Origin of the sequence: Christiangramia gaetbulicola (assembly GCF_003054225.1) — a bacterium.
GTDB lineage: Bacteria > Bacteroidota > Bacteroidia > Flavobacteriales > Flavobacteriaceae > Christiangramia > Christiangramia gaetbulicola.
On the sequence record NZ_QBKQ01000002.1, the window covers coordinates 1 to 461,373 of the forward strand.

Sequence of the window (461,373 nt, forward strand, 5' to 3'; positions counted from 1 at the left end):
CATCCCGAACAGAGTAGTTAAGCCCGTTAGCGCAGATGGTACTGCTTTTTTGTGGGAGAGTATGTCGCCGCCTTCTTCTTGAAAACCCCTTCAGTTCGCTGAAGGGGTTTTTTTATGCGCATAAGTGAACGGAAAATAGGAGTCCTTTCTCAATAAAATGAAATTTTATTCAGGTAAATGCCAATTGGGATTATCAATTTTCGCAAAAATATCTACACTGATATATTTCCCATCCTTAACCTCACAGTCAACCATTCTTCCTTCTAGTTCAAAACATAGCTTTTTCAAAAGCCTGGCAGAATTATGATTTCCAGCTTCAACATAAGCCTCTATTCGATGAAGCCCTTTATGATCGAAAAGAAAAGGTATAATGGTATTGGCAGCTTCCGCAATAATGCCCTTGCCCCAATATTCCGGTAATAACCAGAAACCTATTTCAGCCTTATGGTATTCGGGATGATAATCATTGATCCCAATTGCACCACAAAATTCATTTGACTCTTTCAACCTGATAGCCCACCAAAGACCTGAATTTGAATTTTTAAGATTAGTGTACCAGTCCATTTGTTCCTGAGTTTCTTCAAAACTGGAATATTGTACACCGTAGTATCTAATTACTTCTGGATGGGATAGACCTCTGAAAATATTTTCCTGGTCGCCGGTTTGGATCTCATTTAGAATTAAGCGATCTGTTTCAAAGTGGGGGAATTTTCTTTCTTTCAAATTTCAACCGATAATTTAAAGCTGTTACGAGCTATATGTAAATGGGTATAAATTTAAGTTATTGCTCTAAAGATTACCAATCTGCATAAAAAAAAGCTGCCCAGATTCCTGAACAGCTTTTCCAACCTAACCTAAAATCCATCAGTCAATGAATTCTTCACCATGTTTTATGGGCTGCAGATCTTCTAACTCTTCTGGTTTGAACATTCTTGATTTGATCACGAATCTTAACCCGAGTGGTATTTCCAGTGAGAAACTGGAGCCACGACCTTTGGTAATATCTACCATAAGGTGTGTATGCTTCCAGTATTCAAACTGATCCTTACTCATAAAGAATTCACAACCGTGAACTGTTCCAAGCCAGACATCATTTTCATTGAGCAATAGATCACCTTTTTCAAGACACATAGGGGATGAGCCATCACAGCAACCGCCGCTTTGATGAAACATCAGTTCCCCATGACGCTCTCTAAGCTGATCTATTATTTCTGCAGCTTCTTTTGTTATTTCTACTCTTTTAGTCATAGATCTATTAAAAGAATCCCATTGGTTTCTTATCATAAGAAACCAGCATGTTTTTAGTTTGACGGTAATGACTCAACATCATTTTGTGGTTTTCGCGACCAATACCAGATTTTTTATATCCACCAAATGGCGCATGTGCAGGATAATTATGGTAATTATTTACCCAAACTCTACCTGCTTTAATCGCCCTGGCGATCTGGTATGCCTGGTGCGTGTCTCGGGTCCATACTCCGGCGCCAAGACCATATAAGGTATCGTTTGCGATTTCTATTGCTTCAGCTTCATCCTTAAAGGTGGTTACACAAACTACCGGTCCAAAGATCTCTTCCTGGAATACCCTCATTTTATTGTTTCCTTTCAGGATCGTTGGCTTGATATAATATCCACCTTCCAGTCCTTCATTGTAGGCCTTTTCGCCACCGGTAAGTACTTCACAACCTTCTTCTTTACCAATATTTATGTAATTAAGGATCTTTTCATATTGATCATTAGAAGCCTGTGCACCCATCATCGTATCTGGATCTAAAGGGTGTCCCAGTTTAATTGCTTCGGTTCTTTTAATAACGCGTTCAATGAACTTGTCATAAATGCTTTCCTGGATCAATAATCGGGAAGGGCAGGTACAAACTTCACCCTGATTCAGCGCGAACATCACCGCTCCTTCAATACACTTATCGAAGTATTCATCATCTGCCTCCATAATGCTTTCGAAAAATACGTTCGGTGATTTTCCACCTAGTTCCAGGGTTACCGGAGTGATATTCTTGGATGCATATTGCATGATCAACTGGCCGGTAGTGGTTTCTCCCGTAAAAGCTATCTTGTTGATACGCGGGCTGGAAGCTAAAGGTTTACCTGCTTCAGCACCAAAACCATTCACAATGTTCAGTACTCCTGCGGGAAGAATATCTTCTATCATCTCCATAAGTATCATAATTCCAACTGGAGTCTGTTCTGCAGGTTTGAGAACAACACAATTACCAGCTGCAAGAGCGGGTGCTAATTTCCAGGTAGCCATCAGGATCGGGAAATTCCAAGGTATGATTTGTCCTACCACACCAAGCGGTTCGGTGACATTGATGCAAACCGTATTAGAGTCAAGCTCGGCAACAGAACCTTCTTCGGCCCTTATTACCCCGGCGAAATATCTAAAATGATCTACCGCTAATGGAAGGTCTGCAGCAAGTGTTTCTCTAACCGCTTTACCGTTATCCCAGGTTTCAGCTCTTGCCAGTTCCTCGAGATTCTTCTCCATAACATCTGCGATCTTTAGCAGAAGATTACTTCTATATGCTGCAGAAGAGTTATTCCATTCTGGAGCCGCTTTCCATGCGGCATCGATCGCCTTATTTATATCATCTTCAGTAGACCGGGCAACTTTAGTAAAGGAGTTTCCGTCTACAGGGGAAATATTATCGAAATATTCACCCTTAACGGGAGCGGTCCATTTTCCACCGATAAAGTTGTCATACTTGTCCTTAAATTTAGGTTTTTCGATTTTCTGTTTTTCTGTTGTTTGAACGTTGCTCATAATAATTTAAATTTTAATTCATTTAATAAGTGAAGTCATCCGGTGGTTAATCCGGAAGTCCCTTAAAGTTAATAGTTAATCTTCAGAAACATCTGACGTATTCTCTCAATACCATGAACAAATCATTTATTTATTGATATATCGTTAAAAAATAGGCTCTTAAATTGTATATTTATGAATATCCTTCCCGTTATAATTTTATATAGAAAATGATAAAAGATATGGATCTGTCAAGCGATTTCTATGAGAACCGGAAACTCGAGAACCTGGTGGAAAACCAGACCTCTTATACTCTCAATAACGCCGCCTTGCATATATTTGAAACACATGAGCAGGCCGAGAGAGTTTTACTTCAGTTCGATAAACCAGTTCTCGCTAGTATGATAAGAGGGAAAAAGATCATGCATTTACGCGATCTGCAATCTTTTAATTTTCTTCCCGGTGAATCCCTGATCCTTCCTTCAAATGAAATGATGTGTATAGATTTTCCCGAAGCACATATGAATAATCCAACCCGCTGTCTCGCCATGGCAATTTCTGAAGATAAAATTTCCAAGGTTCTGGAGCATATGAACGAATATATGCCTAAGGCAGATGAAGCAGAATGGAGCTTAATGGATTATAATTTTCATTTTACAAATGATATCGGGATCTATCAGATCTTACAGCGTTTAATTTTTTTGTTTACCGAAGATCATCCTTCCAAAGACCTGTTTGTAGATAATATGCTGGAGGAACTCATCATAAGAATACTACAAACCAATTCACGAAAAATATATACTAATGAAAGTTTTAAATTGAGTTCGAATAATCGCCTGGCCTTTATCGTGGAATATATAAGGAGTAACCTGCAAAATCCTTTATCTGTAAAAAGCCTGAGCAAGAAAGCCTGTATGAGCGAGTCTAACTTTTACCGCGTCTTTAAAAATGAACTTGGTATTTCCCCGACCGACTTTATTAACAATGAGCGTATAAAACTTGCGGTTAGCTTGTTACAGAATCCAGATAAAAGCATAAAGGAGATCTACCAGGAATGTGGATTTGAAAGCCGATCATATTTTAATCGGGTATTCAAAAGGCGAAAAAAGATCGCTCCGGGTGATTACCAATCCAGACTTAACGTTAGGGTATAAAAAAAGCATATTCATTTGAATATGCTTTCCAGAAAGTTATTCTAATCTACCTGGTTAAGACGTATTTACCATCCATACTAATCGTGAATTCCATCCCATTCTGGTTTGTTGTGCTTTCCTGATCGATAATCAGAACCATCCGGTTTTCAGAAACCTCGCTAATTTTCATACGACCTTCCTGTGGTCCCTGTACGCCTTCTCCCTGAACCTGGCCTATGGTTTCCGAAGTAATGATATAATCACCTTCTATTTTCCAAGTTCCTGAACTGGAAGCATTGGAGACAGGCACCATTTCTGTAAAACCTTCAGCAGTAAACCTTACATCATAACTTCCGCTAAAATTGAAAGTGTTATCAGCGTTAAATCTAAGCACAGCCTCAATGTTTTCTCCAACACCTTCATAAGAAGTGTTTAGTTCCATACCTTCAAAATTACCTGAGGTCTGGCCGGAGTAATCAAAAGATTCTATGTTCCATTCCCCGGTTACCATGGCGGTATTTATCTCTGGAGAATCATCTGATGAACATGCGGTAAAAAGAATTAGAAAAAATCCAAGAATAGAAAATCTGATCGTTTTCATTTTTTAAAGTTTAGGTTGATTAATAATTAAAAATGAAAAGATGTGGTAGGGAAAGGCGGAAGCCGCTATCTTTCAGGTTATCAAAATAGTAAAAAATATAAAAACCGAAATCAATTCTTGATAAAATCGCTGAAATCCATAAAAAACTCCTCCAAAAGTAACATTTTGGTAGAGAGAAATTTTTTTACTTCTGGCCAGTCTTTTTTGTTATGGATGCTCACATTTTCTATCTGTACATACACTCTCGAGATCAACTTGCCTTCAGGTAATTCATAATTTTCTTCCAGAACAGCTTCAGGCAGGTAATCTGTTTTTAGCACTTTCTGGAGAGACTGAATTTTTTCAAAATAATAGGCTCGTATCATTTCGTCTTCATCTGCAATGTCTAAAGAGACTTGCGCAACTTTTCTGTGGAAGGTGAACTTCAGCTGGATCTCCTTCATTTTGGTATTATACAATAACCATTTATGAGGAAACTCCTTTCCGAAGCTCGTCCAGAATTCCTGCCTTATTTTCTTTGATTCCTCCCTGCTGAACATTTAGATAAAATATGCTAGTAAAATTCCTAAAATGATAACCCCCAATTTAGAGGCATTAAAAGAGTGATTTTTGGAAGATTCAAATAATATGGTAGTGGAAACATGTAGAAAAATTCCAATTACAACGGCGTTTATATAATCTGAATATTGCGAAATCGCGGGAACACTATTTTTAAGCCAGCTTCCTAACGGAGTCATGAGTGCAAAAAAAGCAAGGAAAAGAAATACCTTGGTCTTGCTGAGTTTACTTTGAACGAGGAACACTGAAAGTATCGCTGCCACCGGTATTTTATGCACTACCACACCATGTAAGAGATGATTATCATTATCTAAAGGAAATCCTTCAAGCAATGAATGTAGACTTAAACTTATAAGCAGGAGGATAGGGAATGCGGCAGAATTTCCATGAAAATGAAGGTGGCCGTGTTCAACTCCTTTTGAAAGGAATTCCAGGACTATTTGTAACAATAATCCCAGCATAATAAATACGCCGATACCCGAATCTGGTTCACGGTAGACATCTGGTAATAATTCCAGCACCGTAACCGCCAGGAGGTAAGCGCCACTAAAGGCTAATAAAAGTTTAAAGCCCGAGGAACTGCCCGGTTTCAGAAAGATGGAGATCACATAACCTATGATAACGGCAAGTACAGGTAGAAAATAAATATATAGATCTGTTAGCAAATCAATTAGGGTTGGTTGTTGCCGGAAGGTGCAGAACTATATCCTGAACAATCCTGTAATAATTATACTTTCGGACAAAATTAACTTATTTTTGTCGTTCTATAAAGAAGGAATATGGCTAATAACTTTAGAATGATCGCAAAGACCTTATATGGCTTTGAATCGATCCTCGCAAAAGAATTACTGGACTTAGGTGCAATGGAGATCAAGGAGGGGAACCGCATGGTGAGCTTCGTTGGTGATAAAGGCTTTATGTATAAAGCGAACCTTTGTTTGAGAACAGCCATCAAGATCCTGAAGCCTTATGAAAGTTTCAAGGCAAATTCTGAACAGGAATTATACGATAATATCAAAAGGTTACCCTGGGAGAAATTCCTGGATGTTAAAGGCAGCCTGGCGATCGATTCTGCGGTTCATTCAGATATATTTACCCATTCTCAATACGTTGCCCTAAAGACCAAGGATGCCATTGTAGACAGGTTCAGGGAGAAGTTTGGAGAAAGACCAGATGTGGATCTTGATTTTCCAGATCTGCGCATCAATATTCATATTGAGAATAATTTCTGTAATGTTTCTATCGATAGCTCGGGAGATTCACTGCATAAAAGAGGTTATCGTACTGCAACCAATATCGCACCAATAAATGAAGTCCTGGCAGCAGGAATGTTAATTATGTCTGGATGGGATGGTCAGTGTGATTTTCTGGACCCGATGTGTGGTAGTGGAACTATCCCGATCGAAGCTGCGATGATCGCCTGTAATATTCCGCCTAACCTAAATAGAAAGGAGTTCGCTTTTGAAAAATGGAGTGATTGGGATGAAGATCTTTATGAGAAGATCGAAGAATCTGCCCTGAAGAAAGTAAGGGATTTTCACTTTAAGATCAAAGGTTATGATAAGGCTCCTTCAGCAGTTATGAAAGCCAAGGATAATGTGAAAAATGCCAACCTTTCAGACTTTATAGAAATTCAGCAGAAAAGTTTCTTCGAAAGTGAAAAGGAAAATGAAGGCTATTTACATATGCTTTTCAATCCACCTTACGGGGAACGCCTTGAAATAGATATTGAAGAATTCTACGGAAAGATAGGGGATACGCTTAAGCAGAATTATCCCGGTACTCATGCCTGGTTCATCGCTACCAATTTTGACGCTATAAAAAGTGTTGGTCTTAGAGCATCGCGTAAGATCAAGTTATATAACGGGCCGCTGGAAGGAAGACTGCTTAAATATGTACTTTACGAAGGTTCTAAAAAGAAGAGCAAGCAGGAAAATAACTAGTTCCTTGCTTTTTTGTAGAAAGGGATAAGGTAGGAAATGGAATATCCAAATCCTGCTCCAAACTCGCTACTATCGTAGGTTCTTCCAAATCCCGGAATGGTAAGGTTATCGAAATTCGCCGGAGTTTTTTGACCGATCCTTCTTTTTAGCTGAACATTCGCTGAAAGAAAAAGGTTATTCAGTACTTCTACTTTAACTCCTACCATGACTTCAGCCCAACTGGCAGTGAGACCAGTGTTTTCCACATTGTCTTCACGAAAATCTGGTCCAAAATAATCTGAAGAAGTATAGATCCTGTAATTCTCAAGAGTTTGAGAAAAGGTCGCGAAGCCGTAACGAAGTCCTACGAAGATCGCGTTCTGCATATCCAGCCAGTTCTCGTAGGCATTATAATCACCACCCACTTTTATATAGCTTCCGGTTGAAAAAGTCTCAATATTGTCTCCTTCGAAAGTTCTTTCTTCAGTTCCCAGTTCTGCGGCGATATAGTAATTTTTATAGACCCGGTAATCTCCAACTATTTCTAGACCACTGTAAGTGTCATCCAACACAGATCGCAATGGCTTGCTAAGATCTATCCCGGCCCTGATCCCATATTTCTCTCTATACTGCACAGTATCCTTAGCTTTTGCAGATTGCTGCGCAGAAGCTGAAATTCCGATGAAAAGGATTATTATCAGGCTAGAAAAATATCGATACATGGGCTTGATTTTCGTCTTCAATATCTGTTTGCTCTATTTCTATTTCCTGGATCCACCCGCTTTCTTCTCCAGAGTTACGCAGAGAGGTTTTAAGACCTACATAATTTACTTTATAGGCGCAGGCACGGTTGATATATTCTTCACTACGGGCATAGGTAAAACTTAAAGTGTCCCTAATTCCGCTATTGCTGGCGGTGGTATCATTTGCAGCGGTATTCAGGGTGAATACATAACTGGTTTGATCTGCATTGGTTTTAAGAGGTATCGCGATACTATCACCACTAAATCTGAAATAACGAACTGGCGAATTGCCTCCGGTATTAATTACAAAATTTGTACTATCGCTATCTATAGCTCTTATGCTCAGGTTTTGAGGGGACTGAAGATCATTAGGTTCTTCATTTTCGTAAAACCGAATAATGAGAAGGGGAGTGGTATCTGTGGTCGCTGGGCAAATATCATCTCTCTGGCAGGCAATTCCTGAAAATAACAATGCTATAAAAAGAAGCTTATAAAAGTTGTTTTTCATCAATTTTAACTAGCGTTTTTCAAGACATACCACGTTTTCCACGTGATGGGTTTGTGGGAACATATCTACTGCTCTTACTTTAGTTACTTTATAATGTTCGTCCAGTAAAGCCAGGTCCCTAGCCTGGGTGGCAGAATTACAGCTTACGTAAACGATTCGTTGCGGCAATATACCAATTATTTGTGCGACCACATCTTTGTGCATTCCATCCCTTGGTGGATCGGTTATGATAACATCTGGATGGCCGTGCTCATCTATAAAACTTTGGGTAAAGACCTTGCGCATATCTCCAACATAGAACTCCACATTGTCGATATTATTTCTTTCAGCGTTCTCTTTAGCATCTTTAATAGCTTCCGGGACAGCTTCAACTCCAACTACCTTTTTAGCATTCTTAGCCACAAATTGGGCAATGGTACCGGTTCCTGTATAAAGATCATAAACCAGTTCATCTCCTTTAAGATCTGCATATTCCCTGGCGATCTTATAAAGATTATAGGCCTGGTCTGAATTTGTTTGATAGAAAGATTTGGCGTTGATCTTGAATTTAAGACCTTCCATTTCTTCAAAAATATGATCACGTCCTTTAAAACAGATCACTTCCTGATCGTAAATGGTATCGTTTGCTTTATTATTTACTACATATTGTAGCGAGGTGATCTCTGGGAATTTCTCGTCTATGGCGTTTAGAAGCAATTCTCTTTGCTCTTTATTGTCTTCATAGAACTGTACCAGGATCATGATCTCGCCGGTAGACGTAGTTCTTATCATCAAGGTTCGCAATAAACCTTCCTGTTTCCTGGTGTTGAAAAAGGTCAGATCATTCTGGGTAGCAAATTCCTTTACAAAATTCCTGATGGCATTACTAGGATCTGCCTGAAGATGACATTTTTTAATATCAAGGATCTTATCCCACATCCCTGGGATGTGAAAACCTAGTGCATTTCTCTCTTCGATATCTTCACCGCTCTGGATCTCTTCCTGGGTTAACCAGCGACTATCGCTAAAAGAAAATTCCATCTTATTTCTGTAAAAATAAATCTCTTCGCTTCCTAAAATAGGAGTGATCTTGGGTAGTTCGATTTTCCCTAATCTGCGCAGGTTATTTTCAACTTCGTTCTGCTTATGCTCCAGCTGAAATTTATAATCCATATTCTGCCATTTGCAACCACCACAGGTTCCAAAATGCTGGCAAACAGGTTCAGTCCTTTTTTCGGATAATTTATGGAATTCAACCGCGGTTCCCTGGTAAAAGGATTTTTTCTTCCTTGTGGTCTGTACATCAACGATATCACCGGGAACGGCGTTATCTATAAAGATGACCCTGCCGTCTGGGGATTTGGCAATCGCCTTACCTTTGGCACCGGCATCTATAACTTCAATTTCTGTAAAAAGCTTGTTTTTATTTCTTCTCGCCATAGCGCAAAAATAGGATAATTAACAAGATTTAAAGAGAGCCCGCTTGAAATTTTCAGCAAACATTTAGTAATTTGCAGGAATTCAAATTTCAGGGGTGATTTCTCTCCCATTTCGTTACTTTTCAACCGAAGAAAGAAGGAATTGTAAAACAATAATTCTAAAACGAAAACTAACATGCCATTACCTAAAATCAACTCTTCAGAAGAAGCGATTAAACTTGAAGACCAACATGGAGCACATAATTACCATCCACTTCCTGCCGTATTAAGCAGAGGTGAAGGTGTTCACGTATGGGATGTAGAGGGTAATAAATATTACGATTTTCTTTCTGCATATTCCGCGGTTAATCAAGGGCATTGTCATCCAAAAATCGTTGGAGCTATGCATGAGCAAGCTTCAAAATTAGCACTTACCTCAAGAGCATTCCATAATGATATACTTGGAGCTTATGAAAAATATGCCACCGAGTATTTTGGTTTCGATAAACTCTTACCAATGAACACGGGTGCTGAAGCTGTAGAAACAGCTATAAAAATCGCTCGTAAATGGGCTTATGAAAGAAAAGGAGTTAAAGAAACAGAAGCAGAGATCGTAGTATGTGCGAATAACTTCCACGGAAGAACAACTACCGTAATCTCTTTTTCTAATGATGAGAATGCCAGAAGGAACTTTGGTCCTTACACGCCAGGATTTACCAAGATACCTTACAATGATATAGATGCTCTGGAAGCAACTCTTGAAAAGAATCCAAATATAGCTGGATTCTTAGTGGAACCTATACAGGGAGAAGCAGGTGTTTTCACGCCATCAGATGACTATATGATGAGAGCAAAAGAAGTGTGTAGTAAGCATAACGTTCTTTTCATGGCAGACGAGATCCAAACAGGTATCGCCAGAACCGGTGGTTTACTTGCTGTTTGTGGACATTGTACTTGTGAAGGTCATTGTGAAAGACAGGAAACCTATACTAAACCAGATATTCTAATTCTTGGAAAAGCACTTTCAGGAGGTAACTATCCTGTATCTGCTGTATTGGCAGATAATGAGGTTATGGATGTGATCCAGCCAGGGCAGCATGGTTCTACCTTTGGAGGTAATCCTGTGGCGGCGGCAGTTGCTGTTGCAGCTTTGGATGTGGTAAAAGATGAAAACCTTATTCAGAATGCCCGTAAACTAGGTAAACTATTCAGAAGATTGATGGATGATTATATCAAGGAATCCAATATCGTAAACCTGGTTAGAGGTCGCGGACTATTGAATGCGATCGTGATCAATGATTCTGAAGACAGTTCTACTGCCTGGGATATTTGTATGGCTCTTAAAGAAAACGGACTTCTTGCCAAGCCAACCCACGGTAATATCATTCGTTTTGCTCCACCTCTTGTAATGAATGAAGAGCAATTGAGAGATTGTGTAGATATTATTATCAAGACGCTTAAGCAATTCGAAAAATAGGATCGATATAGTTCTAAAATAAAAAATCCCGCTAGTTGCGGGATTTTTTATTTTATAGAGATCTTAAAAATTATCCTCCATATTCTCTAAGGATCTCTTCTTGCATTTGCTGTATTCCGTCAAGGCCACCAAGAGTGAAAATTGCGACGATCGTGCTAATTAGGCTAAGCGCACTTAATACCAATCCTATTATTGCCAGGATGCGACCAGTTTTTACATTTTGATATCCTGTATATAGTTCTGGGTCGGCATTATAAATTTCTATGGCTCGGTTAGACATCACCAGGGCGATGATCCCGAAGATTACACCGGCAAAACCATAGCAGCAGCAGCCAATTATTGACAATATTCCAAAAACTAAGATGAGGGTTGAATTAGGTAATTCTCTTTTTTCCATAAATTTTGAGGTTGGTTAGTTGAAAATATGAATCATTTTAAAAATGTACGCACCGCCAATAATAACTGCATTAAACATGATGAGTCCGATCTTGATATTGTAATCGAATTTAAATTTAATAAACAGATTAAATAGAAGGAATAGGAGTAGAATAGCGAGGCTATATATAGCAGGATACATATGAAAGGCCTGGAGGAATTCTCCTCTAAAAAGTAATACGGCAGCCCTTTGAGCTCCACAGCCGGTGCAATCTATCCCGAAAAGGGATTTATTGAGGCAGGGTAACATGTATTCTTCAATACTACTCAATTTCTAATGCTTATTTTTTTGGTCAATTCTCTATTATCGGTGGTTTTTACCTTCACAATATATACAGCATTGCTCAAATTTCCCGTGGGAAAATCAAATTCTTTTTCTTTCGTTTTAAAATCTTCAAAAAAATATAATTTTCCATTCAGGTCATGCAGGCTCAAATTTTTAATACCTGCATCATATAGCAGCTTCACTTCAAGTTGTTGCTGTGGGTTATTTTGAAAGATCTCGATAGAATTCAACAGGATATTTTCAGGCTTCTTTTCTGGACTGATCGTTTCTTTTTCAGCATTAGAATCGTCGGGAAGCTTTTCAATAAAACTTAGAAAAAAACGATCATTATATTCTCCCTGACCCAGGTCGATCTTTAGATAACCGGTCTTTATGCTAAAGAACAGATCATCTTTTGCATCATAAAGAAAGACACGGTCTGGATTGAAATTGGTTAATTCGCTAATGGAAAATTTCAATGTTGAATCCTTATCAAGCACAATTTTTAGTGGAATCAATTCCTGGTCTACTCTCGGTCTTACGTTGATCACAAAAGCCATATTGGAAATAGACCAGCTGATATCTTTAGGATCTTCATTCATTTTACGCGCATCCAAAGCATGATTTTCTTCGGTACTTGATTCGTCTTTAAAAACCAGTACTAGATCCTGTATGTAAGTTGAATCTATTTCAACCTCGAGTTTTAAAGAACTGTTTTCTGTCTCTGGAGATTTGAAAACAGAGTAATCAGGATGTTCTTTTTGAAATATTCGGTAAGAATTTCTGAAACTCAGCATTCCGTCCATTTTACCTCTAATCATAAAACCCTGGCCAATAGGACTGATCTTTCTTTCATAATATTTTCCTGACTCACCGGTTTCCGTATCATTTGAGTATTTCTTGAACATTGGTGGAACATAAACCCCGACACCCGGTGAGTAGGTGCCATAACCTCCCTCATAATCTGCCAGGATGTGAGAATTGCCATTTTCTTTAGAGTCCCAGAAATAGGCGATACCTGTGGTCGAGGTATTTTCAATCAGGAATTTATTCAGGTCAAGAGCTGAAGGGTATGGATTACCAATAAGCAGTAACTGATCTTTTTTTACAGGTAACTCTATAAGTCCGTCATTTGCTGTGCCTCTAAAATCATAAGTTTGGGCGTTTCCCTTATTGATCGGTTCGCCTTCGATCTCATTTAAATTGATTCCTGTAACGCCTTTCATGGTAAAACCCTCACCTGGCAGGAGATCAAAATGATCTCCGATAAATGCCCAGTTTGAATAATTGATACCCGAAAAAGTGTATATCCACCGGTTGGAGATACTTAGGGGATTACTTTGCCCATCAAGAGCAGAGATCAATTTGGCATTTTTACTGTTGGTGGAACTAATAGGTTCAAATAAATAATCATTTAGCTTACTACCGTTTTGGTCTACTAAAACGGGTAAAGACCAATAATTATAATCATAGGCATTGGAAGTTCCTTCCTGAAAAACAGAGATTTTCCCTTTACCTTTGTTTTTATTGCTGCTTTTTTCTCCCTGAACTAATTGTGAACCTTTACGCAGGTAAATACTGGCGCTAGTTTCCGGTTTTTTATTTTCAGATAGATCGATCTCATTTTGCACAAAGACCAGCCGGTCTTTAGCATAGATATAGCTATCAGATTTTTCTGAAGGAGCAACGTATAATTGAGCATTTATACCAGATGCGGTAAAAATCATCAAAAAAAGGAGTGGAAGCTTCATTAAAGCCATAAATTTGCATAAATGTAATCAATAAATCATTCAGAATCACCATTTCGAATTATTTAACCTACTGAAAATGAACAACTCACAAGTAATAAACACAACTCTTATTGTCCTTGGGGGCGCATTGCTGTTATATAGTATTTCTGTAGAAGATGTAAGTCCTTATTTTAAAATCATTGGCCTGATTATTATCATGTTAGGCCTGTATCGCGCCACCAATTACTGGGTAGCCACGAAAGATGATCACAAGGATGAAAATGAAAACGATAAGCAATAATGGATTTTAAACCGGGCGACAGGGTAGAGCTTCTGGATGATGATCTAAGTGGGATCGTGCAGAAGGTCTATAGAGATGAGATCGAGATAAAGACCGAAGACGGTTTTATAATGAACTTTCCGGCAGATCATTTGGTGAAGATCAAAGACGATATTAATGATATCGATGTTGAGGAATTCGATTTTGAAGAAGTTTTAAAGCAGAAGACCCCGCCGAAGAAAAAGCAATCTTCCAGGAGTAAACCAAAGGATAAAGGCGCTCCACCAATGGAAGTAGACCTTCATATTAACCAGCTGGTGAAATCTTCGCGGGGAATGGCCAATCATGAAATGCTAAACCTGCAACTGGATACCGCGAGACATAAACTGGAATTTGCGATGCAAAAGCGAATCCAGAAAGTGGTTTTTATTCACGGAGTAGGGGAAGGCGTATTAAAAATGGAGCTGGAATATTTATTAGGACGTTATTCCAACATTAAATTCTATGATGCCGATTACCAGAAATATGGTTTAGGCGCAACCGAAGTCTATATTTTACAGAATCCCTAGTTAGTTCCCTCACCTGGTTCATCAGGTCCATCTGGAGTATTATCACCGCAATCGGTATTCTGGGATGGGCAAAGAGGAAATGAAACCCTTGCTTGGGCGTAAGTTCCAAGATCGTAATTCTGGAATCTTATAGTTTCCCCATTGTCTGGATTACCCATGCTTAGATCATCTATTCTAAGAACATACCGGTAATTCCTGAAAATATCATGGGAGATGTATTCATCATGAATAAATTCAGCGGTTTGCTCATTATTCAGGTAGTTAGGAGTGCCATCTCCAATACTGGAAAAAGCTCTTGGATCGTCGGGATTATCCTGGGAAACCTCAAACCTGGTTAGAACTCCATCATTATCATCATCGTTATCCAGATAGTTTGGGATCCCATCACCATCTGTGTCTTTTTCTCCGTCGTCATTTACTGCATCTCCAACATTTACTATTTTTTCATCTGCTGTGCGAACATTGTCACCATCATCGTCTATATCCAGGTAATCTGGAATTCCGTCATTATCGGTGTCCTGCTCTTCAATAAAGTTCTCCTCCAGATTAGTAAAGCCATCACCATCTATATCGCTATCACCGGCCAGATCATTAAATTCCGGATAAAGAACAACCTTTCCGCCAGTGCTTACCCATTCTTCAATAACCGTTGGAGAGCTTGGTGGGACTACGCTGCAAAAGTAAGCATCGTTTCCAGAAGGTAGATCGGCATCATAGATCCTGTAAACCGCACGATTGCTATTATTCAGATCGAAGCTTATAGTGTCACCTATTCCCGGCTCTCTGATAGATCCGTTATCATTTAAGGAAAAACCTCCATTAGAAAATTCTACGGAAAAACTTTCAAAAACGTCTGTATCATTTACGGCGTAAAATACGTTCTTACTGGTACCGTCACAGAATTGCAGGTTGCTGTTCTCGAAATCGAAAGTGGTAACAATAATATCACCGTCATCGCAAGCGCTGAGCAGACCTAAAAGAAATATCCCGGATAATAAACGTCTCATGAAGATGCTTTTTGAACAAAAATAATGGAATCAAACTTATATAGAAGAGAAGTAGGAAATTATTTTATTTCCGTTAATTTTGCGCCCTATGGAAAATGTGTATTTTGATTCAGCAGCTACTACCCAATTAAGGGAGGAAGTGGTCGAAAAAATGACCAGCGTTTTAAAAGAAAATTACGGTAACCCGTCTTCTACCCATAGTTATGGGAGATCTTCGAAATCTCTGATAGAACGGGCCAGGAAAACCGTCGCGGGCATATTGAATGTCAAGGCGTCTGAGATCGTGTTCACTTCTGGTGGTACCGAGGCAGATAATCTGGCGCTAAATTCAGCCGTTCGTGATCTTGGAGTTAAGAGGATCATTACTTCTAAAATTGAACATCACGCCGTACTTTATACGGTAAATCAGCTTCAGGAATGTTTTGATGTTGAAGTGGAATATGTGAATATAAAAAGTAATGGAGATGTAGATCTGGATGATCTTGAAAACCGACTGAAAAGTTCAGATAAAAAGACCCTGGTGAGCCTGATGCATGTGAATAATGAAATAGGTAATATGCTGGATCTTAAAAAGACGGCTGAACTTATTAAATCATACAACGCGCTTTTCCATTCAGATACCGTACAGTCCATAGGTCATTTTAATTTAGATCTTAATGAGATCCCAGTGGATTTCACCGCGGTTAGTGCGCACAAGTTTCATGGGCCTAAGGGAGTTGGATTCGCTTTTGTACGCCGTAATTCCGGGCTTAAGCCACTTATTTTTGGTGGAGAGCAGGAGAGAGGTCATCGTGCAGGAACCGAAGGGGTTCATAACATCGTAGGTTTGGAGGAATCTCTGAAACTTGCTTATGAGAACCTTGAGGAGGAGAAAGAATATGTTAGCTCGCTTAAAAAGCATTTTATAGATAATCTTAAAAAGGAGATCCCGGGAGTTAAATTTAACGGGGCCTGTGAAGATTTCGAAAATAGCACCTATACTTTGATCAACGTATGTTTACCGGTAAGCCAGGAAAAAGCATTAATGTTGTTATTCCAGTTGGATCTTAAAGGAATTGCCTGTTCTAAAGGTAGTGCCTGCCAGAGTGGAAGCGAACAGGGTTCTCATGTGCTTAATGCGTTCCTTTCTGAAGAAGATCGCAAGAAGCCATCGCTTAGATTTTCATTCTCGCGATTTAATACTAAAGAAGAGATCGATTACGTGGTTAAAACTTTGAAAGAGTTTATCGAAGACTAATTCTGAAGATATATTAAAAGAAAAAAGCTGAACCGGATAGTTCAGCTTTTTTTATTCTTTTAAGTGTCACCCTGAACTTGTTTCAGGGTCTCAATGCGATTTTTTTAGATTCTGAAATAGATTCAGAATGACGTTGGACCTAAAGGGATTACATGTTACTTCCTAAAGAACTTCGCTGTATAGGTTGTTTTATTCCCAACATTATCTGTAACGATCACTTTCAGGTCGTTCTCAGTTTCGGTAAGCACATTATCTGAAAAATAATGCGTGAGCGTATTGTTCTTATACTCGTATTCCATTAAAATGAACTTGCCGTTGACGGTCGCCCTGTAAGCATTAATGCCTGATAGATCATCAGAGATCTTAATCTTTAAGGTCTCATTATTGGAAACCCATTGCCCATCGTAAAAATTTACCGCACTCACTTTAGGTGCGATCGTGTCTTTAGATAAAAAGTATTTTCCAAAAGTCCTGGTGCCGGTGGTTAGCCTGTTTCCTTTTTTGTAGGTAGTTGAATAAATTGGCTTTCCGTAATCTGATAATCTCGCAATAAATAGTTGCTCCCTGTCTTCAGCCGGATATTCGCTTACATCGAAACCTACGGTGAAATTCTTATGCAGAGGGATTTCATCACGATGTACCTCTACCATATTTTCAGAAAAATTAATATCTAAATAAGCGTCTTCATAAAGACTGCCTTCAGGAATATAAACATCCATGGTATGTCCTTTCGCCGAAAGCCCATTGGAAGCACTGGCCAGGTAATCGGTCTCCTGTACCTCTCTTTTTTTGATCTGGTCGCTAATCTGTCCTTTGATAGGTATTCTTACTACTTTTTCGTTTCCTTTAAAATCGGTCACTCTTATGGTGTATTGGTAGTCCAGGCTGTCTTTGATATTCAGTTTACCTTCTTCTACTAGTTCTCCATAAATGCTAAGCGGATTTCCCTGGTTTTTGAAAAGCTTTTGTACCCTGCTTTTGTTGTTGGCGTAATACTCATAATCTATTAACTGATTCAAATGCCTGGTTTCGGCAAATGAGAACTTATCGAAATTTATTTCGAATACCTTGTCGCCATTTAAATTGGCTTCGATCTTAAAAACTCCGTTATGATTGTAAGCCATATCTTGCTGATCTACAGTGGATATACCAAAGCCTATTTCACCACAAGCTTCAACTTCGCTGGTGGTGTAAGTTCCGTCATTTTGAGGGATCAATCTCAATTTCTGCCGTGCCTGGGAATTGTTCACATGAGCATCGTCACCCAATGGATAAGCGAATAAACCCTGTATAAGTGGCTCCCTGGAATCGGCAACATCAAGGCCGAACATCTGCGCGTTCATTGGGCGCTGGCTTCCGTCGCGGATCTCAAAATGAAGATGGGGTCCGCCGCTGCCTCCGGTATTTCCGCTATAGGCGATGAGTTCACCTTTTTCAACCTTAAGTTCTCCCGGTTCCGGAAATAACTCGATCTCGTAAGATTCTTTCTGATATTGATGTTTTCTAAGGTATTCTTTGAATTTCGGTGCTAACTTCTGTAAATGGCCATAAACAGTAGTGTATCCGTTAGGATGCTGAACGTATAAAGCTTTTCCGTAGCCATAATGCTGAATATTGATCCTGCTGATATAACCTTCAGCCGCTGCTTTTACTTCCAGCCCTTCTCTTTGCTGGGTTTTGATATCTAAACCACTATGGAAATGATTGGACCTTAGTTCACCAAAAGTTCCGGCAAGGACGATGGGAACATCAAGAGGATTCTGAAAATAATCTTGCGGAAGGCCGTTCTGTGCTTGTAATGTAGAAAATAATACTAAAAATAGCAGGCTTGTTGCTCTCTTCATAAATCTGGGGGTAAATTCAATTAAAACCTGGGGTAAAGTTAATCAAAGTTATGTCAAAATTAAACAGCTTGATTACAGAGAATTATCGGTATTGTTAATTATTATTTTAAAACAGCTGAAAAAGTATTGGGATATTTCAAACCGTATGTTAACTTTGTAGGGGTTCACATCGGTTTTAGCGCTTATGAGTGAAATTACAGAAATAGTTGATAACCTTGAGAATAGAATCAGCAAGCTCCTTCATAAATATGATGTTATGAAGCAGGCGAATGAATCTCTTCAGCAGGAATTGGCCTCTGTAAAAGCTGAATATGGAAAACTGGAAGGAGATTTAGAAACTTCCAAAGAACAGATTCAGTCCTTAAAAGCTGCGAACGCGATGCTTGGCAGTACCGACCATAAAAGAGAAACAAAGCTCAAAATAAACAGTCTGATCAGAGAGATCGATCAGTGCATAGTTCAGTTGTCAGAATAATGGAAAATGATGGAAGATAAACTGAAGATCAAAATATCGATTGCAGACCGCGTATATCCGCTAACTATTCAGCCTAGCCAGGAAGAAGGTTTAAGGAAAGCGGCAAAAAAGATCGAGGCGATGATCAAACAATTTGAGCAAAGCTATGCTGTGAGGGATAAGCAGGATGTTCTGGCAATGTGTGCATTGCAGTTCGCCGCCCAGACCGAACAGAAAAATATTGATAATTCGAGCGAAATGATTGAAGCAGAAGAGAAGTTAAGGTCACTTAACGAATTGCTGCAGCAGCATTTAACCTCTTAAGTTCTTTAAATAAAATAAGGTTACTGCCTGTATTAGTGCTTTTTTGATAAACTCAACACGATTCTTTTAAAAAGGGTGAGTCTAGGTTGTAAAAGCGTGCCGTGTCCCTTATGGGAGAGCGGATTCTTGATCAACTTGTTAACCCTAAACTTGATTTAAAGGAGTTTAAACAAAACCCATCTAATACAGGCTTTTTTTATATATATCTAAATAGAAGCGAATGGACATACTAATTATAATCATTGCCGCAGTCGTAGGTCTGGCACTGGGCTTTGCGATTGCAAAAACTCTTGAAAAGAAGCAGGCCTCCAATACCATCGCCAGCGCGAAAAAGGAAGCTGCAAGCATTTTAAAAGAGGCTAAGGCGGAAGGTGAAAGTATTAAAAAGGATAAGATCCTTCAGGCAAAGGAAAAGTTCATTGAACTTAAGTCTGAACATGAGAAAGTAATTCTTTCAAGAGACAAAAAGATCAGTGATGCCGAAAAGAGAATAAAAGACAAAGAGTCTCATGTTTCTAATGAACTGGGAAAGAACAAGAAACTGAATAAGGATCTTGAGGAAAAGGTAGCAGATTATAATCACAGAATTGAATACCTTGAAAAGAAACAGGAAGAAATAGACAAGCTTCATAACAGTAAAGTACAGCAACTGGAGGTGATCTCTGGTCTTTCTGCTGAAGATGCAAAAGCTCAGCTTGTAGAATCTTTAAAAGATACGGCGAAGGCAGATGCCATGTCCATTATTCAGGATACGGTAGAAGAGGCTAAACTTACAGCACAACAGGAAGCGAGAAAGATCATCATCAATACCATTCAGAGAATTGGGACAGAAGAGGCAATTGAGAATTGCGTTTCGGTATTCAACCTGGAAAGTGATGATGTAAAAGGTAGAATTATTGGTCGTGAAGGTAGAAACATTCGTGCGCTGGAAGCAGCAACCGGTGTAGAGATCATTGTAGATGATACTCCAGAAGCAATCATTCTTAGCTGTTTTGACTCGGTAAGAAGAGAGGTGGCGAGATTATCTCTGCATAAACTAGTTACTGACGGTCGTATTCACCCTGCCCGTATCGAGGAAGTGGTGAAAAAGACCAGGAAACAGATCGAAGAAGAAATTATCGATATAGGTAAGAGAACGGTGATAGATCTTGGGATCCATGGTTTACAGCCAGAATTGATCAAGATGGTAGGTAGAATGAAGTATCGTTCTTCTTACGGGCAGAACCTTCTGCAACACTCGAGAGAGGTTGCTAAACTTTGTGGGGTGATGGCTGCAGAACTAGGTTTAAACCCTAAACTTGCCAAACGTGCCGGATTACTGCATGATATTGGTAAAGTTCCGGAAACCGAAACAGAAGTGCCTCACGCGATCCTTGGGATGCAATGGGCTGAGAAGCATGGTGAAAAACCAGAGGTTTGTAATGCCATTGGAGCTCACCACGATGAGATCGAAATGAATTCTTTATTGTCTCCTATCGTTCAGGTTTGTGATGCCATTAGTGGAGCAAGACCAGGAGCAAGAAGACAGGTACTTGATTCTTATATCCAGAGATTGAAAGATCTTGAAGATATCGCTTTTGGATTTGGCGGGGTTAAGAAAGCTTACGCAATCCAGGCAGGTAGAGAATTGAGAGTGATCGTTGAAAGCGAAAAGGTTTCAGATGAAAAAGCAGCAAACCTGTCATTTGAGATCTCTCAGAAGATACAAACAGATATGACCTATCCAGGTCAGGTTAAGATCACGGTAATACGTGAGACCAGAGCGGTGAATGTCGCTAAATAGAAATTGTTAGAATTAATGAAAAAGGCCGTTCAATTTTGAACGGCCTTTTTTTGTTTTAAAGATCAACCTTCTTTAGGTATTTCATTCCGATTAAAATCGATATTCAGAGATTTCTCCCTATGGTCGAAATGACAAGCGAATTAGATGATCAATTAATCATTGTAAATGTTCTCATAAGAATTTCCTTCCATCTCGAAGAATTTCCCGTTCACATACCTGAAATGATAATCCAGATCTGCGATCTCTTTCATATCATCTTCGTCCAGCTGGTAACCGGCACTCATGATATTTTCCTTGATACGTTTCTCGTTAGTTGATTTAGGAATAACCGCCGTTCCCCTTTGCTCACTCCATTTAATAAGAATCTGGCCTGGAGAAGCTCCGTGCTTTTTCGCGATCTTGTTAATAACCGGATTTTCCAGTAATGAAGGTTCATCTGCCGCTTTCATAGCTTCCGGACGGTCTCCACTTCCTAATGGCGAGTACGCGGTCACATTAATACCATGCTTGCTGCAAAATTCCAACAGTTTGTTCTGTTGTAAATAGGGGTGAAGCTCTACCTGGTTCATTTCTGGAGTATGGTCTGTATCTGCCATAAGTTCCTCCAGCTTTTCAATACTGAAATTAGAAACTCCAATATGTTTAACCAGTCCCTGTTCCTTGGCTTTCACCATTTCATTCCAGGTTTCGATCAATGGAACTTCTTCCAGGGATAAGAAATCCTCTGCCTTTTCTGGAAATCCTACATCTGGTTTAAAAGCCACCGGCCAGTGAATAAGGTAAAGATCAAGATAATCTAACTGCAGATCTTTAAGAGTTTGTTTCAGAGCCGGGATCACATCTTCTTTCTTGTGGGCGTTGTTCCATAGTTTTGAGGTTACCCAAACGTCTTCTCTTTTTATTTCTCCTTTCCCAAATACCTCTTTAAATGCTTCACCAACCTCTGCTTCATTGCCATAGGTGGCCGCGCAATCTATATGTTTATACCCATTGTTAAGGGCTATTTTTACTGCTTTAGTGACTTCTCCTTTTTCAGATTTCCAGGTACCGAGACCAATAGCATCCATCTCGTCACCATTCTTGAATTTTAGTTTCTTCATAATTTGATTTTTTATGAAGTTAATAAGATTGCCCTTCTACAGAAAAAAATCAGAATGGTTTAGCAGAACTTTAATATCTACTTCCTTGGGTGAAAGGTTTCCATAACATCTCTTAGATGCGATCTGTCTACATGTACATAGACTTCGGTAGTAGTAATGCTCTCGTGCCCTAACATCTGCTGAATCGCTCTTAGATCGGCTCCATTCTCCAATAGGTGGGTAGCGAATGAGTGCCGAAAAGTATGCGGGCTCACTTTCCTTTTGATCCCGGCAGCTTCCGTTAATCTTCTTACAATAGTGAAGATCATGGCTCTGGTGAGCCTGTTTCCTCTTCGGTTTAAAAATAAGGTGTCGGTTGCTTCAGGTTTTATGTCCTGGTGCACTCTTACTTCGTCCTTATAGATATTAATGAATTTTATGGTGTATTCTGATATAGGTACGAAACGCTGTTTATCGCCTTTTCCGGTCACCTTAATAAAACCTTCTTCAAAGAAAAGATCAGATAGTTTAAGATCGAGGAGTTCTGAAACTCGCAATCCGCAGCCATATAAAGTTTCAATGATCGCCCGGTTTCTTTCTCCTTCGTTCTTGCTAAGATCTACCGCGGCAATGATTCGGTCTACTTCGTCTATAGAAATAGTGTCGGGCAGTTTTCTACCTATTTTAGGAGATTCCATCAGGTCTAACGGATTATCCTTTCGGTAATCCTCAAAAACCAGGTAGCTAAAGAAACTCCGTAAGCCCGAAATTAGTCTTGATTGTGATCTCGCGTTGAGATCTTTCGAAGCGCTATAAATGAATTCCTGGATGGTTTTATCGGATATTTTGAGCGGACTTATCTGGATCTCGTTAACATCAAGATAAGTGATAAGTTTTAGCAGGTCCAGGCTGTAATTTTCAATGGAATTTGCTGAAAGTCCGCGTTCAAGCTTCAAATAGTGCCGGTAATCCTGTAACGCATTCTGCCATTTCATGTGTTAAAGATAAAATTTTCTGACTTTCAGTCTTAATAATACTTTAGCCTAGGCTAACATTTTGTTAACAGGATGAAACCTACTTTTGATCCCAGAATTTAAAAATAAAGAAAATGAAAAAGACGTTTTTATTAGTAGTAATGGCGATCGTTGGAGTAAGCACTTCTTCAAGCGCACAGGAGTATTGGAATTTTGGAGTTAAAGGTGGAGTGAACTTCACTAATATGACTTCAGACGGGTTCGAGGATAATAATAGTAGAACAGGATTTCATTTGGGAGTACTGGCAGAGATCCCGGTAAGTGACCGTTTTTCTGTTCAGCCAGAGGTATTGTATTCTACCCAGGGAACTGAAGCGACAAGAAGATATTTAGGAGAAAATCTAAAAGGAGAGTACCAATTGGATTATATACAGGTGCCACTTGTTGCAAAATTTTACCTGATCGATGGATTGGCTCTTGAAGCGGGACCTTCTTTTAACTTTTTGGTAGATGAAGAATATAGCTATGAAAGTGATGCACTTGATCTTGAAGCAGATTCTGAATTAGCCAGTACTTTCGAATTTGGAGGAGCTTTTGGTGCTTCTTATAAATTCAACAATGGTTTCTTTGTGAATGGAAGATATGTGCAGGGTTTTACCGATGCATTCGATAGCGATAGTTTCGATGATGATGCTATCAAAAATAACGGATTTCAGTTAGGAGTTGGTTTCCAGTTCTAGAGATCCTAAATACCTATGAAGATGAAAAAGCGAAGACCAGGTCTTCGCTTTTTTTATTTTTAAGCGTTAGTAATAATATTCCTCCAATCTTACCGTTCTTACTTGCCAATACCCATATTAACCTATAATTAAAAATTAAACATGTTTAAAAAAATCAGTTTAATTGCAGTCTTTGCAATGCTATCATTTTGTGCCCAGGCCCAGGAAGAATCAAAGGAGAGTAAACCTTCAAAATTTGGATTTACTGCCGGAGTAATTGAATCCAATTTCAAATTGAAAGATCCTATATTATTAAATGAAGATTATAATGTTGGAAAATATGAGGGTGGAGGTTTGTTTTTAGGTTTAACATTTGACACCGAGATCAACGAAAACTTTGGTTTTAATTCAGAATTGTTAGTCGCCAAACTTGATAACTCTCATAGATATTTACTATCCTCATCACTTAAGTATCGCTTATTTAACTCTAATTTTCACGCTTTGGGTGGTTTGGAATTAAATTATTTAAGTAGTGCACCAGATATTTCCAATGGTAATAAGGGAAACCGTGCTGGACTCAATGCTATTTTTGGACTAGAGTATGAAATAAATGACAGGTTATCTATTTATAGTAGTTATTCTTTAGAAACTACGAACAGGTTTAAACACGATAATGGGAATTCGTATAAAGGAGGATATAATAATGTTAGATTAGGGATTAAGTTTAAATTCTAGATAAAAAAAAGCGGGTGAGTTCCCGCTTTTTTCATTCAACTCCTCTACATTTCTTAACCCTAACCGTTAATTAAATTTAAAATAACAGGCTGAAAAACAGATTGTTTTATACCTTAATTGAAAATCGGGTATATGAGATTTAAGCTCACTCTTTTTCTTTTTATTTCTGCAGTTGCAATTGGATATTCCCAGCAAACAGAATTTAATAATAGCATACTCTATTCTCCGAATAATTTTTTAAAATACGATAGCTCTTCTCTTAAGTTCACCAGGGGAATGCTACAGGAAGGTGGTTTATTGATAGACGGTGAATATGATCTGGCAAATTTGCTCCCGGGATTATTTCTGCGACCGGAACACATAATTTTTGATTCGCCATTCTTACAGGCATATGGTTCTGGTTATACCTTAAAATATTATATCGGGGAATCTGATGTTTATATTACTGGTGGATTGCAGTCTACCATGTATATGGAATACAGCGGAGAAAGATCATATTATTTTGGATTCAATGTTGGAGTGGGATATAATCTATCCAAAAATACCCAGATCGAGGGAAGGACATTCCAAAGCTTTAAAAGCTATTCTACTGGAGAGGCTTTTCAACCGGTTCAATTAACACCCATGCAACCAATAAGCTTAGGTATCAAAACCAAATTTTAGATCATTCATTTCGGTATAATATCTTCTGAATATTTTCATTTTGCTACTTTTACAATATGAAGCTACTTATACTAAATGGGCCAAACCTTAATCTTTTAGGTACCCGGGAACCGGAGAAGTACGGTAACCGAAGTTTTGAAGATCACTTTGCCGACCTGCAATTCAAGTTCAGGAATGTAGAATTGTCTTATGATCAAACCAATATCGAAGGTGAATTGATCGATAAGATCCAGAATGCCCGGAAGGATTTTGATGGTATCATTTTAAATGCAGCGGCCTATACCCATACTTCGGTTGGAATAGGAGACGCAGTAGCTGCAATAGATATCCCGGTGGTAGAGGTTCATATTTCCAATACTTTTTCCAGGGAAGATTTCAGGCATAAGTCTTTTATCTCACCTAATGCTAAAGGGATCATTGTTGGTTTTGGGTTGCAAAGCTATGATCTGGCCATACAGAGTTTTTTAAGGGACGAAGATGAATAGGGCATATCTCAACTGGAGCAGTGGTAAAGACTCTGCTATGTCGCTTTATTATGCGCAAAATCAGGAAGATTATAAAGTAGAAAAGTTACTTACCACCATAAATAAGGACGTAGACAGGGTGACTATGCATGGGGTTCGCAATGAACTTCTTTTGAAGCAGACTGAGTCTTTAGGTCTGCCTCTGCAGATCTCTGAATTGAGCGCGGAAACCAGTATGGAGGACTATAACCAGAAAATGAAGGAAGCAACAGATAACCTTATTTCTGAAGGTTTCACGCATAGCATTTTTGGCGATATTTTCCTGGAAGACCTTAAAAAATACAGGGAAGACCAATTGAAATCGGTCGGTATTAAAGCCATATTTCCATTATGGAAAAAGGATACCAGAGAATTGATTAAAGAATTCATAGATCTTGGCTTTAAGGCGATCGTGGTCTGTACGAATTCGAAATACCTGGATGATTCTTTCTGCGGAAGAGTCCTAGATCATCAATTCGTTAATGACCTGCCAGAAAATGTTGATCCCTGTGGTGAAAATGGGGAGTTTCACACCTTTGTTTTCGACGGACCAATATTTAATACCCAGGTTGCTTTTGAAGTAGGAGAGAAGATCAACAGGTCCTATAAACCGGCAAAAGATAAAGAGGATAATTGTTTCCAGGATGACGAGGATGCCTGGGATACTGAATTCTGCTTCTGTGACCTTATTCCTGTATAAAATTCTGTTTTTCAGATAAATACACTTTAAATTTTTCAGTTTTATTGAATCTATCTTGCTGATAATTAATATTTTAGATGACTTAATCATCTAAATATTAATCGATATGAAAAAGATTCTATTACTAGCTTTAGTGCTGCTTTTCAGTTTAAACGGATTCGCTCAGCTTTCGGCCGATGAAGTGGAATATATTCAATCCATTTTCGGAATGGAGAAAAGAGCCGCCATTGAAGAGATGCTTGATCCAGATGAAAATGCAGATTCGTTCTGGAAACTTTATGACCAGTACGAGCTTGAAAGAAAAGATCTTGGTAAAAACAGGATAGACCTGCTGGAGAAGTATGCCGAGAATTATGAAAGTATGAGCAATGAGGACGTAGATAATCTTATTAAGGAGTCTATGGACCTTTCTATGAAAACAGATAAGCTCATCAATAAATATTACAAAAAGATAAAAAATGAGGTTGGCTCGGTGCCTGCAGCGCAATTTTACCAGATAGAGCATTATCTGCTCAGTGAAATAAGAGCAGCGATCCTTGGAGAAATGGATCTTATCGAGGCGGTAAAGCAATGATGTTAGGACAAAAAAAAATCCTGAAGTGATTAACTTCAGGATTTTTAATTTTATCTAAGGCCTGTTCTTATAAGTGAATTACTTCATCATAAGCGTCGGCTACAGCTTCCATTACAGCCTCACTCATAGTTGGGTGAGGGTGAACCGCTTTTAATACTTCGTGACCGGTAGTTTCGAGTTTTCTACCTAACACAGCCTCAGCGATCATATCGGTTACTCCGGCACCAATCATATGGCAACCTAACCACTCTCCGTATTTAGCATCGAAGATCACTTTTACGAAGCCATCCTTCTTTCCAGAAGCACTGGCTTTTCCAGAAGCTGAGAATGGGAATTTCCCGATCTTCAGTTCGTAACCAGCTTCTTTAGCTTGTTTCTCGGTCATTCCAACCGATGCGATCTCTGGAGTAGCATAGGTACATCCAGGAATATTACCATAATCTAATGGCTGCACATCCATTCCCTTGATCTTTTCAACACAAAGTATACCTTCAGCTGAAGCAACGTGAGCCAGGGCAGGACCTTGAACCACATCACCAATCGCATAAATTCCAGATACATTGGTTTGATAGAAATCGTTAACCAGGATCTTATCTTTTTCGGTCTTGATCCCAAGATCTTCCAGACCAATATTTTCAATATTTGTTTTGATACCTACTGCAGAAAGTACTACATCTGCTTCAAGTTTTTCTTCGCCTTTCTTGGTCTTAACCGTAGCGATCACTTTTCCATTTTTCTTCTCTACGCTTTCTACAGAAGAATTGGTCATTACCTTAATACCGGCTTTCTTGATGCTTCTTTCAAATTGTTTTGAAACCTCTTCATCCTCTAACGGCACTACATTCGGAAGAAATTCTACTACAGTCACCTCTGTTCCCATAGCGTTGTAGAAATGAGCGAACTCAACTCCTATAGCTCCTGAACCAACCACGATCATAGATTTTGGCTGCTTCTCAAGAGTCATAGCTTCACGGTAACCAATCACGGTCTTACCATCCTGTTTAAGATTTGGCAATTCTCTAGATCTTGCACCGGTAGCAATAATGATATTATCTGCCTGGTATTCTGTTTTCTTGTCTTTTGAATCTGTAACTTCTACTTTCTTTCCAGATTTCAATTTTCCGAAGCCTTCCAGAACATCGATCTTGTTCTTTTTCATAAGGAACTGAACACCTTTGCTCATTCCATTGGCAACATCACGGCTTCTTTTGACTACAGCTCCGAAATCCTTATCAGCTTTTTCAAGCTTTAAACCATAATCTTCAGCATGTTTCAGGTAATCAAAAACCTCGGCACTCTTTAAAAGCGCTTTAGTTGGGATACATCCCCAGTTAAGGCAAACACCTCCAAGGCTTTCTTTTTCTACAATAGCGGTCTTAAAACCTAATTGAGAAGCGCGGATCGCAGTTACATAACCTCCCGGGCCACTACCTAAAACTATAATATCATATTTACTCATATTCGGAATATTTTGAATCTGTTATAGAGTTTGCGAATTTAAGGAATTAAACCCTAAACTGAAAGTGCGAAGAATGGGATATGGGCAATAAAAAAGTCCGCCATGAAAATGACGGACTTTTTGATATATTTTATTGAAATCTCTTTATTCAGGATCTTATTCTACAGATAAATTGAACCTGTCTTTCACCTGCTCGAAATTAGAGAAATCTACATCGGCATTCGCCTGAAAAGTAGCAGAAGGCAATACAACGATCCTGAAGGTCTGGTCATCTGTAAACTGACTGCTAAGACCACTAAGATCGAAGTTACCGTCGATGATTATTTCAACATCGGCTACGGTATGATTGTATACATACTGGATAGTACCTTGCTCTAAAAAGAAATTCTGCGGGATAAGACTCCATGAATCTATGGTTCCTCCACCTTCAGCATCCAGCAGTTCCAAGCGGTAAACTAGTACAGCGTCAGACTCCGGTTCAAAGGTATCTACCGCAGCAGGAATATCTATAAGCTGCGAATAATAGTTTACATCAGATAAATACTCAAGATCTACGGTACGTTCAAAAGTGTATCCTAATCCATCCAGGCCATCTTCACCAGGAGGTCCCTGTGGTCCCGGAGGTCCTGGATCTCCATCTGAACATGCAACAAAGAACAGACTGGTTAATACTATAAGTGATAATAGTTTTTTCATGATTTATCGGTTTTAGTTATTTATTAAATTCTATACTGGCCGAGTTTACGCAGTAACGCTGGCCAGTCTCTGTAGGACCATCATCAAAAACGTGGCCAAGATGGCTTCCGCAACTGGCACAAAGGATCTCGGTACGTATCATCCCAAATGTGCGGTCCTGTATATATTCAACCTTTCCCTCGATGGCATCATCAAAACTTGGCCATCCGCAACCGCTTTCAAATTTAGCGTCACTTTCAAAAAGCTTTTCACCGCAAGCGGCGCATTTATATTCTCCCTTATCAAAATGAAGATTGTACTTTCCCGTATGCGGAGCCTCGGTACCTTTTTGCCTAAGTACCCTGTATTGCTCTGGAGAAAGTTCTTTTTTCCATTCTTCTTCGGTCTTTTCTATTTTATATTTTTTCATCTTATTCTGAATCTGGTTTAAAATCCATGGCAACACCGTTGATACAATGGCGCTTTCCGGTAGTTTCTCTAGGACCATCATTGAATACGTGGCCTAAGTGACCTCCACATCTTGCGCAATGTACTTCATCTCTTTGGTAACCCAGTTTTGAATCACTTCCGTAAGCTACACCGCCATCAATGGCTCTGTCGAAACTTGGCCAGCCGGTACCGCTTTCAAATTTATGTTTGGTTTTATAGAGTTCATTTCCGCAGGCAGCACAAACAAAAGTTCCGGGTTTCTTGATATCCAGTAGATCACTGGTAAAGGGTGTTTCGGTAGCTGCTTTTCTAAGAACAGCGAATTCCTGACTGGTTAACTCCTGCTTCCATTGCTCTTCAGATTTTGTGACCTCATATTTTTTTGAAGAATTTTCATCTGAGTCCTTTTGGGCATTTCCGTTGCAACTTATAAGGAAAGTGGCAAGTAGGCTAAAAATTAGAATCTTTTTCATGGTAATCTTTTTCATAAAAATACAAAGATTGTGCCGCGATAAAAGTTGTGATTTTGTTAATTACTTTTTGATTCCCTAAAATACGGCGGTGTCCCAGGTCTGAGGTTATCATTAATTCACTGTTTTCCAGTTCTTCATGGATCTCGTAAGCGGAATTCACGGGAACATCAACATCCTTCTCATCATGTATCACCAGTGTGGGAACTTTTACATATTTAGCAGATTCACCGCCAGATAATACATCCATATCTTCATTGAACCTCTCATCGAGATAGGCCTTCATTTTTCTGGCCACCTTATCATTCATCTTCATGGTCTGGGCGAAATGCCTGGTGATCTCTGAAACTTTGTTTGCGGTACCTATGATGACCAGTTTATCGGTTTGTAAACCCTGTCTTATTGCCCGTAGGGAAGACATGCCACCCAGGGAGTGACCTATTACAGCATCAAAAGGGCCATAATGTTCATCCATGTAATGAATTGCCTTGATAAAGAATGGCATCATACTCATTTTGCCATCCAACTTTCCATGAGCGGGGGCATCGAAGCTAACACACATGTATCCCTGTTCTAACAGGGCTTCAGCGATCTTGGCTAACTGTGTCCCACGACCGCTCCATCCATGTGCGAGTAATACTTTTTTGTCGCTTTTTCCATATTCATAGGTCCTTATTTCTCTGTTCATAGAGGGAACCATCACTGTTTTTTGAACCGAGTTCCTGTCCATTTCTTTTTCCCTTTCCGGTAATTTATATTTAAACGGACTCAGGAATAATTTCGCAGCGAACCTGCTGGCCAGGAATGGAGAAATAATAGTTAGTATCCTGGTAATTACTAATATGTATGATGGTATCAGAAGCCTCTGAACCGGGGTATTGTCCTTCTTTTTTTTAGTCATATTTAAGAATCCTTCAATTTATTATAAAAACAATAACATACTTTATTATTCCCTTCTAAAGCCTTGTTATTACTGCAAATATCAACATTGGTATTGTTTTTGGAAGTCTAATTAGTGTTAAATCATACTTAAACCATCATAAGCCATATTGCGGCTTTTGTACTTTTAAGCACCTAAAAACCAAAAATCATGAAATTTAAAAATACCTTCTTAGGGTTAATGGCGCTGCTGTTGGTAGTGTCTTGTAAAACCAATCCTTTTACAGGAGAAAGTAATCTTAACTTTGTTTCTAATGACCAGTTGTTTCCAGCGTCATTTGAACAGTATAACCAGTTTTTAAATGAGGCTGAAGTAGTTAGAGGCACAGAGGAAGCGAGAATGGTTCAAAATTTAGGGCAGGATATTGTAAATGCTGCCGAAAGATTTCTTAATGCTAACGGTTACCAGGGATTTATGAATGATTTCCGTTGGGAATTTAACCTGGTAAAAGATGAGCAGGCAAACGCCTTCGCTATGCCTGGAGGTAAGGTAGTGATCTACACAGGAATTATAGATGTGGCACAAACCAAAACCGGTTTAGCCACAGTTATGGCTCACGAGATCGCGCATGCTCTTGCAGATCACGGTGCACAAAGAATGAGTGCTGCCCAATTACAGCAACTTGGAGCAGTGGCTGGATCTGTAGCAGTTAGTGGAGAAAGTAGAAGTACACAACAGATCTTTGCACAGGCTTATGGTCTTGGTACTACGGTAGGAGTGATGCTTCCGTTTAGTAGAAGTCATGAGGCTGAAGCAGATAGAATAGGTTTAACCCTTATGGCTATTGCGGGTTATGATCCAAGAGAAGCGCCAGAACTTTGGAAAAGAATGCAGGAGAATAGCAATGGACAGGCTCCGCCAGAATTCCTAAGTACTCACCCTTCTACTCAAAGCCGAATTAATAATCTAACCCAGTGGGCTCCTGAGGCGATTGAAGAAGCTCGTAAATACGGAGTGACTAATTTTAAATAAGATAAACTAAAAATAAAAATGAAAAGCCACCATATTCGGTGGCTTTTTCTATTTTTAGAGCATGAAGCAATTACCAAAAGGAAGTAAAAAGCTTATTCATGCCTGGGCTTTTTATGATTGGGCCAACTCTGTTTATAGTCTGGTCATTTCTTCGGCCATTTTTCCAATTTTTTATGGAGCCCTTACCATTGTAAAGGACAGTGATGGAAATAAGTTAAGTGATACGGTACGATTTCTCGGCTTCGATTTTAATAATGATTCACTTATAAGTTACGTTACCGCTGCTGCTTTTCTGGTTGTTAGTTTCCTTAGCCCTTTTCTATCTGGAATTGCCGATTATATAGGAAATAAGAAGAACTTCTTAAAGTTCTTTTGTTACCTGGGTGCTGTTTCCTGTATTGGTCTATTCTGGTTCGATTTGGAATATTTATGGTTTGGATTATTATGCTACTTCCTTGCACTAATCGGCTTCTGGTCCAGCCTTGTATTTTATAATTCATATTTGCCAGATATAGCTTTCCCGGAACAACAGGATAAGGCAAGTGCAAAGGGATTTTCTCTAGGGTATATCGGTAGCGTTATTCTTTTGATTCTATGCCTGCTAATGATCCTTAAATATGACTGGTTCGGTTTTGAAGATGAAGGCCTGCCAACGCGCCTATCTTTCGTTTTAACCGGGATCTGGTGGATCGGCTTTAGCCAGTATACGTATTACTACCTGCCTAAAGGAAATAAAAAAGCCAGGTTTACCAGGCATGTTCTATTGAACGGTTTCCGAGAGTTGAATGGGATATGGAGATCTATTAAACGTAATAAATCCCTGAAACGTTATTTATTGGCGTTTTTCGTCTACAGCATGGCGGTGCAAACCATTATGCTTATCGCTACTTACTTTGGAATCGAAGAACTGGAATGGGGAGACCAGGATCCTACAACCGGCCTTATCGTGAGTATATTATTGATACAATTGGTGGCTGTAGCCGGAGCTACTTTAACTTCCAGGCTGGCAATCAAATTTGGAGATGTCAAGATTCTCATTTTTATCAATCTTATCTGGATCTCCATTTGTGGATATGCTTATTTTATTACCACTCCGGTGCAGTTTTATGTAGCGGCGGCATCGGTAGGATTAGTAATGGGAGGGATACAGTCTCTTTCCAGATCTACATATTCCAAGATGTTACCAGAAAATGCCCTTGATACTGCCAGTTATTTCAGTTTTTATGATGTATCTGAAAAAATTGGAATCGTTATAGGAATGTCATTATATGGTTTCGTGGCTCAGCATACAGGAAGCGTGAGAAATGCGATACTGTTCCTCGTGGTTTTCTTTATCGCCGGGGTGATCCTTTTGATGCGGGTTCCAAAACTTAGGGTAGAGGCATAAAAAAAACCTGCCGTTGGGCAGGTTTGAATATTTTCATTCGGAGTATTAATGGGAAGAAATGCTTCCTGATCCATTGGTGTTGAAATCCTGTCTTTCCGGGTTCCCCTTGTAAACAATATCTCCAGATCCTGAAACAGATGCTTTCAGAGAATTTGAGGCGTATACCATAATATCTCCCGAACCTGAAACACTGGCTGTTACAATATCTGCTTTTAGTTCGTAAGCATCGAAATCGCCACTTCCGGTTACGTTACATTCAAAATTCCTGCTATTACCTCTAAGTTGAATATCACCAGATCCGGTAATTTTTCCTTCAATAGTTTCAGCAGAAAGATCCAGTTTTATGTCTCCAGATCCGGTTACCTGCACTTCCATTTTCTTGGCGTTGATCTTATCCTGCGTCCAGATGTCTCCTGAACCGGTTACAGAAATATGGTTTAGGCTTTCAAAAGGAACAGTGACCAAAATTTCTTTTTTAGGAGCCAGGTTAAAGCCGTCTTCAGTAGATATTTTAAGAGTACCGTTATTTACCTCGGTAATAATATATTCCTGCAGGTTGCTTTCAGCTGCTACCTGAATACTGCCTTCAGAACCGCTTACCAGCTTTACATTCATCGAGCCTACCAGTTTAATTTCGTCATAAGAATCTGTAGACCTGGTCTTAGTTACCATTTCTCCGTTTCCTTTAACTTTTTTACCGTTCCATTGCGCGTTGACGCAGGAGAATGATAAGAAACATATACCTATTAATAAAAGTGCTTTTTTCATGATTTTGGTTGTTTAATACGTTTTTTGATGATTAATTTTTATTGAATTTTACGCTACCGTAACTGGTTCTAACATTTATTTGTGATCCGCCTCCAGATCCATAGGAGCCTGATGCATAGTTGCTGGTGGTCTTATTTTCTTTCTTTTTTACATCAAGGGATTCCAATCCATTAATGGAGCCATAAGAAGTCTTTACATCAAAATTAAAACTCATTTCGTTGTCGTAACCTATTTTCACTCCGGCATAATCGGTGTCTATATTGATGCTTTTCGCACCTTTGATCACTTTCTCCACAGACAGGGAACCGTAATCCAGGTTAATGTCTGCAGATGTAAAGATCCTGTTGATCCTGGTGGTAAGATAATCGCCGTTACCTATAAGCACTTTTACCTTATCGATATCTACATTCCCATAATCGCAATTGAATTCTAATTTAGATACTTTTCCAATTTTGGATTGAGAATAATCTGCAGTTATCACAAGGTTTTCTGCCTCCATGATCTCGTAATCTGAATAATCTGCATTTATAGTCGCATTGGTCACGTAGTCTATCTTACTGTTACGGGTATAGTCAAATGTAAGGGCATTGGAGTTTCCTCGTAATTCGCCAAGATCCAGTTTTCCGTAATCGCAATTGATGCTGGTATTTCCTGTGGTCTTATCTATATAGATCCCTCCATAATCATTGCTGATGCCCAGGTTGTTACCTTCCGGAGCTCTAACTATATAGTTCACCTCCATATTCACATTGTCTGAACCATCAAAAATCTGTTTCCACCATGATTTTTCATTTTTAGAAAAATGTGTTTTAGCAGAAACTCCTGAAGAACTCTGGTTAAACTCAACATTGATTTCTTCAAGTTTCTTCATGACCACTTCTTCGTCGTTTCCGTTGGTTTTTATGATCACTTCAATAACAACGCGGTTCTGGTCCCAGGTAGTGATATCAACATTTCCGTAACTGTTGTCGATGTTCAGGTTGGAACTGGCACTTACCTTGAATTCCTCTTTGATCTTTTTTTCTTTGGTGTGCTTTCCCGTAAGTTCAGAGACCTCGGTGTAATTCTTTCCTTCAAAAGATTCGAAATGAGGGAGGCCAGGGGCCAGCACCATTAAAAATAAGATACTAGATAATATTGTCTTCATGATTTTGGTTCTTTAGTGTTTTAATGTTTTCGATCTGGGTCAAAACGTTGTTTAAAAGGTCTATTCTTTGCTGGAAATTCTGGATCATCGCATAGATAACCCTGTTATCTTTTCCACTTGTTACGAGGTCTTCTTTAAGGCTCTCGTAATTTTTCTCCAGTTTTTCCATTTGTATAAGAGCATCATTAATAATGGCTTCTGTTTCCGGGGACTTTTCAGCATTCAGGGCATTTAATTCCTTCCTTATAACACTGGTATAGAACTCCTGAGTTTGTTTCATTTCAGGGGAAATACTGGCCAGGTCTGAACCTTTTGCTGAACTGTTAGGTATAACGAATTCACCCAAAAGGAAGAATGCTAGTAAAAAACTGGCGGCTATACCAAGGATAGGACCCCATAAGCTGCGTACTTTACCTTTCTGCGTTGGAGCCTCGAATTTATCATCCAGCTTTTTGAAAAAGCGCTCTTTATGGCCCGTATGTGGCTCTTCGATATCGAAGTTCAGGTCCTCAAAAAGGCTATCAAAGTCATTATTTTTCATGATCCTCTAATTTTTTTCTTAAGCTTTCTTTTGCCCTGGAGATCATCGTTCGGCAATTGGCGTAAGAAATATTCATTATTTCACAGATTTCTTCATAGTCGTATCCTTCAATAAGATGCAAGGTTAAACCAAGCCTGTAATTCTCTTTAAGAGACTTGATCTTATTAAGGATCATACGAACTTTCTTGTTGTTTTTATCATCTTCATCCAAAGCGATACCACCACTATCTGCTTCATTTTTTAACTCGTCATTGTAGCTTACTTCCCCTAGTTTTGCGATCTTGTTATAAGCTGTGATACTTTCGTTCACTACAATTCGCTTTAGCCAGGCCCCGAAGGTGGAAGTTTCCTTAAAACTGTCGATCTTAGTGAAGGCGCTTAAAAAAGCTTCCTGCATGATATCTTCAGCTTCAGCCGAATGACCCGTTATACGATAAGCAGTGTTATACATCGCTTTGTAATAACGATCATAAATTTCCATTTGAGCGCGCTGGTCGCCTTGACGACAACGCTCTACCAGGTCTTTAATATGTGTGATGGTTGGTGTCAATTAAAACTTGGTTTCTGTAATAAAGATGGAGGTATTCTTGAATTGTTACACTTTTGAAATAAAAATTTTCAATAAAGCGTGGCATAGGAATTGAATAATTGAATTAGAAAATCTAAAATAATTCTGAAAGCCTTATTTATCAGGGCTTTTAAATAACTTCTCAAAATTAGTGAAAATTGATTTTGGTGACAGTTTGACTTAAATATAATTATGGCGAAAACAAAGTTTGGTAATATTGACAGTTTGTCACTGCAGGGTATTGATGAAGATGCAGAATTAATCCCTTTAATGACACCTGAAGATGAAGAGGAAATAAATAAAGAGAATCTGCCCGAAACACTACCAATACTTCCACTAAGGAATACCGTATTGTTTCCCGGAGTGGTTATACCTATTACCGCTGGTCGCGATGCTTCTATCAAGCTGATTAATGAAGCGAATAACGGTAGTAAGATCATTGGTGTGGTCTCTCAAAAAGATGAAGAAGTAGAAAATCCTACTTCCAAGGATATTAATAAGGTTGGTGTAGTAGCTAGAATCCTTAGGGTATTAAAAATGCCTGATGGAAATACTACCGTGATCATTCAGGGGAAAAAGCGTTTCCAGATCACCGAAGTGGTTACAGAGCAACCTTACATGAACGCAACGATCACCGAAGTTCCAGATAACAGACCGGAAAAAGGCAATGCCGAGTTTTCTGCAATTATCGATTCTATTAAGGATCTTGCCTTGCAGATCATCAAGGGTAGCCCGAATATTCCTTCTGAAGCTTCTTTTGCGATCAAAAACATTGAAAGTGATTCTTTCCTGATCAATTTTGTTTCTTCTAACATGAACCTAACGGTGGAAGAAAAGCAGAATTTGCTGGAAATGAATGATCTTAAAGAACGTGCGCTGGCAACTCTGAAACATATGAATACAGAGAATCAGAAACTGGAGCTCAAGAATGATATTCAGAGCAAGGTACAGAGTGACATGAGCCAGCAGCAGCGTGAATACTTCCTTCATCAGCAAATGAAAACCATCCAGGAAGAACTTGGAGGTGTTTCTCATGAAGGCGAGATCGTAGAGATGCGTGAGCGTGCAAGAGATAAGAAGTGGGGTGAGGCTGTACAGGAACATTTTGAGAAAGAGCTTGCCAAGATGCAGCGAATGAATCCCCAGGTGGCGGAATATTCGATTCAAAGAAATTACCTTGACCTGTTCCTTGATCTTCCATGGAACGAGTTCAGTAAAGATAAATTCGATCTAAAAAGAGCTAAGCGAATTCTGGACAGGGATCATTACGGCCTGGACGATGTTAAGAAAAGGATCATTGAATATCTGGCTGTACTAAAGCTTAGAAATGATATGAAATCTCCGATTCTTTGCTTATATGGGCCTCCCGGAGTTGGTAAGACTTCCCTGGGTAGATCTGTAGCCGAAGCTTTAGGTAGAGAATATGTAAGGATCTCCCTTGGTGGTCTTCGTGACGAAGCAGAGATTAGAGGACATAGAAAGACCTATATTGGTGCGATGCCGGGTAGGATCATCCAGAGTTTGAAAAAAGCCGGAACCAGTAACCCTGTTTTCGTATTGGATGAGATCGATAAATTAAGCATGGGTAATGCCGGAGATCCATCTTCAGCTTTACTGGAGGTGCTGGATCCTGAGCAAAATTCAGAATTTCACGATAACTTCCTGGAAATGGGGTTTGACCTTTCCAAGGTGATGTTCATCGCTACCTGTAACTCTTTAAGTACAATTCAGCCTGCATTGAGAGATCGTATGGAGATCATTAATGTTACAGGGTATACCATCGAGGAGAAAGTACAGATCGCGAAAAGACACCTATTACCTAAACAGCTTAAAGAGCACGGCTTAAATACCGAACATTTAAAGATAGGTAAAAAACAACTTGAAAAGATCGTTGAGGGCTATACCCGTGAATCTGGTGTGAGAGCATTGGAGAAACAGATCGCGAAAGTTGTAAGATATGCGGCCAAGAATATCGCGATGGAGGAGGAGTACAATGTGAAGATCACAGATGAAGATATTATCGAGATCCTGGGTAGCCCTAGAATGGAAAGAGATAAGTATGAGAATAATGATGTTGCCGGTGTAGTTACAGGATTGGCCTGGACCAGTGTTGGTGGTGATATTCTCTTTATAGAATCTATTCTTTCTAAGGGTAAGGGTAACTTGAATATTACCGGGAACCTTGGTAAAGTGATGAAAGAATCGGCTACGATCGCGATGGAATATATTAAATCCAATGCGACCGAGCTTGGTTTAGATCCTTCGATCTTTGAAAAATATAATGTGCATATCCACGTGCCTGAAGGAGCTACTCCAAAAGATGGTCCTAGTGCAGGTATCACGATGCTAACCTCTTTAGTATCTCTTTTCACGCAGAAAAAGGTTAAGAAAAGCATCGCCATGACCGGTGAGATAACTTTAAGAGGAAAAGTATTGCCTGTTGGAGGAATCAAGGAAAAGATACTTGCCGCTAAAAGAGCAAGGATCAAAGAGATCATTCTTTGCGAGGACAACAAAAGGGATATCGAGGAGATCAAAGAAGAGTATATCAAAGGTCTAACCTTTCATTATGTGAAAGATATGAGTGAGGTGATAGATATCGCCATTACCGATGAGAAGGTTAAGAACCCTAAAGAGTTATAAAAAGAAAGCCCCGAATCAGGGGCTTTTTTATGAATTTACTTTATAACTTTTATAAAAATTTACCTTTGCAGAAGAAATAGAAATAAATGGAAAAAAAGATTACGATTGCGATAGATGGTTTTTCTTCAACGGGAAAGAGTACCGTGGCTAAAAGACTGGCCAAAGAGTTAGGCTACGTTTATGTAGATACCGGCGCAATGTACAGGGCGGTAACTCTTTATATGATGAGAAAGATTTTTGTGTCTGAAGATAATATCGATGAGGAAGCGATCATAAGACATTTACCTTTCATCAATTTACATTTCGAATTCAATGAAGACCTCGGGTACGGAGAAATGTATTTGAATAATGAAAATGTAGAAAAAGAAATAAGATACCTGGAAGTTTCGCAACAGGTAAGCAAAGTTTCAGCGATACCACAGGTTAGAAAGAAGCTTGTTGAACAGCAGCAGGAAATGGGTGAAAATAAAGGAGTGGTGATGGATGGCCGTGATATTGGGACGGTAGTATTTCCAGATGCCGAACTTAAAATATTTATGACGGCGTCTACAGAAACAAGAGCGCAGAGAAGATATGATGAGCTTAAGGATAGAGGTGACGATATAAATTTCGAGGATGTACTTAAGAATGTGAAAGATCGGGATTATATGGATTCCACCCGGGAGGATTCTCCGCTTATTAAGGCAGATGATGCCATAGAATTTGACAATTCCAACCTGGGTCTGGAAGAGCAATTTGAGAAGATCTTGAAGATCGCCAAAGACAAAATAGCTGAGGTCAATTCCTAAGCTAAAATTATTATTCTAAAACATCCGCAATTAATTTCAATATTAGTTGCGGATTTTTGTTTAGTTACGTATTTTTGCACTCCTTTTTGGCAGAATACCGGAAATCCAAAAAGGGTTGAAAATCAAAACTATAAACAACTTCTGTAGTTTCTGTTTTGCTGAAAGATTTCCGAAGAAACTCAGAATACAAATTAAAAGTCAGTAATGGCTGAAGAAAACAAAAACAAAGAAACCCAGGATCTTGAGGTACAGGAAGTAGCAGGAATCGCTAACGATTCTCAACCTGAAGCTGAAGTTCAGCACACAAATCCTGAAAAATTCCTAGAAGAATTCAACTGGCACAATTACGAAGAAGGAATCGATCCTATCGACGATGAGAAGCTAGAAGAATTTGAAAAGCTGGTTGAAGAAAATTTCGTTGACACTTTAGATGATGAAGTTGTAACAGGAAAAGTAATTAATATTACAGATCGTGATGCAATTATCGATATAAACGCGAAGAGTGAAGGGGTTATTTCTCTTAACGAATTCCGTTACAATCCAGATCTTAAAGAAGGAGATGATGTTGAGGTATTAATCGATGTTCGTGAAGACGCAACTGGACAGCTTATTCTTTCTCACCGTAAGGCGAGAGTGATCAAAGCTTGGGAGCGTGTGAACAAAGCTCACGATGAGAGCCTAGTAGTAAACGGGTTTATCAAATGCCGTACTAAAGGTGGTATGATCGTAGACGTATTTGGTATCGAAGCTTTCTTACCAGGTTCACAGATCGATGTGAAGCCAATTAGAGATTACGATGCTTACGTAGGTAAGAACATGGAATTCAAAGTGGTTAAGATCAACCATGAATTCAAGAACGTTGTAGTTTCTCACAAAGCGCTTATCGAAGCAGATATCGAAGAGCAGAAGAAAGAAATTATCGGTCAGCTTGAAAAAGGTCAGGTACTTGAAGGTACTGTTAAGAACATTACTTCTTACGGTGTATTCGTTGATCTTGGAGGTGTTGACGGACTTGTACACATTACAGATCTTAGCTGGTCTAGAATCAACCATCCAAATGAGATCGTTGAACTTGATCAAAAACTTAACGTAGTAATCCTTGACTTTGATGAGTCTAAGTCTAGAATTCAGTTAGGTCTTAAGCAACTTAGTCAGCACCCATGGGATGCACTAAGCGAAGATCTTAAAGTAGGTGACAAAGTAAAAGGTAAAGTAGTTGTGATCGCAGATTACGGTGCATTTATCGAAGTTGCTGAAGGTGTTGAAGGTCTTATCCACGTTTCTGAAATGTCTTGGAGCACGCACTTGCGTTCAGCTCAGGATTTCGTAAATGTTGGTGATGAGGTAGAAGCACAGATCCTTACTTTAGACAGAGATGATAGAAAAATGTCTCTTGGTATCAAGCAATTGACTCAAGACCCATGGACAGATATCACTTCTAAGTACCCTGTAGGTTCTAGACATAAAGGTATCGTTCGTAACTTCACTAACTTCGGAGTATTCGTAGAGTTAGAAGAAGGAATCGATGGTCTTATCTATATCTCAGATCTTTCCTGGACTAAGAAGATCAAGCACCCATCAGAATTTACTAACGTAGGTGATGAGCTTGAAGTTGTAGTTCTTGAACTAGATGTTGAAGGTAGAAAACTTTCTCTTGGACATAAGCAGATCGAGGATAACCCTTGGGATAAATATGAAAAAGACTTTGGAGTTGGAACCAAGCACACTGCAGAGATCACTGAGATCGTAGACAAAGGTGCTACTATCGACTTTAACGAGGATATCACTGCATTTGTACCGCAAAGACATCTTGAAAAAGAAGACGGAAGCAAATTGAAGAAAGGTGAAGAAGCAGAATTCCAGATCATTGAATTCAACAAAGAATTCAAGAGAGTGGTAGCTTCTCACATGGTAATTCACAAAGAAGAAGAGCAAAAGATTGTTAAGCAAGCTGCTAAGAAATCGGCTGCGCAAAACAAAGACAACACCACTACAATTGGTGATGTTAATGCTGATCTTCAAGCGTTGAAAGACAAAATGGAAGGTAAAGGTTAATCTTTCCTGATATTTATAAAGTAAAAACCTCCTTAGGCAACTAAGGAGGTTTTTTATTTATTAATTTGAGAAATGAACTTAACTTTCGAAGCGATATTTAATTTTAAACGTTTTAATTGCCTTCTTTAAATCATTGGTATTTTCAAGAAATGGCACATGGCCAACTTCACTTTCCCATAAAAGCATATTTGTAAACTTTACGTTTTTATAATGTTCCGGGCCTACCATCCAATCGGATGAACCATAAAAGAATAATACGGGTATATCTATCTTAACTGTATTATCTAAAAAGTTTTGCCAGTAAGCTTCATAAGATAGAGCGGCATTTCCAAAATCATAATTCCAGTTTTCAACTTGACCCCAGGTGGAATTCATAATTTCTTCGTTTTCTTTTTTTGAATACGCCATTTTCCAGAAAATATCTTTTTCTCTCAATTTAGAACCCAGTTTATTCATTCTTTCCATCATTGGAAGGCTGTCATTAGCGCATCCAATATAATTTTCACCTAAGAATTCAGAGGCTTTTGGAGCCCAGCTTTCGCAAAAGCTTTCATTTAAATATAGAGTGCAGTTAATCATCATCATTCCTTTCTGCGCTTCAGGAAATTTTTCGGCATAACCCATTTGTAAGATTCCACCAAAAGAATGGCCAATAGTAAGCCAGTCTTCAAATCCAAGAGATTTCCTGACCTCTTCAAAATCGAGGCTCATTCTTTCTATACTGTAATCTTTGTTTTCGGGACTCCCAGATCTTCCAACACCTCGTTGATCCAGATAGATCATGGTAAAGTGCTCTTCCATAAAATCTCCAAAGAATTTTTCGAACCAGTAACTTCCCGAACCCGGGCCGCCATGGATATATAAGCAGGGAGTACCTTTACCTTCAATTTTCACAAAAAGTTCAACCCCATCTGTGGTAATGACCTTTTTCTCTTCAGCTATTGCTGAATAGCTTATAACGATAAGCATTGTTACAAGAATTAATTTTTTCATTGGTTCAAAATGATTAGTGATTCTTGCAAAGACGCTATACCGTATATTTTGTTACACCTGGTAGAAAAGCTATTATTTCTGAATTTAGTTCTGTTGTTCTATTTTCAAGTTTGAAGAACCAGTTATTATTCGAATTTTCCCTTTATCTACCTCTTTTTTACCTCCTGAAATTCTATAATCCTGTTCAGGCAAAATCACTTCAATTTCCCATCCTTCTTTTTCCTGTTCAATTTCTAAATTCAACTTCCCGTTTACTTTTTTATAATGTATCGAGATGCTATTAGGGCCAACGCTTACATTTTCTAAGGAGGCATAATTCCACTCTGATGGAAACTGGGGTATAATGGTGATCTTTTTCTTAGAAGCCATGGGTTGAATCCCAAAAAACTGCTGAATGATAGGGATCGCATAACTGTAAATATTCCAGGCCTGTGTGATCATCCCATAATCTGGGGAAACTTCATACATACTTCCCGGCAGGGCATAGCTGAAGGTCTTGCTCATTCTTTTTAAATAATCCAGCGCCTTATCGGGATTGCCATAATTATTTTCAGCAATAGCCAAAACCCCAGTGGGAAGAGTCATCACTGCTCCTGTATACGAAAAAACTTCGCTGCCTTTAAAAGAGGTTTCTTCTGTTCCGGCAGTTTCATCCCGATCTATTCCGGTTACAAATACACCAAAGGGATTGGTATATTTTTCAGCAGTTTTTAAAGCTACTTTGGCCTTATCTGGATCTGCAATGTTCATTTCCATTGGAGTGTTCACCACCCAATTATGATGAAGCACAAAAGGACGGGATTTCTCAGAAGGGTTTTTAATAATATGTTCTTTTAGTTGCTGCAGTTCTTTTACAGACCAGGGTTTATCTAAAGTGTCGGCGCGAACTATTGCATCCTCAACCAGCCTTAATGCCTGATCATCGGTTCCAATAAAATCGGCATAAGAACCAAATTCTTCAGACCAGAATTCTGTATTGATCTTTTCTTTTAGCTCTGCAGCAAGTTTAGAATACTCTATACTTAATTGATCCTGTCCCAATTCCGAAGCTATTTTTGAGGCATCGTCAAAAGCTTTTTGAGTATAAACAGCAACATCTATCATTTCGCTATCCAGGCCGTGTATCTCCATCATTCCGAAGCCGTCAGGAAATAAATTAGCATTCGCATCTTTTTCGGTCATAAGCCAATTCAGGCCTTTCTCGATGGTGGGGAAATATTTTCTCAAAAATTCTTTATCCCCGTTCCATTTATAAACTTCCCAGATCAGAGAAGCGTATTGAGGAGTTTCATTGATGTTTCCTTTATTGAATACCACACCATTGGTGGACATTTCGTGAATGATCCTGCCATTGCCATTCACGGCATTAGAAACGCTATCTATCAAGCTGATAGTATTATATACAGGTTCAGTTTGGCCTATAGCCATATATCCCTGCAGCGCATATTCACTATCCACGCCAAACCACCATGGATAATCTGGTATTCCTGCTGTTATACCAGTGCCAATTTCAGGAACCTCCTGTACCAGCCAGGCCGAATTATATTTAAGCCATTCAAAGGTTTGCTCCAATCGTTTATCTGGAATAGATAATTTAGACTTGGCCGCTAATTTGGCATAATGATCTCTTTTCTCAATGATCTCTTTTTCCAGGTCCTTCTCCAAATGGCGAAAATTCTTTAAGCTTTCTGAAACCGAATTATAAGATCCGGCAATAAAAAAAGTAATGGTTTCAGAAAAATTGGCTGGGATAGTTAAATTATAAGTAAGAGAGGTTCCTTTTCCCAGTCCCTGATATTTTGAAGAAAAGCTATCGTAGGCATTAGCTTCTTTGTCTGCCCGGTATACCAGGCTCCATGGGTTAACACTATCCTTGTACACCCAGTACGCTTCATTAGTATTGAATAAAGCTTTATCTACAGCATCTTTCATTCCCGTTCTTTCTCCAAGCCAGGTAGGCCTGAGATCTGAAAAAGCTTTAAATACAAATTGTAGCTCCTTTAGTTCCTTTGCATTATTCTGAATTTTATACTGAACTACGGCTCCCTGAATGTCATCAGGTATAAATTGCCAACGCTCGATTTCTATTCCCAGGCCTTTTAGTTCGAAATCCTGTTTTCCAGCTACCGGATAGTTGGTAAAAGAGATTGCCTTATCCAGAGTTATGGTGTCACTATCAGAAATAATTTCAGCTTCGAAACCATCCAGAAGTTTTATAGGGTGATTCCAGAGTCCGCCCATTTCACCTTTTATATGCCAGCCAATTTCAGGAAAACTGCCATCCTGATGTCCCACCAGGTATGACCTGTTTCCGGCGGTGACGAAAGGGGAGTCAAGGTATTCTGTCTTTCCTTTTATAGCCGGGCTTTCTTTTAGAATTTCAAATATTACCGGGGTGTTCTGGGAATAACCGGTAAAGAAACCTAGAAAAATTATAAGTAGTATGGTTCTTTTCATAATTCAACTCTTGGAGTTATTAGTAAATCTACAGAAATTATCTGGTCGTCCTTAACTATCTCTAAATCTGCTACAATCAGAATAGAATTAGAAAATAAGGATTTCTTTTACGGAATGGGCTTTTAAAGGTTTTCACAATAGTTTGGCTTTTACTGCCTGAAATAATTCTTATCATTGAGCATGAAAAAAAGATACTGGGTTCTTCTATTCTTTATAGTGGTTTTGATAATCACCTACTTCTCAGGTCCTGTTCCCTCAAAACCGGATTATTCGAATACTTTCAAGGAACTGCCTTCAGATCTTCGGGAACTTGAGGAATATGTCATCAAGGCTGAAGATTCCCTGCCTGTTCGTGAGGATAATCAGGCCAGGATCGTCTGGCAAAACGGCCCTGAAAAAACAGAATACAGCATTGTTTATCTGCATGGATTTGCCGGCAGTTACCGGGATGGTTACCCGGTAAATAAAAATATTGCCGACTCCCTGAATGCCAATCTTTACATGGCCAGATGGGCCGGCCATGGATTAATACCCCCTGCTTCGCTTAATAATTTTAATGGGGAGAATGCCTGGGAATCTGCGAAGGAAGCTTTAGCAATTGGTAATAAGATAGGGGAAAAGGTCATTATCATGAGTACTTCTACCGGAGGGACGCTGGCATTAAAATTAGCGGCTACGTATCCAGATAAGATCTTTGCCCTAGTGAACTTATCGCCTAATATGGAAGATGATCAGCCGGGTACTTTTGTATTGAACACTAACTGGGGTTACGAAATTGCCGATCTAATTTCTTTTGGAAAAAATAAAAAGATCGAGCACGAACAGGAGATCGCAAAGCAATACTGGGATACGATTTATCCTTCCAGGGCTCTGGTAGACCTTCAGGTTCTGGTTGAAACAACCATGCTTCTTGAAACCTTTAAAAATATCGAAGTGCCGGTGCTAACGCTTTATTATCATAAGAACTTTATTGAAGAAGATCAGCATGTGGAAGTAAGTGTCTATGAAGATGCTCATAAGTTATTCTCAACCCCAGATTCACTTAAATCATTGATCCCTTTAAAAACTCCGGGAACGCACTTTATTGGTAGCGATATAAAAAGCAAGGATACCCAGATCGTGGAAAAAGAGATCCTTGACTTTTTAAAAAGAATAGGAGCTAAGAGATAGAGTTGAAATTTAAAACTTATTGAGAAATTCAGCATACCCCATTGAGTCTGATGCTTCGAGTTTATGCTCTCCAATTATTTCATCAAGGATTGAAAGATCGAATTCCAGTTCCTGGTCCCCAAACCATTCCAATGCAAAGCTATACCAGATCTCATCTTTTACCTTTACCCTGGTATATTCTAACTGGCAGCCATAAGGCGGAAATTCTTCCAGAGCTACTCGAACAATTTTATCGTGATCATCCTTTTTTAGTTTGAACCCGATGCGTTCCTTTTTTACGGGTAGCCAGCTGAATTTTTCTTTTTCTGTAATTTCATGGAAAAGCGAATCGTCCTCGGCAGAGGAGAAGCTCCATTTGGTATAATCTTCGAAATAACCCTGTATACTATCCGTTAGATCTGCATTTTCAGACCGACCGGTGCGTTGTTTTACTTCAATATTATTTTCTCTAAGCTTGATGCTGAGATCATTTTTGTCTTTCAGAGGGAGGTAATAATCGGTTCGAGCCTCGGTATTTTCGAAAATATATCCATTTTCTTCGAACCAGTTTCGAATGCTTTCAGGTTCTGTTTTGTAAAACCATCTTATTTCTTTGCTATTGTACATGATCCTGGAGTTTAGTATTAATTAATCGCAGATCTGGATAGCTTGAGGTCTCTTAATACACTAGAATTTACGAAAATCCTCCTTAATCCAGGCAGGATTATAAATTTATAAGATACCCCACAGTATATTATTCAATCCAAAAAAAACATTACTTTTGTTGCAATCTACAAATAGTCTTATGAGCCGTAAAGTACTACTAGACTCTAACCAACTCAATATCATTCTACATCGTTTGGCCTGTCAGTTAGTAGAAAAACATACAGACTTCAAGGAAACCGTTCTAGTAGGAATCCAGCCAAGGGGTATATATGTAGCCAACAGAATCGAAAAAATACTGAAAGAAGAATACGGGCTTGATTCAATAAAAATGGGTCAGCTGGATATTACTTTTTACAGGGATGATTTTAGAAGAGGAGAGAAACCACTCGAAGCCAATAAGACCAAAATAGATTTTATAGTTGAAGATAAACGCGTGGTCTTTATAGACGATGTGTTATATACCGGGCGCAGTATACGCGCGGCTTTAACAGCAATTCAGTCTTTTGGAAGACCTAAGGAGATCGAGCTTTTAAGTTTGATCGACAGGAGGTTTAGCAGACATCTGCCTATTCAGCCAGATTATAATGGCCGGCAGGTAGACGCCATAAATGAAGAAAAAGTCAAGGTAAGCTGGGTAGAGAATGATGGAGAAGACGCCGTTTATCTAATATCAAAATAGCTAAGAAATGAGCAGCGAATTAAGTGTAGATCACTTACTGGGTATTAAATATCTTAAACCTGAAGATATAGAGCTTATCTTCAAAACAGCCGATCATTTTAAAGAAGTAATTAACCGCCCCATTAAGAAAGTACCTTCTTTAAGAGATATTACCATTGCTAATCTTTTCTTTGAAAACAGCACCAGGACCAGATTATCTTTTGAACTTGCCGAAAAGCGCCTTAGCGCCGATGTCATAAATTTCTCTGCGGCCTCATCTTCAGTTAAAAAAGGAGAAACCCTCATAGATACTGTAAACAACATCCTGTCCATGAAAGTGGATATGGTGGTTATGCGTCACCCAAATCCAGGAGCGGGTATCTTCCTTTCTAAACATGTAAATGCAAGTATCATTAATGCAGGTGACGGCGCACACGAGCATCCTACGCAGGCATTACTGGATTCGTATTCTATAAGAGAGAGACTGGGAGAAGTTAAGGGAAAGAAAGTTGTCATCGTGGGTGATATTCTGCATAGCCGGGTGGCTTTGTCTAATATCTTCGCGTTGAAGTTACAGGGAGCACAGGTTAAAGTTTGTGGGCCAAAAACGCTATTGCCTAAACATATTGAATCTTTAGGAGTAGAAGTGGAGACCAACCTGAAAGCTGCTTTAGAATGGTGTGATGTCGCCAATATGCTTAGGGTACAGAATGAACGTATGGATATTAGTTATTTCCCGAGCACGCGCGAGTATGTAAAACAGTTTGGACTTAATAAGAAATTACTGGAAAGCCTTAACAAGGAAATCGTGATCATGCACCCCGGACCAATTAACAGGGGAGTGGAGATCACCAGCGATATTGCAGACTCTGAACATGCGATCATCCTTGACCAGGTTCAAAATGGAGTGGCCATCAGGATGGCGGTCATCTATCTTTTAGCGTCAAAGATCAAACAATAGAAAAGGCAAATATGTAAATGTCCTTTTTTAAGTCGGAATGAAATTAGAATTTGATTATGAAAACTACCAAAAAAGAGAACTTTTTACTGATAGAGAACGAAGGCGGTGATCTAACCAATTTTGCTTCAGAACTTACCAAACATCATTCAGATTTTAAAGATGAGAATGTCGTGGTAGACCTGGATAAGGCCAAAAATCTTGATTCTAAAGAATTGCTGGCATTTCTGGAGCTTTCTAATGTGCACAGGAATGACAATAAAAGCTTTGTCCTGGTGACAGATGCTGTTGGCATCGATGATCTGCCTGAGGAGCTGGTAGTAGTGCCTACGCTTCAGGAAGCTGAAGACATGATACAGATGGACGAGATCCAGAGAGATCTTGGATTTTGATCCAGGCGCTGCATAAATTGAAAAATCAGATCGAATGAAGATCAATATTCTTGGCTGTTATGCAGCTACCCCACGAAGTTTTACCAATCCCACCTCACAGGTTCTAGAAATACTAAACAATCATTTTCTTATAGATTGTGGTGAGGGTACCCAGGTACAGTTGCGTAGAAATAAGATCAAATTTTCGAAAATAAAGCACATTTTTATTTCTCACCTTCATGGCGATCATTTTTATGGCCTGGTAGGACTTGTAAGTACCTTCAGGTTATTGAACCGGGAAACTGAACTTCATATTTACGGACCTAAAGGAATCAAGGAAATCATTACCCTGCAATTAAAGCTGGCCAATTCCTGGACAAATTTCCCGCTTATCTTTCATGAGCTTACTTCTAAAGAACCCGAATTGATCTTAGAGAATTCAACCGTAACTGTAACTACAATTCCACTCAAGCATAGGGTTTATACGAATGGTTTTTTATTTAAAGAGAAAGAAGGCGACAGGAAGTTGCTTATCGATAAGGCGGAAACCTATAATATTGATTTCAGTCTTTTTAAAAGCCTTAAAAAAGGAAAGGACGTAATGTCTGAAGACGGTAAGCTTATTCCCAATCATTTAGTGACGGCAGATCCACCGCCGCCAAAATCATATGCCTATTGCAGTGATACCGTGTTCGACCCGGAAATTGTTCCTTTGATAAAAAAGGCCACAGTTCTTTATCATGAATCTACTTTCCTTGAGGATAAAGCCGATCTGGCTCAACCAACCAAACATTCAACAGCCAAACAGGCAGCTACGATCGCCAAATTAGCGGAGGTTGAGAAATTGATCCTGGGACATTATTCAACCAGATATGCAGATATCGAGTTATTCAGGATCGAGGCATCTACTATTTTTCCGGACATCATTTTAGCCGATGACGGAAAGGAAATTATCGTTGAATAACACATCTCCTCTTAACGTTTTACAGGCACTTAATCGATTGACATTCAGTATTTCGACTGTAAATTCCTACAAAATATGTTAAAATTCACTCAAATTTAGTATTATTTTAAGCTTGAAGTGTATTTAGTCGATTAAAAATGTACATTTATCTTCCCTGATTCTAATACATGAACCTATGAAGAAAATTACATTTACAGGATTGACTTTAATTTTTTGTACTCTGTTTCTTACATCATGTTCAAAAGATAGTCTGCAAGATGATGTTACTGCTTATGATCAGGTTGTAACTGAGAAGGTAGAATATCAATACAATACTATAGAAGTTGAAATTCTGGATGAATTGAATTTATACAGAAAGGCTCTGGGATTAAATCAGCTTAGACCGTTAGCAGAACTTTCTATAGAGTCTGAAGATCATAACATGTACATGATCGAAGAAGGAGTGGTAAGCCACGATAATTTTTCTTTGAGAGCTTCAGAGCTAATGAATAAAGTAGGAGCGAAGGCAGTGGCAGAGAATGTAGGTTTTGGTTACAAAACATCTGGTGCGGTTGTAAATGCCTGGTTGAAGAGTAAAGGTCACAGGGAGAATGTTGAAGGAGGATATACTCACTTCGGTATCTCGGTTAGACAAGATGAAAATGGTAAAAATTATTTCACGAATATCTTTATAAAGAAATAGAAAAGTAAAGTTTGTTTTCCCCCCAAATCGAAAAAGGGTTCAGGCTAGAGGCTGACCCTTTTTTTTATGCTTAATAATTAAATTCTGAAAATTGCTTTACAGATTCTCCTTTTGAAAATTTTAATAGGATTTAAATCTTTTTAAGACTTCTTCATACATTAAAAAAAGCTCAGGATTTTTCCTGAGCTTTTTTCTTATGATGATTGGAGTAAACTAGTTTTTGATAAGTGGTATTCTATCTATATACATTTTTCTATAACCTGGTTCATTCATGCCGCTTTCACCCAGCACCTGGAAATCTAATCTTTCTACCTGAGCTTTGGAAACCTGAGACCTTCCCAGAATCGCGTTAAGAGCTTTGTTCAAAAGTGGTTCATCTTCATTTCCAAGTACGCCATAATCGTTAAGGTTTTCCACGTATTCGATATCTGGCGCGAGGCCATTTATATAATCTGTTTTTCCCACTGAATTCAGGGATTTGAATACCAGGGGCTGCAGGGCATAATTGTGATTTTCGTTCAGGTTATCTTTAGAAAAGTCCTCACTATCATAAAGCGTCACCGATGCCTGAAATTTACCAACCGTCTTATCACCTACCTGCACCACATTAATGTAAGGATCCAGTCCGTTGATGATTAACTCACTGGCAGAGGCACTGGAACTGGAGGTTAAAACATATACTTCAGATAAATTAAGGCTATTTATCTGCTCTCCGGTTCTTAGCCTGTCGTCAAACCTGTTTATGAGCGCTTCCGGATTTTGCCTTTCATAGAAGTTCTGGTATTTTTCGTTCCATTGTTCTTTAATGAACACTTCGTCTTTGAACTGCCCGGTGATCATACTGGAAAGATCCTTGGCAGATTCAACAGAACCTCCACCGTTATATCGAAGGTCCAGGATAAGATCTGTAACGCCAGCAGCTTTAAAATCGGCAAAAGCATTATTCAGTTCATCATCAAAATCTGCGATAAAACTGTTATACATTAAGTAGGCTACTTTTCGTCCTCCGGTCTCTATAACCTTTGATATATAAACAGGATTCTCAGTGTAATTATCGTCTGTTAATTCAACTTCTTCATCTGTTAGAATGATCTGTCCGTTTTCAACGGTTCCTACATTGATAGTATAACTGGATTGTTCTATCAGATTTGAAAAATTGGCAGAAGTTAATTTTTCTCCGTTGATCTCAGTAAAGACATTTCCACGTTTCAGACCAGCTTTTTCAGCAGAAGTACCCGGAAGTACATAGCGAATTATTCCGAAGATATTATTTGTGCCCGATATCCGGCCGATTCCAAATTTGATCCCGGTAGCACCGCTAACCCCATCGAACCTGTCTTCCAGGTCATTGTAATCATCTGAGATAAAGCTGAACCGATCTATAGTCGCGGTGAGATCATCAAAAAGACTTTCAGGTGAAGAGGCGCTAGCCAGGAACTCCGTTTTTGCGTTAGAGGACTGGAAATAATTATCTGCCAGTTCGGGGACTCTCGATTTATAGAGATAAAATTCATTAAGACCCCTGTAGACAAAACTTTCTACTTCTATTTCCGAATTTTCGGAAGAAGTTTCAGTTCCTGAATTTTCATTTTCTATGATATCTTCATCTTTGGTGCAGGAGATAAAGGTAAGTGTGGCCAGACACAGGCTGGCTAGTAATCTCAACTTCATATTTTTCTTTTAGTAACAGCTATAAACTGTAGGTTCAGCAATTTTTTCATTTATAGCTCAGGAACTGTGCCATAAATTGTTAAAATGCTGACGATTATGAATAAGAATACTGAAGCTTGAGTGAATTGTATAAAAGCGAAAAAGGTTCAGGCTAGAGGCTGAACCTTTTTCTATTCAATCGATCTGTTGGGGTCGATCAAAATTGATCTGTTTTACTTTTCGACTTGTTTTATTTTACCCCAAAATTCGATCAGGTTATAATTTTACCTTTTAATATAGAAAGAGGCCGTCTGAGAGTTTACTGTTTATATCCCGATAATCCGAAATATATTAGGGGGAACAGTTATATACCTCAGAAAGCCCCTTTCCTTCAGGTTAGTTAGCACTTTATTCCATTTTTACAACACTGAACATGGATCTTCTGTTCAATTGGTGATCTTCCTCTGAACAACGCTCGCAGTCTATAGCAGGTTTTGTTTCTCCAAAGCTCTTATATTCTACGATCCTTTCAGGAGCAATCCCGTTGGCCACAAGATAATCGTAAGTAGCTTTAGCCCTTCTTTCGGCTAATTTCTCATTATAAGCATTGCTTCCTCTACGATCTGTATGCGAACCTATTTCGATAACAAGCTCAGGATATTCCTCTTTCATAAGGGTGATAAGTTTATCAAGTTCCTGCGCCGCATCTGGCCTGATGTTGGATTTGTCAAAATCAAAATAGATATTATCTATCTCTGCCAGGTACTCCACATCTTTAACCGGTTCTAAATTTATATCATATACGATCTCATCCTTCTCGTCTGAATCCATAGTGCTCAGTTCTCCGGTAAAGGTTTCATATTCTATTTCCTTAGCTTCCACCGGGAAAACCATATCTCTATTGATCTCGGTTTCGTAATAACCATCGGCATCTGTTTCCAGGAAGGCGATCTGGTTATCATCCTTGTCCAGTAATCTAACCGTGGCCTGAGGAATCGGATTTCCATTTACGGCATCGGTTACCTGACCCTTCAGGATTAGCGGATTTAATTTATTGAATATATAAATATCATCACTCCCGCCATCACGATTGGTAGAAATAAAACCTTCTTTAGAATCGGCAACCTGGAAATAAGCAAAATCATCCATGCTGCTGTTTACAGGTTCACCTAAATTATCAACTTCTCCATTTTCAAATTTGAAAATATCGAAAAGGCCTAATCCCGCGTGCCCGTTTGACGAGAAGTATAAAACTCCGTCTGTATCCATAAATGGAAAGGTTTCATCGAACTCGGTATTTACCGGTTCTCCTAAATTTTCAGGTGTTCCGAAATTTCCGTTTTCGTCTACCGACACTTTGTAAAGATCTGTACCTCCAAAACCATTCGGCATGTCTGAGGTGAAATATAATGTCTTTCCGTCAGGGGATAGGGATGGATGTCCTACAGAGTATTCATTATTGTTAAAGCTTAGTTCTTTTACTTCAGCCCATCCGTTCTCAGAATTAGTAGCTGAATATAATTTAAGGTGATTGGTCTTTTCCTTATCGCGCTTACCTTCTTTATTGTTCAGGTAATTATTTCTTGTAAAATAGATGGTATTTCCATCAGGGCTTATAGCCACAGGTCCATCATGTAATTTAGTGTTGATCTCACCTTCTATAGGAGTAACAGTTCCCGATGTTTTATCCAGTACATAAATATCCAGAAAAGGTTCCCCATTCCAGCTGTATGTCTTGTCCTTTACATCTGTATCCTGAGCCCTTGCAGAAACGAAGTAAACCTGGTCATCCTTTACAAAAACTCCAAAGTCACTTACTTCAGAATTAAAATCAGATGATTTTAATTTATAAGTTGCCTTGCTTTTATAATCGTTTTTGTTCAGCATAGCCTGGATCTCTTCAGATTCCCTGCCGCTTTCAAGATACTTTCTTAACCATTGTCTCGATTCATCATATCTTTTGACTCCGCGCAGCGCCTGGGCATACTTGTAAAAATATTCCGGGGAAACTGAGGTGTCTTCAATAATGTCGCCATAATAATGCACAGCATTCTCCGGGCTTCTAAGCATCATATAGGTATCTCCTAATTTCCTGGAATTGTAAGAAACCTTATAATCCCTTTCAATTAGTTCTTTATAGACCTCGGTAGCCTCCAGATAAGCGAAATCATTATAGAGTCTATCGGCCTTTTTTTGTTTACCACTTTGGGCCTGTACGCTAAAGGTACAGGAAAGTGCTATCAGCAATAAAAAGTATATATTTTTCATATCAACAGGACTTTAGGTTAAAAGAATCGGGGGGATTTATATCTGGTATTTTTAAATCTGAATTCATATATAAGCAGCACTTCATGTGTACCGGAAGTATACGGGCTTATATTCGAAATTGGATATTCATAAGCATAACCTGCTCTGAACCCATCAAATAACTGGATGTCTAAAAATCCACCTATCGCATCATCTATCCTGTAGTTCGCACCCAGGTAGAATTTTTCATTAAAGATCGTGGTAGCAGAAATATCTACAGATAACGGCACACCCTGAGTTGCTTTGAATAGGGTAGAAGGTCTCAATTTGATCATATCGGTTAGATCAAATACATATCCACCGGTTAGGTAGTAATGCACCTGTTCCAGGGCCATATATTCATTAGACTCGTTGTTGTCATTATTAATGATCTTAGGAACCGAACCACCTATATACCAGTTCTGGGCAGAAAGATAGAATCCCACTCCAAAATTTGGCGTCCAGCGATTAAAGCTATCCTGGAAGAATGGATCGTTAGCCACCCCCGGATCATTAAGTAGTTCCTCATCGAGGTTGTAATAACTCATCCCGGCTTTAAGTCCCAGACGTAAGGTTACATCTGCACTAAGGTCCAGGCGGTAAGAGAAATCTCCGTATGCGTAGGTATAATTTTCATACCCGGCATTATCGTTAATTACTGAAAGTCCTAAACCTACCTTATCATTTCTCAATGGTGAGTGTAGTGAAAGGGTCTGGGTGGTTGGTGCACCTTCGAGATCTGCCCACTGGCTTCGGTGAAGTCCTATGGTTGAAAATCCGTCTCTACTTCCTGCATAAGCAGGGTTTATAGAGATCGTGTTATACATATATTGTGTAAACTGAGGGAGCTGTTGTGAAAAGCCTGAAAAGCTCACAAACAAGATCACTATGATTAAAGATATTTTTTTCATGGTTTCCCTTTTTTATTTAGTTCCTAAGTAGATATATCCCTGTATAGGTTGAAACTCACTATTTCTGATCTCCAGAATGTAGTAGTAAGTACCTGAAGGTAGTTGGTTCGAGCTAGTAAATGAACTCTTTGAATAACCATCCCAGTCATTCTGATAGTTCTGTGCAGTGTAAACTTCAGCACCCCATCTGTTGAAAATTCTAAGGTCATAAGTGAAGCCACATTCTGTGTCCAGGTTTACTTCAAAGAAATCGTTCCTGTTATCACCGTTAGGTGTCACCGCTTTAGAAATACCGTCTTTAATATCTTCTACGCTACAGTCAAGAACGATAGCTTCAAGAATAGTTACACTAACTTGTGTGCTGGAAGGGCAGAACCCATCAAGCTCGTAGGTGAAAATATAAGTACCGGCTTCCATTATAGAAGGATCGATAAATCCATTATCAAGTGCGCCTGTATTATCATTATCTATCCAGGTACCCGATTCATCAACATCTCCCACAAGTAGATCGAAAAGATCAAATGCTGGCGTGTTTCCATCGTTATAAAGGTCTGGTGCCTGGGTTACCTCAATTTCTTCAGCAACTGGTTCTTCTATAACAACAGTGATTACTTCAGACTCCTGACCAAATTCGTCTTTTACGCTTATCTGATAGGTTCCAGGTTCAATGTTTTCAAATACTCCGCTATCCTGGAAGTTTTCTCCATCTATAGTGAAGCTAACTCCATTTTCAGTAGTGATTGTTATAGATCCGAATGGATTCTCACACGTAGGTGCAACTATCCTTGGTTCTGGTGCAGCTGGTGGAGCAGGAGCAGGATCTTCTTCTACTGTGATCGTAAATTCACAGGTAGCTTCATTTCCATTAGCATCTACCACGGTATATTCAATAACTGTATCTCCTACAGGGAATTCTCCACCAGAAGCTATACCGCTGGTCATGGTTACTGTTGTTTCTCCACAATTATCAGAAGCAATAACTTCATTATATGTAACAATAGTTGAAGTTGTTCCGAACTCTACATTTACAGTAAAGCTTTCAGGACATTCAATAGTTGGAGCTTCATTGTCGGTGATAGTAACATCAAAGCTTACTGTTGAAGTGTTTCCTGAACCGTCTGTAGCAGTATAAGTGATAGTTGTTGTTCCTATTGGGAATTCCTCTCCTGAAGCGATCCCACTAGTAAGAGTTGTACTTTCAATTCCACAGTTGTCTGTTGCAACTGGAATATCATAGTTTACAACAGCGCCGCAGATTCCGGTATCATTATTTTGGTTTATATCGGCTACAGTTTCAAAAACTGGTGCCTGAGTATCGATCACATTTACGATCTGCTCGCAAGTTGTTGAATTGCCAGCAGCATCGGTGATGGTCCAGGTTACTGTAGTTTCTCCGAGAGCAAATACAGTTGGAGCATCGTTAGTGATAGTTAGATCTGCAGTAGCTGTACAGTTATCAGAAACAACTGGCATTCCAAGATCAACCTGAGATGCTTCACAAACTCCGTTATCAGCTTCAACGGTCATCATATCAGACGCACAAGCAGTAATTACTGGTGCCTGAGTATCGATCACATTTACGATCTGTTCACAGGTAGTTGAATTTCCTGCAGCATCGGTGATGGTCCAGGTTACTGTAGTTTCTCCTAGAGTAAATACAGAAGGAGCATCGTTGGTAATAGTCAGATCTTCGGTAGCCGTACAGTTATCGGAAACCGTTGGCATTCCAAGATCAACCTGAGATGCTTCACAAACTCCATTATCAGCTTCAACGGTCATTATATCAGCCGCACAAGCAGTAATTACTGGTGCCTGAGTATCGATCACATTTACGATCTGCTCGCAAGTTGTTGAATTACCAGCTGCATCAGTGATGGTCCAGGTTACTGTAGTTTCTCCAAGAGCGAATACAGTTGGAGCATCGTTAGTGATAGTTAAATCTGCAGTAGCAGTACAGTTATCAGAAACCGTTGGCATTCCAAGATCAACCTGAGATGCTTCACAAACTCCGTTATCAGCTTCAACGGTCATCATATCTGATGCACAAGCAGTGATAATTGGTGCCTGAGTATCGATCACATTTACGATCTGCTCACAAGTTGTTGAGTTCCCAGCAGCATCGGTGATGGTCCAGGTTACTGTAGTTTCTCCAAGAGCGAATACAGTTGGAGCATCGTTGGTGATAGTTAAATCTGCAGTAGCAGTACAGTTATCAGAAACCGTTGGCATTCCAAGATCAACCTGAGATGCTTCACAAACTCCGTTATCAGCTTCAACGGTCATCATATCTGAAGCGCAAACAGTGATAACTGGCTCCTGAGTATCGATCACATTTACGATCTGCTCGCAAGTTGTTGAGTTCCCAGCAGCATCGGTGATGGTCCAGGTTACTGTAGTTTCTCCAAGAGGAAATACTTCAGGAGCATCGTTTGTAATAGTCAGATCTGCAGTAGCGGTACAGTTATCAGAAACCGTTGGCATTCCAAGATTAACCTGAGATGCTTCACAAACTCCGTTATCAGCTTCAACGGTCATCATATTTGAAGCACAAGCAGTAATAACTGGTGCCTGAGTATCGATCACATTTACGATCTGTTCACAGGTAGTTGAGTTGCCAGCAGCATCGGTCACTGTCCAGGTTACTGTAGTTTCTCCTAGAGGAAATACTTCAGGAGCATCATTAGTGATATTCAATTCGGCTGGACAATTATCTGTCGCAGTTAATGTTCCCAATTCAACTTCAGAAGCAGTACAAACTCCTTCATCAGCAATTGTATTTATAACAGCAGCACATTCGGTAATAACCGGTGGCTCTGTATCTTCAATGAAATTAATAGTTACTGAAGTTTCATCAGAACAGCCATTAGCGCTATCGGTAACGGTTACAGAATAATCTCCCGCTTCGGTTACTTCAATAGAAGCTGAAGTTGCTCCTGTACTCCATAAGTAAGTAGCTGTTCCCTGAATTGTAGATGTACTCGCGTCCAGAGTAACTGAAGTATTGTTACAATCAAGATCTTCATTTCCGGTTATAATAGCTTCTGAAGTGATCGTATTTTGTTCAACAGATACAGTAGCCTCAGCAAAACATCCATTATCACTATCAGTTACAGTTACGCTATAATCTCCCGGCTCGGTAACTTCGATAGAAGAAGTGGTGGCTCCGGTGCTCCATAAATAAGAAGCATCAGCCTGAACAGTAGATCCGCTTGCATCCAGAGTTATACTGGTCGTAGTACAGTTAAGTGTTTCGTTTCCTGTGATGTCTGCAACCACTGGGGTGATATCCTGGGTTACAGTTACAGTAGCTTCAGCGGAACATCCATTGTCACTATCGGTAACAGTTACGCTATAATCTCCCGTCTCAGTTACGGTAATAGTTGCGGTAGTCGCTCCGGTATTCCATTCATAAGAAGCTGTTCCCTGTACGGTAGATCCAGAAGCATCTAAAGTAACTTCGGTAGTAGCACAGGTTAATTCTTCGTTTCCAGTGATATCAGCAGTTACCGGAGTAATATCCTGAGTAACGTTTACTGAGTCTGTAGTTGAACATCCATTTTCAGCATCAGTTACAGTTACAAAATATGTTCCAGGTTCAGATACTAATAAGGTAGCTTCAGAACCAATTACAGATCCATCTGCTGTATCTCTGCTCCAAGAATAGGTAGCTGTTTGCTGTACAGTAGATCCTGAAGCATCTAAAGTAATTTCGGTAGTAGTACAGGTTAATTCTTCATTCCCTGTGATGGTAGCAACGGGAAGGTTAGCATCTTGAGTCACTTCAACAGAAGCAGTATCAGAACATCCATTATCGCTGTCGGTTACCGTTACATAATACATTCCGGTTTCAGTAACAGTCAGTGTTTCGTTAGTCCCAATTACAGTAGCATCACCATCTTTGATCCAGGCATAAGAAGCCGTTGCCTGAACTGTAGAAGCCGAAGCATCTAAAGTGATCTCGGTAGTAGAGCAGGTTAGTTCTTCATTTCCAATAATATCGGCAACTACAGGAGTAATATCCTGAGTCACGGTAACAGTGATTTCAGCAGAACATCCATTGTCACTGTCGGTAACAGTCACGGTATAATCTCCTGGCTCGGTCACGGTAATAGTAGCGGTAGTCGCTCCGGTATTCCACTCGTAAGAAGCAGTTGCCTGTACGGTAGAACCAGATGCATCTAAAGTGATTTCTGAAGTAGCACAAGTTAGTTCTTCATTTCCTGTGATGTCAGCAACTACAGGAGTGATATCCTGAGTTACAGTTACAGTAGTTTCAGCGGAACATCCATTGTCACTATCGGTAACAGTTACGCTATAATCTCCCGGCTCAGTTACTTTGATAGTAGCGGTAGTCGCTCCGGTATTCCACTCATAAGAAGCAGTTCCCTGTACGGTAGATCCAGAAGCATCTAAAGTAACTTCGGTAGTAGCACAGGTTAATTCTTCGTTTCCAGTGATATCAGTAGTTACCGGAGTAATATCCTGAGTAACGTTTACTGAGTCTGTAGTTGAACATCCATTTTCAACATCAGTCACAGTTACAAAATAAGTTCCAGGTTCAGATACTAATAAGGTAGCTTCAGAACCAATTACAGTTCCGTCTGCCGTATCTCTGCTCCATGAATAAGTAGCTGTTTGCTGTACTGTAGAAGCCGAAGCATCTAAAGTAATTTCGGTAGTAGTACAGGTTAATTCTTCATTCCCTGTGATGGTAGCAACGGGAAGGTTAGCATCCTGAGTCACTTCAACAGAAGCAGTATCAGAACATCCATTATCGCTGTCGGTTACCGTTACATAATACATTCCGGTTTCAGAAACAGTTAGTGTTTCGTTTGTTCCAATTACAGTGGCATCACCATCTTTGGTCCAGGAATAAGAAGCCGTTGCCTGTACTGTAGAAGCCGAAGCATCTAAAGTGATCTCTGTAGTAGAGCAGGTTAGTTCTTCATTTCCGGTAATATCGGCAACTACAGGAGTAATATCCTGAGTCACGGTAACAGTAGTTTCAGCAGAACATCCATTGTCACTGTCGGTAACAGTCACGGTATAATCTCCTGGCTCGGTCACGGTAATAGTAGCAGTAGTCGCTCCGGTATTCCATTCATAAGAAGCAGTTGCTTGAACGGTAGATCCTGAAGCATCTAAAGTGATTTCTGAAGTAGCACAAGTTAGTTCTTCATTTCCTGTGATGTCTGCAACCACCGGAGTGATGTCCTGAGTTACATTTACGCTAGTTTCAGCAGAACATCCATTGTCACTGTCGGTAACAGTTACGCTATAATCTCCCGGCTCAGTAACGGTAATAGTAGCGGTAGTCGCTCCGGTATTCCATGCATAAGAAGCAGTTCCCTGTACGGTAGATCCAGAAGCATCTAAAGTAACTTCGGTAGTAGCACAGGTTAATTCTTCATTTCCGCTGATATTCGCAGATACTGCATTGATATCCTGAGTCACTTCAACTGAAGCGGTGTCTGAACATCCATTGTCACCGTCGGTAACAGTAACTGAATAATTTCCTGGCGCAGTTACTTCAATAGAAGAAGTAGTTGCTCCTGTATTCCATAAATAAGAAGCGTTAGCCTGAACATTAGATGAACTTGCATCCAGTGTGATACTGGTATTGGCACAAGTAAGTTCTTCGTTTCCTGTAATACTTGCAGATACTGCATTGATATCCTGAGTCACTTCAACTGAAGCAGTATCAGAACATCCATTATCGCTATCTGTAACAGTAACTGAATAATTTCCTGGCTCGGTCACTGTAATAGTAGCGGTCGTTGCTCCGTTGTTCCATAAGTATGAGGCGTTAGCCTGAACTGTAGAAGCCGAAGCGTCTAAAGTAATTTCGGTAGTAGCACAGGTTAGTTCTTCGTTTCCAGTTATATCGGCAATTACAGGAGTAATATCCTGAGTAACATTTACGCTAGTTTCAGCGAAACAGCCATTATCACTATCAGTAACAGTAACCGAATAATTTCCTGGTTCAGTTACTTTAATAGTAGCGGTAGTTGCTCCGTTATTCCATAAATAAGAAGCATTAGCCTGAACTGTAGAAGTTGAAGCATCTAAAGTAATTTCGGTAGTAGCACAGGTTAGTTCTTTGTTTCCGGTGATTGCAGCAATTACAGGAGTTATATCCTGAGTAACATTTACGCTAGTTTCAGCAGAACATCCATTGTCACTGTCGGTAACAGTAACCGAATAATTTCCGGGCTCAGTTACTTTGATAGTAGAAGTAGTCGCTCCGTTGCTCCATAAATAAGTAGCAGTTCCCTGCACGCTAGAACCAGAAGCATCTAAAGTGATCTCTGTAGTAGCACAGGTTAATTCTTCATTTCCGTTGATATCTGCAGACACTGCATTGATATCCTGAGTCACTTCAACAGAAGCAGTATCAGAACATCCATTGTCACCGTCGGTAACGGTAACTGAATAATTCCCTGGCGCAGTAACTTCAATAGAAGAAGTAGTTGCACCGGTATTCCATAAATAAGAAGCGTTAGCCTGAACATTAGATGAGCTTGCATCCAGTTTGACACTAGTATTGGCACAAGTCAGTTCTTCATTTCCACTAATAACTGCTGTTACTTCAGTGATATCCTGAGTTACCTGAACAGAATCAGTATCTGAACATCCATTGTCACTGTCGGTAACAGTAACTGAATAATTTCCAGGTGCAGTTACTTCAATAGAAGAAGTAGTTGCCCCGTTATTCCATAAGTAAGAGGCATTGGCCTGTACGTTAGATGAGCTAGCATCCAGTGTGATACTAGTGTTGGAACAAGTAAGTTCTTCGTTTCCAGTGATATTTGCTGTTACTGGAGTAATGTCCTGAGTTACCTGAACTGAAGTAGTATCTGAACATCCATTATCACCATCGGTTACAGTTACATAGTAAGTCCCAGGAGTGCTAACTTTAAGAGTTGCTGAAGTTCCTAACTGGTTACCAGCAGCGCTACCACTATTCCATGAATAAGACGCCGATCCCTGGAAAGTTGATCCGGAAGCATCTAAAGTAATTTCTGTATTCGCGCAAGTAAGTTCTTCGTTTCCGGTAATATCAGCAACCACTGCAGTAATGTCTTGAGTTACTTCCACAAAAGTAGAAGCGGAACATCCATTATCATTGTCTGTTACGGTTACATAATAAGTTCCCGGTGCACTAACCTTTAAGGTAGAAGAAGTTCCTACCTGAGCTCCATTAGCGCTAGCAGTATTCCATGAATAGGAGGCTGGTCCCTGGAAAGTTGACCCGGAAGCATCTAAAGTGATTTCTGTATTCGTACAAGTAAGTTCTTCGTTTCCGGTAATATCAGCAACCACTGCAGTGATGTCCTGAGTCACTTCCACAAAGGTAGAAGCAGAACATCCATTATCACTATCTGTTACGGTTACATAATACGTTCCCGGTGCGCTAACATTTAAAGTAGCAGATGTTCCAACCTGGGCACCATCTGCGGTATTAGTATTCCATGAATATGAAGCTGTTCCCTGAACCGTTGATCCAGAAGCGTCTAAAGTAGTTTCAGTATTAGTACAGGTCAATTCCTCATTTCCGGTAATTGTAGCGGTTGGAGCATTTTTATCTTGAGAAACAATGATAGTATCAGAACTTGAACAACCGTTATTAGAATCGGTTACAGTTAAGGTATATGATCCGGCAACCGTTACAATTGCATCTTCAGTAGATGCTGTATAGCTATCTGGCCCGCTCCATGAGTATGTAAGATTTGCGTTAGGATTATTAGAAGATCCAGATCCATCAAGGGTAATAGATGGATTCAAACATGTGATTTCTCTATTTCCACCTGCATTAGCTATCGGTTTCAGGTCCTGACTAACTGTAAAAGTTTTTGATTTTGTACATCCATACGTATCCTCGATAGTAACAGTATAAGAACCTGCCTCCAGATTTGTAAGATCTTCAGTTGAAGAAGTAAATCCATTAGGTCCGGTCCAGTTTACTACGAAAGGTTGAGTGCCACCTGAGATGGCAATATCGATACTTCCTAAAGCTGAAGCATCGCAATTAATGTTTGTAACATCTCCTATAACATTTAATTCAGATGGGTTTTCTATCAGAACATCAAATGAACTAATGGTTCCTTGAGTATCTGTAACTGTTAAAGTGGTGGTGAAATTCGAAGTGGTAGTGGTTGTAAAAGTTGGATTAGCTTGATTACTATCTGAGCTACCATTAGTAGTAAAGTCCCATGAAAATGTATATGGTGCTTTCCCTCCGTTAGTAGTAGAAGAATAGTTAACTGTAGTTGTTCCATTTTCTCTACAAACACTATAATCGAATTGTACCGCTAGTGGAGCAGCAATAAAAGTATCAGTTCCAAACTCGCACTGGGACTTTCCATAAGAGCTACACTCGTAATTAGTTGCTGAAATTTTATTATCGAAAGTTGGATTCCAAACAATTAAAATATTTTCAAGTCTCAGCTCGGTTCCACATTCCCATTTAAATGGTCCATAAATTTTGCTTGATTGTGTACCGGCGTTAGCAGGCTTCACTTCTCCAAGATAAACGTTCAAATCCTGGGCAACTCCATCTATAACCAAATCAGCAAAAACTCTGGTTTGGTATATAGAGCTATTGGCGTTTGACGTATAATTTAAATAAACAGAAGCAGTTTCTAACACACCTGATTGGCAAGAAACAGTATTTATAGGTGTTCCATTTTCATCTACTAATGTTAAATAAACATCGTCTAACGTGAAGTTATTAGATGGACAATTCCATCGAGTAGTTCCGGTTGGATTTTTACAATCCCTTAGATCGGGAGTGGAAGTCTGTGCATTAATTCCAATTGAAAGGAACAAAGCAGCAAAAAATGAAATAGTAGTTTTCCAAATCATATCAATAATGTTTAGAATTATCAAATTTGTTAATATCGGTGTTAGCGATAGTTTCAATAATTTCAATAGTTTGACTTTCAGAGAAAATCAATTACATCTGATTTGGGGCGTTCAGTGTGAAAAAACTTAAGGGTCAAAAATACACCGGGTAATCTTGAGGAATTACCTATAGAAGTGTGGGGGGTGACTCTATTGTGGTGTAATTCTGCTGTAAAACTATTACAACTAATTCGTTAAAGAAGTCTAAATGAAAATTTTTAGATATAACGGGGAATATATTCGGTAAAATGCATAATTTTTATTTCTGTCCCCCTTCAAAAAGTATAGATTTCGAGTAGAAATTGTAGGAATTTTGTAGGAAGACTCTAAAAATAATAGGGGAAAACCCTCAAAAATTGATCAAAAAAGCCAATTTAAATCCCTGTAAACATGTGATTTAAGTGAATAGATTTTGTAGTCTTTCCAGCTTATTTTGAAAGTGAATTCTGTAAATTTTCAACAAGCCAAATTCCGTTTAACGGTATTAACTGTTATAGACCTGAAAAGCCTCTTAATTCAATTAAAAACATTTCAGCCTTGTTTAATAATCTTGTAAATTGCATGAAACTTTCCAAAGAAATGCAGAAGGACCTTAAAGACTATCGTAAATCATATGAAAAAGGAGAACTAAAGAAGTCTGATATACCTAAAGACCCTTTAGAATTATTTGAATCATGGTTTCATCTGGCCGATGAATCTGAAACCGTAGAGGAAGCAAATGCTATGAATATCTCTACCGTGGGAAAAGACATGATCCCTTTATCCAGGATTGTACTTCTTAAAAGTTATAGTAAAGAAGGCTTTACTTTTTTCACCAATTATGATTCTCAAAAAGGGAAAGCTTTGAGCCAGAATGCAAATTGTTGTATCTCTTTTTTCTGGCCTGCGTTAGAAAAGCAGATCATTATCCAGGGAGTTGCTTCGAAAATACCCGAGAAAGAATCTGAAGAATATTTTCACAGCCGTCCCCGTGGCAGTCAATTAGGTGCAAAAGCTTCAGATCAAAGCTCTCCGATTCCTTCCAGGGAATACTTGGAGTCAAAACTCAGTAACCTGGATGAAAAGTATAAGAATAGTGAAGTTCCGAAACCTGAGAACTGGGGAGGATATATTATCAAGCCCTTTAAATATGAATTCTGGCAGGGACGTAAAAGCAGGTTGCATGACAGGATCCTATTCACGATCGAATCTGATGATAACTGGAAAATTGAAAGACTAGCACCTTAAGATATGAAAAGATTAATCTTAGTAAGACACGGTAAATCCTCATGGGAAAATGATCTGCCAGACCATAAACGACCTTTAAAGAAAAGAGGTTATAAGGATGCAGAAGTTGTGCTGAATGCTTTTCAGAACTTCTACGAACCCGGCGCTCTTTTCTGGAGTAGTTATGCGGTTAGAGCTCATGAAACCGCAAAAATGTTCAAGGAAAGGTTGAATGTTCCCGATAAAGATTTTGTAGTGAAAGAGGATCTGTATACCTTCAACCAAAATGAACTTTTGTCGGTAATTAGATCATGCAAGGATGATATAGAGCGGTTATTTGTATTTGGCCATAACCCGGCCATGACCATACTTGTGAACTCCCTGGGTGATAAGAAACTGGATAATCTTCCAACTACCGGCTTATGTGTAATAGACTTCGAGGAGAATTCCTGGGAGGATATTCGAAAAGGCAAAACAATTCTAACTTTATTGCCTAAAAATCTTCGATAGTACTTTATGGCCGAAAAACGTTATATAAACAGAGAATTAAGCTGGCTGTCTTTTAATGCCAGAGTTTTACAGGAAGCCGCAGATGAAACGGTGCCGCTTATTGAAAGATTAAGATTCCTGGGTATTTTTTCTAATAACCTGGATGAGTTCTTTAAGGTGAGGTACGCTACAGTTAAACGTATCGATCTTGCTGGAAAAGCAGGGAAAAAGGTTCTCGGCGGAATAAAAGCGAATAAATTACTCGAAGAGATCACCAAAATTGTTATCGATCAACAATCTGAAAGTCTGAAGATCCTGGATGATATCCAGACTCAGTTGAAATCTCATAATATCCATATTATAAATGAGGACGAGGTAACCCGGAATCAAAAAGAATTCATTAAGAATTTTTTCCTTAGTAAAGTAAGTCCGGCGCTGGTAACGATAATTTTGAACGACCTGCCGGAGATGCCATCACTGAAAGATAGCGCCGCCTATCTCGCCGTGAAAATGGTCATGGCCGAAGAAACCGAAGCCTCTCAGGGAATTTCAAAGATCATTAAAAAGACTACTAAGGAAAAGAGATTTGTTCTTATTGAGATCCCGCGGAATATAGAAAGATTCGTGGTACTTCCCGAGGAGAATGGAAAACAGTATGTTATTCTTCTTGATGACCTTATCAGGTATAACCTGAATACGATATTCAATATCTTCAAATATGAAAGCCTTTCGGCTCATATGATCAAGATCACCAGGGATGCCGAGCTTGACCTGGATAGTGATCTAAGTAAGAGTTTTATCGAGAAGATCTCAGACAGCGTAAAAGACAGGATCAAAGGTGATCCTGTTAGATTCGTTTACGATAAAAATATAGATAGCGATACCCTGACCTATCTAATGAATAAGATGGGCATCGATGCTACAGATAGTATTATTCCTGGTGGGCGTTATCATAATAGAAGGGATTATATGGATTTCCCAAGCCTGGGAGGACCACAGCTACAATATGAAGTCAGGGAGCCTTTGCCTATACCGGGATTAATATTGCAGACGAGTGTATTAAAAGGTATCTCAGATAAGGATTATTTACTTTACACTCCATATCAAAGCTTTGCCTACGTGGTGAAATTTTTACGCGAAGCCGCACTAGATCCTAAAGTAAAGACCATTAAGATCACTATCTACAGGCTGGCTAAAATCTCTCACATCGCCAGTTCACTTATTAACGCGGTTAAAAATGGTAAAAAAGTAACCGTGCAGATAGAACTAAGGGCAAGATTCGACGAGGTTGCTAATATCAGGTATGCAGAGCAAATGCAGGAAGAAGGAGTGAATCTTATTTTCGGCGTTCCCGGACTAAAAGTACATTGTAAAACCTGTGTGATCGAAAGGGAAGAAGAAGGAAAATTAAAGAGGTATGGATTTATTAGTACCGGTAACTTTAATGAGAGTACTTCCAGGGTGTATACAGATTATACCTTGTTCACTGCAGATCCAGAGATCCTGAAGGAGGTGAACATGGTATTTGATTTCTTCGAAACGAACTACAAGGTAAATAAATACAAGCATCTTATCGTGTCGCCACATTATACCAGAAATGTGATCTATAATCTTATTCAAAATGAGATCGATAACGCCAAAAATGGAAAACCTTCTGGCATCAGACTCAAACTGAACAGCCTCTCTGATAACGGTGTTATAGAAAAACTATATAACGCCAGTAAGGCAGGGGTGAAGATCAAGCTTATTGTAAGAGGTATTTGTTGTCTTGTCCCAGGCGTTCCGGGCTTAAGTGAAAATATAGAGGCCATCAGCATCGTAGATAAATTCCTGGAGCATCCACGTATTTTCATATTTGAAAACAATACAGAGACTAAGGTTTATATTTCTTCCGCAGATTTCATGACCCGAAACCTGGATCAGAGAGTAGAGATCTCATGTCCTATTTATGATAAGGATATTAAGCAGGAACTCATAGAAACATTTGAGATCAGCTGGAGTGATAATGTAAAAGCAAGGAATCACTGCAGGGGAATGGAAAATCCTTACCGGGAAAGTAAGGGACCAAAAGTACGGTCTCAGTTCGCATTATATGACTATTATTTAAGAAAAACAGACATTCAGGAGTAATGATAAAGCAAAGAACATACGCAGCTATAGATATTGGGTCTAATGCCGTAAGGCTTTTGATTTCAACTATCACCGAGAAGGAAGGTATGGAAACGAACTTCAGAAAGACCTCTCTGGTACGGGTGCCGATCAGGCTTGGTGCAGATGTTTTCTTAAAGCAAAAAGTTTCAGAAAAGAATAGGGCGAGAGTAATAGATACCATGCAGGCTTTTAATTTATTGATGAAGTCTCATGGAGTTGAAAAGTATAAGGCTTATGCTACTTCAGCAATGCGGGAAGCAAAGAATGCTGTTGAAATTGCCAGAACGGTAAAAGAAAAAACGGGTATTGAGATCGAGGTTATAGATGGTAGTCATGAAGCTGCAATAATTGCGGTAACAGATCTGCATGCGCTCATTCAGAATGATTGCAATTACCTGTATGTGGATGTTGGAGGGGGAAGTACCGAATATACTATGTACAGCAATGGTAAAACGATCGCATCAAGATCTTTTAAAGTTGGTACGGTAAGAATGATGGAAGACCTGGTTGAACATAAAACCTGGGAAGAAATGCAGGATTGGGTAAAACAAACCACAAAGGATTATAATGATATAGACCTGATAGGATCTGGTGGAAACATTAATAATATTTTCAAGACCAGCGGTAAAAAAGAAGGTAAACCTTTAAGCCTTAAGTATCTTAAAGATTACGACGAAAAACTGAATTCTTACACTTACGAAGAAAGGATCACTGAACTGGATCTTAAAAATGACCGTGCAGATGTAATTATCCCGGCTTCGAAGATCTATGTGAATTCTATGAAGTGGGCTAAAGCGAACTGGATCTATGTACCAAAGATCGGTCTGGCAGATGGTATCATTAAATCACTTTACAACGAATCTAAAAGAAAGAAATCCTAACCGTGGATACTTTCTTTAGTTCCCAGGTCTTTCATTACCTGGGCTTCAAACTCTAGAAGATCCTGCCATTTCTGGTCTACAATCTCTCTCTCGCCGTATTTTCGAGCGAATTTAAGGAACATGGTGTAATGATTTGCTTCGCTTACCATAAGATCCCTGTAAAATTTAGCAAGTTCCTGGTCTTCCAGTTGTTCTGAAAGCAGCCTGAACCTTTCACAGCTTCTTGCTTCTATAAGTCCGGCTATAAGCAAACGGTGGATTAGCTGCGTAGCCCTGCTACCGCCTTTAGGAAAAAACTCCCTTAATTTAATTACGTACTCATCTTTTCGATCCCATCCCATGGTAAAGCCCATTTTAAGGATGCGGTCATGCACCATTTTAAAATGGCCCATTTCTTCTCTGGCCAGGGCGGTCATCGCGGTTACCAGTTCAGAATATTCAGGATAGGTAACTATAAGAGAAATTGCGGTAGATGCAGCTTTTTGCTCGCAATAAGCGTGGTCTACGAGAATTTCTTCAATATTTTTTTCAGCGATATCGGCCCATCTCGGGTCTGTGGGTAATTTGAGTCCTAACATAATTATACGTCTAAGTCAAAAGTAGCTCTTAATTTATCCAGTAATGGATTCGCTTCTTTTAGTTTCTCATACTTTTCCTGTGGAGTAAAGGCATACTTTTTAGAAGTAGCTTCATCCACATGGATATTTAGAGTGATATGTGTATTTCTAAGCTTCGCTTTAAGATAGCTCATCAATCGGTTTTCCTCTCTTTCCAAGTCGATCTTCATGGTCTCGTTGGGAAAGGTTAGATGGATTTCTCTATCCTGAAGTGTCGGTGTCTGGGATTCAAAGATCGAAGCCAGGATCTTTTCACCTTTTCTTTTTAGTTTCTCGGTATAATTCTTCCACTCGGTAACCAGGGTTTCTTCGGTGAAATCATCGTCCATGACCTTTTCTGTAGGCATCATGGCTTTTTGCTGCTCTTCGAGCTCCTTTTTCTTGCCGATACTTTTTAAAGAAAGGCCGGAGACCTTTTCTCTTTTGATCTCTGGAAAAGACTTTTTTGCAGGTTCGATCTCTTTTATAGCTTCATTAACCGGCTCTTCGATTTCAACCTTTTTCTCCGGCTCTGCAATTCTAGCCGTTTCAATTTTAGATGTAATTTCAGATACTGGTTGCTCTGCTTTTATTTCGGTCTTTGTTTCCTCTTTTGAATCTTCAACTGATTCTCCCTTATCCTGGGGAATTTCCTGTTGAGGTATTTCAGGCTGAGAAGTGGCTTCCGCAGGGCTTTCTTCAGAATAATATTGTTCTTCCTCTTCCTTCGCACAGGATTCGGTCGCTACCTTGGGTTTGGGTAGATTGTTTTCTTCTGAAGGGGAGGAGTTGTCGTGCTCATTTTCCCTTACCAGTTCTTTCTTTTCCGAAGAAATGCTTACCGCTTCCTGTTCAAAATTTGCGGCAGGAACTATTTTTCGTTCAGTCTTTTTTTTTTCTGAACCAAAAGTAATTGAAGCAAGCTGCATTAAACACAGCTCCACTAAAAGCCTTTGGTTGTGACTGGTCTTGTATTTAAGGTCACAAGAATTGGCCAGTTCTATAGCCTCCAGTAAAAATTGATGCGAAGTCTTCTGAGATTGCTCAAAATACTTAGCTTTAGTTTGCTCTCCAACTTCTAAAAGGCTTATGGTTCTTTGATCCTTGCAAACCATAAGATCTCTAAAGTGAGAGGCCAGTCCAGCAATGAAGTGATGACCATCAAAACCATTGGAAAGAATATCGTTGAATTTTACCAGTAGCTGTGGGATGTTATTGTCCAGGATAAGATCTGTCACCTGCATATAAGTATCGTAATCCAGAACATTCAGGTTCTCGGTCACGGCCTGCCTGGTTAGATCATTACCGCTAAAGCTAACCACACGGTCGTAAATAGACAAAGCGTCCCTCATGGCCCCATCTGCTTTCTGGGCGATAATATGCAAAGCGTCATCTTCGGCATTTACATTTTCCTGTTCCGCAATATACCCAAGGTAATTCTTGGCATCGGTTACAGTGATCCTTTTAAAATCGAAAATCTGACACCTCGAGAGTATGGTTGGGATGATCTTATGTTTTTCTGTAGTCGCCAGGATAAAGATCGCATGTTTTGGTGGCTCTTCCAGAGTCTTCAGAAATGCGTTGAAAGCAGATTGAGATAACATATGCACCTCATCTATAATATAGACCTTGTAATTTCCAACCTGTGGCGGGATCCTAACCTGGTCTATAAGGTTCCTGATATCGTCTACCGAGTTATTGGAAGCCGCATCCAGCTCAAAAATATTAAAAGCGAAATCCTCATCTGGATCCTGGGTTTCTCTCTGGTTGATCATTTTGGCGAGAATACGTGCGCAAGTAGTTTTACCTACCCCTCGCGGACCGGTGAACAACAATGCCTGAGCCAGGTGATTGTTGTTTATGGCATTCGCCAGGGTGTTGGTGATCGCCTGCTGGCCAACCACATCTTTAAACGTTTGCGGCCTGTATTTTCTCGCTGATACTACAAAATGCTCCATCAAAAAGTATTGAACTACAAATATAAAAATCACAGCCCTAAAGTCCAGTGGGAGGAGGCTTATTTATGAACAAATACGGGAAGAAATCAACATAAATTAACTTACATTTGCCCCGAAGCAGGCCGCCTTATCGTCCCAACATTTCCCGATACCTATCGGGATTGGGGAGGAAAGTCCGGACACCATAGGGTAGCATAGTGGGTAACGCCCACCGGTCGTGAGATCAGGACCAGTGCAACAGAAAGGATGTACAGGTTAAGCTGTAGTGAAATCAGGTAAACTCTATGCGGTGCAATGCCATGTATACCGGCATTCAAGGATTACCCGTCCGTTGCCGGAGGGTAGGCAGCTAAAGATTAGTGGCAACGCTAATTTCAGACAAATGATAAGGAGCCCGGTCAATTACCGGGTTACAGAATCCGGCTTATAGGCCTGCTTTTTTTAATTTTCCTTTCGCTGGTAAACCCGTACATAGTCTACCAGGAATTTTTGAGGTAATATATCAGGATCTATTTTTCCAGCCCATTTTCCACCTAGCGCAAGATTCAGAATTAAATAAAATGGTTTTCGGAAGGGATTATTTTCAAGACCGGCTTCCTCAATTCTAAAAGTATGATATACTTTGTTGTCAATTAGAAACTCTATTTTATCATAGGTCCAGTCAACCGAATAGATATGAAATTGTTCTGAAGCATTTTCTAATATTTTGATGCCGCCATCAGATATAATTTGCAAAGTATCCTCCCCGGGAAAATGAACCGTGCCGTGTATTTCTTCTGGCTCTATTCCCACATGTTCCATAATATCTATTTCACCCGCGTTGGGATAGTCTACCTCGTCGAAATTTGCACCCAACATCCAGATGGCTGGCCATACACCTTTCCCAGCAGGTAATTTGGCCCTGACCTCGACACGGCCGTAGAGAAAATCAAATTTCCCTTTGGTATTTATACTTCCAGAAGTGAATTCAGCATAAGGAGTATTATACCTGTAATTCTTTATGGAAGCATCATATTTTTTATTTTCATAATCTTCCTTTAGAGCAATAATCTCTAATTTGCCATTATGTACTCTTACGTTCTTTTTTCTTTTTGTGTAGATCTGCTCCTCGAGGTTTCGGATAAAACCTGTTTCATAATTCCATTTCTCCGGATCTGGTTTTCCTGAATACTGGAAATCATCACTCCAGATGAGTTTGTAATTCTGTGATCGGGCTTGAAAGGAAAATGTTGAAATAAATAAAGGAATTAAGATAAAGATTGCTTTCATCGATCTTAGTTGGCCGAGACAAGACTTTGGGCCCAGGCGATAGCTTCTTCTCTATTTTGAAACAACTCGTAAGGAACAGGGGAGAACTTCTTTTCGAAATTGGCTGTTTGCAACCTTTCCATTTTCTGACTGATCACGGCAATACCTTTTAAAGTATTGGTCTGAATAAGATCTATATAAATAACCGGGTTCACATTATAATTATTTTTCCGGTTGGTGATATAGACATAGCCTTTATCTCCAAAATGCTCACTGCAGATCTGTCTTAGCTCGTTAACATGTTCCTGGTCAAAAACAATATCTTCCTTAATTGTCGAGACCACTACAGAATCATAGAATTCGAGCGTAGTGAAACTTAATTTCTTTGTTTTTAATGGCAGGGTCATGATGAAAGATAGCCATTTATTCGAAGAATGAAAAAACTGAACTTCCATATTTTCTACTTTCCCGGAAGTTTTCCAGGTCTGATAGGTCTGTGTGCTTGGAGTGTTCCACAATTAGCTGACCATCTTCATTGAGTAAGGATCTCTCAAAAACAAGTTCAGGTATTTTAGCGAAATCAGATTTTTCCAGGTCATAAGGAGGGTCTGCAAAAATAATATCTGCCTTGATCGGTGCCTTTTCTAGATATTTGAAGACATCACTTTTAATCGTAGTAATTGGGAAATCCAGTTCAGCAGAAGTTTTCTTTATGAATTTGATACATTCAAAATTAGCGTCTACCGCGGTGATGTTTTCAGATCCTCTTGCGGCAAATTCGTAGGAGATATTTCCGGTTCCCGAAAAAAGATCCACGACGCTTACCGAGGAAATATGGTAAAGATTATTAAGGATATTGAACAAAGCCTCCTTCGCTACATCTGTAGTTGGACGCACCGGTAATTTTGAAGGAGCAATGATCCTTCTTCCTTTATGAGTGCCTGAAATAATTCGCATTATAAAGATTTAATTAAAAGGTATTCTGACAGTTCTTGTTCAGGTTTAGCCTTTTCTTCAAAGGTAAAAGGATGGAATGGTCCCATAAAAGAAATATTCTTAATATAATCCCAGATCATTTTATATTCTTCAGAATCCTTATTGATATCACCCATCAGGATAAGTTCAAATTTATTGGGATCCAGGTTTAACTGTTCGGCAGTAAAAAGAAGATAGTATAAAAAGTCTTCCTTGGTATCATATTCAAAACTGTTCGCAAAGATCAGTTTTCCATTTTCAATGATCACAAGCTCATAATGACCAAAAAGAGCATGAAGATAAACTTTTGGTCCGGTAGTTTCTTTTGGTAACTCCAGTAAAGAATCTATAAGAATACTTAAGCCGTGACGGTATTCGAATTCACCATACCGGTCAAAAAAGTAATTAATGATGTTGGTGTAGGGGATATAGACGTTTACGATTTCATCCTTCAGGTTATCAAAGGCGATAAAATCTGTCTTAAGGATACGGGTATTGAACTTAAGATAACTAGCGGCCTGTTCTTCGTCGAATAACTTTTCTGGAACAAGACTGAAGAGGGCGTTGTTGAAAATAAGATTTACCTCGTCTACTTCCTGGTTGAGCATTTCTTCCTGCTCATAGATTTCCTCAATTTTCTTGAGAATTTTTATGGGATCAAGCTGTTTCTTAAAGTTAACCTTCTTGAAATAGCTGATGGTATCCTTCTGCAGGATACAAAAAGAAAGTCCATTCAGGCTAACCTGAATGGACAGTTTCTTATAGTGGTTTGTTTCGTTATTCGTTGTCACCATAAACTTTTGGCCAGTTACCGCTGGTATTGACCTCGCTCATAGAACCTACGCTAATGTATCTTCCGTTTACATCATCAACAGACTGGATCTCGTTTTCCTGAAGAACCAATGTTCTGTCTTGATCGGCAAGAATCGTAGCTTTAGCAACTTTTACTTCGAAAACAGGAATTTGTGATTCACCTTTAGTGATAGTTCCTGCTTCAAGGTCAAATTTAGCATCAACACCTTCGATAGGAATATTCATCATGTTGCGGTATCTTTCTTCGTTGCCTTTGAACAATGAGTCTTTTACCGGTACGAAACCTAGAGTATCGATAACTACACTTTCTATATACTGGTCTACACCATATGTTTTCTTGTATTCCTCATCAAGATACGTTGTATCTCTACGTTGAGTAATAGCGAACTCTGCAGTATCAAGGAATTTTACCAGGCTATCCCAGTCTCCCTGAAATTTTCCAGTTACCTCTTTATGCGCTAATTCAGAAGATCTGATATCCTTAAGGTTCTTGATAACCTTAGCGTATCTTTTTTCTTTTATTTTGTTGAATTGGATCGGTTCGTAAACCGCGTTGAAAGTAAGATATGCCAGGAAGATAATTACCAACCAAAGAAGTATCTGTATTACAAATCTCATGCTCTAAAAGTTTATGTTTTAATTTGAAGGTTATTGGTTACACGCAAATCTACAACTTTTTTTTATTCGTAAAAGTTTCTGTCATAAAAATCCATTCTTATCTTTGAGATTTTATGCACTTTATATGGAAAAAACCACTCCGGATTCCTTTTTCAAACTCTTAATTGATGATCTTGGATTTGCTGCAACAGATAAACAAAATGTTGCTTTACAAATGTTATCTGAATTCGTCGTAAACGGAGGGAAAGACCGGCTTTTTCTTTTAAAGGGATTCGCAGGAACAGGGAAGACGACCATTATCAGTACGCTGGTAAAGAACTTATGGAAGATCAGGAAATCTGGTGTTTTACTTGCTCCCACCGGCCGTGCGGCAAAGGTCATCTCGAATTATTCTAAAAAGGAAGCATTTACGATCCATAAAAAGATTTATTTTCCGAAGAAATCCAGTGGAGGAGGGGTGCAATTTACCTTGCAGCCAAATAAGCATAAAAATTCACTTTTTATTGTAGATGAAGCCTCGATGATCTCAGATGATGGGGGAAATTCAAAATTATTTGAGAACGGATCTCTTTTAGACGACCTTATTCAATATGTATATCAGGGGCATAACTGTCAGTTAATTCTTATTGGGGATACGGCCCAGCTTCCTCCAGTGAAAATGGAACTGAGCCCTGCTCTGGAAGAGGAAAAACTCAGAATGAATTACAATAAAGAAGTTTCGTTCATAGAGCTTGACGAAGTGGTAAGGCAAAGTGAAGGCAGTGATATTCTTCATAATGCAACCCTCATCAGGGAAAGTTTACAGGAGGGGTTTTACGAAAGCTTCAAATTTGAACTTACTCAAAATGCAGATGTGGTTAGACTGGTGGATGGCTATGAGATCATGGACGCCATACAGGATTCTTACGGCATCAATGGATATGAAGACACCAGTATCATTGTGCGTTCCAATAAAAGGGCCAATTTATACAATCAGCAAATAAGGTCCAGAATACTTTTCCAGGAAGAAGAACTTTCTGCCGGGGATTATCTTATGGTGGTCAAGAATAATTATTTCTGGGTAAAACCTACCAGTGAAGCTGGTTTTATCGCCAATGGAGATATAGTTAAGGTTCTTGAAATCTTCGGATTTAAGGAATTGTATGGTTTCCGCTTTGCGGAAGTGCAGGTGCAAATGGTAGATTATCCTAAAATGAGACCTTTTGAAACCGTTATCATGCTGGATACACTTACTAGTAATACTCCTTCGCTAACTTACGAGGAATCTAATAAGCTCTATGAAGAGGTGAAAAAGGATTATGCTGATGAGCGTTCGAAGTATAAGCAGTTCATGAAGGTTAAGAACAATAAATACTTCAACGCTTTGCAGATCAAATTCTCTTATGCCATTACCTGCCACAAATCGCAAGGTGGACAATGGAAAAATGTATTTATTGAGCAGCCTTATTTACCGAACGGAGTAGGAAAGGAGTACCTAAGGTGGCTTTATACGGCCGTAACCAGGGCTCAGGATAAATTATACCTCATAGGCTTTGGCGATGATTTTTTCACATCTAACTAATTATTACTTTTACTGAAAAATTTATGAAAGGACCAGCTAAAAATAAGATCATAGCGATGATTCCCGCTCGTTATGAAGCATCGAGATTTCCGGGTAAATTAATGCAAGACCTTAATGGGAAAACTGTGATCACCCGTACTTATGAAGCTGCGGTAAGAACCGGGTTTTTTGATGAAGTATATGTAGTTACAGATAGTCAGAAAATCTTTGATGAAATTATTAACGCTGGTGGACAGGTTATAAGAAGTAAGAAGGAGCATGAATGTGGAAGCGATCGTATTGCTGAAGCTGTTGAACACATGAATGTTGATATCGTGGTAAATGTTCAGGGAGACGAGCCATTTATAGATAAGAACAGCCTGGCGAGTTTGCTGGAAGTATTTCAGCAGGAAGGAGCTGAAGAAATAGACCTGGCTTCTCTTAAAACTGCCCTTAAAGAGAGCGATGAGATCACAAATCCTAATAATGTAAAGGTCATCACCGGGAAAGAAGATTTTGCTTTGTATTTCTCAAGGTTCCCTATTCCTTATCCCAGGGATACTTCAGCCAAAGTGACTTATTATAAGCATATTGGGATCTATGCCTTTAGAAAATCTGCTTTGATGGATTTTTACAGGCTGCCTATGTTGCCATTGGAAGCTGCTGAAAAGATCGAATGTATAAGATATCTTGAATACGGTAAAAAGATCAAGATGGTAGAAACCAGTGTAAAAAGTATAGGTATAGATACTCCTGAGGATCTTGAAAAAGCAAGAAAGCTGTTAAGTTAATTATTAACAGCTTCCTTATAGGTTTTTAGTGCACGTTCACGAGCCTCCTTATGATCAACCATTTTTTCCGGATAATCATCTGTGCCGAATTCAGGTACCCATTCTTTAATATATTCTTTATTCTTGTCGAACTTATCTATCTGGGTGGTAGGATTAAATATTCTGAAATAAGGCGCAGCATCAACCCCACTACCAGCAGCCCATTGCCAGTTCCCTACATTAGAAGACATTTCGTAATCCAGTAGTTTTTCAGCAAAATATGCTTCGCCCCAGCGCCAGTCAATCAATAAATGTTTACAAAGAAAAGAAGCCACTAACATTCTTACGCGATTATGCATATAACCAGACTTATTTAATTGGCGCATTCCTGCATCTACCAGGGGATAACCGGTTTTTCCCTCTTTCCATAATTCGAATTCATCTTCATTGTTACGCCATTCGATACGATCGTACTTCTTTTTGAAAGCTTCGGTAGTGGTATCGGGATAATGGTGAAGTATCTGCATAAAGAATTCTCTCCAGACCAATTCGTCCAGAAAGGTTTTGTTTTTTTCCTTATTAGCATCTCTTACCATCTGGCGAACGCTTACCGTTCCAAACCGAAGATGTGGACCTAACCTGGAAGTACCTTCTACGGCAGGGTAGTCGCGTTTATCTTTATAATCCTGAATAAGACCGGGGGTGACCTGATAATCTGGAACTTCTATGGAAGATTTTTTGAAACCCATATCGCTTAAACTGAGATTTGGTAACCTGCTATTTTCAATGAGGTTGTCGCTATATCTCTTGGTATAATGGAAATCGAGTTCGGTATTCTTGAATTTCTCACGCCAGGTATTTTTGTAGGGAGTATATACCACGTAAGGATCTCCGTCCTGTTTCACCACTTCATCTTTCTCAAAGATAACCTGGTCTTTAAAGTCAAGGAATTCAATATCATTATCTTCTAAAAGGTCTTTGATTTTTTTATCCCTTTCCTTAGCATAAGGTTCATAATCCCTGTTGGTGAACACCTTTCCTATTTTATGATCCTTGATGAGATCTTTAAAAACTTCTTCCGGGGTTCCATGATACATTCCAATAGAACTTCCATTTTCCTCCTGCAGCTTATCGCGCATTTTTTGCAGGGTCTCAAAAATAAAGCTCACCCTGGCATCATCTTCAGGAAGTTTATCCAGGATCTCCTTATCAAAAATAAAAATGGGTAGAACCGGTAGATCATCGCGAAGTGCAGCCTTAAAACCGGCATTATCATCAAGTCTCAGATCTCTTCTAAACCAAAAGATATTTACTTCCTTTCCCATTAATTATTGTTTATTGTAGATAAACCGCCATCAACGCCTAGTGTCTGGCCGGTGATCCAGCTACTGTTATCGCTAAGTAAAAATGCAGCTAAGTTTGCAATATCTTTAGCTTCTCCAACTCTTTTAAGCGGATGCCTGTTATTCATTTTTTCTCTTTTATCATCGTTGGATAATAATTTCTCCGCTAAAGGGGTATCGGTAAGAGAAGGAGCGATCACATTTACCCTGAAATTTGGAGCGTATTCTGCCGCTAGTGATTTGGCAAAACCTTCGATCGCGCCTTTTGCCGCGGCAACATTCGTATGGAATGGCATTCCAACTTTTACCGCCACTGTACTAAAGAACACCAAGCTAGCCTGTGGAGATTTTTTCAGTTTATCCAGAACTCCCTGCACACTTCTAACCATTCCAAAAAAGTTTAGCTGCATTTCTTTTTCAAAACTTTCCGGTTTTATCATTTTGAAAGGTTTCAGGTCAATAGATCCTGGACAATATACGAATCCGTCGATCTGATCTGGAAGATCAAGGTCTTTGATATCATCTTTTAAAACATCAAAATCAAGATGGGTGATTTTATCGGTATCCAGGTCCCCGGTATTTCGGGATGCTACAATAATATTGTGGTCATTACTCAGAATTTCTGAGATCTGAAATCCAATTCCGGTAGAGCCACCTATTAATAATATATTTTTTTTCATAATGATTAGTTTAATATATCCTGTTTTAGGGTTTCTGTTTTTGAAATCTCTTCCTGGTATTCACCAAAAAGTTCCAGGAGCTTTTCCTGTCTGTAATCAAATATTTCCTGAAGCTTTGGTTTTACCAGGAAAGGATGGGCCATTTGTCCCAGTATTCCCATTGGTAATTTATAATCTATCACATCTTCCATTTCCACACCTCCGGGAATCGCCTTTATAAAGTGCTTATGGTGCCAGAGAGAGTAGGGTCCGAACCGTTGTTCGTCCACAAAATATTCTCCTTCTTTAACGTGGGTAATTTCGGTTACCCATTTTGTCTTGATACCGGCAATTGGTGTAACTATATATTGGATAATTTGTCCCGGGAACATAGGCCGGTCTGCACCAGAAAGGATCTCAAATCCCATATAATCGGGAGTGATAACCTTCAGGTTGCGAGGGTCTGAAAGGAAGTTCCAGGCCTCTTCAACTGAAATAGGTGATTTCTGGGTGCTGTGTAAATTATAAAGTTTCATTCTTATTATTTGGGATAAAATTACATTTCATTTTGTTTAAAAGGAAATAATTAAAGTTAAACAAAATATAAACCATTCTCTTGAAAAGCCTATTTTTGTGTTCTTTTACAACAGCTTCTTGTTATATTTACTTAAACTAAAATTTAAAAGCATGAAAAAACTATTATCTCTTGTATTCATTATGTGTCTTACAGTTTCTGTAAGTGCTCAGATACAAACTCCCCAACCAAGTCCGGCGATTAAGATCGAACAAAAGGTAGGGCTTACCGATGTTACCCTTGAATATTCCAGGCCTGCAATGAGAGGAAGAACCATATTTGGCGATCTTGTTCCCTATGGTGAGGTATGGAGAACCGGGGCAAATGCCAATACCAAGATCACCTTCAGTACAGATGTAATGATCAACGGGAAGAAACTAAAAAAAGGTTCATATTCTATCTATTCGATCCCGAATAAAGATTCATGGGAAATGATGTTCTATTCCTCTACAGATAATTGGGGCGTACCTCAAAACTGGGATGAGTCTAAAGTAGCATTAAAGGCTAAAGCTGAAGTTACCAAGCTACCAATGACCATGGAATCTTTTACGATAATGATCCATGATCTTAAAAATGATTCAGCAAGTTTGAATTTTGCCTGGGCAAATACCAAAGCAACTTTATCTCTGGGAGTTCCTACAGAAGAAATTGCAACGGCCAGTATAGAAAAGGTGATGAATGGCCCAACAGCTAATGATTATTTTGCAGCCGGAAGCTATTACCACGAAGCAGGAAAAGATCTTAATAAAGCTTACGAATGGGTGAGCAAAGCTACCGAAATGGCAGGGGATCAGGCGTTCTGGATGTTAAGAAGAAAGTCTTTGATCGAAGCCGAAATGGGTAAAAAAGATCAGGCGATCGCGACCGCTAAAAAGTCTTTGGCTTCTGCTGAAAAGGCTAATAACGCCGATTACGTGAAAATGAATAAAGAATCTATTGCGGAGTGGGAAGGAAGTAAATAATTTTCTCCTAGTTTATAATATTAAAGGTTTTCCTATATTATTTCGTCAAGCTGAATTTATTTCAGTTTCTCATAAGGTCCTGAAAATAGTTCAGGAAGACGGGTAAACAGGAAAACCTTTTTTAATACTCTAAACCGATCTGTTCTCTGATGGCATCAAGAAGTTCCATCAATCCAAGGGTTTTATCAAGTGGCCAGATGTCACTTTCTGTTTTTCCCTGTTGCAGCATTTTAGTTACATGCTCCGCTTCAAAATTGTATCCCCTGGTCTTTACTCCAAAATCAAAAGTTTCTTCATTTCCTTCAGAAGTGATCCTTACAGAGGTAGGCTCATGAAACCTGGAGTTTAAAAATATCTTTCCTTTTTCCAGTTCTATTTCTCCAGTAGTGGGAGTCTTTTCCAATAAGGTTGAAAACAATTCTGCCTGGACTCCATCATTGTAATTGAACCTGATATCACAGGACGCATCCACATTGGTTTCGGTGAATCTAGCTTTTGCCTCAATTTTATCGGGTTTTCCAAGAAGGCTGTAAGCCAAAAATACCGGGTAGATCCCAATATCAAGGAGACTACCGCCGCCAAGGTCCTTATTAAACAGGCGCTTGGATTTGTCAAATTCCGCCTTAAATCCAAAATCAGCTTTTAAAGACTTGATCTTTCCCATTTCGCCGGACTGCACCTTATCCATCACCAATTGAAAATGGGGTAGAAACCTGGTCCATAAAGCTTCCATCAGGAAAACACCTTCTTTTCGGGAAAGCTTAATCATTTCACGAGCTTCCTTAATATTCATGGCAAAAGGCTTTTCACATAATATTGCTTTGCCATTTTTTAAACACTGCACGGTAAGCTCATGGTGAAATACATGCGGCGTCGCGATATAAATGACGTCTACCTTCTCGTCCTGCATTATTTGCTCGTAGGAGCCATAGCCTGCTTTTGCACCATGTTTTTCAGCAAAAGAAAGTGCATTCTCACTACTTCTACTGGCTACGGCATATAGTTGTGCGGTCCTGGTTGCAGAAAGATCTTCAGCAAATTTGTTCGCGATCTTTCCCAGACCTATGATTCCCCAATTTACCTTTTTCATGTTGTCTTTAATTCAGTTTTATTCTTCGTAAAAAGCTGTATGAAATAAGCGATAGCCATCACCAGTGCACATCCAAGAACATTGAGCCATAAATAGGGCATAAGCTCAAGTTCAAAAACCAGGAATATGATCGCCTGGGTAATGATAGCAGCGATAAATACCGCGTTGCTTTTTACAGGTTTTATGAAAAATGCCAGCAGGAATATTCCGAGTACATTTCCGTAGAAAAGACTTCCAATTATATTTACCAGTTGAATAAGGTTATCAAAAAGATCGGCGAGACTGGCAAAAGCAATGGCAATGACACCCCACATCAAGGTAAACCACTTAGATGCTGCCAGGTAATGTTCTTCACTTTTGGCCTCTTCATGGTTACGTCTGTAAAGATCTATAACCGTAGTAGAAGCAAGCGCGTTAAGTTCTGATGCCGTGGAAGACATGGCCGCAGATAGTATCACCGCCAGTAAGAGGCCGATAAATCCTCGTGGCAGGTTATTCAGAATAAAGTGGATAAATACATAATCCTTATCATTACTTTCAGCATCTTCATCTGAAGCGTCTATGAATAATTTGGCTTCTTCCCGAACTTCTTTCTGCTGCTTCTCAAGCTGAAGGTATTCCTTTTCAAAATCGGCCGTTTGAGCTTCATTGTAAGAAGATCTATTTTCAGCATATTCCAGGCTTATATTTTGTTTTCTTTCCTGTATTTCGTCATTTACCAGCATAAGGTCCTTATACTGTTCAGCGTAATTTGAATTCAGTACAGTTTCTGTCGCGGCGGGATTAAAGTTTAAAGGAGCGGTATTGAACTGGTAGAAAACAAAAACCATAACACCTACCAGAAGTATAAAGAACTGTAATGGGACTTTGAGTAAACCGTTAAAGATCATTCCCAACTGACTTTCCCTGACAGATCCGCCTGAAAGATATCTTTGTACCTGGCTTTGATCTGTTCCAAAATAGGAGAGAGCCAGGAAGCTTCCGCCTATGAGTCCACTCCAGAGGGTGTAGCGATTCTCAAAATCGAACGAATAGTCCAGCACATTCATTTTACCACCTTTGCCAGCGATTTCCAAAGCATTAGTGAAACTTACCGAATCTGGCAGGTAACTTAAGATTATAAAAAAAGCGACGACCATACCGGTGAATATCACCGCCATCTGTTGCTTATGGGTTACGCTTACGGCTTTGGTTCCCCCAGAAACGGTATAGATAATTACCAGCACCCCAATAATTACGGTTAACGTAGTGAGGTTCCATCCAAGTACAGCTGAAAGAACGATAGCCGGTGCAAAAATTGTAATACCGGCAGCAAGACCTCGTTGTACAAGGAAAAGAATCGCAGTTAAGGTCCGTGTCTTACGATCGAACCTTGATTCGAGATATTCGTAAGCGGTATAGACCTTCAGCCGGTGATATATAGGGATAAAAACCATACAAATGATCACCATGGCGATAGGCAATCCAAAATAGAACTGCACAAAGCCCATCCCATCATGAAAGGCCTGTCCCGGGGTGGAAAGGAAAGTGATCGCGCTGGCCTGGGTAGCCATAACCGACAGACCTATGGTCCACCATTTGGCATTTTTACCTCCACCTATATAATCTTCGACATTCTTACTTCCACGTGATTTATATACTCCATACCATACAATAAAGGCTATAGTTCCGGTAAGGATGATCCAATCTATTAACTGCATATTAGGCGAAATAATTCATTATTAAATAAAACGCCAGTATGTAGATCGCGTTGGCGACAAGTACCAGGGTGTAGCTCTTTTTCCAATGGTAAGTTTCAGGTTTTTCCATTATTTACCTATTGAGATTAGATTCGCAAAAAGTCTGAAGGCTCCGGGAACGGCTTCCGGAAATTGTCTGAAAAAGCTGATTCCGGTATAGATGTAATATCCTTCACCGTATTCTGCTACCAGCAGGCTGCCATTGCTAGGCGTTTCTCCTTCATCATGCATGCTGAAGATAGGAGTGAAATTTTCATCCCAGCTGCCTGGAAAATACAATCCGCGTTCCTGTACCCAGCCATCGAAATCTGCTTTGGTAAGTTTATTAGGCGTATTTAAAACAGGATGATCTGGGGCTAAAAAACTAACCTCGGCATTTTCATTGGTGACCCGGTTTCGGGATAAGCTCAATTTGTAAGGTGAAAGATCATTCACCACCAGGCCGCGATTGGTATTATACTGCACGATCATCGTGCCGCCATCTTTCACGTATTCATGTAATATATCCTGTTTGAATTTAAGGGCGCCTATAACATTAAAAGCTCTTATTCCCAAAACCACCGCATCATATTTCTTAAGGGAATTAGCAGTAATATCTTGAGGGGAAATCTTTGTGACCGTATATCCAATTTGTTCCAGGCTCTCTGGTACCACGTCTCCGGCACCTTCGATATAAGCTATATTCTGTCCTTTTTTACTGATATTAAGTTTCACAAGTTTCAGGCTTGCAGGAACTATCAGGTTTTGATCGGGGATATGTTCGTAATTGATCTCCACCAGATTTTGGCTATATACTTTCCCGTTAATGGTAGCTTCAGGAATAAGCCTGGTCTCGTTCTGACCTTCTGGAGGTGTTATTTTAAATCTTAAATTCTCGGTACCGCCAGATGTTTCTATTGAAAAACTGGTTTTTATAGGTTCTACCTTCCAGCCATTACCGGCCCTAAGGTTTAACTCTCCTTTTAAATTCGACCTTTTTGAAGTAACCTGTATACTGATCTCTTTGGGTTCAACCGTATTGAAAATAAGCACATCCTCTTTAAATTTTAGATCTACTGGGGGTACGACCTCAAAATTCTTATAGGTTTCTCCATAAACATTGTCATTATATTTATAGACAACCGGTCTATCGAAACTTACAGGAGTTCCGTTAAGCGATAAGTTGAAAGTTGCCTTGGTATTTAAAGGAGTCTCGGGCAGCCCCCTTAATTTCTGATCATTTACCGTGTACATACCCATGGTTCCGGTTTCTTCCAGCCAGTAAGGTGTCGTATATTCGGCCGTAGGAGGGATCCTGAAAGTCATATTGCTATCCCAGCCATTATTATTTTTAAGGCTTACCTGAGGTTTCATTACCGAATTGTTCGGAGTTAATTCCACCGAATTCAAAACGATATCCATGTTACTTCTGTTTATCGCTTCCAGGTTTACCTGTAGTTCTTCAGATGGCGTGATAAAAGGCTTTTCTGCAACCGCCTCCAAATAAAGACCGGAGCAGGCGTAGATGATATCTTTGATCTCTTCAGTTTTCACCTCTTTCCAGTGACCATCTTCCAGGTCCTGTATTAAATTATAAGCCTGCACAAGTTGTGGGAGACTTTTGGATGGATCGGCAAAATCAAAATCATTTTCAACTTCGGCAAGTATCTTCCCGATCTCTTCACCGCCTTTTACCCGATTCCAGCTGGTGTCAATTCCGTCGAAAACATCAGCTTCTTTTGATGGCATATCTCCCTTTAAAAGTTCGAGATACTCCATTTGCTTTCCACGGCTACCGGTGCTTCCAAATCCCTGTGAACGATGCTGACTTCTGCTGATGGAAGCGATCTCGGTGTTAGACATTCCTCGTAATGGAAAATAGGTGCCGGTATCGAAGCTCAGGAACTTGGATTTGTCTGCAGCTGCAAATGCTTCATCTCCTCCATAGAACCAGGGAGAGGTATTAAAGAAAAGTCGTTTGGGTTGAAAAGGTTTTACATAATCAAGTTGCTCCTGGTAGGCCGTCTTTTTCCCGGCAAGATCAAATGCCTCTACACTCAATATGGCAGAAGAGGTATGATGACCATGGGTGCTGCCCGGGGTTCTATGATCGAACCTGTTTATTATTACATCGGGTCTGAATTTCCTGATGATCCAGACCACATCGCTTAGAACAGCGTCTTTATTCCAGATCTCTAAAGTTTCTGAAGGTGCTTTTGAATACCCAAAATCATTTGCGCGGGTAAAGAATTGTTCCCCGCCGTCCACTCGTCGTGCCGCGAGTAACTCTTGGGTTCGTATTAATCCAAGTTGTTCCCTTAATTCGGGACCTATAAGATTCTGGCCACCGTCACCCCTGGTGAGGGATAAATAAGCTGTTCTCGCATTTTTCTCATTAGAAAAATAGGAGATAAGCCTGGTGTTTTCATCATCGGGATGTGCCGCGATATATAAAACTGAACCTAGAAAATTCAGTTTTTTAATATGATTATATATTTCTGAAGAACTCCATTTTTCCGGAGCCTGCGCTTTACTGAATGAAAAGCAAAGAAGGATCAGGACAAAAACTAATTTCCGCATTAGATTAAGGGTTTTACCAAATATAAAAACTTTAAAACCTCCAATCCGAATAATTTAGTCTTCTTTTGGTTTAGAGGGCATCTTTGCCTTCGTCATGCCTTCTGTGAGTTTCGATAAGCGAAACTGCTTTTTGAAGAATAAGGTTATTAGGATAGGTGATCAATTCTCCATCTGATGTTCTTAAATGCAGATGGAATGCTTTAATATCTTCAATTTCGGCCTCTATGGGAAGATCCTTATCATGTATCTTAATCGTATCTCCAATTTTGTAAGGGAACGAGAAGAACATGATGATCCCTGAGGTTATGTTGCTTAATATAGACCAGATCGCGAATAAGGCAACTCCAATTACCGCGAAAGTAGAAGAGAAAATAAGAGCCAGTTCAGACAAACCTACGCCCCAGGCGAAAGAAAGTAAAAATGCCGCGATCAGGAAAATAAGGATATTGATGTACTTGAACATCAATCTGGTCCTGGTGATATTGATTTCACTTCGTTTTCCTACTTTGTTTGCTGCCTTCCTTAATACAAACTGAATGATCATTAAAAGGATGATAACTGCAATCGTGTAGATTAATTCGTCGCGATAAGTTAAGAATACTTCGTACATTAATTTAGTTCCAGTTTATCCCGCAAAGGTAGATTTTTATTCGAATTCCTATTCCAGTAATCACTTTTTATACGCTGTTTTTTTATCGCTTTGGTAGTAAGGATTTTTTCATTTTCACCAAAACCTGAAAGAAAGGATTCTTCCCATTTTTCAATGGTATAAGGAAAAGCCCTGCTGAAGTAAATTTTCAGGTTTCTCTTGAGTTCGGGATATTCCAGCCTGTATACATTTAGGTGGTCTATGGTGTAAAATTCGGCATTAACCTCGTAGGCTTTTAGTTCTTTATGGCTCAATCTCAAGTACTCCAGGGAAGGGATCATTTTAAGTGTACCCGTAGGAGCTTGGTTAGAATCTATTCGAAGAATGTTCCAGATCTCATTTTCCAAAGTAGCCTTTTCCAGGCTGAATTCCTGATCTGCCTCACCCTGAAAATAGGAATGACTTGTGATCTCGTATTTATTACGATTATTCAGTTGAGTGTAAACCTGCCCGCACCATTCCTGTATAGATGCTGAAACTTTGAGTGCATGCTCCTGCCCGTCAAGAGGGTAGAAGGTACTTTGCATAATACTATAAGGATAGATGCCGGTTAGGAAATTTTTGGTCGCATTCAATTTTAAAACTGAAATATTTTCCTTTGCTGAAGTGTTAGCTTTTACCTGTTCCTCTGGTAAGAAATCTTCAGTAACAAAGATGAGTACAGCCTCGCCTTTTCTTAATTCACCATACCTGGCCTGTTCCAATTCGTAAGAGGTGATCTCAGCTTCTCCGGAATACCAGTATTCTTTGAATTCATCTGAAAGATCCAGATTTTGTTTTTGTGAAGAAGTTCCTTCACAGGAAGCGAGGATGGCTAAAAGAAGAAACAAGTAAGAAAAGCGAACCATATTTTCTTTTAAAGTTACAAATTTCAGACTTTCAGCAGTTCTTTTATCGTTTTATAAACCAGATGGGTTGGTAATCCTACCACATTAAAGTAACTGCCCTCGATTTTTTCGATGCCTATCAAACCAATCCATTCCTGGATTGCATAACCACCTGCTTTATCGAATGGCTTATAATTTTTTACGTAATATTCTATCTCTTCATCGCTTAATTCTGAAAAATAAACCCTGGTGGTGTGGTTCAGTATTTTCTGAGAATTAGAAGTTGTAAAACAAACCGAGGTGATGACCTCATGATCTTTGCCTGAAAGAGCCTTTATCATTCTTACAGCTTCGTCATGGTCCTTCGGTTTTCCCAAAGCTTCACCGTCATTATAAACGATGGTATCGCTGGTGATCAAAACCTGGTTGTCTTTTAGGTCCTTAAAAGCTTCCGCTTTTAGAGCAGAAAGGTAATCGGTGATCTCCTGTTCTTTTAAGTGCTCTGGAAAGACTTCATCAACCGGTCTAACGTCTATGGTCACCGGGATCTCCAGCTCCTGAAAGAACTTTTGTCTTCTTGGTGAACCAGATGCCAGTATGATCTCATGATCTTTAAGTAAGTCTTTCAGCATAATCTATAATAATATGAATTGTAATAGGCCAATCGAAATCAATCCGAAGAAAAGCACTGCTTTTAAAATTGAACTCAATTTACCGTATTCAGATTTTTTTTCCGCAGTCCAGATATTGATCTGGAAAAAGAGTAGGGGAGCTACCAGTAAAAACAGTGTGTAAACCACTGCGATTGTATTTTCAAAAAGATACTGATAAATGTAATAGATAAGAAATCCTAGCGGTAATAGTCCAATTGCAAACAAGACCTTATTAGTTCGTTTTTTACCTAATACGATGGGCAGGGTGCGGTAACCAGCATTATAATCTCCATCGATATCCTGCTGATCTTTCACTATTTCTCTAAGGAAATTTATAAGAAAAGCGAAAATGGAATAATCTATCAAAATTGAAAATATGGTAGATTGGGTTTGCTGATTCCCGGGAGTAATGGCGGGTAAAAGATCGTAAAGTCCAACTCCTATCGGGATAAGACCAACTATCAGGCTTATAAATATGTTACCCACAAGAATGGTCTGCTGAAACTGGGAATTGTATAAATATAATATAGCCGATCCAAATATGAAGAAAGCGGTAAAGCCCGGCCTCCCGATCATATTTGAAAGATAGAATCCAAGACCAACCCCAATGATATTCAAAATAAAGAAAAGCCTGTAAGCTGCTTTTTCTGATATGTCCTTATGAATAAAAGTGCGCTCCGGTTTGTTCTTTAGGTCTGCCGGAACATCAAAAATATCATTGATCACATATCCCGAAGCAGCCACGGTAACCACGGCAAGGACGAGAAGGGAGAATCCGAAAAGATTTAAGGTTATGGCCACCCCAAAAGGTTCGAAAAGGCCATATTTTATAAGGAACATCGTAAGAGCGATAAAAACGAGGTTTCCAGCTCTTATTAGTTTTAAATAACTCATCATGGGCCTAAGCGTTTCTTTCGATCCACTTTCCCTGAACTTTCATCACCTGTTCTATAACGTCTCTAACACAACCATCGCCACCGTTTTTATGAGAAACATAAAGTGAAACTTCTTTTACTTCCGGCACGGCATCCTGAGGGCAACATGGTAATCCCACGAGTTTCATCGGGTAATAATCTGGAATATCATCACCCATGTATAGTACCTCTTCTGGCTTGATACCATAGATATCGAAGAACTCATCCATTTGCTCAACTTTATCGTGAACCCCTAGGTAGATATCTGTAATGCCCAGGTCGCGTAAACGGGCGCGTACACCTTCATTCTTTCCACCACTTATGATACATACCGTATAACCCGCTTTATGGGCCATTTTCATCGCATAACCATCTTTGGTATTCATCGTTCTAAGTAGATCCCCTCTGGTAGAGATCTGTATCCTTCCGTCAGTAAGTACTCCATCTACATCAAAAACAAAGGTTTTGATCTGGTTAAGGTGTTCTTTATAGCTTTTTTCCATGCAATTTTTGTATAGATTCGGTTAATATAGTATATATCTTTTTGTTGTCTTCATCCAGCATTTCCAGGTGGGCAGCAATGGTTTTCTGATCATTTCTTAAGGCCGGTCCCGTTTGTGCCGAATATGGATCTAAAGTTTCTATCTTGGAAACGGTCTCTTTTATGAGTGGTCTCAGGATCTCGAAAGGAAGCTGGTTCTGTTTGCAATAATCTTCGGCCAGGGCGAAAAGATGATTACTGAAATTATTCACGAAAACCGCAGATAAATGTAAGGCTCTGCGCTGTTCAGAATTCACTTCAAAGATCTTATCGCTGATGATCGAAGCTGCCTTTTTCAAAAATTCCAGATTTGGTTCTGAATTCGCTTCAAGGCAAATGGGAATCTCCTTAAAATCTACAGCTTTGGTTTTTGAGAAGGTTTGTAAAGGATAGAACACCCCGTAATTCTCAAATGTAGCCAGCGTATTCATATCCTGGCTGCCTGAAGTGTGTGCTACAATTCCTTTTTTCACCTTCAGTTTTATCGAAAGATCTTCTATCGCTTCATCCTTAATGGCAATTAGATATAGATCTGCTTCCGCAATTTTACTTAGATCTGAATTTCTTTTTGCTGGATCTTCAACGAAATCAAGGTGATCTTTATTCCGGTTAAAAACCTGAACTACATTAAATTCCATTGCTTGGTTAAAGCAATGATACAGGTGAGTAGCCACATTTCCCGCGCCAATAATTACCACTTTAATCATTCGGCTAAAATACCAAAATTTTTAAGCGGGTGAAATTAACATTTGTGCACTTGAGATTGAATTGGGATTACCTGTAAAAACACATAATAAATCGTTAAATTTGCAGCCGTTAAAATGACACTTTTTCCATGCAGAAAAAAATAGCCTCAATCCTTTTTTCTACCCGAATAATGGCCGTCTTATTTATAATTTTCGCTGTAGCCATGGCCATGGGTACCTTCATAGAAAGTTGGTATAGTATCGAAACCGCAAGAATCTTAATTTATAACACCTGGTGGTTTGAAGGAATAATGCTTTTCCTTCTAATCAATTTTATTGGTAACATTAAGCGTTATCAGCTATATAAAAAGGAAAAATGGAGCACTTTATTACTCCACCTTTCCTTTATTTTAATTCTCATCGGTGCTTTTGTGACCCGTTATATTAGTTATGAGGGTATCATGCCGATTAGAGAAGGGGAAACTACCAACGTCTTTATGACCCAGGAATCCTATCTCACCTTTTTTATTGATGGAGAGATCGATGGGAATGCTCGTAGAAGAGTGCTCCAGGAAGATGTGCTTTTTGGGCCTGAGGTAGAGAACGATTATACGCTGAATACAGATTACAACGGGCAGCCGGTTAGTTTTGAAGTCACCAATTTTATCCATGGTGCTGAAGAAGCTTTAGTTCCTTCAGAGGATGGTGAGAATTACCTTAAAATAGTGGAAGCTGGTGATGGGAATCGTCACGACCATTATTTAAAACAAGGCGAAGTAAGCAATATTCATAATGTACTTTTTACCTTGAATAGTCCGCAGGATGGAGCAATCAATATCCAGATAACAGATGATGGGGAATATCTGATAGATTCGCCATTTGATGGTAATTATATGAGAATGTCAGATCAAAAGCAGGGAGAGCTTGTAAAAGATTCCACCCAGGCTTTAATGCTGAGATCTCTTTACAACATTGGGAATATGCAATTTGTGATCCCAGAACCTGTGGTGAAAGGTGAGTATGATGTGGTTCCAACTAATCCCAAGACCAAAAATGATATGGATGCGGTGACCATCAATGTTTCTTCAGGAGGACAATCGGAAACGGTTACTTTGCTTGGAGGACAGGGAATAGTTGCAGATCCGGTTCAGGTTAACCTGGGTGATCTTGAAATATTTCTGAACTATGGTTCTATTGAAAAAGAACTACCATTTGCTATAAAACTGAACGATTTTATTGCTGAAAAATATCCAGGTACGGCAGATAGAGAAACTCCGGGTTATGCTTCATTTAAGAGCGTAGTAGAGGTGATCAGGGATGGTGAGGAGCCAATGCCGTATGAAATATATATGAATCACGTACTCGATGAGCAGGGTTACAGATTCTTCCAGTCAAGTTTTGATCCCGACGAGAAAGGAACCATCCTTTCTGTAAATCACGATTTCTGGGGGACATGGATCACCTATATAGGATATTTCCTATTATACATTGGGCTAATGTGGATCTTATTCGATAAAGGATCAAGATTCGGAAAGTTAAAAGTAATGCTGGATAAGGTGAAAACTAAAAAGAGATCCCTGGCGACTTTTCTTGCTTTGATCTCTCTTTCCTTGGGAATGAATGCGCAGAATGATGATCACGAACATAGCGAGACCGCAAAATCTCAACTGGACAGTATCATCGTGGCAAATGCAGTAAAGGAAGAGCATGCTGAAAAATTCGGTAGATTGGTGATCCAGGATGCTGGAGGACGAATGAAACCAGCCAATACCTATTCTTCAGAGTTATTGAGGAAATTAAGTAAAAAAGATTCTTACGAAGGTCTAACTTCAGACCAGGTACTTATCTCCATCACCGAGAATCCTATGGTATGGTATGATGTGCCGCTTATCTTTGTTCAAAAAAAGAACGATAGCCTGCACAAGATCCTGGGAGTGGAAGAAGGGAAAAAATACCTTGCCCTTACCGATTTCTTTGATAAAAGAGGAGCTTATAAATTATCCCCTTATTTGGAAGGTGCATACCAGGCCGCGGTCCCTAATAAATTCCAGAAGGATTTTATCGAGACCGATAAGAAGGTGAATCTTTTATATAGGGCTTTAGATGGTAATATCCTTAAAATATTCCCTATTCCTGGTGATGAGAATAATAAGTGGATCTCTTATAAGGAGGTAGATGAATCTAACCTAAAAGGCATGGATTCAGTTTATACCAAGCAGATCCTTCCACTTTATATGAATGCCTTAAGAGATGGCAGGGAAAGTGGTGATTACGCAAAAGCGAATCAATATTTAGAAAGTATAAAAAGCTATCAGCAGAAATTTGGTTCTGAAGTAATGCCTTCAGAAGAAAAGCTAAATGCAGAGATCTTATATAATAAGTATGATGTGTTCAGAAATCTTTTCTGGATGTATATGCTGGCAGGGCTTGTAATGTTGGTATTCGTGATCGTTCAGATCTTTTATGACAATAAGACTATTCGAGGTCTGATTAAGATCAGTGCAATATCAATTCTTATCCTTTTCATAATGCACACGGCAGGACTTGCCGCAAGATGGTATATTTCGGGACACGCGCCATGGAGTGATGCATATGAATCGATGATCTATGTTGCCTGGGCAACTATGTTCTTTGGCCTGGCATTCGGGAGAAAATCTAATCTTACAATTGCGTCTACTGCTTTTGTGGCATCTATGATCCTTATGATCGCGCATTGGAACTGGATGGATCCGGCTATCGCCAACCTGGTGCCCGTACTTGATAGTTACTGGCTAATGATCCACGTATCTGTTATCGTTGGGAGTTATGGTCCTTTAACGCTTGGGATGATCCTAGGTGTGGTGGCATTGCTGCTAATGATCCTTACTACAGAAAAGAACAAAAAGAAGATGCTCCTGAATATTAGGGAGATCACTATAATCACCGAGCTTGCACTAACCGTGGGCCTTGTGATGCTAACTATAGGTAACTTCCTGGGAGGACAATGGGCCAATGAGAGTTGGGGAAGATACTGGGGCTGGGATCCAAAAGAAACCTGGGCCCTAATTAGTATTTTCATTTACGCTTTTGTAATTCACATGAGATTAGTGCCTGGATTACGCGGACGCTGGATCTTCAACTTTATGTCTGTGATCGCCTATTCTTCGATCATGATGACCTATTTTGGAGTGAATTTCTATCTAAGCGGTCTGCATTCATATGCTAGCGGAGATAAGGTGATAACTCCAACCTTCATTTATTATACTTTAGCGGGGGTAGCGATTTTAGGTGCTCTTTCGTACTGGAAGTATAATAAGCATTACGCTAAAAAAGCCAGAAAAGAAATTCAGGAGAACAGGGATACGATTTAACTATCCGGAGTCCTAAATAAAAAAAGCCCTCGCTATCAGCGGGGGCTTTTTAGTTATTAAGGTTAAGTTGAGGATTATTTCAAATTCCCAACCATATCTTTAGGATCTACCCATTCTTCGAACTGCTCTTCAGTCACATAACCTAGATTCACAGCTTCTTCTTTTAAAGTAGTACCGTTCTGGTGAGCCGTATTTGCGATTTCAGCTGCTTTATAGTAACCTATTTTGGTATTTAAGGCTGTAACCAGCATCAGGGAATTATTCAGGTGTTCCTGGATTCTTTTCTCGTTTGCTTCGATTCCTCTTGCGCAATGCTCTTCGAAAGATGCGCAGGCATCTCCTAACAGCTCAGCACTTTGTAAAAGAGCATTCGCCATCACCGGTTTAAAAACATTCAGTTCAAACTGTCCCTGCATTCCTCCAACGCTGATGGTGGTATCGTTACCAATCACCTGTGCGCAAACCATGGTCAATGCTTCACACTGAGTTGGATTTACTTTTCCAGGCATGATAGAAGAACCTGGTTCGTTCGCCGGAATATTGATCTCGCCAATTCCGCTTCTTGGTCCTGAAGCAAGCATTCTTATATCGTTACCTATTTTATTAAGTGATACAGCCAGTTGTTTTAAAGCTCCATGAGTTTCCACAAAAGCATCGTGTGCTGCAAGAGCTTCGAATTTGTTACCTGCAGAAACAAATGGCATATCGGTGAATTTTGCGATAAACTCGGCTACTCTTTTAGAATATCCCTTTGGAGTGTTAAGCCCCGTTCCAACTGCAGTTCCACCTAAAGCAAGTTCAGCTAAGTGTGGAAGTGTATTTTCCAACGCCTTGATGCCATAATCCAGTTGAGCTACATAACCACTGAATTCTTGTCCCAGGGTTAGGGGAGTGGCATCCATAAAATGCGTACGTCCAATCTTTACGGTATTCTTGAACTCTTCAGACTTCTTTTTAAGAGTATCTCTAAGCTTTCTTAATCCGGGAAGAGTCACTTTAGTAACTTTTCTATAGGCTGCTATATGCATACCTGTTGGGAAAGTATCATTAGAGGATTGAGATTTATTTACATCATCGTTAGGCTGAAGGGTTTTTTCGCCTTCACCTATTTCTTTTCCTGCCAGTTGGTGGGCACGGTTAGCGATAACTTCGTTAACATTCATGTTACTTTGAGTACCACTCCCGGTTTGCCAGATCACTAAAGGAAACTGGTCATCGTGTTTACCTTCCAGGATCTCGTCACAAACCTTTGCAATAAGGTCTCTTTTATCTACCTGTAAAACACCCAGCTCACAGTTGGTGTAAGCAGCCGCTTTTTTAAGGTAGGCAAAACCATAAATAATATCTAATGGCATGGAAGCAGCAGGACCAATTTTAAAATTGTTGCGTGAACGTTCGGTCTGTGCACCCCATAATTTATCTGAAGGAACTTTAACTTCCCCCATGGTATCTTTCTCTATTCTGTAATCCATAATACTAAAATTGGTTGTGGAGCAAAGTTAATGTTTCGCAATTTTCTTTAAACTAAAAATTCTTTAAAATTAATTTTTTCTTAAAAGCTCTTTTGAATTATGAATTTCGCAATTTCAAGAGAATACTTAACTGAAAAATATGCCATTCTTATAAAACATCTCTCATAAAAAACAGAATCGTAAAACATTGTAAAACAGATAGTTGTATGTAAAATTGGGGGTTTTTCCCTTTTCCTGAGATTACGGAAAGACGTAAATTTAAGTAGTGGAAATTTTAAAATCGGAGACTATGAGGACAGGCTATTTTTATCTATTGGTATCGGTATTGTTACTGATTAATTCAGGATGTAGTTCTGATGATGACAACGTAATTGAATCGCAACAATTTATAAACGCGAATGTAAATGGAGTGGAATTTCAATCAGATGAAAAAGTCGCTCCACTGGGCTTTAAAAGGATCTTAATGCCTTCAGGTAGAATAAATCTCTATTCAAAGGCATTTTCTGCCAATGGCTATCAAATGGAGATCATGATCGAGAATTATACCGGTCCCGGAAAATATTATATAGGAGATAATTTTTATAATAAAAGCTGGTTGAAATTCGAAAACGCCGGGAGAACTGAATCATGGAGCCTTGAGCCAGGCGGAGCTCTTAACATGACTACTAATTATATCGAAATTACCTCATTTCAAGACAATTATATCCAGGGGAAGATCGCCTGCAGGGAAATGATGAATAAACTGGATGGAGTTCTGGGGCACATGGATGGCGAGTTCAGGTTGATATATCTAGAATAGATTGCTTCTTCAGAGAAAATAAAATCTAAGCGAGGATTCTAAATTTTGTAAAAAAACAGGTATTTTTTGTGATAAGCGCCACAGACTTCATATCTTTGGCCAGATTCAAATCAAACTTTGACTGTTATGTTCGAATTCGATCAATACCTTGGTTTCTTAGCATTTTTAGCAATATTGACAATGGGTTTCTGGCTTATGATCTTTCTTGTAGCTTTCGTTCCTTACTGGATTGGAGGCTCTGTAGGAGAGTTGATCAAAGAAAAACGTGAAGCTCGCAAAAAAGCTAAAGCGGAAAAAGCATAAAAAAAGGGACTATTTTTAGTCCCTTTTTTTATGTCTTAACTTTTCTGTTTAGAATTCTCCTTCATCATAATCTTCATTTCCACCACCTCTTTGCTGACGTTGTTTTTTCTGGTTGAATCTATAAATAAAAGCAACGTTTACAGACTGTCCCTGTCTCCACTGGAATTCACTATCCTGCTCGAAGAATTCTGTAGTCGTAAAACTTGCTCTTTTTCTACCGTTGAAAATATCTCTAATGTTTAAGGATATAGTTGCATTGTCATTCAGTATTTCTTTACTGAAGGCAAGATCGATATTTAAAATTCCTTCCTGCGTACCCTGAATTTCGTCTGAAGGCCCACGGTAGAAAAGGTTCGTTTGCCAGTCGATCTTCCAAGGTAAAGAGACTTTAGAGCTAAATCTACCAAACCAGCTGAAATTATCCTGGCTATAGTCCACGCCATTAAATTCACCATCAAGTTTAAAGCGGAATAAATTCACACTACCATTCAGTCTTAACCAATCTGCCGGGTTGTATAAGAAGCCAAGTTCTCCACCCATCCTGTCGTTCGTAGCCAGGTTAAAAGGAATACTTCTAATTACTTCTATATCCTGCCCATTTGGCCCGGTAATGAATACTTCTTCCTGTACTCTTTGGAAGGCATCGGTCTCTCTTTGGTAATATACAGAAGAGGTTAAAGTGAATTTCTCCCATCTTTTAAGGTATCCCAGGTCAAAAGCATTTGAGAATGCAGGGTTAAGGTTAGGGTTACCCTGGAATATATTGTTACGGCTACTTCTGGAAGGGAATGGGTTAATATACCATCCTCTCGGCCTGTTGATCCTTCTATTATACCCAAGAGTAAGGTTTTCTTCCTCGCCTAATTCGTATATGATATTTACGGTAGGGAATAGGCCTAAGTAATTATTATCAAAATTTGTGTCTATATCGAATGAAAACTCTTCCTGCAGTTCTTCTTCAGTTAATTCTGAATCGATCTTTCCTTTAAGGTTAGTGTTTTCAAGACGCAGTCCAAGAAGAAAACTAAAATCACCAAATTTGGTTCCGTACTGTGTATATAATGCCTGCACATTTTCGGTATAATCGAAAACATTGGTTTGATTTCTATTCAGAATAAAGTTACCATCGGCATCTTCCTGGTATAGCTCATAATCTGTAACCTCGTTTTCAATATTACCACGATATCCGGCTTCAAACTGAGATTCTTCCCCAATAGGTCTTACATAATCTGCCTGTAAAAGATATTCTTTCTGATCTTCTATTGTGATCGTAGATTCTGAAGGAACTCTAATTGCGCCAGTATCGGTATTGTTATATAGAACCGGTTCGTTAATAAAGGCATCCTGTGTCTCGCTATCATTTTCAAATTGGAAATCGGCTGTAAGCTCATGTCCTTTATTATCAAATTTTTTGATGTAATTCAGGGAGAACTGTATACTTTCATCTTCTTCGTTTTCAACTTCCATACGATTGGTTCCTAAAAGACTTTCACCATTCAGGATATAATCGTTTTTATTCTGGGTCACATCACGATCATCTCCTAGACGGTAAAAAATGGATCCGGTTATAGAGGAAAGGTCAGAGATGTAATACTCCATACCAACATTGGTGTTGAATCCACGGTTGATCCTGTCATAATCTCTGTCTTCGATATTGCGGTCATACTCTATATTCCCAAGGAAAACATCTTCTCTAGGCTCGAAATATCTTGTATCGAAGTATGCGTAACCGGGAGATTCATTATAGCGGTAACCTGTGGTAGTGAAGAGATTGAATTTATCTGTACGGTAATTAAGATTAGCAGAAATACTTGCGTTTTCAGGAATTCCGGCATTTAGATTTATTGAACCGTTAAATCCTAAAGTTTCCTTTTTTCGTAAAATGATATTAATGATCCCGGCAGTACCTTCAGCATCGTAACGCGCAGAAGGGGAGGTGATAACCTCAACTCTTTCGATGGCTTCAGCAGGTAACTGGCTTAAGACATCTGTATTTCCAAAACCGGCCATGGCTGAAGGCTTACCATTTATAAGTATCCTTACGTTATCATTCCCTCTAAGGCTGATCCCACCTTCGATGTCTACAGAGATAGATGGAACATTATTAAGGGCATCACTTACCGTCCCACCGGCCGTCGTAAGGTCCTTACCAATATTATATATCTTTTTATCAAGCCTTATGTCTACCTGGGTAGTTTCGGCTCTAACTACGACCTCATCAAGATTTTCAGATCCAAGTCCTAGCTTAATAGTACCGAGGTTCAGGTCGTTCGTTACCTTACGATTTTTGAATTCTTTGGTTTCGTAAGAAATGAATTCTACTATAATATTATAGGTCCCATTTTTGACTTCAACAGAAAACTGACCTTTAGCATCTGTAATTCCACCAGTAAGATCTGATGGATCTTCGACATTCTGTACAGATATCGTGGCATATTCTAACGGAACATTAAGTTTGTCGTCTATCACTTTACCTGTAATCGTATTTTTCTTAAATCCGGAAGGTCCCTGCGCGTATCCAGGGAAAAGTAAAACGCTGAACAATCCCAGAAGTAAACTGAGGGTAAATAATTTTTTGTTGGTCATTGTCAATTTTTGTTCTATGACCAATAAGAAACGGGATGGTTTAATCCAAAACGGTTAATGTTTTGTTAAACAAAAAAATAAAAACCTTAAACAAAGTTTTTAAAGGGTTAGAGCTCAGGATTTACGAGTAAGTTGTTTATTCAGAAAAACATAATTTTCGAACTGATCTTCCGTAAGAAATTTTTTCAAAGACTTGTATTCATTATTCTGAATGGTCTTGAGTTTGTTTATCTGCTGGTTGATACCAAGACTGGAATTGATGATCTCATTTTTCTTAATGGTAAATTCAATGATCGAATCCTCGAGCATTTGAGTTTGCTCTGCATTAAGTTGTAACTGGCTTTTCCAGGTGGAGGCCAGTTCTCCTGCAACTTCCTTGATCTCTTTCCTGTTCTTTTCGTGAATATAGATCTGGGAATAAACGAAACCTGCCACCGCCGCGGCAGCCACACTAATTAATGCTATTCTAGTTTGAAGTTTCATTTCTGTTATTTTAAAGCAGTTTCTCAATATTTGAAGGCGGTCTTCCTATCACAGCTTGTTTTTCTGTTTCAACCACGGGCCTTTCAATAAGTTTAGGGTTTTTTACCATCACGGTAATAAGCTCCCTATCGCTAAGGTCTTTGTCTTTATAATCTTCTTTCCAGACCTTTTCGTTCTTGCGAACCAGTTGGATTGGAGTAATATCAAGTTTTTTGATAAGCTTCTCCAGTTCCTCCTCGTTTAAAGGTTCCTTAAGATATTCTTTTATTTCAAAATCTTTGCCCGAATTTTTCAAAATTTCAAGTCCTTCTCTGGACTTTTTACATCTCGCATTATGATAGATTCTTAGCATTTGTTTTCTATTTATAAAATAATCAATTATTTCAATTTTTAAAACTAATACAGACCGGTATTTAATCAATCTTCGTTCCGTTGTCCCATCATCATTAAAAAAGATTTTAAAAATCGATCTATATCCCCGTTCATTACATCATCTACATTACCCGTTTCCTCACCAGTTCTCACGTCTTTAACGAGTTTATAAGGATGCATCACATAATTTCTTATTTGTGATCCCCATTCTATTTTCATCTTGGAATCCTCGATCTCTCGTCTTTGAGCCTGTCTTTTCTGAAGTTCAATTTCAAAAAGCTGACTTTTTAAAAGCTGCATGGCTTTATTCTTATTTTCGAGTTGAGAACGGGTTTCAGAATTTTCAATTACGATTCCGGTAGGAGCGTGGCGCAACCTTACCGCCGTTTCCACTTTATTTACATTCTGCCCACCTGCTCCAGAAGATCTCATGGTTTCCCAGCTTAGGTCTGAAGGATTAATATCTATTTCTATACTATCATCCACTAACGGATAAACATATACCGAGGCGAAAGAGGTATGTCTTTTGGCATTAGAATCGAAAGGGGAAATTCTTACCAGCCTGTGTACTCCATTCTCACCCTTTAGCCAGCCAAAAGCAAATTCACCTTCAATTTCCAGGGTCACTGTTTTAACCCCGGCGACATCACCTGCCTGGTAGTTAAGCTCACGTATCTTGAATTTGCGCTTTTCAGCCCACATTAGATACATTCTCATCAGCATCTCTGCCCAGTCACAACTTTCGGTACCACCGGCACCCGCAGTAACCTGAAGTACAGCACTCATACTGTCACCTTCTTCAGAAAGCATATTCTTGAACTCAAGATCTTCTATAAGATCTATAGCTTTATCATATCTGTCCTGAACATCTTCAGCTGTGGCTTCATCTTCCTTGTAGAATTCAAAGATGACCTCAAGGTCTTCTACCAGGGTTTCAGCTTTTTCGTAATCTCCCACCCAGCTTTTTTCAGAATTGACCTCTTTCATGATCTGTTCAGCCTTTTTAGGGTCGTCCCAGAAATCAGGAGCAAAGGTCTTTTCCTCCATATTGGTTATTTCGATCTTTTTGGCATCAATGTCAAAGATACCTCCTTAACGCAACCAGGCGCTCTTTAAGATCTCTAATGTTCTCTATTGTTATCATTCATGGTTGATTTGACGTAAAAATAGAATTAAAGGGAGTTTCGAGAAAGGATTTAACGAATATTTTTTAGTTTTAGAAAGCTTAAAAAAATCCCTCTATGCATAAGATTACCTGTATTATTCTGGCCTTCAGTATTTCATTCGCGATGAAGGCTCAATTCCTCGAAAAGAAAGAAGACCTTCAGAAATATGAAGGTTATTTTAACTTTCATTACAATGAAAAGGAAGATGAAATTTACCTGGAGGTAGATAGCCTGGAAACTGAATTTCTTTACACCCATTTCTTAACTACCGGAGTAGGGTCTAATGATATTGGATTAGATCGCGGGCAGTTAGGAGGAGAGGCCGTGGTGAAGTTTCAGAAAGCAGGTAATAAATTATTGCTTATTCAGCCTAATCAGAACTACAGAGCGATCACCGATAATAAGGCGGAAAAGGAAAGTGTAGCTGAAGCTTTCGCGAAATCGGTTCTTTTTGGATTTGAGATCAAAGAGGAAAAAGACGGTAAGTATATCATTGATTTTACACCGTTCTTAATGCAGGATATCCATGGAGTTGCAGAAACCTTGAAAAAAGGAGAATACGGCACCTATAAACTGGATAAATCTAAAAGTGCTTTGGCTTTGGGGCGTACAAAAGCATTTCCTGAAAATGTTGAATTTGAAGCGCTGCTTACTTTTGAAGGGGAGCCAAAAAGCAGAACCATCAATTCTGTTGTTCCAGATGCTAAGAATATCAGCGTAACCCAGCATCATTCTTTTGTGAAATTGCCAGATGACGAATATGAAAAAAGGATTTTTGATCCACGTAGTGGGGCGATCTTTATCTCTTATATGGATTATGCGTCACCGGTGTTTGAGCCTATAAAGAAACGTTATGCTATTAGACACCGTTTGAAGAAAAAGGATCCTGAAGCAGAAATTAGTGAGGCCGTAGAACCGATCATCTATTACCTGGACCCGGGAACTCCTGAGCCGGTGCGTTCTGCTTTGCTGGAAGGAGCGAGCTGGTGGAATCAGGCTTTTGAGAATATTGGATATAAAGATGCTTTCCAGGTAAAAATGTTGCCGGAAGATGCCGATCCCCTGGATGTGAGATACAATGTGATCCAGTGGGTGCATAGATCTACCAGGGGCTGGAGTTACGGTGCCAGTGTGGTTGATCCCAGAACTGGTGAGATCATTAAAGGCCACGTGAGTCTTGGAAGTTTAAGAATTCGTCAGGATTTTATGATCGCCCAGGCGATGATGCATAAACCTTTTGCTGAAAGCGATTCTAATCACGATCCCATGATGGAACTTGCCCTGGCCAGGATAAGGCAATTATCTGCCCACGAGGTTGGCCATACCATTGGTTTTACACATAATTTTGCTGCAAGCACCAGCGACAGGGCTTCGGTAATGGATTATCCTCATCCGCAGTTTGAACTTAATAATGGTGAAATTGAATTCGCGAACGCTTATGATACTGGAATAGGAGAGTGGGATAAAGTAACTGTGAAATATAGTTATAGTGATATTCCTGATGGAATGGAAGAAAGGGAATATCTTAATTCTGTTTTGGAGAAAGCCCACCTTGACGGACTTACTTTTATTACAGATTCTGATGCACGGGCTTCCGGGGGTGCTCATGCCTTTGCTCATCTATGGGATAATGGTAAAGATGCAGCAGATGAACTGGAAAGGGTTCTTGAAATAAGGAAGAAAGCAATTCAGAATTTTTCAAAGGATAACATCAGGACTAATGAGCCATATACAGTTCTGGAAGATGTTTTTGTGCCGCTTTATTTTTTCCACAGATATCAGACGGAAGCCGCGGTGAAACTTATTGGCGGTCTGGAATACAATTACGCGGTAAAAGGAGGTATTAGCAAAATAGTTGAACATCTTGACTCCAAACTTCAGGAAAAAGCTTTGGAGAGTATTCTTAAGACGCTAACTGCGGAAGAACTTGCCATCCCGAAGGATAAACTGGAACTATTTCCACCACGGGCTTTTGGCTATGGTAGAGACCGGGAATCATTTAAAAGTAATACTGATGTGGCTTTTGACGCTTTAGGTGCTCCGGCTACGGCAAGTGAAATGACGCTTGCTTTATTGCTTCATCCCGGCAGGGCAGAAAGGCTAATTCAACAGCATGCCTTAAATAAAGATCTTCCAGGACTCGAATATGTGCTGGAAGAAATGATTTCTGAAACCATCAAAAACACTAAGAAGGATAGCTATGAGGCTAGTGTTCAGAATACGATCAATTTTAATGTTTTAAAGCATTTGCTGAACCTGGCTATAAATGATAAAGCCACACCTTTGGTGAGATCTGTTGCTAATCAAAAAGTTGATGAGCTAGCCAACTGGTTAAAAGGCAAGGATGATCCGGTTTCAAAAGAGATGTTCCGTAATATTAAAAGGTTTAGAGAAGAACCTGAAGATTTTAAACTGGAAATAAATATTCCTAAGATCCCTGATGGTTCACCAATAGGAGCTTATTAGAAATCTATTGCTGTTGTTGAGAGGAAACCTGAACGGTATATTCAGTTTCGTTCTTACCAGAGGAGAAAACAACTCCTTTAAGGGGAGGACAATCTGAATAGTCTTTCCCGTGGGCTACTTTAATATGATTTTCAGCAGCGATAAGATTATTGGTAGGATCAAATCCTATCCAGCCACTGTTGGGCAGGCAACATTCTACCCAGGCATGCATTTGTGAATCGCCAAAATAGCCATTTCCCTGGTGCAGGTATCCGGATACATATCTGGAAGGAATTCCAAACTGTTTCGCGATGGCGATGAACAGATGTGTAAAATCCTGACATACTCCCTGTTTGATCTCCAGGATGTGACTTAGATCTGTATCAATATCGGTCACATTGGTCTTAAAAATAAATTCCTTTTTGATCCAGGAATTTAGCTCCTGAAGGTTTTGAAAAAGGCTGATACTCTTATCAAATTTAAAATCAACCTCCTGGTGCAACGTGGTAAGATCTGTATATCGAAGAAAAACATCATTTTCAGCTTTAAATTTCAACGAATTTAATTCCTCGTATTCTTTTTCAGAAAACTCCTGGGATACCTTTTCGAATATATTCTCAACTTTTTTGATCAGTTTAAAATCTGCGGTGAATTCAATTTCCTCAAAAGTCTGTTTCGGTCTAATACGATAGGTAGGGAAATCATAACCATTAATTGATCTTTCTACCGGGATATTTAAAGAATTCGTGAAGTCATCCTGCAGCAATTCCTGCGATTCATTATTCTCAGGGATTATCAAAAACTGCCAGAGAGCGCTGCTCGCCTTATTCTCATACGTGTTTTTGGCAGTGTATCTTATATTATAATCCAGGTTCATAATGAAATTTTAAGAGCAGCAAATAAAAGTGTTTTTATCGGATTAATAATGAAAATATTCATTCTGTAATTTTAGCCCGATACTATTTAGATCATCCAGGATATTCTGAATAAATGCTTCCAGGTCCTGTTCGATCTCTTCGATCACTTTGAACTGATACTTCGCCCTTACCTTACCAATTAAAAAGGCGGAAGAATCTTTAGAAGGATGTTTTTCCCGGGTAAGAACCATGATATGTTTACAAACTTCATTAAGGCTGTTCATTACAGATCTTGGACAATCTGTATTTAAGATCAAAAACTCCAGAGTGGATATACTGGTTGGAGTTTGCCTGTAGAAGCGACGCATCATATCGTAAGACTCCGCACACTTCAATAAAGTGGTCCACTCATAGCTGTTCTTTAAAGTATCACCGTAACTGCCCTGGGCAATTACTGCATCCTTGAATTTGGAATTGATGATACGGATGATCTGCGTGGCTCTTTCGATATTCACACCAAGCATTATAATAGCGTAGACTTCATCGTGCAATAGCGTACCCCTTATTTTTCCTCTTAAGATGGAAACATTTTCAGTCACCTGAACCGTAAAATCATAAAGCCCTCGTTTTTTGAAATTTTCTACGGGGTAATTAAGAACGAAATGGTAGAATTTATTAATAGATTCATACAGTTCAGTGGAAATAAGATCCCGTGCAGAATTTGCATTTTCACGGGCAAGTTTCACATAATTGATTATAGAGAAATCCTTGTCTGGATTTAAGGCGATATCGTATAAAACTTTTTCTTCGTCCAGCGGCTCCTCAGTTCGGCTAAAATCGTCTGCCATAAAAAGCATGGATTGCAGCACGAATTGTCTCGACTGTGAAAGTTCGTTGGGGGCATCCAGGGACGCGAAATAGTTTACATTCAAATATCTTGCGACATGTTCCAGACGTTCGATATATCTTCCCATCCAGAACAGGTTATTGGCTACTCTTGCTAACATAAATTATTGATTGTTTTTTAAAACCCAGGTATCTTTAGAACCACCACCTTGAGAGGAATTAACTATTAGATTTCCTTTTTGTAAGGCCACACGGGTGAGTCCACCTTTTAGCACAAAGTCCTTTCCAGCGCCAAGTAGGGTAAAGGTCCTTAGATCTACATGCCGCGGCTCGAAGCATTCATTTTCTTCGATATAAGTTGGGTGGACAGATAGCGACATGATGGGTTGGGCGATATATTTTCTCGGACTTGCCTGTATGGTTTTTTTGACTTCTTCGATCTCATCCTTACTAAGCCGGTTCCCGATAGAAATTCCATAACCACCTGCTTCATCAACAGGCTTAATGACCAGGTTATGCACATTCTCCAGTACATATTTTAATTCATCTGGCCTGCTGCAATGATAGGTAGGCACATTATTTAAAATCGGCTCTTCATCTAAATAATATTTAATGATCTCTGGCATATAGGTATAGATTGCCTTATCATCTGCCACACCGGTACCTGGAGCATTTACCAGGCAAACATTTCCTTTTTTATAGGAAGCCATTAATCCCGGAACACCTAAAGCCGAATCTGGTTTGAATTCCAGTGGATCGATGAATTGATCGTCTATCCTTCTATAGATAACATCTACTTTCTCCGGACCGTTGATCGTTTTCATGTATACAAAGTCATTTTCTACAAACAGGTCACGTCCTTCTACCAATTCCACGCCCATGGCCTTGGCCAGGTAGGAATGCTCGTAGTAAGCCGAATTATATATCCCAGGAGTGATGACCACACAATTTGGTACATCAACGCCTTTGGGTTTTACGGTTTCCAGGATCTCCAGCAGATTCTCGGCATAGTCGGTTACCGTATGAGCCTGGTAATGATTGAAAACGCCGAATAATGCTCTTTTTAAAGCTGTTCTATTACAAATCACATAACTAACTCCGGAAGGACATCTGATGTTATCTTCCAGCACATAATACTTTCCGTCTGAATGTTTTATAAGGTCTGTTCCTGAAATATGGTTATAGATCCCGCCGGGTGGATCGAAGCCGTTCATTTGATCCAGGTAATTTTCTGAAGAACTAATAAGGTCTAATGGAACAATTCCTTCTTTAATGATATTCTTATCATGATAAAGATCCCAGAGAAAGGCATTAAGCGCTTTACTTCTTTGCAAGACTCCCTTTTCTATTACTTCCCATTCCTCCGGATCTATGATCCTGGGAAACAGATCGAATGGAAATATCTTTTCCTTGATCTCATGATCTCCATAGACCTGAAAAGTAATACCCTGGTTAAAAAAGGAAGATTTGGCTTTATTGTTTAATCTTCCGAAATCCTGTGCCGAATGCTCGCTATAAAGTTCGAATAAGGTTTTGTAGGTCTGCCTTACATTGTCATTTTCATCAAAGATCTCATCATAGAGTTTTGGATCACGGTTATAAGATTCGAAAGTGGGATTATCATTATTGCTTTTCATAGATCAGGATTTGCCATAAAATACAAATAAATTGCTTCATTTTCAGTTAATTGACTGAAAGCTTGCGAAAAATTGCAGATAATCAACTAAACACTCAGGAAAATATATATTAAAGGCAAATACATAGATCCTATTGTGAATACCGAATTTTAGAAAAAAGACATTTTAAATTTTACCTTAGCATTTTAGAAAAAATGACCATGAAAGAAATAGACCTAAGAAGTGATACCGTAACCAGACCAACCAAAGGAATGTTGCAGGCAATGATGACCGCAGAAGTAGGGGATGATGTGTATAAAGAAGATCCAACCATAAATGCATTGGAGAAAAAACTTGCAGACATGTTCGGTAAGGATGAAGCTTTGTTCTTTCCTACGGGAAGTATGGCTAACCAGGCCGCGATCAAACTGCATACCCAGCCTGGAGAACAATTAATCTGTGATAAATGGGCTCATGTCTATAATTACGAAGGTGGTGGAGTATCGTTTAATAGCGGAGTTTCCTGTAAACTCGTTGATGGAGTTCGCGGTATGATCAAAGCAGAGCAGGTTGAAGAAAGCATTAATCCACCAGATTTTTATCATAGTCCGTTAACCACCCTGGTTTGTCTTGAGAATACTACCAATAAAGGTGGTGGTGCCTGTTATGATCTGGAAGAGATCAAAAAGATAAGAAAGGTGTGCGATAAGCATGATCTGGGATTGCATCTTGATGGGGCTAGACTATTTAATGCTATCGTTAAAAATGATGAAGATCCTAAAGATTACGGGAAGTTGTTCGATACTATTTCGGTATGTCTTTCCAAGGGTCTTGGTATTCCAATGGGTTCCGTGCTGATTGGTAAAAGTGAATTGATGAAGAACGCCATCAGGGTTCGTAAGGTTCTGGGTGGTGGAATGCGCCAGGTTGGTTTTATGGCTGCGGCCGGAATTTATGCTTTAGACAATCATTTAGAGCAATTGAAAAAGGATAACGAAAGAGCCTCTGAAATTGCTGAGGTTCTATCATCACTCCATTATATAGGAAAAGTAGAACCTGTAGAAACCAATATTATCATTTTTTACCTGAAAGACGCTGAAAATGAAAAAGCATTTATGGATAAACTTTCTGAAAATAATGTAAGGATAAGTAATATGGGGCAGGGGAAATTAAGGATCGTGACCCACCTTGATTATTCCGAAGAAATGCACCACTACTTTTTGTCGATGCTTCAGAAGATCCATCTGTAGTTTTAATTAAACTTAACTAAAGATTAGCAGGGGTTTAATAAGGTTGAGGTTTAATTTCAGTTATTTTTCATAAAAATTGATTTATGAAGAATTTGAAACCAAGACAGGAAGTGCCGGAACTTATTGTAAAGACCACCAAAGGTTTAAAATGGGATCTTCGGGATAATCAGCCGGAAAATTTTACCATGCTTATTTTTTACAGAGGGATACATTGCCCGGTGTGTAAGAAGTACCTGGAAGAATTGAACACGAAGATCGAAGATTTTAGAGATAAAGGTGTTAACGTAATTTGCGTAAGTTCAAATAACGAAGAGTTGGCGCAGAAGACCGTCGAAGAATGGGATATCGATAAACTCGATATTGGTTATGATTTCAGTATTGATGAAGGTAGAAAATGGGGGCTATTTATTTCGGAAGCGATAAAGGATTCTGAGCCTGAAGTTTTTCTGGAGCCGGCCCTTTTCCTCATAAGACCAGATAATACTTTGTATTCTGCCAGCATTCAGTCAATGCCTTTCGCCAGACCAAAATTTGATGAATTATTGAGATCCATCTCATTTGTGATAAAAGAAGATTATCCCGCCAGGGGAGAAGCCTAAAAATAAAAAAGCCCGGAAATAAATTCCGGGCTTTTTGTTTTATTAGAGAAATGCCTATTTCATAAGATCATTCATTCCCGGGATATCTGGCATACCATCCTTAGCAGCCGCTCCTATTTCAGCTTCATTTATTTTGGTAGCTTTTTCAATTGCTTTGTTCATTGTTAGAACCAGGTAATCTTCTAGTTGTTCCTTATCTTCAAGCAAGGAATCATCTATAGAAATATTCTTAACTTCTCTGTTGGCAGTAATGGTCACTTTTAAAAGTCCGTCACTGGTTTGTTCATCTACAAGAACAGAATTTAATCTTTGCTTAGTTGCATCTACTTTTTCTTGGGCTTCCTTCAGTTTATTCATCATGCCCATCATATCTCCAAACATATTTTTCGATTTAAAATTTATGATTTCAAATTTACTAAATTACCGCATCAAACCAGTCAAAATGAAAAGACTATTAGTATTTCTATTAGGATGCGTTACATTTGCATCCGCGCAAAACAAAAATGATTTGAAAAAAGATATTGAAGCCCCAAAAGCAAAGAAAGTAGCTAAAGAGCTCGAGAAGCATGGTGATGTAAGGATAGATAATTATTTCTGGATGAATCAGCGTGAAGATCCTGAAGTTATTGCCTATCTGGAGGCCGAAAATGATTATAACGATAAAATGACCTCGCATACGAAAGAATTTCAGGAGAAATTATTCGAGGAAATGAAAGGCAGGATAAAGGAGGATGATGAATCTGTGCCCTATAAACTTAACGGTTACTGGTATATCACTCGTTTCGAAAAAGGTTATGACTACCCGATCTATTCGAGAAAGAAAGAAACCCAGGATGCGCCTGAAGAGGTTATGTTCAATGTGAATAAAATGGCTGAAGGGTATGAATATTACAGTTTAGGAGGATTAAATGTTAGTCCAGATAATAAACTAGTAGCCTTTGGAACCGATACCTTAAGCCGGAGAAAATATACCATCAGGATCAAGAATCTTGAAACCGGAGAGATCTATGATGAAGAGATCAAAAATACCACTGGTGGTTCTACCTGGGCCAATGACAATAAAACGCTTTATTATACCAAAAAAGATACTCAAACCTTAAGGTCTTACAGGATCTATAAACATATTCTGGGAACCGATCCTGAAAAGGATGAATTGGTATTTGAAGAAGAAGATGAAACTTTTAATACTTACGTATATAAGTCTAAATCCCGCGAATATATTATCATTGGTTCGCATAGTACGCTTACTACGGAATATCGTTTTCTGGATGCTGATAAACCTGAAGGAGAATTTAAGATATTTCAGCCGAGAGTAAGAGGCCTCGAGTATAGCATTTCTCATTTTGAGGATCATTTTTATGTAGTTACCAATAAAGATGAGGCTACCAATTTTAAACTGATGAAAACACCGGTTGATAAGACCGGAATGGAAAATTGGGTAGATGTGATACCTCACAGGAAAGATTTTCTTCTTGAGGATATCGATATTTTTAAAGAATATCTGGTAGTTAGTGAACGTACAAATGGCCTTAATAAGATAAGAATCATAAAATGGGATGACAGTAAGGAATTTTATATTCCTTTCGATAATGAGACCTACACCGCTTATACTTCTATTAATCCAGATTTTGAGACAGATATGTTGAGGTATACCTATAACAGTCTTACCACACCAACTTCAGTTGTTGAATATAATATGAAGACAGGGGATAAGGTGGTTCTGAAAGAGCAGGAAGTTCTGGGCGGAAAATTCGATAAGGATAATTATGTTTCAGAAAGGCTTTGGGCTACCGCCGAAGATGGAACGCAAATTCCGGTTTCTCTGGTTTATAGAAAAGGAACCAAGAAAGACGGAAACAGTCCTTTATTGCAATATGCTTATGGTTCTTATGGTTCAACGATAGATCCGTATTTTTCTTCGGTTAGATTAAGTTTACTGGATCGCGGATTTATTTATGCGATAGCACATATACGTGGAGGTGAATACCTTGGCCGTGAATGGTATGAAGATGGGAAACTGTTCACTAAGAAAAATACTTTTACAGATTTTATAGATGTTTCTAAATTCCTGGTCAGGGAGAATTATACTTCTTCTAATCACCTTTATGCCATGGGTGGTTCTGCCGGTGGTTTATTAATGGGCGCGGTTGTAAATCTAGCTCCGAATCTTTATAACGGGGTCATTTCTGCGGTACCTTTCGTAGACGTAGTAACTACTATGCTAGACGATAGTATTCCGCTTACAACGGGTGAATATGATGAATGGGGAAATCCTAATGAGCAGGAATATTATGAATACATGAAGTCCTATTCGCCCTATGATAATGTTGTGGCTCAGGAATATCCAAATATGCTGGTAACAACTGGTCTGCACGATTCACAAGTGCAATACTGGGAACCTGCAAAATGGGTTGCCAAACTAAGAGAGCTGAAGACAGATGATAATATACTCTTGCTGCATACCAATATGGATGCAGGTCATGGAGGAGCTTCCGGAAGGTTCGAAGCACTAAAGGAAGTAGCTGAAGAATACGCGTTTTTACTGGATTTAGAGGGTATAAATCAATAATTAAAAAATTTGCCTTAAATTTGACCGGCCTCAATAAGTTTTTCTTTGAAGGGCCTTTTGTATAAAGAACTTCGATTTATGAGAGAAGACTTAAAGGTTTATGACCACGTATTACAGCTTGTAGGTAATACGCCATTAGTTCACTTAAATAAAATTACTCAAGGGTTTAAAGGTGACTATTTTGCTAAAATAGAATCTTTTAATCCTGGACACTCCTCCAAAGACAGGATCGCCCTGCATATTATTGAAGAAGCTGAAAGAAAAGGCATCTTAAAACCTGGTGATACCATTATAGAGACTACTTCAGGTAATACTGGATTTAGTATTGCCATGGTAAGCTGCATAAAGGGATATGAATGTATTCTAGCAGTTAGTTCTAAATCTTCACAGGATAAGATCAATATGCTGAAGACAATGGGAGCCAAGGTATATGTTTGCCCGGCAAACGTTCCTGCAGATGATCCGCGTTCTTATTACGAGGTAGCAAAGAGACTTCATAGCGAGATTAAAGGTTCAGTTTATATCAATCAGTACTTCAATGAATTGAATATTGATGCTCATTACCTTTCTACTGGTCCCGAAATATGGAAACAAACTGAAGGAAAAATCACACATTTAGTGGCATGTAGCGGAACTGGAGGTACTATATCTGGTACGGCTAGATTTTTAAAAGAGCAAAACCCAGATATTAAAGTTCTGGGGATAGATGCTTTTGGATCTGTACTGAAGAAATATCACGAAACTCGCGAATTCGATGCTGGGGAAATTTATCCTTACCGAATAGAAGGATTAGGTAAAAACCTTATTCCAACAGCTACAGATTTCGATGCGATCGATAAATTTATAAAAGTAAGCGATGAGGACGCAGCCCATACCTCACGGGAGCTGGCAAGGACCGAAGGTCTTTTTGTTGGTTATACCAGTGGTGCGGCGATGCAGGGATTAGAACAGTTTAACGAAGAAGGGGAATTCGATGAGAATTCCAATGTCGTGATCATTTTTCCAGATCACGGATCAAGATATATGAGTAAGATCTACAGCGATGAGTGGATGAACGAGCAAGGATTTTTTGATACTCAGCACGAAACCAGCTCGCAGTCTATAGACCTTATCAAATAAAAGTTTTTAACACTTATTAACAAAAGCATCCTATACTTTGTAGGATGCTTTTGTTTTTCTTAGATTTCGATGTTTATAATTTACTTTGTAGAATTGAGCCAAATTTCAGTATTTTTGCGGCTCGTCTAAAAAATGACCGATGAAGGATTTATTTGATAAAATTTACAAAGACAAAGGACCGCTAGGTAAATGGGCTGAGCAGGCAGAAGGATACTTCGTTTTTCCAAAATTGGAAGGACCAATTTCTAACCGTATGAAATTTCGCGGAAAGGAAGTGATCACATGGAGTATTAATGACTACCTGGGACTAGCCAATCATCCTGAAGTTCGTAAAGTAGATGCAGAAGCTGCCGCTGAGTATGGTTCTGCTTATCCTATGGGAGCGAGAATGATGAGTGGTCATACAGATCTTCATGAAAAATTACAGGATGAACTTGCTTCTTTTGTACACAAGCAGGCAGCCTACCTATTAAATTTTGGATACCAGGGGATGGTTTCTACCATCGATGCCCTTGTTTCTAAGCAGGATGTGATCGTATATGATGTAGATGCACATGCATGTATCATTGATGGAGTAAGATTGCATTTAGGTCAGAGATTTACCTATAAGCACAACGATATGGAAAGTATCGAAAAGAATCTTCAACGTGCTACCAAGATCGCAGAACAAACCGGTGGAGGAATCTTATTGATCTCTGAAGGTGTTTTTGGAATGCGTGGTGAGCAGGGTAAATTGAAGGAGATCGTTGAGCTTAAGAAAAAATATAACTTTAGATTATTCGTAGATGATGCTCATGGTTTTGGTACTCTTGGTAAAACAGGAGCCGGAGCAGGTGAGGAGCAGGGAGTACAGGACGAAATAGACGTATATTTCGCCACTTTCGCAAAATCACTGGCTAGTACAGGAGCATTTATCGCTGGAGATAAAGAGATCATAGATTATTTAAAATATAATCTTAGATCACAAATGTTCGCTAAATCACTGCAAATGCAGTTGGTGGTTGGAGCATTGAAGCGTCTTGATATGCTAAGAACTATGCCAGAGCTTAAAGAAAAGCTTTGGGAGAACGTAAACGCATTACAAAACGGATTAAAAGATAACGGATTCGATATTGGAACCACACAAAGTTGTGTGACTCCGGTATACCTTAAAGGAAGTATCCCAGAAGCTATGGCTTTGGTTAAGGATCTTCGTGAGAATCATGGTGTATTCTGTTCTATCGTTGTATACCCGGTAATTCCAAAAGGATTGATCCTTCTTAGAATGATCCCGACGGCAACGCATACTTTACAGGATGTTGAGGAAACTGTTGAAGCTTTCTCTGCAATTCGTGAAAGACTAGAAAATGGTACTTATAAAAGACTATCAGCTTCAGTAGAAGCAGCGATGTCTAATAAGTAATCACAATATATTCAGATATAAAAAAGGCCCTGCGAATTGCGGGGCCTTTTTAGTTTGAAGTATTTTCGGGTTATTCTCCTCCATCGTCATCGATGACACCATCACCCTCGTCCTTGTTCAATTCTTCACTTCGCTGTCTTCTTTTATTGCCTTCACTTGATTCTTCCAGGAATTCATCCACCTTATGAAGATCAAATCTATACGAAACACCGGCTGCTACCTGCCATTTTGATGGAGTGTCCTTAAAATTTACCAGGCCGGAAATATCGAACTGGAAATCTTCACCTATTAAATAAGCTCCACCTGCGCGCAAGATATCATCAGCATAAAGATCGCTCTTTATGCCCTGGTATTCCCCAAAAATAGCCATGTTCTCAGTTAAGGTATGGGTGACCGTTATGATTCCTGTATAAGACCTGTAGTCTTCAGAAAGTTTATCGGCAATGAGATTCAATACCAGTACCCAGCGTCCCCAGTTATTTTGGGTAATGATGGCTGCTTTCGGACTAAATTTTCCTTCTCCTTCATACAAATAGGGATTCTCGCCGAAAGAAAAGTTAGCGCCGGCATATATTGAAATTGCCGGGATCAGGGTTTTCCATTTGAAACGTTGATTAGCCTTCCAGCTGTATAGATTTGGTTTGTCTTCTTTCAGACTTTTATGAGGGTCAAAAATGAGGTATTTCGCGCCTATGGTATTCGATTTGAAATTCCTGATAGTAGATTCGCTGGTAACACCCAGGAAATCCCTGTAAATGTCCTGTGACTCAAATGAACCGGTAAGATTCAATTCCAGGTTTTCAAAAAGCAATCCATATCTCAATTGGTAATCTACTCCCCAGATATCGGTGTCGGTACCAAGTCCCGTATGTTCTTCGCTTCCAAAATAAGGCCCGGTTTCAATCTGTATCACATTGGTTCCAACAGCGAAAGCTCCCTGGGATTGTCCTGGCCTATTCGAATTAATAGTTTCAGTATATTGAGCGTGGAGATTGGTAGCAATAATTAGAAAGAGGCTAAGTATGGCTGATTTACGCATAATTGGTCGGGTTAGGTCTCTCAAAGATATAAGATTTATTATAATTTTATAGCTGAAGCTTCCCTGATTGTGGAGGCTTATTTTTATTTTTGCAAAAAGATTTAGAATGTTAGAAGCATCATTAACCGGGGTATTAAAAACGGTACTTATAGTTCTGTTAGTATACTTTGGTCTTAAAATATTACTTAGATTTTTTGGTCCGTTGATCCTGAAGTGGTTTATGAAAAAGATGGGTCAGAAATTTGAAAAACAATTCAATCAGCAGTTTGGAGGAGCTCAGCGACCTCAAGATAAAGAAGGAAAAGTTAGTATCGATAAAAAACCAAAAAATGGAAAGCAGTCCAATAAAAATGTTGGTGAATATATCGATTACGAAGAAATTGATTAATTTCGGATTTTAGCAAAGTCACTAGAAAGGCTTTGTTTTACACAAAATTTGTGATTAAAATCAAAAGTCCGATTAATGGCTAAATTGAAGCAATTCTTACCTCACCTGTTGGTCCTGGCAGGTTTTATCATTTTATCATTATTTTACTTTAATCCGGTCCTTCAGGGGAAGGAGATCTACCAAAGCGATATTATACAATATATCGGGATGGCCAAGGAACAAAACGACTTCAGGGCAGAGACCGGGGAAGAACCTTACTGGACCGATGCTGCTTTTGGAGGAATGCCAACTTATCAATTAGGCGCCTACTATCCCCATAATTATGTAAAAAAGCTTGATGCCGCCTTAAGATTTCTACCGCGGCCGGCAGATTATCTATTTCTGTATTTTCTAGGTTTTTATATTTTGCTGTTATGTATGAAAGTAGATTATAAACTGGCCTTTCTGGGCTCTATTGCCTTCGGTTTTTCAACCTATTTGATCATTATCCTTGGCGTAGGTCATAATGCCAAGGCGCATGCCATTGCTTATATGCCGATGGTACTCGCAGGAATTATTGCCATTTTTAGGTATCGTAATATCTGGAGTTTTCTGTTACTCACTATCGCTATGGCTTTGGAGATACAGGCGAACCATTTCCAGATGACCTATTATCTATTACTGCTGGTCATTGCCCTGGGTATTGCATACCTCGTAGACGCCTACCGTAAAAATATACTTCCTGTTTATTTCAAGTCATTGGGGATTATGGTAATTGCCGTAGTGCTGGCTGTTGCGGCTAATGCAACGAACTTATTGGCTACAAGTGAATATACTCAATTCAGTACTCGTGGAGAATCAAATCTGAGCATAGAACCTGATGGAAGCCCTAAACAGAATACGGGCTTAAGTTTCGATTATATCACGGAATACAGTTACGGAATTTTAGAAAGTTTCAACCTGATGGTTCCCCGATTTATGGGAGGAGGAAGCTCAGAGAATATTGGAAAAGATTCTAATTTATATGATGCTTTAAGGGAAATTGGGGCCTCTCCAGTCCAGGCTGAAGGTTTTACCGAAAGTGCTCCAACCTACTGGGGAGACCAGCCTTTCGTGGGTGCTCCTGCTTATATTGGCGCAACGGTAATTTTTCTGTTTGTTTTTGCCCTTTTTCTGATAAGAGGCAGATTAAAATGGTGGATCGTAGGAGGAAGTTTATTGGCATTATTTTTAAGCTGGGGTAAGAATTTTGAGTTCTTCACTGAGTTTTTTATAGAATTTGTGCCGCTATATAATAAGTTCAGGGCGGTTTCTTCCATACAGGTGATCCTTGAGCTTTGTTTGCCACTACTTGCGGTGATGGGACTTTATAAGCTATTCCTTAATGAAGTTAAAAAGGAAGAAAAAATTTATGCCTTAAAATGGTCATCGATCATTACCGGAGGCTTGTTGCTAATATTCTTAGTATTCAAATCTATATTATTTGATTTTGAAGGAGCCAATGATTCCATGTATTCCCAGCAATTCGGAATGGATTTCATGAAGGCACTGGAAGAAGATCGAAAGAGTATATTTACTGCTGATGTTATTCGATCTCTGATTTTTGTCTTGCTTTCGGCAGGGCTTTTATGGGGATATTTGAAGGCAAAGATCAGCCGAAATCTTGTTATTGGTGGGCTCATTATTATTTTACTGGTAGACCTTATAGGGGTTGACAAAAGATATGTGAATGAAGAAGATTTTGTTCAGGCCAGGGAGATGAAGCAACCATTTCAGAAATTAGCTGCAGACGAGGCTATTCTTGAAGATAAAGGTCATTACAGGGTTTTTGATGTTTCCGGAAGTCCTTTTAATACTGGTAGAACCTCATACTATCACAATGCACTGGGTGGTTATCATGCCGCGAAACCTGGGAGAATCCAGGAACTTTACGATTTCTATATATCAAATAACAACATGAAAATATTGAGCATGCTGAATGTGAAATATTTCATTGTTCCAACAGAAGAAGGTACCCAGGCACAACAAAATCCGAATGCTTATGGCAATGCCTGGCTGGTAAAGGATATTAAATGGGTGGAAACTCAGGACCAGGAAATGCTTGCTTTAGAAGATACAGACCTGAGGAGTACCGCGGTGATCAATTCTAAATTTAAAGATGTAGTTGATCAAGATTTCAATTTTGAGGAGACTGCTAAGGTTGAATTGATAAGTTACCAGCCTAATGAGCTTAAATATAGCTTCGATGCTGATGCAAAACAGTTCGTTGTTTTTTCTGAAAATTACTATCAACCCGGTTGGCAGGCGTATATAGACGGAGAAGCAGCAGAACATGCACAAGTAAATTATGTTCTAAGAGGAATGAACGTTCCTGCGGGTGAGCATGAAATCGTATTTAAATTTGAGCCTGAGGTCGTGAAAACGGGTAGCAATATTGCTTTAATCAGTTCTATTCTTATTGGCCTGGTTCTTTTGGGTGGAATTGGTTTCGAGTTGAAAAAGAGAAAGTGATTTTTTGATCTTATAACTGAATGAAAAAAGTTCTCATTATTACATATTACTGGCCTCCGGCCGGTGGTCCCGGGGTTCAGCGCTGGCTTAAATTCGTGAAGTATTTAAGAAGCTTTGAAGTAGAACCCGTGGTATATGTTCCCGAGAATCCCAGCTACCCCATAATTGATAAAAGTTTTGAAGCTGAAGTACCTCCCGGTATAAAAGTTCTAAAGGAAAAGATCTTTGAGCCTTATTCTATTGCGGGAATTTTCTCAAAAAAGGATACCGAAACCATTAGTTCCGGGATCATTCAGAAAGAGGAAAATCAGTCTCCTCTTCAAAAAGCAATGCTTTACATACGGGGGAATTATTTTATCCCGGATGCCCGTAAATTCTGGATCAAGCCTTCGGTTAATTTTCTAAAGAAGGAAATCGAGAATCATGATTACAAAGCCATCATAACAACAGGGCCACCTCATAGTTTACATCTTATTGGGCTAAATCTTAAAAAGGAAACCGGATGTAAGTGGATCGCAGATTTCAGAGATCCCTGGACACAAATAGGTTATCATGAGAAACTTAAATTAAATGAAAGCTCCAGGGAAAAGCATGAAAAATTGGAAAGTGAAGTGCTGAATACTGCAGATCATATTATTACCACCAGCTTTACAACCAAAGCTGAATTTGAGACTAAAACTTCTAAGCCAATTACCGTAATTACCAATGGCTTTGATTCTGAAGTTAATTCAAACACGGTTGAAAAAAAGAAATTTGAGGTAGCTCATATTGGGTCTTTACTTTCAGGTAGAAATCCTGAAAATCTTTGGAAAGCGCTTCATCAATTGCTGGACGAGCATAAAGATTTTAGAAAGGAGTTTCAGCTAAAACTGGCCGGGAAGGTGAGTGAGGTAGTACTTGAAAGTATCAAAGATTCTGGTCTGGAAGAATATCTGGTTAATGAAGGTTATGTTAGTCATTCTAAAGCCCTTCAGATGCAAAGGCAAGCTACCGTTCTCTTATTAATAGAAATAGATTCTATTGAAACAAGGGGGATCATCCCGGGCAAGCTTTTTGAATATCTGGCATCCCGAACTCCTATTTTAGCTATTGGCCCTGATAAATGGGATGCTGAAAGAATTATCACTGAAACTAATTCGGGAAAGGTATTTTCCTATGCCGACGCTCCAAAAATCAAAGAACACATATTCGGATTATTTCAAAAATATCAGCAGGGAGAACCTGTTAGAGATTCTCATGATATTGAAAAATATCACCGAAAGGCCCTAACTGGAAAACTGGCTAAATTAATCAACGGAATCTAGATGGGAATAATCATCAATCAGTCCTTGAAGAATATGGTGACCACGTATGTTGGTTTCGGGATCGGGGCTGTGAATACGTTATTTCTTTTTACTTACTTTCTGGATAAGGAATATTACGGATTGGTTAGCTTCCTGTTATCGGCAGCGAATCTTATATGGCCATTCCTGGTATTTGGAGTGCATAGTACCCTCATTAAATTCTTTACCTCCTATAAAACAAGGGGAGATCAGGATAGGCTTTTGAATCTTGTTTTGGTGATCCCGGCAGTAGTAGGACTGATATTAGGAATAGTTGGCCTTATATTTTACAGTTACCTGCTGGAATATTTTCAGGGAGAGAATAGCCTGGTGCAACCTTACGTCTGGTTGATCTTTGTGATCGCCCTGGCGACAGCATATTTTGAAGTATTCTTTTCCTGGTCGAAGATCTATTATAAAAGCGCTTTCGGAAATTTAATGAAAGAGGTATTTCACAGGCTATGTATTAGTCTGCTTTTATTTGCCTTCTATTTAAAATGGATAAGTGTAGAGTTCTTTATTTATAGTATTTCCGGAGTTTTCGTATTCAGGACCATTTTAATGGCCATGTATGCTTTTTCCTTGCATAGGCCTAAATTCAGTTTTAAATTTCCGAAGAACCTGTCCCCGGTATTAAAATATTCCTCGCTAATCCTTCTAGCAGCTTCTGTAGCGACCGTTCTTTTAGATCTGGACAAGGTGATGATAGAACATTATCTGCCTATTGAGAACGTCGCTATTTACGGTATAGCGGTGTATATCGCTACCGTGATATCTGTACCTCAAAAGGCAATGCACCAGATTACCAATCCGCTTACAGCTGAAATGTTGAACAATAAAGATAAATCTGGACTTAAAGATCTTTATGAGAAGAGTTCCCTTAATCTACTTATTGTAAGCGGACTCATTTTTGTCTGGATCATTACCAATGTAAATTCCCTGTATGAATTGATCCCTGAAGAATACGAGATCAGTATTTTGATCGTGTTGTTGATCTCTATGGTAAAACTATATGATAATTTCCTGGGAAATAATAATAGTATTCTTTTTAATTCAGATTATTACCGAATTGTGCTTGGGGTAGGAGTGATACTGGTTTTGGTGGCTTTTGTGCTGAACATTTTATTCATTCCGGAATATGGAATTGAAGGGGCAGCGATAGCAAGTTTTATTGCATTTTCGCTTTATAACACCTCCAAGATTTTCATTGTTTTCAAAAAATTCAAAATTCATCCCTTTACTACTAAATCCACCTGGGCGTTATTGTTAACAGCCTTTTTTAGTATTGGATTCTACTTTCTTAACTTTCCTTTCCATCCGGTTACTAATATTGCTATCAAAGGGGGATTATCAGGTGTTTTATACCTTTTAATTGTTTATTATCTGAAATTTTCCGAAGACATTAATGCGATGATAGATAAGTTTTTGAAAAGGTCATAAAACGAGAAAACCCTATCAGCGTGGGAGCGTCAAGGGTTTTCCAACTAACCAACCAAAAAATTAAATTATGAACTTGTCATCTATATTCTATTATTCATATTTCGTGCCGAACTTCTCGATCCTGTAGATTTTTTTGTTCTAACCGACTGAGATCTTGAGTTCTCCGAATTTGTTCTATTTCTTACAGAAGAACTGCTTTGCCTTGTTGGACGCTTCACAGTTGAATTCCTTTCAGAACTCCTATTGCTTTTTTCTATAGTTCTATTTCTGTTCGCCGGAGCAGAATTCCTGATTCTCGAATTCGATTTGTTTTGAACAGATCTACCTTTTGAAGAAGAACCGGTTCTACTCACGCTTGGTGCGTTTCTCGTTTCGGTTCTTGTCCTTATAGAAGAATTCTGTTTTTGCTGAGTTCTTGCAGAACGCTCTCTAACCGAATTCTGTCTTCTTTGAGTTGTATTATCGATCTTTACAGACCTTCCTTTGGAATCTGTACTTCTTTCATTCCTTTCACTATATACTCTTGGAGACCTATTATCAATTTTTCTTTTGGTGTTTCTTGCAGTTTTTACTCTGGAAGATCTATTATTTTCAGCATAGACCCTGTCTCTTGAAACACTTTCTCTGGTAGCAGCTCTGTTATAGTTATTGCTGTTTTTCACATACGCTATATTGCGTTTCGAACTGGTTCTTCTCCCGTGATTATAAGATCTTACCTTCTGCGAAGGCCTGTAAAAATCTCTTCTTCTGTTATTCTTAGAATAGTAATTGTTATAAACAGTTACATATTTATTATAAGAAATTCTTTGAGGCTCGTAGTACGCACGGTATGGTCTGCCGAAAACGATACTTACATTAACATTAGGACGACGGTAATAGTCGTGCCATGGCCTGTATACATAACGTCTGTTGTAATGATTTATATAGCCACTATAATGAGTTATATGGTGATGATTATTATAATGAACATGTAAGTTACCTACTCTTGCCAGCCTTCCGAAGTTATTATATCTAAGAAATATATTTCCAGCCTGGATAATTCTACCGTAGTAGTCATAATAGATAGGTACATTTTCAATCTGGATCACCGCTCCATAGTCGTCATATTGCACATATGGATCATAATTATAACCACCGTTATAACTAATGTTTACGTTTGGGGTTGAAATGTGTACAGAGTTTCCTCTAGCGAAATCGGGATTAAAGTAAAAATCGAATTCACCATTTGGGTAAACCGCAAATTCAACTCCTCCTTCAACAAAAATGAATGAATCGTTGTAGTTATAGTAATTAGTGGTAGCCGGTTTTGAATTTACGGATGCCGATACTGACCATCCAATAAATAAGAATGCGAAAATAAGGGTCAGGTTTCTCATGGTAGTAGCGTATTTAATTATGAACATTTGTTTATTAAATACAAAGGACGTGCCAAAGTCCGCTACTACTGGGTTCCCAAAGAGGTGTTAGATCCTTTTTTAGGTTTTAAATAGTTGAATTACAAAACCTTAAGTTCTATTCTAGTTTCTCCTTCAAATATTTTGAAGTATAAGATTTTTTTATCTTCGAAAGCTCCTCTGGGGTTCCCTGCCCAACAAGATAACCTCCGTTTTCCCCACCTTCAGGACCAAGATCGATCACCTGATCTGCACATTTCACGAGGTCCATATTATGTTCGATTACGATGACCGTATGGCCTTTAGCAATAAGAGCGTTAAAAGATTTCAAAAGTTTCTTAATATCGTGAAAATGTAATCCGGTAGTAGGTTCGTCAAAAATGAATAGGGCCTTGGTTTTGGTATTTCCTTTTACCAGGAACGAAGCGAGTTTTATCCTTTGAGCTTCACCTCCAGAAAGCGTAGAGGAACTCTGTCCCAACTGAACATATCCTAAACCTACATCTTTAAGCGGCTTAAGTTTTTTTACGATCTTATCTTCTCCATGATCCTCAAAGAATTGTGTAGCATCATCTATGGTCATATTTAGAACATCATCGATATTCTTGTCGTGAAAGGTTACTTCAAGCACATCCTTTTTGAAACGTTTCCCATTACAGGTTTCACATTCCAGATGCACATCTGCCATGAACTGCATTTCTATGGTAACTTCACCCTCTCCTTTACAGGTTTCACATCTTCCGCCATCAACATTAAATGAGAAATGTTTTGCCTTAAACCCTCTTAATTTGGCAAGTTTCTGGCTGGCAAATAGATTTCTAATATCGTCGTAAGCCTTGATATAGGTAACCGGATTAGACCTGGAAGATCTTCCAATTGGATTCTGATCAACGAATTCAACGGTCCCGATGCTTTTAAAATTACCTTCAACTCCGCTAAACTGACCGGCCTTTTCTCCATAGCCTCCAATTTCCTTTTGAACAGCCGGGTATAAGATCTTTTTTACCAGGGTACTTTTACCGCTTCCCGATACACCGGTGATCGCTGTAAAGATTCCCAATTGAAATTCTACGTCGATATTCTTCAGGTTGTTTTCCCTGGCTCCAAGCACTTTTATTTTATTCTTTGAAGTTCTTCTTTTTTCAGGAACTTCAATTTCCATTTTTCCGTTTAGATAACTTGCTGTAAGAGAATCAGATTTCAGGATATCTTTCATGGTTCCTGTGGCCACAACATAACCGCCATTAGTACCTGCTTCAGGTCCTATATCGATAATTTCATCTGCCGCATTCATGATCTCCTCATCGTGTTCAACCACGATAACTGTATTTCCAAGATCCCGAAGATTTTTTAATACGCCAATAAGTTTTTCAGTGTCTTTTGGATGCAGGCCTATAGAAGGTTCATCTAGAATGTACATTGATCCAACGAGACTACTCCCCAAGGAGGTAGCAAGATTGATCCTTTGTGATTCTCCACCAGAAAGGCTATTCGATTTTCTATTCAGGGTTAGATAATCAAGACCCACGTTAGAAAGAAATTCTAACCTATTTCTGATCTCCGTAAGCAATCTCTTCGCTATTACCTGGTCAGATTCATTAAGCTCCAGATCCTTGAAGAATGTTCTTACTTTATCGAGAGGTTTTTCAACCAGATCTGTGATGCTATGATCATTTATCTTCACATATTGCGCTTCAGGCCTTAGTCTTTTCCCTTTGCAGACAGAACATCTGGTCTTACCACGGTAACGTGAAAGCATTACCCTGTTCTGTATCTTATAAGCTTTGCTCTCCAGGAATTCAAAGAACTGGTTAAGACCTTCAAAATATTCATTTCCATTCCAGATAAGGTCTTTCTGTTCATCGCTCAGTTCAAAATATGGTTTATGGATCGGGAAATCGAATTTATGCGAATTTTTCACCAGCTGATCCCTGTACCAGCTCATACTATCACCTCTCCAAGGGAAAATGGCATTTTCATAGACCGAAAGTCCTGTATTCGGGATCACCAGGTCTTCATCTATCCCTATTACATCTCCATATCCCTCACATTTAGGGCAGGCTCCGTAAGGATTATTGAAACTGAATAAATGTACGTTGGGCTCAAGAAAGCTCATCCCGTCAAGTTCAAATTTATTGCTGAAATGTCTTGAACTGTTATCTGAAAGCTTTTCTATAAATAATTCTCCTTTACCTTCGAAAAATGCAGCCTCTGTAGCATCGGCAAGCCGATTATAAAAATCTTCCTCATCTTTGGTGATAATCCGGTCTACTACCAGCCAGGTATTATCATCGTTAGCTTTTGAAAGATCGGTCTCATCGATTCTAACAACTTCATCATCGATCTTAATTCTGCTGTATCCCTGTTGTGCCATAACCTTGATCTTTTTCTCTAAAGATCTGCCTTCTTCAACGTGAATAGGGGCAAGCAAAAGAAGCTTTTCTCTTTCGGGAAATGCCTTGACATAATTTATTACATCTGTGACCGTGTCTTTTTTAACTTCGTTTCCAGAGATAGGAGAGTAAGTTCTGCCGATCCTGGCAAAAAGCAGTTTGAGATAGTCATAGATCTCGGTAGAAGTACCCACGGTAGAGCGGGGGTTGGTCGAGTTTACCTTCTGTTCTATAGCGATCGCAGGCGCGATTCCCTTTATATAATCAACCTTTGGTTTATTAAGTCTGCCCAGGAATTGACGGGCATAAGAACTAAGGCTTTCCACATAGCGGCGTTGGCCTTCGGCATAGAGAGTATCAAAGGCAAGGCTCGATTTTCCTGAACCAGATAATCCAGTGATCACCACCAGTTTGTTCCTGGGGATGACTGCATTTATGTTTTTAAGATTGTGCAGCTTTGCACCTTTAATTATTATATTCTTTTTAGGATCTACCTGTGATATATCTGTTGTCATGCTCAATTTCTGCTAGGAGCGCAAAGTTACTCATTATGAAGCGGGAAAGAAAGCCTATAAAAACCTATAGTATTGTTAAAAAATTAAGGTTTTGTTTGTATTTCTCGATTTTATCTTGCTATATTTGGTGCATAACCAATACACAGTTGCCTATTAAGCACAGTTACTTTTTTAAAACTAAATAACCTAACCCACAGAAATTTCTAATTTCTGTACATTAAAGTAACTGTTATGAATAACACTAAGGTAACTGACGCCTCGCTCGTTCGTGATTATCTTGATGGAAATGAAAACGCACTTGGCGCCCTCATCACTCGTCACCAACATCGTATTTACAGTTTTATTTTTTCAAAGGTCTATGACCGAGATATCGCTGAAGATATCTTCCAGGACACTTTCATCAAAGTGATCCGGACCTTGAAAAGAGGAAAATACAATGAAGAAGGTAAATTTCTTCCCTGGGTAATGCGAATTGCCCATAACCTAGTCATCGATCATTTTAGAAGAAACAAAAGAATGCCCAAATTTGATAATAGCGGGGATTTCAATATTTTTTCTGTTCTGAGTGACGGAGATCTTAACGCTGAAAAACAATTGATCAAAGACCAGATCGAATGTGACGTACAGGAACTAATTAAAGAACTGCCTGAAGACCAATTAGAAGTTTTAACCATGCGCATCTATAAAGACATGAGCTTTAAGGAAATATCTGAGCGTACGGGAGTTAGCATAAACACTGCTTTGGGAAGAATGCGCTATGCCTTAATTAACTTGAGAAAGATCATAGAAAAGAGAAATTTAATTTTAACTAATTAACAGAAGCAATATCCCCCGGTTTGTTACGTTATTCTATTAAACCAACATAAAATAGTACCAAATGGGGAAACTTTACTTTAAAAAATCTTCGAAAGAAGAAAAAATTAATCGTCCACAACCAAAAAAAGAGACCATCGAGTTTCTTTTGAATTATTCAAAAGCACTTAGTGTAATTGAGTATAAGAAGATGAAGTTTGAAACGCTTATGAATTAATTTATAAAAAGACCTGTGTTATTAGCCTACAGGTCTTTTTATTTCTTTTTCTTTAAGTATTCGTTTATCACAGATTTTCTTCCAATCGTTTTAGTGATGATGTCTTTTTCAAGATCCCATGCTCTTGCAGGCGAATATTGCCTACCATACCATATTATCTGAAGATGCAATTTATTCCAGAGATCTTTCGGGAATAAACGTTTCGCGTCTTTTTCTGTTTGCGTAACATTTTTACCATTACTCAAATTCCATCGATACATTAAACGGTGTATATGGGTGTCTACAGGAAAAGCAGGTACATTGAAGGCCTGAGAGATAACCACACTGGCGGTTTTATGTCCAACTGCAGGTAATTCTTCTAAAGCTTCCATATCTGCAGGAACTTCACCATTATACTTTTCGATCAGGATCTTAGATAAACCATGGATTCCCTTCGACTTCATCGGCGAAAGGCCTACCGGTTTTATGATCTCCTGAATCTCTTCAACCGATAACTTTACCATTTTGTATGGATTATCGGCGATTTCAAATAAAATGGGAGTGATCTCATTTACTTTTACATCTGTGCTTTGAGCGGAAAGTAAAACTGCAATTAGCAAAGTATAAGGATCTTTATGATCTAAGGGGATTGGAATTTCGGGATAAATATCATTTAACTTATCAATAACGAACTGTACCTTTTCCTGTTTGGTCATAAAGCTTTAAATTTAATGGCAAAAGTAATAATTATGACAACATTGAAAGAAGGGGATAAGGCTCCCGATTTTAAAGCTGAAGATCAGGATGGAAATGAGATCAAATTATCTGATTATAAAGGAAAGAAACTAGTGCTGTTTTTCTATCCAAAAGCCAGCACTCCTGGTTGTACAGCTGAAGCCTGTAACCTAAGCGATAATTATGATGCTATGAAGGAGAAAGGATACGAGATCCTTGGAGTTAGTGCCGATTCTAAAAAGAGACAACAGAACTTCAAAAATAAGTATGACTTCAAATACCCGCTTTTAGCAGATGAGGATAAAGAAGTGATCAATGCTTATGGTGTATGGGGACCCAAGAAATTCATGGGGAAAGAATATGATGGTATTCATAGAACCACTTTTATTATTGATGAAGAGGGAAAGATCGCGGAAGTGATCAAAAAAGTGAAGACCAAAGCTCATGCTGAGCAGATCCTGGAAGAATAGGAAATAATGATAATTGGAAAAGACGGGTAGGAATTACTCGTCTTTTTTTATGTATGCTTTCTGGATCGTAGCGGTGCTGTCGCAATTCTCGATCTCTAATTCCAGGACTTTATTTTCGGGACCTCCGGAAATAAAATAAATATTACATGGCTCTGCGTCGGTATTGCTCTTATTAAAATCTACATCACCATCTTTCAGGATCTCAGAAACCATGGATGTGTCGATGTTATTAGATCTGAAGAAATTCATAGAGCTTTCAGAAAATTTCCTTTCCTTGATCTTAATATTCTTTAAAACCCTTGCATTTGGTGAGTAATCACAGGATGTTTTTTTTCCTCCTAAAAAGAATAACAAAATTACTATCCCAAAAAAAAGTCCTAACCCATAATAGGCAAGGCGATGCACAAATTTCATACTTAAAAGATCAATAGGTTTATATCCCGATAGGAAAGATTAAACCAGTCTGCAATAGACTTACTGGTTAAAATTCCGTGATAAAAATACAAACCATTGCGTAAACCTCTGTCAAATCTCAGGGTATTTTCAAGTCCGCCTTCCTCGCCAATATGCAACAGGTAAGGTGTGAAAATGTTACTGATTGATAGAGAAGATGTTCGGGCGTACCTGGAAGGAATATTAGGAACACAATAATGAATTACATTATGCTTGGTGAAAATAGGATTGTCATGGGAGGTGATTTCACTGGTTTCTACGCATCCACCCATATCTATACTTACGTCTATTATTACTGCGCCTCGTTTCATAGACTGCACCATTTCCTCTGTAATTAGAATAGGAGAGCGATCTTTACCTCTAACTGCACCAATAACCACATCTGCACGTTTCAGAGCTTTAGACAGGTTTTTTGGCTGAATGGTGCTGGTATAGAATGTATTGCCAAGATTCGCCTGAATGTTCCTTAATTTAGTAAGAGAACTATCAAATACTTTTACGCTAGCTCCAAGTCCTAGAGCAGACCTTGTGGCAAATTCACCAACGGTACCAGCGCCAATAATAACGATCTCAACCGGAGGAACTCCACTGATATTACCAAACATCAATCCGTTTCCTTCTACATGATTGCTCATGATCTCTGAAGAAATTAAAACCGAGGCAGTCCCTGCAATTTCACTTAAAGCTCTTACAATTGGATAGCTGCCATCATCATCTTTTATAAATTCAAAACCAAGGGCAGTTATTCTTTTTTCGGCCAGTTTCTGAAAATATTCTTTACACTGAGTTTTGATCTGAAGGGCAGAAATAAGGATTGTTTGCGGATTTATATATGAAAGTTCTTCAATGGAAGGTGGTTCGATCTTTAATATGGTAGGGCAGGAGAAGACCTTTTTTGTGTCTTTGGTGATCTCGGCTCCGGCATCAGAGTAATCCTTATCGCTAAACCTGGCCCATTTTCCAGCGCCAGACTCTATCATCACCCTGTGCCCATGGGCCGTAATTGCGGCCACGGCATCTGGACTTAGACAGATGCGTTTTTCCTGGTACGCTGTTTCTTTTGGAATTCCTATAAAAAGCTCACCCTTACGCTTATAGATCTCAAGGGTTTCTTCCTGGGGTAATAGTTGATCCTTAGTAAAAGGTGATACCTGCTGTTTTCCCATGTAAATATGTTAAAGCAGTTAAATTACAACTAAATTTATAAAATGAAGAATTATAGTTTACGGTAGTAGTCCTCTATTAAAATTTTCGATTGGTCGATATCATCTAGATCCTCATCTTCCTGGAAATTTTTGATCTCCTTAAGATCTTTGTCTGAGATAGGAGAAAAAACCGAAATTTCGGTCTCGTCCAACTCTGAAAGATCCAGACCATAAACCCTGTCGAATATTTTAATCCGAATCAGGTAAACTATAGATAATATTATTATGAAAAACGGTGCTAAATATATCAACTGATTTATATCTATGTAATCTGTTCTTAGATATACGTCATCGTACACCACAACCACCAATTGATAAGAATACATTGCAATAGGTATTAAAATTACATGATACCACCAATGTTTGCATGTGAAGAACCATAAAAGTAAAAGAAAAAGAGGTGTTATTTTACCAAGGTAAGTCCAGGCAGCGGTCAGTACATCTTCGAAATATTTACTTTCATATGTAAAAAAAGAAGTTTCCCAAACGGGCCCGTTTGGGAAAACTTCGTATAGATAAAATATATAAGGTGAAAATGCAATACAAAGGGCAACTAAACTACCCAGCAGAAGGTACCCTGATCTTTGATTTTTGTACGGCTTGTTCTTTGATATCATTTTTATTAGTATCGTCGGTTGAAGTTGAAGTTACAAAAAAACTAGCTCCAAATATTGCTGCTGCGAAAAGTACTGCTTTAAGTTTCATAATTATAGGTTTTAAAAGTTGTTGTTTCGTTCTGTTTTCTGAGACAAACATATAACAACTTAAAATCCTGTCAGTTAAAACATTAGTTGTACTTTTGCAACTTTTTTTCAGGCAAAAAATCGCCTGAAAATCGCAATTTGAACTTTAAATATGTTAGTTTAAAATTATTTATAAATCGTTCAATGAATATAAAATCCAATATTGACTTTATAAAACAATTGTAAAAGTAAAAAAATTCTTACAATATCTTTTACGCATCTTTTTTCCTCAATTTTCGTTTTGTTAACAAAACTTTAACTTTCTTATTTCTTCTGATTCCACTTCAAGTGACAATTTTTGGGTGTTTTCCCCCAATAAATTTTCAATTTTTTCTGGCCATTCTATCAAATTCCAGCTTTCAGACTCCAGGTAATCTTCAATACCCATGTCTAAAGCTTCCGTTTCATCCTCGATCCTGTAAAAATCGAAATGGAAAACAGATCCTTCATCTGACTCGTAATGATTCACTAATGAAAACGTGGGACTGGAGGCTACATCATGTACGCCAAGTGCTTTAACCAACTCTTTTATTAGAGTGGTTTTTCCTGCACCCATTTCGCCGTAAAAAAGCAAAGTTTTGCTTTTGGTGTTCTTTAGAATATAATCTACGGCTACATCCAGTTCTTGAAGTCTATAGGTTAACTCCATATTATTAGTATGTCAGATTTGGGACTGTAAATATATGTAAAAAATAAATATACCACCACAGATTACTGAAAATCAGAGTGATACATTTATTTTAAGTGTTTTTTATCGATTAAATATGTTTTTTATCGATTATTTAGGGTTTAGGACTACAAACGGTATTACAACTTCCTCTAGAGAAACACCTCCATGCTGGTAAGTATTCTTGTAATAGCTTACATAATGGTTAAAATTGTTCGGGTAGGCAAAGAACAGATCTTCTTTAGCGAAGATGTATGAGCTGCTCATATTAATAGTGGGTAAGTAAACCGATTTTGGATCTTCTATGGCCAGCACCTCTTTGTTTTCATATGTAAGGCTTTTTCCGGTTTTATAGCGCAAATTCAAACTGGTGTTCTTATCGCCAATTACTTTTGACGGATTCTTTACATTGATAGTTCCGTGGTCTGTAGTAATGATCAATTTAAATCCGGACTGCTGAGCCTTCTGAATTATTTCTAATAATGGAGAATTCTTGAACCAGCTTTGGGTGAGACTCCTATACGATTTATCATTAGAAGCTAGTTCTTTGATCACTTCCATCTCGGTCTTGGAATGTGAGAGCATATCCACAAAATTGTAAACAACCACCGTAAGGTCATTCGATTTTTGTGTTTTAAAATTATCCACCAGCTTCTTTCCGGCTTTGAGGTTGCTTATTTTATGGTATTCGTATTTCAAATTTTTACCCAAGCGCTTTAATTGCTCTTCAAGAAATTGAGATTCAAATAAGTTCTTTCCGCCTTCTTCGGTATCATTTTTCCAGTATTTCGGAAATAGTTTTTCCATCTCACTAGGCATTAACCCAGAAAAAATTGCATTTCTAGCGTATTGTGTAGCTGTTGGAAGTATGCTGTAATAAGCACTTTCCTTTTCCTTCTTATAATAGGGGTTTATGATAGGTTCCAGTACTTTCCATTGATCATATCTTAAATTATCTACCACTACTAATAGGGTAGGCTGATCTTCATTTATTTCAGGAAGGATCTTTTTTCTGAATAAAGTATGAGACATTACCGGAGGCTCTGCATCTTTCTCGAACCAGCTTTGGTAATTCTTTGAAATGAATTTGAAGAACTGGTTATTCGCTTCCTGTTTTTGAGATTCCAGGATCTCAACCATACTGGAGTCTTCAATGTCTTCCAGCTGAATTTCCCAGTAAACTAATTTTTGATAAAGTTCAGCCCACTCTTCATAAGAATTCACCTGAGACATTTCCATGGCGATCTTCCTGAATTCCTGCTGGTAATTAGAAGTGGTCTTTTCTGAAATTAACCTGGAGTGATCCAGGTTCTTTTTAATACTAAGCAGGATCTGGTTTGGATTTACCGGTTTTATAAGGTAATCGGCTATTTTAGAACCAATAGCTTCCTCCATAATATATTCCTCCTCACTCTTGGTGATCATTACAATAGGAATGGTCTCTCTTTTCTCCTTGATCTCGGCAAGTGTTTCCAGACCAGTTAACCCAGGCATATTCTCATCTAAAAAAACAATATCAAAATTTTCATTTTCAATCTGCTCCAATGCTTCCGTGCCACTTTTACTGGTAGTAACTTCATAATTCCGACTTTCTAAAAACATGATATGAGGTTTAAGCAAGTCGATTTCGTCATCTACCCATAAAATTTTGATATTATTCATATAGTATAATTGTAATTGTAGTTTATATAAATATGTAAACGTCACCAAGTATCTTACTTAATAATAAGATTTTACCGTGGCTCATTTCATATATGTATCTTTGTTTTGAATTTTAGAAAAATAAAGCTTGGCTTCACAAACTAAACTCAAAATATTAAACGATCCAATTTACGGTTTTATTACCATCCCCAACGAGCGGATCTTTAGAATCATTGAACATCCTTACTTTCAAAGATTACGCCGAATATCTCAAATGGGCTTATCTTATCTGGTTTATCCAGGAGCGCATCACACCAGGTTTCATCATGCTCTTGGTTGTGTGCATTTAATGCAAAAAGCGGTGAGGGTACTTAGATATAAAGGAGTTGAGATCTCCAATGCCGAAGAAGAAGCTCTTCTTACCGCTATTTTAATGCACGATATTGGTCACGGTCCTTTTAGTCATGCGATGGAGCATAGCCTGGTTGAAGGTGTAGATCATGAGACGATTTCCCTGCTTTTCATGGAAAAGATGAATTCAAACTTTAACCAAAGTTTAACTCTGGCGATCAGGATTTTTAAAGGTACTTATGAGCGCAAGTTCATGAATCAGTTAATCTCCAGTCAGATGGATATGGATCGTTTGGATTACCTTAAACGGGACAGTTTTTATTCAGGTGCGGTAGAAGGTAATATAAATAGTGAACGTTTGATCACTATGCTGAATGTGGTAAACGATGAACTTGTAGTTGAGGAAAAAGGCATCTATTCCGTAGAAAAATTCCTTATTGGTCGCAGATTAATGTACTGGCAGGTTTACCTGCATAAAACCAGCCTGGTGGCAGAACAATTATTAATACGTGTTTTAAAACGAGCGAAAGAGTTAATACAACAAGGGCACGTTCTCCACGCCAGTGGTTCCCTGATGTACTTTTTAAAAAATAAGGTTACCAGGGAAGATTTCGACGATCATACCTTAGAGATGTTTTCAAGGCTGGATGATAACGATGTGATTTCAGCAATGAAAGAATGGATGTATTCAGATGATTTCGTGTTAAGTAATCTGTGCGAAATGATCATCAACAGGAATCTTCTAAAAGTAAAGATCAAAAAGAAAAAGCCTTTAAAAGAAAAGCTGGAAAAGCGTTCGCTGGCACTTCAGAAAAAATATAATATTTCAGAAAAGGAAGCGTCTTATTTTGTGTTTGAAGGAGAGATCGCAAACTTGGCTTACAAGCGGGAAAAGGATAATATTAATATTCTTCATAAAAATGGAAAGATCAACGATGTAGTTAAGGTTTCAGATCAATTTAATTTAAAAGCCCTCACAAATACCGTTACTAAATACTATATGTGTTATCCAAAAGTTAAAGATTAACTCATTTTTTTTACTTTTGCCAGAATGAAATTTACAGCAGAGCAAATAGCCGAGATATTAGAAGGTAAGGTTGAAGGCAATCCTGAAGCCGAGGTTTCTGAACTTGCCAAGATCGAAGAAGGGGGCGAAGGATCCCTTACTTTCCTTAGCAATCCTAAGTATACTTCCTTTCTTTATACCACGAATGCTTCGATCACGATCGTAAATGACGATTTTGAAGTAGAGCAGCCGGTGAATACCACGCTCATAAAAGTAAAAGACGCTTACAAGGCATTTTCGACCTTATTAGAATATTATAATCAGATCAAACTGAACAAGTCTGGTATAGAGAAGCCAAGTCATATTTCAGATTCTGCTAAATATGGAGATGGGTTATATCTTGGGTCTTTTTCATATATCGGGGATAATGCGAAGCTCGGGGAAAATGTAAAAGTTTATCCGAATGTATATATAGGAGATAATGTAAAGATCGGTGATAATGTTACCATTTTTGCCGGAGTAAAGATATATTCTGAAACCCTTATTGGTAATGATGTGACCATCCATAGTGGTGCCATCTTAGGTGCCGATGGTTTTGGCTTTAGCCCTGGCGAAACGGGTGAATATAGTAAGGTACCACAAATTGGAAACGTGATCATCGAAGATCATGTGGATATTGGAGCAGCAACAACAATAGATCGAGCTACATTAGGCTCTACAATTATAAGAAAAGGAGTGAAGTTGGATAATCATATTCAAATTGCTCATAATGTTGAAATTGGTGAAAATACAGCGATCGCTGCGCAGACAGGAATTGCCGGTTCAACTAAGATCGGAAAGAACTGTCTGATCGGAGGCCAGGTTGGAATAGCCGGTCACCTCACCATAGGGAATCGTGTTAAGATCCAGGCGCAATCAGGAATTGGCCGGGATATTAAGGACGATGAAATGTTACAGGGTTCTCCTGCAATTGGATATAGCGATTACAATAAATCCTATATACATTTTAAGAACCTGCCTCGAACAATGAATATAATACACCAACTAGAAAAAAAAATGAATAATGGCTGATAGAAATTCACAGCAACGAACAATCAGGGAAGAAGTTTCTCTTGAAGGTGTTGGCCTGCATACAGGTAAAGAAGTGAAGCTTACTTTTAAACCGGCTCCTGAAAATACAGGATATGTATTTAGAAGGGTAGACCTTGAAGGTAGTCCTGAAGTTGAGGCTGATGTAAGTTACGTGGTAAATACTCAGAGAGGTACTAACCTGGATAAGAATGGAGTTTCCATTCAAACTTCAGAGCATGTGCTTGCTGCCTGTGTTGGTTTAGAAATAGACAACCTTTATATTGAATTAAATGCATCTGAGCCTCCAATTATGGATGGTTCTTCCAAGTTCTTTGTAGAGGCTTTAGAAAAAGCCGGAACTGTAGAACAGGATGCAGAGCGTGAAGAATACGTAGTAGACCAGATCATTTGCTATCGTGATGAGAACGGAAGCGAAATAATCGCAATGCCGGCAGATGAATACCAGGTGACTACCATGGTAGATTTTGGTACTAAGGTTCTTGGAACCCAAAATGCCTCTATCGAGCATCTATCAGAATTTAAAACTGAAATTGCTGATGCCAGAACTTTCAGCTTTTTGCACGAAATAGAAACATTATTGGAGCATGGCCTTATAAAAGGTGGTGATCTAAATAATGCCATCGTTTACGTAGATAAAGAGATAAGCGAAGAAACGTTGAAGAAGCTAAGAGTAGCTTTCAATAGAGATGAGATCTCAGTTAAGCCAAACGGAATACTGGATAACCTTACTTTGCATTATCCAAATGAGGCTGCCAGACATAAACTTTTAGATGTTCTTGGTGATGTAGCATTAGTAGGTACCAGGATTAGAGGTAAAATCATAGCCACTAAACCGGGTCACCATGTAAACACCGAATTCGCAAAGAAACTAGCCAAGGTTATCAAAGCAGAGAAAAGGAATAATGTTCCTAAAATAGATCTTTCGCAACCACCACTAATGGATGTGAATGATATTATGGATACCTTGCCTCACAGATCACCATTTTTACTGGTAGATAAGATCTATGAATTGACCGATACGCATGTGATCGGGATGAAGAACGTTACAATGAACGAGCCGTTCTTCGTAGGGCATTTCCCAGGAAAACCGGTAATGCCGGGAGTGCTTCAGGTAGAAGCCATGGCGCAGACTGGTGGAATATTAGCCTTGAAATCTGTTCCAGATCCTGAGAATTACCTTACCTTCTTTATGAAGATCGATAATGTAAAATTCAAAAGACAAGTAGTACCGGGAGATACTCTTATATTTAAATTAGAATTATTAGCTCCAATAAGGAGAGGTATTTGTCAAATGCAGGGATATGCATATGTAAACGGACAACTTGCCACTGAAGCCATCTTAATGGCACAAATCGTTAAATCAAAATAAATAGCATGAACCAACCCTTAGCATACGTACATCCGGGAGCGAAAATTGCAAAGAATGTTGTAATTGAACCTTTTGCGACTATACATAATAACGTGGTGATTGGAGAAGGTACCTGGATTGGTTCCAATGTAAGTATTATGGAAGGCGCCAGGATCGGGAAGAATTGCAGTATTTTTCCAGGTGCAGTAATTTCTGCGGTGCCGCAGGATAAAAAATTCAACGATGAGGATACCCTTACCGTGATTGGAGATAACACTACCATTAGAGAGTGTGTTACTATTAACAGAGGGACCACAGATCGTATGAAAACCGTTATTGGTAACAATTGCTGGATCATGGCCTACTGCCATATCGCTCACGATTGTATCGTAGGGGATAACTGCATATTTTCAAATAATAGTACACTTGCAGGACATATTAACGTTGGCGAATATGTTATTTTAGCCGGAATGGCTGCAATTCAGCAGTTCTGCAGCATTGGTAAGCATGCTTTTGTAACCGGAGGATCTTTGGTAAGAAAGGATGTCCCTCCATTTGTAAAAGCTGGACGGGAACCTTTAAGTTATGTTGGGATCAACTCTATTGGTCTAAGACGTAGAGGTTTTACTACTGAAAAGATTCGCGAGATCCAGGATATTTATAGAATACTGTACCAGAAAAATTATAATAACTCTCAGGCCGTCGCTATTATTGAAGCAGAAATGCAGGCAACGGCAGAAAGAGACGAAATATTAGAATTCATTAAAAACTCACAAAGAGGTATCATGAAAGGATACTTCAGCTCAAATTAAAATATTAAAATGGCTACAACCAGCGATATTAGAAACGGACTTTGTATTAGATATAACCATGATATTTATAAGATCACGGAATTTTTGCATGTTAAACCAGGAAAAGGTCCGGCCTTCGTAAGAACAAAGCTAAAAAGCGTTACTACAGGAAAAGTTCTTGAAAATACATTTTCCGCAGGGCATAAAATTGAAGATATCAGAGTTGAAACTCATAAGTTTCAATTCCTTTATGAAGATGGTGAATTCTGGCATTTCATGAACGTTGAAGACTATACTCAGATACGACTTACAGAAAATGCTCTTGATATGCCTAAACTTCTGAAGGAAGGTGAAGTGGTAACTATTCTTATCAATACAGAAGATAACATGCCTCTTTCAGTAGAGATGCCTGCAAGTGTTGTTCTTGAGGTTACGCATACAGAGCCTGGCGTTAAAGGAAATACCGCGACAAACGCGACGAAACCTGCGACAGTAGAAACTGGTTTTGAAGTAAATGTTCCTTTATTTATTAACGAAGGAGACAAGATTAAGATCGAGACAGAAAAGGGAACTTACAAGGAAAGAATCAAGGAATAATTTATTTTTAATGAAATTCCCTCGTAAACATTCTCTTATAGAAATAGCAGAACTAATAGATTGTAACTTTATTGGTGATCCCGAATTTCCGGTATTGGGGATGAATGAGATCCATGTAGTTACTCCTGGTGATATTGTATTTGTAGATCACCCCAAATATTATGATAAGGCCTTAGAATCTGCGGCTACTATAGTTTTAATAAATAAAGAAGTAGATTGCCCGGAGGGTAAAGCTCTGCTCGTTTCTGATGATCCTTTCAGGGATTTCAATAAACTTACGAAGCATTTTAAGCCATTTCAGGGAGCAGATAAAGCTATTCCAGATTCAGTTGAAATTGGAGAGGGAACCTTTTTACAGCCCAACGTAGTTCTTGGTAATAATGTGAAAATTGGCCGGAATTGTTTGATTCATGCTAATGTAAATATTGGCGATAATTGTATTATTGGCGATAATGTCATCATCCATGCAGGAACAGTTCTTGGAGGTGATGCGTTTTACTATAAGAAACGTGCCGATGATTTCGATAAACTGCTTTCTGGCGGAAGGGTCGTTGTGAAAGACAATGTAGAGATTGGGTCTAATTGTTCGATAGATAGGGGAGTTACAGGTGATACCATTATTGGTGAAGGTTCAAAACTCGATAATCTTATACAGATTGGTCACGATACGGTAATAGGGAAACAATGCCTTATTGCTTCTCAAGTTGGAATTGCCGGATGCGTAGTCGTTGAAGATGACGTTACCATTTGGGGCCAGGTTGGTATAAGAAGTGATGTGACTATAGCGACCGGTACTGTGCTTATGGCGCAATGCGGTGTTTCAAAAGATACCACACCCAATACAACATATTGGGGCACGCCTTTTGGAGAGGTACGTACAAAATTGAAAGAATACGCGGCGATCAAGAAATTGCCGGAGATTGTAAAAAACTTAAAATAAGTATACTATGGGTTTAAGAACAAAAGAAATTGTAAAGAACTTCTACGAATCCAATTTCTATAAGAACGAAGATGTGCTAAAAAGTTATCTGCATCCAGATGTAGAACTTTCCTGGTATGGTACAACTGGCGTTAAAAAGTTGAACCTGGAAGGAATTGCTCAAATTAGTAAGCAATTAGCAGAATCTTATGAATCTCTAAGAGCAGAAGTAGAGAAGGTAGTGGCCAAAAGCGGTAACGCTGCTATCCACTTCACTTACCACGTAAGAACCATCGAAAACCCTGAGGAGGAGATGCCTTTAGCTCATTTTATCGCTATTTGGGAAATGAAAGATGGTAAGCTTTTCAAGGGAGTACAGATAAGTCAGCTTGGGGAAGAGATCGAAGAGAATCCCTGGAATTAAATAAAATTCAATTTTAAGTATACGGCCTCTGATTATTTTTCAGAGGCTTTTTCATTCAATTTTACTTCTACGTTTGTAGAATTAAATAATTTATTCTACATTTGTAGAGTAATTAGAAATTTATGGAACTTTCAAATTCAGAAGAACAATTAATGCAGATCCTTTGGAAAAAGGAGAGAGCTTTTATGAAAGATCTCGTAGAGGCTTATCCAGAACCCAAACCGGCATTAACTACTGTCGCAACTTTGTTGAAACGTATGCAGGACAAGAACTTTGTAGGCTATACTCAACAGGGGAGGTCTAGAGAATATTTTCCGAAAGTTAGAAAGAAGGATTACTTCTCTAAACAAATGAGTGGAATGATTAAGAATTTTTTTAATGATTCGGCTTCTCAGTTCGCTTCCTTTTTCACCAGTGAGACAGATCTGTCTGAAAAGGAACTAAGGGAGATCCGTAAGTTAATAGACGAAAGAATAAAAAATAAATAAGATGTTGATCTATTTGCTCAAATCGGGATTATGCTTGCTGATATTATTCAGCTTCTATAAGCTTTTTCTGGAAAACGAGAATTTTCATAAGATCAAACGATTCTATTTATTGCTGGCACTGTTAATTTCATTCGTTTTACCTCTAATCACCTTCACCTATGAAGTTGAAGTACCCTTAACTCCTTCCGCCGAAGGTTTTCAAACATTAGAAATCAGTCCTCAGGAACCGGAAACCACATTGATCAACTGGCAATTTGTTTTATATGTTGTAATGGGGATTTACCTGGCCGGTTTTATATTCTTTAGCATTCGATTTTTTAGAAATTTGCGATCTCTTTTAAAGGAAGCGAGCAGTAATGAACGTCTTACAGAGTTTAATTATATCTATATCTTACTCGGGAAGAAACTGGATCCACATTCATTTTTCAATTATATATTCCTGAATAAAACCGAATTTATAAACGATAAAATTTCTAAAGCGGTTATTGAGCATGAAAAAGCTCATGTAGATCAAAAACATTCGCTAGACCTTGTTTTAATTGAAGTTCTTCAGATCATCTTCTGGTTTAATCCATTGTTCTACTGGATAAAAAGATCCATAAAACTGAATCATGAATTTCTTGCAGACAGGGAGGTTCTTTCAAAAGATTTTAATGCTTTGGAGTATTCCAATATTCTATTTAATTACAGTTCGGGCTATCATCACAATTCATTATCAAGCCCTATAAATCATTCATTAATCAAAAAACGAATTATTATGATCACCAAAGATTTTTCTATCAAAAAGCTTCTAACCAGAGCTGGACTTTTTTTACCTGTACTAGGTTGCTGTATTTTCTTTTTCAATAATGAAATAGTAGCGAAAACAGTATATACTACTAATAACCCTGAGATTACCGAATTACCATTTGCGCAGGAAAAAAATCCTGTTGAAGACATTGATAAACTTGTTTTACAGCAACCAGATCTTAAGATCAGAATTGAAGGCGAGAAGGTATGGGTGAATGGAAAGAGCGTAAAACCAGAAAGTTTTGCTGCGGAAATCGACGCTTTAACATCCAAACTTAAAGAGGAAGAGCTAGAAGACATTAGTATTCATATGAAGACCAAAAATGTCAATGATGGTTTTATGGAAAATCTGAATAAAGAATTTGCAAAGACCAGGCTGGCTAAGATTACCGGCAGAAGTATTTTGCCTCCACCGCCTCCTTTACCTCCATCTCCCGAGGCAGTTCGAGAAATTCCTTCTCCGCCACCACCTCCTGCACCGCCTCATCCAAAACATGAACAGATTATTGAGGAAGGGCCTGATTCTTCGGAGAGAATGGAAATGCGTCATAGGGAACATTCAGCAAGAATAGAAGCTGAAAGGGCAAGATTGGAAAGAGAAAAAGAAATTCTTCGTTCTGAAAAGATCAGGATCAGGGAAATGGAAAGGAAATTACAGGAGGACCAAAGGCTTTCTGAGGCTGAAAAAGAACGATTATTACGTGACCAGGCCAGGGAAATAGAGCGCATGGAGAAAATTGGATTAAGAATGGAGAAAAGACAGATAGAGCTTGAAAAGAGGCAGGAAGAGATGGAGCGAAGACAGAAGGAAGCTCAAAAAAGACAACAGAAAACGTCTTCAGAATCATCTCCTGCGGTAAAAGGAAACTCTCAGGTTCTTAGTGAAAATGTAAAAAATGAGCATGGCCTGGTTGTTAAGACCGTTGTAAGTAAAGAGAATTCAATCGAGAAGTATTCAAGGGACGCTGTTTATTATTTAAATGATGAACAAATAAGTTATCAGAAGGCTATGAAAATTATAAAAGAAGGCAGCGCTAAACAGGTTGACATAAGGAAAATTTCTGAAAATATCGATGCGGTCAAAATTTATATATAACCAGAATTAAAGAAAGTTTGAGAGCCGGGAATTCCCGGCTTCTTTTTTTAAAGTATCAGAAATGTTGATATTTAAAGGATTTCGAAGAGGGTTAAAGCTTTAATAAACTTGTAAAAAGCTTTTAACTTTTATATTTAAAAACATACTTTTGTAATCCAAAATTCAAAAGACACTTATGAGCGTTTTAGTAAATAAAAATTCTAAAGTAATCGTGCAGGGGTTTACTGGAAGTGAAGGAACTTTCCATGCCGAGCAGATGATAGAATATGGTACGAATGTAGTTGGTGGTGTAACTCCGGGTAAAGGAGGACAGAAACACCTTAACAAACCGGTTTTTAACACTGTATCTGATGCAGTTGAGCAAACCGGAGCAGATGTATCGATCATTTTTGTACCGCCGGCATTTGCTGCTGACGCGATTATGGAAGCTGCTGATGCAGGTATTAAGGTTATAATCACAATTACTGAAGGTATACCAGTTTCTGATATGGTTAAGGCTTCAGATTATATTAAAGATCGCGACTGTAGATTGATAGGTCCTAACTGTCCTGGTGTTATTACTCCTGGTGAAGCGAAAGTTGGTATTATGCCAGGTTTTGTATTCAAAAAAGGAAAAGTAGGTATCGTTTCTAAGTCTGGTACTCTTACTTACGAAGCAGCAGATCAGGTTGTAAAACAGGGTCTTGGAATTACTACTGCTATTGGTATTGGTGGAGATCCAATTATTGGAACTACTACTAAAGAGGCTGTTGAATTATTGATGAATGATGATGAGACCGAATGTATCGTAATGATCGGAGAGATCGGTGGTCAGCTAGAGGCAGATGCAGCTCAATGGGTAAAGGAAAATGGTAACAGAAAGCCAGTTGTTGGATTTATCGCTGGTGAAACTGCTCCTGCAGGACGTACCATGGGACACGCTGGTGCAATCGTAGGTGGAAGTGAAGATACCGCTCAGGCTAAGAAAAAGATTCTTAGAGATAACGGAATTCACGTTGTGGATTCTCCTGCGGAAATAGGAATGAAAGTAGCTGAAGTTCTTAAATCTTAAGAATTTTTCAGATCAAATTATATAATCCCTCTTTTACCTGGTAAGAGAGGGATTTTTTTTGCAGTTATTTAATCGTGAAGGCCTTTTTCACGCAGGAAACCCAGTAATTCTTCCGGGTAGTCGGTTTGGATCATATCTACTTTTTTGATGTAAATAAGTTTTTCAAAGCCGTTATCGCCTGCTTTCTCCATTTTATCGTATTTCCGAAGAGCATTTACCCATATATCAAGTTCCTTTTTTTCTAATTGGTGTATTCTGTAATTGGAGTAAGGCCTGTGATAAACTTGGATGATATCCAAGAATTCATGGTCTATGATTTTATTGATTTTTAACCAGCTGAAAGCTACCGGCATAATTCTTATCTCGGGATTTAATTTGTAAAGCTCAGGAATAAGGTCCAGGTCATTTAAAGTAACGATAACCCATTTTTCCATTTCGTATTTGGCAATAAGATCATAAGCTCTTTTGAGGGCTTTCAGGTCGTCCAGTTTATAATCCAGATTTAGAATAATCCTGTTTTTTGCCACTTGAAGAGCCTGTTCCAAGCTGGGAATGGTATATTCCGTAGTTTCATCCCCAAATAATAATGGGTAATTTTTGAGCTCCTCATTATCCAGGTCAGCAATCTTTATATTGTTATTGGTGGTCCTTTGTAAACTAGCATCATGCATAAGCACAGGAACCTTGTCTTTAGTTTCCCTGATATCGATTTCTACGATATCTATACCTTTTCTTATACATTCTTCTATGGCAGGAATGGAGTTTTCTGGATATAGGGAATGAATGCCACGGTGAGCGGCTACTAGGATCTTATCTGTAGGATTATATAGATTTGCTCTTTTGGGATAGTCCAGTTCTCCAGATCCCGATACTGTAAAAAGCATAAGCATCAGGGAAAAACTTAGCGGTATGAGACTGCTTTTGAACATCCTGTGTAAGTATTGGAAACTTCATTAAGAATAAATGTAACTAACTAAAAATAAGAATTTTATAAACTATTTACTAATTGAAATAGTGATTAACAATAATAAAGAGGGAAATTGTTAATCGTCTGGTATTGGATATTTCAATTATCCTTTTTCAGTTTTCGAATGAAAGGCACAAACAGGGTTCAGATTAATCTTCAAATGAAAAACTATTCAATCCAAAATAGCTTTTGTTATATTTGGACAGAGAATTAACCAAGATCATTTAATATGAAATTATTAGAAGGAAAAAATGCTATAATTACAGGCGGTAGCCGTGGAATAGGAAAGGGGATCGCTCAGGTATTTGCTCAACATGGAGCTAATGTCGCTTTCACTTATAATTCATCATCTCAATCTGCTGAAGAGCTTGCGAAAGAACTGGAGGCTCATGGCGTAAAAGCTAAGGCATATCAGTCTAATGCTGCAAGTTTCAAGGAATCTCAGGAATTGGTAGACAATGTGGTTGAAGATTTTGGTTCTATAGATATCGTGGTTAATAATGCCGGTATCACCAAGGATAATCTGCTTATGAGAATGAGTGAAGAGGATTTCGATAAGGTGATCGAAGTTAACCTAAAGTCTATCTTCAATATGACCAAAGCTGTTCAACGTACCATGTTGAAGCAACGTAGCGGAAGTATTATCAATATGAGTTCTGTAGTTGGAGTTACCGGAAATGCCGGTCAGGCTAACTATGCGGCTTCAAAGGCAGGAATTATCGGTTTTTCTAAATCTATGGCCCAGGAATTAGGTTCACGTAATATTCGTACCAATGTAATTGCTCCTGGTTTTATTGAAACTGAAATGACCGAAAAGCTTGATGAAAAAACTGTTCAGGGCTGGAGAGATGCCATTCCTTTGAAGAGAGGTGGAAAACCTGAGGATATTGCCAATGCCTGTGTTTATCTTGGTAGCGATCTTAGTTCTTATGTTACCGGGCAGGTGATACACGTAGACGGAGGTATGCATACCTAAATCCCGTCTTTTTGGTTAGAATGTGAAATATTGCATTTAATTGTTAACTTCACGATTCTAACTATTTTCAATGGATACAAGTACGATCTTATATATAACCCTGGCACTCTTTGCAGCGCTGGGGTTTTCTTTTTTTCAGTACTTATACAAAAAGCCTCATAGAAGCAGGAAAGATTATATCTTCTTTTCCTTGAGAGCGCTTGCGGTTTTCCTGGTGCTTTTAATATTGATCAATCCTAAGATCACATCGGTAGATTACGAAATAGATAAGACTGAATTGATCCTGCTCACAGATAATTCCCAATCTATTTCCTATCTGAATGAAAGAGACAGGATCCGCGATATTTCTGAATCCATAGCAGCCAACGATAGGATCAATAGTAACTTTGAAGTGAACCGACTTTATTTCGGGGATCGGGTGGCCTTAAATGATTCATTGAACTTTTCAGCAGCCCAAACAGATATATATGCTGCTTTGACTGAAACCGAAGATACTTTTTCAAACAGGAATTCTGTGGTTATTCTATTGTCTGATGGAAATCAGAGCCTGGGCAGGGATTTCAGATATTATAAAAAGGGGACGGGAACTGATATTTTCCCGGTAATAATTGGAGATACCACAAGATATAAGGACCTAAGTATTGAAAGGATCAATGTTAACAGGTATGCTTTTCTAAATAACCGGTTTCCAGTGGAGGTCTTTCTTAATTATTCCGGAAGCGAAGAAATTGAAGCAAATTTTAATATCAGGTCTGGTGAAACAGTGGTTTATAAGCAAAGCCTGAAGTTTTCGAAGGATTCACAATCGGCCGTGGTAAGAACTGAGCTACCTGTAAATTCCCTGGGCATTAAAACTTATACTGTCGAGATTGAAAAACTTTCAGCTGAAAAGAATGTCGTGAACAATGAACAGAAATTTGCCATTGAGGTAATCGATGAGCGTACCTCTGTTCTTATATTAAGTGACATTTCCCACCCAGACCTGGGAGCCTTACAGAAAGCAATAGCGAGCAATCAGCAGCGATCTGTTGATATTAAGTATTTATCAGATAAAAATTTTAAATTATCAGATTATCAACTGGTTATATTATATCAGGTAAACAGGAAATTTAATAATGAAATCGCTGAAATCCTGGAAAAGGATTTAAATTATTTAATGATCACAGGCTCTAAAACCGACTGGAATTACCTAAATGCGTTAGACCTTGGATATAGTAAAAATGCGACTTCTCAGCCTCAGGAAATTTTCCCGGTCTATAATCCTGTTTTTAGTTCATTCCAATTTGAGGATATTGGTTTCAACGACTTCCCTCCACTGGTTGATAAGTTTGGGCAGCTGCAGATAGATGAGAATAGATTTAATATCATGTTATTTCAGGAGTTGCAGGGGGTGGAAACCGGAGAGCCTTTAATGGGAGTTACCCAGGATATGCCGAAATCGGGTTTTGTGTTTGGGGAGAACATCTGGCGCTGGCGTGCTAAATCATTTCTTGATAACAGGTCTTTTGAAGAATTCGATAATTTTATTGGGAAGCTGGTTCAAAATTTGGCTTCCAAAAGATCCAGACAGCGATTAACAATAGATGCAGACAATTTCTATTATGCCAACCAGAACGTGATCATTTCTGCACAATATTTTGATGAAAATTACCAGTTCGATTCTGGAGCTAATTTAAAGGTGACGATCAGTAATAAGGAAACTGAAGAGGATTTCACTTCAGACCTGGTGCTTAAGAATAACTTTTATCAGTTTGACGGTGGAGATCTTGAACCAGGAGAATACAACTACGATATCAACGTAAAAGGTAAAAGCATTGCCAGGTCTGGTACTTTCGGGGTGATCGAATACAATAGCGAGCAGCAGTTCGTTTCCTCTAATCTTTCTGGAATGCAGTCTTTTGCAAATAATAATTCGGCTACACTTTATCATCCAGACATGGTCGAAGATCTCGTAAATACTTTACTTACTGATGATAAGTACAAACCCGTTCAGAAAAGCCGACAAAAAACCGTACCTTTGATAGACTGGTACTACCTACTGTTTATTTTGATTCTTGTTCTTGCCGCTGAATGGTTTTACCGAAAATATTTAGGACTAATTTAATTTCAATTTTTATTTATGGAAAGATTACCCAAGATTGGCATACCATTATTCATTGGTATCGTCATTTTAATAATTTTTATTGCAAAAAGTACAGTTACTATCGATTCTGGTGAGGCTGGAGTTCTATACCGAACCTTTGGTGGAGGTGTAGTTACAGATAAGCCGCCATTATCTGAAGGATTTCATTTTGTAGCTCCCTGGAACAAAGTATTCGTTTATGAGGTTCGTCAACAGTCTCTGGATGAAGAAATGACTGTTCTTTCCTCAAATGGATTAGAAATATCTTTAGATGCTTCAGTTTGGTTTCAACCAGAATATGAAGTTTTAGGAAAACTACATCAGGAGAAAGGAGAGGCTTATATTCAGCGTCTGCTTCAGCCGGCAATTCGTTCAGCAACGAGAGCGGTAGTAGGTCGTTATAATCCGGAGCAGCTTTACGCAAGTAAAAGAGAAGCGATTCAAAAGGAGATCTTTGACGAGACAAACCTTTTACTGGAAGAACAATACGTTCAGGTGAATGAAGTTTTGGTTAGAGATGTCTCTTTGCCTTCTACTATTAAAGAGGCGATCGAAAGAAAACTTAGACAGGAGCAGGAATCCCTGGAATACGAATTTAGATTAACTAAGGCCGAACAGGAAGCTGAACGTCAGCGTATCGATGCTGAAGGTAAGGCAACTGCCAACCGTATTCTTAGTGAGTCTTTGACCGATAAAGTATTAAAAGAAAAAGGAATCCAGGCGACCGTAGAACTGGCTAAATCACCAAACGCAAAAGTGGTCGTTATTGGTTCTGGAGATGAAGGAATGCCGATAATTTTAGGTAACAACTAATAAACAAATCTTAAAAATTAATTTTCAGGTTTTATTTCTGATTATTTTATTTAGATTTGAACTCACAATGAGAAACTATACAGTACATCACCATCATTTTTCTTTCCACGCTCAGGCGAGGTGAATATGATATGTTGTAACTTTAACTAAAATATCATAACCCGTTTGAGCAATCAAGCGGGTTTTTTTATTTCTAATACTACCAAACAAAATCATGAGTAAAGAAAAGTTAAGAATAGCAGTTCAGAAATCGGGTCGATTATTCGAAGACTCCATAGGAATCTTAAAAGATGCCGGGATATCTATAGATAACGGAAAGGAACAGCTTAAAGCATCTTCAAGGAATTTCCCATTAGAAGTAATGTATCTTAGGAATGGGGACATCCCGCAATATCTTAGAGATGGAGTGGTAGATGTAGCTATCATTGGCGAAAATGTTCTAATCGAAAAAGGTCAGGATATAATTCGCGGAGAAAAGCTTGGTTTTTCAAAATGTCGCGTTTCCCTGGCCGTACCAAAATCTTTCAATTACAATAGCATTAAGGATCTGGACGGTCTAAAGATTGCGACGTCATATCCCAATACGGTAAATGAGTTTTTAAAAGAGAAAGGAATTTCTGCCGATCTGCATATTATTAATGGATCTGTAGAGATTGCTCCAAATATTGGTCTTGCCGATGCTATTTGCGATATAGTTTCCAGCGGAAGCACATTATTTAAGAATGGCCTGAAAGAAGTAGAAGTTATGCTGAAGAGTGAAGCAGTATTAGCTATTTCACCTGAAATTTCTGAAGAAAGAAAGAAGATCCTGGAGAAGCTGCAATTCAGAATGAAGTCTGTATTGAATGCAAGGACTTCTAAATACATTCTTATGAACGTTCCTAATGAGAAGCTGGAGGATGTAATAAAATTATTACCGGGAATGAGAAGCCCTACGGTTTTACCTTTAGCGGAAGAAGGCTGGAGTTCTGTACACACCGTGATCAATGAAGAGCGTTTCTGGGAAGTTCTGGATGAACTTAGAAATTTTGGAGCTGAAGGAATCCTGGTAGCGCCAATTGAAAAAATGGTAATTTAATAACTGCTGAATAATAAGATTATGAATAAGATATTAAATCCGTCAAAAGCAGACTGGCCTGAGATCCTTAAAAGACCTACTCAAACGGTTGCCGATATTGAGCAAACGGTGAATCAGATCTTTGATGAGATTAGGGTTAAAGGAAATGCTGCAGTGGCTAAATACACCGAGCTCTTCGATGGTATTAAATTAGAAGATCTGAAGGTTTCAGAGGCCGAGGTTCAAAATGCTGATAAGGAAATTTCAGAAGAATTAAAGTCGGCTATAAAATTGGCGAAATCCAATATTGAAAAATTCCATGCTGCTCAAAAGACAGAAAAGATCAGTGTTGAAACTACCAACGGAGTTAAATGCTGGCAGGAAAAGAAAGCGATCCAGAAGGTTGGGCTTTATATTCCCGGTGGAACCGCTCCTTTGTTCTCTTCGATATTAATGCTGGCTATTCCGGCAAGACTTGCTGGCTGTGAAGAGATCGTTTTATGCACACCGCCAGATAAGAACGGAAATGTGAATCCGGCAATTCTTTATGCCGCTGAACTTTGTGGGGTAACTCAGATATTCAAAATAGGAGGTATACAGGCCATTGGCGCGATGACTTTTGGAACTGAGGATGTTCCGCAGGTATATAAGATATTTGGTCCTGGAAATCAATTTGTGACCGTGGCCAAGCAGCTAGCTACAAAATACCAGGTAGCCATAGACATGCCGGCAGGACCTTCAGAATTACTGGTGTTTGCAGATGACTCGGCAAACGCGGCTTATGTTGCTTCAGATCTTTTAAGTCAGGCAGAACATGGTATAGATAGCCAGGTGATCATGGTTTCAACTTCAGAAAAGCTCATCAATGCAGTTTCAGATGAGATCGAAGCTCAGGTACAGGAACTGCCAAGAAAAGCGATAGCTGATAAAGCTATAGAGAATTCAAGATTGATCCTGGTTAGCTCAAAAGAAGAAGCTTTGGAACTTATCAATGAATATGGCCCTGAGCATTTTATAATCTGTTCTGAAAATGAGGATTATTTTGTGCAGGGAATTGTGAATGCCGGTTCTGTTTTTATAGGAAATTATACACCTGAAAGTGCCGGTGATTATGCTTCCGGAACAAATCACACCTTACCCACGAATGGTTACGCCAAGCAATATAGCGGTGTAAATCTAGATAGCTTTATGAAGACCATTACTTTTCAGAAGATCACCGAAGAGGGCATTAAAGAAATTGGACCATCCATAGAATTACTTGCCGAAGCTGAAGGTTTACAGGCTCATAAGAATGCAGTAAGTCTAAGATTAAAAGACCTTAAATAAAATGCGGAATTTCGATTTAAATACGCTGGTTCGACCTAACGTTGCAGGTTTGAAGCCATATTCTTCAGCCAGGGATGAGTTTAAAACTCAGGGCGCAGAAATGATCTTTCTGGACGCTAACGAGAATCCGAATGATAATGGGCTTAATCGATATCCAGATCCGCAACAAGCTAAGGTTAAGGAGAAGCTTTCTGAAATTAAGAATGTCGCTCCGTCCAATATCTTATTAGGTAATGGGAGTGATGAAGTTCTTGATCTTATTTTCAGGGCTTTCTGTGAGCCTGGAAGAGATAATATTATCTCACTACCGCCAACCTACGGCATGTATAAAGTGCTTGCCGATATCAATGATATTGAAAACAGAGAGGTTCTTTTAAATCATGATTTCGAACCCGATGTTACTGCGATCTTTGAACAGGTAAGTTCAAGGACAAAGATCATTTTTCTATGTTCACCGAATAATCCTTCCGGGAATTCATTTGAAGAGAATATTATCGAAGCAATTCTAAAAAGATTTGATGGGTTGGTGGTGATCGATGAGGCGTATATAGATTTTTCGGAGAAAGATAGCTGGATAAACAGGCTGGAAGATTTCCCTAATCTTATTGTAACTCAAACTTTTTCCAAAGCTTTTGGTAAGGCTGGGATCAGACTGGGAGTTCTATATGCTTCTGGAGAAATTATCTCTGTTCTGAATAAGATCAAACCTCCTTATAATGTAAATCAACTTACTCAGAATGAGTCTCTTGAAACCTTATTCGATCTGGACAAAATAAAATCCCAAGTAGCTGATATTAAGAGTGAAAGGATGCTATTAGTTAAACAATTACTTGAGGTTAATTTTGTTTCTAAAATATACCGGTCAGACGCTAATTTTCTGCTTCTGGAAGTTGATGATGCGAATAAACGTTACGATCAATTTCTTGCAAAAGGAATCGTGTTAAGGAACAGAAGCAGCCAGCCACTGTGTGAGAATTGCCTGAGGATAACCATTGGGACCAAAGAAGAAAACAAAAAACTAATTGAAGTATTTAAAGAATTAGATAATGAATAAAGTATTATTTGTAGATCGTGACGGGACATTGATCCATGAACCTGAAGATTATCAAATCGACAGTCTGGATAAATTAGAGTTTTATCCCGATGTTTTTACCTACCTGGGTAAGATCGCCAAAGAGCTGGATTATGAGATCGTAATGGTGACCAATCAGGACGGATTGGGAACTGATAGTTTTCCGGAAAGCGATTTCTGGCCAATTCAGAATTTCATTATCAAAACTTTTAAGAATGAAGGCATTGAGTTTAGTGATGTTTTGATAGACAGGACCTTTGCGAAAGAAAATGCTCCTACCAGGAAACCTAATACCGGTTTGCTGGAAAGAAAATTTATGGATAACGCAGATTATGACCTGAAGAACTCTTTTATGGTGGGCGACCGGCTCACAGATATTGAATTTGCTATGAACTTTGGTGGTCAGGGAATTTTCATTGATAATCATGAAGGGCTTGGTGCAGATGAAGTGGAAAATGATAAATCTGAAGTTGAGGATAGAATTGCTTTAAAAACCGATTCCTGGAAAGATATCTATGAGTTTCTGAAACTACAGGATAGAACAGCCTCTATCGAGAGAAAAACCAATGAAACTGATATTAAAATTGAATTGAATCTCGACGGAACAGGAAAAAGTGATATAAGCACCGGTATCGACTTTTTTGACCATATGCTTGATCAATTAGCTCGTCATGGACAGATGGACCTTAAAATTGCTGTAAAAGGCGATCTGGAGGTAGATGAGCATCACACTATCGAGGATACTGCGATCGCTTTAGGAGAAGTTTTTAGTAAAGCGCTAGGGAATAAGCTGGGCATCGAGCGATATGGATTCTGTTTACCTATGGATGATTGTCTTTCACAAGTCGCCATTGATTTTGGCGGAAGGAACTGGCTGGTCTGGGAAGCAGATTTCAATAGGGAAATGATCGGAAAAATGCCTACAGAAATGTTCTATCACTTCTTTAAATCCTTTACCGATGGCGCTAAAGCAAATTTGAATATTAAAGCTGAAGGTAAGAATGAGCACCATAAGATAGAAGCTATTTTTAAAGCCTTTGCGAAAGCTATAAAAATGGCAGTTAAAAGAGACACCGAAAAAATGATCTTACCATCTACAAAAGGAATGCTTTAATGAAAATAGTAATTATAGATTACGGAGCCGGGAATATCCAGAGTATCAAATTCGCAATAAAGCGGCTTGGATACGAGGCGGTTCTTAGCAGTAATGCTGAGGAAATCCGAAATGCCGATAAAGTTATATTCCCGGGTGTGGGAGAAGCTGGAAGTGCTATGAGAATGCTACGTTCAACTGGCCTTGATAAAGTAATACCAACTTTAAAACAACCTGTTCTGGGTATCTGTCTTGGAATGCAGTTAATGTGTAATTATTCCGAGGAAGGGGACACGACTGGGCTGGGTATCTTCGATGCTGATGTAAAACGTTTTGAAAATTCGGTAAAAGTTCCGCAAATAGGATGGAACCAGATCACAAATCTTGATTCACATCTTTTTGATCATGTTGAAAATGGTGAATACGTTTACCTTGTGCATAGCTATTACGTTCCAGAATGTGCAGATGAAATTGCCAGAACTGAGTATGGAGTGAACTATTCCACGGCTTTACATCGTGATAATTTCTACGGAGTGCAGTTTCACCCTGAAAAAAGCAGCAAAACAGGCGAGCAGATACTAAAGAATTTCTTGAAATTAGATTTAGGAAGTTAGAAATACGAAGTCTGAAGTACGAAATACGATCGACGAAGTTTGAAAATTTAATAACAGGATTGAATATAAAACTCAATTCTCAATACTAAAACCTCAATTCTACAAATGCGAATAATACCGGCAATAGATATCATCGAAGGTAAATGTGTAAGGCTTTCCAAAGGTGATTACAATACCAAGAAAATTTACAATGAGAATCCCCTGGAGGTGGCAAAATCATTCCAGGACCATGGAATTGAGTATTTACACCTGGTAGACCTGGATGGCGCAAAGTCTAAACATATAGTGAATCATAAGATCCTGGAACAGATCGCTTCAAAAACCGATCTTAAAGTTGATTTTGGAGGTGGATTGAAATCTGATAAAGATCTTGAGATCGCTTTCGAAAGTGGTGCTAACCAGATAACCGGCGGAAGTGTTGCTGTAAAAGATCCTGAAATATTTCAGAACTGGCTTCAAAAATTCGGCAGTGATAAGATCATTCTTGGAGCGGATGCAAAGAATAGAAAGATAGCAGTTTCCGGCTGGCTGGAAGATTCAGATAAGGAAATCATTCCTTTTATTCAGAATTACGAAGAGAAAGGGGTTAAATATGTTATCTGCACAGATATTTCTAAAGATGGAATGTTGGAAGGTCCGTCATTTGATCTTTATGAAGAGATCTTGTCTGAGACTAAAAATATCAATCTTATCGCATCCGGAGGAATCTCAGAATTTGATGAATTACCAAAACTGGCAGAATTAGGTTGTGAAGGTGTGATCATTGGGAAAGCGATCTATGAGAACAGGATTAGTTTGAAACAACTGGAAAATTATATTTTGAATAAATAAATCGTCACCCTGAACTTGGTTCAGGGGCTCAGAGAAGCTGAAACAAGTTCAGCTTGACGTATCATAAAGATTAGATAAACTATAATCTAACATCTAAAAAGATGCTAACGAAACGAATTATACCCTGTCTTGATATCAAAAATGGAAGGACAGTCAAAGGAGTCAATTTTGTTGACCTGAGAGATGCGGGAGATCCCGTGGAACTTGCTGCTGCTTATGCCGAGAAAGGAGCGGACGAACTAGTTTTCCTTGATATTTCGGCAACAGAAGAAAAACGAAAGACCCTGGCCAAGCTTGTGCTGGATGTCGCTGAGCAACTCAATATTCCATTTACCGTTGGGGGTGGAATTTCTTCTGTAGAAGATGTAGATATCCTGCTTAAGAATGGAGCCGATAAGGTTTCTATAAATTCTTCCGCTGTTAAAAACCCTGATCTTATAAATCAGCTATCTGATAAATTTGGGAGTCAGTGTGTGGTGGTGGCGATAGACGCAAAGAATATCGATGGAAAATGGAAAGTTCACCTCGTAGGGGGAAAAGTTCCTACCAACCTTGACCTTTTTGAATGGGCTAAAGAAGTTGAGCAGCGTGGAGCAGGAGAGATCCTCTTTACTTCGATGGATCATGATGGAACCAAAAATGGGTTTGCGAATGAAGCATTGGCCAGATTGTCTGAAGAACTGAATATTCCTATTATTGCTTCCGGAGGAGCAGGAAACATTCAGCATTTTCAGGATACATTTCAGAAGGGAAAGGCTGATGCAGCCCTGGCGGCAAGTGTTTTCCATTTTAAAGAAATAGAGATCCTTCAGTTAAAGAAAGAATTGAAGTCCGCAGGGATTCCAATGAGAGTATGAAAAAGGATCATTAATAAATAAGAATAATCTTTTAAGTCGTCACCCTGAACTTGTTTCAGGGTCTCAGAATGATATATGAATTCAACAGATGCTGAAACTCCCGAAGCTTCGGGACAGCATGACGCAATTAAAAATAGCTTTTCGAATAAGAATTAAAAATTATGAATATAGATTTCAATAAGAATAGTGATGGTTTAGTCCCGGCAATAATCCAGGATACAAAGACCAGAAAGGTTTTAATGCTGGGATATATGAACGAGGAAGCTTTTCTCAAGACCAATGAGACCAAAAAAGTTACTTTTTACAGCAGGACCAAACAGCGTTTATGGACGAAGGGTGAGGAAAGCGGTAATTTTCTAAACCTGGTAAATATCAAGCTGGATTGTGATAATGATACACTTCTGGTGGAAGTAGATCCAGAAGGTCCTGTTTGTCATAAAGGAACTGATACCTGCTGGGCTGAAGAAAATACTGTTGAATATGGTTTTCTTTCAAAACTGGAAGGTATTATTACCAATCGCCAGAAATTAAGTGAAACAGAGCCTGAATTGCGTAAGGAAAATGAGAACAGTTATGTTACCTCACTTTTTGATAAAGGCATCAATAAGATCGCTCAGAAAGTGGGTGAGGAGGCTGTAGAAACTGTGATTGAAGCAAAGGATGATAATGATGATCTCTTTTTAAATGAGAGTGCTGACCTGCTTTTTCACTATTTGATCCTTCTGAAAGCCAAAGGATTTGGTTTAAAGGATATTGTTAAGGTTTTAGAGGAAAGGCATTAATCCGGTTTGTAAAGCCGATCATATTTTCGTTTTTATTGAATGACTATCTTTAACAGAGAAAATTATCTGATTCAATATGTTTTAAACTCAATAAATCTGGAAATATGAAATGTAAATTCTTCCTTTTTATCGCTTTAGTTTTCTTGGGTTTAAGTTGTAAAGAGAAATCAGATAAACCAGATAAACCAGATTCTTTTCAGAATAATATTCCTGTTAGAACGGCTGAAGAGCAGAGTTTAATTGAATTTGGTAAGGATTATACCCGCGCCTGGAACAGTCAGAAACCGGAAAATGTAGCCTTATTTTATGCAGAAAATGGTGCATTGATCGTCAATAGTGGCGATCCTCTTGAGGGCAGACAAGAGATTACAGAATTTACAAGAGGATTTATGGAGGCTTTTCCAGACATGGAACTAACTATGGATAGCCTGGTGATGAAACCAAATGAGACCTTCTATTACTGGAATTTTAAAGGAACAAATTCGGGACCTGAAGGAACTGGAAATAAAGTAAACTTTAGCGGATTGGAACGATGGACCTTTAACGATAATAATCTGATAAAGGTCTCTAATGGAAGTTTCGATGAGGAAGAGTACAATCGCCAGGTAAAGGGATTATAGACTTATTAAAAGCTTTTCTGGATATTTAAAATATCATCATCTATTATTCCCAGCTTCCCATTTTACCAGATCTGTAATCCTCATATGCCTGCTGTATCTCTTCTTCTGAATTCATAACGAATGGTCCGCCAAATACCACTTTCTCTTCAAAAGGCTCAGCATGCCCTAGTAAAAGAATACTTTTTTCTTTAGTTATGATATTCAGCTTTTCATCATTCTTGGAAAATTCTGCAAGGTGTAATTCCGGAACATTGATCTCGTTCACCTCCAGTTCACCCTTAATAACATAAAAGAAAATATTATCAGATTTTGGGATCTCCAGCTGAATTTTGGAATCCTTGTCAAAATGTACCAGGGACAGGTTAACCGAGGTTGGAGTGTCAAAAGCGCCTCTTATACCTTTAAAGTTTCCCGATACTACCTGAGCTTTAATAGTTTCTTCCTCATTCTTCCAGATCGATATCTGGTCTTCCTGAAGTCCGCGGTAATGAGGTTGCATCATTTTCAACCTCTTTGGTAGATTAACCCATAATTGCAGGATCTCTAGAGGACCTCCTTCTTCTTTAAATTCATCTGATGATATCTCAGAATGTAAAAGTCCACGCCCAGCAGTCATCCATTGCACCCCACCGCTCTCTATTACACTGTAATGTCCATCACTATCCTTATGAGCAATATCGCCATCAAGGATAAAAGTGACCGTTTCCATTCCACGGTGCGGATGCGGTCCAAAGGGAAGTCCGTTGTTATTTGGAGGATACACCTGCGGACCATGATGATTCAGAAATATAAAAGGATCTATCATTTGTAGGGTACGGGTGGGTAGGGGAGACCAGGTCTTAAGATCTCCCATAGGCCTATATTCAGCTTTATGAAGTTTTTTAATATTCCTCATAACAGTTTATTTGTTTCTTACGTAGATCAATTTGAATTTTGAATTAGCGTTTTCCCTTGATTCGATCTCGAATTTATCTATAGAATTGATCATTGGAGTCAGCTTTTGAAATCCGTAGTTCCTGGAATCAAAATTAGGCTGCTTTTTCTGAAGTAAACTTCCCACATCTCCCAGGAATGCCCATCCATCTTCGTCGGCGACATCAGAAATCGTTTGTGAAATAAGTCTTACCACACTAGGGGTGATCTTATCGAGATTTTGTTTTCTATTGTCTTTCTCTTTACTTTTTCCGTTTTCCGATTCCTTGGTATTATGCTTTAAGATCTCGATATAGATGAACTTATCGCAGGCGACAATAAAAGGGTCTGGAGTTTTTTTCTCACCGATCCCGATCACTTTCTTACCAGCTTCTCTAAGCCTTGTAGCTAAACGGGTAAAATCTGAATCACTTGAAACCAGGCAAAATCCATCAACTTTGTTAGAGTAAAGAATATCCATAGCGTCTATGATCATGGCAGAATCTGTTGCGTTCTTTCCCTGGGTATAGCCGTATTGCTGAATAGGATGTATCGCATTCTCCAAAAGGACGTTCTTCCATTTGTTTAGATGCGGTTTGGTCCAGTCACCATAAATTCTTTTGATCGTAGGGTTGCCATATTTGGCAATCTCTTCCATCATTTCCTTTACGTGGGCAGATGGTATATTATCGCCGTCTATAAGTACAGCTAAATTAGTTTCCATTAATTACGTTTTATTTGGGCGACTAAAGTTAAGATTAAAAATATTAGTCCCTTCTCTTCAGGTATAAAATATATTAAAAAGGGCCTGTAAGTTAGTTACAGGCCCGGTTTCATGCTAGAATCTTAATAAAGCATTCATTTTTGATTTTTTCTGCGGCATGAATTCATGTTCTACGAGATAGACTTTTCCGCCCATTTCGATGGTTTTTTTAGCAGCGAGATTTAATAAGGAAATGCTTCCATTTGTGTTATCGTCTGAAAATTCCACCTTCATTTCGTCCTCATGATAATCACCCCAGATCTCTGCGCGGTTTTCAATGAATAACGTATCTACCTTACCCTGATAAACGGCAGAAATGATATCGCTAACCGCCGATGTAGTATTCTCTGTCTGACTTTGTTCTTTATATTTCTCAATTTTCTTATCCCTGTTCTCGTTAAGATAAGGTTCGACTACTTCCAATGCTTTTTGATGAATACCTAAAAGATCAGTATCATTTGGATTCCCAGGAATAACCTGATCCATCAAATGATTATAAGTGTTAGCATCTTTATAAATTGAAAACAGGTAATCCTGGCAATATACCACTAGCGGTAATTTCTCTTTGGTCAGATAATCCTTTAAGCCCTGGTCTACGGCTCTAAAAAATTGCTTGATCTCGGTTTTTTCATCACGTTCGCTACCTCCATGGCCATGAAACTGCGTCTTTTCACCACCTTCTCCCTGAGTTCTGAACTGTAAGGCCTTTTCTTTAAAATCGAAACCAACTCTTTCTTCCAGACGGGAAGGGGTGAGGTCTTCGATCTCTACAGGCGCTATGCTGTATCTAGAGGCTTCAAATAAGCTCACTTTCTCCAACTGTATGGCCAGAATGTTGAATTTTCCATCGCCGGTCATCGCTGGTACCAGTGGTTTTACATAAAACTCGTTTGAAATATAATGGTAAGCTTCAAAGTTTACCGGTAAGGTATAGCTTTCAAAAAAGTCTGGAGAAGCGAAAATGGCTAGCCCATCACTCTGGTGTCTCCAGAAATTACGGTTTTCCAAAAGCGATTCGATAGGTTTTCCTATTTTCTCTATGGTATTTTCTTCAACATTATCTTCTTTCAGTTTTTTGCGTATTTGCACCCATTCAGAATGTAAATGCTTTTTATTCTTTTCTTCGAGTACCTCTTTCCCGGCTCGCTGTGTTGGAATAAAAATAGAAACACAGGTATCGTTCTTTACGTTAGCCAGTTTTTTAAATTCTTGCTCATTAATCATCGACATATCTAATTTATTTTTCGGTTAATTTGAACCTTTAAGATACGCCTTAACAAAGCCACATCAAAGCCTGCAGTGGCTGTGTTGTGCTAAATATTTCTTAATAAGTATGAAAGTTTTTTTAAACGAGCTAATAAGGTTTATAGTTCGTCATCTGGTTCAACATGAATGAGAACATCAGCAACCTGTGGAAGTTTCTCCAGGATACCGTCTTTAACCCGGTGTGCGATATCATGACCAGACTTAACGCTTATTTCTGCATCTACCGCGATGTGAAGGTCAACATGATAGGTCATTCCAGTTTTTCTGATAAAACATTTTTCAGTTTCCACAACTCCATCAATCTGTTGGGCGATCTCCCTGATCTCTAATTCCACATCCTCATAACGATGTTCATCCATCACTTCACCCAATGCGGGTCTTAAAATGAGATAGGCGTTGAAAAGGATAAAGCCCGAAGCGAATAAGGCGGCCCAGTCGTCTGCATTTTCATAACCCTTGCCCATGTAAAGGGCTATGGAGATCCCTATAAAAGCCATCAGGGAAGTTATGGCATCGCTACGGTGATGCCAGGCGTCTGCTTTAAGAGCAGAGCTATTGGTCTCAGTTCCTTTTTTTGAAACAAATCTGTATGAAACTTCTTTTATTAGAATAATCGCCAGCAGAACTATAAGGGTATATGGTTCCGGAACTTCATGCGGCGTCTGTATATTCTCGATACTTTCATATGCAATTACCGTAGCCGAAACTATTAGGAAACCTACCACCATAAAAGTAATGAGCGGCTCTGCCTTACCGTGGCCATAAGGGTGATTTTCATCTGCCGGTTTATTGGCATATCTTAAACCAAGAAGTACCAGAAGGGACGAAAAAACATCAGTGGTAGATTCAATAGCATCCGCAATTAACGCATAGGAATTTCCAAAAATACCGGTAACCGCTTTTGCAATTGCTAAAAGGGCGTTTCCTGCGATGCTAAAATAGGAGGCTTTAACGGCTTCCCGGTAACCCGGCTGCATAACGTAGTTTTTTGGAGATTACAAAATTATAATAATAAGTTACTTCAATTGGTTATAAATGAGTAAAATTCCGCTAACGACCATAAAAAGGATAAGCAGTTTACGGAAAGTACTACTCTTCATTCTGGAAAGGAATTTTTTGCCAATAATATTACCCACTACAGCACCCAAACCAAGAGCTATCCCGTAGATCCATAATTCTTTATATAGCAATCCGAAAAAGGCATAACTGCCAATTTGCGATATCCCGAGAAAAAATGAATTCACAGTTTTAGTAGCAACCAATTCTTCTTTATCTAATCCAAGATTGAGGTAGAATGGATTCAAAATTGGACCAAGAGCACCTATGATCGTTCCTAAAACGGAAACTAGAAAACCAAGAGGAATTAAATACCACAAGTGAACTGGAAATGATCTTTCCTTCTTTCCGAAGCGATACTGAAAAATAGTACTTATAAGAAACAGGCCTACCAGGATCTGTAACCATGACGCATCTACGCTAGTAAAGAACCATCCTGCAACCCATGCTCCAAGCATTGCTGCCGGCACATAATACCAAAAGACTTTCCAGTTGATATGTTTCCAGAATAAAATAAGCCTTGCCGGTCTTCCAATAAAAGTTCCCAGGTTTAGGACAGGAGCAATCTTTGTAGTGCCCAGCATGAAATTTAACAGGGGTACCAGGATAAGGGCCCCACCACCTCCGGATACTGTAGAAATAGTAAAAGCGATCAATCCCGCGAAAAACAGGATTATTAAATATAAAATATTGATGTCCTGGAATAATTCTATCACAGCGATCTATGCTTTAATCTATACCTACGATTTTACTTCTTCTCTCAAAAATGAGCGTATCCCGCCAGATCCCATCCAGTTGAGCGATCTTTTCTCTTCTTCCCAGAAGCTTAAAACCAAATTTAGTATGAAGCTTAACAGTAGCTTCGTTCTCTGGGAAGACACTGGAAAATAAGGTCCAGATAAGGTTTTTTTCAGAAGATGCTATCAATCCCCGCATTAATTGGGAACCTATTCCTTTTCCTGAATGTTCCGGATGAATATAAATGCTTAGCTCGGCAACTCCCCGATAGACTTCTCTCATGGAAAAAGGAGCAAGGGCAGCCCAGCCTTTGATCATATCATTTTCAAAAAATACCAGTCTTGAATGAGAATGATGTTTTTTATCCCATTCTTCCCAGGTTGGTACCCTGGTTTCAAAAGTCGCATTGCGCGTTTCCAAGCCCAGTTCGTAAATATTGAGGATCTCTGGAGCATCTGTAGATATAATGTTTCTAATCATTTACCACCAAACTATAAAAAAACTATGAAAGGAATCTTTGGTTTTCATCCATACCAGAGGAGCTTTCTTTCTTTCAAATAATTGTTCAACATTATTAATTAATTCATCATATCCATACCAGTCTGAATTACGGCCAGGATCACAACTCCAGTCTTTCTTTTGCGGACTATAGAACAAATTATTCTCCCATCCCATATTTTTAAAATTCAATAAGGGAAACCACTTTCCGGTTATACAATTCAGATTTATCATAGGATTTTGATGAAAAACTGAATTATCGGGTAAAAATAACTGGGCCTTAAAACAAAGTTGTTGTTCGATTTTATCTAAATTCAGGTTGAGTTCCTGTAAATAATTTTGAGCTTCAGGTTTATATAATAGCGGGAATTGCCGCGAGTTCAATTTGTCCAGTTTTTCCGGAAAACTATCTCTTCTGTTTGGACCAATCCACTTATTGATTTCTGGGGAAAGATTAGGGTCATAGACGTAGAGCTTATAAACCAGTTCTATATGCAGAGGTTTAGAGCATTCTTTATCAAACACCAGGAAATCCAGTTCACCAATAGTTCTTTTATCTTCTATGATCTGAAGGTTTGAAGCGATCAACTCATACCTGGAACTATGTTTTATCGCGTTTTCGAAGAAACTTTCCATACGCTTTCCCAAAACAGAATTCCGGGGATGGTCCAGCTCATTTAGATCTTGCAATAAGGTATCAGTAATCTTTATCTCAGGAAATTCGAACTGCTTTATGGCTCCAGTTTGCGAGCTGAAAATGTCTTTGGTATTTAGAAAACCTTTGAATTGATCTAGAATTTCCAGGTTATTCATTTAATCTTTCTTGATTGGGATCCAGATCTTTTCCTTTGAATCGGGATTTTCTGGTCCTTTATATTCTTCACCCAGAACTTCGAAATGCGGCCGGTTATCGAGGCTATATTGAGAAGCTGGTATCCATTCATCGAAAATGAATTTTGCAGTTTCAGCAAATTCCTTGGAGGTGCCTTCATGGGTGAACACAGCATAAAGCCCACCAGGTAATTTCAATCCCTTAAGGCCTTCCTTTAGCTCAGAATAATCTTCTACTTCCAGGGCAGCCCATTTCTCATAGATCGATTGAGAATTGAATTGACCTTTCATGAATCCCTCATCATACACCTGAACTGAAAATAGATCATCGCTTTTGGTATTGCTGATCTCTTTTTTCTGCTTCATGAATCTTTTCCAGAGAAGCGCGGTCTTGTCATCGGTAAGACTGGTATGCAGGCTAATTCCCATAAGTTTTTTAGCTTCCATTTCAACTATTTCCGGGTCTTTCATATAGAGCTTGATTATTTTTTGAGATCGATCTTGAAATTTTCAGGGGGAGTGGCTCCTTTAAGGTTCTCCACGAAATAGTCCCATCTTCTGCGCATCACATAATAAGAATCATCGCCGTAGCTATGTCTTGCATGCGGGAGAACTATTAGGTCAAAATCTTTATTTGCTTTGATGAGAGCATCCACGACCAGATAAGTATGATATGGAGGTACGTTATCGTCCATGGCGCCATGTATAAGCATTAATTTTCCTTTTAAATTTTCGGCATACTGAGCATTGGCATCATAAATATAGGCTGAAGTACTATCTGGATCTTCCCCCATCAAGCCTATATATCTTTCTCCCCAAACATCCTCATAATTCCTGTTATCATGATTCCCAGATTCGGCAATTCCAACCTGATAGAAATCGGGATATTTGAACATTGCCGCTACGGTGGCCGAACCGCCACCGGAATGTCCCCAAACACCAATTCTGGAAGTGTCCATAAAAGAATATTTTTTAGATAACTGTTTGATCCCGCTTATCTGATCTGGTAAGGTATTTTCTGAAAGGCTCCCGTAACAGGCATCGTGGAAAGATTTTTCTCTTCCCGGGTTACAGGTACCTTCAAGCACGAACACTACAAATCCCAGTTCGGCAAGCGCCTGATGATCCCTTCGAGAAGTTTTAAAAGACCAGCCACGAATACTACCTCCCTGCGGTCCAGGATAGATATAATTTATTATCGGGTACTTTTTAGTTTTATCAAGGTTTGTTGGAGTAAACATGAGTCCGTAAAGATCCCATTCTCCATTCGCAGATCTCACAGTAAACTCTTCGGGTGCCTTCCAGCCATTTTCTTTCAAAGCCTGAATATTTTCCTCTTCGAGTTGGGTTATTAATTTTACATCGCTATTTCTTAGAACAGCTATATTTGGTTTGGTTGGAGTAGAATAATTATCCACAAAATATTCATGATCTGGAGACCAGTGGATAGAATGTGTTCCTTTTTCCGGAGTAAGGTTTTTTAAATTTTTGCCGGAAAGGTCTATTTTATACAAATGACTGAAATATGGATTCTCTTCCTTATTTTTTCCGTTAGCCATAAAATAGATCTCTTTTTCTTCCTCATCGATATAAGAGACCTGAGTGACCACAAATTTTCCTTTAGTGATCTGGTTCTTTAATTTACCGGTTTCAGCATTATATAAATAAAGATGTCCATAATCGTCTCTTTCAGAATACCAGATGATCTCATTGGATGCATCCAGGTAACTCCAGTTGATCTTATCCTGGCCAGATTCATACTGCGTAGCTACTTTTTCTTCAAATATTTCTTTCACTTCTCCGGTGCTGGCATTGGCCATTCTAAGCTTTGCCGATTTATGGTCTCTGGACGTCGAAACGAAATATAGTCTTGTGGAGTCATTACTCCATTCATTATCATCGAAACTACCAGAGCAACTAATATCATCACAAAGGGTTCCCCTGCGAGGATCTGGCTCAATATTTAATTTTAGAACCTCTTTATTCTCTGTATCTATGATTACTCTTTCTATCTGAATCACTTTTTCATCCTGAGGCAAAGGATATTTCCATTTTCGCAATTCTGGAGCGCCAACATTTGTGGTAACCAGGTACATATCACTCACATGTCTTTGATCTTGGCGGTAGGTAGCGATTTTTTTGGAATCTGGCGACCAGAGCAAGATCGGCTTGTCGCTTTTTCTCCAGCCGGCATTATCTGTGGCATAGCCGTAATTTTCGATTCCATTGGTGGTTAGCTGAGTTTCTTTCCCGGTTTCAAGGTTTCGCATCCAGAGGTTCCAGTCTTTTATAAATGCAACCTTTTTGCCATCCGGCGAGACCATTTCTGAACTTGTGTGCGTAGTATTATTTATTTTGTTGCCGAGCTTAGTTCCGGCAAGTAAACTTTCCAGCGAATTTGCAATTTGTCTGGAGCCCTCTTTCGCATTTACCAGAACATATTCCTCTCCGTTATTTGTGGATACCTGGTACCAGAAATTTTCATTATCCAGCCAGGTGGGACTAACGTACTTTCTATAGACCAGGGCATCTGTATTATCACCTAAAAATTGAACCGCCCTTTCATAATCTTTTTTGGTAACGATTTCTTTTTCTACCTGCGCAATAGCAGTAAGACTAATAAAAGTGACGAGGAAAAATAAATGCAGGGACTTTTTCATGCGGATCTTTTTGTTTGAATAAGCAAGATAAAAAATAAAAAGGGCTATCCAGAATAATAAAATCTTCACTTAGTAAACCTTTTTGGAATTTCAGGATAATTATATCCCTGCTATCTATGCTTCGCCTTTTATTATGGCCTCTAACGGACTTAGTTTTACAGATTATTATGAATATCTTTGGCCAAAATCCAAGATTTGTTCCGAAAGCGATTCTACTACTTTATCAAGATTCAGTACTTAGGTTACCGTTTGCATGGCTGGCAAAAGCAACCGGATGTAAAAACGGTGGAAGGTTTGATCACCAAAACCTTGAGATGGGTCATGCCTGAGGCCAAATGTAAAATTCTTGGGACCAGCAGGACAGATGCCATGGTTTCTGCAGAAGAATCTGCTTTTGAATTATTCCTTGATCATGAACCTCTTGAAGACCTGGACGAATTTCTGAAAGATTTCAACAAAAACCTTCCCCAGGATATTAGGGCATTAAGTATAGAAGAAGTAGATGAAAAGTTCAATATTATCCAGCATTCCAAAACCAAGGAATATGCCTATTTGTTTAGTGTAGGGGACAAGTTTCATCCTTTTTGCGCTCCCTTTATGGCGAATTTCCAGGAAGATCTGGATATTGAAAAAATGAAGGAAGCCGCAAGCTTATTCCAGGGAAAACATAATTTTAAGAACTATTGCGTTCGGGTTTCAGATAAGAGCACTTTCGAGAGAGAGATGATCAAATCTGAACTAGTAGAGAATACTGAATATACGGCTAATTTCTTCCCGGAGCGTTCTTATATTTTCCATATCCATGCCTCCGGATTTTTGCGCCACCAGGTTAGGTTGATGATGGGCAGCCTTGTACTGGTTGGCAGGGGAGAATTAAGCCTTGAGGATATCAGGAATAGTTTAAAACCTGATAGTCCCGAATTACAAATGGACTATATCGCCCCGGCTTCCGGATTAATTTTGAATAAGATCGAGTTCGATTGACCTATTCCTTTTCCAGGATCTTTAATGAGATCTTGATGGTTTCATACGGAATAGCTTCTTCAAAATGTTCAAAATAAGTCCTTAGTCCGCTGGGATTATCCAGTTTCTTTTTGGCAGTCTTAATGGATTGAAGCTCAGATTTTGGTACGAATTGCTTCAGGTTCACTTCCTCACCTTCATCATAGAGTTTTATTAAATGCGAGAATATGGTATTTCTGGCAACGCCGCGTTCTTTGGCGATCTCTTCCACACTCAAACCATTTTTATAAAGAGACAGGGTTTCTTTTAAAGTATTTCCTTTCTTTGTCTTCTTTTTTGTTTTCTTTTCTCTTTTTTCCTTGCTGAAAGCAATGATCTCCTTTATAAATCTGAAACCATAATCTTCCATTTTCTTTCTTCCAACTCCATTAATAAGCATGAACTCGGAATCTGACATTGGTCGTTGCTTTTCCATATCCTTTAAGGCAGCGTCATTAAAGATGAGGTAAGCTGGAATATCCTCTTCGCGGGCAATTTCCAGACGCAATTGCCTTAACCTTTCGAATAACGAATTATTTGCAGTAGTTGTTTTTTCAGCATGTGCCTGTGGTTTTTTATCCTTGACGTCGGCGAGGTAAACTTTTTCTTTTTCGAATAGAACTTTTTTAGCCTGTTCTGTAAGTTGCAGTCGATTGTTGCGGTCGAAAGCGATCTCTACATATCCTAAATTAATGAGCTGAATGATGTATTGCTGCCAGTGATGCCAGGATATATCTTTCCCGATCCCGTACGTGGAAAGTTCCTGGTAATTATTTCTTCTTACTACTTCGTTCTGGGAACCTCGAAGCACATCGATCACCGCCGAAATTGGTTCAGAAGCTTTCAGCCTGAAGATACAGGAAAGCGCTTTTTGTGCTATGACCGTTCCGTCGAAGAATTCAGGGGGATTCCGGCAAATATCACAGTTACCGCAATCTTCCTCCAGGTATTCTCCAAAATAGCTTAGCAGGATCTTTCGGCGACAACTCAGCGCTTCAGAATATTGCTTCATCCTATCCAATTTAGCCAGCTGAACTTCTTCGTTTTTGGCATTCGATGCGAATTTCTGAAGCTGGATCACATCAGAGTAACTATGGAAGAGGAGCGTGTCTGATGGCAATCCATCCCTTCCTGCCCGGCCAATTTCCTGGTAATAACCTTCCAGGTTCTTCGGCATATTGTAATGTATCACCCAGCGGATATTCGATTTATCGATGCCCATCCCAAAAGCGATGGTCGCGCAGATGATCTGTTTTTCGTCATTGATGAAATCATCCTGGATCTGTGATCGCTCCAGGTGATCCAGCCCGGCGTGATAAGCTTCTGCCTTAAAACCCTTTACTTTTAATTTCGAAGCAAGTTCTTCAGTGGTCTTCCGGCTTAAACAATAGATGATACCACTTTCCTTTTTTCGGTTCTTTAAAAAATCGGAGATCTGTTCAAAACGTTTAATACCTTGTTTAACCTCCAGACTCAGGTTCTTCCGGTCAAAAGAAGCCACATGTTTTTTAGCATTCGGGATATTTAGCTGTTTACAGATATCGTTTCGGGTAGCTTTATCTGCAGTAGCGGTTAGTGCCAGAACCGGGGTAGAAGGGAAGCGGTTTTTTAAATAACCCAGCTGAGTATAGGCCGGCCTGAAATCATGGCCCCAGCTCGAGATACAATGTGCCTCGTCGATGGCAATTAGGCTTACCTTACCATCGGTAAGGAACCTGTCTACGAACTGAAGGCTTTCAGGTGCGACATATAATAATTTGATCTCCTTATTATCGATCTTTTGAAAAATAGCCTGTTTATCTGCTTCATCCTGACTGCTATTTAAGTAAGCCGCGGGAACCCCATTGGCATTTAACCCGTCCACCTGGTCTTTCATTAAGGCAATAAGCGGAGAAATGACCAGGGTGATCTCTGGAAGCAAAATCCCTGGTAACTGATAGCAAATAGACTTACCACCACCGGTGGGCATAATGACCAGATTGTCCTTTCCGTCAAAAACAGATTCTATGATCTTTTTCTGAAGAGGTCTAAAACTCTCGTAACCAAAATATTCTTTCAGGGTATCTAACAACACAGCTTCTTTCATAGCCGCAAAGGTAAAATTAAGAGTAGATTTTATTCAATTTCTAAACTTCAATTCAGTTTTATTTTTCAAAAAAGAAAAGCTCCAGATGATCTAAAATCCTTGTGTTAGCGGATTATTCTTACATTTATCAAAAATTAATTCGGTTAAATGCTTTTTATAATTGGAAGATTTCAAGTGCTGGAATTTGACCTTATTGATTAAATTGCTTTTAAATACTCATATATGGCTCTTAAAAGACCTAAATCCTTGCTTCGCCGTCCCAAGAATACTAAAACTGTAAACCAGATCCCGGGTACCATGACCTACGTGGGAACCAAGGATTCTGGCGAAACCAAACTTGATGTAATAGATTATAATCTTCAGCAATATGAAAGATTTACTTCTACTTCTACCGAGGATGCTTTCAAATTCGTTGACGAGGAAAGAATTACCTGGTTCAATATAGATGGTCTGAGTAATGTAAAGGAAATAGAAAAGCTGGGCGAATATTATGAACTTCACCCGCTGGTGATGGAAGATATAGTGAACACCGGGCAAAGACCGAAAGTGGAGGAATATGAAGACTATCTTTTTATCGTGGCCAAAATGCTGTACTACAAAAATGGGTCTATCGAGAATGAACATATTAGCATGATCGTTGGTAAAAATTACCTATTGACCTTTCAGGAATCAGACGGGGATGTTTTCGATCCCGTTAGAGAGCGACTTGAGACCGGTAAAGGAAGGATTCGGGGCAGATCTGCAGATTATCTCATGTTCGCTTTGCTAGATTCTATTATAGATAACTACTTCCTGGTGATAGATGATATAAGTGACCGGATAGAGGAGATGGAAGCAAGTTTGTTCATTAATAAACCCAATGATAATGTCACCCAGGAGATCCAGGATCTAAAACAAACAATATTACGAATAAGAAGATCTGTTTTTCCTTTAAGAGAAGTGGTAAGCAGGTTAGAAAAGATGGATACCCGTCTCATAGAAGATAGTACCATAAATTATATAAGGGATCTTCATGACCATATCATTCAGATTTCAGAACATATAGATATTTATAGAGAAATGATCTGGGGTCTTATGGATCTTTATATGACGACCATTAGTAATAAAATGAACGAGGTGATGAAGGTACTTACTATCATGGCGAGTATTTTTATTCCGCTTACCTTCATTGCGGGAATCTACGGGATGAATTTTGAGTATATACCAGAATTGCAATGGAAATATAGCTACTTTGTACTCTGGGGGGTGATGATCATCATTTTCTTATTGATGCTTTATTATTTCAAAAGAAAAAAATGGTTATAAAACACAAATCTAGAGTTATGAAAAATTTGATGCTATTTACCCTGTTATCTTTATTCTGTTTTACTCCTATGAAAGCACAGGCAGATATGGTTCAGCGAAAAGATACTATCAATAAAATATATGTTGGGACCTATACCAGGAAAGAAGGGCATGTGGATGGAAAAGCCAAAGGAATTTATCTTTTGAATCAGGACCCTAATACCGGAAACCTGAACTTTGTTTGTACCGCGGCCGAAATGATCAATCCATCTTTTGTGAAAGTTGGTAAGATGGGTAAATACGTTTATGCCGTAAGTGAATTAGGTCCTCAGGATGGAGATAGTGGAGTTGTGCATTCTTTTGAAATTCAGGAAGACGGATCTTTAAAAAGTATTGGAAAACTCGGTACTGGCGGTTTTGCACCCTGTCACATAGCTCTGGATAGATCAGGTAAATTCGCGTTCGTAAGCAATTATATGGGTGGTGTAGTCATGGTCTACAAGATAGGGTCTGACGGAAGCCTTGAAAAAAGTCAGGAGCTAAAACTGGAAAATTCAGATTCTGCACATGCACATTCTGTAAAAATAAGCGGGGATAACCGTTATGCTTATATAGCCGATCTTGGTAACGATAAAATATGGGTCTACCGCTTTAATATTATGACCGGCAAACTAGAACCTCATAAACAGAACGCAGTTACATTAGAAAAGGGGGCTGGTCCAAGGCATTTGAGCTTTGCCAAGAATGGAAGCTTTTTATATTCGGTTAATGAATTGAATAGCACAGTGAGTGCTTTTGCTGTAAAAAGTGACGGTAGCCTGGATCATCTTCAGAATATTTCGGCTTTGCCCGATAGTTTTATCCAGCCTAATTCTGCTGCCGATATCCATATTCATCCTTCTGGTAAATTTTTATATACATCTAACCGTGGGCATAATAGCATCGCTATCTTTCAGATCAATTCTGATTCAGGAAAATTAACTCATGTAGATTATGTTCCCGTAGCTGGAAAGACACCTAGAAATTTTGCTATTTCACCATATGGCAAATATCTATATGCCGCCAGCCAGGATACCGGGAATATCACTACCTACAAGATCAATGAAGATACTGGCAAGTTAAAGCCCCAGGAACCTGTATTCCAGGTTAAAACACCAGTATGTCTTGAATTTGTAAAATAATTTCTCAGAGATCTGATTATCAGTAATTTGAATTGAAATTTTGCTTAATTTCAATGATAATTTAATTTCTGAAATCAGATGAAAAGAGCTTTTTCTGGCCTGCTATTTCTGGCCTTTTTGTTCGGTTGTGGAACTACACAAAATTTTAATGAAAAATCGGTAAGACCAGCCACAGACACTCCTGTAGCTTTTGAACCAAAATCCGGTGTAAGCTTTGATGACACCTCGTGTAAAAGTCCGTTGGTAGATCCCCGAAGCGGGGTTGAGATCATCATGGTCGTGGCCCATGATGGTAAAGGAGATTACAGGGTTCCCTCCGGTTTGTATGGTTTAAGCAGTAAAGAATTATTGCGTATAAACTGCAGCAATGGTGAAGTGATTGGGATCGTTAACAAATAGCTTTAAAACAGAAGTTCTAACTGAATCCCTAATCCCGAAGACGAAATGCCATGCCAACCTGTAAGCTAAGGTTATCTATAAGGTTTGAATCGAGGCTGGAATTCGGGATCAGATTATTCTGAAGATCATAAGCTTCAAAATCATTCAGCTGGTAGTTACCCAGTTTTCCGAAAACTACTATGCTTTTAGAAAATTGTTTTTCGATAAAAACAGAGGTATTAAGTGTTTCTTTTCGGAAATAGTAAATCGAGGGATTCTTATGAACTCGGTACGAATTCAAGGTCCAGTCGCTTTCGATTCCGGTGTACCAACTGTCTTTTTTCAGGATATATTCAAATCTGATATTTGACGGAATGAGGACATAAAGATTCCATTTGTTATTGGGTATCCAGTATAGTCCACCTATGGGAAATATCAGAGTTTTTTCAACTTCCTGGTTGAAATACATACCGGCGAAAAAGTTCAGTTTTTCACTTCTTTTATTAGTAAACAGAAACCAGCCTCCAGTTTGGGCATATTTGAGGCGTGGATTGAATTCATCTGAATTGAATTTAAATCGAACCTGAGTCAACAGGTTCCATTTTTTATCATTCCAGAAATGAAGATAACCGGCTCCAATAAAATTTGCGTAAAGGTCTAAGTCTTTACCAGCTATACTAATATCCTGAAATTTAAAGATTTCTCCTGAATAGAATGCAAGCAGGTAATCCTCGTTCTTCAACTCTAAACCAAGGTTTAATTTTGCTGAATACCGGTTAACTCCAAAATTTTCCGAGTTCTTGGGAGCATAAGCAATATTCTCGTAACCCAGGTTAGCGATATCAAAGAATGATTGTGCCCGTACCTGGAAGGCGAATACGATCATTAGAACGGGAATTAATCTTTTCAAACTATGCATATTTCAAAATGATATTATCCAATGCTAAGATCGGCTGCCCTGAAGCGGTTCATCTGTATGGTAGTGATACGCTCGCTAATAGATTGCGGGATAAGCTTAGCTAAAGTTAAATAGAATTTATTAATGGTCCCCGGGATGATCACTTCTTTTTTGTTCAGGAAAGCATCCATGGTGATCTTAGCTACCTCCTCCGGGTCCATGACCGATAGTTTGGCAAACCACCCCATATTGCGATTTTTATAACACATCTTCGGATTGGTATTCATCCCACCCGGGCATACTATCGAGACCCAAATCTGATCTTCTTTGAATTCGAGATTTAGACTCCTGGATAAAGACGAAAGGTAAGCCTTGGTAGCACCATAAACCTGTTTCGTAGGTAGGCAGAAGTAACTGGCCAGGCTACTAACATTAAGTATCCCTGAAGGTGAATTACGCTTCAACTGATCATAAAATAATTTAATAAGCCGTGTTGGAGCCGAAATATTAACTTCTATTTGCTTTAAGTAATAATTGATATCTACCTCATTAAAAAATCCGGTGCTCAATACCCCTGCATTATTGATGAGAAATTTAAATTCTATTTTTTGGTGATGAACAAATTCTAATAACTTCTCGCAATATGCTTTTGAGCTTAGATCCATATGAAAAAAATGAACTTTAATTTTGAAACTTTCTTCAAGGAATACAGCCAGGTCCTTTAAACCCGTTCCGGTAAGATCTATAAGAAATAGGTTCATATTTCTTTTCGCACAGTCTATGGCCAGGGCCTTTCCAAAACCCTGGCTAGCTCCTGTTATCAATGTGTAATAAAGTGGTTTCATGACGTATGTTTTTGATGAATTCAGAGGTTTTTTGAAGACCTTCTTCCAGGCCAGTATATCTATATCCTAAAATCTTCTGGGCCTTTTGTGAAGAAGCTGCTCTTTCAGTAAAAAGGAAATCCAGGATCTCTGGGGACAAACTGCTTTGGTAATCTCCAGATCTGCTAAAGAATGAATGTATTTTACCTAATATTTTCAGGAATTCGTAATCTATTTTAAAGACCTTCTTTTCTGTTCCCGATATTTTGAAGATGAGGTGGAATAGTCTTTCGTAACTGGCATTTTCACCTCCAATGATGAACTTCTCACCACTGTCCTCGAATTTCAGTCCAAGTTCATGTGCGGCTATGACATCATCTATATATACATAGCTTGCTTTAGTGTTTAGTTTATCTGGAGAGATCATACATTTATATTTTTCAATGATCTCGAAAAGTTTGTTGATCCCATTGGAATAAGTTGAGAATCCCGGACCATAAACTCTACCAACATTTAGAATAGTACAATTCAGACCCTTTTTGCAATATTCCTTCACCAGTTCTTCAGCCATAACCTTGGTAAGTTCATAGTCGTTATGGTAGGCATTCATACGCGGTTGTTTTTCAGTTATTGGAACTCCGGAGAGCGCATCTCCGAATACCGAAATGCTACTGGTAAAAATGAACTTCTTTACCTGGGCTTCCATAGCCGCAGAAAGAACATTCGAGGTTCCCTGTACATTGACCTGGTAAAAGCGGTCTATATGGCGATATCTGATATCGGTAAAGGCAGCCATGTGAATCACATATTCACAGCCCTCTATAGCTTTTTTGATACTATCGGGATCACCTATATCTCCTTTAAAAGAAATGATGTTTTCATGAATGGGAAGGTTCTTTGATTGTAAATCCCTAACCAGGGCATTTATTTGATGATTTTTAGCAGCCAGGTACAGCGCTAGTTTTGAGCCGATGAAGCCAGTAGCTCCTGTGAGAAAGATTTTCATGATTTCTGAATTTTGGTTAGACTTCGATTGATAAGGATGGTTTCAAACCCAAGCGAAAGAGCCGCATGAATTAAAAACGCTGGCCAAATACTGCCGGTGTAATAAGTGAAAAAGCACAACAGGATCCCGAATGGAATACTACCAACGATCTCCTTTTTTGAGTCGGTAATATGGATAAGGGCGTAGAGGAAAATATTTATCAAAATTGATGGGATCAACCCAATCAATTCAAGACAAAAAATGAATAAGACACCTCTAAAGAAAAGTTCATAGCAAAAAAGAAAGATCAGTCTTATTACGATGTAGATCAAACCTTTATTTATTGAAAACTTAGGATCTCTAAATCCTAATTTTTTTCTTCTTGCTTCAGCAGTAGAGATCTTAATTGCTATAATTGCCAAAGCAAGGATCCCTAGCATGCTCCATGATTGCTGAAAAGGATTTTCCTTGAGTAGGAAGGCTACCTTATCGAAATAAAGAATAACCGGAAGGCTAAATAATACGATACCTAAGAGATGACGAAGGTTTATGATCTTAAAACCCAGGTCGCGGATTATCGCATCGCCTATCTTTACAACTTTAAGTTGATAGCTTAAATAGGATAGGCCAAAATACCCGCCGTAACTTAACAATATGATATCTACAGTTTCCATGACCTATTGTCTTAATAATTTCACTTTAAAAAGTTTGTTGAAAACATCAACCTGTACACACTCACCCTGCTCGTAGTAAAAAACATTGGCATTGCCATCTGGAAAGTCGATTCTATAACGGTTCTCTCCAAGATTCTTAACCTGGACCATGCTTTGTTGATTATCGCAATAAACCGAGCTTAAATTGAGAGGTTCCTTGAAGTAGAGTATGACAAGATTGGTATTTATTTCAGGATGATCATAAACCCGTCTTCCATCTGCATCTTCAATAAAGTATTGGTTCTTTTCATAAACTAGTTCCTTGGGATGATTAGACTTATTATTAATACTTCTATTCACAGATGAGTACACGAGTTGTTCGTCTTTATACCGGGATTTTTCAGAAGCTTTTACGCGGAATTTCTTAATGAACGAGGTTTCAACAGAAGAGGATAACTGGTAATCTGTGTATGGCTCGGTTTGCACCTTCTCTATCTTAAGGGTGCCAATACTTTTATCATTCTTTAAAATGTTGAATTGCAACTGGCTTGCCTGTCCCTTAACACCTGAAGTAAGCAATAGGCTAATTATTACTACCGGAACAATCCGAAAAAAAGCCTTGTATTTCTCGAGATCAAGATTATCAAGGATTGGTAACCTGTGTTTGAATCGATCGATTAAGATCATAATAATAATTAGTAACATGATTTCCCTATTTATGATGAAGGTGGGGAGGACATCTCACATCGATTAATAACCCAAATTTATAATGAGATGCACAGGATCATATCCCGATTTTTGGGGATTTGTAAGATTCTGGACGTCCAGAAAAAAATCCGGACACTAACAGACGTCCCTGTATTTTGAAGGGGTCTGGGAAGTGAATTTTTTGAAAGCAGAGTAAAATGTAGAACGGGAATTGAATCCACACTCGAGACCTATGGCGACGATTGTATACTTGCAGAATTCCTTATCCTTAAGCAATTTTTTAGCCTGTTCGATCCTGAGGGAATTGATATAATCTGAAAAATTATATTCGCTTTGATTATTAATGATCTTGGATAGGTGAGTGCTACTCATTTCCATTTCTTCAGCGAGATCTTCAAGGCCCAGGTTGGGATCCAGGAAACGTTGTTTTTCGATTAAATATCGATCTATCTTTTCAAAATCTGCCTGGTGTTTTAGAGAAAGTTCATTTTTAGATTCAGTGTCTGTTATAGATCTGCTTTTTTCAATTTGGATGGCTTTATTCGCAGAAATAGACTTTCTAATTGAGATACGGTCATTAGCCTTATGATACCTGAAGAAGCCCTGGTAACCAATCCAATAGATAACGCCGGAAAGGCCGAGCCTGAGAACCTGATAACCGGTGACATTTCCTGTGAGATTGAATAGACTAATGGCAATGATCCAGAGAAGGAACATACATATACCTACTTTCCACATTCTCCTCAACCAGCTTATATCATCGAATTTCTGGATATAGGTATAAGAATGTTGTTTTGTAAATAAGAGCTGGTAACACTTAATAAAGATGAACAAACTAAAACCAGCGATAAAGATCTCCTCCAGGTTTGTGTATTGAAGGAGCATTTCATTAGCATTTCCAGGCCAGAACTGTTTAGATATTGCAATAGTTATCATTCTTGAGGCCAGGAGGAAAAGGAAAATAAAAAGGCTTAACCTTACGTAGATCCTGATGCTGGCTTCAATTCTGAGGTAGTAGACAAGAAAGGCGTGAAAAAATGGTAAAATGAGTAAATCCCATGAAAAAAGGATATTCCTGAGGATGAAATTATCGGGTTGATGATCGCTAAAGAACCAGGCTTGTAAAATATTAAGAGATAGAGCCAGCACGGTAAGGTTCAGGTAAATGACGGCGGTAGTCACTTTTCTCCGGGAAATATGGATAGTGAAGATATTAAAAGCAATGCCCTGCAAGGCAGCTATAATTAAAATGTAATTTAAGATCGAGGTAAGATCCATTTTGGCCGGTTGTACTACCTAATTTAGTGAAAATTACTAACAGGTAGATTCCCTGTAATCAGTAGGAGTTGTGTAGGTGAATTTTTTAAATGCTGAATAAAAGGTGGACCTGGAATTAAACCCACATTCCAAACCTATTGAAACAACGGTATACATGCAAAAATCGTCATCCCTCAAAAGTTTTTTGGCCTGTTCAATTCTAAGAGAATTAATATAATCTGGAAAACCATGACCACTAAAGGAGTTTATAATCCTGGAAAGATAACCCGAACTCAAATCCATTTCTTCTGCTAATCTTTCCAGGCTTAGCGCAGGATCCAGATAGCTTTGATTGTCGATTAGATATTTGTCAATTTTCATAAATTCTTCTTTCATTTTAGAATTCACTTCATTTGATATCACTTCTGAAGCCCTGCTTTTTTCTTCATTTAATTTTAAAGCTGAATTTTCCTCGAGAGACCTTCGTATGGAGATTCGGTCTTTGACCTTGTGATATCGGTAGAAACCCTGGTAACCTATCCAGTAAATAAGTATGGAAGTTCCCAGTCTAAGCGGATAATTGAGTATCTGCTTTCCGGTAATATTATAACCTATGATAGCGATGATCCAGAGTAATAATACAAATCCACCCAGCCTTAGGAAGATCCGCAGCCAGGAAATATCATCGAATTTCAGTATGTATGAGTAGTGTTCCTGGCCTTTAAAAACGATCTGTACACATTTAAAGAAAATGAAAAGGCTGAACAGTGCGTTGAAGATCTCTTCGAATATGGTATAATTCGCGATCAGGTTGATATTCTGGTCTGGACTCCAGAAGTAAACATAAGCTATACAGAAAGATCTTATAAGGATCTCAGCGATGAAGATATAGATCGCCAACCGCATAAAGCTTTTTACGCGATCCCTAATTCTTAAGTAGTAGATAAGGAATGCATGGAAGGTTGGGAGAATGAACAAATACCATGGAACCAATAAATGCTCGAAATAGAAGTTATTCGAAGAGAATCCAATTTCGATCAACCAGGCCTGTAGATTGTTAAGGGAAAGTACCAGTACGGTAAAATTCAGAAAAACTACTGCCCAGCCAGGTTTTTTACGTGTAATATGAATCGTGTAAATATTGAACACGAAGCCCTGAATCACCCCGGCGATTAGAATAAGGTTTATGATACTTATAACATCCATATCTCATACAGTAATAAAGAATGGGGTGATGAAACGGCAAATAAAACCAGTTGGGAAAAAATCCTGTAAGAAGGTCAATTAAAATTAATAAAAAAGACAGCTTGTTCAGCTGTCTTCTATAAAATGATTTTCATAAATGAGGAATTAAACTTCTTTCACTACGAAAAAACCATCGTTTCCCTGAGATTGATATAATGAAATATAAATTTGAATTTTTTATTTACTCAATCTATGAATCTGATAAACTACTTTAATAAAGAATCCTTTCAATATGTTAGTTGAAGAAAATATCAAGGATTTTAAAACTGCTTTAACAATCTGTGAACATCTAATCAATTACAAGCTCATACCTATTATAGACCGGTAAATTTGGTTTTAATCTTCTTTAAACCAGGCTGTCTGTTTCTCCAAACCTTCATAGAACGTGGTTTTAGGTTCGTAACCTAAAAGCTTTCTTGCCTTGTGTATATTGGCACTGGTTCGCAGCTGGTCTCCTGGACGCTTGGGTAGATGTTCGAATTCGATCTTTTTGCCGGTGATCTTTTCAATATTATCAATTCCCTCCTGGGTGGTATGTTCATTTTCTGAACCTATATTGAAGATCTGGCCATCGCAAATGTCTTCTTTTCCTATAACACTTAAAATACCTTCGACAATATCTCCAACAAAAGTGAAACTTCTTATATGTGAGGTGCTGCCTTCAAAAAGTGGAAACTTTTTATCATTAATCGCGCAATCAATAAGCTTGGTAAATAATTTATCTGGCCTTTCTCTTGGTCCGTAAACCGAAAACAACCTTAAAGAGCATGCTTTTAGAAGGTTTGAACGGGATTTGGAAAGTACTAGTTGTTCTGCGGCTAATTTGGTCACGCCATAATCTGAAACTGGTTTGGTTTCTTCATCTTCAGCCAGGGTGGCGTATTTGCCATAAACCGATGAAGTACTAAGATTTACGAATAACTTCAACTCCTTTTGTTCTAAAGCAAAATTTAGAAGCTTGTTAGTGGCGATAAAATTATTCTGAAAATAAGATTCAAAAGTTGATTTTACCGAAATGCCCGGCTGCCCGGCAAAGTGAAATATGTAATGGATCTCATCCTGGATTATATCGCTTAAACCATCATCGCAAAGGTCGAACTTAATAAGCTCTATGCCTTTAGACTCAAGATCACGGGCATTTTTCTCTTTTAGTTCCCTGCTGTAATAATTTGAAAAATTATCTATTCCAATAACCCTATGACCCTGAGATGCTAACTTTTCAGCAAAATGAGATCCAATAAAGCCAGCGGCACCGGTTACTAAAACATTCATACAATTACAATTTTGGGATCTAAAAACAGGCAAAATAAATCAATAGCCTGCAGAAAACATAGTTTTTGATCATATTTAAATTGTCAAAGATTGCAGCTGATATATGTAATGTGTTATGACTTGAGATGTTTTTACTTTTTCCTGGAATATAGACCTCAAGCCTTTAATCATTTTAAAAGATTGTCATTTAGTATTATTACCTCTATTTTTGCGCAAATTTTAAAATCTTAGAATGGATTACAGTCTCACCATCATAGTTCCTGTTTATAATGAGGAGGAAAATCTTTTACGTGTTGAGGAAAAGTTGAAGGAATATGCCCTTAAAACTAATTTCGATTGCCAGATCTTACTGGTAAATGATGGTTCAAAGGACAATTCTGAAAAGCTGATGGTTGAAATATGTGATCGTAATCCTGAATTTAACTACATCAGTTTTGAAAAGAATTGTGGTCTTAGTGCTGCAATCAAAGCCGGATTCGATTATTCTACTACAAATCTTACCGGATATATAGATTCAGACCTGCAAACAGATCCATTCGATTTCGACCTTTTAATGAATGAGATTGATAATTATGACCTGGTTAATGGATTCCGCCATGAACGTAAAGATTCAGGAATAAAGAACCTCTCCTCATTAGTGGCAAATACCGTGAGAAACTGGTTTACCCATGATGGGATGGACGATACCGGTTGCCCATTAAAGATTATTAGAACAGATTATGCGAAACGTATCCCAATGTTTCGTGGTCTGCACAGGTTTCTACCTGCGATGATCCTTTTACAGGGCGGTAGAATAAAACAAGTGCCGATTAAACATTTCCCCAGGATGGCTGGGACTCCCAAATTTGGCCTAAGAAACAGATTGATCAAACCTTTGATGGATTGTTTCGCTTACCTGTGGATGAAAAAGAACTACATTAATTATAACGTCTCCAGAAGATCCTGATATAGGTTAGATCTCAAGCCCAAATAATTAAAACATACTAGAATATTTTTTCCCTGATCTAATCTAGGGTAGGGATGCTATTGAATTAACTCTTTTCTTTATTGAAATTAATAGGGAAGAAGGGAAAGTATTAAAAACAAAAAAGCCACGTTTAGAACGTGGCTTTTCGTGATGGCACCAGGATTCGAACCTGGGACCGCCTGCTTAGAAGGCAGGTGCTCTATCCAGCTGAGCTATGCCACCTTTTTGCGGTTGCAAATATAAGCCACTTTATAAATTATACAATGTTTTTTTATCTAAAAATTCAATCAATTTTAAAAAAAGAAAAACTTCCCGAAGGAAGTTTTTGATTATCAGTAAATAGTGTTTTTTATTTTTTTTTTAATTTACCTGAACTAATTCTGATTCCAGTCCCTTCGAAGTAATAATTAATTGATTTACGCTACTGGGATTGGGATCGCTATTCTCAATAACCTCTTCATATAGGTTATTGAAACGGCGAATTAATTCCAGCGTTTTGAGTGAAAGGTTAAAGAATGTTCCAGATTCATGAATCTCTTGAATCCATTCCTTAACAGATTCTATCTGTTTGTATTCTTCCTCAATATTGAGGATAGATCCTGGTTGTTTTAGCATAACTAATTGTTTTACAGTTAGCCAAGCAGGATGTTTATGTAGATTTGGCGATTCAAATATATAAGTTAAAATTACTCAGAACGGCCTGGAGGGCTGAAAATCTTTGAAACGCATTAATTAATCGGTAAAGTACTTTATATGAGGTTCACGAAATAATCTTAATTTAGCCGCAAATTCCCAGATCCTTTAATATGCCTAGTTTTCTAAATTTCTATAGACGCATAAGATTTGCCATATCTTTTCGTAAATCAGGAAGTCTAAAGCAATATTCGATTAATAATAAAACCGCCGGGATCAATGAATAGCTGGTTAATTTACGCTCTTGGTTTTATTGCGCAGTTATTATTTTCGGGCAGGATGATCCTGCAATGGTTTCTTTCAGAAAAAAATAAAAGGATCATCACGCCTATTATTTTCTGGCACCTTAGCCTACTGGCATCTTTTTTACTTTTTGTCTATGGTTATTTAAGAAACGACTTTGCCATCATGATGGGGCAGACGTTAACTTATTTTATCTACATAAGGAACCTTCAATTACAAGGTCAATGGTTAAAGATCCCTGAGTTATTCAGGATTTTCTTATGGATATTTCCACTGCTTATTGTGATCTATGGTTTCAATAACAATGAATATGACGCGGCTAAATTGTTTAGAAATGACGCGATTCCATTCTGGCTAATTGTTCTTGGCTCGGTAGGTCATTTGGTTTTTACTTTAAGGTTTATCTATCAATGGGTCTACTCTGAAAGGAAAAAGATTTCTTCATTACCACTCGGATTCTGGTTGTTAAGCCTTTTAGGGTCAGGGCTAATTATAGTTTATGCCATAATCAGAGAAGATCCGGTGCTTCTTGCTGGTCATGGTTTTGGTTTGATTATGTATATTCGAAATATTTATATTCAAAAGAATGAAGTTAAAGGATAATTACCTTCTTTTATTGGTTCTGGTTTGTTTGTCGATCTTTTTCGTGAACCTCGACGCGATTTTTGTAAATATCATGGAGGCGCGAAATTTCACCACAGCCAGGGAAATGATCAATCTTGATCACTGGATATTTACCACGCTTAACAATGAACCCAGGTATGAAAAGCCACCACTACCAACCTGGATGACGGCCATATCGATGTTCCTTTTTGGGATGAAAAGTCTGTTCGCTTTGAGATTACCTGCGGCGATCATGGGGACCCTCACCGTTGTTTTTATATATAAGCTTGGATTGAAGTTTACTTTAAATAGAAAGTATGCCTTCATTTCAGGATTAATCGCAGCTACCTCTTTCTATATACTATATTCCGGAAGAGACGGGCAGTGGGATATACATACCCATTCCTGGATGATCATGGCCATTTATGGTATCTATAAACTCTTCACCGAAGACAGCTCAAAATACAGCAATGCCATTATTTCTGGAATTCTGATCGGTTGCTCTTTTTTAAGTAAGGGACCAGTTTCTATGTATGCCTTACTATTACCATTTTTAATTGCCTTTGGAGTTGTTTATAGATACAGGAACTTTAGAAAGAACTGGCTCCCGGTGGTATTAATGTTGTTGATGGCAACCATCGTTTCGGCGTCGTGGAGCCTGTATGTTTATTATTTTGATACTCAGGCCGTGGCCAAGATCACAGATAAGGAAACCGGTCGCTGGTTAGATTATAATGTTAGACCGTTCTACTACTACTGGAGTTTTGTGATACAGAGCGGGATGTGGACCATTCCTGCATTTGTGGGACTGTTATATCCGTATTTGAAGAACCGGGTTTTTGATAAGCCGGGTTATAAATTCACCCTTTGGTGGACCCTGGGATCGGTGGTCTTATTGTCTATTATCCCTGAGAAAAAATCGAGATATCTTTTACCGGTGCTAATTCCCTTAGCTCTAAACACCGCCTTTTATATAGAATACCTTTTCAGGAGATTTGATATGCTACCAAAAAAGGAGAAATGGGTGGTTTATTTCAATTTTGGCTTGATCGCTTTTATCGGACTGCTATTTCCAATTGCAGGTGTTATTTATCTGAAAGATCTGTTTTCCACTATCTGGCCATGGTTCCTAATGACGTCTATTTGTCTTTTCGGAATAGGGGCATTGATGCTTTATTATCTGAAAAAAAATAAGATAAAACCAGTCTTTTATTTATCGGTTTGGTTCATTATTAGCATCATCTTCTTTGGCCTGCCCATAGCAAAAAAGATAGAGGTAAATCCGGAATATAAAAGTATTCAGACCGTGGACGCTTACAGGGAGCATAACCCGATTCCTGTTTATGAATTTAAAGACTTTACTCCAGAGATCATCTGGGAATATGGTAGCCCTATTAAAGTCCTCTGGAATGGTGAAACCTATGAAAAGCCTTCTGAAAAGGAATTCCTGTTATTGAATACTCCAACAAATTATGATTCCATGCTTGAAACATTCCCGGATTATAAGATTGAAAAAATAGACGAAATAGATATGAATCCGGTGGGAAACACCCATAAAAAAAGATTATACAGGGACTTATATTTAGTAAAGAAGCCTTAAATAAAAAATAATTAGCAACATGATCAATTACCCAATCAGGTTTGTGCCGATTCTTCAGGATAAGATATGGGGTGGAAGTAAGCTAAAAACTATACTTAACAAACATACCATACGCGAAAGCGTTGGTGAGAGCTGGGAGATCTCGGGCGTTGAGGGGAATATTTCCATTGTTGAAAAAGGACCGGAAAAGGGAATGAAACTAACCGAGCTTATTTCCAGGTATAAGGGTGAGCTGGTAGGAGATAAGATATATTCTAAATTCGGGAATGAATTCCCTTTGCTTATAAAGTTTATAGACGCAAAAACAGATCTTTCCGTGCAGCTGCATCCTAATGACGAATTAGCCAGGCAAAGGCATAATTCCTTTGGTAAAACCGAAATGTGGTATGTTATGCAAGCCGATGAAGGCTCAAAACTGAATATTGGTTTCAAGAAAGATCTGGATAAGAGAGAATATCTGGATTACCTGGAAAAGGAAAAGATTACAGAGGTACTGAATTTTGAGGAAGTTAAAAAAGGAGATTCATTTTTTATAAATACCGGGAAAGTCCATGCGATAGGAGGAGGAGTCCTTTTAGCTGAAATTCAGCAAACCTCAGATATCACATACAGGATATACGACTGGGGTCGGGTAGATTCTGAAGGGCAGCACAGGGAATTACATACTGCTTTGGCACTGGATGCAATAGATTTCAGAAAAAGGGATGATTACCAGTTAAATTATGAAAAGGAGGTTAACAGGTCTTCAGAGATCGCATCCTGTGAATATTTTACCACCAATTTTCTACACGTAAAAGGCGAGATTGTCAAGGATTATTCTTCCCTGGACTCTTTCGTTGTTTATATGTGTGTAGAAGGCACTGCCCTAATAAGTATTGGGGATAATTCTGAAAAGATAGAGAAAGGACAAAGCCTGTTAATACCAGCTGCAACAAGTGAACTAAAAATAAAAGCAGAAAATGCAGAACTGCTTGAAATTTATATCGAATAAACTTCAGGCAGCTCTAATTTTTAGAATCATGGGATTAGGAGAACTTTACTGGAACTTTGACCTGTTTCCAGATATTCATGAGCTTTTCTGCCTTCAGATAGCTTGAATTTTACTGGATCCTTGATTTTTAAATTTCCCTGTTCGATCATATCAAAAAGGATATTTGATCTTTTTATTCTTTCTTCTGAAGATTTTAAATAACCCCACAAGTCTCCGCCTGTTAGTGTTTTACTGCTATCCATTAGCATTCTTGGATCTACCTTTTTGGGGTCACCGCCACTCATACCATAAAAAACAACCGTCCCTGTTTCTCTCGTGACATCAAAACTATCCATCAGGGTAATTCCAACACTATCATATACAACATCCACTCCCTGTGGCCCTGCGATCTCAAAGACCCTATTCTTCCAAGTTTCATCAAGAATGAGCGCATACTCTGCTCCAGAATTTAATATGGTATTTAATTTATCCTCATTTCTGGTTAGACCAATTACATGGCCTCCTTTAAAATTAATGATCTGGGAAAGAATTTGTCCAACCCCGCCCGAGGCTGCATGAACCAAAACACATTCATCTGCAGAAATCGCATAAGAATCATTTGCCAGGTAATGTGCCGTGAGTCCCTGCAACATTATAGATGCTGCAGTTTCAAAACTTATAGAGTCTCTAAGAGGGACTACATGCTCTTCTGGCACCACAATGTATTCGGCATTAGCAAAGGGAACATCAGCAAATGCGATCCTTTGTCCAACCTTAAATCTTTCAGATTTTGACTCCACGATAACTCCGGCGGCTTCATATCCCGGAATGTAAGGCGGTTTTCCCTTTAGATGATAATTTCCTTTTCTTCGGTATATATCTGCATAATTGAGTCCGATAGCTTTGGTTTCTATAAGAACTTCATTTTTCGAAGGAACGGGTCTTTCAACCTCAATATATTCCATTACTTCAGGTCCTCCAAAATTAGAAAATGTTAGAGCCTTCATCTTCTTATTCATCATACTCAACAACTATTTTAATAACCTAAAATGCTATCTATTTTTTCTATTTCTTCTTTGCTGAATTCAATATTCTTGATGGCCTCGATATTGTCTTGCAGCTGTGAAACTTTACTTACTCCAACCAGGACCGAAGTGACCCTGTGATCTTTAAGCAACCAGGCAACAGCCATTTGAGCAAGGCTTTGACCTCTGGAATCTGCAATTTCATTTAGTTTCTGGATCTTTTCTACCAGGTCATCTGTGATCTGGGATTTATCCAGGTAACTTCCTTCGGTAGCGGCTCTGGAACCTTCCGGAATCCCGTGAAGATATTTAGAAGTAAGAATTCCCTGTTCCAGCGGAGAGAATACAATACTTCCTAAACCGACTGATTCTAGCGTATCCAGCAATCCATCTTCAACCCAGCGATCCATCATATTATATCTTGGCTGATGGATCAGGAACGGGGTACCCAGCTCTTTCAATATTTTAGCAGCCTTAGCCGTGTCTTCGGCATTATATTGTGAAACCCCCACATATAAGGCCTTTCCTTGTCTAACAATTTGATCCAGAGCTCCCATGGTTTCTTCCAAAGGAGTGTCAGGATCTGGTCTATGGTGATAGAAAATGTCTACATAATCCATCCCCATTCTTTGTAAAGACTGATCAAGGCTGGCTATAAGATATTTTCTAGATCCAAAATTGCCATAAGGACCAGGCCACATATCCCAGCCCGCTTTGGTAGAAATGATTAGCTCATCTCTATACTTTTTAAAATCTTGCTGGAAGATCTTTCCAAAATTCTTTTCAGCTGTACCATAAGGAGGTCCATAGTTATTTGCCAGGTCGAAATGAGTGATACCATTATCAAAGGCAGTTCTTAAAATATTCCTGGCATTTTCAAAGTCATCATTATCCCCGAAATTGTGCCAAAGACCGAGAGAGAGAAGTGGTAGCTTAATTCCGCTTTTACCACATCGTCTATACTGCATTTTGTCATATCTATTTTCTGATGCCTTATATTCCATTTTCAATAATTTTAAAGGATAATTTTATCAAGTTCGAAGATAAAATTTTATAATTTTTATATGTATTAATATTTTTATAAGTTTAGCGTCCTTTCAAAATCCTGGAAGGCTTTATTTTATGAAAATAGCCCCCATTTTATTCAGTTTTCTGTTTTTTCAGTTTTATACGGTATATTCTCAGCAAGCCGAAACGAAAAAGAATCTTTACAATTTACATGATTCTGTTATTGGATATCAAAACCTGCCTTTAATTAATGGTGTTGAACTAATCGAGAAATACAGGACCATTAATGATAAACACCAATTTTTTAAGGATCGGGATTTTCTTGATGGAACTTTAAATTATGATGGGCAAACATATTATGATGTACAGCTTAAATATGATATTTTTCGTGACCTGTTATTTATAAAACTTGAAGATAATTCCGGAACCAGGATGATGGAATTGATCAAGGAGAAAGTGAAAAGTTTTAAGATACAGGAGCATACTTTCGGAAAGCTGGAATTTACAAATGCTGGTTTTAATTCTGGGTTTTATGAAGTAATTCTTGATATAGATAACCTGAAAATATATAAAAAAAGGAGCTTAAAGCCAGCGGAAAAAAGGGATATGAAAATTCTCTATTATGAATTTGAAAAACAGGAAGATGAGTATATTTTTTATAAGCCGGGAACAGGTTTTTTTGAACCAAAATCCTCTGTGCTTAATTCAAAATTCCCATCCTGTTCTACAGAGATAAAGCAATATTCCAGTACTAACAAAAATACAAGACAAAATTCCACAGATCTTTATATGATAGGCCTTGGCAGATTATTAAATAAGATTGATTGTTCTGATTCCAGCTATTAATATGAAGAGATTTTTACTGCTACTTTTTCTCAGTCTGCATACTTTAGTATTCTCACAAAATGATGATAAGGTTACGATCGATGTTCAGGATAAGACCATCGAGGAAGTATTCGAAATAATTGAAAGTAACACTAATTACAGGTTTTATTTCATTAAAGATTGGATTCCGGAAAAAAGACTTAGCGGCAATTTCGAAAATGCCAAAATAGAAACTATTCTTAATGCAGTTTTAGATGAAACCGTTTTAAATTACTTTTTGCTGGATGAAAAAGTGATCATCACTGAAAATAGCATCATTTATAATGATTTTTCTAACGGCTTCTTTGAAAATAAATCTTTGCCAAATGAGATCGCACTCGAGCAGGACGAGACAGAGGAAAAAGCTCCAATATTCTATGAATCTACCAATGAGAAAATTGAAACCGTTAAGATTGGTAGGGAAACAGGGACCTTAAGTAAAAGAAAGTTTGTTATAAAAGGAAGGATCACCGAAAAGGAAACCAATGCTCCTTTATCTAATGTGGCCATTATTTTAGGGGATGGGCAAACCGGTACCGTTTCAGATATCGATGGATACTATTCTCTTGAGCTCCCCCAGGGAATTCATATGCTTACAACCCGTTCTATGGGGAATACCAGTGTTACGAAAAGGGTGATCATCTACAATAACGGGGAATTGAATTTTAATCTGGGCCAGAATCTCGAGATGTTGAACGAGGTGGTAATTGAATCTGAATCTGATAAGAACGTCAGACAGGCTTTCGCAGGAGTATCTCAAATTAAAGCCCAGGAGATCAAAACGATTCCGCTGGTTCTTGGAGAAAGAGACCTTCTTAAAGTTGCTGCCACTTTACCTGGTATTTCCAAGGCAGGTGAGGGGTCTTCAGGATACAACGTTAGAGGAGGTAGAGCAGATCAAAATCTTATTCTGTTAGACGATGCGGTAATTTATAATCCAAATCATTTCTTTGGAATATTTTCAGCCTTGAATCCTTTTACCACTGGAGTGGTTGATATCTATAAAGGTACTATCCCTGCCAAATACGGTGGGCGGCTATCCTCAGTGATCGATATTAAAACGAAGAACGGAAACTCACGAGAGTTTTCAGGAGAAGGATCAATTGGGCCCGTTACCGGAAATCTAAGCCTGGAAGTTCCTGTTGTTAAAGAAAAGTCCTCGTTGGTTCTTGGTGCCAGGGCAACTTATTCAGACTGGATATTGAACAGTCTTGATGAAGAGTCTCTTAAAAACAGTGAAGCTTCATTTTATGATGTTATTGCGAAATATAATCACCAGATCGATGCCAAAAATGAACTTAATTTTACGGCATACTTAAGTAGTGATAGATTCAGTATAACTTCAGATTCCCTTTTTGCCTATAAGAACCGTATGTTCTCTGTTTCTTATGAAAAAGAGTTCAATCGCGATCTAACTGGTTCCCTGATACTTTCAAATAGTAATTATGAGTTCAATATCGATTATGATAGTGATTTCAATAACAATTTTAAATCAGGTTTCAGCATTAATGATTTTCAACTGCAGGCAATTTTAGATCATAGAATTTCTTCAGATCATACCCTTAATTATGGGATCTCTTCAAAATTCTATTCCTTGATTCCTGGTATTATCGATCCCCTTGGTGATGACTCTCTTATAGAAAGTAGGGAACTGGCCAAAGAAAAAGGATTGGAGTCGGCAATTTTTATTTCAGACGATTTCGAAATCTCACCGGACTTTACTATTAACGGCGGATTGAGATTTTCGGTCTTTAATGCTCTTGGTCCAGATGAAGTAAACATATATGATCCGGGACAACCTAGAACTGAAGCCAGTGTTATTTCTACCGAGAACTATGCTAATAATGAGGTCGTGAAGACTTATTCAGGGTTGGAATACAGGTTGACAGGCCGTTATTCAATTCTGGATGATCTGTCTATTAAAGGTGGGTATAGTACAACCTACCAGTATATTCATACCCTATCTAATAATACTACGGTTTCTCCCACAGATATTTACAAGCTTTCAGATTTTAATGTTGAACCTCAAAAAGCAACTCAGTATTCATTAGGTGTTTTTAAGAACTTCAATGAGAACATGTATGAGTTAAGCCTGGAAGGTTATTTCAAGCAAACTGAAGGTATTATTGATTTTAAGACCGGGGCGACACTATTTCTGAATGAGAATATAGAAACCGAGATCCTTGATGGGGAAGGTCAGTCTTATGGGATTGAAGTTCTTCTAAGAAAGAACCTGGGCGATCTTAATGGTTGGTTAGGTTATACCTATTCCAGGTCCTTGATAAAGTTGGACAGTCCTTTTGAATCCGAGGTGATAAATAATGGTGAATATTTTCCTTCTAATTTTGACAAGCCCCATGATTTTAGTGCGGTGCTTAATTATAAATTCACCAAGCGCTTCAGCATATCTTCAAATCTAATCTATCAAACGGGGAGACCTGTGACTGTGCCTATTGGTAAGTATGACTATAATGATTCAGAATTTGTGGTTTACAGTGAAAGAAATCAATATAGAATTCCTGATTATTACAGGCTGGATTTGAGTTTGAACATTGAAGGAAATCATAAGATCGAAAAGCTGGCCCATAGTTTCTGGAATATTTCAATTTATAATGTTCTTGGAAGGAATAATCCATATTCGGTATTTTTTGTGACCGAAGATGGCAGCGTTCAGGCATACCAGAGCTCTATCTTTGCAGTTCCAATTCCAACCATCACTTATAACTTTAAATTTTAAATTTCTTGAAGAAATCTTTATACATATCATATTCATTCGTTCTAGCTCTAGCCGTTCTTTTATCGGTAGCAAGTTGTGTAGAGCCAATTGAAATAGAACTGGACGAACCGGAGAGTATTCTTGTGGTTGAAGGGATCATAACCGATGAATTAAAACAACAGGAGATCAAATTAAGCCGGAGTTTTCCTGTAGATGAAAATGGTCCTAATCCGGTTTCTGGAGCAAAGGTAATAGTGAGTTCCTCCAATGGTGCTAACTATACTTTTTTTGAAAGCGAAGCCGGAACCTATTTATCTAACTCGGCATTCCAGGTAAACCTGGGCGAGGATTATACCCTTGAAATAGAGACAGAGGAAGGGGTTTATGAATCTACTACGGCGAGATCTGAAACTACTACCCAAATTAGTGAGGTTTCGAGTGAAAAGGCTGTGCTTAACGGAGAAGAAGGAGTTGCTATCACTGTAAGCAATACTGGAATTTCTGGAAATGGCGGCAGTTATTATTTGTTTAAATACCAGGAGACTTACGAAATAAGGTCGCCTTATGAAAAACTCTATGATCTTATTATAAATGAAAATGATGATCCAGATACCGATAGAGACGATTTCCTGGTAGTTCCCAAACCAGAGCAGGATTATATTTGTTACGTGACAGAACCCTCTTCAGATATTATTCTTTCCAACACAGAAGGTCTTACTGAAGACTCTTTAAATGGTATTTTGATTAGGTTTATTTCAAAAAAAGAGTACGAGCTAGCTTACAGGTATAGTATTAATGTCACTCAGTTAAAGGTGTCTCCTGTAGCATTCGATTATTATGAAACCCTGAAGAATCTTTCTGAGAATGAATCGGTTTTCTCGCAATATCAGCCTGGTTTTTTAAATGGGAATATAAGAAGCCTGAACAATAGCAAGGAAAAGGTAATTGGCTATTTTACAACAGCAACTACAGATTCAAAAAGACTATTTTTTGATTATACAGATTATTATGATGGGAATAACAGGCGACCATCTCATACCGGTGATTGCGAAGAATATGTTCCAAACAGGGAATCGCTTAGAGAACTTCTGGAAAATGGACAGGTAAAACTTTTCGCGGAAGATCCGCCAAATGTATATCAGGTTATACGTAGAGGCTGTGTAGACTGCACTCAGTTTGGTTCCAATCAAAAGCCCGAATTCTGGATAGATTAAACCTATGAAAACAAAACTTATAATTTTTTGTCTCCTATTAGTCCAATTTGGTTTTGCACAACAAAACAGGGATGGATCTGTTTTTTCCGCTGAAGCTGCAGAGGAGATTTTTATCCATTATAACGCTCCATTACTAATACCTGGGGAGTCCCTGTATTACAAAGTATATAATCTTATAAACGCCAACCACCAGAAAAGTGATATAAGCAAGATCGTAAATGTAAAACTACTGAAAAGCAACGGCGATGTAGTTTTTCATCATATACTCAACCTTGAGGAGGGAGCTTCCTATTCAGATTATCTTATACCAGCAGACCTTCCTTCAGGAATCTATTCATTAATTGGATATACCAACTGGATGAAGAATCATGGGCTTAAGGGAATATTCGATTCGAAGATCCTAATCATTAATCCTTATTTAAAAAATGCAGATGAGAATATAAGTATCTCTGAAGAGCAGAAAAGTTCTGGTTTCACTAATAATGAATTGAGCGCCGAAAGTGATTTTCAGATAAACCTGAACAAGGATATTTTTGATAGAAGAGAGAAGATCGAAGTTAGCTTATTGGGCGACCTCGATGTATTGGAGCAGGCAGATTTTTCTGTTTCAGTGAGAAAAGTAGAGGAGGTTCCAGGATTACAAACAGTTTCAAGTAAGAATTTAGATAAAGACCAGGTAAACGACTTTCAGGTAAAATTTATTCCTGAAATGAGGGGAAGAATATTATCAGGAAAAATTGAAAATAAAAACAATACGGTTCTGGATAAGGATTTGTCCGTTGCATATTTTGTCCCAAATTCACCAGAAAAATTCAGAGTATTTGAAACCTCAAAAGATGGTAGTTTCAAGTTTGTTCTGCAAGAACCCATAAAAGATGAAAAAGCTTATCTAAAGGTAATTGATGATTCAGACTACGACTACCAGATCCTTATAGATTCTTCATTGATCGATTATGAAGTAAAGCAGGCAGGAAAAGTGGTAATTCCGAATTCTGTTAAAAATGAAATTGAACAAAGAGCTATATATAATCAGATCCAGCAATCATACCTGGCGAAGAAAGCTGATGCTGTTGTAAACAAGAATTCTAAAGGCAATTTTTTCGGTGATAAAGCGATGTTATACGACCTGGATAATTATACCAGGTTTTCCACTGTGCCAGAGGTATTTGTTGAAATAATCCAGTTCGCATCTTTCAAAAAAGAAGGAGACATGTTTATTCCGAACATCAGGACCTATAATACGGAAACAGATTTTGGAAATCCACCTTTACTAATTATAGATGGTGTGGTTATACTGGACTATAATACTTTCTACTACATGGACGCAAAATTGATCGAGAAGATCTACGTAGTGCGCGATAAGTATTTCTATGGCCCAGAAGTTTACCAGGGGATCATTTTGGTAGAAACAGTAAAAGTTGATACACCTGCTTTTAGCGCAGATCATTCCTTAGAAATGATCCCAACAGAACCGATCAAAGACTATTATTCTCCGGATTATTCTACAGCCGAAAAAAGAGCTGAGCTTTCCAGGATCCCTGATTACAGGTCTCAGCTTTTCTGGAGTCCTGAATTGTCAGCAAATAAATTTGAATTTTTCACCTCTGATATCATCGGAACCTTCCAGATAAAAATTGAAGGCTTTCAAAAAAACGGTGAAGCGATCTCGCTCGAAAAAACTTTTCAAGTTAGAGACTAGAAAACGTATATATGAATCAAGTCCGGCAAAGCCAGACCTGCTTGAATTAGGGTAAATAATTCCTAATCTTAAATAAAGATTTGAGATCGATTTAGTTCTTACTGAAAGTAAGGCTTGCAGTATCTCCATTGCCATTTTGCTCCATGATGAGCCTGATTTCAGAATTGGTTGCAGCAATGACATCGTAATTGTTAGCCAGTTCACCAAGTTTACCTTGCGAGCTAAAGAAGATATGGAAATCTACATCATCGTAAGGATCAAATTCATCACCAGAATCATTGCTTACTCTCCATGTTCCAGATACTTCATCTATAGAACCAAAGGCCGTAAGGTTATTACCTTCTTCGAACACAAAAACGTAATCTGAATAATTCGCAGTATTTTCTATTTCGTTAATGGTGAATTTAGAAATTTTCCATTCTCCATTTTGAGTGATTAGGCTGAGTTCTTTGGCTTCGGCCTCAGAAATACTAATATCATCCTGGTCTGTATCACAAGATAAAAGTAGGCTTACCATAAGAAGTACTAATACAATTTTAAATCTTTTCATAGGGTATAAGATCTTTTGTTTAGGGGGAACGTAAAGCTAAAAAACCTATTGTATTTATTTAAGTAAAATTTAAGAATTAACATTTACCCGGATTTTTACCAAAATAAATAAACGGCTGTTTCATAGTTATATAGGAAAAGACAGTTTAATAGATTTCTATAAAAATTTCATAATTAAATCTTGGTGATAGCTCCTAAGATTTTTGAATGCATCCTGATTATGAAATTTTAAATACCTAAAAATCTATTTAAGTTTTAAGTCTTGTATAGTCCTTCTGTTTCTTTTTATTTGCTAATTTAGAATTTAACAAACTGATTAACAGTAGTTAGTATTTGTTTTAGCTGAAAGAGTAAGTGTGATAGATTAATTTCTCAAAATAGGATCTTATGAAGCTTATCAACGTTTCCCGAAATAATGAAGGTTATATCGTAAAAGCCTTGTTGAGCTACAGATTATTAGGATTACAACTCTTTTCCAGAGTTAAGGTTTATGAGCTTAAGGAAAGCCATAATGCCTGGTACGAGGCTAGTAGTAAAAAGAAAGTATCTAAAAGAAAAAGGCTGAAGTTGAATAAATGGCTTAAAGACCATCAAAAATTTATCGAAAAGATCTGATTTTATTTTTCAATAATTTATGTAAATTTAACTTGCTAAACATTGATTAGCAGTATTTAATGTTTGTAAATCCCTACAGGTTCACCCCCAGCAAATAGATATTAATTCTAAATTTATTTTATGGATTCTCAAACAAAAAGAGAAGATCAGGTGAAATTTGTGATCTTTTTAATTAGCGTTTTTCTAATACTCGTTATTACGTTTTTCAAAGCATAGGATTTAAACATTTAATTTTTGATCCTTAAGATCTACTCCGTAAAGATGGCATTTATTCATTTTGCCTCTTAAGGCCATTTCGCCCAGATGTAGGAGTACATATTTCTGCTTTTTATCCTTAGGGATTAGTTCTGCAACTTCGTTAGAAATGATCAATTTCTGCTTGAAGATGCTGCATTGTTCCATTAATCTGGAAGTAGTATTCAATATATCCCCAGAAAAGACAATTTCTCTTTTTATGGCACCCATTTCTCCAACAACTACATGGCCTTTATGTATAGCGGCCTTAAATAAAGGTATGATTTCGTATTCCTTTAAGTAATATTCACTTCTATCCTGAATGCTTTTTTCGATTCTAAAAAAACAGGCAATAGGTTGCATATGCTTTATTACAGATCTTTTTACCGGCCAGTAGATCACGATCTCATCACCAACATATTGGTAAACCTCTCCCTGGGAATTCAAAATAGGATCTGTCATATCACTAAAAAAATCTTTAAGCAGGTCAAAGAATTTGATATGTCCTAGTTTCTCCGCAATGCTTGTTGAATTTGAAAGATCTAGAAACATGAATATTCTCTCAACTTCATGGGGCCTGTGAAAACGACCAAGGAATAAGGAGATCAGTGTAGAAGGTGTGTATTTTTCATAAATATTCAGTCCCTGTATGGTCATCCAGGCTATGATAAGCCAGGTGACCACGTTTCTAATTGCATACGGACTTAGAATAAGAAGGTCGAGAGCTTTACGCAGCGGCCTTTCGGCATTTGCTATTTCTTCCCGGTAATAGAAAATATATGGGACCAGGGTATTTAGAAATAGAATAAAACCTATAAAGAACAAAAAGTTTATAAGCATATAATACCAGTAACTTTTTCTTCTTAAACTTTCACTTAGATAGAATACAAGAATACTCCCGCCAATAAAACCGCCTACGGCTGGTCCTATAATATTGATCAATAAAAATTGAATAAAACTAAGATGGTTTGGAACTATAAAGGCGAACTCGTTGGTAGCAGGTATATAGTTCACACATTTATAAAAAGCCATGAATGCACCGCTACCAATCCAGAACAAGGTGATACCAAGGACTAAAAATAGTTGAACCTTTATTTTTGGACGTAAGCGCATAATATAATATCACAGCCATGAATAATTAGAAGAAATGAGTTTCGAGTATCTCTTTTCAGGATGTACCGTTAGATCACATCTTTTATTTGGTACAAATATCGAAACGGATAAATGATCTAATGAAAATTATATAGCAGCTGGTAGGTTAAAGCTTGTCTTAAAAGGAGAATCAAATTTATTAAATCTTCCAGATTTAGCTAAAATTAGCATAAAGTTTTTCTAATTAATTAGACAAAAATCCTTAATCCAATAACTTTACTAGAGATAATCAACCAAAAATCAATAAAATGAGTAATAAAAAAGAGAATTTTGCAAGATTTGGTATGGCTGCAAAAGGAGCTGTATATTCTTTAATCGGAGTACTTACGGCACTAGCTGCTTTCGGGCAGGGTGGGCAGCAAACAGGATCTAAAGGAGCATTACAATATTTAGCCCAACAGTCTTATGGGCAGATTTTGTTAGTGATCCTGGGAATTGGATTACTTGGATATGTTTTTTGGAGAATGTACCAGGTTTTCGCCAATCCAAAAGGACTGGAAGATAATGCTAAAGGTTATGCGAAAAGAGTTGCTTATTTTATTAGTGGACTAATTTATGGAGGTTTTGCATTTTATGCTTTCAAACTTGCTTTCGGAAGCAGCTCTGGTAGTTCAGGTTCTATGATGGGATCCTTAATGTCTGGTTCTAATGGTGATACAATCGCTATAATTATTGGGATTGGTATGGCCATAAAAGCTTTATATGACCTGTACCGTGCATATTCTAATAAATTCAGAGAAGAGGTGGAAGAAGCAGGGCTCGATCAAAAGGAACAAAAGCTATTGATAAATGCCGGAAAGTTTGGACATACCGCAAGAGGTGTGGTGATTGGTCTAATGGCTTATCTTACTCTAAAATCTGGTTTGGCCAGTGGTAGTAAAGTAAGTACCCAGACCGATGCCTTCAGTTATATCCAGAACGAATTTGGATCTTTTGTACTGGGAATTGTAGCTCTTGGTTTTGTAGGTTATGGAATATATATGTTCATTAAAGCAAAGCATCCAGCAATTAGTGTTGCCAGCCTTAGATAATAATTTTTAAACAAACCAAAATATAAAGCCTGTTGATGAATGCATCGACAGGCTTTCTTATTTTGTTTAATCAAATTGCCTTTTTCTTTAATAGTGTTCGCTCAATTTTCCAGAAATAGTGGCTGTCTAAAACGACTTCCGGGTAATTTTAAGCTAAAAACAAGACCGAAAAATATGTTAAAATAATAGTAATACTATTATTTAATAATGTAATACTATTATTTTTGAAATAAAATTGGAAGTATGAAACATCTTCTACAGGATATAAAAATATCTGTAAGTGACAGGATATATCTTAAAGATCCCGAATCTACGGCCCTTGGAAAGCGGATCGTAGAGCATGGTATTTTATTGATAGACGATATAGGTTTTGAGAATTTTACTTTCAGAAAACTGGGAAAAGAGATAAAATCCAATGAAAGTTCGATCTACAGATATTTTGAAAATAAGCATAAATTCCTGGTGTATATCACTTCCTGGTTCTGGGGTTGGAAAGAATATCAACTGGTATTTGCAACCCATAGTATTTCAGACGATCTGGAAAAACTGAACAGGGCAATAGAGGTGATTACAAAACCTGTTGAAGAAGACTCCCAATTTGGTCATATCAATGAAGTTGCCTTAAGTAACATCATCGTGAATGAATCTTCGAAATCTTATTTAACCAAAGAGGTGGACGAGGAGAACATGGACGGATATTTTTCAATTTACAAACGTCTGGTAAAAAGGCTTTCAGAGATGCTTTCTGCAGTAAACGATTCATATCCTTATCCGGCTAGTCTGGCAAGTACCATAATAGAAGGAACGCTGCATCAGCATTTTCTTAGAGAACATTTTACATCCATCACCGATTGTAACGATAAAATTACGCCAACAGAATATTTCAAGGATATGGTAAACAGTATAATCAAGAGTTAAGATGAAGGAAAATACACTTTCACCCTGGAGACGTTTTGTTGGATTATTAAAACTTGAAAAGAAAGATTTCCTGCAGATCTTCTACTATGCTATTTTCTCGGGGCTGGTTAGTTTATCTGTTCCTTTGGGTATTCAGGCTATTGTAAACCTTATGCAGGGAGCCCGTATTTCTACCTCATGGATAGTGCTGGTAGTGCTGGTGACCCTGGGAGTTGCTTTTGTGGGAATTCTTCAGTTGATGCAGATTAGGATTCTGGAAAATATTCAGCAGAAAATTTTTACCCGGGCTTCTTTCGAATTCATTTACCGCTTTCCGAAGATCAAAATGGATGAACTTAAGAATTTTTATCCGCCAGAATTAGCTAACCGATTCTTTGATGTTCTTACGATTCAGAAAGGTTTGACCAAGGTAATGCTTGATTTTCCAGCAGCCTTGACCCAGGTAGTTCTTGGTATCATTCTTTTATCCCTTTACCATCCTTTCTTTATCCTTTACGGATTGTTGCTGGTATTGCTTATTTATATAGTATTCAAGATCACCGCGAAAAAAGGACTGGATACGAGTATCATAGAATCCAAGCATAAATATAAGATCGCCCACTGGATACAGGAAGTAGCCAGAACCCTGGTAAGTTTTAAAGTTTCCGGAAGAACGAATCATGCGATCACAAAAAATGATCGCATGGTAAGTGATTATCTTGATGCCCGGGAAAGCCATTTCCAGATCTTGAAATTACAGTTCATTCAGATGATCGGTTTCAAGGTCCTGGTGACTGCGGGTCTGCTCTTGATTGGAGGTATCCTGGTTCTTAATCAACAGATGAACATCGGGCAATTCGTTGCGGCAGAAATTATTATTCTTTTGATCATCGGTTCTGTTGAAAAAATGATTCTTGGCCTTGAGTCTTTTTACGATGTACTTACTTCGCTCGAAAAGCTTGGACAGGTCGTAGACAAGCAATTAGAAGATCAGGACGGGGAACAGCCGTTTTCAAATAATGAGCCTTTGCATATAGAGCTTGATAATATTGTTTACAATGGATTTAATGGCAAAGAGATCATTAATGGGATAGATTTAAAGATAAGTCCGGGTGATAAGATTCTTTTAAGGGGAAAAAACGGAGCTGGAAAATCAACATTATTGAGGCTTATTGCGGGACTAATTCGGCCGACTTCGGGAGAGATCTTTATCAATGATATTTCCCTTAAAAGTTTAAAACTGAATCATTACAGGGCGTTATTGGGGCAGTCTCTTTCCGAGGAAAGTCCTTTTGAAGGTACTTTACTGGATAATCTGACCTTCGGAGATAAAAGTATTTCTCAACAGGATATAAGATGGGCACTCGAAAAAACCGGGTTATCAGATTTTGTCAAGCAGCAACCTAAAGGACTTAATACCGTAATACATCCTGAAGGATTGCAGATACCTTATTCGGTAAGTAGAAAGATACTACTTGCCAGAAGTATTGTAAGGAAACCTTCTTTATTGATCCTTAACGATCCATTGGACCAATTAGATCCGGAAGAAGAGGATAAGATCCTTGATTTCCTTTTTAGTCCGGAAAATCCATGGTCTATAATCGTGAGTAGTAAAGAAAAGAAATGGGAAAAATATTGTGACAGGATTCTGCATATCGAGCAGGGCAAATTAGTAAATAACGGTAAATAAGATGCTGAATATCACAAATAATACATTGCACGAAAAAGTTGATCTCGGCCAGTTTGAGGCCGGTAAAAAGGTGCTTAGAGGTTCTCATTATAAGTACCTAAACCGTTTTTTGAAAATATTTGCGGTCTTTCTGGTTATTTTCGTTTTTCTGCCCTGGACGCAAACTGTTTCCGGTACCGGATCTGTAACTACACTTACCCCAGAACAACGACCACAAACCATACAATCTCCTATTCCCGGGAGAATTGAGAAATGGTACGTAAACGAGGGTGATTTTGTGGAAAAAGGAGATACAATTCTTTTTATATCTGAGATAAAGAATGAATATTTTGATCCACAACTAGCTGAAAGAACCGGTGACCAGGTAAATTCCAAAAAGCGTTCTTTAAATTCTTATGAAAATAAGATTAGTTCCCTTGGTAGCCAGATTGGTGCTTTACAGGTAGAAAAAAATCTTAAGCTAGAGCAGGCAAGGAATAAACTGAAACAAAGTATTCTGAAGGCTGAAAGTGATAGTATAGATCTTGAAGCATTTAAGATCAATCTGGAAATTGCAGAGAGACAATTCAATCGTATCAAGCAACTAAATGAAGAAGGCTTGAAGTCACTGACCGATCTGGAAGAAAAGCGATTGAAATTACAGGAATCCCAGGCAAAACTTATTTCACAGGAAAATAAACTTTTGAATAGCCGGAACAATATTATCAATGCTGAAATCGAATTGAACAGGATCGATGCTGAATATGGAGAAAAGATCTCTAAAGCCAGGAGTGATAGAGCTACGGCTGAAAGTGATATGTTCCAGACTGAAGCCGACGTTTCAAAACTGGAAAGCTCATTTACCAGTTACCAGATGCGTAATGATCTCTATTACATCAGGGCACCACAATCTGGGTATATCAACAAAGCCATAAAATCTGGATTAGGAGAGACTTTTAAAGAAGGAGATCCTTTGGTGGGAATCATGCCTTCTGAATACGAACTGGCTGTAGAAACCTTTGTAGAGCCTATTGATCTTCCTTTGTTGCATATTGGTGAAAAGGTTAGAATAAGGTTTGACGGATGGCCGGCGATCGTTTTTAGCGGCTGGCCTAACGTTTCTTATGGTACTTACGGGGCAGAGATCGTAGCCATTGAAAACTTTATAAGTCCGAATGGAAAATACAGGGTATTGCTGGCTCAGGATGAAGATGATCATCCGTGGCCGACAGCGGTTCGGGTTGGTTCTGGCGCAAATACTTTAGCTCTTCTGGAAGATGTGCCTATCTGGTACGAAATATGGCGACAGCTGAACGGCTTCCCGCCTAATTATTACACTCCGGAAGGAAAAGAAATGGCAGAAAAATGAGAAGAATATTCATCATACTAGCTTTTGTAATTTCTTCTACCGGAAGTTTTGCTCAGAGTACAGATAGTCTTGCCCTGGGCTACACCGAGTATATTGCCATGGTAAAGAAGTTTCATCCCCTGGTAAAACAGGCCAATCTTTTACTGGATGAGGGAGAGATGAAATTACTGAAAGCCAGGGGTAGTTTCGATCCCAAGATCGAGGCAGATTATTCCACGAAAAATTATAAGTCTACAGATTACTATAGTAATTTCAGCTCAGCATTTAAGATACCAACCTGGTATGGTCTTGAATTCAATGCGAAATTTGAGGATAATTCAGGAGTCTATCTTAATCCACAAAATACCGTTCCAGAGAACGGGCTTTATTCGGCAGGAGTAACTCTGAATGTAGCCGATGGATTATTTATGAGTGAAAGAATGGCCTCTTTGAAACAGGCTAAGATATATCGTGATCAGTCCAGGTTAAAAAGACAGCTTCAGGTTACCGAAGTGCTGTATAAAGCATCCCTGGCATATTTTGAATGGTATGCTAATTACAGGAAATATCAATTGTTTCAAAATTTCCTGCAGAATGCAGAAATGCGTCTGGGCGGAGTAAAGAATCAGTACAGGGTAGGGGATAAACCTGCAATAGACACGGTAGAAGCTGGTTTAAGCATACAAAACAGAAGGATAGATCTCTCTCAAAGTGAACTGGAGCTAAAAAACTCAAGATTGAACCTGTCTACTTTTATCTGGGCAGAGGACAATATTCCCCTGGAACTTACTGCTGAAGTGATCCCGCAAAACGATATTCAGGAGGAAGTTTCTGAAACCTTGAGAATAGATGAGATCGCTTTTGGTATCGATATTACAGAGCATCCAAAGGTTAGATCTCTGGCTTACGATATCGATATGCTTGAAATCGAAAAGAAATTCAGGGCGAATAAATTATTACCAAAATTAGACCTGCAATATAATTTTCTGACGGATACTGCAGATGATATCAATACTTTAAATAACCGGGATTATAAATTCGGGATGAAATTCAGTTTTCCACTATTTCTTAGAAAAGAAAGAGGAGAGCTGCAACTGGCTAAACTGGAACTTAACAATGCCGAGCTGGACCTGGCTAATGCGCGTTTAAAGATACTGAACGATCTGAAGGCATTACAGAACGAGATACAGGCCCTGGCAGATCAAAACGTCATGATCAGTGAATTGGTTAGGGATTATGCCACAATGATGAATGCTGAAGAGCGAAAGTTCGAATTGGGAGAAAGTTCCCTTTTCTTAATTAATAGCCGGGAAAATCAGCTTATTTCAGCAAAATTGAAAGAGATCCAGATGAATCAAAAATTGCTTAAGAGCAAAGCCGAACTGTTTAAGAACACAGCTGCTTCTGTTGATATTCAATAAGGTCTAATTAAGAATTCAGTTAGATTTGCAAGGCCTTCAAAGAAGTGCAAAAAAATTGTTGAGAGGAATTCAATTCTGGAACATAAAAAAGTCCTATGATTTTACTTCATAAGACCTTTAAACGCAGATGAAAAATTTCCTACAATTACTCCATCTACTCCCCAAATTAAATCGTTTATACAATGGCTTGGAGGTGCAATATCAGTAAATTATAAGGTTATAGCTTACATAAGACACTTTTAAACTTACATAAATCACAGGTCTTCGAGATTTTTACTTCGCATTTTTTTAATTTTTTTGAAATAAGAGGGGGTGAGACCCGTGATTTTTTTAAACTGATTGGATAAATGAGCGACGCTGCTATAATTTAATAAGTAAGATATCTCGGTTAGGCTCAATTCGTTATAAAGCAAAAGTTCCTTTACCCGCTCGATCTTATGTATGATGATAAACTGCTGTAGGGTGATCCCTTTTACTTCAGAAAATATGTTGGACAGGTAGGTACAATCATATCCCAGTTCATTACTAAGATGATCTGAAAAATTAATCTTAGGTAGCTCCCTGGAATGATGTATCATCTCCACGACCACAGATTTGATCTTTTCTATTAGAATATTCCTTTTATTATCCAGTAACTCCAGGCCGTAATGGAGCAGTTTTTTTTTCAATTCTTTTTTTTGAGCTGAAGTGATCTCCTCAATGATCTCAACCATTCCCAGGTCTACCTTTATATTATTCAGGCCCAGCTTGTTCAACTCTTCCTTTACAACCATCTTACATCTTAAGCTCACCATATATTTAATATATAGAATCATGGGTAATAAAATTTTTAACGGATTAATTGAAAGGATAAAGTGAGGGAGCTAAGACTTTATAATTAATAGTTATATTATTATAACCATTTATGGTATTTTTATGTTACCTTATAGGATATTTCTAACGCTAAGTTTTTTAGGCGTTCCAGAATGTAAATAAGGATCTTGAAGAATTCTTGAATTTAGTCTTTCCCTTTGTAATAATTCCCTGAAAATTACGAGAATTAAAATGGAAACTCTGCGTTTCTGAAGTAAATAACAGGATTGGTCTTTCAATTCGATTAAAAAATCAACCTTTGTCGCTGATAATCGGGTTGGTTCGTACAAACCAAAGACCAGGAATATAAAATGAAAACATGTTGCTTTCTCTTTCTTCAGGATATTATGATCCAAAAAGCTGTATTATAATATTTAAAATCTCCTTTCCCCTCGATCCTACATTTGACTTTTAAAGAATAAGAAGACTTTATTTTATTAAAAAGTGGGAACTAAAAGCTTTAATAAAATAATGACGCCATGAATGCCCCAAGTTTTTCTACCAATAAAAACACTGCCTTTTCCAAGTCCTTAAAAAGCCGTGTAAATAATTATTTCAAAACGAATAATTTAAGCAAGAATGCCAACAGCAGTATGGTCGCTAAAACCATATTAATGCTTTGCCTGTTTTTTGGTCCGCTCATAGCAATTAATACCGGTCTTATTTCAAGTGTATGGCTATTGTTTGCTTTGTATATTATAAGCGGACTGGGGATGTCTGGTATTGGGATGGGAATTATGCATGATGCCATTCACGGTTCTTATTCTAAAGACAAAAAGCTAAATAATGTCCTGGGGCTAACCTTTAATCTAATTGGTGCCAATGCATCTGTATGGAAGATACAGCATAATGTGCTGCATCATACTTACCCAAATGTGAATGGAGCCGATGATGATATTAATCCTCCATTTTTCCTTAGGTTTTCGCCCAATACCAAATGGCACTGGACTCATAAGTTTCAATTTATCTACGTCTGGTTCTTTTATGGTATATCAACTATTCTCTGGGTGACCGCGAAAGATTTTGTAAGGATCACCCGATATAAGAACATGGGGTTTATCGATAAAAAAAGCGAATACAGAAAAGAATTAGTTTCCATAGCAGGCTGGAAGATTTTGTATTTCATGTACGCCCTTATTCTACCACTGATCATGGTGCCCTTATCCTGGTGGATTATTCTGCTGGCATTTATAAGTATGCATCTTGTAACCGGGTTTCTGGTTAGCACTGTTTTCCAGATCGCACATATAATACCAGATACAGATTTCCCACTTCCCGATGATGAAAATAAGATCGAAGGTGACTGGTACAGGCATCAGTTATTGACCACCAGTAATTTTTCTCCGCGGAGTAAGATATTTTCCTGGTTAATTGGAGGATTGAATTACCAGGTGGAGCACCACTTATTTCCTAATATATGTCATGTGCATTACCGTAACATCTCCAAAATAGTGGAAAAGACGGCCAGGGAATATGGCATACCTTATCACGTAAAAAAGACCTTTGTTGGCGCGATATGGGACCATATCAAAATGCTTAAAATGTTGGGGAATAAAAAGCCTGCTTTTAGTAGTACCTAGGAAGAGTTTATTATGTATTCGACGGTTTAGGCACCATGGTAACTTTAATTCCTATATCGGCTAATTTCTTCTGGATCGATTTCTCCAGGCGATCATCAGTAATGATTTCATCTATATGTTCTAATCCGCAAATTCTTCCAAAACTTCGCTTGCCGAATTTTGAAGAATCGGCCAGGATGGTTGTCCTCTGTGCACAGCTTATCATTTTCTCATTCAGAACGGCTTCCTCCAAGCTGGTTGTAGTACATCCATAATCAAGGTCGATTCCGTCAACGCCAAGAAAAAGCTGGTTACAGGAAATATTGTTCAAAATTTGCAAGGCATAGTGCCCAATCACAGAGCTGGAGCTATGCCTGACATTTCCTCCAAGTTGTATCACCTCGATTTCTTTATGTTTCAGAAGCTCGAGAGCAACGAAAAAAGAAGAAGTGATCACATTTAATTTCTCCTTGGGCTGGATCGCCCTGGCCAGCTGTTGTACGGTAGTACCAGAAGCGATTATAATTGAATCATTGGGTTTGATCAATTTCGCCGCAACTTCTGCGATCCTCGATTTTTCCTCTATGGATATCTTTTCCTTTTCCTGTATAGGTCTTTCGTTGATATAGGGGTTTTCCAGGGATGCTCCTCCATGGGTTCTGAACAAAAGACCTTTTTCTTCAAGTAGTTTCAAGTCCTTTCTTATAGTTACCGCGCTTACGTCTAGAATGTCACAAAGCTCCAGCACTTTTATGTGCTTTTGTCTTTCCAGCCTCTCTAAGATTAGTTGATGTCTTTCCATGTAAAACATTGTATAACAATGATTTTAGTTTCTTAATAATTTAATAAAGGGATCGAAGTTGAACAGTCGTTAAAACTTTCGATTATCTTCTTTATGACCTTAAAATAATTATATTTGAAAGTAAACGAAAGTAAATAAAAATTAATGAAACCAAATATATATTCACGTAATTCTATAATTAGCCAGCTTAAGGCTACCTCCAAATGGCAGGTTATTGTGATAGGAGGAGGGGCTACAGGTTTAGGAATTGCTTTGGATAGTGTTACCCGTGGATATAAGACCTTGTTATTGGAACAGGTGGATTTTGCTAAAGGAACTTCCAGCCGCAGTACAAAATTGGTACATGGCGGAGTACGATATCTTGCGCAAGGTGATATAGGCCTTGTGATGGAGGCGCTTTACGAAAGAGGATTACTTTCTAAAAACGCTCCGCATTTAGTTGAAAACAGAACTTTCGTAATTCCAAATTATAGATGGTACGACGGTATTTACTACACTTTAGGGCTGAAAACTTATGATTTATTGGCCGGTAAATTGAGTCTGGGAAAATCAACACGTATCAGCAAAGAGGATACGCTCAAAAGATTACCCAATTTAAGGACAGATGGGCTACAGGGAGGAGTCATCTATAAAGATGGACAGTTCGATGATGCAAGACTGGCTATAAATATTGCCCAAACCTGTATAGAAAAAGGGGCGACGCTTTTAAACCATTTTAAAGTCACCGATCTCCTGGAAAATAATGATGGTCACATTGCTGGTGTATCGGCCACAGATGCAGAGACCGGGGAATCTTACGAGATCGCAGCAGATCTGGTCATTAATGCCACCGGGGTTTTTGCTGATAATATCCTGAGGATGGAAGACCCCGATGCTAAAAAGACTATAGTTCCCAGCCAGGGAGTACATCTGGTTTTTGATAAATCTTTTCTACCGGGAGAAGATGCTATTATGATCCCAAAAACCGAAGATGGCAGGGTGCTTTTTGTAATTCCGTGGCATAATAAGGTTCTGGTAGGTACAACAGATACCAATCTGGAAAGTGATAGTCTGGAGCCCCAACCATTGGAAAAAGAGGTTGATTTTATATTGAACACATTTAATAATTACAATGAAAAACAGGCTACAAAGGCCGATATTAAAAGCATTTTTGCCGGTCTCAGACCTCTTGCTGCTCCAAAGGATAAATCTGAAAAGAGCAAAGAGATTTCGCGAAGTCATAAGATAATTGTTTCAGATTCAGGATTGATCACCATTACAGGAGGAAAATGGACTACTTATAGAAAAATGGCTGAAGATACTATCAATAAAGCTATTGCCCTGGGTAAACTTCCTAAAAAGGAATGTAAAACTAAAGATCTGAAATTACACGGAGCTAGTGAGAATTATAAGAAAAACGGCCATTTACAATTCTATGGCAGTGACAGGAATATGATCGAAGAATTAATATCTGAAAAACCTGAATTAGGAGAAAAGCTGGATAAAAGATTGCCATTTGTAAAAGCTGAAGTTATCTGGGCGGTGCGATATGAAATGGCCAGGACCGTTGAAGATGTGCTTGCCAGAAGAGTGAGGGCTTTATTTCTAGACGCTAAGGCGGCTATCGATATGGCACCAACCGTAGCCCATTTAATAGCTGGAGAGTTAGGGAAAGATGATGCCTGGGAAAAGGAACAGATCCAAATATTTACAGGTATGGCCAGGCGCTATTCCTGTAGTTAAAGAGATTTCTTAAATTAATAACCGGTTTCTGTTCATTTACAGAGCCTTAATTCAAATTTCTATGGAACAATATATTTTAGCTTTAGACCAGGGGACTACCAGTTCCCGGGCAATTGTTTTCGATAAGAAAGGATGTATCGTATCTATAGCACAAAAAGAATTCAGGCAGCATTTCCCAAAGCCGGGTTGGGTGGAACACGATCCAGATGAGATCTGGGCAACCCAGGCAGGAGTAGCTGCTGAGGCGACCACTAAAAAAGGACTTAACGGAAAAAATATTGCAGCGATCGGGATCACCAACCAAAGGGAAACCGTTGTAGTTTGGGATCGGAAAACAGGAAAAGCAGTCTATAATGCCATCGTTTGGCAGGATAAACGTACGGCAGATTATTGCGAAAAATTGAAGAAGAACGGTGATGGAGAAATGATCAGGGAAAAGACCGGACTGGTCATCGATGCATATTTCTCCGGAACCAAGGTTCAGTGGATCCTGGATAATGTGGAAGGAGTAAGAGAAAGAGCAGAGGCTGGTGAACTTGCCCTGGGTACTATAGACAGTTGGATCATCTGGAATTTCACTAAAGGTGATCTTCATGTTACAGATGTGACTAATGCTTCTCGTACTTTACTTTTCAATATTAATACCATGGAATGGGATGATGAACTCCTCAAATTCTTCAATATCCCAAGAAGTATGTTGCCAGAGGTAAAGGATTCCAGTGAAATTTATGGCATCACCAAGACCACTGTTTTCGCTTCGAAAATTCCTATTGCCGGTATTGCCGGAGACCAGATGGCAGCTTTGTTCGGCCAGATGTGTACTAAGAAAGGAATGGTTAAAAGTACTTATGGTACCGGCTGTTTTATGTTGATGAACATAGGGAAGAAACCTATTTTCTCAAAAAACAATCTTTTAACCACTGTGGCCTGGAGAATAAACGGAAAAACTCAATACGCCCTTGAGGGAAGTATTTTCATAGGTGGAGCCGTGGTACAGTGGTTGCGGGACGGACTCGGAATCATAAGAAGATCGTCAGATGTGGAATGGCTGGCGGCTTCAGTAGATAATACAGGCGGAGTTTATTTTATTCCGTCTTTCGTGGGTCTCGGTGCACCATACTGGAATCAAAAAGCGCAGGGAACAATTTTCGGAATAAGCCGTGGAACCACAGATGCACATATTGCCAGGGCATCGGTTGAAGCCATTGCATACCAAATTATGGATATTTTAAAAGCAATGCAGGCAGATTCGGAGATTCAGATCAAAGAAGTTAGAGTAGATGGAGGTGCAGCAGTGAACGATACTTTGATGCAGTTCCAGGCAGATGTCCTTGACTCAATAACCATAAGGCCTAAGATCACTGAAACCACTGCGTTGGGAGCTGCTTATCTTGCGGGTCTGGCAGTTGGTTTCTGGGATAGTCAGGAGCAGATTCAGGAGATGTGGCAGGAGGAAATACGCTTTGATCCGGTGATAGAAAGAGAAGATATTCAAGGGAAAATAGATGGATGGTACAGGGCAGTTAAAGCACTGGAACACTGGACAACCCTCTAAAATAAATTCTCAAAACATGACTCCATTCGTAGCTGAAATCCTGGGAACCGGTATATTGATCCTTTTAGGAGGAGGAAACGTGGCCAATGACATTCTAAATAAAACCAAGGGAAATGGAGGTGGCTGGATTAGTATTACCACCGCCTGGGGACTTGCGGTATTTGCGGGAGTTGTGGTTGCCGGTCCATATAGCGGCGCCCATATTAACCCAGCGGTATCCATTGGTCTCGCCCTGGCAGGTTTGTTTCCCTGGGCTGAAGTTCCTACATATATCGCTGCCCAAATGATTGGTGCCATGCTCGGATCTTTCCTGGTGTATGCCATGTATAAAGATCATTTTGATGCTACCGAAAATGGAAATCTTAAAAGAGCTGTTTTTTGCACAGAACCTGCTATTCCTAATAATTTTAGGAATATCCTCAGTGAAATAATCGGGACTTTTGTCCTTCTTTTCTGTGTATTTTATTTTTCTGAAGCCGAGATCAACGATAGTTCTGGTACGACGGTAGGATTAGGTTCGATCGGGGCAATTCCTGTTGCATTCGTGGTTTGGGGAATAGGTCTTTCTTTGGGAGGTACTACAGGTTATGCGATCAACCCGGCAAGAGACCTGGGGCCAAGGATCATGCATGCTATTCTACCAATAAAAGGGAAAATTGACAGTGGCTGGAGTTACTCCTGGATACCTATCGTAGGCCCTATAATTGGTGCTTCAATGGCCGCGGTATTATTTATGATACTATGATTTATATGGGCTGATTGAAAGGTTCCCAAAGCTACCTCTTTAGTGGTTTCTTTTAGATTAAAAATGAATTTATTCTGTGATCAAAGGAAAAGTCCCTTTAGTTAAAAACCGGGCATCTTCCTCAAAGTCTTCACCATTCTTAATTATCGTAAATCCGTTAAATGTATCGCCAGTAATTACTTCTCTTCGGCTAAATGAATATTCGCCGTTTGATTGATCTTCCAGCAATAGAACATAATTCCTATCTTCCATGGAAACCACGCTGTTTTCTGGAAGAGCTTTTTGCCTGCTTTCATTGGTAATGATCTCTGCCTGCACGAACATTCCTGTAGCAAGCTTGCTTTTCGCTTCTTCATCTTTAAAATGACCGTGTACCTTTACCGTTCTCTTTTGTCCGTCTATAGAGGTTCCTACAAGATGCACCAGTCCTTCAAGAGTGTCTGACTGCGCTTCGGGGATCATGAATTTAATTTCCTGATCTTTTTCAAGTTTCATTATATCTTTTTCAAATACATCCAGTTCAAGATGCAGGTGATCCCGGTCTATGATTTCCATGAGCGGAGTAGATGAGCTAACATACATACCATTATTGATATTCATTTTTGTGATGCCTCCAGAAATGGGAGCATAGATTCTAATCACCGAAGAAATATTGCCATTTTCGATCGCTACAGGATTCAGATTCAGCATTTTCAATTTTTCCTTAAGGGCATTATATTTTGAAAGGTTGCGTTTATAATCGCTTTCGGCCTTCAGGTAATTTTTTTCTGAAGTGATATTTTCATCCATAAGGGTTTTTTGGCGTTCATATTCAGATCTTAAATATTTCATTTGTTCCATCGCATCCAGGTAATCCTGTTGCATCTGTATGTATTCTGGATTCTCCAGGCTTAGTAGAAATTGCCCTTTTTTTACTTCATCGCCTACGAGCAAAGGAGCTTGCTTCACATAGCCGCTCGTATAGGAGTTTATCATAGCTTTATTTTCTGGTGGAACATCGATTATACCCGTAGCCTGAACAGTTAGAGGGAACATCATTTCCTGCATTTTCCCCAATTCCATTTCACTGCTTTCAAATTGCTTAAGGCTAAGGCTTATTCCCCCATTCTTCTTTATTTCTTCAGGCTGGTCGTTTCCGCTATCTCCTTCAGAATTTCCGCAGGAGAAAAATAAGAGAAGCAGAGGAAATATAAGTATAGGTTTAAGGATATATCTATTCATAAATCGTGATTATAGCGTTAGATAATTTAACTGCAATATGGTTTGATTGTACTCATTCAGATTCTCATAATAAGAGAGGATGATCTGGTATGAGCTTTCCAGGCTTTGGATGTACTCAAAATAATCGATCTCTCCATTCTTATAGCTCAAATTAGCTGTTTTTATGATCTCTTCAGAAAGTGCTTTTCCTTCATTTTCATAATATTTAAGCGCCTCCTCGTGTTTGTTCAAAAGTTGTAAAAGCTGGTTATATTCTGAATTCAGCCGGATCTTATAATCGCTGCTTTCGTATTCAGCAGCCTGCCTGGCAATATTAGCGGCCTTTATTTTGGAAGAATTTCCGAAGAATAACAATGGAACATGAATTCCCACCTGGTAACCTTGTAAGGGATCCTGTACCACATCATTGTTCCACCGAAAATAAGTTAGACTGATATCTGGTAATAAGTTCTGTTTTTCAAGGCTTGCCTCGGCCTGAAAATACCGGTTTCTGGAGTCATAAAAATCCAGGCCTGGATTATTTTCGATTCCCAGGCTGGTCATGCTTAACTTTTCCAGGCTAACCTTTTCTATAAGTATATCTGTGTCGCTATTAATTAATGCTTTCAGTTTTTCATGTGATATATTCTGGTCATTTCTTGCCTGTTTAAGCTCTGTCTCCAGTTGTTTCTGTTTCGACCTCGCAGTGATCTTTTCCAGGTAATTGGTCTCTCCCAGCTCGAACCTTCTTTTCGCGGCATAGGCAAATTTCTGATATAAACTATCCAGCTCTTCCAGCACCGAGATCCTGGCTTTCTCATATTGAATTTCATAATAGACCTGGGCGATCTCCTGTTTCAATTGAAGTTCCTTCACGCGATAGTTACTCTGCTGCTGTTCGAACAGGCTTTTATTTACTTTTTTCCTGGCGAAATAAAGCGTTGGGAAATTAAATAGTTGCTTCACACCAAATACATCCAGGGTTTCTTCGTTCGCCCGGTTGCTTTCATCGGTACCAAAATAAGCTTCTGTTTTATCGAAAGTAAACGCGCTGCCAATCTGAGCGTCTGCTTCATCAACTCTTAAAGAAGAGGCCTTGAGTCCGGCATTATTCTCTATGGCCAATGCCTGAAGATCTTCAACCGTATGTATGGTCTTTACTTCTGTTTCCTGGGAAAAACCACTGAAACCTACGAGGAGTAATATTATGGTTAGAGGCTTTATTCTGGATTTACTATCCATATTCTTTTCGCTTTCTTCTTTACTGAAAATAGAATAGATCACCGGCAAGACAATTAAAGTAAGCAGGGTAGAGGTGATCAATCCGCCAATCACCACGGTTGCTAAAGGACGTTGAACTTCTGCGCCGGCACTGGTAGAAACTGCCATAGGCAAAAATCCCAGAGCTGCTGCAGAAGCCGTTAATAATACGGCTCTTAACCTGTCTTGCGCACCATTCACAATGAGTTCATCACTTTTCTTAATCCCTTTTTTCTGTAATCCTTTAAAGTGTTCTATGAGTACAATTCCGTTTAGAACCGCGATCCCAAAGAGGGCTATAAAACCAACTCCAGCGGAGATACTGAAGGGCATTCCACGTATCCAAAGCAAAAGAATCCCTCCAACGGCTGCTAATGGGATTGCTGAAAATATCATAATGGCTTCCCTGAAGGTTCCGAACGCAAAATATAGCAGGATAAAAATGAGAATAAGAGCAATAGGAACAGCTACTTTTAACCTGGCAGTGGCGCTTTGCAGATTTTCAAATTGGCCGCCATAGGTAATACGGTAACCCGAAGGCAAAGTGATATTAGCATCAACTAATTTTTTGATCTGGTTTACGACAGTTTGGAGATCGCTTTCCCTAACATTAACCCCGACCACGATTCGCCTTTGTGTGTTATCCCTTGATATTTTTGCGGCACCCTTTTGATAGGTAATATCTGCTAGTTCACTCAGCGGGACTTTTTCTCCCGATGGAGTATCTACGTAAAGGTTCTTTAAATTCGAAATATCTTTTCTATTCTCTTTTTGAAGCCTAAGGACCATATCGAAACGTTTTTCTCCTTCGAAAACGCTACCCATAGTCTCTCCTGCAAAGCCCATGGTAATGATCTTATTCAGGTCTGCGATGTTAAGTCCGTAGCGGGCGATCTTTTTCCTATCGTATTTCACGTTCATCTGTGGCAGGCCTACGATCTTTTCAACTGTTATATCTGAAGCTCCTTTCACGTCCTTGATAAGGGTTTTTATTTCCTGTGCTCTTGAGTTCAGGATTTCCAAGTTCTCTCCGAAAATCTTTATGGCGATATCTGCCCGTACCCCGGTAATAAGTTCATTAAAACGCATTTCTATGGGCTGGGTAAATTCAATTTCCATCCCGGGAATTACCGAGAGCGCTTTTTTAAATTCATCGGCCAGTTCATCTTTAGTTTCAGCAGAGACCCATTCATCTTTTGGTTTAAGTGAAATAATAACATCGCTTTCCTCCATAGACATGGGATCTGTAGGAACTTCGGCCGCTCCAATTCTACTAACCACCTGGTCTACTTCCGGAAAACTATCCCTTAAGATATTTTCTATCCTGGTTGTTATCTCTATGGTTTGAGATAGAGAAGTTCCTGTTTTCAGAACCGGCTGTATCACAAAATCTCCTTCATCTAACTGCGGAATAAATTCGCCACCCATTCTGCTAAAGATAAACCCGGTCACAATAAGTAGTAATGCTGCTATTCCCAGGACAAGTTTTTTTCTGCCCAATGCCCAGTAAATAGAAGGTTTATAGATCCGGTTCAGAAATCGAATAAGTCTAACTGAAATATTCTTATCTGATGGCTCTTTAGATTTTAAAAATATTGCCGAGGCTACCGGGACATAGGTCAAACATAGGATCATGGCACCTATCAAGGCAAAACTGAAGGTGAGAGCCATGGGCCGGAACATTTTCCCTTCTACACCACTTAGGGACAGAATAGGGATAAAAACGATAAGGATAATTAACTGTCCGAAAATCGCTGAATTCATCATATGAGAAGAACTTTCAAACGTGATCCGGTCCTTTAAATGATGTATCTCGTGTTTTTCCAGGCCTTCATATTCCTTTTGTTTGCTAGTCATCTTGTAGGCTGTGTATTCAACGATGATCACTGCACCATCGATGATGATCCCGAAATCTATAGCTCCCAGGCTCATTAAATTGGCATCTATACCGAAGAGATACATCATGGAAAGCGCAAAAAGCAAACACAGAGGAATGACCGATGCTACTACCAGCCCGGACCTTAAGTTTCCTAAAAGAAGAACGACCACGAAAATGACGATAAGACAACCAAAGATCAGGTTTTCAGCGATCGTGAATGTAGTTCTGCCAATTAATTCGCTTCGATCTAAAAAAGGCTTGATAACAACTCCCTCGGGAAGAGATTCGGAGATTTCATTTACCCTTTCTTTTACATCCTCAATTACTTTATTGGAATTTGCCCCTTTCAGCATCATGACCTGTCCCAACACGGTTTCACCTTTTCCATTTGCGGTTATAGCCCCGAAACGAGTAGCATTACCAAAGCCTACTTCAGCAATATCCTTTACATAGACCGGTACTCCTTCCTCATTTTGCACAACAATATTCCTGATATCATCCAACGAGGTCACCCGCCCTTGTCCTCTTATGAAATAAGCCTGATTTACCTTTTCAATATATCCGCCACCTGCGACACTATTATTATTTTGGAGAGCTGCAAAAACCTTGGAAATGGAGATATCCATCGCGTTAAGTTTCCTTGTATTTATGGCTACCTCATATTCCTTAACGTATCCACCCCAGGCATTGATCTCTACTACGCCTTTAATTCCTGAGAGTTGTCTCTTTACGATCCAGTCCTGAATAGTTCTTAGATCTTCAGCATTGTAACGATCTTCGTAACCGGGTTTGGTGTCCAAAGTGTATTGATAGATCTCGCCCAGTCCCGTGGTTATTGGTCCCATTTGAGGTTTCCCAAAGCCTTCAGGGATCTCTTCTGAAGCAGACTTGATCTTCTCTGCAATGAGTTGCCGAGGCAGGTAGGTGCCGAGACTTTCCTCGAACACAATGGTCACCACGGAGATCCCAAATTTTGAAACTGAGCGAATTTCCTTAACTCCGGGTAAATTTGCCATTTCAAGTTCGATAGGATAGGTGATATACTGCTCCATATCCTGGGTAGAAAGGTTCTGAGAAGTGGTGATTACCTGCACCTGGTTGTTGGTAACGTCTGGTACTGCGCCTATTGGGATCTGTGAAAGAGAGTAGACCCCAAAACCAATGATAAAGACCGTAAAGAGCAGTATTATTAATTTATGGGTGATACTAAACTTTATGATTCGGTCAAGCATAGGTTGGTTTATAGGTGCTTAATGATCTTCCTGTTTCTTTAAAAATATTGAATTCTGAGATAAGAATAGGTAAAATACCAAAATTTGCGCTCGAAATGAATCTAGTTAATCAAGAAAGAATCATCTGAGGTGAAATTATATTCTACCTGATTTTTGTAAATAAAAAAGCCTCACATTATTTTGTGAGGCTTTAAGTCGGTGTTTCAAAACGCGAACCTGATTCCATTTTTCTTGCTAACAATGATGTTTCAAAATTTCCTTTTCAAAAGGTCACCGAATCGGCCACAAATAACCTTTAAGGTGATTTGAAAGGCTGGAATCTCACTCCTACAAATAAGTTTTAATATTAATTAGAATGATGTCAATCTCAAGAAAAACTTCGCTCTTTATGATAAGCCTTATCAATTCCATTGAGTTCGGTTGCCTCATCTACTCTGGTACCTCTTGTAAGGAATCCGGTAATTTTATATAGAATAAAAGTTCCTGCAAGTGAATAAATTATGGTCACTAAAACCACTGTTATTTGAGGGATCATTTGATAGGGATTGCCGTAGAATAAACCTGCTTCTCCACTTATAGAAGGATCAGCAAAAAGGCCGGTAGCCAGGGCGCCCCAAATACCTACGAGGCCATGAATTCCAAAAACATCCAGCGTATCGTCATAGTTCAAAGCCTTTTTCAAGTGTACCACTCCGTAGTAACCCACCAATCCCGACACAAGTCCAATTATTAAAGCTCCATCTATGCCTACATAACCAGCCGCAGGCGTAATTCCCACCAGGCCTGAGATCGCACCAGAGGCCAATCCTAAAATTGAAGGTTTTTTCTTTGAATACCATTCTATAGCCATCCACGCGAGTCCTCCGGCGCACGCAGCAACATTGGTAACTAGAAAGGCATTCGCAGCAATCCCGTCTGCAGCAAGTTGACTACCGGCATTAAAACCAAACCAGCCAAACCATAAAAGTGCAGAGCCTAAAATGGTCAATTTTGAAGAAGAAGGGGAAGCCTCGAATAAATTTTTCTCTTTCCTTTTTCCCAGTAAAATTGATAATAGTAAACCTGCAACTCCGGCATTTATATGAATCACCGTGCCGCCTGCAAAATCCAGATCTCCCAATCCATTTAACAATCCTTCTCCCCAAATCATCCTCACTAGAGGAGCATAAACGAATAGCACCCAAAGAATAGAAAATATGATCCAGCTTTTAAATTTCAAACGTCCAACTACCGACCCGCAAACCAGGGCAACAGCAATAGCGGCAAAAACACCCTGAAAGGCTACGAACAACATTTCTGGAATAGACCCAACTAACTGATCTACAGGAATGTTTTTCAAAAACAGATTTTTCATCGATCCAAAAATGGGATGCCCTTCTGGCCCAAAAGCTATGCTATAACCAGCGACTACCCATACAATAGTGGCCAAGCAAAAAGCGACATAGCTCATCCCAACCGTATTCATTACATTTTTTTTATTGGACAATCCTCCATAAAAAAGTGCTAGACCTGCCGGCGTCATTAGCATTACCAGTGCTGTTGCAATTAGCACCCAAGCGGTATCTCCTGAATTCATCATTTCTTCCTTATTTTTTAGTGGCTAAAACTTTAGACTTGTTGTGATCTTTATTTTGAGATTTGATCGCGTCCTCAAGGAGGCTTACGATATCTTTATTTTTAAATTTCTTGGCATCCTCCAAAGGAGTATTGCCCCATCGATCTTTTGGTGACAACTGGACTTCTTTCTGAATAAAATGCTTGACCACTTCAATTTGATCTTCACAGGCCGCCAGATGAAGCGGCGTACGCCCATCATAATCGGAAATATTTGGATTCACTCCTTCAGCCTCTAATCTTAATATTTCATCCAGGTCTCCGTGACTGGAAGATCTTATTAGCTCCATAACTTTTGAAGCCATCAATTCATTTTCTTTTTTTCGAGGATTTACCTTCGTTGAATTTCCCGTAAGCGAATCGTATTGATGAAAACTGAAACGTTCCACAAGGCGTTCGCAGAACTCCACACCTCGAACACTATTTCCTACTTCATCTAATCTTGGCGACCAGATGCTTATTCCCATAAGATTTGGAATTACCAGCATAAGTGCTCCAGAAACTCCACTTTTGGCAGGTAATCCTATTTTAAAAGCGAATTCACCGGAGAAATCGTACATCCCGCAGCTTAGCATTAGGGAAAGGCAATTCTGAACTGTAGAAGACTTGAAAATTGCTTTTCCGGTTAATGGATTTGTGCCTGCGTTTGCTAGAGTCGCGGCGGCAACCGAGAGATCATATGAACTGGATTCAATTGAACAACATTGAAAATAAAATTCCAGCGTTTCCGTAAGATTTGTGTTTTCTGGAAAGGCATTTTTTTCCCGCATGAAGTACGCTAAGGCAAAATTTCTATCGGCGGTTTGACGTTCAGATAAATAAACCGAGTTATTAAAACTCATCTTTTTTCCGCCGCAGAGTGCCTGCCAGGTTTTGTTTACTTTATCAAAACGATCGGCACTATTGTTTTTATTATCGATAAGCGAACAGCTCATCATAGCCCCTGCGTTTATCATAGGGTTATGGGGCAGACCTTTAAGATTCAAGGCCAATTCATTAAAAGATTGCCCGCTGGGCTCACGGCCTACATGCGTATGTACTTTTTCCTCTCCCAACTCCTCTAGAGCCATACAGTAATTTATAGGCTTACAAGAGGATTGCAGGCAGAAATTAGTGTTTGAATCTCCAATGGAATATCGTTGACCGTCTACCGTACAAATTGAAATAGCAAACTGCTCTGGATCTACCCTTGCTAATTGAGGGATATAATCGGCTACTTCCCCTCCTTTATTTCTTTGAGTATCTAGAAAAATATCCTGAATTTGTTGACAGAAAACTTCAAAATCTGGGATAACCAGATTTTTCGAAAGCGATTTTTTAACAAGTGCATTCTGCTGTAGAATTTCATTGAATTCGGTTTTCGCTATTTGATTTCCTTTCTTGATCTGCTGTCTAAACTGTGGCAGGTCTAAAAGTTCCCTCAATCTCGGATCATCCTGGAGAATACCAGCTCCAGATAACTGATTCAAAAATTTACCTGGATCTATACTGTTTTTGCCTTCAGGATCCAGCATTCTAAAAAGTGAATCAGCAGCATTACTATCAATTTGTGTGGTGGTAATCATATCTAATATTTTTAAAAGAATAAAAAGGCTGCCCGGGCTATAAAATCATAATCCTACTAATGAAAAATTTAAATCTACAGGCAACCTTTTATCATTAAGCCTTGATCACTGAATTTTAATAAGCCAATTCTTTTTCAGTAACCGTTTCAACGATTTTTGATGTGATTAGGTAAGGGCAGGCATTAGAAGCTGGACGTCTGTCTTCCAAATAACCTTTCCATTCATTTTCTACGGTTGTGATAGGAATTCTAATGGAAGCTCCACGATCACTTACTCCAAATGAAAATTGATCTATAGATTGAGTTTCATGCAGCCCTGTTAACCTTTCATGGTTCATGGAACCGTAGTTTGCAATATGATCCTGATGTGTGATATCTAAATTCTTAAGGATATTCTTGAAGTATTCCTCCCCGCCGACAGATCTCATTTGTTCATTGGAGAAATTAGCATGCATTCCAGAACCATTCCAATCGCCTTTTACCGGTTTGGGATGTAATTCGATTTCCAGACCATGCTTTTCAGCAACTCTAAAAAGTAAATATCTCGCCAGCCATAGATCATCTGCAGCTGCTTTTGCAGTTTTTCCTAATAGTTGAAATTCCCATTGCCCCACCATTACTTCGGCATTTATCCCGGTAATATCCAGACCGCAAGCCAGGCAAAGGTCAAGGTGTTCTTCAACAAAATCACGGGCAACGGCATTCTTGGTGCCAATACCACAATAATATTTACCCTGAGGCGCTGGGTATCCTTCTGTTGGGAAACCTAAAGGAAGTCCGTTTTTAGTAATAACGTATTCCTGTTCAAAACCGAACCAGAAGTCTAAAGCATCTTCATATTTGGCCCTGTTATTTGTCTTATGAGGTGTAAGGTCGGCATTGAAAACTTCACACATTACCAAATACCCGTTATCTCGGCCTGCATCTTTCCAGACCTTTACCGGTTTCAAAATACAATCTGAAGAACTTCCCGCAGCCTGCTGGGTTGAACTTCCATCATAAGACCATAAAGGCAGGTTTTTAAGGGAAGGTTCTTCCTTTCCTGATATAATTTTTGTTTTACTTCTTAAGTTGGCTTCCGGCTTATAACCATCAAGCCAGATGTACTCACATTTAAACGTTTTCATAATTATTGATTTTTAAAATTGAACATAGTTGTGCGATGTCTTCTTTTTGTATTCCATTTAGTTCTTATGGATGATTTAGTTTTTGCTCTTAATTGATCATTAGTTCTCATAATTTTCTTTTTTAAATGCTCACCAATGAATTTTATAATTGATGATATGGGAAGGGTTTTACTTCCTAGGATTTGAATTATAGAATTGTGGGCTTTTTAATTTTGAACCTGTAACGATGGTCCTTTCCAATGGAATAAACTTGTAGGTATCATAATCAAGCTTCTTACGATGGCTATTTTCAGCTTTGGGCCCGGTTATATTTTTCTGTTGTGAAAATGCGCACAAGCTTAATAAGCTGATTACTAATGTTGTGAGAATGTTGGTTTTCATAATGTCCGGTATTTTTATTGTTTTTACCTGGACAAATGTAGATTGAATAAGAACCTTTTTATTAGAACTAAACCGTCCAAAAAATCAACATTCCCGACATACCTTATAACAATTCCGACAGGCTATTACATTTCCGACATATTGATCCTAAAAAACTGAATAACAGTATTTTGAAATAAGTTTTATTCAACATTAAAGAGGAAAAAGAATAGCGTTTTTTCTAGTCTGAAAACAAAAATGGTGTCCTGGAAAGAGGTATCTATTATAACTCCTTTTGCTGCAAAGCTGATGGAGTTATTCCGAATTCTTTTTTAAAGGATTTCGAAAAATAGGAAGGATTGGAAAAACCTGTTTGGTAGGCAATTTCAGAGATATTAAGTTCTCCTTCCAGAAGAAGTTCCTTGGCGCGGTGGAGGCGAACAGAAGAGATTAATTGTATGGGAGACTTGTTGGTAATTGCTTTTAGCTTTCGCTGTAACTGTCTATCACTAATCGCTAATTCATTACACAAGATCTCCACGCTGAAAAATTCATCCCCCAGATGATCATCTATATGCTGGAGCACATTTTCCAGAAATGAATCGTTTTTAGGAAGCTGTAATTGATAAGTAGTATCAATTTGGAGATCAAGTTTGGATTCATCTATAACTGAATACAGAATAATAGATTCACCTGTGTTCGGATCAAAGATGGTTTTATTTTGATAAAAGCTTAAGCCTGATCCAGAGAGAAGATATTTTACCGTTTGGGTAACCAGGATTTGGTTGGGATTAGCCTGTTCCAGGATAGACCCTATGGTTAGATTTGTTTCTTCACTTATAAAATGCGCTTCGTCTACTGGAGATTCCTTGATATGAACACCTAAAACAAGTTGGGCGTTTAAAGTTTTTGCGGTTTCAATTAGACCAAGACCACAATTTACCGCCTTACTGGGGCCTTCAAACGTAGCTATAAATTTTTGCCCATCGCTTTCAATAACTTTTCCCCGATACTGTTCGACATATTGGGTAAAAAATTCCTGCTGACTTTGATTAAGCCTCTGGTCTGAAATGATCTTTGCAGCCCCTATGGTAAAAAGTTGCTGCTCATAATTTTCAACGATATTTTCCTTTGAAATAAAGGCTTTCATGTGATCCAGTACTTCTTTCGTATTACCTACCCAAAAAAGATGGTCGTCTCCCTCCAGTTCTACAAACCTGGCTCCTTCAATCCTTTCGGCAATAAATCTTCCCTCTTCAATTTTTACGTCGATATCGTTAGTACGCTGCATGATGAGGGTAGGGACTTTGATGGATCCCAGAATATCAATGATATCTACCTCGGTATTCATTTTAGTTAGCACTAAAGCGGCACTAGGGCTGGCACCAGATCGAAGGTAATTTGCCAGCCAGTCCATAAAGACCCTATCATTCGCTTTGGAAGGCGCAAGAGACTCTAAGTTCATTTCTCCACTTCCCCAGCTGTTTTCAATCATATCATAAACCAGCTGGCGCTCTTCATTGGTAGGTGCCCAGGGATAATTTGGAGAATAAATTCGCTTAGCAAATATTCCAAAAGTGATAAGAGAAATAGTACGTTTTGGATAGGTGGCTGCAAATAATGCCGAAACAGATCCCCCTTCTGAATGACCAAATAATACAGCTTTTTCTGAACCCACAGCATCCATCACCGCGCGTAGATCATCCATTCTTTCTTCTAAAGTAGAAAGCTCGGTAACACGATCTGAGAGTCCGGTTCCTCGTTTATCGAATAAAATAACACGAGCTATTTTACCTAGTTCAGTAAAAAAATTGACCAGTTCCGGGCATCCCCACATCCAGTCTATATTAGAAACCCATCCGGGGATATACACAAGATCTATAGCACCCGATCCAAAGACCTGATAAGCGATATTGATACGCGAATTTTTGGTGTATTGAGTTGTGGGTTTCATTAAATTGATATTCGTTTTTGATCAATATTTGTAGATAATAGGCTTATTATCTGCAAGTATTTTATTTTTCAAACTTTCTAAAAAGTTTAATTTTCTAAATGTAGTATTTAGACAACGACATTTTTCTATTCTTTCGGTTTATATTAAATCTTTTAGTCCTTTTTAATTCCTCGAATCTTCTTTTCTGATTAAGATGGTGAATAAAACTGCGAAGTGGAATGGAAAAATCATGGGAAGTATTTTTGCATAAAAAAGCCTCACATTATAAAATGTAAGGCTTTTGGTCGGGGTGGCAGGATTCGAACCTGCGGCCTCCTGCTCCCAAAGCAGGCGCGATAACCGGGCTACGCTACACCCCGAATAATTACAATTTATTTTTAGTCTTTTCCGATCCAAATCACTTTAAAAAAGCACCCGGGATGCGGAGGAAATTTATCCCAATTTTTCAGCCAGAAAAAGAGAATAAAAAACCGCAGACTAAAAATCTAGCGGAGAGACCGGGATTCGAACCCGGGCATCCAAGAAGGATGACAGCTTAGCAGGCTGCTGCATTACCACTCTGCCACCTCTCCGTTATTTAAGAACTTCGCAAGTATTTTTGCGGTTGCAAATGTAACTTTTACTTACGTACCTTCCAAACCTTTTATTCCTTTTTTACTCTTTTAAATTGAGAATTTGTTTCAATATTCTAAGCTTCAAAGAAATAGAAAATGGATTTTTTTTAAATAAAAGAGCGATGATTTATTTCGGAAGTGAAATGAGGCCAGATTAAAGTTTTTTCACTGTAATTAAATTCGGAATCCCAGCCTGAAACCACCCCAATTCTCCGCTCGTCCAGATTCGAATTCCTTGGTGATGGTACTAAATGTATATTCGAAATAAACATATTTGTTCTTAATTACCAACCCATAGTCCATTTGTCCCTTGATCCTTGAAACTTCGGATGATTTTATGGTATAAACGCTTTCGCTAAACAATCCGCCCTGCAAAGTGGCGTCATACCCAACTAAATAAAGTTTAGGATTAGCATAGCAATAGACCTGAAATTTTCTATAATGGGTTGATTCATTCAGGCCAGAATTGAATAATCCTAAAATAGCCGTAGTTCCTGCTGAAATATCTGTATACATGGATCCTAATCTAAGTCCAGCATCAGTATTTAGATAAAACAGCTCGCCAAGATCCAGAAGGTTTTTTTCATGCTTGACTTCGTAGTTCAATATGATATCATTGCTTAACTGATTTCCCCAGCCGTAAGGAATCCAGTTATCTGTAATTTCATGTATATAAGATTGACCTTCTTCACCATAAGCCATTGGGCCAATTACTCCCGCAGTGAATGATGAATACAGCCTGGATTTATTCTTGATCCTGGATTCCGTTTTAAACAATTTTAAATAAAGAGCCGCAGCAAATGGCCTGAAGCCATATTGAATGTCTTTGCTGCTAATAACATCTGGGGTAAAAGAAACATGCTCAAGGGCAATTCCATATTGATCTGATGCTTCTGAATCCAGAAAAATAAAATTTAGAGGATTCTTTTCGAAAATAGGATCTACAAATTCAAGGCTTATTCCTTGCGTATAATTGTCATCTGAATGCGTGAAAAAATCATTATCGAAATTAAGTCTGAAATAAGTTTTCTGAGAAAAATCCCTGTATGATGGAGCGTTCGTAAATTTTTGTGAGAAACCTTTCTGACAAAAAGCAAAAAAGAAGATAAAGATGATGGGTACTGACTTAAAACTCAAAATTTAAATTTTTATTCTTTTTGGATGAAATAATGTAAACTATCCAGGGCTTTTTTATGATTTCTAACAAATGGATTTTTGTTATTCCATACATACCCGGCTAGAACGGCGCATATTTGTTTTTTGATCTGTGGTGAAGGACTCGGATGAAAGAAAATATCCTGTAACTTACCGGTATACCACTCTTTTACATAAGTGGAAAATACTTTGACACCTTTTCTGATATAGCCAGAATATTCTTTTTCCCAATCTACTTTTTCTCCTGCCAGTTCTCTCAAGGCAAGTTTGGCCGCCAGTAATCCAGATTCGGTTGCAAAAGCCACACCCGATGAAAATACGGGGTCAAGGAACTCGGCTGAGTTGCCCGTAAGAGCAAATCCCTTTCCATGAATGTACTTTACATTTCTGCTGATATTATTGAATTGGATTGGCTTGAATTCAAATGCGTAATCATCAAACCTTCCCTTGTAATAATCTGTTTCCTGAAGCATTTTTTTAAAATTTGCTTCCGCACTGCCAGTAAAACGGTCGAACCAGGAGTCTGGCCCTACAAAACCAAGACTGGATTTTCCATTTGAGAAAGGAATATACCAGAACCAGGTTTCGGTACTTAAAACTTCAAAAGTTATTTGTTCTCCTTCAATTCCCGTGGGCCTGGAGGTTTCGTTAATGTGGGTGAAAATGGAGGAGTGGTCGTATATTTTTGGTGGAGCTTCCAGGTCTAACTGTTTCGCCAGAACCCGACCGTTCCCGCTGGAATCTATAATAAACTTGCACTTGATTACCTTTTCCTCCCCGGAATTATTTTTTGTTTTAATGGTCCAGGATCCGTTTTCGTGTAAGACAGAAGTTACTTCCGTTTCAAACCTGATATCTACACCGCGCGAAATAAGATCATCTGTAAGAACCTTATCAAAATCGGCCCTGGGAACCTGCCAGGTCCAATCCCAGCCTTCGCCAAACTTTTTACTGAAATCGAATTCAGCTACCTTTTCATTTCTGATAAAGCGAGCCCCAAACTTTTTCTGAAATCCATGTCTATTCAGGGTTTCCATGAAGCCAGCTTCCTCAAAATTATCCATGCACCTGGGAATCAGACTTTCCCCAATAGTGAATCGGGGAAATTGCTGTTTTTCAAGGATCAGAATTGATGCATCCTGTTGTTCTAAATAGCCTGCAGCAACACTTCCGGAGGGGCCGGCGCCGATGATCACTATATCCCTGATTTCAATATTCATTAGAATTAATGCAGTCTTTGCGCAAACATAAACAGAAACGGGGAATTGGAGCAAGCTATTTTATTGAAAAAAAGCCCTAACCGGTTTGTTAGGACTTTTCATGAGATATTAGCAATAGATTAAAATAAAAAGGTCGGTGGTGGTTAGAAAAGGAAGATCGATATCAAATCTGAAAATCCGTTTACAGCGACCTTTATTATTAAATTAATCATTCTCAAATTTAGATAACCAGAATTGAATTTTAAGACATGGTTGGGATATCTAACCATTTTTTAAAGTCGGCTTGATATTGGTAAGATTAAATTTATCTTCTCTTAAAATTGAGGGGCTTTGTCATAGGTTTTGATAAAATTTTAGAGATATAAAGGATGATCATCTGCTGTGTTTTCGAATTATGCTACATTTGTTAAAAGCTTTAACAGCGACCCCAAACCTTTAATTATTTGCAGAAACGGTATATGCTGAATTTAGACAATGCCCTCGATTTTAATGATTTTTACCGGGTACTATTTGAGAATGAAAAGATTGAACTAGGAAAAAAGACTCAGGTAAGACTCGAAAAAAGTTATCATTTCCTAAGGGAATTTTCCCAAAACAAGATTATTTATGGCGTAAATACTGGCTTTGGACCCATGGCTCAGTATAAGATCAATGCTGAAGATAAGATCAAATTACAACTGAACCTTATTAGAAGCCATTCTACCGGTGCTGGTGCAATAATGGAACCATTATATGTGAAGTCCCTGATGCTTGCCCGCTTAAATACCTTATGTCTGGGGAAGTCCGGAATTCATAGCTCTATTGCCGAAACCCTGATCCAACTTATAAATAAGGAGGTGACCCCGGTGATATTCGAACACGGTGGGGTAGGAGCATCGGGAGACCTCGTCCAACTGGCTCATCTTGCCCTGGTGCTAATTGGCGAAGGTGAAGTGATCTATAATGGAGAAAGAAGGAAGACAAATGATGTTTTTCAGGAACTAGATATTAAGCCGGCCGAAATAAAAATTAGAGAAGGCCTGGCGGTGATGAACGGTACCTCTGCCATGACGGGAATTGGGATCGTAAACCTTATCTATTCTCAGCGATTATTGAATTGGGCAGTTTTCTGTAGTTCTGTGATCAATGAGATTGTAGAAGCATATGACGATCACCTTTCTAAAGAACTTAATTCCTCTAAACTTCATAAAGGGCAGCAGAAGATCGCCGAAGAAATGCGCAAGCATCTTAAAGATTCAAAGCTTACGCGCGATCGTAATGATCACCTTTATTCGAATGGGGCAGATAAGAATAGTTTTTTCAAAGAGAAGGTGCAGGAATATTATAGTTTGAGATGTGTTCCGCAAATTTTAGGACCGGTTTCAGATACACTTGAAAACTCCCTAAAGATCCTGATAGAAGAAGTTAACTCTGCCAACGACAATCCTATCATAGATGTGGAGACTGAACATGTCTATCACGGAGGGAATTTCCATGGAGATTATGTTTCGCTGGAAATGGACAAATTGAGACTGGCCATTACCAAAACGTCCATGCTGGCAGAGAGGCAGCTTAATTATTTATTGAATGCCAAGCTTAATGATATCCTACCTCCATTTGTGAATATGGGTACACTGGGGCTTAATTTCGGGATGCAGGGAGCTCAATTTACCGCGGTTTCGACCACGGCCGAGAACCAGATGCTTTCCAATTCAATGTACGTGCATAGTATTCCGAATAACAACGACAACCAGGATATAGTGAGTATGGGGGCTAATTCGGCGAATATGACCAAAAAGGTTATAGATAATAGTTTCGAGGTGCTTTCAACTGAATTGGCCACGATCGTTCAGGCCTTATATTTCCTTGATTTTGATGAGAGATTATCTTCGGCTACCAGGTCTAAATTAAAGCAATTAAGAGAGATCATTCCGCAGATTAAAGAAGACCGGCCATTATACAAGGAAATAAAAGATTTAAAGGAATTTATTAAGAATAACGAAGCTTACTCATCATGAAATACGCACTGGTAACCGGTGGATCAAGAGGAATAGGAAAGGCGATATGTTTAAAGATCGCTGCTGAACTGAAGTATAACATCCTGCTTAATTATAATTCGAATACCGAAGCTGCTGAAGAAACCCAGGTTGAAATCGAAACATTCGGAGTTAAATGTGATCTTCTGAAATTTAATGTGGCAGATGCTGATGCCGTCCAGAATTCGCTTGAAAACTGGAAGGCTGAAAATACTGAGGCTAAAATCGAGATCCTGGTGAACAACGCGGGAATTACCAAAGATGGCCTATTCATTTTTACGAATAAAGAATCGTGGAATTCGGTTATCAACACTAGTTTGAATGGATTCTATAATGTGACGCAGGCCGTTCTGAAAGATATGCTGAGAAGCAGGTATGGTCGGGTGATAAATATAGTTTCACTTTCAGGATTAAAAGGAAATCCCGGGCAGGTGAATTATTCGGCAGCAAAAGGAGCAGTGATCTCTGCTACTAAAGCCCTGGCCCAGGAGATAGGGAAACGTAAAGTAACCGTGAACGCAGTTGCTCCCGGCTTTATTCAGTCTGATATGACCAAAGATTTCGATGAAGAAGAATTTAAAAAACATATTCCTTTAAATCGATTTGGCGAAGCCGAAGAAGTTGCTGAACTAGTTAGTTTCCTGGCTTCTGATAGGTCGTCCTATATCACCGGCGAGGTGATCAATATAAACGGAGGATTATACTCTTAGAATTATGGCGACCTGGAAAGGAAAATCTCGGGGTACGCTCTTAGGCTTCAAAATCTATGTGCAAATAATTAAAAAGACAGGGCTTTATTCGGCCTATTTTGTGCTTCTTTTCGTGGCTCTTTATTTTATATTTTTCTCCTTTACTTCTACCAGGAGTACCTACTATCTTTTTAGAAAAAGACTGGGGTATTCACCAATTAACGCGGCCTTTAATGTTTACCGGAGTTATTTCACTTTTGGCAGAATACAGCTGGACAGGATCGCTATCACCAGTGGTTTAAAACATAAATTCACTTTCGAATTTGACGGAGTAGAACATATAAACAACCTGCTCAAACAAAATAAAGGCGGAATTTTACTAACCGCCCATATTGGCAATTTCAACCTGGCCAAGCATTTTTTTGAAGAAAGGCATTCAGAAGCTGTGGTGAACCTTGTCATAACCGATTTTGAACACAGGCAGATAAAGAATTATCTCGAATCTGTTACCGGTACTTCTGAGGTCAAGATCATTGTACTTAAAGAAGATCTTAGTCATATCTTTAAAATGAAGGAAGCTTTAGCTAATAATGAATTACTGGTATTTGCGGCAGACCGTTATTTGAAACATTCCAAGACCTATAAAGCAGAGTTTCTTGGCGAGCAGGTGAAATTTCCGCAGGGACCTTTCAAACTTGCAGGTAGAAATAAGATACCTGTGCTATTCGTTCATTTAATGCGGGAAAAGAATTTTCACTATCATTTCTATGCCAGGCCTTACAAACCTGAAAAATTCACTCCTCAGGAAATTTTAAAATATTATCTTGACGACCTTGAAAAAATGGTAAAAAAATATCCTCATCAGTGGTATAACTACTACGATTACTGGAACGATTTTAGTTAAAAATGGCAGAAAACCTATTACATCATCCAATTACCTCGCATGAGGAGATCATAAATCTTATTCCCCAGAAAGAACCATTTGTCTTTGTCGACACTCTTTATGAATACACCGCGTTAACCGGTGTTACGGGGTTTACAGTTCCAGAAAAGAATGTTTTGCTTGATGGAAATAAGCTTACCGAAAGCGGATTGATAGAACATATGGCGCAAAGCATGTCTCTGCATAGAGGTTACCAGGGTTCTCTTAGTGGGAATACAAAGCCGAAAACAGGATTTATTGGAGTCATCAAAACCGTAGAGATCTTTTCTCAGCCAGAAGTTGGTGAGGTTCTAAAAACTTACGTAGAGATCCTGCATGAGATCATGAATGTGACTTCAGTTTCGGCCAGGACCGAGAATGAAAAAGGGGTAGTGATCGCAACTTCTGAAATGAAAACCGTAACGGTAGAATGAAGCAACAGGGATTGCAGACCACTACCAGGATGAAAGTACGCTTTCATGAATGCGATCCCTTACAGATCGTATGGCATGGCAATTATTACAAATATTTTGAAGAAGGTAGGGAAGATTTTTGCAGGCAACATGGTATCTCTTACCTGGATGCGAAAAGAAATGGTTTTGCCACGCCTATTGTAAAAACAGAATGTGAGCATAAACTACCTTTAAAATATGGCGACGAATTTGAAGTAGAAACCACTTTTGTAAATTCTGAAGCTGCCAAGATCATTTTTGAATACAAAATTTTTTCCGAAAGCAAATTGATCTGCACTGGCAGGACGACCCAGGTTTTTACCGATAAAAATTCTGAATTGGTACTTAACAATCCACCGTTTTTCTTAGATTGGAAAATGAAAATGGGATTGATTAAATGAGCAGAAACTACCTTTTAAGTGATTCGATAATTTCTCCACTAGGCTTTAGCACGAAAGAAAATCTTGCTGCTATTCTTAGATCAGAATCAGCTTTAAAATGGCATAATAATTCAAGATTTTTCGAAAATGGATATTACGCTGGGTTGATCGATGAATCAATCATAGATGATAAGTTCAATGAACTTGGAAGTCCTGATGATTATACCAAACTTGAGAAAATGATTATCCTGGCTATTCAGCAGGTGCTGGATGAGCAGCCGGATCTTGAGATCGAAAATACCGGACTTATCATTTCCACCACTAAAGGAAATATAGATGAGCTTGAGAAAAGCAAATTTTCACCTGATAGAGTCTATCTCTGGAAAATGGCTGAAGTTATCGCAGATTTCTTTGGATTTAAAACCAAGCCTATCGTAGTTTCTAATGCCTGTATATCTGGTGGTTTAGCCATTAAGACGGCGAACGATCTTATTTCAACCGGAAGATTTATTAATGCTATTGTTGCCGGTGGAGATCTAATTTCAGACTTTGTGTTATCTGGTTTTCAATCTTTTCAGGCTATAAGCCCTGAACCATGCCGTCCTTTTTCAAACGATAGGCAAGGGGTAAGCCTTGGTGAAGCAGCAGCGGCAATTTTAATTGGTCCAGCTAATTCAGATGCTTCTGAAAAAGTAGCTTATTTAGATGCTACCACGGCCAATGATGCCAATCACATTTCCGGCCCCAGTAGGACTGGCGAAGGACTTTTTCAAAGTATTTCAAGACTGTTTCAGCATAACAATATTGAGCCTTCTCAAATAGATTTTCTCTCAGCACACGGGACGGCAACGATCTACAATGATGAAATGGAAGCCATCGCCTTTAACAGGGCTGGTTTAGACCATGTACCGGTTAATAGTTTTAAAGGTTATTATGGCCATACTCTTGGAACTTCAGCTTTGATAGAAAGTATACTCACCAAGCATAGTCTTTTGAGTGGTCAATTATTCAATTCTATAAATTATTCAGCTTCGGGAGTATCACAGGACCTGAACATTATAGAGAAGAATAAAAAAAAGGATTTGACACTGGCGTTAAAATCTGCCTCTGGTTTTGGAGGTTGTAACCTGGCTATGCTGCTTAAAAAGGGAGGTATATGAGTCAGAATCTATTCATAAGAAATTCCGTAGTGATCAGAGATTCCAGGGTCTGGAGAGATGGAGAGCTTATTTTTAAAAATGAAACCGAAACTACCTTATCTAAATTCCTTAAGGCTATTTACAAGCATCAGAACCTGAAGTACCCGAAATTCTTTAAAATGGATAGTCTTTCTAAACTGGGATATTTAGGAGCGGAGATATTGATCAATGGTGAAATTCAGGATAAAAATACTGCGCTGGTATTTTCTAATTCTGCCTCCAGTCTCGAAACCGATGAGGCTTATGCTCAAACCATGCAGGATTTTCCTTCACCGGCGCTTTTTGTTTATACGCTACCTAATATAATGCTTGGCGAAATAAGCATCAGGCATCAACTTAGATCTGAAAATGTTTTCTTTGTATCGAGAGAATTCGATGCGTCCCTTTATATTGACTATTCCAAGGCCTTATTTCAGGAGAAAAAAGCTGATAACGTGCTTTGTGGATGGGTGGACTTGCACAATAACGATTATGATGTATTTTTGTGGCAAATTGCCCGTAGCGGCGGAATTGATTTTAACGAAGAGGAGCTAAAGAAATTATACTTACCTACCCATGAGTGACCTGCATACCGAATTAAAAAAAAGCATTATTGAACAACTCAACCTCGAAGATATGGAGGTGAGCGAAATAGAAAATGATGAGCATCTTTTTGGTGATGGCCTAGGCCTGGACAGCATTGATGCTCTTGAACTTATCGTGCTCCTGGAAAAAGATTATGGTATTAAACTTACCGATCCCAACCAGGGCAAGGAGATTTTCAATTCCATTAATACCATGGCCGATTTTATCGAGAAAAACAGGACACGCTAATTTATGAGAGGCGTAGCCGTTACCGGAATGGGACTTGTTTCTGCTATTGGAAATAATATTGTAGAGGCTCACACTTCCCTTAAGAACGGCAAGGAAGGTATTAGTTTACCCGAAATTCTAAAAACCGGTCTAAAAGACCTGCCGGTTGGCGAAATAAAGCTCAGTAATTCTGATATAAGTAATATTCTGCAGCTGCCAGACGATCATTCCTATACCCGGGCAGCATTGATCGGTACTCTGGCCATAAAAGAATTGCTTTCGAATAGCGGTTTTGATAACTTTCCAGAAGATACCGGATTTATCTCCGGTACAAGTATCGGTGGAATCGATAAGACCGAAGAGCATTTTCACAATTATAAAGATCATCCGGAATATCGCAAATATATTCAGGCGCAGCATCCGGGTTTTACTACCGAAAAGATCGCGGAATATTTTGGATTGAAAGAAGTGGTAACTACCATTAGTACCGCATGTTCATCTTCTGCCAATGCCATCATGATGGGCGCAAGGATGATTGAATCAGGGAAACTGAAACGAGTGATCGTTGGAGGTAGCGATTGTTTGACTAAGTTTACCCTTAATGGATTTAATTCTTTAAAGATTCTTTCCGATCAAAAAAGCAAACCTTTCGATAACGACCGTAACGGTTTAAACCTGGGCGAAGCAGCTGCCTATATTATGCTTGAAGCTAGAGAGCTTATTGGAGATAAAAAGATTCTGGGTAGGGTTTCAGGATTTGGAAATGCCAATGATGCTTTTCATCAAACCGCATCTTCCGAAAATGGAGAAGGTGCTTACCTGGCCATTTCTCAAGCTATTAAGAAAGCTAAACTATCAGCTTCAGAGATAGATTTTATAAATGCCCACGGAACCGGGACCAGGAATAATGACCTATCAGAAAGCGTTGCTTTGAAAAGGATTTTTGGTGATACTGTTCCAGATTTTAGCTCTACCAAAGCATTCACAGGCCATACACTTGGAGCCGCTGGCGCGGTGGAGGCGATCTTCAGTCTCCTGGCGATCCAGAATGCTGAGATCTATCCTAATCTTAATTTTAATTCTGAAATGGCAGAAACTGGATTGGTACCGGTAACCGAATTTCAGAAGAAAGAGATCAGGACGGTACTTTCCAATTCCTTTGGTTTCGGCGGAAATTGTACTTCTTTAATATTTCAGAAAGATGAGTAAGATTTATATCAATGGCATATCGTCTGTCTCTCCACAATCTGAAGATATCTATGAGAATGAAATTCCGCAGACCTATAATGAAAATATACTCCCAGCTATAAATATAGATTACAAATCGCTGATAAAGCCAATGATGCTCAGGCGTATGTCTAAAGCGGTGAAAATGGGACTTTACTGCTCTAAAAAGGCTTTACAGGAGGCTGGGATTGCAGACCCTGGCGCTATTCTAGTAGGTACAGGTCAGGGTTGTATGCAGGATACCGAAAAATTTATGAGTAATATGCTGGAATCTGAAGAAGGTCTTTTGAGTCCTACTTCCTTTATACAATCCACGCATAATACGGTTGCAGGCCAGATAGCCCTGGATCTAAAGTGTAAGGGACACAATATGACCTTTACCCAGAACTCCGCTTCCTTTGAAACGGCTCTTCTGGATACTGTTTTACTTTTTGAAGATGAGCAAGTGCAGAATATCCTGGTAGGTGGAGTAGATGAGACCTCCGAAGAATTTACTGGATTTCAAAAACTCGACGGGCAGATCAAAGAGGCGAGTATTAATAATCTGGATCTATTTGCTTCTGGAACTTCGGGTACTATTATTTCAGAATCTGCAGCTTTCTTTACATTAAGTTCTGAAAAGAATGACAGCACATATGCTGAATTTAAGGATGTGCAAATTATAAATAAGGTTGAAAAAAGCGACCTGATCTCAAAAATCGAGGAATTTCTTTCTAGGAATAAATTGCGGCTTGCAGATATCGATGCAGTGATACTTGGAAGAAATGGGGATAGTAGATTCGACCATTATTATGAAGATCTGCAGCAAGGATTGTTCGCAGAAAAATGCCAGGTAGGATTTAAACATCTGGTAGGAGACAATAATTCGGTTTCATCATATGCCTTCTGGCTGGCTTCCAAAATTCTGAAAGAAAAGAGGATCTCACAGATCTTTAAATTGAATGCTGTAAATTGCAATGCTCCCCGGAATATTTTGATCTATAATCAATACCTGGGCAGAAACCACGGTCTAATTCTTTTACAAAGCCATTGATCTATAAACTGATTAAAATCCTATTCATCATTGCTGGAATTACTTCCATCGCTTTCTATTTTCTTAATGATTGGCCTGTCTGGCCCATATTTGTTATCCTGCTTGGATATATTGCATTAATTCTGGTATTATCAACCAATATTCAACTGAATTTTTTTGTCAAGGCATACCATAATAATCCAGGTTTTTCAGAAAATGCCGTGGCCTTAAGCTTTGACGATGGTCCTACGGAAGAAACCCTCGAAATCCTGGATATTCTGGATCGGCATCAGGCCAAAGCAGCTTTCTTTTGTATTGGCAGGAATATCGAAAAATATCCAGAGATCTTTAAAGAGATCATTGATCGAGGCCATATTGTGGGAAACCATACTTTTTCCCATACCAGGAAAATGGGGTTTCTAAGCAGTAAAACCATTCAGGCTGAGATCGAGAAATGTGATGAGATCGTGCGGCAAACAGCCGGATTAAACCTTAACCTTTTCAGGCCGCCTTTTGGTATCATCAATCCCAAGACGAAAAGAGCACTGGAAAATACCGGTCATAAGGTGATGGGCTGGAATAAAAGGCCTTATGATGCCATTACAAAATCTCCTGAAAAGATCATCCACAGGATCACCAGAGATCTTAAAAAAGGTGACCTTATCTTATTACATGATAATATGCCTAAGACGGCACCCATATTGGAACAATTGTTGGTTATTTTAAAACAACGTAATTTCAGAACCGTAAGACCTGATAAATTATTTGATATTCATGCGTATAATTAAACTTTTCATTTTCCTTTTCAGCTTAAACCTGTTGGCTCAAAACGGAGCTTTAAGCAATTCAGAAAAACAGGCTTTTAAAGCCAGCGTGATCGAGAGATCGAACGATATTAAAAGTTTCTCTGCCGAATTCTCCCAGGTTAAGCATATGGAAATGATGGATGGCAATCCCGAAAGTCAGGGCAAAGTCTATTATAAATCTCCCAATACTTTAAAATGGGAATATACCAGGCCTTACGATTATCAGCTGCTTTTCAAGGATTCCAAATTATACATTGTAGAAGAAGGTCATTTGTCTGAAGTTGATCTTAGCTCTAATAAGCTTTTCGATAAGATGGGCGAATTGGTAGCCGGAAGCGTAAATGGTAAGATCCTGATGGCCGATAAGGATTTTGATATCTCTTATCATCATGCCGGTCCACACGTAAAAGCCTTGATCATCCCAAAAGATCAAAATCTACGTGGAATGTTCAAGGAGATCTGGATTAATTTTAATACCGAGCATCTTATTAGGTCTGTGAGACTTATAGATCCTTCTGGCGATTATACCGAAATTTCCATGAAGAATATCAAAATTAATCAGCCTATTCCGCCTTCAGTTTTTCAAAACTAAAGTATCTTGCCTGCACTAAAAACCACCTATGATTTTAGAAGGCTTCTACAAAATATCCAATACCTCGGTCGCAGGAGATTCTGCGGTAACTACCCTGAAAGTAAATAAAGACCACGAGATCTATAAAGGTCATTTCCCGGGTAGACCGGTAACTCCAGGAGTTGTTCTAATGCAACTTTTTAAGGAGGAAGCCGAAAGGATATTTGACAGGAACCTGCAACTCGTACGTGCCGATAATGTAAAATTTACCGCGGTTTTTGATCCTACTCAGGATGATGAACTCATCCTGGATTCACATCTTACCGAAACAGGAGAATTCATTAAACTTAAAGGAGAAGCTAAGAATAAGAGTGGTATCGTTTTAAAGATCAACTCCTTATATAAAGTCCTTTAAAACCTTGATTAGGTTATGTTGCTCTCTCAATAAATAATACTTTTGCAGTAAATGATTTCAGAGTGAAAAAAGAGCCGGTTTTTCAAAGAAGATTTGAAGATCTAAATTGCTGTGTTATAGTTCCTACCTATAATAACGCCCATTCACTCGATCAATTTTTAGCAGACCTAAAGCTTTACACGAATAGGATCATTGTAATCAATGATGGTTCTACAGACGGTACCGCTAGCATCCTGCAAAAGCATGCCGAATTCCATCATAAAGAGCATCCAGAGAATAAGGGCAAGGGTATGGCTCTTAAGACGGGCTTTAATTTTGCTGAAAAACTTGGTTACGATTATGCTATCACCATAGATTCTGATGGTCAGCATTACCCTGATGATCTCGATGTATTTTTAACGGAACTGGAATCCAGATCAGCAAGTGATCCTGAGCTATTACTGGTTGGTGATCGCAATATGGGGCGGGATGGAATTCCCGGGAAAAGCAGTAAAGGTAACAGGTTTTCCAATTTCTGGTTCCTGGTTGTTACCGGAATAGAACTTCATGACACCCAAAGTGGATACAGGCTGTACCCGGTAAAACTGATCAACTCCCTGAAGCTTATTACCTGGAAATTTGAATTAGAAATAGAAGTACTGGTTAAGGCGGCCTGGAAAAAAGCAGAGGTAAAAAATATTCCTATCAAGGTTCTATATCAGGAGGGTGAAAGGGTAACGCACTTCAGGCCATTCTGGGATATTGTAAGGATTGTTTTGCTTTATATGTGGTTCGTGCTTGTAAGTTTCTTCTACATACATCCAAGAAATAAATACCAGGATTTTAAGAATAAAGGCTTCAAAAGATTCTGGAAAGAGGATATTATCAAAAGTCAGGAGCCACCGCACAAAAAAGCTGCTGCGATCGCTTTAGGCATATTCGTAGGTATTTCACCATTCTGGGGTATTCACACTTTGCTGGTTTTTACTCTGGCTGCAGTCTTTAAATTAAATAAGGTTATAGCCTTCTTATTTTCGAATATAAGTATACCGCCTTTAATTCCGTTTATAGTCTATGCAAGTTACCAGGCTGGCTCATTTATTACCGGTAACGGGTTTGACTGGGATCTGAAACTACACAAATTCGACACCGGCACCGATGTTTTCATGGGTTTATGGCAGTATATAATGGGGAGTTTCGCCCTGGCAATTGTCATGGCAATTAGCCTTTGGATTGTATTTTATTTTTTATTTTCGGTTTTTAACCAAAAGCAGGTGGTGAAACCTTAATGCATAAAGCTTTCCACAATATTCACAACTACTTGAAGAACCATAAGGCGATTGGTTTTTCAATACTGTTTTTGTACACTCTCATCATTTCTTTTTTTGCCTGGAATATCAACCTGGAAGAGGATATTACCAAATTGATTCCTGGAGGTGATAAGCAAGAGATGCTGAAAAAGATCCTGAAGGAAACTGATTTTTCAGATAAGCTCATCGTGAGTATTTCAGCTGAATCTAAAGAAGTTTCGCCAGATTCCCTGGTGCTTTATGCCAATGAGTTTACCAATATTCTTGAAAAAGATTATTCAGATTATATCTTGGAGATCAAAGGAAAAGTTCCTGAAAAGGACCTTAAACAGATCTATAATTTCGTTTATGACAACCTGCCCATTTTCCTGAACGATCAGGATTATGAGGAGATCGAGACCAGGTTATACCAGGATAGTATCAAGGATCGCCTTTCTTCTGGCTACAGGCAACTTATGTCACCCACCGGTTTTGTAACCAAAGATTATTTTTTGAGTGATCCCTTGAATTTCACAAATCTGGGCCTGGAAAAATTACAGGAATTACAGGTTGGTGATAATTTCAGCATTTACAAGAACTACCTGGTCACCAACGACCGGCAGCATATTATTCTTTTTCTTGATCCTACTTTCCCAGCTTCAGAAACCAACAGAAATGAGAAGTTCATCAACGCTCTCGAACAGACAGTTCAAAATCTGAATAAGAATTATGCTTCAGTAGATGCAAATTATTTTGGAGGAGTACTTTATTCTCTGGCGAATGCAAACCGCATTAAAAAGGATATAAAGTTGACCATGGGAATTGCTATTAGTGTGCTATTGATATTGCTTGTATTTTTTTACAGGAAGATCTATGTGCCGCTACTATTGTTTCTTCCAAGTTTACTTGCGGGTCTAACTGCTATTGCCGTCCTGAGCATTTTTAAAGGAAGCGTTTCGGCTATCTCACTGGGGATTGGCGCCATTTTACTTGGGGTAACGCTCGATTATGCCTTGCATATTTTAACTCACTTCAGGATTAACCGGGATATAGGGCAGCTTTATAGAGATATTACGAAACCGATTCTTATGAGCGGTATCACCACGGCCATCGCTTTTCTCTGTCTTATTTTTGTTCAAAGTGAGGCCCTGAATGACCTGGGAATCTTTGCCGCGATAAGTGTATTGCTGTCTTCAGTTTTTGCTTTGATCATAATTCCACTTTTATATGATCCCGGTTCAGATAAAACTGAAAAGACAACATTCCTGGACAGTATAGCAGCGATAGATTATTCAAAAGTAAAGCCATTGGTGCTTGGCGTGATCGCCATTTTTGTGATCTCACTTTTCTTTTTCAATAAAGTAAAATTCAATAGTGATCTTTCAAAACTGAACTACCAACCTGAGCAAATTAAAGCTCTGGAAGAAAAAGTTGAAGGTTTGGCCGGTAGATCGGGCAAGAGCGTTTATATGGTCACTTATGGAAATACCGTTGATGAAGCCCTTCAGCAAAACAACAAGTTATATCAGCAGCTTCGAGAATTTGAAAACGAGGGATTTATCCAGAATTTCAGCAGTATAGGCGGAGTTATTTCTTCTACCACGACCCAGGATGCTAGGATCGAAAAGTGGAATTCTTTCTGGACGCCCTCTAAAAAGGATAGCCTGAAAAGGGATCTTTTAAATACCTCTTCCAGCTATGGATTCAAGCCTCAAACATTCAGTAAATTCTACGATCAGCTGGATAAGGATTTTGAGACCATTGGCTTGAACGATTATAAGAATGCCGGTTCTCTATATTTAAACGATTTCATTTCAGAAGGTGATGAGCTTGCTACGGTTACCAGTACGGTAAGTCTGCCAGAAGAAAATGCCGATGAATTTGTGTCTTATTTTCAGGACAAACAAGGAGTTTTTGCTCTTGATCGCAAAGCGATGAACCAGAACTTCCTGGGGAATCTGAAAGATGATTTCAATAAACTTATCTTGGTTTCAGTTCTGGCCGTATTCCTTGTATTATTGATCTCCTACCGCAACCTCGAAATAAGCCTTTTTACTTTGCTACCCATTGCGGTCACCTGGATCTGCGCCCTGGGCATCATGGCATTGCTGGGGATCGAATTCAATATTTTGAATATTATCATTTCCACTTTCATTTTTGGATTAGGCCTGGATTACAGCATTTTTATTACCAATGCCTGTCTTGAGGAGTATGAGACCGGGAAAAACGAATTAAAGACCTACCAGACATCTATTCTCATTTCAGTAATTACAACTTTACTGGGAATGGGTGCGCTCATTTTTGCGCAGCATCCAGCATTAAGATCGGTCTCTGTTGTATCTATAATTGGCGTGATCACTGCGGTTAGCGTTAGTTTTGTGCTCCAGAGAGCTATCTTCAGAAAATTAATCCTGAACAGGGTCGAGAGCGGAAGATCACCATTTTACCTGAGACAACTAGGAGATTTTAAAGGAAGGATCACCGGGACCGAAAGTGAGAAACTTTACAAAAAGAGAGCCGTGCTGGATAATTTCAGGTATAAGTCTGTTTATCCCCTGGCGCGAAAGAGGTTCAGGGTTATCAGGGAAAAGAACCTGAGGATTAGCAATTATATTGAAAATGGGGAGAGTGTGGCCGTGATCAATTCCGGTTACGGAATTATACCCTTATTCCTTTCTTATAAATTTGAAGCATCCAGTATCCACGCGCTGGAAATCGATAGAGAATCTCTGAATATTTCGCGAAGCACTGCCAGATCGAATTCTGCAGATATTTCATTCTACCAGGAGATCGAAGAACTTCCTGGAACAGTGGTCTATGTTATCTATGGGAATTTTGAAAATGAACAGGAGTTAAAAGAAATTATAAAGAAAAATGCCCAGAAGGTTATTTTCATAGATTCAGACTTTCCAAACAGGTGGCTGCTGGACCTTAATTTTGAGATCATTTATCGCCAGAATAATATCCTAGTCTTAAGAAAAGCAGAATAATGAAAGTAAAGGTTTTACTGATATTACTTGTTTTTTCAATGCTTTCCTCCTGCGGGGTTAAAAAGTCCATGCAGCAAAGACCGGATGTTTCCGGCATTGAAGAAATTGACACCACCAGGATAAAACACAGCGATTCTTTTTACAGTCTTGGTAAGAATCAGCTTCGGCAAAATAAGCAGGGGATCTGGGAACTCTACTTGGAAGGAGATGCGCTGGAAAGGGGAGTAGCCAACGGTAATTTGAGCCGGGAGCTTATTCATCACCAGGAAATCGCCTTTATGGATAAACTTCAGGAAATGGTGCCCTCAAAAAGTTACCGCGGATTTTTAAAGAACGTGGTTTCCTGGTTCAACAGGAAAATGTATTTGCATGTTCCAGAAGAGTTTAAACAGGAGATCTACGGAGTTTCGCGCTACGGATTGGAGCGTTATGATGATTTTGCGCCGGGATACGTTAGAATGCTTTATTTTCATGGTGCACACGATATTGGTCATGCCTTGCAGGATTTGATGCTGGTGGGCTGTACTTCTTTTGCCGCCTGGGATTCTAAAACCGAAGACGGGCAGCTAATATTAGGCCGTAATTTTGACTTCTATGCGGGAGATGAATTTGGAGATCAGAAAATTGCCGCATTCATAAATCCTGATTCCGGACATAAATTCATGATGTATACCTGGGGAGGATTTATTGGCGCTGTTAGCGGAATGAATGAAAAAGGAATTTCGGTAACTATCAACGCAGGCAAATCAAAAATACCCATGCAGGCTAAAACTCCCATAAGTCTCTTGGCTCGTGAGATACTGCAATACGCCTCCAGTACTTCAGAAGCTATCGAGATCGCCAGAAAGAGAGAAGTTTTCGTGTCTGAGTCTATTATGGTGGGTAGTGGGGATGAGCGCAAAGCCATCTTAATAGAGGTTTCTCCCAGGAATTTTGGGGTTTATGAAGTTCAGAATTCAAACGAATTGATCTGCAGCAACCACTTCCAAAGTGAACCATATCTGGATGATAACCGAAATTTAAAAACCATCGAAGAAAGCCATTCCAAATACAGGTATGACCGCATGCAGGAACTTGTTGCTGAAACCGAAAAGATCGATCCTGAAAAAGCCGTGGCAGTTCTAAGAAATATGAATGGACTCGAGGATAAAGAAATTGGTTATGGCAATGAAAAAGCCATTAATCAATTACTGGCCCATCATGGCATTGTTTTTAAACCGGAAGAGCGAAAGGTTTGGGTTTCTTCCAATCCTTACCAGATGGGAGAATTTGTAGCTTACGACCTTGATGAAGTTTTCGCAAAATTTGGAAACGGATTGGTGGAAGGCTCAGTTGCTGATGTGGAAAACAATATTCCTGAAAGTGATTTTATCAACTCCATAGCCTTTTATGATTACGAAGAATTCCGAAAAATGGAAGTTCAGGTAAAACAGGATCTAGCAGAAAACAAACCAGTATCCATCGATGATGCAGAAAAACTGGTGAGATTGAATCCGCAATTCTGGGAAGCCTGGTATCTGGCAGGGCAGATCTTTTATCAGAAAGAAAATTATAAGCAGGCAGTAATTCACTTTAAACAGGCTGAAAAAAGAGAAATCACTACTCTTCCCGATGCCGAAATGGTCGAAAAAATGATCAAAAAAAGCTATCGAAAATTATAACATGAGCGATCTGTCTTTTGAAAAAATAGAACAAATTAAAGCCGGGCAATTGAAATTGCTCAAACAGCAAGTAGAATATATTTCGAAGAATTCCCCGTTTTATAAGAAACTATTCAGTGAGAATTCCATAGATCCTCAAGAACTTCAGATTTTTGAGGACCTGCAAAAATTACCTGTCACCACTAAAGAAGATCTACAGCGAAATAATTCAGAATTTATCGCGGTTCCAGAAGCCGATATCATAGATTATGTTACCACATCGGGAACATTGGGTAGTCCGGTGAATTTCGCGCTTAATAATGTCGATCTGGATCGCCTCGCCGAAAATGAGTATCGATCTTTTGCACAGGTCGGAATTAAAAAGGAAGACAAGGTTCAGATCACTACCACCCTAGATAGAAGGTTTATGGCTGGCCTGGCTTACTTTCTTGGTTTAAGAAAACTAGGCGCTGGAATTATTAGGACGGGGAGTGGATTACCTCAATTACAATGGGAAAGTATAGAAAGATTTAAGCCAGACTACCTGGTTGCTGTACCTTCTTTTTTATTGAAAATGATTCAATACGCCGAGGAGAATGATATCGATTATCAGAATTCTTCTATAAAAGCTGCGATTTGTATCGGCGAACCTTTGAGAGATCAGGAGTTCAATTTGAATGCTCTCGGAAAGAAGATCACTGAATTGTGGAATATCGAACTTTTCTCCACCTATGCGTCTACCGAAATGTCAACCGCTTTTACTGAATGCCCGGCGCATCTTGGTAATCATGTAGCTTCAGATCTTATCTATACTGAAATTCTAAATGAAGATGGACAGCAGGTTGAACCGGGAGAAGTGGGAGAATTAGTAGTGACTCCGCTAGGAACTCAAACCATGCCTCTATTAAGGTTTGCTACGGGTGATATGCTAACATACTGTGAGGATGCCTGCAGTTGCGGCAGGAATTCTATGAGGCTGGGACCTGTATTGGGCCGAAAGCAGCAAAAGATCAAATTAAAAGGAACCAGTTTATATCCCCAGCATATTATAGAGGTATTGAACGCCTATGGAAAAATAGAGAACTTCCTTATTGAGGCTTACCTTGATGATCTTAATAATGATAAAGTTATAGTGATAGCTCCTAATTCTTTTGATAAGCTGGAGGAATTGAAAGATTATTTCAGATCACGCTTGAATGTGGCTCCCGAAATAAGAGTTTTGCCAGTAGCAGAACTAATCAAAATGAAATTCCCCAAGACAAGCAGGAAGCCTCAGATTTTCAGAGATTTTAGATAGGAATTCCAAAACAGGCAGGTTAAGAATACAGAATAAATGTTTATTTTTAAGTAGTAAAAAGCTTTAAAACAGTTGATTATGAAAAAAGTAGCATTTTTAATTCTCCTATTTTATTTCACAGGTATTACTACTTCTGTGGGACAGGATTATATCACGGTTTATAAGGATTGTGATTTCAAAGGTAGTAGCAGCCGTCTTTATATTGGACAATATGGTTTCAGGGACCTCGGAGTTGGTAACGACCAGATCTCCTCTATAGACATTCCTAGAGGAATGAGAGTGATCGTATATCAGGACGATGGTTTTAGAGGGGGTAGTGAAGAATTTGAAGGGAGTCAGACCTGTTTATCTGGTTCCTGGAACGATAAAATTTCCAGTCTTCGTGTAGAGCGTATATATAGTGGTTCCTCGAAAAAGTATAATAACAATAACTCCAACAGGAATAGCAATGCAGTCTCCTTATACACAGATTGTGATTTTAGAGGAGAAGTAAGTAGCTATACTGCTACTGGTAGCTGGAATTCCAAAGATGCATTCAGGAATGATCAAATTTCTTCAATAAGGGTACCTCGTGGCATGCAGATTACGGTATATACAGATGATAGGCAGCGTGGCCGTAGTAGAACATTTACTTCAGATGTTCGTTGCCTTACCGAATACGGATTAAACGATAATATTTCGAGTATAACTATTGAAAGGATAAATAATCGAGGCCGTAGTTATAACAATAGTAATTATTCAAACAATAAAAAAGGCTATAATAATTACAGAAATAATAATCAGGCTGTCCTGTACAGAGATTGTGACTATGGAGGAGCTAGTCAGTCCTTCGGTCAAGGAGCATATGCAATGAATAGACTTAGTCAAATAGGTAATGATAGATTATCCTCTATTAGACTTCCATATGGATGGGAAGCAGTGCTTTTTAAAGATGATAATTTCCGTGGAGAAAGCACTACTATTTACAGAGATACAAATTGTCTTTCGAGTAGTTTCAACGATAAGGTTTCCAGCATTATTATTAGACAAACTCAAAGATAGATTGTATGAATTTTCCTGAACTCAATTAATTTAAAGAGAGAACTTGAACTCTTAGTTATGTCTTTTTTATAACTTTTTATATAGTATATCATGAAAGTAAAGGTTATAACCGTATTCATCCTTGGAACACTTTTAGTTGTTAGCTGTAAAAACAAAACTGATGAAACAACTTCTGAAGACCAATTGGAAATTACGGAATCTGTGCAGGAAAAGAGGAAGGAAACTCAAGCAAAGCTTTCTAAAGCAGAAAAGTTAATTTTTGGTAGTTATGTTGATGATAGTTATGAAAAACGAAATGAAGGTTACGACTGGGTTTCTGTTGCTGTTAGTGATGCCGGGAATGATAGGATAAAAATAAAAGTAAGATCAAGAGCAGATAAAAAGAGGCCTACCTGTACTTTTGATGCCACAGCCGATAGAGTTGATGATAATACCTATAGCTCTATTCTCGACGGAAAAACTATAATATATAAGTTCGAGGATTCTAACCTTACCATTTCACCTGAAAAACCAGAATTTGAAGGCATACTTGCATTTTACTGTTCTGGTGGGGCCAATGTTGCCGGGACTTACAGTAAGATAAACGGGGAGCTGGATAGCACTCAAATAGATAAAACACTGTTTAGTAAAGTTTTGTCGCTTCAGGATATAGGTTTTAATATTTCTTCTATCAAGGATAATGGTAAAAATACATTAACGGTATATGCCTTTGGCCTGGAGCAACCAGACCAAACGTTCACCATAGAAATTGAGGGGGAAGTAGAGGATGCTGAAGTTGAAGATCTTAATTCTGACGGTTCTCCAGATGTTGTTGTTTTTGCCCAGGCTTCTGGTGACAACCAAAAAGGACATGTCTATGGCTTTACCACGAATAACAAGAAATCCATGAGTTTAATTTCTTTTCCGTCTATAGAGAATAGATCAGAACTTGCTGAAGGATATCAGGGACATGATGAATTTGCTTTGGTAGAAACTTCTCTGGTAAGACGATTTCCCATTTATGAGAATGATCAACAGACTGGAAAAATGAGACAGATCTCTTACAAGTTAAAAGAAGAGGAGGCGATGCGACAGTTTGAAATTGATCAGGTAAATGAATTTTAAATATTCTAAACCTTATTACAGAAGATCACTATTTTCTCATTTCTCATATTGGTAGTAAAGAAAATATAATCATTCCCACCTTCTTTAATTTTGAATTTCTTTCGGATATTTTCTACGGTTTCCGGGAAATTTCTGGTGGTGATATTAGCTTTTTTAGACTTAAAGTATCGCTTTAATTCAGAAAGTTTAAATTCTTTTATATCAATTATTTTAAACGAGCGTCCTGGGAAATCTTTTAGCTCTTCTGAAGTGTATAAATGAGAATGCTGATGGAGTTTTTGAGTACCGGTTTTTTCTGATACCAGATCAAATAATCCGCTCTTCATTATAGCGGCATTAGGCTCATATAAATATGCTTTAGGGGAACTATATTTTACTTCTGTTTTACTTTTTTCAAACCTCCCGGATAACTCCTGAATCCTTTCTATTTCGAAATTCATAGTTTTAATTACGGGAGTTCCGGAAAGCTCTTTATTCAGGATCCATAATAATTCCTTGACTTCATTGCGAACTGCTATAATATGAACTTCCTTAACAAATCTCAATTCCTGGATTCCTGCAGTAATATCCAGAATAGGGGAACTCTTGACTAGTAAGTTACCTGAGTTCTGAAAGATCATTTTCAGATGCTTTGGAATGTTCGGCTCACAATCTTCAAACTTGTAAACTTTACCGCCATGATCATCTCTTCTGGCGGGATCTGTATATACCCAGTCAAAATTCTTTTTAAACTCATTAAGAACCTTTAAACCATCTCCAGGATGCACTACAATATTATCAGCCTTGAGGACTTGGAAATTATGCTGAGCTACTTCAGCGAGTTCTTCATTCAGTTCACAGTAGTGGAATTCGTCGAAATTTTTTGAAATGAAATAAGAATCTATACCTAATCCGCCGGTTATATCTATTCCGCTTTCACCTTTAATTAGCGAAGCCTTATATATCGCAGTTACTTCAGAAGACGTTTGTTCCAGATTTAATTTAGGCGGATAAATGATATCAGGATTCTTATAAAATTCAGGAAATTTCTTTTCGGCAATCTTTAATCCTTTTATCTGTGTTGCAATTTCCTGTATGCTGACGTTTTGAAACGGACTACCTTTTAATATAAGGGAAGGCAAATCTTTCTTAAGATTCTTTTCAATGAATTTTGAAACTTCAGGAGAAAGGATCGCCTTGTTGAGCATGAGAAATTACAGGTCTCTGGTTAACCTCTTAACGATCTTGTATTCGCTTAATGATTCTTTAGCGACCACCTTTAAGGCGGTGTAAAACGGTACTGCTACAACCATCCCAGCTATACCGAACATCAAGCCCGCGATCAAAATAATGAGGAAGATCTCAAGCGGATGCGATTTTACACTGGCACCAAAGATCATTGGTTGAGAGATAAAATTGTCTATTAACTGACAGATCCCGTAGCCCAACATCACATAAATAAGCCTGGGTAGGATCACCGAGGTGAAGTCTGCACCAAGGAAACTGGAGATAACAAAAAGTCCCATAAGAATCCCAGCTAGAAGCGGCCCCAGGTAAGGCACCAGGTTTAAAAATGCACATATAAATGCAATAGCGATAGGGTTATTGATCTCAAAGACCGTAAGAAGTATTGTATACAAAATAAAGAGTACAGAGATCTGCAAGGTCAATCCAACAAAATACCTGGATAGCAAGACCTTGATCTTGTTAAATACCCTCTGGAATTTTTGTTCTTCACCGCGATTGGCGAATACTAGAATACTGTTAAGCATTAGTTTGCTATCCTTCAAAAAGAAGAAGGATATGAACAGGATAGAAAAAACTGCAATCAGGGTCGCTCCAAGAATTCCGAAGACATTGTTCAGAAACTGAGGGATAAGACTTATATCAAAATTTTTAACGAATTCACTTCTTTTAAGCCCTTCAATGATGTTTATCTCTTCAACACCAAGGTAATTATTGATCTGGGTATTAAGGTCGTTCAGGTCGCTCTTAAAAGCTTCAATATCAATTTGACCAAGGTATTTGCTTTGCTCGATAACGATGGGAACAAAAACGAAAATGATGCCTACAAAAACAGAAAGCACGAGGATCAAAACGGTGATAACGGCAAGTTGATTTGGTAGCCGGAGTTTGTTTCTAAGGAAAATAACAATTGGTCTTCCAATAAGGGCAATTACTGCCGCAACGGCAACGTAAACGATCACTGACTGGACTTCCCATAAAAAGTAGAGCAGAAGAACGATACCAATCATGATACCTGTTGCTCTTAATATTCCGTTTGCAAATTCATGTGCTTTCACAGCGTAAATATATTATTTCTTAGCAAACTTGTTCAATGCTTTAGTAATTTCGTATAACGCTATTCCAACAGACTGTGCTACATTCATGCTGCTGTTTTCACCAAACATTTCTATATGGTGAAAGTCTTTACATAAGGCTAAAATATCTTCTGAAATTCCATGTCTTTCATTTCCAGCGACTAAGACCAGTTTTTCCTCGTCCTGAACATTGATCATGTGAATTGGCTTGCTGGTAGAGGTTATCTCTATGGCGATAGATCTATACCCGTTTTGCTGAAGATCCTTTAGAACCGCAACGGGGTCTTCCTGGAATTCATGTGCTACCGAATTATAGGTGTTTCTGGCCGTACGCTTAAGCCTGTTACTTTTTAGGTTTGGAGCTGTTCGGCAGAAAATCATCTTTTCGATACCAAAGGCATCTGCCAGTCTAAACAGACTGCCAAGGTTTGCTTCACCCATTACATTGTCCAGTAACAGGATAATTGGAAATTCCTTTTTTTGAAACGAGGTTTCGTTATGCGTAAGTTGATCGATCAATTCTCGAAGGCGTATTTTACAATGTTAGCACCCATTTTTAAGGCTTTAAGGCGAACTTCTTCCGGATCATTATGAACTTCAGGACTTTCCCAGCCATCGCCAAGATCACTTTCAAAAGTAAATAGTAAAACTAACCTGTCTTCTTCAAAGATCCCAAATGCCTGTGGTGGGAGCGCATCGTGTTCGTGTATTTTAGGTAAACCATTTGGAAAATCGAATGCTGCAGAAAATATTTCATGATTCGCTGGAACTTCGGTTAGCTCTTTTTCCGGAAATAATTTTTTGATCTCGGTACGGATGTATTTGTTCATTCCATAATTGTCATCGATATGTAAAAACCCGCCACTAAGAAGATAATTCCTGAGGTTCTCCACCTCTGCGTCGTTGAAAACAACATTGCCATGCCCGGTCATATGCACCAACGGAAACTGGAAAATATCGGTGCTTCCCGGTTCTACCGTTTCAGGTTTTTCATCTATGCGGGTATTGATATTTGAATTGCAAAATTTAATAAGATTGGGCAGAGCAGTAGGATTAGAGTACCAGTCACCGCCACCGTTATATTTTAAAACCGCTATTTCCTGCGCATTGACAATGCCAGAAAACCCGATGAGAATAATATAGATTAATAGCCGCAGCTTTTTCATTTATAATTCCTGATTTTTCATCGCAACCGTATGGCAAGCGACTATGGCAGCCGTTTCTGTTCTAAGCCTGCTGTCTCCTAGGCTTATTTGTTCCCAGCCATACTTTAGCGCGAGATCAATTTCTTCCTTGCTGAAATCTCCCTCAGGCCCGATCAAAATATTCACAGCCTGCCAGGGGTGAACTTTCTTTTGAAGGTATGGTTTTTCCATCACATCCTCACAATGGGCGATCAATTTAGACCCATGAAGTTTCTTTTCCATGAAATCTTTGAAAGTAACTGGTTCATTCAGTTTTGGAAAACGAGAGTGAAGAGATTGCTTCATGGCGCTAAGAAGCACTCTTTCATATCGCTCAAGTTTCACCACTTTTCTTTCGCTATGATCACAGATGATTGGAGTAATTTCGTGAACCCCGATCTCCATGGCCTTTTCCAAAAACCATTCATATCTATCGTTCATCTTGGTAGGAGCAACGATCATATGGAGATAATAGGGCGGGGGCGGTTCTTTTTCCGCTGAAATGATCTTTATCGTGCATTGTTTAACGTCGGCTATTATGATTTCAGCTTTAAAGATCAATCCTTTCCCATTGGTAATATTCAAAATATCGCCCTCAGACTTCCTTAAAACCTTGACAATATGCTTGCTTTCATCTCTTGAAAAGGTGACCTGTGTGTCTTTTTCGGTGATTTCAGGATTGAAGAATAGCTGCATATTAAAATTTATATCTGGATTGCGCGGTAATAGAAAAATTGGCGAAATCCTCTTTCAGGAATTTATGATACCCGGCAATACCTATCATGGCAGCGTTGTCTGTGGTATATTCAAATTTAGGGATATAACATTTCCAGCCCCATTTCTTTTCAGAATCTTTTAAAGCCTGTCTAATTCCGCTGTTTGCTGAAACTCCGCCGCCGATGGCTACCTGGTTGATGCCGGTTTCCTTCACGGCTTTTTTCAGCTTATCCATAAGTATTCCTATGATGGTATATTGAATGGAAGCACAAATATCTTTCAGGTTCTTTTCAATGAAATCGGGGTCATTTTTAGTTTCTCGTTGCACAAAATACAGAACTGAGGTCTTGAATCCACTAAAACTGAAATTCAATCCGTCTACTTTTGGTTTCGGAAATTTGAAAGCTTTGGGGTTTCCTTCACGCGCATATTTATCTACTAAAGGTCCGCCGGGATAAGGCAGCCCAAGAATTTTAGCGCTTTTATCGAAAGCTTCTCCAACCGCATCGTCTATGGTCTCTCCAATAACTTCCATTTCAAAATAGTCGGTCACCTTTACGATCTGGGTGTGACCACCACTAATGGTCATCGCCAGAAAGGGAAACTCGGGTTTATCGAAATCTGGTTCTTCAATGAAATGAGCCAGGATATGCGCTTGCATATGGTTTACCTCGATTAGGGGAATATTAAGTCCCATCGCTAAAGATTTTGCAAATGAAGTCCCTACAAGTAACGATCCCATTAATCCCGGTCCTCGGGTAAAGGCGATTGCAGAAACATCTTTTTTATCGATATTTGCCTTCGCCAGCGCCTGGTGGATCACAGGAACAATGTTTTGCTGGTGAGCCCGTGAAGCGAGTTCTGGAACTACTCCTCCATATTGCTGATGCACTTCCTGGGTAGCAACAATATTAGAAAGGATTTTTCCGTTGCTGAGTACAGCCGCGGCTGTATCATCGCAGGAAGATTCAATGGCGAGAATGTTGATTTTTTGGTCTAGCATCAGAAATTATTGAACATAGAAGTTGTAAATTAGACGCAAAGTTAAAACATAAAAACGTATCAAAAAATTCTGGAAAATACTAACTAAAACGCTGGTTGCCCTCGTTTTGTTATTCATTATTTTATTGATAGTATTTTCTATTCCTGCAGTACAAACATCTGTTGCTAAAAGACTTACTGATTCTCTTAAGGAGAAGAATGATGTAAACCTTTCTATTGGTCGTGTCTCTTTAGGATACTTTGGGAATATAAAACTCAATGAGATATATGTTGAGGATCATCATGAAGATACCTTATTAACGGCAAGAGAGATACGCTCTTCTATCTTAAGTTTAACCAATCTTATCAACAATTCACCTAATCTTGGGGACAGCCGGGTAGAGGGTCTGAACCTTCGTATGCGTCGGTATAAAAATGAGGATCGCGATAACCTGGGTATCCTTATCGAAAAATTGCGTAAGGAACCTACCGGTGATCCACCGCATTTTGAGCTAAATGCAAAAAATGTTCAGATCTTGAATAGTAAATACAGTTATATCGATGAAAATCTTGATGCACAGGATGTTTTGATCGTTGACAGTTTGAACATCTTTGCGAACGAGCTGCAGATAGATGATGAAAATATCGATATAGATATTGCTATGCTTCGCGGGTATGAGCACCGTGGGATCAAAATAAATAATCTTTCCACCCAATTCCACTACGATCCTACCAAAATGCAATTGGAAGAAATGCAATTGCAAACACCGGGTTCTATCGTAAATGCCGACCTGTATTTTAATTATGAGCTTTCAGATTTCGCAGATTTTGAGAATCTGGTGCAGGTGGAAGCAGAATTCAGGGAAAGCGTTTTGTCCAGTAATGATCTCAAGGCTTTCTATGATGGGTTTGGACAAGATCAGGTTCTTAACTTCCAGACGAAACTAACTGGTACCCTCAATGATTTTAAGCTTGAAAATTTTCAATTACAGGGATTGGACAGGACAGAGATCTATGGAAATTTCCAGGTAAAAGGCTCATTTTCTAAAGATCCCGAAGAATTTAGTATGGATGGTAGTTTTTCAGATTTCAATACCAATTACTACGATATCGTGAATTTTCTGCCCGGCCCGTTATTAGGGAAATTACCTGAAAACCTTAGAGAATTCGGGAATGTGAATTTAAAGGGGCACACTTTCGTTACCAATTCTTCCCTGGACGCCGATGTTTACTTAAGTAGCCAGCTGGGCTCTGCCGATGCAGATTTTGTTCTGAACGATTTCAATGAATCATCCACGGCTACCTATAAAGGGAAATTGATATTTAAGGATATCAACCTGGGCCGGCTTATTAAGAACGAACAGTTAGGTAAGACAAGTTTCAACCTGGATTTTGATGGTGGTGGTTTTAATCCTGAAGACCTTAATACCAAGCTTAAAGGAGGAATTTCCAAGATCACTTATAATAATTACACCTATAAGGATATTCGGTTGATCGGGAACCTGCGTAATCCTTTATTCAATGGTTATTTTGTTTCAGACGATCCTAACCTTCAGATGGAATTTAACGGTTTGATAGATGTTTCCGAGGATATAAACATTTACGATTTTGAAGCTTCTGTGGATTATGCTGATCTAAACACGCTTAATTTCGTGAGCCGTGACAGCGTTTCGGTCTTTAAGGGAGATGTGATCATGAATATGAAAGGGACCAATATCGATAATGCTTTCGGAGATATCTTATTGTTGAATACCTCTTATAAAAACCAAAACGACCTTTACTATTTCGATGATCTTAATATTACTTCCAGCTTCGAAGGGGAAGTACGTACGATTACGATAAACTCTCCAGACGTTATAAATGGTGAAGTGACCGGTATTTTCAAGATGAGCGAGGTAGGATCGCTGGTAGAGAATTCTATAGGTAGTATCTATACCAACTATAAGCCGAAGACGATCACCACGAATCAGTATATGGAATTCGATTTTGATATATATAATCAGATCGTGGAAGTTTTCTTTCCTGAGATAGAATTGGCGCCAAATACTTTTATTCGAGGAAGGGTTGAGTCTGATGAATCTGAATTCCGGCTCACTTTTAAATCCCCCAGGATCGATGTTTTCGATAATATGATCGAGGATATTAACCTGCAGGTAGATAACACAAACCCTATTTATAATACGTTCTTTGAAGCAGATAGTGTTGCTACAGATCTTTATAATTTCTCAGAATTCAGTTTTATTAATGTTACCCAGAGAGATACCTTGTTTATTCGTTCGGAATTCAAGGGAGGGAAATCCAACAATGATGTTTTTAACCTGAACCTTTTCCATACCATCAATGAAAACGGTAAATCTGTAGTGGGTATACAGAGGTCAGATTTTAAATTCAAGGATAATGTCTGGTATCTGAATGAAAACAGCAATCGAAATAACAAGATAGTTTTTGATAACAGCTTCAGGGATCTGCAAATAGATTCTCTGGTGATGAGCCATAAGAATGAGGAGATAAGGCTAAGCGGGCAGTTGCGCGATTCCACCTATAAGAATTTCAAGATGAAATTTGTGAACGTGGATATAGGCAAGATCACTCCAGAAATTGATAGCCTAGACCTTGCGGGTACCGTAAATGGAGATCTGGATCTGCTTCAGGAAAGCGGGGCATATTTCCCAACGACAGACCTGAAAATAGATTCCCTGAAGGTTAATGATACTTTTATGGGAGATCTAAGCCTTGATGTAAGAGGTAATGAAGATCTCACGAATTATTCTGTATATGCCCTTCTGAAAAAACAGGGTATGGAATCGCTTTCGGCAATTGGAGATATTAATGTCGCGGGCGAAGAGCCTCTTATCGATCTTGAAGTAAACCTGAATAAACTTAATCTATCCATCTTTACACCTCTGGGAGCAGATGTACTAACAGATATCCGGGGTCTGGCCACGGGTAGGGCATTTGTGACGGGGAATTATAAGAACCCCGATTTTTCGGGAAGTCTCAGGCTGAATAAAGCCGGACTAAGAATTCCTTACTTAAACGTAGATATAGATCTACAGGATGCGGCGAGGGTGAACCTAACCAAGCAGCAATTCGTTTTTGATAATATAGAGATCGTCGATACAAAATATAATACCCGTGGTATTCTGGACGGTATTATTTCGCATAAGAACTTTTCACAATGGTTCCTGGACCTTTCTCTTAATTCCAACAGGATGCTAGTTCTGGATACCAAGGCCGAAGAAGATGCACTTTATTACGGTACTGCTTTTATAGATGGGGAAGCAACCATCAAAGGTCCTACAGATGAGCTGGTAATAGATGTTACTGCAGCTACTGAAAGAGGAACCGTTTTCAAGATTCCTTTAAGTGACACCGAATCTGTTGGAGATAATTCATTCATCAGGTTTTTAAGTCCGGAGGAAAAAGCAGCGAGACTTGCTGGTGAGGATATAGAGATCCCGGAAGTAAAAGGTATAGAGCTGATCTTTGACCTGGACATTACCAACGATGCCGAAGTAGAAGTGGTAGTCGATAAGACCAGTGGTAGCACGCTGAGAGGTCGCGGTTCTGGAAACCTGTTATTGGAAATTAACACCAACGGAAAATTTAATATGTGGGGTGACTTCATCGTTTACGAAGGAGTCTATAACTTTAAATACGCTGGCCTGGTACAAAAAATATTTACGGTGGAATCTGGTGGTAGTATCAACTGGGATGGAGATCCTACAGATGCCCAGCTGGATGTAAGCGCAGTTTATTCGCTTAATGCGAACCCGGCGGTATTACTGGAAAATCCATCAGTTAACCGAAAGATCCCGGTAGAAGTGGTTATCAATCTGCAGGGAGATATAGAGCAACCTGAAATTGGTTTTGAAATAGATTTTCCAAGTGCCAGCTCAACCGTGAAATCTGAGCTGCAATACAGAATAGATGACAGAGCAACAACAGAATTACAAGCTTTATTCCTGGTAACCCAGGGAACTTTCTACAGCGAATTTGGACTCAGAGGCGCGGCTATTTATGGTACCCTTGCCGAAAGGGCTTCCAGTATTGTAAATGATATTTTCGCAGATGATGATGGTAAGTTCCAGGTTGGAGTAAATTATGTTCAGGGTGATAGAACGCCAGATCAGCAGACCGTGGATAGATTCGGGCTTACCTTATCTACCCAGATCTCAGACCGGGTTATTATCAATGGTCAGGTTGGAGTACCTATTGGTGGAGTGACCGAATCTGTTATCATTGGTGACCTGGAGATCCAGTTTCTTTTAAATGAAGAAGGAACCCTTCGAGCTAAGGTCTTTAACCGTGAAAATAACATTCAGTTCATTGGGGAAGAGATAGGTTTTACCCAGGGAGTTGGACTTTCTTATAATGTAGATTTCGATACTTTTAAAGAGTTGATCAGGAAAATCGCCAATACTCAGATCGAAGAACCAGAAGAGGACGACGATACAAAACTGGAGGCTGCAAAGTCTTTTGCTCCCGGATATATTAATTTTTCTGAAGAAGAAAACTGATAAATTTTAATATTTATTTAATCCTGTGTCTTCAGCATACTTTTAACTTTGAAAGAAGTATACCGTTTTGCTTAGATCTTAAAATTTAGTTTGTAGATTTAAGTTTCAATTTTCATTATTTATGACTAAAAAAGTTAGACGTATAGGAGTGATGACCTCTGGTGGAGATTCTCCTGGTATGAATGCCGCGATCAGGGCAGTTGTAAGAACCTGTGCTTATTACCATACAGATTGTGTAGGTTATTACCAGGGTTTCCAGGGGATGATCAATGGAGATTCAGTTAATTTGAATGCACGTAGTGTTCGTAATATCGTGAACCAGGGTGGGACCATTTTGCAGTCTGCCCGTTCCAAGGAGTTTATGACTAAGGAGGGTAGAGCCAAGGCTGCTCAAAACCTTAAAGAGGCCCAAGTTGACGCCATGATCCTGATTGGTGGTGACGGTACTTTTAGAGGTGGACAGGTATTTAGCCAGGAACACGAAATTCCGGTTATTGGCGTGCCGGGGACCATAGATAATGATATTTACGGCACCCATTTTACGATAGGCTATGATACCGCTCTTAATACGGTAGTAGAAGCCATAGATAAAATCAGGGACACCGCCAGTTCCCATAACAGGCTTTTCTTTGTGGAAGTAATGGGCCGTGATGCCGGTTTTATTGCTTTAAATAGCGGAATTGGAGCTGGTGCGGAAGAGATCCTTATTCCTGAAGAAGATCTTGGATTGGAAAGATTATTGGACTCTCTTGAAAGAAGTAGAAGAGCCGGGAAAACTTCCAGTATCGTAGTGGTTTCTGAAGGTGATAAAATTGGTAAGAATGTTTTTGAACTGGCAGAATATGTGAAGAAGAATCTTCCTTATTATGATGCTAGGGTAACCGTGCTAGGGCATATTCAAAGAGGAGGAAGACCAAGCTGTTTTGATCGCGTACTTGCCAGCAGGCTTTCTGTTAAAGCAGTTGAGCTATTACTGGATGGCAATAAAGATCTTATGGTAGGAATGATGAATAACGAGATTGAGTCTTGTAGCCTGGATCAGGCATTAAAAGGAAAACATAATATCAATAAAGATCTTTTAAGGATTTCTGAAATATTATCAACTTAGAATGAAGACAATTGCGATCATTGCTCATGATGGTAAAAAGCCTGAAATGGTGCAGTTTTTAAACGAAAACAGGGATATTCTTCACTCCAAACAATTAAAGATCATAGCTACCGGCACCACGGGTTCTAAAACCGAGGCTGCCGGTTATGAAGTAGAAAAATTATTGTCGGGGCCTTTAGGCGGGGATGCGCAAATAGCGGCGAGGATCGCTGAAAAAAAGGTGGACATGGTAATATTCTTCCGTGATCCATTAGACAAACATCCTCACGAACCCGATATTTTTATGTTGATGCGCTTGTGCGATGTGCACAATGTTCCATTAGCAACGAATCCGGCGACGGCCAGACTTTTAATTCGAGGCCTGGAATAATTAGAATTTCACCGCGATCGCGCTGATCTCTACATTCACGAATTTAGGTAGATTGGCTACCTCTACCGTCTCTCTTGCTGGAGCATTTTCAGAATCAAAATATCTTGAATAAACTTCATTAATCTTTCCGAAGTTATTCATGTCACTAATAAAGATCGAAGTCTTTACAATGTGATCCATGCTAAGACCAGCCTCGGTGATTATTGCTTTAAGGTTCTCCAGCACCTGCACGGTTTCTTTTTCCAGGTCATCTGTAATTAAATCCCCACTTTTAGGATCGAGTGCAATTTGCCCGGAAACATAAAGTGTATTTCCTGCAAAGATCGCCTGGTTATAAGGGCCGATAGGTGCAGGGGCATTGTTGGTTTGGATTACTTTTTTCATTCTGATGATTTATTTTTTAGTTGAATTCTAAGTGAATTTTACTTCAAATGAAGTTGTACTATATAATTTAATCTAACTAAAGATTCTTCACTTCGCTGGCGCTTCGTTCTGAATGAAAAAAAACAATTTTTCCGATTGCAGAACCTTCCTGAAATGAAGATAAAATTATTTATTTGAACCAGTTCCGAAGAAACAGACTATTTAGATTTTAACCTTCTTAAGACTGATTTCCTAATCTATAATCGTCTATCTGGAGCTCTTCTTTGTTCGTATTTGATATCACTTAACACGTTCGCTTTTATCCTGATCAAAAAGTTCCAGGATTTCCTGTCTCCAAAAGGTACCCAGCTAAAGCTCATCATCCAGCTATTTAGATCCCTCTGGAATCTAAGCTGGGTAGGGGTAACTCCGTTGTTTACAAGATCGTAACCAGAGCTCACTCCAACCTGCCATTTCGGGGCAAGTTCCACATTTCCGTTGAACATGATAGAGTGGGCAGAAATATCACTTTGCCTGGCGTTATTTGAGTAATTCATGGAATAGGCGAGCCTTACATCCCACGGCACCTTGTAGTTGTACCAGCCATTTTCGTTTTCTGTTTCTTTACCTTCAAAAGGATCGTCATCGAATAATTCACCGTCCGGACCCATGCCTTTTCCGAAGAGGTCATCTGGTCTACCACCATTTCTATAAGTTTCATTATCCAGATCGTCTGTATCATCTTCGTCTTTACCATCAAAATCCTTACTGGAAAAAGCATAACCAAAGTTTACCGTTCCATTGGTGAGCCTGAAGAGGCTTCCTCCATTTTCGATATTCAGCTTATCAATTCTCCGGTTATTGTTATTCAGGGCATAAATGTCCAGGTTTCCTCCAAAGTTTATGTCCAGCTTATTCTTAACGATAGGAATAGAACCACGTATGATAATTGGAGACAATCTCAACGAATCCCCAGCCAGGTTATAGCTTGTGCTAATGCTTAAGTTATTTAAAAGGGTGATCCTTTTAGGTTCTATAGCCGTACTGTCCTTGTCTCTTACCTTGGCTTCAAAAGTGTTGCTTAAATTAAAACCGATAGAGCTGGAGAAATTCTTACCTGGAGCACCATAAAGGGTTCCGTCGAACCTTGAATAATCAACCAGTTCAACAATATCTTCGGTATTAGGATCATCCCGCTCATAGGTATCGTAGAACCTGTCGAAGGCAGGATTGAGGTTATAACTTACCGAAGGTCTCATAACATGCCTTATGGCCTGTATCTTTTTATCCTTTCCAAAATTCTTAAGACCATAGACGGTTGTACCAATACTAGCGTTGAAATTATAGGTTCTATAGGAATCAAATCCGCTAATGGTGTCCACCACCACATCGTCGATAATGGGATCGTATGACCTTTCAAATGTTTTTGAAACCCAGGTTTCCTCGTAACTGGTTCCCGTACTTACACTCAGAAATTTGAAAATCTTGAAGTTGGTAGACAGAGGAATGGAATGTTGCGCTCCTAATCTGGCATCCTTGAACATTTCAGACTTAAAGAACAGGGAGTCTACCGTGTTCATTTGATTCTCTGCTCTCAGGTTATATTGCAGGTTTATATTCTGAAAAAAACCTTTTTTCGCTCCACCCTTGGGTGCAAAAGGAAAAATTCTGGACATGCTTAATTGAAGGGTAGGCAGGCTAAGATTTATCTCCTGGGTTCTCGTATTTTGAGAGTGCCTTGCCGCTAAACTAAGGTTCACCTGTGGTTCTCCCGGGAATGTTTTGCTATAAGAGACCGATGAACTTAAGGTGTTATTCAGGTAGTTCCCCTGGTTTGCCTGGTTAATAGATTCCGCGTAATATTCACTACTACCAAGGTTTACAGATGCCGAAAATCTCGAGCTGGGATTAGCCTTAGGATCCTGGTTGTGGCTCCATTGCAGGTTATAGGAGGATCGCTCACTAAAATCGGGAAATCCACGCTCACTATTGAACAATTTCTCATACCTGATCCGGGCATTACCACGGTAACGATAACGGTTGGCATAATTTGAAGAAAATTCGAGCGTATAAGATCCATTGGTGAAATAACTACCTATGGTCAAAAGATCCACATAGTCACTAATAGCGAAATAATATCCTCCGTTCTGTAAGTTATAACCATACTGGCTATCACCAAAGGATGGTATTATAAAACCGGAAGTTTCTTCATCTGTTAATGGGAAATATCCAAAGGGGAGACCTAACGGCGTTGGTACATCTGCGATATACATATTCACCAGCCCGGTTACGATCTTTTTTTCTGGGACGAATTTTATCTTTCTCGCGTAGAAATAATATTCAGGGTTGTCTACATCTTCAGAAGTTGTGAATCGCACATTCTTCATGAAGTATACCGAGTCATTTTCCCTTTTGGTCACCATTCCTTTTACATTGAATTCGGCTTCCTGTGTTCTGGAATTATAGACCAGTGCTCGTTGCGAATCAAAATTGAACCTGATGGAGTCTGGTTCCACCTTCCTTTGGGCCTGGGTGAAAATTGGCTTTTGAGTATATTCACCAATTGAATCTGTGATCCCATAAGCATATACTTCGTTCCTTTCATTGTCTATAATTATAAGCCCGGCTTCAATGGTCATGTCCCCATAATCGATCTTAGCTTCATTGTATAGATACATCTTATTGTCCTTTGGACTAAGGCGCATATAATCTTTAGCAGTATAATTAACCACATCGGTTAAAAATCGTGGTTTTCTTACGCTATCTGTCTTAACGGTATCCTGCTGCTGAAGCTGCTTAGAGATCTCGTCTGAATCTATGGCAGGTGCTATGGAATCCTTTTCAGATCTTACAGGAATAGAATTGGTTTCAACCTCCTGTGCATGAAGAACAACTGAAAAGAACAGCGTAAAAACGAAGCAAAAAAGAGTATTGGGGATATTTGTTTGCAATGCTTTAAGTGCTATTTTTGTACGGATTGGCTTGCTTTTTGCAAATTCAAAATTACATATATTTTTTCAGCTGACTTTTGGGTGTGCAGGAAAAATAGTAATTAAAATATTCAACCTACTTAAGCGTTAGCTTTTTATGAGAACGAACTTACTTAAACTTTTCGTATTCACAATTTTTATATTAGGTCTTTCTTTTCAAGCAATTTCAGCCGAAATGCCATCTGAAAAAGAAGAATTTGTAGTGGTGCTTGATGCCGGTCATGGTGGGAAAGACCCTGGGAACATGGGTAATGGATTCAAAGAAAAGGATATTGCCCTAAGCATTATTCTTAAGATTGGGCAGGCCCTGGAGAAGTATGATAATATAAAGGTAGTTTATACCAGGAAGACCGATGTTTTCGTTGAGTTATTCGAAAGAGGCCGAATTGCCAACGAGGCAAATGCCGATCTTTTCGTTTCAGTACACTGTAATTCTCATAGCTCCCAGGCTTCGGGAACAGAAACTTTTGTTTTAGGGCTTAACCGTAATGAAACGAATTTTGAAGTTGCGAAAAAGGAGAACTCGGTGATCTACCTTGAGGAAAATTATGAGGTTACTTATGAAGGTTATGATCCTAACTCGCCGGAATCTTTTATTGGATTAACCATTATGCAGGAGGAATACCTCGACCAGAGTATCCTTTTGGCAGATCTTGTTCAGAAGGAATTCACCAATGATCTTAAAAGAAAGAATAGAGGAGTGAAACAAATGGGATTGATCGTTCTTCACCAAACCTATATGCCAAGTGTGCTGGTAGAAACCGGATTCCTTACCAATAACCAGGAAGGACCTTATCTTAATAGTAAGCGTGGGCAGGATGATATGGCCAGGGCAATTACCAATGCCATCATTGAATATAGCGGCACCATAAACCTTGATCTACTAGAAAGCATAGCCAAGGATCACCCTAAAGATCTTGAGCAAGCGCCGGTAACCCCATCTTCGCAGATCTATGAAGATGTAACTTTCAGGATACAACTGGCGGCAGGGTCAAAAAAGATAGACACCAAGCCCTATAATTTTAAAGGGCTTACCAATATAGAAAGAACCAAGGAAGGCAAGCTATATAAGTATTACTATGGTGAAACCTCAGATTATTTAAAAATTCAGCAATTACATCAGGAAGCGGTAAAGAAGGGATACCCAACCAGTTATATCGTTGCGTTTAAAAACGACAATAAGATAACGGTTAATGACGCGTTAAAATCTAAGCTTAAATAGAACGGCTTTTATATATTTATTTCTAAATTTGTGCGTATCCATTAAAATACATGCTTTTGAAATATTCCAGAGAGGTTAAAACTGCCCTGCTAGCTATTATCGCAATAGTGATTTTAATTTTCGGTTATAGTTTTCTAAAAGGGGAAAATCTACTGGACAACAGTCGAACCTTTTATGCAGTTTATGATGATGTTGAAGGTTTGTCTCCATCTTCAGAAGTGACCATTAATGGTCTAAAGGTAGGAACCATTACCGGTATCGATTTTTTAAACGAATCTGGAGACCTTCTGGTAACCTTCACCGTAAAGAACGATTTTCCATTTTCCAAGAGTAGTGAAGCTTTGATCTATGGTGGTAGCATAATAGGCGGAAAGTCTTTAGCTATCGTACCCAAGTATGATTCCAAGATGGGTGTGGCTAAGTCTGGTGATACGCTACAGGGGGATAAGGAAGAAGGTATCATGGAACTTGTGAATGACAGGTTAACCCCGCTTCAGAAAAAACTAGAGAATACTATAGTAAGCGCAGACTCCATGCTTACAGCTATTACAGAGATCCTTGATGATTCTACCAGGAACAATATTAGAGGAACCTTCAGGAATCTTGATGCCACGGTTTCTTCTTTCCAGATAACTGCGAATGAACTTCAGGGAATCGTTCAGGGGAATTCAGAAAAATTAGACAGAACATTTACCAATCTCGATGAGATGTCTGGGAACTTCAATAAGTTTTCAGATACGCTTACTAATATGAATATTAGCAAGATCACCAATGATCTGGAAAAAGTGATCGCAGATTTTGAAGGCATTTCAAATAAATTAAATAGTAAGGAGGGGACCGCCGGAAAACTTTTAAACGACGATGCAGTTTATAACAATCTGGACAGAGCTACCAGGCAACTGGAAGAATTGCTACAGGATGTCAAGTTAAATCCTAAGCGTTACGTACATTTTTCAGTATTCGGTAAAAACCCAGGTCCATACGACGCTCCAAAAGATTCTTTAAAATAACCAACCACCATGCAAATTGTTGCCCAGATCCTTTTTATAATTGCCTTAGTGGCAGGAATTGGCTTTTTTGCCAGAAACATTAAACGCGTAATCCGAAACCTGAAACTAGGTAAGGAGGTAGATCGATCAGATAATCCTGGCGAGAGATTCGCAAAAATGGCCAGGGTGGCTATGGGCCAGAGTAAAATGGTGAAAAGACCTATCGCAGGTTTACTTCATATCGTGGTATATGTAGGATTTATCATTATTAATATTGAAGTTCTGGAGATCGTGATCGATGGTGTTTTTGGAACCCATAGAATTTTCGCTTTCCTGGGAGGTTTTTATGATGTATTGATCTTTAGCTTTGAGATCCTGGCGTTTTTAGTATTCGTAGGGGTTATCGTTTTCTGGATAAGGCGAAATGCGATGCATATAAAGAGATTTTTAAGTAAAGAGCTTAAAGGCTGGCCTAAGAATGATGCGAACTACATCCTGTATTTCGAAATGGTGCTGATGATCCTTTTCCTTACCATGAATGCTGCCGACTATCAATTACAATTAAATGGAGCAGATCATTATGCTTCTGAAGCCGGTATTATGGGTAGTTTTCCTATAAGCCAGTATTTATTGCCGCTTTTAGATGGATTAAGCAATGCTACTTTAATTATTATTGAAAGAGCAGCCTGGTGGTTACATATCCTGGGAATTCTATTTTTCCTTAACTACCTGTACTATTCAAAGCATTTACATATCATCCTTGCTTTCCCGAACGTATATCTTTCTAAATTGACTCCTCAGGGTGAATTTGATAACCTGGAAGCGGTGAAGAAAGAGGTGGAATTAATGATGGATCCAAATGCCGATCCTTTTGCTGCTCCAGCTGAAGGAGAAGATGAAGGTGAACCGGAAAAATTTGGAGCTTCAGATATTTTCGATCTTAACCAGGTGCAGCTTTTAAATTCCTATACCTGTACAGAGTGTGGGCGTTGTACTTCAGAATGTCCTGCGAATCAAACCGGGAAGAAACTTTCTCCTAGAAAGATCATGATGGATACTCGTGACAGGGTAGAAGAAATTGGTGAGATCATCAATAAGAACGGGAAATTTGAAGATGACGGCAAGCAATTACTGGACGATTATATCACCAGAGAAGAACTTTGGGCCTGTACAACCTGTAACGCCTGTGTTGAGGCCTGCCCTATAGGAATAGATCCACTTTCCATTATTCTTGATATGAGAAGATATCTGGTAATGGAACAAAGTGCTGCTCCAAACGAACTGGCCATTGCGATGACCAACATCGAAAATAACGGAGCTCCTTGGCCTTATAACCAGATGGATCGTTTAAACTGGGCGAAAGAAAAATAAATTACGAATTAAAGAATAAGATAAAGATCAACGATATGGCAGATGCACTAAAGGTTCCAACAATGGCCGAATATATGGCGGAAGGCAAAAAACCCGAGGTTTTGTTCTGGGTTGGATGTGCCGGAAGTTTTGATGACCGTGCAAAAAAGATCACTAAAGCTTTCGTAAAGTTATTACACCAGGCTGGAGTGGATTTTGCAGTTTTGGGAACCGAAGAAAGCTGTACTGGAGATCCTGCAAAAAGAGCGGGGAATGAGTTTCTTTTCCAGATGCAGGCAGCGACTAATATCGAAGTATTAAATGGCTACGAAATAAAGAAAGTAGTAACCGCCTGTCCTCACTGCTTTAATACTCTTAAAAATGAATATCCTGCTTTAGGTGGGAATTATGATGTGATGCATCATACCCAATTTCTGAAAGCTCTCCTTAACGAAGGAAGGCTTAAGGTTGAAGGTGGGAAATTCAAGGGTAAGAAGATCACTTTCCATGATCCTTGTTATTTAGGTCGTGCAAACAACGAATACGAGGCTCCAAGAGATCTTCTTAGAAAACTGGAAGTCGAGCTTGTAGAAATGCGTAAATGCAAAAAGAACGGTCTTTGTTGTGGTGCTGGTGGCGGACAAATGTTCAAGGAGCCGGAACCGGGTAATAAAGATGTGAATATCGAAAGAACCGAGCAGGCTCTTGAAGTAGAGCCAGAGATCATCGCTGCAGGTTGTCCATTCTGTAATACCATGATGACAGATGGTGTTAAGAACAAGGAAAAAGAAGATAGCATAGAAGTGATGGACGTTGCCGAGCTTATCGCTAACGCGGAAGACCTATAGGAAAATAGATTTTTAAAATTTGAATTATTAAAGTCAACCGGACTTTTTCGGGGCTTTGGAATAACATAGATTTTTAATATAAAAGTTCTGTTGAAGCAATTTCAACAGAACTTTTTTTTTGACTATTATCTTTCAGCATTGACCGGAAATATTAAAAGTTAAATCACGGTACTATATTTGAGCTATGGGCTAAATAAATTAGATTTGTACAAAATCAATATTAGCCTTTATGTTAGTACCTTTTGATAGCCTGGCCGATAGCTCCAGAGTATGGATTTATCAGGCCAACAGGTCTTTTACCGAAGAAGAAATTCAGGAAATTTCCAAGAAACTGGATCTCTTTATAGAGAAATGGACCGCTCATGGTGCAGATCTCAAAGCTTCTTACGAAATTAAATACAATCGTTTTATCACTATAGCACTGGATCAGCAATTAAATGCTGCTTCAGGATGTTCTATAGATGCTTCTGTACAGTTCATTCAGCAACTGGAAAAGGAATACAATGTAGACCTTCTGGATAAAATGAATGTATCCTATAAACAAGGGGAATTCATCGCTTATAAAAGTCTGGCCGATTTCAGAAAAATGGCCAAGCAGCGTGCGGTTTCTCCTAATACCATTGTCTTTAATAACCTTGTAAATAATAAGGCCGAATACCTTTCAGACTGGGAAGTTCCGGCATCTGAAAGCTGGCATAAACGTTTTATGAATTAATGAAGTTGAAGCAGCCCCTGCCGTCTTACATTTTACTTATATTTTTATTTATCTCTTTTACGGGTTCTTCCCAAATTGAAGATCCTTTATTAGCAGAAGATCCTTTGGCTCAAAAGGCCTGGGTAGATAGTATCTACGATTCCATGACCCTGAAACAAAAGGTGGGTCAGTTGTTCATGGCCAGTATCTGGTCTAAGAATGAAAATGAAGCCGATAGTATTCGTAAGCAGATCAAAGAAAATTACATTGGCGGGCTTATTTTTTCTAAAGGCGGACCGGTAAAACAGGCGCAACTTACCAACGAATTCCAGGAAATGTCTGACGTGCCTTTGCTTATAGGTATGGATGCAGAATGGGGGCTGGCTATGCGTTTGGATAGTACTTATGCTTTGCCCTGGAACATGACCCTGGGAGCGATTCAGAATAATAAACTAATAGAAGAAGCGGGAGCTGCCATTTCCCGTCATACCAGGAGGTTGGGTGTCCATTTCAATTTCGCCCCGGTAGTGGATATTAATACGAATCCAGATAATCCAATCATTGGGAATCGTTCGTTTGGTGAAGATAAATTCAATGTTACTGAAAAGGCAGTCGCTTTTATGAGCGGAATGCACCGGGAGGGTGTTCTAAGTAGCGCCAAGCACTTTCCAGGTCATGGAGATACAGATTCAGATTCACACAAAACATTACCTACCATAAACTTTTCTTCGGAAAGGATAGACAAGGTGGAGCTTTATCCATACAAGGAATTGATCCCGAACGGACTTAGCAGTATCATGGTGGCGCATCTCAATGTTCCTGAACTGGAATCTGAGAATGGAACTCCGGCATCCTTATCTCAATCTATCATTACCGATATTCTGAAGGAAAACATGAGCTTTAATGGTCTCATTTTTACTGATGCCCTGGATATGAAAGGAGTATCACGCAATAAAAAGCCAGGAGAAGTAGACCTGGATGCATTTCTTGCCGGGAATGATGTGCTTCTAATGAGCGAGGATATCACAAAAGCCTCTGCAAGTATTGTAGAAGCTGTTAATTCCGGACAGATTTCAGAAGAAAGGCTGGAGCTTTCTGTTAAAAAAATATTGAAAGCGAAATATAAAGCCGGGTTAAATAATTTTCAGCCTATAGAGACCAAAAACTTAATTGAAGATCTGTATACTCCACAGGACAAGGCTCTGCTGGAGGAACTGTTCGAAAATGCTGTGACCCTGGTAAAAAACAATAAAGCTTTAGTTCCGGTAAAAAAGCTTGATAAAAAGAAGATCGCTTATGTGAATTTCGGGAATGCTGATGGCAGACCGTTCCTGGAGCAAATGAAAAAATATGCCAAAGTAGACTGGGTAAAGGCTGAAAGTCTTTCAGGTTTGCTGGAAAAACTTGAAGCATATAACTACGTGGTAGTAGGGTTTCATAAACCAGATACCAGTCCATGGGCATCTTATAAATTTTCCGACAAAGAACTGGTTTGGTTGCATGAGATCGCCAGGAAGAATAAAACGGTGTTGTCACTTTTTGCCAGGCCTTACGCGATGCTGGATATAAAAAGTTTTGCGAATCTTGAAGGCATTATTGTAGGTTATCAAAATAGCCCGGTAGCACAAAGAAAGGTGGTACAGGTTCTTTTTGGTGCTGTAGATGCTAAGGGGAAGCTACCTGTGAGCATTAAAGACGAATTTCCTGTGGGAACTGGCTTCAATACCAGTAACATTAATAGGCTTTCTTATGGTTCTCCCGAGACGGTAGGTATGAATTCTTCCAATTTAAAAAAGATAGACAGCATAATTAACTATGCTATAGATAAGAAGATGACCCCCGGAGCGCAGATCCTGATTGCGAGAAAAGGAAAGGTGATTTACAATAAGAATTTTGGCTACCAGACCTATGAAAAAGAATTTCCGGTTACAGATACCACTATTTACGATCTTGCTTCTTTAACCAAGATCCTGGCAACCTTGCCACTGGTTATGGAGCTTGATGAAGAGGAGGTTTTGAATTTTGATACTAAACTCGGGGAGTTGCTTCCCCAAATGAAGGGTTCTAACAAGGAGAACATCAGGCTTCAGGATATGTTGATGCATTATGGTCGGTTACAGGCCTGGATCCCTTTCTATATTTCAACTTTAGATCCTAAAACAAAAAAGCTTTCTTCAGAATATTATAGTGAAACGCCATCAGACGAATTCAATACTAAGGTGGCAAATAATATGTACATAAGAAGAGATACCGGGGATACCATTATCAACATTATTAAAGAAAGCGACCTGGAAAAAAGACTGCAGTATAAATACAGCGATTTGCCTTATTATTTGCTGAAGTATTACCTGGAATCCTATTACCAGTCTTCCTTGCAGAATATCACCCAGGAACATCTCTATAAGCCTATGGGAGCTAATTATACTGGTTACCTACCTCATACCAGGTTCGACTCTACTCAAATTGCTCCTACAGAGAATGATCTTTTATGGAGGCACCAGGTGGTGCGAGGTTATGTACATGACCAGGGCGCGGCTATGCAAGGTGGAATTGGAGGTCATGCCGGTCTTTTTAGTACGGCTAATGATGTTGCCAAGATCATGCAGACTTATATGAATGGCGGGAATTACGGGGACGAGCAGTTTCTGGAGAAAGAAACTATAGACAAATACAACACCTGCTATTACTGCGAAGACAATGTGAGACGTGGGGTAGGATTTGATAAGCCACAACTTGGTGAAGCCGGACCTACCTGTAATTGTGTTTCTATGATGAGTTTTGGCCATAGTGGTTTCACAGGTACATTTGCCTGGGCAGACCCTGAAGAAGAGATTGTTTACGTATTTTTATCTAACAGGACTTATCCCGACTCAAATAACCGAAAACTGATAAGGGAAGACATAAGGTCCCAGATACAAAAAGTGATTTACGAATCTATAGATTATTAATCGATGAAAATTGCCATTGTTTGTTATCCTACCTTTGGAGGAAGTGGTGTTGTAGCTACAGAGTTAGGCCTTGCGCTTTCCAGGAGAGGTCATGAAATACATTTTGTGACCTACAAACAACCGGTACGGCTGGAAACCATTTCCAGTAATATCAGGTTTCATGAAGTAAATGTTCCTGAATATCCCCTTTTTCATTATCAGCCTTATGAGCTTGCTTTGAGCAGCAAACTGGTGAATGTGGTGAAGAACTATGGGATAGAGCTACTTCATGTGCATTATGCCATTCCTCACGCCTATGCAGGTTATATGGCAAAGAAGATGCTGGAAGAGGAAGGGATAAGTATTCCAATGGTAACCACTCTGCATGGTACAGATATCACCCTGGTTGGGAATCATCCATTTTATAAGCCCGCGGTAACCTTCAGTATTAACAACAGCGATTTTGTGACTTCCGTATCAGAAAGTCTGAAAGAAGACACTTTGAAATTCTTCGATATTAAAAAGGAGATCGAGGTCATTCCGAATTTCATAGATGTTTCAAAATTCAAACAACAGATCTTTACCGATTGTCAGCGGGAATTAATGGCCCATGATGACGAGAAGATCATCACTCATGTTAGTAACTTCAGAAAAGTGAAGCGAGTGGAGGATGTGGTCAAGATATTTTATGAAGTTCAGAAAAATATGAAGGCTCGTTTGATGATGGTAGGAGAAGGACCGGAAAGGGAAACAGCGGAGCAATTAGTTAGGGAACTAGGTATTCGTGAACGCGTTCTTTTTCTTGGACAAAGTAACGAGATCGATAAGATTCTATGTTTCTCTGATCTGTTCTTGTTGCCTTCTGAAACTGAAAGTTTTGGATTAGCTGCACTTGAAGCAATGGTTCACTCGGTTCCTGTAATTTCCTCTAATACAGGAGGTTTACCAGAAGTTAATATAGGTGGTTTTTCGGGCTACCTTCATGATGTAGGTGACGTGAAAGGTATGGCCGAGAGTGCTATTTCCATCCTCAGCGATAATGATACCTTAAGGAGATTTAAGAAGCAGGCCGGAGAAGCAGCTGAAAAATTTGACATCAATAATATCGTCCCCAGGTATGAGGAGCTCTATAAAAAGGCTCTCATAAAAGCATAAAAAAAGTGGAGAATCATTTCTCCACTTTTTCATTTCTTAAACCTATCTATTTAAGAAAATCTAAAACTGATATCTTATTCCTAAAGCAATGTCTGGAGAGAAATCATCGTGGTCTCTGTAATCTGAGAATCCAATTTCTGGTCTGAAATCCAGCGATAGTAATAACGGGAAATCAAAATTATATTCGATCCCGATATCTCCTGCGATCAATGCAAAAAGACCATCGTTGTAGTCTATATCATTACGACGGTTATCGTCATAACTACCTAAACCGGCACCAGCACCAACGTACCAGTTGAATCCTCCTTCAATATTCCAGACCCACTGGTAAAGCCCCACCAATTTGATGGCATCATAGTTACTGTCATTTCTCCAGCCAAGATCTAATTCCAGACGGTTATTATCGCCTCCTATAGCTCTTTGGTAAGAAACTTCAGCGCCATAACTGTTACCGCCACCAATTCTTAAACCGATTGCGTTTTCAGAAATAGTTTGCGCGTTAGTCTGACTAAAAAAAACAGCTCCAAATGTAAAAGCTGCCAATAGAACTAATTTTTTCATGTTTGATTGTTGTTTTATTAGATGGAACAAATTTACCTTGATTAGCATTACCACAACGCCGCTGCTAGCAAATGTATTGTTAATATTAATTAAAAAACTGTTAAGCAGAGAAACAGAAAACTTCTAAATTTGAGTATGGAAATGAAGGCAGCCCTAAATCAACTATCTAAAGAGCTCAAGGGAGAGTTAAAGCATGACGAGCTTTGGAAAAGCATATATGCTACCGATGCTTCGGTTTATCGTGAAGTCCCTTTGGCAGTAAGCTTTCCGGTGAATGATGATGACCTGGTAAGACTTATTAATTTTGCGAAAGCGCATAAAACTTCCCTGATTCCAAGGACCGCCGGAACTTCCCTGGCTGGCCAGTGTACCGGAGATGGTATTGTGGTAGATGTGTCAAAACATTTTACTGATATCATAAAGGTCGACAAGAATCGTAAAACCGTTACCGTACAGCCCGGAGTGATCAGGGATGATCTTAATAGAAGACTTCAAAAACATAATTTATTTTTCGGTCCAAACACCTCTACCTCGAATAGATGTATGATAGGAGGTATGGTAGGGAACAATTCCAGCGGGACCACATCGATAAAATATGGAACAACCAGAGATAAGATCATTTCCCTAAAGGTTATTTTAAGCGATGGTTCTAAAGCTGAATTCAAAGATCTTACGCCAGAGCAGTATCAGGCCAAGTTAAAGCTGGAAAACCTGGAAGGTGAGATCTATCGGATTATCAATAAAAAATTAAGCAATAAGGAAAACCAGGAGGAAATACTAAAAAATTTCCCCCCGGCAGAATTACATAGAAGAAATACCGGTTATGCTATTGATGAATTATTAGCTACAGAAGTTTTTAATACTGGCAGCAATAAATTCAACTTTTCAAAATTGATCGCGGGTAGTGAAGGTACTCTAGCCTTTATTACCGAGATCACTCTGCAGCTGGACGAATTACCGCCAAAATATACCGCTATGGTTGCGGCGCATTATCCAAGTATAGATTCCTGTATGCAGGCGGTAGTGCCGGCAATGCAACATTCATTGTTTACTTGTGAGATGATGGATAAGGTCATCCTGGATTGCACCAAGGAAAGCTTGATGTATAGGGAGAATCGATTTTTTATCGAAGGAGATCCACAAGGAATTCTGATGCTGGAACTTAGAAGTGATTCTGAAACAGATCTTCAGAACCAGGTCGATGCCTTATTAGAAACCCTGGAAAGTTCTGGATTAGGTTATGCTTTCCCTGTATTATATAACGAGCAAATAGATCTTGCCCTGGAATTAAGAAAAGCAGGTCTGGGTCTTCTGGGGAATATGAAAGGAGACCGGAAGGCGGTAGCATGTATCGAAGATACCGCTGTGGCTTTACCGGTGCTGGCCGATTATATTTCAGATTTCAGTAAGATCATGAAATCTTATGATCAGCAAGCGGTTTATTACGCTCATGCAGGTGCCGGGGAAATTCATTTAAGGCCCATCCTTAATTTGAAAAAATCTGATGATGTAAAACTTTTCAGAAGCATTACCAAAGATGTAGCCGAACTGGTTAAGCGATATAACGGTTCTTTAAGCGGAGAACACGGGGACGGAAGGGTAAGAGCTGAATTCATAGAATTAATGTTCGGTAAAAACGTCTATGAATTACTGAAGGAGGTGAAATATGTTTTTGATCCTCAGAATATATTCAATCCAGGTAAGATTGTGGATGCTCCCGCAATGGACACCTCTTTGAGGTATGTACCAGACAGAATTGAACCTGAGATCGATACCATCATGGATTTCTCTGATGCCGACGGAGTTCTACGTCTTGCCGAGAAATGTAATGGAAGTGGGGATTGTCGTAAATCTGTAGAAGCAGGGGGAACAATGTGTCCTAGTTACCGCGCAACCAAGGATGAAAAAGATACCACCCGGGCCAGGGCTAATGCCCTTCGGGAGTTTTTAACCAATTCAGATAAACCAAATCGTTTTGATCATCCTGAATTGAAGGAGGTGCTGGATCTATGCATTAGTTGTAAGGGGTGTAAAAGCGAATGCCCTTCTAACGTAGACATGGCGGCTTTAAAAGCAGAGTTTCAGCATCAATACCATAAAAATAATAAACCGAGTTTCAGGGATAAGGCTTTTGCTAATATTACCCAGCAGAATGAAAGAGCCTCTAAATTTCCTGGAATATCGAGATTCTTCCTTACTAATGAATTTACTTCTGGAATAGCAAAAAAGGTGCTGGGAGTTGCTCCAGAACGGGAATTACCTGCGGTAGCAAAACAAACTCTGAAGGCCTATTATTTAAAGAACCAGGAGAAATTCAATATCAAAGACCCGGTTAAAACGGTCTATCTTTTTAATGATGAATTTACCAATTACCTGGATGTGGAAGTAGGGAAGGATGCCTTGAACCTCCTGGCAAAACTTCGCTATAAGGTTTTGATCATAGACCACCCGGAAAGTGGAAGAAGCCAGATCTCGAAAGGATTTCTTACCAAAGCTAAGGAGTTGGCGAACAAGAATGTTAGTATTTTCAAGGATCTTGTTACCACCGAGACTCCGTTAATTGGAGTGGAACCTTCGGCTATTTTGAGTTTCAGGGATGAATATTTGAGACTGGCAGACGATAAAACCGCTGCAAATGCTCTGGCAAAAAACAGCTTTATAATTGAAGAATTCCTGAAACAGGAAATTTCAGAAGGAAATATTAAGGCAGAGCAATTCACCCAAAAGCAGGCAACCATAAAAGTTCATGCGCATTGCCATCAAAAAGCACTTTCAAATGCTTCAAGGACTTTCGATATTTTGAACCTTCCTACAAATTATAAGGTTACTATCATTCCTTCCGGTTGTTGCGGAATGGCAGGTTCTTTCGGCTATGAAAAAGAACACTACGAGATAAGCATGCGAATAGGGGAGAATTCATTGTTCCCTGCAGTTCGAAAAAGTGAGAAATCGGTCATTATTTCAGCTAATGGCACTAGTTGCAGGCATCAGATAAAAGACGGAACAGGAAGGCAGGCTTTGCACCCGGTAACCATACTCAGAAATGCCCTGAACAAAAGCTAAAATTCTGTCAATGTTAATACTTTTTTAAAATTATATGCAGGCACACTTAAAACTGTAATTTTAACCTTTCGCACCAGAATTAATCATTGATGACAGAGGACAATCTTAAGGTCACAGAGTTAGAAAAAAAGCTTAAAAAGCGCGACGATGAGCTTGAAAAGCTCCGAAATGAAAATGATTCTCTTAAAAGATCTAACCTTGATTTAATCGAGGAAATTTTTCAATTCAAAGGCCTAGTATATTCTTCTACCTCTCTCATCACTTTTCTTAAAGGACCAGATTATATTATAGAATTTGCCAACGAACCTATTAAAGAGGTTTGGGGCAAGGGATATGATGTGGAAGGTAAACCACTTCTGGAAGTATTGCCAGAAATACGCGAACAGGGAATTAAAGAATATCTGGACCAGGTTTATTATCAGGGAGAACCTTTTCATGCTAAAAGCCTTCCTATAGATCATGATAAGAATGGAGAAATGGTAAGGTATTACTTTGATTTCTCTTACATGCCTCAGTATAATTCTGAGAATGAAATAATTGGAATTGGTGTTATAGCCCAGGATATTACCGATCGTGTAAAGGCAGAATTGGAATTAAAAGAAAGTGAGCACAGGTATAGAGAAATGATCCATTCTTCTAATTCGTTAATCGCTATTTTACGAGGGCCCGATATGGTAATCGAAATTGCGAACGATGCTATAAAAGAAGTTTGGGGTAAAGGCGATGATGTAGAAGGAAAATCTTTGTTCGATGTTCTTCCAGAAATAATAGATCAGGGAATGCCTGAAATTTTCAGGAATGTCTATGAGACCGGGGAAGCATTTGTAGCTCAGGAAAGCCCTATTATGCACCTGAAAGACGGTGAAATGAACCTTGGTTATTTTGATTTTATATACCAGGCTCTAAGAGATTCGAATGGTGAAATTGAAGGGATATCCATAATTGCGAATGAAGTTACCAATCAGGCTTTATTGAACAGGCAGATCAAAAAAAGCGAGAGAGAATTCCGTGAACTGGTGAATTTCATGCCCCATAAGATAAGTCTTGCCAATGCAGAGGGAACGCCAATTTATACCAATCATAGCTGGCTGGATTTTACCGGCAAGAGTTTTGAAGATTTTCTTTCAGATTCATATTTGGATATGGTACATCCAGATGAGAGAGAGGCTGTAGAAAACGAGGTGGAAAGATGTCTTTCCACAGGTGATAATCTGGATATTGAAGTTCGTATTAAGGATAAAAACGATAATTACATCTGGCATCTTTCCAAGGCTACACCTATTAGAGATGAGGAAGGAAATATTACTTCCTGGATAAGTTCAAGTACCGAGATCCAGAAACTAAAGGAAGATGAGAAGCGTCAGGAAGATTTTCTCAAACTGGTTAGTCACGAATTAAAGACTCCTGTAACCTCTATTAAAGGTTATGTTCAGCTGTTACTGGCATTACTTCCTGAAGATATTGGAGACACGGAAAAACGCCTTCCAATTAAACCTTACCTGAACCGGATCGAAACCCAGGTAGAAAGATTGATCAGGCTATTATCTGAAATGCTTGATCTCTCCAGGATCGAGCAAAGCGAGCTGGAACTCAAAATTGAAAAATTCAATTTGAATTCACATGTAAACGAAATTCTGGAAGACCTTGAATATTCAAATAAGGATGTTGAACTGGAACTTCAACAGGATTTCAAAACCGATGTATATGCCGATAAGGACAGAATAGGGCAGGTGATCATTAATTTTGTAACCAATGCCTTGAAATATTCCCCAGATAGTAATAAGGTCCAGCTAAGGATCTATGAACCGGAAAAGGACTATGTCGCGGTTAGTGTAAAGGATTTCGGAATTGGTATTAACGAAAAGGAACAAAGCCAGATCTTTAAAAGATTTTACAGGATCTCAGGTAATAACGACGACACCTACGAAGGTTTCGGAATAGGTCTTTATCTCTCGAATGAGATCATTGAAAGGCATAACGGAAAAATATTTGTAAAAAGCGAGATAGGAAAAGGCTCGGATTTTACTTTTACCATACCTCTAAATCACCAAAAATAAAATGGCTAAAATTTTAATTGTTGACGATGATCAGACCATTGGTTTAATGCTTAAGGATATACTTGAGTTTAGCGGGCATCATGTTACCGTTTCACAACAACCAAAGAAGACCAAGGAAAATATCAAGGAAAATGATATTGAACTGGTTCTTCTGGATAAACTCATCTCTGGAGTTGATGGAACCGATGTTTGTAGAAAGCTGAAACAAGATGAAGAGGTTGCACATATTCCAGTCCTCATGATGTCTGCCCTGCATAACGTTGATGAAATATGCAAATCTGCAGGTGCGGTAGATTTTCTTTCTAAGCCATTTGATATGGAAACCTTAATTGAGAAGATCGATCAGATTCTGGAAAATGAAGATAACGCATCCTAACAAAAAGCTTTAAAGAATGGTAGTAGCCGCTATATAAGGCGGCTGCGCACTGCCTAACTCTAATTCTGAATGATGCACCAAGCTCCACTTTTTATTTTTGTATTCTAATGCCGTTAAATTCTCGGTCCAGTCTCCGGAATTTAGGTAAAGACAGGTGCTGTTTCTAACCACCTTTCTAACCATTCTGGGTTGATGAATATGACCGCATATTACATATTTATATCCTTGTTCTATAGCGAGTTCTGCGGCCGTTCTCTCAAAATCTGAAATGAATTTTACGGCGGTTTTCACGCTGTTCTTTATCTTTTTTGAAAGGGAATATTTCTTTTTTCCGGTCTTTAAAAGAAACCAGTTAAGCATTTTGTTTAATACAATAAGCAGGTCGTAGCCCCAGCCACCAAGTTTAGCGATCCATTTGGCTTTAGATACCGAAACATCGAATATATCACCGTGGAAGAACCAGGCCTTCTTGCCATCGAGATCAAGAACCAGTTTATCTACTATGCTGAATTTCCCCAGGCTTATATCACTAAATTTCCTGAGCATTTCATCGTGATTCCCCGTAATATAGATCACCTCGGTTCCTTTGGAGTTAAGATCAAGGATCTTTTTGATCACATCAAGATGTGATTTTGGAAAGTAACTTTTTCTGAACTGCCAGATATCTATGATATCGCCATTAAGAATTAGCTTCTTAGGCTTGATGGAATTTAAATATTCAAGTAGTTCCTTGGCGTGACACCCAAAAGTTCCCAGGTGCACATCTGAAATTACCACTATTTCTGGCTTTCTTTTTTTCAACAGCTCATTTAGATTTACGGGCAAAGGTTATTTATTGGCTTAACTTAGAGCTTAGTACATATTTAATATTTGATTGCTAAATCGTTAAAATGAAAGCGGATTGTTACCATAACATTAAATCGCATTCCATTTTTAAATATGTCCTTAAAAAATTACATTTGTTCAAAATCCTTCTGATGCCCGGAAATTCCTTTGGTAAAATGTTTAAACTAACCACTTTTGGCGAATCACATGGTGTGGCCATAGGGGGTGTGATCGATGGTTGTCCCGCCGGACTCGAGATCGATATAGAAAGTGTGCAAAATGATCTTAATAGAAGACGTCCCGGACAGTCTGCTATAGTCACACAAAGAAAAGAGCCAGATACTGTAGAATTTCTCTCCGGGATCTTTGAAGGTAAGTCTACCGGGACTCCTATTGGATTTACTATCAGGAATGCCAACCAGAAATCTAAAGATTATTCCCATATAAAAGATACTTACCGTCCTTCTCATGCAGATTATACTTACGATGAAAAGTATGGTGTGCGCGATTATCGCGGAGGGGGAAGATCTTCTGCCCGGGAAACTGCCTGCAGGGTAGTGGCCGGGAGCATCGCTAAACAAATGCTTAAGAACGTTGAATTCAATGCTTTTGTTTCTTCCGTAGGAAAAATGGAATTACAGAAAGATTATTCTGAACTTGACTTTTCAGAAATTGAAAAAAATCCGGTGCGTTGTCCAGATCCTGAGTTGGCTTCAAAAATGGAAGCTTATATTAAAGAGGTAAGAGCTGAAGGAGACACGATTGGAGGCACCGTGCAATGTGTCATCAAAAATGTTCCAAAAGGCTTAGGAGAGCCGGTATTCGATAAATTACATGCAGAATTAGGGAAGGCCATGCTTTCTATTAATGCCGTAAAAGGATTTGAGTATGGTAGTGGTTTTGAAGGAACAAAGATGCGAGGAAGTGAGCATAATGATCACTTCAATACCGATGGAACGACCAAGACTAATTTAAGCGGTGGTATACAGGGAGGAATTTCCAACGGAATGGATATCTATTTCAAGGTCGCTTTTAAACCTGTAGCGACGCTCATTCAAAAACAGAATACGATTAACTCTAAAGGAGAAGAAGTTGAAATGCAGGGCAAAGGTCGTCATGATCCTTGTGTGGTACCAAGAGCGGTTCCTATCGTAGAATCTATGGCTGCTTTGGTAATTGCCGACTTTTTTCTTCAGAATAAATCTTCAAAAATTTAATTTTTAAAAACATATAATGAAAAAACTTGCACTGCATTGGCAGATATTATTAGGAATGGTAGCAGGGGTCTTATTCGCCCTTGTATTGACTAATTTTAGCTGGGGAGCTGATTTTGTGAGCGATTGGATAAAACCTTTCGGAAACATCTTCATCAATGCCCTTAAGTTGATCGCAGTGCCATTGATCCTGGCTTCTCTTATCAAGGGAATCTCAGACCTTAAAGACATTTCGAAATTGTCTAAAATGGGAACCAGAACCATTGCGACCTATATTATTACCACGGTAATCGCGGTTTCTATAGGACTGGTGATGGTGAATGTGATCGGGCCGGGTAAAACCATTTCAGAAGAGACTCGTAGTGACCTTATCGCGAGTTACGAGGGTGATGCCTCTGTTCGTATCTCAGATGCCCAGAAACAAAAGGATGCCGGGCCGTTACAGGCGCTGGAAGATCTTGTTCCCAGCAACATCATTGGAGCAGCGGGAGATAATGGGAATATGTTACAGGTGATCTTTTTCGCTATTTTCTTCGGAATTGGCCTTATCCTGATCCCTGAAAAAACCGCCAAACCGGTGAAGGACTTCTTCGATGGCTTTAACGAGGTCATCTTGAAAATGATAGATCTTATCATGCTAACGGCTCCGTATGGTGTTTTTGCACTGCTGGCAGCCCTTGTAGTAGAATCACCAAGTACCGACCTTTTCGCAGCCCTGGCCATGTATGCCGTAACCGTGTTATTAGGTCTTGCACTTATGATAGGAGTCTATATCTTACTAGTATGGGTATTTACCAAAAACACTCCGTCTTTCTTTATAAACGGAATATCTCCTGCACAGTTACTTGCTTTTTCTACCAGTTCCAGTGCGGCTACCCTGCCTGTAACTATGGAAAGAGTTGAAGAGCATATGGGAGTTCATAAAGAAGTGACCAGTTTTGTCCTACCTATTGGTGCGACCATCAATATGGATGGAACCAGTCTTTATCAGGCGGTGGCCGCGATCTTTATCGCCCAGGCCTTTGGAATGGATCTTACGCTGGGAACTCAACTTGGAATTATCGCAACGGCTACTTTAGCCTCGATAGGTTCTGCAGCCGTTCCGGGAGCTGGAATGGTAATGCTGGTAATTGTACTTGCCCAGGCAGGAATTCCTGAAGCAGGTCTTGCTCTTATCTTCGCCGTAGACAGGCCTTTGGATATGTGTAGAACCGTGGTAAACGTTACTGGTGATGCAGCCGTATCTCTAATGGTAGCAAAATCTGTAGATATGATGGGTCCACCAAACGTAAAGGAATGGGATGATGATTATCACCCGGAAACAGAAAATATCTCTGAAACAGAAAAGGTTTAATCCAGAAATTTAGCTTTTAGTTCGGGAGTAGGGATCATACATTGATCTTTTCTCCCGAACCATTTATAACGGTTACTGGCAATAAGATCATAAATACCATCCCTGAAAACTTCAGGAATAAACAGGAAGTTCTTAAGTAAAGAATAACCTCCGGAAAGATCTCTGGAGATCTCCAGGGCGGCAGTAGATTTTCGGTAATATGCTACTCCCGGCTCTATAAGGATAATAGAATCTATTTCTTCGGGATCCAATCCTCTTTCTTCTACAAGCTTTTTCCCTAGTTCACTTTGCAGGGAAGCGAATCTAAAAACATCTTTTTTATCATGCTTTATGATGCGCTGCACCGCTTCATTACAGAGGTTACAGACTCCGTCGAAGAGAACGATCTTTTTATTTTCAGGAATATCACTCATAATTTATTTTTTAGCAGATTGTACTAATTCCAGTTGTTCCAATCCTACCGAGGTAGTAAACATACCATAATTTACAATAGCTTTTCCTTTTTCTATAGTGTCTATAGAACCTACAGCTTTTCCATCTTCCAGGCGCACACGATCTCCAACCTTTAGTTTTGCCTTTGGCTTGTTGGCCTCCTGCTTTTTGATCTGTTCTTCCTTCTTTTTCTCCTCTTTTTTCTTTTCCCGGATAGGTTGAATTTTCTTCTGAACCTCTTGTTTAAGCTGCCTTTCCTTGGCCTTTTTCGCTTTCTGCTTCTTTATGTCCTCTTTCTTCCTTTTGGAATTCTCGATTTCGACCATTTTCAGAAATTCACCTATCAACTCTTTCTTCTTTTTATTGCTGAAGTATTTTTCGCTGAGATCATTCACTTTTTGACCCAGGTAAATAAGCCGTTGGTTGGAGTCATAAAGCTCCTGGTAATTCTCAAGTTTCTGCTGGATCCTGGTATTAATTTCTTCCAGTTTTTCCTTTTGCGCGGCGGCCTTTTCTTCCTTTTCCTTTAATGAGTCGGTGGTTTTTCTTAAAACTGAACGTTCTTTCTGAAGATTGGCGATACTTCTATCAAATCGTATCTTACCTTTCTCTACCTTCTTTTTAGAGCGGTTAATGAGACTATAAGGAATACCGTTCTTCTGAGCTACCTCGAACGTAAACGAGCTACCAGCTTCACCTACCTGCAATTTGTAGACAGGCTCTAAAGTCTTATTATCGAACATCATATTGGCATTGCTCATTTCGGGCAATTCGTTAGCCAGTTTCTTGAGGTTCGCGTAATGCGTGGTAAGGATACCATAAGAACCTTTCTCATAAAAAACTTCCAGGAAGGTTTCAGCTAAAGCACCACCAAGCTCGGGATCACTACCTGTTCCAAATTCATCAATAAGGAAGAGCGTCTTATCATCACATTTCCGAAGAAAATAATTCATGTTCTTCAACCTGTAGCTATAGGTACTCAAATGATTTTCAATAGACTGGTTATCTCCAATATCTGTGAGTATCTTTTTGAAAAGACACATCCTGCTGTATTCATGAACCGGGATAAGCAAGCCACTTTGCAGCATGACTTGCAGTAATCCCACGGTTTTAAGGGTAATACTTTTACCACCGGCATTTGGTCCAGAAATTACCATTATGCGGTTATCTGGCATTAATTCTATACTCTGCGGAAAGGTTTTCTCACCTTTCTTTTTATTATTCAGGTAAAGCAGCGGGTGATAGGCATCCTTTAAATGCAACTCCCTGTTTTTAGTGACTTTCGGCAGTATCCCGTTAATCTTTTCAGCATATTTGGATTTTGCAGCGATCACATCCATATCGCTCAGAAGGTCCTGGTATTCAATTAGAATCTCCCGGTATGGGCGGGTAAATTCTGTAAGTTCCTTAAGAATTCTCTTTACTTCTTCTTTCTCTTCATACTCCAGGTTATTTAATTCCCTGGTATATCTGAAAGTAGTTTCCGGCTGAATATAAACGATACTCCCGGTCTTGGAATTACCCATGATACCACCCTTGACTTTTCGTCGGTACATGGCTTTAACCGCAAGTACCCGAACATTCTCTACCACGCTTTCCTTGATCTCATCAAGATAACCGTAAGACTGGTAAGTGCTCAGAGCAGAATTAAAACTGGTATTGATCTTTCCTCTAACCGAGTTTATGGAGCGTCGCAGATCCTGCAAGAGGGGAGAAGCGTTATCTTTCATTTCCCCGAAACGGTCTATCACCGCATCGATCTTATCTGTTAAACTATGATCGAAATCAATATGAGCTACAGTTTCTGAAAGGGCCGGATATGCCTCCTGGTATTTTTTAAAATATTTCAGGTGCGTATTCACCGTTTCTGTGATCGCGGAGATCTTTCTGAATCCACCGATCTCAAGTACAGATCCTTCAATCCCTAATAATTTAATTTCGGGCTGAATAGAATCGAACCCATGATTCGGGATCGGTTGATCCTGGGTTTTAGAATTGAAATACTCATTGGTTTGGTTGAGACCAAAAACCGTTCTATTATAATTTGGATAAGGTTGAATACTTAGGGCCTTTTCTTTTCCCTGCCCGGTAATGCATAACTCGCTAACCTGTTCGCATACCACCGGAAACTCAAGATCATCAAGACTCCTGGAACTAATTTTAATCATATCAATTTTTCCCTACTTTTGAGGCCATACAAAGTTACTCAATCTCATGAACCTAAGTATACACCAAAGCTGGAAAAAGGAACTTGAACCTGAATTTGAAAAGGAATATTTTAAAGATCTTTTAAACTTTGTTAAGCAGGAATATTCAGAAAACATCTGTTATCCACCTGCAGAAGATATTTTTTCAGCTTTTGATCATTCCAGATTTGAAGATACCAAAGTAGTGATATTGGGTCAGGATCCTTACCATGGCGAAGGTCAGGCTAACGGATTGTGTTTTTCGGTGAAAGATGGAATTACTTTTCCACCTTCATTGAAAAACATATTTAAAGAAATTGAAGATGACCTCAATAAAACAATTCCTAGTACCGGTAATCTTGAAAGATGGGCAGACCAGGGAGTTTTGTTGCTGAATGCAACCCTTAGCGTTAGAGCTCATGAAGCCGGCTCACATCAGAAAAAAGGTTGGGAAAAATTTACCGATAAGGTGATCAAAATCATTTCTGATGAAAAAGAAAATGTAGTATTCCTTTTATGGGGTGGTTACGCCCAAAAGAAAGTAAAGCTTATTGATGATTCTAAACATTTGATATTGACCAGTGGTCATCCATCGCCTTTAAGCGCGAACCGAGGTTTCTGGTTTGGGAATAAGCATTTTAGTAAAGCCAATGAATATTTAAAGGAAAATGGAAAAGAAGAGATTAATTGGTGATATTAAAAGACCGGCATTTAAGCCGGCCTTTTAAAGTATTGTCTCAAAATAATTTTACATTTCAAGCATTCTAACTTCAGCGCTTCCTCCTATGAAAAGTTTATTTTCAAGGACCCAAAGATTACCTTTTTTATCGAAGGTAATAGCTCCGGGATATACCAGGCCAGAAGCTACTTTCATGACTAATTCACCAGTGTCTGGATCGTAAGCAGATATATTGCCTCCTCCTGCAGGTACGGTAGGAGCAACCGAAGAGATCCAGCTGTTTTCGTCAAATTCCACAACATATAGAAGACCATCAGGGCCTATCTCAACATCGATAACCGAAGTTAATCCATCTATGAGGACATAACATTCATTTGAGCCTTCGATTTCTGAACAAACGAGATTATTAGCATCTGCGGGGAATTTCCAAACTCTGGATAATCCTATGGGCAGACCGCCAGCGATCTCACCGGTTAATTCACCAACATATACATAACCGTCTTCAGAAATAGCAACTGAGGTTGGTACAGGTTGCACATAGCAGTCTAAATCATCCTGATTAAATAATACCATGTATTCCCCGTCTACTACCGGAGGGGTAAGTATTGCTTTCCAGTCGATTTCACCTTCAGTGGTGGCCTGCAATACAGTGTTTCCCGCAGCATCTGCCACCAGTACAGTTTCACCATCAAAAGCACTTAGCTTGTATGGATTATTCTGTGGGCCGGCGCTAAATCCGCCGTAATTTTCACAATTTTGATTTTTCCATTGAATACCTTCAAAGGCATCGGGATCATTTTCGCGTTCGAATCTGGCCAGGTCGGCTACCATGCGCACTTTTCCTTTGGAAGCACGATACAATTCACCATTCTGGGCCAGATCTGTCCCCCCGGTGGTAAAAAAAGCATTCCCCGCACCTATGGACTCAACTCCCTGGATATCGGTTTCTGTATTAAGCCCGATCATAGTGGAAATTTCTCCATTCTTAATAAGCTTAATACTTCTGTTTCCTGAAAATTCATTCACTCCCACCATAATACTTCCGTCGGGAGTAGTAGAAATATCAAAAACAATACTGCCAGGAAATTCAAAAGGTCCTGTTGATTCCATTTTTTTAGCTGAAAGATCGCTGGATTGCTGGATCAGACTTTCAGATTCTTTTTCGCAACCAATTAGAATTGCAAGAGAAAGGCAAAGCAGCGCTAGCCATCTTAATTTGAGTGGTTTAAATTTTAAAATCTTCATAATGATAATTTTTGGTTAATTATTTTACAATTACCCAGCATGAAGGTTTTGAGCGTAGTTTTGGGTTATAGAAATGAATTGTCAGCGATAGTTGATCGCATTGACAGAAGTTATTTTAGTCTATTAATAGTTTCAGGGGCCTGAACTAAACTTTGGTTAGCTTAAATTTTAACTCGTAAAAAATAGGGGGGGAGGCTTTAGACTTTACCTTATTCTATAGCCTGTTTTAATGAATTAATCTTAAATCAGGTCAAGCAGGCTGAAGTCCTTTTACAGCTAATTGAATATAAGGATATATGTGAAAAAATACAAATATTTGCCCGTGGAACCTTTATTTCGGTGTAGTATAATATTCCGGAATGATTTCAATTCTTGGATTTTAATTGCCCCATAAAACTCATATTCTGATAATCCCCCGTGTTAATTGAAGTTTGCACCTGGTTCAAAGCCTGGGCAGTTAAAAGGACATTATTTTTAGAATTTTTCTTGTCGGTATAATGCAACTCGGTCACCAATCCTTCTGAAAATCTTTTGATCAGGCGTGGATCTATATTTGGAAGATCCTTACCCATAGATCCTGATGAATTAAAGAGATTGCTCATTTCAATAGGAGCTTCCGAGGTATGGTAAACCTGAGCGATATATTCGTCATTTTCAAGTTCTACCCCTTTACTCTTATAACCGATAATGGTTTTATCTGGCAGCTCCCTAATCTTTAAATCGGGTATCTCGCCTGGATTTTGCTGATCTTGCATAGAATGGATCTGAAGAATCTTATTATTTCCTGCTTTCATAAAAATTACCAGGGCATGAATATTTGAATCGAAGACCATGGTCGCTTCTTCAGATTTTTGCATCTTCATTTTAATCCCCTGGTAATTCGAGTTCTTTTTAAGAAGGAATATCAGATCGAGATCATCCTGTTTTTGGTTTGGCATTTCCATTTTCAGATGATATTCCCATTCGAAACTGTAGGTTGCAGGTAAATCTCCCATTCCCACGTTACTTTTTCCGGGATTTGAAGGCATCGATTTGTTATACGTAGATTCATTACCGCTATTATTTCCCTGCACTCTGTTACCCTGTCCTGGTGGTGTAGCATCGGCTCCTGCCATAAACAGATCCTGGAATGGCTGTTTTACTTCCACCGCTGCGGGAACACTAATGCTCACCGGAGCATATTCAAATTTATAGGATCCATCACCCTGGGCCTGCTGCGTATTTACATTAGCATATATTTCAGATAAACGCCCCTGGCTGTCGAATAAAACCCATGAACCTTTATAATCTGGATCTTTATAGATGAATTTAGGGCAATTTCCTCCACCCGGGCAGGGAGCGGTGGTTTCCTCGTAATCTCCGTTGCGGAAATGTTCCGGCTTATAAATAAAAGCCCATTCCACGATCTGGAAAGTGTTCATATTCAGCCCCTGTTCCTTTAGTTTTTGCGAAGCATCTAAACTTGGTCCTGCCGGCAGTTTTAATATGCCCATAGACATGGCCGGCATCATAAAGGCCATAGCATCAGATCTCATTAATCCCGTCTTTTCCCATCTGCCTTCATGTTCATTATACCCGTATTGATAGCCTTCACTGTCTATGTACATCTCCTTACCGTTTGGAGCAAGTCCACGGGCAGCAAGCTCCTCACTATCAAAATAATATTCGCTTCCTTTTCCTTTACTATCAGATGTTTTTACAATCACATCATTGGTATAGAAAGATCTTTTAGCTTCGGTATTGATCAGTTTTGCCTCGTTTGCTTTGGCAGTTTCACCAGGAGGGATATTGTTTTTTTGATTGGAATTAGGATTTACAACACTGTCTATCGTGTTTCCCACGACCTGTTCGGTCTTTTCATCGGTTTTCTTTAATAAGACCTTTTCTGTGGTATTCTCTATTTGCTTTTTGAGTTTTTTCAGGATCTGCGCTTCCGCTGAAAAACTAACAAATAATAAACTTATCGCGAATATGATATATCTCCTTGCCATGACCTCTGTTTTTTAGTTACAGGTGATATTCTTAGGAATACCGTCGATCCTAATTTTGGATGACCAGCAGGGGGTGAGCAGAAAAGTAGTTTAAGTCTGGATAAGTTTAGGGCTTAATTATCAGGTAATTGCAAAGATACAAACTATCGTAATTAGATAATTTTTTAAAATACTAAAAATAAGAGTTTTAGTCAGTTTAAGGGAACTAATCCAAATTATCGCCCATGTAAACCACGGAAATAAACAAGGGGAGTATTGATTAAAGCTTATGTATTAATTTATTGTGACTTACTTCCCTTTCTATCAAATTAAGCCTTAGCAGGTTTTTCTGAACCTTTTCCAGGTCCTCTTTGCTAATCTGTTGCTGACTCCATTGAGTTAGATCAAGCCATTTTCTAATATCTTCAAGTTTTTGCTGATATCTTTCAGAAAGGCTAATATCGATATTCTCTTGATCTTTGAAATCCTTAGTTTCTTCATTCAGGACTTTCAGCATTTTTTTAAGAGCTTCAGAATCGTTTTTAATAGAATCATCTGTGGCTGCAATAACGAAACATGGCCATGGAGTAGGGCAGTCTGCAACCAGCCTGAAAGTATGATTGTCCACCAATGGTTTGGTGGTGAAATGTTCCCACATGAAATACTGGGCCTCGTCATTTTTTAAGGCTTCTATCGCGCCTTCCAGGTTATTGATGATCTCAAACTGAAGATTATCTATATCCCAATTCTTATGCTCGGCGTTTACATAGGCCATTAAATGCGATCCGCTGCCTTCCCGGCTAATGGCGGCTTTGGTACCTTCAAGATCCTCAACATTTTTATAAGGCGATCGCGCATCCACATGTATCCCCCAGATTAGTGGACTGGCTATGTAGGTCTGGATGATCTTGGCAGGATTGCCATTAATAATGTCTCTTATAATTCCCTCGGTAAGAATGACCGCAACATCGATCTCTCCGGCTCTTAGAGCCTTACACATGGCTCCGGTTCCTTCAGGGAAGTCTTTCCAGGTGACTTTAATCCCTTCATTTTCAAACTTATTCTGCTCTATGCACTGATGCCATGGAAGGTTAAAATGTTCGGGGACTCCGCCAACTTTGATCGTTTTCATGAGGTATGTTTTTCTTTGAGATAATTATAGATCTCGTATTGTGAGCGTATCTTCTTTTCTCCTTTTTTTCTTTCTACGTAACGATTTGATTCTTCAGGATCCTGAACTCTGGCTTTCACATTGTCTTTTAACTGAATTTCAAGAATATCCCGGAACTCTTTTTTTACGTCTTTATCAAGAACCGGTGAAATGACCTCGATCCTTCGGTCAAGATTTCGGTTCATCCAGTCTGCACTACCATAGAACATTAATTCGTCACCGCCATTTTCAAATAAATAAATACGGCCATGTTCCAGAAACCTGTCAACAACACTGGTAATATAAATATTCTCACTTAAACCTTTAACACCTGGGATAAGACAGCTAAATCCTCGAATCAGCATCCTGATCTCGACACCGGCCTCACTGGCCTTATAGAGAAGGTCTATCATTTCACCATCCTCCAGGCTGTTCATTTTGGCTGTGATCTTCGCCTTCTTGCCAGCCCGGGCATTTTCAATTTCGTTATAAATAAGTTTAATAAATTCCTGTCTTGTAGAGAAAGGAGAGATCAATAAGCTTTTTTCACGCGGAATGATGAGTTCGCCTTCCAGAACCTTGAAAAGCCTGCTTAATTCCTTGGTAATATTCTTATCTGCCGTGAAAATAGCGTGATCGCAATAGATCTCTGAAGTTTCGCTATTAAAATTTCCGGTTCCAATATAGGCATAACGCATGTTAACATCGACTTCCTGGCGACAGATCAACATGATCTTGGAATGTACCTTTACTTTAGGGTAACTATAAATAACATTAGCGCCTTTTTCTTCAAATTTCCTTCCCCAGCTAATATTGTTCTTTTCGTCGAAACGAGCCTTGGCTTCTACAAAAACGGTAACACGTTTTCCATTTTCCAGGGCTTTCATAAGTGAATTGGTCAAAACAGATTCATCTGCCACGCGGTATAACGAGATCTTGATATCGGTTACGTTTTCATCTTCTGCTGCCATAGCTACGAATTTTTCCACGTAAGAAAAAGACATGTACGGGAAATGCAGGGATTGATCCTTTTTAGCGATCTCTTTAAAATAATTATCGCTATTTTCCAGAACTCTATGCGGTAAAGCGGGCAGTTCTTTATAATGAAGATCCTTGTTGTTGGTAGGGTCTGGAAAAGAAAAGAAATCCTTGAAATTATGATATTGGCCTCCCGGCATCATATCTATCTTTCCTAATTTCAGAAGTTTTCTGATCTTCTTTTGAATATCCTTCGGCATACTGGCATCATAAAGCAGCCTTGTAGGCTGTCCATCTGTACGCTGTTTTAAGGAAGTATAGATCTTTTCAGCCAGCACACCTTCATAAATGTCATCTATATAAAGTTCGGCGTCACGAGATAATTTTATTTCGTAGATACCGGTGATATCATCTTCCGGAAAGATCTTATATGCTTCATGCCTGATGATCTCATCCAGATAAGTGATCTCATGCTTTTTATTTTCATCTTTCAAATGAACAAATCTTCCGCATTCCTCTACCGGAATATTTACAACCGCAAGCTTCTCCTCATTTTTAAAGGTGATTAGAAAATACAGTACCGAATTTTTCAGGAATAGTTCGTTCTCTTTTTTAAGATCTAAACGAATTGGTTTAAGATGTTTTTCAACCTTATCATTGAAAAATTTACTTATAAACTCTGAATGTTCTGCCTGGAAATGTTCTGCGTCCAGGATATGGATGCCATTTGCAGCAAGTTCAGGAATGATTTCTTCGTGATAAATTTCCCCGAATCTATCCTGTTGATCTTTAACCTCTGCAATGATCTGTTTGGTGATCTTTGAAGGTCTTAGAGCCAGTTTTTTACGAATACTTTTCTTTACCCGTTTCATCTGCCTAAGCTGGGAAACGCGTACCCTGAAATATTCATCTAGATTGGAAGAAAATATGGCCAGAAATCTGATCCTTTCATATAAAGGATTGATCTTATCTGTGGCCTCCTGAAGAACCCTTTCATTAAAACTCAACCAATTTAGATCTCTATGTCTAAACCGGTCTTCATTAGGTTGCTGCATGGGTTAAGATTTGTTTCACCAAAAATACAAACTACGCCATGCTTAGTTTTTAATATATTGTTAAATAAGAATGCTAAGCAACGATCCTGTCCAGGCAATATAGAATGAGCTTATCCATCATAACCTTGGCATTCTCGGCGAATTCTCCGGTTGCCCTGTTAGCTAATACCAGGTTCATGGATACGGCATGATGACCAAGGATTTTGGACATTCCGTAGATGCCCGACGTCTCCATTTCTAAATTGGTGATCTTAAGACCCTTATAGCTAAAATTAGCGATCTTATCATTCATTTCATGATCTGGTACATCTGCTCTTAAGATCCTAGCCTGCGGACCATAAAAACCAACATTGGTTCCGGTAAAACCTTTTATAGTCGTGTCTGAACTTAACTTTTCGATCAGCTTTTTGCTTCCTTCAACTACATATGGATAAGCTTTTTTATCTGACCAGTTTGTTTGTTCCACAAACGCTGCCGCTATTTCCTTTTTTAGGAATGAATCATCTTTATAGTAATGCATTAATCCGTCAAAACCTAGAGCCCATTCACTAACTATAAAAGAATCTACCGGGATTTCTTTTCTAACTGAACCAGTAGTACCTATCCTGATTATATCAAGACTTGTAAGTTTATCATTTATCTTTTTAGCTTTCAGATCGATATTCACCAGGGCATCTAATTCGGTTAAGGCAATATCGATATTATCTGTTCCCATACCAGTAGACATCACGGTGATCCTTTTGCCTTTGTAAGAGCCCGTATGAGTATTGAACTCTCTTTTTTGCTTTTTTAACTCAATAGAATCAAAATGTTTACTAATTGAATCTACTCTTGCGGGATCTCCAACGGTTATTACGGTATGGGCTAGTTCCTCGGGTAAAAGTCCTAGGTGATAGATTGAACCATCTTTATTCAGGATAAGTTCAGATGCTTTTAAACTCATTTTATAATTTTAATAATCTATGAGATTCAGACTCATATAAGAAATCATACATTCTGGCTCCACCAAAATATTCTTCATTCTTAAGATTTCTATAGAAATTCTTTTTGCCTTCGAGAGCAAGTTTACCTTCTTCGGTCAAAACTATACCTTCATCTTCCTGTTTGTAGAAGATGGAGAGCTTCTTCAATAATCGTCGCATTTGAGAATCACTATAACCGTAGTATCCCTGATATTGAAGTGCGTAACCCAGAAGATGATTTTCATTCTTAATATCCTGGTTTTCGATAAGTTTCAGGACATTTCTTTCCAGGGTGTTAATCCCGGTAATGCTATTCGGGAATCTTTCGATATGCGCACGTATGCAGCTAGATAAATATTCGAAATTGGTTTTTACCTTGATCTGTGGTTTCAACTTCATGGGATTATTACCACAGTAAAGTTCCCAGATCAGTAGGGCCACTTCGATATCCTCTGAATTCAATTCTATACGATTCTCGTAATGATTGTTCAGCTCCTTAATATTTAATTGTGAAAGGGGCTGAAATTCTTTTTCTCCCTTCAGTTTTTTGCTACAAACCAGGGATATTGGAGCCTGGTGTTCCTTTTCAGAAAGGCAACTGATCGCTGCCAGCATATTGATATGGCAGAAAAGGTCGAACTCGAACCAGAGTACTACATTATCGTAATTCTTTAATGATTTTAGTTTTTTCACTTCTGAAATAAACCTCTCATCATAATTTTCAGCGGAAATATCGTAGGTTTTCTTCAAGTACTTCTTTCTGATCTTAAAGAACTCCTGATCGACTTCCTTCTGGGTAGGACCTTCGCAAAGTAATTCTCTCCATATGACTAGTTCTCCAGGCAGATTTAATTCCTGCATCTGCTCGGCCAGACTATCGCCATTTACTATGTGTAAGGTCTTATTTTCCATTATTTTGAATTAAAAAAGCGTGTTAGATTAACCTCCAACACGCTTTACATTATAACCTTCTTTTTTTAGGATCTGCATTATTTTTTCACGGTCATCACCCTGAATAATAATTTCACCATCCTTAGTGGATCCACCAACACCACATTTCTTTTTAAGCATTTTTCCCAGGGAAATGAGTTCTTCATCTGGCCCCTGGAAACCTTTTATAATGGTCACGGTTTTTCCACCGCGGCCTTTATTGCTAAAATGTGCTTCGAGTCGCTGTTCTCCCGGGGAAAGTTCTTCCTGAGATTCACCATCTCTGTATTCAGATTCGTCAAAATCGTCATTCGTAGAAAAAACAAAACCTCCAAGATCTTCCAGTCCTAATTTCTTCTTTGCCATAACTATTTTTTAGCCAGTCCTATTTCAATAAGGCGCTGATTCAAAAATTCACCGGCAGTGATATCTTCATATTGTTTTGGATGATCTTCATCGATACATTCTTCAAGACAATCCAGCCTCATCTCACTACGTGGATGCATAAAAAATGGAATAGAATATCTAGGCTTATCCCATTCTTCTTTTGGCGGATTAATAACACGGTGAATTGTAGATCTCAATTTATTATTGGTATGCCTTTCCAGCATATCACCAACATTGATCACTAATTCATCTTCCTGAGGAATAGCATCGATCCATTCTCCGTCTTTTCTCAATACCTGAAGACCTCCAGTAGAAGCCCCCATTAATAGAGTAATAAGATTTATGTCTCCATGAGCGCCAGCTCTAACGGCACCTTTAGGTTCTTCTTTAATAGGAGGGTAGTGAATAGGTCTTAAAATGCTATTCCCGTTACTAGCCCAATGATCAAAATAAAATTCATTCAGACCAATATACAATGCCAGTGCTCTTAAAACGTATATTCCGGTTTTTTCAAGCATTCTGTATGCTTCCATTCCAGTATGGTTGAAATCCTTTAATTCCTCAACCTGAACATTTTCTGGATATTCTTCGGTTAGATCGGCATCTTCAGAGGGCTCCTGACCAAAATGCCAGAATTCTTTAAGATCACCTTCTTTCTTTCCTTTGGCATGTTCTTTTCCAAAAGATATATAACCTCTTTGTCCGGCTAAACCTTCGATCTCATATTTCTGTTTGGTCTCCAGGGGTAGGTCAAAAAATGACTTTACTTCTTTATAGAGATCATCAACCAGTTGATCGCTTAAAAAGTGATTCTTTAATGCCACGAAACCTATTTCTTCATAGGCCTTACCAATCTCATTTACAAATTTCTCTTTGCGCTTTGGGTCATCTGATAAAAAATCAGCAAGATCCACGCTTGGGATATTATTCATTGCCATTATTAGCAGTATTTTATATTAAGGTAACAGGCAAAGTTAAGTAAAATAAAGGGATATGCTTATGCTTTATATTTTTCTTAGCAAATAGAAAAATAGTTACATTTGAGATATAATCTATGTACATGCTTTCAAGTAAACCCCAATTACCCCTAATACAATTTCAATCGGAAAGATTGACCAGGGCAGAATTAATAGATCTTTACTCTGCCATGCTGAAGCCCAGAATGATAGAAGAAAAAATGCTAATTCTATTAAGGCAGGGTAAGATATCTAAGTGGTTTAGCGGGATCGGTCAGGAGGCGATTTCTGTTGGAGTAACTAAAGCAATGCAGGAGGATGAATATATTCTACCTATGCATAGAAACCTTGGGGTTTTCACAAGTAGAAATATTCCATTAAATAGATTATTCGCTCAATGGCAGGGTAAAGCTTCAGGTTTTACCAAAGGCCGGGATCGTAGTTTTCATTTTGGCACCCAGGAATTCAAGATAATTGGGATGATCTCTCATTTGGGTCCACAAATGGGGGTTGCAGATGGAATTGCCCTGGCTCATAAACTCCAAGATGAGAAAAAAGTCACCGCTGTTTTCACTGGTGAAGGTGGAACAAGTGAGGGGGATTTTCACGAGGCTTTGAATATAGCCTCCGTTTGGGACCTCCCGGTAATGTTTTGTATAGAAAATAATGGCTATGGCCTTTCAACACCTACTTCTGAACAATATCGCTGTAAGGATCTTGCAGACCGTGGTGCGGGTTACGGAATGGAATCACATATCATAGACGGTAATAATGTTACCGAAGTCTATTCTAAAGTATCTGAGATCGCTGAAAGTATTAGGACGAACCCAAGGCCGGTTTTGATAGAATTCAAGACTTTCAGAATGCGTGGTCATGAAGAAGCCAGTGGCACCAAATATGTTCCGCAGGAATTAATGGACGAATGGGAGGAGAAAGATCCCATCATTAATTTCGAGAATTACCTGTTAGAGAACGAAATTCTTGATACAGATAAAATACAGGATCTAAGAAATGATTTTCAAAAAGAGATCGACGAGAATTTACAGATCGCCTTTGCTGAAGATCCTGTTAGTTCAAGTTACAGTAAAGAATTAGAAGATGTATTTCAAGAGTTTAAATATGAGGAATTTACACATTTCAATGAAGTAGAAAACATACGTTTTGTAGATGCGATATCTCAGTCTCTAAAAGAATCTACTGCACGTCATGAGAACCTCGTGCTCATGGGGCAGGATATTGCCGATTATGGTGGAGTTTTTAAGATCACCGAAGGTTTTACAGATAAATTCGGGAAGGATAGACTTCGAAATACGCCAATTTGTGAATCTGCAGTTGTGGGAACGGCCATGGGACTTTCTATTAAGGGAATGAAGGCCATGGTGGAAATGCAATTCAGTGACTTTGTAAGTTCCGGGTTCAATCCAATAGTGAATTACCTCGCTAAAGTAAAATACAGATGGGATCAGAATGCCGATGTGGTAATTAGAATGCCCTGTGGTGGTGGAGTAGGTGCAGGCCCGTTCCATAGCCAGACTAATGAGGCATGGTTTACGAAAGTACCGGGCTTAAAAGTTATTTACCCGGCTTTTCCATATGATGCAAAAGGTTTACTAAATACGGCCTTCAACGATCCTAATCCGATTCTTTTCTTTGAACACAAAGCGTTATATAGAAGTGTGCGGCAGGATGTGCCTGTAGATTATTATACTTTACCATTTGGTAAGGCTTCGAAAATAAAAGAAGGTACACAAGTTAGCATCATCACTTATGGCGCGGGAGTACACTGGGCTCTCGAGGTTCTTGAGGAAATGGAATTAAGTGATGCCGAACTTCTTGACCTCAGAAGTCTTCAGCCTCTGGATATAGATAGTATTTGTGAGTCTGTCACAAAAACAGGAAAAGCGATTGTGCTAACCGAGGACTCCCTAACCGGTAGTTTTGCTTCGGAAATTGCCGCGATCATTTCTGAAAAATGCTTTGAAAGTCTGGATGCACCTGTAATGCGTGTTGGAAGTATGGAAACACCAATTCCATTCGCCAGAGAACTTGAAAAAGAGTACTTACCTAAAGATAGATTCAGGGAAAAACTTCAGGAATTAATAGAATATTAATAAGCTTATATAATAAAGCATATTTATTTAAGAATACTTAACAAAAGCACTGTTAAATTATTAATAATCTTTTGCTGAAGGTAAGCTGCTGCTGTAATTTAGACCTAACTAATCAATTAAATCTTTAAATTATGGTACGTCTAATCGTTATTTTTCTGATCATCGCGATCATTGCGGCAATTTTTGGTTTCGGTGGAATTGCAGAAGGTGCTGCAGATATTGCAAAGATTATATTCTATATCTTCCTTGTGCTATTAGTGATCTCACTTTTAAGCAGACTGTTCAGAAGATAATATAAAATTCAAATCGCTAAATCCAATGTGTTGCTATGATCCTCATAATACGCATTGGATTTTTATTTTAAATCAAATCTACAATGAAGAAGTATTTAGTTTTATTAACCGTAGCAGTTATGTTAGCTGCCTGCGGCGGAGCCAGTAAGGTAGCCAAAGAAGCCCGAAAGACCTTTGACGGGAACTGGACCCTAACCAGTATCACCTATCCTAATAATCCAGGAAATTTTAATGTTACTCTTTTTAATGAGGCTTCAGCTTCATGTTTTGAAAATAGTACATGGGATTTTGTCTCGAATAACAATCGTGGCACGTATACTGTAAGTGGTGTAGGGTGCGATGGTGATACTAATTATTTTATCTGGTCTATAGACGAAGAGAATACTCCGGCTGGGGTTTATGATTTTCTGCTTAAACCTACGAATGATAGTTACAAATCTACCACAGGTAATCAGGGATTCAGATTGAATCTTAAAAGTTTAACTGATACCAACATGGTTTGGGAGCAAACGGTAAGTTTAGACGGTTCTCCTTTTACCATTAGAATGAATTTTTCAAAATAATAAACAAACAGACAAGCTATGAAGACAGTATTTAGAAACATGTTCGCCTTATTGGTAGTATCAAGCCTTTTATTTGGTTGTGAGGCTACTAAAAATGCGAATAACAAACAAAAAGGTGCCGTAATAGGCGCTACAGGTGGAGCCGTTATTGGTGGTGTTATTGGAAATAATTCCGGTGATGGTAATACAGCCCTTGGTTCTATTATAGGTGGTGTAGTTGGTGGAGCTGCCGGTGCGATCATAGGAGATCGTATGGATAAGCAAGCCAAACAGATCGAGGAGGAAATCCCTGGAGCTGAAGTTGAAAGAGTAGGTGAGGGAATCAACGTAACTTTCGATGAGACCAGTGGGGTATATTTTGATACTGAAAAGTATAATATCAATGCCAAATCCAAAGAAACCCTTAATAAACTTACCGATATTTTTAAGGAATATCCAAACTCTAATATTTTAGTAGAGGGTCATACCGATAATACCGGAAGTGATAGTTATAACCTTACGCTTTCTAAGAACAGAGCGCAGGCTGTAACAGGTTACCTTGTAGATAATGGAATAGATAGAGGTAGATTTACTACTAAATGGTATGGGGAGTCTCAACCAAAATATGATAACTCAACTGCAGAAGGTCGCTCTAAAAACCGTAGAGTTGAACTTGCGATCGTTGCCAACGAAGAACTTAAAGAACAGGCTAAAAAAGAAGCTGAACAAAAGCAGGGTAATCAATAAGCCTCGCTTTACATATCTTTAAATATAAATCCCGGATTATTTCCGGGATTTTTTTATTCTTTTAAGTAAATTGAAAGGGTGAAAAAGCCCCGGGTAATTATTATTGGTGGAGGACTGGCAGGTTTAACTGCAGCTATAGACCTGTGTAAAAGAGGCATAGAAGTCATACTTTTCGAGAAAGATGAATATCCACATCACAAAGTATGTGGAGAATATTTATCTGCTGAAATCCTGCCATATTATGATTCACTTGGAATTGACCTTGGGGAATTAAATGCTCCAGAAATCCACAAACTGGAGTATTCCTCGAATTCGGGTAAAACCATTACCTGTGATCTTCAAATGGGAGGTTTAGGTATAAGCCGTTATAATCTCGATCATTTTCTTTATAGATCGGCTCTAAATCTAGGTTGCACGGTTATTACGGTAACGGTTACAGAAGTTAGCTTTAATAGAGAAAAATTCACGGTGCTAGCCAATGATGAAGAGTATATGTCAGATTTTGTGCTAGGTGCCTTCGGGAAACGATCTAACCTGGATAAAAAATTAGATCGTGATTTCTTCAAAAATCAGTCTGGCTGGCTAGCGGTCAAGGCTCATTATAAAGATTCAGAACATCCAGAGGATCTGGTTTCACTGCATAACTTTAATGGAGGTTACTGCGGCTTGTCCCGCACCGAGATAAATACAGTCAATGTTTGCTACCTCGCCAGCTACAGTAGTTTTAAAAAGCATAAAAATACCGAGACATTTAAAAATTCGGTGTTAATGAAAAACCCCAGGTTGAATGAGTTTTTTCAAAGATCTGAGCCTGTTTTTCAGAAAGATCTCAGCATAGCTCAGGTAAACTTTGACAGGAAATCTTTAATAGAGGATCATATAATGATGATCGGCGATGCCGCTGGGCTAATTCATCCTCTCTGTGGAAATGGAATGGCCATGGCTATACATAGTGCTAAATTGGCCGTAGAATGCCTGGTAGATTTTTACAGCAGTAAGGAAACTGGCAGACAGAGCGTGGAAAAATTATACAGGAATAAATGGCAAAATAATTTCAATAACAGAATTAGATCTGGCAGAATTCTGCAGAAGGTTTTACTTAATGATACTTTATCTGAACTTTCTCAAAATATAATAGCTAAATTCCCCGGTATCATGCCTCAAATCATAAGGAGTACTCACGGAAAACCTATCTATGTCTAAGATTGATACTTCAAAACGTACAGATGAAAGCGAGATTATGGACGATTTCGATCTACAGGGTGAGGAATTGGGAAAAACGCTCAATGATCTTGACAATATAAATGCATGGTTAGGAGGAAATCAAATCACGATAAATGGAATAAAAAAATTACTTGAAGGAACTACTGAACAAAGCACTATAAAGATTGCAGATATTGGCTGTGGTAATGGGGCTATGCTCAGAAAACTTGCAAAATGGGGCAAAAGGAATAAATATAATCTCGAATTAACCGGGATAGATGCGAATACCCACGCCATTAAATTAGGCGAGGATCTTTCCAGTGACTACTCCGAAATAGGTTTTAAAGTTCTTAATATCTTCAGTGATGACTTTAAAGCAATGGAATTCGATATCATACTATGCACGCTTACATTGCATCATTTCAAAGACGAGCAGATCATTGATCTTCTTCGCCAGCTTTACGATCAATCTAATTTAGGAATTGTGATCAATGATCTTCATCGTAGTTCTGCGGCCTATATTTTATTTAAAGCATTTTGCGCGGTTTTCGTGAATAATGAGATTGCCAGGAAGGACGGATTAGTTTCGATCCTTAGAGGTTTTAAAAAAGAAGATATTATAAAATATAAGGACCAACTTCCCGGAGAAAAACATTTTATCAACTGGAAATGGGCTTTCAGGTATCAATGGATTATAGAAAAAGAAAAGGATAACTTATGAGTGTAAAAATTGTCAGGGCCGAAAAAGAATTACCGCAATATTCTAGGGAAACCAAAGATATTTTACCCTTTGTAGAGGAGTGGCTTTCGGGACAGGAGGAACGTTTCCGCAGAAAAATCCTCAAGATCTTTGAAAGTGCCGGTGTAGACAAAAGATATTCTATAATGTCGCCCGAAGAAGTTTTTACCGCGACTTCCTTTGAGGATAAAAATGATATCTATGTTCGGGAAATTAAAAAACTTGGCAGCAATGTATTAAGAAAAGCCCTTGAAAATTCAGATTGGAATCCTGAATCACTTGATTATATCATAACCGTTAGTTGCACCGGAATTATGATCCCGTCTCTGGATGCTTATCTAATCAATGATTTGCAGCTTAAAAAAGATATTACCCGGCTACCTGTAACCGAGATGGGCTGTGCAGCCGGAATTTCAGGGATGATCTATGCCTATAATTTTTTAAAGGCTAATCCTGGAAAAAGAGCGGCAGTGATCGCCGTGGAAAGTCCTTCAGCCACTTTTCAATTAGAAGATTATAGTATGGCAAATATGGTGAGCGCAGCTATTTTTGGTGATGGTGCGGCCTGTGTTTTACTTTCTTCCGAAGAGAACATTAGCGGACCGAAGATCCTGGGGGAAGAAATGTATCATTTCTATAACGCCACACATTTAATGGGGTTTGATCTTAAGAACAGTGGATTGCAAATGATTCTGGATCCTGAAGTTCCCGCTACCATTTCAGATCATTTTCCAGAGATCATCCATCCTTTTCTTAAAAGGCATAACAGTTCCATTGAAAAAGTAGATCATCTGGTATTTCATCCCGGTGGAAGAAAAATTGTGCAGACGGTTTCTGATCTTTTTGGTAACTTAGGAAAGAATATTGACGATACCCGGGAAGTTTTACGCCTGTATGGCAATATGAGCAGCGCGACAGTTCTATATGTTCTGGAGCGATTCCTAGAGAAGGATATTCCTGAAGGAGAACAGGGAATAATGCTCAGTTTTGGGCCTGGCTTTTCAGCACAACGAATTTTAATAGAATGGTAGCAGAATTTAAAGATCAGAATTACTGGGCGCTTATTCTTGGCGGAAGCAGCGGCCTGGGTTATGCCAGTGCTAAAAAACTGGCTAAGCATGGTATGAATATCATTATCATTCACCGGGATAGGAGAAGTGAGATTCCTGATATTGAAGAAGCCTTTGATGAAATTCGGCAGGCTGGAGTTCAATTCGAAAGCTTTAATGCCGATGCCGTGAAAAAAGAAAGCAGAGAAGAACTTGTTGAAAAAATCAAAGAGGTCCTTGGCGAAAAAGGCAGGATTAGGACCTTATTACATAGTATCGCCAAAGGAAATCTCAAGCCTATGATAGGCGAGGACAACCTTCTTGAAAATATCGACTTTCAATTGACCATAGATGCCATGGCTCTTAGTTTATACGACTGGACCCAGGCCATATATAAAAACGGATTATTTACTAAAGATGCACGGGTGATTTCTTTCACCAGCGATGGCAATAAAAAGGCCTGGAAAAATTACGCTGCTGTTTCAGCCGCGAAGGTAGTGTTGGAATCACTTACCAGGAGCATGGCTTTGGAATTCGCCCGCTTTGGTATAAGAGCCAACTGTATACAGGCAGGAATTACGGTAACCAGGTCATTTCAAATGATCCCGGGAAATGAAACCTTGCGGGTACATGCTTTAAAACACAATCCTTTTAAAAGACTAACGGTTCCAGATGATGTTGCAAACGCAGTTTACTTGTTAAGTAAGGATGAAGCGAGCTGGATCACGGGGACAATCATTCCTGTTAATGGTGGAGAACATTTAATGTAAATGCAGGAAATACTCGCACAATTACCGTATTCCAGTCCTTTTCTTTTTGTAGACGAAATCCTGAATGTGGATTCCGATTCAATTGAAGGAAAGTTTACCTTTTCTCCAGATCTTGACTTCTATAAAGGACATTTTAAAGATAATCCGGTGACGCCGGGAGTTATTTTAACCGAATGTATGGCCCAGATAGGCGTGGTTGGTCTGGGAATATATCTGCTGAATCAGGAAAAAAAGGATGACCTAAAGGCTAAGATCGCCATGACTTCTTCTGAAGTGGAATATCTTAAACCGGTATATCCTGGCGAAACTGTTACTGTGCATTCTGAAAAGCAGTATTACAGATTTGAAAAATTAAAGTGCCGCGTGAAAATGTTCGATTCTGAAAATAACCTGGTATGCAGAGGGGTTATCGCTGGAATGATATTAAAGGATAGATCTTAAATGAAAAAAAGGGTTGTAGTTACCGGGATGGGAGTTGCCGCACCTAATGCGGTAGGACTCGATAATTTCAATTCTGCAATTCAGGAAATGAAAAGCGGAATCAGGTTCTTTCCCGAGCTTAGAGATCTTAAATTCAGTTGCCAGATAGGAGGGAAGCCTGAAATTTCTGAAGAATTACTACAGCAATACTTTACTCCACTACAACTCCGAGGCCTAAAAAGCAGTGGAATTGTTTACGGGGTGATCTCGGGAACAGATGCCTGGAAGGATGCCGGACTTGAAATTACAGAGAACGGTTCCCCAGACTGGGATTCCGGGATCATATTTGGAACAGGGATTTTAGGTGTTGATAAATTCAGGGAGGCAATTCAATTGATTGATGCTGGCAAGACCAGAAGATTGGGCAGCACCAGCGTGGTACAGACCATGGCCAGTGGGATAAGCGCATATCTTGGTGGAATACTGGGATGTGGAAACCAGGTAACCACTAATTCTTCGGCCTGCACTACAGGAACCGAAGCCTTATTGATGGGATTTGAACGTATACAAAACGGAAAAGCAAAACGTATGCTGGTGGGAAGCTGCAGCGATCATGGGCCTTACGTCTGGGGAGGTTTTGATGCCATGCGAATTTTACCGAGTAAATATAATGAGGAACCCACCAAAGCCTCACGACCATTAAGCAACCAGGCTTCAGGGTTTGTTCCGGGTAGTGGAGCAGGAGCTCTTATACTTGAGGATCTTGATTCGGCTATTGCCAGAGGAGCTAGGATTTATTGCGAGGTTTTAGGAGGAGAAGTAAATAGCGGAGGCCAAAGAGGAGAAGGCAGTATGACCGCGGCGAATAATGAAGCGGTAACCAGGTGCATCACGGCGGCATTAAAGAACTCTAATGTTGAGACCTCAGAGATCGATGCTATAAATGGTCATTTAACAGCCACCTCCCGAGATTCTGTTGAGATCGAGAACTGGACTAGGGCATTAAATAGAAAAGCTGAGGATTTTCCTTATATCAATTCTCTAAAAGGAATGACCGGGCATTGCTTAAGCGCTTCGGGTTCTATTGAGTGTGTAGCTTCTGTGCTGCAGATCTATAATGAGTATATTTTCGGGAATCTGAATTGTGAAGAAATTCATCCTGAAATTAAAGAGCTTATCCATCAAGATAGAATACCAACGGAAAAAATCACGAAAAAAATTAATATTTTGGCTAAGGCCAGTTTTGGTTTCGGCGATATAAATGCCGTTATCATTCTTAAAAAATATCCTGCTTAAAAGAAAACTATGAGTGAAAAAGAAATTTTAACCCGTCTTAAAACGATCGTGAAACCTTACGTACAAAGGATGGAAGGATTAAATGACTTTCAGGAGAATACAGATTTCCTGAATGATCTCGAGATAAATTCTGCCAATCTGGTAGATGTGGTTCTTGATGTTGAAGATGAGTTCAATATAGAGATCGATAATGACTCTATGGAAGGCATGCTTACCGTGGGTGACGCAAAATCCATTATTCAGCGAAAACTTAGCAATTAGTGATAGGTAATGATATCATAGATCTTGAAATTGCCAGAGCCGAAAGGAAATCTGAAAATATAAGATATATGAGCAAGGTATTCTCTGAAGAGGAGATGAACCAAATTATCAATTCCAATGATCCTGAGCTCTGTCTCTGGAAGCTCTGGGCAATGAAGGAAACCGCTTATAAAGCTCACCAGAGAAGTTTTGATCTTCCCCGAAAATTGAACCCAAAAGCTTTTAGCTGTGTTCTTGATATTTCAAATTCCGGAGGAAAGGTTAGCATAGATGATTCGGTCTATGATATCGAATTGAACATCACCTCAGGTTATCTGCACGCTACCAGTTCTTCTGAAAAAGTTTCAAAAAATGTTTTTCAGATAAATAAAGATTCAGCTTTCGACCTTATAACGGTTATCACTGATAATTACCATTTTACGACGGAAGATTTTAGTATCAAAAAAAATGCTCACGGAATACCTTCGATAGTGGCTGAAGACCATTCCATAGAAATTCCTTTTTCCTTGAGCCATCATGGAAAATTCACCGCCTTCGCCATTCCGTTAATTAACTCCTAAAAGCAGTTAAACAATTAAAAATTGGTTTGACCTCTCCGGGCTTGTTTTGTATCTTCAATTCATCAATTAAAAATCAACTATATATGAAGACAGTAGATAAAATGGAGGTGATTCACAGCCAGACGGCTGAGTTTATTGAGCAAGGAGAAACTGGTAAGTTTTTAAAACTTATTCCAGATACCTTTATAATTAAAGGAGAAAAGGAAAACGGTGTTTTCAATCAGGGATATGCAATTAGGCATCTCAATAGAAGGGACATGATCCTTATAGATGTTGTTGAAGAATCTTCTAAACCCGCAGTGAAGAAGCTGGTAGAAGAAGGTTATCAGATCAAGGGGATTTTGATCACTTGTGATAGTGTTCTAAAGTCTGCTTATGGAGATTTAAAAACTTTGTCTGAAGATGCCGGAGGTGCACCAGTTTATGCCCACCCAAGAAATAACTTTAAAGATGATTTCAAAACCAAAGATATTACTGCCAAAGACAAAGTATTAGATAGTTTTGATATCAATATTTTTGACCTACCTGGAAATGAAGGTGCATCGGTTGTAGTTTATACAGAGATCAACGACGGAATGTTGTTCCCTGGCGAAGATGCTGTAGGATCTGATTATGATTCAGAGTTGAATACTTTCATCAGGCCAGAAAAGAAGAACGCTAATAACGATTTTGGACTTGCTGAGAGCTGGGCCGCGTTTGACACTCCATTTAGCTTCTTATTTCCTAGAAAAGGAAAACCAGGATTTAACCTGGAAGAAGGAGAGCAAATTGATATTTTAAATAAGCTTGGTAAAAGCTAATTTTTGAAAAATAAATTTTTCCGAAAGGGCTGTTTCGAAAGAATAAGTTTGACCATGATTGCCTTGAATTCAGTAGATCCGTCGATGCTTTTTTCTATCAAAACGCCCTTTTCCTATTTTATTTAATCAGATTCAGCTTTATTTTTTTTCTCCTGTTCCTTTGCTTCTTCAGCACCTTCACTCGATATTAAAGGATGATCTTTAATATTAAGACCTACAATTAGAATTACATTGGTAATGGTTCCATACAACATCATTACTACAGCTATAAATCCCCCTCCCAGTAAAGCTGCCATTCCTAAACTTATATAATAAATGCTCTGATACCAGGATCTAACCACTTCTTCAGATTCCCTAATGGGAAGATTGAGCATTAAGAATGTTATCACCGCTGCCACAATAAGAATGGTATCTGCCTTGGCGATCATTAAAACATCTTTATAATGCCTGTCTGTTAGGCGTGATTCAGATGACCTGCTCAAGCCCAGCAAAGTAAGCATCAAAGCTAAAATTGTGGTAGAACCAAGAATAACAGTATTACAAAGCATATTTATTCCAGACATTGAGTTTCGCAGTAATTCGAGGGCTTTATATCCAGAGATCTGGCCAAGGATAAAAGTTCCTGAACCCATGACGATGGTAGATACAATTCCACCTACAATTGCTCTTTTTACGATCGTATTCATTATCACATAGATTTAATCTTAAATATAATTTTTTCCTGCCGTTTAAAACCGAATGTTTTAAAAGCGCTAAAATTTCTAGCTATTAGGCTAAGGTTCTGTTAAAGGGAATAAAACTTCCTACAAAAGATAGTATTTTAAAGTTTAAAATTACCAACTATGTCAAAACTTAATGTCACCCAAAAGCTTATAAAAGAACATCTCTTAAAAGGAGAAATGGAACCCGGCAAAGAAATCGGGATCAAAATAGATCAGGCTCTTTTGCAGGATGCCACCGGTACTTTGGTACAGCTTGAGCTGGAAGCAATGGGATTGAAAAAAGCACAAACAGAAGTGGCTGTGCAATACGTAGATCATAATCTGCTTCAAACAGATTTTAAGAATGCAGATGACCATCTGTTCCTTCATTCCGCAGCACAACGCTTTGGATTATGGTACAGTAGACCAGGAAATGGGGTTAGTCACCCTGTACATATGCAACGCTTCGGTAAACCAGGAAAAACGATGGTAGGATCTGATAGCCATACACCTGCGGCAGGATCTTTAGGAATGCTGGCCATAGGAACAGGAGGACTGGATGTGGCTGCGGCCATCGCCGGTCAGCCGTATTTTGTCAAAATGCCTAAGGTCATGGGAGTAAAACTTACCGGAAAACTGCCAGACTGGGTAAGTGCGAAAGATGTGATCCTTGAAATGCTCAGGAGATATGATGTAAAGGGCGGAGTTGGTAAAGTGATAGAATATTATGGTGAAGGCCTTAAGAATTTGAGCGCCATGGATCGTCATGTAATTGCAAATATGGGAGCTGAATTAGGAGCTACCACAACAGTTTTTCCAAGTGATGAGGAAACCAAACGATTTTTAAAATCTCAGGGTAGAGAGGACGACTGGGTAGAATTAAAAGCAGACGAAGGTTGCGAATATGATTCTCATGATGAAATTATACTGGACGAGTTAGTTCCATTGATAGCGTTACCAACGAGTCCAGGGAACGTTGTGCCGGTTAGAGAAGTAGAGGGGAAAGAAATAAGTCAGGTGGTGATTGGATCTTCGGCTAATCCTGGGTTAAGGGATTTCTGGATCGCAGGGGCAATCGTTGAGGATAAATCTGTGAACAATGATGTTTCTTTTGACATCAATCCAACTTCCAGGCAAATGATCCAGAATATGATAGATAATAGAGCTTTTGCAAATCTTATCAAAGCAGGAGCAAGGTTCCACCAATCTGGATGTATGGGATGTATAGGGATGGGACAGGCGCCGGCCTCTGGTACAATTAGTTTAAGGACTATGCCTCGTAACTTCCCTGATAGGTCTGGAACCAAAGATGACCAGGTACACCTATGTAGTCCAGAAACTGCGGCGGCATCTGCATTAACTGGTAAGATCACAGATCCTAGAGATCTGGAGAAATTATACGATATGAAGTATCCGAAATTTCAGCATCCTGAGATCGAAATTATAAATACTGAAATGCTTGTAGCTCCTCCAGAAGATGGGACAGGCATAGAGTTAAAGAAAGGCCCCAACATTAAATCCCTGCCTTACATTGAACCAATGCAAGAGAAATATTGTGTTCCTGTTCTACTAAAGATGGGTGATAATATTTCTACCGATGAGATACTGAAAGCAGGGGCAGAGGTACTACCATTTAGAAGTAATCTGCCAGAAATTAGTAAATATTCTTATACGGTTATTGATGAAACCTTCTACGATCGAGCCATGGAAGCTAAAACCACTCATGGTGGACATATCGTAGTCGCTAAAGATAATTATGCTCAGGGTTCGAGTAGGGAACATGCTGCCATCACTCCAAAATATTTGGGTCAGGTAGCGGTTATCGCTAATTCATACGCTCGTATCGCCTGGCAAAACCTGGTTAATTTTGGAATTTTACCTCTGGAATTCATCAATATTGAAGACTATGAAAAGATAGAGCAGGGGGATAACGTTTATTTCAGGAACCTGAGAGAAGATGTGAGAAACCGTAACAATATTAAAGTGATCGTAAAAAATGATAATGGTAAGAAAGAAGAATTTGAGACCAAACATTCTATGAGCGATCGCCAGATAGATGTGCTATTAAAAGGAGGAATTATAAACGAATTTAAAGACAGGCTGGAAGAAGAAGATCTTAAAGCTTAATATTTCTCTATTTCAAGACACAAAAAAGCCTTTCTGTCAAGAAAGGCTTTTTTATTATTATTTAGTGATTTGGAATATTAGTGCGTACTCATTTTAGCTTTGCGTTTGCTCAGCTGTCTTTCTATATCACTAGTAGTTTGTGCAATTGAGGCCTCAAATGAATTCTCATTAGATTGAGCAAAAATTTCAGGACCCGGGGCACTTAATCTTATCTCTGTGATATATCCATTAGGTTTTTGATTTTCATCTCTTTTAAAATAGACATTTGCGCGAACTACCCAGTCATATTTGTTTTCGATTTTATCTAATTTCTTCTGAGTAAAAGCTTCAAGGTTATCACTTTTGTCTATGTTTACGAATTCAAAAATAGCTTCCATATATTCTTCTTTTAGTTTAGATAAATAAACATATTTCTTAGTGGCTTCCCAAAGCCCTTAGGGTAGAATTGGCAAACTTTTAGGAGTATTTTTAGACTTTCACCGGGATACCTTAAATTCTGTTTAATCTGACCGTAAATACTGTGAAAAATGAGGTAAGGCATATATAATTCCTTACTTTTAAGTTACTATGGAAACAAAGGATTTACAAAAGAAGATGATGAGCAGGGCCTTGAATCTGGCCCGTGAAGGAAGGGATATGGATAATGGAGGTCCTTTTGGTGCAGTGATAACTAAAGGAGACGAAATTATTGCGGAATCCCGTAACGAAGTTTTATGTTCTGGGGACTGCACCCAACATGCAGAATTGCGAGCTATACAGCGTGCCTGTAAAAAATTACAAACTCAGAACCTGCAGGGCTGCGTGCTGTATACCAGTTGTGAGCCCTGCATGATGTGCCTGGGAGCCGCACATTGGGCAGATTTTGATTATATCTATTATGGCGCTTCTGCTGAAGACGCCAAAGAATATGGTTTTAAATACAGTGACATGTATTTTGCTTCAGATAAGGATAAAAGACATACTGAATTCAAAATGATCCAGCTATGCCGTGATGAAGCCCTCGAAATTTGGGATAAGGTTACCAAAGAAGAATTGCATTCCTAAATATTAATAAAGAATTAAAATATGAGGTCCGGAGGATTTAACGTCTCCGGATTCTTTATTTTTATGCGGGTTGTATTAATCAAAAAAGAATGGATTCAGAAAAAGAAAAAAAGAAATCAGAAGAACAGAAAAAAGTAAACGAAGAAATTGAAAATTCTGGATCTAACGACTCAACAAAATCAAAGACGCATGGAGAGATCCTGAAACAACAGATCATTGAAGGCTGCGAAACCTATGATCGAAGTTCCAGAAGTATTCTCCTTAGTTCCTTTACCGCGGGACTTGAAATTGGATTTAGTTACTTAATGCTCTGTACCGTTTATAGTTTTTTCCAGGGAACGGTCCAGGAAGCGACCCTTTTTAAACTGATGGCCTTTGTATATCCAATCGGCTTTATCCTTGTGGTTCTGGGGCAATCCATATTATTTACAGAACAAACCTCACTGCTTACCCTTCCGGTTTTGAGCGGTAGCAGGAGTGTGATGAGTTTATTTAAAATATGGGGAATAGTTATCCTGGGTAACCTGGTAGGTGGAATGCTCATAGCTCTTACTCTATCCTGGATAGGACCAAACCTAGGTTTATTTACTTCAGATACTATTGCGTCTATAGGAGAACATTATGCCGATTATGATTTTGGAACTATCCTGGTAAGCGCCATTCTAGCCGGGTGGTTAATGGGATTACTTAGCTGGCTAGCTACATCGTCCAAAGAAACCACGGCAGAGATCATCATTATATATGTAATTACTGCGGTAATGGGATTTACAGGATTGCACCATAGTATCATTGGGAATATCGAAATTTTTGCAGGTATGCTCGTATCTCCAAAAATTGACCTGGCAGTATATTTAACCACATTAGGAACGGCACTTTTAGGAAATGCGCTGGGAGGTGCAATTTTCGTAGCTCTGTTAAAATACCGGGCTTTTATCTTCAATGTGAAAATGCCCTAATTCGTTGTTAAATCATCTTTAAACCCGATGGTTTCAGTATATCAAATCATTAAATTAGAAAAAACAATTATTATGTCTGAAGATAAAACAAATGAGCAAGCCGACTGGCAGAAGAATTCGGGAAGACCTTCTAATTTTCATGAAAAGGATGATAAACTGAAGAAAGATGGTGATGGCAATCTCAAGATAAAAAAAGATAGATCTGGAGTTACTAGTGATGAAGATGAGAGCATACAGGAAACTCTGGATTCTATAAGTGGCAAAGATGAAGAGGAGTGATCAATAAGCAATTTCCTTGTAATATTATAAATCCGGTAATTATAGAATTACCGGATTATTTTATGCCTTACCAGTAAGTAGAGGAGGAGTGGTATTTTTATTTTTAATCATTTCACTTTTCTTTGAAATTGAGTAATTTAGAATTGTTTAGATTTAAAATTGAATCAAGATTATGTTTATCAATAATATCAGAAATCTAAGACTCATAAAAGGAGGTTTACTTGCTATAGTTCTTTTTATTTTAATTTCCTGCGGTGGCTCTAATATTACCGAAGACAGCAAAGACTACAGAGAATTACAGGAACTGGTTTCTACGAGGCAATTTGAAATCGATAATAACTGGGCATATCCAAATGTAGGTGGTAATATTAACCTGATTGGTAATCCTAATTATCTTAAGATCAAGAATGATAGCGTGGATATTTTCCTGCCATATTTTGGAGTAAGACATGCCGGTGGTAGTTACGGGAGTGATAAAGGAGGGTTTGAGTATGCAGGTACCGTTCAAAACCTGAATTTCAAAGATAACCCTGCAAAAAATAATATAGAGATCACTTTTGAAACTGTTGCTAATGGAGAGAACCTGGACTTCAGGATAACTTTATATCCAAATAATACAGCGAGAACCTTTGTAAGATCTAATCAAAGAGCGACTATATCTTATGAAGGAAAATTAAGTAAAATAGAACAAGATTAAGCAGGAAGATTGCCAGTATATTCAAGAGCCTGTTTGAGATCTTTGAAATGCATGATCTTGCCATCTTTATAGAATAAGCGCTCAATGGCAATATTGGTGGTTCCAATTTCATTATGGGTGACGATACAAAAACTTCTAAGCCGTCTATTTTGCTCAAAGAATTTGATCCAATCCTGAGCTAATACCGAATAATCATAAATACGATTAGACATATAATTCACATAAAAATCCTTTCCGAAGTAATCTTCAGCCAGGGCGATCACCTGAGAACCTTTTTCCCAGCCATAGGTAATTCCTTCATTTAATTCGGTCACAATGGTTTTATCCAGAAAAATAATATCTCCAAAATCCAGATGATGAATTTGCTTTATGGATTTACCGGGTAAAAAATTTATAACAGAATTTGGATGATGCGCCATAGTTGATCAATCAAAATGATTTACAAAAATAGTGTGTAAATCTTTAAACAACAGTTACCTGTAAATAAAATAATGCTTGTTTACGCAGAGATATTATCGTAAGAAAATGAAATTTGAAAATACTTCTGAGTATTTCTTGAGGAATAAAGAGGTAGAGGCTTCAGAATCCTAGGATACTAAATATACTGAAGTAAATATTCTATTTTACATAATATAAATTATAGTTCATATATGTATTTTAGAAGATATAGTAGATTACTGTTTGCAACTAGTCTCAAGGATTATCAGGCATCAAAGAATTAAAGGCTATAATCCTATTTTACAAGTACGCGGTAATTCCTTTATTGGATACAAGTACGCGGTAATTCCTTTATTGGATATAGGACTAGAATTATTAATCCTGTTCAATTTTTCGCTTGGCCTTCATTTGACTAAATAATTCTTTGAATAACCCACGAGCGATTAATAATTTCATTATTTCATTGGTGCCGGCATAGATTCTGGCAACTCTATTATCTGCATACATTCTTGCAATTGGATAATCCCACATATAACCATAACCTCCAAATAACTGCAGGCATTCATCAACAACTTTATTGTGCATATCTGTTGCTGAATATTTCGCCATGGAAGCACTTTCAGCGCTTAGTTCATGTTTTGATAATAACAAGGTACAACGATCCAGAAAAGCCTGATGAATTTGAAGCTGTGTCGCGCATTCCGCGAGTTTGAATTGAGTATTCTGAAATGCCGCAATAGGTTGTTTAAAAGCGGTTCTTGTAGATGTATATTCAATGGTATTTTCTATGGCACCTTTAGCACCGCCAATAGCGTTTAAGGCAACTATTAGACGCTCTCTGGCCAATTCGGTCATCATGATCTTAAAACCTGAACCTTCTTCGCCTAATAAATTCTCTTTAGGAACCTTTACATTATCGAAAAATAATTCACAGGTATCTTGTGCTTTCATACCTATTTTTTTGAGAGGCTTTCCTTTTTCAAAACCATCTGAATCACTTTCTATAAGTAACAAAGAAACGCCTTCATTCCCGGTTCCTTTATTTGTTTTGACCGCAACTAAAGACATATCACTAAGATACCCGTTGGTAATGAAGGTTTTCTGACCGTTCACCAGGTAATGATCTCCCTTATCCTCAGCGGTTGTGGTAATAGCCTGGAGATCACTACCACAGTTTGGCTCGGTCATACCAAGGGAGGTGATCATTTTTCCTTTAGCCATGGCAGGCAGATACTTTTGCTTTTGCTCTTCTGTGCCATACTTCAAAAGATATGGAGCAACCACATCTGAATGCAAGGCAAAACCAGGCCCAGTAACTCCTTTTATAGCCAGTTCTTCAATAAATAAGGCGCTAAAACTAAAATCGAATCCACTACCCCCGTAAGCTTCAGGCATATCGATGCATAACAAACCTAATTCCCCGGCTCGTTCCCAGATCTTCCTGCTCACCATACCATTCTTTTCCCATTCTTCTGTTTGATCCAGCATTTCATGGTTAATGAAGTCCTGTATCATCTTTTGCATCATTTTATGTTCTTCTGATGCGTAAATTTCCCGTTCTAATAATACGTTTTGTAACATATGGCCTGAGCATTTGAATTAGTGACTTCTAAAAAATATTGTACTGGACTACTAAAGATAACTATAAATCAGGTTCTTACACATACAGGTTAGGTTCCTAACCTATATTTATTTCAATTGACTGAATTAAACAATCTATACTAATAGACGTATTTGCGAAGACTATGATCAAAAAATGTAATTGCTGCTAAAATCAGTTACTTTTACCTGAAAAATGACTTTCTTAACCTACCTGGTGATCTTTTCTACCATCTCATTTTTATTTTTTGGCGTTAGCTGCTTTTTTACCGAGCATATGCGAAATGAATTTATTCGATATGGACTTAGTAAACAGCTGTACCTGGTTGGGTCATTACAAATTGCCGGTGCCTTGGGACTCGGTTTCGGTTATAAATTTTTTCCTTCGATAGCTATTTTTTCGGCAATAGGATTATCTGTTTTGATGTTGCTTGGATTTGGTGTGCGTTTAAAGATTAGGGATTCTTTTATTCAATCCTCACCATCGATCATTTATGCTGTGATTAACACCTATATTTCTATAAGCTTATTTCATTCGATCTATTAGAAAACAGATACAAGCAACAGGCATAAGACCAAAAACAAGAAAGCGGGAAATAATTTTTATTTAAGAAGATCAAGATGATCTTTTTCGAGAATTTTCAATTTAGGATCTATGTATAACTTACAAAATGGTTTCCCCGGATCTGTCTTATAATAGTTTCTAATTTCTGGCCGGGATGCTTTGAAATTCCCAAAATCGTAGGTTCTGGTAATGATCTTTTTATCATAATCTTCCTGAAGTTCATTTAGAATCTTATCAGATAATATTTTCTGATCATTATTAAATACATATATCCCAGAGAGATACTTTGAGCGCATGCTATGGTTTGAGGTACTGTGATGGGTTATTAAATGGATCTCAATGAGTTTTTCCAGGCTTATCAAATTTGGGTGATAATGTACGATCACCCCTTCGTAAAAGACTTCCGGTTCTGTAGCGGTTGAAATATAGCCCTGCTCTACCTCCCCTACTCCTTTTAAGGATTGGAACACAGCTTCTGTACACCAGTGGCAACCTCCTCCAAAACCAATTATTTCCAGTTTCTTCAAATCTTAGTTTTTATAAGCCCTGTATAATTTACTCAATAATGCTGCCGTCTTTACGGAACATTATATCCATATTCTTTCCTTTTCTTTTGAATTCAACATCATAGAACTCCCCTTTTTCTGCATTTAAAACATGTTCTACCTCGGTGATCTTTTCATCTGGATATTTTTCCTTTATCACCTTTTTAATCGCTTCAGGTAAATTCTTCTTTTTAATATCATTTTCGGTCTCTACCCAGGTACCGTCGGCCTTGAAGTCTGCCCTATATTTTTCCCCATCCTGTTTAAAATGGGATTCCCAGTAGCCATGATCATCAAGTTTCCAGTCTGGATCATCTTCACCAGGATATTTCTTCTGGAAACTTAGCCATACTGCCTGTGGGACTTCATTATTTTTCTCTTCCTTTTTTTCCTGGCAACTCAAAATACCAAAACACAATAATCCTAGTATTAAAACTGAAACGTTTTTCATGATCTTAATTTTTTATAAAACTAAAAACAAGAGGAAACCTAGGCCGCCAACAAAATCATAAAGTTTAATTTTCTACATAACAGGTTTTATAATTAGGAAACTATCTGCTAAATTCACTTATAAATATTTTTAAAATGATCAGGATAATTCGAACCGATTCAAGTGATACAGATTTTATTGAACTAGTTAAGGAGCTTGACAAATACCTGGCTGTAAAAGACGGTGATGAGCATGAATTCTATGATCAATTCAATAAACTGGATAGTATAAAACATGTAGTGATCCTTTATAAAGAGAAAGAACCGGTAGCTTGTGGTGCGATCAAGGAATATAACGAAGATGCCGTTGAGATCAAGAGGATGTTTGTAAAACCTGAAGAGCGTAATAAGGGTTATGCCAGTAAAGTGTTACGAATACTAGAGCTTTGGGCAAAAGAACTAGGCTATGAAAAATGTATTCTGGAAACGGGAGCCAGACAAATTGAAGCTATTGGATTGTATAAGAGAAATAATTATAAGGAGATCCATAAATATCCTCCATATGAAAAAATGGAAAATAGCCACTGTTTCGAAAAGGTACTTGCAAATTAAAATATTCTGTCATTAATCCAATTGATCAACATCAGGAGCTTTCCTCCAATTCAGTTTCTTTCTCATGTTTTGAAGCTATTTTATTTGAAAATGAACTTAGAAAATCTTCCTTCGCCTTTTTCACGAAATACATTTTCATAAGGCCTTTATTTTTAACTTCGAATTCTCCGCGATAGTCACATTCAAAGTCATCACTGATCAGTTTACAGGTATTCTCTGATACATTGATCTTTCCTGGTTCTGAGTGAGATTCCATCCTTGAAGCAATATTTACAGTATCCCCCCAGATATCATAGGCGAATTTTTTGGTTCCTACTACCCCTGCCACTACCGGGCCGGAATTAATACCTATTTTAAGATCGAAATTAAGTTCTTTATATTCAATTTCAGATCTTGCTTTGGAAGACCTAACGAATTCGGTCATCTCAAAGGCAGCCATTAATATTCTCTGGGCATGGTCTTTAGCAGGAAATGGTAAACCACCGGCGCACATATAACAATCTCCCAGGGTCTTTATTTTTTCAAGTCCATATTTCTCTACTATTTCATCGAATTTAGAGAAATAAAAATCGACTGAATCTACTACTTCCTCGGGACTTAATCTTTCAGAATAACTTGTGAAGCCAACAAAGTCACCAAAAAGTACACTTACTGAGTCAAATCGCTTTGCTACCACCTTACCGGAATCTCTAAGTTCGATGGCGGTATCTTTAGGTAGGATATTCAGCAGTAATTTTTCAGATCGATTTTTTTCTTTTTCAATGATAGCCTTCGTTCTGGAAATGAATTTATTCCTTCTGAAAAGTCCGATGGCAAGAATTCCAATTAACAACAAGACAATGGCGATACCGGTAAGAACGGCCTGTTGGGTTTTTCTTTGTTGCTCCAAAAGGTCTAATTGTACCTGCTTTTGTGATATTTCATAATCTGTTCTTAGCCTGGCCATCTCCTGAACCGTTTCCAGATTATTGATACTATCTCTGAAGAGAACATAATTTTCATAATTCTCATAGGCATTCTTATAATCTCCTTTAATCTTACTTAGTTCAGATAATTGAAGATGTGCTTCACTGATTTCCTTTTTCAGGTTATATCTCTCGGCGAGATCGAGACTTTGTTCTGCGTAAGCGAAAGCCTTTTCAAGATTATTTTTCCGGAAGTATATATCAGACATGTAATTGAGGTAAACTGAAATTGGAGCGTAGTCTTCCAGTTCCTGCAGGATCTCTATAGCCTCAGATATTTTTTTCTCTGCCAGTTCATCTTTACCCTGTTCAGCGTACACCATTCCTGAATTTCCGTAATTGTAGGCAAGACCAATAGGAACATTCAGTTTAGCAAAAATAATCCCCGATTCTTCAAAATAAACCAGGGCACTATCGTATTGTTTTGTTTTAAGATATTCGTCACCGGCATTTAGAAGCGTGGTTGCTAACACCATAGAATCATTGATCGCCCTTACTTCCTTTAAACCGCGCTTATAGTAAGATTTAGCGTTCTTGGAACTTCCCATTTCTGAATAGGTGTCGGCTATGGAAATTAAAACTGCGGCTTCTCCTAAAGCATCTTTTGCCAGGCCCGCCTGTTCCTTACTTTTAAAAAAAGCCTGGAGAGCCTCGGTATAATTGCCTAACGACTGTAAATGATATCCTTTCTGAAGATATCCTGAATGGGCATAGGAATAATTAGACTGTTCTGATGCCTTTTCGATCAGAAGTTCAGAATATTTCAGGGCTTTTTGAGGATCTGCTTCATTTTCTGAGATGAGTTTTAAGACTTCAAGTTCATTTTCAAGATTCCCTTTTTCAAATATTGAAATAAGACTGTCAGCCTGTTTTTGATCCTGGGCATAAATTGAAAAGCTCAGAATACAAAACAAGCCTATTGTAAGGGAATAGGCTTTAAAATTACAAGACATTTGCAACTAGTTTTTTATAGAAAGTTTAGGATCATCTTTATAAAGTGTGTCATCACCATCTATTTTGAAATTTATCACATATTCTTCACTATCAATGGTTTTACCATCTTTTTTCGATTTGGTGGTTACAATAGTACCTTCATAATCCCCATTGCCTGTGGCATGAGGCGCAGAAGAAAAAATACTGGTCTGGCCATTCTTTTCTACAATCTCAATGCTTTGAATACCACTGGCTAGATCTGGCACCCAGGTTACATTGGCTCCAAGATCCACATTTGTATTCATTTCGTTGTCTCCAGAATCTCCAACGGAGTCTTTAAGTTTGAGCTTTGGTGGATTGCTATTTGAATTTTTTAACCCTATTGTAATGATCACGGCAGAACTCATAATTTTAAATTTGATTGGTTAATAATTGGATTAATAGAATACCACCCTGAATCAAAATTATAATTAAGGAGTTAATAGCTAATAATCAGTTACTTATAAAATTAGAGTAAATTTTATTTAAATCTGGCAGAATGGCGTATAAATTATTAATTATCAGAAATATACAAGAGTACAACTGGGCTAATGCTCTACTTCAAGATTCACAAGTTCATTTTGAATATTTGCAGGAACTGGTTGATATCCCGAAAAACTCGCTTTAAAAGTTGCGCGCCCCTGGGTTAAAGATCTAAGATCTGTTGAATAACCAAAGAGTTCCGCTTCCGGGGCGATACATTTTAGTACCTGGTAATTATGATCGCTTTCTATCCCCTGGATGATCGCTCTCCTGGACTGCAGGTCTGTCATTACATTTCCCACCGTTTCTTCGGGAACCTTAACGGTTAGTTCAACTGTTGGTTCTAATAATTTTGGATTTGCATTCAAAAAAGCTTCTTTAAAAGCATGTGCCCCCGCGATCTTAAAAGAAATATCATTCGAATCTACAGAATGCATTTTACCATCATATACCATTACCCGAACATCACGGCAATAAGAACCGGTTAAGGGCCCCTCCTCCATTACTTCCAGGATTCCCTTCATTATAGATGGCAGATAACGCTGATCTATGGCACCACCAACAATGCAGTTATAAAAAACGAGTTTACCGCCCCAGGGAAGATCGATCTCCTCTTTTCCGCGAATATTAAAACCTTCAGGTTCCGGAATATCCTCATGCCATGGTTCGATCTTCATATGAACCTGGGCAAACTGTCCTGAACCTCCAGATTGTTTTTTATGACGGTAGTTGGCATTGGCAGATCTTTGAATTGTTTCCCTGAAAGCTATTTTCGGCTTCTGAAAACTAACTTCCACACCATAAATATTTAATAAAATCCATTCTACCATGGCCAGGTGCAATTCACCCTGGCAGGAAACGATCAATTGCCTGCCTTCTTTGGAATAAGAAATTTCCACGGTTGGATCCTGACTATGTATCTTCTTTAAAGCTTCACTCAGCTTCTCTTCATCCTTATTATTGATGGCTGAAATAGCTTTATGATATCTTGGCTGAGGATATTTAATTGGTTTAATGGTTACTTCACTTCCCGGTTGGAATAAGGTATCATTGGTTTCGGTGTCCTTTAATTTAAGGGTGGCACCAATATCGCCTACGGTAAGCCTGGCCACCGCAATACGTTCTTTACCATCCATGATAAAAAGCTGGTTTAGAACTTCAGTTTCCCCGGTACGGGAATTTACCAGTTTGTCATTCAGCTTTACCTCTCCTCTTTTTACTTTGAAAAAGGTTAACTGGCCCAGGTTAGGCTGATGTACCGTTTTAAAAACGAATAAAGCCGTATTACCGTCTTTTTCAGGAACTATATCCGCACCCTCTGTACTTTGTTCTGAACCAAGATCTGCAGCAGCGGGAGCTACATTATCTATAAATCCCATAAGCCTGCCGCTACCCATGTCACTAAGGGCTGACATACAAAAAACCGGGAATAATTCATGATTCAGCATTCCGGCTTTTATTCCTTTTCTCATTTCATTTTCGTCCAGGCTGCCTTTTTCGAAGAACAATTCCATAAGCTCTTCATCATTTTCAGCGGCTTTTTCTACCAGTTCATTATGTAGAAATTCTGCTTTTTCTTTTTGATCATCAGGGATCTCTAACTTTTCTGGCTTCCCTCCTTCCGCAGGGAACTTATACATCCTCATTTTCAGGACATCAATAATACATTGAGCTCCATCGATCTTAACCGGGTATTGAATCTGTACCGCATTGTTCCCTACAAGATTGGAAATACTCTTCAGGCTTTCCTCGAAATTAAAAGCCGGGTGGTCTATTTGATTTATAACGAATATGGTAGGCTTTCTATATTTATCTATATAATTCCAGATGATCTCTGTTCCCACCTCTACACCCTGCTGACCGTTAATAATCGTAAGTATAGTATCTGCAACCCTTATGGAACTAATCACCTCTCCTATAAAATCATCAAGACCGGGCGTATCAATTATATTGATCTTATAATTTCTCCATTCGGTATGTAAAGGGGTTGCAAAGACTGAATTGCCTTTTTCGTGCTCGATCTCATGATAATCTGAAACGGTATTCTTATTCTCTACAGAACCCCTTCTATTAATGAGATCTGCCTCGAATAACATGGTTTCTGCAAGAGTGGTCTTTCCGCTGTTATGAGCGCCCACGAAGACCACATTTTTAATGTGCTTTTGGTCGTATATTTTCATTTCTTCCTGTTTTAAGTCAGCATCAGACAGGAAAAAAGATCAAAATAGAATGGGAAGTGAAACATGCAAGTACTGCTTATTAAAGATAAGCAATACCTTAAAACAATTTACATTTTTATCGGGTTTTGGTAAAAGCTACAGAAATTTTCCGGTGGAAATATAAAATACTTTATTCCGAAAATTCTTTTTTACTGAATAATATCCCGAAAGGTTTTAACTCATTGATGTTTAGCAGGACTACCGTAATGATTCCCATGATCGGGATGGCCAGGATCATCCCTATGATTCCCCATACCATATTTCCCAGGATAACGGCTACAATTACAAAGAAAGGATGTACATCTACTCTTTCCCCAACAACATAAGGTTGTAATACGTAGCTTTCCACAAATTGAGTAATGGTGAAAGTTAGGGCAATGCCAATGAGAACATTGGTATCTCCTGAAGTTAGAAAACCAAAAGCAACGGCCATGGTAAACCCTATAATATTTCCAACATACGGAATGAGCGTGAGAACAGCAGCTATAACACTAACCAGGATAAAATTATCGACTCCGGATATTCCGAGACCAATAGAATATAAAATAGCGAGTAATCCCATAAGAATCAATTTTCCCAGCAGATACTGAGGAGCTACCTTAGCAGATTTGGTAATAATAGTTTTAACGGTATCACGCTTCTCATCGGGAAATATCCGCATGAGAAAATCTTTAAAAATCTGCCGGTAATTCAAAAGGAAAAAGACATATACAAAAGTGAGCAGGTAATTAGCTAAAAAGCTTGAAAGACCACTCATAAAAGCTTTTATCCTATCGCTTGTTCCTGAATCCATTTTAGAAGAACTGTTTTTCGCTTCTTTTATATCTTCCTGATCCAAAGGAGTATGTTTTAAAGCAAAAGACTTGAATTGCTCGATCTTGGGAGTCATGGTTTCTTTTATTTCTGGCCAGTCTTCAGCAAACGAACGCACCTGGTAAGACACCAGAGCCATTAACCCAACAGAAATTGCGAAAAGTAACACACTGTTTAAAATTGCAGCCAAAGGTCTTTTCATTTTCTTTTCCATGCGTTGAGACAATGGCAAAACAACGAGGCTTAGTATGATAGCTGTTAATAAGGGAGCAAAGAAGCCTTTAGCTTTGGTAAGCCCCAGGAATAAAAAGTATGTACCTAAAACAATTGCTGTACCGTAAAGCAGTAAGCTTTTTTTAGTGATCATCTGGTTGGTTTATTGGTATAGTTTCTCCAATATCCGAAAAGTTTAAGCGACTTTCTATTAAAGAAATCAAAAACCCTGTTTTTATTTTAGCTAGTCTGATTCCGGAAAAATTGAATTCAGGGCTATGGAAGGATCAAAATTGCAGTCAATTTTGGTTATGAAAAATACCGGAAATAAAAAAAGCCATCTTTTCAGATGGCTTTAATTTTTAAAAGGGATCAACTAATTAGTCGATTAACTCAACGTTAATTGCGTTTAATCCTTTTTTTCCTTGCTCAGTTTCGAACTGAACTTTATCGTCTTCACGGATATCGTCAATTAGACCACTTGAGTGTACGAAGATATCTTCGTTAGACCCTTCAGCCTGAATAAAACCAAATCCTTTTGTATTGTTGAAAAACTTTACTTTACCTTCTTGCATTACTGTACTTATTAATTGTTATAAATTTGCCGCTTTATTTATAGATCATGCGACGATCGATCTGGATTACTTTAAAACTCCTTTATAAGGTGTTTAGAAATAATTAGTCTATAACTTCTACGTTCACAGCGTTAAGGCCTTTTTTGCCTTGCTCTACTTCGAACTGTACTCTGTCATCTTCACGAATTTCGTCGATAAGACCACTTGAGTGTACAAAGATGTCTTCGTTTGAATCGTCAGCTTTAATAAAACCAAATCCTTTGGTATTATTGAAAAACTTTACTTTACCTTCTTGCATTACTATACTTATTAATTGTTACAAATTTGCCGTGCTTGTTTAGAGATCGTACGACATACAATCTTCATCATTAACAGATCTCTAAAGAAAACTGAAAATAATTAGTCAATTACTTCAACGTTTACGGCGTTAAGGCCTTTTTTACCTTGCTCAACTTCGAACTGTACTCTGTCGTCTTCACGAATTTCGTCGATAAGACCACTTGAGTGTACAAAGATGTCCTCGTTTGAATCGTCAGCTTTAATAAAACCAAATCCTTTGGTATTATTGAAAAACTTTACTTTACCTTCTTGCATTACTATACTTATTATTATTTATAAAATTGCCGTCTTTGTTTTAAGATCGTACGACATCCAATCTATATTATTATCCTGCTCTAAGATTATCCATCTTTCCTAGCTGGCGAAGCATTTTAAAATGTTCTCCAACTGCCGAGACAAAACTGTGTTTGTTATGGTAAGGCAAACCGTATTCTTTTGCGGTTTGAGCTACAATATGCGATATCTTTCTATAATGAACATGACAGATATTTGGTAATAAATGATGTTCTATCTGGTAATTTAATCCTCCAATGAACCAGGAAAATAACCTGCTTTTTGGGGAGAAATTACTTGTTGTAAAAAGTTGATGACTTGCCCAGTCACCTTCTACGATTCCTTCTTCATTAGGCAATGGATATTCTGTTGTAGGCACTATATGTGCCAGCTGGAATACTGTTGTAATTAGCAATCCTGTTACAAAGTGCATGCTTATGAATGCCAGTACCACTATCCACCAGGCTACAGGAGCCATAATGATTGGTAATACCAATACAAATCCAAAAGAAACTATTTTCCAACCAATTACTTTTGCCAGCTCTTTATTAAAGGCTTTTCCTTCTTTAAAGAATCCCATTTTTTTGAAACGAGCCATTCTAACAAAGTCTTTCGCAGTTACCCATGATACTGTAGACAGACCATAGAAAAACCAGGAATAGATATGCTGAAACTTGTGGATCATGTACCTCTTAGTATGAGGTGTAAATCTTAAAAAGAACGGGGGGTTAATATCATCATCTGCTTCTTCAATATTTGTAAAGGTGTGATGTAAGACGTTATGCTGTATTTTCCAGATACTTGCATTCGCTCCTATTAAGTTCAAGGTATATCCTAAATACTGGTTTACCTTTTGGTTTTTTGAGTATGAATTATGAATGGCATCATGCATGATTCCCATCCCTATTCCAGCCATTCCAAAACCGCTAGTTATATATAGAGCGAAGATCAACCAGACACTGGAAACGATCCCGGTATTGATGATCACTAAAGGAGCTATGAATACCAATAACATTAAAACCGTTTTCACGATCATGCTGCCATTAGCATGCTTACTAATTTGATTAGTTTTAAAGTATGAATTTACTCGACTTCTAAGAGTCTTTGAAAATTCGGAAGCCCGTTTTTGGGCAAATTTTGGATTGTTGATACTGGTACTATTTATTTATTACTGTCTAAATACTGAAGTGACTAAAACTTGGAATATCCTGAATGGATCTACTAAAGTGAAGAAAACTAAATTATTTTTACATGGCAAATGTACATTTAAATAATCAATGTACACTATAATAACCAATTAATTTTCAATAAATTACAATTCAGGATAGTTTATGTAGTAGTATTAGGCTTGGAAATCAAGCCTGAAGAGAACTTAGATCCTTTTAACCCTTACGGCGTTAAGACCTTTCATTCCTTGTTCTAATTCGAAACTCACTTTGTCATTCTCTTCGATCTCATCTATAAGACCGCTTACATGAACAAAATATTTTTCACCGGTTGTTTTCCCAATAATGAATCCAAAACCTTTAGAATGATCAAAAAAGGAAACTTTTCCTTCGGTATCGGTTTCAGGTTCTTCATAATCTCTATCCTCTTTCTTTGGTATAGCGATCTCAATATCTTCTGCATCAACCTCTACCTTTTGCGATGGATCTGGCGGAGTGTCGGTAAGATTTCCATCTGCATCTACATAGGCGATCATATCTTCAAATGATGCTCCTTTGTTAGAATTCTCTTTTCTCTCCTGCTTTTTCGCTTCTTTTTCTTTTCGCTTCTTAAGCTTCTTTTTCTCTTTTTCTCTTTTGTTTTGGGTTTGTCCGGATCTTGCCATTCACTAAATTTTAATTACTATTCGTTTCCAACTTCAATGCTTTGAACCAACTAAACGAATACCAGGAAAATTTAATGTGTAAGATTATCTTTTGAAGGTTTAATTCAGAGAGAGCAATGGCTGATTTCAGCCTGCATCAAAATTTTGGTAAAGATAGTCATAGGAATCCGATAATAAAAGATTTAAAGCTGAGACTTATTAAAATTATTCCTTTTCATGTAAATATTTGAATACAGCGGTAAAATCAAGATCGGCCATATTTTTATGCTTCGCCATGCCGTAGACCTCCTTCGCTGCACTGGTAAGAGGACTTGGTTGCCCAAGTTCAAAAGCGGTCTCTGTAAAAAGATGCAGATCTTTCTGAAGATGTTTCAAAGGGAAGTTGGCTTCGTATTCATTATTTTCGATCCTAGATCTAAAAACATCCAGAATAGGAGCCGTAACCGGTGTTTTAAGAAGGATATCCATACCAGTCTTTTTATCTATCCCCATGGCCATTCCTAAATTCAGGCTTTCAGAAAAGGCCAGTATGCTTTGCCCCAGCAATTGATTTATCATGATCTTCATTGCCGAACCTTTACCTGCTTCACCTATATGTACTGCATCTTTACCCATTTCCATGAATAAAGGTTTAGCTTCTTCAAAATCTTCTTTTGTACCGCCGCAAAGAAATAGCAATTCACCTTCCTGTGCGGGCACCTTGGAACCTGAAACCGGAGCATCCATAAACCTGATGCCACTTTCTGAAGCCAGCCTGGACATTCTTTCACTAAAAGATGGATTTACCGTACTGGAATCGATCCAAAGAGAACCCTTCTTTAAACCTGCTAGAAAACCATCGCTACCAGTGGCCAGGCTTTCTACAACGTCTGGCTTTTCCAGCATCGTAAACATTACATCTACCCCCTCCCCTGCAGCTTTAGGTGATTCACACCAATCAGCGCCTTCGTGGATAAGTTCTTCAGCTTTTGCTTTGGTGCGATTGTAGATCTTTAAACTATGCCCGGCTTTTAAAAGGTTTGCCGCCATCCTGCTACCCATAATGCCTAAACCTATAAATCCTATTTTCATGATATCAGTTTTATGATTACTCAAATTTAACAACTGAAGAAGGAGCAATCAACAACAATCTGATTTTAGCAAAAGTTTATGACAGATAGAATTGAAATATCAATTATGACCAGTAATTTGAAAAGAAAAAAAATGAAAGCTATAGGTTTTAAAAAATCACTATCCATAGATCAAGATCAGAGTCTTTTTGAATTTGAAACAAAAAAGCCAGAACCGGGAAAAAGAGACCTTCTGGTCAGGATAAAAGCAATTTCGGTAAACCCTGTAGATTATAAGGTAAGACAAAGCGCTGCCCAGGATGAAGAATTAGATGATCCAAAGATCATTGGTTGGGATGCTGCAGGAATAGTCGAGGAGATTGGTGATGGGGTGAAACATTTTAAGCCCGGTGATGAAGTATATTATTCTGGTGACATAACCCGCCCTGGCTGTTATGCCGAGTTTCAGAATATAGATGAAAGAATCGTTGGAAATAAACCAGAAAACCTGAACTGGCAGGAAGCCGCTGCCCTACCCCTAACTACACTTACCGCATGGGAATGTATTTTTGACAGGTTAAGGATCAGGGAGAATTCAGGCGAAGGCAAAAAGATTTTGATTATTGGCGGTGCCGGAGGAGTTGGATCTATAGCTATTCAGTTACTGAAAAATTTAACCAGATTAAAGGTTATAGCCACAGCATCCAGAGAGGCTACCAGGAACTGGTGTGAAAAGATGGGTGCAGACGAAATTGTAAACCATCATGACCTTTTAGAGCAGATGGCAGATCATAAGGATAATGTAGATTACATTTTAAATTTCGCCGATACCTCCGGTACCTGGGATGCCATGACCGAATTAATTGCTCCACAGGGAGGAATTTGCTGTGTAGTGAACACTACAGAGAATGTCGATCTAAATGCCTTAAAGAACAAAAGTGTAAGTTTTCACTGGGAACTGATGTTCACTAGAAGTATGTTCGAGACAGAAGATATGATAGCCCAGCAAAAAATATTGCAAAGAGTAAAAGAACTTGTTGAGGATAAAAAGATATTTTCGACCATGAAAAAACAGTTCGAAGGTTTAGATGCCGATGTGTTTAAAAAGGTACATAAGCTTCAGGAGTCTGGCAAATCTGTTGGGAAGAACGTTATCAGGTATTAAAAAATGATTCTAGATTAAAAATAAAAACCGGATAGCTCCGGTTTTTTTAATTTCTGAAAGAAGAATAGATTAACTATTCTTTTCAAAGGAGATCTTAGCGTTAACCGCATAAGAGGTAATGGCATCGCCATTTACCTGTGCCTTCATTTCCTTGATGTACACAGATTTGATATTATTTATGGATTTCGCTGCTTCTTTAACCGCATTCCTGGTAGCATCATCAAAACTCTTTTCAGAAGTTGCTATTACTTCAATCACTTTAACTATTCCCATAATTTCATATTTTAATTGGTTAATATTAATTCAATAATAAATTAGCCAATAAATCATTGCATTTCAAATGATTAACACAAGATTATAGATTATTAAGTAATCGAGATTTTTTAATGAGATTCTTTCTTAACCGGGATCAGGTAAACAGGGATTTCTGTTCTTTCCAGGATACGGCTTGCCGTGGTCCCCATAAGTACTTTCTCCAGAACCGAGTGACTATGTGTACCCAATACGATGAGATCTGCCTTCCATTTTTTAGCATAATCCAGAATAGCCGTTGAAGTAGGCCCTTCTGCCAGGTAGGTACTTACCCTGGGATCGTCCAGGTGCTTAGCCGCTGTTTCCAGGTAATTCCTGGCTACCTCACGCAGCTCTGAGATCACATTAAGATCCACCTGCATTTCATTGTAACCCTCATATCCCATAAAATTTGGGTAATTCACCCCATAATAACTAACATCTGCCAGGACATGGATCAAACAAACTTCTGCGCCAAGCTTTTTAGCGAGTTCGTATCCCTGGTTTGCTACTTTTTCTGACCTGGGATTATAATCCAGACCTATTAGAACCTTTTTCATAACTATATTTAATGATTGGTTCTTCTAAGTTAGGTAAAAAACGAATTATTTTGAAGTATTAATCATCAGGGTTTTCCGGCAAAAGCATCTACGGGTTTAATAAATGCTACATATAATAAACATGGGCCTTCATCATTGCAGCGGGCGTCATGAGGTTTTTTCTCAGGTCCGTAGGCATAATGCCCAGCTTTAAGTGTTTTGGTATCCTCCCCTTCATAAGTGACTTCCAGTTCTCCTTTTAGAAGGATCATACGTTCGGCAGAATTATGCCAGTGCTCTGGTATATTTGTACCAGGTTCAAACTTGAATAAGACATCTGCATTATTTTTCGATAAATCACCGTGAAGAAGAGTAACCTTACATCCATTAGGAATGATATCGGGACAATCGCCCCATTCCATATTGCCGTCTATTAAATTAATCGCTACTGAATTTTCAGTTTGGGCACTCACCTGGTTATAAATTCCAGGAATAAGAAAGATCAGGAGAAAAATAATCAATGATCTTTTGAGACTGTCAGACTTTGAAGAAACATCCATTTGCTTAGGTTTTAATTAAAAATAAATAAGTAAGCGCGGGAATAAAGTAGAATTGAAGATGGACTGAAGTTGTAAAATTAGATCTTTTCAATTCAAAATTAAATGGGGAAAACTTGGTATTCTAATTCATGTAAAAATCAACTGAAATATGACCATCGTCATCTAATTTGACACCCTAAATTTCAGTAAAGACTTAGTTTATAAGTATCTTTAAGTAGGTAATCCAATAAATCTTTAGTGTTATGAAAACAACAAGAGAATCGGCCAGAGAGGCAAGTCATAAAAACCTGGTTCATGTTCTTACAGATCTCCTGGAGAAGAATTATGATGCAGAGAAAGGCTATAAAAAAGCTTTAGAACATACCACGAATCCTGATCTTAAGAAATTCTTGAAGAATCAGGCCGTACAGAGAAATCATTTTGCCACAGAGCTGGATAAATACTTTCATGAGTTAAACGAACATCCTAAGGAAAGGAAAACCGGAACTACACTGGGAAGCCTCCACCGCTTCTGGATAGATTTTAAAAGTTCTGTAACCAGGAAAAATGATGAATCCATACTTGAAGAATGTCTTCGTGGTGAAAAGGCGAGTTTAAAAGAATACGAGGAAAAACTCGAAAAAAATATTCTTAATCCTAATGTTAAGCAAATGCTCGAAGAACATCGGGATAAAATTCAAAAAACGATAAAACAGATCAAGATCCTTGAAGACCTTGAAGACTAGAATAATAAAAGCCGGTAATTTACCGGCTTTTTTATTATTTAAAAGGTGATAAGTTTTTTAATTCTTTACCACGATTAGTTCTGCTTTGGCTCCTGTTAGGAGATTCCATTCCTTAACGGCGATCTGTTCTCCTTTTTCGCTTAATACTCTTAATTCTGCGGTATTAGGACCAGAACTTCCCTGGTTTAAAGCTACAAATTGAATGCTATTGAATCCATCCTGCAGGGTCACCAATATTGGCTGAAAACCTGCATGTAAACTAACGCTGGCCGCAACCAGTTCTCCATTCACTATGATCTGTACCTTATCGCCATCTATATATTGATGATCTCTACAATAGACTTCTACAAATCTTCCTTTGGTCACTACATTTCCAAGACTCTGATCTTTCCTGTATTCCTCTCTAATTTCCTTGTCCTTACTCCATTTCTTCTTCATCACATCGGCCTCGGTCATTAATCCATTAGGATTTTCTCTAAGATCGATCGCTTTGGGTTTTTCTTTTAAGAACCTGCTTTCAGTTTCGGTTTCCTCCCTTTTAAGAATAGGAAAACCTGTAGAATTAGATTCTTCAGCCTTAATAATAGGACCGGTATTCGTCGTACGCGGAATTTCTATTTGAGCTGTAGCCCCTAAACTCAGGCAAAACAGGCAAATAAAGAGTAATCTGGTTCTCATGATCTAAAGATTCGTATTGTATCTTTTATTATATCAAAAATACAGCCAATTTTTTAATAATCCAGATACGCTATCAATCCAATACATTTTCAAGGCCTGAAGGATCTGTTTTTAAAATTAAAAAGGACAATTGTCTCGGCTATAAAAAAGGATCCGTTCAAGTGAAGGATCCTTTGCAAATTCGACTAACAAATATTATTTATTCCGGAAAATCAGGATTTGCTTTCACCTCTTCGATCTGGGCGGTATGTCTTTCTGTATGTCCAGCCATAAAGAGAACGGTTTGGTAGGCATCGATCTTCCCGAATGGAAATTCGTTCACATAATTACGCATATCTACCTCGGCTCCTTTAAGCCATTCTACAATATCCTCCCTTTGATCTTCAAAAGCTTCCATGGCTTCATCTGCCTCAGAGAATTTTCCCGAAGGCTGGAATTGATCCTGGGTCTTTATCTTTTCGGTTCTATTGGTAATTAAAGCAACCACATCGTCATCACTCATTTTAATTTCTGATTTTTGAACCAGGTTCTCACCAGCCTGGATTTTAGCTTCGAGCATAGATTTTAAAGCACCTTCAACGGTAATGATATGTTCTACTATCTGCGCCACAGACCAGCTCTCATCATCTGGCTTGAATTGCATTTGCTCTGCAGAAAGGTCGTTCACGCTTGCCTCAAGAGATTCTTTGGTTTCATCCAGATATTCAAAAATATCTTTAATGTCCATAGAACCATTAGCAACTAATAGATCGTCCGATTCTTTTGGACATTCTATATTCCCTGCAGATTCTGGATAGAAAAAAGCAAGGCTCAAAAAAATGATCAATATTTTCATGATTAAGGTTTTAAATTATTCCCAGTTATTTATGTTTTAGAGTTTAGCCCGGATGGGTGTTCTTTATTTCTTTTTAAGCATGGTAACGTAGGTTCTTAGTTCTTTGAATTTCGAACCATCAGAATTTGAAAAAATGTACACATCGCAGAAAGCATATTTTTTCTTTTTCCCTGGTTCAACATAAAACTCAACGATACCTTCTACCACAGACTTTTCTTTGGCAGAAATAATCTCGCTTACTTTGATCTCTGTAGGTCCTCCATGACGCATTCTATCAAGAGATTTTTCAAAATCTTTCCTGCCAGAAATGGTTTTTTCGCCTATTATTTCCCACTTCACATCATCGGTGACACTTTTTGCAAGGAATTCTGTATCACAACTCGCAAAGGCTTCATTCAGCTTTTTTATTAGCGCTTCTCTCTCCTTCATAATTTCAATTATTTTGCTCGATAAGGGAAAGTAGGTTTCCCGCCGGATCTTTAAACCAGGCTATCGCGGTAGGTTGGGACCCACGATGTATCCCTTTGGCATCTGTTCTAATCTTGCCATCGTAGATCTCGAATTTCACTCCTTTTTCGGTAAGTTCATCCACCTGTTCTTCGATATCGGGCACATAAAAATTCAAGACCGTAAAATCTGCAGGTTTATGGTCCTGTTTAGGATAAATAAGAACTGAGCAATGCCCGGGATCCAGTTCCAACAGGCCCAATGAATTTTCTCTAAGATTGAGACCGAGTATCTTTCCGTAGAAATCTTTGGTCTTTTCCATATCATTGGTAGAAAATGTCGAAAAAGCGTCGCAATTCTTTAACATAAGCCTGATATTAAGTTTGTTACCTTATAAATTTACATTTTTATTTTCAAAATTATCACAGAAAGATTTTGCTTTAGAAATTGTACTTTTTTTATCAACTATTTGTTCCTGAATAGCATAACATCTGAATCCTTCTTCTCTTTTAAGTTCTATCTGGAAAAGCTTAAATTTGAGCTCTAATCAATTATCAGATCATTATGGAGGTTCAGGAAATCCTTAAAACCAATTCTATCGCGAACAGGTTCATTTCTCAACTAAGGGATACCAGTATTCAGAAAGACAGGATGCGGTTTCGAAGGAATATAGAGCGCCTTGGAGAGATCATGGCTTATGAACTGAGCAAGGAATTAGATTATGAACAAAAGGAGGTAAATACGCCTCTGGGAAAATCGAATATCCCCATGCCGAAAAATGAAATTGTGATCTGTTCTATTCTTCGCGCAGGATTACCATTACACCAGGGAATATTGAATTATTTTGACGATGCCGAAAATTCCTTTATTTCGGCTTACAGGCATCACCCAGACAATGATGAAAAATTTGAGATCCTGGTAGAATATTTAGCCTCCCCTTCCCTGGAAGGAAAAACCTTGGTTCTGGCAGACCCAATGCTGGCTACCGGAAGGTCTTTTGTAAATGTACTTGAAGCACTTAAATCAATGGGGAAACCAGCTAAAATTCATTTAGTATCGGTTATAGGATCTGACGAAGGTGTAGAATACCTGAAATCTGAATTTCCAGAAGACTCGAAACTATGGATCGCCACTGTAGACCACGAATTAGATAAGAATGGCTATATAGTTCCAGGCCTGGGAGACGCAGGAGATCTTTGTTATGGTAACAAAATGCAACACTAGAAGGGATAACCAATTGCGAAATTAAAAATAGGGCTTCCAAAGTCGTTTACCCATCGCTCACCTGCAGGTTCTCTGGGATCATGCAACGGAAAGGCCAGGTCGAATCTTATAACAAAACTCTGGATATCTATCCTCAATCCAACACCTGTACCTATTCCCAGTTCATTCATGAAACCTGAACCAAATTCACCCGATCCTTCACCGTCCCTGTTCGTAGTTTCAGGTCGCGCTTCTGAAGTCCAGATATTTCCTGCATCCACAAAGAAAGCTCCGTTCAAATAGGTCACAATTGGAAACCGGTATTCTGCATTTGCTTCTAACCTAATGTTCCCGGTTTGATCACGGTAGGTGATATTTTCTGTAGGCTCATCTCCCGGATCTGTCAATTCTGTAGGTTCGCTAGGATCGAAGGTTCCAGGCCCCAACGCTCTTGTTTGGAATGCCCTTACACTATATGGTCCTCCGGAGAAATATTGCTTGCTAAACGGGATAACATCAGAATTACCATATGGCAAACCATAACCGGCAAATAACCTGGTAGCAATGGTCTGCTGTTTTCCTAATCGTAAATGATATCTTAGATCAAGATCTAATTTAGCATACTGGGCATATTCCAGGCCTAAAACTTCTTTATTCCCGTCTTCAGCTTCCTTACCGAAAAGGCTCATAGTGTTCCCGGCCATATCGAAATTGGAATTCAGGAAAAAAGCATTCCTTTTCTGAGCATCAATCAAGCCATTATAAGTGAAAGAATAAGTAAGTCCCGCGATAAATTCCTGTTCAAAACTTCTTTCCAGGAAGGGGTTTTCATCAAGAATATCCTGAAATTCAGGAGTAACATTAGTAAGACTTACATAATTCAGACTTATAGGATTAAACTCGTGGGTCACATACCTGTTGGCATTCCAAAAATAACCAAAAGTAGAATTCAGCGATGCCAGGGTGAATAACTGTGTCCTTCTTAAATAATCTCCTCCCAGACTTATCTTGGTCTTGGGAATATCATACTTGAAATAGTTCTTGCTAAAAGTTATAGGAAACAACAACCTGGGAATGATAAGATCATTGGAAATACCTAACTGAAGAGAGTTACTTCCAAGGTTGTTGGCTGATCCAAACTGAAATTCATATCCAAGATTCGCCGAAATGTTCAAAGTTTCACCACCTTTAAATAAATTCCTGTTTACAAAGGTGAGCGCTAAATGCGGACCAGCAAAACTATTAGATTTAGTGACTGCCTGCAGTTCTGCCCTTATCGCTCTCTTTTTTAGCGGAGAAAGAAATATGTTCGCTTCAAGTAAACCAAGGCTATCTGTAGAAAGTGTATCGATTTCATCGTACCTGATGTTCACAAACTTATAAACACCAATGGTTCCCAGCCTACGGCTGGTATTCCTGGATTTTTCAGGATCATAATAATCACCTGTTTCAATGAGAATATAGGGATCCAGGTATTTAGGTTTAAAGAACAGGTCTTCCTGTAAATAGTTCTTGTTCTTATATCGCTCAAAGTTCTTGCTTAAAGAATCTTCTTCGATATTATTATTCGGGTAAACATTTACATTAGAGATCTTATAAGGGATCACAGATTTTGAAGGCACATCCTTCTTCAACCTCAGAAAAAGGTCAAACTTTTTCTTTACATACTGGTTGGTATCTGCTTCGAAGATCAGGAATCCCGGATTAAAATTATAATAACCATCCTTTTTAAGATGACGGTCTATACGTTCACGTTCCTGCTTCAGTTCAGGAAGATCAAAGGGCATTCCTTCTTCCAGCGTGGTCTTGTCCAGGTTTTCCTTAATATCCTTGTATACCAGCAGTGAATCTGAATCCAGCTGGTAACTCGCCATAGTATAGGGACTAGGAACATTTAAAGTATAAGAAGCCGAAGCTGTTTTTGCATCTTCATCCTCGGTAGTGCTTGAACTTACCCTGCTGTAAAAGTAACCTCTGTTCTCCAGCCGGTTAATTATAATATCCTCGGTATTATTGAGATCTACATCAGAAAGATATACTGGTTCCTCCCCTATTTTTTTATTCAGGAATTTATTAATGAATCCTGGTTTTTCTCTTTGGGCCTTATAATAGAAATATAAGCCCGGACGCATTCCCAGGAATTTCGAATTTGGCTCTGGCCTAAGTACATTATTTAACTCGGTGGTTAGCTTTGGTTTATTTACAATGGTACTATCAGATTCAAACTCGATATCAGCGCCGGTGTAAAGGAATTCATCATCAGGAATGAATTTCTCCACGCTACAGGATTGAATGAAGATCAATAGAATGATTATTGCCGGATACCTAATTCTCATCTGTGTTATTTTCTTCTTTTTTAGATTTATCTTCTTCTTTCTTCACGTTTTCCATTACTGCTTTCTCGAAGATATTTTTGAATTTATTGAATTCCCTGGTGAAAATTAAGGCTATTCCGCTCACCACCAGTTGGCCATCAACCACATTTTCATATTGGTTTTTACTAAATCCTTTTAAACGCCAGATTCCGCTTTTATCCAGTAAATAGGAAATACTCACATTCCCGATGACCGGGCTGGCCTCCTGCCCTTCCTGGCCACCGCCCTGTATATCGACCTCACTTCCTACTTCTACGATCAACCTATCTTCCAGAAATGCCTTTTGGGCGCTAATACCTAGCTGGGTTCTTTCTTCAGGACTTGTACCCTGGTAATCTGTAAAGCTATCGACATTAAAATTAAGCTGCACTCCGCTTTCTCCCAGAATCTTACTGGAAAGCATATTCAATTGATCAGATAATGCCGAATTAAGGTTATCCCTGGCCACCGCAAGCGTACCTCCCTGGCTGCCGTCGCTGCCAGATTCTGGGAAGAACCTGTTCAATACCAATAGTGAAAATACCTGTTTATTCAATTCCTGTTCCTGGTTGTTCAACTGCTGAACCCTTCCAAACACCTGTCCTCCGGCAACACCCTGTTCATCCTCTGGCATATCCAGATTAAAGGTAATCTTAGGCTGCATGAGATCTCCTTCAATATTCAGGTATACCAAAAATGGAATTTCCTGGCGGAATTGCTGATTCTCTCCCAGGTCTGAACTGGTAGTGCTTGAGGCCATTAAAGCTGAGGCCGAAGTTTCGACCCTGTAGATCGCACGTACATCCAGCTGAGCATCAAAAGGATCACCAGCCCAGGAAACACGGCTACCGTCGGCTATTTCGAATCTTCTTTTTACCAGGTTATAAAGGCTCATTTCATAGAAACCATCATTGATCTCGTATATACCGGTAAGGGCGGTGCGGCCGTTAGGATACATATTGAATATTAGGTCTCCCTCACCCTGTACCTGAAATTTATCCCCGGTCTCTTCATTAATGATAATATTGAAGGTAGCTCCTTTATTTACAGTGATTCTTGAAAAAATATCATAGCCGGAAACCACATAGGATTCTTCTTCGGTTTGAGATAGAATCGCATCGGGGTTTTCTTTATTCACAAAAATCACCACTCCATCCCTTTCATTGATCTGAAGCTCGGTTTGTGGCACCACATAAGTAAAATCTGTACTTTCCTTGATATCTACATTCATGTCTACCTCAGGAAGATTCAGGTCACCTTTGATCTGAGCATCTACGTCTACGACCGCATTTCCATAGAAAAGTTCATTATCCTCTTCGGTGGAATTCAATAACCTGAAATCTGTTGCCTGTACATCGAGATCGAAAGTTGGATTCAAAAGGTTTTTGGTGCCCAATTCCCCGTTTACGACCACAGAGTTATTGTTAGTATCGTTAATATTGAAATTATTAAAATATACCGCATCATTATCCAGGCTCAGCTTTTCATCTGGCAAGACAAAACTTGCATTCAACATAGCAATATTGAACTGCGCCGAATTAAAATTAACACTCCCCTCATATACAGGTTCTAACACGCTTCCATCTAAACTAAAGCTACCGGAAAAACTTCCACTGGCAATTTTTATTTCACCCTGAGAAAAACCTTCCAAAGCAGTCATTTGAATCTCATTTAGATCAAGCTGCATATCAATTTTTGCGGAAGGATCTGCTGCAGTATAAGTACCATTTAGATCAAGATCTACTTCCCCACCTTTGATAGCAAGATCAAAATCGTAATCGCTGAAACCTGAAGACTCGCCACTAAGGCTTAGCGTATTAAGATCTACTCCTAAGATTTCAAATTGATTGATCTTCATATCTGCCAGGATTCCGGTCTCACCAAATGGTTCTTCATAAACGATATTTCCGTTCAATTGTCCTGTTGCAAGTTTCTCTTCCGGATTCAGGTAATTTAATAAGGACGCAAGTTTAAAATTGTTGAAATCAAGACTTAAGTGTTCCTTCTCTACACCAGGTTTATCATTGCTCAAGCGCATTTCCTGGTTATTCCTTGATATCCTGAAGTCCTGGAATTCAAGATATTTTTCAGCAATACTTATTCTATTGCCATTATCTACTTGCCATGGATTCGAATTTAGAATGAACTCTTTGGGATCTAAATGGAATCTAAGGGTGTCTCCTGCAAAATCCAATTCAGAATTAAAATGGACTATTTGAGAATCTTCATAAAATGAAGAAAACTCGAGGTTAAGCTTCTGGTTAAGAACGTTGGCATTTACAACAGTTTTCTTAATAGCTAGAGGACCAGCGTTCAGCTCATTAAAAGCTAAATCGAAATTGAGGTCTTCGGTATCAGATCTCATAAATACTTCTAAACTATCTATCTCGCTACCATAATACAACACATGAGGCACCGAAACTGTTGCTTCTAACTCGCGTTCTTTTTCCCTGAAATCTATATTAACATCTATGGTATCCAGGTCTTCAAGATTAACCAGGAACACTTCGTTAAGAATTGGCGCCTGCCTTATCTTAGCATTTACTTTTAAATTAACGGGATTAGTTATAGAGTCTTCCTGGTAATTTTCGGTTATATATCTTTTTAAATGTCGGTTTATCGAATTAGCGAAATCGCCCGGACTGGCATTAGATTGCAGGTCCAGGTCTATCATTCTGTTGTCTATCTTCACAGAAGTGGTATCCTCTCTTACGTAGGCCGAAGCGTCAAACCTACCTAGTAAATAGGTTTCATTATTATAGACGGCAACTCCGTCTATAATGCTAGCCTCCATTTCATATTTGGTAGAATTACCCTCGAACCAGCCATCTAGCGTCAAACCGGTCTTAATTTCCTTTCTTGTAATGCCAAGTGCTTCCAGATCTGCTCCTTCCAGGACAAAATGAACATCAAATCTTGGAGAAACCGAATCCAGCTGAATCCTGGTTTCAGCATTCATATTTAAGTTATTGTCCTTATAATCGATATTTACAGGCCCGGCACCATTCTTGAGCTCTCCATTGATATTGATGTCCCGGAATTCATATCCATTATAGGTGAATGAAGATATTTCAGAATCCAGACTAGCATTAAGGTCGTTGATTGAGCTACCCTTTCCTGAAGTTTTGAGATTGATCTTTATTTCTCCCAAAGCTTCATTTTGAAGCAGGTTACCCAAAGCTATACTATCACCCTGCACTTCAGCATCAAAAACGATTTGATCTCCCATCTGAAATTCCCCATCTACATCCAGGCTTCCTTCTGAAGTTATGAGAACGGCATTAGTATTTATCTCGCTAGCAGTTCCTGAAAAACTTCCACTTAAAGAGACGGTTTCCGGCAATTTTACACCCAGGTCTTCCTCTTTTATAAATTTCACAAGATCACTCCTCTGAGAATTAACCTTGACATTGGGTAAACTAAAACTTAGGTTTTCGGGATCCTGGGCGTTTAAAATATTTCCATTTCCTAAGATCCTTGTATTGCTCCAGTTTAAATTAAGGTTCTGCAAATTGATATTGTTCAATTTCCCATTAGCACTAACATTTCCCCTAATTGGAGAACTTGCCAGCGCCTGCACATATTCATTATCCTTAAGATCGGGCTGAAAACGGTATATCTCGCTCAGCCTTAAATAAATATTATTTAGATCAAGATCGAGTCTTGCATTATCAGGTTTATTAATGAAATCACTGAAATTCTCATAAGCAATGCTAAGATTCCCCGACAACCGATTATTATTTACTGAAATATCAAGATTTGAAAATTCCATTTGTTCATCGGTAAGCCTGGCCTTGATATTAAACTTATTCAAATCAAGCCCCGATCCTTCCTGAAACTGAACCTTTTGAATATTAGCACTAGCCATAGCTTCTTCATAAAGGATGTTCTCGGCCTTAAATATCAAACTGTCTATTTCTACTGCATTGGCATTAAAAGTTCCTCTTTTTACCCTGGCGTCATTTACCAGGTATCTGAAGGAATTATTTTCAAGGTCTATACTGGCCAGGTCTATCTTCCACTGTGGCCATTCAAAAGGCGCAGAAGTACTCGTTGTATCATTCTGCTTAATGGAAGATTGTTTGGTTTTTAAAATTATATCAGAATCAGAAATTCCAATAAACTCACTCGCGATCATATTGTCTTTAAGGTCTAACCTGGATTTATCAAGGTTCACCTTGGTAATTAGGAAGCCTGTATAAAGCGAATCTGGCTTAGCATCATAAACTCCCTGTACATTGGATATTTTGATGTTACCGATTTCAAATACCGGCATTGGCGGAGCTTCGGTGTCGCTTTCAGGGAATGGCTTTGTCTGCACATAATTCACCATCGCATCGCGAAGGATCACATCATCTGCCCTGAATATCATATTCTGAAGATCAGTTTTTGTAAACTCCAGCAGGATCTTTTCGAATTTCACTTCCGCATCGATTCCGCTTACATCGTCTTTATAAACGACATCAAAATTTTTCAGATCAATATCCCCTATATTGATCTGCATTGGTGCAGAAGTAGTATCTGTAGCAGTAGCTGCCTGGGTGGTATCTGAAGCGTAGGCATTAGTTAGAAACTCATAATTAAATCCGGAGACAGAATCTTTCCTTATAATTCTCGCTTTTACATTATCGACATCTAAACCATCCAGTCCAAAACTATTTCCTTTTATCAAAGGCATTATAGGGATATTCGCAGACAAACTACCGGCGTAAATGACGGTATCACCCTCAGGTGTTTTGATTAGAAGTTCATCTACCTGGATATCACCATTAAACTTAATAAAGAGCCTTTCCAGGGTGATATCACCACCGGTTTTCTTCTCTATGGAATTTATTACCTTATCCTTTATGATATTCTGTCCCCAAGGACTACGCACAAATAAGATCACAAGAAGCAAGAAAATAAGTATCCCGAGGAATACTTTTCCCAGTATTTTCAATACTTTAAATGCCTTCTTTTTCTTATCTGACAATATGTGAATTTTTGGATTTCTCAAAGTTATCGTTTCGAGATTATTTCAGGAAGTTTAATCGCTATAATTCTGGTAAACTTGTGTTAAATCGCCTTCTACACTGGGTATTACCAGAATTAATTAAAGAATATTGAACCTAAAGTGTGGAGATATTTTACACATTTCCGGCCCTATTCCACAGTTTACAGTGTATTTCATCGATTATAAAAAGCCATTAAAATAATTTTTAATTCTGCCTTAATATTTTTGCAGGTACACGTAAAACCCTATCTATTAAAGAGAAGCAGCAGAATTTAGTTTGTTTCGGCACCAACTACAGGCCTGGAAATGGCACATTTTGTAGGAATGGCATTGTTATAGCTTTTGTATAAATGATTATTCGAACTAAATAATTAATCAAAAAGAACAAAATTTAAAAATCAGATTTATGAAAAGAGTAATAACAGTAACGGTTTTGGCAGCCACTATGTTAACTTCATGTGTTTCTAAGAAAAAATACGTAGCCCTGGAAGGTGAACTAAATGATACTAAAAGTACATTACAAAAAACCAGAGTTGAAAAAGAAGAAGTTGAACAAAAATATGCTCTTATAGAACAAAGAGTTGCAGATTATAATGCAAAAATAAATTCTCTTAGAACAGAAAATGAGGGAATGATGGAAATGAATGACCTAACGGTGATGTCTAAGAATACAAAAGATAAGATGCGTAGCACTATCTCCAAGATGGACCCGGAAAAAGTTAAAGGAGCTGAAACCCTTGAAGATTCTATCAACCTTGCGGTTTCTTACAACCTTAAGCAAAATATCTCTGAAGGTGCAGATGAAGATGATATCGATATTAGCGTAGACGAAACAGTAGTAATGATCAATGTTTCAGACAAACTTTTATTTGGTAGCGGTAGCTATAGAGTGACTAAGGAAGCTCAACCATTACTTAAGAAACTTGCTGAAGTAATTAATAGTGAGCCTGCTATGGAAGTGATGATCGAAGGTCATACAGACGATAGAACGATGGTAAAGGATTCTTACCTTAAAGATAACTGGGATCTTAGTGTTAGAAGAGCAACTTCTATCGTAAGACTTCTACAGGATAAATATGATGTTGATCCATCTAAACTAATTGCTGCCGGAAGAAGTAGTTACCAACCTCTTGTTGAGAACACCAACAAAGAGAATATGGCTAAAAACCGTAGAACAAGAATCGTAATTATCCCTAACCTGGATAAATTCTTTGCGATGCTTGAAGGTGATGCTTCAGTAGCTAAGAACTAAGAAACACAATCCACAATGTAAAAAAGGAAAGCGTAACTGCTTTCCTTTTTTTTGCAAACAGGTTTAACTAGATTTTAACCCGTCATTTAGCAACATCCCTGTATTATTCTTTAAATTATAGATGAACCAAAAATGACAGATGATGAAAAAGGAAGTAAATAGACCAAATGAAGAGGTAAAAAAATCTAAACCTGAGGATCTGCCTTATAATCCTGAGGTAACTAAGGAAGACAAACAGGCCCTGAACGAAAAAGGTCGTAGTATGAATAAGGGACAGGACAAAGATCTGGACCGGAATAAAAAAGTAGATTTTACAGCTGAGGAAATGGATGTTCCGGCGAGCAACGATGCGAAACCTGGGAAAAGATCTGAATTAGTTGATGAGGAAAATATGCAATACAATGAAAAAGGCTCGAGACCCGATCATAAAAAGTCTACAGATCATCCAAAGTCTGACGAAAAGATCTAAAAATTAAGCCGCTATATCTATAGCGGTTTTTTTTATAAGAAATAATACATTATTGAACTTACCAGTAAACCTAGAATGGCTACGATCCCGGTCATAAGAGTCCATGACCTGAAAGTTTGTTTTTCGGTAAGACCAAGATATTTTCCTACCAGCCAGAATCCACTATCGTTCACATGAGAAAATCCGGATGCACCTGCAGCGATCGCAATTACTATTAAAGCGATCTCTGATGGAGAAAGTGCAGATGATGTTAAAACTGGGGCTGTAATTCCGGCAGCTGTGATCATAGCAACCGTTGCAGAACCCTGTAGAAGCCTGACTAATAAAGCTATAGTAAATCCAAAGAATAAGGGATTAAAAAAAGTTCCCTGAAGGGATTCTGCGATCATCTCCCCTGCACCTGTTCTTATGAGTATTTGCTTAAATGCACCACCAGCTCCTGTCAATAAAATAATGATCCCGGCAGCTTCGAAAGATTTCATGGCAGTCTTGTTCAAAAATTCTTTTCCCGCTCCCCTTTTTATTCCAATAAAATACCACGCGAGAAGGTTCGCAATTATGAGCGCTGTAAAAGGATGTCCCAATAAATTGATCAGATACAATAAAGGACCTGAAATAAAACCTTCTGGAAATAAAGGGCTGGTTAGAACCGTATTAAGAACGATAAGAATAATTGGTACACATATAATTGATAATATCAGTCCTGGCGATGGCAGATCATTGTCTATATCTGTATTGGGTTCCGTAAATGACGGTGGTGTGATATTAATTCTTCTGGAAATGAACTTTGCAAAAACAGGTCCGCTTATAATCGCCACTGGAATACCCGTAAGAATTCCGAACAGGATTACCCATCCAAGATCTGCTCCCAGAATGTCGGCGACCGCTATTGGCCCTGGTGTAGGTGGAATGAAGGCATGCGTGATGGTAAGACCGGCAAGTAGCGGCATGGCGTATAATATAAGAGACTTTCCAGTTTTTCTACTAAGGGCATAGGTTACCGGAATCAGGATAATAAAGGCTACATCAAAAAATACAGGGATGGCTACAAGAAACCCGGTTAGCATCATCGCCCACGGAGAACGTTTTTCTCCAGTCTTCTGAAGTAAATATTTTGCGAGGCTGTTCGCGCCCCCAGATTGCTCCAGGATTCCGCCAAATAATGCACCTAAACCCACCACCGTAGCTACAAAACCTAAAGTACTCCCCATCCCCTCCTGCATGGTAGTAAGTATTTCAGAAGCTGGTAAGCCTGCAAAAATCCCAACCAGTATACAGACGATAAGCAATGCCAGGAAAGCCTGAATTTTGAGTTTTAGAATAAGGAATAACAATATGGCAATTCCGCCAAGAACGGCGAATAAAATTTGAATATCCATAGGCTATTCTGGTTTCCAGTTTGAATGAAAATATTCACCCCTGGCTTTATCTATTCTCTCATAAGTATGAGCACCAAAATAATCTCTTTGTGCCTGTATAAGATTGGCCGATGTATTTTCCCTGGTGAAACTTAGAAAGTAATTTAAAGCTGAGGAGCTTACCTGCATCGGGCAACCTCGTGATAACATTGCAGGTACTATTCGCATAAATATTTCGTGGTTTTTCTTTAAATCTTCGGCAATATCAGGATATAAGAGTAAATGTTTACTTTTTTCGGAATCGTAGATTTCAGATAGCTTCTCCATAAATGAAGATCGAATAATACAGCCATTGGTCCAGATCCTGGCGATCTCAGAAAAATTTAAATTCCAGGCATATTCCAAAGAGGCTATTCGCAACAATTCAAAACCAATACTATGGTTAATTACCGAAGCTGATCTATAAGTTTTATAAAGTTCATCATCGCTGATTTCCAGACTATCTTTACTTTTTATCCTGTATAATTCCTTAACCTCATTTTTATGCGGTTTGAAAGCAGAAATATTCCTGGCAAAAACTGAAGCTGTAATCGTGTCCAGGGAAACTCCAACCTCAAGTGCTGCATTGGTAGTCCAGCCACCAGTACCTTTTTGACCTGCTATGTCCAGCACTTTATCCAGCAGATATTTATTATTTTCCTTTTTTATTAAAATGTCGGCCGTGATCTCCAGAAGAAAGCTTTTTTCCTTCAAATTCCACTGTTTAAAAAGTTTGGATATCGCTTCCGGTGAACGATCCTGGAAAAACCTCATAAAATAATAGAATTCCGCGATAAGTTGCATTTCTCCATATTCGATACCATTATGCACCATTTTCACATAATGACCGGAACTTCCAGGCCCTATATAAGTACAGCAAGGTTTCCCGTAGCGATCCTTAGCTGCAATACTACCTAATAGGTTCTTTACACTGTTATATCCTTCTCTGGTACCTCCAGGCATGATAGATGGACCATTCAATGCTCCTTCTTCACCTCCAGAAATACCAACACCCATGAAGTGTATTCCTAATTCGCTTAATTTCTCCAGTCTATTTGCGGTATCCTTAAAATGAGAATTCCCTCCATCCATGACAAGATCACCGGACTTTAAAAAAGGAATTAGTTTTTCAATGGTTTCATCTATAGGATGACCCGCTTTGATCATTAAAAGTATCTTCCTTGGAGACTTTAAACTAGAAACAAATCTTTTAAGATCATCAAAACCATGCAACTCATATTCATCTGAATAGTTATCTACAAAATTTTGAGCTATATTTTCTTCTATTTCACCTTCACGCCGATTATAGACCGAAACTGAAAAGTTTTTTCCAGCCATATTCAAAGCAAGACTTTTACCCATAACCCCAAGGCCTATAATTCCAATTTCGGGCCGAGGCAGTTTTTGAATAATTTCTTTTATCGAGTCCTCCGGAGAGCCTTCAACCTTTATATGTATGCCATAGTCTGGTGGCTCAAGGGTATCATATTGTGATTTTAAAAGATCGGCATTAAAGAAATGCAATTTCCTTTGCCTTATCCTGTCTTCAATTACGCTGAAATCTTCATATAGAAAGATCCATTCAAGATTTTTATCAATATCACCGGCGAGTTGTTTCCGGTATTTTTCTTTTAAGGCAGAGCATGCCAGAACACCACCGTTTGAATCCTGCCATTCCGGAATTAATGAGCTCATTTTACGAAGCCATTCTTCCCTGTCTAGATCGGTTAAGGGAATGCCATTCTGCATCTTTTCCCTATTTGAATCAGAATGGAAATTGTCGGCATCGTAGAATGGAACGGAAAGTTCTTCTGCCAGCATCATTCCAAGGGTGGTCTTCCCCACACCAGACACTCCCATTAAAATATATACCTTATTCAAAATGCAGCTATTTTTTATTCTGCAAAAGGTAATCCAAAGAATACTTTCCTCCTCCACAGATTACCAATAGTAAAAACCCGAACATAAAAAGAATTGGCAATTCCTGTTTTCCAAAACCATCAGGGGCATGAACTATAAACGCGGCAACAGCCATGGTAATAACGATTGGTATCGCCGAAAACCTGGTGAGAAAACCAAAGATTATAAAAACAGAGCAAATGAACTCCGCGAAAACGGCCAGGGTAAAACTTATAGTTTCTCCCAAGCCCAAAGGATCTGCAAACACTATTTCTTCAGGACCAAAGAATTTTAAAAGTTTTGGGAATCCATGGGTAAGCATTAAAGCAGCAATGGCCATTCTAAAAATGAGCAGGCCAATATCCACGTTCACTAAATTCAGGTTGGTTTTGTAAGAATTCATCAGATTGAAATTTTAATTGTTTTAAAGGTAAAAAAATATAGTTCCCTCGGGTATAACTTTTTATAAAGAAAATCCTATTAAAATCTTTCTACGTGTAAGAACAATTGTTAAGAAGTATTTTATATAAATATGCATTTTATCGATATTATATTGCTTTTCATCGAAAAAATTAAATTAGAATTTATTATATTTATTCCTGTTGAGAAAAATATACTACATATTACCCCTTTTGTTTATGTTCCCTGCCTGGTTAATGGGACAGAATAGCGCTACTGCTTCCTTTACGGCTTCGGTAACGGTTATTGAGCCTATAGAGGTAAAAACAACCTCTCATATGAATTTCGCAAACATAGATGCCAGAGAAGGCGGTACAGTCATCTTGCATCCAGATAATACGAGGGAGGCGATAGGTAGTGTAAATCTTGAATCAAATAGTGAAGTTTCTGCCGCTGTATTCGAAGTAAATGGACAAAATGGTTATTCTTATGATATTGCTCTTCCGGAATCATCATATATACTTACAAACGGTTCTGAAAACATTACAATAAAGGATTTCCAAAGTGACTTTAGTTCGGGTAATTTTTCAGGATCTTCACAAAACGTCAGGGTTGGTGCGAGCATCTATATCAATCCAGATCAAGAACCAGGAGTTTATACCAGTCAAACTTTACTTCAGGTTACGGTAAACTACAATTAACGAGCTTCTTACAGAGAATTTTTCCTATAACAATTACTAAAGGGCGTTAAATTTAACTTCTTTTATGGAGTAAATAGGTTGTTCGTCGATTTTTCAGCCACTAACGTCGAATAATTTTTAGTCCGATTATATATAGCCCCATATTAGCCATGTTAAAACTATAATACCCCAAACTAATTAACTATGAAAAAGATTACTTTTATTTTAATGGCCTTAATTTCAGGTAGTGCATTTGCACAAGAGTCTACTGGAACTGCAGATGTCTTTGCAGAAATTGTAACTCCAATTACTATAACCGGTGGAACCGATTTAAATTTCGGAAGTATTGTTGCAGCTGAAGGTGGAAATGTTCGAGTAAATACAGAAGGAACGAGAACTTTTTCTAACACTAACATGGAAGTAATTTCAAGCTCAGCAATAACTCCAGCTACATTTAGTGTTACGGCAGCAGATGATTTCGCTTATAATATTTACATCCCTTCTACAGTTTTAACTGGAGATGGTGATGATATGACTGTAACTTTTACTCAAGATCTAGATGGTGAAACCGATGGAACAGCATCAGGTACAGGAGCAGCTCAAAATCTTAAGGTGGGAGGATTGTTAACTGTTGCAAGTGGGCAAACTGCTGGGACCTATCAGGGAGTTGTTACAGTAACAGTTGCATATCAATAATTGAAAGTAAATCAAGATATTAAGGACGCCGCCCTATTGTGGCGGCGTTTTTAATTTCAACTCTATATAATTAACCGTTATAAAAGATCAATGAAAAGCTCTTATTTTTTCATGTTTTTCTTAAGCATATTCACTACTGGCGTATTTGCTCAAAATTCATCCACTGCTACCGTTAATAGCAGGGCTACGGTTATAGATCCTATAAAGATTGATAAGACGGTAGACCTGGATTTTGGGAATGTAATAAGTGCCTATAACCCGGGACAGGTGATTCTAACACCAGACGGCTCCAGGGTTGCTTACGGTGTTCAGATCTCGAATTCAGTTCCCGGTACTGTGAATCCTGCTGAAGCCATTGTTACCCATGGCAATAATAATTACTCTATCACTCTGCCGGAAGAATTCACTCTGTACAATCAGGATAATCCGAATCAAATTTTGATCATAGACCGTTTTACCGTGCAACCTCAGGAAGGTAACCTTATAGATGTTATCAAAATTGGTGGAACCTTAAATCTAGAGGCCAACCAGGCTTCAGGATTTTATACCAATTCGTCGGGATTCAACGTAACGGTTTCCTATAATTAAAAAAGTTAGTTTATAAACAAGCGTCAATTCTATTTAATTACCTTTGAAACCAACTAATTAAAAGTAAAATCCAGCCCCCCAGGATATGTTTAAAAAATTACCTACGCCCCTATTCCTATTTTGCATTTTTATTTTTTCAAGTCTTTCAAATTACGCTCAGGGAGATCTTATGATCATGCCCAAGAGACTTGTTTTCGACGGTTCTGAACGATCACAGGAAATAAACCTGGCCAATACCGGTAAAGATACCGCTGTTTACGCCATTTCTTTTGTAAACTATGTCATGACCGAAGCCGGAGACTTTAAACAAGTTGAAGAACCGGTAGAAGGACAAAGATTTGCAACCGACTTTTTAAGATATTTTCCTCGCAGGGTCACCCTGGCGCCTAATGAATCTCAAACTATTCGTGTACAATTGACCCGTACCGGGAATCTTGAACAGGGAGAATACAGATCTCATATGTATTTCAGAGCTGTGGAAGAACAAACCGCTCTGGGTGCAGAAGAGACAAAAGAAACCGATGGGATTTCCATAAACATTAAAACTGTTTTTGGAATTAGTATTCCAATTATCATTAGAGAGGGTAAATCTACAACAGAAATAAATCTAAGTGATCTATCCTTAGATACAAATGGCGAAAAACCCAAGCTCAGCCTGGTGATCAACCGCTCAGGGAACATGTCTGTATATGGTAATTTAACGGTTAATCACATAGCTCCAAATGGTTCTCAAACAGAAGTAGGCCAGGTAAAAGGAATATCGGTCTATACGCCGAATGCAAAAAGATTCTTCAGTTTTGACCTAAGAAATACCTCAGAGATAGATCTAAGTTCGGGTACTTTAGAAGTTAGTTATTCTGAAGATGATGGAGGAAATTCGACAACAAAAGAAATTTCCTTGAAATAATATGGATAGAAACTACCCCCGGTTTTTTAAATTACTTAAAACAACGGTTTTTCTTTTTGGATTATTTTTTTCCCAAATTTCATTTGGACAGGATATAATATCTACTGAGGATGGTAATTGGAACGATGTAGTTTGGAATCCTTCACGCCTACCGGGGTCGACAGATAATGTTCAGATATCAGATTCAATTGTAATCGAGAAAGACTCTATTGTTGAAATAAACGATTTAGATATTGCCAATAATGGAGAAATAAATGTTTTTGGAACTTTAGTGGTTTATGGAAACATTACTATGGACAACAATGGTTCGAATTTTAAGATGCAAAATTCTGCTCAGGTAATTGTATTTGGTGACTTTTTAGCTTCTAATAAAATTGATATTTCTATTTCCAGTTATCTTATTATTCAAGGGGATTTTATAAAAAAAGGTAGTAGCGGGCAAGGTACTTTAAATGTTGACGACGGTAATATATTTATTTATGGAGAGGTAGATGGGTGGTCTAATTTTGGAGCTTGTGACGAAGAAAGTACTTATTCTGGTACCCCTGAAGAAAGTGGCACCTGTGATTATGGAGATGAAGATGATTTCGCAAATAATCCTAATATACCTGAAGAAATAATTAATTTAAGTCGTTGCTACGATCTAACCGGAATCTCAAACCAGATAGCTTGTGAAGCCTCTTCTGCTACTTTTAGTGTTGCTTCAAATCCTGAGATCAATTATCAATGGCAGGAAAAAACAGGAGATTTAGATTGGATAGACGTTGGATCAAACTTAAATGAGTATACTGTTTCAAATACATCATTAGAAGATAATGGCAAATTTTATAGGGTCATTGTAAAACCAAAAGATACAGTTGCCTCTAAATGTAAAATTTCGATATCCAGAAAGGCCAGTCTAAGTGTTCAAAGCGCTGGAATTTGGAACGGCTCCTCAGATAATAACTGGAACAATACGGCAAACTGGAGCTGCAATATCTTGCCAACTCTTCAAACCGATGTTTTGATCCCTGAAAATTTAGCTTCAGGAAATTATCCGGAAATAACAGCCGGTACTAATGCTTTTGCAAGAAATCTTAGCATTGAAAATAATGCTTCAGTCATTGTAGATGATAACTGGTTGCGTATTGCCGGAGATCTCACCAACGCTGGTGCTCTAATTGTAGAGAACGGTAGTATTTCTTTCGAAGGAAACCCAGCCCAGACTATTCCAATTTCTGCTTTTGAAAATAACCAGGTCAAAAATTTAAGAATCAACAATTCTTCTGGAGTGACCTCAGAAGCAAAAATTGAAATAACCGGAACTCTTAAAGTTGAAGCAGGTACTTTCGATACTGGAGATGATCTTACCTTAATTTCGAATGCAACTCAAACCGCATTGATCGATGGAAGCGGGAATGGAGAAATTACTGGTCTCGTAACCATGCAACGCTATCTAGATAAAGCTTTTGGATATAAATATTTTAGCTCTCCGTTTAAGAATTCAACCGTCAATGATTTTAGCTCATATGTAGATCTGCAGGATCCTGAAAGCGGTTTCCCACATTTCTATAGATATGACGAAAATCGAAGAATAGACAGCCTGGATCTGGATGCAACCGGCTGGTCCCCTTATATTGAACCGGGGAACGCTTTAAATGTTTCGGAAGGTTATGCCATTAATTTCGGGGCATCAAGCACTCCAGATACAATACAAATTACCGGAGAGGTCAATAATGGCCCGATTCCGGCGAAAGAACTACTAAATCACCAGCGGGAATACACTAAAGGATTTCATCTGGTGGGCAACCCCTACCCTTCGCCAATTGACTGGGAGGCCACAGCAGGTTGGACCAGGGATAATATCGATGATGGGATTTATTTTTTTACTGCGAGTGAAACCAATCAGTATACCGGGACATATACGGCCTATGTAAATGATCTTTCTACGGCCAATCCTTTAGCAGATGGACGATCTTCCAACATTATCCCATCTATGCAGGGCTTCTTTATAAAAGTAAGCGATTCTGATACCCAGGATATAGTGACCGGCACTTTTGAAATGGATAACGAGATAAGAGTCGTAGATTTTGCGCAGGATTTCCTGAAGTCTCCAATAACAGACCAAAGATCCATTATCAGGCTAGAAGCTGGATTCAAAAATATAGAGCAGAATGATGCTATGGTCATCTACTTTTCCTCTTTTGCTACGGTAAATTTTGAAAAAGAACTGGATGCATTCAAATTGAAAAATACCGATCCTGCTGTACCGAGCTTTTATAATATAACCGACGACAGTAAGGAACTGGCGATCAATGCAATTCCATTTCCTGAATATGGTTCCTATAAAAAGATCCCTTTAGGAATTAATGCCGAACAAAGTGGAGAGATGACAATAAAGTTGAGTTCCATACAAAACCTTAGTTCAAATTTCAATGTCTATTTAATTGATCATGAAAAAAATATTGGTCAGAATTTAAGTGACGAACCTGAATACAGTTTCAAAATCGAAGCAGGAAAACATGATTCCCGTTTCGAATTAATGTTCTCTGAGGAACAAGTTTCAAGTCCTGCAATTGCCTTTAATGAGCCATTCGATATAAAGGTTGAAAACGGAAAGGTAAAGGTTAGCCTCAACCTGGAAAGGGACCAAAATGGTGTTTTAAGAGCTAGTACTATTACCGGTCAAATTCTTCAGGTTAGAAATGCAAAAGGAAAGGACGAGGTTTTTTTCGATGGAATTACCAGTAACGGTATTTACATAATTAACCTTCAGCTTGATCAAAAGCAGTACACGAAAAAAGTATTAATCAAAAAATAAACGAAAACTATGCTGGCTTTACGCTTATATAAGACTACACTTTGTCTGTTATTGCTATTGTTTTCAGTAATTGAAATTAAAGCCCAGGAAAACCCACCAGTCCCGGTGCAGGTGGAAGTTAGAACCTCCAGAAATCTTAATTTTGGTTCTTTTACTGCAGGTAATTCTGGTGGAAATGTTAGCGTTAGCTACGACGATCAGCGTACTGTAGATGGTGATATTTTCGAGCTTAATTTTGGCCAACCAGTTTCTGCCGCATTATTCGATGTATATGCCAACCCGGGAACTATAATACAAATCCAGGATATGGGTGCTTATACCCTGGAAAATCAGGATACCGGTATCCAGATAGAATTATTCATAAACAGCTTTAGCACGGGGCAACGCACTTTTGTTACGCAGGCTCCTAATGCACAAACCCCTAATGAAGTTTTTGTGGGTGGCACCTTGCGCATTCCCTCAGATAATTCCGGGAACCTACCAGGAACCTATTTTGGTACGTTCACCCTAAATTTTATTCATCAGTAGCAAGTACTCCCCCGGTTAATGCAAACACAATTTCGAGCTTTTACTATTGAGTTTTTAAAAAAACTTCTACCAGTAATTTTATGCCTGTTCCTATCTATTTCTGGATATTCTCAGGACGAATGGCCTGGATATGATGAGCTGAATGTAGAAATGCATATTCCAGATCTTGGAACCATAGAAATACCGGTAGCTATTAAAGGGCAGGAAGCCTATATTCCTGTCGTAGAACTCTTCAATTTTTTAAAGATCAAAAATGAAGAAACAGCTGATGGCATCAAAGGTTTCATCATTAATCCAGATTCATCTTTTGTTATAAATCCTGCTGGAAATAGGATCATCTATAAAAACCAGGATTTACAACTCAAAGAAGACGATTTTATAAGGTCGGCGACAACACTATATTTAAAATCTGATCTTTTTGGAGATATCTTCGGTTTAAATACCGATTTCTCTTTTAGAAGCCTTTCTGTAAAATTAGAAACCGACAAAGAACTCCCGGTTATTAAAGAAATGCGCTTAAAGAAATTACGCCAGAATTTAAAACAGGTGAAAGGAGTTATTGAGCCAGACACTTCTATTGCCAGGACTAATCCATTTTTTAAAGGTGGAAGCCTGGATTGGGGTGTGGTGACAACCCAGCAAAGCGATTTTGAGAATGATAACCGCTTATCACTTGGATTGGGAACGATGTTCCTCGGCGGGGAAACGAACTTAATGCTGAATTATTCCACCAGGGTTCCCTTCGATTCCCGAAATCAATTTTACCAGTGGCGATATATAAATAATGATAGTAAATTATTTAAGCAGGTAACTGCAGGTAGGATTTTTACCCGGGCCACCTCTTCCCTATTCGCACCGGTGAGCGGTGTACAGGTGAGTAACAGCCCTTTCCAGAACAGAAGGTCTTTCGGAACTTATGTGCTAAATGACTATACTGAACCACGCTGGACTGTAGAGCTCTATGTAAACAATATTCTAATTGAGTTCACCCAGGCAGATGCATCTGGATTTTACTCTTTTGATGTGCCTTTAATGTACGGTAATACCGCGGTAAGATTAAAGTTTTATGGCCCATACGGGCAGGAGCGAATTGAAGAACGTTTTATCAATGTACCATATAATTTTGTTCCAAAGAACGAACTTGAATATACACTAAGTGCTGGAATCGTTGAAAATGACGACCTGGATCAATTCTCACGTGTTAATTTTAATTATGGGCTGAGCAATTCCATAACCATTGGGGGTGGTGCAGAATATCTATCCGGGGTGACCAGTGGCGAAGTGATGCCCTTTATAAATTCTTCGATCCGTTTTGCGACCAATTTCCTGTTTTCAGGAGAATACATGTATGGCGTTAAGAGCGAAGGTCTCCTAAGTTATCGCACACCGGGAAACATCCAGGTAGATCTTAATTATATTAGATATGACGAGGATCAAACCGCGATAAATTTTAATTACCTGGAGGAAAGAAAACTTAGTTTTTCTGCCCCTATTAGAACTAAAAATTTCTCATTGTTCAGTAGGTTCAGTGTGAACCAGATCATTATGCCTAGCACAGAGTTCACCACGGCACAGTTGCTATTGTCTGGAGCTATATTTGGCATTAGCACCAACCTTACTACTTATGGCATCTATAACGACAGGGTGAAAAATCCTACTGTTTACAGCTCGCTTTCACAAAGTTATAGACTACCACATAACTTCCTGTTTTCACCACAGGTGCAATATGATTTTAGCCGAAACCAGTTTAATAATGTCATACTTGAACTTGAGCGTCCAGTATTTGACAAGGGATTTGTAAATGTGGCATATGAAAACAATATGCTTCGAGATGCTCATATTTTTGAAATAGGTTTAAGGTATGCTTTTAATTTTGCCCAGACTTCGGTAACCTCAAGGCTTGGTAATCGTAATAATTCCTTTGTGCAGTCAGCTCGGGGTAGTTTATTACTAGACGACAACACCGGGTACGTAATCGCGAACAATCGCACCGCCATGTCCAGAGCTGCTCTTAGTATAATTCCATTCCTGGACTATAACTCTAACGGAAAAAGAGATCCTATGGAACCTGCTGTGCGTGGTATGGAGATAAAGAATACTTCGGGCAGGTTAACCTACAATGAAGACGAAACTGTTCTTAGGATAACTGAATTGCAGCCGTATATCGACATGATCCTCGAAGTAGATCAAAACAGCCTGGATAATATCGCTTGGAAAGTTAAAAATGAAAAAATCAAGGTACATACTTTACCAAATCAATTCCAGGAAATTGAAGTGCCCGTAGAAGTTCTGGGAGAAGTTTCTGGAATGGTATATTTTAAAGAAAATGAAAGTCTGAAAGGTATTGGCAGAATTTCTGTAAATGTTATTGATGAAAATGGAAATATCGCGGCAGAATTTCTGACTGAAGGAGATGGTTATTTCACCTATTTAGGTTTAAAGCCGGGTAATTACACTGCCAGAATAGACCAGAAACAACTCGAGGCTCTCAATTTCAAAAGTTCAGGGGAACAGGCATTTAATATAGAATTAACCGAATATGGAGACATTGTGGATGATCTGGAATTCGTTCTGCAAAAAGATCAATAGCTTATTCTGAGGATCTTAAGTTTTCTAACCTCATTACCAAGTTTAAAATCTATCTCCTCACCCACTTTTTTACCAGTAACAGCTTTGGCAATAGGTGCTACAAAGGCGATCTTTTTCTTTTTGATATCAGCTTCATCAACCCCAACTATTTGAAATTCCTGTACCTGTCCAGAAGTTTCGTTCTTTAATTGTACATGAGCACCGAACCTGATCTCATCTTCAGGCTGATCTTTTGGATCCAGCATTCTGGCCGTATTCAGTCTTTCGGTTAGCAGATTTATTTTTCCATCTATAAGGCTTTGGGCCCGTCTTTTTTCAGTATCATTTTCAGCTTCAACATGAGCTCTTTCAAACTCAAGATCTTTAAGCTCCTTTTTAAGTTCTGCTAATCCGTTTGGGGTCACATAATTTGTTATTCCCTCTGGAATTGCTGCTCTTGGCGGCACCAAAACCGGTTCTTCCTGGTCATCTTCTTTTACAAATCCTCTGCTCATCATCTGTGTTTATATTCCAAGCTAAGAAATAAAAACCGGACCTGGCAATTCTTAAACTTATAAGAATCATAAATATTTCTCAAAGAATAATCTACAGAAGAACTAAGGTTTAATTTTATACCAAGCCTGTCAATATGAGCCTGGAGATCATCATACTATTTTGCATTATCATTACGGTGATATTTTTGTTCGCCCTGGAAGTTTTCCCGGTAGATAAGATTGCCTTTTTTATCATGGTAAGCCTTCTGCTGGCCGGTTTTATCTCTCCTGAAGAAGCTATTTCGGGATTTTCGAGTCCGGCAACCATAACCGTTCTGGCTCTGATGATCATCGCCATTGGATTGGAGAATAACGGAGTGATAGACTGGCTCGCCAACGGAATGAAAAAATTAAAAGGCTTACCCCTATTTTTAATGGTTCCGGTTTTTATGTTTATTGCCGGTAGCATATCGGCTTTTATAAATACTACTGCGGTAGTTCTGGTCTTTGTAAAGATCATAGATGAGCTTAGTGATAAATACGATATTCCAGAATCTAAATTATTACTACCCATTTCCTTCGCGGGAATCATAGGCGGTAGCTGCACCTTAATGGGTACTTCAACCAACCTTATCGTTAACGCGGTGGCTATTGAACGAGGAGTGGAAAGATTTAGTTTTTTTGAATTCACCTGGCTTGGAGCGATTTTCCTGGTCATTACAATCATTACCGTGAGCATCCTTATCGGGTTCCTACCACGGAAACGAAAAAGTGATATTTCTACCGATTATGATCTTGATGAATTTATTACCAAGGGAATTATTAATCAAGACTCCGGACTCATAGGCAAAAACATTAATGAGGTTTTTGGATCTGAAGCCGAGGATATTGAAGTTATCAGGCTCAAACGGAAGGGCATTGTTAACGATCACCCCGGGAAATATACTACCATGAAAGAAGGGGATCAGCTGCTGCTTAGATGCAGTATAGAACAGCTTCTTAAACTCAAGGATTCAGGCGACATTGTGATTATCAAGAATTCTGATAAAAAAAATGATGAACTTTTTGAAGGAAATCCAGATATCATGGAAGATGATATTCAACTGGTTGAAATACTCATGCTTCCAAATTCGCCACTTATCGGTAAAAGCATTAAAACAGTGGGCTGGTATGACCTCCACGGGGCTTCACCCTTAGCGATAAGAAAAAGAAGAAATCTTAGAAACCCCGGAAGGCGAATATTCGATAAACAATCTGATGATATAGAATTAAGAGTTGGAGACCGTTTACTGGTAGAGGTGACTAATTCAGACTTGCGGGAACTTCAGAAAATGGATGATATTTCCATTTTAAAACAGCACCAGGATATCAATATTACTACAAAATATAAAAGAAATATCTCTCTGGGAATTCTTCTTCTGGTCATTGGTTTATCTGCCTTTTCTATTTTTCCAATTTTAAAGAGTGCATTGATCGGCTGTTTTCTTATGATCTTTCTAAAATGTATAGACCTTGGTAAGATATATTCCCAGGTGAACTGGCAGATCATTTTCCTTTTGGCCGGTATGATACCCCTGGGAGTTGCGATGTCCAATACGGGAGCCGATCAGTGGATCTCTGAAAATCTTCTTAGATTATTCGATGATAAGAGCAATCTTATAGTGATAGGTCTATTGTTCCTGGTGACCATGTTCTTAAGCGGATTTATATCGAACAACGCCACCGCAATTATCATTGCACCAATAGCCATCACTATTGCCGTAAATTTAAACCAGGATCCAAAACCCTTTATCCTGGCAGTACTTTTTGCCTCCAATTTCAGTTTTTTCACCCCTGTGGGTTATCAAACCAATACTATCATCTACGGAATGGGTATTTACAGGTTCAGACATTTTTTCCTGATTGGCGGAATTCTTTCTATTGTCCTTTGGATTACCGCCAGTTTTCTGCTTTCTGGCCAGTTATAAAATGTTATTTTTGAAAAAAATCAAATGCCCAGACTTCTTGTTATTGGATACGTATGGCCCGAACCGGCATCTTCAGCAGCCGGGGCCAGGATGATGCAATTAATAGAATTCTTCAAAAAAGAAAATTGCGAGATCACTTTCGCTACTACCGCCAAAGAGACTGAAAACAAGATCGATCTTAGTTCTCTGGGAATAGATCAGGTAAAGATCAAATTGAATGATCCTGAATTTGATGATTTTCTGAAAGGATTAATGCCAGAAATTGTTCTTTTTGACCGTTTTATGATGGAAGAACAATTCGGGTGGAGAGTAGATAGTATCTGTCCTGAAACAATTAAAATACTGGATACCGAAGATCTGCACTTTCTGCGGAATGCCAGGCAACAGGCTTTCAAGGAAAAAAGTAATGCTGAAGACATCTACAAAAATTCGGAACTGGCAAAAAGAGAAATAGCAGCAATCTATAGAAGCGACCTGAGTTTGATAATTTCTGAACCTGAAATGGAACTGCTTAGATCAGATTTTAGGATACCAGATGAAATTCTATTCTTTTTACCTTTTATGCTTGATCCCATTACTGAAAATGAGCAGAAAGAGCTTCCCGGTTTCTCTGAACGAAAAGATTTCATAAGCATCGGTAATTTTCTCCACGAGCCAAACTGGAACGCAGTTTTGTTCTTAAAAGAGAAGATCTGGCCAGAGTTACGTAAACAATTACCAGCTGCGAAAATGAATGTTTTTGGGGCCTATCCATCTCAAAAAGTCCTGAACCTGCACAATCCAAAAGAGAACTTCCTGGTTCATGGTTGGGCTGAAGATGCTAACCTTGTCATGAAAAATTCAAGAGTTTGCCTTGCTCCTATTCAGTTTGGTGCCGGGCTTAAAGGAAAATTAGTTGAGGCCATGAAAAATGGCACACCCTCTGTTACCACTTCAATTGGAGCAGAAGGAATTTCAGATCTCGAAAAGTGGAATGGGTATATTACAAATGATGTTCAGGCTTTTATTGAAAATTCAAAGGAGCTCTACAATAACGAAGAACTTTGGAGAGAAAAACAAAATACAGGCTTTGAGATCTATAATGAACGGTTTAATTTAAATTCCCATCAGGAACGACTCAGGAAGGTCTTATCCCAGATAAAAACGAATTCGGAAGAACATAGAAATTCAAATTTTACCGGAAAGATGCTGAAACATCATTTGCATAAAAGCACTTATTTTATGTCCAGGTTCATTGAAGAAAAGAACAGAAATAAAAATTAAAAAACCACCGGTGGCATTACCTCCCGGCGGTTTTCACTACACAAAAAAATAAAAGTTTAACTCAACATTTACACACAATTCTATACAGATCCAACTCCCTGGATACTAAAAAGTTTTTCATTTAGTTTTTGCAAAACTTCAACTTTATTCCTGGTATCTACCAGTAGAGAAATATTATTATTGCTGCCACCATAAGAGATCATCCTCACCGGCACATCCTGCAGGATCTCGAACAATCTCGACGTTCCACGATCTTCAATAAGGCCCTCTCCTACTACACAAATAATACTGTGATTAGCATCCACGCTGATCTCGCCGTAACTTTCCAGCTCAGCCAGAATATAATCCAAGTTGGTACAATCATCTATGGTAAGCGATATTGCGATCTCTGAGGTTGTGATCATATCGATCGCCGTTTCATATTTATCGAATATCTCGAAAATCTTTTTCAGGAAACCATGAGCCATTAACATCCTGTTGGATTTGATCTTAATGGCGGTAATTCCATCTTTTGCAGAAATAGCTTTTAATCCCTTTCTCTCGGCAATCGCACTAATGCAGGTTCCTGTAGCTTCGGGAGTAAATGTATTTTTAAGATATACCGGGATATTCTTCCCTATTACCGGAGAGATGGTTTGTGGGTGAAGAATCTTTGCGCCAAAATAAGCCAGCTCGGCAGCTTCTTCAAAACTCAACTGAGACACCGGATGTGTATTTTCCACGAACCTGGGATCATTATTATGCAATCCGCTAATATCTGTCCAGATCTGGATTTCAGAAGCTCTGATCGCAGCACCAAGAATGGTCGCCGTATAATCGCTACCACCTCTTTTTAAAGTGCTTATTTCATTTTGCGCATCCAGCCTAACAAATCCTTGCGTAATAAGAATATCACTTTGTTCCGAAACCTTTAAGCTATCATTCAGTAATTCGCCTATATGCAAAGTATCTGGATTTTCCAGGTTACTAATGTGCATGAAATCCTTTGCATCCAGTAAGGTATTTTGAATCCCTTCAGAATTTAAATATGAACTAAAAATAAAGGTCAGCAGGCTTTCACCTGTGGTTAATATCCTCGCCTCGATATTTTTATTCCAATCGGTATTACAGGTTTGTTCGAGTTGTATAATTTGGGCTTCTATATTTTCTTTAACCGAAGAATTGAAAGCTGCATCGGTAATAAGTTCATCTATCAGCCCAAAATGCTTCGATCTCAGTTCCTGTATCTTTTCTGAATTTTTAGAAAATTCACCTTTCTTCACCTGCTCTGAAATTTCAACCAGCATATTGGTTACTCCAGACATCGCTGAAAGCACAAGTAATTTACTACCCTGTTGATTCAGAACAATTTCTCTCACATTCCTGATACCTGCAGCAGAACCTACAGAAGTACCTCCAAATTTTAAAACTTTCATATCTTTTTAATTCAGGCTGCATAGGTATTATTTAAAGGGAGCGAGTCAAAAATTATATTTCATTTTATATACATTTGTACAAAATGTTCAATAATTAACAATGAAGACGATCACTACTTGCGTTCACGATATCATAAGACATCAACCCTTTCTGGATGATGCCATCGCTCGTGATATTGTAAACTTCAGCGGACTCGCGGCAGATATTCAGCCCCAGGTAGAAAAGGAAATGCGCAAACCGGTAAAACAGGGAAGCATTATCATGGCCTTGAGAAGATACGCTCCAACCAGGACCAAGGTAAATATGCAGAGTCTTCGCGAACTGGGCGACATCATAGTTAGATCTGGAATTACAGAATACACTTTTCTAAATTCTAAAACCATTATTTCGAATAAAGCGAAATTGCTTGAAGCGGTGAAAGACCAGACGGGAGTTTATTTAAATTACTCCAGTAACTATCAGGAGAGTAATATCCTGGTCTCTTCGTCTTTGACAGACCTGGTGGAGAAATGTTTTAGAAATGAAGTCAGGGTATCTGTAAAGGAAGAATTATCTTCGATCACCATTGCTTTGCCAAAGAATAGTTCTCAAACGGTAGGCTTGTACTTTTATATCTTTAAATTACTGGCTTATGAAGGCATTCCTGTTTTTGAGATGATCTCAACCTCCAACTATTTTGCCTTGTTCTTAGAGAAGGAATATATAAATAAGGCTTTTTTGCTCATGAACGAGATTAAGCAATAACTACCAGTATTCATAGTAAACTCCGGTCATGGCTACCACTGCCACCACAATAATGATCGTGATCGCTACATATATCACCTTGTTATTAATCTGCCTGGCAGCCCTTAAGAATTCGATCTCCGACTTCCTATCTGGATTATTTCGGGTTCGCATATTGTTTCATTTTTCGAAAGCGATTTTCAATATACTAAAAATCAATAGTTTAAAACAAATTCCCATTAAAGTTTTCATAATTAGGAAACGAAAAAGGAAAACACAGTCTATTTTTAATATTCAATTTTCCAGTTATGAAAAATCTTCTAAGAGCCATATTAGCGGGCTGGGGTGCAAAAAAGTTTGGCGGTGGCTGTGGCTGTTTCGGGATTATAATCGTGTTTATAATCCTATGGATACTCCTTGGTTATTTAGGATTAAATTAATTATAATCTCTTATGAGATTGGCCCATTCCATACTTTTTAAGGTCCTTACCAGGATAGGGTCTACCTTTTTTAGTAGCCGTGAATCTTTGGGAAAAGCATAACTGTAGTAATCTTTTTTAAGGCTCTGCCCTAGGATCTCCAGGTCATCTGAAAGATCAAGTCGCTCGATCTCAAATTTTAGGATAGGTTCATCATAAACGAAAAGGGTTGTTTTCTCACTCCTGACTGCCTCCAAACCTTCCAGACCATTACTTACCAGGTTGTTTTCAATATTATAAAGATCTAACAGTTCCTGGGAACTTGAACTCTTTACCGTGGTGACATCAAATCTTTCCAGGTCCTGAATATTTGTGATCTCCTCATTGATGCTCTTAACGGTTAGAGATGATGCTATGCCTGCAGTAAAGCTAGAGATGATAATCACGGCCATGAACATCCAGATCACTCCAATGACCCTTCCTCCAGTTGTTTTAGGTGACTTATCTCCATATCCTACAGTTGTCATCGTTACAGCACTCCACCAGAATCCCTGCATGATTCCTCTAAAATTTCCGCCGAATTCTTCTTTATTCTTATTCCTTTCAAAAGCCCAGACAAGGATCCCGAAGATCAATATTACAAATAGCAACAAACCTATGATAGAAAAGAAATCCCAGCTAAAGAAGTTCTTCAAGTGTTTTAAAAATTTAGACTCCTTCCTTTTCACTACACTGGTGTGGGAGATAAAATAAGGTTGGGAAAACTCCATCCTCCTCATACGGTTATCTGTTACCGTGATAGGATTTATACTAAGATCTACTTCGCCATTCTCTATACCATTAAGCAGACTTTCAAGATTATCATATTCCTTAAATTCATAAGATGCCTGTAATTGCTCATTCACCATTTTCCAGGAAGTAATACTCAGGCCCGAATAACCATTAGGTCTTTTTTCAACAAACGGAGGAGTTTCAGTTACCCCAATAATAAGTTTTTTATTGGACTGAAGTGAATCGGGTTCCTGAGAAAAGAATTGAAATGAACAAAAAAAGGTTAGTAAATAGATTAGGGTCTGTCGGTATATTGGCATTTATAGGATTTTATTGACGAATATAATAAACATCATTTAATCGGATTAATAGGAAATGGAGTCTTTATGATATATGTAGGCGATATTAAGCTTCTTGCGGCCAAATTTCCTGGCTGCTTCCACATTGTTACCCATATAAATATCAATTCTATTTCTCCAGCGGTAATGCATTTTATCCTTGACTAAAAAAATACTGTCGAAACCTTCAATCTTGATCTTGGCATTGTGATCCAAACCCATTCTCATAAGATCGCGGGAAACCGCTACCGCATTCATGCCCGGTCTTAGCGTATCGCCCCAGGCTGTAAGCATGGGATGTCCTTCTGTCTGGCTGTCTACAGAATTATATGCGGTGGCAGTAACGCAAATGGTATCCCAATCTAAATCTCTATCCTTAAGATTCCTGTTTTTACAAGAGCCCAGAACTAAAATGAGCGTCAGAATTTTAGATACATTCAGGAACTTTTGAATTTTTAAACATGCTGAAAGATTAGAAATATTCATATCTAATTATAAGGTGAAACCATCGGGGTATTCCCTTTTTACAAACTGGTTAGCCTCGTCGAAGTTAGTGACTTTCATATTCTCTGCATCCCAGATCATCTTTATATCCCGGCCCGGGTAATATACCTGCTCCTCCCCTTTTTCATTTTTCCTTGTCTTCTGAACATCATAACCTCTAATGGCCAGGTTTGCAATTAATAAAGATTCTGTAAGTGGGCCCGCTATGTCAAAAGGAGAACTTAAAGTTTTTTCACCGTAGCCGGCTATAGCGGCATCTACCCACTGGGCATAATGACCGCCCATACCACCTTCTACCCTGGAATATTTCTGCGAAACATTAACTTCATCTGTTTTGGAGGTTGGCAATAAATGCGGATTCAATCCATAAGTACCACACATCATTTTACCTTTAGATCCTATGATTAGCGCGCCATTTCCACCATCTCCAAAGACCTCTTCAGGACCAAGCTCTTCAGGACGCATTGGTTTTATACCTCCATCCATCCAATGCAGGGTAATATTTTTAGAATCTTGCGACTTTCCTTCAAAATTCATGATCACATGACTTGAAGGCGGACAACTTTCAGGGAAATATCCTCTTTGGAATTCATCTACATACACACTTCCCACACTACATTGAACGTCCTTGGGATATTTAAGATCCAGAACGCTAAAAGGAGGCTCTATTAAATGGCATCCCATATCTCCCAGGGCACCGGTACCATAATCCCACCAGCCACGCCAGTTGAAAGGCACCAGCCCGTCTACATAATCTTTATAAGGGGCTGTCCCCAACCATAATTTCCAGTCTAATTCAGGAGGTACGGCAGAGGAAGTCTTTGGCCAGGAAATTCCCTGCGGCCAAACCGGCCGGTTGGTCCAGACATAAACTTCATCGACTTCGCCTATAATTCCGGCATCATACCATTCTTTCATTTTTCGCACACCATCGCCCGAAGCTCCTTGGTTTCCCATTTGGGTGACTACTTTATATTTATTGGCAGCCTCGGTGAGTTTCCTTGCTTCATATATATCGTGAGTAAGAGGCTTCTGAACATAGACATGTTTACCGCGTTCCATCGCCGCCATGGCCTGTACGGCATGATTATGATCTGGTGTTGAGACACAAACAGCATCAAAATTATTGGATTCTTTGTCGAACATCTCGCGGTAATCTTTGTAGTATTTGGCTTTAGGAAATCTTTCCCTGGAAGCGGCTGCCCTGCGATCGTCTACATCACATAAAAAAGCTATTTCAGCCTTACCGCTTTCGTAAAAACTTGTAAGATCTGATTCTCCTTTACCACCCACTCCTATTCCTGCGATCAATAATTTATCACTGGGTGCGATAAATCCCGGTCCCCCAAGGACATGCCTGGGTACTATCATAAAGCCTGTAGCTGCGATAGCCGACTTTTTCATGAAGTTTCTACGGGATTCCTTGTCTATTTTATGATTTTTTGGTTTCATAGAAGAATAAGTTAGTTTGACAGATTTGAAGTGGAATTCATTGGAAATCTTATCCAATTTACTGAAAATATGACAAAATGTGTCATCATCGGATATTCTGTCGGGTAATTTGGCATTCGGCAGGGTACTTGCACCTTATCCGGTAAATGGCTGAAAATTAGTTTATAGCCAAAATTAAAATTGAAAAAATACTTTTTATGAGTCAAGTTAAGCAAAATGACGCCGTTAAGGTACATTACACAGGAAAATTAGAAGACGGTCAGGTATTCGATAGCTCAGTAGAGCGTGGAGAACCTATAGAGTTCACTTTAGGACAGGGCCAACTAATTCCAGGTTTTGAAGAAGGTCTTATCGGTATGGAAGTTAACGAAAAGAAAACTATCAATATACCAAAAGAAGAGGCTTACGGAGAACCTAAAGCAGAGCTTATCCAGGAAGTTGAAAAAAGTCAACTGCCAGAAGAGCTTAAGCCAGAGGTTGGAATGCCACTAGTTTCTAAAGGACCTGATGGTCGTGAGATCAATCTTGTGGTAACAGAAGTTAAAGATGAAAGTATCGTAGTTGATGCTAACCATCCATTAGCTGGTAAAGATCTTGTTTTCGATCTTGAAGTTGTTGAGATCAAGTAATTATCACACATAGAATAAGGAAAAGCCTGAAAGTTCAACTTTCGGGCTTTTTTTATTATGAGCCTTATTGGTTAAGGTTTTTATAATTCTTTTCAGTTTCATCTTCTTGTTCTTAATTTAGAAGAAATCACTAAAAAATTAAATTATGAAGAGAAAAGGATCGGCCGTTTGGAAAGGCTCGTTAAAAGAAGGAAAAGGAACCGTTAGTCTTGAGAGCGGAGTTTTGAAGGATGCGCAATATTCTTTTAAAACACGTTTTGAGGATGGAAAAGGAACTAATCCTGAGGAATTGGTAGGAGCGGCCCATGCCGGATGTTTCAGTATGCAGCTTTCTGCATTTTTAACTGAAGATGGATTTACTCCAGATAAGATCGAAACAACTTCTGAGATCACCTTTGAAGATGGTGAGATCACTAAATCTCACTTGATCCTTGACGCGGTTGTGCCGGGAATAGATAAGGACAAATTTGATAAGATCGCCAATAAGGCGAAAGAGAGTTGTCCTTTATCAAAACTTCTAAAAGCTGAAATTACGCTGGAATACGACCTGAAATAGGAGTAAGGAAATAAATAATTAAGGGATCCCAGGATTAATTCTTTGAGATCCCTTTTTTTAATTCCTTTAATGTATCGTACAAAGTTTTTTTCATCGCCTCATCCATTTTATCATCCTTCACCCACTTTTGATTTATCTCCAACTCAATCCCCATATATTTCTGCGGAAATAGTTTTCTTAAGCTTGTAGTAAAACCATCAGCCTTCCCCTGGTAAGGATAGTTGAACCGAACCCTGGTTTTTAAATTATTTTTCTGAATAAGCTGTTTCCATTCTAGGGAAACCATCTTCTCCTCTTTCCTTAGTGGATCATAAAGCAAACCTATGTCACAGTTACGTTCCTGTCCATCTAATACCGGGGTAAAACTATGTACAGAAATATGCAGCACTTCGTTTCCTAAATCGATTAATTGAGAAATATCCTCCTCAACTTCCTGGCGATATGGAATGTAATAGGTATTCAGGATGTCTTGCTTTTCCTTCTCACTTAATCCTTTGCTGAATCTCGAAAAAAGATTTTTATGCCATAATGATCGGTTAGATTCTACCAGCAGTCTGCCAATTTCCTGATGATGGGTGACATCTGCCAGAATTTTCAATTCTCTGAAAAGATCATACGCCCCGGGATCATAAGCTTCATGGGTATTTAGAACTTCATTATCTGAAATGAAAAGCTCCCTGTATTTTTCCGGAATAGCTGGAAAAGCATGCTCACATGTTAGGACCAGTTTCATGGCCGGAACATTCTGTTTTCCTGAAGACATTCCGCCAGCCTGGAATAGACCTTTTTGATATTTCCGTGTGAAAAATCACTTCTCAAGGCTTTCAAGATCCTGGTAGAAAGACTTCCGTTCTGGATAAGGAATTCAATATGGTTCTGCTGATCCTCGCTCAGCTTCCCTCCTACCAGTTCGTATAATCTTTTCCAGATAGCTCTTACATCGCAATCTTTCTGCAGGTCAAATATCGCCAGGTATTTCTTATCTGTTATGAGCGTATTTTCAGCATTTTTAATTACTTCATCAAAGATCTTGAACAGATCATCCTCATGCCATGATTTCTGATCTTCCAGCGAAACCAGTTCTTCTGAAACCAGTAATTTCAGGGATTCAATAATAAATGCGGCGATCGCGATATCTGCGGAAGGATTTTCCTGGATATCTATAACCCTTATCTCAATGGCATTCCTGTCGAACCTGGAAATAGCGCCACGGGAGTTAAGGAAATGGTGATCCAGGATATTATCCGTATCAAAAGGCTTGATCGCTTCGGTGATAGGTTCAAAAATAGTTTTATAATAATCAGCTTTATTAAAGACCTGCTCGGGAATTACCTTTCCCGTCATATGCGGAATTTCCTTTTGATTGGTCTTGTAATAATGCATCCTGGCATCCTTATAACCAGTAAATTCACCGTCCAATACAGGCGAACTTGCTGACAGCCCGGGAATGATTGGTAGCAAAAGTCTTACCGCTGCATGTAATTTTTCAAATTCGGCGTCATCAAAGAATGGTAAATTAATGTGCATGCTCTGCACATTACTCCAGCCATGCCCCTTACAATCAAAGATCTTATTATAAAGAGCATAGATCTTACTGTAATGATGCTGCCATAAACGGGTTTCGGTATGTGGATCCATAATTGGATGGGCCGCGGTTGGAAGCAGGCAGGTATCAAATTCTTCCAATAACTGGTTCATCTCCTGCACGTTTTCAGCAAATAAAGCCGCTAAATTATCTATATCATCGGTAGGACCATTGGTCTTCATTTCAACCACGTGAGAAACCAACTCATTGCTCCACTCTATTTTACCATTTTCAACATCAGAGGTAAGTGACCCATTTTTTTTGGTAAGGAGTTTATCCACGATAGGATTCACTTTTAAGTTTGATCTTTGAACCAGCATATATTCCAGTTCAATTCCATACACTTCAAAAAGGTGATATGCCATTATATTTTATTTTCCAGTCTGTTCTTTATTGCCGTTAAAATGTCCAGGTAAACCTGGTCACCGTAATATTCATCCTCAACCCCGGCATCTATGTTTGGATTATCGTTGATCTCTATGACCAAAGCCTTAGAGTTAACCTCTTTGATATCGATCCCATAAAGACCTTTACCCATTAATTTTGCAGATTTTATAGCATTCTTGAGGATCTTTTCAGGAACTTTTTCTATTGGCAGGCAATCTGCATTCCCGTCCTGATCATCCTTTTTATCGGCATCCCAGTTATAGATCTGCCAGTGTCCCTTAGCCATGTAATATCTGCAAGCATAAAATGGTTTCCCATCAAGTATACCAATCCTCCAGTCATAATCTGAAGGCAGGAACTCCTGCGCGATAACCAGATCAGATTTTTTGAGCATGGCATTCACCACCTCAAAATATTCCTTTTCGGTCTCTGCCTTTTTTACACCAAAAGAGAAAGTTGAATCGGGAGATTTCAGCACAACCGGCAATCCTGTTTTACCTAAAACCGAATCTTTATTGTCCTTATGAACAATGATCGTTTTTGGTGTTGGAATACCTGCATTCTCCAAAGCTTCAGCCATATATACCTTGTTACAGCATTTAAGAATAGCATCTGGATAATCCACGGTGGCTATATCTTCCTGCTGCGCTTTCCTGGCAAAGGCATAGGCTTCATTGTTAACTTCGGTACTCTGCCGTATCAATAATGCATCGAAAGCCGATAGCCTGGAAAGATCTTTTGGGGTTATAATTTCAGTATAAAAGCCCATCTTTTCTCCCAGTTCAATAAATTTCTTTAAAGCCTTGGGATTACTTGGCGGCGCCACATCATCTGGTTGCACCAGGATCGCCAGGTCATATTCAAAATTACTGGTTCGTGGAGTATCATATCTTTTTTTGGCAAAATACTGTTCGGCGAAGACCAGCATGCTTTCTTTATGCTCTGCAGGGATCTCAGATTCAGAGATCGCTTTGATACTTTTAATATTCCATTTGGTGGTAAAATTGAATTTCACCCTTAAAAATGGAATTTGAAAATGACGAAAGAACATCGCACTTAATTCCCTATATTTTGCGGCAACGTTCTGCCCGAAATAAATACTCAGGGTAAATTCCTGGGATTTAATATTCTTTAAAGACTGCTGCAAGAGATCATCAAAATCTTCAGAAACGATCTTTACCAGCTTAGGTTCTCCAAGGTCAACGATATTTTTAACGGTAGGAATTGCTAAATGTCCCCTAGCTTCGGCCAGAAGAGAAACATAATATCCTTTGGACTGATAGGAATAATCCTTGCATAAATTAAAGATCCTGGCTTTTTTGAGCGTAGAATACTCCGGATTGGTAAGGTAGTCCTTAGATGAAATCACCTTTAAATGTTCAGAAGATATCGTCCAGGTCTCAGGTTGGTTTACAACAATATATTTATTCATTAAACAGTAATATGTTTGTTCAAATGTAGATTAAAAATTTATCCATTTTTGGATTTTAAGTTTAGCTTAATAATAATTCTTACATTCAGTCCTTTAATTTCAAAACCAGTTGAAAATGAGACTTAAATTTACCGGGATCCTAATTTTAACAGGGCTTTTCACTCTTAATGCCCAGACTTCAGATAAAGAACTTTTAGAAAAAGCCCGGAAGATTCATGAGAATGCGATCACTATAGACACTCATAACGATATTAATGTAAACAATTTTACCGAGGCCAAAAATTATACGATGGATCTCGATACCCAGGTGAACCTTCCAAAATTGGAAAAAGGCGGAATAGACGTGAGCTGGCTAATAGTTTATACTGGACAAAAAGAATTGAATAAAGATGGATACGCCGCCGCATATGAAAACGCGATCAGTAAATTTGAAGCCATCCACAAGCTTATCGACGAAATAGCACCGGATAAAATCGGATTGGCTACAAATTCAGAGGAAGTAAGAAATCTTGTAAAAGAAGGTAAAAAAGTTGCCATGATCGGTGTGGAAAACGCCTACCCAATTGGGACAGATCTTAAGCGCATCAAGGAATTCTATGATCGTGGTGCGAGATATATGTCACTTTCGCATAATGGTCACAGCCAGTTTTGTGATTCCAATACCGGTGAAGAAAACGATGATTGGTTATATAATGGCCTTAGTGAATTAGGAAAAGAGGCCGTAGCAGAGATGAACAAATATGGCATCATGATAGATGTTTCCCATCCAAGTAAAGAAGCGATCAAACAAATGTTCGAGCTTTCTAAAGCTCCTTTAATTGCTTCCCACTCCTCTGCCCGTGCTCTTTGTGATCATAGCAGAAATCTAGATGACGAACTTCTTGAACTATTTAAAATGCATGGAGGAGTTGTGCAAACAGTTGCTTTTAGTTCTTACCTGAACACAGAAAAGGATCATGCCTTCGCTGCTGCCACTAAAGAACTTTATGAAAATAAGGCAGAGGAAATGAATATCGCTATTCTTGAAGAAGATAGTATTGAACAATTAAGCCAGGCAGAACAGGACGATTACTACGAAAAAATAGATCAGCTAAAACTTGACGCAAAACCTGAAATAGAAGAACTTAAAAAGAAAGTAATTCCGGTTAATGTTTCAGATTTTGTAGATCATATAGATTACCTGGTGGAAAAGATAGGTATAGACCATGTAGGAATTAGTTCAGACTTTGATGGCGGCGGAGGAATCGATGGCTGGCAGGATGCGTCAGAAACCCTTAATGTCACCATAGAGCTTGTAAAAAGAGGATATTCTGAAGAAGAGATCAAAAAACTTTGGGGAGAAAATCTGCTTAGAGTTCTAGATGAAGTGCAGGCCGTAGCAAAAGAAATCCAGAAGGCCTGATCATTTCAAAAACCGTATTTCTATAATATTAGGAGCACCTCCTAGACCTTCATTAGCAATAAATATTCGACCGGAAGGACTGAAGGCAATGCCCTCTGGTTGCGAGAATTCTTCTGGATCTAATAAATGTAATTCCTTGATTTTACCAGATTCCTTTAAGATGAGTATTTTCTGAAATTCAGCATCCAGGACATAAAGTTCCCCGGTAATGGGATGAAATCCTATATCTGACGGTCTTATCAATTTCCTGGGATTATTGGTACGTAAAACATCAAAGGCGGGATCGTTATAATTTATCTTGATAACCGGCTCGTAGTCCAGCTTATTGGTTTTAGGATCAAAAGAATAGATTCCCTTATAATCCCCGCGGTTATCCAGGTTACGTTCTTTCACCGCTAACCAAAGATCACCATCTTGAGTAGATGCCATTCCTTCAATATTATTGCGATATTCAAATTCCAGTTCGATCTCTTCAGCATTCTTTTCTGCAAGTTCGAGGCTTTTAATATTGTATAATTTCCCACTGCTTTCGATTACCCAAAACTCACCATTTAAAAATGTGAGAGCTTCATAATCTCCGGGAGGTCCGAATGTATATTGCTTTACAATGCTTTTAGAGCCAAGGTCATATATGAAAATGATTCCGTCTTCGTCCTGTATGCAGGCAATACGATCATCACTAACCCAGTGTATGCCCGAGACCTCCTCCAGTTCTGCAGGTAGTTCCCATTTATTTAAGATCTCGTATGATATTGTGGCGTCATTAAAATCATAATCATTTGCCTCATATATGGCGTATATCACACCGGCTAGTACTAAAACCAACATAACGATACCTACAGCCCATCTATTCATATATAAAGTCTTTGAATCTAAAGTACATTAATGAAGGGCGTAGACAAAAAGATTAACAATAATTTGAACCCCCGCTTCTTCCCTGGCAGCCTTTTCCTAAAATGCTGAAAATCAACTAAAAAGTTAAAAAGATGTTAAATAAGTACCTTTTATAACATAGTACTGTAACAGATTATTTTTCTGGTCGTCTATTAAATAGAAACAATCATTAAAACATCAATTATGAGAACTTCATCAGTTAACACCAAGAGCAGAAAATCATTCATGAATACCGAAGCTAATGCCGGTTCCATGAGCATCCTAAGCAGAAGAAGATTCGCTTAGTAGAATTAAAATTTATCAATCATCAAAATCATCAATTATGAGAACTTCATCAAGAAACACCAAGAACAGAAAATCATTCATGAACACCGAAGCTAATGCCGGTTCCATGAGCATCCTAAGCAGAAGAAGATTCGCTTAGTAAAATTAAAAATCATCAATCATCAAAATCATCAATTATGAGAACTACATCAGAAAACACCAAGAGCAGAAAATCATTCATGAATACCGAAGCTAATGCCGGTTCCATGAGCATCCTAAGCAGAAGAAGATTCGCTTAGTAAAATTAAAAATCATCAATCATTAAAATCATCAATTATGAGAACTACATCAGAAAACACCAAGAGCAGAAAGTCATTCATGAACACCGAAGCTAATGCCGGTTCCATGAGCATCCTAAGCCGAAGAAGATTCGCTTAGTAGAATTAAAATTTATCATCAATCATCAAAATCATCAATTATGAGAACTTTAGATAGCATGGTCCAGGATTTCGAAAGAAATAAAGAAGGTGGCATCACCCACCGCAGACCATTTCTTAATCTTAAACATTCAGCAGGCTATTTCAACTGGCACGAGAAAAAGTGTTATGCATAACCGGTCGTCTGGTTCATCGATCATGACGGCCTTGCTGAAAAATTCAGAAGCATCAGAAAATATAAATCTACTTTGAACAGCCTATACTGAATTGAGAACTTCATTTATCGATCCAAGCTGTATTTAGAAGCCGTTGGATCGCAAACAAATAAACATCTGCCAAATGAACAGTTATAAAACCTAGCCGGTAAACCAATGTTTACCGGCTATAATTTTTGGTTAAAAATGCATTAAAATAAGCTTAAAATTGAAAGCTCTAGGATAAACATTTGTTTATTTGCAGCATTTACCCTGAACAAATGTTAGCAAGAATAAAAAGACATCCCAAATTAAAGTGGGCATTAATCGTACTTCTAAGTTTAATCACACTTTTCTTTTTATTTTTTGGAAGTATCTATTTCGGTTTCTGGGGCAAGATCCCAAGTTCGAAAGAACTTACAGAATTAAAACAGAATAAAGCTACCCAGGTTTTAGCCTCTAATGGTGAACTAATAGGTAAGTTCTATATTTTCGACCGCCAACCCATCAAATTCTCTGAGTTCCCGCAACACCTTATTGAAGCACTTATAGCGACTGAAGATGCTCGTTTCTATGAACATGATGGTATAGATAACCGTAGCCTTTTAAGAGTGTTTTTCAAATCTATCCTTTTACAGGACGAATCTGCAGGTGGAGGTAGTACTATAAGCTTGCAATTGGCCAAGAATATTTATGGCAGACGCGATTTCGGAATGTTCGGTATCGTAATTAACAAGATGCAGGAAGCGGTGATCGCGAAAAGACTTGAGGATATCTATACCAAGGATGAGATCATCGAGCTTTACTTTAATACCGTTCCATTTAGTGATAATACTTATGGTATTGAAAGTGCCTCTCTTAAGTTCTTCAATAAACATACTTCAGAATTAACTTTAGAAGAAGCGGCAGTTCTGGTAGGAATGCTAAAAGCTAGTCATTACTACAATCCGCGTATATTCCCTGAACGCAGCAGGTTAAGGCGCGATGTTGTTCTTATGCAAATGGCCAGAAACAATTACCTGAGCATGGAAGAGGCTGAAGAAGCGAAATTACAACCTCTTATCCTCGATTATAAAAGCTACAGTCATGATAAAGGAATCGCTCCTTACTTTCGGGAACAGGTGAGAAAAGATGTTAGCCAGGTTCTGGATAACTTAAAGAATAAAGATGGTAAAAAGTATAACATATACCGTGACGGACTGATCGTTCATACCACCCTTAATTACAAAATGCAGCAACTCGCCGAAGAAGCGATGCTGGAACATATGTCCCAATTACAGGTGGAGCATGAAAAATCCTATGGTAGCTACGCTCCATGGATCCGGGATAAAAAGATCCTGAACGATGCCGTAAAAAGATCTCCTAAATATCAGTCCTTGCTGAAAGATGGTCTTAGTGAAGCTGAAATCATGAAAAAATTAGAGCAGAAACATCCAACCGAATTATTTAGTTATGAAGGAGGTATGGAAACAAGGAATGTTAGCACCATAGATAGTGTGGCTCATTACCTGAAATTTTTAAATTCCGGACTATTGGCCGTAGATCCCGAGAATGGTGGTGTACAGGCCTGGGTTGGAGGCGTGGATTTCAGGTTCTTTAAATATGATCATGTGGCACAAAGTAAAAGACAGGTTGGCTCCACTTTTAAACCCGTTGTTTATACAGCCGCACTGGAAAATGGCATAGACCCCTGCTCCTACTTCTCTGTTCGTGAAGTTACCTATGAAGATGGGTGGACCCCTTCCAATTCATCTAGTGAAGGTGATGATCCTAATATGAATTACAATTTAAAGACCGCTTTAAGCAGGTCTATGAATACCATCGCGGTTAAGGTTCTTATGGAAACCGGAATTGGAAATGTGATCGAGCAGGCCAGGAAAATGGGAATAGAATCTGATCTTCCTGCAGTTCCTTCTATCGCTTTAGGAACCGCTTCTTTAACTCTTAGTGAACTTACTTCTGCTTATACCAGTTATGCGAATAATGGCCATTATTCCAAGCCATATTATATTACCAGGATCGAAGATGGCGATGGAAATCTCCTTGCTGAATTTGAGCCAGAAGTATCTAAAAACAGGGCTTTTTCTGAAGACACCAGGAAGATCATGATCAACATGATGCAGGCAACCGTTAATGAGGGAACCGCGACCAGGTTACGTTATAAGTATGGACTTCAGAATGATATTGCTGGAAAAACAGGAACGACTCAGGATAATAAAGATGGCTGGTTCGTTGGGATCACACCAGAACTGGTATGTGTAACCTGGGTTGGAGCAGATGATCACAGGATAGGGTTTAGAAATACAGGTATTGGCCAGGGTGCAAATTCGGCATTACCAATTTTTGCGAGATTAATGCAAAAAATGAATGCCGACTCGAATTTCAACAATATCACTAATGCTCGCTTCGCCCCACTTTCAGGGGAACTTGCAGAAATGATGGAATGTCCTCCGCAAGAAAGAGACAACTTCTTTGAGCGTCTCTTTTCAGGAAAAGACAAAGACGCTCAAAAGAGAAATAATAAAAAGGAAAAGAAGAAAAAAGGATTCTTCAATCGTCTCTTCGGTAAAAAAGATAAAGACAATTAGGACAATTAGAATTGCTTATTGATCTCCATTCTTAGTTTACGGGAATAATCTTCTTCCAGCCAGTCACGGTAGTTCTTGGTACTTTTACTAATACAGTATGAGTACTGTCTTATTCTGGAGGCAATATCGTCTTTCAGCTCCTTGGCGAGTATTCTCGCATCGAACACATCTTCACTGTTCTCTACACACATTTGCACGTGTTGCTCCATAGACCACTCCAGTACGGCTTTAGATTTTAATCCTTTTTTGATGACTTCATCATAAGCTGCTTCAATATCGAAAGTAACATCTTCGGTCTTCGAGAATTGTTCCCGAACCTCTGGTGGCATCTGGTACTGAAAATCTCTTTCGATCTCTTCATCACTAAGAAGATTTTCAAAATAGAAATCTGGCGATCTAAAGATCTGTTTCCAATCTACCGGGGTACTCCAGTGACCAAACCTGGCCATGTTGTTACCAAGGTCGATCACGTTGAACTCGCTCTTATCTTTTAATACACGGGATCCACGACCAATCATCTGGAAATAAAGCGTCAGCGATTTAGTCGCACGGTTTAAAATGATAGTTTCCACAGTAGGCTCATCAAAACCGGTAGTAAGTATACTTACCGAAGTTACGATAGCGTCTGGGGTATGTTTGAACCATTTCAAGATATCCTTACGGTCCTGCTTACTTGTAGTATTATCCAGGTGCCTGATGGGCAGACCGGCATTTTTAAAAGTATGATAAACCTCTACAGAAGTATTAATACCATTATTGAAGATAAGCGTCTTTTTACCACGCGACCTTTCATAATATGCCGTAAGAAGTTTCTCCTGCATGCTATAATTAGAATACAGCTCTTCTGAAGACTTAACGGTATAATCACCGTTCATTCCTACCTTAAGATTGGTAAGACCTACATTGTAACTGTAAATATTCGCCTTGGCCAGGAATCCCTTTTCAATAAGAGAATTAATAGAGTCTCCAACAATGAGTTCTCTATAATTATCTTTCATAGGAAGCTTGATGTTAGAACTTAGTGGCGTCGCTGTAACTCCCAGAATGAAACATTTTTCGAAGAATTTGAAAAGCTTTCTAAAAGAGTTGTAATGCGCCTCATCAATGATCACCAAACCTATATCCTGTATTTCCAGTTTCTCGTCATTCAAACGATTGTTCAGGGTTTCCACCATGGCCACAAAGCACATGTAGTCATCCTGATCTGGAAGCTCTTTTACTTTGGAGTTAATGATCTTATTACGAACCCCAAAACCAGACAACATTTTAGAGGTTTGTTTACAAAGTTCAATTCTGTGAGTTAGAATAAGAACTTTCTTATTTGTTCGCTGTATATATTCTCTCGTCATTTGAGAGAAGATCACAGTTTTTCCTCCACCCGTAGGCAGCTGATACAACAGATTATAGTTACCGGGGTGTTCTTCTATTACCCCAAAAATTTTATTTATATCCTTCTGCTGATAGTCATATAACTTCTTGTCTACTTTCTTCTTTTCAATACCAAATGTTTCTAGCGCCATAGATTCCTTTATACGTAAGCAATTTTGCAAAAATAAGGCATTTTATACTTTACTCAAAAATTAATTGAGCAATAAGAAGTATTAAATTGGATAAGTTTCCCTAAAAATTATCGTATTTTTAGAGCGGTGATTTTGACTATTGTTTTTTCAACTTCTGAAGAAATAACCTTTTATCCATCCCCCCGGAATTAGTTCTAATTAGAAAAATCCGGAAGTTTGGTCCCTACGAATGATCTTTATTCTAAGTATGAGTCAGTATTAACAAGCTGCGAGTTATTCGCAGACCTGACTAAGTCGCAATGGCAGGATTTGCTATCAGATTTTCATGAAGAAAAGTGGAGCAAAAATACCTGTATCATCAACCATCAAAAATTCCTTTTCCATTTTTACATCATTACTAGGGGGCGTATCAAGATGTACAACGTAGACGAATTCAGTGAAAAAGAACACACTTTGTTCCTGCTAAAAGAAGCAGATGTTTTTGATCTCTTTTGTTTATTCGATGGCACGAAACACCGGGTATATTACGAATGTCTTGATAATACCAAAGTACTGGCCATTCCCATGGACAGGTTAAGAGACTGGCTGAATAAAAATCCCCATCAATATCAGCATTTCCTCACTTACGCAGGAAAGATGATGAGAGCTCTGGAATCCAATGTCTCCCAGCTCATATTCACAAATATTACTACCCGTCTTCTCAAGCTACTTCTTGAAAATGTAAATTCCAAATCTAAAAAGCTGGAACATATCAACGATCTGCCGAATAAGGAAATAGCAAACCTAATTGGGTCCACCAGGGCGGTGGTTAACCGCCACCTTCAATTATTAAAGCAAAATGGTTCTATAGACATGGCCAGGAATCAGCTTGAGATCAAAGATATTTCCCTTCTTCTAAAAGAACTGGAAAATCAGAACAGAAATCAAAAATAGACCTCTTGTGCTACTTAAGTACTTTTACTACAGGTCTTTAGAATGTATCTTGCATCATCATATTCAAATATTTATCAATCATTTTAATCTTAAAAATCATGAAAAAGATCATCACCTTTATTTTAGTCGCAGGATGGGTTTTAAACTCTTATTCGCAAGAAGTTATCCAACTTGAAGAAACAACTTTACATTATGAACCAACCGGTGAAATCGTATTTGAAGATTATTCCAACGGTATCGTTAAAGTGAAAGAAAATTACCAGAGACAATTTCAATCAAATGCCATCGCATTTATCAATGAGAATTTTGATCTGAAAAGATTCCGTGAAGAATCTGGAAACATGAGTGGAGATGTTTATGTAACCGTTTCCAGTTCTAATGGGCAATTAAGAGCCGTTTATAATGACAAAGATGAATTGGTTAAAACATACCAACAATTTAAAAACGTACCTCTTCCTTATGATGTAAGAAACCAGGTCTACGCTAATTATCTTGGTTGGACATTAACTAAAGATAAATACATAGCTTCTGGTATGCAGTCAAACATAGACGATGAAAAATACATTGTACACCTTGAAAAAGGAAAAGAACGCACAAAATTAAAAATCATTCCTGCACGTAGTACTGTCACCGGAGTGGCATCTGTAGAAAAATATTAGTAAATAATTAAAAGCCTAGGAGGCTGTATGAATTTTCAGCACTGTCTAAATCTCATAAGACAGAATGTTAAAATGTAATAGTAGTTAATAGTTAATAAATAGTTGATCTCTCAGATCAATAAAATCACTCAGAGTTAACGCTAAAATTCAAACAGCCTCTTCTTTATTGCTCAAAAAGATCTGATGACAAATACCGGTCTCCCCTGTCACAGACAATACTTACCACAAGTCCGCTTTCTAATTCATTACATAATCTAATTGCAGCACTGGCGGCACCTCCACTGCTCATACCAGCAAAAATACCTTCCTCCTCGGCAAGTCTTCTACTCATCTTTATTGCTTCCTGTTCACTTACCTCCAACACCCTGTCAACTTTCTTTGGATTGAAGATCTTAGGCAAATAAGCTTCAGGCCATTTCCTGATGCCCGGAATACGGGAATCATCTGTTGGCTGCACCCCAACGATCTGAATATCTGTATTTTGTTCCTTTAAAAAAGTGCTGGTTCCCATAATGGTGCCGGTGGTGCCCATAGAGGATACAAAATGAGTAACCTTATGGTTGGTATCCCGCCAGATCTCCGGTCCTGTAGTATTATAATGGGCTTTCCAGTTATCGTTATTCGCAAACTGGTTCAGCATGAAATAACCACCCGTTTTCATTTTATCTTCAGCATAATCCCGGGAGCCCTCTATACCATCATCTGCACTGGTCAGAATCACTTTTGCACCATAAGCTCTCATGGTTTGTACCCTTTCTATAGTAGAATTCTCGGGCATCACCAATTCAATATCCAGACCAAAGATCCCCGCGATCATCGCCAGGGCAATTCCAGTATTCCCACTCGTAGCTTCAATAAGCTTGGTCTTTTTATCGATTTCGCCTCTGTCCAGGGCGCTTTTGATCATGTTATAGGCAGCCCTGTCTTTTACACTACCTCCTGGGTTTTGCCCTTCGAGTTTAAAATATAGTTCCACTCCCGGTTTATTGAATACTCGTTTTGCTTTTACCAACGGAGTATTTCCTACCAGGTCTAATATTGAATCATTCATTTGTGTGCTGCGTTTTTGATACTAATTTGAGGAGTATGTGATACCATCGAATTTTTAGGAACAGATTTGGTTAACCAAACGTTTCCGCCGATAACACTATTCTCACCAATTACAGTTTCTCCACCTAAAATGGTAGCGTTTGCGTAAATGGTCACATTACTCTCGATGGTTGGATGTCTTTTGACATTTCTTAAGGTCCTGTTCACGGTCAATGCCCCGAGGGTAACCCCCTGATAGATCTTTACATTATCCTTAATTACTGCGGTCTCCCCTATTACCACTCCGGTTGCATGATCTATAAAAAAGGAATTTCCAATCTTAGCGCCGGGATTAATATCTGTACCAGTGGTACTATGGGCACATTCGGTCATTAATCGTGGGACCAAAGGCAACCCGAATTTGTACAACTCGTGACTTAACCTGTAAGTTGCTATGGCGTAAAAGCCGGGATAGGATAAATAAACCTCTTCTACCGAATTTGCTGCAGGATCATTCTTTGCAATGGCTTGAGCATCTAAATTCAGTTTTTCCAGGATACCAGGTAGCATTTCAAGGTAATCTTTCCAGATATCCTGACAGGGCGAACCAGGTTCCCAGCAAACCAGTTTTGCCAGAACTTCAAAATCCATCCCCAATTCCATCAGATTATCTTTTACCGGAGTCTGTTTGTCAAAAAGAGTATAGAAAAGTTTATGGGTAAAGGCCTCGGTCTTACTCTTAATACTCAAATTAAGATTAGGCAGATTCTTCTGTTCTTCAATTTGAGAAATTATTTTTTCCAATTCCATAACTTTTAATATTGACTTTCAAATTTACTCAATTAGACCGAACTCAAGAAGCTTATCATTACTAAGCCTGGAAAGAGAAAAAATCTATTTTTTAAAATTCAAGATTACATAAATTTTCAGGTTTTTAATTATTCTTAAATAATTTTAGGCAAAACTTAACGCTCTTCTTCCCTTGATTTCTTTGCGTTCATTGTAATTTCAATCTACAACCAATAAATCATGCTATTATGGCTAAGAAAGAATCCTCAGGATCTCTAGGCTGGCCTTCAGTCTGGGCCCTGGCTGCCGGAGGAATGGTAGGAGGCGGAATCTACACCGCACTTGGAGTAGTAGTTTCAGTTGCGGGTCAATGGGCCTGGCTAAGTTTCGTTATAAGTGGAATAATCGCCTGTTCAAGTGCCTATTGCTATATAGTTCTTGCTAACAAATTTGAAGAAAGCGGAGGTGCTTTTACTTATCTGAGAGAGATCAATAAAAACGGAATTGCCGGCAGTCTGTCCTGGCTTTTGTTGCTTGGTTATGTTCTAACCATGGCGGTTTATGCATTCGCCTTCGGGCATTATCTCTCTTTTGCCTTAAATACTTCACCCCTGGTTACCAGGCTATTCGCGATAGGGATCATGGTAGGACTAATAAGCCTTAACCTTGCGGGAGTTACCAAAACGAAAAAGGTAGAGATCGCAATTGTCAGCATTAATTTGCTTGCCCTTATAGGTCTAGCCGTTCTAGGTTTTATGCAATGGGATACAGTAAAATTAATTTCAGGCATAGAACCCAGACCACTTTGGAGCGCGCCCATTGGTGCAGCCAGTATATTTATGGCTTATGAAGGGTTTCAATTGCTAACCTATGAATATGAGGACATTAAAAAACCTAAGAAGATTCTAAAACCAACCATAATTACGGCGGTAATCTTCGTAATTATTATCTACGCAATTGTTGCTGTAGGTGCAGTAATGCTAGCCGGAAGCCTTGCGATCATTGCCCAGAAACAGGTTTCTCTTTCTATTGCCGCCAGAAACGCACTGGGAGTGCCTGGTTTGATCATAATGACTGTGGCAGCAGTATTTGCCACAGCTGCAGCGATTAACTCTACCCTTTTCTCCAGTGCGAATCTTTCAAAAAGAGTGGCAAACGATAAGGAACTACCACCGTTCTTTAAAAAAACGCATAACAATGTACCGTACAGAGCAGTCATTTTACTTGGGATATTGTCTACTATCCTGGCAGTAATAGGAAAATTATCTTCCTTAGTAGAAGCGGCCAGTTTAATCTTCCTGATCACCTTTGGAGTCGTAAATGTGATTGCTTTAAGGTTTTTAAAAGCTAATAGAAAATGGATCTCCTGGATAGGAATCATTTTAGCAGGAATTGTGATCCTGGTCTTAATTTCAAGACTGTCTATAGTTGCTCCGGTACAATTAGGAATCCTGGTATTCCTGGCTCTTTTAATAATTTTAGGTAGACCGGCTTTAATGAGAAATTATTCTTCAAAATCTTCAGATGATGACAAATAGATATGCTATACCGCTATTGATCTTGATTTTGATAGCATCGTTAAGTTGTAACAGGAAAACAGACAAACATGATCCTGAATTCCGTGTATATAATAGCACCAACAGTGCTTTGACCATACAAATGAATAAACAGGAAAGTTCAACCGGGATAGAGATTGCAGAAAAGCAAACTTCGGAATATCAATTACTGGATCCCGGGATTCATAATATGGAGGTGAAATCCTCAAAATCCCTGCTTGAACATAAGATTGGAATTGCCGCCGGTGAAAAATACACCTGTATTATCTATGGTGATCCAGCCCAATCTTCAAAAATTAATGATGCTACTTTTTCATACAAATTGCATAATATTTTTGAAGGATCTGAAAATTTTACAAAAAATGGTTTCCTACCGTCGTACATGGTTTTCAGAGATAAAATAAAACTAAAGAAAGGTCTTAGTGCCTTACGAGCTTTTCATGCCGCTACCGGAATGAGTCCGGTTACGATAAAGGTCAAAGATGGGAAATCGTCAAAAAGTTTAGCTAAAGGGCTAGCCTACGCAAAGCCTGTATTAAGCAAGCATATAAAAAGCGGAGTAAAAACACTGGAAGTTTACTGGAAGGGAGCTCCTCAACCTGTAATTTCTAGAGAATATGATTTTAAGTCTGAAAAGTCCTATATCATTATTTTTTACAATAAAGAGAATAAGCCAGGAATAGAGATCTTGGAAAACTAAATTATCTTATTAGTGAGAAATGGATAGTTTGATCTGGAAAACCAGATATTTTAATAAGACACCAGTAATCATCTGCCGGAAGATCTGTTCCATTAAATTTTCCATTCCATTGAAAGCCGGCTCCAGTCCCAGATTTTAAGACCTTACCATACCTGTCGAAAATCAGGATCTCTGAAGAATCAAAAAAACCCACCCCCTTGAGTTCGAAAATATCATTATAACCGTCCCCATTGGGACTAATCATTTTTGGAACTACGATATGGGCGAAATCAAGGGTATCTATATTACATCCTGCGGAATCCTTGATATAAGCTGTATATACACCTCCCGGTACTGAATTAAAAGTCTGTGAACTCTGGTAATTAATTCCATCTATAGAATATTGAAAATTTCCGTCATTTGCCGGAATAATTCTAACATTATTAGCTAGAGAAACCACCTCCTGGATCTGGGCATTAGCTACGGCACTTACCGAAAAACTCTTGGTGACACTACATCCTTCCTCCGTGATAATATCTACGGAATAATTACCAGGTGAATTTACGAGGATGGTACTTCCTGTTTCCCCGTTAGACCAGACGAAGTCGTAATCTATGAGACCAGCATCTAAACGTAAATTAGAATCTGGACATATCTCCAGGTTTTCATCCTGCACATCTGGTACCGTAAAAACGGTAAATTTTACTGGGGTTCTTTTACTGCTTGCACATTCGTAACCTTCTTTTGTAGCTTCCGCATAATAAATTCCTTCTTCTGTGGGATAGAATGTGTCTGTATTCTCTGCCAGTAAATTCCCTCCAGTTTTAGCATCATACCAGGAAACAGATTCGTCTTCTGCAACTGTAACTCTTATTGCAGGAGCTAATTCATTTTCACAAACCTGAACATCTCCATTACTTGATGGTGGCGCTGGTGTTTTTATCACTTTTACTGCAAATGCTTCTGAGGCTGAACTACAAAAATTATTATTGAGATTATTCGCGTCTTCTGCTACCTTCACTCGGAAAAAATAAGAGTCTGTTAATAATGAAGTTTGATAGGTAGCTGAATTAGCTCCGGGAATATTTCCCCAATTTTCACCATTCACGCTTATCTGCCATTGAAAAAATGGCTGGTCATACACCGATCCATCAGATTTTGCTTCTAATTTAAGGCTTACCGGGGTATTCTCTTCACAAATGGTAAGACCAGTCTCATTGTCTTCAGAATTAATAGTGGTTAGATCACCGCAAGACCGAAACATGATATCATCGATGGCCAGATCGTTCCCACAACCCCCTTCACCATTATTGAACATTTTAAGGATTACCGATCCCTGTCCTGGTTCAGACCTGAAGGTTAATGCAAACTGCTCCCATTCTGGCGAAGAGGTTGATGCTATATCTCCTGTATCGCCAGATTTTATAAGAATGCTGTCGGTTTCATCCCAGATCTCAAAACGCACGTTATTAGGGATTCCGCCATTAGGACATATATTACTGGACCGGTCATAGACATTCATCAAAAAAGCCGAAAATTCATAGGTAGTATTCTCACAAAGTCCCGAGATCTCTTTTCTATAAAATCTACCCGCGGTAAAATCGGCATTCACTATCAAAGCCCTGCCCCCAGAAATATTGGTATTTGGAAAATAAGAATGCCAGGAGGTAATAAAGTTCCCGATAGTACTGGAAATGGTATACTGCCCGTCCTGCGGATCCTGCCTCACAAAATCATAATTAGTAATTCCTGCAGCGAGGGGATCACCAGTTCCAGACCCATTTCCAAAATCCTCATGAAATATGGGATCGCCCTTGCTCCCACTGCAGAACCCGAGCTGGGAATACCCGGAAGCCACGGTGAAAAAGACAAGCACTAGTAGTAATATTCGCATTATTTATTTTAAAGAAATCGATCTTTTAATTGCTCGAAAAGATAGGAATTACCCCAATTCTGTTTTTCAGCTTCATTTCCAATTTCATGTATTCTTGTAATGAATTCGCCAGAAATACCTTTTTCTATGACAAAGTTTACAGCTTGCTCATAAGATTTCAGCATGCTCTTTTGAAAACCTTCAGGTATATTCTCTTTATCCCTGGACCAGGTCTGGGCAACTTCAATATTATATAACATCACATCTGCCAGGGAATGAGGCTCCATTTCGAGTTTTAGAAAATGCTTTATCAGTTTATGCGCAACAGATCTACGGGTTTTAGGTCTTCTATTATTGGGTGGAAAATATTCTTTAGAGATCTTGAATTTGGCTTCTCTAACAAGCTTTTCCTCGTTCGGATTAAAAACAAAATTGTAGAATACTTTTACATCTTCGAACCTGGTATATAAATCCATGATCTGGTCTTCCAGGTCCTCCTTATCCAGGGATTTGATATATTTTTTAAAAGCTCGTTTGCTCATTTACTCCTTATTTAGCTTTTCTATATTCACCTGCAGTTTTTCTGAAATATCAAGCAACCACTCTAACTGTCCTGTCACCAAATGCGCTTCCTGTAACTTGAACCTCATTTGTTCATCTATTTTTTCCTTGCCAGCTTCGATTTCAAGGTCCCTTTGCTCTGCAAGTTTATCGAATTTTTGTTGGAGAGACTTACCGGCTAAAGAAATTTCAAGGTTTTCTTTCTCTATCATTTCCTTATTTTCCAGAATATTCACGCAATTTTTAAGATTAACAGAGATCGCTTTGGTATAGGTCTCAAAATCCTCAGATGCCCTGGTAGTAGGATGCGTCCTGATATAGGTTCCCATGGAGGCCACTGCAGATAAAAAGGTCTGGTTTAAGCCTACAATTTCATAAATAAGTCCAACCTGTTTTTGTCTGGATTTTGGTTCCTGTGTCATGCGCTGAAAGGCTCCACTTAACGCTCCCATATCCAGGAATGCCTTTTTACGGGAGAGTTTATATGAAATTGGCAGTGATTTTTTCTCGTGATAATATCTATCTATTTCTTCAAGATATTCCAGATTAGATTTTAAAGATGTTGCTATCACATTATTCAGGTTCTGAGATTCCCATTTTGGCCATAATAATAGATTACCAAAAGCCGCTAGTCCTGCTCCAATCAAGGTATCTACGATCCTGAATTGTATCACATTCAGCACTTCAGGCTGCAATAAAGCATATATAAATATGATACTTAAAGTTATAAAGATGGCTGCCGTGGTATAATTCCGTTGGATCAAGGAAAAAGCAAGCGTTAATGACAAAATACCTAAAACCGCATATACCGTGGTATTCTGGGTGAGAAATACGATCCCAACCGCAATGACACCTCCTATCAAGGTGCCTACGATACGCTTTCTTGTTCGTTGTTTGGTGAGCCCGTAGTTTGGTCGCATAATGACCACTACGGTTAGTAGGATCCAGTATGAATTTTGAACTGAGAAATAATCCCCGATCAAATAACCTGCGAGAACCACCAGGGAGAGCCTTAAAGAATGCCTGAAGATGGCGGAATCAAAATTAAAATTAGTGGTAAGCGTTTTAAAACTGTATTCCTGCTGGGTAAGGAACTTTGTGAATTCTTTATCCTTCACAAATAACTTCCTTTTACCTTCCAGGTTCCTCAGGATCCTGTCTATATTATTAATTTTCTGTGCCTGTTTGGACTGATAATCAAAAAGATTACGCAGCATAAGCATCTCTTCCCTTCTTTGTCCAATATCTATCTGTGATCTGAATTTTCTAAGAGCTTCCTCCACTTTACCTAAAGCATCAGGAACTTTATTTTCGGGTAGTTCAGAATTCTTAAGCATCGCAAGGGCTATAGCCTCCAGTTGCGTCGCCATTTTTAAACTGAAATTGGCAAAAACCTTTAATTCTAGAGAATTTTCCTGCTGGGAGCCCTGCATCTTTTTAAAGTCTATAGGGTTGGCCATGGCCAGTTCCAGCATATCCACCAGGTCTATAAAAATTAGCAGTCGCTTCCGGGCGTAACCAGAACTTCCTGAAGATTGCCGGGAACTTATAAGGATCTCCCTTAGACTTTCATGATGTTCATTCAGTTCACTCTGGCTTTGGAAAAGCTTTTTCTGAATCTCCTTTTCATTAGAATCGGGTTTAAAAAGTTCTACTCTTAACCTGAGATAGCCTGCCGTTAACTCCATGGTCTCCGCGATCAATTGCTCAGTAGCTCTTTCAGGTTTTATAAGATACCAGCTAATACTAACCAGAAGGTACCAGATCCCTCCTATCCCGATTAACAGGGATTTTTGCCAGATCTCGATTCCGGAAGAAATATTAGCAAAACTCAGAACCACAGCCAGTAAACCAGAAAAAGTAACCAGGGAGGCCCTGAATCCATAAACTGAAAGATATGATATCGCAAACATCATGATGGCCAGCATGGGGATAATAGCCCACAGGAACTTTGCTGCATAACCCGCAATACAGAAAGATATAGCCCCAAGTAGAGCGGCCGCTAAAATCCCATATACTTTATGTTTAAAACTGCCAGGAACATCACTTGGTGATGATAATAAGCATCCCATAGCCAGACTAATCCCAATTTCTAGATTTCCCAGATTTGAAAAGATACCAATGGGAAACACTATAGCTATGGTTAATACGATGGCTTTTGAAAAGTCTGTACTTCTCAGGAACTTTATAAAATCATTCTGGTATTTCTTTATTTTTCCGGTCACTTCTAATTCTATTTCAGGTTCTGAAAATAAAGCTTTAAAGATACATTTAGCCTGCTTTCTTTCAATTATCGAGTTTTAGGATAAATTTTATTCAATCAGAATCAACTTATAAGATTTCAGATCTTGTATAATTTTAGCTGCTTCAATAATTTCAAATAAAAAAAGGTCCGGATATACCGGACCTTTTTTTATTTAATTGAGCTTTATTTATTGTGCCTGCTCCGTTGGCATGATATAAACATCATTGATATTCGCTCTTTTTGGCTGAGATAATGAATAAAATATAGCTTCGGCAATATCTTCAGCTTCCAAAGGAGTCATTTCCTTGAAATTAGAAAGCAGGTCATCTTTGATCTCGTCATCGGTGATAGTTTCCGTTAGGGAGGTATCAACAAAACCAGGTTCAATAGAAGTTACATTGATATTGTAATTTGGTGCTAGTTCCTGTCTTAAACCTTCAGAAAACATTCTCACTGCAGACTTGGTTGCACAGTAAACCGCTCCACCTGGATAGATCTTTCTTCCCGCACTAGACGAAATATTAACGATGTTACCGCTTTTTTGATCCAGCATAGTGGGAAGAACCGCAGCTACTCCGTTTAATACACCTTTAATATTCACATCTACCATTTTGTCCCATTCATCTGTATGCAGATTCTTTACATAAGATAAAGGCATCAATCCCGCATTATTGATCAATGCATCTATACTGCTAAATGCTTCTTTAGTCTTTTCAACGACCTTTTTAAGATCTTCCTTTTTAGTTACATCAGCAGGAACTACGATCGCTTTACCGGCATTCTCTTTTTCAATTTTAGACTTAAGCTCATTTAGTTTATCCTCGCTTCTAGCGGTAAGAACTACGTTCATCCCTTCCTTGGCAAGTTTAATGGCTGTAGCTTCTCCAATTCCACTTGATGCACCTGTAATTATCGCTGTTTTTCCTTTGATACTCATAACTTTTTTATTTTTTGATTTTCCACAAAATTAAATCAATTAGCACTCAGAATATGAGCAATAACGGGCTTTGTCATGAATTTAACCCTTGAGGCCTTCAGCTGTTAATTTTTTAATGTTTATTGAAATAAAAAAGGCTGAATCGGTGAGATCCAGCCTTTCGGTATTTAGATTTCTTTTTACTTCTTTGAAGGTCTAGAAGGTCTTACTTCTATTTTACTTGGCAGCGTTCTCGGATTCATTTTCAATAGATCTCCTACCAATTCTCCTATATCTTCGATTTGAATTTTCCATGCATCTTCTTCAGAAGGTTCATTGTCATTAAAATAAGTTGCCACAGATCCTGGCATAATGGTACTTACTTTTACTCCTTTATCCCGAAGGTCCAGCATGATCGCCTGGCTAAATCCGGTAACACCAAACTTACTCGCATTATAAGCTGCTCCACCAGCGAAGAAATTGGTTCCCGCAAGACTGGAGATCGTGATTATATAACCTTCAGATTTCTTAAGCGCATCCACACATGCTTTCACGCTAAAAAATACGCCGGTAAGGTTGGTATCAATGGTATCTTTCCATTCATCTACCGTAAGGTCTTCTACAGATCCAAAATTACCAATACCTGCATTTGCTACAAGAACGTCCAGTTGTCCCCACTTATCCAGCAATTGCTGCACAGCTTTTTTCTGACTTTCAAAATTTCTAACGTCTGCTTCCAGACCAATGATCTCGCCATGGTCTGATAATTTCTCGGCAGCTTTCTCGGCAGCAGAAAGTGATCTACTGGTCACTGCTACCTTATACCCCATTTTTAAAAGGGTTTTAGCTACCCCGTAACCTATACCTTTACTTCCACCGGTTACTAGTGCCGTCTTATTTTCTTTACTCATAATATTTAATTTTACGATTTAAAGCTACTAAAGACGTATATCTCCCTAAAATTTAAAGCGGTAAGATTGTGTTAATTTTAAAGGTTAAATACTTGATAAAACCTCTAAAAAGGCTTTTATAGAAACGTAAAAAAACTAACTTTGTGCTCGGAAAAATTCTACCGGTTTGGAATTGAATTTTCGCTAAGTCAATACTAACTTAATTTAATAGAGACACCTTGGAAAATATCAAAGCTCAGAAATTACTCAATAAAATTCAGCGCGATTTAATGCGTAATGGAATTATCACAAATACTATTGTTGAAGACCTTAAGGAATTAAGGAAGTTTGTGGTTGAGGAGAATATTCCTTTGCTTGCCAAGGTTACCAGATTAACCTACGAACATATTAACGAACACGAAGATTTCCTTATTGCTATTCCAGACGACGAGCCTATCGAAACAGATGGAGAGGTAGAAGACGCTGAAGAAACTGAAGTTCAGGAAGAAACTGAGCAGATCACAGGACAGGAAAGTTTGGAATATATGCTTTCTCTAATGGCCGAGCATGATAACAAGCTGAATGAAATGGAGCTTCGTGAATATGTAAACGCTTTGAAAGAGCACGCCGGGGAAGATTATTAAAATCCCGGTTTTATTTCTGCTTATCCCACTGCTTCGGTTGAAGAATTTCTAAAAATTGCTATAACTAGAAAGGAAATTAATGAAAGAAAAGGCGAAATCTAAGAAGAAGTCGCGGATACGCTTATTGCATCAATATTACAATTATACTGGTTTTTATTCCTTCGTTTGGAATAGTCTAAAGAAAGCAGTTTTACCAATTGTTCTTTTTGTTGGCGCGTTATGGGCTATAGATCATTATCTACTGGATATTGAAGATATGCTTGTGACCATAACTGAAACCTATGCCCCTTTCGAAGTACTGGCGATCTTCTTTTTATCTGAATCACTTTTAGGCCTTGTACCACCCGAATTATTTATTGCCTGGGCCGGTAAATCTGGAAGTCCCTTTCTATTTCTCTCATTACTGGCAACAGCTTCTTACCTGGGCGGGATCGTTTCTTATTTCATTGGAGTTGGAATCACCAAGATCCCAGCGGTACATGAGGCTATGGAACTTAAAATGGCCAAACATATTAAGAACACCCGTAAATGGGGAGGATTCTTGATCATTGTTGGGGCCTTACTCCCTATCCCATTCGCAATGACGAGTATCGCTGCCGGGATCATCAGGTTTCCTTTTTCGAGTTATCTTATTTTTGGTCTACTAAGATTTGCCAGGTTTTATTTATATGCGCTGGTAATATTCGAAATGGTTTAACGCTTTCCTTATAATTAATCTAAACTTTTCCTAAGGTCTCAGGATATACCCTGTCATAATTTTACCTTGGTCGAAACACTGAATAATAGCTGTTTATAGCTCATTGCAGTGATCTATTTAACCAATAAAAAAAACAGGATATGTCTTTATTAACGATTATTTTAAACATTTTACTACCTCCATTAGCTGTGTTTTTAAAACACGGGCTTGGTGTAACTTTCCTTATAAGTTTGCTTTTAACAGCATTAGGATGGCTGCCGGGCGTTATTCACGCTTTCTTGGTTAATGGAACCAGATAAGGTTTAAAAAATAGAATAAAAAAAGACCGGAAAACGCCGGTCTTTTTTATTATTTAGAGTTGTTTCTAAATAATTAATTCTCTTCTTTTTCTTCTCTTTCCTGAACAACTTTTTGCCATTTCCAGGCACTTCCCAGGGCATCATCCAGAGACCTGTTTGCTTTCCAGCCCAGATCTTCATTGGCTTTGGTAGTATCGGCATAAGCAGCAATAACATCACCTTCCCTTCTACCTACGATCTTATAGGGTAGCTTTTCTTTTGAAACTTTTTCAAAAGAATTTATTACTTCCAAAACAGAGTTCCCTTTACCGGTTCCTAAATTAAAAACCTCATAATTGCTCTTCTCATTTTGATTTATGAGCCTGCTTAAAGCCTTTACATGAGCTTCAGCAAGATCCATAACGTGAATATAATCACGTATGGCAGTACCATCATTGGTTGGATAATCATCACCAAAAACAGAAAGTTCCTTTCTTTTACCTATAGCCGTTTGGGTGATAAAGGGAATTAGATTCTGAGGAGTACCAATAGGCAATTCACCAATTTCAGCTGTAGAATGAGCCCCTATTGGATTAAAATATCTTAATGCGATCGCCTTAAAATCAACATTTACCTTACAGGTATCCTGAATGATCTCCTCTCCTATTTGTTTTGTATTTCCATAGGGAGATTCAGCCTTTTTTACGGGCGCGTTCTCTGTAATTGGTAATTCGTCTGCCTGCCCGTAAACGGTACAGGAAGAACTAAAGATAAATCTTGAACTCGGCTTTTTATTTAGTTCCTGTAAAAGGTAAACCAGCGTAGAAATATTATTCTCATAATATAGCAACGGATTGGTTACACTTTCCCCCACCGCCTTTGACGCGGCAAAATGAATAACATCTTCAATATCCTGATATTGCTCGAAAAAATCCTTTACGGCAGTTTTATCTCTTAGATCTATATTTTCAAATTCAGGTGTTTTCCCGGTAATATGGGTGATCCCTCCAAGGACATCTATAGAAGAATTAGATAGATTGTCAATGATCACCACTTCATAACCTTCCTGCTGAAGGGCGACTACCGTGTGAGAGCCTATAAAACCTAGACCTCCGGTAACCAATACTCTTTTAGAACTCATAATTATATTTTACGTTCGCAAATTAATAAAAAGGAATTCAGGAGATACGCTATTTATATTAAAAACCTCTTAAAGGTTAATTTAGGTTCTTAATGCCATGTCTAACTAATCAATTATCTTTGCCTAAGTTTTAAATATTTCTTATGTCTCTGGAAAAAAAAGTCAGGCTTTTTAAATGGATCAGTATTCTGGAAGGAGTTTCATTCTTATTGCTTCTTTTTATTGCAATGCCATTAAAATACATTTTTGAAATGCCCGAAATGGTAAAACAGGTTGGTATGGCTCATGGTATACTTTTCATGGCTTACATCCTTGGAGGCGTGCTACTTATTAAACCAATGAACTGGAGTTTGACCCAAATAGGAATCATCCTGGGTTGCTCCGTTCTTCCATTTGGTCCATTTTATGTAGAAAAGAAATATCTTTAAAACATGAATATGGAAGAAGGACTTGTAGACCTGATCTGTTTTTTTGAAGAGTTTTTTGTGGCGCATGGCATGAATGCTACATTCGCCCAGTATTTAAATCTTTTGATCAACCTGGTAATATTGACCCTTATCATTCTGGGTATCAATTACCTGATCAAACATTTTATTATTGAAACCTTCAAGCTTTTCACTAACAGAACCAAGACCACTTTTGATGATTTCCTTATTAAAAGTAACTTTCCCAGGTACGTAGGTCGTTTTCTACCCCTGTTCGTGGTCTACGAACTATTTCCATTGATTTTCTCGGAGTTTCCAGATGTCCTGAAAATATTCTATAAGCTGGTCGAAATTTATATCATAATTCTAATCGTCTGGATCTGTAGAAGTATGCTGCGATCTACGCGGAATTATCTAAAAACAAGACCAGAATTCAATGACAAGCCACTGGAAAGCTTCAGCCAGATCATAATGATCTTTATCTGGATCATTGGGTTAATGTTCATTTTTTCTACGCTAACAGATAAATCTGTAATTGGTTTCGCCATTTCCTTAGGTGCGGCTTCGGCAGTTATATTATTGATCTTTAAGGATACTATTCTTGGACTGGTAGCCTCTATTCAGGTTTCGGTGAATGATATTGTAAGAATTGGAGACTGGATAAGCTTCGAAAAATTTGGTGCAGATGGTACAGTGACCGAGATCAACCTGGCCACGGTAAGGGTTCAGAACTGGGATAACACTTATACTACGATTCCTACCTATAGCTTGATTTCAGACTCCTTTCAGAACTGGAGAGGAATGCAAGAATCCCCGGGTAGGAGAATTAAAAGATCTGTTCTTATCAAACAGAATTCTGTAAAATTCCTGAACCATGAGGATATAGAAAGACTCAAAAGGATAAAGCTTATCGCCCCTTATTTGGATAACCGCCAGGCAGAGATAGATAAGTTCAATGAAAGTAATGAAATTGATAAAAGCCTTCTTATAAATGGTAGAAATCAAACCAACCTGGGGGTATTTAGAAAATATGCCGATTCTTATTTAAGAGAACATTCTGCCATACATAAAGAAATGTATCTTATTGTGCGTCATCGCGAGCCAACTGTTAACGGTATTCCTTTGGAGATACTTTGTTTTAGCAGGGACAAACGATGGGAAAATTATGAGTATATTTCGGCTGATATTTTTGACCACCTGATAGCGGCTATCCCCTATTTTGATCTTCAACTTTTTGAAGCACCATCGGGAGATGATATTCGCAGATTTCTGGGAGAAAATTATAAAGCCTAACCAAACATTATTATGAAATTAAAACCTTTCCTTCAGGGCTTCGGTATCCTGGCCGTAGTTATTACGCTAATTCCCCTTGTGGCAGCAGATTTCTGGTGGATAAGGATGTTCGATTACCCTCATATTCAGTTAACACTATTGACACTTACTGCAATCGCGGCATATTTTTTCAGATTCGAAATAAGGTCTTGGAAAGACTATACTTTCATGGCAGTACTGGTTACCTGCTTTATTTTTCAGTTTATGAAAATATATCCCTACACACCTTTTTCCCCATATGATGTAGGCAAGCCAACCGAAGAGGTTAATGAACAAACAGGATTCATGTTGTTGACTTCAAATGTGCTTCAAAAAAATAAAGAGACAGGTCTTCTGGTTGAAGAAATGAAAAAGATAAATCCAGATGTCGCCGTCTTTACAGAAACCGATGCTAAATGGAATGAAGCCATCAAAGCTGGTCTAGGTTCAGATTATCCGTATAAGGTTGAGGTTCCGCTAGATAACACCTACGGGATGATCCTTTACTCTAAACTTGAACTGGTAGATCCAGAGATTAAGTATATAGTTGATGATAGCATCCCATCGATACATACCGAAATAATTCTGAGGTCTGGAGATAAGATACAATTGCATGCTATTCACCCTACTCCTCCAATGCCGCAACATAATCCGTCGTCATCAGACAGGGATGCGGAAATGATGAAGATCGCATTAGAATCCCTGGATTCTGAAATTCCTGTAGTGGTTATTGGTGATTTTAATGACGTTGCCTGGTCTAATACGGTAAGCATGATGCAATCTGTAGGTGAGCTACTGGATGTTAGAAAAGGAAGAAGTTTTTACAACACCTTCGATGCTACGAGCTTTATAATGCGCTGGTCTTTAGATCATATTTTTGTTTCTGAAGAGTTCCGGGTTGAAAAAATTAATACCGGAAGCGATATAAAATCAGATCATTTTCCATTCTACGCCGAGCTTTATCTGCAGCCTGAACTTGCCGAGGAACAAAAACCTGCAAAAGCAACCAAGGAGCAAATAGAAAAAGCCAGGGAACAAATAGCTGAAGAAGAGGAAGAAAATGCTGAAAAAGGACAGAATGGTTCCAGCAATCAGTAAAAACTAACATTTCCTTGTGACAATCTGTATTTCCTTCTTTATAATTTTAAGGAAAACCATAGAATGCAGAATTCCGTTTCCTTAGAAGCTGAGAGTATCTCTGAAGCTTTTCAGAAGTTCTACAGAAATTTTATTGATCAATTACCAGGTATTGGCCTTGGGCTTCTTATTATAATTCTGGGAGTTCTTATTGGCATCTGGATGGGTAAATTCTTTACCAGGAGAATATCTTCCAGGACTTCAGATCCTTTAATGAGCCGTTTCCTGGGGAAAGCTATAAGATTCCTGATAATTATTACCGCTATAATGCTAGCCCTAAAAGCTGCTGGCCTTGGAGGAATCGCAACAGGAATACTTACCGCGGCCGGAGCCAGTGCGGTTGTGCTGGGATTCGCATTTAAGGACATTGGAGAGAATTTCATCTCAGGAATTATCCTGGCCTTCAACAGACCTTTCGATGTGAATGATACTGTGGAAATAGGAGAAAATTTCGGAAAGGTAAAAGCACTCGAATTCAGATACACCAAACTAAAGACCTTCGACGGTAAAGATGTTTATATTCCCAATAGTGATGTTTTAACTAAACCGGTAACCAATTATACTGAAGACGGTTTTTTCCGCTGGAGTTTTAACGTTGGAATTGCCTATGAAGATGACATTGCCGGAGCCAAGGAAACCATCTCCAGGGCTTTAGAATTAGAGCCTATGGTAATCGAAGATGAAGAACACAGGAACTTCGTGGTCGAAGACGAATTGGCAACCAGCACGATAATTCTGAAGGTCTATTTCTGGGTAGATACCAAGGATTTCAGAATGCAGGCCATGAAAACAAAAGGTAATGTTGTAAGAACCGTCAAAGAAGCTCTTATGAAAGATGGTTATTACCTGCCTGCAGATATACAGGAGATCAAGATCTATGGAAAAGAAAAAGATTTCCCTGTGCGTTTAGATCAAAATTCTGGCAATAAAACTGATAAAAGCTGATCCTACTTAAGCCTATCCTTTACATATTCAATTTCGGTTTTTCCATGTGGTTTAGGTTTTCCATCTTCACCTAAGGCAACCATTACGATCTTATCTATGGTAATAATGGTCTCCCGGGTCATTTTATTCCTTACTTCACATTTCAGGGTTAACGAAGCTGAACCGAATTTTGAAACCTCAATGCCAATTTCAACGATATCTCCCTGGTGAGCAGAGCTTTTAAAATCTATCTCACTCATATACTTTGTCACCGTTTTAGGATTCTCCAGTTGAACAATACTGTAAAGAGCACATTCTTCGTCTATCCATTCTAATAATCTACCTCCAAATAAGGTTCCGTTAGGGTTTAGATCCTGTGGCTTTATCCACTTTCTGGTATGAAATCTCATTGTTTTTATTTCGAATTTAAATAGAAAAACACAGTATATAAAAAGGGTCTCATAGAATTATTAAATAATTAAAGAGACCCTTACAATTTTCAGATTATAGAAATTTAAAGAGGATAAAATAAGATTACAGAAATTGTTGTGCCACGTTGATTATCTCATCATGGTCGAAAGCGAGATCCATATCTGGTAATTTTTCTATCTCGAACCACCTGGCATCCTTGGCATCATCTGAAGGTTCAAGATGCTCCTCGCAATAGATACGACTCAAAAAGCCTATGGAAATCGTATGTCCCCTGGGATCTCTACCTGGTTTACCAAAAGTCTGCACCTGCTGCATGGATTCTACCTTTACCCCAGTCTCTTCTTCAAGTTCTCTTTTAGCCGCTGTTTCCAGGTCTTCACCTTCATCTACAAAACCGCCTGGTAGCGCCCATTGCCCCTTGAAAGGATCATTCTTCCTTTGAATTAATAATACTTTGAACTGGTTGTTTACTTTGCAGAAAACAACACTATCTACTGTAACCGATATCTTTTGTCCCATTTTACTCTGTTTTTGGAAACTTTTTTTACTTTATAATCCTTTCGCTTCTATTTAAAATAAACTGTCTTCTTATTAACAAACTCCTGAATCCCGTCTGCAGATAATTCCCTACCATAACCGGAGATCTTAGTCCCTCCAAATGGTAACCTGGGATCACTTTTCACCAGCTCATTTACGAATACAGCACCGTCTTCAAATTCCGGCACTATCTTTTCTGCGAAATCCATATCGCTGGTGAATATAGATACCCCCAGTCCAAAATCTGATAAGTTTACGAGGTCTATAGCTTCCTGGTCCTTTTTAAAAGTAGTCACCCCAATAGCCGGGCCGAAGGTTTCTTCCTGGAACATGCTCATTTCTGAAGTTACATTGGTAAGTACCGTAGGCTCTAAATATGCCCGGTCTCTTTTACCTCCAAGTATTATTTTGGCTCCTGCTTTTACAGAATCCTGAATTTGTTTTTCGAGATCTTTTGCCAGGTCTTCCCTTGCCAGGGTTCCTATAAAAGTATCTTCATCTAAAGGATCTCCGCTTTTTAATTCTCTTACCTGTCTTACGAATTCGTCTATGAATTCATCAGCGATACTTTCGTGAAGAATAAGTCTTTTCCCTGCGATGCAACTTTGCCCCGTATTTTGAAACCTCGCCTGTACACAGGTTTTTACACTTTCCTCAAGATCTGCGTCTTTAAAAACAACCAGAGCATTACTACCTCCCAGCTCCAGAACAGATTTTTTGATCTCACCTCCCGCGGTAGAAGCAACGGCAGATCCTGCTGGTCTACTACCGGTTAGGGTTACTGCTTTAACTCTGGGGTCTTTTATAATAGCTTCAATTTTACTGCTCCCAATAACTAAATTCTGGAAACAGGCATCAGGAAACCCAGCTCTTTCAAATACTTTCTGAATATTATTAGCAGATCGCATCACGTTGCTCGCATGTTTAAGGATCCCTATGTTACCAGCCATCAATGCCGGAGCCGCAAATCTGAATACCTGCCAGAAAGGATAATTCCAGGGCATAACCGCAAGCACGACTCCTATAGGTTCATAAGAAACATAACTTTTGGAAGCATCTGTTTTTATAGTTTTGGAAGACAAATGCTTTTCGGCCTTTTCAGCATAATATTCACATACCCAGGCACACTTTTCAATTTCTGAAATAGCCTGCGAAATTGGCTTTCCCATTTCCACACTTATATCCCTGGCATATTCCTTTTTATTCTTTTTAAGCTCTGCAGCAGCTTTCAACATAAGATCTGCGCGCTCTTTAAAGCTTGTCTTTCGCCATTTCTTAAAACGTCCATCTGCATTTTCCAGAGCCTTATCTATTTCCGGTTTGGTAAGTTCCTTAAACTTTTCTATCACCTCTCCGGTATATGGATTTTTAGATTCAATCATACTTTAATTTTCTTTTGCTATAGTTTTAAATATAACAAGATGACTGTAAGATGGCAGACCGATTAAGACAGATTTAACTTGAGATATGTTTATAACCGGTTTACAAGTAGCATTAAGGCACGGTAAATGAGACTTAATAATTAGTTATATTTAAGAAACAATACTTGCCATGACTCCACGAGATATTAACCTAAAGGAACTCAGACCTGAGATTCCTTCCGCAAGAATTACCGAAAACATGAGTGCAGACGAACGGTTTCAGAATGAAACGCTTCGTCCAGTCGCTAAACTTCAAAACGACCTGCTTCTGGCTGCTTTTAGAAACTATATCAATAAGCACAAGAACAAGTTCTATGAGCTAAAACTTGATAAAAGGCTGGAATACATTGAAAACACCATACAGCGTGATATCAAATTCAGGAATAGTCTTAAAGGTATGATCATAGGGCAATTCACCCTGGAGGAGTATGATATATATATTCAGAACTCTTCTGCTTTGAACAAAAGGATGATGAATATTGTTAGAGAACGAATCCAGAGCAATATTCAGCTGCTAGAACGCGATATGGCGTACTAGAAAACCTATAAGAATTGTAATCGTAAAGCTCATCAGGGTTCCTATGAGCACATATTCGGTTTGTTTCCTGGCACCGGTCTCAGATTTATCACTGAAACGCAGAATAGACTTCGCAGCGATCAAAAATCCTATTGCTGAAAAGTTTGTAGTAAGGATGAAGGTAAGCACCAGTATTCTTTCGAAAATACCAATATACCTGCCTGCAGCGTCGAGACTATTTTTTCTTAGGTCATCTTCAACTTCATTTTGCCATCTTTTAGTTGCTTTTCCAATTAAGAATCCTGCCGGGAAAATAACCAGCAGGTAGCCAATTAAAGTAGCAAGGATAGCCTGAGATCGAAAAATTTCTGCGAAATAGCTGAATACATTAGAAAAATTAGAAGTCAGGTACAACCAGGCGATCAGGATCGCAAAGAGATGTAATAATTGATCTGAAACGAATATTTTAAGGTCATCCCTGTCGAATTGTAATTTCCAGAGGTCTACAAAATAATGGGTAACTGCTATAAAGACTCCGATGTACCACCACTCCAGTCGCATCAGGAAAACAAAGGTTAGAAAACCTGCTAAAAAGGTGTGCAGGTATAAATATTTTGACCTTGATTTATGATTGCGTTTGTGCCTCACCCATTTATCAGGCTGGATCACGAAATCTGTAATTATGTGTGCTAATAATAATTGAAGAAATATTAGTATACTATTTTCCATCAGAGAAATGTTCAGAAATGACTTTTTGATAACGGTTAAGTAAAACTTCAATTGCATCCCAACCGGCCGCTTTTTTTCGTTGATTCACTGCAGACTGGCTAATTCCCAGCTCATCTGCAATTTCAGTCTCTTTAAAACCTTTCAAAAGATAATAAATTACTTCTGCCGAAGCCGTACTCCATTTATCGGATAAAGTATCAAAAAGAAAAAAAGAAGTATTGAATTCCTCGTTCAGATTAGCATCTGGCGTTTTCAGCTTTAATTTTCGATGTTCTTTTTTCATTTCATCCAGGGTCCTGCCCGAAAACTGGAAAGCCTCACCGTTCGATTCTAGTATCGATTCTCTTTTAAAATCATAGGTTCCAATACCAATGGCCATCCTAAGATCTGCCTCACGCTTAAAAGCTTTATTTCCATTGATATCTTTAAGGTGCAGCCTGTTAATGGCGGTCTTGAATAATAGCGCGAGATTCAAAGCTTCAGATGGTTCGTAAACCACCCCCTGGAAACTATCCCCGCGAAAAATACGAAAGCCTGAATCCTCTTCTGAACTTTGCTGTATAGATCTGAACTCCCTGTTTAAGGTAGTAATAACCTTCTCTAGCAACTCTTTGGGGTAGCTGGAAGAGGATAATAGATCTGCTGAAATTACTGCAATCATATTCAAATATAATAAAAATAAGTTTAAAAGCTTATAATAACTAAATATAAGTATATAAGCTTATTTTTAATATTTATAAGTCTATAGGCTAAAGTAATATTTTGATATTAAATATTTCCTAAATCTTCGATCAGCAATAATAGCTTGACTAATTTTAAATTTCAATCTGAAAATAAAAATATCATGGTAGCTAATAAAGAGGAGTTATATTTCAAATGCCTGGACACTGTAAACAGGCAAATTGAGAAATATCAAAAGGAGATGGACCAGATCAGGGAGTCCATGGAGAACAACGATGCCCATACAGATTATGATGAGGATGACAGTAAAGGGCAACTACTCGGAGATTTTGAGAAATATGCCGAATACCTAGACAATTCCACAAAGATGAAGGAGAAGTTAAGCCGAATTGACAAGAAACATTATACCGAACAAATAGATTTCGGAAGCGTAGTGGAGACTTCAGAAAACTACTATTTTATTTCTGCCGCACTAGGAAAAATAGTCCTTGATGAAGGCAGCACGGTATATGCAATTTCTACCGACGCACCTATCTACCAGGAAATGAAGGGGAAAAAGGCCGGTGAAACTTTTAGCTTCAACGGCAAGGAACACAAGATTGTTGAAGTGCATTAATTACTCGGGATACTCTATACGCAGATGGTAAATATTCTTCAGTTTTCTCTTAAGGATCTTTTTTACCATCTGTATTTCCTTAAATGTAATATTCGAATTTAGGAACTGCCCCTCCTCCATTTGCTTATTAATGATCTTTTCAACGAAATTATCTATTAATACCGAAGTTGGTTCTTTAAGACTTTTACTGGCAGCTTCCACACTATCACACATCATAAGAATTGCGGTCTCCTTACTAAAAGGAATAGGCCCGGGATACCTGAAATCCTCGGGAGAAGTATTTTCATTTACTTCCTTTTCTTTTTTGAAGAAATAATAAACTGTACTGGTACCGTGATGGGTTCTTATAAAATCTATCACCCTGTCTGGCAGGTTGTTCTTCTTGGCAATTTCGATTCCTTTTATAACATGCTCGATAATGATCTGGGCGCTTTCCCTTGGTGCGAGTTCATCATGAGAATTTACAGAAGTAGTCTGATTCTCGGTAAAATAAGTAGCATTATGCATTTTCCCGATATCATGATAAAGAGCTCCCACCCTGGCTAGCATGGCGTTTGCATTGATCTCGTTGGCGGCTGCTTCAGCCAGGTTCGCCACATTAAGACTATGGTGAAATGTTCCCGGTGCTTTTTCAGCAAGCTCCTTAAGTAACTTTGAATTGGTATCTGAAAGTTCTAACAAAGACATATCGCTTACCATTCCGAAGATCTTTTCATATACATAGATCAATGGCTGTACGAAAAGCGTGGCCAGTCCTCCCAATAAAAAGGTAAGGAAAACCTCCGGCTTCATATCATCTATATTTCCTTCCTGGATCACTGTAAAAGCGAAGTAAGCAATAATATAAACCAGTGTGATCTGTCCAACTGAAATGAACAGGTTTGCCCTTTTATATAATTCACTAACCGTAAGTATGGTTACAATACCTGCAATGATCTGCAGGAACATATATTCGTAACTATTTGGTACAATGAACCCAAGAAGCAATACCGTTATAACGTGCGTGAACAAGCCGAGCCTGGCGTCAAAAAATGCCTTTAAAGTAAGCGGGAGTATACACAATGGTACTACGTATACGTAATCAATATTAAAGTTTACGATCAAAGTAGTGAGCATCACCATAAAGATGATGTTAAAGAATATAAAGGTCACCTTTACATTATTCTCAAAAATAGCGATACGATATTTTCGGATGAACAATAGCAGCATTAGTAATGCTAAAGCAACCAAACCGCTATAACCAACAATGATCCAGTTATAATTAGACTTGCTCCATACCTGTGACTCGTATTCAGCTTTGAGCGATCTCAGAATATTATATTTATTTCCTTCAACTACTTCACCTTTGGCAATAATCCTGCTACCCTGTTCAATGATACCGCGGGTATAGGAAATATTGCTCAGCTTGCTCTGCAATTCATTTTGAGTAAGCTCATTATTAAAAGTGACATTGGGCTCTACCGAATTAAAGAAAACTTCCAGTAATTCAGTTTTAAAGGAAGAAAAACCAGCATCGGTTATCTCATCGCTTAAAAAACTTCTGATCTCTCCCTGTTTCAGGATACGCCTATAGGCAACTTCTGAAGCTTCGTTTCCTTTTAAAAGATAAACCAGCTGATCTGGACCTAATCTTTCACTCTCCTGAAGCAGTCCAAATTCATAGATCCTGTTTACTGTTTCAGATATAAAATCATCTATGATGGTCTCATAGACATTGAGTGTAGAATCCTGGAAGACATTTTTCACCTCCTGAAGGGCATCTTTTTCTACTCTTTCAGGAATTTCTGTATTAAAATTATAATATGGTATATGGGATCTCGTTATATCCTGGCGCTCTGCGGCGATCTCCTCATCGGTTTTAAGGATAGCAAAATCGAATGGAGCATATAAATTTTCATATTGCCATGGCTTTCCTTTAGGTATATCGTATTTAAATTTACCGCCTTTGGGAAGCAGGTAAACGATTAATACAGAGGTAAGCACAAACAGGAAAACTTTATAAAAAAGCGCCTGATTTTTGTATAGCTTATTAACGAAATCGCTCATAAATATTCAGGTAATGCTCAAATGTAGTAAAAATAGGGCTCATAGCGCTTAGGTTATTTAATTCCTTATAAAATCACTAACTTCGCAACACTCGAATTAATTAAACTTAAAACATGAATAAAGAAGTAGTAATAGTAAGCGCCGCGAGAACTCCAATAGGGAGTTTCCTTGGTAGTTTATCAAGCATTCCCGCAACAAAACTTGGTTCCATCGCTATAAAAGGAGCCCTTGAAAAGATCAATCTTAAACCAGAAATGGTAGAGGAAGTTTTAATGGGAAATGTGGTACAGGCTGGTGTAGGTCAGGCTCCTGCCAGGCAAGCTTCTCTTGGTGCCGGGATTCCAGACAGCGTTCCGTGTACAACCGTTAATAAAGTATGCGCCAGCGGTATGAAAGCCGTTATGCAAGGTGCACAATCTATCATGCTGGGTGATACCTCTATCGTTGTTGCCGGTGGTATGGAAAACATGAGTCTTATCCCTCATTATGTACATATGAGAAATGGTAAGAAATTTGGTCCTGCTACCCTGGAAGATGGTATGCAAAAAGATGGCCTGGTAGATGCCTATGACCATAATGCCATGGGTGTTTGTGCCGATCTTTGTGCTTCAGAACACGGATTCTCAAGAGAAGATCAGGATAAATTTGCAATTCAATCTTACGAAAGATCTGCAAAAGCATGGAAAGAAGGAAAGTTTGACAATGAAGTAGTTCCTGTGGAAGTACCTCAAAGAAAGGGTGATCCTTTAGTGGTAAAAGAAGATGAAGAATTCAAGAATGTTCGTATGGACAAGATCTCTTCTCTTAGACCAGCTTTCTCAAAAGATGGAACGGTAACTGCCGCCAACGCATCTACCATTAATGATGGTGCCGGAGCGGTTGTTCTTATGAGCAAGGAAAAAGCTGATGAACTTGGATTGAAGCCATTGGCAACTATAAAAAGTTTCGCAGATGCGGCTACAGAACCAAAATGGTTCACCACTGCCCCATCTAAAGCCTTACCAAAAGCTATTGACAAAGCAGGAATTAAAATGGACGAGGTTGATTTCTTTGAATTCAACGAAGCATTTTCTGTAGTAGGTCTGGCCAATATGAAAATTTTAGGATTAAATGATAAAAACACCAATGTAAACGGTGGAGCCGTTTCTCTTGGTCATCCACTTGGATGCAGCGGAGTTAGAATTCTAATTACGTTACTAAGCGTACTGGAACAAAACAACGCGAAAATTGGAGCTGCAGCCATTTGTAATGGTGGCGGAGGAGCTTCAGCAATGGTCATTGAACGTAATTCCTAAAATTGAATAAAATTAATTAATGCAATACGGTATTTGCCATTTAAGTATTGTACCGCTAAGGGCCGCTGCATCTCATGAAAGCGAAATGACCTCCCAATTACTCTATGGAGAGCATTTCAAGATCCTCGAAGATCGTGTTCATTGGAGCAGAATCAGGAACTCATTCGATGGGTTTGAAGCCTGGATAGATAAAAAGCAGTATAAGAAAATAGAAGAAGCTGAATATTATTCTCTGGATGAGGATGATCTTCAGCTTTCTTCAGATCTAATCGAATATATAACCGATGAAAGTGGCTTGCTGATGCCAGTTGCAATAGGATCTGTACTTAATTTCGCCGAAAAGTTAGGTCACAGGTTCGAAGGTGAAAAAACAAGGCTAAGAATATCCAAAAAGGAAAATCTTATAAATACCGCTGCCCTGTTTTTAAACTCTCCTCATACCTGGGGTGGAAAAAGTCCGTTTGGGATCGATAATAGTGGTCTTATACAGATGGTCTATAAAATCAATGGTTTCAAGATCCATAGAAATGCCGCAGAGCAGGCAAAACAGGGAGAACCTCTAAGTTTTATTGAAGAGAGCGAACCGGGAGACCTGGCCTTTTTTGATGATAATGAAGGAATGATTAATCACGTTGGCTTAATGATGAAAGATAATTACATCATTCACGTAGACGGGAAAGTGCGTATAGATCGTATAGATCATTCAGGAATCTTTAGTTCTGAACTAAGAAAGCATACTCACAAATTAAGAGTGATCAAAAAGATCATTTAAATCCAACTTTTTGAAATAACAGGAATAAAAAAATCCCGCTGAAATTCAGCGGGATTTTTTATTTATTGAAGTGTTGTTGTTTCTTACAACTTAGCTTTTAATTCAGCTACTTTTTCCTGATTCCCCAGGTTAGAATAAAGGTTCATCGCTGTCTGGATGATATCTTTGTTATCTGGATCTACTTCCATTGCTTTTTCTAGATCTGGAAGAACTGCTTTATAAAGTTCTTTTCTTTGAGCATCTAACTCGTCATAACGCTCGTTATCTTTTTTGCTCATTCCAAGACCATTCATTTCGTTGATGATCTCTTTTTCTGCACTAAGTTTAGCGGCGATCATGTTAACTCTGGCCTCATTGAATTGTGGATCTTTAGCTAGAGCCTTTTCGTAAAATTCAATCGCTTTTTCGTTATCGTTGATCTCAGCATACATCAAACCAATGTTGTTAAAGGTAGATGGATCTGAAGGATCTTTTGAGGCAACCTCTTCAAGGATCTCTCTGGCTTTATCCTTTTCTCCCATTTGGTAGTACATGTTAGCTTCAGCCTGTAATAATCCCATATCATCTGGATTAGTTGCTTTGGCTTTATCCATGGCCGCGATCGCTTTGTCATATTGCTGTTGGCTAATATAAATTCTTGCGATCAACTGAGCGATATCTCCTTTTTTAGAAGGTATTTTCTCTACTTCAGGATCTTTATACTGACCGGTCTTCACCATAATATCCATTTGCTGCTGAGATCCAAGATTTTCTCTTTCCCCAGTTTCAATATTTAAAGCGGTATAAGCTTTTCCTGAACCATCATAATCAAGTTCATTCAAAATTTCAAGGTATTCAACAGCCTTGTCATAATCCTGAGCCTGTACCATGTTATTGGCAGCGTAATAAAGATAAATTGTATCTGTTTTACTTAGCTCATAACTAGTGTAAAGCTTATCAGCCGCTGCTGCGTATTCCTCTTTATTTTGATCATCGATAGCGCTTTGAATAAGATTATTCTTCAAAGTAGTTAAAGATTCAGTAGCTTCATCGCTACCCATCTCTGCTGCTTTTTGAAAAGCTTCAGCTGCTGTTTTCAAATCCTGTGCAGAAGCGCTTTTACCGTCAGCCATATAGGCTTTACCTTTATATAGATAAAAGTTCTCGGTCCATTTATCATTTAGCTCGCCCAAGTTTGCCTCGGCAACTTGTAGCTGAGCTTTTGCTTCAGCATAGTTATTGTCTTCCAGCGCATCTTCTGCGTTTTTTACCTGGTCTTTTTGTGCGACTGCTGTCATGGTTAGAAATGACACTGCCGCCGCTGTCAAAATATTAGTCTTCATTGTTGTTTTGGTTTAAATTTTTATTCCTCACTATCATCTACAATAGTTGTGCCATTCGCCGATTCATCACTACCTACAGGCTTTTCGGCATCTTCCATACTATCTAAATCATCTTCATCATGTAGCACTTTAGCTACTGCAGCAATAGCGTCATTCCCTTTAAGGTTGATCAACCTAACTCCCTGAGTTGCACGACCCATTACGCGTAGATCTTCCACAGCCATACGTATCACAATCCCAGATTTATTGATGATCATAAGGTCATCTGCATCTGAAACATTTTTAATTGCGACAAGTTGTCCTGTTTTTTCGGTAACCGAGATCGTCTTAACCCCTTTACCTCCACGGTTGGTGATTCGATAATCTTCAAGGCTGGAACGCTTACCATAACCGTTTTCTGAAACGACCAGAATATCTGAGTCGAAATCATTAACGGCGATCATTCCAACAACTTCATCATTATCATCTGCCAGGGTAATACCTCTAACTCCTGAAGCATTTCTTCCCATTGGACGAGTTTTACTTTCTTCGAAACGAATTGCTTTACCACTCTTAACAGCTAGCATTACCTGGCTGTTTCCGGTAGTTAGTTTCGCTTCCAGTAACTCATCTCCTTCCTTAATGGTGATCGCATTGATACCATTTGTTCTTGGACGGGAATATTTTTCAAGTCTGGTCTTCTTAACCTGACCCTTTTTAGTAGCCATGATCACAAAATGATCATTTACATACTCTTCATCTTTAAGATCCTGAGTACAGATAAATGCATTTACTTTATCTTCTGGCTCAATGTTTATAAGGTTCTGGATGGCTCTACCTTTAGAAGCTTTACTTCCCTCAGGAATTTCGTAAACCCTCATCCAGTAACATTTACCATTTTGAGTGAAGAATAACATATACTGGTGGTTGGTACCTACGAACAGGTATTCAAGGAAATCCTCGTTTCTTGTGTTCGAACCTTTTTGACCAACTCCTCCTCTATTCTGAGTCTTATATTCTGTAAGAGATGTTCTTTTGATATAACCTGCGTGAGAAATGGTAATAACCACTCTCTCATCTGGGATCATATCTTCAATACTTAGATCTCCACCGGCGTATTCTATCTGTGAACGTCTTTCGTCACCGTACTTTTCCTTAACTTCTAAAAGTTCATCTTTGATCACTTCCATTCTACGCTCCTTACGGGCAAGAATATCTTCAAGATCTTCGATGGTCTTTAAAATTTCATCATATTCAGCTCTTAACTTATCCTGCTCCAGGCCGGTAAGTTGTCTTAACCTCATTTCTACGATTGCCTTGGCCTGAACTTCAGAAAGCTCAAAACGCTCCATCAATTTGGTACGGGCTTCGTCTGCGTTAGAAGAGGCTCTAATTAGAGCAATTACTTCATCAATATTATCTGAAGCAATGATCAAACCTTCTAGAATATGAGCTCTTTCTTTCGCTTTTCTTAGTTCATACTCCGTTCTTCTAACCACGACATCATGTCTGTGCTCAACGAAGTGATAAATAAGATCTTTAAGATTCAGCATCTCTGGTCTTCCGTTTACCAGAGCAATATTATTTACACTGAAGGAAGATTGTAAAGCTGTATGCTTAAATAAAGTATTAAGAACGATATTAGGAATGGCATCTCTTTTCAACTGATATACGATACGCATACCGTTTCTATCAGATTCATCCCTGATCAGGCTGATGCCTTCAATTTTCTTTTCATTAACAAGATCGGCCGTTTTCTTGATCATATCGGCCTTATTCACCTGGTAAGGAATTTCAGTAACCACAAGATACTCCCTTCCGTTGATCTCTTCCATATGAGATTTGGCGCGCATTACAACTCGTCCCCTTCCGGTTTTGAAAGCTTCTTTCACACCATCATATCCATAGATCACACCACCGGTAGGAAAATCTGGAGCTTTGATATACTGGATAAGCTCATCAATTTCTATATCATGGTTATCGATGTACGCAACGGTACCGTCAATAACTTCAGATAAGTTATGTGGTGGCATATTGGTTGCCATACCTACAGCAATACCACTAGCTCCGTTTACCAAAAGGTTAGGAACCCTTGTTGGCATTACCACCGGTTCGCTAAGTGAATCGTCAAAGTTTAATTGGGTATCAACAGTTTCCTTGTCAATATCAGCAAGCATATCCTCACTGATCTTACGCATACGCGCTTCAGTATAACGCATCGCTGCAGGACTATCACCATCAACAGAACCAAAGTTACCCTGACCATCAACAAGCATATATCTCATGCTCCAGTGCTGGGCCATTCTAACCATGGTGTCATAAACAGATGAATCTCCGTGTGGGTGATACTTACCAAGTACTTCCCCTACGATCCTCGCAGATTTTTTATAGGCCCTGTTTGAAAGAACTCCAAGCTCGTACATACCGTACAATACTCTTCTGTGAACTGGTTTTAATCCATCACGCACATCTGGTAGTGCACGTGACACAATGACCGACATCGAATAATCGATGTAGGCTGATTTCATTTCATCTTCAATGTTGATAGGAATTAGCTTTTCTCCTTCAGCCATACTTAAAATTTTAATTTATCTCAAAAAATCTAAGGGGCAATTTACATATTTTCTCCTTCTTTAAAGGCTAACAAACACTGTGCACCCTCTCTTTTTATTAACAAATTTTTATTGTGATTTGGTTAATAAGTTCACTATTTTACACTTGGTTTATTGAAAGTAATTTTGTCAATTAGCTACTAACACCTTGTTAGGTACAGTTTTTGTCCTAATTGGAGTGAAAATAAAATTTGAGAAAGGAAGATAAAATGGATGATAATTTTTCACCAAGAGTAAAAGATGTCATTGCTTACAGTAAAGAGGAAGCATTAAGACTAGGTCACGATTTCATCGGGACAGAGCATCTTATGCTTGGTTTATTACGTGACGGTGATGGCAAGGCTATAGATATATTGAATGCATTAGAAGTTGATCTAAGTCATTTAAGACGAAAAGTCGAAATATTAAGCCCCGCTAACCCTAATACGGTTACCATTAGTAATGAAAAGCGAAACCTGCACCTAACCAGGCAGGCAGAGCGTGCATTAAAAACAACGTTCCTGGAAGCCAAGCTTTTCCAGAGTTCGAATATCAATACCGCGCATCTATTGCTTTGCATTCTTAGAAACGAAAACGATCCTACAACTAAACTACTTAATAAATTGAAAATAGATTACGACGGAGTAAAAGATCAGTTTAAATATATGATCGCCAGCGATGAAGATGATTTCTCTGACAGCCCGTCTGCAGAATCTTTTTCAGACGATGATGGTGGAGATGAAACCACCAGGGAAAACCCATTTAGCGGTGGAGGAAGCACAGGAAAAACTTCGAAAAAATCCAAGACACCAGTTCTGGATAACTTCGGTAGAGATCTCACTGCACTAGCTGAAGCCGACAAACTTGATCCTGTTGTTGGACGGGAAAAAGAAATTGAAAGGGTTTCACAGATACTTAGTAGAAGGAAAAAGAACAACCCTCTTCTAATTGGAGAACCAGGGGTTGGTAAATCTGCAATTGCCGAAGGATTGGCATTACGAATTGTAAAGCGTAAAGTTTCAAGAATTCTTTTTGATAAAAGAGTCGTGACCCTGGATCTTGCAAGTTTAGTTGCAGGAACCAAATACCGTGGTCAGTTCGAAGAGCGAATGAAGGCTGTGATGAACGAACTTGAAAAGAATGATGACATCATCCTTTTCATTGATGAGATTCACACCATCGTTGGTGCCGGAGGCGCTACAGGTAGCCTGGATGCCAGTAATATGTTCAAACCAGCATTAGCCAGAGGTGAAATACAATGTATTGGTGCCACTACCCTGGATGAGTATAGACAGTACATCGAGAAAGATGGAGCTTTAGAAAGAAGGTTCCAGAAAGTGATCGTAGAACCTACAACTGTAGAGGAAACCATAGAGATCCTTAATAATATCAAGGATAAATATGAAGATCACCACAACGTAGAATATACAGATGAAGCAATTAAAGCCTGTGTAAATCTTACGAACAGGTATATGACAGACAGGTTCCTTCCAGACAAGGCGATAGATGCTTTAGATGAGGCTGGTTCCAGAGTTCATATAACCAATATCGATGTTCCAAAACAGATCCTTGAATTAGAAAGGAAACTGGAAGAGGTTAGAGAAAGTAAAAATTCTGTTGTTAAAAAGCAGAAATACGAAGAAGCTGCCAAATTGAGAGACGACGAAAAGAACCTTGAAAAGGAACTTTCTATCGCTCAGGAAAAATGGGAAGAAGAATCCAAGAAACATAAGGAAACTGTTTCTGAAGACAGTGTTGCCGATGTAGTATCTATGATGACCGGTATCCCTGTTAACAGAATTGCACAGACAGAGAGCAATAAACTTGTTGAGCTCCCTAAAAAGATTAAAGGAAAAGTTATTGGCCAAGACGAGGCTGTTGGAAAAGTTGTAAAGGCTATTCAGCGTAACCGTGCCGGCCTTAAAGATCCCAATAAACCAATTGGATCATTCATCTTCCTTGGACAAACAGGAGTTGGTAAAACCCAGTTGGCAAAAGTACTGGCCCGTGAATTATTTGATAATGATGACGCGCTAATACGAATAGACATGAGTGAATACATGGAAAAATTTGCTGTGTCACGTTTAATTGGTGCTCCTCCGGGATATGTGGGATATGAAGAAGGCGGACAGTTAACCGAAAAGGTTCGTAGAAAACCTTACGCGGTAATACTTTTAGATGAGGTAGAAAAAGCCCACCCAGATGTCTTCAACATGTTGCTACAGGTTCTGGATGATGGTTACTTAACCGATAGTCTTGGTAGAAAAATAGACTTCAGGAATACGATCATTATTATGACCTCTAACATTGGAGCTCGAAAACTTAAAGATTTCGGTCAGGGAGTTGGATTTGGAACTGCCGCTCAAAAATCTCAGGTTGATGATAACGCTCGTAGTGTGATTGAAAATGCTTTGAAAAAAGCTTTTGCTCCTGAATTCTTAAACAGGATAGATGACGTTGTTATTTTCAACAGTCTTGAAAGAGAAGATATTCACAAGATCATTGATATTGAACTTGAGAAACTTTTCGCAAGGATCCACGGTCTTGGTTATGATCTTAACCTTTCAGATAAGGCGAAAGACTTTATTGCTGAAAAAGGATTCGATAAACAATATGGAGCCCGGCCATTAAACAGGGCGATCCAGAAATATATCGAAGACGCACTTGCTGAAGAGATCATTAGCTCTAAGCTGAAAGAAGGAGATAAGATAATCATGGATCTTGACGAAGAGAAAAAAGAATTGACGATAGACATACAGAAATCGATCAAAGAAACCGAGTCATAAACTCAGGTATATAGATAAAAAAAAGCCACTTTATACAAAGTGGCTTTTTTCATAAATTCTTTTTTCGCCAATACATTTATTATTCTAATTTAGCGCAAAATAGGCCCTACTAGAAATGCGAGCAAAAGAGATAAAACTTGAATTTGGATCAGTTTATACCCACGATAATATTTTAATTGCTAAACTTGATGAAGGGATTCTTTTTGATGTCGAGTCCAACCAGAAATTACTCGATCTTGGATCGGAGATATTTCTGGGAAAAAATTATGGATATATCTCTCACCGTGTCAATTCTTATGCCGTAGATCCTATGGTTTACCTAGAATCTGCGAATGCCAAAAATCTAAAAGCAATAGCGGTGGTTAGCGAAAATGAAATGACCCGCAGAAATGCTGAAGTTGTTGAAAAGAAATTCTATAAAGACAACAATTGTTTTGAAGTTTTCCAGACGCTAGAAGAAGCCTTTGCCTGGATAAAGACCAGGATCTAATCCAGGAAATCTTCGATCTCCATATTTTCTACAAATTCTTTGGCCTTTTTGATATAAGGAGCCATGGTTATATCTTCAGTCAAAACTGGAACCTGTTCTCTAAAACTTTCAATCACCTTACTTAGAAAATCTGAAGTTTTGGCAGGCTCTCTAAAATGCATAGCCTGCGAAGCATTAAAAAGTTCTATAGCAAGTACCGAGTTTAAATTCTCCACTACCCTCAGCAATTTAGTAGCGCTGTTCGCACCCATACTAACGTGATCTTCCTGGCCATTAGATGATACAATAGAATCAACAGATGCAGGTGCAGACAATTGCTTGTTCTGGCTTACTATACTGGCAGCCGTATACTGAGGGATCATAAACCCACTGTTTAGCCCAGGGTTCTCCACCAGGAAATTAGGAAGTCCGCGTAAGCCTGAAACCAGTTGATATATTCTCCTTTCCGAAATATTGGCTAGTTCAGAAAGTGCGATCGCCAGGTAATCCAACCCTAAAGCCAGTGGTTGCCCGTGAAAATTACCTCCAGATATGATCTTATCAGCTTCAATAAAAATGTTCGGGTTATCTGTTACCGAATTGATCTCGGTTTTAAATGTCTTCCGTACAAAGGACAGCGTATCTTTAGAGGCTCCGTGAACCTGAGGGATGCATCTAAAGGAGTAAGGATCCTGCACATTATCCTTCTCAGATTCCGCAATTTCACTTCCCTCCAGGAAATTTCTAATTCTTTCAGCTGTTTTTACCTGTCCCCTATGTGGTCTAACCAGGTGCACCAGTTCGTCAAATGGAGATAGATTACAATCAAAGGCATCTACCGAAATTGCCCCGATAAGATCTGCCATATAAGACAGTTTATAAGCTTTCAACAAAGCATAAACTCCGTGTGCACTCATGAACTGGGTTCCATTCAGTAAAGCAAGACCTTCCTTGCTTTGAAGCTTTACAGGCTCCCAATTCATTTTTTCAAGTAACTCTTCACCAGAGATCACAGTATCTTGAAAGTAAACTTCTCCGTCACCTATTAGTGGCAAGGCAAGATGTGCCAGTGGAGCAAGATCGCCGGAAGCTCCCAATGAACCTTGTTCATAGATCACCGGCAAAATATCATTGTTATAAAGATCGATGAGGCGCTCTACGGTTTCCAAAGCCACCCCTGAATTCCCATAGCTCAGCGACTGGATCTTTAATAGGAGCATTAATTTAATCACCGGTTTTGAAACCTTATCCCCGGTACCACAAGCATGTGATCTAACCAGATTCTCCTGTAATTCGGTAAGTTTTTCTGAAGTGATCTTTACATTACAAAGAGCACCGAACCCGGTATTAATACCATAAACGGGCTTGTCACTCTCCTTGATCTTATTATTAAGATATTCTCTGGACTTAATAATATTCAACCTCGCTTCATCACTAAGTGCAAGTTTTTTATCGCTCTTTAAAATATCATGAATTACCTCAAGATCTAGAACTGCTGAACTTATATAGTGATGATTTTGCATTTTATGAAAAATAGGTTTGTGGATTGCAAAAATCTTACTTCGGGAATAAGATTCCAAATAATTAGAGTCTTATATCTCAAAAATTTCAACAATTGTTAATTCCGTTCCGAATCTTTCATTTCGCTTTGAAAAAGATCTTTTACGGCTTTCCCTATATTTTGGGCAATATCACCCGCCAGTACACTTTCATACCCCAATTCAGAAGCCGCAAAGTCGCCAGATCTTCCATGTAAGTAAACTCCCAGGATCGCAGCCGACAATGGCTCGTAAGACTGACCTAACAAAGAGGTGATAACACCAGAAAGCACGTCTCCACTACCTGCGGTCGCCATTCCTGGATTCCCGGAATTATTCACGTAGATCTCATCTCCTTTGATCGTAAAGCTATGAGCTCCTTTTATAACGAGGACCACATCATATTTTTTACTGAAGTCCTTAGCCTTTTCCAGTTTGTCAAAATCATCCTGCCACTCCCCGATCAATCTTTTCAACTCGCCTGGATGGGGCGTAAGAACAGAGTCCTTTGGTAAAAGGTCTAATAGCTTTTTATTATTGGATAGGATATTCAATCCATCGGCATCGATCACTACCGGCTCCTTTACCGAATTCAAAAGATCTTCCAAGGCGCCTACTGTTTTTTGAGAGGTCCCTGCCCCCATTCCAAAGCAGACTACATCTGCTTCAAAATCTTCAGGATATGTAGTTAATTGTTCACTATCCTTATCTGTTAGCACCATTGCTTCAGGTAAGCCGGTTTGAACGATATTGTATCCGCATTCAGGAATATATAGGCTGCAAAGTCCGCTACCCGTCTTCAAAGCAGCTGTGGCGGTAAGTAAAACACTGCCAATTTTTCCATAGCTACCACCAACGATCAGGACATGCCCATAATCTCCTTTATGCGAATTGGTTTTTCTTGGTTTGTATAAACTGGCAGCTTCAACTTTTTCGATGAGATGAATGGGTGCTTTAATTTCAGCCAGAAACTCCCTGTCTAATCCAATATCCAGTATTTGCAGATCGCCAACATAATCCATGGTTTCCGGCAAAAAGAAAACCAGTTTTGGGGCCTGGAAACTCAAAGTAAAATCTGCTTCTATTACCGCTGCATCATTACCGGGAACCTTATCTGAAAATAATCCGCTAGGCATATCTATAGCCAGCGTAAAAGCCTTTGAGTCATTGATCAATCCAACTAATTTCGCCACCCAACCTTCTATTGGCCTGTTTAAGCCAATACCAAACATGGCATCTATCACAAAATCACCGGTGTTTATTTCAGGGAAATTATCTTCTCCTTTTATCAACTGCGGCCAGTCATTGGTAATACTTTTCAGTTTTTCATAATTCGCAAGGAAATCATCAGACCTTTTGTCACTGTAATTAACCACATAGATAGTAACATGATACCCATGCTGGATAAGATGTCTTGCTATCACAAGCCCATCTCCACCATTATTCCCTATTCCACAAAAGACCTTAATTGGAATAGGAGCACCATTGAGTCTATTATGTATTTCATTAAAAACCAAGGTAGCGGCACGCTCCATTAATTCTTCTGAAGTTATATTCTGCCTTTCTATCGTTCTCTTATCTGCTTCAGAAAGCTGTTCTGCGGTAAGTATTTTCATAAAAATGTCATTCTAAATCTTTTCTCTCATAAACTTAAGAATACATATTAAATATAAATCCATAAAAAGCCCAAATAAATATTGTATTCTTCCCGAATTGAATAAATTTGCGCAAATTTTTGAAAATAATGAAAGAAATAGCCCTGTCTGAAAAGCATAAAGAATTAAACGCCAAAATGGTTCCGTTTGCCGGTTTCAACATGCCCGTATCCTACGAAGGTGTAAATATCGAACATGAAACAGTAAGAAAGAATCTTGGAGTTTTTGACGTTTCTCACATGGGTGAATTTCTAATTTCCGGGGAGCACGCACTGGACCTTATCCAGAAGATAAGCTCTAATGACGCATCGAAACTTGTTGACGGAAAAGCCCAGTATTCCTGTATGCCGAATGAGGATGGAGGTATCGTAGACGATCTTATCATTTATCGCTTAGAGGCTGAAAAGTATCTTCTAGTGGTAAATGCTTCTAATATAGAAAAAGACTGGAACTGGATCGCACATCATAATACTATGGATGCCACTATGCGTGATCTTAGTGACGAGATGTCTCTTTTAGCTATCCAGGGACCTAAAGCTGCGGAAGCCATGCAATCCCTTACAGATATTGATCTTGCGAATATGAAGTTCTATACTTTTGAAATAGGCAGGTTCGCAGATGTAGAAAAAGTGATCGTTTCAGCAACCGGATACACAGGTAGTGGTGGTTTTGAGATCTATTTCAAGAATGAAGATGCAGAGCAGATCTGGGATGCGGTTATGAAAGCCGGAAAAGATTTCGGAATTAAACCAATTGGGCTGGCTGCAAGAGATACCTTGCGACTGGAAATGGGATATTGCCTTTATGGTAATGATATAGACGATACTACCTCACCTATTGAGGCTGGTCTCGGCTGGATCACCAAATTTACGAAAGACTTCATTAATAGTGAAGAGCTTAAAAAGCAGAAAGAAAACGGACCTAAGCGCAAATTAGTTGCTTTTGAACTGGATGAAAGAGGAATTCCTCGTCAGGGTTATGATATCGTAGACGAGAATGGTAAGAAAATTGGAGAGGTAACTTCGGGCACCATGTCCCCTTCCCTTGAAAAAGGAATAGGTCTGGGATATGTACCAACTGATATTGCAGGTGTGGGAAATAAAATTTCTATTCAAATACGTAAAAAAGCGGTTTCTGCGACTCAGGTAAAATTGCCCTTTTATAAAGGATAATTTATTTGAAACGAATACTCATTTTAGGAGCTAGCGGATTTATAGGCAATGCCTTGTATAAAGAGCTATGCTCCTATTTTGATACTCATGGTACTTACCATAGTGAGAATGATTTTTTCGAGAATAACCATCAGTTCCATCAATTTGATATGGAAACTGAGAACATAGAGATCCTTCTCGAAAATCTAAGACCTAATGTGATCATTTCTGCTTTGCGGGGTGATTTCGATTCCCAGGTAGCTACACATTTTTCCATTATCAATCACATCCTGAAGTATAATTCGAAACTAATTTTCATTAGTTCGGCTAATGTTTTTGATGCTTTTACCAATTACCCTTCTTACGAATACGATAAAACCTTAAGCCAAAGTGTATATGGCAGGTTCAAGATCAAGATCGAGAATGCTTTATTAAGGCTGCCCAACCATAAATACAATATCGTAAGATTACCTATGGTTTTCGGGAAGGCTTCGCCAAGAATCAAACAAATAAAAACCATTATAGATCTTGGTGAACCCCTTGAGGTATTTCCGAATGTTGTTATAAACGCCACCGAGATACTCAAGGTCACGCAGCAATTTCATTATATCATAAACCGGAACAGGCAAGGCGTTTTTCATCTTGGCAGTACAGACCTGATCCATCAAAGGGATTTTATCAATGATCTTTGCGTGGAGCTGGGTTATGAAAATCCGCTATTTAAGAATGTCTACGACTCCAACTACGACAGGTTTCTGGCAGTATTACCAAAAGACAACAAGCTACCAAAGAATTTACAGATCACTATAAGCCAGGTAATAGAAGCTTCTACCAGGCTTTAGCTGTTAATCTTATAATAAAGACACCTAATCCCCTTTCTTTTCGCGGCTTAATTTCTAACTTTAAGAGAAACCAAAAGATTAAAGCAATGAAAAAATTAAGCGAAGACGAAATTCACAATAAACTGAAAGACTTTGATGGCTGGACTTACGCCAAAGGTGCCATACATACATCTTTCCAATTTGAAAACTTTAAGGAAGCTTTTACCGTCATGACCAGGATAGCTTTTGAAGCTGAGGCGCAACAACATCATCCTAACTGGGGAAATGTCTATAATCAATTAGAGATATCCCTTTCTACTCACGATGCAGACGGGGTTACTGAAAAAGATTTCAAACTTGCACGGACTATTGAGGATATTATTGAAGCCACCGGCTGATCTTAATTATTTTCAGAAATACATCAGCTCCTGATTTTACAATGTGAATTAGGAGCTTTTTTTATATTTTTGCCCGAATCTAATTTTATTGAACCATGGGAAGAGCATTCGAATTTCGAAAAGCACGTAAAATGAAACGTTGGTCTGCAATGTCCAAAGCCTTTACCAGAATTGGTAAGGATATAGTAATGGCAGTTAAAGAAGGTGGACCAGATCCCGATACCAATGCGAAATTGCGCGCCGTAATTCAAAATGCGAAAAGCGTGAATATGCCTAAAGATAATGTTGAACGCGCTATTAAACGCGCTTCAGATAAATCCCAGGGCGATTATAAGATCGTGCTTTTTGAAGGTTATGCACCTCATGGAATCGCGGTATTGGTAGAGACAGCGACAGATAATAACAATCGTACCGTAGCGAATATCCGTTCACATTTCAACAAGTGTGACGGTAACCTTGGAACTTCAGGATCTGTGGAATTCATGTTCGACCATACCTGTAATTTCAGAATTAATGCTGAAGGACTAGACCCGGAAGAACTAGAACTGGAATTAATAGATTTTGGAGCCGAAGAAGTTTTTCAAGACGAAGATGGAATACATATCTATGCGCCTTTTGAATATTTTGGCGCAATCCAGAAAGAACTTGAAAATCGCGAAATAGAAATCCTTTCTTCTGGTTTCGAAAGAATTCCGCAGGTAACTAAATCCCTGAATGAGGAACAAACTGCAGATGTGGAGAAATTACTTGAAAAATTAGAGGAGGATGATGACGTGCAAAACGTGTATCACACCATGGAGGCTTCTGAAGATGAAGCTGAAGAGTAACTAGAAATTTTCAGGGATCTTCCCCTGAACTCTATTATAAAAACTGAAAATCTCAGTATAATCTTTTTCAAAATCTCCGGTTGGCCAATAGGCATCGGAGATTTTTACTTTTTTAGTACCATAGTCAAAGGCTACCCTTATAATCGGGACTTCAGCTTTTAATGCGATATAATAAAAACCTGTTCTCCATTTATCGGTCTTTTGCCTGGTCCCTTCAGGAGACATTGCTAACCTAAAGATGTCCTTTTCTTTAAAGATCTGGGCAATGGCATCAACTTTATTCTTATTTCCGCTACGGTCTATGGGCGAACCGCCAACCATTTTAAAATACCAGCCAAAGGGTGGTTTAAAAAGTTCTTTTTTACCCACAAAGTTTATCTGGATATCCATTATCTTACGAACAAGGATTCCGATAAGAAAATCATAGGAACTCGTATGCGGAGCAACTATAAAGACGCACTTCTTTATCGCCGGATCAAAATCACTCTCGAGCTTCCAACCGAGGATCTTATAAAAAACAACTTTTGCTATCCGGCGCATTTGTTAATTATTCGCGATGGTGTTTGGTAGATTTATCTCCTTTACGTCTTTTTTTCTCTTCTCTTAACAAAGATAACTCTCTACCGGTTTGACCTTTAACTGAGGTATTTTCCTGAGCACGTCTCAATAAATAAGGTACAACATCTCTCACAGGACCAAACGGAACCAGTTTAACGGCATTATATCCTTTTCTAGCCAGGTTATAACTAATATGATCACTCATCCCGTATAACTGACTAAACCAGATCCTTTTATCATCTAAAGAAAGACCTTTATCTTCCATGATCTGTAGGGCCAGGTAACTACTTACCTCGTTATGAGTACCAATAAATACTGATATATCTTCTAAATGATTTAGACAGTATGAAAGTACGCTATTAAAGTTAACATCTGTCGCCTCTTTACTTTCGCATATTGGTGAAGGGTATCCAAGCTTCTTCGCACGGGCATTTTCCTTTTCCATATAAGCTCCACGAACGATCTTTGCCCCTACTTTAAAACCTTCTTCCTTACCTTTCTTATGCAGATCTTTTAAATAATCCAGCCTGTCCCAACGATAACATTGCAGCGTGTTGAAAATAAGAACTTCCTCCTTATTGTACTTTCTCATCATTTCTTCCATGAGATCATCTGCAGCAGTCTGCATCCAGGTTTCCTCACCATCGGCATAAAGTCTCACTTTAAGTTCATGAGCACGGCTACAAAGCGTATCCACTCTTTTCTGAACTCGCTCCCACTCCTCTTTCTCTTCATCTGTAAGGCTGATTTTCTCACTTACCTTTTCCCAGATCTCGAATCTCCCGATACCTGTAGGCTTGAACATCGCGAAAGTAACTTCATCACTCTTTTTGGCATATTCAATAAGACTTAACTTCTTCTCCATAGCTGAATCGAACTCTTCCTCAGTCTTTTTTCCTTCTACAGAATAGTCCAGGATACTATGCAGGTTTTCATCATACATTTCTCTGGTCACCGGTTTACAATCTTCTTCGGTAACGCCCCCACAAAACTGTTCAAAAATGGTCTTCTTGATCAGGGTCTCTACAGGTAAATGTAATTTTAGAGATAACTTAGTTAGTGCAGTACCGGCTTTAACCAATGATGAATAGTTCATCATGCTGAATAAAAATATGGCTCTATCCAGTTCAGTATTAGACTTAAGCTTGAAAGCCGATTTAGTGTTATTGAAGATTTTCTTATTTATCATTTCGCGCTGTTAATCGCGCAAATATAATTATTGAATATGATAAAATTCATAAATTCTCTTTAATTTCCCCCGCACAAATCCTAATAAAATGAACGATTTAACGGCATCTTTGAATCCTGTGCTGTATGCAGAAAAAGGCTATGAAGAACTTAATGGTTTTCTTGATACTGAAAAGCCTTCTAAAATATTCATACTTGTAGATAGTAATACCCATTCTTATTGTCTTTCAAAATTTCTTCAGAAAATAGAAACCGATATCATTACTGAAGTGATCGAGATCGAAGCAGGCGAAGAAAATAAAAACCTGCAAACCTGCGAAGGAGTCTGGAATGCTTTATCTGAACTGGAAGCAGATCGCAAAAGCTTGATGATAAACCTTGGCGGTGGAGTGGTCACCGATCTTGGCGGATTTGTAGCTTCTACCTTTAAAAGAGGAATCAGGTTTATCAATATTCCCACTACTCTATTATCTATGGTAGATGCTTCGGTTGGAGGTAAAACCGGGGTCGACCTGGGAAATCTAAAGAACCAGATAGGTGTGATCATTCAACCAGAAATGGTCCTAATCGATTCAGCTTATTTAGAAACCCTGTCACCACAGGAAATGAGAAGCGGCCTGGCTGAAATACTGAAACATGGATTGATCGCCAGCGAAGATTACTGGAACAAGGTTACTAACCTTGCAGAACTTGACCTTTCAGACCTTGATGATATAATAAAAGAATCTGTAGATATCAAGGCAGAGATCGTGACCAAAGATCCTTTTGAAAAGAATATCCGTAAAACCTTAAATTATGGCCATACCCTGGGGCATGCCATAGAATCTTATTGTTTAACTCACCCTGAAAAGAACAAACTTCTGCACGGTGAGGCCATTGCTGCAGGAATGATCCTGGAAAGCTATATATCTTTTGAATTACAGAACTTCCCTGAAACCAAGCTTCAGCATATAAATGAAGTGATTAAGAAAATGTATGGAAAAGAAACTTTTTCTGCAGGGGATATCTCGCAAATAAAAGACCTGATGAAATTCGATAAAAAGAATGAAAGAGGGAATATTAATTTCGTACTTCTAAAAGATATCGGCGAACCCATAATAGACATTATCGTTCCAAATGAGATCATCGATAAGGCATTCCAATACTATTTAAACAATTGATTTTAAACTATTTAAAATTTTAAATATTTAGGGATTATGTTTTGCTTGTAATTTGATTTTTTATTTATACTTGCATAAACCAATTACACTATGAAAAGGATAATCGTAGATTATAAAAAGCTTACTCCAGAAATATTAAGCATGTTAGTGGACAAGTATCCTGATGGCTATGATGATGACCAGGTCATCTCTTTTAAAAATGCCAAAAATGAAACTGTAGATGCTATTGAAGTGCGTACAGACGACACTATTTACCTGGTTAAAGTAAGCACACGTTTAGAGAATACCATGGCTAATTTTGATGAGGATGATTATGATGATTCAGATTATAACGATCCAATTGTAGATATTCCGGAAAAAGATGATGAAGATCTGGATGAAGATGCAGACAAATAGTCTAATAGAGATAAAAAAAAGGAGCGTAAATACGCTCCTTTTTCTTTCTAGCAATTTTTATAAGATCTTAGGCATGTTGTAGATCGTGCTTACCTTCTTTGATCTCTTCGATCACTTTTGCATTAAATGCAGGTAAATCGTTTGGATTTCTACTGGTAACAAAGGCTTCGTCTACTACAACTTCTTCATCTACCCATAGTGCTCCGGCATTTTCAACATCTTTTCTAATTGAATTGAAAGATGTCATTGTTCTGCCCTTCACTACATCTGCACTAATCAATGTCCATGGTGCATGGCAGATTGCGCCTACTGGTTTACTTTGTTTAAAAAAGTCTCTTACGAAGATCAAAGCAGATTCTTCACGTCTTAATTTATCTGGATTAATCACTCCTCCTGGTAATACCAGCCCATTATAATCTTTAGCTGAAACTTCATCAAGGCTATAATCTACATCGAAATCCTTACCCCAGTTATCCTTATCCCAGGATTTGATCTTTCCTTTTTTAAGACTTACAATATCAACTTTAAATCCTTCTTTCTCCATTGCTTCTTTTGGAGAGGCCAACTCACTTTCTTCAAATCCATCTGTGGCCAAAATCGCAATTCTCTTTTTCATAATAAAATTTAAATTTTTGGTTCTTTCAAATATAACAAGCAACCAAGGGAAATTATATTAAGAGCCTACTAAAACTAGGGCGACTTACGTTAAACCTTTATTAAGACTGGGCTTTATCGCTGTCTGAAGTCTCTTTTTCGTCCAGATCCAGGTGAGATTTGAGCCGGTCCAGAATATGCTTTTCATCTTTAAGTTCCATCTTTCTCTGCTCCAGCTTTTCCATTTCCTGGTAGATCGCCGGTTCCCCGAATCTATTAGGAACAACCTTCTCTTTCCGAAGTAAGGCATACTGAACCGTAAATTCTGCTCCAAAGAATAAAATAAGGCAGGTGAAATAAACCCATAATAAGATAAGCACTACAGAAGATGCTCCGCCGTAAACAGAACCCGGTGAACTTTGCCCGAAATAAAAACTTATGGCAGATTCACCTAACAGGAATAATACTGCTGTTAATCCAGCTCCTACGTAAGTGGTTCGTATTCTAATTTTAATATCTGGCAGCAATTTGAAGATCGCCGCGAAAAGGGTGGTAATTATTATAAAAGAAAGACCGTAATTGGCGATATTGACCATAAACCCGGTTATATCTGGGAAAAAATTCTCTACTTCCCCGGCTATCATTTTAAGCAGAGCGGAAATCACCATGGCAATAAGCAATAACAGCCCCAGAACGAAAACCATTCCCAAAGAGATCACCCTGTCTAGTACCAGGCGCATAAAATTGGTCTTTTTGGCCGCAACGTTCCATATATTGTTCATGGCTATTTTCAGCTGGAAAAATACACCGGTAGCACCAAAGATCAGCATGGAGAGACCAAATATCAAAGCGAGGGTCGAATCCTGGCTTAAGGCCGCATTTTCGATCATGGTTTCTACCGCGTTAGCGGTATCCTCCCCTATAAATTCTGAGATTTCTCCGGTTAAACGACCCTGGACAGCTTCTCTCCCAAAGAAATAACCAGCAATGCTAACAACTATTATTAGTAAAGAAGGCAATGAGAACAAAGCGTAGTATGCGATGGTGGCACTTTTCGCGTAGGCTCCGTTCTTTTCCCAGCTTTGGTAGGATTTCTTTAAAAGTTTCAGGAATATTTTAATGCTTTTCCACATTAAAGATACCTGTTCTTTATGATGTCCTTATGGTGTTTAGCATGGCCTACCATAATAAAACCTATAGCCCGGGGTGACGCATTCACATCATTCATATTACCTATGATCTTCAGCATCGTATCTGTAAAGCTCTTATAAAGGTAAATTCCAGATTGTCTTACAGCTTTAAACTCTTCGATTAGACCTGCACCTGTTCTATGCTCTGCCCCGGCATTCAATACATAAAGATCATGATCGAAACCAGGTAATGCCTTTTGTTCATTCCTGGCAAAGCAAAGTGCCCTGTACTGGAAAATCCTTTCGGTATCGATTATATGTTGTACCATATCCAGTAAACTCCATTTATCAGGCTGATAACGGTGGTTCCATCTTTCTGAAGGAATGCTTTTAAAAAACTCTATCATTTCTTCGGTGTTATCCTGAAGACTTGAAATGAGTTCTGCTTCATCATCTAACCTATCGATATACCCGGAATAGAACTCCCCGAATTCACCCTTGGTCAATTGTGATTTTTTCATTTATGCTGAATTTCTACTTGCATTAATATTACCATAAAGAGACCTGGTCACTATCTTCTCATAGATCTCGATCTTCTTCTCAGCACCCTCAGGCTGTTTATTTAATTGCTGTAAAGTTCTTAAAGCGTGTTGCTGAATGGTCAAAAGAGGCAATACGATACGTTCTCTGGCTTCGATAGAAGCTTTTCCCGCAGGTTGGTTCTGCATTAATTTGTCATAACCAGTTACCTTCAATAACATTTTCTTAGAGCGTTCAAACTCTTCATGGATCAGCTGCCAGAACTCCCCGAACTCCTCATCATTTTTCATATAAGCAGTTAAAGGAAAGAATGACTTGGTAAGGCTCATCATACTATTTTCCAGTAAAGTCCTGAAAAATTCTGAATTATCATATAGCTGTTTTACCCTATCGAACTGCCCTTCTTTCTCCATCTTTTCCATAGCAGTTCCAACGCCGAAGAATCCCGGAACATTTTGCTTTAACTGGCTCCAGCTACCCACGAAAGGAATTGCCCTAAGGTCTGAAAGATTCAATTCCGCAGATTTATTACGCTTAGAAGGCCTGCTCCCAATATTGGTCTTGGCATAATACTTAAGCGTACTCATTTTTTCAAGGTAAGGTATAAACCTTGGATGCTTTTTAAAATTAGTATAGGTCTCATAACTCACTTCAGCAAGCTCGCTCATGGTCTTCCTGTCCTCATCCTTCAATTCGTTCTTACCATTGCTGAATATCTCATTAGAAACTCCGGAACTTAATAATTGTTCCAGGTTATAAGCACATGAATCTTTTGTTCCGAAATTAGAACTAATCGTTTGTCCCTGAACCGTAAGCTGAATTTCTTCATTTTCTATTGATGGCCCTAAAGATGCATAAAACTGGTGTGTTTTACCACCACCTCTTGCCGGTGGTCCACCTCTACCATCAAAAAAGACCACTTTAATTCCGTATTCCCTGGATATCTTGGTAAGAGCCTCTTTAGCTTTGAAAATACTCCAGTTAGCCATTAAATATCCACCATCCTTGGTTCCATCACTAAAACCTAACATAATGGTTTGTTTATTCCCGCGTCTTTCCAGATGTTCTTTATAAACCGGATTGGTATATAATGTTTCCATCACATTATGAGCAGCCTGAAGATCTGGAACGGTTTCAAATAAAGGAACCACATCTACACTTGGCTTTTCCCAACCGGTCATTCTTATAAAAGCGAATGGTTGCAAAACACCTTGCGGACTTCCACAATTACTAATAATATACCTGTTCGCTCCCTGCTCTCCACTTTGCTCCTGAATTTCCTGCATGGCATAGATCGAAGAGATCGTTGCTTTCCCCATACCTTCTTCAAATTCTTCAGGATCTATCTTAGCAGTAACATTACTCAAGATCTCGATTTGCTTTTTATCATCCAACTGGTTGAAATCAGAAGGAATAAGATCTGGCTTCAACTTAATGATCTCATCAAGAACTTCCTGGTGGATACTGGAATCCTGACGAATGTCCAGCGTGGCGAAATGATAACCAAAAAGATTAACCTTATTAATCATATCGTCTAATTCATCAATGAATAAAGACTGATGTTTTTCTTCAAGTATAGTTTTGATCTTATACAGTTTACGTTTTAGATCCTCAAGTGGTAGTTTAATACTTCCAGATTTAGAAACTGCAGAATCATAAAGACCTTTTTCGATTTTGGCCATTAGTTCATGCACCTCTCTAAAGGTCAATCTTCTTTTCAACTCTCTTACATCGCGGTAGTAATTGAGCAATATAGTTTTTCGTAATCTTTTAGCGACTCTCAGGGTAATATCTGTAGTGACAAAAGGATTCCCATCACGATCACCCCCAGGCCAGAAACCAAGATTGATTACCTGGTTACCTACATCTTCCCCATCAAAAATATTTTGTTGTATATAATTATGGATCTTACTGGCACTCTGATAAAACACATTCTCAAAATACCAGATCAAATTAACCGCCTCGTCGTAAGGAGTTGGTTTTTCTTTTTTGAAAAATGGCGTTTTACCTAATTGGGCAAGTAATTGCTTGATTCTTACCAGGTCGTTCTTACGTATAGCCTGATCCAGATCTGTTATGATCCCTAGAACAGTACCAGGATAAAATTGCGTTGGATGCGCGGTAAGAGTTGGCCTAACCTTAAACCTTTTGAGATACTCCTTCAATTCTCCTACTTTCTGCTTAGCCTCAGCCTCTTCCTTAACACTACGCAGGGTACCACGACCGTCCATATTATTAACTATGGAAAAAGAAGCGTCCTCGATCGCATCAAAAAGCACAACCTGCCTTTCTATGTACTGAATGAACCTGAAAAGAAGGTCAATCTTCTCCTCTTCGGTTGGATTCTCACCATATTTGTCGAAAAAGCGCTGAACTATCTCTGACGGATTCTCGTTATTCTTGAATCCAGCCTCACAAATTTCCTGAAAAAGTGGCAATAAGGCTCCGGTCTTTTTAATTTCATCATACGGCAGGGTTAAAAAGATACTATTATAAACCTGGTATTTTGCAAGCACGTTGTCATTAAATCTATCTAATCTCGGTTCTCTGTGCATAATTAATTTTTAGGGTGGTCAATTTTTTTAAATTTATAAAAAAACCCTTTAAACAAAGAAGTCTAAAGGGTCTTTAATAAAAGTTTAGGACTGTCTACATCTCTTTAAAAATGGAATGCATCAATCGTTTTTTATCATTAATACTCTCTTCTAGAGAAATCATGGTTTCTGTTCTATAAACTCCTTCGATATCATCTAACTGAAAGATAATTTCCTTTGCATGCTGCGTGTTCTTCGCACGGATCTTGCAAAAAACATTGAACTTGCCAGTTGTAACGTGGGCCACGGTCACAAATGGGATCTCGTTGATTCTTTCAAGCACAAATTTTGTTTGAGAGGTATTTTTAAGGAAAACACCAACATACGCGATGAAAGCATATCCTAATTTCTTGTAATCCAGGGTTAAAGACGAGCCTATGATAATTCCGGCTTCCTCCATCTTCTTAACTCTAACGTGAACTGTACCGGCAGAAATAAGAAGTTTCTTAGCAATATCTGTAAATGGTGTCCTAGTATTCTCAATAAGCATATCAAGAATCTGGTGGTCTGTTTCGTCTAATTTAAACTTGGCCATTTTAAAGTTCTTTTTTTAATGAACTTCAAAATTAATACAAAATCATTGAATTATTGTCAATTAATTGGACATTTATTGATATTTAACCTGTAATTTCTCATTATTTAAGATAATTTTATTAACTACAACGTTTTCGTCAATTTTAGCTCCATCAGGTAGCTTAACCGCGCTATTGGCCGCATCTATTTCTCTATGAGCGTATTTTGGAATTTTCCCCTTGATTTCTTCTATCACCGGAACATAATTCACCTTTCCCTCCTTTAACTCTTCTTTGAACTGAATGCTTATATCTACAGATCTACCCTCAACCAAAGCATTTCTTATAATCAAATCATTAAAAAGCTTCTTATTCTCTGGAATATTAAAGTAATCTTCATAAGCTGCAACATCATAGGAATTGCCAGCGATTTGATAAATACAGGAAAACAGCGCCTTAGACACGTAGTGTCTGGTGCGTTCTCTTTCATAATCGCCTGGGAAATAACCTGCCTCGAATAGGATTGTAGGAATCGAAAGATTTTGAAAGGTATCCCCGGCACAATTAATATTAAAGGCATCATCATATCTCCCGATCTTTCCTTTAAGGTCATTAGAAAGATCTTTTGCCATCCCAGCGATCAAACTCATGCTTTGCTTCCTGAAATCATCAATACTTCGCTCCTGATCCTTAGATGGAGTTAAAAATGAAAGTGTAGCAGGCTCAGAAGTTTCGCCTGCACTGAAAATAGTTCGCTGATCATGCAGATTCAAACAAAAATCGGGTTTGATCCTATGAAACTGCTCCATTAAAAGTCGGCTTTCCGGCTGACTTAGATCCTTCATGTCGCGATTTAGATCAACTTTATTCGCATTTACCCGGGTGTAAGCCTCGGCTCCGTCAGGATTCAGAATAGGGATTATATATATAGTGCAATTATTTAAGATCTCAGAAAGAACCCGTTCATCTTCTTTTAGATGGAAAGCATTTAACAGGTCGAAAACAGCTTTTGTAGTTGTTCCTTCATTTCCGTGCATCTGTGACCAGGCTAGAATTTTGGTTTCACCTTTTCCAAGAGTGATCATTCTGATCGATCTTTTTTCAAAAGACTGGCCAATTTCTTTCAATTCGAATTTACCGGGAACAGTTTTTAAAAACAATTCCAGATCCTTATTTGTAATATATCTGCCGGTTACTTTTTCGAATTTTACTTGAGAATAAAAGTCATCCTGAAACAAATCTTTAAGCTCTTCATTTTTCATGTTTACAAAACTAAACAATGTATATTTTACAATTGTAAACACGTAAATTTACTGTTGTTGTAAACAATTGTAAACACCGACACCAGGCCAATACCAGTCTGCCTTGGAAATAATCCTACAATAATTTTCTAAACATTTAAATAGTTGATTTTTAGTAGTTTAATTATGTTTAACTAAAGTTTTTGTTTGCGTTGTTATTAATTGTTTACAGATGTAACAGTGTATTCTTGTAAATATTATTTACATTTGTAAATGTAATTCACAACCTAATAATGTTACAATGGTAAACACTGAAAAGTTCGCTTCGCGACTGAATAAGATCCTTGATTTTTATGATCTATCGGCCGCTGCTTTTGCCGATAAAATTGAAGTTGGGCGCTCCTCTATTTCACATATTCTATCTGGCAGAAACAAACCAAGTCTGGACTTTGTGATGAAGGTTGTGCAGAATTTTCCGGAGGTAGAATTATACTGGTTGCTAAATGGAAAAGGTAAATTTCCAGCAGGTGAAGATGCAAAGACAGAAATCGAAAAACCCAGCATCGAAGAAAAGCCTGCTGCTCCATCCTTAAATTATCAGCCTGCTCAAAATGTTTCGCAGGAACAAGCTCCCTCTTTTCCATCAGGTAAACCTGGAAAGGAAATTAAGAAGATCGTTATATTTTATGCAGACGGAAGTTTTGAAGCCTTCGAAAATTGATTATTCCGCCTAAATTGAATTATTTTGCGGTATGAAGAAAATAACCGCTTTATTCAGTCTTTTGCTTTTATGCTCCTGTTTTAATGCAGAAAGGAATTGCCAGGATTATAGAACAGGAACTTACGAATTTGAGAGTTTTATTAATGGTGAATTAGTGACTTCCCGTTTTATTAGAAATGACAGTATAGAGATCGAGAAGTTCCAGGGGAAGACAGATACTTCCAGCGTTCGCTGGATTAATGAGTGCGAATATATTCTAAGGAATACCAATCCTGCAGGTATGGCTGAAGAAAAGCCGATACACATAAAAATACTTACTACAACCAAAGATGGTTATACGTTTGAGTATGGACAGGTAGGCAGCTCAAAAAAGGCCAAGGGAAAAGTGAATAAAGTTTCTAACTAACCCTGCCTTTCCCTTAATAACTTATTCTGCTCTTCCATCTTATCATTTAAACTGGATAGCAGCTCGATATCTTTAGGAGTTACCACTTTAGTATTCTTGGGATCCTGGGCCTTATTGCGAAAGCGGTTCATGAACTTCACTACCAGGAAAACAACAAAACCAATAACCAGGAAATCTATTAAGGTCTCGATCAAAAGACCGTAGCCTATAGAAACTTCCTCGGCAAAACCTGGCTCTCCCTGAATTCCGGAAGCGTCCTGAAGGATTATTTTCCTGTCGGCATAATTTACACCATTGGTCAACATGCTAAGTGGCGGCATGATCACCTGTTTTACCAGCACATCTACCACTTTATTAAAGGCGGTACCAATAATAATACCCACCGCCATGTCTATCATATTGCCTTTTACGGCAAATTCTTTAAACTCCTTGAATATTCCCATTACTCATCAAAAAGAGATGGTTGCCCATCAGAATTCTTTCCTTTTTCAGGTGCTTTTATCTTACCTGCTTTTATATCCTCCCCGCTGATCTCTTCGTTTTCTTCAGAATCTTCATCTTCATTTTCCTCATCCTCATTTTCCGGTTCCTCGTATGGAATTGGATCAAGAAGATTTATCTGGTTCACTTTATCTGAAGTCAGCTGATTTCCTAAAGCCTTGATACCTTTAACCGCAATAAATTCGGCAAGATTTACTTCTTCGTTTTCACGGCGTTCTTTTCCTTTTGGCTTGGTATAAACAACTTCTGCCATTGGATAATAATCTGTAGAAACGATCTCAAGGAACGAATCTTCGTGGTCTGAAATGAATTTTTCCTCCTTGTCTGGGTGTTCTATAATGAAACGTTTCACATAATAACGTTCCTTTTCAGGTTCCCAGTAAATAGCTGAAATAGGCTTGTCTTTCACCCATTTCTCCAGAACGATGATCTCGTTATCGAACCTGGTAGTTAGTTCAGGCTTGATAGTTTTTGCAACTCCATCCTGAGTAACTATCAATAAACGGTCTTCTCCTCTAAATTCACCAAGAAGTTCTCCTCGTTCATCAACATTTAATCTCTTAACTGTATCATCGAACCAGATCCTGCGAGGTTTTAGGGTAGAAACCCCTTCCTCTTTCATCTCGATGCGTTTTACAGAATACTTGGTGACAATATTTCCTTTTACGTTTCGACCTTTGATAAGGACATCTGCGAAATCAAGATCAAACTTAACCTTCCTGATGCTTCCTACCTGACGAAGTAAAACGGTAACCACTTCAGCTTCACCATTCGGATTTGCAGAGAAATAAAGAACTTTAGAATCCTTTTTACCCTGGCTAAGATCATATTCACGATCCCTGGTCACCGAGGTAACTGCGAAACGTTTCACATAAGTATTCCCTGCTTTCCCGTCACGGTACACCATATTATAGATGGTGCGTTTATCTTTTTTCTTGAAAATAGCCACATGGATAATATCCTTTCCAATAAAGGTTTTACTGTCCACCTTAGTAACCATCATCTTACCATCTGCTGTAAAACAGATAACATCATCGATATCTGAACAGTCGGTAACATACTCATCCTTTTTCAAGGCAGTACCTACAAATCCTTCAGCGCGGTTCACGTAAAGCTTGGTGTTTCTAATTACTACCTTGGTAGCTTCAATATCTTCAAAAAGTCTCAGTTCCGTTTTTCTTTCTCTTCCGGTTCCGTAGTCTTTCTTAAGTTTTTTGAAATAATCTATCGCGAAGTCCACGATATTATCCAGGTGATGTTTCACCTGGGCAATTTCTCCTTCTAAAGCATCGATCTTCTGTTGCGCCTTATCTATATCGAATTTTGAAATTCTTTTGATTCGAATTTCAGTCAGTCTCACAATATCCTCTTCGGTTACCGCTCTTTTTAAATGTTTCGTGTGAGGTTTTAAACCTTTGTCTATCGCCTCGATAACACCTTCCCATGTTTCTTCTTCCTCTATATCGCGATAAATACGATTTTCAATAAAGATCCTTTCCAGAGACGCAAAATGCCATTGTTCCTCGAGTTCATCTAATTTGATCTCAAGTTCACGCTTAAGCAAATGCAACGTATGATCTGTAGATCTCCTTAGCACTTCAGATACTCCTAGGAATATTGGCTTATGATCTATGATCACACAACCCAATGGCGCTAAAGAATTTTCACATTGAGTGAAAGCGTAAAGTGCATCAATGGTTTTATCTGGAGATATATTATTTGGTAAATGGATGAGGATCTCAACTTCAGCAGCCGTGTTATCCTCGATCTTTTTAACCTTGATCTTTCCTTTGTCATTAGCCTTAAGAATTGAATCTATAAGACTGGAAGTATTCGTTCCATAAGGGATCTCGTTGATCACCAGCGTGTTTTTATCCAGCTGATTGATCTTAGCCCTTATTCTTACTCTACCCCCACGTTTCCCGTCATTGTAATTGGAAACATCTGCAATTCCGCCAGTTGGGAAATCAGGGAAAAGTTTAAAACTTTTTCCTTTCAGATGTAAAATGGAAGCGTCTATAAGTTCATTAAAGTTATGCGGAAGAAATCTTGTACTCAATCCTACGGCAATACCTTCAGCTCCCTGAGCCAGTAGCATTGGGAATTTCACCGGAAGATTCACCGGTTCTTTCTTTCTACCATCGTAAGAAAGTTGCCATTCAGTAAGTTTAGGACTAAAAAGAACCTCTAAAGCAAATTTTGATAGCCTCGCCTCGATATAACGGGGAGCTGCTGCCCGGTCACCTGTAAGAATATTTCCCCAGTTACCCTGGGTATCTATAAGGATATCCTTCTGGCCTATCTGTACCATGGCATCACCAATACTGGCATCACCATGAGGGTGATACTGCATGGTATGTCCAACGATATTCGCCACCTTGTTGTAACGACCGTCATCAAGATCCTTCATGGAGTGCATGATACGTCGCTGTACAGGTTTAAATCCGTCTTCGATTGCAGGTACCGCCCGTTCCAGGATCACGTATGAAGCATAATCCAGGAACCAGTCTTTGTACATGCCGGTTACCTTTATAAGTTCTTCTTTACTTTCAAACTGCTCTTCCTGAGCTCCTTCTTGGTTTTCTTCCATTAGGCAGTAACTTTAGGAGTGGTCTCTAATACCTTGTTCAAGGAATCAACCATCCCCCTTTTCTTTTTTCGGGTTAAAAATGTAGTATTGAATGTATATTTTCTATAGCCTCTTTTTCTTCTGGAACTAATGTAAATGGTAAGGGCCGAATAGATCCCAAAATCTACAAACTTGAATTTTCCAAGTTTCCGTTTAGGGAATTCAGCCTTTTTTACACGATATTCCATGAACTTAGAAAAGAAGACGCCATTATTCTTAAAATTCAGGGTCTCGCCATCGCTGTCGAATTCGAAGACCTGACCAATTCTATGCACATATAAACCAATCAATAAGGTGACGATATTTGGAAGAAAATGGCTGAAACTTAACTCCTGTTCAGTTTCAGAAGAAGCCATGATTTCGATATTCACAAATACGTTGGTGACAAATACCGCTACAAGAACGATATAAATAGACGGTATTATCTTGACCTCATTTCTATTGGTAAATCTCATATTCCAAGCTCTTCAACCAGGTCAAGTTCAAATTTCAGGTTTTCGATAATAAATTCCTGACGGTCTGGTGTGTTCTTACCCATATAGAAACTCAGCATTTCTTCGATAGACTTATCCTTGTCTAACATTACAGGGTCTAAACGGATATTTTCCCCAATGAAATGAACAAATTCATCCGGAGAAATTTCACCCAAACCTTTAAATCGGGTGATCTCTGGTTTACCCGAAAGTTTCTCAATAGCCTGCTTACGCTCCATTTCACTGTAACAATAAATGGTTTCTTTTTTGTTACGCACTCTGAATAATGGGGTTTGCAGAATATATAAGTGATTTTCCTTAATAAGCTCTGGGAAGAACTGAAGGAAAAATGTGATCAATAATAGTCGAATATGCATACCATCCACATCGGCATCGGTCGCGATCACGATATTATGATATCTCAGGTCTTCCAGAGATTCTTCAATATTCAGCGCCGCTTGCAGCAGGTTGAACTCTTCATTTTCGTAAACGATCTTTTTTGAAAGACCGTAACTATTAAGCGGTTTACCCTTTAAACTGAAAACCGCCTGGGTAACCACATCCCTGCTTTTGGTAATGGACCCACTTGCAGAATCACCCTCGGTAATGAAAAGGGTAGTTTCTAAACAACGCTCGTGCTTGCTATCGCCAAGATGAACCCGGCAATCCCTTAATTTCTTATTATGAAGACTGGCTTTTTTAGCCCTGTCTTTCGCAAGTTTTCTAATTCCGGAAAGGTCTTTACGCTCTCTTTCAGCCTGAAGAATTTTGCGCTGAAGATTCTCGGCAGTTTCAGGATTCTTATGAAGGTAATTATCAAGGTGCCTTTTTACGAAATCATTGATATAGGTTCTTACCGTAGGTAATTCTCCACCCATATCTGTAGAACCTAGTTTTGTCTTCGTCTGACTTTCGAAAACCGGTTCCATTACTTTTATACTAATAGCAGCAACAATAGATTTTCTAATATCACTGGCCTCATAATTTTTTCCGTAGAATTCACGAATGGTCTTTACCACGGCCTCTCTGAACGCGGCCAGGTGCGTACCCCCCTGGGAAGTATTTTGACCATTCACAAAAGAATGATATTCTTCGCTATACTGGGATTTACTGTGCGTGATCGCTGCTTCGATATCCTCACCTTTGAGGTGAATGATAGGGTAAAGCATATCATCTTCATGAATACTATCTCCCAGAAGATCTTTCAATCCATTTTCAGAATAGAACTTTTCTCCATTAAAAACTATCGTTAACCCCGGATTGAGATACACATAGTTCTTAAGCATTTTCTCGATATATTCATTTCTGAACTTATAATTCTTGAAAATCACTTCATCTGGAATAAAAGTGATCTTGGTTCCTCTTCGGCGGGAAGTTTCATCAAGATGCTCCTCCTCCATCAAATTACCCTGCTCAAATTCGGCAGCGTGACTTTTTGAATCCCTGGAGGATTCCACACGAAAATATGAGGAAAGCGCGTTAACTGCTTTGGTACCAACACCGTTTAAACCTACAGACTTTTTAAAAGCCCTGGTATCATACTTACCACCGGTGTTCATCTTGGAAACTACATCTACAACCTTTCCAAGAGGGATACCCCTACCAAAGTCACGAACGATGACCCGTTGATTCTGCACAGAGATCTCAATAGTTTTCCCGGCGCCCATCACGAACTCATCAATACTGTTATCTATAACTTCTTTTAAAAGTATATATATCCCATCATCCTGACTAGAACCATCTCCAAGCTTCCCGATATACATTCCGGGACGCATACGAATATGCTCCTTCCAGTCTAATGACCGAATATTATCTTCGGTATATTTAGTATTCTCGCTCATAAGTAGTCATGGAGTTATGGCCTAAATATAAGGCTATAGCTTAAAAATTGAAATAGATAATGCGTAAAGTAATTAACAAAGATTTTAGAATAAATGTTAATTAAGGCAACCCAGGCATTTACCCGGGTATAAGATTAAATAATTACCATGCTGAAAATGAGAATTTAGCACAGATTTCATCATCCCAAACAGCCTCAAAAACGCTACGGTTCAGACGAAATTTTTTATTTATTATTTCAGTTATTTTTGGAGACCAGGTCTCTTAGACATTGAAACGGAAATGCATCACATCGCCATCTTTAACGATGTATTCCTTTCCTTCCACGCGCATCTTACCCGCTTCTTTCACCTTGGCTTCACTTCCAAAATTCACGTAGTCGTCATAACCAATAACCTCAGCTCGAATAAAGCCTTTTTCAAAATCTGTATGGATCACTCCGGCGGCCTGAGGTGCAGAAGCTCCTACAGGTATGGTCCAGGCTCTCACTTCTTTAACCCCGGCAGTAAAATAGGTTTGAAGATCTAAAAGTTGGTAAGCACCACGGATAAGTTTTGCAGATCCTGGTTCGTCTAATCCTATATCCTGAAGAAACATTTGTCTTTCTTCAAAATCGTCTAATTCGGTAATATCGGCTTCAGTTCCTACCGCAAGCACTAAAACCTCAGCATTTTCATCCTTAACGGCCTCTCTTACTTTTTCTACATGAGCATTTCCTTCTACAGCAGCTCCTTCATCAACGTTACAAACGTACATTACTGGCTTATCTGTAATGAACTGTAATGGAGCGATGAATTCTTTACGCTCATCCTCGGTTAGGTCTATTGCGCGAACAGATTTACCAGCTTCAAGTCCTGCCTTTACTTTTAATAAAGCAGCTTCCTCTTTCTGGGCTTCTTTATTACCGGTCTTGGCAGCTCTTTTAACCTTCTCAAGCTTCTTTTCAGTAGTTTCAAGGTCTTTCAACTGAAGCTCCATATCGATAGTTTCCTTATCCCTGATAGGATCTATAGAACCATCAACATGCACAATATTGTCATCTTCAAAACATCTTAGAACATGCAGGATTGCATCTGTTTCCCTGATATTTCCTAAAAACTGGTTTCCAAGCCCCTCACCTTTACTAGCTCCTTTTACTAATCCGGCGATATCTACTATTTCTACGGTAGCAGGTACAACCTTTTCAGGATTTACCAATTCTTCCAGTTTCAATAACCTGGGATCAGGAACATTTACTACTCCAACGTTTGGCTCGATAGTACAAAAAGGGAAATTTGCACTCTGTGCTTTTGCATTACTCAAACAGTTAAACAATGTTGATTTACCAACGTTAGGCAGTCCTACAATTCCAGCTTTCATATATAATAATTTAGATGCTTTGTTTTTGCGGCTGCAAAGATAGGTATTATCTAAGAGTATTTCATAATTACTTCTACTCAATAAATAACAAAACAATTAGAAGAGATTTCGCAAATCTTACCCGCCTATTTTCCTAATTCAATAATTATTGAAGCGTATTTATTGATTATCACCATTTCATTAATATCGTTAATCATTTTAATTATATTGCTTAAATAAATTAACCAAACACCCAACAAAATGAAAAAAATCTTACTATTAATTTCATTCTTTTCACTCCCGGTTTTACTCTTTTCACAGGAGGAAATTAAAGGAGTGGTAACAGATAATTCCGGAACCCCACTTCCGGGAGTAAATGTGTATGAAAAAGGAACTGAAAATGGAACCTCAACAGATTTTGATGGTCAGTATACTATTGAGGTAGATCCTGAAGCTACACTGGTTTTTAGCTTTGTAGGCTTTGAAGAGCAGGAAGTCGCTGTAAACGGTCGATCCCAGATCGATGTAACCCTGGCCGATGGGGTTTCTTTAGGGGAAGTTCAACTGGTAGGTTCCAGAAGCCCAAAGAGAACCTCAACAGACACACCTGTAGCCGTAGACGTTATAGATGTAAGCGAGGTTAACACCCAAACTGGTAAAATAGAAATTAACGAGATGCTGCAATATGCCGCACCTTCTTTCAATGCCAACAAACAGTCGGGGTCTGATGGGGCAGATCACATTGATCCTGCTTCACTAAGAGGTTTAGGACCAGATCAAACTTTAGTACTGGTAAATGGAAAAAGAAGACACCAGTCTTCCCTAATCAACATTTTTGGTACAAGAGGTCGGGGAAATACCGGGACAGATCTTAACGCTATTCCTGCCGCGTCTATAAAAAGAATAGAGATCCTTAGAGATGGTGCCGCAGCACAATATGGTTCAGATGCTATTGCCGGGGTAATTAATATCGTTTTAAAAGATGCTGTTGAGGAATTTACCGGAAGCGTTAATTATGGATTCTACAATACCAATGCTGAAGGAGATTTTCCGGAAGCAGCACCAAATACAGATGGAAACAGGTTAGATACGGATAGAGATGGAAATGCCATTGGTGATGATCAGAACTTCGATGGTGGTTCGGTTAAAGTAACTACCAATTATGGCTTTGAAATAGCTGAAGATGGATATGCTAACTTTACCGTTGAGTACCTTAATAAAAATAAGACACTTCGTCCAGGTTTTGATTTTAGAAGAGGTTTTGGTGAAGCTGCAATCGAAGGCGTGAACTTCATGGGTAACCTGGCCATCCCAATTTCAGAAAACACAGAATTCTATGCTTTTGGCGGTAGAAATTACAGGGATACTGACGCCTATGCTTTTACACGGAACAATCCAACCGCAAGAAATGTGGTTAGCGTTTATCCTGATGGTTTTACACCAAGGATCACTTCTATTATCACAGATAATTCGGTTGCAGCAGGTTTCAGAACAAAAACTGAAAGTGGTTGGAATATCGACCTGAGTAATACCTGGGGAAAGAACCTTTTCCATTATTACATTAAAGGAACAATCAACGCATCTCTCGGAGATATTTCTCCAACAGACTTTGATGCCGGTGGTCATAATTTGAGCCAGAATGTGATCAACCTTGATTTCTCAAAATACTACGAAGACATGCTGGAAGGGGTAAACTTTGCCTTTGGCGCAGAATATAGAACAGAGAATTTCGAGATCTTCGCCGGTGAGGAAGCTTCTTATGCCACTTATGATGTAGATGGAATTCCTATCACGAATCCAGATTTACAGATGCAGCCAATAGATCCTGTAACAGGAGATCCAAGACCAGGCGGTTCTCAGGGATTCCCGGGATATGGACCAGATAACGAAGTTGACAGAAGCAGGTCTAACGTTTCCCTTTATGCAGATGCAGAATTCGAATTTACTGAAGCTTTCCTTCTAGCAGCAGCTGCAAGATTTGAAAGCTACAGTGATTTTGGTAGCACCCTTAACGGTAAACTTGCTGCAAGATTAAAGGCCACAGACGATATTAATATAAGAGGTTCTGTAAGTACAGGTTTTAGAGCTCCTTCCCTGGCCCAGATCTATTACAATCTTAAGTTTACGAACTTCGTAGGTGGTGAGGCCTTAGAGTCTTTATTATCCCCGAACAATAGTCCGGTAACTGCTTCATTCGGAATTGGACCTTTGCAGGAAGAAACAGCTTTAAATGCTTCACTGGGATTTACAGCGAATTTTGGAAAATTCACTGCTACAGTTGATGGTTATTATATCAATGTACAGGATCGTATCGTACTAACAGGTAATTTTGACGCTCCACAGATCGACAATGTAGAAGCAGCTCAATTCTTTGCTAATGGTGCAGATACTGAAACGGTAGGTCTGGACATAGTTCTATCAAATGAGTTTAGTCTAGGTGAAGGTAAACTTACCACCAGCTTTATAGGAAACTTCAACGATATGACCATTACCGATGTGAAAAATGATAACCTTGATGAACAGACATTCTTTGGAGAAAGAGACAAGTCCTTTTTACTTGCATCTGCACCCGATAGTAAACTGACCTTAAACCTCACTTATGATATCGAATGGTTTGATGTAGCACTCGGCTTGACAAGGTTCAGCGAAATAACTCTTCTTGATTTTCAAATGTTCGAAGATGTAGCAGATTATGGAAGTTTAGCTAACCAGGTTGCAGCGGCTTCAGATGTATACGATTCTAAAATTGTTACAGACCTAAATCTTGGTTTTAAATTGAATGACGCTTTGAAACTTAATGTTGGTAGTAACAACCTGTTTAATGTTTATCCAGATCAGCAGGACGACTGGACCGAAGCAGGAGGTTACTGGGATGCTGTACAAATGGGCTTTGGAGGAGCATATTACTATGCGAAACTGAATATTAATCTATAGTATCGTCTAATAGATTTAGAATAAAAAAAGCGGGATTGATCTCCCGCTTTTTTTATGTCTTACACTCAAATTGTTCGATTTAATAAATTAATAATTAGAGTCTTAGTATATTTTTAACTCTGAAGGAGCACATATTTTTTAAATTTAAAAAGACTAACTCCTCATCTTTAATTATTTAAAATTCTCTTATGGCTAAAAGTTCCAATTCTAAAGAAAATCACTGGTACAAAGACGCAATTATTTATGAACTCCATATAAAGGCCTTTTTTGATAGCAACGGTGATGGAATTGGAGATTTTGAAGGGCTTATGCAAAAACTGGACTACCTGGAGGATCTGGGAGTTACCGCCATCTGGCTTTTGCCATTTTATCCATCGCCATTACGGGATGATGGTTATGATATTGCAGATTATTACAATATAAATCCTTCTTATGGAAATGTGGAAGATTTTAAGATCTTTCTAAATGAAGCCCATAGTCGCGGATTAAAAGTTATTACCGAGCTGGTGATCAATCACACTTCAGATCAGCATGAGTGGTTTCAAAGAGCAAGAAAAGCCCCTAAGGGTTCAGAAGAGCGAGAGTATTACGTTTGGAGCGATGATCCACATAAATACAAAGATGCCCGCATAATTTTCACAGATACTGAACCTTCCAACTGGAGTTGGGATGCTGAAGCTCAATCTTATTACTGGCACCGGTTTTTCTCGCATCAACCCGACCTTAACTTCGATAATCCCAAAGTTCAGCAGGAAGTATTCGATATAATGGATTACTGGTGTAAGATGGGAGTTGACGGTTTCAGGCTGGATGCCGTTCCGTATTTATTTGAAAGAGAAGACACCAATTGTGAGAACCTTCCCCAGACCCATGAATTCCTGAAAAAACTCAGGGCTCATGTAGACAAAAATTATGATAACAAATTGCTTCTTGCTGAAGCTAATATGTGGCCTGAAGATTCCGCAGCTTACTTTGGCGATGGAGATGAATGTCACATGAACTATCACTTCCCTATCATGCCTCGAATGTTCATGGCTGTAAAAATGGAGGACCGCTACCCTATTATTGATATCATAGACCAGACCCCCGATATTCCTGAAAATTGCCAATGGGGAATCTTCCTAAGGAATCACGACGAACTTACCCTGGAAATGGTGACCGATGAAGAGCGGGATTATATGTATAAGGTTTATACCAAAGACCCTCAGGCAAAGATCAACGTTGGAATAAGACACAGACTGGCTCCGCTGCTCGATAATAACCGTAGCAAAATAGAGCTCATGAACATGCTGCTATTCTCTTTACCGGGAACACCTATTATCTATTACGGTGATGAGATCGGGATGGGAGACAATTTTTACCTGGGAGACCGGGATGGGGTAAGAACACCTATGCAATGGACGGCAGACCGAAACGCAGGATTCTCACTTGCGAATCCGCAGAAACTGTATCTACCACTCATCATAGATCCTGAGTATAAATATGAATCTATAAACGTGGAAACCCAGCAAATGATCTCTTCCTCTCTTCTATGGTGGATGAAAAGGATCATTGGGATGCGCAAAAAATATAAGGCTTTTGGAAGAGGAGATATTGAATTCCTTTCACCTTCTAATTCAAAGATCATTGCCTATACTAGAATTTATAAAGATGAAAAGATCCTGGTACTGGGAAATCTTTCCCGTTTTTCACAACCCGCAGAACTGGATCTTGAAGATTTTAAAGGCTATACTCCCGTGGAAGTCTTCAGCCATAACAGGTTTCCGAAGATAACCGAAAGGCCATACCTGTTTACACTTTCGCCCTATGGCTATTACTGGTTCGCCCTGGAAAAAGAAAGAGAAAGGGTTGAAGGCGGAAGTAAAATTCCTTTACTTAAAATCGATAATTGGAATAACCTTTTAAAGAATAGAACACTTCAGGAATTATCTGGAAAGATCCTGCCTCCATACCTAGAGCACAGAAGATGGTTTGAAAGCGCAGGAAGGATACTTCAGGATATTACAGTCAAAGAATCGATTGAAATCAAAATTAAAGACCTGCCAACAAGGATCATTATCCTGGAAGTAACCTATAATGAAGGTTTGCCAGAGTTCTATCAGCTTCCGGTTTCATTTGTGTCAGTAGAAAATGAAAATTTATTGAATGAGATTCCTAAGCGTGGGATCATCGCGAAACTAAAAATTGATAAGGAAGAAGGGTACTTATTCGATTCGGTTTATGCCGAAGAATTCAGAGATCATTTGATAGAAGGTTTCCGGGGATCCAAAAGATCTAAAACAGCATCGGGAGAATTAGATTTTTCAGCTGAAAAATCCCTTATAAAAGATTTGGATAAAGAGCCAAGATCTGAGCTGGTGAGCACAGAACAAAGGCAAACCATCATTACTTATGATAACGCGCTTATTTTAAAACTTTACAGAAAACTGGATCAAACCTTCAATCCAGATATCGAGACCATAAAATTCCTTTCTACAAAAACAGATTTTGAAAAGATCTCCAGGTATGCCGGTGCAATGAGATTCAGCCAGAAATCTGGAAAGTCATATTTCCTGGGAATGCTTCAGCAGATCATCGAAAACCAGGGAGAAGTATGGACGCATGTAAAAGATTCCCTGGACAGGTACTTTGAACGTGTGCTTACTGCTAAAAAGGATATTGAAATAAATAAACTGGAAGATCATATCACGCTTCCGTTGGGATATGAAGATTTTCCAAAACCGGTTCAGGAAATTACGGGGATTATTTTACCTGAAAGAATATACCAGCTGGGTGAATTTACAGCTGAACTTCATGATGCCCTTTCCCAGCATTCAACAGACAAGGATTTTGATAAAGAAGAATCTTCCCTGCATTACCAGAGATCTTTATTTTCAGGTTTACAGACTTTAACCAGGACAAGTCTTGAAAACTTGAAAAAAGTGATAAAAGATCTTCCTGAAAATACGGCGAAAGAAGCCAAAGAGGTCCTTGGTGTAAAGAAAGATATTTTAGAATGTTTTAAAGATATCTACGATCATAAGATCCCGGTAATGAAGATTAGGACCCACGGTGATTATCATCTAAGGCAGATCCTTTGGACAGGCCGTGAATATATTATGAACAGTTTTGAAGGCGACCCTTCTAAATCTTTCAGTGAAAGACGTATTAGAAGATCGGCAATGCGAGATCTAGCTGCCATGATAAGATCGCTGCATTATGCCGCCTACAGTAATATTTTGTCCCAGGAATATGACCAGCAACGCAAGGAAGGTGACCTGGAAGAATGGGCTGAGAAATGGCACTATTACATTAGCAGGCTTTACATAAAAGGATACCTGGATAAAGCAGGCTCGAGGGATTATGTACCCAAAAAGCATGAAGATTTTAAGATTCTTATCAATACTTTTTTACTGGAAAAAGCACTTACAGAGCTTAATTACGAAATAGAGAACCGCCCTGAATGGATCATAATCCCTATAAGGGGCATCAAGGCGGTTCTGGATCATTATAAGGATGATTAGAGCTTATTCCACGATATACATTTCGTTGGAAGCCTTTATATATTCCTGAGGATTAAAAGTGGATTCGAAGCTATTTCTAACTAGATCCAGTTTCAATTTTAGGTTCTTCATTTCGTCCTTTAGAAATGGATCATTCTCGTATTTCTGAATAAGCTTTTCGTATTTATCAAGGTTTTCAAGAATTCTGAAAGTTAACATCCCGAATCTTATCTTCAGATTCTGGACGGCGAGCATCTGGTCGTGATATTCCTGCTTCCAGTTCTCGGGATTTGATTTACGCTCTTCCACGATCTTGTTCTCGGCAATTTTAGAGATGTCCAGGATATATTGCGTACGCTTTTTAGCATCAGTCTCATTCGTGAAATTCCTGGTGAAATCGTTCTTGTTTATATCAAGGATCTCCACCAGGTTATCGTCCATAGCTTTATTCTGAAGCTCTTTTAGCTCATCAAGACTTTTATTAATAGCTTCCCATTCGGTCTCGATAAGGTCCTTATCATGTGTGAATTGGGCAATAGAACTGGTAAGTTTCAGCATCTTCATGCTCTTTTCCCTCAACTCCTTGTCTCTTCTATTCAAAGATCCAATAAACTGACTGATGCCATCTATAAGACTACCGGCAAACATCCCGGTAAATGGAGTTCCCTTGGCTAAATCACCCGTTACCTGCAGCATATGATTAAGGGCTTCCAGCCTTGCATCATCTTCTTTTTCTTCAGCTACATACTTTTGAAATTTACCAAACCATTCCTGGTATCCATCATAATTCATGGGATTCCCAACAGCATCGAGGGTTGAATAAAACTCTCTCGAGGTATTGAAAAGATTCAAAGGTTTGATTTCCCTTTCCATAGAAGCGAGGTTTAATACTGCTGAACTGTAATTATACTTGTAAACGCTAATGGTATTTTTATCGATCTCTTCCTGTCTTTCTTCCAGATACTTGACCCTTTCCAGTAGTTTTTCAACTTTTTCTGAAGCCGAATTAGTATTCTTGATGCTTTCATCCAGATTATTGATCTTGGAATCTATTTCTTTGATCCTGAATTCCAGGTTCTGACTCAATAAAGATCTTTCACGGTTTAATTCCTTTAAAACCTGGTCTGTGACAGAAGCACTCTGGTTATCTGCATATATCTGTGCGTTAGCACTATTAAGGCTTATAAAAACAGCCAAAAGGACGAAGATTATTTTCTTCATAATTAATTTCAATTTTGATCAACTTGATTAACGCTCCATAGTCGAGCATATTTCATGCCATCAAAATTAAAATAGATATCCGCAGCTATTTGAATACCATAGGTTTGAAAGTTGTAGAATTTTTAAGCAGAACTTCCCATTTTCCCCATTCTGAAAAGTATAGGAAAAATTACTTCATTCTTTTTCCCAAAGGCCCTGCGCAGGGCCGGCTCGATGATCGAAACAGGATCCTGCCCCTTTTTGTTCTCATAATGTTTCACCGCAGACCAGGTACGTAAATACCCCAGTAAATGCTCAATTTTCCAGTGATAAGTCTGCACAAATTGAGGAGCAGAGATTTCTATGAAGGGAAAGGGTATACTTTGATAATCATCGTCCAGGTATTTTCTTTCCTCATCCCAGTATGGTCCAATAATATTCCTGTAAAAATCGGCAATTACCAGATTGGTTTCCGGGTTAGACCGAAAAAGCCCATATCCCATTATAACTATATGTCCATCTAGTTTTAAACATCTCTCAACCTCCTGGTAGAACTTCTTAAAATCAAACCAATGCACTGCCTGAGCACTAATAATTAGATCAAATTGATTATCGCTGAAATTTGTCTTTTCCGCAGGTTGTATGGAATATCTAATGTTTTCTTTTTTAGGAGCGTTTTTTATCTGGTTCTCACTGATATCTGTAGCCTCCACCCTGGTGAAAAATTCTGAAAGTTCCACCGCAACCTGACCATTACCTGTTCCACAATCCCAGGCGGTTTGCCGCGCATGCAGATGAAGCTTTAAAAATTCATAAACCTCAGCAGGATAAGTAGGCCTGTACTTACTGTACTCTTTAGATCTGCTGGAAAAATTATCCTTCAAAACGTAAATTTTATTCACCAAATTATGGAATTCTCATTTTATAGGGTGATTGACTGTAATTTTAATATTTGTTTACTTCAAATATTGGTCAATTCACATCAAATTCGCTCAAAAATTCAGTATATTGTATAAGTTTATTCAAACTTAATTAAAATTTGTAATGAAAAAATTTGAAGCAATCTTAAATGGTAAAGCTCACCTCGTGATTTTACTTTTCAGCTTTTTATTTGTCTCTATGCAAAGCTTCGCTTTTCAGCCTTCAGACATTAAATATGTTGAATATAAAGGAGAGGTAGTTAATGCCCGAAACGGTAGGCCGATATCCTCCGCCTATCTTGCCCTTAATAATAGTAACATTTCTACTATTACGAACTCAGATGGAGAATTCTCCTTAAAAGTACCTGAAGATCTTACAGAGGCAACAGTGACCATATCTGTTCTAGGTTTTCAAAGTAAAACTCTTCCTCTTTCATATTTCCAGAGTGCAAATACCAGAATAGAACTTGATGAAACAGTTGAAGAACTTTCTGAGGTTAGCCTATACAAAGCTACGAACCCGGAATTGCTGGTAAAGGAAATGCTATCCAAAAAAGATGAGAATTACCTCACAGACCAAAGTCTTATGACGGGATTCTATCGTGAAACCATCAAGAAAGGATGGAGTAACGTAAGCCTTTCTGAAGCAGTAGTGAAGATCTTTAAAAACCCTTACAACTCTTACAAACGAGACATGGTCTCCCTTTATAAGGCTCGTAAGAGTACAGACTATAATAAATTAGATACGCTGGCTCTAAAACTTCGCGGAGGTCCTTATAATACTCTGTATCTGGATATGATGAAATATACCGAATACGTACTAAGACCTGGAATGGTAGAAAGCTATGAATTTAAATTCGATGATCCTGCTAAGATCAATGACCGCTACACTTATGTTGTAGAGTTTAAAGAAATCGATGAATCAGACCCATGGTATTATGGAAAACTTTTCATTGATGCTGAAACCTCTACCCTTGTAAAAGCTGAGTATAGCCTGAATGTTGATAACAGAGATGCTGCCGAAGCCATGTTCGTGAAGAAAAAACCGAATGGTTCCAAAGTTTATCCTACCGAGTTGAATTACCAGGTAGATTACGCTCAGGACGATGGTAAGTGGCACTATGCTTACGGTAAGGCACAAATGGAATATGTTGTGAACTGGAAAAGAAAGATCTTTAATTCAAAATATAAGATCGATAGCGAAATGGTAGTGACAGATTATGAGGAATATGTAAGTGATGACTGGAAGAAAACAGTAGATCTTATCAATCCTAATATCGTAATGGTAGATGATGTTTCCGGATTCGCAGATTCTGAATTCTGGGGAAGCAATAATATTATTGAACCGGACAAATCTATCCAGAACGCTATAGACAAGATTAATCGTAAAAATGATTGATCACCGGTAACCTTTAAAATAGAAAACTAAAAAGCCCCATGCTAAAGCGTGGGGCTTTTAAATTTGAATTAGCCAAAATTCAATTATCCAACATTTACCGATTTCGAGAAAGTGTTGGTTTTAGTCTTAATTTTCACAATATAACTGCCTGCAGGTACATTTGAGAAATCCAGTTTTCTTTTGACCACCAGATCTTTAGTCTTCAATTTTCCAACGGGCACGCCAAATTTATCAAAAATTTCTATTTCTACCTTATTTTCTTCAGGATTTGCAAGGCAAATAGACACAATATCCCCGGAAATCCTGTATAAAGGCTTGAAATCAAACCTATAAGCATTCTTATCTATGCTTAAAATTTCTCCGTTTTTCGATATAATTGAAGTCGAAATACTGAATTCCTTATCAAGAACAAGGGTATATCTCCCATCTTCCAGGCTATTAAAGTCAAAAATCTTGGAGTAAGAATCGTCATTGGAAAGCCTGTCTTTAAAAACGATCTCTTCATTTTCTCCAAGGATGCTTAATATTGCACCTTGCTCTATTCCCTTCACTTCCACGATCAGGTTTTGCTTTTCATTGACCTTTAGATCCAATCCGTCTGATGCATTTGCCGCAAAGCTTGCGACAAATACCAATGCTACGATTAATTTTCTGAATGCTGTTTTCATAATCTTAAGTTTTAAGTTAGAACTGCGATTAATATTAATCTAAAACTAGCTATAAAGAACAGCAGAGAATAGTCAAGAATAAACCAGTTTATGTCTTATATTACCATTCAGAATTACAATGAAAACGTTTTCGGTTAATTAAGAACATAAAAGAGGTAATTTTGTAATGTCTTCACCAATAATTGCAGATTAAATTTATAAGAAAAAGATGCAGATGGGAACAGGAAACAAGCCAACGCTGGAAAAGATAGAACCGGGATTTGGAAGTTCCTTCTCCTATAGAACTTATTACAGTGATCCAGATCTCCGGAAACCTACTTTCTGGCATTATCATCCAGAGATAGAACTCGTCTATGTTAATAAAGGCTGCGGGAAAAGGCAAATTGGCAGTCATATATCCTATTATCGCAACGGAGATCTTATTCTTATAGGCTCTCTTCTGCCCCATTGTTCTTTTACAGATAGTCTTACCGGCCATGAGCGTGAATCTGTACTTCAGTTCAAGGAGGATTTTCTAGGAGAGAAGTTTTTTGATGCTTCAGAAATGGTCGGAATAAGAAATTTACTGGAACGCGCTAAAAAGGGAATTGTTTTTCACGGGGAAACCAAGCGAAGTATTGGTGCCAGAATAGAAAAACTAAAAGACATGGATCCATTCTCCAGGTTGCTGGGTTTACTGGAAATATTAAAAAGGCTGGAAAAAGCTGAGAACTATACCATTCTTAACGCTGGTGGTTTTATACTGGAAACATCACTACAGGATAATGACAGGATAAATATCATTTTCAACTTCGTAAAAGAAGAATTTATCCGGCCTATAAGCCTGGATGAGATCAGTGAAAAAGTAAGCATGACCAATCCTGCCTTTTGCAGGTATTTCAAAAAGATCACTGGCAAGACCTTTACCAGGTTTGTGAATGAATACAGGCTGGCGCATGCCGCTAAACTTTTACATGAAAAACAGATAAGTATTACCGATGTTTGTTTTGAAAGTGGTTTCAACAACTTTAGTCACTTTAATAAGCAGTTTAAGGCTTTCACAGGGAAATCACCCTCCACCTACAGAAACGAATTAAAATTTAGTGTTTCATAAAAAAATCCCGCTCATTTCTGAACGGGATCTTTCTTCAATCTTATTTATAAATTTTAATTATGCGTCATGGTGCATAAAGCGTTGTTTGGCCAATAATTCTTCTTCTGTTTCCACATGATCTTCATCTGGAACACAGCAATCTACAGGGCAAACAGCGGCGCACTGAGGTTCTTCGTGAAAACCTTGACACTCGGTACATTTATCTGGAACAATATAATAGATCTCATCACTTACAGGTTCCTGCGCTTCATTTGCGTCGGCTTCTTTCCCGTTTGGTAATACTACATTACCTTCAAGATCGGTACCATCGGCATATCTCCAGTCATCTGCTCCTTCATAAATTGCGGTATTCGGGCATTCTGGCTCACAGGCCCCGCAGTTTATGCATTCATCGGTTATAATAATTGCCATAGCTCTTCTTTTATTTGTAAATTTAAAAACACAACGAAAAAAGACCGGTAGCTTTTAGGAAATTTTATGGTTTTAAGCTGCGGAAACTTTAATTTCGCTGCACAAATTTAACATAGGGCACATTCATAACCAAATTAGACGATGACAATCGACGACCATAAATCACATCTTATAACTTTAGGTAAATTTCTTCAGCAGTTTCAGCTAACAGAATCGGTAAAAAACAAGGATATCCCCGGGAATGATAAGTTCTTTGCTGAAATGGAAGAAAAGATAGATTCTGCCATTCATTATAATGGCTGGTTCAATCGTGAAAATATCATCTTCTCCCTGCAACAGTGGAGTAATGCATTAACCCCAAGAAATCTCAAACTCTGGCTGGACAGCTATAATCTTTCAGAAAGCGGCGGAAAAACCGTAGGTATCGTTATGGCGGGAAATATTCCCCTGGTTGGATTCCATGATTTTATCTCTGTGTTGGTTTCCGGCCACAAGGTTTTGGTAAAACAATCTACCAGTGACCAGCAACTACTTCCTGTAATTGCCGCTTACTTAATGCACCTGGATAAACGCTACGAGGAGCGCATCAGGTTCACCAAGGACAGGCTGGAAGATTTTGATGCGGTGATCGCTACCGGTAGTAATAATACTGCCAGATACTTTGAATATTATTTTAAAGGCAAGCCAAGTATTATAAGAAAGAACCGAAACTCGGTCGCGATTCTTACCGGAGAAGAGACAAAAGAAGACCTGCAAAAGCTTGGTGAGGATATTTTCAGGTATTACGGCCTGGGCTGTAGAAATGTTTCGAAACTATATGTTCCCGAGAATTATGACTTCGATAGTTTCTTTAAGGCTATTTACGAATGGAATCCCTTGATAAATCAAAATAAATATGCCAATAATTACGATTATAACAAGGCGGTTTATTTAATGAGCGAATTCAAATTACTGGATAATGGTTTCCTGATCTTGAAGGAAGATGAGAGTTTTGGATCCCCTATCGCCTCCTTGTTCTATGAAACATATTCTAATCCAAAGGAACTGGAAGAAGTACTGGAAAAGAATTCAGATAATATCCAGTGTATCGTGAAAAAAGATTCAAATAAGAACGAGGTAACTTTTGGCCAGACCCAGAAACCAGAACTATGGGATTATGCGGATAATGTAGACACTATTGAATTCCTTTCTAAAATTTAATCTTATAATTTTCATAACAGCAATTGCCTGAGAATTTTGGCATCTTTGCTTTAACCAACTATAATTTTTATGAAAAAGCACAACTTTAGCGCAGGTCCCTGTATTTTACCTCAAGAGGTATTTAAGGAGGCCTCTCAGGCTATATTGGATTTTAATAATTCAGGTTTATCCATTTTAGAAATCTCTCACAGAAGTGCAGATTTTGTATCGGTGATGGAAGAAGCCCGTTCTTTAGCCCTTGAATTACTGGGCTTAAAAGACAAAGGATATAAAGCCCTTTTTCTACAAGGCGGTGCCAGCATGCAGTTTTTAATGACGGCATATAACTTGCTAGAGAAAAAAGCGGCTTATCTAAATACCGGTACCTGGTCTTCTAAAGCGATCAAAGAAGCCAAATTATTCGGAAATGTGGATGAAGTTGCTTCCTCCAAGGATAAGAACTTTAATTATATACCGAAGTCCTACGCTATCCCAAGTGATGCCGATTATTTTCACTGTACCAGTAATAATACCATCTTCGGGACTCAAATGAAAGAATTCCCGGCTACGAACATCCCTATGGTTTGTGATATGAGTAGTGATATTTTTTCAAGAGAAATCGATTTTTCCAAATTTGATCTTATTTACGCCGGAGCCCAAAAAAATATGGGGCCTGCGGGAACAACTCTTGTCGTGGTAAAAGAAGAAATTCTTGGTAAAGCCTCCAGGGAGATCCCTTCTATGATGGACTACTCTGTGCATATAGGCAAAGACAGTATGTTCAACACCCCAGCAGTTTATGCTGTTTATGTCTCTTTACTTACTTTGAGATGGATCAAGGCAAAAGGAGGAATCAAAGCCATGGAGGAGCACAACAACAAAAAAGCTGAACTTATCTATAACGAAATTGATCGGAATCCGCTATTCACAGGATTTGCGGCCAAGGAAGATAGATCTGCTATGAACGCTACTTTTAACCTCGTGGATGAATCTCACAAGGAAACATTCGATAAAATGTGGAAAGAAGCTGGTGTAAATGGATTGAATGGTCACAGAAGCGTTGGAGGTTATCGTGCTTCTATGTATAATGCGCTTAGCCTTGAGAGTGTGCAGGTAGTTGTAGATCTAATGAAAGAACTGGAAAACAAAGTCTAAATAAATTTTATAGAATCATTTAGAAAATGAAAGTATTAGCAAATGATGGTATCTCCGAAAGCGGAGCAGAAACTTTACGAAAAGCCGGGTTTGAGGTAATTATCAAAAAAGTTGCCCAGGAGCAGCTTAAAGATTTCCTGAATAAGAACGGTATTAGTGTACTTCTGGTTAGGAGCGCAACCAAGGTTGGCAAGGATATCATCGATAACTGCATTCATCTAAAGGTTATTGGCCGTGGTGGTGTTGGGATGGATAATATTGAAGTTAAGTATGCACGTAGCAAAGGAATTGCTGTGATCAATACTCCTGCTGCTTCTTCAAGTTCGGTAGCCGAGCTTGTTTTCGCTCACTTGTTTGGCGGAGTAAGACATCTACATGATTCTAACCGAAATATGCCATTAGAAGGAGATTCCAGATTTAAGGAACTCAAGAAATCCTATGCCGGGGGAATGGAACTTAGAGGAAAAACCCTTGGTATCATAGGCTTCGGAAGAATTGGTCGCGAAGTGGCTAAAATAGCCTTAGGTATTGGAATGAAAGTGATCGCCAGCGATCAACATGTTGGAGAAGCTGAAATCACTCTTGAATTCTATAATGATCAAACTATTAAAATTCCTATTAAAACTGAACCTGTAGAAATGCTTATCAAGGATTCAGATTTTATAACCCTGCATGTTCCAGCCCAGGCTAAGCCGATTATTGGAACTAAGGAGTTTGAACAAATGAAAGAAGGTGTTGGTATTATAAACACCGCCCGTGGAGGTGTTTTAGATGAAGAAGCTTTACTTGCAGCCATAGAATCTGGAAAAGTAGCATTTGCAGCCTTGGATACTTACGAGAATGAACCAACCCCAGCGATCAAGCTTTTAATGAACGAAAGCATTTCTTTAAGTCCTCATATTGGTGCGGCTACGAATGAAGCCCAGGAACGCATTGGAGTGGAACTTGCCGAACAGATCATAGATATCTTAAAGAAGAAAAAAAGTGCCGCTCAGGATAGCTAAATTCATCTGGTTTTTTTGTAAATTCTAAGGATTTACATCTTAAAAACAATAATTATGGCATCTATCCTGGATATATTAAATACACCTGCGGGAGAGGCACTAATCAATGGTGCAAGTAAAAAAACTTCAGAAGAAAAAGAAAAAGTAACTTCAGCTTTGGGCATGGCGCTTCCCCTGCTCCTCGGAGCAATGAAAAATAACGCAAGATCAAAGGAAGGGGCCGCGAATCTAAATGCCGCCTTGAACAGTGATAAACACGATGGTTCTCTTCTTGAGCAATTACAGGAACTCGACCCGGATTATCTTCACACCGAAGGCGATAAGATCGTAAACCATATCCTGGGCGAAAAACAGGATAATATATCCTCAAATCTTGGCTCTGCCCTCAACATGGATAAAGATAAGCTTAGCGCTATCATTAAAATGGCTGCTCCATTGATTTTAAGCATTTTAGGAAGCCAGAAAAGGAAAGACAGCGTTAGCGAAGATGGTCTAACCGATCTTCTTGGTTCGGTATTGGGCAGTAATTCCAAACACGACACCTCATTCCTGGAAACCATCCTGGATCGAGATGGGGATGGTAGTATCATTGATGACATTGGAGGGATGATCCTTGGCGGTGGTAAACCAGATAAATCTGATGGTAGCATCCTTGGCGGATTCACCGGAGGAAAATAATAGGTATAATTTTTGAACTTAACCTGCTAAAATTAAAGATGAAAAATATTATTTATATAGCGCTGCTCGCTCTGTTCGTTTACAGTTGCGGTTCCAGTGGTGGCAGAAATTTCCCTTCAGACAAGATCGCGAATTCTAAAAATGATACGGTAAGGATCGCGAACGATAGCCTGGAATACGAGATCATTATAATTGAACCCGGATTCAATCTTTTCATAAATTCCTACGCAAGGCCTAGAGGTTATTACTCCCTGCCTTTCCTAGAAAACAAAAATCAGTTCCTTGTTACAGAATATAACCAAAGAGTAAGGCAGCCACAGATCTTTAATCCAGATCTTTACCTGAATGAAATAAATTATGATCCCAGTATAGATTATGGCTACGAGGTGAATTATTTATTATATAATTACTTTGTATACTTCAGTAGACATTACAATCAGCGATTTAGTGTACCCACAAGAATTTGATTCTTTAGTCAAATCCTTATATTTGCAGCATGAAGAAATTGAAAGACCGCTGGGGAATAGATTCTAATTGGCAATTATGTATCATTTTTCTTGTATTTGCTATCACCGGATCTACGGCAGCAAAACTTGCGAGTCCTGTGGTAAGCCTTTTAGGAATAGATGCTGAAACGAGTCACTGGGCAGTTTACTGGTTCTTAAGAATCGTTCTAATATTTCCAATTTACCAGGTATTGTTGGTCTGCTTTGGGTGGATCTTCGGTCAGTTTCAATTTTTCTGGGCATTCGAAAAGAAAATGCTTTCCAGAATGGGATTATCTAAAGTTTTCAAAATATAAGATTTGAAGATCCTGAAAAACATATTCTTTATTTGCTCGGCAGTTTTGATACTGCTTCCGGGTATCGTTAGTTTTTCACATATTTTCTCTGAACATAGCCATAAACTATGTGATAATTATGCAGAACACCACTATCACCTAAAATCTATAGATTGTGATCTGCATAAGTTCAATAAAAAATCTGTCTACACCTTTATATTCACAGATTATTCCCTAGTTTCAGAAGTAACTGAAGTAAAGGAAAAATTCGATTACTACTCATTTTTAAATGATTATGAGCCTCTACATTTTGATCTAAGAGGACCTCCATATTTTGCTTAATTACCTTTTAGAAGAGCAAAAAAATACCAAATCATTTAAAAAATAATAATGCGAAATACATTGTTAATTACACTGCTTCTTGCAGTGAATACGTTTATATATAGTCAGGATCAAATAACAGGGACTATTACCGACGCTGAAACCGGCGAACCTATTTTTAGTGCAAATGTCTATTTTCCAAAACTGGAAAAAGGAAGTATGACCGATGTTGATGGTAAATTCAGCATTAGCAATCTACCAGAAGGAAATTATAAGATCGTTATTTCCTCTATCGGCTACGCTACCTTGAACCAGGAGATCACGCTTCCTGCGGGAAACATTCAATTCAGCCTGCAACCTTCAGCAATAGAAATGGAAGAAGTCATCGTTTCCACACCTTTTCACCAGTTACAAAGTGAAAATGTAATGAAGGTTGATCGAAAAAGCATTTCCGAATTAAATAAAAAAGGAGCGATAAACCTTTCAGATGGAATCACTCAAATCGCCGGGGTTGAAAGTCTTACTACCGGAATCGGGATCGGAAAACCGGTAATTAGAGGTTTAAGTTCCAACAGGGTGTTAGTATATACTCAGGGAGTACGCCTGGAAAACCAACAATATGGTGATGAACATGGACTGGGAATCAGTTCAAAAGGAATTGGAAGCGTAGAGGTCATTAAAGGGCCGGCATCCTTGCTTTATGGTAGTGATGCTATAGGTGGTGTACTTTATCTCAACCCAGAAAGTTATGCCTTTGAAAATACCACCAATGCTGAAATTGAAAGTGACTATTTCAGTAATACCAATGGATATCAGTTCAGTGGAATGGCAAAAACTTCCGGAGAAACATTAAAGTTCCTTGCCCGCGGTAGTTATGCTGCCCATAGTGATTATGAGACTGGTGATGATTATCGCGTGACCAATACTCGTTTCAATGAAAAAGACTTTAAGGCTGGGATTGGTTTCCAGGATAACAAATACAAGGGAGATCTGCGCTATAATTTTAATCGCAGCGAAATTGGGATTCCGGAAGAATTAGGAGTTCAGTCAACAGATAAAGATCCGCTTCTACCATACCAGGAAATAGACAATCATGTACTTAGCCTTGATAACAGGTTTTACTTCAAGAATTCCAGTATAGACTTTAAAGTTGGCTATCAGTTCAACAATAGAAAAGAATTTGAAGAGCATCACGAAGAGCATGAAGGTGGGGAAGAACATGAAGAAGAGGAACATGAGGAAGAGCATGAGGAACACGAAGAGGGAGAACCGGCCTTGGAGATGCACCTGGAGACCTTAAACTATAACTTTAAGTATAACCTGCCGAAAATAGGTAATTTCGAAACTATTGCCGGAGTTCAGGGAATGTACCAGACCAATGAAAACTTTGGGGAGGAACTATTGATCCCTGATGCTACCACAGTAGATTTTGGAATATATGCCACTACTCACTATCATCTTGAAAAATGGGATTTTCAGGGTGGGCTTAGATTCGATACCAGAAACCTGGAAAGCGAAGCTTATACAGCTGAAGATGGTGATGTAATAGATGCGGTAGATCGTAATTTTAATAGCATCAATGGTGCAATTGGAGCGAAATATCAAATAGATCAGAAATTCATTGCCAGGCTTAATCTTGCCAGTGGTTTTCGTGCTCCCAATTTATCTGAGCTAACTTCTAACGGGGCGCATCATGGTGCGAACAGGTATGAAATAGGAAATCCAGACCTGAATAATGAGCAGAATTTCCAGGTAGATCTTGCTTTTGAGTGGAGAAATAAACATTTTGAAGCCTATGTAAATGCCTTCTCTAACTCGGTAAACGATTATATTTATATAAATCCTACCGGTGAAACCATAGAGGATGATCCTGTATTTGAATATGTTCAGGATAACGCGAATTTATTTGGTGGTGAAGTTGGTTTCCATATACACCCACACCCGCTGGACTGGCTGCACCTGGAAAGCAGTTTTGAAACTGTAACTGGTAAACTGAACAATGGCAATTACCTTCCGCTAATCCCAGCAAATTCATTGACCAACACTTTTAGAGTTGAATTTGAAGAAGGAAAAGTATTTTCAGATAAATATGCTTTTATAAGGCTGAAGAATGTTTTCGATCAGAACAACTCTGGTGAGTTTGAAACAGATACTCCGGGATATGCATTATTTGGAGCAGGATTGGGAACTAGTATCGATCTGAATAATTTTCAAGTAGACCTTAGTCTTACTGGAAATAACCTGTTTGACAGATCATATATTTCTCATTTATCCAGGTTAAAACCTGATAATTTACAGAATATAGGCAGGAATATAATGCTCTCTGCTTCTATAAAAATCTAAAAAAATAAAGGCTGTCATTCTCATGACAGCCTTTATTCCATTAACTAATTAAGCAAACATTAATAACTTTCTACTTTAATAACTCTAGGCCTTAATGGCTCTTTCTTCCATACATAGGTATAAAGATACATGAGCGTGAAAGTTGGAATAATATCGGTTCCTGGAAGGATCTCTTCAAGGAAAACCAGCACAGAGGCTATCTTCCCCTTTCTACCGGGATACATTTCACTCATTTTCTTTGCTGCATAAGGCGCCCAGATAAGATCCAGGAACGGTCCTATAACAGGAATTGCAACTGTGGCCATACCTGCCAGATCGTAGGCAAGACCTTTTATAAAAGTTTTATTTCTGAATATGTTCATCGCTTTGATTTTTCTTAATTAAATCAAATAAGGTGCCAAACAGGCTAACGCAGGTCTGAGCTGATAAGTTTCAAGAATTCATTCCTGGTTTCTATTTCCTTAAACTGGCCACGAAAACCAGAAGTCGTGGTCGCCGAATTTTGCTTCTGAACTCCTCGCATCATCATACACAAATGCACCGCTTCAATAACTACAGCCACTCCTCTTGGCTTTAAGGTTTTATTTAAGCATTCCAGGATATCGTTGGTAAGTCTTTCCTGAACCTGCAACCTGCGTGCGAATACGTCTACCACCCTGGGTAGTTTACTAAGCCCTACGATCTTACCGTTAGGGATATAAGCAATATGCGCTTTTCCGAAAAATGGCAGCATATGGTGTTCGCAAAGAGAATATAATTCGATGTCCTTTACTACGACCATTTCGTCATAAGTTTCTTCAAAAACTGCCTTTTTAAGGATCTCCTCAGCATCCATGGAATAGCCCTGGGTTAAAAACTGCATCGCTTTTGCGGCTCTTTCAGGAGTGTTTAAAACTCCTTCCCTATCTGGATCTTCACCAACTCCCGCAATAATCTCCTTGAAATTAGCTTTAAGACCTTGGGTAAGCTCCTTATCGTATTCCTCAATAAATTTATATGACATTTTAGTTCTTGTGTTTCAGTTTATCAGAAAATAATTTCTTTAATTTAGTGATCTTAGGATCTATAATAAATTGGCAATATGGTTGTTGCCTATGCTGATTGTAAAAATCCTGGTGTTCCTGCTCAGCGACATAAAAAGGGCCTGCCTCGGTAACCTCCGTTACTATAGGATCATCAAATGATTTTTCTTTTTCAAGTAGCTGTATAATTTCTTCTGCGGTCTTTCTTTGATGTTCATCATGATAGAATATTCCGCTTCTATATTGGGTTCCCACATCATTTTGCTGTCTGTTCAAAGTCGTTGGATCATGGGTAGCAAAGAATACCAGCAACAACTCCTCAAATTTTATAATACTGGGATCAAATTCAATTTCTATTGCCTCGGCATGACCGGTCCTGCCGGTAATTATTTCTCTATAGGCCGGGTTTTTAATGGATCCGCCGGTAAATCCGGAAACTACCTTCTCTACTCCTTCTAATCTTTGAAAAACAGCTTCAGTACACCAAAAACATCCTCCTGCTAAAGTTGCTTTTTTCAACTTTTTATCTTCCATAAATACAAATATATATTTTTGTTTAACAAATCTAACCTTTAAGTAAACAAAATAGATTCTGTTTAACTTGATTTTATAGAATAATTTTGTTCAGTCCTAATATCAGTAATACATTTACGCGGTTTTAAGAAATAATCTGAATCAATGCCCCTAAACAGAGTTTTACCTTTTCTTCTTTTCCTGATCAGTTTCTCATTATTCTCTCAGAACATTCCTCAAAATCGGAAGATATATCATACCAAAAAAATCACTTCTGCTCCAAAAATAGATGGACTTTTAAATGAAGATATCTGGGATGAGGCGGAGTCTGCAGAGAATTTCGTAATGCTGGAGCCCGGCGATGGGGATCCTATTCCTGCTTCTCATGATACCAGGGTTAAAATATTATTTGACAATACCGCGATCTATATCGCTGCTACCCTGCTGGAAGACGAGCCGGAAAAAGTCATGAGACAACTTACCCAAAGAGATAATCTTAATCAATCTGAGTTTTTCCAGTTAGATCTTAATACTTATGACGACGGGGAAAACCAGACCCGCTTTATAGTTACCTCTGCCGGTACCCAGGCAGATGCAAGATTAACCGGGAATAATGAGGACTATGGTTATAACGTGGTATGGGAATCTGCGGTCTCTCAGGACGAGCAGGGCTGGTATATTGAGATGAAGATCCCTTATTCTGCCTTGAGGTTTCCCGAGAAGCCTGAACAGGAATGGGGAATCCAGTTCTCCAGAAGGATCACGCATTTAAACTCTACCTATGTTTGGAACTATATAAACAAATCCCTGGGGGAGGCTTCTCAATATACGGGCTTACTGAAAGGTATTAAGAATATAGATCCACCGGTAAGGCTTAGCCTTTATCCATATACTTCTGTAGCTGTAGATCAATTTGATTCTAATTCAGATTTCAATTTGAATGCAGGGCTGGACCTTAAATATGGCATCAACGATTCCTTTACTCTGGATATGACCCTCGTCCCAGATTTTGGACAAACAGCCTACGATGAAGTAGAATTAAATCTGGGACCCTTTGAACAGATATTTGGAGAGAACCGGGCATTTTTTACCGAGGGTACAGAACTCTTTAATAAAGGAAATCTATTCTATTCCCGAAGGGTTGGCAGCACCCCGGTAGGCTTTAATGACGCTCAAACAGACCTGTTAGAAAATGAAGAGATCGTAGAGAACCCGGACAAGGCAGACCTGTTGAATGCTCTTAAGATTTCCGGAAGAACAGAAAGAGGCCTGGGAATTGGATTTTTTAATGCGATCACCGATAAGGCCGAAGCCGTTTACCGCGATTCTATTACCGGTGAAACCAGGAAAAAGACAACAGAGGCTGTGGCCAATTACAATATTCTGGTGCTGGATCAGCGCTTTAATAAGAATAGTTCTATAACTCTGATCAATACTAACGTAACCAGGAATGGAAATTTCAGGGATGGGAATGTTTCGGGATTATTATTCGATGTTTATACCAGATCCAATACTTTCAATTTTTCCGGGGAAGCTAAAATGAGTAATGTCAATCTACCCGGACAGATGAAAACTGGTTTTGCTTCCAATTTTTCATTTGAAAGAACGAAGGGAAAATTCAGGTATCGCTTTGGTCATGATTTTGCAAATGAGACCTATGATATCAACGACCTGGGAATAAACTTCACCAATAATTACAACAATTTTTCCTGGGGCACTTCGTACCAGATCTTCGAACCACAGGGAAATTACAATTTTTATAAGATCGGTATCTATGGGCAGCATCTGCGTAGATACAGACCAGATATCACGGTGAATACCGGATTTGGTGGAGACTTCTTTGCCGTGACCAGAAAAAGGTTTGCCTTTGGTGGAGCTTTAGGTGTCAATTCTGAATTCCGTGATTTTTTCGAACCAAGAGCTAAAAATACTTATGTTACCTATAAGCCCTTCAGCGATATGAATTTCTTTGTTTCTTCAGACTATCGAAAGCAATTCGCCTATGATGTGCGCGTGAATTACGAAGAATACTTCAAATCCTCCCAGAATTATTTCAGGATAAATGTTGAGCCCCGGTTTAGATTCAGTGATAAATTCAACATGATCTATGAATTTCAGTATGCCTATCAGAATGACCGGTCCAGTTATGTAACTCAAGTTGAAAGAGATATCATTTTTGGTGAAAGAGATCAAAAAAGCATAGAAAACTCTATTAACGGAAATTATAATTTCAATACAAAACAGGGGCTTAACCTTAGTTTTAGAAATTTCTGGTCTACAGCGAGTTTCGCGGATAATGGATATACTCAACTTGGAAATAAAGGTGAGCTGAACGAATTCGATTACGAGGTAAATGAAGAAAACAATCCCAATACCAACTTCAATATCTGGAACCTCGATCTCAGTTATCGCTGGCAATTCGCGCCGGGAAGTGAAGCAGTACTGCTTTACCGTAATTCCATCTTTAACGAAGATAAACTAAGTTCTCTGGGATTCGACGAAAGCCTCGATAATCTCTTTGCGAGACCGGCGAGACATAATTTAAGCCTTCGTATAGTCTATTTCATAGATTATAATAACATAAAGAACTTATTCCAGGGCTAAGCTTGGGGAATCTGTCTAATTTGGCTATTTTCGGAGCACTTATTTTTCCTAAATGATAATTGCCAAGAATATTCATAAATACTACGGAGACCTGCATGTGCTGAAATCTGTAGATCTTCATATCAAAAAGAGCGAGATCGTTTCTATAGTGGGTGCTTCCGGAGCCGGAAAGACTACTTTATTGCAGATCCTGGGTACCCTGGATAGTCCCACAAAGAAGAAAAATTCTCAATTAGAAATTAACGGTACAAATATCTACGGACTTAAATCCCGTGAACTTTCTAAATTCAGAAATAAGCATATTGGATTTATTTTTCAGTTCCACCAGTTGCTTCCGGAATTTACGGCCCTGGAAAATATCTGTATCCCTGCCTTTATCCACAAGACGCCAAGGAAAGATGCCGAAAAAAGAGCGATGGAATTATTAAGCTTTCTCGGCCTTAAGAACAGGGCTTCCCATAAACCCGGGGAATTAAGTGGTGGTGAACAGCAAAGGATCGCCGTTGCCAGAAGTCTTATCAATAATCCTGCGGTGATCTTTGCCGATGAACCTTCAGGAAACCTGGATAGTGAATCTGCGGAAAACCTTCATAAACTCTTTTTCAGGCTAAGAGATGAATTTGAACAAACCTTCGTTATTGTAACTCATAATGAGGAACTGGCAGATATGGCAGATAGAAAACTTACCATGGTAGATGGTGAAATAGTTTAATTAGAAAACCCTTTCTATTCTTGAATAAAACTGAACTCAAAGCCTTTCTCGATTATAAAGTAGATCAATATAACACGCCTGAATTTATAGATTCAGATCCAATACAGATCCCGCATCTGTTCAGCAAAAAAGAAGATATTGAGATCGCAGGTTTTTTAACTGCGACTATCGCCTGGGGTAACCGGAAAAGTATCCTCAACAATTCTCATAAATTAATGAACCTTATGGACATGAGTCCTTATGAGTTCGTGATGAACCACCAGGAAAACGACCTGGAGACATTCGAAGGTTTCGTACACCGTACTTTTAATTCTGACGACCTATCTTACTTTGTTAAAGCCTTACAGAACATCTACACCAATTATAGAGGCCTGGAGTCTATTTTTTCTGAAAATGCAACGAGGGACAGCCTGCAACCGGCGATACATCAATTCAAAACTATTTTTTTTGAATTAGAACATCAAAGGAGAACCGAAAAGCACGTAAGTGATCCCCTGAAAAATTCTGCGGCGAAACGCATCAATATGTTTTTAAGGTGGATGGTTAGAAGTAATGACACTGGTGTAGATTTCGGGATCTGGAAAGACATCTCCCCTGCCCAACTTTCCTGTCCCCTCGATGTGCATTCTGGAAACGTTGCCAGGAAACTAAAACTTTTAAAAAGAAAGATGAACGATGCTAAAGCCCTGGCAGAATTAGATCATAATTTAAGAAAAATGGACAGGCTGGATCCCGTTAAATATGACTTTGCTCTCTTTGGCCTTGGAGTCTTTGAAAAAGGGCAGTTTTAGACCTTGGTAGTCTCGTTTTTTTTAGTTTTCTTTAACAAATTAAAAATCTGATATCTTATTAATGATAAGTCCCGTTATTCCTGCCAATGAGGAAAAAAGGCTCGATTCAATTAAAGATCTTGATATCATTGGCTCATTACCCGAAGAAACTTACGACAGCATTACCAAGCTTGCCAGTGCTATATGTGAAACACCAATAGCCCTTATCACCATTTTGGATAAAGAGATCAATTGGTTTAAATCTAAGGTTGGTACTTCTATAGAAAAATCTGAAAGGGAGATCTCTTTCTGTGGCCATGCTATTCTGGAACCTCAGAAGTTGTTTGAGGTGCCTAATACATTAAAAGACGAACGATTTAAGGACAACCCCCTTTCCATAGCTAAAGAAGGTGCGATAAGGTTTTATGCCGGTGCCCCAATTTTAGATGAAGAAGGATTGCCTTTAGGTACCTTGTGCGTATTAGATTCTAAAGAGCATCATTTGAGCGATGCACAAAAAACGGCTTTAAAAGCCTTGGCTAAGCAGGTTGAGGTACTCTTCAACTACCGCAGAAAGAACAAGGAACTTGAAAAACTAAAGGATGACCTTGATGAGAACAACCGTATACTAAGGGAGTTTGCCAGCACCGTTTCCCATGATCTAAAGATGCCACTTGCCAATATGATCATTACGGCAGATATCCTTAAGGCTAAATACTCTGGTAATCTTGATGAAGAAGGTATAAAATATCTTAATTACCTGAAACAGTCCGGGCTTACTCTTAGTGACTATATCAACGGACTTTTAGATTACTATTCCAGCAATGTAGAGGCTAACAGGGAGCAGGAATTCTTTTTGAATGACCTTCTGGAAGATATTATCGACTTGCTGAACATCGCAGAAAACTGTGAGATCAATCTACCAGATAACAACCTGAAAATATATGGAAATAGCGCGGCTGTTGGCCAGATTTTCATGAACCTGATCAACAACAGTCTTAAATATAATAGCAACGAAAAAATTGTTATTGATATAGATTGCACAGAGAACCGTGAATTTTTCAATTTTAGTGTAAAGGATAACGGAATTGGTATTCCTACCAGTAAGCACGAAGAAATATTTGAACTCTTTACCACGGCAACAGACAGTGACCGCCAGGGAAAAAAGGGTCACGGGATTGGACTTTCCACGGTGAAGAAATTAGTAGGTAGCCTTGGTGGGTTTATAAATGTAACTTCAGAAAAAGGAGAAGGAACTTGTTTCGATTTTAGTATAAAGCGTTATATTCAATAGATTAAAATATTTTTTAGTGAAAGTTATTTTTTTTTAAATAACTTTAAATCAATATTTTATTTGGGGAGATGCAACATAAATTAGTTCCCTTCAATGAAAAGCTTAGGCAAACCGCATTGAGGGAATACAACATATTAAATTCGGGGCCAGACGAAGATTATGACAATCTTACGTTTCTTGCGGCCACTATTTCCAATTCTCCCGTAGCCAAAATAAGTATCGTAGATAAAACACGTATCTGGAATAAGTCTACCTATGGTGCAGATGTTGAGGAGATCTATAGAGAAAATTCTTTTTGCGATCGCGCTATCCACAGCGATTCTTCTATACTTATTCTAAAAAGAAGCGAGCATCCAGACGTCTTTGAAGCTGCCAAAAATATTTATGACCGTGAGTTCTCATTCTATGCCGGCGTACCTCTTCATAATCCGCAAGGACATGCCATAGCGGTTTTCTGTGTTTTCGACACCCAGGAAAAAGAGCTGTCCCTGGAACAAAAAAGAGGTTTAAAAGCGTTAGCTAAACAGGCACTGAATCTTTTTGAATTCCGAAAGCAGAAGATCAAGCTGTTCCAGGTTCAGAATAAACTGAAAGAAAAATATCATGAACTTGAAAAATTTGCCAGCCTCGTTTCTCACGATCTAAAGTCACCTCTAGCAAATATTATTTCTCTTACCGAGTTATTAAAAGATGAAAATGAGGGAAAATTTGATGAAGACACTGAGCAATACCTGAAATTTCTTGTTGAATCTTCCTATTCTCTTAGAAACTATATAGACGGTATCTTAAGCTTTTACCGCAGTGATCATGTAATGGAGAAGGATTATACCAATGTTGATCTTCGCAAGATGCTGAAGGGAATTGTAGATCTATACCAGGTTTCAGATGATATCAAGATCACATACCCAGATGATATTATGCTGCATAACGTAAATAAGGCTGCGCTCACCCAGGTTTTTATGAACCTGATTAGCAATGCACTTAAATACAATGATAAGGATATTAGAAAGGTCGATATAGCCTTTGATAAGAATGAGGAATTTTACTTTTTTGAGGTAAAGGACAACGGAAAAGGGATTCCGCAGGAAAAACATAATGAGATCTTTGAACTTTTCACCACCCTCGATTCGTCAGATCGGGAAGGAAACCTGGGCAGCGGAATTGGCCTGGCTACCGTAAGAAAACTTATAGAATCTATGGGCGGGTCTATCTCTATTGAATCTGAATTAGGTGAAGGCAGCAATTTTAAATTCTCTATTAAAAGGTTTTAACGCTTAATCGGCTATCATTTTCTATATTTGAGAAACCTTATTCCTTAATATGTATTTTCAACAGCCGGAATTACTGTATGCCCTTTTTTTACTTGTTATTCCGCTGATCGTTCATTTATTCCGCTTAAGAAAATTTCAAAAGGAAGATTTTACCAATGTAAAATTCCTGAAAAAGGTGATTCAGGAAACCCGCAAGAGTTCCCGGCTTAAGAAATACCTGATCCTTATTACAAGGTTACTACTACTCACCTGTTTGATCCTTGCTTTTGCCCAACCTTACATTCCTGCAAGCGACAAGGCTTTACAGGAATCCAGAACCCTTATATACCTGGATAATTCTTTTAGTATGCAGGCGGGTAACGACCAGGCTGATAATTTTAAAAATGCACAGAATCAATTACTGGAAAATTTAGAAGGCACTAACCTCGCTCTATTTACGAATACCGACGAATATTTTGATCGTAGCGCTGCTGAACTGAAAGCTGAAATACAGGATCTGGAGCTTACCGGGAAACAAATGAGTTTTAGAGAGATCAATCTAAAAGCTGAAAATTATTTCAATAGCAAGACTAATGAATTAAATGACCTTATCCTTATTTCAGATTTTCAAAGATCGATGGATCTGCCGGCTGAACTAAATAATAAATACTTCAATTATCATTTTATACAACATGAATCGAGGGAAATAAACAACGCCAGCCTGGACAGTGCTTTTATCGAAAACACCAGTCCCGAAAATATTTTACTAAAGATCATCGCCAGTTCGAATAATTTATCTGAAGAACCTGTGACCATTTCTGTTTACGATGGCGAAACTTTACTGGGAAGAAATACGGTCCAGTTTTCTGAGGAAAAAACCACTGAGGTTGAATTCAGACTTCAAAATAATAAGATCGACAAAGGCCGTATCGAAATCGAAGATTCCGGACTTTCCTACGATAACCAGCTTTTCTTCAACATCAACGAAAACCCTAAGATCCAGGTGATCATCGTTTCTGCAAAAGAGACAGATTTCTTAAATCGAATTTATACTGAACCCGAGTTCGAAACTTATAATTTCAATCCAAATCAAATAGATTTTAATCGGTTGAACTCGGCGAACCTTATCATTTTAAATGAGATCGAGCAACTCCCCACCTCTTTGATAAATAACCTCTCTAAGGTCAAGGAGAATGGAGCATCTGTGATCATTATCCCTTCTGAAGATGCGCAGGGCTATGCCCGGTTATTAAATAGTTTCGGATTTTCAGCATTTTCAGAAAAAGTGAATGCAGAGAGATTGATCACAGGAATTTCATTTGATCATCCCTTGCTGGAGAATGTTTTTGAAGACAGAGTTGAGAATTTTGAATATCCCAAAGTGCTAAGCTCGCATAACTTGTCTTCCAGCAATACAATTCTCAGCTATCAGGATGGGCGGGCATTTCTAGCAGGAGGAGATTCGGTTTATTTATTTAGCGCAGCGCTTAACCAGGCGAACTCTAATTTTAAAAATTCACCACTCATCGTTCCGGTTTTCTACCAGATAGGACTGGCTTCACTTAAAGAAAATCAGCTTTATTATTTAACCGATGAAGAACACCAGATCGATATTCCGGTAGATCTGGAAAAAGACCAGGTTCTCCATATCGTTGAGGGAGAAACAGATATCATCCCCCAGCAACAGAATTATAACAAAAGGGTAGAAATAAGCACGGGCAATATAGATCTTCAGGCAGGAAATTATAATATATCAAACAATAGCTCTATTGTGGGGAACATCAGTTTCAACTTCCCCAGAACAGAAAGCGACCTGAGTTACACTGATCTTTCGAACATTGATGGCATAAAGGTCTATAATTCTGTCGAAGAATATTTTTCTGAATCAAATGCAGCCTCCCAGATCGTTTCTCTTTGGAAATGGTTTGTTATTTTTGCCTTAATATTTCTAGCGATCGAAATGCTACTTATAAAATTCCTTAAATGAAGCTACTTTTAAAATCGGTTACTATTCTGGATGAAAATTCAAAAATCCAAAATAAAAAAACAGATATTTTCATTGCTAACGGTGCAATCCAAAAGATTGGAAAAGACCTGAATGAAAAGGCAGATAAGGAAATTAAAATACCAAATCTGCATGTATCCAAAGGATGGTTTGATAGTAGTGTAAGTTTTGGAGAACCTGGTTTTGAAGACAGAGAAACCATTGCTAACGGACTGGAAACCGCTGGAAAATCGGGTTTCACATCTGTAGCGCTTAATCCTTACACCAGCCCCGTTTTAGATCATAGTGGAAGCATCGCAGCGGTAAAGGCAAAGGCAGCCTTACATCCGGTATATCTATACCCTGTTGGCGCACTCACCATGAAAAGCGAGGGAGTTGACCTGGCTGAACTACTGGATATGAAGGAAGCCGGAGCCATAAGTTTTGGCGACTACAAATTACCATTGCGAAATCCTAACCTGTTGAAGATCGCCTTGCAGTATGCCCAGAATTTTGATGCGCTAATCCAAAGTTATCCCCAGGAGAACAGGATCGCAGGAAACGGTATGGTGAACGAACATGAAAACAGCACCTCGCTTGGCTTGAAAGGAATTCCTAACCTGGCTGAAGAGCTTCAGATCACCAGGGATCTTTATTTACTTGAATATACTGGAGGCAAACTTCATATTCCAACCATTTCCACAGAGAAATCGGTTAAACTTATAAGAGAGGCCAAGAAAAAAGGTTTGGATGTTAGCTGCAGTGTGGCCATACATAATCTTTTATTAAACGATGAGGAATTAAAATCTTTTGATGCCAATGTTAAGGTCCTTCCTCCTTTACGGACTAAAAAAGACTGCAAAGCTCTTATCAAAGGCTTGAAAGACGGAACCATAGACATGGTAACAACCGATCATAATCCTATTGATGTGGAACATAAAAAAGTGGAATTCGATAATGCCCTTTATGGAACCATAGGTTTAGAATCTGCTTTTGGAGCACTTTGCACAATTTTCGAAAAAGATGAAGCCATAAAATATCTGACCGCAGGAAAGCAAAGATTCGGAATAGAAGAATATGAAATTAAGGAAGGAGCCCCGGCAGATCTTAGTTTATTTATCCCGGGTGATTCATTCGATTTTACTGAAAAAGATATATTATCATCCTCAAAGAACAGTCTTTTTCTGAATAAGAAATTGAAAGGAAAGGCTTTTGGAGTAATTACTCAAAAGGGATTTATTAGCAATTAATTTTAAGATCATGGAAACTACAGGACAGGCTAAAACAACAGCTATTGTTGCTTATATTACTATTATAGGCACGATCATCGCTTATTTCATGAACCTTGAACCTAAAGATCGTTTTGCCAGTTTTCATATTAGGCAAGCCTTTGGAATCAATATCACCTTTTACCTGATCGGGGCTTTAATGGGATTATTTGACCAGGGATTTATAGTAGGTGCATTTTATTTATGCTTTATCGTATTATGGGGCTACGGGCTGGTAATGGCGATTAAGGGAGAAGAACGCGAGGTGCCTATATTAGGGCCTTTATTTCAAAAATGGTTTAGTACAATTTCATAATGACACAAAATTTTTCACTTCAACATATTATTCAAGAACCAAAAATCAAATCGGATAAATCACCGGTTTTGATCATGCTCCACGGCTATGGCAGCGACGAAAATGATCTGTTTTCTTTCGCAGGGGAATTGCCTGAAGATCTCTTTATAATCTCAGCCAAAGCTCCATACTCTATGCAACCATATGGAAATGCCTGGTACGCTATACATTTTGACAATACCGATGGCAAGTTTAGTGACGATATTCAGGCGATCACTTCCAGGGAGACGATCAGAGATTTTATAGATGAAGTGATCAAAAATTATCCGGTTGATGCTGAAAATATAAATCTTCTAGGTTTTAGCCAGGGAAGTATTTTAAGTTATGCGGTGGCGCTCTCCTACCCTGAAAAAATAAGGAATGTGGTTGCGCTTAGCGGTTATATTAACCAGGGAATCCTGAAGGAAGGTTATGAGAGTAACGACTTTTCTGGACTAGACTTTTACTGCTCACATGGTAGCGTAGACCAGGTAATTCCGGTGGACTGGGCCAGGAAGACAAAACCTTTTCTCGATAATCTGGGCATCAAAAATTCTTATTCAGAATTTCCGGTGGGACATGGTGTTGCCCCGCAGAATTTCTATGAATTAAAAGAATGGCTTAAAGCCAGGATCTAATTTAGTATAAAGGGTACAGGAAAGATTTCTCTGGGTAAAATCTGATCTCTCCGTCTTCAGCGACTTCATAGCTAAGGAAAACCTCGCCCCAGTAGGTACCATCAGTAAAATCTGCAATGATCCATTTATGGTTCAGAACCTTGATCTTGTTAATGCGCATTTTACCTTCCATACCGGCTTGAGGTACTAGAGGATTATCTTCTTCAGCAGAATTCTGGCTGATGATGGCATCTTCGATCTTTAAAATAAGGTCCTGGGTATCTATTCCTTTATTTTCAAAATAAGTAATGGCATCCTCATTATTCTCCAGATTAAAATAGTCTTCAACTTCTGCCACCTCAGATGGAATCTGAGCATCGGCTTCAACTTCCGCCAGCTTTTCTTCCAGCCTGTCTATTTTATCCTGTTTCGAGTCCAGTATCCTTTTATCATTCACATAAATGAAAAGTGTAAATAATACTGAAAAAATAAAAAGATACATTAAGATCTTATTGCGCATTCTAAACGGTGATTTTTAGATTATCATAAGCCAGGTGAACGTTTTCTGGTAGGTTCTTTTCTACCTCGTCGTGAAAACCAAGCATATGGCTAATATGAGTAAAATAGGTTGTTTGAGGCTTTACCCTTTCTACAAATTTCAGGGCCTCTTCCAGATTGAAATGGGAATGATGTGGTTCTATTCTAAGAGCACTTACCACCAAAACCTTAAGATCCTGAAGTTTTTCTACCTCTTTGTCTTCAATAGATTTGATATCGGTCAAATATGCAAAATCTTCCATTCTGAAACCAAAGACCTGTAAACGGTTATGCATAAATTCAACCGGAGTAACGGTTAAGCCATGAAAACTAAATGGCTTATTTTCAATAACATTTTCCTTTACGCCAGGAGCACCGGGATATTTATCTTTTGTAGTGAAAATATAATCAAAACGCTTCTGCAAAGCTTTTAAGACCCTTTCGTGTGCATAGACAGGAATATCACCCTGCCTGAAGAAAAATGGCCTTATATCATCAAGGCCGGCCGTATGATCGTTATGCTCGTGGGTATAAAAGATAGCGTCCAGCTTACGAACGTCATTAGCCAGCATCTGCTGCCTGAAGTCGGGACCACAATCGATTAATATATTCCAGTTATTCCATGTAACAAGAATAGAAACCCGCAAACGTTTGTCTTTGGGATTATCACTATGGCAGACCGGATGATCGCTTCCAATGATCGGTATTCCCTGAGATGTCCCTGTTCCTAAAAATGTTATTTCCAAAAGGTGTTATTTTTCACACAAAAGTAAATATATTTTTTCGTATGCCTACCGCTTTTAGTACTTTTGAAGTACACAAAGAAATTGTTTACTAAAAAGAAAAACTATGCCAATTACTATAATGGGCGATAAGGAATTTGAGAATGTTCCTTCAATAAATAGTAAAGCCCTTCGCATCAATTTAAATGAAAATATCTACGGGACGTTTTCAGAGATTGGTGCAGGCCAGGAAACTGTTCGAAACTTTTTCCGGGCAGGTGGCGCTTCAGGTACCATTGCCAAGGCAATGAGTGCTTACGATAAAGACTTTAGTGACGCGATCTATGGAGTTGAAAATGACCGCCGATACGTTACCGAAGCTCGTTTAAAAAAGATGCTTTCTCATGAAACCAAGCTCATCGAAGAGCGAATTTCAAGAGAGAAACATCCAAATAAACTTTTCTTTACCTACGCCAATACTGTAGCAACTATAGATTTTGCAAAAAAATATAAAGGCCATGGCTGGGTTGGAATAAGATACCAGGTTGAACCTGGAGAAGATTACAACGAGATCTTACTGCATGTACGTTTTCATGAAAATGACGCGAGACATCAGCAAAATACGTTAGGAATTCTAGGTGTAAACCTTATTTACGGGGCATATTACAAATATGATAACCCTAAAAAACTACTAAGATATTTATACGATCATATAGACAAGGATCAGATCGAGATCGATACGATCAACTTTTCCGGACCAAAATTCGAAAAAGTAGACAACCGCTTAATGAGTCTTCAATTAGTAAAGAATGGAATGACCGAAGCGGTTATGTTTGGTCCTGACGGGAACAACGTGCTTCCTGCCAAGATCCT

418 protein-coding genes, 3 tRNA genes, 1 rRNA gene and 2 other RNA genes (1 of these 424 only partly in view) are annotated in these 461,373 nt (G+C 38.6%); 218 read left to right on the forward strand and 206 right to left on the reverse strand.

Going from position 1 to position 461,373, the window contains the following annotated elements:
• Positions 1-76, forward strand: a 5S ribosomal RNA gene (gene rrf / locus C8P64_RS16730); the annotation flags it as partial.
• Positions 77-165: 89 nt separating this feature from the next.
• On the opposite strand, the gene C8P64_RS06625 is transcribed toward rrf, so the two are convergent.
• From C8P64_RS06625 to exaC, 3 genes are all read right to left on the reverse strand, one after another.
• Positions 166-723: a GNAT family N-acetyltransferase gene (locus tag C8P64_RS06625; protein ID WP_108171303.1), complete on the reverse strand. Its 558-nt coding sequence runs from the start codon at positions 721-723 to the stop codon at positions 166-168.
• 141 nt (positions 724-864) lie between these two features.
• Complete coding sequence (locus tag C8P64_RS06630; protein WP_245889671.1) at positions 865-1,284, reverse strand: DUF779 domain-containing protein; 420 nt, start codon at positions 1,282-1,284, stop codon at positions 865-867.
• The gene (exaC, locus tag C8P64_RS06635; RefSeq protein WP_108171304.1) at positions 1,256-2,779 is read right to left on the reverse strand and encodes an acetaldehyde dehydrogenase ExaC; all 1,524 of its coding nucleotides are present in this window, start codon (positions 2,777-2,779) and stop codon (positions 1,256-1,258) included. The genes C8P64_RS06630 and exaC overlap by 29 nt, the downstream gene beginning before the upstream one ends.
• 221 nt (positions 2,780-3,000) lie before the next feature.
• On the opposite strand from exaC, the gene C8P64_RS06640 reads away from it, so the two are divergent.
• Positions 3,001-3,912, forward strand: a complete 912-nt coding sequence (locus C8P64_RS06640; protein ID WP_108172193.1) for an AraC family transcriptional regulator — start codon at positions 3,001-3,003, stop codon at positions 3,910-3,912.
• A gap of 46 nt (positions 3,913-3,958) precedes the next feature.
• Here the strand turns inward: C8P64_RS06640 and C8P64_RS06645 are convergent, their stop codons facing one another.
• The 3 genes from C8P64_RS06645 to C8P64_RS06655 all read right to left on the reverse strand — a co-directional run bounded on the left by C8P64_RS06645 (position 3,959) and on the right by C8P64_RS06655 (position 5,715).
• Positions 3,959-4,492 carry a lipocalin family protein gene (locus C8P64_RS06645; RefSeq protein WP_108171305.1) on the reverse strand — a complete coding sequence of 178 codons (534 nt, stop codon included), beginning with the start codon at positions 4,490-4,492 and terminating at the stop codon, positions 3,959-3,961.
• A 110-nt stretch (positions 4,493-4,602) separates the two neighbouring features.
• A complete protein-coding gene (locus tag C8P64_RS06650; protein ID WP_108171306.1) occupies positions 4,603-5,031 on the reverse strand; it encodes a DUF4268 domain-containing protein in 429 nt (142 codons plus the stop codon).
• Positions 5,032-5,715: a ZIP family metal transporter gene (locus C8P64_RS06655; protein WP_170106637.1), complete on the reverse strand. Its 684-nt coding sequence runs from the start codon at positions 5,713-5,715 to the stop codon at positions 5,032-5,034.
• Between the two features lie 114 nt (positions 5,716-5,829).
• Between C8P64_RS06655 and C8P64_RS06660 the strand changes: the two genes are divergently transcribed.
• On the forward strand, positions 5,830-6,993 hold the full coding sequence (locus C8P64_RS06660; protein ID WP_108171308.1) for a THUMP domain-containing class I SAM-dependent RNA methyltransferase: 1,164 nt from the start codon (positions 5,830-5,832) through the stop codon (positions 6,991-6,993).
• Here C8P64_RS06660 and C8P64_RS06665 read toward each other — a convergent pair.
• Genes C8P64_RS06665 through rlmD form a run of 3 tightly spaced genes read right to left on the reverse strand, consistent with a single transcriptional unit; the run spans position 6,990 to position 9,642 of the window.
• Positions 6,990-7,694: a DUF6048 family protein gene (locus tag C8P64_RS06665; protein WP_108171309.1), complete on the reverse strand. Its 705-nt coding sequence runs from the start codon at positions 7,692-7,694 to the stop codon at positions 6,990-6,992. The genes C8P64_RS06660 and C8P64_RS06665 overlap by 4 nt on opposite strands.
• Complete coding sequence (locus C8P64_RS06670) at positions 7,675-8,223, reverse strand: DUF6452 family protein (protein ID WP_146167191.1); 549 nt, start codon at positions 8,221-8,223, stop codon at positions 7,675-7,677. The genes C8P64_RS06665 and C8P64_RS06670 overlap by 20 nt, the downstream gene beginning before the upstream one ends.
• Before the next feature lie 9 nt (positions 8,224-8,232).
• Positions 8,233-9,642 (reverse strand): 23S rRNA (uracil(1939)-C(5))-methyltransferase RlmD, encoded by a 1,410-nt coding sequence (gene rlmD / locus C8P64_RS06675; protein ID WP_108171311.1) that lies wholly within the window; start codon positions 9,640-9,642, stop codon positions 8,233-8,235.
• A gap of 174 nt (positions 9,643-9,816) precedes the next feature.
• On the opposite strand from rlmD, the gene rocD reads away from it, so the two are divergent.
• Positions 9,817-11,097, forward strand: a complete 1,281-nt coding sequence (rocD, locus tag C8P64_RS06680) for an ornithine--oxo-acid transaminase (protein WP_108171312.1) — start codon at positions 9,817-9,819, stop codon at positions 11,095-11,097.
• 70 nt (positions 11,098-11,167) lie between these two features.
• Here rocD and C8P64_RS06685 read toward each other — a convergent pair whose 3' ends face one another.
• The 3 genes from C8P64_RS06685 to C8P64_RS06695 are packed head-to-tail and all read right to left on the reverse strand — an operon-like array spanning position 11,168 to position 13,548.
• Positions 11,168-11,494, reverse strand: coding sequence for a CCC motif membrane protein (locus C8P64_RS06685; protein WP_108171313.1), 327 nt, complete (start codon positions 11,492-11,494; stop codon positions 11,168-11,170).
• Between the two features lie 15 nt (positions 11,495-11,509).
• Positions 11,510-11,782 (reverse strand): DUF2752 domain-containing protein, encoded by a 273-nt coding sequence (locus C8P64_RS06690; RefSeq protein WP_108172194.1) that lies wholly within the window; start codon positions 11,780-11,782, stop codon positions 11,510-11,512.
• A 17-nt stretch (positions 11,783-11,799) separates the two neighbouring features.
• Entirely contained in the window at positions 11,800-13,548 is a 1,749-nt protein-coding gene (locus C8P64_RS06695; protein ID WP_170106638.1) for a T9SS type A sorting domain-containing protein, read from the reverse strand.
• Between the two features lie 76 nt (positions 13,549-13,624).
• Here C8P64_RS06695 and C8P64_RS06700 point away from each other — a divergent pair, with 76 nt between their 5' ends.
• Positions 13,625-13,828 carry a hypothetical protein gene (locus tag C8P64_RS06700; protein WP_108171315.1) on the forward strand — a complete coding sequence of 68 codons (204 nt, stop codon included), beginning with the start codon at positions 13,625-13,627 and terminating at the stop codon, positions 13,826-13,828.
• Positions 13,828-14,376, forward strand: coding sequence for a Smr/MutS family protein (locus tag C8P64_RS06705; protein WP_170106639.1), 549 nt, complete (start codon positions 13,828-13,830; stop codon positions 14,374-14,376). The genes C8P64_RS06700 and C8P64_RS06705 overlap by 1 nt, the downstream gene beginning before the upstream one ends.
• Here the strand turns inward: C8P64_RS06705 and C8P64_RS06710 are convergent.
• A complete protein-coding gene (locus tag C8P64_RS06710) occupies positions 14,373-15,383 on the reverse strand; it encodes a hypothetical protein (RefSeq protein WP_108171317.1) in 1,011 nt (336 codons plus the stop codon). The genes C8P64_RS06705 and C8P64_RS06710 overlap by 4 nt on opposite strands.
• A gap of 88 nt (positions 15,384-15,471) precedes the next feature.
• Here C8P64_RS06710 and C8P64_RS06715 point away from each other — a divergent pair, with 88 nt between their 5' ends.
• Complete coding sequence (locus C8P64_RS06715; RefSeq protein ID WP_108171318.1) at positions 15,472-16,620, forward strand: cysteine desulfurase family protein; 1,149 nt, start codon at positions 15,472-15,474, stop codon at positions 16,618-16,620.
• 155 nt (positions 16,621-16,775) lie between these two features.
• Here C8P64_RS06715 and C8P64_RS06720 read toward each other — a convergent pair whose 3' ends face one another.
• Positions 16,776-18,464, reverse strand: coding sequence for a M23 family metallopeptidase (locus C8P64_RS06720; RefSeq protein ID WP_108171319.1), 1,689 nt, complete (start codon positions 18,462-18,464; stop codon positions 16,776-16,778).
• A gap of 184 nt (positions 18,465-18,648) precedes the next feature.
• Between C8P64_RS06720 and C8P64_RS06725 the strand changes: the two genes are divergently transcribed.
• The 4 genes from C8P64_RS06725 to rny all read left to right on the forward strand — a co-directional run bounded on the left by C8P64_RS06725 (position 18,649) and on the right by rny (position 21,025).
• A complete protein-coding gene (locus C8P64_RS06725; protein ID WP_108171320.1) occupies positions 18,649-18,939 on the forward strand; it encodes a hypothetical protein in 291 nt (96 codons plus the stop codon).
• 9 nt (positions 18,940-18,948) lie between these two features.
• Positions 18,949-19,242, forward strand: coding sequence for a cell division protein ZapA (locus tag C8P64_RS06730; RefSeq protein ID WP_108172195.1), 294 nt, complete (start codon positions 18,949-18,951; stop codon positions 19,240-19,242).
• A gap of 50 nt (positions 19,243-19,292) precedes the next feature.
• Positions 19,293-19,409, forward strand: a non-coding RNA gene (gene ssrS, locus C8P64_RS06735) — 6S RNA.
• 53 nt (positions 19,410-19,462) lie between these two features.
• On the forward strand, positions 19,463-21,025 hold the full coding sequence (rny, locus tag C8P64_RS06740) for a ribonuclease Y (RefSeq protein ID WP_108171321.1): 1,563 nt from the start codon (positions 19,463-19,465) through the stop codon (positions 21,023-21,025).
• 152 nt (positions 21,026-21,177) lie between these two features.
• Here the strand turns inward: rny and C8P64_RS06745 are convergent, their stop codons facing one another.
• Both C8P64_RS06745 and xerD read right to left on the reverse strand, forming a co-directional pair.
• On the reverse strand, positions 21,178-22,125 hold the full coding sequence (locus tag C8P64_RS06745) for an aldo/keto reductase (RefSeq protein ID WP_108171322.1): 948 nt from the start codon (positions 22,123-22,125) through the stop codon (positions 21,178-21,180).
• A gap of 77 nt (positions 22,126-22,202) precedes the next feature.
• On the reverse strand, positions 22,203-23,099 hold the full coding sequence (gene xerD, locus C8P64_RS06750) for a site-specific tyrosine recombinase XerD (protein ID WP_108171323.1): 897 nt from the start codon (positions 23,097-23,099) through the stop codon (positions 22,203-22,205).
• A gap of 113 nt (positions 23,100-23,212) precedes the next feature.
• Between xerD and C8P64_RS06755 the strand changes: the two genes are divergently transcribed.
• The 6 genes from C8P64_RS06755 (at position 23,213) to C8P64_RS06780 (ending at position 26,972) form a co-directional block, all read left to right on the forward strand.
• Entirely contained in the window at positions 23,213-23,818 is a 606-nt protein-coding gene (locus tag C8P64_RS06755) for a porin family protein (RefSeq protein ID WP_108171324.1), read from the forward strand.
• Between the two features lie 141 nt (positions 23,819-23,959).
• On the forward strand, positions 23,960-24,532 hold the full coding sequence (locus C8P64_RS06760) for an outer membrane beta-barrel protein (protein ID WP_108171325.1): 573 nt from the start codon (positions 23,960-23,962) through the stop codon (positions 24,530-24,532).
• 132 nt (positions 24,533-24,664) lie between these two features.
• Positions 24,665-25,195, forward strand: coding sequence for a hypothetical protein (locus tag C8P64_RS06765; RefSeq protein ID WP_108171326.1), 531 nt, complete (start codon positions 24,665-24,667; stop codon positions 25,193-25,195).
• A gap of 56 nt (positions 25,196-25,251) precedes the next feature.
• On the forward strand, positions 25,252-25,680 hold the full coding sequence (gene aroQ / locus C8P64_RS06770) for a type II 3-dehydroquinate dehydratase (protein ID WP_108171327.1): 429 nt from the start codon (positions 25,252-25,254) through the stop codon (positions 25,678-25,680).
• Entirely contained in the window at positions 25,673-26,398 is a 726-nt protein-coding gene (locus C8P64_RS06775; protein ID WP_108171328.1) for a Dph6-related ATP pyrophosphatase, read from the forward strand. The genes aroQ and C8P64_RS06775 overlap by 8 nt, the downstream gene beginning before the upstream one ends.
• Positions 26,399-26,504: 106 nt before the next feature.
• A complete protein-coding gene (locus C8P64_RS06780; protein ID WP_108171329.1) occupies positions 26,505-26,972 on the forward strand; it encodes a hypothetical protein in 468 nt (155 codons plus the stop codon).
• 67 nt (positions 26,973-27,039) lie between these two features.
• Here the strand turns inward: C8P64_RS06780 and lpdA are convergent, their stop codons facing one another.
• From lpdA to C8P64_RS06805, 5 genes are all read right to left on the reverse strand, one after another.
• Complete coding sequence (gene lpdA / locus C8P64_RS06785; protein WP_108171330.1) at positions 27,040-28,431, reverse strand: dihydrolipoyl dehydrogenase; 1,392 nt, start codon at positions 28,429-28,431, stop codon at positions 27,040-27,042.
• A 156-nt stretch (positions 28,432-28,587) separates the two neighbouring features.
• The gene (locus C8P64_RS06790; RefSeq protein ID WP_108171331.1) at positions 28,588-29,127 is read right to left on the reverse strand and encodes a hypothetical protein; all 540 of its coding nucleotides are present in this window, start codon (positions 29,125-29,127) and stop codon (positions 28,588-28,590) included.
• A 16-nt stretch (positions 29,128-29,143) separates the two neighbouring features.
• Positions 29,144-29,536: a peptide-methionine (R)-S-oxide reductase MsrB gene (gene msrB / locus C8P64_RS06795; RefSeq protein ID WP_108171332.1), complete on the reverse strand. Its 393-nt coding sequence runs from the start codon at positions 29,534-29,536 to the stop codon at positions 29,144-29,146.
• A gap of 1 nt (position 29,537) precedes the next feature.
• The gene (gene msrB / locus C8P64_RS06800; protein WP_108172196.1) at positions 29,538-30,029 is read right to left on the reverse strand and encodes a peptide-methionine (R)-S-oxide reductase MsrB; all 492 of its coding nucleotides are present in this window, start codon (positions 30,027-30,029) and stop codon (positions 29,538-29,540) included.
• A complete protein-coding gene (locus C8P64_RS06805; RefSeq protein ID WP_108171333.1) occupies positions 30,007-30,927 on the reverse strand; it encodes an alpha/beta fold hydrolase in 921 nt (306 codons plus the stop codon). Before C8P64_RS06805 ends, msrB (C8P64_RS06800) begins: the two co-directional genes overlap by 23 nt.
• Positions 30,928-31,116: 189 nt before the next feature.
• Between C8P64_RS06805 and C8P64_RS06810 the strand changes: the two genes are divergently transcribed.
• Both C8P64_RS06810 and C8P64_RS06815 read left to right on the forward strand, forming a co-directional pair.
• On the forward strand, positions 31,117-31,938 hold the full coding sequence (locus C8P64_RS06810) for a M48 family metallopeptidase (RefSeq protein ID WP_108171334.1): 822 nt from the start codon (positions 31,117-31,119) through the stop codon (positions 31,936-31,938).
• Between the two features lie 61 nt (positions 31,939-31,999).
• On the forward strand, positions 32,000-33,325 hold the full coding sequence (locus tag C8P64_RS06815) for an MFS transporter (protein WP_108171335.1): 1,326 nt from the start codon (positions 32,000-32,002) through the stop codon (positions 33,323-33,325).
• 45 nt (positions 33,326-33,370) lie between these two features.
• Here C8P64_RS06815 and C8P64_RS06820 read toward each other — a convergent pair whose 3' ends face one another.
• From C8P64_RS06820 to C8P64_RS06835, 4 genes are read right to left on the reverse strand one after another with little or no spacing between them, the layout of a single operon-like run.
• Positions 33,371-34,093: a head GIN domain-containing protein gene (locus C8P64_RS06820; protein WP_108171336.1), complete on the reverse strand. Its 723-nt coding sequence runs from the start codon at positions 34,091-34,093 to the stop codon at positions 33,371-33,373.
• 31 nt (positions 34,094-34,124) lie between these two features.
• Positions 34,125-35,240, reverse strand: a complete 1,116-nt coding sequence (locus C8P64_RS06825; protein ID WP_108171337.1) for a DUF4097 family beta strand repeat-containing protein — start codon at positions 35,238-35,240, stop codon at positions 34,125-34,127.
• Positions 35,221-35,781, reverse strand: a complete 561-nt coding sequence (locus tag C8P64_RS06830; protein ID WP_108171338.1) for a hypothetical protein — start codon at positions 35,779-35,781, stop codon at positions 35,221-35,223. The genes C8P64_RS06825 and C8P64_RS06830 overlap by 20 nt, the downstream gene beginning before the upstream one ends.
• A complete protein-coding gene (locus C8P64_RS06835; protein ID WP_108171339.1) occupies positions 35,771-36,331 on the reverse strand; it encodes an RNA polymerase sigma factor in 561 nt (186 codons plus the stop codon). Before C8P64_RS06835 ends, C8P64_RS06830 begins: the two co-directional genes overlap by 11 nt.
• Before the next feature lie 210 nt (positions 36,332-36,541).
• Here C8P64_RS06835 and lon point away from each other — a divergent pair, with 210 nt between their 5' ends.
• The 3 genes from lon (at position 36,542) to rpsA (ending at position 41,835) form a co-directional block, all read left to right on the forward strand.
• A complete protein-coding gene (lon, locus tag C8P64_RS06840; protein WP_108171340.1) occupies positions 36,542-38,992 on the forward strand; it encodes an endopeptidase La in 2,451 nt (816 codons plus the stop codon).
• Between the two features lie 86 nt (positions 38,993-39,078).
• The gene (gene cmk / locus C8P64_RS06845; RefSeq protein WP_108171341.1) at positions 39,079-39,780 is read left to right on the forward strand and encodes a (d)CMP kinase; all 702 of its coding nucleotides are present in this window, start codon (positions 39,079-39,081) and stop codon (positions 39,778-39,780) included.
• 204 nt (positions 39,781-39,984) lie between these two features.
• The gene (gene rpsA, locus C8P64_RS06850) at positions 39,985-41,835 is read left to right on the forward strand and encodes a 30S ribosomal protein S1 (protein ID WP_108171342.1); all 1,851 of its coding nucleotides are present in this window, start codon (positions 39,985-39,987) and stop codon (positions 41,833-41,835) included.
• A 78-nt stretch (positions 41,836-41,913) separates the two neighbouring features.
• Here the strand turns inward: rpsA and C8P64_RS06855 are convergent, their stop codons facing one another.
• Both C8P64_RS06855 and C8P64_RS06860 read right to left on the reverse strand, forming a co-directional pair.
• Complete coding sequence (locus tag C8P64_RS06855; RefSeq protein WP_108171343.1) at positions 41,914-42,828, reverse strand: alpha/beta fold hydrolase; 915 nt, start codon at positions 42,826-42,828, stop codon at positions 41,914-41,916.
• 84 nt (positions 42,829-42,912) lie between these two features.
• Positions 42,913-45,285 carry an alpha-L-rhamnosidase-related protein gene (locus C8P64_RS06860; RefSeq protein ID WP_108171344.1) on the reverse strand — a complete coding sequence of 791 codons (2,373 nt, stop codon included), beginning with the start codon at positions 45,283-45,285 and terminating at the stop codon, positions 42,913-42,915.
• Between the two features lie 180 nt (positions 45,286-45,465).
• Between C8P64_RS06860 and C8P64_RS06865 the strand changes: the two genes are divergently transcribed.
• Positions 45,466-46,455, forward strand: coding sequence for an alpha/beta hydrolase (locus C8P64_RS06865; protein ID WP_108171345.1), 990 nt, complete (start codon positions 45,466-45,468; stop codon positions 46,453-46,455).
• Positions 46,456-46,464: 9 nt separating this feature from the next.
• Here the strand turns inward: C8P64_RS06865 and C8P64_RS06870 are convergent, their stop codons facing one another.
• Positions 46,465-47,061 carry a hypothetical protein gene (locus C8P64_RS06870; RefSeq protein WP_108171346.1) on the reverse strand — a complete coding sequence of 199 codons (597 nt, stop codon included), beginning with the start codon at positions 47,059-47,061 and terminating at the stop codon, positions 46,465-46,467.
• A 178-nt stretch (positions 47,062-47,239) separates the two neighbouring features.
• Between C8P64_RS06870 and pyrR the strand changes: the two genes are divergently transcribed.
• From pyrR to C8P64_RS06895, 5 genes are all read left to right on the forward strand, one after another.
• On the forward strand, positions 47,240-47,779 hold the full coding sequence (gene pyrR / locus C8P64_RS06875) for a bifunctional pyr operon transcriptional regulator/uracil phosphoribosyltransferase PyrR (protein WP_108171347.1): 540 nt from the start codon (positions 47,240-47,242) through the stop codon (positions 47,777-47,779).
• Between the two features lie 7 nt (positions 47,780-47,786).
• Positions 47,787-48,719, forward strand: coding sequence for an aspartate carbamoyltransferase catalytic subunit (locus C8P64_RS06880; RefSeq protein ID WP_108171348.1), 933 nt, complete (start codon positions 47,787-47,789; stop codon positions 48,717-48,719).
• Between the two features lie 56 nt (positions 48,720-48,775).
• Positions 48,776-49,108, forward strand: a complete 333-nt coding sequence (locus C8P64_RS06885; RefSeq protein WP_108171349.1) for a ribonuclease Z — start codon at positions 48,776-48,778, stop codon at positions 49,106-49,108.
• Positions 49,109-49,142: 34 nt separating this feature from the next.
• The gene (locus C8P64_RS06890) at positions 49,143-50,051 is read left to right on the forward strand and encodes a ribonuclease Z (RefSeq protein WP_108171350.1); all 909 of its coding nucleotides are present in this window, start codon (positions 49,143-49,145) and stop codon (positions 50,049-50,051) included.
• Between the two features lie 175 nt (positions 50,052-50,226).
• On the forward strand, positions 50,227-50,733 hold the full coding sequence (locus C8P64_RS06895) for a CAP domain-containing protein (RefSeq protein WP_108171351.1): 507 nt from the start codon (positions 50,227-50,229) through the stop codon (positions 50,731-50,733).
• Between the two features lie 213 nt (positions 50,734-50,946).
• Here C8P64_RS06895 and C8P64_RS06900 read toward each other — a convergent pair whose 3' ends face one another.
• The 4 genes from C8P64_RS06900 to C8P64_RS06915 all read right to left on the reverse strand — a co-directional run bounded on the left by C8P64_RS06900 (position 50,947) and on the right by C8P64_RS06915 (position 64,445).
• Positions 50,947-52,404, reverse strand: coding sequence for a S41 family peptidase (locus C8P64_RS06900; RefSeq protein ID WP_108171352.1), 1,458 nt, complete (start codon positions 52,402-52,404; stop codon positions 50,947-50,949).
• A gap of 387 nt (positions 52,405-52,791) precedes the next feature.
• Positions 52,792-54,651 carry an OmpA family protein gene (locus tag C8P64_RS06905; protein WP_108171353.1) on the reverse strand — a complete coding sequence of 620 codons (1,860 nt, stop codon included), beginning with the start codon at positions 54,649-54,651 and terminating at the stop codon, positions 52,792-52,794.
• A 17-nt stretch (positions 54,652-54,668) separates the two neighbouring features.
• The gene (locus C8P64_RS06910; RefSeq protein WP_108171354.1) at positions 54,669-55,580 is read right to left on the reverse strand and encodes a PorP/SprF family type IX secretion system membrane protein; all 912 of its coding nucleotides are present in this window, start codon (positions 55,578-55,580) and stop codon (positions 54,669-54,671) included.
• A 12-nt stretch (positions 55,581-55,592) separates the two neighbouring features.
• The gene (locus C8P64_RS06915; RefSeq protein WP_108171355.1) at positions 55,593-64,445 is read right to left on the reverse strand and encodes an HYR domain-containing protein; all 8,853 of its coding nucleotides are present in this window, start codon (positions 64,443-64,445) and stop codon (positions 55,593-55,595) included.
• 618 nt (positions 64,446-65,063) lie between these two features.
• Here C8P64_RS06915 and pdxH point away from each other — a divergent pair.
• The 4 genes from pdxH to C8P64_RS06935 are packed head-to-tail and all read left to right on the forward strand — an operon-like array spanning position 65,064 to position 69,211.
• On the forward strand, positions 65,064-65,711 hold the full coding sequence (gene pdxH, locus C8P64_RS06920) for a pyridoxamine 5'-phosphate oxidase (protein ID WP_108172197.1): 648 nt from the start codon (positions 65,064-65,066) through the stop codon (positions 65,709-65,711).
• A 3-nt stretch (positions 65,712-65,714) separates the two neighbouring features.
• On the forward strand, positions 65,715-66,200 hold the full coding sequence (locus tag C8P64_RS06925) for a SixA phosphatase family protein (RefSeq protein ID WP_108171356.1): 486 nt from the start codon (positions 65,715-65,717) through the stop codon (positions 66,198-66,200).
• A 6-nt stretch (positions 66,201-66,206) separates the two neighbouring features.
• Positions 66,207-68,309, forward strand: a complete 2,103-nt coding sequence (ppk1, locus tag C8P64_RS06930; RefSeq protein WP_108171357.1) for a polyphosphate kinase 1 — start codon at positions 66,207-66,209, stop codon at positions 68,307-68,309.
• A complete protein-coding gene (locus tag C8P64_RS06935; protein ID WP_108171358.1) occupies positions 68,309-69,211 on the forward strand; it encodes a Ppx/GppA phosphatase family protein in 903 nt (300 codons plus the stop codon). The genes ppk1 (C8P64_RS06930) and C8P64_RS06935 overlap by 1 nt, the downstream gene beginning before the upstream one ends.
• Here C8P64_RS06935 and C8P64_RS06940 read toward each other — a convergent pair.
• Together C8P64_RS06940 and C8P64_RS06945 are read right to left on the reverse strand one after the other, a co-directional pair.
• On the reverse strand, positions 69,208-69,789 hold the full coding sequence (locus C8P64_RS06940; protein WP_108171359.1) for a MiaE family protein: 582 nt from the start codon (positions 69,787-69,789) through the stop codon (positions 69,208-69,210). The genes C8P64_RS06935 and C8P64_RS06940 overlap by 4 nt on opposite strands.
• A gap of 2 nt (positions 69,790-69,791) precedes the next feature.
• Positions 69,792-71,765, reverse strand: coding sequence for a DNA polymerase III subunit gamma/tau (locus C8P64_RS06945; RefSeq protein WP_108171360.1), 1,974 nt, complete (start codon positions 71,763-71,765; stop codon positions 69,792-69,794).
• Between the two features lie 114 nt (positions 71,766-71,879).
• Here C8P64_RS06945 and rnpB point away from each other — a divergent pair.
• An RNA gene (gene rnpB / locus C8P64_RS06950) (RNase P RNA component class A) lies at positions 71,880-72,208 on the forward strand.
• Here rnpB and C8P64_RS06955 read toward each other — a convergent pair.
• From C8P64_RS06955 to C8P64_RS06975, 5 genes are read right to left on the reverse strand one after another with little or no spacing between them, the layout of a single operon-like run.
• Complete coding sequence (locus tag C8P64_RS06955; protein WP_108171361.1) at positions 72,207-73,034, reverse strand: glycoside hydrolase family 16 protein; 828 nt, start codon at positions 73,032-73,034, stop codon at positions 72,207-72,209. The genes rnpB and C8P64_RS06955 overlap by 2 nt on opposite strands.
• Positions 73,035-73,039: 5 nt before the next feature.
• Positions 73,040-73,468 carry a hypothetical protein gene (locus tag C8P64_RS06960; RefSeq protein ID WP_146167192.1) on the reverse strand — a complete coding sequence of 143 codons (429 nt, stop codon included), beginning with the start codon at positions 73,466-73,468 and terminating at the stop codon, positions 73,040-73,042.
• Positions 73,437-73,970, reverse strand: a complete 534-nt coding sequence (locus tag C8P64_RS06965; protein WP_108171363.1) for an RsmD family RNA methyltransferase — start codon at positions 73,968-73,970, stop codon at positions 73,437-73,439. Before C8P64_RS06965 ends, C8P64_RS06960 begins: the two co-directional genes overlap by 32 nt.
• On the reverse strand, positions 73,970-74,782 hold the full coding sequence (locus tag C8P64_RS06970) for a DUF3822 family protein (protein ID WP_108171364.1): 813 nt from the start codon (positions 74,780-74,782) through the stop codon (positions 73,970-73,972). Before C8P64_RS06970 ends, C8P64_RS06965 begins: the two co-directional genes overlap by 1 nt.
• Entirely contained in the window at positions 74,766-75,419 is a 654-nt protein-coding gene (locus C8P64_RS06975; protein ID WP_108171365.1) for a hypothetical protein, read from the reverse strand. Before C8P64_RS06975 ends, C8P64_RS06970 begins: the two co-directional genes overlap by 17 nt.
• A gap of 124 nt (positions 75,420-75,543) precedes the next feature.
• On the opposite strand from C8P64_RS06975, the gene C8P64_RS06980 reads away from it, so the two are divergent.
• Positions 75,544-76,980, forward strand: a complete 1,437-nt coding sequence (locus tag C8P64_RS06980) for an ATP-dependent DNA helicase (RefSeq protein ID WP_108171366.1) — start codon at positions 75,544-75,546, stop codon at positions 76,978-76,980.
• Positions 76,981-77,003: 23 nt separating this feature from the next.
• Complete coding sequence (kdsB, locus tag C8P64_RS06985; protein WP_108171367.1) at positions 77,004-77,750, forward strand: 3-deoxy-manno-octulosonate cytidylyltransferase; 747 nt, start codon at positions 77,004-77,006, stop codon at positions 77,748-77,750.
• On the opposite strand, the gene C8P64_RS06990 is transcribed toward kdsB, so the two are convergent.
• Genes C8P64_RS06990 through C8P64_RS07000 form a run of 3 tightly spaced genes read right to left on the reverse strand, consistent with a single transcriptional unit; the run spans position 77,747 to position 80,267 of the window.
• A complete protein-coding gene (locus tag C8P64_RS06990) occupies positions 77,747-79,054 on the reverse strand; it encodes a cryptochrome/photolyase family protein (protein WP_108171368.1) in 1,308 nt (435 codons plus the stop codon). The genes kdsB and C8P64_RS06990 overlap by 4 nt on opposite strands.
• The gene (locus C8P64_RS06995) at positions 79,054-79,752 is read right to left on the reverse strand and encodes an SDR family NAD(P)-dependent oxidoreductase (protein WP_108171369.1); all 699 of its coding nucleotides are present in this window, start codon (positions 79,750-79,752) and stop codon (positions 79,054-79,056) included. The genes C8P64_RS06990 and C8P64_RS06995 overlap by 1 nt, the downstream gene beginning before the upstream one ends.
• Before the next feature lie 5 nt (positions 79,753-79,757).
• Positions 79,758-80,267, reverse strand: a complete 510-nt coding sequence (locus C8P64_RS07000; RefSeq protein WP_108171370.1) for an SRPBCC family protein — start codon at positions 80,265-80,267, stop codon at positions 79,758-79,760.
• A gap of 151 nt (positions 80,268-80,418) precedes the next feature.
• On the opposite strand from C8P64_RS07000, the gene C8P64_RS07005 reads away from it, so the two are divergent.
• On the forward strand, positions 80,419-81,267 hold the full coding sequence (locus C8P64_RS07005; RefSeq protein WP_108171371.1) for a DUF2911 domain-containing protein: 849 nt from the start codon (positions 80,419-80,421) through the stop codon (positions 81,265-81,267).
• Positions 81,268-81,388: 121 nt separating this feature from the next.
• Here the strand turns inward: C8P64_RS07005 and C8P64_RS07010 are convergent, their stop codons facing one another.
• The 9 genes from C8P64_RS07010 to C8P64_RS07050 form a co-directional block, all read right to left on the reverse strand.
• On the reverse strand, positions 81,389-82,357 hold the full coding sequence (locus tag C8P64_RS07010; protein WP_211307601.1) for a Gfo/Idh/MocA family protein: 969 nt from the start codon (positions 82,355-82,357) through the stop codon (positions 81,389-81,391).
• Positions 82,354-84,057, reverse strand: a complete 1,704-nt coding sequence (locus C8P64_RS07015) for a sodium:solute symporter family protein (protein WP_108171373.1) — start codon at positions 84,055-84,057, stop codon at positions 82,354-82,356. Before C8P64_RS07015 ends, C8P64_RS07010 begins: the two co-directional genes overlap by 4 nt.
• 108 nt (positions 84,058-84,165) lie before the next feature.
• Positions 84,166-86,655 (reverse strand): PIG-L family deacetylase, encoded by a 2,490-nt coding sequence (locus C8P64_RS07020; protein WP_108171374.1) that lies wholly within the window; start codon positions 86,653-86,655, stop codon positions 84,166-84,168.
• A gap of 70 nt (positions 86,656-86,725) precedes the next feature.
• The gene (locus C8P64_RS07025) at positions 86,726-87,265 is read right to left on the reverse strand and encodes a mechanosensitive ion channel domain-containing protein (RefSeq protein ID WP_108171375.1); all 540 of its coding nucleotides are present in this window, start codon (positions 87,263-87,265) and stop codon (positions 86,726-86,728) included.
• Complete coding sequence (locus C8P64_RS07030; protein ID WP_108171376.1) at positions 87,265-88,152, reverse strand: septum formation inhibitor Maf; 888 nt, start codon at positions 88,150-88,152, stop codon at positions 87,265-87,267. Before C8P64_RS07030 ends, C8P64_RS07025 begins: the two co-directional genes overlap by 1 nt.
• 23 nt (positions 88,153-88,175) lie before the next feature.
• A complete protein-coding gene (locus C8P64_RS07035) occupies positions 88,176-88,763 on the reverse strand; it encodes a Maf-like protein (protein ID WP_108171377.1) in 588 nt (195 codons plus the stop codon).
• A 3-nt stretch (positions 88,764-88,766) separates the two neighbouring features.
• A complete protein-coding gene (locus C8P64_RS07040) occupies positions 88,767-89,681 on the reverse strand; it encodes a geranylgeranylglycerol-phosphate geranylgeranyltransferase (protein ID WP_108171378.1) in 915 nt (304 codons plus the stop codon).
• Positions 89,682-89,685: 4 nt separating this feature from the next.
• Positions 89,686-90,201 (reverse strand): KdsC family phosphatase, encoded by a 516-nt coding sequence (locus C8P64_RS07045; protein WP_108171379.1) that lies wholly within the window; start codon positions 90,199-90,201, stop codon positions 89,686-89,688.
• Positions 90,185-90,946 carry a Rossmann-like and DUF2520 domain-containing protein gene (locus C8P64_RS07050; protein ID WP_108171380.1) on the reverse strand — a complete coding sequence of 254 codons (762 nt, stop codon included), beginning with the start codon at positions 90,944-90,946 and terminating at the stop codon, positions 90,185-90,187. Before C8P64_RS07050 ends, C8P64_RS07045 begins: the two co-directional genes overlap by 17 nt.
• A 128-nt stretch (positions 90,947-91,074) precedes the next feature.
• Here C8P64_RS07050 and C8P64_RS07055 point away from each other — a divergent pair, with 128 nt between their 5' ends.
• The gene (locus C8P64_RS07055; protein WP_108171381.1) at positions 91,075-94,275 is read left to right on the forward strand and encodes a cytochrome c biogenesis protein CcsA; all 3,201 of its coding nucleotides are present in this window, start codon (positions 91,075-91,077) and stop codon (positions 94,273-94,275) included.
• Positions 94,276-94,349: 74 nt separating this feature from the next.
• Here C8P64_RS07055 and fumC read toward each other — a convergent pair whose 3' ends face one another.
• Positions 94,350-95,747: a class II fumarate hydratase gene (fumC, locus tag C8P64_RS07060; RefSeq protein ID WP_108171382.1), complete on the reverse strand. Its 1,398-nt coding sequence runs from the start codon at positions 95,745-95,747 to the stop codon at positions 94,350-94,352.
• Positions 95,748-96,036: 289 nt separating this feature from the next.
• On the opposite strand from fumC, the gene C8P64_RS07065 reads away from it, so the two are divergent.
• Both C8P64_RS07065 and C8P64_RS16525 read left to right on the forward strand, forming a co-directional pair.
• Positions 96,037-96,546, forward strand: coding sequence for a hypothetical protein (locus C8P64_RS07065; RefSeq protein WP_108171383.1), 510 nt, complete (start codon positions 96,037-96,039; stop codon positions 96,544-96,546).
• Between the two features lie 126 nt (positions 96,547-96,672).
• Positions 96,673-96,849, forward strand: a complete 177-nt coding sequence (locus C8P64_RS16525) for a hypothetical protein (RefSeq protein ID WP_170106640.1) — start codon at positions 96,673-96,675, stop codon at positions 96,847-96,849.
• Positions 96,850-96,897: 48 nt separating this feature from the next.
• On the opposite strand, the gene C8P64_RS07070 is transcribed toward C8P64_RS16525, so the two are convergent.
• The 4 genes from C8P64_RS07070 to prfB form a co-directional block, all read right to left on the reverse strand.
• Positions 96,898-99,435: a TonB-dependent receptor gene (locus C8P64_RS07070; RefSeq protein ID WP_108171384.1), complete on the reverse strand. Its 2,538-nt coding sequence runs from the start codon at positions 99,433-99,435 to the stop codon at positions 96,898-96,900.
• Positions 99,436-99,549: 114 nt separating this feature from the next.
• Positions 99,550-99,918, reverse strand: a complete 369-nt coding sequence (locus tag C8P64_RS07075) for a hypothetical protein (protein WP_108171385.1) — start codon at positions 99,916-99,918, stop codon at positions 99,550-99,552.
• 10 nt (positions 99,919-99,928) lie between these two features.
• Positions 99,929-100,270, reverse strand: a complete 342-nt coding sequence (gene arsC, locus C8P64_RS07080; RefSeq protein ID WP_108172198.1) for an arsenate reductase (glutaredoxin) — start codon at positions 100,268-100,270, stop codon at positions 99,929-99,931.
• Positions 100,271-100,335: 65 nt separating this feature from the next.
• Positions 100,336-101,434 (reverse strand): peptide chain release factor 2 gene (gene prfB / locus C8P64_RS07085; RefSeq protein WP_146167193.1). Its coding sequence is split into 2 segments (ribosomal slippage): positions 100,336-101,370 and positions 101,372-101,434, totalling 1,098 coding nucleotides; the frame shifts between segments, so codons are not numbered across the junction.
• Between the two features lie 97 nt (positions 101,435-101,531).
• Between prfB and C8P64_RS07090 the strand changes: the two genes are divergently transcribed.
• Positions 101,532-103,922, forward strand: a complete 2,391-nt coding sequence (locus tag C8P64_RS07090) for a zinc-dependent metalloprotease (protein WP_108171387.1) — start codon at positions 101,532-101,534, stop codon at positions 103,920-103,922.
• A gap of 4 nt (positions 103,923-103,926) precedes the next feature.
• Here the strand turns inward: C8P64_RS07090 and C8P64_RS07095 are convergent, their stop codons facing one another.
• From C8P64_RS07095 to C8P64_RS07105, 3 genes are read right to left on the reverse strand one after another with little or no spacing between them, the layout of a single operon-like run.
• On the reverse strand, positions 103,927-104,778 hold the full coding sequence (locus tag C8P64_RS07095) for a transglutaminase-like domain-containing protein (RefSeq protein ID WP_108171388.1): 852 nt from the start codon (positions 104,776-104,778) through the stop codon (positions 103,927-103,929).
• Positions 104,779-104,820: 42 nt separating this feature from the next.
• Positions 104,821-105,765 (reverse strand): alpha-E domain-containing protein, encoded by a 945-nt coding sequence (locus tag C8P64_RS07100; protein WP_108171389.1) that lies wholly within the window; start codon positions 105,763-105,765, stop codon positions 104,821-104,823.
• A 3-nt stretch (positions 105,766-105,768) separates the two neighbouring features.
• Complete coding sequence (locus tag C8P64_RS07105) at positions 105,769-107,241, reverse strand: circularly permuted type 2 ATP-grasp protein (RefSeq protein ID WP_108171390.1); 1,473 nt, start codon at positions 107,239-107,241, stop codon at positions 105,769-105,771.
• Between the two features lie 200 nt (positions 107,242-107,441).
• On the opposite strand from C8P64_RS07105, the gene C8P64_RS07110 reads away from it, so the two are divergent.
• Positions 107,442-108,470: a threonine aldolase family protein gene (locus C8P64_RS07110; protein ID WP_108172199.1), complete on the forward strand. Its 1,029-nt coding sequence runs from the start codon at positions 107,442-107,444 to the stop codon at positions 108,468-108,470.
• A gap of 83 nt (positions 108,471-108,553) precedes the next feature.
• Positions 108,554-109,069 carry a peroxiredoxin-like family protein gene (locus C8P64_RS07115; protein ID WP_108171391.1) on the forward strand — a complete coding sequence of 172 codons (516 nt, stop codon included), beginning with the start codon at positions 108,554-108,556 and terminating at the stop codon, positions 109,067-109,069.
• Between the two features lie 54 nt (positions 109,070-109,123).
• Here C8P64_RS07115 and C8P64_RS07120 read toward each other — a convergent pair whose 3' ends face one another.
• Entirely contained in the window at positions 109,124-109,450 is a 327-nt protein-coding gene (locus tag C8P64_RS07120) for a YbaB/EbfC family nucleoid-associated protein (RefSeq protein ID WP_108171392.1), read from the reverse strand.
• 61 nt (positions 109,451-109,511) lie between these two features.
• On the opposite strand from C8P64_RS07120, the gene C8P64_RS07125 reads away from it, so the two are divergent.
• The 3 genes from C8P64_RS07125 (at position 109,512) to capB (ending at position 114,159) form a co-directional block, all read left to right on the forward strand.
• Entirely contained in the window at positions 109,512-111,638 is a 2,127-nt protein-coding gene (locus C8P64_RS07125) for a S9 family peptidase (protein WP_108171393.1), read from the forward strand.
• Positions 111,639-111,716: 78 nt separating this feature from the next.
• Positions 111,717-112,757, forward strand: coding sequence for a cysteate synthase (gene capA, locus C8P64_RS07130; protein WP_108171394.1), 1,041 nt, complete (start codon positions 111,717-111,719; stop codon positions 112,755-112,757).
• A gap of 139 nt (positions 112,758-112,896) precedes the next feature.
• Positions 112,897-114,159 (forward strand): cysteate-C-fatty acyltransferase, encoded by a 1,263-nt coding sequence (gene capB / locus C8P64_RS07135; protein ID WP_108171395.1) that lies wholly within the window; start codon positions 112,897-112,899, stop codon positions 114,157-114,159.
• Between the two features lie 70 nt (positions 114,160-114,229).
• Here capB and C8P64_RS07140 read toward each other — a convergent pair whose 3' ends face one another.
• Entirely contained in the window at positions 114,230-115,198 is a 969-nt protein-coding gene (locus C8P64_RS07140) for a transporter (RefSeq protein ID WP_170106641.1), read from the reverse strand.
• Between the two features lie 106 nt (positions 115,199-115,304).
• On the opposite strand from C8P64_RS07140, the gene C8P64_RS07145 reads away from it, so the two are divergent.
• From C8P64_RS07145 to C8P64_RS07160, 4 genes are all read left to right on the forward strand, one after another.
• Positions 115,305-115,586 (forward strand): DUF4834 family protein, encoded by a 282-nt coding sequence (locus tag C8P64_RS07145; RefSeq protein WP_108171397.1) that lies wholly within the window; start codon positions 115,305-115,307, stop codon positions 115,584-115,586.
• A 75-nt stretch (positions 115,587-115,661) separates the two neighbouring features.
• Complete coding sequence (locus C8P64_RS07150) at positions 115,662-118,076, forward strand: YfhO family protein (protein WP_108171398.1); 2,415 nt, start codon at positions 115,662-115,664, stop codon at positions 118,074-118,076.
• Positions 118,077-118,096: 20 nt separating this feature from the next.
• Entirely contained in the window at positions 118,097-119,380 is a 1,284-nt protein-coding gene (locus C8P64_RS07155) for a glycosyltransferase family 4 protein (RefSeq protein WP_108171399.1), read from the forward strand.
• Positions 119,381-120,838, forward strand: a complete 1,458-nt coding sequence (locus C8P64_RS07160) for an oligosaccharide flippase family protein (protein ID WP_108171400.1) — start codon at positions 119,381-119,383, stop codon at positions 120,836-120,838.
• Positions 120,839-120,918: 80 nt separating this feature from the next.
• Here the strand turns inward: C8P64_RS07160 and C8P64_RS07165 are convergent, their stop codons facing one another.
• Together C8P64_RS07165 and uvrA are read right to left on the reverse strand one after the other, a co-directional pair.
• Entirely contained in the window at positions 120,919-122,214 is a 1,296-nt protein-coding gene (locus C8P64_RS07165) for a hypothetical protein (protein WP_146167194.1), read from the reverse strand.
• Positions 122,215-122,350: 136 nt separating this feature from the next.
• Positions 122,351-125,140, reverse strand: a complete 2,790-nt coding sequence (gene uvrA / locus C8P64_RS07170) for an excinuclease ABC subunit UvrA (RefSeq protein WP_108171402.1) — start codon at positions 125,138-125,140, stop codon at positions 122,351-122,353.
• 231 nt (positions 125,141-125,371) lie between these two features.
• Here uvrA and C8P64_RS07175 point away from each other — a divergent pair, with 231 nt between their 5' ends.
• Positions 125,372-125,956 (forward strand): RNA polymerase sigma factor, encoded by a 585-nt coding sequence (locus C8P64_RS07175; RefSeq protein WP_108171403.1) that lies wholly within the window; start codon positions 125,372-125,374, stop codon positions 125,954-125,956.
• Positions 125,957-126,017: 61 nt separating this feature from the next.
• The gene (locus C8P64_RS16530) at positions 126,018-126,170 is read left to right on the forward strand and encodes a hypothetical protein (protein ID WP_170106642.1); all 153 of its coding nucleotides are present in this window, start codon (positions 126,018-126,020) and stop codon (positions 126,168-126,170) included.
• Between the two features lie 38 nt (positions 126,171-126,208).
• Here C8P64_RS16530 and C8P64_RS07180 read toward each other — a convergent pair whose 3' ends face one another.
• Positions 126,209-126,865 carry an endonuclease III domain-containing protein gene (locus C8P64_RS07180; RefSeq protein ID WP_108171404.1) on the reverse strand — a complete coding sequence of 219 codons (657 nt, stop codon included), beginning with the start codon at positions 126,863-126,865 and terminating at the stop codon, positions 126,209-126,211.
• Between the two features lie 33 nt (positions 126,866-126,898).
• Here C8P64_RS07180 and bcp point away from each other — a divergent pair, with 33 nt between their 5' ends.
• Positions 126,899-127,354: a thioredoxin-dependent thiol peroxidase gene (bcp, locus tag C8P64_RS07185; protein WP_108172200.1), complete on the forward strand. Its 456-nt coding sequence runs from the start codon at positions 126,899-126,901 to the stop codon at positions 127,352-127,354.
• A 33-nt stretch (positions 127,355-127,387) separates the two neighbouring features.
• Here the strand turns inward: bcp and C8P64_RS07190 are convergent, their stop codons facing one another.
• From C8P64_RS07190 to porX, 6 genes are all read right to left on the reverse strand, one after another.
• Positions 127,388-127,768, reverse strand: a complete 381-nt coding sequence (locus C8P64_RS07190) for a DUF4258 domain-containing protein (RefSeq protein ID WP_108171405.1) — start codon at positions 127,766-127,768, stop codon at positions 127,388-127,390.
• A 2-nt stretch (positions 127,769-127,770) separates the two neighbouring features.
• Positions 127,771-128,973 (reverse strand): alanine dehydrogenase, encoded by a 1,203-nt coding sequence (locus tag C8P64_RS07195; RefSeq protein ID WP_108171406.1) that lies wholly within the window; start codon positions 128,971-128,973, stop codon positions 127,771-127,773.
• A 50-nt stretch (positions 128,974-129,023) separates the two neighbouring features.
• Positions 129,024-129,338: a hypothetical protein gene (locus C8P64_RS16620; RefSeq protein WP_245889672.1), complete on the reverse strand. Its 315-nt coding sequence runs from the start codon at positions 129,336-129,338 to the stop codon at positions 129,024-129,026.
• A gap of 232 nt (positions 129,339-129,570) precedes the next feature.
• Positions 129,571-129,717, reverse strand: coding sequence for a hypothetical protein (locus C8P64_RS16535; RefSeq protein WP_170106636.1), 147 nt, complete (start codon positions 129,715-129,717; stop codon positions 129,571-129,573).
• Between the two features lie 282 nt (positions 129,718-129,999).
• On the reverse strand, positions 130,000-130,404 hold the full coding sequence (gene tsaE, locus C8P64_RS07205) for a tRNA (adenosine(37)-N6)-threonylcarbamoyltransferase complex ATPase subunit type 1 TsaE (protein ID WP_108171408.1): 405 nt from the start codon (positions 130,402-130,404) through the stop codon (positions 130,000-130,002).
• 129 nt (positions 130,405-130,533) lie between these two features.
• Positions 130,534-132,084: a T9SS response regulator signal transducer PorX gene (gene porX / locus C8P64_RS07210; RefSeq protein WP_108171409.1), complete on the reverse strand. Its 1,551-nt coding sequence runs from the start codon at positions 132,082-132,084 to the stop codon at positions 130,534-130,536.
• Positions 132,085-132,211: 127 nt separating this feature from the next.
• On the opposite strand from porX, the gene C8P64_RS07215 reads away from it, so the two are divergent.
• The 10 genes from C8P64_RS07215 to sucD all read left to right on the forward strand — a co-directional run bounded on the left by C8P64_RS07215 (position 132,212) and on the right by sucD (position 142,015).
• The gene (locus tag C8P64_RS07215) at positions 132,212-133,441 is read left to right on the forward strand and encodes an HD domain-containing protein (protein WP_108171410.1); all 1,230 of its coding nucleotides are present in this window, start codon (positions 132,212-132,214) and stop codon (positions 133,439-133,441) included.
• A 24-nt stretch (positions 133,442-133,465) separates the two neighbouring features.
• Positions 133,466-134,491, forward strand: a complete 1,026-nt coding sequence (gene lpxD / locus C8P64_RS07220; protein WP_108171411.1) for a UDP-3-O-(3-hydroxymyristoyl)glucosamine N-acyltransferase — start codon at positions 133,466-133,468, stop codon at positions 134,489-134,491.
• A complete protein-coding gene (locus C8P64_RS07225) occupies positions 134,484-135,881 on the forward strand; it encodes a bifunctional UDP-3-O-[3-hydroxymyristoyl] N-acetylglucosamine deacetylase/3-hydroxyacyl-ACP dehydratase (RefSeq protein WP_108171412.1) in 1,398 nt (465 codons plus the stop codon). The genes lpxD and C8P64_RS07225 overlap by 8 nt, the downstream gene beginning before the upstream one ends.
• A 5-nt stretch (positions 135,882-135,886) precedes the next feature.
• Positions 135,887-136,672: an acyl-ACP--UDP-N-acetylglucosamine O-acyltransferase gene (gene lpxA, locus C8P64_RS07230; RefSeq protein WP_108171413.1), complete on the forward strand. Its 786-nt coding sequence runs from the start codon at positions 135,887-135,889 to the stop codon at positions 136,670-136,672.
• A gap of 9 nt (positions 136,673-136,681) precedes the next feature.
• The gene (efp, locus tag C8P64_RS07235) at positions 136,682-137,248 is read left to right on the forward strand and encodes an elongation factor P (RefSeq protein ID WP_108171414.1); all 567 of its coding nucleotides are present in this window, start codon (positions 136,682-136,684) and stop codon (positions 137,246-137,248) included.
• A 10-nt stretch (positions 137,249-137,258) separates the two neighbouring features.
• Positions 137,259-138,188: a UDP-3-O-(3-hydroxymyristoyl)glucosamine N-acyltransferase gene (locus C8P64_RS07240; protein ID WP_108171415.1), complete on the forward strand. Its 930-nt coding sequence runs from the start codon at positions 137,259-137,261 to the stop codon at positions 138,186-138,188.
• Between the two features lie 7 nt (positions 138,189-138,195).
• Complete coding sequence (locus C8P64_RS07245; protein ID WP_108171416.1) at positions 138,196-138,591, forward strand: nuclear transport factor 2 family protein; 396 nt, start codon at positions 138,196-138,198, stop codon at positions 138,589-138,591.
• Positions 138,592-138,713: 122 nt separating this feature from the next.
• Positions 138,714-139,079: a BlaI/MecI/CopY family transcriptional regulator gene (locus C8P64_RS07250; RefSeq protein WP_108171417.1), complete on the forward strand. Its 366-nt coding sequence runs from the start codon at positions 138,714-138,716 to the stop codon at positions 139,077-139,079.
• 1 nt (position 139,080) lies between these two features.
• Positions 139,081-140,964, forward strand: coding sequence for a M56 family metallopeptidase (locus C8P64_RS16655; RefSeq protein WP_108171418.1), 1,884 nt, complete (start codon positions 139,081-139,083; stop codon positions 140,962-140,964).
• Positions 140,965-141,139: 175 nt separating this feature from the next.
• Positions 141,140-142,015 carry a succinate--CoA ligase subunit alpha gene (gene sucD, locus C8P64_RS07260; RefSeq protein ID WP_108171419.1) on the forward strand — a complete coding sequence of 292 codons (876 nt, stop codon included), beginning with the start codon at positions 141,140-141,142 and terminating at the stop codon, positions 142,013-142,015.
• A 68-nt stretch (positions 142,016-142,083) separates the two neighbouring features.
• On the opposite strand, the gene C8P64_RS07265 is transcribed toward sucD, so the two are convergent.
• The gene (locus C8P64_RS07265; protein WP_108171420.1) at positions 142,084-142,944 is read right to left on the reverse strand and encodes a glycerophosphodiester phosphodiesterase family protein; all 861 of its coding nucleotides are present in this window, start codon (positions 142,942-142,944) and stop codon (positions 142,084-142,086) included.
• Positions 142,945-143,211: 267 nt separating this feature from the next.
• On the opposite strand from C8P64_RS07265, the gene fabG reads away from it, so the two are divergent.
• The 12 genes from fabG to C8P64_RS07325 all read left to right on the forward strand — a co-directional run bounded on the left by fabG (position 143,212) and on the right by C8P64_RS07325 (position 155,145).
• Entirely contained in the window at positions 143,212-143,958 is a 747-nt protein-coding gene (fabG, locus tag C8P64_RS07270) for a 3-oxoacyl-[acyl-carrier-protein] reductase (protein ID WP_108171421.1), read from the forward strand.
• A gap of 70 nt (positions 143,959-144,028) precedes the next feature.
• Entirely contained in the window at positions 144,029-146,062 is a 2,034-nt protein-coding gene (locus C8P64_RS07275; protein WP_108171422.1) for a hypothetical protein, read from the forward strand.
• 15 nt (positions 146,063-146,077) lie between these two features.
• A complete protein-coding gene (locus tag C8P64_RS07280; protein ID WP_108171423.1) occupies positions 146,078-146,893 on the forward strand; it encodes a prohibitin family protein in 816 nt (271 codons plus the stop codon).
• Positions 146,894-147,107: 214 nt separating this feature from the next.
• Complete coding sequence (gene hisG / locus C8P64_RS07285; protein WP_108171424.1) at positions 147,108-147,971, forward strand: ATP phosphoribosyltransferase; 864 nt, start codon at positions 147,108-147,110, stop codon at positions 147,969-147,971.
• Positions 147,972-147,992: 21 nt separating this feature from the next.
• On the forward strand, positions 147,993-149,276 hold the full coding sequence (hisD, locus tag C8P64_RS07290; RefSeq protein WP_108171425.1) for a histidinol dehydrogenase: 1,284 nt from the start codon (positions 147,993-147,995) through the stop codon (positions 149,274-149,276).
• 1 nt (position 149,277) lies between these two features.
• Positions 149,278-150,330 (forward strand): histidinol-phosphate transaminase, encoded by a 1,053-nt coding sequence (gene hisC, locus C8P64_RS07295; RefSeq protein ID WP_108171426.1) that lies wholly within the window; start codon positions 149,278-149,280, stop codon positions 150,328-150,330.
• Positions 150,323-151,462 carry a bifunctional histidinol-phosphatase/imidazoleglycerol-phosphate dehydratase HisB gene (hisB, locus tag C8P64_RS07300; RefSeq protein WP_108171427.1) on the forward strand — a complete coding sequence of 380 codons (1,140 nt, stop codon included), beginning with the start codon at positions 150,323-150,325 and terminating at the stop codon, positions 151,460-151,462. Before hisC ends, hisB begins: the two co-directional genes overlap by 8 nt.
• Positions 151,462-152,055: an imidazole glycerol phosphate synthase subunit HisH gene (gene hisH / locus C8P64_RS07305; protein WP_108171428.1), complete on the forward strand. Its 594-nt coding sequence runs from the start codon at positions 151,462-151,464 to the stop codon at positions 152,053-152,055. The genes hisB and hisH overlap by 1 nt, the downstream gene beginning before the upstream one ends.
• Positions 152,056-152,160: 105 nt before the next feature.
• A complete protein-coding gene (gene hisA, locus C8P64_RS07310; protein WP_108171429.1) occupies positions 152,161-152,886 on the forward strand; it encodes a 1-(5-phosphoribosyl)-5-[(5-phosphoribosylamino)methylideneamino]imidazole-4-carboxamide isomerase in 726 nt (241 codons plus the stop codon).
• A gap of 101 nt (positions 152,887-152,987) precedes the next feature.
• Entirely contained in the window at positions 152,988-153,743 is a 756-nt protein-coding gene (gene hisF, locus C8P64_RS07315; RefSeq protein WP_108171430.1) for an imidazole glycerol phosphate synthase subunit HisF, read from the forward strand.
• A gap of 161 nt (positions 153,744-153,904) precedes the next feature.
• Positions 153,905-154,525: a bifunctional phosphoribosyl-AMP cyclohydrolase/phosphoribosyl-ATP diphosphatase HisIE gene (gene hisIE, locus C8P64_RS07320; RefSeq protein WP_108171431.1), complete on the forward strand. Its 621-nt coding sequence runs from the start codon at positions 153,905-153,907 to the stop codon at positions 154,523-154,525.
• A 104-nt stretch (positions 154,526-154,629) separates the two neighbouring features.
• The gene (locus tag C8P64_RS07325) at positions 154,630-155,145 is read left to right on the forward strand and encodes an ester cyclase (protein ID WP_108171432.1); all 516 of its coding nucleotides are present in this window, start codon (positions 154,630-154,632) and stop codon (positions 155,143-155,145) included.
• 43 nt (positions 155,146-155,188) lie between these two features.
• On the opposite strand, the gene C8P64_RS07330 is transcribed toward C8P64_RS07325, so the two are convergent.
• From C8P64_RS07330 to C8P64_RS07370, 9 genes are all read right to left on the reverse strand, one after another.
• On the reverse strand, positions 155,189-156,040 hold the full coding sequence (locus tag C8P64_RS07330; protein WP_108171433.1) for a pirin family protein: 852 nt from the start codon (positions 156,038-156,040) through the stop codon (positions 155,189-155,191).
• Between the two features lie 6 nt (positions 156,041-156,046).
• Positions 156,047-156,781, reverse strand: coding sequence for an NYN domain-containing protein (locus C8P64_RS07335; RefSeq protein WP_108171434.1), 735 nt, complete (start codon positions 156,779-156,781; stop codon positions 156,047-156,049).
• A gap of 114 nt (positions 156,782-156,895) precedes the next feature.
• Positions 156,896-158,050: a baeRF7 domain-containing protein gene (locus C8P64_RS07340; protein WP_108171435.1), complete on the reverse strand. Its 1,155-nt coding sequence runs from the start codon at positions 158,048-158,050 to the stop codon at positions 156,896-156,898.
• A 134-nt stretch (positions 158,051-158,184) separates the two neighbouring features.
• Entirely contained in the window at positions 158,185-159,063 is an 879-nt protein-coding gene (locus tag C8P64_RS07345; protein ID WP_108171436.1) for a cation diffusion facilitator family transporter, read from the reverse strand.
• Positions 159,064-159,102: 39 nt separating this feature from the next.
• Positions 159,103-159,858, reverse strand: coding sequence for a sulfite exporter TauE/SafE family protein (locus tag C8P64_RS07350; RefSeq protein ID WP_211307602.1), 756 nt, complete (start codon positions 159,856-159,858; stop codon positions 159,103-159,105).
• 13 nt (positions 159,859-159,871) lie between these two features.
• Positions 159,872-160,360 carry a GNAT family N-acetyltransferase gene (locus tag C8P64_RS07355; protein ID WP_108171438.1) on the reverse strand — a complete coding sequence of 163 codons (489 nt, stop codon included), beginning with the start codon at positions 160,358-160,360 and terminating at the stop codon, positions 159,872-159,874.
• Positions 160,361-161,191: a DUF1853 family protein gene (locus tag C8P64_RS07360; RefSeq protein WP_108171439.1), complete on the reverse strand. Its 831-nt coding sequence runs from the start codon at positions 161,189-161,191 to the stop codon at positions 160,361-160,363.
• Positions 161,192-161,680: a GyrI-like domain-containing protein gene (locus C8P64_RS07365; RefSeq protein WP_108171440.1), complete on the reverse strand. Its 489-nt coding sequence runs from the start codon at positions 161,678-161,680 to the stop codon at positions 161,192-161,194.
• Positions 161,681-161,691: 11 nt separating this feature from the next.
• A complete protein-coding gene (locus C8P64_RS07370; protein WP_108172201.1) occupies positions 161,692-163,869 on the reverse strand; it encodes a S9 family peptidase in 2,178 nt (725 codons plus the stop codon).
• Positions 163,870-164,064: 195 nt separating this feature from the next.
• On the opposite strand from C8P64_RS07370, the gene truA reads away from it, so the two are divergent.
• Positions 164,065-164,853: a tRNA pseudouridine(38-40) synthase TruA gene (truA, locus tag C8P64_RS07375; protein ID WP_108172202.1), complete on the forward strand. Its 789-nt coding sequence runs from the start codon at positions 164,065-164,067 to the stop codon at positions 164,851-164,853.
• A gap of 1 nt (position 164,854) precedes the next feature.
• Here truA and recQ read toward each other — a convergent pair whose 3' ends face one another.
• On the reverse strand, positions 164,855-166,957 hold the full coding sequence (gene recQ / locus C8P64_RS07380) for a DNA helicase RecQ (RefSeq protein ID WP_108171441.1): 2,103 nt from the start codon (positions 166,955-166,957) through the stop codon (positions 164,855-164,857).
• 222 nt (positions 166,958-167,179) lie between these two features.
• On the opposite strand from recQ, the gene corA reads away from it, so the two are divergent.
• From corA to C8P64_RS07395, 3 genes are all read left to right on the forward strand, one after another.
• Positions 167,180-168,262 (forward strand): magnesium/cobalt transporter CorA, encoded by a 1,083-nt coding sequence (gene corA / locus C8P64_RS07385; protein WP_108171442.1) that lies wholly within the window; start codon positions 167,180-167,182, stop codon positions 168,260-168,262.
• A 17-nt stretch (positions 168,263-168,279) separates the two neighbouring features.
• Positions 168,280-169,422, forward strand: a complete 1,143-nt coding sequence (locus C8P64_RS07390) for a lactonase family protein (RefSeq protein WP_108172203.1) — start codon at positions 168,280-168,282, stop codon at positions 169,420-169,422.
• Positions 169,423-169,500: 78 nt separating this feature from the next.
• Positions 169,501-169,821: a hypothetical protein gene (locus C8P64_RS07395; protein ID WP_108171443.1), complete on the forward strand. Its 321-nt coding sequence runs from the start codon at positions 169,501-169,503 to the stop codon at positions 169,819-169,821.
• A 28-nt stretch (positions 169,822-169,849) separates the two neighbouring features.
• Here C8P64_RS07395 and C8P64_RS07400 read toward each other — a convergent pair whose 3' ends face one another.
• From C8P64_RS07400 to C8P64_RS07435, 8 genes are all read right to left on the reverse strand, one after another.
• The gene (locus tag C8P64_RS07400) at positions 169,850-170,710 is read right to left on the reverse strand and encodes a DUF6268 family outer membrane beta-barrel protein (RefSeq protein ID WP_146167195.1); all 861 of its coding nucleotides are present in this window, start codon (positions 170,708-170,710) and stop codon (positions 169,850-169,852) included.
• A gap of 23 nt (positions 170,711-170,733) precedes the next feature.
• Complete coding sequence (locus tag C8P64_RS07405) at positions 170,734-171,543, reverse strand: SDR family NAD(P)-dependent oxidoreductase (protein WP_108171445.1); 810 nt, start codon at positions 171,541-171,543, stop codon at positions 170,734-170,736.
• Positions 171,506-172,528 carry an NAD-dependent epimerase/dehydratase family protein gene (locus C8P64_RS07410; protein ID WP_108171446.1) on the reverse strand — a complete coding sequence of 341 codons (1,023 nt, stop codon included), beginning with the start codon at positions 172,526-172,528 and terminating at the stop codon, positions 171,506-171,508. The genes C8P64_RS07405 and C8P64_RS07410 overlap by 38 nt, the downstream gene beginning before the upstream one ends.
• Positions 172,525-173,181 carry a CPBP family intramembrane glutamic endopeptidase gene (locus C8P64_RS07415; protein WP_108171447.1) on the reverse strand — a complete coding sequence of 219 codons (657 nt, stop codon included), beginning with the start codon at positions 173,179-173,181 and terminating at the stop codon, positions 172,525-172,527. Before C8P64_RS07415 ends, C8P64_RS07410 begins: the two co-directional genes overlap by 4 nt.
• A gap of 3 nt (positions 173,182-173,184) precedes the next feature.
• Positions 173,185-173,865, reverse strand: a complete 681-nt coding sequence (locus C8P64_RS07420; protein WP_146167196.1) for a DUF6134 family protein — start codon at positions 173,863-173,865, stop codon at positions 173,185-173,187.
• A gap of 138 nt (positions 173,866-174,003) precedes the next feature.
• Complete coding sequence (locus C8P64_RS07425; protein WP_108171449.1) at positions 174,004-175,146, reverse strand: helix-turn-helix domain-containing protein; 1,143 nt, start codon at positions 175,144-175,146, stop codon at positions 174,004-174,006.
• A 36-nt stretch (positions 175,147-175,182) separates the two neighbouring features.
• Positions 175,183-176,331: a helix-turn-helix domain-containing protein gene (locus tag C8P64_RS07430; protein ID WP_108171450.1), complete on the reverse strand. Its 1,149-nt coding sequence runs from the start codon at positions 176,329-176,331 to the stop codon at positions 175,183-175,185.
• Positions 176,332-176,706: 375 nt separating this feature from the next.
• Positions 176,707-177,642 carry an NAD-dependent epimerase/dehydratase family protein gene (locus C8P64_RS07435; RefSeq protein WP_108171451.1) on the reverse strand — a complete coding sequence of 312 codons (936 nt, stop codon included), beginning with the start codon at positions 177,640-177,642 and terminating at the stop codon, positions 176,707-176,709.
• Positions 177,643-177,874: 232 nt separating this feature from the next.
• Between C8P64_RS07435 and C8P64_RS07440 the strand changes: the two genes are divergently transcribed.
• Positions 177,875-178,588: a glycosyltransferase gene (locus C8P64_RS07440; RefSeq protein WP_108171452.1), complete on the forward strand. Its 714-nt coding sequence runs from the start codon at positions 177,875-177,877 to the stop codon at positions 178,586-178,588.
• A gap of 169 nt (positions 178,589-178,757) precedes the next feature.
• Here C8P64_RS07440 and C8P64_RS07445 read toward each other — a convergent pair.
• Both C8P64_RS07445 and C8P64_RS07450 read right to left on the reverse strand, forming a co-directional pair.
• Positions 178,758-178,831 (reverse strand) — tRNA-Arg (locus tag C8P64_RS07445).
• A 138-nt stretch (positions 178,832-178,969) separates the two neighbouring features.
• Positions 178,970-179,224: a hypothetical protein gene (locus C8P64_RS07450; RefSeq protein ID WP_108171453.1), complete on the reverse strand. Its 255-nt coding sequence runs from the start codon at positions 179,222-179,224 to the stop codon at positions 178,970-178,972.
• Between the two features lie 297 nt (positions 179,225-179,521).
• On the opposite strand from C8P64_RS07450, the gene C8P64_RS07455 reads away from it, so the two are divergent.
• Genes C8P64_RS07455 through C8P64_RS07465 form a run of 3 tightly spaced genes read left to right on the forward strand, consistent with a single transcriptional unit; the run spans position 179,522 to position 182,739 of the window.
• Positions 179,522-180,148 (forward strand): lipid-A-disaccharide synthase N-terminal domain-containing protein, encoded by a 627-nt coding sequence (locus C8P64_RS07455; RefSeq protein WP_108171454.1) that lies wholly within the window; start codon positions 179,522-179,524, stop codon positions 180,146-180,148.
• A complete protein-coding gene (locus tag C8P64_RS07460; RefSeq protein WP_108171455.1) occupies positions 180,132-181,748 on the forward strand; it encodes an ArnT family glycosyltransferase in 1,617 nt (538 codons plus the stop codon). The genes C8P64_RS07455 and C8P64_RS07460 overlap by 17 nt, the downstream gene beginning before the upstream one ends.
• 19 nt (positions 181,749-181,767) lie before the next feature.
• Positions 181,768-182,739, forward strand: coding sequence for a type I phosphomannose isomerase catalytic subunit (locus C8P64_RS07465; RefSeq protein ID WP_108171456.1), 972 nt, complete (start codon positions 181,768-181,770; stop codon positions 182,737-182,739).
• Positions 182,740-182,765: 26 nt separating this feature from the next.
• On the opposite strand, the gene C8P64_RS07470 is transcribed toward C8P64_RS07465, so the two are convergent.
• On the reverse strand, positions 182,766-183,740 hold the full coding sequence (locus C8P64_RS07470; RefSeq protein WP_245889673.1) for a quinone oxidoreductase family protein: 975 nt from the start codon (positions 183,738-183,740) through the stop codon (positions 182,766-182,768).
• Between the two features lie 14 nt (positions 183,741-183,754).
• Entirely contained in the window at positions 183,755-184,747 is a 993-nt protein-coding gene (gene mgrA / locus C8P64_RS07475) for an L-glyceraldehyde 3-phosphate reductase (protein ID WP_108171457.1), read from the reverse strand.
• Positions 184,748-184,865: 118 nt separating this feature from the next.
• Here mgrA and C8P64_RS07480 point away from each other — a divergent pair, with 118 nt between their 5' ends.
• Genes C8P64_RS07480 through C8P64_RS07495 form a run of 4 tightly spaced genes read left to right on the forward strand, consistent with a single transcriptional unit; the run spans position 184,866 to position 191,244 of the window.
• Positions 184,866-185,597, forward strand: a complete 732-nt coding sequence (locus C8P64_RS07480) for a hypothetical protein (RefSeq protein WP_108171458.1) — start codon at positions 184,866-184,868, stop codon at positions 185,595-185,597.
• Between the two features lies 1 nt (position 185,598).
• Complete coding sequence (locus tag C8P64_RS07485; RefSeq protein ID WP_108172205.1) at positions 185,599-188,352, forward strand: TonB-dependent receptor; 2,754 nt, start codon at positions 185,599-185,601, stop codon at positions 188,350-188,352.
• Between the two features lie 5 nt (positions 188,353-188,357).
• A complete protein-coding gene (locus C8P64_RS07490; protein WP_170106644.1) occupies positions 188,358-189,545 on the forward strand; it encodes a DUF4249 domain-containing protein in 1,188 nt (395 codons plus the stop codon).
• A 4-nt stretch (positions 189,546-189,549) separates the two neighbouring features.
• Positions 189,550-191,244 carry a hypothetical protein gene (locus C8P64_RS07495; protein WP_108171460.1) on the forward strand — a complete coding sequence of 565 codons (1,695 nt, stop codon included), beginning with the start codon at positions 189,550-189,552 and terminating at the stop codon, positions 191,242-191,244.
• Positions 191,245-191,335: 91 nt separating this feature from the next.
• Here C8P64_RS07495 and C8P64_RS07500 read toward each other — a convergent pair whose 3' ends face one another.
• Positions 191,336-191,794, reverse strand: coding sequence for a hypothetical protein (locus tag C8P64_RS07500; RefSeq protein ID WP_108171461.1), 459 nt, complete (start codon positions 191,792-191,794; stop codon positions 191,336-191,338).
• A gap of 386 nt (positions 191,795-192,180) precedes the next feature.
• Between C8P64_RS07500 and C8P64_RS07505 the strand changes: the two genes are divergently transcribed.
• The gene (locus C8P64_RS07505; protein ID WP_108171462.1) at positions 192,181-192,408 is read left to right on the forward strand and encodes a hypothetical protein; all 228 of its coding nucleotides are present in this window, start codon (positions 192,181-192,183) and stop codon (positions 192,406-192,408) included.
• Between the two features lie 219 nt (positions 192,409-192,627).
• Here the strand turns inward: C8P64_RS07505 and C8P64_RS07510 are convergent, their stop codons facing one another.
• Positions 192,628-193,755, reverse strand: coding sequence for an adenylate/guanylate cyclase domain-containing protein (locus tag C8P64_RS07510; protein ID WP_108171463.1), 1,128 nt, complete (start codon positions 193,753-193,755; stop codon positions 192,628-192,630).
• Between the two features lie 287 nt (positions 193,756-194,042).
• Between C8P64_RS07510 and C8P64_RS07515 the strand changes: the two genes are divergently transcribed.
• The 5 genes from C8P64_RS07515 to C8P64_RS07535 all read left to right on the forward strand — a co-directional run bounded on the left by C8P64_RS07515 (position 194,043) and on the right by C8P64_RS07535 (position 200,160).
• Positions 194,043-194,825: a DUF1206 domain-containing protein gene (locus tag C8P64_RS07515; protein WP_108171464.1), complete on the forward strand. Its 783-nt coding sequence runs from the start codon at positions 194,043-194,045 to the stop codon at positions 194,823-194,825.
• 243 nt (positions 194,826-195,068) lie between these two features.
• The gene (locus C8P64_RS07520; protein ID WP_108171465.1) at positions 195,069-195,743 is read left to right on the forward strand and encodes a TetR/AcrR family transcriptional regulator; all 675 of its coding nucleotides are present in this window, start codon (positions 195,069-195,071) and stop codon (positions 195,741-195,743) included.
• A 1-nt stretch (position 195,744) separates the two neighbouring features.
• The gene (locus tag C8P64_RS07525; protein WP_108171466.1) at positions 195,745-197,412 is read left to right on the forward strand and encodes a peptidase domain-containing ABC transporter; all 1,668 of its coding nucleotides are present in this window, start codon (positions 195,745-195,747) and stop codon (positions 197,410-197,412) included.
• Position 197,413: 1 nt separating this feature from the next.
• The gene (locus tag C8P64_RS07530; RefSeq protein WP_108171467.1) at positions 197,414-198,760 is read left to right on the forward strand and encodes an HlyD family secretion protein; all 1,347 of its coding nucleotides are present in this window, start codon (positions 197,414-197,416) and stop codon (positions 198,758-198,760) included.
• Complete coding sequence (locus C8P64_RS07535) at positions 198,757-200,160, forward strand: TolC family protein (RefSeq protein ID WP_108171468.1); 1,404 nt, start codon at positions 198,757-198,759, stop codon at positions 200,158-200,160. The genes C8P64_RS07530 and C8P64_RS07535 overlap by 4 nt, the downstream gene beginning before the upstream one ends.
• Positions 200,161-200,414: 254 nt before the next feature.
• On the opposite strand, the gene C8P64_RS07540 is transcribed toward C8P64_RS07535, so the two are convergent.
• Entirely contained in the window at positions 200,415-200,975 is a 561-nt protein-coding gene (locus C8P64_RS07540) for a helix-turn-helix domain-containing protein (protein WP_211307603.1), read from the reverse strand.
• 516 nt (positions 200,976-201,491) lie between these two features.
• Here C8P64_RS07540 and C8P64_RS07550 point away from each other — a divergent pair.
• Positions 201,492-202,592, forward strand: coding sequence for a fatty acid desaturase family protein (locus C8P64_RS07550; protein ID WP_245889674.1), 1,101 nt, complete (start codon positions 201,492-201,494; stop codon positions 202,590-202,592).
• 10 nt (positions 202,593-202,602) lie between these two features.
• On the opposite strand, the gene C8P64_RS07555 is transcribed toward C8P64_RS07550, so the two are convergent.
• Positions 202,603-203,373: a DeoR/GlpR family DNA-binding transcription regulator gene (locus C8P64_RS07555; protein WP_108172207.1), complete on the reverse strand. Its 771-nt coding sequence runs from the start codon at positions 203,371-203,373 to the stop codon at positions 202,603-202,605.
• Between the two features lie 144 nt (positions 203,374-203,517).
• Here C8P64_RS07555 and C8P64_RS07560 point away from each other — a divergent pair, with 144 nt between their 5' ends.
• From C8P64_RS07560 to C8P64_RS07570, 3 genes are all read left to right on the forward strand, one after another.
• A complete protein-coding gene (locus C8P64_RS07560; RefSeq protein ID WP_108171471.1) occupies positions 203,518-205,095 on the forward strand; it encodes a glycerol-3-phosphate dehydrogenase/oxidase in 1,578 nt (525 codons plus the stop codon).
• 61 nt (positions 205,096-205,156) lie between these two features.
• Entirely contained in the window at positions 205,157-206,650 is a 1,494-nt protein-coding gene (gene glpK / locus C8P64_RS07565) for a glycerol kinase GlpK (RefSeq protein WP_108171472.1), read from the forward strand.
• A 16-nt stretch (positions 206,651-206,666) separates the two neighbouring features.
• The gene (locus C8P64_RS07570; protein ID WP_108171473.1) at positions 206,667-207,395 is read left to right on the forward strand and encodes an MIP/aquaporin family protein; all 729 of its coding nucleotides are present in this window, start codon (positions 206,667-206,669) and stop codon (positions 207,393-207,395) included.
• A 69-nt stretch (positions 207,396-207,464) separates the two neighbouring features.
• On the opposite strand, the gene C8P64_RS07575 is transcribed toward C8P64_RS07570, so the two are convergent.
• The 10 genes from C8P64_RS07575 to C8P64_RS07625 all read right to left on the reverse strand — a co-directional run bounded on the left by C8P64_RS07575 (position 207,465) and on the right by C8P64_RS07625 (position 222,574).
• On the reverse strand, positions 207,465-208,616 hold the full coding sequence (locus C8P64_RS07575) for an efflux RND transporter periplasmic adaptor subunit (protein WP_108171474.1): 1,152 nt from the start codon (positions 208,614-208,616) through the stop codon (positions 207,465-207,467).
• A gap of 9 nt (positions 208,617-208,625) precedes the next feature.
• Positions 208,626-212,966: a CusA/CzcA family heavy metal efflux RND transporter gene (locus C8P64_RS07580; RefSeq protein ID WP_108171475.1), complete on the reverse strand. Its 4,341-nt coding sequence runs from the start codon at positions 212,964-212,966 to the stop codon at positions 208,626-208,628.
• A 367-nt stretch (positions 212,967-213,333) separates the two neighbouring features.
• Positions 213,334-214,545: an ammonium transporter gene (locus tag C8P64_RS07585; RefSeq protein ID WP_108171476.1), complete on the reverse strand. Its 1,212-nt coding sequence runs from the start codon at positions 214,543-214,545 to the stop codon at positions 213,334-213,336.
• A 7-nt stretch (positions 214,546-214,552) separates the two neighbouring features.
• Positions 214,553-216,145 carry a glutaminase A gene (gene glsA / locus C8P64_RS07590; RefSeq protein ID WP_108171477.1) on the reverse strand — a complete coding sequence of 531 codons (1,593 nt, stop codon included), beginning with the start codon at positions 216,143-216,145 and terminating at the stop codon, positions 214,553-214,555.
• A 115-nt stretch (positions 216,146-216,260) separates the two neighbouring features.
• Positions 216,261-217,271, reverse strand: a complete 1,011-nt coding sequence (locus C8P64_RS07595) for a glutamine synthetase beta-grasp domain-containing protein (protein ID WP_108171478.1) — start codon at positions 217,269-217,271, stop codon at positions 216,261-216,263.
• A 643-nt stretch (positions 217,272-217,914) separates the two neighbouring features.
• The gene (locus tag C8P64_RS07605; protein WP_108171480.1) at positions 217,915-219,585 is read right to left on the reverse strand and encodes an alpha/beta fold hydrolase; all 1,671 of its coding nucleotides are present in this window, start codon (positions 219,583-219,585) and stop codon (positions 217,915-217,917) included.
• Positions 219,586-219,866: 281 nt separating this feature from the next.
• Positions 219,867-219,944: transfer RNA gene (locus C8P64_RS07610), tRNA-Pro, on the reverse strand.
• A gap of 130 nt (positions 219,945-220,074) precedes the next feature.
• Positions 220,075-220,157 (reverse strand) — tRNA-Ser (locus C8P64_RS07615).
• Between the two features lie 216 nt (positions 220,158-220,373).
• Positions 220,374-221,336 carry a lipid A deacylase LpxR family protein gene (locus C8P64_RS07620; protein ID WP_170106645.1) on the reverse strand — a complete coding sequence of 321 codons (963 nt, stop codon included), beginning with the start codon at positions 221,334-221,336 and terminating at the stop codon, positions 220,374-220,376.
• 11 nt (positions 221,337-221,347) lie between these two features.
• A complete protein-coding gene (locus C8P64_RS07625; protein WP_108171482.1) occupies positions 221,348-222,574 on the reverse strand; it encodes an NAD(P)/FAD-dependent oxidoreductase in 1,227 nt (408 codons plus the stop codon).
• A gap of 458 nt (positions 222,575-223,032) precedes the next feature.
• On the opposite strand from C8P64_RS07625, the gene flxA reads away from it, so the two are divergent.
• The 19 genes from flxA (at position 223,033) to C8P64_RS07720 (ending at position 242,394) form a co-directional block, all read left to right on the forward strand.
• Positions 223,033-224,571 carry a flexirubin biosynthesis tyrosine ammonia-lyase FlxA gene (flxA, locus tag C8P64_RS07630; RefSeq protein ID WP_108171483.1) on the forward strand — a complete coding sequence of 513 codons (1,539 nt, stop codon included), beginning with the start codon at positions 223,033-223,035 and terminating at the stop codon, positions 224,569-224,571.
• Positions 224,568-225,299, forward strand: a complete 732-nt coding sequence (flxB, locus tag C8P64_RS07635) for a flexirubin biosynthesis SDR family reductase FlxB (protein WP_108171484.1) — start codon at positions 224,568-224,570, stop codon at positions 225,297-225,299. Before flxA ends, flxB begins: the two co-directional genes overlap by 4 nt.
• A gap of 58 nt (positions 225,300-225,357) precedes the next feature.
• On the forward strand, positions 225,358-226,182 hold the full coding sequence (locus tag C8P64_RS07640; RefSeq protein WP_341476488.1) for an LpxL/LpxP family acyltransferase: 825 nt from the start codon (positions 225,358-225,360) through the stop codon (positions 226,180-226,182).
• Positions 226,183-226,184: 2 nt separating this feature from the next.
• On the forward strand, positions 226,185-226,634 hold the full coding sequence (locus tag C8P64_RS07645; protein WP_108171486.1) for a hotdog family protein: 450 nt from the start codon (positions 226,185-226,187) through the stop codon (positions 226,632-226,634).
• A complete protein-coding gene (locus tag C8P64_RS07650; RefSeq protein WP_108171487.1) occupies positions 226,631-227,053 on the forward strand; it encodes an acyl-CoA thioesterase in 423 nt (140 codons plus the stop codon). The genes C8P64_RS07645 and C8P64_RS07650 overlap by 4 nt, the downstream gene beginning before the upstream one ends.
• Entirely contained in the window at positions 227,050-228,192 is a 1,143-nt protein-coding gene (locus C8P64_RS07655) for a beta-ketoacyl synthase N-terminal-like domain-containing protein (protein WP_108171488.1), read from the forward strand. Before C8P64_RS07650 ends, C8P64_RS07655 begins: the two co-directional genes overlap by 4 nt.
• Entirely contained in the window at positions 228,189-228,794 is a 606-nt protein-coding gene (locus C8P64_RS07660; protein WP_108171489.1) for a 3-oxoacyl-ACP synthase, read from the forward strand. Before C8P64_RS07655 ends, C8P64_RS07660 begins: the two co-directional genes overlap by 4 nt.
• On the forward strand, positions 228,787-229,044 hold the full coding sequence (locus tag C8P64_RS07665; protein ID WP_108171490.1) for a phosphopantetheine-binding protein: 258 nt from the start codon (positions 228,787-228,789) through the stop codon (positions 229,042-229,044). Before C8P64_RS07660 ends, C8P64_RS07665 begins: the two co-directional genes overlap by 8 nt.
• A 3-nt stretch (positions 229,045-229,047) precedes the next feature.
• Positions 229,048-230,232 (forward strand): beta-ketoacyl-[acyl-carrier-protein] synthase family protein, encoded by a 1,185-nt coding sequence (locus C8P64_RS07670; RefSeq protein WP_108171491.1) that lies wholly within the window; start codon positions 229,048-229,050, stop codon positions 230,230-230,232.
• Positions 230,225-231,283 (forward strand): beta-ketoacyl synthase N-terminal-like domain-containing protein, encoded by a 1,059-nt coding sequence (locus C8P64_RS07675; protein WP_108171492.1) that lies wholly within the window; start codon positions 230,225-230,227, stop codon positions 231,281-231,283. The genes C8P64_RS07670 and C8P64_RS07675 overlap by 8 nt, the downstream gene beginning before the upstream one ends.
• Positions 231,280-232,050 (forward strand): polysaccharide deacetylase family protein, encoded by a 771-nt coding sequence (locus C8P64_RS07680; protein WP_108171493.1) that lies wholly within the window; start codon positions 231,280-231,282, stop codon positions 232,048-232,050. The genes C8P64_RS07675 and C8P64_RS07680 overlap by 4 nt, the downstream gene beginning before the upstream one ends.
• A complete protein-coding gene (gene lolA2, locus C8P64_RS07685) occupies positions 232,037-232,660 on the forward strand; it encodes a flexirubin biosynthesis/transport protein LolA2 (RefSeq protein ID WP_108171494.1) in 624 nt (207 codons plus the stop codon). Before C8P64_RS07680 ends, lolA2 begins: the two co-directional genes overlap by 14 nt.
• Positions 232,661-232,688: 28 nt before the next feature.
• Positions 232,689-233,054, forward strand: coding sequence for an ApeI family dehydratase (locus C8P64_RS07690; RefSeq protein WP_108171495.1), 366 nt, complete (start codon positions 232,689-232,691; stop codon positions 233,052-233,054).
• Between the two features lie 62 nt (positions 233,055-233,116).
• Positions 233,117-234,322, forward strand: coding sequence for a DUF2062 domain-containing protein (locus tag C8P64_RS07695; protein WP_108171496.1), 1,206 nt, complete (start codon positions 233,117-233,119; stop codon positions 234,320-234,322).
• Positions 234,323-234,354: 32 nt separating this feature from the next.
• Entirely contained in the window at positions 234,355-237,312 is a 2,958-nt protein-coding gene (locus C8P64_RS07700) for an MMPL family transporter (protein ID WP_245889675.1), read from the forward strand.
• On the forward strand, positions 237,312-238,973 hold the full coding sequence (locus C8P64_RS07705) for a C45 family peptidase (protein ID WP_108171498.1): 1,662 nt from the start codon (positions 237,312-237,314) through the stop codon (positions 238,971-238,973). The genes C8P64_RS07700 and C8P64_RS07705 overlap by 1 nt, the downstream gene beginning before the upstream one ends.
• Before the next feature lies 1 nt (position 238,974).
• Entirely contained in the window at positions 238,975-240,249 is a 1,275-nt protein-coding gene (gene flxY / locus C8P64_RS07710) for a flexirubin biosynthesis putative acyl-CoA ligase FlxY (RefSeq protein ID WP_108171499.1), read from the forward strand.
• A 78-nt stretch (positions 240,250-240,327) separates the two neighbouring features.
• Positions 240,328-241,290: a hypothetical protein gene (locus C8P64_RS07715; protein WP_108171500.1), complete on the forward strand. Its 963-nt coding sequence runs from the start codon at positions 240,328-240,330 to the stop codon at positions 241,288-241,290.
• A 90-nt stretch (positions 241,291-241,380) separates the two neighbouring features.
• Positions 241,381-242,394: a hypothetical protein gene (locus C8P64_RS07720; protein ID WP_108171501.1), complete on the forward strand. Its 1,014-nt coding sequence runs from the start codon at positions 241,381-241,383 to the stop codon at positions 242,392-242,394.
• Between the two features lie 5 nt (positions 242,395-242,399).
• Here the strand turns inward: C8P64_RS07720 and C8P64_RS07725 are convergent, their stop codons facing one another.
• The 6 genes from C8P64_RS07725 to tsaD are packed head-to-tail and all read right to left on the reverse strand — an operon-like array spanning position 242,400 to position 247,598.
• Complete coding sequence (locus C8P64_RS07725) at positions 242,400-243,581, reverse strand: class I SAM-dependent methyltransferase (RefSeq protein ID WP_108171502.1); 1,182 nt, start codon at positions 243,579-243,581, stop codon at positions 242,400-242,402.
• 6 nt (positions 243,582-243,587) lie between these two features.
• Positions 243,588-244,676, reverse strand: coding sequence for an AI-2E family transporter (locus C8P64_RS07730; protein WP_108171503.1), 1,089 nt, complete (start codon positions 244,674-244,676; stop codon positions 243,588-243,590).
• A gap of 12 nt (positions 244,677-244,688) precedes the next feature.
• On the reverse strand, positions 244,689-245,213 hold the full coding sequence (locus C8P64_RS07735; protein ID WP_108171504.1) for a TrmH family RNA methyltransferase: 525 nt from the start codon (positions 245,211-245,213) through the stop codon (positions 244,689-244,691).
• On the reverse strand, positions 245,210-245,860 hold the full coding sequence (locus C8P64_RS07740) for a DUF4159 domain-containing protein (protein ID WP_108171505.1): 651 nt from the start codon (positions 245,858-245,860) through the stop codon (positions 245,210-245,212). Before C8P64_RS07740 ends, C8P64_RS07735 begins: the two co-directional genes overlap by 4 nt.
• Complete coding sequence (locus C8P64_RS07745; protein WP_108171506.1) at positions 245,861-246,574, reverse strand: 16S rRNA (uracil(1498)-N(3))-methyltransferase; 714 nt, start codon at positions 246,572-246,574, stop codon at positions 245,861-245,863.
• A gap of 1 nt (position 246,575) precedes the next feature.
• Complete coding sequence (tsaD, locus tag C8P64_RS07750; RefSeq protein ID WP_108171507.1) at positions 246,576-247,598, reverse strand: tRNA (adenosine(37)-N6)-threonylcarbamoyltransferase complex transferase subunit TsaD; 1,023 nt, start codon at positions 247,596-247,598, stop codon at positions 246,576-246,578.
• A 124-nt stretch (positions 247,599-247,722) separates the two neighbouring features.
• Between tsaD and C8P64_RS07755 the strand changes: the two genes are divergently transcribed.
• From C8P64_RS07755 to C8P64_RS07765, 3 genes are all read left to right on the forward strand, one after another.
• Positions 247,723-252,096 (forward strand): translocation/assembly module TamB domain-containing protein, encoded by a 4,374-nt coding sequence (locus C8P64_RS07755; protein ID WP_245889676.1) that lies wholly within the window; start codon positions 247,723-247,725, stop codon positions 252,094-252,096.
• Between the two features lie 121 nt (positions 252,097-252,217).
• Positions 252,218-253,204, forward strand: a complete 987-nt coding sequence (gene pfkA / locus C8P64_RS07760; RefSeq protein WP_108171509.1) for a 6-phosphofructokinase — start codon at positions 252,218-252,220, stop codon at positions 253,202-253,204.
• Between the two features lies 1 nt (position 253,205).
• A complete protein-coding gene (locus C8P64_RS07765; protein ID WP_108171510.1) occupies positions 253,206-253,574 on the forward strand; it encodes a methylglyoxal synthase in 369 nt (122 codons plus the stop codon).
• On the opposite strand, the gene C8P64_RS07770 is transcribed toward C8P64_RS07765, so the two are convergent.
• Positions 253,575-253,958 carry a RidA family protein gene (locus C8P64_RS07770; RefSeq protein WP_108171511.1) on the reverse strand — a complete coding sequence of 128 codons (384 nt, stop codon included), beginning with the start codon at positions 253,956-253,958 and terminating at the stop codon, positions 253,575-253,577.
• 236 nt (positions 253,959-254,194) lie between these two features.
• On the reverse strand, positions 254,195-256,888 hold the full coding sequence (locus C8P64_RS07775) for a putative LPS assembly protein LptD (RefSeq protein WP_108171512.1): 2,694 nt from the start codon (positions 256,886-256,888) through the stop codon (positions 254,195-254,197).
• A 136-nt stretch (positions 256,889-257,024) separates the two neighbouring features.
• Here C8P64_RS07775 and C8P64_RS07780 point away from each other — a divergent pair, with 136 nt between their 5' ends.
• The 7 genes from C8P64_RS07780 (at position 257,025) to bshA (ending at position 266,112) form a co-directional block, all read left to right on the forward strand.
• A complete protein-coding gene (locus C8P64_RS07780; protein ID WP_108171513.1) occupies positions 257,025-258,149 on the forward strand; it encodes an N-acetylmuramoyl-L-alanine amidase family protein in 1,125 nt (374 codons plus the stop codon).
• Positions 258,150-258,205: 56 nt separating this feature from the next.
• Positions 258,206-259,159, forward strand: coding sequence for an MlaD family protein (locus tag C8P64_RS07785; RefSeq protein WP_245889677.1), 954 nt, complete (start codon positions 258,206-258,208; stop codon positions 259,157-259,159).
• Between the two features lie 9 nt (positions 259,160-259,168).
• Positions 259,169-260,509, forward strand: a complete 1,341-nt coding sequence (locus C8P64_RS07790) for a 4Fe-4S dicluster domain-containing protein (RefSeq protein ID WP_108171515.1) — start codon at positions 259,169-259,171, stop codon at positions 260,507-260,509.
• Positions 260,510-260,544: 35 nt separating this feature from the next.
• Positions 260,545-261,336, forward strand: a complete 792-nt coding sequence (locus C8P64_RS07795; RefSeq protein ID WP_108171516.1) for a (Fe-S)-binding protein — start codon at positions 260,545-260,547, stop codon at positions 261,334-261,336.
• A 229-nt stretch (positions 261,337-261,565) separates the two neighbouring features.
• Positions 261,566-262,051, forward strand: a complete 486-nt coding sequence (locus C8P64_RS07800) for an ABC transporter ATPase (RefSeq protein ID WP_108171517.1) — start codon at positions 261,566-261,568, stop codon at positions 262,049-262,051.
• Positions 262,051-264,978 carry a serine hydrolase domain-containing protein gene (locus C8P64_RS07805; protein WP_108171518.1) on the forward strand — a complete coding sequence of 976 codons (2,928 nt, stop codon included), beginning with the start codon at positions 262,051-262,053 and terminating at the stop codon, positions 264,976-264,978. The genes C8P64_RS07800 and C8P64_RS07805 overlap by 1 nt, the downstream gene beginning before the upstream one ends.
• Positions 264,979-264,981: 3 nt before the next feature.
• On the forward strand, positions 264,982-266,112 hold the full coding sequence (bshA, locus tag C8P64_RS07810; protein WP_108171519.1) for an N-acetyl-alpha-D-glucosaminyl L-malate synthase BshA: 1,131 nt from the start codon (positions 264,982-264,984) through the stop codon (positions 266,110-266,112).
• A 60-nt stretch (positions 266,113-266,172) separates the two neighbouring features.
• Here the strand turns inward: bshA and C8P64_RS07815 are convergent, their stop codons facing one another.
• Positions 266,173-266,673 (reverse strand): hypothetical protein, encoded by a 501-nt coding sequence (locus C8P64_RS07815; RefSeq protein ID WP_108171520.1) that lies wholly within the window; start codon positions 266,671-266,673, stop codon positions 266,173-266,175.
• Positions 266,674-266,814: 141 nt separating this feature from the next.
• Between C8P64_RS07815 and C8P64_RS07820 the strand changes: the two genes are divergently transcribed.
• The 3 genes from C8P64_RS07820 (at position 266,815) to C8P64_RS07830 (ending at position 272,169) form a co-directional block, all read left to right on the forward strand.
• Complete coding sequence (locus C8P64_RS07820) at positions 266,815-269,736, forward strand: FAD-binding and (Fe-S)-binding domain-containing protein (RefSeq protein WP_108172208.1); 2,922 nt, start codon at positions 266,815-266,817, stop codon at positions 269,734-269,736.
• An 89-nt stretch (positions 269,737-269,825) separates the two neighbouring features.
• Positions 269,826-271,793 carry a PAS domain-containing sensor histidine kinase gene (locus C8P64_RS07825; protein WP_108171521.1) on the forward strand — a complete coding sequence of 656 codons (1,968 nt, stop codon included), beginning with the start codon at positions 269,826-269,828 and terminating at the stop codon, positions 271,791-271,793.
• 1 nt (position 271,794) lies between these two features.
• Positions 271,795-272,169, forward strand: a complete 375-nt coding sequence (locus C8P64_RS07830; protein ID WP_108171522.1) for a response regulator — start codon at positions 271,795-271,797, stop codon at positions 272,167-272,169.
• A 9-nt stretch (positions 272,170-272,178) separates the two neighbouring features.
• On the opposite strand, the gene C8P64_RS07835 is transcribed toward C8P64_RS07830, so the two are convergent.
• Complete coding sequence (locus tag C8P64_RS07835) at positions 272,179-272,970, reverse strand: UDP-2,3-diacylglucosamine diphosphatase (protein ID WP_108171523.1); 792 nt, start codon at positions 272,968-272,970, stop codon at positions 272,179-272,181.
• A gap of 176 nt (positions 272,971-273,146) precedes the next feature.
• On the opposite strand from C8P64_RS07835, the gene aroC reads away from it, so the two are divergent.
• Positions 273,147-274,211 (forward strand): chorismate synthase, encoded by a 1,065-nt coding sequence (gene aroC, locus C8P64_RS07840; protein WP_108172209.1) that lies wholly within the window; start codon positions 273,147-273,149, stop codon positions 274,209-274,211.
• Between the two features lie 16 nt (positions 274,212-274,227).
• Positions 274,228-275,562 carry a dicarboxylate/amino acid:cation symporter gene (locus C8P64_RS07845; RefSeq protein WP_108171524.1) on the forward strand — a complete coding sequence of 445 codons (1,335 nt, stop codon included), beginning with the start codon at positions 274,228-274,230 and terminating at the stop codon, positions 275,560-275,562.
• Here the strand turns inward: C8P64_RS07845 and C8P64_RS07850 are convergent.
• Together C8P64_RS07850 and C8P64_RS07855 are read right to left on the reverse strand one after the other, a co-directional pair.
• A complete protein-coding gene (locus C8P64_RS07850) occupies positions 275,559-275,975 on the reverse strand; it encodes a thiol-disulfide oxidoreductase DCC family protein (RefSeq protein WP_108171525.1) in 417 nt (138 codons plus the stop codon). The two genes, C8P64_RS07845 and C8P64_RS07850, sit on opposite strands and share 4 nt — an antisense overlap.
• Before the next feature lie 3 nt (positions 275,976-275,978).
• Positions 275,979-278,162 (reverse strand): endonuclease MutS2, encoded by a 2,184-nt coding sequence (locus C8P64_RS07855; protein ID WP_108171526.1) that lies wholly within the window; start codon positions 278,160-278,162, stop codon positions 275,979-275,981.
• A gap of 46 nt (positions 278,163-278,208) precedes the next feature.
• On the opposite strand from C8P64_RS07855, the gene C8P64_RS07860 reads away from it, so the two are divergent.
• Positions 278,209-278,874: a uracil-DNA glycosylase gene (locus tag C8P64_RS07860; RefSeq protein WP_108171527.1), complete on the forward strand. Its 666-nt coding sequence runs from the start codon at positions 278,209-278,211 to the stop codon at positions 278,872-278,874.
• A 54-nt stretch (positions 278,875-278,928) separates the two neighbouring features.
• On the opposite strand, the gene C8P64_RS07865 is transcribed toward C8P64_RS07860, so the two are convergent.
• From C8P64_RS07865 to C8P64_RS07900, 8 genes are all read right to left on the reverse strand, one after another.
• Positions 278,929-280,104, reverse strand: coding sequence for a ScyD/ScyE family protein (locus tag C8P64_RS07865; RefSeq protein ID WP_108171528.1), 1,176 nt, complete (start codon positions 280,102-280,104; stop codon positions 278,929-278,931).
• Positions 280,105-280,469: 365 nt separating this feature from the next.
• Positions 280,470-282,095: a hypothetical protein gene (locus tag C8P64_RS07870; RefSeq protein WP_108171529.1), complete on the reverse strand. Its 1,626-nt coding sequence runs from the start codon at positions 282,093-282,095 to the stop codon at positions 280,470-280,472.
• Between the two features lie 259 nt (positions 282,096-282,354).
• Positions 282,355-283,206: a substrate-binding domain-containing protein gene (locus tag C8P64_RS07875; protein WP_108171530.1), complete on the reverse strand. Its 852-nt coding sequence runs from the start codon at positions 283,204-283,206 to the stop codon at positions 282,355-282,357.
• Entirely contained in the window at positions 283,203-285,257 is a 2,055-nt protein-coding gene (ppk1, locus tag C8P64_RS07880; RefSeq protein WP_108171531.1) for a polyphosphate kinase 1, read from the reverse strand. Before ppk1 (C8P64_RS07880) ends, C8P64_RS07875 begins: the two co-directional genes overlap by 4 nt.
• 73 nt (positions 285,258-285,330) lie before the next feature.
• A complete protein-coding gene (locus C8P64_RS07885) occupies positions 285,331-286,200 on the reverse strand; it encodes a nucleoside phosphorylase (protein WP_108171532.1) in 870 nt (289 codons plus the stop codon).
• 1 nt (position 286,201) lies between these two features.
• The gene (locus C8P64_RS07890) at positions 286,202-287,131 is read right to left on the reverse strand and encodes a DUF1835 domain-containing protein (RefSeq protein WP_108171533.1); all 930 of its coding nucleotides are present in this window, start codon (positions 287,129-287,131) and stop codon (positions 286,202-286,204) included.
• Positions 287,132-287,158: 27 nt separating this feature from the next.
• Complete coding sequence (locus C8P64_RS07895) at positions 287,159-287,515, reverse strand: translation initiation factor (protein ID WP_108171534.1); 357 nt, start codon at positions 287,513-287,515, stop codon at positions 287,159-287,161.
• A 2-nt stretch (positions 287,516-287,517) separates the two neighbouring features.
• The gene (locus C8P64_RS07900) at positions 287,518-288,468 is read right to left on the reverse strand and encodes an isopenicillin N synthase family dioxygenase (RefSeq protein ID WP_108172210.1); all 951 of its coding nucleotides are present in this window, start codon (positions 288,466-288,468) and stop codon (positions 287,518-287,520) included.
• A gap of 128 nt (positions 288,469-288,596) precedes the next feature.
• On the opposite strand from C8P64_RS07900, the gene C8P64_RS07905 reads away from it, so the two are divergent.
• From C8P64_RS07905 to C8P64_RS07965, 13 genes are all read left to right on the forward strand, one after another.
• Positions 288,597-290,603: an alpha-ketoacid dehydrogenase subunit alpha/beta gene (locus tag C8P64_RS07905; RefSeq protein ID WP_108171535.1), complete on the forward strand. Its 2,007-nt coding sequence runs from the start codon at positions 288,597-288,599 to the stop codon at positions 290,601-290,603.
• 131 nt (positions 290,604-290,734) lie between these two features.
• Positions 290,735-290,896, forward strand: coding sequence for a DUF1328 family protein (locus C8P64_RS07910; RefSeq protein WP_108171536.1), 162 nt, complete (start codon positions 290,735-290,737; stop codon positions 290,894-290,896).
• Between the two features lie 83 nt (positions 290,897-290,979).
• Positions 290,980-291,459 carry a lipocalin family protein gene (locus C8P64_RS07915; protein ID WP_108171537.1) on the forward strand — a complete coding sequence of 160 codons (480 nt, stop codon included), beginning with the start codon at positions 290,980-290,982 and terminating at the stop codon, positions 291,457-291,459.
• An 18-nt stretch (positions 291,460-291,477) separates the two neighbouring features.
• Positions 291,478-292,185: a YiaD family glycine zipper/OmpA-like lipoprotein gene (locus C8P64_RS07920; RefSeq protein WP_108171538.1), complete on the forward strand. Its 708-nt coding sequence runs from the start codon at positions 291,478-291,480 to the stop codon at positions 292,183-292,185.
• Between the two features lie 78 nt (positions 292,186-292,263).
• Positions 292,264-293,388 (forward strand): NAD(P)/FAD-dependent oxidoreductase, encoded by a 1,125-nt coding sequence (locus tag C8P64_RS07925; protein WP_108171539.1) that lies wholly within the window; start codon positions 292,264-292,266, stop codon positions 293,386-293,388.
• On the forward strand, positions 293,381-294,109 hold the full coding sequence (locus C8P64_RS07930; protein WP_108171540.1) for a methyltransferase domain-containing protein: 729 nt from the start codon (positions 293,381-293,383) through the stop codon (positions 294,107-294,109). Before C8P64_RS07925 ends, C8P64_RS07930 begins: the two co-directional genes overlap by 8 nt.
• On the forward strand, positions 294,106-295,158 hold the full coding sequence (locus C8P64_RS07935) for a type III polyketide synthase (protein WP_108171541.1): 1,053 nt from the start codon (positions 294,106-294,108) through the stop codon (positions 295,156-295,158). The genes C8P64_RS07930 and C8P64_RS07935 overlap by 4 nt, the downstream gene beginning before the upstream one ends.
• Positions 295,152-295,946: an enoyl-ACP reductase FabI gene (locus C8P64_RS07940; RefSeq protein WP_108171542.1), complete on the forward strand. Its 795-nt coding sequence runs from the start codon at positions 295,152-295,154 to the stop codon at positions 295,944-295,946. Before C8P64_RS07935 ends, C8P64_RS07940 begins: the two co-directional genes overlap by 7 nt.
• The gene (locus C8P64_RS07945; protein WP_108171543.1) at positions 295,947-296,387 is read left to right on the forward strand and encodes a 3-hydroxyacyl-ACP dehydratase FabZ family protein; all 441 of its coding nucleotides are present in this window, start codon (positions 295,947-295,949) and stop codon (positions 296,385-296,387) included. It begins immediately after the preceding gene.
• Entirely contained in the window at positions 296,388-297,662 is a 1,275-nt protein-coding gene (locus C8P64_RS07950; RefSeq protein WP_108171544.1) for a beta-ketoacyl-[acyl-carrier-protein] synthase family protein, read from the forward strand.
• Positions 297,663-297,671: 9 nt separating this feature from the next.
• Positions 297,672-297,923 carry an acyl carrier protein gene (locus C8P64_RS07955; RefSeq protein WP_108171545.1) on the forward strand — a complete coding sequence of 84 codons (252 nt, stop codon included), beginning with the start codon at positions 297,672-297,674 and terminating at the stop codon, positions 297,921-297,923.
• On the forward strand, positions 297,923-298,483 hold the full coding sequence (locus C8P64_RS07960; RefSeq protein ID WP_108171546.1) for a 4'-phosphopantetheinyl transferase superfamily protein: 561 nt from the start codon (positions 297,923-297,925) through the stop codon (positions 298,481-298,483). Before C8P64_RS07955 ends, C8P64_RS07960 begins: the two co-directional genes overlap by 1 nt.
• Before the next feature lie 83 nt (positions 298,484-298,566).
• Complete coding sequence (locus C8P64_RS07965; protein WP_108171547.1) at positions 298,567-299,283, forward strand: MBL fold metallo-hydrolase; 717 nt, start codon at positions 298,567-298,569, stop codon at positions 299,281-299,283.
• Positions 299,284-299,405: 122 nt separating this feature from the next.
• Here C8P64_RS07965 and C8P64_RS07970 read toward each other — a convergent pair whose 3' ends face one another.
• Positions 299,406-299,969, reverse strand: coding sequence for a hypothetical protein (locus C8P64_RS07970; RefSeq protein ID WP_108171548.1), 564 nt, complete (start codon positions 299,967-299,969; stop codon positions 299,406-299,408).
• A gap of 156 nt (positions 299,970-300,125) precedes the next feature.
• On the opposite strand from C8P64_RS07970, the gene C8P64_RS07975 reads away from it, so the two are divergent.
• Positions 300,126-302,111, forward strand: a complete 1,986-nt coding sequence (locus C8P64_RS07975) for an aconitate hydratase (protein WP_108171549.1) — start codon at positions 300,126-300,128, stop codon at positions 302,109-302,111.
• 77 nt (positions 302,112-302,188) lie between these two features.
• Here the strand turns inward: C8P64_RS07975 and C8P64_RS07980 are convergent, their stop codons facing one another.
• Positions 302,189-302,488 (reverse strand): HPF/RaiA family ribosome-associated protein, encoded by a 300-nt coding sequence (locus tag C8P64_RS07980; protein ID WP_108171550.1) that lies wholly within the window; start codon positions 302,486-302,488, stop codon positions 302,189-302,191.
• A gap of 190 nt (positions 302,489-302,678) precedes the next feature.
• Between C8P64_RS07980 and C8P64_RS07985 the strand changes: the two genes are divergently transcribed.
• The 4 genes from C8P64_RS07985 (at position 302,679) to C8P64_RS08000 (ending at position 305,087) form a co-directional block, all read left to right on the forward strand.
• Positions 302,679-303,155 (forward strand): nucleoside deaminase, encoded by a 477-nt coding sequence (locus tag C8P64_RS07985; RefSeq protein WP_108171551.1) that lies wholly within the window; start codon positions 302,679-302,681, stop codon positions 303,153-303,155.
• 89 nt (positions 303,156-303,244) lie between these two features.
• On the forward strand, positions 303,245-304,111 hold the full coding sequence (locus C8P64_RS07990; RefSeq protein ID WP_108171552.1) for a formate/nitrite transporter family protein: 867 nt from the start codon (positions 303,245-303,247) through the stop codon (positions 304,109-304,111).
• Between the two features lie 72 nt (positions 304,112-304,183).
• Positions 304,184-304,390 (forward strand): hypothetical protein, encoded by a 207-nt coding sequence (locus C8P64_RS07995; protein ID WP_146167197.1) that lies wholly within the window; start codon positions 304,184-304,186, stop codon positions 304,388-304,390.
• 172 nt (positions 304,391-304,562) lie between these two features.
• Positions 304,563-305,087 (forward strand): DUF4251 domain-containing protein, encoded by a 525-nt coding sequence (locus tag C8P64_RS08000; protein WP_108171554.1) that lies wholly within the window; start codon positions 304,563-304,565, stop codon positions 305,085-305,087.
• Here the strand turns inward: C8P64_RS08000 and C8P64_RS08005 are convergent.
• Together C8P64_RS08005 and C8P64_RS08010 are read right to left on the reverse strand one after the other, a co-directional pair.
• A complete protein-coding gene (locus tag C8P64_RS08005) occupies positions 305,084-305,506 on the reverse strand; it encodes a hypothetical protein (RefSeq protein WP_108171555.1) in 423 nt (140 codons plus the stop codon). The two genes, C8P64_RS08000 and C8P64_RS08005, sit on opposite strands and share 4 nt — an antisense overlap.
• 394 nt (positions 305,507-305,900) lie before the next feature.
• Positions 305,901-307,106 carry an acyl-CoA dehydrogenase family protein gene (locus tag C8P64_RS08010; protein WP_108171556.1) on the reverse strand — a complete coding sequence of 402 codons (1,206 nt, stop codon included), beginning with the start codon at positions 307,104-307,106 and terminating at the stop codon, positions 305,901-305,903.
• Positions 307,107-307,320: 214 nt separating this feature from the next.
• Between C8P64_RS08010 and C8P64_RS08015 the strand changes: the two genes are divergently transcribed.
• The gene (locus C8P64_RS08015; protein WP_108171557.1) at positions 307,321-307,671 is read left to right on the forward strand and encodes a DoxX family protein; all 351 of its coding nucleotides are present in this window, start codon (positions 307,321-307,323) and stop codon (positions 307,669-307,671) included.
• Between the two features lie 56 nt (positions 307,672-307,727).
• On the opposite strand, the gene C8P64_RS08020 is transcribed toward C8P64_RS08015, so the two are convergent.
• On the reverse strand, positions 307,728-308,216 hold the full coding sequence (locus C8P64_RS08020) for a peptide-methionine (S)-S-oxide reductase (protein ID WP_108171558.1): 489 nt from the start codon (positions 308,214-308,216) through the stop codon (positions 307,728-307,730).
• Positions 308,217-308,244: 28 nt separating this feature from the next.
• A complete protein-coding gene (locus tag C8P64_RS08025; RefSeq protein ID WP_108171559.1) occupies positions 308,245-308,685 on the reverse strand; it encodes a PepSY-like domain-containing protein in 441 nt (146 codons plus the stop codon).
• Between the two features lie 134 nt (positions 308,686-308,819).
• Between C8P64_RS08025 and C8P64_RS08030 the strand changes: the two genes are divergently transcribed.
• A complete protein-coding gene (locus tag C8P64_RS08030; RefSeq protein ID WP_108171560.1) occupies positions 308,820-309,275 on the forward strand; it encodes a GNAT family N-acetyltransferase in 456 nt (151 codons plus the stop codon).
• Between the two features lie 31 nt (positions 309,276-309,306).
• On the opposite strand, the gene C8P64_RS08035 is transcribed toward C8P64_RS08030, so the two are convergent.
• From C8P64_RS08035 to C8P64_RS08080, 10 genes are all read right to left on the reverse strand, one after another.
• A complete protein-coding gene (locus tag C8P64_RS08035) occupies positions 309,307-311,193 on the reverse strand; it encodes an adenylate/guanylate cyclase domain-containing protein (RefSeq protein ID WP_108171561.1) in 1,887 nt (628 codons plus the stop codon).
• 6 nt (positions 311,194-311,199) lie between these two features.
• On the reverse strand, positions 311,200-311,580 hold the full coding sequence (locus tag C8P64_RS08040; protein ID WP_108171562.1) for a hypothetical protein: 381 nt from the start codon (positions 311,578-311,580) through the stop codon (positions 311,200-311,202).
• Between the two features lie 180 nt (positions 311,581-311,760).
• Positions 311,761-313,875, reverse strand: coding sequence for an elongation factor G (locus C8P64_RS08045; protein ID WP_108171563.1), 2,115 nt, complete (start codon positions 313,873-313,875; stop codon positions 311,761-311,763).
• 169 nt (positions 313,876-314,044) lie between these two features.
• Positions 314,045-315,094, reverse strand: a complete 1,050-nt coding sequence (locus tag C8P64_RS08050; protein ID WP_108171564.1) for an AI-2E family transporter — start codon at positions 315,092-315,094, stop codon at positions 314,045-314,047.
• Positions 315,095-315,320: 226 nt separating this feature from the next.
• Positions 315,321-315,515, reverse strand: coding sequence for a cold-shock protein (locus C8P64_RS08055; protein ID WP_026934381.1), 195 nt, complete (start codon positions 315,513-315,515; stop codon positions 315,321-315,323).
• Positions 315,516-315,618: 103 nt separating this feature from the next.
• Positions 315,619-315,813, reverse strand: a complete 195-nt coding sequence (locus tag C8P64_RS08060) for a cold-shock protein (protein WP_011709462.1) — start codon at positions 315,811-315,813, stop codon at positions 315,619-315,621.
• A gap of 101 nt (positions 315,814-315,914) precedes the next feature.
• Positions 315,915-316,109 carry a cold-shock protein gene (locus C8P64_RS08065; protein WP_011709462.1) on the reverse strand — a complete coding sequence of 65 codons (195 nt, stop codon included), beginning with the start codon at positions 316,107-316,109 and terminating at the stop codon, positions 315,915-315,917.
• A gap of 70 nt (positions 316,110-316,179) precedes the next feature.
• Positions 316,180-317,142 carry a fatty acid desaturase family protein gene (locus C8P64_RS08070; protein WP_245889678.1) on the reverse strand — a complete coding sequence of 321 codons (963 nt, stop codon included), beginning with the start codon at positions 317,140-317,142 and terminating at the stop codon, positions 316,180-316,182.
• 357 nt (positions 317,143-317,499) lie between these two features.
• Positions 317,500-317,958: a cold-shock protein gene (locus C8P64_RS08075; RefSeq protein WP_108171566.1), complete on the reverse strand. Its 459-nt coding sequence runs from the start codon at positions 317,956-317,958 to the stop codon at positions 317,500-317,502.
• 204 nt (positions 317,959-318,162) lie between these two features.
• On the reverse strand, positions 318,163-319,029 hold the full coding sequence (locus tag C8P64_RS08080) for an NAD(P)-dependent oxidoreductase (protein ID WP_108171567.1): 867 nt from the start codon (positions 319,027-319,029) through the stop codon (positions 318,163-318,165).
• Positions 319,030-319,161: 132 nt separating this feature from the next.
• Between C8P64_RS08080 and C8P64_RS08085 the strand changes: the two genes are divergently transcribed.
• A complete protein-coding gene (locus C8P64_RS08085; RefSeq protein ID WP_108172211.1) occupies positions 319,162-320,172 on the forward strand; it encodes a zinc-binding alcohol dehydrogenase family protein in 1,011 nt (336 codons plus the stop codon).
• 69 nt (positions 320,173-320,241) lie between these two features.
• On the opposite strand, the gene C8P64_RS08090 is transcribed toward C8P64_RS08085, so the two are convergent.
• The 3 genes from C8P64_RS08090 to C8P64_RS08100 all read right to left on the reverse strand — a co-directional run bounded on the left by C8P64_RS08090 (position 320,242) and on the right by C8P64_RS08100 (position 321,562).
• Positions 320,242-320,445, reverse strand: a complete 204-nt coding sequence (locus C8P64_RS08090; protein WP_108171568.1) for a dodecin family protein — start codon at positions 320,443-320,445, stop codon at positions 320,242-320,244.
• Positions 320,446-320,555: 110 nt separating this feature from the next.
• Complete coding sequence (locus tag C8P64_RS08095) at positions 320,556-321,023, reverse strand: universal stress protein (RefSeq protein WP_108171569.1); 468 nt, start codon at positions 321,021-321,023, stop codon at positions 320,556-320,558.
• Between the two features lie 65 nt (positions 321,024-321,088).
• Positions 321,089-321,562: a cupin domain-containing protein gene (locus tag C8P64_RS08100; RefSeq protein WP_108171570.1), complete on the reverse strand. Its 474-nt coding sequence runs from the start codon at positions 321,560-321,562 to the stop codon at positions 321,089-321,091.
• 242 nt (positions 321,563-321,804) lie between these two features.
• Between C8P64_RS08100 and C8P64_RS08105 the strand changes: the two genes are divergently transcribed.
• A complete protein-coding gene (locus C8P64_RS08105) occupies positions 321,805-322,287 on the forward strand; it encodes a ferritin-like domain-containing protein (RefSeq protein ID WP_108171571.1) in 483 nt (160 codons plus the stop codon).
• Positions 322,288-322,344: 57 nt separating this feature from the next.
• On the opposite strand, the gene C8P64_RS08110 is transcribed toward C8P64_RS08105, so the two are convergent.
• The 4 genes from C8P64_RS08110 to C8P64_RS08125 form a co-directional block, all read right to left on the reverse strand.
• Positions 322,345-322,965: a hypothetical protein gene (locus tag C8P64_RS08110; RefSeq protein WP_108171572.1), complete on the reverse strand. Its 621-nt coding sequence runs from the start codon at positions 322,963-322,965 to the stop codon at positions 322,345-322,347.
• Positions 322,966-323,164: 199 nt separating this feature from the next.
• Positions 323,165-323,800 carry a DinB family protein gene (locus tag C8P64_RS08115; RefSeq protein WP_108171573.1) on the reverse strand — a complete coding sequence of 212 codons (636 nt, stop codon included), beginning with the start codon at positions 323,798-323,800 and terminating at the stop codon, positions 323,165-323,167.
• A gap of 63 nt (positions 323,801-323,863) precedes the next feature.
• Complete coding sequence (locus C8P64_RS08120) at positions 323,864-324,229, reverse strand: nuclear transport factor 2 family protein (RefSeq protein WP_108171574.1); 366 nt, start codon at positions 324,227-324,229, stop codon at positions 323,864-323,866.
• A gap of 4 nt (positions 324,230-324,233) precedes the next feature.
• Complete coding sequence (locus tag C8P64_RS08125; protein WP_108171575.1) at positions 324,234-324,614, reverse strand: VOC family protein; 381 nt, start codon at positions 324,612-324,614, stop codon at positions 324,234-324,236.
• 197 nt (positions 324,615-324,811) lie between these two features.
• Here C8P64_RS08125 and upp point away from each other — a divergent pair, with 197 nt between their 5' ends.
• Positions 324,812-325,471 (forward strand): uracil phosphoribosyltransferase, encoded by a 660-nt coding sequence (gene upp, locus C8P64_RS08130; RefSeq protein WP_108171576.1) that lies wholly within the window; start codon positions 324,812-324,814, stop codon positions 325,469-325,471.
• On the opposite strand, the gene tamL is transcribed toward upp, so the two are convergent.
• The gene (gene tamL / locus C8P64_RS08135; RefSeq protein WP_108171577.1) at positions 325,468-327,786 is read right to left on the reverse strand and encodes a translocation and assembly module lipoprotein TamL; all 2,319 of its coding nucleotides are present in this window, start codon (positions 327,784-327,786) and stop codon (positions 325,468-325,470) included. The two genes, upp and tamL, sit on opposite strands and share 4 nt — an antisense overlap.
• Positions 327,776-332,776, reverse strand: coding sequence for a translocation/assembly module TamB domain-containing protein (locus C8P64_RS08140; protein ID WP_108171578.1), 5,001 nt, complete (start codon positions 332,774-332,776; stop codon positions 327,776-327,778). Before C8P64_RS08140 ends, tamL begins: the two co-directional genes overlap by 11 nt.
• Before the next feature lie 427 nt (positions 332,777-333,203).
• Between C8P64_RS08140 and C8P64_RS08145 the strand changes: the two genes are divergently transcribed.
• Positions 333,204-334,049: an OmpA/MotB family protein gene (locus C8P64_RS08145; protein ID WP_108171579.1), complete on the forward strand. Its 846-nt coding sequence runs from the start codon at positions 333,204-333,206 to the stop codon at positions 334,047-334,049.
• Positions 334,050-334,188: 139 nt separating this feature from the next.
• A complete protein-coding gene (locus C8P64_RS08150; protein WP_146167198.1) occupies positions 334,189-334,518 on the forward strand; it encodes a hypothetical protein in 330 nt (109 codons plus the stop codon).
• Positions 334,519-334,550: 32 nt separating this feature from the next.
• Here C8P64_RS08150 and C8P64_RS08155 read toward each other — a convergent pair whose 3' ends face one another.
• The 3 genes from C8P64_RS08155 to C8P64_RS08165 are packed head-to-tail and all read right to left on the reverse strand — an operon-like array spanning position 334,551 to position 338,217.
• Positions 334,551-335,897 carry a GntP family permease gene (locus C8P64_RS08155; RefSeq protein ID WP_108171581.1) on the reverse strand — a complete coding sequence of 449 codons (1,347 nt, stop codon included), beginning with the start codon at positions 335,895-335,897 and terminating at the stop codon, positions 334,551-334,553.
• Positions 335,898-335,900: 3 nt separating this feature from the next.
• The gene (gene gndA, locus C8P64_RS08160; RefSeq protein ID WP_245889679.1) at positions 335,901-337,796 is read right to left on the reverse strand and encodes an NADP-dependent phosphogluconate dehydrogenase; all 1,896 of its coding nucleotides are present in this window, start codon (positions 337,794-337,796) and stop codon (positions 335,901-335,903) included.
• Between the two features lie 7 nt (positions 337,797-337,803).
• Complete coding sequence (locus tag C8P64_RS08165) at positions 337,804-338,217, reverse strand: DoxX family protein (protein WP_245889680.1); 414 nt, start codon at positions 338,215-338,217, stop codon at positions 337,804-337,806.
• Positions 338,218-338,416: 199 nt separating this feature from the next.
• On the opposite strand from C8P64_RS08165, the gene C8P64_RS08170 reads away from it, so the two are divergent.
• The 7 genes from C8P64_RS08170 to C8P64_RS08200 all read left to right on the forward strand — a co-directional run bounded on the left by C8P64_RS08170 (position 338,417) and on the right by C8P64_RS08200 (position 347,001).
• On the forward strand, positions 338,417-338,914 hold the full coding sequence (locus C8P64_RS08170; protein WP_245889681.1) for a DUF4402 domain-containing protein: 498 nt from the start codon (positions 338,417-338,419) through the stop codon (positions 338,912-338,914).
• A 183-nt stretch (positions 338,915-339,097) separates the two neighbouring features.
• Entirely contained in the window at positions 339,098-339,589 is a 492-nt protein-coding gene (locus C8P64_RS08175; RefSeq protein ID WP_108171585.1) for a DUF4402 domain-containing protein, read from the forward strand.
• A gap of 90 nt (positions 339,590-339,679) precedes the next feature.
• Entirely contained in the window at positions 339,680-340,177 is a 498-nt protein-coding gene (locus C8P64_RS08180) for a DUF4402 domain-containing protein (RefSeq protein ID WP_108171586.1), read from the forward strand.
• Between the two features lie 85 nt (positions 340,178-340,262).
• Positions 340,263-341,084, forward strand: a complete 822-nt coding sequence (locus C8P64_RS08185) for a fimbrial biogenesis chaperone (RefSeq protein ID WP_108171587.1) — start codon at positions 340,263-340,265, stop codon at positions 341,082-341,084.
• Between the two features lies 1 nt (position 341,085).
• Positions 341,086-343,884, forward strand: coding sequence for a T9SS type A sorting domain-containing protein (locus C8P64_RS08190; RefSeq protein ID WP_108171588.1), 2,799 nt, complete (start codon positions 341,086-341,088; stop codon positions 343,882-343,884).
• 9 nt (positions 343,885-343,893) lie between these two features.
• On the forward strand, positions 343,894-344,412 hold the full coding sequence (locus tag C8P64_RS08195) for a DUF4402 domain-containing protein (RefSeq protein WP_108171589.1): 519 nt from the start codon (positions 343,894-343,896) through the stop codon (positions 344,410-344,412).
• Between the two features lie 18 nt (positions 344,413-344,430).
• A complete protein-coding gene (locus C8P64_RS08200; protein WP_108171590.1) occupies positions 344,431-347,001 on the forward strand; it encodes a carboxypeptidase-like regulatory domain-containing protein in 2,571 nt (856 codons plus the stop codon).
• Here the strand turns inward: C8P64_RS08200 and C8P64_RS08205 are convergent.
• Positions 346,995-347,495, reverse strand: coding sequence for a GreA/GreB family elongation factor (locus tag C8P64_RS08205; RefSeq protein ID WP_108171591.1), 501 nt, complete (start codon positions 347,493-347,495; stop codon positions 346,995-346,997). The genes C8P64_RS08200 and C8P64_RS08205 overlap by 7 nt on opposite strands.
• A gap of 134 nt (positions 347,496-347,629) precedes the next feature.
• Here C8P64_RS08205 and C8P64_RS08210 point away from each other — a divergent pair, with 134 nt between their 5' ends.
• Together C8P64_RS08210 and C8P64_RS08215 are read left to right on the forward strand one after the other, a co-directional pair.
• Positions 347,630-349,441: an SLC13 family permease gene (locus C8P64_RS08210; protein ID WP_108171592.1), complete on the forward strand. Its 1,812-nt coding sequence runs from the start codon at positions 347,630-347,632 to the stop codon at positions 349,439-349,441.
• Positions 349,442-349,465: 24 nt separating this feature from the next.
• Positions 349,466-350,704, forward strand: coding sequence for a glycosyltransferase family 4 protein (locus C8P64_RS08215; RefSeq protein WP_108171593.1), 1,239 nt, complete (start codon positions 349,466-349,468; stop codon positions 350,702-350,704).
• An 80-nt stretch (positions 350,705-350,784) separates the two neighbouring features.
• On the opposite strand, the gene C8P64_RS08220 is transcribed toward C8P64_RS08215, so the two are convergent.
• Positions 350,785-352,119 (reverse strand): aspartate kinase, encoded by a 1,335-nt coding sequence (locus C8P64_RS08220; protein ID WP_108171594.1) that lies wholly within the window; start codon positions 352,117-352,119, stop codon positions 350,785-350,787.
• A gap of 100 nt (positions 352,120-352,219) precedes the next feature.
• On the opposite strand from C8P64_RS08220, the gene C8P64_RS08225 reads away from it, so the two are divergent.
• Entirely contained in the window at positions 352,220-352,864 is a 645-nt protein-coding gene (locus C8P64_RS08225; protein WP_108171595.1) for a hypothetical protein, read from the forward strand.
• Here the strand turns inward: C8P64_RS08225 and C8P64_RS16470 are convergent, their stop codons facing one another.
• From C8P64_RS16470 to C8P64_RS08240, 4 genes are all read right to left on the reverse strand, one after another.
• Positions 352,865-353,017: a hypothetical protein gene (locus C8P64_RS16470; protein ID WP_156067613.1), complete on the reverse strand. Its 153-nt coding sequence runs from the start codon at positions 353,015-353,017 to the stop codon at positions 352,865-352,867.
• Positions 353,018-353,279: 262 nt separating this feature from the next.
• The gene (locus C8P64_RS08230; protein WP_108171596.1) at positions 353,280-354,353 is read right to left on the reverse strand and encodes a transporter substrate-binding domain-containing protein; all 1,074 of its coding nucleotides are present in this window, start codon (positions 354,351-354,353) and stop codon (positions 353,280-353,282) included.
• 45 nt (positions 354,354-354,398) lie between these two features.
• A complete protein-coding gene (locus tag C8P64_RS08235) occupies positions 354,399-354,857 on the reverse strand; it encodes a 3D domain-containing protein (RefSeq protein ID WP_245889682.1) in 459 nt (152 codons plus the stop codon).
• Positions 354,858-354,863: 6 nt separating this feature from the next.
• On the reverse strand, positions 354,864-356,327 hold the full coding sequence (locus C8P64_RS08240) for a Gfo/Idh/MocA family protein (RefSeq protein WP_108172213.1): 1,464 nt from the start codon (positions 356,325-356,327) through the stop codon (positions 354,864-354,866).
• A gap of 197 nt (positions 356,328-356,524) precedes the next feature.
• Between C8P64_RS08240 and C8P64_RS08245 the strand changes: the two genes are divergently transcribed.
• Together C8P64_RS08245 and C8P64_RS08250 are read left to right on the forward strand one after the other, a co-directional pair.
• A complete protein-coding gene (locus C8P64_RS08245) occupies positions 356,525-356,956 on the forward strand; it encodes an FKBP-type peptidyl-prolyl cis-trans isomerase (protein ID WP_108171597.1) in 432 nt (143 codons plus the stop codon).
• Between the two features lie 145 nt (positions 356,957-357,101).
• Positions 357,102-357,512 (forward strand): OsmC family protein, encoded by a 411-nt coding sequence (locus C8P64_RS08250; protein WP_108171598.1) that lies wholly within the window; start codon positions 357,102-357,104, stop codon positions 357,510-357,512.
• A 34-nt stretch (positions 357,513-357,546) separates the two neighbouring features.
• Here the strand turns inward: C8P64_RS08250 and C8P64_RS08255 are convergent, their stop codons facing one another.
• The 3 genes from C8P64_RS08255 to C8P64_RS08265 are packed head-to-tail and all read right to left on the reverse strand — an operon-like array spanning position 357,547 to position 360,916.
• Complete coding sequence (locus C8P64_RS08255; protein ID WP_245889683.1) at positions 357,547-358,275, reverse strand: N-formylglutamate amidohydrolase; 729 nt, start codon at positions 358,273-358,275, stop codon at positions 357,547-357,549.
• Positions 358,242-359,462, reverse strand: coding sequence for a glutamate-cysteine ligase family protein (locus tag C8P64_RS08260; protein ID WP_108171599.1), 1,221 nt, complete (start codon positions 359,460-359,462; stop codon positions 358,242-358,244). Before C8P64_RS08260 ends, C8P64_RS08255 begins: the two co-directional genes overlap by 34 nt.
• Complete coding sequence (locus C8P64_RS08265) at positions 359,462-360,916, reverse strand: RimK family protein (RefSeq protein ID WP_108171600.1); 1,455 nt, start codon at positions 360,914-360,916, stop codon at positions 359,462-359,464. The genes C8P64_RS08260 and C8P64_RS08265 overlap by 1 nt, the downstream gene beginning before the upstream one ends.
• Positions 360,917-361,031: 115 nt before the next feature.
• On the opposite strand from C8P64_RS08265, the gene C8P64_RS08270 reads away from it, so the two are divergent.
• Positions 361,032-362,318 carry a dipeptidase gene (locus C8P64_RS08270; protein ID WP_108171601.1) on the forward strand — a complete coding sequence of 429 codons (1,287 nt, stop codon included), beginning with the start codon at positions 361,032-361,034 and terminating at the stop codon, positions 362,316-362,318.
• On the opposite strand, the gene C8P64_RS08275 is transcribed toward C8P64_RS08270, so the two are convergent.
• The gene (locus C8P64_RS08275; protein WP_108171602.1) at positions 362,319-363,173 is read right to left on the reverse strand and encodes an SdiA-regulated domain-containing protein; all 855 of its coding nucleotides are present in this window, start codon (positions 363,171-363,173) and stop codon (positions 362,319-362,321) included.
• Between the two features lie 781 nt (positions 363,174-363,954).
• Here C8P64_RS08275 and C8P64_RS16660 point away from each other — a divergent pair.
• Both C8P64_RS16660 and C8P64_RS08280 read left to right on the forward strand, forming a co-directional pair.
• On the forward strand, positions 363,955-364,089 hold the full coding sequence (locus tag C8P64_RS16660) for a hypothetical protein (RefSeq protein WP_279324121.1): 135 nt from the start codon (positions 363,955-363,957) through the stop codon (positions 364,087-364,089).
• A 299-nt stretch (positions 364,090-364,388) separates the two neighbouring features.
• Entirely contained in the window at positions 364,389-366,695 is a 2,307-nt protein-coding gene (locus tag C8P64_RS08280; RefSeq protein ID WP_108171603.1) for a penicillin-binding protein 1A, read from the forward strand.
• A 5-nt stretch (positions 366,696-366,700) separates the two neighbouring features.
• On the opposite strand, the gene C8P64_RS08285 is transcribed toward C8P64_RS08280, so the two are convergent.
• Complete coding sequence (locus tag C8P64_RS08285; RefSeq protein WP_108171604.1) at positions 366,701-368,215, reverse strand: DEAD/DEAH box helicase; 1,515 nt, start codon at positions 368,213-368,215, stop codon at positions 366,701-366,703.
• A 216-nt stretch (positions 368,216-368,431) separates the two neighbouring features.
• On the opposite strand from C8P64_RS08285, the gene C8P64_RS08290 reads away from it, so the two are divergent.
• Positions 368,432-369,148, forward strand: coding sequence for a Crp/Fnr family transcriptional regulator (locus C8P64_RS08290; RefSeq protein ID WP_108171605.1), 717 nt, complete (start codon positions 368,432-368,434; stop codon positions 369,146-369,148).
• Positions 369,149-369,246: 98 nt separating this feature from the next.
• The gene (locus C8P64_RS08295) at positions 369,247-369,807 is read left to right on the forward strand and encodes a hypothetical protein (RefSeq protein WP_108171606.1); all 561 of its coding nucleotides are present in this window, start codon (positions 369,247-369,249) and stop codon (positions 369,805-369,807) included.
• A 163-nt stretch (positions 369,808-369,970) separates the two neighbouring features.
• Here C8P64_RS08295 and cysM read toward each other — a convergent pair whose 3' ends face one another.
• Positions 369,971-370,858 (reverse strand): cysteine synthase CysM, encoded by an 888-nt coding sequence (gene cysM, locus C8P64_RS08300; RefSeq protein WP_108171607.1) that lies wholly within the window; start codon positions 370,856-370,858, stop codon positions 369,971-369,973.
• A complete protein-coding gene (epsC, locus tag C8P64_RS08305; protein ID WP_108171608.1) occupies positions 370,855-371,646 on the reverse strand; it encodes a serine O-acetyltransferase EpsC in 792 nt (263 codons plus the stop codon). The genes cysM and epsC overlap by 4 nt, the downstream gene beginning before the upstream one ends.
• 227 nt (positions 371,647-371,873) lie before the next feature.
• On the opposite strand from epsC, the gene C8P64_RS08310 reads away from it, so the two are divergent.
• Complete coding sequence (locus C8P64_RS08310; protein WP_108171609.1) at positions 371,874-373,163, forward strand: APC family permease; 1,290 nt, start codon at positions 371,874-371,876, stop codon at positions 373,161-373,163.
• Positions 373,150-373,881: a hypothetical protein gene (locus tag C8P64_RS08315; protein WP_146167199.1), complete on the forward strand. Its 732-nt coding sequence runs from the start codon at positions 373,150-373,152 to the stop codon at positions 373,879-373,881. Before C8P64_RS08310 ends, C8P64_RS08315 begins: the two co-directional genes overlap by 14 nt.
• A gap of 1 nt (position 373,882) precedes the next feature.
• Here C8P64_RS08315 and C8P64_RS08320 read toward each other — a convergent pair whose 3' ends face one another.
• The 5 genes from C8P64_RS08320 to C8P64_RS08340 all read right to left on the reverse strand — a co-directional run bounded on the left by C8P64_RS08320 (position 373,883) and on the right by C8P64_RS08340 (position 380,366).
• On the reverse strand, positions 373,883-375,754 hold the full coding sequence (locus tag C8P64_RS08320) for a T9SS type B sorting domain-containing protein (protein ID WP_108171611.1): 1,872 nt from the start codon (positions 375,752-375,754) through the stop codon (positions 373,883-373,885).
• 8 nt (positions 375,755-375,762) lie between these two features.
• Positions 375,763-376,275, reverse strand: coding sequence for a DUF6155 family protein (locus C8P64_RS08325; RefSeq protein WP_108171612.1), 513 nt, complete (start codon positions 376,273-376,275; stop codon positions 375,763-375,765).
• Positions 376,276-378,519 (reverse strand): FUSC family protein, encoded by a 2,244-nt coding sequence (locus C8P64_RS08330; protein ID WP_245889684.1) that lies wholly within the window; start codon positions 378,517-378,519, stop codon positions 376,276-376,278. It lies immediately after the preceding gene.
• A gap of 207 nt (positions 378,520-378,726) precedes the next feature.
• Positions 378,727-379,476 carry an SDR family oxidoreductase gene (locus tag C8P64_RS08335; RefSeq protein WP_108171613.1) on the reverse strand — a complete coding sequence of 250 codons (750 nt, stop codon included), beginning with the start codon at positions 379,474-379,476 and terminating at the stop codon, positions 378,727-378,729.
• A 179-nt stretch (positions 379,477-379,655) separates the two neighbouring features.
• Positions 379,656-380,366 (reverse strand): SDR family oxidoreductase, encoded by a 711-nt coding sequence (locus C8P64_RS08340; RefSeq protein WP_108171614.1) that lies wholly within the window; start codon positions 380,364-380,366, stop codon positions 379,656-379,658.
• A 218-nt stretch (positions 380,367-380,584) separates the two neighbouring features.
• On the opposite strand from C8P64_RS08340, the gene C8P64_RS08345 reads away from it, so the two are divergent.
• From C8P64_RS08345 to C8P64_RS08355, 3 genes are all read left to right on the forward strand, one after another.
• The gene (locus C8P64_RS08345) at positions 380,585-380,989 is read left to right on the forward strand and encodes a hypothetical protein (RefSeq protein ID WP_108171615.1); all 405 of its coding nucleotides are present in this window, start codon (positions 380,585-380,587) and stop codon (positions 380,987-380,989) included.
• A 79-nt stretch (positions 380,990-381,068) separates the two neighbouring features.
• Entirely contained in the window at positions 381,069-381,686 is a 618-nt protein-coding gene (locus tag C8P64_RS08350; RefSeq protein WP_108171616.1) for a YqaA family protein, read from the forward strand.
• 140 nt (positions 381,687-381,826) lie between these two features.
• Positions 381,827-381,985 (forward strand): YqaE/Pmp3 family membrane protein, encoded by a 159-nt coding sequence (locus C8P64_RS08355; protein WP_108171617.1) that lies wholly within the window; start codon positions 381,827-381,829, stop codon positions 381,983-381,985.
• Between the two features lie 73 nt (positions 381,986-382,058).
• Here C8P64_RS08355 and galE read toward each other — a convergent pair whose 3' ends face one another.
• A complete protein-coding gene (gene galE, locus C8P64_RS08360; protein ID WP_108171618.1) occupies positions 382,059-383,105 on the reverse strand; it encodes a UDP-glucose 4-epimerase GalE in 1,047 nt (348 codons plus the stop codon).
• Between the two features lie 143 nt (positions 383,106-383,248).
• Here galE and C8P64_RS08365 point away from each other — a divergent pair, with 143 nt between their 5' ends.
• The 4 genes from C8P64_RS08365 (at position 383,249) to C8P64_RS08380 (ending at position 386,923) form a co-directional block, all read left to right on the forward strand.
• Entirely contained in the window at positions 383,249-383,533 is a 285-nt protein-coding gene (locus C8P64_RS08365) for a DUF3817 domain-containing protein (RefSeq protein ID WP_108171619.1), read from the forward strand.
• 3 nt (positions 383,534-383,536) lie between these two features.
• Positions 383,537-384,823, forward strand: a complete 1,287-nt coding sequence (locus tag C8P64_RS08370; RefSeq protein WP_108171620.1) for a mechanosensitive ion channel family protein — start codon at positions 383,537-383,539, stop codon at positions 384,821-384,823.
• 12 nt (positions 384,824-384,835) lie between these two features.
• Positions 384,836-385,939 carry an endonuclease/exonuclease/phosphatase family protein gene (locus C8P64_RS08375; RefSeq protein ID WP_108171621.1) on the forward strand — a complete coding sequence of 368 codons (1,104 nt, stop codon included), beginning with the start codon at positions 384,836-384,838 and terminating at the stop codon, positions 385,937-385,939.
• Between the two features lie 63 nt (positions 385,940-386,002).
• Complete coding sequence (locus tag C8P64_RS08380; protein ID WP_108171622.1) at positions 386,003-386,923, forward strand: mechanosensitive ion channel family protein; 921 nt, start codon at positions 386,003-386,005, stop codon at positions 386,921-386,923.
• A 2-nt stretch (positions 386,924-386,925) separates the two neighbouring features.
• On the opposite strand, the gene C8P64_RS08385 is transcribed toward C8P64_RS08380, so the two are convergent.
• From C8P64_RS08385 to C8P64_RS08395, 3 genes are all read right to left on the reverse strand, one after another.
• Positions 386,926-387,312 (reverse strand): acyl-CoA thioesterase, encoded by a 387-nt coding sequence (locus tag C8P64_RS08385; RefSeq protein WP_108171623.1) that lies wholly within the window; start codon positions 387,310-387,312, stop codon positions 386,926-386,928.
• A 124-nt stretch (positions 387,313-387,436) separates the two neighbouring features.
• The gene (locus C8P64_RS08390; RefSeq protein ID WP_108171624.1) at positions 387,437-387,853 is read right to left on the reverse strand and encodes an NUDIX domain-containing protein; all 417 of its coding nucleotides are present in this window, start codon (positions 387,851-387,853) and stop codon (positions 387,437-387,439) included.
• A 47-nt stretch (positions 387,854-387,900) separates the two neighbouring features.
• Positions 387,901-389,253 carry an NAD-dependent succinate-semialdehyde dehydrogenase gene (locus tag C8P64_RS08395; RefSeq protein ID WP_108171625.1) on the reverse strand — a complete coding sequence of 451 codons (1,353 nt, stop codon included), beginning with the start codon at positions 389,251-389,253 and terminating at the stop codon, positions 387,901-387,903.
• Positions 389,254-389,422: 169 nt separating this feature from the next.
• On the opposite strand from C8P64_RS08395, the gene C8P64_RS08400 reads away from it, so the two are divergent.
• The gene (locus C8P64_RS08400; protein ID WP_108171626.1) at positions 389,423-389,830 is read left to right on the forward strand and encodes a glyoxalase; all 408 of its coding nucleotides are present in this window, start codon (positions 389,423-389,425) and stop codon (positions 389,828-389,830) included.
• Here C8P64_RS08400 and C8P64_RS08405 read toward each other — a convergent pair.
• Positions 389,807-390,538: a DUF3307 domain-containing protein gene (locus C8P64_RS08405; RefSeq protein WP_108171627.1), complete on the reverse strand. Its 732-nt coding sequence runs from the start codon at positions 390,536-390,538 to the stop codon at positions 389,807-389,809. The two genes, C8P64_RS08400 and C8P64_RS08405, sit on opposite strands and share 24 nt — an antisense overlap.
• The gene (locus C8P64_RS08410) at positions 390,528-391,199 is read right to left on the reverse strand and encodes a hypothetical protein (RefSeq protein ID WP_108171628.1); all 672 of its coding nucleotides are present in this window, start codon (positions 391,197-391,199) and stop codon (positions 390,528-390,530) included. The genes C8P64_RS08405 and C8P64_RS08410 overlap by 11 nt, the downstream gene beginning before the upstream one ends.
• A 183-nt stretch (positions 391,200-391,382) precedes the next feature.
• Here C8P64_RS08410 and C8P64_RS08415 point away from each other — a divergent pair, with 183 nt between their 5' ends.
• On the forward strand, positions 391,383-391,835 hold the full coding sequence (locus C8P64_RS08415) for a magnesium transporter CorA family protein (RefSeq protein ID WP_170106646.1): 453 nt from the start codon (positions 391,383-391,385) through the stop codon (positions 391,833-391,835).
• Here C8P64_RS08415 and C8P64_RS08420 read toward each other — a convergent pair whose 3' ends face one another.
• Complete coding sequence (locus tag C8P64_RS08420; protein WP_108171630.1) at positions 391,836-393,881, reverse strand: HD family phosphohydrolase; 2,046 nt, start codon at positions 393,879-393,881, stop codon at positions 391,836-391,838. It abuts the gene before it with no gap.
• Between the two features lie 113 nt (positions 393,882-393,994).
• Between C8P64_RS08420 and C8P64_RS08425 the strand changes: the two genes are divergently transcribed.
• Positions 393,995-395,176, forward strand: coding sequence for an acetyl-CoA C-acyltransferase (locus C8P64_RS08425; protein WP_108171631.1), 1,182 nt, complete (start codon positions 393,995-393,997; stop codon positions 395,174-395,176).
• 19 nt (positions 395,177-395,195) lie between these two features.
• Complete coding sequence (locus C8P64_RS08430) at positions 395,196-395,948, forward strand: C40 family peptidase (RefSeq protein ID WP_108171632.1); 753 nt, start codon at positions 395,196-395,198, stop codon at positions 395,946-395,948.
• An 83-nt stretch (positions 395,949-396,031) separates the two neighbouring features.
• On the opposite strand, the gene C8P64_RS08435 is transcribed toward C8P64_RS08430, so the two are convergent.
• A complete protein-coding gene (locus C8P64_RS08435) occupies positions 396,032-397,270 on the reverse strand; it encodes a tetratricopeptide repeat protein (RefSeq protein WP_108171633.1) in 1,239 nt (412 codons plus the stop codon).
• A 20-nt stretch (positions 397,271-397,290) separates the two neighbouring features.
• The gene (gyrA, locus tag C8P64_RS08440) at positions 397,291-399,822 is read right to left on the reverse strand and encodes a DNA gyrase subunit A (RefSeq protein WP_108171634.1); all 2,532 of its coding nucleotides are present in this window, start codon (positions 399,820-399,822) and stop codon (positions 397,291-397,293) included.
• A 248-nt stretch (positions 399,823-400,070) separates the two neighbouring features.
• On the opposite strand from gyrA, the gene C8P64_RS08445 reads away from it, so the two are divergent.
• Together C8P64_RS08445 and C8P64_RS08450 are read left to right on the forward strand one after the other, a co-directional pair.
• The gene (locus tag C8P64_RS08445; RefSeq protein WP_108171635.1) at positions 400,071-402,626 is read left to right on the forward strand and encodes an ATP-dependent Clp protease ATP-binding subunit; all 2,556 of its coding nucleotides are present in this window, start codon (positions 400,071-400,073) and stop codon (positions 402,624-402,626) included.
• 115 nt (positions 402,627-402,741) lie between these two features.
• Positions 402,742-403,116, forward strand: coding sequence for a DUF7793 family protein (locus tag C8P64_RS08450; RefSeq protein ID WP_108171636.1), 375 nt, complete (start codon positions 402,742-402,744; stop codon positions 403,114-403,116).
• Here C8P64_RS08450 and hutH read toward each other — a convergent pair.
• Both hutH and C8P64_RS08460 read right to left on the reverse strand, forming a co-directional pair.
• A complete protein-coding gene (gene hutH / locus C8P64_RS08455) occupies positions 403,113-404,618 on the reverse strand; it encodes a histidine ammonia-lyase (RefSeq protein ID WP_108171637.1) in 1,506 nt (501 codons plus the stop codon). The genes C8P64_RS08450 and hutH overlap by 4 nt on opposite strands.
• Before the next feature lie 95 nt (positions 404,619-404,713).
• Positions 404,714-406,249, reverse strand: a complete 1,536-nt coding sequence (locus tag C8P64_RS08460; protein ID WP_108171638.1) for an NAD(P)H-hydrate dehydratase — start codon at positions 406,247-406,249, stop codon at positions 404,714-404,716.
• Between the two features lie 128 nt (positions 406,250-406,377).
• Between C8P64_RS08460 and gcvT the strand changes: the two genes are divergently transcribed.
• The 4 genes from gcvT to C8P64_RS08480 all read left to right on the forward strand — a co-directional run bounded on the left by gcvT (position 406,378) and on the right by C8P64_RS08480 (position 409,485).
• Positions 406,378-407,460 (forward strand): glycine cleavage system aminomethyltransferase GcvT, encoded by a 1,083-nt coding sequence (gene gcvT / locus C8P64_RS08465; protein ID WP_108171639.1) that lies wholly within the window; start codon positions 406,378-406,380, stop codon positions 407,458-407,460.
• A gap of 5 nt (positions 407,461-407,465) precedes the next feature.
• Positions 407,466-408,281, forward strand: a complete 816-nt coding sequence (locus tag C8P64_RS08470) for a sugar nucleotide-binding protein (RefSeq protein WP_108171640.1) — start codon at positions 407,466-407,468, stop codon at positions 408,279-408,281.
• A gap of 86 nt (positions 408,282-408,367) precedes the next feature.
• Positions 408,368-408,658 carry a 4a-hydroxytetrahydrobiopterin dehydratase gene (locus C8P64_RS08475; RefSeq protein ID WP_108171641.1) on the forward strand — a complete coding sequence of 97 codons (291 nt, stop codon included), beginning with the start codon at positions 408,368-408,370 and terminating at the stop codon, positions 408,656-408,658.
• Between the two features lie 95 nt (positions 408,659-408,753).
• Positions 408,754-409,485, forward strand: a complete 732-nt coding sequence (locus C8P64_RS08480; RefSeq protein WP_108171642.1) for a YebC/PmpR family DNA-binding transcriptional regulator — start codon at positions 408,754-408,756, stop codon at positions 409,483-409,485.
• Here the strand turns inward: C8P64_RS08480 and C8P64_RS08485 are convergent, their stop codons facing one another.
• Together C8P64_RS08485 and C8P64_RS08490 are read right to left on the reverse strand one after the other, a co-directional pair.
• A complete protein-coding gene (locus C8P64_RS08485; RefSeq protein ID WP_108171643.1) occupies positions 409,486-410,025 on the reverse strand; it encodes a 1-acyl-sn-glycerol-3-phosphate acyltransferase in 540 nt (179 codons plus the stop codon).
• Positions 410,026-410,032: 7 nt separating this feature from the next.
• Positions 410,033-411,232, reverse strand: coding sequence for a proline dehydrogenase family protein (locus C8P64_RS08490; protein ID WP_108171644.1), 1,200 nt, complete (start codon positions 411,230-411,232; stop codon positions 410,033-410,035).
• Positions 411,233-411,320: 88 nt separating this feature from the next.
• On the opposite strand from C8P64_RS08490, the gene aroB reads away from it, so the two are divergent.
• The gene (gene aroB / locus C8P64_RS08495) at positions 411,321-412,391 is read left to right on the forward strand and encodes a 3-dehydroquinate synthase (protein ID WP_108171645.1); all 1,071 of its coding nucleotides are present in this window, start codon (positions 411,321-411,323) and stop codon (positions 412,389-412,391) included.
• A gap of 90 nt (positions 412,392-412,481) precedes the next feature.
• Complete coding sequence (locus tag C8P64_RS08500; RefSeq protein WP_108171646.1) at positions 412,482-412,787, forward strand: hypothetical protein; 306 nt, start codon at positions 412,482-412,484, stop codon at positions 412,785-412,787.
• Between the two features lie 67 nt (positions 412,788-412,854).
• On the opposite strand, the gene C8P64_RS08505 is transcribed toward C8P64_RS08500, so the two are convergent.
• From C8P64_RS08505 to C8P64_RS08530, 6 genes are all read right to left on the reverse strand, one after another.
• Positions 412,855-413,403 (reverse strand): type 1 glutamine amidotransferase domain-containing protein, encoded by a 549-nt coding sequence (locus tag C8P64_RS08505; RefSeq protein ID WP_108171647.1) that lies wholly within the window; start codon positions 413,401-413,403, stop codon positions 412,855-412,857.
• 100 nt (positions 413,404-413,503) lie between these two features.
• The gene (locus C8P64_RS08510) at positions 413,504-414,514 is read right to left on the reverse strand and encodes a YihY/virulence factor BrkB family protein (RefSeq protein ID WP_108171648.1); all 1,011 of its coding nucleotides are present in this window, start codon (positions 414,512-414,514) and stop codon (positions 413,504-413,506) included.
• Complete coding sequence (locus C8P64_RS08515) at positions 414,514-415,032, reverse strand: DinB family protein (RefSeq protein ID WP_108171649.1); 519 nt, start codon at positions 415,030-415,032, stop codon at positions 414,514-414,516. The genes C8P64_RS08510 and C8P64_RS08515 overlap by 1 nt, the downstream gene beginning before the upstream one ends.
• Positions 415,033-417,606 carry a phosphoenolpyruvate carboxylase gene (locus C8P64_RS08520; RefSeq protein ID WP_108171650.1) on the reverse strand — a complete coding sequence of 858 codons (2,574 nt, stop codon included), beginning with the start codon at positions 417,604-417,606 and terminating at the stop codon, positions 415,033-415,035.
• Positions 417,607-417,700: 94 nt separating this feature from the next.
• Positions 417,701-418,180, reverse strand: a complete 480-nt coding sequence (locus C8P64_RS08525) for an Lrp/AsnC family transcriptional regulator (protein ID WP_108171651.1) — start codon at positions 418,178-418,180, stop codon at positions 417,701-417,703.
• A 72-nt stretch (positions 418,181-418,252) separates the two neighbouring features.
• On the reverse strand, positions 418,253-419,419 hold the full coding sequence (locus C8P64_RS08530; protein ID WP_108171652.1) for a M14 family zinc carboxypeptidase: 1,167 nt from the start codon (positions 419,417-419,419) through the stop codon (positions 418,253-418,255).
• Positions 419,420-419,699: 280 nt separating this feature from the next.
• Here C8P64_RS08530 and C8P64_RS08535 point away from each other — a divergent pair, with 280 nt between their 5' ends.
• Positions 419,700-420,119, forward strand: a complete 420-nt coding sequence (locus C8P64_RS08535; protein WP_108171653.1) for a helix-turn-helix domain-containing protein — start codon at positions 419,700-419,702, stop codon at positions 420,117-420,119.
• A gap of 31 nt (positions 420,120-420,150) precedes the next feature.
• On the forward strand, positions 420,151-420,525 hold the full coding sequence (locus tag C8P64_RS08540) for a DNA topoisomerase IV (RefSeq protein WP_108171654.1): 375 nt from the start codon (positions 420,151-420,153) through the stop codon (positions 420,523-420,525).
• Here the strand turns inward: C8P64_RS08540 and mscL are convergent.
• From mscL to ychF, 5 genes are all read right to left on the reverse strand, one after another.
• On the reverse strand, positions 420,522-420,968 hold the full coding sequence (gene mscL / locus C8P64_RS08545; RefSeq protein ID WP_108171655.1) for a large conductance mechanosensitive channel protein MscL: 447 nt from the start codon (positions 420,966-420,968) through the stop codon (positions 420,522-420,524). The genes C8P64_RS08540 and mscL overlap by 4 nt on opposite strands.
• Positions 420,968-423,616 (reverse strand): DNA gyrase/topoisomerase IV subunit A, encoded by a 2,649-nt coding sequence (locus C8P64_RS08550; protein ID WP_108171656.1) that lies wholly within the window; start codon positions 423,614-423,616, stop codon positions 420,968-420,970. The genes mscL and C8P64_RS08550 overlap by 1 nt, the downstream gene beginning before the upstream one ends.
• On the reverse strand, positions 423,616-424,110 hold the full coding sequence (locus tag C8P64_RS08555) for a hypothetical protein (RefSeq protein WP_108171657.1): 495 nt from the start codon (positions 424,108-424,110) through the stop codon (positions 423,616-423,618). Before C8P64_RS08555 ends, C8P64_RS08550 begins: the two co-directional genes overlap by 1 nt.
• Positions 424,107-425,969, reverse strand: coding sequence for a DNA topoisomerase IV subunit B (locus tag C8P64_RS08560; protein ID WP_108171658.1), 1,863 nt, complete (start codon positions 425,967-425,969; stop codon positions 424,107-424,109). The genes C8P64_RS08555 and C8P64_RS08560 overlap by 4 nt, the downstream gene beginning before the upstream one ends.
• A gap of 262 nt (positions 425,970-426,231) precedes the next feature.
• Positions 426,232-427,326, reverse strand: a complete 1,095-nt coding sequence (ychF, locus tag C8P64_RS08565; RefSeq protein WP_108171659.1) for a redox-regulated ATPase YchF — start codon at positions 427,324-427,326, stop codon at positions 426,232-426,234.
• Positions 427,327-427,566: 240 nt separating this feature from the next.
• Here ychF and C8P64_RS08570 point away from each other — a divergent pair, with 240 nt between their 5' ends.
• Positions 427,567-430,239, forward strand: coding sequence for a TonB-dependent receptor (locus C8P64_RS08570; RefSeq protein WP_108171660.1), 2,673 nt, complete (start codon positions 427,567-427,569; stop codon positions 430,237-430,239).
• Between the two features lie 188 nt (positions 430,240-430,427).
• Entirely contained in the window at positions 430,428-433,742 is a 3,315-nt protein-coding gene (gene treS, locus C8P64_RS08575) for a maltose alpha-D-glucosyltransferase (protein ID WP_108171661.1), read from the forward strand.
• A 3-nt stretch (positions 433,743-433,745) separates the two neighbouring features.
• Here the strand turns inward: treS and C8P64_RS08580 are convergent, their stop codons facing one another.
• On the reverse strand, positions 433,746-434,942 hold the full coding sequence (locus tag C8P64_RS08580) for a hypothetical protein (RefSeq protein ID WP_108171662.1): 1,197 nt from the start codon (positions 434,940-434,942) through the stop codon (positions 433,746-433,748).
• A 122-nt stretch (positions 434,943-435,064) separates the two neighbouring features.
• Positions 435,065-435,805 carry a class I SAM-dependent methyltransferase gene (locus tag C8P64_RS08585; RefSeq protein ID WP_108171663.1) on the reverse strand — a complete coding sequence of 247 codons (741 nt, stop codon included), beginning with the start codon at positions 435,803-435,805 and terminating at the stop codon, positions 435,065-435,067.
• A gap of 160 nt (positions 435,806-435,965) precedes the next feature.
• Here C8P64_RS08585 and C8P64_RS08590 point away from each other — a divergent pair, with 160 nt between their 5' ends.
• A complete protein-coding gene (locus tag C8P64_RS08590) occupies positions 435,966-437,240 on the forward strand; it encodes a carboxypeptidase-like regulatory domain-containing protein (RefSeq protein ID WP_108171664.1) in 1,275 nt (424 codons plus the stop codon).
• 83 nt (positions 437,241-437,323) lie between these two features.
• On the opposite strand, the gene C8P64_RS08595 is transcribed toward C8P64_RS08590, so the two are convergent.
• Positions 437,324-437,908, reverse strand: a complete 585-nt coding sequence (locus C8P64_RS08595) for a T9SS type A sorting domain-containing protein (protein WP_108171665.1) — start codon at positions 437,906-437,908, stop codon at positions 437,324-437,326.
• Positions 437,909-438,122: 214 nt separating this feature from the next.
• On the opposite strand from C8P64_RS08595, the gene C8P64_RS08600 reads away from it, so the two are divergent.
• The gene (locus C8P64_RS08600) at positions 438,123-439,001 is read left to right on the forward strand and encodes an AraC family transcriptional regulator (protein ID WP_108172216.1); all 879 of its coding nucleotides are present in this window, start codon (positions 438,123-438,125) and stop codon (positions 438,999-439,001) included.
• Positions 439,002-439,058: 57 nt separating this feature from the next.
• Here the strand turns inward: C8P64_RS08600 and C8P64_RS08605 are convergent, their stop codons facing one another.
• Positions 439,059-439,412 carry a 4Fe-4S dicluster domain-containing protein gene (locus C8P64_RS08605; RefSeq protein ID WP_108171666.1) on the reverse strand — a complete coding sequence of 118 codons (354 nt, stop codon included), beginning with the start codon at positions 439,410-439,412 and terminating at the stop codon, positions 439,059-439,061.
• 141 nt (positions 439,413-439,553) lie between these two features.
• Here C8P64_RS08605 and C8P64_RS08610 point away from each other — a divergent pair, with 141 nt between their 5' ends.
• The 8 genes from C8P64_RS08610 (at position 439,554) to C8P64_RS08645 (ending at position 446,873) form a co-directional block, all read left to right on the forward strand.
• Positions 439,554-440,612 carry an acyl-CoA reductase gene (locus tag C8P64_RS08610; protein WP_108171667.1) on the forward strand — a complete coding sequence of 353 codons (1,059 nt, stop codon included), beginning with the start codon at positions 439,554-439,556 and terminating at the stop codon, positions 440,610-440,612.
• A 69-nt stretch (positions 440,613-440,681) separates the two neighbouring features.
• Positions 440,682-441,746, forward strand: a complete 1,065-nt coding sequence (gene serC / locus C8P64_RS08615) for a 3-phosphoserine/phosphohydroxythreonine transaminase (RefSeq protein WP_108171668.1) — start codon at positions 440,682-440,684, stop codon at positions 441,744-441,746.
• A 26-nt stretch (positions 441,747-441,772) separates the two neighbouring features.
• Complete coding sequence (locus C8P64_RS08620) at positions 441,773-442,750, forward strand: D-2-hydroxyacid dehydrogenase (protein ID WP_108171669.1); 978 nt, start codon at positions 441,773-441,775, stop codon at positions 442,748-442,750.
• A gap of 54 nt (positions 442,751-442,804) precedes the next feature.
• On the forward strand, positions 442,805-443,428 hold the full coding sequence (locus C8P64_RS08625; protein WP_108171670.1) for a DUF937 domain-containing protein: 624 nt from the start codon (positions 442,805-442,807) through the stop codon (positions 443,426-443,428).
• Between the two features lie 38 nt (positions 443,429-443,466).
• Positions 443,467-443,895: a DUF6146 family protein gene (locus C8P64_RS08630; protein WP_108171671.1), complete on the forward strand. Its 429-nt coding sequence runs from the start codon at positions 443,467-443,469 to the stop codon at positions 443,893-443,895.
• Between the two features lie 29 nt (positions 443,896-443,924).
• Positions 443,925-444,230, forward strand: a complete 306-nt coding sequence (locus C8P64_RS08635; protein WP_108171672.1) for a DUF6787 family protein — start codon at positions 443,925-443,927, stop codon at positions 444,228-444,230.
• Positions 444,231-444,233: 3 nt separating this feature from the next.
• Entirely contained in the window at positions 444,234-444,551 is a 318-nt protein-coding gene (locus tag C8P64_RS08640; protein ID WP_146167200.1) for a hypothetical protein, read from the forward strand.
• Positions 444,552-444,599: 48 nt separating this feature from the next.
• Positions 444,600-446,873, forward strand: coding sequence for a TonB-dependent receptor (locus C8P64_RS08645; RefSeq protein WP_108171674.1), 2,274 nt, complete (start codon positions 444,600-444,602; stop codon positions 446,871-446,873).
• A 59-nt stretch (positions 446,874-446,932) separates the two neighbouring features.
• Here the strand turns inward: C8P64_RS08645 and C8P64_RS08650 are convergent, their stop codons facing one another.
• Genes C8P64_RS08650 through msrA form a run of 3 tightly spaced genes read right to left on the reverse strand, consistent with a single transcriptional unit; the run spans position 446,933 to position 448,429 of the window.
• The gene (locus C8P64_RS08650; RefSeq protein ID WP_108171675.1) at positions 446,933-447,235 is read right to left on the reverse strand and encodes a hypothetical protein; all 303 of its coding nucleotides are present in this window, start codon (positions 447,233-447,235) and stop codon (positions 446,933-446,935) included.
• A gap of 44 nt (positions 447,236-447,279) precedes the next feature.
• Entirely contained in the window at positions 447,280-447,876 is a 597-nt protein-coding gene (folE, locus tag C8P64_RS08655; protein ID WP_108171676.1) for a GTP cyclohydrolase I FolE, read from the reverse strand.
• A 1-nt stretch (position 447,877) separates the two neighbouring features.
• Entirely contained in the window at positions 447,878-448,429 is a 552-nt protein-coding gene (gene msrA / locus C8P64_RS08660; RefSeq protein WP_108171677.1) for a peptide-methionine (S)-S-oxide reductase MsrA, read from the reverse strand.
• Positions 448,430-448,573: 144 nt separating this feature from the next.
• Here msrA and C8P64_RS08665 point away from each other — a divergent pair, with 144 nt between their 5' ends.
• The 9 genes from C8P64_RS08665 (at position 448,574) to C8P64_RS08705 (ending at position 459,262) form a co-directional block, all read left to right on the forward strand.
• Complete coding sequence (locus C8P64_RS08665) at positions 448,574-451,012, forward strand: DUF5916 domain-containing protein (protein ID WP_108171678.1); 2,439 nt, start codon at positions 448,574-448,576, stop codon at positions 451,010-451,012.
• 52 nt (positions 451,013-451,064) lie between these two features.
• Entirely contained in the window at positions 451,065-451,724 is a 660-nt protein-coding gene (locus tag C8P64_RS08670) for an ABC transporter ATP-binding protein (protein WP_108171679.1), read from the forward strand.
• A 20-nt stretch (positions 451,725-451,744) separates the two neighbouring features.
• Entirely contained in the window at positions 451,745-452,515 is a 771-nt protein-coding gene (locus C8P64_RS08675; RefSeq protein ID WP_108171680.1) for a TIGR02757 family protein, read from the forward strand.
• A gap of 61 nt (positions 452,516-452,576) precedes the next feature.
• A complete protein-coding gene (locus tag C8P64_RS08680) occupies positions 452,577-453,788 on the forward strand; it encodes a sensor histidine kinase (protein WP_108171681.1) in 1,212 nt (403 codons plus the stop codon).
• Positions 453,789-453,856: 68 nt separating this feature from the next.
• Complete coding sequence (locus C8P64_RS08685) at positions 453,857-455,059, forward strand: GAF domain-containing sensor histidine kinase (RefSeq protein ID WP_108171682.1); 1,203 nt, start codon at positions 453,857-453,859, stop codon at positions 455,057-455,059.
• Between the two features lie 49 nt (positions 455,060-455,108).
• Positions 455,109-457,025 (forward strand): BatA domain-containing protein, encoded by a 1,917-nt coding sequence (locus tag C8P64_RS08690; protein ID WP_108171683.1) that lies wholly within the window; start codon positions 455,109-455,111, stop codon positions 457,023-457,025.
• Positions 457,022-458,272 (forward strand): dihydroorotase, encoded by a 1,251-nt coding sequence (locus tag C8P64_RS08695; protein WP_108171684.1) that lies wholly within the window; start codon positions 457,022-457,024, stop codon positions 458,270-458,272. Before C8P64_RS08690 ends, C8P64_RS08695 begins: the two co-directional genes overlap by 4 nt.
• 10 nt (positions 458,273-458,282) lie before the next feature.
• The gene (locus tag C8P64_RS08700) at positions 458,283-458,606 is read left to right on the forward strand and encodes a magnetosome magnetite crystal formation protein family (protein WP_108171685.1); all 324 of its coding nucleotides are present in this window, start codon (positions 458,283-458,285) and stop codon (positions 458,604-458,606) included.
• The gene (locus tag C8P64_RS08705) at positions 458,606-459,262 is read left to right on the forward strand and encodes an alpha/beta hydrolase (RefSeq protein ID WP_108171686.1); all 657 of its coding nucleotides are present in this window, start codon (positions 458,606-458,608) and stop codon (positions 459,260-459,262) included. The genes C8P64_RS08700 and C8P64_RS08705 overlap by 1 nt, the downstream gene beginning before the upstream one ends.
• Before the next feature lies 1 nt (position 459,263).
• On the opposite strand, the gene C8P64_RS08710 is transcribed toward C8P64_RS08705, so the two are convergent.
• Together C8P64_RS08710 and C8P64_RS08715 are read right to left on the reverse strand one after the other, a co-directional pair.
• Complete coding sequence (locus C8P64_RS08710; RefSeq protein ID WP_108171687.1) at positions 459,264-459,761, reverse strand: hypothetical protein; 498 nt, start codon at positions 459,759-459,761, stop codon at positions 459,264-459,266.
• Between the two features lies 1 nt (position 459,762).
• Positions 459,763-460,524: an MBL fold metallo-hydrolase gene (locus C8P64_RS08715; RefSeq protein ID WP_108171688.1), complete on the reverse strand. Its 762-nt coding sequence runs from the start codon at positions 460,522-460,524 to the stop codon at positions 459,763-459,765.
• Between the two features lie 103 nt (positions 460,525-460,627).
• On the opposite strand from C8P64_RS08715, the gene C8P64_RS08720 reads away from it, so the two are divergent.
• A protein-coding gene (locus tag C8P64_RS08720; protein WP_108171689.1) for a nicotinate-nucleotide adenylyltransferase crosses the window boundary here: on the forward strand, positions 460,628-461,373 show its 5' portion. Its footprint extends 718 nt past the window's final position; 746 of the gene's 1,464 nt are visible here — the first part of the coding sequence; its start codon is at positions 460,628-460,630; the stop codon falls past the right edge of the window.

Coding starts and splice junctions, on each gene's coding strand:
- C8P64_RS06965 (WP_108171363.1), bottom strand. CDS start 73,970: ATGCGAATTATTTCAGGCACTCATAAAGGAAGAAGGATCATTGCTCCT.
- C8P64_RS08245 (WP_108171597.1), top strand. CDS start 356,525: ATGAGTCAAGTTAAGCAAAATGACGCCGTTAAGGTACATTACACAGGA.
- C8P64_RS06910 (WP_108171354.1), bottom strand. CDS start 55,580: ATGAAAAAAATATCTTTAATCATAGTGATCTTGTTTGTGAGCTTTTCA.
- C8P64_RS07095 (WP_108171388.1), bottom strand. CDS start 104,778: ATGAACCTGGATTATAATATAAGATACACTGCCAAAAACACGTATGAG.
- C8P64_RS06645 (WP_108171305.1), bottom strand. CDS start 4,492: ATGAAAACGATCAGATTTTCTATTCTTGGATTTTTTCTAATTCTTTTT.
- C8P64_RS16620 (WP_245889672.1), bottom strand. CDS start 129,338: ATGTATTCTTATCAATTGGTGGTTGTGGTGTACGATGACGTATATCTA.
- C8P64_RS07420 (WP_146167196.1), bottom strand. CDS start 173,865: ATGTTACTAATTATTATTATGATCTTAATCGATCGATTCAAACACAGG.
- C8P64_RS07825 (WP_108171521.1), top strand. CDS start 269,826: ATGACAGAGGACAATCTTAAGGTCACAGAGTTAGAAAAAAAGCTTAAA.
- C8P64_RS08080 (WP_108171567.1), bottom strand. CDS start 319,029: ATGAAAATAGGATTTATAGGTTTAGGCATTATGGGTAGCAGGATGGCG.
- C8P64_RS07745 (WP_108171506.1), bottom strand. CDS start 246,574: ATGCAGCTATTCTTCAATCCTGAAATCACCGAAAAAGACACACAGGTC.
- cysM (WP_108171607.1), bottom strand. CDS start 370,858: ATGAATGATTCAATATTAGACCTGGTAGGAAATACTCCGTTGGTAAAA.
- C8P64_RS08320 (WP_108171611.1), bottom strand. CDS start 375,754: ATGCGAATATTACTACTAGTGCTTGTCTTTTTCACCGTGGCTTCCGGG.
- C8P64_RS06805 (WP_108171333.1), bottom strand. CDS start 30,927: ATGACTAAAAAAAAGAAGGACAATACCCCGGTTCAGAGGCTTCTGATA.
- C8P64_RS08475 (WP_108171641.1), top strand. CDS start 408,368: ATGAAAAAATTAAGCGAAGACGAAATTCACAATAAACTGAAAGACTTT.
- C8P64_RS06855 (WP_108171343.1), bottom strand. CDS start 42,828: ATGAAAAAATTAATTCTTGTAACAATGCTTATCGTTATAAGCTATTCA.
- C8P64_RS07720 (WP_108171501.1), top strand. CDS start 241,381: ATGAAAGTAAAGGTTATAACCGTATTCATCCTTGGAACACTTTTAGTT.
- fabG (WP_108171421.1), top strand. CDS start 143,212: ATGAAATTATTAGAAGGAAAAAATGCTATAATTACAGGCGGTAGCCGT.
- C8P64_RS06630 (WP_245889671.1), bottom strand. CDS start 1,284: ATGATAAGAAACCAATGGGATTCTTTTAATAGATCTATGACTAAAAGA.
- C8P64_RS06755 (WP_108171324.1), top strand. CDS start 23,213: ATGAAAAAGACGTTTTTATTAGTAGTAATGGCGATCGTTGGAGTAAGC.
- C8P64_RS07030 (WP_108171376.1), bottom strand. CDS start 88,152: ATGGTTCGCTTTTCTTACTTGTTTCTTCTTTTAGCCATCCTCGCTTCC.
- C8P64_RS08045 (WP_108171563.1), bottom strand. CDS start 313,875: ATGAAAATATACGACCAAAAGCACATTAAAAATGTGGTCTTCGTGGGC.
- C8P64_RS07105 (WP_108171390.1), bottom strand. CDS start 107,241: ATGAAAAGCAATAATGATAATCCCACTTTCGAATCTTATAACCGTGAT.
- lolA2 (WP_108171494.1), top strand. CDS start 232,037: ATGCGTATAATTAAACTTTTCATTTTCCTTTTCAGCTTAAACCTGTTG.
- hisH (WP_108171428.1), top strand. CDS start 151,462: ATGAAAATAGTAATTATAGATTACGGAGCCGGGAATATCCAGAGTATC.
- rlmD (WP_108171311.1), bottom strand. CDS start 9,642: ATGGCGAGAAGAAATAAAAACAAGCTTTTTACAGAAATTGAAGTTATA.
- C8P64_RS07895 (WP_108171534.1), bottom strand. CDS start 287,515: ATGGCAAAGAAGAAATTAGGACTGGAAGATCTTGGAGGTTTTGTTTTT.
- C8P64_RS07725 (WP_108171502.1), bottom strand. CDS start 243,581: ATGCTCAACAAGGCGATCCTTTCTCCTGAAGTTTCAAAATTCATTGAA.
- C8P64_RS08025 (WP_108171559.1), bottom strand. CDS start 308,685: ATGAAAAACGTTTCAGTTTTAATACTAGGATTATTGTGTTTTGGTATT.
- C8P64_RS06730 (WP_108172195.1), top strand. CDS start 18,949: ATGGAAGATAAACTGAAGATCAAAATATCGATTGCAGACCGCGTATAT.
- C8P64_RS08370 (WP_108171620.1), top strand. CDS start 383,537: ATGAATATGGAAGAAGGACTTGTAGACCTGATCTGTTTTTTTGAAGAG.
- C8P64_RS06665 (WP_108171309.1), bottom strand. CDS start 7,694: ATGTATCGATATTTTTCTAGCCTGATAATAATCCTTTTCATCGGAATT.
- C8P64_RS08000 (WP_108171554.1), top strand. CDS start 304,563: ATGTTTATCAATAATATCAGAAATCTAAGACTCATAAAAGGAGGTTTA.
- C8P64_RS08090 (WP_108171568.1), bottom strand. CDS start 320,445: ATGGGAATAGTTAAAGTGATTGAAGTAATAGCAACTTCTGAAAAGAGT.
- C8P64_RS08040 (WP_108171562.1), bottom strand. CDS start 311,580: ATGAGTTCTGCCGTGATCATTACAATAGGGTTAAAAAATTCAAATAGC.
- C8P64_RS07860 (WP_108171527.1), top strand. CDS start 278,209: ATGAACCTAAGTATACACCAAAGCTGGAAAAAGGAACTTGAACCTGAA.
- C8P64_RS07850 (WP_108171525.1), bottom strand. CDS start 275,975: ATGAGTGATATTCCTGAAAATAAAAAGATCGTTCTCTTCGACGGAGTC.
- C8P64_RS07245 (WP_108171416.1), top strand. CDS start 138,196: ATGGGTTTAAGAACAAAAGAAATTGTAAAGAACTTCTACGAATCCAAT.
- C8P64_RS08200 (WP_108171590.1), top strand. CDS start 344,431: ATGCAAACACAATTTCGAGCTTTTACTATTGAGTTTTTAAAAAAACTT.
- C8P64_RS07990 (WP_108171552.1), top strand. CDS start 303,245: ATGGATTCAGAAAAAGAAAAAAAGAAATCAGAAGAACAGAAAAAAGTA.
- C8P64_RS07035 (WP_108171377.1), bottom strand. CDS start 88,763: ATGCTGAAAGACTTACTTAAAGATCATGAGATCATACTGGCATCTGGT.
- C8P64_RS06900 (WP_108171352.1), bottom strand. CDS start 52,404: ATGAAGTTGAGATTACTAGCCAGCCTGTGTCTGGCCACACTTACCTTT.
- C8P64_RS07540 (WP_211307603.1), bottom strand. CDS start 200,975: ATGATTCTATATATTAAATATATGGTGAGCTTAAGATGTAAGATGGTT.
- hisIE (WP_108171431.1), top strand. CDS start 153,905: ATGAATATAGATTTCAATAAGAATAGTGATGGTTTAGTCCCGGCAATA.
- C8P64_RS07090 (WP_108171387.1), top strand. CDS start 101,532: ATGCATAAGATTACCTGTATTATTCTGGCCTTCAGTATTTCATTCGCG.
- C8P64_RS07955 (WP_108171545.1), top strand. CDS start 297,672: ATGAGTGAAAAAGAAATTTTAACCCGTCTTAAAACGATCGTGAAACCT.
- C8P64_RS08420 (WP_108171630.1), bottom strand. CDS start 393,881: ATGAGCGATTTCGTTAATAAGCTATACAAAAATCAGGCGCTTTTTTAT.
- C8P64_RS08190 (WP_108171588.1), top strand. CDS start 341,086: ATGGATAGAAACTACCCCCGGTTTTTTAAATTACTTAAAACAACGGTT.
- hisD (WP_108171425.1), top strand. CDS start 147,993: ATGAATAAGATATTAAATCCGTCAAAAGCAGACTGGCCTGAGATCCTT.
- recQ (WP_108171441.1), bottom strand. CDS start 166,957: ATGAAAGAAGCTGTGTTGTTAGATACCCTGAAAGAATATTTTGGTTAC.
- C8P64_RS07225 (WP_108171412.1), top strand. CDS start 134,484: ATGGCTGATAGAAATTCACAGCAACGAACAATCAGGGAAGAAGTTTCT.
- C8P64_RS08610 (WP_108171667.1), top strand. CDS start 439,554: ATGACAATCGACGACCATAAATCACATCTTATAACTTTAGGTAAATTT.
- C8P64_RS08095 (WP_108171569.1), bottom strand. CDS start 321,023: ATGAAAAAGGTTCTAATAGGTCTGGATTATAATCCCAGGTCAGAAAAA.
- C8P64_RS08425 (WP_108171631.1), top strand. CDS start 393,995: ATGAATAAAGAAGTAGTAATAGTAAGCGCCGCGAGAACTCCAATAGGG.
- ychF (WP_108171659.1), bottom strand. CDS start 427,326: ATGAAAGCTGGAATTGTAGGACTGCCTAACGTTGGTAAATCAACATTG.
- C8P64_RS07765 (WP_108171510.1), top strand. CDS start 253,206: ATGAAGACAATTGCGATCATTGCTCATGATGGTAAAAAGCCTGAAATG.
- C8P64_RS07555 (WP_108172207.1), bottom strand. CDS start 203,373: ATGGAAAGACATCAACTAATCTTAGAGAGGCTGGAAAGACAAAAGCAC.
- C8P64_RS06810 (WP_108171334.1), top strand. CDS start 31,117: ATGAAATTTAAAAATACCTTCTTAGGGTTAATGGCGCTGCTGTTGGTA.
- C8P64_RS07830 (WP_108171522.1), top strand. CDS start 271,795: ATGGCTAAAATTTTAATTGTTGACGATGATCAGACCATTGGTTTAATG.
- C8P64_RS08390 (WP_108171624.1), bottom strand. CDS start 387,853: ATGGGACAAAAGATATCGGTTACAGTAGATAGTGTTGTTTTCTGCAAA.
- C8P64_RS08075 (WP_108171566.1), bottom strand. CDS start 317,958: ATGGCAAGATCCGGACAAACCCAAAACAAAAGAGAAAAAGAGAAAAAG.
- C8P64_RS08695 (WP_108171684.1), top strand. CDS start 457,022: ATGAAGCTACTTTTAAAATCGGTTACTATTCTGGATGAAAATTCAAAA.
- C8P64_RS08035 (WP_108171561.1), bottom strand. CDS start 311,193: ATGTCTTGTAATTTTAAAGCCTATTCCCTTACAATAGGCTTGTTTTGT.
- galE (WP_108171618.1), bottom strand. CDS start 383,105: ATGAGTTCTAAAAGAGTATTGGTTACCGGAGGTCTAGGTTTTATAGGC.
- mgrA (WP_108171457.1), bottom strand. CDS start 184,747: ATGGAATATAAGGCATCAGAAAATAGATATGACAAAATGCAGTATAGA.
- C8P64_RS08105 (WP_108171571.1), top strand. CDS start 321,805: ATGAAAACAACAAGAGAATCGGCCAGAGAGGCAAGTCATAAAAACCTG.
- C8P64_RS07240 (WP_108171415.1), top strand. CDS start 137,259: ATGAAATTCCCTCGTAAACATTCTCTTATAGAAATAGCAGAACTAATA.
- C8P64_RS08010 (WP_108171556.1), bottom strand. CDS start 307,106: ATGTTACAAAACGTATTATTAGAACGGGAAATTTACGCATCAGAAGAA.
- aroQ (WP_108171327.1), top strand. CDS start 25,252: ATGAAGCTACTTATACTAAATGGGCCAAACCTTAATCTTTTAGGTACC.
- C8P64_RS07360 (WP_108171439.1), bottom strand. CDS start 161,191: ATGAATAACCTGGAAATTCTAGATCAATTCAAAGGTTTTCTAAATACC.
- C8P64_RS08060 (WP_011709462.1), bottom strand. CDS start 315,813: ATGCAAGAAGGTAAAGTAAAGTTTTTCAATAATACCAAAGGATTTGGT.
- C8P64_RS08645 (WP_108171674.1), top strand. CDS start 444,600: ATGCGAAATACATTGTTAATTACACTGCTTCTTGCAGTGAATACGTTT.
- C8P64_RS07465 (WP_108171456.1), top strand. CDS start 181,768: ATGATCAATTACCCAATCAGGTTTGTGCCGATTCTTCAGGATAAGATA.
- C8P64_RS07980 (WP_108171550.1), bottom strand. CDS start 302,488: ATGGAAGCTATTTTTGAATTCGTAAACATAGACAAAAGTGATAACCTT.
- C8P64_RS06710 (WP_108171317.1), bottom strand. CDS start 15,383: ATGAGACGTTTATTATCCGGGATATTTCTTTTAGGTCTGCTCAGCGCT.
- C8P64_RS08255 (WP_245889683.1), bottom strand. CDS start 358,275: ATGTCTTCAGGAAAACAGAATGTTCCGGCCATGAAACTGGTCCTAACA.
- C8P64_RS07065 (WP_108171383.1), top strand. CDS start 96,037: ATGAGGACAGGCTATTTTTATCTATTGGTATCGGTATTGTTACTGATT.
- C8P64_RS07975 (WP_108171549.1), top strand. CDS start 300,126: ATGTCAAAACTTAATGTCACCCAAAAGCTTATAAAAGAACATCTCTTA.
- arsC (WP_108172198.1), bottom strand. CDS start 100,270: ATGCTAAGAATCTATCATAATGCGAGATGTAAAAAGTCCAGAGAAGGA.
- C8P64_RS07440 (WP_108171452.1), top strand. CDS start 177,875: ATGGATTACAGTCTCACCATCATAGTTCCTGTTTATAATGAGGAGGAA.
- C8P64_RS06970 (WP_108171364.1), bottom strand. CDS start 74,782: ATGGTGACAACGAATAACGAAACAAACCACTATAAGAAACTGTCCATT.
- exaC (WP_108171304.1), bottom strand. CDS start 2,779: ATGAGCAACGTTCAAACAACAGAAAAACAGAAAATCGAAAAACCTAAA.
- corA (WP_108171442.1), top strand. CDS start 167,180: ATGGCTCTTAAAAGACCTAAATCCTTGCTTCGCCGTCCCAAGAATACT.
- C8P64_RS08185 (WP_108171587.1), top strand. CDS start 340,263: ATGTTTAAAAAATTACCTACGCCCCTATTCCTATTTTGCATTTTTATT.
- C8P64_RS08115 (WP_108171573.1), bottom strand. CDS start 323,800: ATGAAAATATTGATCATTTTTTTGAGCCTTGCTTTTTTCTATCCAGAA.
- C8P64_RS06995 (WP_108171369.1), bottom strand. CDS start 79,752: ATGAAAAAAAATATATTATTAATAGGTGGCTCTACCGGAATTGGATTT.
- C8P64_RS07935 (WP_108171541.1), top strand. CDS start 294,106: ATGAGTGTAAAAATTGTCAGGGCCGAAAAAGAATTACCGCAATATTCT.
- C8P64_RS07020 (WP_108171374.1), bottom strand. CDS start 86,655: ATGCGGAAATTAGTTTTTGTCCTGATCCTTCTTTGCTTTTCATTCAGT.
- C8P64_RS07985 (WP_108171551.1), top strand. CDS start 302,679: ATGGAAACAAAGGATTTACAAAAGAAGATGATGAGCAGGGCCTTGAAT.
- C8P64_RS08480 (WP_108171642.1), top strand. CDS start 408,754: ATGGGAAGAGCATTCGAATTTCGAAAAGCACGTAAAATGAAACGTTGG.
- C8P64_RS07795 (WP_108171516.1), top strand. CDS start 260,545: ATGGCAGATGCACTAAAGGTTCCAACAATGGCCGAATATATGGCGGAA.
- C8P64_RS07675 (WP_108171492.1), top strand. CDS start 230,225: ATGAGTAAGATTTATATCAATGGCATATCGTCTGTCTCTCCACAATCT.
- C8P64_RS07845 (WP_108171524.1), top strand. CDS start 274,228: ATGAAAAAACTTGCACTGCATTGGCAGATATTATTAGGAATGGTAGCA.
- C8P64_RS07790 (WP_108171515.1), top strand. CDS start 259,169: ATGCAAATTGTTGCCCAGATCCTTTTTATAATTGCCTTAGTGGCAGGA.
- C8P64_RS08295 (WP_108171606.1), top strand. CDS start 369,247: ATGAAAAAGATCATCACCTTTATTTTAGTCGCAGGATGGGTTTTAAAC.
- C8P64_RS07195 (WP_108171406.1), bottom strand. CDS start 128,973: ATGGGAAAACAGCAGGTATCACCTTTTACTAAGGATCAACTATTACCC.
- C8P64_RS08485 (WP_108171643.1), bottom strand. CDS start 410,025: ATGCGCCGGATAGCAAAAGTTGTTTTTTATAAGATCCTCGGTTGGAAG.
- C8P64_RS07275 (WP_108171422.1), top strand. CDS start 144,029: ATGGATACAAGTACGATCTTATATATAACCCTGGCACTCTTTGCAGCG.
- folE (WP_108171676.1), bottom strand. CDS start 447,876: ATGTCATATAAATTTATTGAGGAATACGATAAGGAGCTTACCCAAGGT.
- C8P64_RS06720 (WP_108171319.1), bottom strand. CDS start 18,464: ATGAAGAGAGCAACAAGCCTGCTATTTTTAGTATTATTTTCTACATTA.
- C8P64_RS07325 (WP_108171432.1), top strand. CDS start 154,630: ATGAAATGTAAATTCTTCCTTTTTATCGCTTTAGTTTTCTTGGGTTTA.
- C8P64_RS06820 (WP_108171336.1), bottom strand. CDS start 34,093: ATGAAAAAAGCACTTTTATTAATAGGTATATGTTTCTTATCATTCTCC.
- C8P64_RS07140 (WP_170106641.1), bottom strand. CDS start 115,198: ATGCGTAAATCAGCCATACTTAGCCTCTTTCTAATTATTGCTACCAAT.
- C8P64_RS07485 (WP_108172205.1), top strand. CDS start 185,599: ATGAAGAGATTTTTACTGCTACTTTTTCTCAGTCTGCATACTTTAGTA.
- treS (WP_108171661.1), top strand. CDS start 430,428: ATGGCTAAAAGTTCCAATTCTAAAGAAAATCACTGGTACAAAGACGCA.
- C8P64_RS07100 (WP_108171389.1), bottom strand. CDS start 105,765: ATGTTAGCAAGAGTAGCCAATAACCTGTTCTGGATGGGAAGATATATC.
- C8P64_RS08005 (WP_108171555.1), bottom strand. CDS start 305,506: ATGGCGCATCATCCAAATTCTGTTATAAATTTTTTACCCGGTAAATCC.
- capB (WP_108171395.1), top strand. CDS start 112,897: ATGAAGGATTTATTTGATAAAATTTACAAAGACAAAGGACCGCTAGGT.
- C8P64_RS07415 (WP_108171447.1), bottom strand. CDS start 173,181: ATGGAAACTGTAGATATCATATTGTTAAGTTACGGCGGGTATTTTGGC.
- C8P64_RS07005 (WP_108171371.1), top strand. CDS start 80,419: ATGAAAAAACTATTATCTCTTGTATTCATTATGTGTCTTACAGTTTCT.
- C8P64_RS07435 (WP_108171451.1), bottom strand. CDS start 177,642: ATGAATGTTTTAGTAACCGGTGCCGCTGGCTTTATTGGATCTCATTTT.
- C8P64_RS07905 (WP_108171535.1), top strand. CDS start 288,597: ATGCTTTCAAGTAAACCCCAATTACCCCTAATACAATTTCAATCGGAA.
- gcvT (WP_108171639.1), top strand. CDS start 406,378: ATGAAAGAAATAGCCCTGTCTGAAAAGCATAAAGAATTAAACGCCAAA.
- C8P64_RS06925 (WP_108171356.1), top strand. CDS start 65,715: ATGAAAAGATTAATCTTAGTAAGACACGGTAAATCCTCATGGGAAAAT.
- tsaD (WP_108171507.1), bottom strand. CDS start 247,598: ATGCTAGACCAAAAAATCAACATTCTCGCCATTGAATCTTCCTGCGAT.
- C8P64_RS07110 (WP_108172199.1), top strand. CDS start 107,442: ATGAAAGAAATAGACCTAAGAAGTGATACCGTAACCAGACCAACCAAA.
- C8P64_RS07265 (WP_108171420.1), bottom strand. CDS start 142,944: ATGTTCAAAAGCAGTCTCATACCGCTAAGTTTTTCCCTGATGCTTATG.
- C8P64_RS16655 (WP_108171418.1), top strand. CDS start 139,081: ATGTTGATCTATTTGCTCAAATCGGGATTATGCTTGCTGATATTATTC.
- C8P64_RS07015 (WP_108171373.1), bottom strand. CDS start 84,057: ATGCAGTTAATAGATTGGATCATCCTTACCGGAACTATAGCCTTTATT.
- C8P64_RS08350 (WP_108171616.1), top strand. CDS start 381,069: ATGAAAGAAAAGGCGAAATCTAAGAAGAAGTCGCGGATACGCTTATTG.
- C8P64_RS08260 (WP_108171599.1), bottom strand. CDS start 359,462: ATGGCATATCACCTTTTTGAAGTGTATGGAATTGAACTGGAATATATG.
- C8P64_RS08205 (WP_108171591.1), bottom strand. CDS start 347,495: ATGAGCAGAGGATTTGTAAAAGAAGATGACCAGGAAGAACCGGTTTTG.
- hisA (WP_108171429.1), top strand. CDS start 152,161: ATGCGAATAATACCGGCAATAGATATCATCGAAGGTAAATGTGTAAGG.
- C8P64_RS07500 (WP_108171461.1), bottom strand. CDS start 191,794: ATGAAAAGATTTAAAATTGTATTAGTACTTCTTATGGTAAGCCTACTT.
- C8P64_RS08210 (WP_108171592.1), top strand. CDS start 347,630: ATGAGCCTGGAGATCATCATACTATTTTGCATTATCATTACGGTGATA.
- C8P64_RS07660 (WP_108171489.1), top strand. CDS start 228,189: ATGAGTCAGAATCTATTCATAAGAAATTCCGTAGTGATCAGAGATTCC.
- tamL (WP_108171577.1), bottom strand. CDS start 327,786: ATGAGAATTAGGTATCCGGCAATAATCATTCTATTGATCTTCATTCAA.
- rny (WP_108171321.1), top strand. CDS start 19,463: ATGGACATACTAATTATAATCATTGCCGCAGTCGTAGGTCTGGCACTG.
- C8P64_RS08310 (WP_108171609.1), top strand. CDS start 371,874: ATGGCTAAGAAAGAATCCTCAGGATCTCTAGGCTGGCCTTCAGTCTGG.
- C8P64_RS07915 (WP_108171537.1), top strand. CDS start 290,980: ATGAAGAAGTATTTAGTTTTATTAACCGTAGCAGTTATGTTAGCTGCC.
- C8P64_RS08085 (WP_108172211.1), top strand. CDS start 319,162: ATGAAAGCTATAGGTTTTAAAAAATCACTATCCATAGATCAAGATCAG.
- C8P64_RS08710 (WP_108171687.1), bottom strand. CDS start 459,761: ATGCGCAATAAGATCTTAATGTATCTTTTTATTTTTTCAGTATTATTT.
- C8P64_RS06760 (WP_108171325.1), top strand. CDS start 23,960: ATGTTTAAAAAAATCAGTTTAATTGCAGTCTTTGCAATGCTATCATTT.
- C8P64_RS07885 (WP_108171532.1), bottom strand. CDS start 286,200: ATGAGTTTAAAAGCATCTGAACTTATCCTGAATAAAGATGGTTCAATC.
- C8P64_RS08250 (WP_108171598.1), top strand. CDS start 357,102: ATGAAGAGAAAAGGATCGGCCGTTTGGAAAGGCTCGTTAAAAGAAGGA.
- C8P64_RS06860 (WP_108171344.1), bottom strand. CDS start 45,285: ATGAAAAGAACCATACTACTTATAATTTTTCTAGGTTTCTTTACCGGT.
- C8P64_RS07520 (WP_108171465.1), top strand. CDS start 195,069: ATGAAACATCTTCTACAGGATATAAAAATATCTGTAAGTGACAGGATA.
- C8P64_RS08380 (WP_108171622.1), top strand. CDS start 386,003: ATGCAGAATTCCGTTTCCTTAGAAGCTGAGAGTATCTCTGAAGCTTTT.
- C8P64_RS06780 (WP_108171329.1), top strand. CDS start 26,505: ATGAAAAAGATTCTATTACTAGCTTTAGTGCTGCTTTTCAGTTTAAAC.
- C8P64_RS06765 (WP_108171326.1), top strand. CDS start 24,665: ATGAGATTTAAGCTCACTCTTTTTCTTTTTATTTCTGCAGTTGCAATT.
- C8P64_RS06815 (WP_108171335.1), top strand. CDS start 32,000: ATGAAGCAATTACCAAAAGGAAGTAAAAAGCTTATTCATGCCTGGGCT.
- C8P64_RS06745 (WP_108171322.1), bottom strand. CDS start 22,125: ATGAAGAAACTAAAATTCAAGAATGGTGACGAGATGGATGCTATTGGT.
- C8P64_RS07535 (WP_108171468.1), top strand. CDS start 198,757: ATGAGAAGAATATTCATCATACTAGCTTTTGTAATTTCTTCTACCGGA.
- C8P64_RS08630 (WP_108171671.1), top strand. CDS start 443,467: ATGAAAAATATTATTTATATAGCGCTGCTCGCTCTGTTCGTTTACAGT.
- flxY (WP_108171499.1), top strand. CDS start 238,975: ATGAGCGATCTGTCTTTTGAAAAAATAGAACAAATTAAAGCCGGGCAA.
- C8P64_RS16535 (WP_170106636.1), bottom strand. CDS start 129,717: ATGAAACTTAAAGCAGTACTTTTCGCAGCAGCAATATTTGGAGCTAGT.
- C8P64_RS07875 (WP_108171530.1), bottom strand. CDS start 283,206: ATGAAAACGATCAAAGTTGGCGGAGTCCCCGAACATTTTAACCTTCCA.
- C8P64_RS08150 (WP_146167198.1), top strand. CDS start 334,189: ATGATGAAAAAGGAAGTAAATAGACCAAATGAAGAGGTAAAAAAATCT.
- C8P64_RS07800 (WP_108171517.1), top strand. CDS start 261,566: ATGTTAGTACCTTTTGATAGCCTGGCCGATAGCTCCAGAGTATGGATT.
- xerD (WP_108171323.1), bottom strand. CDS start 23,099: ATGAAATGGCAGAATGCGTTACAGGATTACCGGCACTATTTGAAGCTT.
- C8P64_RS07870 (WP_108171529.1), bottom strand. CDS start 282,095: ATGGCAAGGAGATATATCATATTCGCGATAAGTTTATTATTTGTTAGT.
- C8P64_RS08410 (WP_108171628.1), bottom strand. CDS start 391,199: ATGATTGCAGTAATTTCAGCAGATCTATTATCCTCTTCCAGCTACCCC.
- msrA (WP_108171677.1), bottom strand. CDS start 448,429: ATGGAAGATAAAAAGTTGAAAAAAGCAACTTTAGCAGGAGGATGTTTT.
- C8P64_RS06905 (WP_108171353.1), bottom strand. CDS start 54,651: ATGAAAAATATATACTTTTTATTGCTGATAGCACTTTCCTGTACCTTT.
- C8P64_RS07470 (WP_245889673.1), bottom strand. CDS start 183,740: ATGATGAATAAGAAGATGAAGGCTCTAACATTTTCTAATTTTGGAGGA.
- C8P64_RS08515 (WP_108171649.1), bottom strand. CDS start 415,032: ATGAAAAAATCACAATTGACCAAGGGTGAATTCGGGGAGTTCTATTCC.
- C8P64_RS08430 (WP_108171632.1), top strand. CDS start 395,196: ATGCAATACGGTATTTGCCATTTAAGTATTGTACCGCTAAGGGCCGCT.
- C8P64_RS07125 (WP_108171393.1), top strand. CDS start 109,512: ATGAAAAGACTATTAGTATTTCTATTAGGATGCGTTACATTTGCATCC.
- C8P64_RS07965 (WP_108171547.1), top strand. CDS start 298,567: ATGAAGACAGTAGATAAAATGGAGGTGATTCACAGCCAGACGGCTGAG.
- C8P64_RS07120 (WP_108171392.1), bottom strand. CDS start 109,450: ATGTTTGGAGATATGATGGGCATGATGAATAAACTGAAGGAAGCCCAA.
- C8P64_RS07145 (WP_108171397.1), top strand. CDS start 115,305: ATGTTAGAAGCATCATTAACCGGGGTATTAAAAACGGTACTTATAGTT.
- C8P64_RS06705 (WP_170106639.1), top strand. CDS start 13,828: ATGGATTTTAAACCGGGCGACAGGGTAGAGCTTCTGGATGATGATCTA.
- C8P64_RS07585 (WP_108171476.1), bottom strand. CDS start 214,545: ATGATGAATTCAGGAGATACCGCTTGGGTGCTAATTGCAACAGCACTG.
- C8P64_RS08365 (WP_108171619.1), top strand. CDS start 383,249: ATGTCTCTGGAAAAAAAAGTCAGGCTTTTTAAATGGATCAGTATTCTG.
- C8P64_RS07900 (WP_108172210.1), bottom strand. CDS start 288,468: ATGAATAATATCCCAAGCGTGGATCTTGCTGATTTTTTATCAGATGAC.
- C8P64_RS08670 (WP_108171679.1), top strand. CDS start 451,065: ATGATAATTGCCAAGAATATTCATAAATACTACGGAGACCTGCATGTG.
- ppk1 (WP_108171531.1), bottom strand. CDS start 285,257: ATGCAGCAACCTAATGAAGACCGGTTTAGACATAGAGATCTAAATTGG.
- C8P64_RS07370 (WP_108172201.1), bottom strand. CDS start 163,869: ATGAAAAAGTCCCTGCATTTATTTTTCCTCGTCACTTTTATTAGTCTT.
- C8P64_RS07180 (WP_108171404.1), bottom strand. CDS start 126,865: ATGACCAAACAGGAAAAGGTACAGTTCGTTATTGATAAGTTAAATGAT.
- bcp (WP_108172200.1), top strand. CDS start 126,899: ATGACAACATTGAAAGAAGGGGATAAGGCTCCCGATTTTAAAGCTGAA.
- C8P64_RS06880 (WP_108171348.1), top strand. CDS start 47,787: ATGAGCAGCGAATTAAGTGTAGATCACTTACTGGGTATTAAATATCTT.
- C8P64_RS08145 (WP_108171579.1), top strand. CDS start 333,204: ATGAAAAGAGTAATAACAGTAACGGTTTTGGCAGCCACTATGTTAACT.
- C8P64_RS07410 (WP_108171446.1), bottom strand. CDS start 172,528: ATGAAAATCTTTCTCACAGGAGCTACTGGCTTCATCGGCTCAAAACTA.
- C8P64_RS08450 (WP_108171636.1), top strand. CDS start 402,742: ATGCGAGCAAAAGAGATAAAACTTGAATTTGGATCAGTTTATACCCAC.
- C8P64_RS08690 (WP_108171683.1), top strand. CDS start 455,109: ATGTATTTTCAACAGCCGGAATTACTGTATGCCCTTTTTTTACTTGTT.
- lpxD (WP_108171411.1), top strand. CDS start 133,466: ATGAAATTTACAGCAGAGCAAATAGCCGAGATATTAGAAGGTAAGGTT.
- C8P64_RS07550 (WP_245889674.1), top strand. CDS start 201,492: ATGAATGCCCCAAGTTTTTCTACCAATAAAAACACTGCCTTTTCCAAG.
- C8P64_RS08635 (WP_108171672.1), top strand. CDS start 443,925: ATGAAGAAATTGAAAGACCGCTGGGGAATAGATTCTAATTGGCAATTA.
- C8P64_RS08335 (WP_108171613.1), bottom strand. CDS start 379,476: ATGAGTATCAAAGGAAAAACAGCGATAATTACAGGTGCATCAAGTGGA.
- C8P64_RS06865 (WP_108171345.1), top strand. CDS start 45,466: ATGAAAAAAAGATACTGGGTTCTTCTATTCTTTATAGTGGTTTTGATA.
- C8P64_RS08340 (WP_108171614.1), bottom strand. CDS start 380,366: ATGAGTAAAGAAAATAAGACGGCACTAGTAACCGGTGGAAGTAAAGGT.
- C8P64_RS06825 (WP_108171337.1), bottom strand. CDS start 35,240: ATGAAGACAATATTATCTAGTATCTTATTTTTAATGGTGCTGGCCCCT.
- C8P64_RS07150 (WP_108171398.1), top strand. CDS start 115,662: ATGGCTAAATTGAAGCAATTCTTACCTCACCTGTTGGTCCTGGCAGGT.
- C8P64_RS07505 (WP_108171462.1), top strand. CDS start 192,181: ATGAAGCTTATCAACGTTTCCCGAAATAATGAAGGTTATATCGTAAAA.
- msrB (WP_108171332.1), bottom strand. CDS start 29,536: ATGAAAAAATATAAAATAGAAAAGACCGAAGAAGAATGGAAAAAAGAA.
- C8P64_RS08110 (WP_108171572.1), bottom strand. CDS start 322,965: ATGAGAACCAGATTACTCTTTATTTGCCTGTTTTGCCTGAGTTTAGGG.
- C8P64_RS08605 (WP_108171666.1), bottom strand. CDS start 439,412: ATGGCAATTATTATAACCGATGAATGCATAAACTGCGGGGCCTGTGAG.
- C8P64_RS08405 (WP_108171627.1), bottom strand. CDS start 390,538: ATGGAAAATAGTATACTAATATTTCTTCAATTATTATTAGCACACATA.
- C8P64_RS08550 (WP_108171656.1), bottom strand. CDS start 423,616: ATGGAAGAAAACCAAGAAGGAGCTCAGGAAGAGCAGTTTGAAAGTAAA.
- C8P64_RS08225 (WP_108171595.1), top strand. CDS start 352,220: ATGAAGACGATCACTACTTGCGTTCACGATATCATAAGACATCAACCC.
- msrB (WP_108172196.1), bottom strand. CDS start 30,029: ATGAAAAAGATTCTAATTTTTAGCCTACTTGCCACTTTCCTTATAAGT.
- C8P64_RS07715 (WP_108171500.1), top strand. CDS start 240,328: ATGAAAAAAGTAGCATTTTTAATTCTCCTATTTTATTTCACAGGTATT.
- C8P64_RS08280 (WP_108171603.1), top strand. CDS start 364,389: ATGTTAGCAAGAATAAAAAGACATCCCAAATTAAAGTGGGCATTAATC.
- C8P64_RS08570 (WP_108171660.1), top strand. CDS start 427,567: ATGAAAAAAATCTTACTATTAATTTCATTCTTTTCACTCCCGGTTTTA.
- C8P64_RS08125 (WP_108171575.1), bottom strand. CDS start 324,614: ATGTTAAAGAATTGCGACGCTTTTTCGACATTTTCTACCAATGATATG.
- mscL (WP_108171655.1), bottom strand. CDS start 420,968: ATGGGAATATTCAAGGAGTTTAAAGAATTTGCCGTAAAAGGCAATATG.
- C8P64_RS07070 (WP_108171384.1), bottom strand. CDS start 99,435: ATGACCAACAAAAAATTATTTACCCTCAGTTTACTTCTGGGATTGTTC.
- C8P64_RS07580 (WP_108171475.1), bottom strand. CDS start 212,966: ATGCTTGACCGAATCATAAAGTTTAGTATCACCCATAAATTAATAATA.
- C8P64_RS07455 (WP_108171454.1), top strand. CDS start 179,522: ATGAATAGCTGGTTAATTTACGCTCTTGGTTTTATTGCGCAGTTATTA.
- C8P64_RS07355 (WP_108171438.1), bottom strand. CDS start 160,360: ATGATTAGAAACATTATATCTACAGATGCTCCAGAGATCCTCAATATT.
- C8P64_RS07055 (WP_108171381.1), top strand. CDS start 91,075: ATGCAGAAAAAAATAGCCTCAATCCTTTTTTCTACCCGAATAATGGCC.
- C8P64_RS06955 (WP_108171361.1), bottom strand. CDS start 73,034: ATGAAAGCAATCTTTATCTTAATTCCTTTATTTATTTCAACATTTTCC.
- C8P64_RS07405 (WP_108171445.1), bottom strand. CDS start 171,543: ATGAAACCACTTTATTACACATTGATAACAGGAGCTAGCCAGGGTTTT.
- fumC (WP_108171382.1), bottom strand. CDS start 95,747: ATGGATTACAGAATAGAGAAAGATACCATGGGGGAAGTTAAAGTTCCT.
- C8P64_RS07525 (WP_108171466.1), top strand. CDS start 195,745: ATGAAGGAAAATACACTTTCACCCTGGAGACGTTTTGTTGGATTATTA.
- efp (WP_108171414.1), top strand. CDS start 136,682: ATGGCTACAACCAGCGATATTAGAAACGGACTTTGTATTAGATATAAC.
- C8P64_RS08175 (WP_108171585.1), top strand. CDS start 339,098: ATGAAAAAGATTACTTTTATTTTAATGGCCTTAATTTCAGGTAGTGCA.
- C8P64_RS07045 (WP_108171379.1), bottom strand. CDS start 90,201: ATGGAAAAAAGCTATAAAGAACACCTTAACCAGATCAAAACCTTTGTT.
- C8P64_RS07780 (WP_108171513.1), top strand. CDS start 257,025: ATGAGAACGAACTTACTTAAACTTTTCGTATTCACAATTTTTATATTA.
- C8P64_RS06935 (WP_108171358.1), top strand. CDS start 68,309: ATGATAAAGCAAAGAACATACGCAGCTATAGATATTGGGTCTAATGCC.
- C8P64_RS07995 (WP_146167197.1), top strand. CDS start 304,184: ATGTCTGAAGATAAAACAAATGAGCAAGCCGACTGGCAGAAGAATTCG.
- C8P64_RS16660 (WP_279324121.1), top strand. CDS start 363,955: ATGAGAACTTTAGATAGCATGGTCCAGGATTTCGAAAGAAATAAAGAA.
- C8P64_RS08700 (WP_108171685.1), top strand. CDS start 458,283: ATGGAAACTACAGGACAGGCTAAAACAACAGCTATTGTTGCTTATATT.
- C8P64_RS07815 (WP_108171520.1), bottom strand. CDS start 266,673: ATGAAAAAATTAGTTCTATTGGCAGCTTTTACATTTGGAGCTGTTTTT.
- gyrA (WP_108171634.1), bottom strand. CDS start 399,822: ATGGCTGAAGGAGAAAAGCTAATTCCTATCAACATTGAAGATGAAATG.
- C8P64_RS06725 (WP_108171320.1), top strand. CDS start 18,649: ATGAGTGAAATTACAGAAATAGTTGATAACCTTGAGAATAGAATCAGC.
- C8P64_RS08580 (WP_108171662.1), bottom strand. CDS start 434,942: ATGAAGAAAATAATCTTCGTCCTTTTGGCTGTTTTTATAAGCCTTAAT.
- C8P64_RS07155 (WP_108171399.1), top strand. CDS start 118,097: ATGAAAAAAGTTCTCATTATTACATATTACTGGCCTCCGGCCGGTGGT.
- C8P64_RS08155 (WP_108171581.1), bottom strand. CDS start 335,897: ATGGATATTCAAATTTTATTCGCCGTTCTTGGCGGAATTGCCATATTG.
- C8P64_RS07330 (WP_108171433.1), bottom strand. CDS start 156,040: ATGAGGAATATTAAAAAACTTCATAAAGCTGAATATAGGCCTATGGGA.
- C8P64_RS06945 (WP_108171360.1), bottom strand. CDS start 71,765: ATGGAGCATTTTGTAGTATCAGCGAGAAAATACAGGCCGCAAACGTTT.
- C8P64_RS08065 (WP_011709462.1), bottom strand. CDS start 316,109: ATGCAAGAAGGTAAAGTAAAGTTTTTCAATAATACCAAAGGATTTGGT.
- aroC (WP_108172209.1), top strand. CDS start 273,147: ATGCCCGGAAATTCCTTTGGTAAAATGTTTAAACTAACCACTTTTGGC.
- C8P64_RS08590 (WP_108171664.1), top strand. CDS start 435,966: ATGAAAAAATTTGAAGCAATCTTAAATGGTAAAGCTCACCTCGTGATT.
- C8P64_RS08540 (WP_108171654.1), top strand. CDS start 420,151: ATGAAGAAAATAACCGCTTTATTCAGTCTTTTGCTTTTATGCTCCTGT.
- rocD (WP_108171312.1), top strand. CDS start 9,817: ATGCCATTACCTAAAATCAACTCTTCAGAAGAAGCGATTAAACTTGAA.
- C8P64_RS06775 (WP_108171328.1), top strand. CDS start 25,673: ATGAATAGGGCATATCTCAACTGGAGCAGTGGTAAAGACTCTGCTATG.
- serC (WP_108171668.1), top strand. CDS start 440,682: ATGAAAAAGCACAACTTTAGCGCAGGTCCCTGTATTTTACCTCAAGAG.
- C8P64_RS08600 (WP_108172216.1), top strand. CDS start 438,123: ATGGGAACAGGAAACAAGCCAACGCTGGAAAAGATAGAACCGGGATTT.
- C8P64_RS08285 (WP_108171604.1), bottom strand. CDS start 368,215: ATGGCGCTAGAAACATTTGGTATTGAAAAGAAGAAAGTAGACAAGAAG.
- aroB (WP_108171645.1), top strand. CDS start 411,321: ATGAACGATTTAACGGCATCTTTGAATCCTGTGCTGTATGCAGAAAAA.
- C8P64_RS06915 (WP_108171355.1), bottom strand. CDS start 64,445: ATGATTTGGAAAACTACTATTTCATTTTTTGCTGCTTTGTTCCTTTCA.
- C8P64_RS07340 (WP_108171435.1), bottom strand. CDS start 158,050: ATGTCGATGATTAATGAGCAAGAATTTAAAAAACTGGCTAACGTAAAG.
- pdxH (WP_108172197.1), top strand. CDS start 65,064: ATGCAGAAGGACCTTAAAGACTATCGTAAATCATATGAAAAAGGAGAA.
- C8P64_RS08325 (WP_108171612.1), bottom strand. CDS start 376,275: ATGAGCAAACGAGCTTTTAAAAAATATATCAAATCCCTGGATAAGGAG.
- C8P64_RS08355 (WP_108171617.1), top strand. CDS start 381,827: ATGTCTTTATTAACGATTATTTTAAACATTTTACTACCTCCATTAGCT.
- C8P64_RS08015 (WP_108171557.1), top strand. CDS start 307,321: ATGACTTTCTTAACCTACCTGGTGATCTTTTCTACCATCTCATTTTTA.
- C8P64_RS08415 (WP_170106646.1), top strand. CDS start 391,383: ATGGTAGCTAATAAAGAGGAGTTATATTTCAAATGCCTGGACACTGTA.
- C8P64_RS07050 (WP_108171380.1), bottom strand. CDS start 90,946: ATGATTAAAGTGGTAATTATTGGCGCGGGAAATGTGGCTACTCACCTG.
- C8P64_RS08530 (WP_108171652.1), bottom strand. CDS start 419,419: ATGAAAAATGAAGAGCTTAAAGATTTGTTTCAGGATGACTTTTATTCT.
- C8P64_RS08070 (WP_245889678.1), bottom strand. CDS start 317,142: ATGTTATTGGTATTCATAGCTCCTTTAGTGATCATCAATACCGGGATC.
- C8P64_RS08055 (WP_026934381.1), bottom strand. CDS start 315,515: ATGCAAGAAGGTAAAGTAAAGTTTTTCAACAATACAAAAGGATTTGGT.
- C8P64_RS08120 (WP_108171574.1), bottom strand. CDS start 324,229: ATGAAGGAGAGAGAAGCGCTAATAAAAAAGCTGAATGAAGCCTTTGCG.
- cmk (WP_108171341.1), top strand. CDS start 39,079: ATGGAAAAAAAGATTACGATTGCGATAGATGGTTTTTCTTCAACGGGA.
- C8P64_RS07425 (WP_108171449.1), bottom strand. CDS start 175,146: ATGGATCTTACCTCGATCTTAAATTACATTTTAATTATAGCTGCCTTG.
- C8P64_RS07190 (WP_108171405.1), bottom strand. CDS start 127,768: ATGAAATTTGTGCATCGCCTTGCCTATTATGGGTTAGGACTTTTTTTT.
- C8P64_RS08520 (WP_108171650.1), bottom strand. CDS start 417,606: ATGCACAGAGAACCGAGATTAGATAGATTTAATGACAACGTGCTTGCA.
- C8P64_RS07430 (WP_108171450.1), bottom strand. CDS start 176,331: ATGGATGTTATAAGTATCATAAACCTTATTCTAATCGCCGGGGTGATT.
- C8P64_RS07335 (WP_108171434.1), bottom strand. CDS start 156,781: ATGGAAACTAATTTAGCTGTACTTATAGACGGCGATAATATACCATCT.
- hisF (WP_108171430.1), top strand. CDS start 152,988: ATGCTAACGAAACGAATTATACCCTGTCTTGATATCAAAAATGGAAGG.
- porX (WP_108171409.1), bottom strand. CDS start 132,084: ATGAATAATATCAAAATTTTATGGGTAGATGACGAAATCGACTTGCTT.
- C8P64_RS06640 (WP_108172193.1), top strand. CDS start 3,001: ATGGATCTGTCAAGCGATTTCTATGAGAACCGGAAACTCGAGAACCTG.
- C8P64_RS08180 (WP_108171586.1), top strand. CDS start 339,680: ATGAAAAGCTCTTATTTTTTCATGTTTTTCTTAAGCATATTCACTACT.
- C8P64_RS07480 (WP_108171458.1), top strand. CDS start 184,866: ATGAAAATAGCCCCCATTTTATTCAGTTTTCTGTTTTTTCAGTTTTAT.
- hutH (WP_108171637.1), bottom strand. CDS start 404,618: ATGCAAAATCATCACTATATAAGTTCAGCAGTTCTAGATCTTGAGGTA.
- lpxA (WP_108171413.1), top strand. CDS start 135,887: ATGAACCAACCCTTAGCATACGTACATCCGGGAGCGAAAATTGCAAAG.
- C8P64_RS08625 (WP_108171670.1), top strand. CDS start 442,805: ATGGCATCTATCCTGGATATATTAAATACACCTGCGGGAGAGGCACTA.
- C8P64_RS07645 (WP_108171486.1), top strand. CDS start 226,185: ATGGCAGAAAACCTATTACATCATCCAATTACCTCGCATGAGGAGATC.
- lon (WP_108171340.1), top strand. CDS start 36,542: ATGGCGAAAACAAAGTTTGGTAATATTGACAGTTTGTCACTGCAGGGT.
- C8P64_RS07345 (WP_108171436.1), bottom strand. CDS start 159,063: ATGCAGCCGGGTTACCGGGAAGCCGTTAAAGCCTCCTATTTTAGCATC.
- C8P64_RS07650 (WP_108171487.1), top strand. CDS start 226,631: ATGAAGCAACAGGGATTGCAGACCACTACCAGGATGAAAGTACGCTTT.
- C8P64_RS06980 (WP_108171366.1), top strand. CDS start 75,544: ATGGAAAAAACCACTCCGGATTCCTTTTTCAAACTCTTAATTGATGAT.
- C8P64_RS08030 (WP_108171560.1), top strand. CDS start 308,820: ATGATCAGGATAATTCGAACCGATTCAAGTGATACAGATTTTATTGAA.
- C8P64_RS06990 (WP_108171368.1), bottom strand. CDS start 79,054: ATGGGAAAGGAAGTAAATATCTTTTGGTTTAGAAGAGATCTGAGACTT.
- rpsA (WP_108171342.1), top strand. CDS start 39,985: ATGGCTGAAGAAAACAAAAACAAAGAAACCCAGGATCTTGAGGTACAG.
- C8P64_RS07570 (WP_108171473.1), top strand. CDS start 206,667: ATGACTCCATTCGTAGCTGAAATCCTGGGAACCGGTATATTGATCCTT.
- flxB (WP_108171484.1), top strand. CDS start 224,568: ATGAAATACGCACTGGTAACCGGTGGATCAAGAGGAATAGGAAAGGCG.
- C8P64_RS06715 (WP_108171318.1), top strand. CDS start 15,472: ATGGAAAATGTGTATTTTGATTCAGCAGCTACTACCCAATTAAGGGAG.
- C8P64_RS07930 (WP_108171540.1), top strand. CDS start 293,381: ATGTCTAAGATTGATACTTCAAAACGTACAGATGAAAGCGAGATTATG.
- C8P64_RS08230 (WP_108171596.1), bottom strand. CDS start 354,353: ATGCCAATATACCGACAGACCCTAATCTATTTACTAACCTTTTTTTGT.
- C8P64_RS08165 (WP_245889680.1), bottom strand. CDS start 338,217: ATGAATTCTTACAAAACCAACCTGAATTTAGTGAACGTGGATATTGGC.
- sucD (WP_108171419.1), top strand. CDS start 141,140: ATGAGCGTTTTAGTAAATAAAAATTCTAAAGTAATCGTGCAGGGGTTT.
- C8P64_RS07950 (WP_108171544.1), top strand. CDS start 296,388: ATGAAAAAAAGGGTTGTAGTTACCGGGATGGGAGTTGCCGCACCTAAT.
- C8P64_RS08665 (WP_108171678.1), top strand. CDS start 448,574: ATGCCCCTAAACAGAGTTTTACCTTTTCTTCTTTTCCTGATCAGTTTC.
- C8P64_RS07740 (WP_108171505.1), bottom strand. CDS start 245,860: ATGAAAAAGCTGCGGCTATTAATCTATATTATTCTCATCGGGTTTTCT.
- C8P64_RS06790 (WP_108171331.1), bottom strand. CDS start 29,127: ATGAAAAAACTATTATCACTTATAGTATTAACCAGTCTGTTCTTTGTT.
- capA (WP_108171394.1), top strand. CDS start 111,717: ATGAGAGAAGACTTAAAGGTTTATGACCACGTATTACAGCTTGTAGGT.
- C8P64_RS06650 (WP_108171306.1), bottom strand. CDS start 5,031: ATGTTCAGCAGGGAGGAATCAAAGAAAATAAGGCAGGAATTCTGGACG.
- C8P64_RS08240 (WP_108172213.1), bottom strand. CDS start 356,327: ATGAAACCAAAAAATCATAAAATAGACAAGGAATCCCGTAGAAACTTC.
- C8P64_RS08510 (WP_108171648.1), bottom strand. CDS start 414,514: ATGTGGAAAAGCATTAAAATATTCCTGAAACTTTTAAAGAAATCCTAC.
- C8P64_RS06830 (WP_108171338.1), bottom strand. CDS start 35,781: ATGAAAAATAATGACTTTGATAGCCTTTTTGAGGACCTGAACTTCGAT.
- C8P64_RS08385 (WP_108171623.1), bottom strand. CDS start 387,312: ATGAGATTTCATACCAGAAAGTGGATAAAGCCACAGGATCTAAACCCT.
- C8P64_RS07460 (WP_108171455.1), top strand. CDS start 180,132: ATGAAGTTAAAGGATAATTACCTTCTTTTATTGGTTCTGGTTTGTTTG.
- ppk1 (WP_108171357.1), top strand. CDS start 66,207: ATGGCCGAAAAACGTTATATAAACAGAGAATTAAGCTGGCTGTCTTTT.
- C8P64_RS07855 (WP_108171526.1), bottom strand. CDS start 278,162: ATGATTAAAATTAGTTCCAGGAGTCTTGATGATCTTGAGTTTCCGGTG.
- C8P64_RS08215 (WP_108171593.1), top strand. CDS start 349,466: ATGCCCAGACTTCTTGTTATTGGATACGTATGGCCCGAACCGGCATCT.
- C8P64_RS08555 (WP_108171657.1), bottom strand. CDS start 424,110: ATGAGATTTACCAATAGAAATGAGGTCAAGATAATACCGTCTATTTAT.
- C8P64_RS08460 (WP_108171638.1), bottom strand. CDS start 406,249: ATGAAAATACTTACCGCAGAACAGCTTTCTGAAGCAGATAAGAGAACG.
- C8P64_RS08595 (WP_108171665.1), bottom strand. CDS start 437,908: ATGAAAACAGCATTCAGAAAATTAATCGTAGCATTGGTATTTGTCGCA.
- C8P64_RS08505 (WP_108171647.1), bottom strand. CDS start 413,403: ATGAAAAAGAGAATTGCGATTTTGGCCACAGATGGATTTGAAGAAAGT.
- glpK (WP_108171472.1), top strand. CDS start 205,157: ATGGAACAATATATTTTAGCTTTAGACCAGGGGACTACCAGTTCCCGG.
- C8P64_RS06660 (WP_108171308.1), top strand. CDS start 5,830: ATGGCTAATAACTTTAGAATGATCGCAAAGACCTTATATGGCTTTGAA.
- C8P64_RS08270 (WP_108171601.1), top strand. CDS start 361,032: ATGAGACTTAAATTTACCGGGATCCTAATTTTAACAGGGCTTTTCACT.
- C8P64_RS08560 (WP_108171658.1), bottom strand. CDS start 425,969: ATGAGCGAGAATACTAAATATACCGAAGATAATATTCGGTCATTAGAC.
- C8P64_RS07595 (WP_108171478.1), bottom strand. CDS start 217,271: ATGAAAACGTTTAAATGTGAGTACATCTGGCTTGATGGTTATAAGCCG.
- C8P64_RS06940 (WP_108171359.1), bottom strand. CDS start 69,789: ATGTTAGGACTCAAATTACCCACAGACCCGAGATGGGCCGATATCGCT.
- C8P64_RS07945 (WP_108171543.1), top strand. CDS start 295,947: ATGCAGGAAATACTCGCACAATTACCGTATTCCAGTCCTTTTCTTTTT.
- C8P64_RS07665 (WP_108171490.1), top strand. CDS start 228,787: ATGAGTGACCTGCATACCGAATTAAAAAAAAGCATTATTGAACAACTC.
- C8P64_RS08395 (WP_108171625.1), bottom strand. CDS start 389,253: ATGATTGAATCTAAAAATCCATATACCGGAGAGGTGATAGAAAAGTTT.
- upp (WP_108171576.1), top strand. CDS start 324,812: ATGGAGGTTCAGGAAATCCTTAAAACCAATTCTATCGCGAACAGGTTC.
- tsaE (WP_108171408.1), bottom strand. CDS start 130,404: ATGGAGTTAACCTATAGACTTCAAGAACTGGATGTAGCCGTAGATTAT.
- C8P64_RS06960 (WP_146167192.1), bottom strand. CDS start 73,468: ATGGAAGTTCAGTTTTTTCATTCTTCGAATAAATGGCTATCTTTCATC.
- C8P64_RS07515 (WP_108171464.1), top strand. CDS start 194,043: ATGAGTAATAAAAAAGAGAATTTTGCAAGATTTGGTATGGCTGCAAAA.
- C8P64_RS07510 (WP_108171463.1), bottom strand. CDS start 193,755: ATGCGCTTACGTCCAAAAATAAAGGTTCAACTATTTTTAGTCCTTGGT.
- C8P64_RS07040 (WP_108171378.1), bottom strand. CDS start 89,681: ATGATGAGTTATTTAAAACTAATAAGAGCTGGAAACCTCGTTTTTATC.
- C8P64_RS06885 (WP_108171349.1), top strand. CDS start 48,776: ATGAAAACTACCAAAAAAGAGAACTTTTTACTGATAGAGAACGAAGGC.
- C8P64_RS07820 (WP_108172208.1), top strand. CDS start 266,815: ATGAAGGCAGCCCTAAATCAACTATCTAAAGAGCTCAAGGGAGAGTTA.
- C8P64_RS06695 (WP_170106638.1), bottom strand. CDS start 13,548: ATGAAGCTTCCACTCCTTTTTTTGATGATTTTTACCGCATCTGGTATA.
- C8P64_RS06685 (WP_108171313.1), bottom strand. CDS start 11,494: ATGGAAAAAAGAGAATTACCTAATTCAACCCTCATCTTAGTTTTTGGA.
- C8P64_RS07365 (WP_108171440.1), bottom strand. CDS start 161,680: ATGAAAGACCCGGAAATAGTTGAAATGGAAGCTAAAAAACTTATGGGA.
- C8P64_RS06975 (WP_108171365.1), bottom strand. CDS start 75,419: ATGAGATTTGTAATACAGATACTTCTTTGGTTGGTAATTATCTTCCTG.
- C8P64_RS08535 (WP_108171653.1), top strand. CDS start 419,700: ATGGTAAACACTGAAAAGTTCGCTTCGCGACTGAATAAGATCCTTGAT.
- C8P64_RS08100 (WP_108171570.1), bottom strand. CDS start 321,562: ATGGATGTTTCTTCAAAGTCTGACAGTCTCAAAAGATCATTGATTATT.
- C8P64_RS07115 (WP_108171391.1), top strand. CDS start 108,554: ATGAAGAATTTGAAACCAAGACAGGAAGTGCCGGAACTTATTGTAAAG.
- C8P64_RS07605 (WP_108171480.1), bottom strand. CDS start 219,585: ATGAAACCCACAACTCAATACACCAAAAATTCGCGTATCAATATCGCT.
- C8P64_RS08500 (WP_108171646.1), top strand. CDS start 412,482: ATGAAAAGGATAATCGTAGATTATAAAAAGCTTACTCCAGAAATATTA.
- uvrA (WP_108171402.1), bottom strand. CDS start 125,140: ATGACAACAGATATATCACAGGTAGATCCTAAAAAGAATATAATAATT.
- C8P64_RS16530 (WP_170106642.1), top strand. CDS start 126,018: ATGGGGAAACTTTACTTTAAAAAATCTTCGAAAGAAGAAAAAATTAAT.
- hisB (WP_108171427.1), top strand. CDS start 150,323: ATGAATAAAGTATTATTTGTAGATCGTGACGGGACATTGATCCATGAA.
- bshA (WP_108171519.1), top strand. CDS start 264,982: ATGAAAATTGCCATTGTTTGTTATCCTACCTTTGGAGGAAGTGGTGTT.
- hisC (WP_108171426.1), top strand. CDS start 149,278: ATGCGGAATTTCGATTTAAATACGCTGGTTCGACCTAACGTTGCAGGT.
- C8P64_RS08235 (WP_245889682.1), bottom strand. CDS start 354,857: ATGAATATTTCTAATCTTTCAGCATGTTTAAAAATTCAAAAGTTCCTG.
- C8P64_RS06690 (WP_108172194.1), bottom strand. CDS start 11,782: ATGTTACCCTGCCTCAATAAATCCCTTTTCGGGATAGATTGCACCGGC.
- C8P64_RS16470 (WP_156067613.1), bottom strand. CDS start 353,017: ATGCGAACCCGAAATAATCCAGATAGGAAGTCGGAGATCGAATTCTTA.
- C8P64_RS08650 (WP_108171675.1), bottom strand. CDS start 447,235: ATGAACATATTCAGAAATAAAACTTTTATAAAAGGTCTTGCCTACGAT.
- lpdA (WP_108171330.1), bottom strand. CDS start 28,431: ATGAGTAAATATGATATTATAGTTTTAGGTAGTGGCCCGGGAGGTTAT.
- hisG (WP_108171424.1), top strand. CDS start 147,108: ATGAGTAAAGAAAAGTTAAGAATAGCAGTTCAGAAATCGGGTCGATTA.
- C8P64_RS07000 (WP_108171370.1), bottom strand. CDS start 80,267: ATGAAACTTTATAATTTACACAGCACCCAGAAATCACCTATTTCAGTT.
- C8P64_RS07390 (WP_108172203.1), top strand. CDS start 168,280: ATGAAAAATTTGATGCTATTTACCCTGTTATCTTTATTCTGTTTTACT.
- C8P64_RS07670 (WP_108171491.1), top strand. CDS start 229,048: ATGAGAGGCGTAGCCGTTACCGGAATGGGACTTGTTTCTGCTATTGGA.
- C8P64_RS08620 (WP_108171669.1), top strand. CDS start 441,773: ATGAAAGTATTAGCAAATGATGGTATCTCCGAAAGCGGAGCAGAAACT.
- C8P64_RS07575 (WP_108171474.1), bottom strand. CDS start 208,616: ATGAATAGATATATCCTTAAACCTATACTTATATTTCCTCTGCTTCTC.
- C8P64_RS07690 (WP_108171495.1), top strand. CDS start 232,689: ATGATTTTAGAAGGCTTCTACAAAATATCCAATACCTCGGTCGCAGGA.
- C8P64_RS07805 (WP_108171518.1), top strand. CDS start 262,051: ATGAAGTTGAAGCAGCCCCTGCCGTCTTACATTTTACTTATATTTTTA.
- C8P64_RS08375 (WP_108171621.1), top strand. CDS start 384,836: ATGAAATTAAAACCTTTCCTTCAGGGCTTCGGTATCCTGGCCGTAGTT.
- epsC (WP_108171608.1), bottom strand. CDS start 371,646: ATGGAATTGGAAAAAATAATTTCTCAAATTGAAGAACAGAAGAATCTG.
- flxA (WP_108171483.1), top strand. CDS start 223,033: ATGCTGAATTTAGACAATGCCCTCGATTTTAATGATTTTTACCGGGTA.
- C8P64_RS08680 (WP_108171681.1), top strand. CDS start 452,577: ATGATAAGTCCCGTTATTCCTGCCAATGAGGAAAAAAGGCTCGATTCA.
- C8P64_RS06870 (WP_108171346.1), bottom strand. CDS start 47,061: ATGTACAATAGCAAAGAAATAAGATGGTTTTACAAAACAGAACCTGAA.
- C8P64_RS07450 (WP_108171453.1), bottom strand. CDS start 179,224: ATGCTAAAACAACCAGGATCTATCCTCAATATTGAGGAAGAATACAAA.
- C8P64_RS07395 (WP_108171443.1), top strand. CDS start 169,501: ATGAAAAGAGCTTTTTCTGGCCTGCTATTTCTGGCCTTTTTGTTCGGT.
- C8P64_RS07025 (WP_108171375.1), bottom strand. CDS start 87,265: ATGTACGAAGTATTCTTAACTTATCGCGACGAATTAATCTACACGATT.
- C8P64_RS07770 (WP_108171511.1), bottom strand. CDS start 253,958: ATGAAAAAAGTAATCCAAACCAACAATGCCCCTGCACCTATCGGCCCT.
- C8P64_RS07920 (WP_108171538.1), top strand. CDS start 291,478: ATGAAGACAGTATTTAGAAACATGTTCGCCTTATTGGTAGTATCAAGC.
- C8P64_RS08220 (WP_108171594.1), bottom strand. CDS start 352,119: ATGAAAGTTTTAAAATTTGGAGGTACTTCTGTAGGTTCTGCTGCAGGT.
- C8P64_RS07625 (WP_108171482.1), bottom strand. CDS start 222,574: ATGAATATTGAAATCAGGGATATAGTGATCATCGGCGCCGGCCCCTCC.
- C8P64_RS08400 (WP_108171626.1), top strand. CDS start 389,423: ATGACTCCACGAGATATTAACCTAAAGGAACTCAGACCTGAGATTCCT.
- C8P64_RS07175 (WP_108171403.1), top strand. CDS start 125,372: ATGAATAACACTAAGGTAACTGACGCCTCGCTCGTTCGTGATTATCTT.
- C8P64_RS08705 (WP_108171686.1), top strand. CDS start 458,606: ATGACACAAAATTTTTCACTTCAACATATTATTCAAGAACCAAAAATC.
- C8P64_RS07560 (WP_108171471.1), top strand. CDS start 203,518: ATGAAACCAAATATATATTCACGTAATTCTATAATTAGCCAGCTTAAG.
- C8P64_RS07280 (WP_108171423.1), top strand. CDS start 146,078: ATGGAAAGATTACCCAAGATTGGCATACCATTATTCATTGGTATCGTC.
- C8P64_RS07890 (WP_108171533.1), bottom strand. CDS start 287,131: ATGGAAAATAAGACCTTACACATAGTAAATGGCGATAGTCTGGCCGAG.
- kdsB (WP_108171367.1), top strand. CDS start 77,004: ATGAAAGGACCAGCTAAAAATAAGATCATAGCGATGATTCCCGCTCGT.
- C8P64_RS07160 (WP_108171400.1), top strand. CDS start 119,381: ATGGGAATAATCATCAATCAGTCCTTGAAGAATATGGTGACCACGTAT.
- C8P64_RS07010 (WP_211307601.1), bottom strand. CDS start 82,357: ATGAAAAAGGTAAATTGGGGAATCATAGGTCTGGGAAAGATCGCGAAC.
- C8P64_RS07910 (WP_108171536.1), top strand. CDS start 290,735: ATGGTACGTCTAATCGTTATTTTTCTGATCATCGCGATCATTGCGGCA.
- C8P64_RS06895 (WP_108171351.1), top strand. CDS start 50,227: ATGAAGAAAATTACATTTACAGGATTGACTTTAATTTTTTGTACTCTG.
- C8P64_RS07250 (WP_108171417.1), top strand. CDS start 138,714: ATGGAACTTTCAAATTCAGAAGAACAATTAATGCAGATCCTTTGGAAA.
- C8P64_RS08490 (WP_108171644.1), bottom strand. CDS start 411,232: ATGATAAATAAGAAAATCTTCAATAACACTAAATCGGCTTTCAAGCTT.
- C8P64_RS06700 (WP_108171315.1), top strand. CDS start 13,625: ATGAACAACTCACAAGTAATAAACACAACTCTTATTGTCCTTGGGGGC.
- C8P64_RS06670 (WP_146167191.1), bottom strand. CDS start 8,223: ATGAAAAACAACTTTTATAAGCTTCTTTTTATAGCATTGTTATTTTCA.
- C8P64_RS16525 (WP_170106640.1), top strand. CDS start 96,673: ATGTTCGAATTCGATCAATACCTTGGTTTCTTAGCATTTTTAGCAATA.
- C8P64_RS08685 (WP_108171682.1), top strand. CDS start 453,857: ATGCAACATAAATTAGTTCCCTTCAATGAAAAGCTTAGGCAAACCGCA.
- C8P64_RS06890 (WP_108171350.1), top strand. CDS start 49,143: ATGAAGATCAATATTCTTGGCTGTTATGCAGCTACCCCACGAAGTTTT.
- C8P64_RS07075 (WP_108171385.1), bottom strand. CDS start 99,918: ATGAAACTTCAAACTAGAATAGCATTAATTAGTGTGGCTGCCGCGGCG.
- C8P64_RS08265 (WP_108171600.1), bottom strand. CDS start 360,916: ATGAATAAATATATTGTTGTAAACCAACCTGAGACCTGGACGATATCT.
- C8P64_RS08445 (WP_108171635.1), top strand. CDS start 400,071: ATGGATGATAATTTTTCACCAAGAGTAAAAGATGTCATTGCTTACAGT.
- C8P64_RS08050 (WP_108171564.1), bottom strand. CDS start 315,094: ATGATCACTAAAAAAAGCTTACTGCTTTACGGTACAGCAATTGTTTTA.
- C8P64_RS08275 (WP_108171602.1), bottom strand. CDS start 363,173: ATGAATAGATGGGCTGTAGGTATCGTTATGTTGGTTTTAGTACTAGCC.
- C8P64_RS08525 (WP_108171651.1), bottom strand. CDS start 418,180: ATGGCCAAGTTTAAATTAGACGAAACAGACCACCAGATTCTTGATATG.
- C8P64_RS07940 (WP_108171542.1), top strand. CDS start 295,152: ATGGTAGCAGAATTTAAAGATCAGAATTACTGGGCGCTTATTCTTGGC.
- C8P64_RS08315 (WP_146167199.1), top strand. CDS start 373,150: ATGATGACAAATAGATATGCTATACCGCTATTGATCTTGATTTTGATA.
- pfkA (WP_108171509.1), top strand. CDS start 252,218: ATGACTAAAAAAGTTAGACGTATAGGAGTGATGACCTCTGGTGGAGAT.
- C8P64_RS08195 (WP_108171589.1), top strand. CDS start 343,894: ATGCTGGCTTTACGCTTATATAAGACTACACTTTGTCTGTTATTGCTA.
- C8P64_RS07165 (WP_146167194.1), bottom strand. CDS start 122,214: ATGAGAAACCTGACCCTTATTTTCGCATTCTTATTTATTGGATGGTCA.
- C8P64_RS07495 (WP_108171460.1), top strand. CDS start 189,550: ATGAAAACAAAACTTATAATTTTTTGTCTCCTATTAGTCCAATTTGGT.
- C8P64_RS07865 (WP_108171528.1), bottom strand. CDS start 280,104: ATGAAGATTTTAAAATTTAAACCACTCAAATTAAGATGGCTAGCGCTG.
- C8P64_RS07655 (WP_108171488.1), top strand. CDS start 227,050: ATGAGCAGAAACTACCTTTTAAGTGATTCGATAATTTCTCCACTAGGC.
- C8P64_RS07970 (WP_108171548.1), bottom strand. CDS start 299,969: ATGAATACGATCGTAAAAAGAGCAATTGTAGGTGGAATTGTATCTACC.
- C8P64_RS07705 (WP_108171498.1), top strand. CDS start 237,312: ATGAAAGTAAAGGTTTTACTGATATTACTTGTTTTTTCAATGCTTTCC.
- pyrR (WP_108171347.1), top strand. CDS start 47,240: ATGAGCCGTAAAGTACTACTAGACTCTAACCAACTCAATATCATTCTA.
- glsA (WP_108171477.1), bottom strand. CDS start 216,145: ATGATTACCACCACACAAATTGATAGTAATGCTGCTGATTCACTTTTT.
- C8P64_RS07530 (WP_108171467.1), top strand. CDS start 197,414: ATGCTGAATATCACAAATAATACATTGCACGAAAAAGTTGATCTCGGC.
- C8P64_RS08435 (WP_108171633.1), bottom strand. CDS start 397,270: ATGAAGACTAATATTTTGACAGCGGCGGCAGTGTCATTTCTAACCATG.